Genomic DNA, 461,373 nt, shown 5'->3' with positions numbered 1-461,373 from the left:
TCCTGTCAGCAGTTCGCAGGGGCGGTTTACTTGTGCACGAACGGCACGACGAAACCGATGAGGGCGAGCGCCTCGGTGAGCGCGAAGCCCAGGAGCATGTTCTGGCGGATGACGTTGGTCAGCTCCGGCTGGCGGGCGATGGCCTGCACGCCCTGGCCGAAGATGATGCCCACGCCGATACCGGGGCCGATGGCGGCCAGGCCGTACGCGACGGCACCGAGGCTGCCGGTGACCTTGTCGTCGCCGGCGAGGACCATGGCTTCAGCGAGCATGTGCTCTTTCCTTTTCACTCGACCGGTGGGGTCGCCCACCGGAGGGCTTGCGTTGCGGGTGTTGGTCCGGGTCAGTGCTCAGGGTGCAGCGCGCCGCCGATGTAGGAGGCGGCGAGCAGGACGAAGATGAACGCCTGCAGGCTCTGCACGAAGATCTCGAACGCGGTCATGATGATCGTCATCACGAAGCCGACAAGGCCGACACCCGCCCCGAGGGCGGTGAGCTTCTCGGCGAGGAACCACCAGGACACGGTGGCGAAGAAGGCGATCAGCAGGTGCCCGGCGAACATGTTCGCGAAGAGCCGGATCGCGTGGGTGAACGGCCGCAGGATGATGTTCGACAGCAGCTCGATCGGGGCGAGGATGATGTAGAGCGCCTTGGGCAGTCCCGGCGGGAACATCATGTTCTTGAAATAACCGACGAGTCCCTGGTGCTTGATGCTCAGGAAGAGCATCATCACGTACACCACCAGGGCGAGCACGATGGGCAGGGCGATGTGGGAGGTGGCCGGGAGCTGGAGCACCGGCACGACGCCCGCCAGGTTCATCAGCAGGACGAAGAAGAACGTGGAGAACAGGAACGGCATCCAGCGGTCGCCGTCCTTGCCGATCATCGGCCGGGCCACCTGGTCGCGTACGAACAGGTAGCCGATCTCGCCGATGTTCTGGACGCCGCGCGGGACCAGCTTGGGGTTGCCGAACGCCTTCCAGGAGAAGGCGATCACCACGATCGCGGCGAGCGCGACGATCAGCAGGGGCTTGGTGAACCAGTCGAGCCACGCGGGACCGTCCGGGAACAGCGGGCCCCAGTCGAAGATGTGGAGACCGGGGGCCTCGAACTCATCTCCGCTCCCAGAGGCGAGGAGGTGCGGCGCGCTCACGCGGCAGTCCCTTCGTCAGTGACACTGCAGGTCAGTCGTACTACTCAGGCTCGGTGGTGCTACTTCGTTCGGTGCTCGGTCGGTGCTTCACTGCCTCGCGCGCCCGAGGGCGGCGCGGTCAACGCAAGATCATCGCTGGTCCTCGCCGCCGGCCGCGCCGTCAGGAGCGGCCGTAGCGGTGGTAGACCAGGTAGAGCGCGAGAGCGAGGCCCACCAGGACTCCGGCGGGGAACAGCGCCGAGGTGCCCAGCCAGCGGTCCAGCAGCCAGCCGAGGCCGCCGTAGACGGCCATCCCGCTGAGTATGTAGCTCGGGATCGCCCAGGCGGCGTTGGCGAAGCCTCGGTGGTCCGACTCGTCGGACCCCGGACCGGGCCGGTGCCCCTCCTCGCTCATCGCAGGACGGACCATAGCAGGCCACCCCCCTGATGGTCATATTGGAGTAGTCCATTACCGCCACGGTCGCCCACGGTGACATCACGGGCTCCGGTCGGCGCTGACGCGGGGGCTCTCCACCCGGTCCAGCTCGATGGCCTTGATCTTCAGGGAGGCGCGGATCTCCGCGCCGATCCAGACGAGGGTGAGGGCGATCACCGACCAGGCGAACGCCTCGGAGTTCCAGGCGGTGACGTCCTGGAAGAGCGCCACCAGCGCGAACATCACGAACAGCTTGGTGATGTAGCTGAACACGGCGGCGGCGAACATCATCTGCGGCGACACCTTGGCGGCGTAGCTCACCGCGACGACGCTGATGGAGAAGAAGGCGAGCACGACGATCGCGCCGATGGCGGCACCCAGCGCCCCTTTAGCCCCGCCGAGCGGCAGGCCGACCAGAACGGCGGCGATGCCTGCGAGACCGGAAGGGATCGCGGCGCCGCGGAGGATCCGGGCGTCGGAAGGTTGCATGAGGGCTCCGGCTGGTCACGTTCAGTGTTCGGCTCTTGTTCGTGAAAGGTATCACAAGCGTCCGGATTGTCCACAATTACCCTATAGGTAATGCCCCGGCGGGCCGCAAGCGCCCCCGGGTTACACGGACTTTAGCCCAGGTCAGAGGCCGTGTCGGGGTGAACGGCCCGGACGCGCCGCGATCGGCCGGTCGCTCTAAGCGCCCCGCCCGTACCCGCCCGGACGCGTCGGATCGCCCGCCTGCGGGTGCGTCCCGTCCGGCCGCGCGTACTCCCCGGCCTGCGAGAACCCGTCCGGCCGGGACGCGCCGCCCTGCGCCGCGCGGTCGCCGGGGCGCTCGGCGCGACGTCCGGGCGCCGCGCGGTGGGCGCCGTCGCCGGGGCGGAACGGCTGCGCGGGCGGAACGGTCTCGACCGCGTCGCCGGGGACCGGCGCGGGCATCGGCGCGGCGGCGGGCGTCGCGCCGGACCCGGCGACGGACGCGCCCGCGGGCGCGGACGCCGCGGCGCCCGCGGCGTTCGCGGCGGCGGCCGCGCGGCGGCGGCCCGAGCCGGCGAGCATCAGCACCAGCCCGGCGACGATGACCAGCGCCATGACGCTGCCGACGATGAGCTCGGCGTCGGTCAGCGCGAGCGCGACCACGCCGGACGCCAGCAGCCCCACCCAGAAGTACATGATCAGCACCGCGCGCCGGGTCGAGTGGCCGAGCTCCAGCAGCCGGTGGTGCAGGTGCTGCTTGTCGGGCGCGAACGGCGAGCGGCCCTGGTTCGTCCGGCGCCAGACCGCGAGCAGCATGTCCAGGAACGGCACGGCCGCGACCGCCGGGACCAGCAGGATCGGCACGTAGAAGGGGAACTGGCCCTTGCTCAGCATCGCGGTGTCGAACTGCCCGGTCAGCATGATCGTCGCGGCGCTGAGCAGCAGCCCGATGAGCATCGACCCGGTGTCGCCCATGAAGATCCGCGCCGGGTTGAAGTTGTGCGGCAGGAACCCCGCGCAGATCCCGACGAGGACGGCGGCGGTCAGCGTCGCGCCGCTGAGCGTGGCGACGCCGTTGGCCTTGGACAGCAGGTAGCCGTAGGAGAACAGGGCGAGCGCGGCGATCCCGACGACGCCGGCCGCGAGCCCGTCGAGGCCGTCGATGAAGTTCACCGCGTTGATCGTGGCGACCACGATGAACACGGTCACCGGCACCCCGTACGCGGGCGGCAGCGACACCGTGTCGCCGCTCGGCAGCGGGATCGCGTAGATCTGGATGCCCTGCATGATGAAGATGCCGGCCGCCGCGACCTGCCCGGCGAACTTGGTCAGCGCGTCCACGCCCCAGCGGTCGTCGGCGATCCCGACCAGCACGATCAGCCCGCCCGACAGCAGCAGCGCCTTGATCACGCCGACGTCGCTGGTCGCCAGGACCTTGCGCATCTCGGGCAGCCCGCTCGCGACCACCAGCGCCGCGACCATGCCGCCGAACATCGCGAGGCCGCCCAGCCGGGGCGTCGGGATGACGTGCACGTCGCGGTCGCGGGGCACGGCCTGCGCGCCGAACCAGACGGCGAACCTGCGCACGGCGGGGGTCAGCAGGTAGGCGACGAGGGCGGCGACGAGGATCGTGAGCAGGTATTCCCGCACTCGCCCTACGCCTCCCTTCGCCGGCCACGCCTACCCGGGTGAACGCGCGACGCGGCCGTTCCGTTCACGGCGGGACGTCCCGATCTCCGGTGGCGCCCGGACAACTCTATTCCTCCCACCGGGTGTCCGTTGCGCCTTGGGCCCCGTTCCTCCCGGCGCACACCGCTCCCGCCCCCACGATCGCCAACGCCAGGCCCATGAGGCACAGGTCCCCCAGTGAGAACGCCCACGGCCCGTGCGCGACCGCGTCGTCGGCGGCGTCGGCCGCCACCAGGACCGCCCCCGCCCCGATCATCACCGCCCCCACGCGGCGTCCGGGCGGGCGCCGCGCCACCGCCGCGACCGCCCCGAGGGCCAGCGCGAGCGCGGTGGTGCCCTGCCACGTCGCGTCCCAGTGCGGGCTGGCGTAGACGGGCGGCGGGACGGCGACCGCCCCCTTCGGCAGCTTGACCCTGACCGTCATGCCCTCGTGCGGGCGCAGCCCCGCTGGGTGAAGTCGATCGCGTACGGGCCGTCCCGGTCGCGCAGGCACGGCACCGTCGCGGGCGGCTCCCCGGCCCGGCACGTCGCGCGCCGCAGCGGGACGGGCGCCTCGACCCGCGCGGCGGCCTCGCCGATCGGCACGTCCCAGCCGGTGCCGAGCGCGTCCCAGGTCAGCTCGTCGTGGCCGGAGTAGGGGGTGAACGCCCCGCCGACCTCGTACTCGATCACGTACGCCTGCCGCCCGCGCACCTTGCGGTGCCGGTCGCCCACGCTGATCTGCACGTCGTGCAGCAGGTGCAGCGTCTTCGCGCGCGCGGGCGCGCCCGTGGAGGAGCTCGTCCGGACGTCGCGGATCGCGAACAGGCGGTTGCGGTCGCGGTACCGGACGCGCCGCACGATGCCGTGCTCGCCGTTCCGGTCGAAGTCGTAGGTGATCGTCTCCCTGACCCGCAGGACGCCGTCCGGCCGGATCGTCAGGACCACGTCGTACGTCGGGATCCGTTCGCCGTCGATGTCGAACGCCGGCCCGGCCGCGTCCCGCGCGGGCGTGCGCGCCGTGCCTTCCGCGCGCGCGGAAGGCGCGGCGGACATCAGCAGCAGAAGGGTGAGCAGGGCGAGCGCGGCGGCCGGCAGCAGCGACCCGCCCGCCGCGGCCACCGGCCCCCGGGCCCTGGCACGCACTTCAGGCATGGTTCCACCGTTGGAGGCGATCCGTCCGCGTAACGAACGGATTACCTTCCGCAGTCCATCGTCGTTCTCCGCTCAGCTCAGGTCCCCTGTCCCGGAAACCCACCATAAGGTCGTTCCGTGTAATCGATCGGGGGACGACACGATGAGCGGGGGCTCCGAGCAGACCGTCCCGGCCGGGGGGCCGCGGGGCGGGGAGATCGCGGGACCGCCGGGCCAGGGCCCGGCGCGGTGGCCGAGCGTGGCGGATTTCGCCGTGCCGGCCGTTCTGGCGTGCGCGCAGCTCTTCGGCACCTGGCTGCTGACGTCGGTCGCGAGCACGCCGCTCGGCGACCGCCAGTGGATGGGCCTGACGGGCTGCGTGATCGCCTCGTGCCTCGCGCTGATCTGGCGCCGCGCCGCGCCGGGGCCGGTGCTCGCGGCGACGGTCGCGCTCAGCGCGGTGGGACTGCTGATCGTCCAGCGCACCGACACGCTGGCGGCGGGGATCACCGACGGCGTCGCGCTGTACTCGCTCGCCGTGCACCGGGGCGGGCGGACGGCGCTGGCGGGGGGCCTCGCGGCGTTCGGCGTCGCGTTCGCGACCGCGCTGCCGCTGGAGCAGGGCCTCGGCGACCTGCTGGTCAACGAGACCGTCAACGTGGTGTTCTACCTCGCGATCACCGCGCTCGGCCAGCTCCGCCGCCAGTACACCGAGCGCCGCCGCCGGATCGCCGAGCAGCTCGCGCGGACCGAGCACGAGCGCCGGGCCGCGGCGGGCACCGAGCGCGAACGGCTCGCCCGCGACCTGCACGACGTCGCTGGCCACCATCTGAGCGCGGTCGTCGTCCACAGCGGCGCGGTCGCCCGCCTCGACGACCCGGATCTGACCGCGCGGGCGCTGACGGCCGCCGCCGACACCGGCAGGGACGTCCTGAAGGCCCTCAGCCGCCTCGTGGACGTGATGGGACCCGAGTCCGAGGACGGCGACCTCGACACGATGCTCCCGGCCCTCTGCGAGGGCCTCGCGCGCGTGGGCGTCCCCGTCTCCCTCGCCATCGAGGGCGCCCCGGCCGGGCCCCGCAGGCCGCTGCCGCTCGGGCGCGCCAAGCCCCTGCGCCCCGAGCTGCGGACGGCCGCGTACCGGATCGTCCAGGAGTCGCTGACCAACGCGATGCGGTACGCCTCGGGCGCGCCGGTCGCCGTCGAGGTCGCCCGCGTCCCCGGCGCGGTGGAGATCACCGTCGCCAACGAGGCGCCGCCCGAGGCCGACCCGGTGCCCTCGCTCGGCACCGGGCGCGGCATCGCCGGGATGCGCGAGCGCGCCGAGTCCGTCGGCGGCACCCTCACCGCGGGCCCGTCCGAGACCGGCGGCTGGACGGTCCGCGCCGTCCTGCCGACCTCGCCGGCCGGGCCCCGGCGCGGGCCGGGCTGGCCGGAGGTGCTCGACGGCTCCGTCGTGCTGCTCTGCGCTGCGCTGCCGCCGATCCTGGCGTTCACGCCGCCGGAGCCGATCCTGCGCGACTGGTCGCTCGGCGGAGCGGTGCTCGTGGTGGCCGCGCTGCTGCTGCGCGCCGTTCCCCTGTGGTGGCGGCGGCGTGCGCCCTGGACCTCGCTCGGCGCGCTGCTCGCGATCGACGTCGTGTGGGCCTGCACCACGAGCGTGTACTCCCCCGCCCTGGTCGGCCTGCTCGCCGTCGGCGCCATGGCCGAGATGGTCGCGGTCTACTCGGTCGCGGGGCACTCGCGTCCGGGCCGCTTCACGTGGCCCGCGCCGTTCGTCGCCGTCCTTCCCTGGACGCTCGCGTGGACGATCCTGATCTCCACCGACTCCGACTCCGCCGGGGGCAACGCCATCGTCCCGTTCGGGCTGCTCACCGGCGGCATGTTCGGCGCGCTCGTGCTGCTGCCGTTCTGGGCGTGGGGGCGCGCGGTCACCGGCCGGGGCCAGCGCTGGGAGGCCGCCGCGCTGCGCACCATGGCCGCCCGCGCCGGCGAGGCCGCCCTCGCCGAGCGCCACCGCGTCGCCCTCGGCCTGCGCGGGACGGTGCTCGACCACACCGCGCGGCTCGTCCGCACCGCCGAGGCGGGCCTCGCGGGCACCCCGGACGACGCCAAGGCGGCTCTCGCGGAGATCACCGGGCAGGCCCGCGCGGCGCTCCTCGACATGCGCGCCCTCCTCGACGCGCTCGAAGAACCGTGAGGGGCACCACACCGTTCGGCGCCGTTCCCGGCGAAGCCCTAAATGCCCGACTTCGGGCCGGGAATGGCGTTCCCGCGCGCCTTTGACGGGTTCTTTTCGGTGTCCCGCCCACCCCCGACTAGACCGTTGGATGCGCACCGTCCCTCGAAAGTTCGGATGTGGCGCCGATCACGTCCGTCCCTGGCCACGATCTAAGTCCGAGATAAAAATGATCTTGTCGTCCCTGCTAGGTTTGCGGAGCTAATTTCGTGAAACCAGAGCATGGAGGGACCTATGCGGCGTATCGCTGCAGTCGCCCTGGCCGCCGGCACCATGGTGTCCGGCATGGCCGCCCTGAGCGGGACCGCCCTCGCGGACGACGCCCCCGTCTCGGCGTCCACCAGCGGAGCGGCCACCACCGTGGCCCCCGCGCCCGCCTCCGGACCGGTCACGACGGCCGCCGCCCGCAAGTGAGCCCCGTACAACTCCTACGGCAACCTCTCCGCGTGGGGACGTACACCCGCAAGGGCGGCAGCACGTACGTGAGCGGCTACCTTCGCGACAGCAAGGCGAACGGCTGGACCGCCTGCGTGCGGTTCCTGTTCACCGAAGGCAAGAAGGGCTACTTCTCGCGTCACACCATCATGGCGCGCAGCTCCAAGGGGAGCTGGTACTACTACGACGGCAAGGCCACGGTCAAGATCTCGGCCAAGTCGTCGCTGAGCAGCCACCTGTACGTCCAGGAATGCGGCCGGAACAAGAAGACCGGCAAGTACCTCTACGGCAAGTCCAAGAAGCTCTTCTGAGCCACTGAGACGCAACGCGCCGTCTGACGCGCGAAGGGCCCCGCCACTCCCGGCGGGGCCCTTCGTACTTCCACCCCCAAGCCCCTGACCTGCACCAACACAACTCCGAAATCCCCCACCCACCATTTTCCCCTCCCCAAAGAACCCCAATTCCCCACGCCCACTCAGGCGGATTGGGCGGCCGGTTCGTTCGTGCGGGGGTTCTTTTTGGGGGTACGGATGGTTGCGAGGCGGGTCAGGGTTACGGTGGCGAGGATGGTCGCGACCGGGGCGGTCGTCTCTATGGCGAACGGGATCGGGCCGAACGGGTAGGCGTACGCCCTGGCCGCCAGGGCCGTGCCCGCGGCGGCGGCCAGGCCGGCCAGGGGGAGGACGACCGCGAGGGCGCGGAGCGTTCGTTGGCGGGCGGCGTCGGCGTGGAACCTGAGGACGGCCGACACCGCGGCGAGGACGCCCGCCCACGCGAACGCGCCGCTCAGGCCGTAGAGGGCGAACACCAGCCAGCCGGGCACGTCGAGCCCGGCCGGGTCACGGCCGAGAACTTCGGCCAGCGCTTCGCTCGACAGGCCGAAGACCATGAACAGGCCGGTCAGGGCGCCCGGCAGGCCGCCGAGCAGGGCCGCCGCCATGAGCCGCCCGGCGCGGGCGCGGACCGGGACGGCGCCGCGTTCGGACGCCCAGGCGCGCGCGAACCCGGCGGGGTCGCCGCCCACGTACGACTCGGGATCGCGGCCGTCCTCCCGGGCGGCGGCGAGATCGGCTTCGAGTTCGGCGGCCATCTCCGCCGCCACGTCCCGGGAGACGCCGATGCGCCGCCACGTCCGCCCGCACCTCTTGACGACCTTGTCCGTCACCGTACGATCCCTTCGTCGCTCACGGTCTCCGTCGCGGGGGCGACGCGGTCGAGCACGGCCGCGACGCCGCCGGTGAGCCTGGTCCACTCGCGCGACCACTCGTCCAGCGCGGAACGGCCCAGCTCGGTCGGCCGGTAGTACTTGCGCGCGGGGCCCTCGCCGCTCGGCACGAGGTACGACTCCACGAGCCCCTCGCGCTGGAGGCGTCCGAGGGCCGGGTAGATGGAACCGCCCGCGACCGCGTCGAGCCCCACCGCGTCGAGCCGCTGGGTCATCTCGTACCCGTACGCCGGCTCGTCGGCCACCACCGCGAGCAGGCAGAGATCGAGCACGCCCCGGAGCCACTGGCTGCGGCGCCGCCCACCGTCCACTGTCATGCACCGCAAGGTAGTGGCGCGGAGTCTTGCACCGCAAGATAGTCGGCCGCATGCGGCCCCGGCCGGGTCACGCGGCCGGGGCTCAGTCGGTCTTCGGGTCGTCCTTGGCGAGCGACGGCTCGGGGGCCGTCTCCTCCTTGACGAGGGACGGCTTGCCGGCGGCTTCCTCGCCCTTGGTCAGGGAGAGCTTCTCGGCGGGCTCCTCGTCGGCGTCGTCGGTGAGCAGGACGCCGACGATCGCGCGGATCTTGTCCTCGGGGACGGCGCCCGCGCGCAGCAGGCGAGGGACGGCGCCGGTGAGGTCGATGATCGTGGACGGGTCGCCGTTGCCGGAACGGCCGCCGTCGAGGTAGACGGCGATCGAGTCGCCGAGCATCTCCTCGGCGTCCGCCGCCGTGCGCGCCGCGGGGCGGCCGCTCAGGTTGGCGCTGCTGACCGCGAGCGGGCCGGTCTCCTTGAGCACTTCGACGGCCATCTCGTGCATCGGCATGCGGAGCGCGACGGTGCCCTTGGTGTCGCCGAGGTCCCACATCAGGTTCTGGTTGGCGCGGCAGACCAGCGTGAGCGCGCCCGGCCAGAACTCGTCGATCAGGTCCTGCCCGTACGTCCCGAGGTCCTCGACGAGGGCCGTGGCGGCCCGCACGGAGCCGACCAGGACGGGCGGGGGCACGTCCCTGCCGCGGCCCTTGGCGTCCAGGAGCGCGGACACGGCGGGCGGGATGAACGCGTCGGCGCCGACCCCGTACACCGTGTCGGTCGGCAGCACGATGAGCTCACCGCGCCGTACGGCGGAGACCGCGTCGGCGATCCCCCGGGTGCGCTCCATCGGCTCGGAGCAGTCATAACGTCGGCTCACGGTCGCCCGTCTTCCATCATGGAACTCTCTGGCAGGACCCAGGATATCCGCGCCCCGGACCGGGGCGGGGCGTCAGTCGGCGCCGAGCCGCGCGGTGACGAACCGGTCGCGGTTGGTCAGGTCGCGGCGGTTGCGCACGTCGCGCCAGCCGTTGTCCTCGGCGAAGATCCAGTAGACGCCGTTGCCCTGGAGGTCGCTGTGCTCGCAGGCGGCGTAGCCGCCGGGGCGCAGCAGCCGCCGCGCGGTGCGCTCGACCTGCCGGACCGCGTCGAGGCCGTCGTCGCCGCCGCCCCACAGCGCGTCGGCCGGGTCGTGGTCGCGGACGTCGCGCGGCACGTACTCCCACTCGCTCATCGGGATGTACGGCGGGTTGCTCACCACGAGGTCGACGGTGCCGTCGAGCTCGCCGAGCGCGGTGCCGAGGTCGCCGAGGTGCAGCCGGACGCGGCCCCGCTCGTCGAGCTCCTCGACGTTGCGGGTGGCGTGCACGAACGCCGTCGGGTCCTTCTCGACCGCGTGCACCCGGGCGCGCGGCGCCTCCTGCGCGATCGACAGCGCGATCGCGCCGGAACCGGTGCCGAGGTCGACCACGAGCGGGTCGCGCACGTCCATGTCGCGCAGCGTCTCCAGCGCCCAGCCGACCATCACCTCGGTCTCGGGCCGCGGGACGAACACGCCGGGCCCGACCTTCAGTTCGAGGTAGCGGAAGAACGCGCGGCCGGTGATGTGCTGGAGCGGCTCGCCCGCCTCGCGCCGCGCGACGTACTCCCAGAACAGGGCGTCGAACGCGCTGTCGGGCACGCTGTGCAGCTCCGAACGGTTGACCCGGTGCACGGCCGCGGCGAGCTCCTCGGCGTCGGCGCGGGGCGAGGCGGCCCCGGCGTCGGCCAGCCGCGCGGTCGCCCTGGCGATCTCGTCCAGCAGCAGATTCATGATCCTTGGGCTTCGGCCAGGCGGCGTTCCATGTCGGCGTCCACCAGGGCCTGGGTCACGTTGTGCAGGTCTCCGTCGAGCACCTGGTCGAGGTTGTAGGCCTTGAAGCCGACGCGGTGATCGGAGATCCGGTTCTCGGGGTAGTTGTAGGTGCGCACGCGTTCGGAGCGGTCGACGGTGCGGACCTGGCTCTTGCGCTCGGCCGCCGCCGCCGCGTCGGCCTCCTCCTGCGCCATCGCGAGGAGGCGGGACCGCAGGATGCGCAGGGCCTGCTCCTTGTTCTGGAGCTGGCTCTTCTCGTTCTGGCAGGAGACGACCACGCCCGTCGGTACGTGCGTGATGCGCACGGCCGAGTCGGTCGTGTTGACGCTCTGCCCGCCGGGGCCGGACGAGCGGTAGACGTCGATGCGCAGGTCGTTGGGGTCGATCTGGACGTCGACGTCCTCGGCCTCGGGGGTGACGAGCACGCCGGCGGCGCTGGTGTGGATGCGGCCCTGCGACTCGGTCACCGGGACCCGCTGGACGCGGTGGACGCCGCCCTCGTACTTCAGGCGCGTCCAGGCGCCGTCCTCCTGGCCGCGCGCCTTCACCGCGACCGTGACGTCCTTGTAGCCGCCGAGGTCGGACGGGTGCGCGTCGATGACCTCGGTCTTCCAGCCGACGCGCTCGGCGTAGCGCAGGTACATCCGCAGCAGGTCGCCGGCGAACAGGGCCGACTCCTCGCCGCCCTCGCCCGCCTTGATCTCCAGGATGACGTCCTTGCCGTCGTTGGGATCGCGCGGGACCAGGAGGCGGCGCAGCCGTTCCTCCAGGTCCTCGCGGCGCTTGTCGAGGTCGGCGGCCTCGGCGGCGAACGTCTCGTCCTCGCCGGCCAGCTCGCGCGCGGCGGCGAGGTCGTCCTCGGTGGCGGACAGCTCGCGGTAGGTCTCGACGATCGGGCGCAGCTCGGCGTAGCGCTTGCCGAGGCGCCGCGCCAGACTCTGGTCGGCGTGCACCGACGGGTCGGCGAGCCGTCCCTCGATGTCGGCGTATTCGCTGATGAGATCGTCGAGATTCACCGTGTGTCCTGGCCCGTTCCGGCCGCGTGGCCTCCGTGTTCCGGCTTCGGACGGCCCGGGGACCGTGGCAGTCCCCGGGCCGTCCCGCTTCGCTGTACGGCGTCCGTCGCGGCTACTTGCCGGCCTTCTTCTTGCCGAAGCGCTGCTCGAAGCGCGCGACCCGGCCGCCGGTGTCGAGGATCTTCTGCTTGCCCGTGTAGAACGGGTGGCAGTTGGAGCACACGTCGGCGTGGATCACGCCGTTGTCGGCGGTGCTGCGGGTCTCGAAGGTGTTGCCGCACGTGCACGTCACGGTCGTGACGACGTACGTCGGGTGGACGTCGGGCTTCATGGGGTCTCTCCTCGCCTTGGGGCGGTCGCCGGGCGCCCCCGGCCCGCACGGCGACGCCGTGGGAGATGTGGGAAGCGTGAACCGGTACCGCAGCGGTTGCACTCCAAGTGTGCCAGATACCCGAACGTGCCGAGGTCATCGGGCATTCCCGATCTTGTACGGGACGTACCGCCGCGGCCGGGCGGGCTCAGCCCTCGGCGCGGCCGAGGTAGGCGAGCACGGCCATCACGCGGCGGTGCCCGCCCTGGGCGGGCTGGAGGTCGAGCTTCATGAAGATGTTGGAGATGTGCTTCTCCACGGCGCCCTCGGTGACCACCAGGTCCTCGGCGATCGCGCCGTTCGAGCGGCCCTGGGCCATCAGCCCGAGCACCTCGTGCTCGCGGGGCGTCAGCGCGCGCAGCGGGTCGCCCGTCCGCCGCCGGCCGAGCAGCTGGCCGATCACCTCGGAGTCGATGACCGTCCCGCCCGCCGCGATGCGGCGCACGGCGTCGATGAACTCCGCGACATCGGCCACCCGCTCCTTGAGCAGGTAGCCGACGCCCTCCGCGCCGCCGCCGATCAGGTCGGTCGCGTACCGCTCCTCGACGTACTGCGACAGCACCAGGATCGGGGTGCCGGGCCGCCGCTCGCGCACCTGGAGCGCGGCGCGCAGGCCCTCGTCGGTGAACGAGGGCGGCATCCGGACGTCCACGATCGCGAGGTCGGGGGCGTGCTCCTCGACGATGCCGAGCAGTCCCGGGCCGTCGCCGACCGTCGCGACGGTCTCGATCCCGGCGTCGCCGAGCAGCCGGACGAGCCCTTCCCGCAACAGCACCGAATCCTCGGCGATCACTACCCGCATGCCCCCATTATCGGGGCCCCGCGGCGCCGGGACGCCCGGCGGCGAGGATCGGCGACCGCGCGGCCGGACGTACGGAGGCGCTGTCCGGGGGCGGCGCGGCGGGGGTCACCAGGTGCAGGGCAGGTCCGCGCGGATGATCGTCGGTCCTCCGGGCGGGCTGTCCACGATCAGCATCCCGTCGATCGTGGCGGCGCGGTCGGCCAGCCCGGCGAGGCCGCCCTCGGGGTTCGCGACCGCCCCGCCGACACCGTTGTCGATCACCTCGACCACGACCCAGGCGTCCTCGCGGGCGACGCGCACGGCGGCGCGGGTCGCGCGGGCGTACTTGGCGATGTTGGCGAGGGCCTCGGCGACGATGAAGTAGGCGATGCTCTCGACCGCCGCCGGAGGGCGCTCGGGCAGGTCCACGTCCACCTCGACGGGCACGGGGGCGCGCCCGGCCAGCCCGGACAGCGCCGGGTCCAGCCCCCGGTCGGTGAGGATCGCCGGGTAGATGCCCCGGGCGAGGTCGCGCAGCTCGGAGATCGCCTCCTTGGTGCCCGAGTGGGCCTGCTCGATCAGCGCCCGCGCGCCCTCCGGGTCCTCGTCGAGCTTGGCGCGGGCCCGGCCGATGTCCATGGCGACCGCGAGCAGCCGCTGCTGCGCCCCGTCGTGCAGGTCCCGCTCGATGCGGCGCCGCTCGAACTCCGCGGCGTCCACCCCGCGCGCCCGGCTGGCCCGGAGCTGCGCGGTCTTGGCGCGCAGGGCCTGGTTCTCGGCCTGCGAGCCGTTCGGGCCGAGGAGCAGCCTGGCCCACAGCGCGTGCCCGACCGCCATCGCCCGCGTCACGTACATGGCGAGGACGAGCAGGACGAGCCCGCCGACCGACACCGGCAGCGCCTCGAAGAAGTCGCCGGACCAGTACGAGACGTGCCCGAAGCTGATCTCCTTGCCGCCGTCCACCGCCACGATCACCGGCATGAACAGCAGGATGCCGACGGCGAGCCACAGCACCGCCGAGACCATCAGCTCCGCCACCGCGATGGGGAGCAGCAGCACGAGGTAGGCCAGGTCCTTCCAGGTGGCCGGGTCGACGGCCATGTCGCGCAGCTTGGCCAGCGGGTTGCGGCCCGGGCGCAGCGGCCGGTACGGGCTCGGGATCCGCACGCCGAACGCGGCCCGTACGAGCTGCCGTTCCAGCACGGCCCCGAACCGCCAGAGGAGCATCATCAGCGCCAGCAGCGGCAGCCCGACCCAGACGATCAGCGTCGCGAGCGACAGCGTCAGCCCGACCGCGAGGACCACGAACCAGCCGAGGCCCCACACGGCGCTGGTCGCGAGGTAGAGCGCGGACCGCCACGTGAGCGACGACCGCGCCATCGCCAGCGGCGTCCACGGGACGTCCAGGAGGCGCACCGGTCCGCGCCCCCGGCCGCCCGCCGCAACCGCACCGCCCGCAGGGCCCCCGCCCGCACCGCCACCGAGCCCCGCACCGCCGAGCCCCGCACCGCCGCCAGCGAAGCCCGCGCCTCCGGGGCCGGCGCCACCGCCGAGACCCGCGCCGCCGCCGAGGCCCGCGCCGCCGCCGAGGCCCGCGTCTCCGGGGCCGGCATCGCCGCCGAGGCCCGCGCTGCCCGCAGGAGCCCCGCCCGGGGCGGGGCCGAGCCCCGCGCCGCCGCCGAGACCAGCGCCGCCGCCGGCGAGGCCCGCGCCTCCAGGGCCGGCATCGCCGGCGAGGCCCGCGCTGCCGGGTTCCGCAGCGCCGGGGAGGCCGGCGGCGCCGGGGAGGCCCGCGGCGTCCGCGGCGTCCGCGCGGCTCGCGCTTCCGACGCCGGACGCGTCGTCTCCGTGGACTCCGCCGGCACCGGCCGGGGTCCTGTTCAGCTCGCCCACATCGTCCCTCCGTGGCCAGTCCTCCGTACGTACCCCAGCCTGCCCAGCGGAGGCCCCGGTCGCCATGCGGTCCCCTGCCGCTTCGTTGGTAGGGCTAACCCCACCCCGCGCCGGCGCCCGGCCGCCGGACGGCCCGCGAGAACCGGACGAGCACCGGGGACGGCAACGGGGCGGGGAACGGAACGGCCGCTGACGGGGTCCGTCAGCGGCCGTCGTCGGTCCGGTGGATCAGCGGTCGTCGGAGACCGTGGTCTTCTGGACCTGGAGCAGGAACTCGGCGTTGGACTTGGTCTCCTTCATCTTCTCGATGAGGAGTTCCAGCGCCTGCTGCGTGTCGAGCGCGTGCAGCACGCGGCGGAGCTGCCAGACGACCCGCAGCTCCTCGGGCGCCATGAGGATCTCCTCCTTGCGGGTGCTGGACTGGTCGACGTCCACCGCGGGGAAGATCCGCTTGTCGGCGAGGCTCCGGTTGAGCTTGAGCTCCATGTTGCCGGTGCCCTTGAACTCCTCGAAGATGACCTCGTCCATGCGGGACCCGGTCTCCACCAGCGCGGTGGCGAGGATGGTCAGCGAGCCGCCGTTCTCGATGTTGCGGGCCGCGCCGAAGAACCGCTTGGGCGGGTACAGCGCGGTCGAGTCGACACCGCCGGACAGGATGCGCCCGGACGCCGGCGCGGCCAGGTTGTAGGCCCGGCCGAGGCGGGTGATCGAGTCGAGCAGCACGACGACGTCGTGGCCGAGCTCGACCAGCCGCTTGGCGCGCTCGATGGCGAGCTCGGCGACCGTGGTGTGGTCCTCGGCGGGACGGTCGAAGGTCGAGTGGATGACCTCGCCCTTCACCGTCCGCTGCATGTCGGTGACCTCTTCCGGACGCTCGTCCACCAGGACGACCATCAGGTGGCACTCCGGGTTGTTCTTGGTGATCGCGTTGGCGATCGCCTGGAGCACCATGGTCTTGCCGGCCTTCGGCGGCGAGACGATCAGCCCGCGCTGGCCCTTGCCGATCGGCGACACCAGGTCGATGATCCGCGTGGTCAGGATGCCCGGGTCGGACTCCAGCCGCAGCCGCTCCTGCGGGTACAGCGGGGTCAGCTTGGAGAAGTCGACGCGGCCCTTGGCCTGGTCGGGCTCCATCCCGTTGACGGTGTCGAGGCGGACGAGCGCGTTGAACTTCTCGCGCCGCTCGCCCTCGCGCGCCTGCCGGACGGCGCCGGTGATGACGTCGCCCTTGCGCAGGCCGTTCTTGCGGACCTGCGCGAGCGAGACGTACACGTCGTTCGGGCCCGGCAGGTAGCCGGTGGTGCGGACGAACGCGTAGTTGTCGAGGATGTCGAGGATGCCCGCGACCGGGATGAGGACGTCGTCCTCGCTGATCACCGGCTCCTCGTAGCGCTCGCCGCGCCCGCCGCGCCCGCGGTTGCGCTCGCGGAACCGGCGCCCGCGCCGGCCCCTGCCGCCGCTCTCGTCGTCGTCGTTCTGGCCCCCGGCGTTCTGGCCGCCGCGCTGCCGTCCGCCCTGGTCGCCGCGGTCGCCCCGGTCGCCGCGGTCGCCGCGGTCCCGGTCACGGTCGCCGCGCTCGCCCCGGTCGCGGCCCTCGCCGCGCTCGCGGCTGCGCCCGCGCTGGCGCCCGCCGTCACGGCCGTCGCGCCCCTCGCGGCCGTCGCGGTTGCCGCCGTCGCGGCCGCCGCCCTGCTGCTCGCCGTCGTCGGTCTCGGCCCGGCCGTTCTGCTGCCGGTCGCCGCGCTCGGCGCGGCCGTCCGCCCCCTTGTCGGACGCGCGGCCGCCCTGCCTGCCGCCGCCCTTGTCCCCCTTGTCGGCGCGCTCGGCCCGCTCGGGCTTGTCGTTCCTGTCGGCGCGCTCGGTGCTCTCGGCCTTCTCGGCGCCGTCGCCGCGCGCGGCCTTGTCGGGCCGGTCGGCCTTCGCGGGCTTGTCGGCCGGGGCCGCCTGCTCGGTGGCGGCGGCGGACGGCGCGGCCTCGTCGATCGTCACCTGCTCGTCGGCCGGCTCGCGCTTGGCCGCGGCGCGGGTGCGGCGCGGGCGCTCGGTCTTCGGCGTGGCAGCGGCTCCCTGCTCGCCCCCGGCCGAGCCCTGCCCCTGGCCGCCCTGCTTCTCCTGGATGGCGGCGATGAGCTGGCTCTTGCGCATCCCGGTGGTGCCGGTGATGCCGAGGCTGGACGCGAGCGCCTTGAGCTCGGGCAGCACCATGGCCGACAGGCCCGTGCCCGTCCGGCGGCGCCGGGGGTGGTGGCACGCTCGGCGCCGGACTCGGCGGACTCGGCGCCTGGTGCCGTGCTGGATGCGTCCGTAAGGAGTTCGCTGGATTCGCTCACTAAGGGTCCTTCCCAGGGAGCGGGCTATGGCCGGCGTTCGGCCAGGCAACCCGGTAGTGCGGCCCGGCGGGGGCGCCGAGTCGGGCTCCGCTGATCACGATGGGGCCGCGATCTGCGATTTCTGGGCACAGCCAGATGGTGGACGGGACGGTTGGCTCGTACGTGTCCCCGGTTCCGCCACGTCCGAAGTTTCGCTGGAATGCCTGACAACGGAAAGTCACGGTGTCGGGGAGCCTGGTACGCGGGACCGACACGGCCGAAGGGCCGGACAGATGACGCGCGGCTGACGAGCACACGGGCCCGAACGGGGCATCTGGTGCGGCATTCAGCCTAACATCACCAGGGCACACTGCTATTCCCCAGAGGTCGATGTCTTGCCATTTTACCTAGCTGGATGGACGCACCTGGCCGGAGCGTCGCACCATCCCACCCCTGCGCGAACGTCAGGGGCGGGCCTCGGAACCGCCGTCCTGAACGAAGGCGCCATGGGGGGCGACGTCCAGCGGGTGTTTGTGCCACCCATTACCCACTTCCGGAGCCATCGAATCAACTTGTGATGCGGTTGTGAAGGCCAGGACAGTAGGACCTGCCCCGGAAATCACCGCGGGTACGCCCGCCGCGCGGAGCCGTTCGACGAGTCGCGCCGACTCGGGCATGGCGGGCGCGCGGTACCGCTGATGCAGCCGGTCCTCCGTCGCGTCCAGCAATGCCGCGGGATCGACGCCGGGCACCGTCAGCGCCGCGACGAGCAGCGCCGCCCGGCCCGCGTTGGCCGCGGCGTCGGCGTGCGGGACGGTCTCGGGCAGCAGCCCGCGGGCGCGCTCGGTGGCGAGGCGGTGCTCGGGAACGAACGCGACGACCCGCCTGACCTGCGGATCCAGTCGTACGAGCCGGGGCCCGCCGGGCGTCGTCCACGCGACGGTGAGGCCGCCGGCGAGGCACGGCGCGACGTTGTCGGGATGCCCCTCGATCTCCGTCGCGAGCCGCAGCGCGACGCCGTCGTCGAGCAGCCGGCCGTCCGGATGCAGGTGCCGCGCGGCGACGAGGCCCGCGACGATCGCGGCCGACGACGACCCGAGCCCGCGGCTGTGCGGGATGCGGTTGACGCACCGCAGCCGCAGTCCCCCGGGCTGGAACGGGCCCGTTCCGGCCAGTTCGCCGATCGCGTCGAACGCGCGGCGCAGCACCCTGACGATGAGGTGGCGCTCGCCGCGGTCGGCGACCTCCTCGCCCTCGCCCTCCACCTCGATGACCAGCCCGTCGCCGGTCAGCGCGATCTCGACGTCGTCGTACAGCGCCAGCGCGAGGCCGAGCGAGTCGAACCCGGGGCCGAGGTTGGCGCTGGTCGCCGGCGTCCGCACGAGGACCGTTCCCGCGCCGCCGCGCGCCGTCCCGCCGGGAGCCGCCGGGGCGGCCTCTGCGGACTGCGGCGCGGGTGCGGCGGGGGGTGCGGGCCCCGGGTCGTTCAGGCCGGTCATCGCGGCCCTCAGGCGAGGCCGAGGGCGGACGCGGCGGCCTGCGCGTCGACCTTGACCGTGGTCGGGGCGGGGGCGCCGGAGATGGCCCAGTCGGGGTCCTTGAGGCCGTTACCGGTCACGGTGCACACGACCTTCGTGCCGGCCCGGACGACGCCCCGCTCGCACGCCTGGAGCAGCCCGGCGACGCTCGCGGCCGAGGCGGGCTCCACGAACACGCCCTCCTCGCTCGCCAGCATCCGGTACGCGGCGAGGATCTGCCGGTCGGTGACCGAGTCGATCGCGCCGCCGGACTCGTCCCGCGCGGCGACGGCGAGGTCCCAGGACGCGGGGTTGCCGATCCGGATCGCGGTCGCGATGGTCTGCGGCTTCAGCACCGGCTCGCCCTTCACGAACGGCGCGGCGCCGCTCGCCTGGAAGCCGAGCATGCGCGGCGTCCTCGTCGCGACGGCCGGAAGGGGCGCGCCGCCGTGCGACGTGGCCGCGGCGGCGTACTCCTTGTAGCCCATCCAGTAGGCGGAGATGTTGCCCGCGTTGCCGACGGGCAGGCAGTGCACCTCCGGCGCGTCGCCGAGCGCGTCGACGATCTCGAACGCGGCGGTCTTCTGCCCCTGGAGCCGGTACTTGTTGACGGAGTTGACGAGCGCGACCGGGTAGTCGATCGACAGCTTGCGGGCCAGTTCGAGGCAGTCGTCGAAGTTGCCGTCCACCTGGAGCAGCCGCGCGCCGTGCACGAGCGCCTGCGCGAGCTTGCCCATGGCGATCTTGCCCTGCGGGACGAGCACGGCGCACGTCATCCCGGCCCGTACCGCGTAGGCGGCGGCGGACGCCGAGGTGTTGCCGGTGGACGCGCAGATGACGGCCTTCGCGCCGTCCTCGGCGGCCTTGCTGATCGCCATCGTCATCCCGCGGTCCTTGAACGAACCGGTCGGGTTGGCGCCCTCGACCTTGAGATGGACGTCACAGCCGGTGAGCTGGGAGATCCGTACGGCCGGGACGAGCGGCGTGCCGCCCTCCAGCAGGGTGACGACCGGCGTCCTCTCCGTCACCGGGAGCCGGTCGCGGTACTCCTGGATAAGGCCACGCCACGCGCGGGCGGTCGCGTTCACGTCGATCTCCTCAGATGACCTGCGGTGTTGTCCGGAATTCTAGGGCCCCGGCCCGTCCGCCTCGGACGGCCGGAAGGTGCGGCGGGCGACGGTCCGCACCCGTGGAGCGCGGCGCGGGACGCCGGTCCGCGCGCTGGAGGCGCGGCGCGGAGGATCGTTCTCCGCGCCCGGCACGTTCTGCGCGGAGGATCGTCTCCGCGTTCGACGCGGTCGGCGGGCGGTGCCGGGGGCCGTGTCGCGCGCTTCGTACGGCGCGGAGGGTCGCTCCTCGCCTTTCACGCCGGGCCGGGGTCGTCGCTCCCCGCCCCGTCCGGACGGTCGTGCCGTCCTGCCGAGCCGTCCTGTGCGCGCGGTGCGGCCGTCGCGCGCGGAGTGCCGCTGCCGCTGCGCGGGGTCAGTCCTCGCCTTCGACGCGCATCACGCTCGCGACCTCGCGGACGATGTCGAGGTTGCGCAGGCCCTCGACCGTCGAGGTCAGCGCCGCGTCGGGGGCGCGGTGGGTGACGACGACGAGCTGCGCGTCCTCGCCGAGGCCGACCTGGCGGACGGCCTGGATCGACACGCCGTGCCGGGCGAACTCCTCGGCGACCGTGGCGAGCACGCCGGAGCGGTCGGCCACGTCGAGCTGGATGTAGTAGCGCGTCACCGTCTCGCCCATCGGCAGGACGGGCAGCTTGGCGTACGTCACCTCGACCGGGCCGGGCGTACCGCCGCGCAGGTTGCGGGCGACGGCGACGAGGTCGCCGAGGATCGCGGACGCGGTCGGGGCGCCGCCCGCGCCCGCGCCGTAGAACATCAGCGAGCCCGCCGACTCGGCCTCCACGAACACCGCGTTGTACGCCTCGCGGACGCTGGCCAGCGGGTGCGAGCGCGGGATCATCGCCGGGTAGACGCGTACGGACACGCCCCGGCCGTTGCGCCCGCCCTCCTCGGGGACGCGCTCGCAGATGGCCAGCAGCTTGACCACGCAGTCCATCTCCTTGGCGCCGGCCACGTCCGCCGGGCTGACCTCGGTGATGCCCTCGCGGTGCACGTCCGCGGCGGTCACCGGGGTGTGGAACGCGAGCTGCGCCAGGATCGCGGCCTTGGCCGCCGCGTCGAAGCCCTCGACGTCGGCGGTCGGGTCGGCCTCGGCGTACCCGAGGGCCTGCGCCTCCTCCAGCGCCTCGCTGAACCCGGCGCCGTGCGCGTCCATCTGGTCGAGGATGTAGTTGGTCGTGCCGTTCACGATGCCGAGGACGCGCTGCACGTGGTCGCCGACGAGCGACTCGCGCAACGGCCGCAGCAGCGGGATCGCGCCCGCCACCGACGCCTCGTAGTAGAGGTCGGCGCCGTACTCGCGGGCGGCGGCGAACAGCGTCGCGCCGTCCTCGGCGAGCAGCGCCTTGTTGGCCGAGACGACGGACTTGCCGGACTTCATCGCCTCCAGCATGAGCGTGCGGGCGGGCTCGATGCCGCCGATCACCTCGATGACGATGTCCACGTCGTCGCGCGTGACCAGCGCCTGGGCGTCGGTGGTGAGCAACTCGCGGTCGACGCCCGCGCGGACCCGGTCGGGGCGCCGCACGGCGACCCCGGCCAGCTCCAGCGGGACGCCGACGCGCGCGGCCAGGTCGTCGGACTGCTCGTTCAGCAGCCGGACGACCTCGGTGCCGACGACGCCGCATCCGAGCAGCGCCACCCGCAACGGTTTCACGCTTCGACCTCCGCATCGAGCCGCAGCAGGTCCTCGTCGCTCTCCCGGCGGACGATGACCCGCGCCCCGCCGTCCCGCACCGCCACCACGGCGGGCTTCGGGACGTGGTTGTAGTTACTGGCCATTGAGCGACAGTACGCACCGGTGGCGGCCACCGCCACCAGGTCGCCCGCCGCGAGATCCTCGGGCAGCCACACGTCCCGAACGACGATATCCCCGCTCTCGCAGTGCTTGCCGACGAGCCTGCCGAGCGTGGCGTCCGCGCCGGACTCCCGGCTGGCGAGCACGCACGTGTACTCGGCGCCGTACAGGGCGGTCCGCAGGTTGTCGCTCATGCCGCCGTCGACGCTCACGTACGTCCGCAGGCCCTCGACGTCCTTGACGGTGCCGACCTCGTACAGGGTGATCCCGCCCGGCCCGATGATCGAGCGGCCCGGCTCCACCGTCAGGCGGGGCATGGCGAGCCCGTACGACCGGCACTCGCGGCCGACGATCTCGTGCAGCGAGTCGGCCAGCGCCTTCGGGTCGATCGGCTCGTCCCCGGGCAGGTAGGCGATGCCGTAGCCGCCGCCGAGGTCGAGCTCGGGAAGCTCAAGCCCGTGCTCGTCACGGATCGCCACGAGCAGTTCGGCCAGCCGGTGCGCCGCGACCTCGAACCCGTCGGCGTCGAAGATCTGCGAACCGATATGCGAGTGCAGCCCCACCAGTTCCAACTGCTTCAGGGCCAGAACGCGCCGGACGGCCTCCAGCGCCGCACCCGAACTCCGCGAGAAACCGAACTTCTGGTCGTCATGGGCGGTCGCGATGAATTCATGCGTGTGAGCCTCGACACCCGTCGTGACGCGCACCATCACCTTGGGCCGTACGCCCCGTTCCTGCGCCAGGTAGCCGAGCCGCGCGATCTCCTCGAACGAGTCGAGCACGATCCGTCCGACCCCGACTTCGAGGGCTCTGTCCAGTTCGGCGACCGACTTGTTGTTGCCGTGCAGCGTGATGCGTTCCGTAGGGAATCCCGCGGCCAACGCAACGGCCAGCTCTCCCCCGCTACACACGTCGAGCCCGAGCCCTTCCTCGTTCAGCCACCGCGCGACCGCGGTGCAGAGGAAAGCCTTTCCGGCGTAGTGCACGTCGCCGTCCGCGAAGGCCGCCGCGTACTCCCGCGCCCGCGTCCGCACATCGTCCTCGTCGTACACGTACAACGGCGTTCCGAATTCCTGGGCCAGGTCCCGCACATCGACGCCCGCCACCGTCATCGCCCCGTCCCTCCGGGCGCTGCGCGGCCAGATCAGCGGGTCCAGCTCGTTCAGGTCTTCCGCGGGCGGCAGCGGGTGGTCTTCGGGCAGTACGTCGGCGTGCCGGGGTCCGGCGGGGTGTACGCGGCTCATATTCGCTCTCTAGGGGTCTCACCGATCATCGTCAGGCCGTTTCCGATGGCGATGCGCGCGGCCCGCGCCAAAGCGACGCGCGCCCCGTGCACCGCCCTGGGTTTCTCGTCGCCCTTGGGCAGCGCCGGACAACGCTCATGCACATCGTGATAAGCGCGACCGAGCCGTTCGAGAAAGGACACGAAACCCCGGGCCTCCCCAGCGGCCCACCCGGGCATCTCCCCCAGCAGCCTGAGCAGTACGAGCTCGTCCCCCGCATAACCCTCCGGAGGACCGTTCTCCACACCCAGTTCCCCAGCGGCCCGCACGACCCACGCGGCCCGCGCATAGGCGAACCGCACCACGAATCCCGGATTGTCGAACGTCCGAGGCCGATCCGCCCAATAAACACCCTTGGCCACGTCCGCGACCCCATAGGACTCGTCCACGAGCGGCACCAGGGCCCCCTCAGGGCACCTCACCCGTACGAACCCCCGCGACGTGACGTCCCCCCGGACCCTCCGCGCGAGAACCCACGGATCGACCCGCAGCCTCAGCGCCACGGGCGATTCGTACACCCCGGCCCCCGTGCACCTGACGTCCACGGGAACCCTCGCGGGCACGGCGAGCTCCCCCTGCGCCGCGGCGTCTTCCACCGCGGCCGCGAGGGCGGCGCCCACCTCGGCTGGAGTCACCCTGGCGAGACTATCCGACCACTATCTGGACACGGCCGCGAGCTTGCGCACCGTCTGGATGAGCTGGTTGGGGTCGAACGGCTTGGTCACGTAGGCGTCCACGCCGATCTCGTGCCCCCGCCGCACATCGTGCTCCTGCGCCCGAGCCGTGATCATGACCACCCGGATGTGCCGCGTCCCCGGATCCTCCCGCAGCCGGCCGGCCGTCACCCACCCGTCGAGCCGCGGCATCATGACGTCCAGCGTGATCACGTCAGGCGCCACCTCGCCGACCCGTTCCAGGCAGTCCTGACCGTCCACGGCGGTGAACACCTCGAACCCCTCGAGCTGGAGGTTCACGGCGATGAGCTGGCGGATCACCTCGTCGTCGTCGACGACCAGCACGCGTCCCAGTGGCTCGGTCACGGCCACGAAGTTACCCCCCTCCACCCCACCACGCACGCCGAACACCGAGGTGCGCGCAACCCCCGCAACCCTGGTAGCCTTCATCTCGCGCCGCTCACCCCGGCGCACGCCCCCTTAGCTCAGGGGATAGAGCAACGGCCTCCGGAGCCGTGTGCGCAGGTTCGAATCCTGCAGGGGGCACCTCTCTGAGACCGCATACAAATCTTCGGATCGTGTGCGGGTTTCTGTGCCTTTAGAGCATTCTTCAACACCATTAGCTGGCCGGACAGGCTTCGGATGTGAGGTCACTTTGCAGTGCCCTTGTTGGTCTTGCGGGTGCGGCGCATTCTCAGCCGGAACGCCTTGAAGGGCTCGCAACGTCGCATCGGCACCTGGGCGAGGCCGGTCGTCTCGGACTGGTTTCCGTCCGGCGGCCCTGGACACTGGTGGGCGGGGCGGTGCCCTTCTGTGCCGAGGCTGGGGCGCGCGGCGGGCGCATTTGGGCGCGGTCCTGTCGGTGGGGCGTGCGACCCTGGGGACGTCACGTCCCGGGGGCTGAGGAGGGGAGGACGTGCCTCACTCTCACAATGCGAACCGCGGTTCGAGCGGAGGCGCCAGAGCCGCTGGCGGGTTCGAGTTCCAGGCCCAGGTGTTCGCCAGGTACGCGGCCAGGGCGGTAGCCGACCTTCCTCCAGGGCTGGGGCTGGACGATGACGTCCGGATCACGGGGATCGGCGGGGAGACGGGCCTACCGCTGGACGATGTCGGCATCACACTGAGCAACGGCGGCTTCGTGCTCGTCCAGGCGAAGGCGGGCATGCGTCAACTGCGGCCACAGGTCGCAGATCTGAGGCAGGCGATCGACCAGGTCGTGACGGCGCTCGTGGACGGGCTGGTCACCAAGAACGGAGTGCGTGCGGTCGAGCCGGACCGGGACCGGCTCGTGATCGCCACCAACCACGCCGGCAGCCGGACATTCGATGATCTGGGCAAGGTGTGCGCACGTTTTCCGGGGCATCCGGAGAACCTCCCTGTCCAGGGCGCGGCGAAGACACTGGCGCAGGAGCATGCGCTCAAGAGCTTTCTGGCGATCGTCCGCAAGGCATGGTCTGCCGCAACGGGTCACGAACCGTCGAACGCGGAGACGCGCCTACTGTTGGATGTGCTCCAGGTGCGACGTTTCGACTTTCAGGAGCTGGAAGGGATCCATCTCCTCCGCACCACGGAGACCCTGCACAGGTGGACGAGCTCACCTTTGGTGGACGAGCCCTTCGAAGCCCTGGTCAGCCTGGGAAGGCGGGCGATCCGAGATCAGACCTGGTTCTTCACCGAGCAGCTCCGCCGGAAGCTCCGCAGGGATGCACGGACAGTGCCGGACGTGCAGACCCCCAACTGGTTGCGCGAGTTGCCCCAGCCCTATGTGGAACGCGGCCTGCCCGAACTGTCGTCCGACGCCGCGGAGGCGCACGCGATCACCGTCATCTCCGGCCCGGCGGGCTGCGGCAAGACAACGTTGGCCGTGAGGTTGGCGCACCGACTGGCGCACCGATTCCCTGACGGGCAGTTGATGGTCGACATGCGCGGGTTCGCCGCCGAGGCCCCCATGTCGACGAACGAGGCGGTCGACCTTCTGCTCCACCAGATGGGGATGTTCGGCAGCAACGGCAACGAGTCACCGGAGGCGCGAAGGCTGCGCTTGGTTCGGGCTCTGGAGAACGGCCGGTTCATCGTCGTGTTGGACAACGTCGCCGACAGCCCGGCCGTGAGGCCGCTCCTTCCACGCGGCGACTCGAGCAGGACGATTATCGCCAGCCGGCGTACGCTCGCCACGGTGGCCATGAAGCACGGAGCCGGTTCCTTGGAACTCGGTCTACTGACGACCACAGAAGCCGAGGAGCTTTTCGCTGCCCTGATCGGCCGGGAACGGATGGACGCGGAGCCCGAGGCCGCGGCGCGCCTGCTCGCGGCGTGTGGAAATCTACCGCTGGCCGTCTCCATTGCCGGAAGGCAGATCGCGCTGCTGCCAGGCCAGGCTCTGGAACAGATCGCGTCGGCTCTCACTGAGTCAGAGAGCCGTCTGGACTTCCTCGATCTCGGCGAACCCGAAGCGTCGATCCGGTCGATCCTCTCCTGGTCCTATATGTCGCTCGGCCCGGATCAGCGTCGGACTTACCTGCTCGTGGGCACCGCGCCGGGCCCGGACCTCGACGTCCCGGCCGCCATTTCTCTCCTGGGCTCCGAGCAGGCCCGGGGGGCGCTACGAGCGCTCCGGCAACTGGGGCTGGCCCAGGAGAACACCGATGGCGGTTTCACCATGCACGACCTTCTCCGTGACTTCGCAGCGTCACTGGCCAGAGCCGGGCATGTGTCGGAGGAGGCTCTGCACCTGGCGCATGGTCGTCTACTCGACCACTACGCCCGCCTGGCACAGGGTGCGGCCTGGGTCTCCGACAATCTCGACCGGCTACTCACGGCGGCACAACACCATGTGGACGGTCGACACGAAGCCGCCCTGCGAACGCTGACAGACAGCCTGATTGAGCCACTGTGGCACCGCGGACGGTTCGATGACGCGGTGTCGCTCCTCCGCTCTACCTTGACCGTGCTCCCGTCCTCAGGGCGGGAGGTCGTACGTGCGTACTTCCTTCGGCTGCTCGCGATCAGTCTCCGGCGCGCCGGCGATGCGAGCGAAGGGGCCGAGATGGCCGGCTCCGCACTTCGACTGCTGGAGGGGGACACGACGAAGGAGGCGATCCGTTCACGTGCGGACTGTCACTACATCCTTGGCACCATAAAGGCGACGAACAATGATCACGAGTCGGCTCTCGGGCATTTCCAGCTCGCCTTGGAAGGATTCGAGCACGCCGGAACCGAAGCCGACGTCGGCGACGTCCTCAACGCGATCGGGTGGAGCCTGACCATGATGGGTGAGCACACCATGGCACTCGCGCAGTGCCGCCGTGCCGCCGCCATCCACGAACGTGTCGGTCCGGCCAACAGCCTGGCGGCCGACCTCGACAGCATCGGCTACATCCACCGCCTGCAAGGCGATCACTCCGAGGCTCTCGACCATTTCGAGCGATGCCTGAAAATCTATCGCGACATGGGATACCGGACTCACGAGGCACGGACGCTCGAGGAACTCGGCGAAACGGCCAAAGCCGCTGGCGACCTTTCCTCCGCATCGCTATACTGGTCCCGCTCGGCAGTTCTGCGGACTGAGATCGGCGCCCCATCTGGGCGGGGCAGAGAAATCGAAGGCGGTGGACAAATGACACGGTCACCTCGTCCGACCAACCCGAAGCGCCCTCCGAACTTCCTTCAAGAGTCATTCTCCTGAGCGACGCGCACCGTAATCACGCAACGCGTTCCGTGCTTCTCTAATGAATTTATCGTCGGCGTCGACGCCATTATCACGGGTCCTTCCGATGAGCTCCTTCCAGAGCTTCTTCGCCCGTTCCTCGTCGCCCAGTTCGATGAAGATCCGAACGCCGCGTGCCAGCGCCCTGCGGACGTCCGTCCCCGCGGGTCCCTGCGCCGACTCCACAGCCGACACAACCCGCTGGAGCAGGTCCCCCGCCTCCTCGCGCCGGCCGTTTCCGGCAAGGTCGCTGACCCGACGAAGGTCTTCGATGAACGACGTCGGGTCGACCCGGGCCGCGGTGACCGTCCGCGGCGGCATCGCGGGGTCGCGCTGCCCGCCATGGGTCGCCCGATCCGGAGGGCGACACGGATCGCGAAAGGGAAGGGTGAGGTCGTACGGAGTGGCCTGCTCAACGCCCTCAGGCAGAGCCTGAGGCAGGAAGGGACGGAGCCTTGCGAAGGCCTCGCGCGCGTCCGCCGGCCGCGACGACGGTTCCTTCTCAAGTAGTTGCAGGACCAGCCGATCGAGTTCCTCGGGAACATCGGGGTTCCGTTCCCGCAAGGGCTGCGGCATCTCCGTCACATGCGCGATGTCGAGCACGCGCGACGACTGCTCGCCTTCCTCTTCGCTGCCGAACACCGGACCGCCGAGGACTCGATAGATGACGCAGCCGAGAGCGTACAGGTCACTCGAAGCCACCGGTCCCATCCTTCCCTGGATGATCTCTGGCGCCGTGTAACCGCTGGTGGTCGGGGCCCTTCTGCTGCGAGTCGTGACCCGGGTGCGGTGAGGCGCGACGATGAGCGCCGACCCGAAGTCGATGGCGCTCACCCTGCCGGCCTCGGAGACCATGATGTTCGCCGGCTTGAGATCGCGGTGGAAGACACCGCTGCCGGTACCGTGCAGCACGGCCAGGATCGAACTGAGCTGGGCGCCCAGGCTCGCCGCCTCCAGGACCGTGAGACGCCCACCGGTCTCCTCGGCCAGGACCCGGCCGAGGTCCTTCCCGCGGATGTACTGCATCGCGAGATACGGAGGTTCTTCGGTCTCGGGCCGTCCGCCCGACCAGTCGTAGACGGCGGGAATCCCCGGATGGTCGAGGCCCGCGACGGCTCGTGCTTCGACGGCGAACCGCTTGAGCAGTTCTCCGCGCTTCCAGCGCTCTTCGTCGTCCCCGCGTCCGTCCAGGTCCAACAGAACCTTGACCGCGACATCGCGTTCGAGTCGCCGCTCTCGCGCGAACCAGACCTGCCCGATCCCGCCTTCGCCCAACTTGCGGACGAGCTCGAACCTACCTCCCAGAGTCTGTCCCGCCTTGACACTTCTCATCGACATCACCTCGGCCGCCGTACCGTCCTGCACTGCACACATGCAATCCTCTGACATATCGCTCTGACTCGTGGCAGCATTGGGCCCGAAGGAGGGGCAATGCCACCGTCATCCCCCGATCTCCCATCGAAGGCGATCCGTCTCTACACCAGCGCGGTACGCGCCGTCCGCCCAGTCGGCGTCGAATTCGAAGGCCACGAGGTCCCCGAAGACCCGGGCGCTGGTCGAGAGTGTCCGACCTCCCGCGCGATCAAGGCCGACTCCATGCGGGGAGGGCCGAGATCGGCGCGCCCTCCGCACGTGTCCATGCCTTTCGAACCGTTCAACCAGATCCTCGATCTGATCGAGTTCGAGAAACTCGGTGAAGTCGAGGCACTGGCCAGGCTGGACATCCCGAAGGCGCTTTCGCCACGGTTGATTCATGAAGGGCTGGCGGTCTGGGTTCGGCAGGCGGTGCGGCGTTTTCGGGACGGCCTCGCCACGGACATGGCCGTGGTGGAGGCCCACGACCTGACCGCCGTACGGCCATGGGTTCATCAGATACCCGCCGCCGATCCACACTCCCGTACGTATGAACTGTGCGTATGGGGCCGGGGATACACGTACAGGACCGCCTCCGGATTGACCCGCGAACTGCGCGTTCCCGTTATCGGACACGCCGATGGAACGCGCCGGAGCGACGCGGAGAGGGCCGTGATGGCCTACGTTGTCGCGGTCGGCGGTCTGGTCGACACGCCCGTGTTCGACAAGGACAAGGGCCGCTTCCTCAGCGGCGTTCCGTTCCCGGTGCTGCCGGCGACCGCCACAGTTCCCGGAGCCCGAACGCCAGAGCATGTGCGTGTTGTCGAGGTCGGTCTCGCGGATGGCGAGTCCGTTCCACTGTTCCAGGGCAGCGTCGAGGCCGCCTCGGCGTACTTCGCGAAGCATGGACGGACCGCGATCCGCGATCTGTTCCGCTCCACCGACCTCAGGCCGGGCTACGACTGCCTGGACTGCAAAGCGCGCACCGATTGCAATCGGCTTCCCACGTTCGCCGGGCTGCTCGGCATCCGTGACAGGTCCCGCGCACGCCGCGTCTTCACCGCGACCAACGGCCGCTATCACGCCGAGTGCGCCGCCAAGGAGTATTTCCGCTCGTTGCGCCTGCCCGTGGACGCTGCCAAGGAGAACACACCGGCCGTACGCCAGGGCAAAGCCGTCCATGCCTGGCTGGAGCGGCTGCACAACCGCTCTCCGCGCCGTCCCTGCACCGAGGCGGACATGCCGGAGGACCCCGACTCCTGGAGCGCCGGTGGGTGGCACCTTCAGGGGGCGGAAGCCAGAAACGCCGCCGCCATGCTCGCGCACCACCCCGACATATGCCCGTTCATCGGGCTCGCTCCGGACGCACCCGCATACACCGAACGCGTCATAGCCGCTGACGATCCCCGCTCCAACACTCTGGTGATAGCCCACGCCGACCTGGTCTACCTGCGGAACGGCTCATGGCGGTATCGCGAGTTGAAGACGACTTCCTCATCGAGGATTCATGATGGCGAATCGCTGTTGAACCGGTACCCGCAAGCGGCGCTCGCCGTCCTGCTCTTCGAAGCGGGCGCGATCCCACTCGGCCCACTCTCCGCGGTCGAGGTGGAGATCCTCACGCCGCATGGCGCGGATCTCCGCATCCTCGACCCGAATTCGGCGCCGACGCGAGAGGCGGCCCGCCGAAAGGTCAATGCTCTCGCGAGCGCATGGCACGCTGACGTGGGCCATCTCGCCAACCCGGGCCCGGCCTGCCAAGGCTGCTCCTACCTGCGGTGGTGCCCGTCCGCCAAGGCCGACGCGAACGAGGTCGCGAGTGCCTGACGCGGAGGAGCCCTGGTGGGAGGAGGAGCCGGCTCTCGGGACTCCCAACCCGCTGGAGCAGTTGACCGGACCTGCTTTCAACGCCAACGAGTCGCTACGGATCCTCGGGCTGGTGGCCGTCACTGTGACACGTCTCGGCGAGTGGCCGCCGGGCGAGGAGTTCACCGTTCCGTATCCCGATGTCGCCCAGACGGCGGTCGACCGAATATGCCTTGCGGGTATCCGGCGGTTCTGCAACGACCACGAAGGTGATGGCCCGAAGTACCCCCGCTCCCTCCAGGAACTTCTCGCGTGGTGTCGTGAGCGGGATGTCCAGGAGTGGGGCTTCATCGACCTTCCCGCCGATCTGGAGCTCGCCGGGAGGCTACTCGTTGAGGACACTGCCGCCCCCTCGCGCCTGTGCGAGGAACTGGCGCTCCGATATAAGCACGAAGACACTGTCGGCAAGAGCATCGAGTCGATCCTCAAGGACCATATTCGTGAGATGTACGACCAGGCCGATGCTCCGGAAGGCTCCGTCGCCTTCCTCAAGAAGCTAGTGGACTCGCCCATTCTCACATCCGCCCAACTGGCCCGTTTCAAGGTCAGCAGGCCGCACATTCCCGAGGAGGTCATCGCGGCCTGTTACATCCCCGTCCACGATCGCTACTACGACAGGCACGGGCACGCCAACGCGTGCGACTACTGTGGACTGCTACGAGTTATGACGAGGAACAAGTGGCGATGCGAGATCGCCACATGCCCGGACCATCGCCGGAGTCGGGGCGGCACGCAATGGGATCGAGTCGATCACCTTTACCATGCCACCAGGCCGCATCGGGAATTCCTCATCGCCCCGCGCCGTCTGAAGAGGACGGCGGATAAATGGCCCATGGCGCCTGACGCGCCTCGAGACCTAGAGGGCAGGTGACAGCGTGCGCAGTACGAACGCCCACGTGAAAGAGGCGCTCAACGAGGTCTCCGCGTCCCAAGCCGCAGAGTTCAGGCAACTCCAGGAAGTCGGTCTTGACTATCGTGTCGAACTTGGGCTCTATCTCCTCGCCCGGGTCGATGAAAATCTGAAGCCGATCGACGGCTGGACGCTGTTCGGCGGCTACCCGTTCGGTCGGACCCGCCGTTTCGGCAAGGACCCAGCGGGCTCCGAGATCGACGTCATGCTCCGCGCAGGCCGCTACCACCTGGAGCCGATGCACAGACGTGCCGTCTGGGAGGCCGCACTGCGCAACTATCTTCGCAGGCTGCCGGCGCGCCACCGCCTGTTCGACTTCCCGAACAGCCTCGACTCGCCCGCCACGTGGGAGAAGCCATCGTTGGCCACCGCCCGGACCGGCGTCTACGACCACCTGCTGTCCACCGACGCCCCGTTCGCGGAGAGCGCCATGAAGCTCGCCGAGGCGGGCGATCACTATTTTCAGGGACGGCGTTCCGGCGTGCAGGGGGTCACGATTCCCGAAGGGCTGCCGGACGCCGGAGAACGCGGAATGAACCTTCATTTCCGCACGGACCGCACGCACTTCGACCAGCCTGTGGAGGCGTTGGAGCGCACCGCCTCGCTCATGGCGGAACTCGACCAGGAGGATCTCCCAGGAGAGTACGAGAGGAAGACCGACGACTGGGATCGGCGCTTCCAGTCGATGGAGCTCTTCGTACGCCGAGACGAGAGCGAGGAGTTCCAGAACGCCGACAACAATCTCGTCATCGACGGCGTCCTCAACATGATCGGCATCCCAGGTGTCGGCAAGAGCACGCTCCGCGACATTCTCACCGCCCATGCCGTGGCGGAGCTGGAGCAACATGTCGTCATCGTCGTCGGCGACGTCGCGGAGGCGCTGCGGACCGTCCAGCGCTTCAACCGACTCCGCGCGGCGGCCGAACAACACGAGGGCGATCCGAGGTTCGCGGGTTTCACCTCGTTGCGGGCGGCACCGCTGATCGGGACCACCACACGGGAACAGCATCTCAGGCGGCTGCATCGACGGGTTTCACGCCGATACCCGCTTCCCACGTTCCAGCATGACCCGGCGTTCGCCTTCCTGAGCACCGCGTGTCCTCTGAGCGCTTTGCGGGGCGCCGAGGCCGACGTGCCCATTCCGTATGCTGAGGCACCCTGTACCAGGTTGAAGCCGGCCAGAACGGCACCGGACGCCGTCCCGGACACCGACCGTCCGGCGTTCTCCACACGGAGCCCCTCCCGAGGCTGTCCGCTGTGGTCGTTCTGTCCACGGCACGACATCGAGCGAGCTCTCCGTGACGCGACGATCTGGGTGACCACGCCCGAGTCGCTGGCCACGACCTCGTTGCCTCCACACATGAATCGTGAACGGCTCCGCTACCTGGAGCTGGCGTGCCGACGCAGCGACCTGATCATCGTCGACGAGGCCGACCAGGTGCAGATCCGCCTGGACCGGGTCTTCGCTCCGACGGCGACGCTCTACAAGCCGGGCACCGACTCGTGGCTGGACGAGTTGGACCGGCACAACGTGGCCGAACTGGCCAGAGAAGGGCGGATCCAACTCAGTGATTCCCTGGTCGAACGATGGACCCTGGCGCTCGACACGGTGTCCACGAGCGCCAACCGGATCTACGCGATGCTGGTGAAGGACGGCCAGCTCCGCGAGTGGGTGGGGACGGACTTCTTCAGCCCGTGGACCCTTCAGCAAGAACTCGTCGGTCGATGGCCCGCGACTCGCCGGCCAGAGCGGGAGGAGGCCGACAGTGACAAGCAACGGCCACCGCGGAGACGGCGCAAGGAACGGACGACCCAGCGTCGGGAGAGTGCGCGCCTGCTCCGGCTCTTGGACGCGCATCCGGACCAGCCTCAAGAGGTCAGGAACAAGCGGCGGGAGTACGTCCAGGCGATCCTCGACGCCTTCCGCGACGACCCCCTCGGTGATCACGACGACGGCGACCCTGGCGACGCATCACCAGTGAGCGAGACCCGCCGGCTCTCCGATCTGGCCCGGCGACTGATCCTCAACGGTCCGGAGAATCCCGGAGTCGAACGAGAGGTACGGACGGCGCTTCAGTCGCTCTCTGGTCTACTCGCCCCGTCCGCCGACGGCGATGAGGCCACAGGCTCCGGTAGAACCAGCCGAAGCCGCGCCCCCAAGAAGGCCGGCGACAGCGACGAGGGGGCATCGACCCAGGACCTGGTCGAAGAGTTCGAACGTGAGCAGCAGCGGTTCGCTTTCACACTGCTGCTGTCGGTCATGCACGACCGTTTGAACGTCCTGACGAGTCTGTGGGGCCGAGTGGAGGCCGCCCTCCGGTTGGACCCCGCGACGAACGAGCTCTACCACGGCACACCGCCGGACTATGCGCCGGTCGTCCCGGAGTCTCCGATGGGGAACGTGCTCGCGTTCCAGTTCGCCGCCGACCGTCGTGCCGCCTATGCCCACACGGGGGAACTGCGCTTCGTCCGCTGCCACGGAGTGGGGAGGGAACTCCTGCGAGCCATCCCCTCTCTCCACTCGGTGGAAGGGAGCCGCGGCCCCAACGTTCTGCTCATGTCCGGTACGAGCTGGGCAGGGATGTCGACTCGCTATCACCTCGCGGAACCGGTGAGAGCGGTGTTGCAGGCCGCTCCCAGAAGAGAGCGGAACGACCGATCCTCACCGGACTCCGGACCGCTCATCACCATGATCGAGAACTATGTTCACGATCTGGATGAGGACACGGGACAGGTGCGTCCGCTCCGGCTCTCTGGTTCCGGAGACCGCCGCACGGAGATGGTGCGCAAGATGGTCCGGCGGCTCGCCGACCCCAAGCCGGACGGCGGGGAGGCGCCGCTCCTTCGCGAGTTCCATCACCTGAGGGAGCATCGGAGCGATCGCGCCCATCTCCTCCTACTGACCGGAAGTTACGACCAGGCCCGCGTCGCGGCGCAAACCCTTCACTCCTACTCGTTCTGGAAAGGGCAGGTCTGCGTCCTGATCCCGGACGACATGGACGCCGACATTCCGCTCGGGGACGACGTCGACACCGTTCCGACGCTGCGGCGGGGAGATGTCGCGAGCCTGCGCGAGACGCCGTACACCGTTCTGGTCGCTCCGCTGATGGCGGTCGAACGCGGTCACAACATCCTCAACTCCTTGGACGAAGCGTTCTTCGGTTCGGTGTTCTTCCTCGTCCGCCCGTTCCCCGCCCCGTCGGATCTGGGCGTGCTCATTCACTCGCTCAACGACTGGACCGTTCGCTCGGTGCGGATCGGCAACGGCTTCGAGAAGGTCGTCCGGGAAAGCGTGTCCCTGGACGCGGCGGGCCTGGAATGGCGCCACCAGGCACGGCGGCACCTGCACTGGCTGGCGAACCGGGAGCTCACGTGGAGCAATCTGACCCCGGCCGACCGCGAGCGCCTGACCTGGGATCTGCTCGTGGTGATCTGGCAGGTGATCGGACGTCTGACCCGGGGCGGCGTGGACGCACGGGTCCACTTCGTGGACGCCGCTTTCGCGCCGCTCCGCGCAGAGGGCAAGAAGAACGAGACGTCGAGCAGCAGCTTGTTGGTGAGCATGCACGACGTCCTGGCCTATTACTTCGGCCATCCGACCATCACCCCGTTGAAACCGATCTCCGATCGCCTCAGCGCGACCCCGGGCAACATCCATCTCGCGAAGGCGCTCTACCGGCCGCTGTTCAACGCACTACGCGATCTGCTGGCTGGCCCTCCCCCACCCGTTCCGGCGAAAGCACACCAGCCACAATGAGCTACAACGCGATAGAACTTGCCGCCTATCAGCCTACGGGTGCGATTCTCCAACCGGTCCATATCCTGCGACTGCCCGGAGAACTGCGTGCGGCCCTGGAGAAACTGTACCGGTCGGGCCTATCCGCCCGTTTTGCCGAATCTACGCGGACCTTTCCGATCAAATCGCTGAACGCGCTGCTGCCGCTGGCGGCGCCGGACGTGCTGTCGGCTGGCAGCCGAGTGTCGATCAAGGACGACGTCCCCTGGCTCTACTCGCTCCATCAGGTGGACACCGAGCTGGTACGGGACCTGATCAACATCTGGTCCCTCGGTTTGAAGGGCGATGACGAGCACCGGGCAACGGTCGCCCGTCTCATCGACCGTGCGCCCATGGACTGGGAGCGCATGTCCCTTGACCTGGCGGAAACAACGTCGAGTCCAGGGGGCATGGCCAAGCCCGCCGACCATGTCTACCCCCTGCTCCCCGCCCTGCTCGCTCGTCAGCTCCGCCTCGAAGGCCACCTGACCACGGGAAACGGCGACCGCCTCTTCTTCATGGAGTCCCCATGGCGAGGACACGGAGCGGAATTGGTCTCCTGACCTCCACGGCAGGGCCTGCCCGAAGAGCCGGACAGTTGGTTCTCGTACCTCATCACCATCAGCATTCAGACCCTGCCTTTCCAGCCGTCGTTCCGTGTCCATGTGCGAACGGGGATCAGGCGGTGGGTGACGAAAGTCGGCGCCCAGGGTCTGGTGTACACCGCCGGCCGCTCGGTCTCGGTCTATCTGGCCACCACGACCGAATGGCCGGGCATGACCGATGTGAAGAGCCGACTCGCAGTCCATCGACTCCGTTACGATTCGAAGGACGCGCGACACGCCTGGCACCTGGTCGACCAGCCTCATCTTCTCCCCCAGGCCAGTCTGATCCGATCCCCGGTGGACGCGACGGAACTGTGCCGGGAACCGCTGCGCTTCCTGACCGATTCCCGTACCGTGCGGGCTGCCATCCCGTACAACACCAGCATGGGAACACATGCCGTTGGCGCGGGACTGATGGCGGGCGACCGCGTCCCTTTCCTGAAGGCCACCGACCTCGCCTTCGCCGACATCGTGGAACGTGTCCCCGATTGGCAGCGGCAGTCTTCCCTCCCGGACAAGCCTTCGAATCATCAGTCGCGGCCTACTTTTCCCACGTCCCTTCCCAAAGAGGAACGGGACCGCCTCGCCGCAGAGGCGAAGCGAAACCGGGCGGCCGAGACGACAAAAACGCGACGCATCGCGTTGCAGTCCGTGCTGTCGGGCGGCCCTTTCACGGCGCGCATCCTCTGGCAGGAGGCCGCGACGCGAGACGCGCTGGTCGAGGCGTTGCGTGACGTCCTGGGGTTGGATGCGCCTCTCCGCTCCCACGGGACGGACTCGACGGGGGCGATGCAGACTCTGACCTGGAGCACTCCCGAGCTCAAAGTGGTCCTCGAACTCGCTCGCGCCGGCGATCTCTGCGGCGGCCTGGGTGTGGCCATGGAACGTCCAACGCGCACCGAGCTCGGGCAGGCCGTCGCCGCGCGGCGGACAGCGGCACGGGCGACGTTCGAAGGCCAGGCAGCGCACGCCGCGATCGTGGAGATCGATCGTGTCTTCAAGGTCGCGCACGATGATCCCAAGTTCGTGATCCGCCTCGGCTCGGCGGACGCCGGCGTGCTGACCCAGTTCATCCAGACCGCCGATCAGGACACCAGGCTCGCCAAGGAACGGCCGCACCGGGCACGGCAGTCCTGGCTCGACCTGCTCCGCCAGCTCGGCAGCGCCCGCGTCCCTCGGCCGGTGCTCTCGAGCCGCCTCGGTGAGGATCTCCAGTACATCGCGGTGTGGGCCATCAATCGTCAACGGCGCAGCGCGACCAACCCGCGGGTGTGGCGTCCGATCGCCATCAGATACCGCCCGTTCTCGGCCGAGCCCATTGAAGGGTGGCAGGACGAGGACCGGTGTTGGGTGCCCTACCGGAGTTTTCTGCTATGGCTCGCGCAAGACGCCAAGGCGCAGTCGCCGGACGACGAGTACAGCGAGGTCGATAAAGCGTCGGACGAAGACAGCCGGTGGAGCCGGGACCGGCGGCAGCGAGAGACGATGGCCTTCCTCCGGCACCTCGTCGCCGCTCAGCAAGGACGACCCACGGTGCTTATGGCGCATGCCCAGAATTTCCGATCAGACTGGCCATGGCTCGGCAACACGAGCATGACGATGGATCGGATCGACCTGGGAGACGGCGACGACGTCCCGGTCTCACTGTGGGGCAACGACCTCCACGTCGTTCGTGTGCGAGACAGCCAGGGCGATGAGACTCCCCAGTACTACGGGCGGGCGGGAAGCACGGGCTCCCGGCCGGCCTGTGGGCGGCCTCACCGGACGGCGACGCCCGCCTTTTCTACTCCAGCGGTGAGCGTGCCGTTACCGGCAGCAACGCAGCGGTCGGAGCCCGCAAGGAGGGAATCCGAATCGCATCCCGGGACCGGGAAGTCATCGACACGGGAACACCTGCATATAACCCTAATCTGCTGGAGCTCTGCGTTGCCGCCCGCTCCGCCGATACCTCTCCTGCCGAGCTGGCATCCTATGTGCATCAATTGCGCTATGCCCCGGAACTTGAGAGGTGGCTGACCCTGCCTTACCCACTTCACCTCGCCAAGAAGGCAGGCGAATACGCGTCTCCGCTCTAACGCCTCGTCCACACCTCTACCGTGATCGCCGGCCATCCTGCGCTGAGCAAGGTGGGTGGGTTCTCACTGTAATGGCATGAAAGTTTGCGGGGCGAGTGTCGCGCTCACGCCAGACAGCAGGTCAGCGCCGCTTTGAGACCGGCTCTGCTCAACACGTTCCGCCACCGGCCACCTCGCCTCCCACGGCGGTGTACCACGGGGCGCTGCGGCTGGAGGGCTATCTGCACGGTTATCGCGTTCGCTGTGGCCACGATTCTGATGGCCGATGCCGTTGCCGTGCTTGTGAATAAGGCTATTGAGGGCGTTCGCCGCCGATTCGCTAGGAGAACGGTCAGGTCAAGGAGGCGGTGGCGACGCGTAGCTCCTTCAGGGCTTTCTGGGTGTACTGGGCTAGGTCGTCCTCGGTGCCGCGGGCGGCTTCGGACCATTCGGCGTATGCGCGTTTGAAGGCGAGGAGGCCGAGTTCGGCTGCGAGGGCCGCGGTCGGGTCGGGGACGCCGCGGGCGGTCAGGGCGGTGGTCATCGCGGCGGCGAGGCTGACGCTCTTAAGGGCGTCGCGTTCTTGCAGTTCGGTGCTGGCGGCGACGGCCGCTTTCAGGCGGGGGGCGAGTTCGCGGTTCATGGGGCCCATCGCGGTCGAGGCGCGTGCCAGGCCGGCGGCGACCGCGTCGAGGGGGGCGGCGTCGGCGGGCGCCTCGGCGATCCCCTCGGCCAGGAGGCGGCTCAGCGTCTCCTGGCCGGCCACCAGGAGTTCACGCTTGTCGGGGAAGTGGCGGAAGAACGTGCTTTTGGTGACCCCGGCGCGTTCGGCGATCTGCGCCACCGTCGTGGCGTCGTACCCCTGCTCGGTGAACAGGTCGACGGCGGCCACGACGAGGCGTTCGCGCGCCCCCGGTTCCCAACGAGCCATGGGCCCATCCTAGGTGATGGGACTTTTGTCCCGTCACGTTGGTAGAGTGACGGGACAAAGGTCTCATCGCTCTGGGAGGGTTCCATGCGCGTCTTCGTCACCGGCGGTACTGGGCTGATCGGGTCCGCCGTCGTCGCGGAACTGCTCGGCAATGGCCACACTGTCCTCGCTCTCGCGCGTTCCGACGCCTCCGCGCTGGCCGTCGAGGGGGCCGGGGCCGAGCCGGTTCGGGGGGCTCTCGCCGACTTGGACGTCCTGCGCGCCGGCGCCGCCCGAGCGGACGGGGTGATCCATCTGGCGTTCGCCAATGACTTCAGCAGTCCTGAGGCTCTGGCTGAGGCGGTTGCGGAGGAGAGCGCCGCTCTTGGGGTTCTTGGCGAGGCGCTCGTCGGCAGCGAACGGCCCTTCGTCACGGTCTCGGGGACGCCTCATATGCCGGGCCGCGTCTCGACAGAGGCCGACCCGTTGTCGTTCGACGGGCCGGTCGGGGGCGGGGGCGCGCGGTCACGGAGGTGCTGGACCTGGCCTCGCGCGGGGTTCGGAGCACGGCCGTACGCCTGCCGCGGACGGTGCACAACCAGGGCGCGGGCGGGTTCGCCGGTTTGCTGACCGGCATCGCGCGGCAGACCGGAGTGTCCGGCTATCCGGGGGACGGCGAGCAGCGTTGGCCGGCCGTGCATGCGCTCGACGCGGCGGTCCTCCTGCGGCTCGCCTTGGAGCGGGCCCCGGCCGGGAGCGTGTGGCACGCCGTGGCCGACGAGGGGGACAGGGTGCGCGACATCGCCGCGGTCATCGGCCGGCGGCTGGGCCTGCCGGTCGAGTCGGTGCCGCCGGAGACCTACGGGCCGCTCGGCCCGATCTTCGCGGCCGACCAGCCCTCGTCCAGCACCCGCACCCGGCGGACGCTGGGATGGGAGCCCAAGCACCCACGCCTTCTGGAGGATCTGGAGAACATCCAGCCCTGACCGGCCTTGAGCGGCTCTAGGGGGAAGGGGGAGCGGGCAACCGGCTTGCGTATCAGCGGCGCGCGTGACTCGGGCGGTCTCCGCCGACCTCGGGCCGGGGTCGCCGTTCGGGCGAGGCGGTGCCGTCGACGTTCGCTGTGCTGCTGCCGGTGCCGCCGGTGCCGCCGGTGCCGCCGGTGCCGCTGGTGCCGCCGGTGCGGCGCAGGGTGGCTGAGGCTTCGGGGGGACGCGGCACGTACGCATGAGTCTGGGGGCGGGGGGTGGGCTTGCTCTGGAGGACGGGCTGGGAGCTCTGCTGGCTGGCGGCCGGGTACGGCGACGGAACGTGGCGCCGGGCGGGTGACGGGGTGGGTGGCGGGGCTTGGGGCGAGGTGGGGGCGTGATGGCGGGTGGTCGGGTGCGGCGGCGGGGCATGGGGGCGGGCGGTCGGGTGGGGTGCTGGGCTTGGGGATGGGTGGCGGGGGCAGTGGCGGGGTGGGTGGGGGATTTCTTGGGTTGGGGCGGGGTTGTTTTGGGAGGCGCGGGTTTTTGAGCGGTTTTTGATGGGGGGTGGGGTGGGGGGCGGCGGGATTTGTTGGGGGGTGAGTGGGTTCTCGGGGGTTCTGATTACTCGGCGTGTTTGTGGGGACGCGGGCGGCTGATCTTGGGGCGGGAATCGGGGGAATGGCGGGTGGGTGTGGTGAGAAGGGGTTGAACTTGCCAGCGTTTGCTGTGACTATACGGAACGACCTGGGCACTTGGTTATCGGAGTTCCGAGGGGCCGCGAAAGGAGTGTGCGGCCCCCGAGGGCGCTCCCGAATGGCTTCTCCCCTGTCCCGGCCTGCGCGCGCCGTTTCGGCGCGGCTCGTTCCGGGGCCGATTATCACGGAGGGTGATGATGCGTCGCGGTTCTCGACTCAAGCGGAGGCTGGCCGGGGGGTCGATCGTCCTCGCCGCCGCTCCCCTGGTGCTGTCCGGGGTGCCGGCCGCCGAGGCGGCCGGGAGCGCGCCGCGCGCGTCCGCGACCAAGCCGCGGCCCGTTCCGCAGGCCCGCGCGCGGGCGAACGACGGCGCGGCGATCACCAAGGAGAAGTGGATCGACGCCCGGACCGTCGACCTGACGGTGTCGACGCCGGCGATCGGGAGCCCGCAGATGATCCGGGTGCTCGTGCCGCCGGGATGGTCGCGCGAGGCCGCGAGGACGTGGCCCGTCGTGTACGCCTACCAGGGCGGCAACGACGACTACCTGTCCTGGGTCAAGGGCAGCCAGCTCGCCGCGCTCGCCAAGAAGTGGAAGGCCCTGGTCGTCATGCCGTCCGGCGGCAAGAACGGCGGGTTCTCCGACTGGTGGAACTACGGCAAGGGCGGAACCCCGAAATGGGAGACGTTCCACACCTCCGAGGTTCCGCAGCTTATGGAACGCAACTACCGTGCGGGTACCAAGCGGGCCGCGCTCGGCGTCTCTTCGGGTGGGCAGGGGGCCATCGCGTACGCCGCGCGGCATCCCCGCATGTTCAAGTACGCGGTGTCGTTCAGCGGGCTTCTGCATCTGACCAAGCCGGAGATCCCGCCATTCTGATGGTGCAGGGATTGGCGTTCGGGTTCGACCCGTTCCAGGTGTGGGGCATCCCCTACTGGGACGACAAGAACTGGAAGGCGCACGACCCGTACGAGCTGGCCGCGGGGCTGCGCGGCACCGGGCTCTACATCTCCAGCGGGACGACCGGCCTGCCCGGACCGTACGACGACCCGCTGCACAAGCCCATCGACCAGAGCATTCTCGGCGCGACCGGGGAGTTCATCGTCGGGTCGACCAACCGCGATTTCGTCGCCCGGCTCAAGGAGCTCGGCATTCCCGCCACCACCCATATCTACGGGAACGGCTGGCACAACTGGAACTACTGGCGTCCCGAACTCGACAAGGCGTGGCCTCTCATGATGAAGGCGCTCGGCGCCTCGAAGGCGTGATCGACCATGACGACCAGGACACGCGCGGTGCCCGCGGCGATCGCGCTCGGCTTCGTCGCCGACGGGCTGTGGCGGCGTTCCCGGGCGGCCCGCCTTCCCGTCCTGAATCGGGCCGCCCGTACGGCGGGCGGTGAGGACGGCGTCGATGTCGCGGCGTACCACTTCGTCACCACCGAGGGGGTACGGCTGGACGGGGCGACCCGGCAGGCCGCCTGCGCGTACGCGGCGGACAACGGCCTGGACGTCGTGGAGCTCGTGCCGGCGGGGCTCGACACCGCTCGGGCGCTGGAGTTCGTCCGGCGGCTGGATCCCGCGTCGTTCCGCGAGGCCCGGCTCGCGCGCGGCGAGGGCGCCGGGCACGCGGTGCTGGTCAGCGACGACGTCCTCAGGCGGGCGGGCCTGGAACGCATGGAGGGCCTCAGCGCGGACGAGATGGACGCGCTCAGCGTGCGGCTCAAGCAGTACGCGCCGACCGGCGCCGACGTGGCGGTGGTGCCGGGACTGCGCGCGCTGCCCGCCTCCGCGCTGACTCCCGGGGACCGGCGCGCGATCCTGCGGCGCCGGTGGCAGCTCGACCTGCCGACGCAGCTCACGGGCGTGCTCGGGGCGTTCGGGCTGATGGCGGCCGTGTCGGCGCGGCGTCCCCTCTGGGCGTCGGCGCTACTGGCCGCCGTCTGCGCCAATCCCGTTCTCGCGACGTTCGGCACGCCGCTGCGCCCGAACGACCTGCGCCGCTTCTCGCTGCTGCGCCCGGTCGCCGCGCCGTTGCGCTGGTGGCGGGTGGCGCGCGCGGCCGAGGCGCCCGATCCCGCGCTGCCCGGCCTGCGCGCCCACTACCGGGCCGAACTGGCGCAGGGGGTCGCGAGGTTCCTTGAGGCTCCGCGCGACACCTGCCCCTGGTGCGGCGGAACGGACCTGCGCAAGCACCTCGTCAGCGGCGACCACCAGCAGCGCAAGCCGGGCACGTTCAGGCTCGACCGCTGCGCGTCCTGCGGCCACGTGTTCCAGAACCCGCGGCTCAGCGGCGCCGGGCTGGCGTTCTACTACCGCGACTACTACGACGGCGTCGGGGAGGCGGAGGTCGAGCGCGGGTTCCGGCTCGGCGCGCCGCACTACCGTGCCCGCGCGCGGATGCTGCGCGGGCGCGCCGTCCCCGCCACCTGGCTCGACGTCGGCGGAGGGCACGGGCACTTCTGCAACGCCGCCCGCGACATCTGGCCGGACGCCCGGTTCGACGCGCTCGACTTCGGCTCCAGCGTCATCGAGGCCGAACGGCGCGGCTGGGTGGACCTCGCCCACCGCGGCCAGTTCCGCGAGTTGGCGGACAAGCTCACCGGGACGTACGACGTGGTCAGCATGCACCACTACCTGGAGCACACCCTCGACCCGCTCGCCGAACTCGACGCCGCCGCCGAGGTCCTGCCGCCGGGCGGGCACCTGCTCATCGAGGTGCCGGACCCGCAGTCGCCGGTGGCGCGGCTCGCCGGACGCTGGTGGCACAACTGGTTCCAGCCGCAGCATCTGCACCTGATGCCCATCGGCAACCTGACCGAGGCGCTCGCCGCGCGCGGCCTGCGCACCGTCGCCGTCGACCGGGGCGCCGCGCACCAGGAACTCGACCTGCTGATGGTCGTCACGCTGCTGCTCAACCGGCTGACCCCGCGCCACCCCGACCGTCCCTGGAACGACCCCGGCCACCGCCGCGCCCGCATCGCCGCCCGCGTCGCCATCACGGCCGCCGGCATGCCGTTCGCCATCGCCGCCGCCGCCGCGGACCAGCTCGCGTACCCGTTCATCCGCCGCTTCGGCGGCGCCAACACCTACCGAGTCCTGGCCCGCAAGACTTCGACATCGACTCCGACTTCGGCTTCGGCTCCGACTTCGGCCCAGGACCCGGCTCAGGACCCGGCCCCGACCTCGGACCCGGCTGCCGACTGACCTGCGCTCTGGCCCTGGTTGCGGCCCCGGCTGCCGGCTGACCTGGGCCCGGTCCCGGATCCTGGCCGCGGCCCCGGCCACGCCCGCAGGGTCCGTCGGCTCGCCTCCCGTTGATGCGAGGCGGGGCCCTCGGTAATGCGCGGCGGGGCTCGCAATACAGCGCAACGAGCCTCGTTCACGCGGGCGGGTCCTCGGTAACGCGCGGCTCGCCTTCCGTTGGCGCGTGGCAGGTCGTCGGTGATGCGCGGCTCGCCTCCTGGTGGCGCGCGACTTGCCTTCCGGTGGCGTGGGGCGGGGCCCTCGGTAGTGCGCGGCGGGCATCTCAATGCTGCGCGACGGGCCTCGTTCACGCGGGCGGGATCTCGTTACGGCGTGGCGCGCCTCCCGCTGCCGCGCGGCGAGTCGTCGGTAATGCGCGGCGCGCCTCCCGTTGGCGCGCGGCGGGCCGTCGGGGATGCGCGGCGGGTGTCTCATTGCCGCGCGACGGATCTCGTTGACGCGGACAGGCTCTCATTGACGCGTGGCGCGCCTTCCGGTGGCGTGCGGTGGGTCGTCCGTCATGCGCGACTCGCCTCCCGGCGGCGCGCGGCGAGTCCTCGGTGATGCGCAGCTCGCCTTCCGGTGGCGTGCGGCGGGGCCCTTGGTAGTGCGCGGCGGGTGTCTCGTTGCTGCGCGACGGGTCTCGTTGACGCGGGCGGGATCTCGTTGACGCTTGGTGGGGCTTTCGGTGGGGCTTGGCGGGGTCCTTGGGGCGGGTGGTGGGAGCTCGGGGGTGCGTTTCGGGGTTCGTTGACGTGGGTGGAGGGCGCGTTGGTGCGCCGCGCGGGGCGCGGCGCGTGGGATGGGGCTCGTTGGGGGTGGCGCGCTTTGCGTTGATGCGGGGGCCGTTGGTGGGGTGGGGGTTAGCGGGGGTCAGGGTGAGGGTGGTGGTGGGGGTTCCGGGGGTGGCTCGGAGGGTCAGGGTGGGGGCGTTCGGGCGGAGGTGACGGTGGCGCCGGTCGCGGTGGCGCGGTAGCCGCGCGGGTAGTGCAGCGGGGACGTGTGGACGCGGGTCTCGCCGCGGCCGGACGGTGTGTAGCGGAGCGTGAAGGTCCTGGTGGCGGGGTCGTAGCCGTAGTCCTTCGGCGTTCCGGCGACGAGCTGGGGGTACGGCTCGTCCAGGACGTCGAGCGCCGGGGCGTTGACGTTGGCGCCGGCGCGCGGGCGGGTGAGGTCGTAGACGAGGCCCTCGACGGTGCCGCCGTCCGTGGGGTCCTTGCAGCGGCAGTACGTCCACTCCAGCCAGGGGAGCTGGTGGCGGTCGGCGAGGCGGACGACGTACGCGATCTCGCGCGGGTTCTTCGTCGCGCCGAACTCGGAGAGGATCAGCGCGTCGCCCGTCCGGTCGGCCTGGGCGCGGGCGTTGGCGAAGACGACCTGCTGGACGCCGTCGCACACCGCGTAGAACCAGTCGGGAATGGGCTTGCCCGCGAGATCGACGCAGTACGCGTGGAACGAGAGACCGCTGCGGGCGTCCCCCGGCCTGCCGAGGTTGATGGGCGCGCCGACCGTCGCGACGAGATTGGGTTCGTAGAACGTGAGGTGCGCGGGATCGACGGCGTGAATCGCGCGGATCATCTTGGAGAAGAACGGCGCGAGTTTCTTGGAGTCGAAGTCCTTGCAGCCGAACGGCGGCATGCAACTCGGCCACGCCGTTCCGGGCCACGGCTCGTTCCACAGGTCATAGCCGAGGACGGCCGGGTCGTTCCGGAAGCGTTTGGCGACGTGCACCCATGCGTCGGTGTACCAGTCCTGGAGGCCCTTTCCGTGGACGGGCGCGTTGTTCCAGAAGTTGTCGTTGGCGCGCTGGAGCGCGGGATTCGACAGCAGGTTCTGGAACGTGTCGTGGTTGAGGAAGTCGACGGGGATGCCGTCGGTGCGGATCATCCAGTCCGGGTAGCCGGTGCCGCGGAACTTCGTGCTCAGCAGGTCCTGCGGGAACGTGATGAGGCTGCGGATGCCGTACCGTCCGAGCAGGTCGATCGTGCTCTTCAGGCTGGAGAGGTACGCCTCGTCGAACCGGCCGGGGCGGGGCTGGAGCCCGCTCATGACGATCCCGATCCGTACGGCGTTGAAACCGTGCTCGGCCAGGAACTTCGCGTCCTTCTCACCGAACCCGAGTTTCGCCGGATCGTACGGCGGCGCCTTGGCGACCATGTTGAATCCGTGGAGGATGACGCGCCGTCCTTGCGCGTCGGTGATCCAGCGGCCGTCGTGACCCAGAATTCCCGAGACGGGCGTTGCCGTGGGGGTCGGCGGCGGTGCGGCGGCGGCGAACGACTGCGGCGCCAGGAAGATGGACAGCGCGCCGGCGATGACGGCCGCGCTCTTGCGTATTCTCATGCCTCTCGGGCCTCCTTGGAGGCGGACGTTAACCTTGGTGACGGGCTCGGGCGAGGGGCTGGGCGAGAAAGTCCACACCTGGCCAGACGCGTTTCCAGACTGGTCGCTTACCGTTCCGAAAACATCGCTCCGGGCGACGGAAAACCGTTCAGGATTTGCGCGGGTATTGAGCGGACAATGCCGCGGAGCGCTGCCTCGGCCTCGATCGGCGACAATGGGTGCATGTCCAAGCGCCGACGTCCTCCGTCCCGTCCCGCCCGCGCCGTTGCGGCGCCCGGCTCCCCGTGCCCGTGCGGCCTGGGCGCCTCGTACGGCGACTGCTGCGGGCGCCTGCATCGCGGGGACGCGCAGGCCGCGACGGCGGAGCAGCTCATGCGGTCGCGGTTCAGCGCGTTCGCCGTGGAGGACGCCGCGTACCTGCTGAGGAGCTGGCACCCCTCGACGCGTCCGCCCGCCGTCGGATTCGGGGCCGGTACGCGGTGGCGGACGCTGACGATCGTCCGGACGAGCGGCGGCAGCCCGCTGCACACGGAGGGAACGGTCGAGTTCCGCGCCCGCTACACCGAGGACGGGCGGCCCGGCGAACTGCACGAGGTGAGCCGCTTCGTCCGGCACGGCGGCGCCTGGGTCTACCTCGACGGCACGGTCGGATGAACGGACCGGACGGCGGGTGAAGGGTCCGGACGGCGGGTGAACGGGCCGGACGGCGGGTGAACGGGCCGGGCGGTCAGCGGGGGCGGGTGGCCAGGGCGGTGAGCTTGGGGAGGAGGCGGTCGGCGGAGCCGTTCAGCCAGAGCCGCCGCCGTTCGGGGGGCCAGGCGTAGACGAGCGCGCCGTCGTCGGCGAGGGCGGCGACCTCGGGGATGCCGAGCGAGGACGCGGCCCACGCGTAGAGCGCGTCGACGCGGGAGCCGATCACGCCGTAGTCGACCAGGCGCGGGATGCTCCCCTCGCGGGCGATGATGCCTTCGATGGGCTGGCCGGTGAGCGGGTAGCCCTCGGGGAACGAGCGGCGCAGGTCGAGGAAGAGCTTCACCGAGCCGAGCCGCGGATCGCCGAGCCGCCGGCCGAGCGGGGCGAACGCGCCGAGCGCGAGCCGCGGTTCGGCGACCAGCGCGTGGGTGTACAGGACGCGCATCAGCGCGACGTTCATCATGAACCGCTCGGCGATCAGCTCGTCCTCGGCGAGCGCGGCGTTCTCCAGGTATCCGGCGACGACGCTGGCGTTGTGCGCGCGGTACCAGCGGGCGGGCGAGGGCGCGGCGATGAACTCGCCCCACAGCTCCACCGGGCGGCCGGACGGCGCGGAGGCGCGCGGGCTCCTCGCGTTCAGGTCGGCCTCGGTCTTGTCGCGCAGCAGCCGGTCGTTGACGGCGCGCCACCACGGGCTGCCGGTCTCGTTCCCCAGCACGCCGCGCGCGATCGCCCACCGCAGGAAGCTCAGCTCGGCCCGCCCGTACGCCCGCCTGCCGTCCCGGTAGAACGCGGCGGCGAACGCGAGGCGGGTGCCGGGCAGGGCGCCCGCCGCGCGCACCTCCTCGGCCGCCTGGCGTTCGTGGCTCATGGGCCGCCCCGTTCCCGCACCGTACGCCGGTCCCGGCCGCGGGCCGCCCGCATCCTGGCTCACCATGAACGGGGCATCAGCGGACGGGCACGTGCGCGGCGGCGGTCCAGCCGGGCGGCAGCAGCAGGAACACCTTCTCGGCGACGCGTTCCATCGCGCCGTCGCGTCCGATCACCAGCCCGGCGGCGAAGTCGACCAGCGGTTTGGCGTCGGTGTCGCTCATGGACGACAGATCCATGACGACGGGCACGTCCTTGCGGAAGAAGTGCCCGACATAGAAGACCTCGTTGTAGTCCTTGGGACGCAGCGTCTTGACCACCGCATCAGTCTGCCCGCCCTGCGCGCCGCGTCAAGCTCAGCGCAGCGCGGCCAGTTCGTCGACGTGGCGTGTGGGGGCGCCGAGGAAGACGTCGGCGGACGTTGTGCCGTGGGCGACGTTGAAGGTGTCGAGCCTGTAGGACCACTCGCCGCCGTTCGTTCCGGCGAACCGGTAGTTGATGCTCCAGCGCAGCCATTCGCCGTCGGCGACGCGCACCACCGGCGGACGCCGCCACCTGCGCGGCATTCCGTAGGGCGATGCCACCAGCTCGACCAGCAGGAGCCCGTCCTCCTCCCGGAGTGACACCCCGCACCCTGTGGACCGGTCCGGCAGGCCGGGCCGGGCCTCGAACCGGGGCCGGAAGTCATCGCGCTCGTTCAGGAAGACCTCGTGGACGAACGGCGCCCGCATGGACGGCAGCCGGAACGACGTCGGCGCGGCGTTCCGGCGGTCGGCCCCGGGATGGCCGCGGGACCGCTTCGTCCACGAGGTCCGCACCCACTGGACGACCGTTTCCATAAAGCCGATCTTCCGCCACGGCGCCCCCACCCACCACCGCTTTCCCGCGAAGCCCCAGGAACGCGCAGGTCACCGCCCGACATAGCATGTGCCGCCGACGACCCGCCGGATATATCAGGATGCCGCCCGAAGGCTGGCAGCAGGCGGACGAGGCGCAGGTCGGCGGGCCGGCGATCACGGGCCGGCGCGGCGACGAAACATGCCGACGGACGGGCGGCCGGGGGCGGCGGTGGGGGTGTGAGGGGGGTCACTTTGGGTTTTTTGGGGGTGGTGTCGACCGGAGGGGTGGGGGTGGGCGTATGTCGCTTGAGGCTAGAGATCCGGGGAGTGGTTGTTGACCGTTGAGGAGTTCGAAGAGTTCTACGCCCAGACGGTTACGCGTCTCACGGGGCAGTTGTACGTGATGGTGGGCGATCTGCACGAGGCGCAGGACGTCGTGCAGGAGGCGTTCGTCCGGGGGTGGAGCCGGAGGCGGCAGCTCGACTGGGACGGCCGGCCGGAGGCGTGGATCCGCACGGTCGCCTGGCGGCTGGCGGTGAGCCGGTGGCGTTTCCGGCGGCGCACGGCGGACGCCTGGCGGCACCGGGGCGTCCCGCCGCCCGTGGAGGGGCCCGATCCGGAGCAGGTCGTGCTGGTGGAGGCGTTGCGGGAGCTCCCCGCCCAGCAGCGCCGCACGCTGGCCCTGCACTACCTGTGCGATCTCACCGTCGAGCAGATCGCGCGCGAGACCGGCCTGTCCGCCAGCACGGTCAAGACCCACCTGGTCCGCGGGCGGAGCGCGCTCGCCCGACGCCTGCACGATCCGCGCATTGAGGAGGTTCCCGGTGCCTGACTCCCACGACCCGCTGCGGTCCCTGTTCCAGCGGGCGGCCGACGCCGGGAAGGCCCGCGCTGTCGTCGCGCCGGTCGAACGGATCACCGAGCGCGGGAGGCGGGCCCGGCGGCGCCGGGTCGCCGGTCTCGCGGTGGGCGCGTGCCTGGTGCTCGGCGGCGGCGGTGCGAGTGTGGCCGCGCTGCTGCCGGACGGGCGGACCCCGGTCGTTCCGGCCACCAATCCCTCTCCCCAGGAGCAGCCGCCCCCCTCCCCCGGCTGTCCCCGACGTTCCCGCCCTCGCCTCACTCCACCGACGCGCACCCGTCCGGCAGCGCTCCGCCCAGCCGCGGCAGGGCGGGACACAACCCCACTCCGACCGACACCGAAACCCGGCCGCCCGCCACGTCGGCGCGGTCCTCCTCGTCGCCGCCGCCGTCCCACGGGGCGGGCACGACCATGCCCTGATCCCCTCCGTCTCGTCACCGGGTGGTTCCGCATGGCCGCACACAGCCAAGAAAGTCTGAAATGTCCCTTTCATCGCTCCAGACGAGCGAGACCGTCCCCTCCGGCACGCGGGAACTGCCGGACGCTCCGCGCCGCCGGTGGTCGGCGCCGTTCACGCTGGACTCCGCCGACCGCGAGGTGCTGTGGCTGTACCTGCTGACCCGGATGGGCGTCTGGGTCATCGCGTACTGCGCCCGGTGGCTGTTCCCCGCCTCCCCCGGCGCCCGTGCTCCCGGGCCCGTCCTCGCGCCGTTCCAGCGGTGGGACTGGGTGCACTACCTGCACATCGCGCGGGACGGCTACTTCCCGGGGCAGGCCGGTCCCTGGCAGAACGGCTGGGACAACCGGGAGGCGTTCTTCCCGGGCTTCCCGCTCGTGCTGCGGGCCGTCCACGCCGTCGTGCCGGACTGGGCCGCGGCGGGGCTGCTGATCTCGTTCGCCGCCGGGGCCGTCGCGGTCGTGGCGCTCGGCCGGATCGCCCGGCTGCACCTGCCCGACGCGGACGCGGGACGGCGGGCCGTGCTGTTCCTGCTGTGCTCCCCGTGCGCGATCTTCCTGGCCGCCGGGTACACCGAGGCGGTCTTCCTCGCGCTGGCCCTGCCCGCCTGGCTCGCGGCCCAGCGCCGCCACTGGCCCCTCGCCGCCCTGCTGACCGCCCTGGCCTCGTCCGTACGCATCAGCGGGCTGTTCCTCGCCGCCGCCATCGCCGTGCACTTCGTGCTCACCGTCCGCACGCCCCGGCAGTGGCGCGCCCTGCCGTGGCTGGCGCTGCCCGCCCTGCCGGTGGCCCTGTACTTCTGGTACCTGCACGCGCGCACCGGTGACTGGAAGGCGTGGAGGCACGCGCAGGCACGCGGCTGGTACCGCGACTTCCACGCCCCCTGGGACGCCTGGGCCAACACCTGGCGTCCGGCGTTCGGCCACGTCCAGAGAACGGGATTCGCCTTCATGTGGCAGGCCGAACTCCTGGCCATGGTCCTCGGGCTGCTCCTGCTCGGGCTGCTGCTGTGGCGGCGCCGCTGGCCCGAGGCCGTTTACATCGGCCTCAGCCTGTGGGCGCTGGGCACGTCCTACTGGTACATGTCCGTTCCCCGGGCCACCCTCCTGTGGTGGCCGCTGTGGATCGTCCTGGCCGCGTGGAGCCTGCGCTCGCGGCGCTTCACCGCGTTCTACCTCTGCCTCGTCGCGCCGCTGTCGACCGTCTTCGCCGTCACCTTCCTGACCGGGCGGTGGGCCGGGTGAGCGCGGGCCGTCCGCGTCACGGGGTGCAGACAACTCCGCCGCTTTGCTGCACTCTGGAGGGGGAGCCCGTTCCGGGAAGAAAGGCCGAGGCAACGGTGTGAGTGATGGCCACCTGGTCTACCGCGTGCTCGTCGCCGTCGACATCCAGGCGTACAGCAAGCTCGACACCCGCGAGCAGCTCAACGCCCAGCGCGACCTGACGGACGCGCTCGACCGCGCCGCGCGCCTCGCCGGCCTGGAGCCGAACCGCTGGCAGCGGCAGGTCGGCGGCGACGGGGAGCTGAGCCTCCTGCCGGAGGACATCGACCCGTCGGTGGTCGTGGGCGGTTTCACCGCCCGGCTGTCGGACGAGCTGAGGCGGATCAACGCGCGCACGCCGGGCCGGCCGCGGCTGAGGCTGCGGGTCGCGCTCCATCACGGAACCCTGACGGCCGGGCCCTTCGGCCCCGCGGGCGACGCGCCGATCGTCGTGCAGCGGCTGCTCGACGCCACGCCTTTGCGCAGGCTCCTCACGGACGATCCCGGACGGGACCTCGCGCTCATCGTGTCGGACTCGCTGTACGAGGACGTGGTGCGGACGGGGTTCACGTCGCTGCCGCAGGACGCGTTCGCGCCGATCAAGGTGACGGCCAAGGGCACGGCGTTCCGCGGCTACATCCTGATCGGGAACGGGCCGGGGCGGGGCTCGGCGCAGCCGCCGCGGCCGGGCCAGCCGCTGCTGGGCACCGGCCCGCGCGTCCCGTCGTTCCTCGAACGGTCCTTCCTCGAACAGTCCGAGAGGGGGCAGACCTGAGCCGGTGCCGCCCGGTCCCGTCCGGACGGGACGCGGCGACGTGGCGGAGGGGGCGGCGCGGCGGGCGGCCGTGACCGCGGGGGGAACGGGCAGGGACGGGTCGCCGGGCGTGCCGAACGCCCCGGGCGGCCGAGGAGCGTCAGCGGAGGCGTCGAACGTGGCGGAGTCCGAAGGGGTGGCCGGACGTCTCGGGCGTCCGATCGCCGACTGGACCGACCCGTTCGACCTGGACGTGCACCCCGCGATCGAGAGCGGGGTCGCCGGGCTGCCCGTGCTGCCCGCCTACGTCCGGCGCCCCCACGACGACGTCCTCGCGGCGCGGCTGGCGCGGGCGGCGCGGACGAGCACCATGGCGATCCTCGTCGGCGAGTCGGCGACGGGCAAGACCCGCGCCTGCTGGGAGGCGCTGCGGGCGCTGCCGGAGGGCTGGCGGCTGTGGCACCCGAACGCGCCCGACCCGGCCGCGGCGGTGCTCGCCGGCGTCGGGCTCTGCGCCCCGCGCACGGTGGTGTGGCTGAACGACATCCAGGACTACCTGCTGGCGCCCGTCGACCGGGTGCGGGAGGAGGTGGCCGCGGAGCTGCGCGACCTGCTCCGCGACCCCGGGCGCGGCCCCGTGCTGGTGCTCGGCACGATCTGGCCGAGGCACTGGAACACGCTCACCGAGTACGCCTCGCCCGACGAGGACCCGCACGCGCGGGCGCGCAAGCTGCTCGCGGGCACCGAGATCCTCGTGCCGAAGAGGTTCTCCCCCGCGGACCTGCACCAGGCCCTCGCCGCGTCCCGCGCCGACCCCCGGATCGCGGAGGCGCTGGAGAAGGAGCCGGACGGGCACCTGACCCAGTACCTGGCGGGCGGCCCCGCGCTCAAGAGGCGGTACGGCACGGCCTCGGCCGCCGCGAGGGCGCTGATGGACGCGGCGATCGACGCGCGCCGCCTCGGGCACGGCCCGCTGCTGCCGCGCTCGCTCCTCCTGGACGCCGTGCACGGCTACCTGTCCCGGCAGGAGTGGGACACGCTCGACGGCGACGACCGCTGGGTGGACGAGGCGTTCAGGCACGTCACCGACCACCGGCCGTGCCGGGGCGCCCGCGCGCCGCTGTCCCCCGTGCGGCCCGTCCCGGGCGAACCGGACGACGGCGAGCCGCGGTACCGGCTGGCGGACTACCTGGAGCAGACCGGGCAGGCGTGGCGGCGGACGGTGCCGGTGCCCGAGTCGCTGTGGCGGGCGCTGCTGCGCCACGCGAAGGGCGGCGACCTGACGAGGCTCGGCAGGCAGGCCCAGCGGCGGGGGCTGTACGGGTACGCGCTGCGCTTCTACCGGGCCGCGGGCGAGTCCGCGCCGCCCGCCACGGACGCGATGCTGTGGGCGGGCGACCTGCTGTGCGGCGCGGGCCGTCCGGACGAGGCGCTGCCGTTCTACCGGCGGGCGGGGCAGGGCGGCGACCCGTACGCGTGGACGCGGGCGGCGGAGGTGCTGCGCGAGGCGGGGCGGACCGGCGAGGCGTTCACCTCGTACGAGCTGGCGGCGGCGGGCGGTATGCCGTACGCCCTGACGCACGCGGCGGAGATGTACCTGGCGGCCGGGGAGGGGAAGGACGCGTCGGCGTGCCTGCGGCGGGCGGCGGCGACGGGCGACGCCGAGACGCTCGGGCGCGTCGGCGAGCTGCTGCTGGAGTGCGGGCGGCCGGACGAGGCGCTCGAAGTCCTGAAGGCGGCGGCGGAGGCCGGGGACAAGGCCGCGCGCCACCAGGCGATGGACCTGATGGAGGACAAGGCGGCGCTGGCGTGGCTGGCCGACCTGCACGCGCGGCGTCCCGGGGACCACGGGCCCGAGAGCGACGTGCCCGACACGTTCCGCGTCGCGACGCGCCGGGCGCGGAACGGCGACCTCGACGGCGCGATCGAGCTGGCCCTCGCGTCCGGCTCCGCGAACCCGGGCGTGCTGCGGACCACGGCGCGGTGGCTCGAACAGGCGGAACGGCACGCCGAGGCGTTCGACCGCTACAGGCGCGCGGCCGAGAAGGGCGATGCCGGAGCCTTGAGGAGTGCGCTGAAGCTGTGGCCTGCGGAGTCGCGCGACGAGGAAGGGGTCCGGTGGCTCCGCGCGCTGGCGGACGCCGGCGACGCCGGGGCGCTGGTACTCGCGGTGCACGAGCTCATGCGGATCGGCCGGGGGCGGGAGGCGGACGCCTGGCTCAGGGCCCGGACGTCCGCCGGTGGCCCCCGGGACGCGGCGGCGCTGCGACTGCTCGCGTCCCTGCTGCACGAGCGCGGCGAGACGGCGGAGGCGATCGCGGCGTACGAGTCGTTCGACGGCGACCTGGGTGTCGCGGAGCTGCGCCACAAGGCGGAGCTGCTGCGCGCCGCGGGCCGTACGGACGACGCGGTCGCCTGCTACCGCTCCGCCGCCGAACGGGGCGACGGGGACGCGGTCTGGCAGGTGGCGCGCGTCCTGCGCCGCGGCGGGCAGGCGGAGCGGGCACTCGCGTGGCTGCGTTCGCGCGCCGAGAGCGGCGGCGGGGAGGCGGCGCTGCGGTGGGTGATCGACCTGTACCTGGAGGACGGCCGGGAGGACGAGGCGCTGGCGTGGCTGCGTTCGCGGGTGGAGGAGGGCGACCTCGCCGCGCTGACCTGGCTGGCGAACCTGCTGCGCGACACCGGGCGGCCGGAGGAGGCGCTCCGGTACTACCTGCGCGGGCGGAGGCCGGGATGGCGACGCTGGACTCCGACGACGACGACTCCGGCGCGCTGGCGCTGGCGGCGGCGCTGCTGAGGGCGGCGGGACGGCGGGACGAGGCGTCGCGGATCGTCCGCTACGGGGTGGAGCCGGGCGGGCGCATCGCCGCGGCGGAGCCCGGCCCTCGGAGAACGGAGACGGGCACCGTTCCCGCGTAGGCCGGGCCCGCCGCGGCGGGCGGCGTGCCGCAGGGGTCATTCGCGGGTGTTGATGGTGGTGGCGGGCGGCGGCCTCAGGGCCAGCCGGGCCGGGAGGAACGTGGCGAGGAGCGCCAGGGCCGCGGCCGACGCGACGACCGCGAGGTACGCGGCGGGCGGGACGTGCGGCAGGCCGCCGGTCATGCCGGACGCGAACGCGCAGAGGGTGGCGGCCGCGATCGCCGTGCCGAGGACGGCCGCGACCAGGACGACCGCGAGGGTCTCCAGGCCGAGCATCCGGAAGAGCTGGCGGCGGGTCGTCCCGACGAGGCGGAGCAGCGCGAACTCGCGCGCCCGGTCGGAGGTGGCCATGGCCAGCGTGTTGACGACGGCGATGGCGGTGAACGCGATGATCAGGCCCATCGCGACGTAGTTGACGTCGGCGTTCGCGGCGGCCTTGGCCTCGGCGACGGCGGACGGGGCGAGCGGGGCGGCCCCCGGGCCGGACGCGCCGGTGAGGACGGACCGGGGGGCCGTTCCGGCGACGAGGAGGAGGCCGCGCGGGTCGTCCACGTGCGCGGCGAGGACGCCGTGGGAGACGGTGAGGTCGCCGAACCCGAGGCCCCGCGCGTAGACGGCGACGACCCGGGGCGCAAACGGCGTGCCGTCCCCGAGGGTGAGGCGGAGCCGGTCGCCCGGCCGGACGTCCAGGCGTCCGGCGGCGGTCTCGCTGACCGCGGCCGTTCCGGAGTCCAGGCCCGCGAGGGAGCCGGAGCGGACGCCGAGGTCCATCGTCCGGGACAGGCCCTCGGGGGTGACGCCCTGGACGCCGTAGTTCTCCAGGCCGACGCGGACGGTGCTGCGCAGGACCTCGGTCGCGGCGGTGACGCCGGGGGCGGAACGGACCCGTTCGGCGGTCCCGGCGGGGACCTTCGGGCCGAGGACGTGCGCGGCGAGCGTGCCGTCCGCCGCCTGCTCCGTCGCGGCATGGCCCATCGTGGTCTGGCCGAACAGGATCGTCGCGGTGAGGCCCGTCATCAGGGTGAGCGGGGTGATGACGGAGGCGAGGCGGCGCGCCCCGGTCCGGAGGTTCGCGGCGGCGAGGTGGCCGCCGACCGGCGCGGCGCGGAGCGGGACGGCGAGCAGCGCGGCGGCGGCGCGGGCGACGGCCGGGCCGAGGAGCGCGACGGCGACCGTCCACACGATCGCGGTGAGCATCGTGACGGGGCTGGAGGCCGCCTCGGTGTGCAGGGACGCCAGCACGGCCGTCAGGGCGGCGGCCCCGCCGAGGCAGCCGAGCCCGGCCAGGACCCGGACGGTGGGCAGGCGGGCCGGGCGCAGCGCGGCGTCGCCGAGCGCCTCGACCGGGCGGATCCGGGACGTGCGGCGGGCGGAGACGCGGGCGGCGGCCCAGGCGGCGGCGACGGTGGCGGCCGCGGCGGCGGCGACGGGGAACGGGCCGACGACGAGGTCGAGGTTCGGCGGCAGCGCGCCGAGGCCGCGGAACCGGTCGCGCAGCCAGAACGCCAGCGGCAGCCCGGCGAGCGCGCCGAGGGCGCCTCCGGCGGCGCCGACGAGCAGCGCCTCCCGGCCGATCATCGCGCGGATCTGCCGCGGCGTGGCGGCGACGGCGCGCAGCAGGGCGAGCTCCCGTCCGCGCTGCTGGATCGACAGCGCGAACGTGCCCGCGACGACGAGGACCGCGACGAGCAGGGCGGTGCCGCCGAGGGCGCCGCCCATGCTGATCAGCTTGATCCGGGCGCTCTCCGCGCCGAGGAACTCGGCCCTGCCGCGCCCGTCGCCGGTGTGCACGGTCGCGCCGGTGCCGCGCAGCGCGGCCCGGACGGCGTCCGCGGCGGACGCCGGTGAGACGCCGATCGCGCTGACCATGCCGGGACGGCCGGCCAGCCGCGCGGCCCGCGCGGTGGAGAAGAAGATCGCGGCCTGGTGGCGGGGCGCCTGGCGCGTGACGCCGACGACGCGGTAGGCGCCGGGCTCGCTGGACGCCACGGACGTGCGGGACCCCGTTCGCAGGTGCGCGGCGCGGGCCGTCCGCGCGTCGATCACGATCTCGTCGCCCGCGGCCGGGGCGCGGCCGGAGGCGAGGGTGAACGGGGTGAACGCGGCCGACTCCCAGCCGTGCCCCCACGACTCGCGGCCCTCCCGCCCGGCCCCCGGGATCTCCGCCGGGAACGTCACCTCGGTCACGACCGTCCGGACGCCCGGGACGCCGCGCACCCGGTCCGCCACGGAGGCGGGCAGCCAGGCGCGCTCGGCGATCGCCTTGGCCTTGCGTTTGGTCTTGACCTTGCCCTTCTTCCGCTTCACCGTCGTCTGGCGCACGTACTGGTCGCCGGACACGAGGACGGGCGCGCCCGCGTACCGTTCGGGCGCGACCGAGCCGCGCAGGCCGGTGTCGAGCAGGACGCCGCACGCGCACACGAGCGCCGCCGCGCACAGCAGCGCGAGGAACGCCCCGGCGAAGCCCGCCTTGCGGTGCCGCAGGGTCGTCAGGACGAGTCCGAGCATCACTTCCACGCTCCCAGGCGGGTCATGCGGGCGGCGACGCCGTCGCCGGTCGGCGCGTCCATCGCGTCGGCGATCCGGCCGTCGGCGAGGAACAGGACGGTGTCGGCGTACGCGGCGGCGAGCGGGTCGTGGGTGACCATCACGACCGTCTGCCCCATCGCGTCCACCGCCTCCCGCAGCAGAGCCAGCACCTCGCGGGCGGTCATCGTGTCGAGCGCGCCGGTCGGCTCGTCCCCGAACACCACCTCGGGCCGCGTCACCAGGGCCCGCGCGATCGCGACGCGCTGCTGCTGCCCGCCGGAGAGCTGCGCGGGCCGGTGCCCGGCGCGGTCCGCGAGCCCGACCCGCGCGACGACCTCGTCCAGCCAGGCCCGGTCGGCGCGGGTCCGGGCCAGCCGCAGCGGGAGCGTGATGTTCTGCTCGACGGTCAGCGAGGGGACCAGGTTGAACGCCTGGAACACGAACCCGACGCGGCGGCGCCGCAGCTCGGTCAGCTCCGTCTCGTTCAGCCCCGACAGCTCCGTGCCGCCGAGCCGGACGGTGCCGGAGGTGGGGATGTCCAGGCCCGCCGCGCAGTGCAGGAACGTGCTCTTGCCCGAGCCGGACGGCCCCATCACCGCGGTGAAGCACCCGCGCGGGATGCCCGCCGTCACCTCGCGGAGCGCGGCGACCGCGCCCCCGCCCCTGCCGTACACCTTGCTGACCGTGTCGAGCCGCAGCGCCTCTTCCATGCCCGAAAGTCTGCTGACCTGCGGGTTCGCGGGCCAGAGACGCCGTCACCGATGACCCGTGACCTCGTCATGCCCCGGCCCGTGACGCCGTACCGCCCCCGGGCCGTGACGCCGTGCCGCGCGGCGCTGGTAGACATGAGGCGTGATCAAGGTGCTGCTGGCCGACGACCACCACGTCGTGCGCAGCGCGCTCGCCTCGCTGCTGGCGCTGGAGCCCGACCTGACCGTGGTCGCGGAGGTGGACCGGGGCGACGCGGTGCTGGCCGCCGCGCGCGCCGACCGTCCCGACGTGGCGGTGCTCGACGTGGACATGCCCGGCATGGACGGCCTCGCCGCCGCCGCGTCCCTCGCCGCGGAGCTGCCCGAGGTCCGGACGCTGGTCCTCACCGGCCACGGCAAACCCGGGCACCTGCGGCGCGCGCTCGCGGCCGGGGTCAGCGGGTTCCTGCTGAAGACGGCGCCGCCGGAGGAGCTGGCGGACGGCATCCGCAAGGTCGCCCGCGGCGAGCGCGTCCTGGACCCGAACCTCGCCCTGACCGCCTGGGACCTCGCCGACAACCCGCTCACCCCGCGCGAGACCGACGTGCTGCGGCTGGCCGCCGAGGGCGCCGAGCCGCCCGAGATCGCCGAGCGCCTGCACCTGTCCCCCGGGACCGTCCGCAACTACCTGACCGCGGTCGTCACCAAGCTGAACGCCAGGAACCGGACCGACGCCGCCCGCATCGCCGGCGAGGCCGGCTGGCTCTGACCCCCGCGTTCGCGGCGGGATGTCAGGTGGCTTGGCGGGTGGGGGCCGGGGTCGGGGTGGGGACGGGTTGCGGGGCGGAGGCCGAGGGGAGGGACGCCTCGACGCGGAAGCCTCCTTCGCCGTCCGGCCGGGCCGTGAGGGCGCCGTCGAACGCGGCCAGCCGGGTGGTCAGGTTGCCGAGGCCGGAGCCGGGCGGGGTACGGGGCGCGCCGGGATCGACGCCGTCGTTCTCCACGGTCAGCGTGACGGCCCCGGCGTCCACGGCGACGGTGATCGCGCAGCGGCGGGCGGCGCTGTGCCGGAGCACGTTCGTCACCGCCTCGCGCAGCACGGTGCCGAGCACGGCGGACGCCCCGGCGGGCAGCGCGGCGGGCTCGGGCGCAGGGTCGGCGGTGACCTCCACGCCCGCCGCCGCCAGGACCGAACGGGCCGAACGGATCTCGTTCTCCAGCGACAGGCCCGGGTCGCCTCCGGTCGCGGCGCGCAGGTCGGCGCCCGCGCGGCCCGCCATCTCGACCACCTCGGCGAGCTCGGCCCGCGCGCGGGCCGGGTCGGCGGCGGCGAGGCGGCGGGCCAGCTCGCACTTGAGCAGGATCGCGGCGAGGCTGTGGCCGAGCAGGTCGTGCAGGTCGCGGGCCGCGCGCAGCCGCTCCTGGACGGTCGCCGCGCGGGCTAGCTCGTCGCCCGCGAGCCGCAGGTCGCGCACGAGCCGCGCGAGCCGGACGAACCCGTACGCCACCAGGGCCGTGACGAGGGTGCCCATCACGTAGTTGGCGATCCGCGCGGGGTCCAGGGACAGCGCGGCGGCGATCCCGCCGACGGCCGCCATCAGCGCGGCGACGAGCGGGACGGCGGCGCGGGCGGGCAGCGCGACCAGCAGCGTCCCGGCGAGGAAGCCGGGGCCGCCGAGCCACACCGGGTCGGGCCACCACAGCAGCGGCGCGAAGCTCAGCACCGCCTGCGCGGCGAGGATCGGCGCCCGCCCGCGCGGCCGGTCGGACCCGATCCAGCGGGTCAGCGCCCCGGCGACCGCGATCAGCGCCACGATCGCGACCGGCCCGCCCGGCGCCGCCGGGACCTGGAGCAGGCCCTTGACGCAGAACCCCGCGAGCACGGCGGCGAGCAGCGCGAGCGACAGCCGGTACGCGGCGCGGTCCGGGACGCTGACCGGCCGGTCGCCCGCGCGGACGGCCGCCTCCACCGTGAACCGCCCGTCCGGCCCGAGGCCCGCCGCGAACGCACCGCCCGCCGCCTCGACCCGGGCCGCGGCCTCGGCGAGGCCCTCCTCGCCGCGCGCCGCCGTCCGCACGCCGTCGTCGGACACCCGCAGCCGGACGGCGCCGTCCGCGTCCTCCTCGGTCTCGATCGCGCAGCGCGTGGCCGTACCGCGCCGGACGACCTCGGTCACGGCCTCCCGCAGGACGGTGGACAGCAGCGCGCCCGCCGGGCCGAGCGGCTCGCGGTGCCGGGTCCGCACCTCGGCCTCGACGCCCGCCGCCGCGAGCAGCGCCCGCGCCGCCGCGGCCTCCGGCGCGAGCGACATGGCGCGGAAGTCGGCCGCGGCGGCCCGCGCGTCCGCGAGGGAACGGCGCGCGACGTCGAGGACGGCGCCGATCTCCTCGGGGCGGTCCAGCGCGCGGCGGCTGCCCTCGGTGATCGCCTCCAGGCCGCGGCCGAGGCCCTCGTTCAGCTCCGCCGCGATGCGCAGCCGCTCGCGGGCGACGGCGGCCATGGTGAGCGGCAGCCGCGCCGCCGCCGTGTCGGCCGCCCGGTCGGCCAGCCGGACCAGGCCGTACCCGACCAGCCCGGTGAGCAGCGCGGTGATCGTCACGTCGGTGACGGCGGCGGGGCCCGACCCGCGGGCCGCTTCGATCGCGGCCGCGCTCGCGACCACCGCGGCCCCCGCGCCGACCGCGAGCGGCGGTCCGCGGCGCGCGCCCGCGAACGCGAGCAGCAGGCCCCCGGCGGCGAACCCGAGCAGCCCGACCGACGTGCCGAACGCCAGCACCGACCCGTACGCCAGGACCGCCTGCGCGAGCACCGGCCACGGGCCGCGGAACCGGGCGAGGCCCGGCGCCACCCACACCAGCGCGAGGCCGAACACCGCGAGGGTCGCCGCGACCGACGCGGCGAGCGGCAGCGCCCCGTCCGTCCGGGACGGCCCGGCCAGCACGTAGATCATCGCGAACGACCCGAGCACGGTGACGACGACCAGCCGCGCCCGCCCCGGCGCGGACACGCCCCCGGACGGACGCGCGCGCCCTACGACCGCCCGACGTCCCATCCGCTCAGCGTAAGCCGCGTCTCGCGGTGCCCGCCGGTGCTCGCGATGTAGCCGTCCGGGCGTACGACGACCAGGGCGGGGCCGTCGTCGGCGTACGCGGCGTGGGCCGCTCCGTCGGGATCGACCAGGTCGCCGGGGCGCGCCTCCTCACCGGGGCGGACGACGGCCACGACCTTCGTGCCGGGCCCGGTGGCGAGGTCCCCGGGACGCGTCCCGAACGCCAGGACGGTCGTGTGCGTGCCCTTGAACACCTCGAACAGCCGCGTCGGCGAGCCGTCCGCCGCGCGCAGCACGGCGTCGGGAGCGCGCTCTCCGCCGCGCGGGCCGGACGACAGGGAACCGTCCGGGTAGCCGAGCGTGAGCTGCTCGGTCTCCTCGCCGCGCTTGAAAGCGTCGGCGTGCCCCTCGACCGCCTTCCGGTACAGCTCGGTGCTGATGCCGAGCACCCCGGCCGCGACCGGCAGCCGTTCCTCCTCGTAGGTGCCGAGCAGGGCGGGCGGCGCGCCGCCGAGGACGGCGCCGAGCTTCCAGCCGAGGTTGTAGGCGTCCTGCACGCCGGTGTTGAGGCCCTGCCCGCCCGCCGGGGAGTGGACGTGCGCGGCGTCCCCGGCGAGCAGGACGCGGCCGACCGCGAACCGTTCGGCCATCCGGAAGTTGACCCGGTGGACCGAACGCCACACCAGCTCCTCCAGGCGCACGTCGGTCCGGCCCGTTCCGGCCTCGAACACCTTCTGGTACGCCTCCAGGGTCGGCTCGGGCTCCTCGCCCGGCGCGAGCGGCGCGAGGAACTGGAACACCTCGCCGCCGGGCAGCGGGCACAGCGCGACCCGCGGCGACCGCGTCTCCATGTCGGCCCACATGTGCCAGACGTCGGAGCCGAGGCCCGCCACGCGGACGTCGCCGACCAGCATCCGCTCCTCGTCGGGGTCACCCCCGCGAACCCGACGCCGAGCGCCTTGCGGACCGTGCTGCGGCCCCCGTCCGCGCCGACCAGGTAGGCGGCGCGGATGCGCGTGCCGTCCGCCAGCTCGGCGGTGACGCCGCCGCCGTCCTGGGCGAACGACGCGAGCGTCCCCGTCTCGACGCGCCCGCCCAGCTCGGCGAGGCGTTCGCGGAGGATCCGCTCGGTGCGCCACTGCGGCACCATCAGCGCCGCCGGGTACGGGACGGACGCCGTGGGCTCCCGCTCCTCGTGCATCCGGCCCTCCCACACGACGGCCTCGCCCGCGTAGGCGCGCACCGGCGGGTAGGCGCCTCCGGCGGCCCGCAGCGCGGGGAGCACGCCGAGGTCCTCGAAGACCTCCAGCGAGCGGGGCTGGAGCCCCTTGCCGCGCGACCCGGCGGACGCGTCCGGCCGGTCCGCGCCGCCCCCGTCCCGTTCGATGATCCGGTGCGGGACGCCGCGCCTGGCCAGGTCGACCGCCAGGGTCAGGCCGGTCGGCCCGGCCCCCGCGATCAGAACGTCGGTGTCGTCCATGGTCTCCTCCTAGGTGCTCTCGACGCACCCACTCTCGGAGGGACCCCTGGCGTACGGCTGGCAGCGGCCTGGCACGGCCTGGCACCGGCCTGTCATGGCCTGACGGCGGCGGCCCGGACGCGGTGTCGCGGTGTCAGCGGTGTCGCGGTGTCAGCGGTGTCGCGGTGTCAGCGGGACTTCGCGGGCTCCTTCTCGTCCTTCTTCGCCTGGCCGGACGAGCCGTCGCTCTTGCTCCCGGACCCGGACCTGCCGGTGGAACCGGACCTGCTCGCGGAGGCGGGCTTGTCCTCGGTCTTCTTCGAGGAGCCGTTCTTCCCCTCCTCGGCGACCGCGTCCTCGTGGGTCGTGACGACCTCGCTGTCGCGGATCTCGCCGCGCCAGCCCTCGATCTCGTCGGCGCGGGTGAGGGAGTGCGTCATCACGTACCGGCGGAAGTGCTTGAGCTCCAGGCGGGCGCGCCGCCCCTGGGCCCGCCACATGTTGCCGATCCGCTCGAAGAGGCCCTGCGGGTGGTATTCGAGGACCATCAGGACGCGGGTCAGGTTGGGCGCGAGGCTGTGGAAGCTGACGGTGCCGTCCACGTGCCCCTTGGCCCCCTTGGACCGCCACACGATGTGGCTGTCGGGGACCTGCTCGACGATCGTGGACTCCCACGTGCGGCTCGACCAGAAGATCTTCACCTTCCAGTCCAGCTTCTCCTCGGAGGGCTGGTCGATGCTCACGACCTTCTTCATGAACGACGGGAAGTCCTGGAACTGGGTCCACTGGTCGTAGACCAGCCGCCGGGGCGCTCCGATGTCGACGTGCTCGACGATGTTGGTGACCTTGACCTTCTCGGCGCCGCCGCCCTTGCCGCCGCCCGTGCCCTTGGCCTTCTCGGCGAGCCGGCCGAGGACGCCGGGCTTCTCGCCGTCTCCGCCGCCGTCGCCGTCGCCGCCGGTGTCCTGGTCGGCCTTGCCGTTGCCGCCGGACTTGGCGTTCTGGCCGGTCTTGGCGTTGCGCGCGGCCTTGGTGTCGCGCTCCTCGTCCTCGCCCGGCTTCTCGACGCGCTTCGTGGCGCCCGAGTCGCTGGAGTCGCCGCCGTCGCCGCGGCCGTTCAGCCGTCCCGCGACCTTGGTCGCGGCGACCGCCGCGCCCGCGCCGAGCAGCACGCCGCCCGCCGCGCCCGCCGCGCGGGCGCCGGAGAGCCCTCCGGTGGGGATCTTGTCGACCGGCAGGTTCTTGGTGATCCGGCCGACGACCGGCGTCCGCTTGCGCCCGCCGATGGGGATGCGCCGCGCGACCTTGTCCGTCGGGATGCGCTGCGCGACCTTGCCTATCGACTTCTTCGTGATGGGGGTCTTCATGCTGGGTCTACCTCCGCCCATGTGCCGTGACGGTCTCGCCGCCGCGGATCTCGCCGCGCCAGCCACCGATGTCGTCCGCTCGCGTCAGCGTCCGGGTCATGACGTGACGGCGGAAATGCTTCAGTTCGAGGCGGGCCCGGCGTCCTTGGGCCCGCCACAGGTTCCCGGTGCGTTCGAACAGCCCCCGCGGGTGGTATTCGAGGACGAGCAGCACGCGGGTGAGGTCCGGGGAGAGCTCGTGGAAGCTGACCGTGCCATCCGCGTGCCCCTTGGCGCCCTTGGACCGCCACACGATGTGGGTGTCGGGGACCTGCTCGACGATCGTGGACTCCCACGTGCGGCTCGACCAGAAGATCTTCGCCTTCCAGGTCAGCGCCTCGTCCGCCGTCTGCTCGACGCTCACGACCTTCTTCATGAACGCCGGGTAGTCCTGGAACCGGGTCCACTGGTCGTAGACGACGCGCCGGGGCGCTCCGACGTCGATCTGCTCGGCGATGCTCGTGATCTTCGGCGCGCGCCGCCCGAAGATCCCCGCGAGGGTCTCCTTGAGGGCGGTCCAGCCGGCGGTGAGCAGCGCGCGGAACGGTGACCGTCCCTCGGCCAGCGCCCGTACGCCCGCCAGCGCCGCCCTGGTGAGCGGCCCGCCGCGTTCGGCCGCGGCGGTGAGGCGCCGCACCGTGCGGTCGAGCTTCGCCTCGTAGCGCGCCGTGATCCGCCTGAGCAGCCTGCGGCGCGCCCGCCGCAGCGGGCCCCGCGCGGTCCGGGCGACCGCGTAGCCCGCCGCTCCGGCGGCGGCTCCGGCCGCTCCCGCGGCGGTCGTCGTCCGGGGGTCATGGTTGCTTCACCTCGTCGCCTGCTCGGGTTCGGCCCCGGACTACCCGCAGGAAAACGGACGAAACAACGGCCCTGACCCGCTCAGTGACCGTTCGGTCACGCCTGTGCCCAGCGTGAACGGACGGACACGCGCGACGGCTCCGGCCGGACCACCGCAGCCCGCGAACCGTACCGGTGAACCGCCGCGCGGCGGCCGGATAACGGTTGAGACTCTTGCGCAGGCGGGCTCTTGAACTGGTACGGACCAGCTTTTATCTTCGGCACCACGCGCGTTTCTGCTCAGTGAACACTCACACCGCGCACATTTTTTCATGCGCGAAAGGGGGCAGGCGGGGGGCGGGCTCGGGGCCGGGATGAGCGCGGTCCAGCGGAGCCCGGCAGCAGCGAGAGCAGCGAGAGCACAGAGTGAGCCGGGAAAAGGCGGGACAGATGAAACGGCACCTCATGGGCGCCATCGCCGCGGGCCTGACATTGGCCCTCGGCGTGAGCGGGTGCGGCAAGGGGAGTTCGTCCAAGGGCGACGACTCCGACGGAAAGACCATCAAGTTCGTCGCGGCCATCTACTCCGACAACACCAAACCGTTCTGGGACTCCCTCATCAAGGACTTCGAGGCGAAGAACTCCGGTTACAAGGTGCAGCTGGAGATGGTCGACTGGACGCAGATGGACGCGAAGGTCAAGACCTACGTCCAGACCAAGCAGGTCCCGGACGTCCTGAACTACAACTCCTTCTCCGACTTCGCCCGCGACGGCCTGATCTACAAGGCGTCCGAGGTGGTGTCGCCGCAGGTCCTCGGCGACTTCACGCCGACGTTCACCGCGCAGGCCAAGTACAACGGCGAGCAGTACGGGCTGCCGTTCATCTCCAGCGCCCGGCTGCTGTTCTACAACAAGGACCTGCTCAAGAAGGCCGGCATCGCCGAGCCGCCGAAGACCTGGGCCGAGGTCAAGGCCGACGCGCAGAAGATCAAGAGCAAGGGCTCGACCGGGTACGGGCTGCCGCTCGGCCCCGAGGAGGCGCAGGCGGAGTTCTACTCCTGGGCGATGAACAACGGCGGCGGCTGGGTGGACGCGTCCGGCAAGTGGACGATCAACCAGCAGCCCAACATCGACACCTTGAACTTCCTGCGCGACCTCACCAAGTCGGGCCTGACCCAGCCGAACCCGGAGACCACCGACCGCAAGACGGTGTTCAACCAGTTCGCGCAGGGCAAGATCGGCATGGCGATCGGCGGCCCGTTCACCAAGGCGTCGTTCATCGACCCGGCCAACAAGGACCTGAACTTCGGCGTCACCTCGCTGCCGAGCAAGAGCGGCACCGAGCACAACACGCTCGGGGTGATGGACGTCCTCGCCGCGTTCAAGAAGAACGACGGCAAGAACAAGGAGGCCGTCACCAAGTTCCTCGACTTCTTCTACCAGAAGGACAACACCTCGAAGTTCCTCACCAAGGAGGGCTTCTTGCCGGTGACGTCCTCGGCGGGCGCGGCGCTGAGCGCCGACCCGTACATGAAGCAGTTCGTGGACGCGCTGCCGACCTCGAAGTTCGCGCCGACGAGCAACCCGGCGTGGACGGCGGTGGCGGGCGCGGTGAAGCAGAGCCTCGGCACCTCGGTGGCGGGCTCGCAGCCGAAGAAGGTGCTGGACGAGATCCAGAAGACCGCCGAGAAGAGCGGCTGAGTGCGCGACGCCACGTCGGGCGCGCGGGGTTCGGGGGCCCCGCCGCCCCGCTCCCTCCAGCCCCGGGCCGCCGTGCCCGGGGCCTCCCCGTCCCCCGCGCGCCCGTCCGGCCCCTCCCGGCCGCGCCGGATCGGCCGGGCGCTGACCCCGCTGCTGTGGCTCGGCCCGTCGATCGCGCTCATCGCCGTCGTGGTGCTGTGGCCGGTCGTGGAGATGGTCCGCACCTCCCTCCAGAAGATCAGCTCGTCCGGCGTCACGCTCGGCGGCAGCGGCTCGCGCAACTACTCCGACCTGTTCGACGAGGACGCGTTCCTCGCCGTCGTCGGCCGCACCCTGCTGTGGGTCGCCGGCGTGGTCGTGGTGACGATGCTGCTGTCGCTCGCGCTCGGGCAGCTGCTGAACGCCCGGTTCCCCGGCCGCCGCGTCGTCCGCTGGACGGTGATCGTGCCGTGGGCGGCGTCGGTGCTGATGACCGCGCTGATCTGGAAGTGGATGCTCGACAACTACTCCGGCCTGGTCAACCGGGTGCTGCTGGACCTGAACGTGATCGACCAGCCGGTGAACTGGCTGGCGCACCCGCACCAGGCGATGCTGTGGATGATGTGGGTGGCGGTGTTCGTGTCGCTGCCGTTCACCTCGTTCGTCATCCTCGCCGGGCTCCAGACCATCCCGGAGGACGTGTACGAGGCGGCGCGGGTGGACGGGGCGGGCGCGGTGCGCGCCTACTTCGGGATCACGCTGCCGCTGCTGCGCCCGGCGATCCTGATCGCCTCGATCATCAACGTGATCAACGTGTTCAACTCGTTCCCGATCATCTGGGCGATGACGGGCGGCGGGCCCGGGCACGCGACCGACACCACCACCACGTTCATGTACAAGATCGCGTTCTATGACCAGAACGTCGGCGAGTCGGCCGCCATGGCGGTGGTCAACTTCGCCCTCATCCTGGTGATGGTGCTGCTCTACCTGCGGGCCTCGCGCTGGCGGGAGGAGGTCCGATGAAACGGCCCGTACGGCTGCGCGTCGTCCTGCTGACGGCGGTGGGCTGGCTGGTGGCGCTCGCGTTCATCCTGCCGTACCTCCAGATGTTCCTGACCTCGCTGAAGCCCGAGCGGGAGCTGACCAAGTCGCCGGGCGGCTACCTGCCGACGCACTGGAAGTGGTCCAACTTCGCCGACGTGTGGGACGCCGCGCCGATCTGGACGAACATCCGCGTCTCGCTCACCGTCGCCGCCGCCGCGACGCTGGTGACGCTCGCGTGCGCGCTGCCCGCCGCGTACTACACGGCGCGCAACCGGTTCCGGGGGCGCGGCGCGTTCCTGCTGCTGGTGCTGGTGACGCAGATGTTCGCGCCGACCGCGCTGGTGATCGGCATCTACCGGGAGATGGTCGCGCTCAACCTGACCGACACCCTGCTGGCGCTGATCCTGGTGAACGCGGCGTTCAACCTGCCGTTCTGCATCTGGATCCTGCACGGCTACTTCTCCAGCATCCCCCGCGAGCTGGAGGAGGCCGCGTTCCTGGACGGCGCGGGGCGGATCGGCGCGCTCGCCCGCGTGACGCTGCCGATCTCGATGCCGGGCGTGGTGACCGCGGTCGTCTACACGTTCATCTCGGCGTGGAACGAGTACATCGTCGCGCTGACGGTGACGGCCTCGCCCGACCGGCGCCCGCTCACGGTCGCGATCCCGTCGTTCGTGACGCAGTACCAGGAGCACTGGCAGTACCTGTTCGCCACGTCGCTGATCGCCATCGTGCCGGTCGTGATCCTGTTCGTGTTCATCGAGCGGTACCTGATCGGCGGGCTGACCGCGGGCTCGGTCAAGTGACGGTCGTCGCGCTCGACGTCGGCGGCACGTCGATGAAGGGCGCCCTGATCGCGCCGGACGGGACGGCCCTGCACACCGAGGACCGCCCGACGCCCCGCCCGCCGGAGGCGGCGGCCGCCGCCGTCGTGGCGTTCGCCGCCGACCTCGCCGCGCGCGCCGACGGGGTCACCGCCGCGGGGATCGCCGTCCCCGGCCTGGTGGACGAGGCGACGGGCACCGCCGTCTACTCGGCCAACATCGGCTGGCGCGACGTCCCGTTCGGCGCGCTGGTGTCCGAACGGCTCGGCGTCCCCGTCGCGCTCGGCCACGACGTGCGGACGGGCGGCCTCGGCGAGGCCGCCCGCGGCGCCGGGCGCGGAGCGGGCGACTTCCTGTTCCTGCCGATCGGGACGGGCATCGCCGCGGCGCTCGTCCTCGGCGGCGCGCCGTACCCGGGCGCGTCGGGGTGGAGCGGCGAGATCGGGCACACGGTCGTCCGGCCGGGCGGGGAGCCGTGCACGTGCGGCAACCGCGGCTGCCTGGAGGCGTACGCGTCGGCCGCGGGGGTCTCCCGCCGCCACGCCGCGCTCACCGGCGCGGACGTCCCGGCCGAGGAGGTCGTGCGCCGCGCGCTGGCGGGCGACGGGCCCGCCGCGCGGGTCTGGGACGAGGCGCTCGACGCGCTGGCCGACTCGCTCGCGACCGCGACGCTCATGCTCGACCCGGCGCTGGTCGTCGTCGGCGGCGGCCTCGCGAAGGCGGGCGACGCCCTGCTGGGGCCGCTGGCCGAGCGCTTCGCGGCGCGGCTGCTGTTCCGCGCGCCCCCGCCGGTCGTCCCGGCCCTCCTCGGCGACCGCGCCGCCGTGCACGGCGCCGCCGTCCTGGCCGCGTCCGCCCGTTGAGCCGCGGCGGGGCGCGGTGCCGGGACGAGGCGGTGCCGCGCCCCGCCGCGGGTCAGCGTGGCGGGACGGACCGGCGGAGGGCCCGGACCAGGAACAGGGTCAGGAGGAACGGGGCGATCAGGTAGGCGGCGCGCAGGCCCGCGAGGTCGGCCAGCGCCCCGAGGGCCAGCGGCGGGACGCCCACGGCCGTCCCGGACGCGAGGGCGCAGCGGGCGGCGGCGCGGGCGGGACGTTCCGGCCAGGCCGCGAGCGCCTCGGCGAGGACGACCGGGTACAGCAGCGCGACGCCGAGGCCGACCGCGCCGAGCCCCGCGACGGCGGGCGCCGGCGGCGCGGCCCAGAAGGCCGCGAAGCCGGCGAGCGCGAGCGACGCGGCGCAGGCCAGCAGGCGTCGCGGGGTGCCCGCGTACCGGACGGCCGGCCCGACCATGGCGCGGCCCGCCGCCATCCCGAGCACGAACGCGGCGGACGCGGTGGTCGCGGCGCCCGTCCCGAGGCCCTTCACCGAGTGCAGGAAGTCCGCCGCCCAGAACATCATGCAGAACTCGACGCCGACGGCCAGCACGAGGTCCGTCCACCGGCTCCGGAACGGCCGCGGCGCCCGCCCGCCCGGCTCGCCGTCCGGCGGCTCGGCGAGGGCGCGGGCCGCGGGGCGGCGGACCAGCAGGACGGCGGCCACGAGCAGCGGCGGCAGCGCGAACGCGGCGCGCCAGCCGAGCCCGTGGGCGACCGCCGCGCCGATCAGCGGCGGCGCGACCACGGAGGCGCCGCTGGAGACGGCGTTGGCCTTCCCGATCGCCACCGTCGCGTCGTCGCGGATCGCGCGCAGGGTCGCGGGCACCACCTGGACGAGCCCCGCGCCGCCGAGCCCGAGCGCGAGGGCTCCGGCGGCGCCGCCGAGGCGTCCGCCGGACAGGGCGAGGACGGCCGCGCCGCCGACGAGCGAGCCGAGCGCGGCGGGCAGGGCGTGGCGGCCGAGCCGCCGGGCGAGGCGGTGTCCGGTCAGCCCGACCACGACGAGGCCGACCGCGAAGCCGGACGGGTACAGCGCGGCCTCGGCGCGCGGCAGGCCGCGTTCGGCGCGCAGCTCCGGGACGATCGCGCCGAGCGCGGCGAGCAGGTAGCCGAGGCAGCCGAGCGCCGCGTACAGCGCCGGGGTACGGGCCTCGCGGGTCATCGGCCGGGCATGATCGGGGCCGCCCCTCTGGGGGAAAAATCCTCGTCTGTCGAGATTAATCCGATTGCGGGAGAATGTCAGCCATGCGGACGACCGGGGCGCACCGGGCGCACACCCTGCGCCGGCAGGGGGCGCTCGCGTTCCTGCGGTACGCGCACGAGCATCCGGACACGACCAGGGCGGACGCGGCGCGCGCCCTCGGCCTCAGCAGCGGCTCGGCGACCGAGATCGCGGCGCGGCTGAGGGCGGCGCGGCTCCTCGCCGAGACCGCGCCGCCGCCGACCGGCGAGCGCGGGCGCCCCTCCCCCGCGCTCGGCGCGCACCCGCGCGGGCCGCTCGCCTGCGTCGTCAACATCGGCCACGAACGCTGGCAGGTCGCCGCCGTCGAGCTCGGCGGACGCGCGGTCCGCGAGACGTCCGGCCGGCGTCCGGGGCCCGGCCCCGCCGCCGTGCTCGGCGTCCTCAGCGAACGGGTGGCCGAGGCGCGCGCGGCGTACGGGCGGCGGCTGCGCGCGGTGTCGGTCGCCGTCGCCGGGACGGCCGTCGGGACGACGATCGTCCAGGCGTCCGGCCTCGGCTGGCGGGACGTGTCGTTCGAGCCGCTGCGCCCGGCGCCGGACGTCCCGCTGCTCGTCGGCAACGACGCCTCGCTCGCCGGGCTGGCGGAGGCGCGGCGCGGGGCCGGGGCGGGGGCGCGGGCCGTCCTGCACCTGACGGTGGAGGTCGGCGTCGGCGGCGTGCTGATCGTGGACGGCCGCCCGGTGAACGGCGCGACGGGGGCTGCGGGCGAGTTCGGGCACATGCCGTTCGGCGACCCGGCGCTGGAGTGCCCGTGCGGCGCGTCCGGATGCTGGGACCTGGAGGTGGACGGGCGGGCGATGGCGCGCGTCCTCGGCCTCCCGCCGCCGCGCGACCCCCGCACGGAGGCCGAGCGGATCATCGCGGCAGCGGGCTCGGACCCCGCGTCGCGCCGCGCGGTCGCCGCCGCCGCGCGGGCCCTCGGCCGCGGCGCGGGCGCGCTCGTCAACGCGCTGGACCCCGACCGGGTGACGCTGTCGGGCCTCGGCCCCGGCATCGCCGCCGTCGCCGGCGAGGAGCTGGACCGGGCGCTGCGCGCCGGTCTGATGAGCTTCCGGCGCGCCGCCCCGCCGCCGCTGCTGCCCTCGACGCTCGGCCCGCACAGCACGCTGGTCGGCGCGGCGGAGGCCGCGTTCGACCAGGTGCTCTCGGACGAGGGCCTGGCGGCATGGACGGCGACCGCCGCCTCAGACTGACGCGGCCCCGGCGGGGCCTGCGGGGTCGGCGGGTCCGGCCGGGACGGGCGATCTTTGACCTACCGCAACGATTCAGTCATGCCGCGGTGATCCGTCCTCCGGCTCGTCCGCGTTCGGCCCGCCGTCCTCCGGCGCGTCCGGCGCTTCGCCGTCCGGTGCGGCGGCCTCCGGGGCCCGCGCACCGGCGGCCTGCGGGCCGGTCTCCTGGGCCTGGGCGTCGGCGCGGCCGCGCAGCGTGCCCCGCTGGTAGGCGCCCATGATGCGCTGGACGTCCTCGGGCGAGCGGACCAGCTCCTCGGGCTCGGGCTCCTCGGCGACCAGCGGCGCGTCCGTCTTCAGCGCGGGCGCGAGGCTCTCCTGCGGGCGGCGGATCGGCAGGCCGCCCGGGGTGACGCCGTCGTCGTCCGGCTCCGCGCCGTGCTCGCCCGCGGGCTCGCCCGACGCGTCCGCGGGGCCGCCCGGCTCGTTCGCGGGCCGCGGTGTGTCGCCGCCGTGCGCCTCGCCGCGTTCGCGCGGGTCGTCGCCGTCGCCGCGCGGTCCGGGGGAACGGTCGCCGTCGCCGCGCGGTCCGTCTTCGGCGCGGTCGGCGGACGCCGGGCGGGTCGGCAGCGGCAGGTGGCCGTCGTCGGCCCCGTCGCCGTCCGCGCCGTCAGCTCCGTCCGCGCCGTCGCCGTCGTCGCCGGACGGGCCGGGCGACGGGAGCGCGACCAGCGCCGGGCCCTCGGGCCGCGCGGACGACAGCACCGCGAGGTTGCCGCGTCCGGGCGCGTCCTGCGCCGGGGACAGCGGCCGGGCGGACGAGGCGTCGCGCGCCCCGGACGCGCCCGCCGCCCTGCCGGACGCGCCGTTCACCATGCCCGCGCCGACGAGCGGGCGCTCCTCGGGAGCACGCTCGAACAGCGCGTCGGGCAGCAGCACGACCGCCGTGACGCCCCCGTACGGCGACCGCTTCAGCGTGGTGGTGATGGAGTGGCGGCGGGCGATCAGCCCGGCGACGAGCAGGCCGAGCCGCTCCTCGGGCGCCACGTCGAACTCCGGCGGCGTGGCCAGCATGTGGTTGGCCACCTCCAGCCGGTCGGGGTCGAGCCCGAGCCCCTTGTCCTCCACCGCGATCGCGAACCCGTTCGGGGTGGTCTGGCCGCTGATCTCCACGGTGGTCTCGGGGCTGGAGAAGCTCAGCGCGTTCTCGATCAGCTCGGCGAGCAGCCGGATCACGTCGATCACCGCGTGCCCGCGCAGCCACGCCGGGTCGATCCGCTGGAACGTGGCGCGCTCGTAGTTCTCCACCTCGGAGACCGCGGCGCGGATGACGTCCAGGATCGGGACGGGGCGGCGCCACACGCGGGTCGGCTGGCCGCCGGAGAGCTGCACCAGGTTCTCGGCGTTGCGGCGGGCGCGGGTGGTCAGGTGGTCGAGCCGGAGCAGGTCCTCCAGCTCCTTGCCCGCCAGGTCCTCGCGGCGCTCCATCCGGTCGATCATCTGGAGCTGCCGGTTGACCAGGCTCTGGTTGCGCTGGGCCAGGTTGCGCAGCGTCTTGCGGAACCCGGCGCGCTGCTCGGCCTGCTGGACGGCGGCGGCGATGGCGGTCTCCTGGACCCGGTTGAACGCCTTGCCGACGCGCCCGATCTCGTCGTCGCCGAACCGCAGCGGCGGGGCCTGCGCGGCGACGTCGACCTTCTCGCCGCGGCCGAGCCGGGCGACCACGTCCGGCAGCCGCGTGTCGGCCAGCTCCTCGGCCGCGATCCGCAGCCGGTTGAGCTGCCGGATGATCGCGCGGGCGGTGGTGAACGCGAGGACGATGGACGCGACGACCGCGACCAGCCCGAGGCCGGCGACCAGCACCAGCCGCAGCAGCACGCCGTAGCCGACCGGCTCGGCGCGCTCGACGACCGCGTCGCCGCCCTTGTCGATGGCCTGGTCGAGCTGGTTCAGCAGCGGTTTGGACGCGGCCTGCCACTGCGTGGCGGTCACGCCCGGCCGCTGGAGCGCGCGGGGCCGCTGCGCGAGGATCCGGTCCTCCATCGAGCGGACGGCGGAGTACGCCGCGCCGCGCGTGACCTCCTCGTAGTGCTTGCGGTCGCCCGGCGCGAGCTGCGCGTACGCCTCCTCCAGGCCGTACCGCTGGACGCCCACCGCCTGCGCGAACCGGTTCAGGTCGCCGGGCCCGAACCGGCCCTCGGCGATCACCCCGGACAGGAACGCGTCCTCGCGGGCGAGCAGCTCGCGGCCCCGGGTGAGGGCGATCAGCGCGCGGCCGTCGGCGGCGACCTCCTGGTCGTCGAGCTGGGCGTTGATGACCAGGATGCCGAACGCCGCGTCGATCGCCTGGTTGTAGACCTGCGCGGCGGACGAGCGGTCGGCGGTGCCCGCGTCGATCGAGGCGCGCACCGCGTCGAGCGCGTCGAGCCGCTTGCGGGTGTCGGCGACGTTCTTGGTGATCTTCCCGGGCGCGTCCTTCGCGGACCTGCGCCAGCTCGTGACCAGCCGGTCGGTGCGCTCGCGCTGGTCGGCCAGGCCGGGCACGACCGCGCCGCGCGGGCGGCCGAGCTGGACCAGCGACAGCCGCCGCTCGTCCTGGAGCATGTTGATCAGGGACTTGGTCGGGCGGCCCGCGGTCTCGTCGATCTGGCCGGCCTCCAGCAGGTTCCAGCCGTCCCGCACCGTGACCCACGCCGCGAACCCCCACAGCGCGACCAGGGACAACAGCATGGCCGTGATCTTCGCCCGCACGCGCGTGTTGCGGGCGCCGGGCGACTTGCGCAGGCGCATCGAGCAGTCCTCAAACCATCCAGAGCGGGGGCAGGCGGCCCGAGAGGGGACCCGCGCGCCCTCGGAGGATGAGGTGGCGTCCCGGGCGAGACCTCTCAGGCCCCTGTTTGCACGCAAAGCACCCTAGCAACGCCGCTTTCCTTGCGATCGGGTAATACCGGCTTCGTTCAGCGGGGCGTGAACTCCAATTCCACCGGAGTCCTCGGCTGCAACGTCAGGGACAGCTTGGGCTCGACCGGCGCGTTGCGCAACGTGACCTCGTACCTGCTCAGAATGGTCGCGACGATCAGCGACGCCTCCTGGCTGAAGAAATGCTGGCCGATGCACTGGTGCCCGCCGTCCCCGAACGGCAGGTAGGCGAGCGGGTGCCGGGCCCGGACCCGTTCGCGCGTGAAGCGGTCCGGGTCGAACTCCTCGGGCCGCTCCCAGACGTCCTCCAGCCGGTGGGTGAGGTACGGCGAGATGACCAGGGTCGAGCCGCCGGGGATCGGGACGCCGTCGATCACGTCGTCCTCGATCGCCATGCGCGGCACCGCCCAGCCGACCGAGTACACGCGCAGGACCTCGTTCAGCACCTGGTGGGTGTAGGTGAGCCGCCGGATGTGCTCGCGCTCGGGCCGTCCGCCGCCGACGACGCGGTCGACCTCCTCGCGGACGCGCTCGGCGACGTGCGGGTTCTGGAGCATCGCCACCCACACCCACGTCAGCGCGATCGCGCTCGACTCGCTGCCCGCGACGAACAGTGCCACGATGTCGTCGCAGATCTGCTCGTCGGTGAGCGGCGTCCCGTCCGGGCCCGCGCCGTTCAGCAGGCGGGTGACGACGTCCTGGCCCTCGCGGTCGCCGACGCGCGCCGCCGTGATGACGGGCCGCAGGATCTCGTTCACCGTGCGGGTGGAGCGGTGGAACGCGCGGTCGCCCGGCAGCGGCACGCGGTGCGGGACGAACGGCATCGCCATCCGCCACAGCAGCGAGCCCATCGCGGTCGCGATCGCCGCGCCGAGCCGGTCGCCCTCCTCGTCGGGGACGAGGTTGCCGAAGAAGACCGGGTTGATGACCCGCTGCACGAGCCGCGTCATCTCCAGCCCCGCGTCGACCGGCCGGCCCGGCCCGACCCGCGCGTCCAGGTCGTCGACCGCGCCGGCGATCGAGGTGATCATCTGCTCGCTCATCGCGGTGAGGTAGCGGGCGGAGAACGCGGGCTGGAGGATCTCGCGGCTCGCCTGCCACTGCGCGCCCTCGCCGCCGATGCCGTCGCCGGTCAGCCGGCCGAGCGCCGCCCACATCGCGGCGCCGCGCGGGTAGTTGCCCGCATGCGTGCGGAGGATGTGCTCCAGGTGCCGGGGGTGGGTGACGAGGAACGGGCGGAACGGGCCGAGGTTCAGCCGGGTGATGGAGCCCCGCGCGCGCCGTCCGGCCGAGTCGAGGAAACCGAGGGGGCCGCCCCTGCGCACCTCTCCGAGAACGCGGCGCAGCGGCATGACGCTGAGCCGCTCGCGCGGCCCTTCGACGGCGGATCCGGTCCCGATGGCGGTCGACATGAACGGTTCCCTCGCTTGTCTCGCGCGTCCGTCTCGGCGATCGGCCGATACAGCACAGATGGAACACCAGGCGCATTATTAATGATCTTGCTCATAAGTATCACATACCCCGCATATCACCCACAAGATCGCGAGGGGCAGACCTTAGGGCCCCTAACGGGATGCTCCGTTGGCCGGTCAGCGAACCCTGTCGAACCCGGAAAAGTCACCTGAAAAGGAAGGGGCCTCGGCCGCGTCCGCCTCGCGCAGCCCGAACCGGGCGTGCAGCCGCCGCAGCGGCCCCGGCGCCCACCAGGTCGCCCGCCCGCCGAGCCGCATCGCCGCCGGCAGCAGCGCGCCCCGGATCAGCGTCGCGTCCATCAGCACCGCGAGCGGCAGCCCGATCCCGAACGCCTTCATGAACGTCATCCCCGACACCAGGAACGCCAGGAACACGATCGCCATCAGCACCGCCGCCGCGCTCACGATCCGCCCGACCCGCTCCAGGCCCATCGCGACCGCCCGCGTCCCGTCCCCGGTCAGCTCGTACTCCTCGCGGATCCGGGCGAGCATGAACACCTGGTAGTCCATGGCCAGCCCGAACGCGACGCCGAACAGCATCACCGGGACCGTCGCGATCGTCGTCCCCGTCACCGTGAACCCGAGCGCCCCGGACAGGTGCCCGTCCTGGAAGATCCACACCAGCGCCCCGAACGCCGCGGTGAGGCTGAGCCCGCTCAGCACCAGCGCGATCACCGGCAGCAGCACGCTCCCGGTCAGCAGGAACAGCAGCACGAGCATCATCCCGACGACCGCCGCCAGCGCGTACGGCAGGCGGTGCTTCAGCGACGCCGTCCCGTCCTCGTTGACCGCCGCCGTCCCGCCGACCAGCACCCGGAACGGCGCGGGCTCGGCCCGCACCCGCTTGACGACCCGTCCCGCGTCGCCCTCCGGCACGACCGACAGGTACGCGGCCCGCCCCTGGGCGAACGCGCCCCTGACGTCCCGCCGCGCGCCGTCGGCGTAGCTGCCCGTGGACGTGTCGACCCGCGCGACGCCGTCCAGCCTGGACAGCCGTTCGGCGTACGCGCCGAGCCGCCCGTCCGCCTCGGGCGCCACGACCTGCAACGCGTTCTGCTCACCGGACGAGAACTCTCCCCGGACGACCGTCGCGACGTGCCGCGCCCCCGACGACTCCGGCATGACGCGCTCGTCCGGCATCCCGAGCTTGATCCCGAGGAACGGCGCGCCGAGCACCAGCAGCACCAGCACCGCCGGCGCCGCGACCCCGACCGGCCGCCGCATCACGAACGACGCCACCCGGTGCCAGAACCCCGTGGCCCGTTCCCGCCCGCGCCCGACCCGGTCGCCGAGCACCGCCAGCAGCGCCGGCAGCACCGTCAGCGACACCAGCGCCGACAGCCCCGCCGTCACGATCCCCCCGTACGCCATGGACCGCAGCGCCAGCATCGGGAACAGCCCGAGCCCCGACAGCGCGACCGCGACCGTCACCGCCGAGAAGACCACGGTCCGGCCCGCCGTCCGCATCGTCGCCGCGATGGCCTCGGGCCCCGCGTTGCCCGCGCGCAGCTCCTCCCGGTACCGGTTGACGACCAGCAGGCTGTAGTCGATCGCCAGGCCCAGCCCGAGCAGCGTGATCACGTTGATCGCGAACACCGACAGGTCGGTGACCTGCGTCAGCGCCCACATCGTCGCCATGCCGAGCAGCACGGTCAGCAGCGCCACCGCCAGCGGCAGCGACGCCGCGACCACGCTCCCGAACAGCAGCACCAGCGCCACCAGCGTCACCGGGAAGACGATCGCCTCGCCGAGCTGCACGTCCTTCTGCGACTGCTCGACCATCTCGTGCTGGAGCATCGCGTACCCGCCGACGCTCACCTCCAGCCCGTCGCGCTTCCCCTCGTACGCCCCGGCGAGCCGTTCGAGCCGTTTCTCGACGGCGGTGTCGTCCCCCCGGATCGTCGCGACGACGAGCGCCTTGTCCCCGCGCTTCCCCTTGAGCTGCGGCGCGCGCCCGTCCCAGTACGAGGCGACGTTGACGACGCCCTCCTCGCCCGCGAGCCGCTTCCCGAGCCCGGCCCCGGCCCGCGCCGCCGCCGGATCGTCCACCCCCTTCGGCGCGTCCACCAGCAGCACGAGGTTCGGCGGCCCCTGCCCGAACCCGTCCCGCAGGATCTCCGCCGCGCGCCCCGACTCCGACCCCGGATCGTCGAACCCGCCGCCCTTGACCCGGTCGAACAGCGTCGCGCCCCCGCGCCGCCCACCAGCGCCAGCAGCAGCGCCACGACGAGCACCGCCCGCCGCCGCCGCACCACGAACCCCGCCAGTCTCCCCAGCACGTCCGCACCGCCTCCCCATCAAGCGCGCCCGAACGGCGCCCACCTGACCCGGAGACGCGACCACCCCCACAGAAAGTGACACCCCCACCCCACCCCACCCCCGTGACCTCCACCACACCCAGCTCGGGGTTCAGATGTGGATGAGGGTGAGGAGGTGGTCGAGGACTCGGGGTCGGCTGAGAGGCCGTTGTGGGCGTGCTCGCTGGTGATCCAGGTGCGGCAGCCGGGGATGACGCGGGCGGTCTCCAGCGAGAAGTCGCGGTCGACGTACATGTCGTCGTAGTAGACGGCCGCCGCTACCGGGACGGTGTTCGCGGCGAGGGTGTCGGGGTCGTACAGGGCGGGCCACTCGTACGAGGCGAGCAGGTCGGCGGTCTCGCGCAGCGGGGTGAGCGCCGGGTCCTCCTCGAAGAACCACGGGTAGATCATCTCGCCGACGAAGGTGAACGGCTCCGCGTCGAACTCCGGGAACTCCTCCCGCACGCGCTGCGCCGACCAGTTCGACGCCGTGCCGTCGCACACGCACGCCTCGTGGATCAGCGCGTACAGCGGCTGCGCGGCGTACGACACCGTCGCGCCGGCGGACTGGAGGAACGTGTCCGACAGCGCCGCGCCCTCCCGGCCCGCGACGAACGCCTCCTCCAGCAGGTAGTGCAGGTCGTCGAACCGGCCGGAGGCGCCGAGGCCGAGGCCGAGCGTCTGGAACCGGCGGGGCGTGAGGCGCTCGCCGGTGGGGAGCCGTTCGTCGCGTTCGGCGAGGTGGCCGGCGATGCGGGCGGCGACGTCGCGGTCGCCGGGATAGCGCGCGAAGTAGCGGTCGTTCGCGGCGAGGACGCGCAGGTACGCGGTGCGGTACCACTCGTCCGGGCTCGCGGTGAGGCTCGGCAGCCCGCCGGTGATGAACGCCTCGCGGAGCCCCTCGGGCGCCAGCGACAGGTACGTCACGGTGCAGAACCCGCCGAAGCTCTGCCCGAGCACGCTCCACGGCCGGTCGCCGATGAGGTGGCGGCGCAGCAGCTCGGCGTCCCGGACGATCGAGTCGGCGCGGAAGTGCCGCAGGTACGCGGCGGCGTCCGCCGGGGCCGCGGGAGCGTCTGCCGGTTGGCGGGCGTGCTGCGGCCCGTTCCGCGCTGGTCGAGCAGCAGCACCCGGTAGTCGCGCAGGGCGCGCCCGAGCCACGCGGCGGGCGACGCGCCCGGCCGGGGCGCCTTGTTGCCCGGCCCGCCCTGGAGGTAGAGCAGCCAGGGCAGGTCGTCGTCCTGCCTGCCGGGCGCGACGACCTCCCGCGCGTACAGCCGGATCGTGGGGCCGCCGGGGTCGGCGTGGTCGAGCGGGACGTCCAGGAAGTGGTCGGTGCAGGCGTAACCGGGACGGCGGAAGGAGATCGTCATCTCCCCACTATCGCCGTTCGGGGAGCGCGGGTCCTCAGGAGGGCAGGTGGTCGGCGGGGGTCTGCCGGGCGCCGCGTTCGTGCTCGGCCTTGTACGCGGCCGGGCCGAGGGCGTCGCGGGCGGCGGTCGCGGCGCGGTCGATGTCGGCGCGTTCGGCCGGGCCGGGCGACAGGTTGCGGGACGCGCGCAGGTGCGCGGCCGTGCCGAGGCAGCGGGCGGCCTCGGCGTGGCGGCCCGCCAGGCACAGCGCGGCGGCCATGCCCTCCAGGGAGAACGCCTCGTCGCGGGGCGCGTCGATGCGCAGCGCCACGTCCAGCGCCTCGCGGTGGAGCCGCAGGGCTCCCGGGGCGTCCCCGCGCAGCTCGGCGACGTGGCCCAGGCCCACCTGGACGAGCGGCAGGAACAGCGGCGGGGTGGCGTCGCCGTCCACGCTGACCAGGATGGGGCGCAGGCGCGCCTCGGCCGCGTCGAGGTCGCCGGTGCGGCGGTCGGTGAGGCCGAGGACGATCTCGGCCATCAGCGCGGCGGGCTGGCGGCCCCGTTCGGCGGCGAGCGCGAGGACCCGTTCGCCGTACTCGCGGGCCTCCGCGTACAGGCCGCGCTGGAGCGAGATCCACGCGAGCCAGCCGAGGCGCATGGCGAGGTTGGGCCACAGGTGCAGTTCCTCGGCGAGGTGCAGGCCGTCGCGCTGGAGGCGGGCCGCGCGCTCGTAGTCGCCGGTCAGCTCGGCGTGCGCGCCGAGCCATTCGGCGGCCTGGAGCTGCCCCCACCGGTCGCCGACCTCCCGAACAGCCGCGCGGCGCGCCGTCCCTCGCGTTCGAGGGCGTCCGTCTCCCCGCGCGCGTGCGCCAGCTTGGCCATCAGAACGTGCGCGGCGGCCATCCCCCACCGGTCGCCGAGCCTCTCGAACGTCGCGAACGCCTCGGCGACGCGTGCCCCGCCGTCGGCGACGTGGTCGTTCTCGCTGCCCGCCCACGCCAGCAGCCACTGCGCGCGGGCCCGTTCGCCCTCGTCCTCCCCGGCGAACAGGCGCAGGGCCTCGTCGCGGGCGGCGGGCCATCCGGCCTCGTCGCCGCGCAGCACGCCGATGGCCGCCAGCCACGCCGCCGCCTTCGCCCGCGCCACCCGCGCCGCCGGGGCGGGCTCGGGTCCGGCGGGGAGCGCGAGCGCGGCGCGGAGCGAACGGTCCGCCTCGGCCAGCCGGCCCCGCAGGTACCAGTACCAGGTCAGCGCGTTCGCGAGCCGCAGCGCGCCGTCCCGGTCGCCGTCCGCGACCGCGCCGTCCAGCGCGGCGCGGAGGTTGGCGGCCTCGCCGTCGAGGAGCCGGAGGCGGCGGGCCTGGCCGGGGCCGTAGAGGTACGGCTCGGCGCGTTCGGCGAGGCCGGTGTAGTAGTCGCGGTGCCGCGCGCGGACCCGCGCCCGCTCGCCCGCCTCGTCCAGCCGGTCGGCGCAGTACGCGGCGACCGACTCCAGCAGCCGGTAGCGGGGGCCGTCGCCGCCGCGGTCCTCCATGACGACCAGTGAACGGTCCACGAGCCGTACGAGCAGGTCGAGCACGTCCAGCGCGCCGTCGCCGCCGTCCGGGTCCGCGCAGACGGCCTCGGCGGCGTCGAGGGTGCAGCCGTCGGCGTGGACGGACAGCCGCCGCAGCACGGCCCGTTCCGGATCGGACAGCAGCTCCCAGCTCCAGTCGATCATCGCGGTGAGCGTGCGCTGGCGCGGAGGCGCGCCCCGGTGCCCGGTCGCGAGCAGCCGGAACCGGTCGTCCAGCCGGTCCACGAGGCCGTGCGCGCCGAGCGCCCGCACGCGCGTGGCGGCGAGTTCGAGGGCGAGCGGGATGCCGTCCAGGCGGCGGCACAGCACCGCGACGGCCTCCGCGGTGCCGGCGTCGAGCCGGAAGTCCCGGGCCGCGGCGGACGCCCGCGCCACGAACAGCCGCACGGCGCTCGACCGTTCGAGCACGCCCGGGTCGGCGGCGCCGGGTGCGGGCACGTCGAGCGGCGGGACGCTCCACACCACCTCGCCGGGCAGCGCGAGCGGCTCCCGGCTGGTCGCGAGGATCCGCAGGCCGGGCGCGGCGCCGAGCAGCCGCCCGGCGAGGTCCGCGGCCTCGTCGATCAGGTGCTCGCAGTTGTCGAGGACGAGCAGCAGCCGCCGTCCGGCCAGCGCGTCCGCGAGCCGTCCCGCCGGTCCGGACGGCCCGCCGGAGCCGTCGTCGCCGGGGTCGTCGCGCAGGTCGAGCACGTGCGCGACGGCCTCGGGCACGGCCGTGGCCGACCGTTCGAACGCGGCCAGCTCCACCAGCCACACCCCGTCGGGGAACGCGTCGCCCGCGAGCCCGGCGGCGGTCGCGAGCGCGAGCCGGGTCTTGCCGACGCCGCCGGGGCCGGTGAGCGTGACGAGCCGTTCCTCGGCGAGCCGGTCCCCGATCTCGGCGACCGCCTCGTCCCGGCCGATCAGCCCGGACGCCGGCTCCCGCAGGTTGCCCCGGACCGCCGCGCGGGCCGCGCGGGTCCCGGGCCGCGTGACGGCCTCGGCCCTGCGGGGCGGGGCGTTCAGCGACGGGTCCTGGCGCAGGATCGCCTGATGGAGCGCCGTCAGCTCGGTGCCGGGGTCCAGGCCGAGCTCGTCCGCGAGGCGGGCGCGGTGCGCCTCGTACGCGTCGAGGGCCTCGCTCTGGCGGCCCGTCCGGTAGAGGGCGAGCAGGTGGGCGGCGCGGAGCCGTTCGCGCAGGGGGTGGACGGTCAGCAGGTCGGCCAGCTCGCCCGCCAGCGCCGCGTGGTCGCCGAGCGCGAGGCGGTGCTCGGCGTGGTCCTCCAGGGCGGTCAGCCGCAGCTCCTCCAGCCGGGCGATCTCCGCGCGCGCGAACGGCTCGTCCGCGAAGTCGGCGTACGCGGGCCCCCGCCACAGGGCCAGCGCGTCCGCGAGCAGGCCGGGCTCCCCCTCGGCGCGGGCGCGCGCGACCAGGCGCTGGAACCGGAGGGCGTCCACCTCGCCGCACTCCAGTGCGTACCCGGCGGGACGCGAGACGACGAGCGCGCGGGCCCCGGCTCGGCGTCCTCCAGGACGCGGCGGAGCTGCGACACCTTCGCCGACAGGGCGCCCGCCGGGTTGCCGGGCGGCGCGGCGGACCCGCCCCACAGGTCGTCGATCAGCCGGTCGGCGGGGACCGGACGGCCCTCGTTCAGCAGCAGGACCGCGAGCACGGCGCGGACCTTCAGGCCGGGCACCGGCACGGCCGCGCCGCCGCCCGTCCGGACGGCGAGCGGGCCGAGCACCCCGAAACGCATGGCCCGCACCCTAGCCGCCCGCGTACCCCCAGGTCAGCAGGGTCCGCAAATCCCCAGAAAGCAACCGTAAGAATCCCGTAAACCGCCTCCCGCACAGTAGGGGCCATCGGAGCCGAGGGAACGAGGAGGCGGGACGGATGGGACTGCGCGTCGTGATCATCATCGGCAGCACCCGCTCGGGCCGGTTCGGGCCGACCGTGGCGGGCTGGTTCGCCGGTCACGCCCGCAGGCGTCCCGGACTGGACGTCGACCTCCTCGACCTGGCCGAGGCCGGGCTGCCGGACGTGCTCACCGACCAGGACGAGCCGCTCCCCGAGCCGGTCCGGGCGCTCGCGCCCCGGCTGGCCGCCGCGGACGCGTTCGTGGTGGTCGCCCCCGAGTACAACCGCGGCTTCCCGGCGCCGCTGAAGACGGCGCTCGACTGGTACTACGACGAGTGGCGGGCCAAGCCGGTCGCGCTCGTCACGTACGGCCGGGAGTCGGGCGGCCTGCACGCCGCCGCGCAGCTCCGGGAGGTGTTCGGCGAGCTGCACGCGGTCCCGATCCGGGACGGCGTCAGCCTGCCGTGCTACTGGGAGCTGTTCGCGGCGGACGGCTCCTGGCCGAAGCCCGGCGCGACCTGCGACGCCGACGCCGCGACGACCCTGGACCGGCTCTGCTGGTGGGCCCGCGCCCTCCGCGACGCCAGGTCCGCCCACCCGTACACCGACTGACACGGAGGAACCCCATGCGCAAGATCGTCAACTCGACCTACATCTCGCTCGACGGCGTCATCGAGAACCCGCAGAACTGGACCATGGACTACTTCGGCGAGGAGGCCCAGGGCTTCGCCCGCGAGCAGCTCTTCGCGTCGGACGCCCTCCTGATGGGCCGCGCGACCTACGACGGCTTCTCCCAGGCGTGGCCGGCCATGGAGGAGCAGACCGGCGACTTCGGCGCCCGGATGAACAACCTGCCCCACTACGTGGTGTCGGACTCCCTGGAGAAGGGCGAGTGGAACAACACCGTCATCATCCGGCGCGCCGACGCCGTCGCGGAGATCGCGAAGCTGAAGGAGCAGGACGGCCAGGACATCCTCCAGTACGGCTTCGGCCCGTCTCCCGCACGCTCATGGACAACGGCCTGCTGGACGAGCTGCGCCTGTGGATCCACCCGGTCGTCGTCGGCACCGGCGACCCCGCCGAGCTGCTGACCAGGGAGGGCTTCGCCGCGAAGTTCGACCTGACCGACACCGCCGTCCACTCCAACGGCGTCATCATCGCCACCTACACCCCCAAGCCCTCCTGACCCCCGCCCCCTCGGGCCCGGGCGACCGCGACACCACCGCGCAAACCCGGGCCCGAGGCACCGGGCATCGCATCGCGCACCGGGCACCGGGCATCGCATCGCGCACCGGGCACCGGGTACCGGGCGTCGCATCGCGCATCGGGTACCGGGCGTCGCGCATGTGGGGGTCGGGCATCGGGGGCCCGTGTCTCGCGTTGGGCTGGAGGTTGCGGGATGGCCAGGTGCCCCGGCCCGGTGGGGGGCGGGGCACCTTGGCGGGGGTGGATCAGGCGACCGGTTCCAGGGGGGGCGTCCTTTGCCGGGGCGTCCGGGGCGTCCGGGGCGTCGGGGCGTGGGACGGGTCGGACGGGTCGGCGGGGTGCTGGTCGAACTGGGTGCGGTGGAGTTCGGCGTAGCGGCCGCCGGCGGCGAGCAGTTCGTCGTGGGTGCCGCGCTCGACGATGCGGCCCGCCTCGACGACGAGGATGACGTCGGCGGCGCGGACGGTGGACAGCCGGTGCGCGATCACCACGGCGGTGCGGCCGTCGAGGGCCTCGGAGAGGGCCTCCTGCACGGCGGCCTCGGACGTGGAGTCGAGGTGCGCGGTGGCCTCGTCGAGGATCACCACGCGGGGCGGGCGAGCAGGAGCCGGGCGATGGTCAGGCGCTGGCGCTCGCCGCCCGACAGCCGGTAGCCGCGCTCGCCGACGATCGTGTCGAGCCCGTCCGGCAGGCTCCGGATCAGCGCGTCGAGGCGGGCCCGGCGCAGGACGTCCCACAGCTCGTCCTCGGTGGCCTCGGGGCGGGCGAGCAGCAGGTTGGCGCGGATCGACTCGTGGAACAGGTGGCCGTCCTGGGTGACCATGCCGAGCGTCTCGCGGATCGAGGCGAACGACAGGTCGCGGACGTCCTCGCCGCCGAGCCGGACGGTGCCCTCGTCGGTGTCGTACAGCCGCGGGAGCAGTTGCGCGATGGTGGACTTGCCCGCCCCGGACGAGCCGACGAGCGCGACCATCTGGCCGGGCTCGGCGCGGAACGACACGTCGTGCAGCACCTCCTCGCCGCCGCGGGTGTCGAGGCCCGCGACCTCTTCGAGGGAGGCGAGGGACACCTTGTCGGCGGACGGGTACGCGAAGCGGACGTGCTCGAACTCGACCGCCACCGGCCCGTCGGGAACGGTGCGCGGCGCGGGACGCTCGGCGACCAGCGGCGTCAGGTCGAGCACCTCGAAGACGCGCTCGAAGCTGACCAGCGCGCTCATCACCTCGACGCGGGCGCTGGCGAGGGCCGTGAGCGGCGCGTACAGGCGGGTCAGCAGGAGGGCGAGGGACACCACGGCCCCGGCGTCGAGTTGGCCGCGCAGGGAGAGGAACCCGCCGAGCCCGTAGACCAGGGCGAGGGCGAGCGCCGACACGACCGTGAGGGCGGTGATGAACACGTGCTGCACCATCGCGGCGCGGACGCCGATGTCGCGGACGCGCCGGGCGCGCGCGGCGAACTCGGCGGACTCGCGGTCGGGCCGCCCGAACAGCTTGACCAGCGTCGCGCCGGGCGCGGAGAACCGCTCGGTCATCTGCGTGCTCATCGCGGCGTCGTGCGCGGCGGCCTCGCGCTGGAGCCGGGCGAGGCGCGTGCCCATCCGGCGGGCGGGCAGCACGAACACCGGCAGCAGCACCAGCGCGAGCAGGGTGATCTGCCAGGAGATCCCGATCATCACGGCCAGCGTCAGCAGCAGCGTGACCAGGTTGCTGACCACGCCGGACAGGGTGTCGCTGAACGCCCGCTGCGCGCCGATCACGTCGTTGTTGAGGCGGCTGACCAGCGCGCCGGTGCGGGTGCGGGTGAAGAACGCCACGGGCATGCGCTGCACGTGGTCGAACACGGCGGTGCGCAGGTCGAGGATCAGGCCCTCGCCGATGCGGGCCGACAGCCACCGGTTGGCGAGGCCGAGGCCGCCCTCGGCGAGCGCCAGCCCGGCGATCACCACGGCCAGCCCCACCACGGTCGCGGTGGCCTTGCCGTCGACGATCGCGTCGACCACCCGCCCGGCCAGCACGGGCGTGGCGACCGCGACGACCGCCATCACCACGCTGAAGCCCAGGAACGCGGCGAGGCGCCGCCGGTGCGGCCGGGCGAACCGGGCGATCCGCCGCAGGGTCACCTTGGAGAACGGCCTGCGGTCGTCCTCGGCGTTCATCGCGTGGTGCAGCGACATCCACGCGGTCACTTCCATGTCCATCGGGTACCGCCAACTCGGTAGGGAATGCTCGCAGCTCGTACGGGCATCCTCGAACCTCAACGATCCTTGAGGTCAAGTACCCGGCTCCACCAGCTTCGCGCCGGGGTACGACACTTTGCGCCCGCGCCGCCGCCCCGGCTTGAATGGGCGGCCGGACCGTACCGGACGAAGGGCGCGTGACCAGGGTGGACATCGAGAGGCTGCGGGCCGAGACGCCGGGCTGCGCGAACGTGGCGCACCTCAACAACGCGGGCGCCGCGCTGCCGCCGCGGCCCGTGATCGACGCGGTCGCGGAGCACTTCACGCTGGAGGCGGAGACCGGCGGCTACGAGGCGGCCGAACGCGGCGAGGCGGCGATCGAGCGGTTCTACGCCGCGGTCGCCGGGCTGATCGGCGCGGACCCCGACGAGATCGCCTACGTGGAGAACGCCACCCGTGCGTGGGACATGGCGTTCTACGCGATCCCGTTCGCGGAGGGCGACCGCGTCCTGACCACCACCAGCGAGTACGCCAGCAACGCGATCGCCTACCGGCAGGTCGCCGCGGCCCGGGGCGTCCGGGTGACGGTGGTGCCGGACGACGGGCACGGGCAGGTGTCGCTGGACGCGCTGGCGGCCGAGCTGGCCGAGGGCGACGTGCGGCTCGTCTCGCTCAACCACGTCCCGACGCACAACGGCCTCGTCAACCCGGCCGCCGAGGTGGGACGGCTGTGCCGGGAGCACGGGACGCTCTACCTGCTGGACGCCTGCCAGTCCGTCGGGCACCTCCCCGTGGACGTGGCGGAGATCGGCTGCGACATGCTGTCGGCGACGGGCCGCAAGTTCCTGCGCGGTCCGCGCGGGACCGGGTTCCTGTACGTCCGCCGCTCGATCCTGCGGACGCTGGAGCCGCCGTTCCTCGATCTGCACTCGGCGGAGTGGACGGCGCCCGACACGTACACGGTCAGGGACGACGCGCGGCGCTTCGAGACGTGGGAGCGGTACGTGGCGGGCCAGATCGGTCTCGGCGTCGCCGCCGACTACGCCGCCGCGCTCGGCATGGACGCGATCGAGGAGCGCGCGACCGGCCTCGCCGCGCGGCTGCGCGCCGAACTGGCCGCCCGTCCCGGCGTCACGGTCCTCGACCGGGGCGAACGCCGGGCGGCGATCGTCACGTTCACCGTCGAGGGGTACGAGTCCGCCGCCGTGAAGGCGGCCCTCCGCGAGCGCGGCGTCAACGTCAGCGTGACGACGGGCGCCAATTCGCAGTACGACCCGCACGCCGTTCCGGCGGCGGTCCGGGCGTCCACGCACTACTACAACACCGAAGAGGAGCTGGAACGGCTCCTCGACGCCCTCCCCCGACGCGCGTAGACCCGTAAAGGCACGCGGGCACGTAAATAGGCTCGGGACCCGCCTTTCGACGGGCCCCGAGCCTTTTCCCACCACCCCTTGGAGGGTCTTTCCGACGGGATTCCGGTCGGGCGGCTCCCCGCGCCATGCGGGTGCCGCGCTCCGCGACCGTTCCCGTCCGTTCAGCAGCCCGAGCCGCTCAGCGGGCCGTTCAGCACGCCGAGCCGTTCAGCAACCTGAGCCGTTCAGCAGCCTGAGCCGCCTCAGCGGTTGCCGGTGGAGGCGCTGATGTCGGCCAGCGCCGACCGCTCGTCCTTCTCGATCGCGAGGTCGCCCAGGGAGACGATCCCGACCACGTTGCCGTTCTCGATCACGGGCAGGCGCCGTACGGCGCGCTCCCGCATGGTCCGGGCGGCCGCGTCCGTGGAGTCGTCCGGGCCGACGCTCGCGGTCACGTCGCTGCACACGTCGCCGACCTTCGCCTGGGCCGGGTCGCCTCCGGCGGCGAGACCGCGGACGACCAGGTCCCGGTCCGTGACCAGGCCGTGCAGCCGGTCGTCGTCCTGGACGAGCACCGCGCCGATGTCCTCGTCGCGCATGGATCGCGCCACGGTGACGATGTCGATCTCCGGTTTGAAGGAGGTCGGGGAACCGGTCATGATGTCGCGGACCTTGGTGGCCATCGTCGTTCACTCCTCGCTGTTCGCTGATATCGAGTTCGCCGTTGGCCCCGGGGATGGTTCCGGCCCTACCCGGCGAAATCGAAGTCACTCATCGATGGGGCGCTTTTCCAGAGGACGCCTGGCCGGGCCGTCCAGAACGGTCCCGTCGAGCGCGAACCGCGAGCCGTGGCAGGGGCACTCCCAGGTGCGGTCCACGTCGTTGAACGCCACCACGCAGCGCATGTGGGGGCACACCGCCGAGACCGCCCGCGCCACGCCGTCCTCGCCGCGGTAGACGGCGCAGGGCTCCCCGCCCATCCGCACGACCCCGCCCCCGCCGGGCGGTATGTCGGCGGCCGATCCGGTGACCGCGCGGTCGGCGACCAGGTGCCGGGCGACGGACGCGGCGGCGCCGAGCAGGGGGCGCGCCTCCCGCGCCGGATGGACGCGGCGCGGGTCGTACAGCTCGGCCCACTCGGGGCTCCGGCCCGCCACGAGCCCGGCGATGAGGCGGCTCGACATGATCGCGTGGCTCATGCCCGACCGCGCGTACCCGGTGGTCACGTAGACGTGGTCCGAGCCGCCGGGCCGGCGGCCGACGAACGGGATCTGGTCGGTCGTCTTGGTGTCCTGCGCCGACCAGCGGTGTGTGAACTCCGTCACGCCGAACGCGTCGCGCGCCCAGCCCGCCAGCCGCGCGTACCGTTCGGCCGCGTCGCCCGACCCCGGCGAGAACGACTCGCCGGTGACGAGCAGCAGCCGCCCGTCGCGGTACGGGGCCGTACGGACCGAGCGGGTGCCGTGCTCGCGCGTGATGTACATGCCGTCCAGGTCCTGGTCCGGGGGCATGGGCGCGGTGACGACGAGTTCCCGCAGCGCGGACAGCCGCGTGTCCAGGGTGGGGCGGCCGAAGACCGGGAAGAGCGTCGCGAGCACCACGTCGTCTGCGCGCACGCGCGCGTCGCCGTCGGTCGTGAGCGTGCACGGGCCGTCCTCGTCCAGGTCCACGACGCGGGTCTGCTCGTAGATCCGCCCGCCCTCCCGTACGAACGCCTCCGCGAGGCCCAGCAGGTAGCGGCGCGGGTGGAACTGGATCTGCCCCTCCAGCCGCAGCGCCCCGGCCGTCTCGAACGGCAGGCCGATGCGGTCGACGAACTTCGCCTCCAGGCCCGCCTCGCGCGCGGCCTCCCCCTCGTCGCGCAGGTCCGCGACCTCGTCGTCCGCCTCCACGAACAGGTGGGACGGGCGGCGTTCCAGCGCGCAGTCGATGCCGAGCTCGGTGGTCGTCCGCACCAGGTGCTCGACCGCGTCCTGCTGCGACCGCGCGTACAGCCGCGCCCCGTCCGTGCCGAGCGACTTGACCAGCGGCCGGTACAGGTACGGGTGGAGCGCGGACACCCGTCCCGTGGTGTGCCCCGTCACGCCGGTGACGATCCGGCGGGCTTCGAGGAGCACGACCGAGCGGCCCGCCCGGAGCAGCTCCCAGGCCGCGCACAGCCCGGCGATCCCGCCGCCGACGACCGCGACGTCGGCGGTCAGGTCCCCCTCCAGCCTCGGGTACGACGTCGTCCCGCTGGACTCGATCCAGAACGATCCCTCTCCGTGCGGCCCCAGGCTCTCCATCGCTTCACTCATGGGGAACGCTCTGCCCGCCAGAAGCGTGATCATCCACCGGCGCGCGGCGGGGCGCCCCCGGACCGCCGCGCGGACGGCGGTCCGGGGGCCGCCCCGGTCCGGCGGGGCGCGCGGCGTCAGTCCCTGGTCTTGAAGTGGGCGAACAGGCGCGCGGCCGCCGCCTGGTCCCACACCAGGCGCGCGAGGTCGGACGGGTCCGGACGCACCTTCACCGTCGTGTAGCGGACGGTCCCGGGCTTCGTCCGCCCGAGGCTGCGCGCGACCTCCTGGAGCCCCTTGAGATCGAGCCGGGGCGCCATCTCGACCGACCCGGACGCCGCCTTGAGGAACGCCAGGAACCGCACCGGGTTCCCCGTCTGCACGTCCTTCGCGCGCTTCGCGAGGGCGGCCAGGAACCGCTGCTGCCGTTCGACGCGCATCAGGTCGGAACCGTCGCCGACCCCGTGCCGCACGCGGACGTACCCGAGCGCCTGCGCGCCGTTCAGGCGGTGTGTCCCGGCGGAGATCCGGAAGCCGGACGACGGGTCGTCGATCGCCTGCGGCACCGTGAACGGCACGCCCCCGAGCGCGTCCACCATCGACCGGAACCCGCCGAAATCGACGGTGAGGGCCAGGTCCACCTGGACGCCGGTGGCGGACTCCACGGTCTTGACCGTGCAGGCCGTCCCGCCGATGGCGAACGCCTCGCCGAGCCTGCCCCGGTGCGCGGGCGCGTGCCCGCCCGTGCGGGTGCGGCAGGCCGGGATGCGGACCTGCGAGTCGCGCGGCAGGCTGGCCGCGAGCGCGCTCCCCCGCCCCTTCGGCAGGTGCGCGAGCACGATGCTGTCGGATCGCGCGGCCTCCCCGTTCCCCCGGGCGTCGGAGCCGATGAGCAGGACGTTCATGGTGGTGTCGGGGCCGTCGGCGCCGGACGCGGGGCGTCCCGGGCGGCTCCGGTCCTCGCCGCCGCGCAGCAGTACGGCGGGCACCAGGATCAGCGCCGCCGTGGCCGCCGCGACGACGCCGAGCAGCGTCCACCGGCCGGGGCGCGGCGGCCGTCCCGGCGAGCGGGCCGCGCGGCCCGCGCCCGCTGCGGCGTCGGCGAGCCTCGCCCGCTGCCGGGCGAGCGACGCGGGCGGGTCGTCCTCCAGCTCGCGGCCGAGGTCGCGGAGCATCCTCAGATCGTCCACGGCTACGCCTCCTCACGCGTCGGGTCGGCGCCGCCGAGCGCGGCGCGCACCTTGCGGCGGGCCCGGTTGAGGCGGGAGCGGACCGTCCCGACAGGGATGCCGAGCGCCCGCGCCACCTCCTCGTACGCCAGGTCGCCCCAGGCCACCAGCAGCAGCACGTCCAGGTCGCGGCGGTTCAGCCCGGCGAGGGCCTCGGTCAGCAGCGGCCGGGACGCCCGTGCGGTCACCCCGGCGGCGACCCGGTCGGCGGGCCCCTCGACGGGCCCGTCCACCGGGCTGCGGCGCAGCGCCCGGTACCGGGCGGCCTCGGCGCGGTGGTGCCGGGCCACGAGCTTGGTCGCGATCCCGAACAGCCACGGCCGCGCGTCCGGCTGCGCGAGGTCGTAGCGGCGGCGCCTGCCGAACGCGGCGAGGAACGTGTCGCCGACGACGTCCTCGGCCTGCTCGGGCCCGAGCCGCCGCGACACGTACCGGTACAGCATCGGCGCGTACCGGTCGAACAGCGCCGCGAACGCCTCCGGATCGTCCAGGGACCGGGCGATCAGATCGCCGTCGGGCACCGCCCCTCCAGCCACCGAAGCGGCGTGGAGCGGCGACGCACCAGCGGACGGCGGCGCGGCGGCGGGGGGTGGCGCGGCGGCGGAGGGCGCGAACCGTTCCGCGCCATCGGCCGGGGGTGCGGTCATCGCGGACACCATGGCATTCGGACCGGCCTTCCCGTGCGGGGACATTGTCAGCGATGTATCTCCGCAAGCCCCCGGACGGGTTCACGCCGACGGCCACGCGGGCGTCGGCGGCGCTCCCGGACTTGGCAAACTCTGCGCGCCCGCGGGGACCCGCGCGGGCCCGCAGGGAAGATCACCGGGCATGACCACCGTGCTCGCCGCGTGCCTGACCGTCTTCGGCGCGGGCGCCGCGTCGGTGCTGGTGGCGCTGGTGGCGCAGCGGGTGCTGCCGCCGGCCGTCCGGCACGACCTCGGCGCGTCCGGCGGGATGGTGGCGCTGGTGGCCGTCGGCGCGTTCGTGCTGTCGGTCGGGGCGATGATGACCTACACCTGGCTCGACCTCGGCCGGGCGGGGCGCAGCACGTTCGCCGAGGCCGGGGCGCTGGACGACCTGTACTGGTACTCGCACGTGGTCGGCGGGGCCGACGGCGTCCGGCTGCGCACCGAGATCCGCGACTACACCACCGAGGTCGTCCGGGCGGAGTGGCCGGCGATGAACGCGGGCGGCGGCCTCGGCGACCGCGGCTGGCGGCTCGTCAACCTGATCCGGTACGACATGGAGCTGCTCCAGCCGAAGCCGGGCGGCGAGGCCGAGCGCTACCAGGAGGCCCTCGAATCCGCCGAGCGCCTCGTGCGCGCGCGCAGGGACCGCGCCACGGTCGCGGCCGACCGGGTCCCCGGCCTGATGTGGGCCGCGGTCGTCGCCTGCGGGCTGCTCGTCGCCGCGCTGCCGATCGTCCGCGGCAACCCGCGCACCGCCGTGCGGGCCGTCCTGGCGTTCGTGGTCGCCTCGACGATCGCGTTCGTCCTCTTCCTGCTGTACCACCTGGACGAGCCTTTCGGCGGCAGCGTCCAGGTCCCGCCGACGGCCTTTCAGGCGACCTGGGACGGATACGGCGACATCGACGCGCTGTGGGCGAGAAAGCGTCCTTAAGAGACGCCCGCCACCTTGATCAATAATTCATAACGAAGTGAACCTTCCGGATAGACTGCCCATCCTCACCAGGGTGCACGGGGCTTACCGGCGCGTGGCCGCTCCGTCTGCGTAGGGGGACTCAGTCGAGGAGGTCGCGCCGTTGAACGACGACGCACAGCAGGAGCCGCAAGCGTCCGACCCGGCGGAGAACCCCGAGGAGCTCGCGGAGAAGGCGCCCGAGGAGCCGTCCCGTACGGCCACCACCGAGTTCCGCGCCCTTTCGCCCCGCGAGCCCGAGTCTCGGCCCGAAGCGGAGACGAAGGCGGAACCCGCCGCCGAGCCGGAGTCCGAAACGGAGCCGGAGCCGGAAACCGAGCCGGAAACCGAGTCCGAGGCGAAGTCCGAGCCGGTTTCCGATGCTGAGACAGATGCCGAGGCCGTGCCGGAGCCGGAAGAACCGCGTTCCGAAAAGCCAGAGCCAGAGGAGCCGCAGGCCGAAGAGCCCCCGCCTGCGGAACCGCAGGCCGAAAAGGCGCAGACAGAGGAATCGGGTCCCGAAGCGCCCCAGGCTGAGCACCCGCAGGCAGAAGCGCCGCAAAGCGAGAACTCCCAGGCCGAGAAGCCGCAGAACGAGGAATCGCGTCCTTCGGCCTCGCAGGATGAAGAACGCAACGTTCAGGAAGCACAGGCGCAGGAAACGCGGGCCCAAGAACTGCCGCCGGAAGAGCCGCAGGCCGATGTACCCGACACCCCTGCCGCCTCCGCCGAGCCTCCGGCCGAGGAAGAGGCGACCCCGGACCCGGAGCCCGAGCCGGAACGGAAGCCGGACACCGGGAACGCTTCTCTGACACGCCCCGATATCTCTATCGAGCGCCCTCAGAAGAAGGTCCCGTCGGCCAACTCGTCCGGCCAGTGGATCGTCTCGTGGAACAACGCGCCCGCTCCTGAAACGCCTCGCCCTGAAACGCAGGAACGGCAGTCCCCGCCGCCGGAACCCCCTCCCGCCCCGCCAACGGCCCCCCACCCCCAGCCGCCAGCGGCCCCAGAACCCCAAGCGGCCCCACAACCCCAGCCACAGCCGCAGCCCCAAGCGGCCCCGCAGCCGGCTTCACAAGCTCCTCCTCAGCAGCCGTACCAGCAGGAGGCGTTCCAGCAGCCAGCGCCCCAACAAGACGCCCCCCAACAGGCACCGCCGCAGCAGGCACCGTCCCAGCAAGCGCCGCCGCAGCAAGCCGCGCCCCGTCACGCCGCACCCCAGCAGGCAGCGCCGCGGCACGCTACGCCAGAGCGACAGCAGCAGGCGCCGACCCCGCCCGCGCACCAGTACGAAGGGCAGTACGAAGGCCAGTACGAAGGGCAGCATCACGCCCTCGCACCGGCTCCCGCGCCGACGCATCAGCCGTCCGCGCAGCCCGCGCCGCCGCAGCAGCATCCGGCCCCGGCGGCGCCGGTGCACCAAGCCGCGGCGCAGTCCTACCCCGCGTACGCACCGCTCCAGGAGACGCCCGCCTACGACGCGCCAGGCGCACCCCCGACCGGCGGTGACGAGGCGCAGGACGAGCACGGACGCGGACGCGGACGTGGACGCGGGCGGCGGACGCTGATCGCCGTCATCGCGGCCCTCGTGCTGGTCGCCGGAGTCGTGACGGGTCAGCTCGTACGCCCCGTGCCCGAGCCGACGGTGGATCTGACGCTGTCGAAGTCGAGCCACACGTTCCCCGGGACCGCGCCCCGGCTCCCGCTGCCGCAGCAGGGCCAGTCGGCGGTGTACGTGGACGGGCTGGGCACGATGGGGGCGTCCGGGGGTTCCGCGCCGACGCCCACGGCGAGCGTCGCCAAGGTGATGACGGCGTACGTGTTCCTGCGCGCCCACCCGTTGCGGACGGGCCAGGCGGGTCCGACGCTGACGGTGTCCCCGGAGGCCGCCGCGCAGATCCCCGCACGCAAGCGGCGGGGCGAGTCCCTGCTCGGCGTGACGGCCGGGCAGCGCCTCACCCAGCGCAAGGCGCTGGAGGCCATGATGATCATCTCGGCGAACGACGTCGCGCACGAGCTGGCCCGGTGGGACGCGGGCGGCGACGCGCCGTTCGTCGCGAAGATGAACGCGGCGGCGCGCGAGCTCGGCATGGCGAGCACGACCTACACCGACCCGAGCGGGTACGACAAGGGCACCGTCAGCACGGCCGCCGACCAGATCAAGCTGCTGCGGGCGGCGATGCGCATCCCCACGTTCGCCGAGGTCGTGAACAACCGGGCGTACGTCCCGGACGACGGCGGCGCGTCCCGTCCGGGCGGCAACATCCTGCTCGGGCAGTACGGCGTGGTCGGCGGCAAGACGGGCTACACCGACGCCGCGGGCGGCAACTACGTGTTCGCGGCCCGCAAGCGCGTGGCGGGCGTCGCCACGCTGATCGTCGGGGCGGTGATGGGGCAGCCGTCGCCGAGCGCGATGGGCGCGGTCACCGTCGGGCAGCATCTGGTCGCGTCCGCCGAGTCCGCGCTCACGTCCGCGTCGCTCGCTCCCGCGGGCGCGCGCGTGGCGCGGGTCGACGACGGGCTCGGCGGTACGACGCCGCTGCGCGCCGCGACCCCGGTGACCGTGGTCGGCTGGGCGGGCCTCACCGTCCCGGTCGGCGTCGAGGGCGACCCGCCGCACCAGGGCGACCAGGGCGAACGGGTCGGCACGGTCACCGCGGGCGCCGCCAGGATCCCGCTGTCCCTGGCGGCCCCGCTCAGCGCTCCGTCGCTGCTGTCCCGCCTGACCCGCCTCGGCTGACCCCCGCCGGGCCCCGCGCCCGGCGGCGGCCGCGGACCGGGCCGGGCCGGGCCAGGCCGGGTCAGCGGTGCGGGGAGTAGAGGACGGCGAGGAAGCGGATCAGGAGGCGCTCGCGCGTCTCCGGCGGCAGGACGTCCAGGACGGCGTTGACCACGGCCATCTCGGGCGCGCCGCCGTCCAGGTCCACGCCGACGGTGCCGAGCAGCCCGGCGAAGCCCGCGTCGTCCAGCCCGTCCAGGTCCAGCCCGGCGAGCGCGTCCGCCAGCCCCTCGGGAACGTCCGGCGGACCGGACCGGCGGGCCGCAGCGGCCGACTCGGCGAGCGCGGCGAGCAGCGGCTCGACCCGGTCGCGGCTCACGCCGGTGAGCGTGAAGTGCAGGTTCGCCGGGATGCCCTGGAACGAGAGCTGCGGCTGGAAGAACCACCCGCGCGTGCGCGCCTCGTCCGCGACCGTGAACACGTCCAGGCCCGGGTCGGACGAGGCGACGGCGACGAGCGGCGCGTCGGGGGCGCCGAGGACGCGCAGGCCGGGGATGTCCGCGACGCCCGCGGCGAGCCGTTCGGCGGCGCCCATGGCCTCGGCGGCGAGGTCGCGGTAGCCGCGCGCGCCGAGGGCGTTGAGCGTGGCCCACGCGGCGGCGAGCGGCCCGGCGCTGCGGCTGCTCTGCACGGTCGCGTTGATCACGGTGTAGCCGGGCCAGCCCGCCGACGCGAAGTACGCGCGGCGGCGCGCCGCCTCGTCGGCGAACAGCACGACCGACGCGCCCTTCGGCGCGTACCCGTACTTGTGCAGGTCGCACGAGAGCGAGGTGACGCCGGGCACCGACAGGTCGAACGGCGGGACGTCCCGCCCGCCCTCGCGCAGCCACGGCAGCACCCAGCCGCCCACGCACGCGTCCACGTGGCAGGGCACCCCCGCCTCGGCGGCGAGCGCGGCGATCTCCTCGACCGGGTCGATGACGCCGTGCGGGTACGACGGCGCCGACGCGACGACCAGGACGGTACGGGGCGTGAGGGCGGCGCGCGTCGCGGCCGGGTCGGCGCGGAACGTCTCCGGGTCGACCGGCACCGCGACGGCCTCCATGCCGAGGTAGTGCGCGGCCTTGTGGAACGCCGGGTGCGCGCTCGCGGGCAGCACGATCCGCGCGCGGCCGTCCACGGGACGGGCGTCGCGCGCGGCCTTGACCGCGAGCATGATCGACTCGGTGCCGCCGGCGGTGAAGATCCCCGGGGTGTCCGCGCCGCCGCCGAGCCGTCCGGCGACGGCGGCGACGACCTGCCGCTCCAGCGCGACGATGCTGGGGAACGCGGTCGGGTCGAGGCAGTTGACCTCCAGCAGCTCCTGGTAGGCGCGGGCGGCGAGGTCGTGCACCTCGGCGCGGCCGGTGTCGTACACGTAGGCGGTCACCCGCCCGCCGCGCACCGGCAGGTCGCCGGCGCGGTGCCGCGCCAGCTCGGCGAGCAGCTCGGCGGGCGGGCGCCCGACCTCGGGCAGGCCCCCGGGGTCCGGAACGCCACCGGGCGCCGGGGCGCTGTCGGGTCTCAGGGGTGTTTCAGGCTGCATGGGGGTTCGGTTCTCCGGTACGTCGGTGGGCGGCGGCCAGGCGGCGGTACGCCAGCAGCATCGGGACGCTGAGCAGGAGCAGCAGCGCCGGGACGAGGGTGAACCCGGCCGTGATCCCGGTGAGGGCCGACCCCGGCTGCCGTACGGGGTCGTCGAAGTCGGCGGAGCGGAACGAGGCCGCCGCGAGGATCAGCGCGAACACGCCGGGGCCGAGGGCGAGCGCGCCGGTCTCGGCGGCCGTCCACAGGCCGGTGAACGCGCCGGACTGCGCGTGCCCGGTGCGGCCCGCGTCGGCGCGGACGGTCTCGGGCAGCAGCGACAGCGGCAGGAGCTGGACGGCGGCGTAGCAGACCCCGACCGCGCCGGTCAGCGCGAGGACGGCGGCGGTGGAGCCGCTGGAGACGGCGGGGTGGAGCGCGGCGGCGACGGCGGCGAGGACGGTCACGGCCGCGAGGTAGCACGGGACCTGCCCGTACCGGCGGGCCGCGATCCGCCAGAGCGGGACGGCGACCGCGCTCGGCCCGACCATGCACACGAACATCGCCGAGGTGAGGCCGTAGTCGTCCAGCCGGTACGTCGCGACGTACGGCGCGCCCGCGAGCATCACCGCGACCGCGAGGGACTGCGCGGCGAACGCGCCGAGCAGCGCGAAGAACGGCCGGTTGCCGCGCGCGGTGCGCAGCGCGGCGGCGAGGCCGAGCGGGCGCGGCCCGGGGCGCGAGGGGACCCAGCGGGTGGCGAGCGCGCTCGCGACCATCGCCGCGCCCATGAGCAGCCCGACGACGGCGCCCATCAGCGCGTACCCGCCGCGGTCCTTGCCCCCGGCGTCCGCGACGGCGGGGGCGAGGCCGCCCGCGACGAGGATGCCGACGGTGAGGCACACGACGCGCCACGCCATCGCGCGGCTCCGCTCGTCCGCCGCCGGGGAGATCTCCGCGGGCAGCGCGACGTACGGCACCTGGAAGCAGGCGAACGCGCTCGCGGCCAGCAGGAACGCCACGCCCACCCATCCGGCGGCGAAGCCGGCCGGGCCCGCCGGCACGGCGAACATCAGCGCGAACAGCACGGGCAGCGCGATCGCGCCGGTCAGCAGCAGCCGCGTGCGGCGCCCGGTGCGGACGGCCTCGCGGTCGCTCGCCGCGCCGACGACCGGGTTGAGCAGGACGTCCCACGCCTTCGGGACGACGAGGACCGCGCCCGCGACCGCCGCCGACACCCCGAGCACGTCGGTGAGGTAGTAGAGCAGCAGCAGGCCGGGGACGGCCGAGAACACGCCCGTCCCGACCGAGCCGATCCCGTACCCGAGCAGGCGGCCCCGGGCGAGCGGCGCGGGCGCGTCCGGGAGCGGCGGCGAGGCCGCGCCGGCGGTCATCCGGGGTCCGGCAGGCCGAGCGCCGCGCCCGTCATCCGGTGCAGGTACGCGCGGAACCGGGCGATCTCCTTCGGGTCGTCCCGGCCGCGCCGCCGCCCGTCGGCGTCGATGACGCCGCCGCGGCAGAAGCCGTGCGTGCACCACACGGCCGTCCACACGGCGTACTCGACGTCCACGCCGGGTCCGACCGCCTCGCGGACGGCGCCGGCGACCATCTCCATCAGCGGCTTGACGTAGAGGTTCTCCAGGTGGGCGACGTCCGCGGCGTCCGACAGCCAGCGGTGCATCCACAGCGACGGGATCTCCGGGCGCTCCACGCAGAAGTCGAGGTAGCGGTCCAGCAGGGCGCGCAGGCCGGACGCGTCGGGGGTGATCCCGGCGAGCACGGATTCGAGCGCGGCCCGTTCGGTCTGGTGGGCGCGCTCCATCACCGCGAGGTACAGGTCGCGCTTGCCGCCGAAGTGGTAGGCGACGGTGGCGATGTTGAGGCCGGCCGCCTCGGCGATCAGGCGGGTGGACGTGCCGTCGTAGCCGAGGGCGGCGAACAGCCGGGTGGCGACGTCGAGGACGCGCTCCCGGCCGGAGTCGCTGGTCATCCGCCCACGGTAGGCATCGCCCGCGCTCTCCGTCAATCGTTTGATGGAGACCGGTCCGACCGCTGCCCGGCGGCCCGGACGGCCGGGTCCGCCGGACCGGTCGCCGCCGCCCGCCGCGCGCCGGCGCGGCGCGGGCGGCGGGCGGCGGGCGTCAGCGCCGGTCGCCCACGGCCAGCGGCTTCGGCGCGGCGGGCCGCTTGGAGCCTTCCAGCCTGATGACGTCGGCGGGCCGGGGGTCGTCCTTCGGGGCCGTGAGCCAGACGGTCAGCACCATCTCCATCTCCAGCCGCGACTCGGGCTCGTACAGCGCGTCCCCGAACAGCTCCTCCAGCTGGTGGAGCCGGTAGCGGACCGTCTGCGGGTGGACGTGCAGCCGGTTGGCGACCTCGGTCGCGTTGAACCCGTTCTGGAGGCAGGCGAGCAGCGTGCGCATCAGCCGCTCGCGGTGCCGCGGCCGTACGGCCTTGAGCGGCGCGAGCCGCAGGTCGGCGACGGCGCGCACCAGCTCCTCGTCGCGGAACACCACGAGCGTCGGCATGTGCTCGGCGCAGCGGATCAGCCGGTCGGACGGCACGATGCCGCGCCGCGCGAGGGGCAGCGCCTCGCGCGCCCAGCGCAGCGACTTGGCGGCGTCCTCGGTACGGACCGTCGGGCCCATCGCGGCGACCCAGTTGCGCAGGGCCGACTCCAGCATCCGGCCGCGGCCGGGCCCCTCCGGGTCCGGGATGATCAGGCAGGGCTCGCGGCGGTTGACGTCGGCGAGCACGTCCGGCGGCAGCGAGGGGTGCGAGAACGGCTGCTGCCCCCGCTCGTACAGCACGACGACGGCGACCGTGCGCGGCACGCGCCACTGCGCGAGCCGGGCCAGGTCGGCGATCGCCTGCGGCGCGGCGGGCGGCTCGGCGAGCATCAGGTCCAGCAGCCGGCGGCGCCGGTGCTCCAGCTCGCCCGCCTCCTGCTCGCGCGCCTTGGTGTAGCCCTCGGTCGCGGCGCGCGCGATCTCGTCCAGGAACGCGAAGATCGCCTCGGCGATGCTGGCGAGCGTGCGGCGCGAGACGTTCAGGTGCTCGGACTCGGCGGCGAGGCGCCGCCACGCGACGCGCGCGCCGAGCCGCAGCGAGGTCTGGAGGACGTCGAGGCTGCGGCCCTCGCGCGCCTCGGCCCAGCCGATCTCGCGGTAGACCCCGGCGACCGTCTCCCAGGACGAGTCGGGGTCCATGATGAGGTCGACGAACTGCCGCAGCGCGCCCTCCACGGCGAGCCGGACGAGCCGGGCGTACTCCTCGTCCTGCGGCCGGGAGTACTCGGGGACGCCGGCCAGGATCTCGTCGATCATCTCCTCGGCGAGCGTGTCCAGGTACGGCCTGAACAGCTCGGACAGCTCACAGGGCACGCCGACCCACGGCTTCAGGGGCGAGCGTTCCTCGATGGTCGTGGTCACCGTTGGCACCTCCCGCCCCGTTGCGATCCAGGGGCATTTCGGAAGTTACAGCCGCGTGACGGGGAACACTGCAAGACCGAGGACACATCTGGGGCGGGTGCTTGTCACCGCGCTGACAAACGGTGCGGCGCCGGAGGCGCCGTTATGCGCGCCGAGTGCTCGGCGCGGCGAAGACGGCGACCGCGCCGAGCCCGAGGTAGATCACCGCCGTGGCGTACCGCCGGCGGCGCTGGAACGCCGGCCGGGCCCGCAGCCACCCTCCGATCGAGCCCGCCGCGATCGCGTACACGAAGTCGCTGACCAGCCCGATCAGCGCGGTCGCGAGGCCCATGACGGCGATCTGGAGCGGCACCGCCCCCGCCTCCTGGTCCACGAACTGCGGCAGGAACGCCAGGAAGAACAGCACGACCTTCGGGTTCAGCAGGTTCACCAGGACGCCGTCGAGGTAGACGCGGCGCAGCGGCTGCGGGGCGAGGTCGAGGTCGTCGTGGCCGCCCCGCGCGCGCAGCGTCCGGTAGGCGAGGTACACCAGGTACGCGGCGCCCGCGTAGCGCAGGAACCCGAACGCGGTCGCGGACGCCGCGACGACCGCCGACAGCCCGGCCGCCGCCGCGGCCACGTGCACGAGCGTGCCGGTCTCGACGCCGAGCGCGGACGCGAGCCCGGCCCGCCGCCCCTCACCGATGCTGCGCGTGGTGATGTAGAGGTGGTTGGGCCCCGGGATCGCGACGAGCGTCAGCGCCGCCAGCAGGAACAGGAAGGGATTGGTCACCGCACGAACGCTACGGCCGACCCGCCGCGCGCCAGAAGGTCCAATCGCCGCTCCCGGGAACGGACCAAACCGGGGACCAACGGGATCAGGACGGGGCCGCGGCGGCGAGCGCGCCCGCGAGGACGAGGCGTCCGGACGTGCGGACCATCGCGGTGACCTCCTCGACGGGGCGGCGCAGCGAGGTCAGGCTGACGAGCGCGGCGAGCAGGACGTGCCCGAGCACGATCTCGACCTCGTCGCGGCCGGGGACCGGGTCGCCGATCGCCGCCGACAGCCGGTCGCGGACGAACAGGAACAGCACCGTGCGGGCGTCGTCCACGCTGGAGTCGCCGGACGTCACGCCCTGGATGATGGCCGAGGTGAGGGTCAGCTCGTCGGCGGCGACGGCGACGATCCGCTCCAGCAGCGCGGTGAGCCGCTCGGTCGGGGTGTCGCCGACGGCGAGCGCGTCGATGTCGTGCGTGATCCGGTGCGCCCAGTCGGCGGCGACCTCGGTGAGCAGGTGGTCCTTGGTGGCGAAGTAGCGGTAGACGGTGGCCCGCGCCACGCCCGCCCGGTCCGCGACGTCGTGCATGGTGACGGCCGCGTAGCCGCCCTCCAGGGCCAGCTCCCGCGCCGCGTCGATCAGCCGTTCCCGGCGGGCCTGCTGATCCTTGGTCAGCGTGCGCGTGACCGTGATCCGCATATCGCCGCTCAAAGTGTCGTCTCCTCCTCGCTGGACCGGCCCCCATCCTCTCGCACATTCGTTTCCGGCGAGCGGGGACGGGAGCGGGACCCCGCCGCCGGTGCGGCCGGGCGGGGAGCGCGGGCGCGCCCTCTTGCCCTACCGCTTGCTTGGGTGCGACGTTAGTTCAGACCGGAGTCTCACACCAGGGAGCCCCGATGACGGCACCACACCCGCCCCAACTCCCCCTGCCAGCCACTCCTGACCCCTCCGCCCCGGCCGGCCGCTCCGGCGGCGGCGTCCCGTTCCCCGGCCCCACTAGCAAGCGCCGCGCGTCCGGATCCGGCCGCGCGGCCCCGAGCGGTCAGGCCGGGCCCGCCCCCTCCGCGCCGGCCGTCCGCGCCGGGACGAGCGGGGTGGGCCGGTGAGCGGGGCCTTGGACGGAACGTCCGCGCTGGTCACCGGCGGAGGCAGCGGCATCGGCCTCGCCTGCGCGCGGCGGCTGGCGGCCGACGGCGCGGCCGTCACGATCTGCGGGCGGACGGAGGAGCGCCTCGCCAAGGCCGCCGCCGAGATCGGCGCGCGGTACGTCGTCGCGGACGTCGTGGACGAGGAGCGGGTCGAGGCGGCCGTGCGGTACGCGGCCGAGCCCGCGCCGCTGCGCGCGGTCGTGCACAGCGCGGGCGGGTCCACCTCGATCGGGCCGCTGCGCGTGCTCGACACCGACGCGTGGCGGGCGACGCTGGAGCTGAACGCGACGGGCACGATGCTCGTCCTCAAGCACTCCGCGCGGCTGATGGCGCGGCCGGCCGGGGACGGCGGCGCGTTCGTCGCCATCTCGTCGATCGCCGCGTCCAACACCCACCGCTGGTTCGGCGCGTACGGGGTGTCGAAGGCCGCGGTGGACCATCTCGTCGCGCTCGGCGCGGACGAGCTGGGCCACGCCGGGGTCCGGGTGAACGGCATCCGGCCCGGTCTCGTCCGCACCGAGCTGGTCGCGGGCGTCGCCGACGGCGGCCCGATCCTGGACGACTACCTGGAGTGCATGCCGCTCGGCCGCGCGGGCGAGCCGGACGACATCGCCGAGGCCGCCCGCTTCCTCGCCGGGCCCGAGTCGTCCTGGATCACCGGCCAGGTCGTCAACGTGGACGGCGGCCACCACCTGCGGCGCGGCCCCGACTACCGGTCCCTGTTCGAGCCGATGTTCGGAGAGCTGTGAACGGCCCGGCCGTCAGGAACGGAGGCGCGCGGTGAACGTGGACCTGCTCGACGGGGAGATGTACGCGACCGACCCCTGGTCGGTGTACCGGCGGCTGCGCGCCGAGGCCCCCGTCTACCACGACGAGGAGAACGGCCTGTGGGGGATCTCCCGGCACGCCGACATCTACGCGATCGAACGCAACGCCAGGGTCTTCACCAACTCCGGCGGCTACCGGCCGCAGCTCCCGTCCGACCCGTCCATGATCGGGCTGGACGACCCGGAGCACCTGCGCCGCAGGCGGATGGTCTACCAGCGGTTCACGCCGCGCGGCGTCGCGCGCTACGCGGACCGGATCCGCGCCACCGCCGTGGACTGCATCGACACGGCGCTGGAGGCGGGGACGGTCGACGCGGTCCCGGCGCTCGCGGCGCCGCTGCCCGCCCGCGTGATCGGCTGGCTGCTCGGCTTCCCCGAGGAGTCGTGGCCGCAGCTCGTGCACTGGTCGGAGACCGCCGTCTACGCGGGCGGCGGGCAGCGGTACGTCACCGACGAGGCGACGATCGCCGTGGGCGAGTTCGCGATGGCCGTCCTCGACATGGCGAAGGAGCGGCGCGCCTGCCCGTCGTCGGACCTGCTGTCCACCTGGTCCAACGCCGGGCCGGACGATCCCGCCTACGACGACGAGCGGCTGGCGCACGAGGCGCTGCTGCTCCTGGTCGGCGGCGCGGAGACGACCCGCACGGTCATCGCGACCGCGATCGACGCGCTGATCCGGCACCCGGACCAGTGGCGGCGGCTGCGCGACGACCCGTCCCTCATCCCGGGCGCGGTCGAGGAGTTCGTGCGCTGGACGACCCCGATCCTCAACATGTGCCGCGTGCCCAACGTGGACGCCGAGGTCCGGGGCGTGACGATCCCGGCGGGCGATCAGGTGCTGCTGATGTACGGCTCGGCCAACCGCGACGAGGACGTCTTCGACCGGCCGGACGAGTTCGACGTGACGCGCCCGTCCGGCGACCACATCGCGTTCGGGCTCGGGCCGCACTTCTGCCTGGGCGCGTCCCTCGCCCGCCTCGAACTCCAGATCTTCTTCGAGGAGTGGGTGGCGCGGGTGGGCGACGCGGAACGGGCGGACGCCGAGGGCCCCAGGATCCTGCGCAACGCGTTCGTGCGGGGCGTCACCGAGTTCCCCGTCACCCTGGCCCGGCGCTGAGGAGCGGCGATGCGATCGTTCAACCTGGCGGACCTGTTCGAGGTCGTCGCCGACGCCTGCCCGGACCGCACCGCGCTCGTCGCGGCCGGGCCGCCGGGCGCGCCCGCGGCGAGGCTGACGTACGCGGAGCTGGACGCCCGCGCCAACCGCGTCGCGCACCACCTGGCGGGGCGCGGCGTCGGGCCCGGCGACCGCGTCGGCGTCCTGGCGTACAACCGGGCGGAGTGGCTGGAGACGATGATCGGCTGCTTCAAGCTGCGCGCGGCCCCGGTCAACGTCAACTACCGGTACGTGGCCGGGGAGCTGGCGCACCTGCTCGGCGACTCCGGCTGCGCCGCGCTCGTCGCCGAGGCCGACCTGCTGGAGGCCGTCGAGCGCGACCGGCTGCCGGACCTGCGGCACGTCCTCGCGATCGGCGGCGGCTACGAGGAGGCGCTGGCGGCCGAGCCGGACGGGCGCGGCTTCGGGCCGCGCTCGTCGGACGACCCGTACCTGCTCTACACGGGCGGGACGACCGGGCTGCCGAAGGGCGTGCTGTGGCGGTGCGAGGACATCTTCGTCGCCGCGATGGGCGGCGGGAACTTCGGCGGCACGCCCGTCGCGTCGCCCGAGGACCTGGCGGCCTGCGCGGAGCGCGACCCGCTGCGCGCGCAGGTCCACGCGCCGCTCATGCACGGCGGCGGCCAGTGGATCACCTGGATCACGCTCACCACCGGCGGGACGGTCGTGCTGTGGACGGGCCGCCGCTTCGACGCCCGCGGGGCCCTCGACCTCGCGGAGCGCGAACGCTCGCAGATCATGATGGTGGTCGGCAACGGCATGGCCGCGCCGATCGCCGACGAGCTGGAGCGGGAGCCGCGCGCGGGCCTGGAGGTCTTCGCGTTCGGCTCGGGCGGCGCGCCCCTGTCGGCCTCGGTCAAGGAACGGCTCGCCGCGGCCGTTCCCGGCTCGATGGTCTCCGACAACCTCGGCGGATCGGAGACCGGCGCGATGGGGACGGCCGAGGCCGGCGGCCGCTTCCGCCTCACCGCCGGGTTCGCCGTCCTGGACGGCGACCTGAAGCCCGTGGCGCCGGGGTGCGAGGGCGTCGTCGCCCGTACGGGGCACATCCCGTCCGCCTACTGGGGCGATCCGGAGAAGTCCGCCGCCACGTTCGTCACGGGCCCGGACGGGCGGCGCTGGGCGTTGCAGGGCGACCACGCGCGCCTGGAGGAGGACGGCACGGTCACCCTCCTCGGGCGCGGCTCGCTCGTCGTCAACACCGGCGGCGAGAAGGTCTTCGCCGAGGAGGTCGAGACGGTCCTGCGCACCCATCCGGCGGTCGCGGACGCGGTCGTGGTGGGCGTCCCGGACGACCGCCTCGGCCACCGCGTCACCGCGGTCGTCCAGCCCGCCGCGGCGGACGGCCCCGCAGGGGCGGACGGGCCCGGGGCGGACGAGCTGGCCGCGCACTGCCGGGCCGCGCTCGCGGGCTACAAGGTGCCCCGCGGGTTCCGCTTCGTCGAGGCCGTGCGGCGGACGCCCGTCGGGAAGCCCGACTACGCGTGGGCCCGCGAGGTCGCCTCGGACGGGTGAGGCGGGGTGACGCGCCCGGCCCGTTCGGTCCTCCCGGCCTGGTTCGGCCGGAAGGACCGGACGGGCCCGTGCGGGCGGGCCTGTGGGTGCGGGATCGTGCGGGTCGGGGTCAGGCCACGTCCAGCTCGCGGCGGCGGGCCGCCCACTGGAGCGAGTGCCTGATCGCCTCCTCGATGGTGTACTCGGGCCTCCAGCCGAGCAGCTCGCGCGCCTTGGCCGGATCGACGAACGCGCCGACCACGTCGCCGGGGCGGGCAGGGGCCTCCTCCGCCTGGAAGCCGTCGCCGACCACCTCGCGGAACGCGTCGACCAGCTCCCGGACGGTCGTGCCGTCCCCGGTGCCGAGGTTGATGACCTGGTAGCCGCGCTGCCGCCCGGCCGCCTGGACGGGCGGCAGGATCGCGTCGAAGCGGGACGCGGCCTCGTAGAACGCGCGGGCGATGTCCCACACGTGGATGTAGTCGCGGATCGCGGTGCCGTCGCGGGTCTCCCACCCCACGCCGGTGATCCTGAACGGCACGCCCTGCTCGTACGACTGGATCATCTTGCCGAGGGCGTGCGAGGGCCTGCTGTGCTGGAGGCCCGTGCGCATCCGCGGGTCGGCGCCGATCGGGTTGAGGTAGCGCAGCGAGATCACCCGCAGGCCGTACGCGGCCGACAGGTCCTCCAGCATCAGCTCGGCCATCATCTTGGAGCGGGTGTAGGGGTTCTGCGGCTCCAGCGCCGAGGTCTCGGTCACCGACAGGTCGGCCTCGGGCCGGTACATGCCCGCCGTGGACGCGAAGATCATCCGGTCGCAGCGGTTGCGCACCAGGTGCCCGGCGAGCTCCAGCGTCTTGGCGAGGTTGACCCGGTAGTAGCGCTGCGGGTCGGCCATCGACTCGGGCACCACGATCAGCGCCGCGCAGTGCACGGTCACCGCGATGTCCGGGTGGTCGCGGAAGATCCCGTCGATCAGCGCGCCGTCCCCGATGTCCCCCTGGTAGAAGATCTTCCCGTCGGTGAACTCCTGCCGGCCGGTGACCAGGCTGTCGAGCACCACGGGCGTCACGCCCCGTTCGACGAACGCCGACGCGACGGTGCTGCCGATGAACCCGGCTCCCCCGGTGATCAGGACTTTCATGGGCATCCCCTGAGCCTTCGAGTCCCTGTGAATCGTCACGCACAGCTTCGGCACGGCTCCCCGGCCGGTCAACGGCGCGTTCCACAACTGACCGGCTCCGGACGGTGGTCAACCTCCCGCGCCGGACGCGCGTCCGCACCCGAGTCCTCCGCGCGCGCCCACCTGCGCCGATGAGGGTGCGCGCCGCGGCTCCGCCCGTCCGCGGGCGCGGGACGAGTACAGCGTTTGCGGGATCCGCCCGGGGCGGCGACCGGTCATCGTTCAGGCATGCAGCACATCCGCGTCCTCATCGTGGACGATCACGCGCTCTTCGCCGAGGCGCTCTCGGCCCGGCTCGGGCGCGAGCCCGACCTCGTGATCCTGCCGGTCGCCGCCGACGTCCGCCGCGCGCTCGCGCTGGCCGCGACCGAGCGGCCGGACGTGATCGTCCTGGATCTGACGCTCGGCGCGGAGAGCGGCCTGGACGTGCTCGACCGGGTCCGCGAGAGCCGTCCGGACGTCCGCGTCGTCGTGCTCACCGCGATGGACGACGTGGAGGTGATGGTGCAGGCCGTGCGGCGCGGCGCGGTCGGCTGGCTGTCCAAGACCGAGAGCGCCGACCTGGTCGCGCAGGTGATCCGCTCGGCGGCCCGGCGGGGCGGGTGGATCCCGCCGGAGGCGCTCGGCGAGGTGCTGCGCCGCCTGCTCGCCGAGGAGGCCGCGCCGGAGGGCGGCGCGCAGCTGCTCGCCGAGCTGACGCCGCGCGAGCGCCAGGTGCTCCAGTGCATGGTGGACGGGCTGAACCGCGCCGAGATCGCCGAACGGCTCGGCCTGTCGGCCAACACCGTCCGCACCCACACCCAGAACCTGCTGGCGAAGCTCGACCTGCACTCCGCCCTGGAGGCGATCACCCTCGCGATGCGCGCGGGCATGCGCCCCGGCGCCCGGGAGTGACCCGCGGCCCGCCCTGCAAACGACGTAGCGGGCCATCGTCTCGATGGGCGATTCGTTGGGGAATGCGCGTTCTTACGCTCGGCCTGACGAAGCCGGAGGGAAGATCGTGGAGATCGACGAAGTCGCCGCGCGCGTGGTCCGCAGCTACTGGGGCCTCCTGCTGGTCATGACCGTCCTGCCGCTGCTGCTCGTCGGGTACGTGGTGAGCGGGCAGGACCCGCCGGAAGTCGCCAAGACCCGGATCCAGGCCAGCAGCAAGGCCACCGACGCCGCGCCGGGCGACGCGGGCGTCAGCATCGTGGTGAGCCAGGTCAAGGCGTTCGCCACCAGCCGCAACCTGATGGACGGGGTGCTGCGGGCGCAGCCGGGCGGACCGCCGCCCGACAAGCTCGCCAAGGCGGTCTCGGTGACCGGGCTCGGCACCTCCACGGTGGTGGAGCTGGCGGTCAAGGACGCGGACCCGCGGGTCGCGCGGGGGCTGGCCGACGCGCTGTCGGCCGCCGTGGTCAAGGAGATCAACGAGTCCAACCAGGGCTCGATCACCGGCCAGATCGCCGAGATCGACCGGCGGGTCCGGGAGCTGGAGAAGCGGCTCGGCCCGCTCTCGCGGCGCGCCGGCGCGGTGCCGAACCCCGACATCGGGGCGGCGAACGAGCGCGAGCGCGTCCAGGCGGAGCTGACCGACCTGCGCAGCAGCCGCAGCGACCTGCGCGGCCAGCTCTCCGCGTCGGGGTCGGCGTCGGTCGTGCAGCCCGCGGTGCTGGCGCCGAAGAGCGACCCGGCCGTCATGATGGCGGCGATCGCGGGCCTGGTCGGGCTGGTCGCGGGCATCCTCGTCGCGGTCGTGCTGGAGACGTTCCGGCCGACCGTCCCGGGGCAGCGGCGAGTCGCCAGGCGGCTCGGGGTGCCGCTGCTCGGCTGGGCCGACCGGTCGCCGTCGGAGACGGCCGACCTCGGCCGGCGGGTCCGGCTCGCCGCCAAGCGGAACGGCGTCGGGAAGGTCACGCTGGTCGCCGCCGGCGACGGGCCGCTGCCCGCCGAGCTGGTCTCCGCGATCGCGGCGGCGGTGTACGGCGACGCCACGAAGGTCGTCGCGTCCCGCGCGGCGCGGCGCCGCCCCGGCCCCGCCGCCGGAGGCGGGGACGGGAACGGGACGGACGGCGGGACCGCGGACGAGGACGCGAAGGCCACCGCCAAGGACGGCGCCAAGGACCCCGCGAAGGACGGCGACGGGCCCGCGCTCAACTCCAGCGGCCCGTCCGGCGGCAAGCGCGGCGCGTCGGTCGTGCGGGCCGGGCCCGGGACGGCGGTGATGGCCAAGAAGCCCGGCGAGGCGGCCGTCCCCGCGGGCGTCTCGGCGACGGACGTGACGCAGCCCGTCCCGTTCCGCGCCGTCTGCCACGTGCACGCGTTCGAGGACATCGACCCCGGCTCCGACGACGAGGTCGGCGTGGTCGCGGTGGCCGGTCCGGTGACCCTCGTCTCGGGCCTGGAGTCGGTCCGCGACCTGGTCGCCGCGTCCGGCTGGCCGCTGCTCGGGGTCATCGCCACCACCCGCGCGACGAAGGGGAAGACCAGATGAGCACGAGCGGCACCGGCCAGAGCACCGTCCCCTTCACCGTCCCGTCGTTCGCCGGGGAGGTGTCCGACGCCGTGGTGAAGGTCCTGGACTCCGGCTGGGTGACCACCGGGCCCGAGACCGCCGCGTTCGAGCAGGACTTCGCCGACCACCTCGGCGCGTCCCACGTCGTCGCGGTCGCGTCCTGCACGACGGCGCTGGAGCTGTGCCTGCGCGCGATGGACCTGCCGCCCGGGTCGGCGGTGCTGACGCCGAGCCTGACGTTCTGCGGCGCGATCAACGCGATCCTGCACGCGGGGCACCGGCCCGTCCTCGTCGACATCGACGCGGGCACGCTCGTGCCGAGCCCGGCGACGGTCGCCGCGGCGGCGGCCCGGGTCGCGCCCGCCGCGATGGTCGTCCAGAACCAGGGCGGCTACCCGGTGGACGTGCCCGCGCTCACCGAGGCCGCCGGGCTCGACCGCACGCGCGTGGTGGAGGACGCCGCGCACGGCCCCGGCGCCGAACGCGGCGGACGGCCCGTCGGCTCGACGTCGTACGCGGCGTGCTTCAGCTTCTACGCCACCAAGAACATGCCGATCGGCGAGGGCGGGGCGGTCGCGACCACCGACCGGGACCTCGCCGACCGGATCCGCGCGACGCGGCTGCACGGCATGAGCAAGGACTCCTGGCGCCGCTACCTGCCCGGCGGGAGCTGGCGGTACGACGTGAAGGACGTCGGCCTCAAGGCCAACATGACCGACATCCAGGCGACGATCGGGCGGGCGCAGCTCGCCGCGCTGCCCGGCTGGCAGCTCCGCCGCGCCGAGCTCGTCGCCCGCTACGACGAGCTGCTGGACGGCCTGCCCGGCCTCGTCGTCCCGCAGCGTGACTTGGACGGCGTACGGCACGCCTGGCACCTGTACCAGGTCCGCGTCCCGGACCGGGACGGGGTCATCGCCGAGCTGGACGCGGCGGGCGTCGCGACGTCGGTGCACTTCATCCCGGCGAGCCACCTGACCGCGTACCGGGCGGTCCTCGGCGCGGACGAGTGCGCGAGCGTGCCGGTCACCGACCGGGTCGCCGAGGAGCTGCTGTCGCTGCCGCTGTACCCCGGCCTGTCCGAGGATGGGCAGGACCGCGTCGCGGCCGCACTCGCCGGGCCCTGCGGGCGCGGGGCTGACCGTGCGATGGCTCCCGCGCCGCCGCGCGCCCCGCAGAGCGCCCGCCCCGACCCGGCCCCGGCGAGCCCGCTGGCGCTGCTCATGGGCCGGGACGAGGTGGCGCTCGCGGGCCGGCGCGGGCGGCGGCTCGTGCGGGGCCGGCGGGTGCTGGTCACCGGCGCGTGCGGGACGGTCGGGTCGGCGCTGTGCCACCGGGTCAGGCGGCTCGAACCGGCCGCGCTGTGCCTGGTCGACAAGGACGCCGGGCGGCTGGCGCGGCTCGGCGGCGAGCTGGCCGGGCTGCTGGACGCCGAGCTGGTCACGCTCGCCGCGGCCGACGTGCGCGACGCGGCGGCGGTCGACGGCGTGGTGCGCGCGGCGCGGCCGGATCTGGTGTTCCACACCGCCGCGGTGAACGAGCTGGCCGCGGTCGAGCGGGACCCCTGCCGGGGCGTCGCCGACAACGTGCTCGGCACCCGGCACGTGGTCGACAGCGCCGTCCGGCACGACGTGGAACGGCTCGTGCTCGCCTCCTCCGACAAGGCCGCCGACCCGACCTCGGTGTTCGGCGCGACGATGCGGCTCGGCGAGCTGCTGCTCCAGACCGCGACGGGCGGCCGGACGTGCTTCGCCGCCGTCCGCGTCGGCAACGTCATCGGCGAGCCGGGCCCGCTGCTGAGCGTGCTCGCGCACCGGATCTCGTCCGGCGAGGCCGTCACGATCACGCACCCCGAGGTCGCGCGGCACTTCATGACGGTGGAGGAGGCGGCGGGCCTGCTGCTGGAGGCGGCGGCGCTCGCCGAGGAGGCCGAGACGTTCGTGCTGGACATGGGCAGCCCGGTCCCGGTGATCGAGCTGGTGCACCGGTACGCCGAGCAGCTCCGGCTGCCCGAGGTGACGATCCGGTTCAGCGGGCTCGGGCCGGGCGAGAAGCTCGCGGAGAAGACCTTCGCCGACTCCGAGCGCCGGATCCGCACCGCGCATCCGAAGATCTGGGGCACCCGCCCGGCGCCGCCCCCGCCGGGCTGCCGCAGCTCCTGGACGGGCTGTCGGCCGCCGCGGACGCCGGAGACGCCGAGCGGGTGCGGCTGCTGCTGCGGCGGCTGCTGCCCGAGTACCGGCCCGTCCGCCGCCCCGTCCCGTCCGGCGACCCGCCGGCCGGCTCGGCGTCGCTGTGCGACGCCGGATGCAGCCCCGAACCGCCCGGCCTGTGAGGTGCTCATGAGTCCGTCCCGCAAGCTCAGGGTGGCCACGGTGATCACCCGTTTCAACGGCGGCGCCGGCCAGGTCGCGCTGAACGGCGCGCTCGCCCTGCCGCCCGCCGGCTACGAGCGGGCCGTCATCACCGGCGGCGTCGGCATCGACAGCCGCACCGCCTCCGGCGGCGGTTCCGGCGGCAGCGGCGGCTCCGGCGGCGGGCCGTCCCGCGCGGACGTGCTGCACGGCGAGGAGGCCGTCGCGAACGCCGCGGCCGGCGACCTCACCCTCCTCGCGCACGAGGCGGGGATGGAGATCGTCCAGGTGCGCCCGCTCGTCCCGCAGATCTCGCCGCGCGACGACCTCGCCGCGCTGCGCGCCCTCACCCGCGTCCTCGCCGAGGGCCGGTACGACGTCGTGCACACCCACAGCGCGAAGGGCGGCGTCATCGGGCGCGTCGCCGCCGCGCGCGCGGGCGTGCCGCGCATCGTGCACACCTGGCACGGGTTCCCGTTCAACGAGTTCCAGTCGTGGCCGCGGCGGCGCGCCTACATCGGGCTGGAACGGATCGCCGCCAAGCACACCGACGCGTTCCTCGCGATCGGGTCGGAGACGGTGACGACCGCGCTGCGGCTCGGCCTCGCCTCCCCGAACGGGTCCGGCTGTCGTGGCCCGCCGTGGACGTCGCCGCGTACGCGACCGCGCCCGGGTCCCGCGCGCAGGCGCGCCGCCGCCTCGACCTGCCGCTCGGCGTGAAGGTCGTCGGCTCGATCGGGCGGCTCACGTTCCAGAAGGGCCCGGAGATCTTCGCCCGCGCGATCGCGCGGCTGCCCGACGACGTGTTCGGGCTGTGGGTCGGCGGCGGCACGATGGCGGAGGAGCTGGAGCGGCTGACGCGCAGGCTCGGCGTCGGCGAGCGGATGCGGTGGCTCGGCCACCGCGACGACGTCGCCGACGTGCTGCCCGCGTTCGACCTGATGGCGATGGCGAGCCGCTGGGAGGGGCTGCCGTGCGTGCTGGTCGAGGCGATCGGCGCGGGGATCCCGCTCGTCGCGACCGCCGTCCCGTCCAACCAGGACCTCGTGCTGACCGGCGAGACGGGCGTGCTCGTCCCGCCGCAGGACGACCGGGCGCTCGCCACCGCGATCACGCACCTGCTGGACGACCCGGCCGCCGCCGCCCGCATGGCCGAACGGGCCCGCGCGCGGGTCGGGGACTGGTTCTCGCCCGGCTACCTCGGCGCCCAGCTCGACGAGACCTACCGGGGCGACTCGCAGCGGCCCCACCGGCCCCACCGGCGCTGACGGAGCAGGAAGCAGGGAGCAGGGAGCCCATGACCGCGACCACCAAGGCCGTCCCGCCGCAGGCGCCGCCGCGGCCGTCCGCGCCCCCGCGCGACGGCGCGGAACGGTCCGCCGGGCCCGCCCCGGGCGGGCCCGCGCCGCGGCGCCGGTGGCCGGTCGCCGCCGTCGCGCTGGTCGCCGGGATCGCCTCGCTGCCCATGCTCCAGCCGTTCGGGCTGGGCCCCGGCCCCGGCAACACCGGGCTGCCCGACCTCGTGCTGGTCGCCGTCGTGACCGTGACGCTGCTGTGGGCGGCGACGCGGCGGGCGCCCGTGCGCTGGCCGTTCCTCGTCCCGACACTGCTGACGATCATCGCGGGGGGCGTGGCCGCGCTGGTCAACGACGCGGGCGCGCTGACCCTGATCAAGGACCTGTTCGTGCTGCTGTGGGGCGTCAGCGTCGCCAACCTCGGCCGCGACGCCCGGCTGCTGCGCGTCGCGCTGCGCGCCTGGACGGTCGTCGGCACGTTCTACGCCCTGGTCATGATCGCCGGGTTCGTCGCCGGGAACGACACGCTGTCGGGCAAGCAGATCGACGGCGAGCGCGCGATGTTCACGTTCGGCGACGCCAACTACGCGTCCAACTGGTTCATCTGCGTCTTCTTCATCACCCGCGCGACGCGCTGGCCCGAGAGAGCCTGGCAGCGGTACGCGGTGTGCGGGATCCTGCTCGCCGCCGAGGTCCTCACCGGGTCGAACGGGGGCGCGCTCGCGCTCGGCGCGGCGATCCTGCTGGGCTACCTGTTCCGGCTGTTCCGCGAGGGCAAGGCCCACCACGCGGTCGCGGCCGGCGCGCTCGCCGCGGTCGTCGGGGGCGGCGGCGTCGCCGCGCTGAGCCAGATCGACGTGCAGCCGTACCTCGACCGGGCGAGCGAGGCGTCGCCGATCCTGCGCGACTCGATCGGACGCACCACCGGGGAGAGCACCGAGTCGCGCAGCACCGTCCTCGCCACCACCGTCACGATGATCGAGGAGCAGACGCACCCGTGGGGCATCGGGCCCGGCCAGACCGAGTCGGCGATGCGCGCGAACCAGGAGACCTACGTCCGCGAGGCCCACAACGACTACATCGCCGCCGTCCTCGAACGCGGCTTCCTCGGCGGTGTCGCGCTCATCGTCCTCGTCTTCGTGCTGCTGCTGAAATGCGTGCGGATCGCGCGCCGCGACAACCTGACGGGCGAGTACGCGCGGCTCGTCCCCCGGCCCGAGCTGTTCGGGGCGCTCGTCGCGGTGTTCCTCATCTCCGGGCTGTTCTACGAGACGCTGCACTACCGGCACGGCTGGGCGTTCTTCGGGCTGATCGCCGCGCTGGACCTGTTCGGGCGCCGCGACGCGGAGGCGGGCGCATGACCGGCACCCGGGAGTCGCCCGCCGCCGCGCCCGACGACGCCGGGCGGCTGCGCCGCCGGCTGCTCGCGCTCGTCGCCGGCAACATGGCCGGACGGGTCGGCGCGCTCGCCTCCCTCGGCATCGCGACGATCATGGTGGCGCGGATCGGCGGGCCGAAGCTCGTCGGCGCGTTCACCCTCGTGCGGATCCTGCCCGGCCTGCTCTGCCAGCTCTCCAACGGCGGCCTGCCCGGCGCCGCTCCGTACTTCCTCGCCCGCGGCGAGGAGGACCAGTCGGTCGTGCGGCCGACCCTCGCCTGGCTGACCGTCGCGGGCGCGGTCGCCGGAGGCGCCGGCTGGCTCGCCCTCAGCCCCCTGATGTACGTGGTGTTCTTCAAGTCGTTCGGGATCTGGGTGACGCTCGCCGCCGCCGTCCCCTCGTTCACCCAGGGGTTCGTGTCGGTCGGCAAGGGGCTGCTCCAGGGGACCGACGACCCGCACGGCGCGAGCCTCGCCATCGCCGTCGAGGAGTTCGTGTTCCTGCCGATCTACCTGGTCATCCTCACCGGCTGGTACGGGCCCGGCGCGCTGATCACCGGCCTGGTCCTCGCCGACGTCGCCGCCGCCGCGTGGATCGCGCGGCGGCTCGCGCGGCGCGGGTTCTTCGCCGGGTGGGGCCGGCCCGACCGGCGGCTCGGCCTGCGCATCACCGGGTACGGGTTCCGCGGGTACGCCGGCCAGCTCATCGACCTGCTCCAGCTCCGCTTCGACATGGCGCTGCTCGGCGCGCTCGCGGGCCCGAAGGTGCTCGGCGTCTACACGGTCGCCAGCAAGTTCGCCGAGCTGGTGCAGCTTCCCGGCCTCGCCGTCAACTACGTCCTGTACCCCGACTTCGCCAAGGAGGACCGCGCCACCGCCACGCGCCGCACGGCCCGGCTGATCCTGCCCGCCCTCGCGGTGTCGGCGGCGGCGGCCCTCCCGCTCGCGCTGATCGCCGGGACGGCGCTGCCCTGGGTGTTCGGGGACGTGTTCGGCGACGCGGTCGTGCCCACCTACATCCGGCTCGCGGGCGTCGTCACGTTCGGCGTCACCGGGCTGGTCATGGCCTACCTGTACGGCGTCGGACGGCCCGGCGCCGCGTCCGCCGGCCAGGGCATCGGGCTCGCGGTCGTCGTGGTCGCCGGGGCGCTGCTGATCCCCGCGCACGGCGCGACCGGCGCCGCGATCGCCACGTCCGTCTCGTTCGTCGCCACCACGGCGGCGCTGCTGGCCTGGTTCCGGCACGTCCGGGACCGGGAGGACGGCACGGACTCCCGGCACGTCAACGACAAGGGGTGACCTCCCGTGCCCGAGCACGACGACGCGCTGCCGACCCGCCCGGTCGACCCGTCCGACGGCGTCCCCCCGTCCGCCGCGCGCCGCGCGCTGGACGTGGCGGGGCGCTCGCCGGGCTCGTGCTGCTCAGCGTCCCGCTGCTGCTGGTCTACCTCCTGGTCCGGCTGTCGAGCCCCGGGCCCGGGGTGTTCCGGCAGACGCGGGTGGGGCAGGGCGGGCGGCCGTTCACGATGTACAAGTTCCGGACGATGCGCCAGGGCGTCGGCGGCCTCACCGTCACCGCCAACTGCGACCCGCGCCTGACCCGCGTCGGCAAGCTGCTGCGGCGGTGGTCGCTGGACGAGCTGCCGCAACTGGTGAACGTGCTGCGCGGCCAGATGACGCTGGTGGGTCCGCGCCCGGAGACCTACGATCTTGCCGTGCACTACGACGCGCGCAGCCGCTGGATCTTCGACCACCGGCCCGGCCTGACCGGCGTCTCGGAGGTGCGGTTCCGCGACTTCGACGTGCTCGGCCCCGGGGAGGAGGTCGATCTGGTCGCCTACATCGAGCGGATCGTCCCCGCCCGCGTCGCGGTCGACGCCGTCTACCTGCGCGACCCGTCCACGCGGGCCACGCTGGGCGCGCTGTGGGACACCGTCAAGCACATCCTCGGCCTGCCCGTCGCTCCGCTCCAGGTCGCCGCGGACGGCACCGTCCGGGAGGGCGCCGCGTCCCGGTCGCCCGACGGCGGGCCCGTCGTCTCGCGCGCGGGCGAGGCGGAGGAGCCGGGCTCGGCCGCCTGACCGCACGCGACACAACCTCGGGGGACAGATGGACGTGCGCTTCAAGATCTCCGCGGTCGCGGTCACGATCGCCGTGGTCGTGGGGTTCCTGTTCTATGTCCAGCGCGACTCCTCCGGCGGGTACGAGCCGTACCACGGGCCGCTCGCCACGCCGGGCGGCCCGGCGGCGAAGCAGGGCGCGACCCTGCACATCGCGCTGAACACGCAGCCGTCCGACTACCCGAGGCTGCGCGAGCTCGGCTACGACCTCGTCGACGTCAAGCCCGACGACGCGCTGGTGAACGGCGTCCCCGACGGGATGCGCGCGCTGCTGTGGGTCGGCAACTTCACCTGCGGCGCGTTCGAGCTGCCCTACGACGCGTTCACCGACGCGGTACGGCGCCTCGCCCGCCACCCCAAGGTGTACGGCTGGTACCTGTCCGACGAGCCCAACCCGCGCGAGTGCCCGCGCGTCGCGCAGGAGATCCGCCGCCGCGCCGACTACATCGAGCGGAACGCGCCCGGCCAGATCTCGTTCGTCTCGCTGACCGACTGGCCGATGGGCCCGGTGACGCCCGCCAAGGTGAACGTCGATCTCGTCGGCCTCGACCCGTACCCGTGCAAGGGGGCGGCGAAGGCGCGGCCCGACTGCGACATCGACGCGATCGACCGGATGGTGCGGATGGCCGACGACGCGGGCATTCCGCGCGAGGCGGTGGTGCCGGTGTTCCAGACGTTCGGGCAGGGCTGCTCCAAGGGCGAGCGGCAGTACTGGCTGCCGACCGAGGAGCAGCTCCGCCAGCTCCTGAGCCGCTGGGACAAGCTCACGCCGCGGCCGATGATGGACGTCTCGTACTCGTGGGGCCGCCAGGGCGAGTGGGCGTGCCCGACCCTCGCGGACGCGCCCGGCCTCCAGCAGATCATGAAGGCCCGGAACGGGGCGCGCTGAGCCGCCGGGCGTTCCGGCGGAACGGGCGCCGGAGGGGGCCGGCGGGGGAAGGTCAGGTGCCGTCGGGATGGTCGGCGACCGCGCTGCGGTCGGCCTTGCCGTCCTGCACCGGGAACTCCAGCGACCCCAGCCTGAGGGCGAGGATCTCCATCACCCCGACGATCAGTACGAACGCGACGGCCAGCAGGCCGAGCCTCTTGCGGTCCACGCACCGACCCTTTCAACCCCGAACAAGCAGGGCAAACGTAGCATGTGCGCGGACCGCTCCGAGAACCGGACCGGGGGCTCCGCCGCCTGCGGAACGGCCCCGCGCTCCCCGGCGGGGCCGTTCCGCAGGACGCGCCGTCAGCGCACGCTCTGGAACCAGCGCAGCACGTCCGGCATGGCCGCGACCCCGGACGCCATGTGGTCGAGGTCGCCGAGGTCGACGATGGGCGCGTCCACGCCGCGCGCCCGCAGCGACTCGCGGCACAGCGCGGCGTTGCGCGTCGTCACGTCCCGGTCGCGGCGGGCGGTGTAGAGCCGTACGGGCGCCTTCGGGGTCCACCCCTCGCACACCCCGTCGCCCGCGCGCACCGCGCGCAGCAGCGCGCCGGACGGATGCCGCATCCACTGGGCGGCGCGCGGGGTGAGCATGTCGCTCGGGCCGTCCGGCAGGCCCTTGAAGATCTCGGCCTCCTGGTGCTTCCCGTCGAACAGGCGCGGGATCGTCTTGTCGTACGGCGCGCGGAACACCTCGGACGGGTCGCGGTAGAAGCGGTTCGTGCGGTTCGCGGCGGTGAGCCAGTAGCCGAAGTAGAAGTTGACCTCCTTCGGGTCGAGCGACGTGCCGTCCAGGCTGTCGGGGATCTGCGCGCGGCCGAGCTCGTACGGGCCGCTGACCGGGGCCAGCGCCGCGAGCGCGAGGTTCCGGTCGGCGCCGCCCTGCAACGCGCGGCCGAGCGCCATCGCGGCGTGCCCGCCCTGCGAGAACCCCGTGACGAACACCCGCCGGTCGAGCGCGCGGTGCCCCCGCGCCACCACCGTGCGCGCGGCGCGCAGCATGTCGACCGACGCGCTCGTCTCCGTCGCGACGTCCATGTACGGGTGCCGGCCCGGGCCGAGGCCGAGGCCGAGGTAGTCGGGGGCGACGCCCGCGAACCCCGCGCCCGCGAACATCGCCGCCGCGCCCCGGTCCCTGCTGGTCGGGTCCATGGTCCCGGTGTCGCCCCGGAACGCCATCGTCCCGTGCCCGTACTGGACGGCGCGCAGCCGGTGGGGCCCGCCCCGCGGCAGCACGACCAGGCCGCTCGCGGTCGTCGGCGCCCCGCGCCCGGTGACCGTGCGGTAGACGACGCGGTGCACGTCCACGCCGTAGCGCGGCCGGGTCCCGCGGAAGCCGAGGTCGTCGAGGCGGCGCGCGGTCGCGGCGCGGGACAGCCGCTCGATCCGTTCGTCCGAGACGACGGCGCCGCGCGCCGCGGGCCGGGCGGACGGAGCGGACGGAGCGGAGTGGGCGCGGGGAGGCGCGGAGGCGGACGCGGGCGGCGCCGCCAGGGCGGAGACGGCGGCGGAGGCCGCGGCGGTCGCGGCCAGGCCGGTACGGAGGTGTCTGGGTGTCATGCCCCCTGACGCTAGGAAGCGGCGGGGGCGCGGACCATGGCCCTGGATACCGGACCGAGGTGCACCTGGGTACACCCGCGGCCCGGCCGGGAGGCGCGGCCGGGCCGCGCTTCCCGGTGCGTCAGGACACCAGGCGGCTGCCGAGGTTGCCGGAACGGGCGTTGAGGCACGAGCCGGTGGCCAGGTCGAACGCGAAGTTGTGCGCGAGGCAGTGCACCTGCCCGTCGTGGACGACCGCGCCGATCGACAGGTCCTCGCCCGCGTGCGGGCAGTAGCGCGGGATGTCGTACGACCGCCCGCCCCACTCCACGAGGATGCGCTCGCTCTCGTCGCGGCCCGTCTCGTACGCCTCGACGGCGTTCAGCGCGGGCGCGTTGGCGTGCTTGAGCAGCCCGACGAGGTGGTCGTTGTAGACGTCGGGGTCGCGGTAGAGGCTCAGCCGGAACGAGATCAGCAGGTCCTCCCACGCGAGCCCGCCGCCGAGCACGCCCTCCAGCCACCGCCCGGCCGTGGTGATCCGGTAGTGCGGCCGGGCGCCCGGCGACGCCTCCCCGGCCTTGAGCCCGTCCGGGGAGAAGTCCACGTCCCAGATCCCGCCGTTCGGCCCGGTCACCTCGAACCGGACGAGCATGTCGATCTGGCCGAGGAAGTAGTCGCTGAGGCCGCCGAGGTGCTCGAAGTGCGCGACGAACCGGTGGAACAGGTCGGGACCGGGCTCGGGGTGCCCGGCGAGCACGCCCGCGATCGCCTCGGCCCGGTCGGCGGCGTAGCGTTCCAGGTAGGCGGGCCGGGCCTCGTCGGCGAACGAGAACCGCGCCGACACCGGGTCGCGCTCGACGTCCCCGGTGTCCAGGTCGATCGCGTCGCCGGGGCGGAAGTGGTCCCAGCGCTGGCGCGGCAGGTGCTCGCGCAGCCACGCGGTGGCCGTGTCCGGGTCGCAGAACGCGCCGTCCTCCTGGTCCAGCACCCAGTTGAGGTGCGCGACCTCCGCGTCCAGGAAGCAGGGCGGCCCGGCGAACGGCACGGCGAGCTCCGGCTCGGTCTGCCGGACGAGCCGCTGCGCCGCGCGGAGCTTGGAGATGCGCTTGCCCATGGAGACCGCGGCCATCTCCTCGGGCGGGTACTCGTAGCAGATCGGGTGCCAGGACGCGCCCGAGGTCTGGAGCGCCATGAGGTCGAGCCGGCCGCCCGCCAGGTGCTTGGCGCGGCGCGCCTGCGCGGCGGTGAGGCGCGCGTCGTTGCAGTGCAGAACGGCGCGCCCGTCCGCCACGACCAGAAAGGCGGCGTCGTGGCACATCGGCGACAGCTCCGGAATCGCGGTGATCCAGGACCCCCGATTGTCGAGCGGGAATTTCTCCCACGCCGCTATCTCGATTACCTGCCTGGAGCCGGCGGCGGCCGTCATCCGTTCCCTGAAGGCGGGTCCCGGATAGCGCGGAATGAGGATTCTGGTCCGTTCGGGAAGGCGCGCCACGACCCAGGGATCGAAATGATCTAGATGCTCGTGCGAGACCGCGACCCAGTCGGCGTCCAGCAACGCCGGAACGTCCAGGTGATCATTTCTCGGGTACTGGTGCCAGGCGCCCAGGAACGCGCCCGTGGGAGCGAGCCACGGGTCCGCGAGCAGGCGGAACGCGGCTGCGTGGACCGCCACTCCGGCGTGTCCGAGAAAGGTGACCGTCGGCATACCGGGACTGTCCCTCCGGGACAGGTCCCCCGCACCCGCCGGAATGCGCAAGCGGGCTACGCCGTAAGCATGAAATAAATGGCACGGAGAACACCGGCAATCCTGGCTTAGACGCGAGGACAATGAAGCGGGTTTACCACAATTTTGCCATGGCCACCTCCGGCCAGGTCCTGGTCTGTTGCGGTCAATTGACTGGACACCGGTCGTCATAGGGGTGACGGTCTGGATGGTGCTGGTAATACGGACGGGGGTCCTTCCATGAACAACGGGCAGTCTCGGTCGTCGCCGCCGGCCCCGCTCGCCGACGTCGCGGCGCTCACCGCGGTGGCCACCGCCACCCGCCCCCGGGAGCCGGAGCCGGGAGACCCGGCCCTCTGGCGGCGGCGGCTCCGGCACGACATCCGGCACGAGCTCGGCACGATCATCATGCTCGCCTCCGCCGTGGCCGTCGCCGACGACATCGGCGACGGCAGCCGCACGCGGATCGAGCAGCTCCTCGGCGAGACCCGCTGGCTCGACCACCTGCTGCGCCGCCTCGACCAGGACGACGAGCACGACGACGCCGGGCCGCCGCCCCGCCCCGAGCGGCTCCGGGTGGACGGCCTGACCGCCGAGGTCGTCACGGGCATGCGGCTCGCCACCCCGCACGAGGTGTGCTTCAGCGGCGGCGAGGCGTGGGCGCACATGGACGCGGTCGCGCTCTGGCGGGCGCTGCGCAACGTGCTCGACAACGCCTGCCGGGTCGCGGCGGGCCGGGTGGACGTGCTGGTCACCGCCGACCAGGGCTGGGTCGCCATCCAGGTGGACGACGACGGCCCCGGGTTCGGCTCGGGCAAGGCCGGCCTCGCCTCGCTCGGGCTCGGCATCGTCCACGACCTCATCTCGGGGTACGGCGGGAGCCTGGAGATCCGGACCTGCGAGATGGGAGGCGCCCGGGTCCGCATGCTGCTGCCGTCGGCCCCTCCCGCCGACGACTGGCGGCCGCACCCATGAGAGTGATCATCTGCGACGACCACGCGGTGTTCGCCGACTCGCTGTCGCTGGTGCTGTCCGACGCCGGGCACGTGGTGGTGGGCGTCGCCTACTCCCCCGCCGACGCGCTGCCGCTGCTCGGCGGCAGGGAGGCCGACGTGTGCCTGATCGACCTGCACTTCCCGGCGGGCACCGTGCTGGAGTGGATGCCGCGGCTGCGGTCGGTCGCGCCCCGGACGCGCTTCGTCGTCCTCACCGGCTTCCTGGAGCGGGCCGTCCTGGAGGCGGGCCTCGCGGCCGGCGTCAGCGGCTTCGCGTACAAGGGGCAGCAGGCGGGCGACGTCCTCGCGGTGCTCGGCCGCGTCGCGGCGGGCGAGGTCGTCGTCGACCAGGCCGCCCGGCGCGGCGACGGCGGGAGCCTCCGGCCGCGCAGCCAGGCGCAGCGGTTCGCGCGGTTCCTCACCCCGCGCGAGCGCGAGGTGCTCACCAGGCTCGCCCGCGGCGAGTCCACCCAGGCGCTCGCCAAGGCGATGGGGGTGACGCGCAGCACCGCGCGCAGCCACGTGCAGAGCGTGCTGAGCAAGCTCGGCGTGCACTCCCAGCGCGAGGCGGTGATCGAGGCGGCCCGGCACGGCCTGGTCAGCGTCGAGACCGGGGAGTGGCTCGCCGGCTGAGGCGGGCGGCCGTCCGGTGGACCGCGGGTGGAGTGCCGGACGGCCGCTTCCGGCCCCTGGCGCCGAGCGGCGCGGCAAGGCCGAAACCGGACCTAGAGGGTTCGGCCGCGACGCGTTAGCGTCCGCTAGAGGAGGTTTTCCCATGCCTCAAAGGCGAGGCGCGCTGCCCGTTTCCGACGCCGAGGTCCTCGGCTCCTCCGCCACCTATGCCCGCGGCGTCCCGTTCGACCGGCTCGAACGGCTGCGGTCCAAAACCCCGGTCGTGTGGCTGGACGGGCGGCTCGACGGCGGCGCCGGCGCCTGGGCGGTCCTGCGGTACGCCGACGTCCGCCGCGCCCTCAGCCACCCCGAGCTGTTCGTCTCCGAGCCCGACGGCGTCTTCCACGGACCGCTCACCCCGGCGGGACACTTTCCTGGCTCCGACGACGAGCGCGCTTCCGCCGAACGCCCGGACGGCGGCGACCGCGGCGACCGCGGCGAGGACGGCGACGCGGCCGACGGAGGGGACGGGGACGACGGGGACATGGCCCTGCTCGACATGGACCCGCCCGCGCGGGCCATGCTCGACCGCGTCCCGCGGGACGCCACCGTCGACTTCGTCACCGAGGTCACCGCGGAGCTGCCCGAGACCGTCCGCAACACCCTGGCCGGCGGCCTGTACGCGCTGCTGCGGCACCCCGCGCAGCACGAGCGGCTGCTCGCCGCGCCGGGCGACGACCGCCTCCTCGACAGCGCCGTCGAGGAGATGCTGCGCTGGTGGACGCCCGTCACGCAGGTCGCGCGGACGGTGCGGCGCTCGACCGTGATGGGAGGCGTCCCGCTGCGGGCGGGCGAGCGGGTCGCGCTGTGGCTGGCGTCGGCCAACCACGACGGCGAGGCGTTCCCCGATCCGGACAGCTTCCAGGCCGGGCGGTTCCTGACGAGCGCGCGCCCGCACCTCGGCTTCGGGTTCGGCACGCGCGCGTGCGTGGGGGCGCGGCTGGCCCGCGTCCATCTGCGCGCGCTGCTCGTCGCGATCTTGGAACGCCCAGGTCGTCCACGTTTGACCGGGGAACCGGTAATGTTGCGGTCAAGCGCCCGCCGCGGCTTCGAGCGGTTGCCGGTCCGCTGGACCGGCTGACCTCGCGGACCGTACGACGCGGGCACCGTGCGCCAGTGCGCCATCTCACATGACCGCGGCCTCACCTCGCCGCCGCTCTCGGGTCCCCGTGCCGCCCGGCCGGACGCGACCCGCCGCTTTGCGTTCTTGAACACTCGCTGGACGTCCGCTGGAACTCCGCTGGACGTCCGCCGAGTTAGTCACTGCGCGCGCCCGCTCGTCCGGGCGCCGCCTGCACGGAGGGGGCCGGGTAGTGGAACTGACGAGCTGGGGGCTGCTCAGCGTGCTGAGCCTGGCCACGCTCGCCTGCCTCGCGGCGACGGTGTGGCTGTGGCCGCGGGTGGCCGCCGGGAGGCCGGCGGCCGTGGCGGCGCGGGCCGGGCTGCTGCTCGGCTGCCAGGTGGCGGTCGTGCTGACGCTGATCACGGCGATCAACGCGTACTACCTGTTCTACGGCACGTGGAGCGACCTGCTGGGCGCCGCCGGCGGCGGGGCCCGCACGCAGCAGGGCCGCCCGCCCGCGCTGCCGGACGCGGCGGCGGCCACCCGCGTCGTCCGCAAGGTCTCCGCCGGCCTCGGCCCGGGGCACGGGTCGCGGCGCAAGCCCGCCAAGGACGGCCAGGTCGAGCACCTGGAGATCCACGGGGTGCGCAGCGGGATCGGGTCCGAGGCGTACGTCTACCTGCCCCCGCAGTACTTCCAGAAGCCGTACGAGGCCAGGCGGTTCCCGGTGGCGGTGTTCATCGCCGGGTACCCCGCGTCCGACCGGCTGACCTGGATCGACAAGGGGCACATCCCCGAGGAGGCGCTGAAGGCCGAGGCCGCCGGGCAGATCCAGCCGATGATCTACGTGATGATGCGGCCGACCGTCGAGGACGGCTGGGACACCGAGTGCGCGGACGTCCCGGGCGGCCCCAAGGTCGAGACGTTCTTCGCGCAGGACGTCCCCGAGGCGGTCTCGCAGACCTACCGGACGGCGCCCACCCGCGAGGGCTGGGGCCTCGCGGGCTACTCGACCGGCGGCTACTGCGCCACCAAGCTCGCCATGCTGCACTCCGACCGGTTCGTCGCGGCGGCGAGCATGGCGGGCCACTTCCACGCCCTGCTCGACACCACCACCCGCGACCTCTACGACGGCAGCGCCGACATCCGGCGCGGCAACAACCTGACCTGGCGGCTCAAGCACCTGCCGCAGCCGCCGATCTCGGTGCTGGTCGCGTCCGCCGACGTGGGCGAGAAGACGTTCCCCTCGGCCGAGCGGTTCATGGCCGCGGCCCGCCCGCCGCTGGTGATCGACAAGGTGCTGCTGCCGAGCGGCGGCCACAACTTCAAGACGTTCCGCAAGTACATCCCGCCGGTGATCCGGTGGCTGAGCGCCCATCTGCGGGGTGAGTGACGTGGAGCCCACCAGCGCGGGCCTGCTCGGCCTCGTCTGCGTCCTCGCCGCGGCAGCCTTCGGCGCCGCCGTCGTACTGTGGCCGCGCGCCGCCGGATCGGGCCTGCGCCCGATCGCCGCCCGGTCCGGCCTGCTGCTCACGTGCCAGGTGCTGCTCACCGCCGCCATCGTCCTGGTCGCCAACCGCTACTTCGTCTTCTACGCCACCTGGAACGACCTGCTCGGCGGCACCAACGTCAAGGTCCAGGTCAAGCAGGTGCAGCCGAGCCTCGGCAAGGAGGCCGACCCGTCCGGGCTCGTGCACCGCAACGGCACCGACCTCGCCCCGGTGCGCCGGGGCCGCGCGCACGACCCCGCGAAGGACGGCCGCGTCGACCACCTGCGGCTCCGCGGCGCGCGCAGCGGCCTGGACGCCGAGGCGTACGTCTACCTGCCCCCGCAGTACTTCCAGCCCGCCTACGCCAAGAAGCGCCTGCCGGTGGTGCTGCTGCTGTCGGGGGGCCGGTCCGACGGCAAGCTCACCTGGATCAAGGACGCGAACGTTCCGGCGGCGGCGGCCGAGGCGGTCAGGACGGGACGGGCGCAGCCGGCCGTCTACGGCATGGTCCGTTCCGTACGGGGCCTGACGCCGTCCCCGCACCCGCCCGCCGGCTCGCTCGCGGGGCAGGGGCTGCCGAAGGGCGGCACGACCGGGATCCGTCCCTCGGCCTGCCTCGACCTTCCCGGCCAGGGGGGCGGCCAGGCCGAGACCTTCTACGCCCAGGACCTCCCCACCGCCCTGGCGCAGACGTACCGCCTCCCCCGCGCGCGCGGGGGCTGGGCCGCCGCCGGGTTCGGAACGAGCGGCCAGTGCGCCCTGCGGCTCGCGATGCTGCACTCCGACCGCTTCGCCGTCGGCGCGTCCGTCGCCGGGCGGCTGACGGGCCCGCCGACCACGCCCGAGTCGAACGCCCCGCGGCCCGATCTGTACGGCGGCAGCAAGGTCTTCGAGCAGGACAACGACCTTCACTGGCGGCTGGAGCACCTCCCGCCTCCCCCGGTCTCGGTCCTGCTCGCCGACGGCTCCGCGGGCGGGCGCGCGGAGGCGGCCGAGAGGTTCCGGGGACTCGTCAAGCCGCCCATGCGCGCCGAGACGTTCCTGAAGCCCGCCGCGCCCGCCACGCTCAAGGAGTGGCGGCCGATGGTCCCGCACGTCCTGGAGTGGCTGAGCGCCCGCCTCCGGGGCGAGTGACCGCCTCCCGGGCGGCCCTCGGGGGGGTCGCCCGGGAGGCTTCCTCCCGTCCCGTCCGGTACCGCTCCGGGAGTACCCGCGCGCACTCCCGGCGGCCGACGCCGCGCCGGGCGTCCATGACTTAACGTGCTGGAATGAGCGCTTCCCCGGTCCGCGGCCACGCCCGGCCCCGCTGGCCGCTGCCCGCCGAATGGCCCGTCTGGGTCGTCCCGATCTTCCTGGCGTTCGTCCAGGTGGTGGGGTCGCTCGGGGCGCAGGGCGGCGGGCCGCGCGGGCCGCGCGGCGACGGGCCCTGGGACCGCGGCGGCGGACCGCACGGCTTCGGCGACGACGTGCACAGCACGGACCTCGACCTGCTCGGGTTCGCGCTGCTGCTCGGCGGGCCGGCCGTGCTGCTGCTGCGCCGGCGGCATCCGGTCGTGTCGCTCGCGGCGGTCGGGCTCATCACCGGGCTGTACTTCCTGCGGGCCTACACCTACGGGCCCGCGTTCCTGTCGCTGTTCGTCGCGGTCGTCGCGGCCGTCGCGGCGGGCCACCGCCTGTTCGCCTGGGCGGGCGCCGCGGGCGGGATCGCCGCCTACCTCGCGCTCACCGCAGTGATCGGCGTGCCGTGGGACGAGCGCGGCAGGGGCGGGCGGCCGTTCCCCGTGGAGGAGCCGTCGCTCGCCGGGGCGTCGCTGCTGGTCGGCTGGGCGCTGCTGGCGCTGGTGACGGCCGAGCTGATCCGGATGCGGGCGCAGCGGGCCGCGGCGGCGGCGCGGTCGCGGGCCGAGGAGGAGCGGCGGCAGGCGAGCGAGGAGCGGCTGCGGATGGCCCGCGAGCTGCACGACGTGCTGGCGCACAACATCTCGATGATCAACGTGCAGGCCGGGGTGGCGCTGCACCTCATGGACGACGACCCCGGGCAGGCCAGGACCGCGCTGGCGGCGATCAAGGAGGCGAGCAAGGAGGCGCTCACCGAGATGCGGTCGGTGATCGGCGCGCTGCGCTCGCAGGGCGAGAGCGCGCCCCGTTCCCCCACCGCGGGCCTCGACCGGCTGGACGACCTGCTCGCCCGCGCGCGGTCGGCCGGGCTGCGGGTGGAGGCCGAGACCACCGGGGAGCCGCGGCCGCTGCACGCCGGGGCCGACCTCGCCGCGTTCCGCATCGTGCAGGAGTCGCTGACCAACGTGACCAGGCACGCGGGCTCCGGCCCGGTGACGGCGCGGGTCCGCATCGCCTACGGTGAGCACGAGATCGCGGTACGGGTCGAGGACGACGGGCAGGGCGTGTCGCTGCTCGACGACCGCCCGGGCGGCGCCGGGATCCGCGGCATGCGCGAGCGGGCCGCGGCGCTCGGCGGGACGTTCGAGGCCGGGCCGCGCCCCGGCGGCGGCTTCCGGGTGCGCGCGACGCTGCCGCTGGCCGACGGGCCCGAAGGGCCGCCCGCCGGGGCGGAGCGGGAGGCCGAGCACCGAGGGAGCGCCGGATGATCAAGGTACTGCTGGCCGACGACCAGGTGCTGGTCCGCGCGGGGTTCCGGGCCCTGCTGGACGCGCAGGCCGACATCGAGGTCGCCGGGGAGGCGGGCGACGGCGAGGAGGCGGTCGCGCAGGCGCGCCGGCTGCGCCCGGACGTGATCCTCATGGACATCCGGATGCCGGGCCTGGACGGGCTCGCGGCCACCCGCCGGATCGCCTCGGACGACCGGCTGGACGGCGTCAAGATCGTGATCTTGACCACGTTCGAGCTGGACGAGTACGTCTTCGAGGCGCTGCGCGGCGGCGCGAGCGGGTTCCTGGTCAAGGACACCGAGCCGGTCGAGCTGATCCACGCGGTGCGGGCGGTCGCGGCGGGCGACGCGCTGCTGTCGCCGAGCGTGACCAGGCGGCTGATCGCCGAGTTCGCCGCGCGGGCCAAGGAGCCGGCCCCCTCGCCCCGGCTGAACGCCCTCACCGACCGCGAGCGCGAGGTGATGACGCTGGTCGGCGAGGGGCTGAGCAACGAGGAGATCGCCGCCCGCCTGGTGGTCAGCCCCGCCACCGCGAAGACGCACGTCAGCCGCACGATGGTCAAGCTCGGCGCGCGCGACCGGGCGCAGCTCGTCGTGTTCGCCTACGAGTCCGGACTGGTCAAGCCCGGCTGGCTGCCGTAAGGCCGGTCCGGCCCGTCCGGAAACCCGTACTGTGCCCCGATCGGCTGTCGTCCCCGGCGCGGACGTGACAGGGTGGTGCGAACAGGCCGTCACCGACGCGCGGAGGAGTGCGGTGCCGAACGCCACGAGGATCCTGGCCGTGGACGACCGCGAGGAGAACCTGGTCGCCCTCGCCGCCGTCCTCGACGCGCTGCCGGTGGAGGTCGTCTCCGTCTCCTCCGGCCACGACGCGCTGCGCGAGCTGCTGAACGACGAGTTCGCGCTGATCCTGCTCGACGTGGTGATGCCGGAGATGGACGGCTTCGAGACCGCCGGGCACATCAAGAGCCGCGCCCGCACCCGCGACATCCCGATCATCTTCCTCACCGCCGCGGGCGAGGCGGGCGAGCAGGCGTTCCGCGGCTACGCGGCGGGCGCCGTCGACTACCTGACCAAGCCGTTCGACCCGTGGCTGCTGCGCGCCAAGGTGCAGGTCTTCGTGGAGCTGCACCGCCAGAACGTCCAGCTCCGCGAGCAGGCCGCGCTGCTGCGGCAGTCGCTCGGCGACGAGGCCGAGGCGCCGGGCTGCGACCGGCTGCTCAAGGCCATCGACGAACGGGTCGCGCGCGTCGAGCACGACGTGGCCCGGCTCCGCACGGCGACCGCGGCCGCGGGCGGCGAGACGGGCGAGGGCGGCGGCGAGGGCGGCGAGCCGCTCGACGACCTCGAAGCCCACGTCGGCGACCTCCGCCTGGCCCTGAACGCCCTCGCCGCCGGAGGCTGACCCTCCCACCGGCCCACCGAAGCCGCCCTCGCCTTCCGGTCCATGATCACTGTCAGTGAACACTTTCTGAACGACCGGAAACCCTTTCCTCGACGGCGATCTCCGCACTTTCGCAGGTCAACCCGCTGAACCTCGCCATCAAACGTCCCCGACTTCCGGGTTGTCGGAAGTAAGTACTTGGGGGTAACTTGCACACATCGTCACGACGTGACCGGTGTCACCGGGGCCCGTTCCGACCCCCCGATCCCCGATCCCGATCCCCCAGGGAGTGCATATGTCCGACTCCACCGAGGACGCCCTCGGCCGGGTCCGCTGGAAGCGTTTCGCCGCGATCGCCGCCCCCGCCGCGATCGGGGCCGGGGCCCTCGTCTTCATGACCGCGCAGGGCGCGATCGCCTCGTCGTTCGCCGTGTCCGGGGGCAGCTTCAAGGTCAGCGCCGACTCGCTCGACGGCCAGGGCTTCGTCCAGTACGGCGGGGTCGACTCCACCAAGAACGGCGGCAAGCACCCGGTGCAGATCTCCGGCATCAAGTCGGCGCGGATCCGCAACATGTGCCAGTCGGTCAAGGTCGGGCCGTTCACGCTGCGCCTCACGGCGGGCACCGGCGACAAGCCCGTCGAGGCGAGCGACCTCGTGCTGGACGTCGAGCAGCTCAACGCCGACGCCACGTTCAACGACATCGAGATCGGACGCGACGCGAGCACCCTCGACCGCGGCCCGAACGGCGCGCACGGCCCCGCCGGGATGTTCGGCCAGCAGGCGTCCAGCATCGCGCTGAAGAACGTCAGGCAGGTCGCCTGGGCCACCACCGCGGGCACGTTCAAGCTGAGCGACCTGAGCATGAAGCTCGGGCGCGAGTGCTTCTGACAGCGCGGTGCCGTCCATGACCTCCTCCGCCCCGACGCGCCGCCACGCCCAGCCCCGCGCGCCCCGCGCGGGTTCCGCCGCTGGCGGCGCACGCGCCCCTTCTGGGGAGGCGTGTTCGCCGTCCTCGGCGGGATCGAGCTCATCGCGATCCCGCTCGCCCCGATGCCGCTGGTGGTCCACCAGGGCATGGCGGGCGTCGCGAGCTGGCTGATCGGCGCCCTGCTCGTCGCCGCCGGCGCGCTGATGTGGGTCTCGCCCGCGCAGCGCGGCTTCTACGGCATCCTCGCCGTGCTGCTGTCGCTCGCGTCGTTCCTCACGTCCAACTTCGGCGGGTTCCTGGTCGGGATGCTGCTCGGGATGGTCGGCGGCGCGCTCGGCTTCGCCTGGTCGCCGGGCGCGCGCCGCAGGGACGCGCCGGAACCCGCCGATCCGGGCCCCGGCACGGTCGTGGACGGGCCCATGCCGTACGGCGCGGTGCCGCCGGGCCCGGAGCGCTCGTCGTCCCCGGCGGTCGGATGCTGGCGCTCGGCCTCCCTGCCGCCGCGCTCCCGGCGCTGCTCGGCCTGCACCTGTCCGCCCCGTCGCCGTCCCCGTCCGCGTCCGCGTCGCCGTCCGCTTCCACATCCCCGTCCGCGTCGCCGTCGCCGTCCGCGTCGCCGTCCGTCGCGCCTACCGCTGCCAAGCCCGCGGACGGCGGGAAGGGGTGCCCCGAGGTGCCGTCCGACACGTCCAAGCTCTCCCAGGCGCAGGCTCGCGAGCTGCTCCGCAAGCTCGGGACGGGCGGCGGCGAGGCCGGCTGCGCGAAGAACGCGGCCGAGCCCAAGGACGCGGGAACGGCGCGCACCTTCAGCGACGCCGCGACGCTCCGCGCCGCGTCCCTGACGATGACGGGCCTCAGCTACGACGGCGTCGCCGAGCTTTCGTCGGCCAGGGGAACGGTCCGCGCGCTGAAGTTCAGCATGTCCAAGGCCGTCCTGAAGGACGTCGACCAGACGACCCGGAACGGCGGCGGACGGACCCGGCTGCGCACTGGGAACCTCACGCTGGACGGCGACGTGGTCATGTACACGACCAGGATGTCGTCGAAGCTGCTCGGCATCCCCCTGACGTTCACACCGGAGCAGCCGCCGCCGCTCACGCTGCCCTACATGGTGATGACGGACGTCGTGTCGGAGCAGCCGTCCGTACGGGCCGGCGGCGCGCAGATCTCCGGACTCGACATCACCACGTGACGGGCCGTGGAGCCCACGCGGCCGGCCATGCCGTTGGAGCCGCCGCCGTCGTCGTGCAGGCGCGTGCGCAGGATGTACGCGCCGCCGAGCACGGCCGCCACGACGAGGATCACCGCGACCGTGACGATCACGAGGGTCTTGCGCCGCTCGCGCGAGGCGCCGCGGGTCGCCCCGCCGCCCTGGTAGTCCGACGGCGGAGGCGGCTGCTGCCACTGCTGCTGCCCGTACTGCTGCTGCGGCATCTCCCACGGCTGCGGCGTCTGCGGAGGCTGCGGGGGCGGCGTCGGCCGTACGGCCGGGGGCGCGTTGTAGGACTGCGGCCGCGCCGTCCCCCGCGGCTGCGCCTTGCCCTGCGGGCGGGAGGGCGGCGGCGCCCACTCGGTCTCGTCGATCGTCCGCGACTCGGGGTCGTTCGGCGCGAACCGCCGGCCCGGCGGTCCCTGTGCTCCCTGCGGCTGCGGCGGGCCCTGCGCGCCCTGCGCTCCCTGCGGGCCCTGCGCGCCGCGCGGGTCGCGGCGGGTGATCGCCTCCAGCTCGGCGGGGTCCAGCACGGTGTCGGCGGCCTCGTCGATGACCGTGGAGGGGTACCGGCCGGACGGCTCGTCCATCACCGTCTCCTCCGCCGCGGGCGGCGGGGCGGGGCGGGCGGCGGGGGCGGCGGCATGGCCGCGACCCGCGCCAGGAGCGGCTGGGCCTGCGTGCCCGTCATCCGGTTCACCGGCTCGCGCGCGAGCAGCCCCTCCAGCACGCGCGTCAGCGGGCCCGCGTTGCGCGGCGGCGGCACCGGCTCGGTCAGCGCCGCCTGGAGCGAGGACATCGCGTCGGACCGCTCGTAGGGCGAGTGGCCCTCCAGCGCGGCGTACAGCGTCGCGCCGAGCGCCCACAGGTCGGACGCGGGGACGGCCCGCTCGCCCTGAGCGCGCTCCGGCGGGATGTAGGCGGGCGAGCCCATGACCAGGCCGGTCTGGGTCAGCGTCGCGTCGCCCTCGACCTGCGCGATGCCGAAGTCGGTGAGCACGACCCGGCCCGCGTCGGTGATCAGCACGTTGCTGGGCTTGACGTCGCGGTGCAGGATGCCCTTCTCGTGCGCGTGCCGCAGCGCGGCGAGCATCTGGAGCCCGATCTCGGCGACCCTGCGGTGGTCGACCGGCCCCTCGTCCAGCAGGTCCTGGAGCGAGCGGGCGAGGACGAGCTCCATCACGATCCAGGGCCGGCCCGCCTCCTCGACCACGTCGTGCACGACGACCACGCCGGGGTGGCTCAGCCGCGCCGACGCCCGCGCCTCGCGGAACGTCCGCGTGTAGAGCACGTCGCGCTCGGAGTCGCTGAGCCCCGGCGGCAGCACGACCTCCTTGACCGCCACGTCGCGGTCGAGCATGACGTCGTAGGCCCGCCACACGGTCCCCATGCCGCCGCGGCCCACGACCGCGTCCAGCCGGTAGCGGTTGCCGAGCAGGCGTGCCTCTCCCATGGCTAAACGATCCCCCGTCGCACCCTCAAGTCATCGCACCCTCAAGGTCGGAAACTGTCGAGCACATTGTTCACGGTCGGGCCGTACTGGTTCCACCTCGCGGCCGGAACGGCGACCATGACCGCGTACGCCCGGTCCGGGCCGAGGTAGACGCCGCGGTCCCTGGCGCGGGTCGGGCTGCCCGCCCGGTTCCACACGAACTCGATGTCGGCCGCCCGGCGCGCCCCCGCGCTCGTCGGCGTGATCGCGATCTTCCTGAAGCCCGGCATCTTGCCGTCGGCGATGGCGTCCTGCTCCCACCGCGTCCAGTGCCGCACCGGGTCGCTCGGCTCGTTCCGCCACGGCGTGCTGTCGACCTGCACGTACGCCTTGGAGACGGGGTCGAGCCAGATCGTGCTGTTGCCCTCGGTGCGGCGCTGCCAGCCGAGCGGCACCGCGACCGAGTACCCGGACCCGTGCTGGCGGTGGAACCCGGGCGGCAGGGGAGGGGGCGGGTCCGCCCTCGGGATCGTGCTCGGCCCGGTGCTCGCCCCGGGGCCCGGGTTGTACCGCCAGTTGTCGGTGACTCTGCCGGTCGAGGGCGCCCCCTTCGACGGGGACACCCCCGCCTGCGCGTCGTCCCCCTTGCCGCCCTTGCCGCCGTCGGGCCAGAGCATGACGGCGACGGCGACCGCGAGGACGGCGGCGACCGCGGCCCCGGCGAGCGCGGGCACGAGCGCCTTGTGCCGCCTCGCGGGCTCCGCGGACGTCCCCGTGGCGCCCTGCGGCATCCATGCCTGCCCGGACGGACCCGTCCGCGCGTAGTCGTCGGTGAGGTCCGGGGCCGGGCCGTCCGGCGGCACGGGCCCGGCATCGGGATGCGCGGCGGACGGCCCTGGCATGCTCGCCGTCCACGCCCTGGTCGAGGGCTCCGGCCCGGCCGAGGGGTCGGCCGAGGTCGCGTCGGCGCCGGTCGCCGGGGCCGCGTTCATCCCATTCGCCGCGTCGGCGCCGGTCGCCGGGGCCGACTGCCGCCCCGTCGCGTACGCGCTCGCGGCGACCTGCGCGAGGGCCGCCTCGGCCTGGTCGCCGCTGAGCCGCTGCACCGGGTCCCGTTCGAGCAGGCCGCCGAGGACGGGCCCGAGCAGCCCCGCGTTGCGCGGCGGCGGCGCGTCCTGCGTCATCACGGCGGCGAGGACGGCCATGGCGTCGGTGCGGTGGTGCGGCGGCTTGCCCTCGACCGCCGCGTACAGGGTCGCGCCGAGCGCCCACAGGTCGGACGCCGGGACCGCCTTCTCGCCCTTGACCCGTTCGGGCGACATGTAGGCGGGCGACCCCATGAGCAGGCCGGCGTGGGTGAGCGTCGCGTCCCCCGCCATCTGCGCGATGCCGAAGTCGGTGAGCACCGCCCGGTCGTCGGAGGTGATCAGCACGTTGGCGGGCTTGACGTCGCGGTGCAGGATGCCGATCGCGTGCGCGGCGTTCAGCGCGGCGACGATCTGGCGGCCGAACGCGGCGACCCGTACGGGCGGCTGCGGCCCGTCCTCGTCCACGATCTCCTGGAGGGACCTCGCCTGGACGAGCTCCATGACGATCCAGGGCCGCCCGTCCTCGTCCACCACGTCGTGCACGGTCACGACGCCGGGATGGTTGAGCCGCGCCGACGCCCGCGCCTCGCGCAGGGTGCGAAGGTGGCGGGTGTCGCGCTCGTCGGCGCTGAGGTCGCGGTGCAGCACGACCTCCTTCACCGCGACCTCGCGGTGCAGGGTCTCGTCGCGGGCCCGCCACACGGTGCCCATCCCGCCGCTGCCGACCACCGACAGGAGCCGGTAGCGCCCGCCGAGCAGCCGGCCCTTGTCCTGCCCCTTGCTCTCCCCGTCCGACATGAGTCGGGACCTTACCGACCCTGGCTAACGGTTCGGCATACGTCCCCCGTTTTCATGCCCTGACCGGACCGCTGACCCGGGCGCCGCGCTCAGTCGGACGCGGGCTTGAACGAGCGGTACACCGGCTGGAGCTCGGCGAACGTCCCGTCCCATCCGTCGTGGGGCGCGGACAGCAGGATCGCGTAGCCGTGGCCGTTGGCGACGAAGCCCCGGTTGAGGATGTGCATCCGGCCCTTGCCGGTCTGGTGGGTGAACTCCCAGTCGGCGGACTTCGCGCCGCTGCCGGTGTCGGGCACCGGCGGCTGGTCGCCCGTCTTGGCGATCTTGATGCGGTGGTAGCCGTTCCAGCCGCTGCCGCCGTTCTCCTGCTTCTCCCAGTCGGTGAGCGCGCTCGGGCCCGGGTCGTCGGTCTGCGCGATCTGGATGTAGGAGCGGTCGTCGGGCGAGTAGAAGAAGTCGCCGTACTTCTTGCGCTTCGGGCCCGACCAGTCCTTGGGGACGGCCACCGAGTAGCCGGTCCTGTCCTTGTGCAGCCGGAACCCCTCGGGGACGGACGGCGGGTTCGGCTTCGCCGACGACGGCGGCGCGGACGTCGCGGGGGCCGGGGACTTCGGCGGCGTGCTCGCGGCCTGCTTCTTCGCCGGCTTGCCGCCGTCGCCGCCGCTGTTGGCGAGCGCGACGGCGGCGATCACGATGATGAGGACGAGGACGGCGACGCCGATCAGCACGGCGTTGCGGTTGGAGGCGAGCGACCGGAGCGTGGGCCGGTCGGACGGCCCGGTCGCCGGGGGCACGCCGCTGCCCGCGGGCTCGGTCGCGGGCCCCTGGTGCCAGGACGTCGCGCGGGCGGGATCGTTGGCGATGTCGCCCGTCGTGTCGCGGTCGCGTTCGCGGTCGCGGGACGGGCGCGCCGCCGCGCCGCGGTCTACGCGCGTCACGTTGGGGTCGTCGCCCGCGCCGGCGTCGGTCACCGGGTCGGGCGCGGTGTCGCCGCCGGGCCCCGTCCGTCCGTCGCCGCCGTCGCCGACCGTGGGCGCGACGCGCGTGCGGCCGTCCGCGGCGGGCGGGGCGGGAGGCGCGGGCGGCGGGCCCTCCTCTGCGGCGTACGGGTCGCTGACGGTCTCCGACGGGCCCGGGGCGGGCTGGTCGCGCGACTGCGAGCGGGGCCGTTCCTGCGGGCGTTTCGGCGCGCGGTCCTGGGAGCGTTCCCTGCGGCTCGGGCGCAGCTTCTTGGCGAGCCGCTCCTCCCGCACGGGCTCCTGGACGGGCATCTCGCGCGCCGCGTCCTCCGCGGGCGGCGCCTGACCCATCAGCTCTTCGAGGGAGACCTCGACGGCCAGGGTGCGCTGGGTGTCGACGCTCTCCTGGCGGACGATGTCGTCGAGCAGCGCCCCGGCCTCGATCGCGTCCATCCGCTGGTCGGGGTTCTTGCGGAGCAGCCCCTCGATGACCGGCGCGAGCCGGCCCGCCTTCTCCGGCGGGTCGGGCTCCTCGGAGATCACCGCGACGAGCGCGGCCATCGGCTCGGGCCGCTCGAACGGCGACTTGCCGTGCACCATCGCGTACAGGGTGACGCCGAGCGACCACAGGTCGGAGGCGGGACCGGCGACGCGGCCCCGCGCGCGCTCGGGCGCGATGTAGGCGGGCGAGCCCATGACCAGGCCGGTCTGGGTCAGGGTGGCGTCGCCGGAGGCGGTGGCGATGCCGAAGTCGGTGAGCACGGCCCGGTCGTCCTGCCGCCCCGTGCCGGTGACCAGCACGTTGCTCGGCTTGACGTCACGATGCAGCACGCCGGCGTCGTGCGCCGCGTGCAGCGCGGCCAGCATCTGCCGGCCGATGTCGGCGGCCCGCCGGATCCCCAGCGGGCCCTCCTGCTTGATCACCTGGTCGAGCGAGCGCGACCTGATGAGCTCCATGATGATCCACGGCCGCCCGTCCTCCTCCACCACGTCGTACACGGTGACGACGCCGGGGTGGCCGAGGCGCGCGGCGGTGCGGGCCTCCCGGAACGTCCGCTTGTACTGGACGGCACGTTCCTCGTCGGTGAGACCATGCGGCAGGATGACCTCTTTCACCGCTACGTCACGACCGAGGACCTCATCGTGAGCCTGCCAGACCGTACCCATGCCACCGCGCCCGACCTGGGTCACCAGGCGGTAGCGGCGGGCGAGCAACCGCTCCCCGGAGGTCTCGTTCGGCATATCCGCGACCATATCCATTTTTGCTGACAATCTTGGACCCGGCCCGCGAGCCACGGTCCCCTACCGGTAGGACGTCCGCCATGACGCCAAGGTTCGCGGCCGGAACGACCTGGGCCGCAACGAAAGCGTGATGGACGTGACACCCGGTACAAATAAAAGAGCATCAGGGCACGGCGACGGGGGACCATGGCTGAGACCGGCCTACGGGGCGAGTGGCGGCGCCTCATCCAGGCCGCTCCGACGATCTTCTTCTGGTACACCCGCCTGTCCGGGATCCTGTCACTCCTGTCCTGGGTGTCGTACGGGCTGATCCTGGAGATCGCCGACATCTGGGCCCTGCGCTGGCTCGGCTATCTCGGCTGGTCCCCCAGCGTACCGATCGGACTGCTCTGGATCCTGCTGTCCATGGGGGTGCGTCGCCGGAAGAAGGCCGCGTGGCGCATCCTGGTGATCCTGTTCAGCCTGCTGACGTTCCTCAGCGTGTCCAAGGCCCTCGCCACGCTGCTCGACCCCGACGAGCCGACGCCGGTCGGGCTGATCGTCACCGCGGCGGTCTACCTGGCCGTCCTGACCCTGCTGGTCTGCGCGCGCGGCGAGTTCACCACGCTCCCGGACCGTGCCAACCGGCGGCTCGCGGTCGTGGTGTTCGTCAGCCTGCTGATCGTCAGCGGCGGCATCGGCACGGTGCTGGTCACCGTCACCGACCGCGACCCGCGCGGCGACTTCTGGACCCACCCCGTCTACGCGGTCGCGCAGACCGTGCTCGGCCCGCGCGTCACCGGCAAGCCGATCGACGTGTCCGCGCCGCTCTGGGTGGACGCGATCCTGTGGGTGCTCGGCACCGGCCTGCTCATCGCCACGTTCTGGGCGCTGTTCAAGCCCGGCCGCCGCGACCCGGTGCTCAGCCCCGAGGAGGAGCTCGCCGCGCGGGCGCTGCTCGCCGAGTACGGCGACCAGGACTCGCTCGGCTACTTCGCGCTGCGCCGCGACAAGGACGTCATCGTCGCGCCGAACGGCAAGGCCGCGATCGCCTACCGGGTCGAGGGTTCGGTGTCGCTCGCGAGCGGCGACCCGCTCGGCGACCCCGAGTCGTGGGACCAGGCGATCGAGGCGTGGCTCGGCGAGTGCCAGGCGCACGCGTGGATCCCCGGCGCGGTGTCGGTCGGTGAGCGGGCCGCGCACATCTACCGGCGGCACGGGTTCGACGCGCTGGAGCTGGGCGACGAGGCGATCATCGACCTCACCGACTTCAACCTGGACGGCCGCGAGATGCGGCAGGTCAGGCAGGCCGTCCGGCGGGTCGAGCGGGCCGGGTACACCGTCCGGATCCGGCGGCACTCGCAGATCCCCGGCTGGGAGATGGCCAAGCTGATCCGCAGCGCCGACGCCTGGCGCGGCGAGCAGACCGAGCGCGGCTTCTCGATGGCGCTCGGACGGCTCGGCGACCCGACCGACGGCCGCTGCGTGATGGTCGAGGCGTTCGACGCCGAGGGCGAGCTGCGCGGGCTGCTCAGCTTCGTCCCGTGGGGCCGGAGCGGCCTGTCGCTCGACCTGATGCGCCGCGACCGCGCGGCCGAGAACGGGCTGAACGAGTACATGGTCGCCAAGCTCGCCGAGAAGGCCGCCGCGGTCGGCGCGCAGCAGCTCTCGCTGAACTTCGCGATGCTCCGCTCGGCGTTCGAGCGCGGCTCGCAGATCGGCGCGGGGCCGGTCGCGCGGCTGTACTACCGGCTGCTGTCGTTCGCGTCGAAGTTCTGGCAGCTCGAGTCGCTGTACCTGTCCAACGCCAAGTACCTGCCGGTGTGGCGGCCGCGCTTCATCTGCTACACCCAGAGCCGCGACCTCGTCCGGCTCGGCCTGGCGTACGCGCGCGCGGAGGGCTTCCTGCCGAGCGTGAACCGGCCGAAGCTCGACCGCGCCGCCAACATGGTCCCCTCCAGGGACCTCGTCGACAAGATCAAGGACATCGAGGAGGCCGCCGACGCGGGCCGCGCGCCGCAGCGGCGGCTGTCGGAGCAGGAACGCGTCCGGCACGCGAAGCTGGAGCAGATCCGCGCGGCGGGCATGGAGCCGTACCCGCTCGGCTTCGACCGCGGCGACTACGCGGCCGACATCCGCGCGCGCTTCCCCGACCTCGCGCCCGACAGCCGTACGGGCGAGACCGTCGCGGTCGCGGGGCGGGTCGTCCTCGCCCGCGAGCACGGCCGGCTGATCTTCGTGACGCTCCGCGACGAGACCGCCGACCTCCAGATCATGCTGAGCGCCGACGCGCTCGGCGACGCGTCCCTCGCGTCCTGGAAGTCGCTGATCGACCTCGGCGACCAGGTGGGCGTGACCGGCGAGGTCGCCACGTCCAGGCGGGGCGAGCTGTCGGTCCTCGCCTCGTCCTGGAAGCTGACGGCCAAGTGCCTGCGCCCCCTGCCCAACAAGAGCACGGGCCTGTCCGACCCCGAGGCGCGCGTCCGGCAGCGCTACGTCGACTTCATCGTCAACGACGAGTCGCGGCGGATGCTGCGGATGCGCGGAGACGCCGTGGCGGCCGTCCGCGACGGGCTGCGCGGGCGCGGCTACCTGGAGGTCGAGACGCCGATGCTCCAGCCGATCCACGGCGGCGCGACGGCCCGGCCGTTCACCACCCGCATCAACGCCTACAACATGCAGCTCTACCTGCGGATCGCGCCCGAGCTGTACCTCAAGCGGCTGCTGGTCGGCGGCGTCGGCAAGGTCTTCGAGCTCAACCGCAACTTCCGCAACGAGGGCGTCTCGCAGAAGCACAACCCCGAGTTCACGATGCTGGAGGCGTACGAGCCGTACGGCAACTACGACACGATGGCCGCGCTGACCCGCGACCTGGTCGTGTCCGCCGCCCGCGCCGCGCTCGGCACCACGGTCGTCGTCCGCGACGGGGCCGAGTACGACCTGGCCGAGCCGTGGAAGGAGATCACCGTCTACGGGTCGGTGTCCGAGGCGCTCGGCGAGGAGGTCACCCCGGACACCCCGCAGCGCGCCGTCCGCGCGCACGCCGAGCGGATCGGGCTGAACGCCGCGCCGGAGTGGGGCCAGGGCAAGATCGTCCAGGAGCTGTTCGAGGCGCTGGTCGAGGAGCGGCTGATGGCCCCGACGTTCGTCCGCGACTACCCGGCCGAGACGTCCCCCCTCACCCGGCCGCACCGCAAGGACCCGCGCCTCGCCGAGAAGTGGGACCTCATCGTGTTCGGCCTCGAACTCGGGACGGCCTACTCCGAGCTGATCGACCCGATCCTCCAGCGGCAGCGCCTCACCGAGCAGTCGCTCCAGGCCGCCGGAGGCGACCCCGAGGCGATGGAGCTGGACGAGGAGTTCCTGCGGGCCCTCGAATACGCGATGCCTCCCGCGGGCGGCATGGGCATGGGCATCGACCGGCTCCTGATCACCCTGACGGGGCGTTCGATCCGGGAGACGATCCCGTTCCCGCTGGTCCGTCCGGGCTCGTGACGCGGACGGCGGCGGGGCGGGGCTAGAGGGCGCGGGCGGCGGGGCGGTAGCCCTGGTCGGCCAGCCATCGCCGGGCCGCGCCGCGCCGCCGCTCCTCGGCCTCGGGGTTCTCGGGGACGCCGGCGCCGCTCGGGCCGCCGGGCGGGAGCATGAGCCAGCGGCCCGGATCGTACGCCTCGCTCTCGCCGTCGAACGCGGGCTCGTCCTCCAGCTCGTCGGGTTCGAGGACGTCGCCGCGGGCCAGGTCGAGCACGTGGGCGACGCCGTCCCCCTCCAGGGCGTCCGCGAGCGTTCCGAGGTCCGCGGGCACGGGGGTCAGCGCGGGCGCGGGACGCGGGGCGCCGAGTGCCGCGGCGAGATCGGCGGCCAGCTCCGCGTCGCCGGGCAGGCCGCGCCCGTCCAGCTCCTCCAGGCACTTGCGCGCGTACCGTTCGGCGTCCGGCTCGCCCTCCGCGAGCGCCGCGACGAGCGCGTCCCCGGCGTACTGGAGGACGGGCGCGAGGGGACGGTCCCGGATCAGCCGGAGCCCCGCCGCGCCGTCCCGGCGATGAACGGCGGACCGCAACCCGCGCAGAGCTCCCGCATCCCAATCCACCCGCCCATTCCAACAGAAACCCAGCGCCCCGTTCGCCGAGTCGGGCTCATTGCGCGCGTCCCTCCCGGTACGCCTCGACCGCGAACCGCAGCCGCGCCCCGACGAGCAGCGCCTCGTCCTCGGGGCAGCCGAGCAGCCGCCGCGCCAGCTCGATGATCTGCTCGTCGTCCAGATCCGGCTCCCGCCGCGCGATCCTCTCCACGAACTCCACGAGCTCGGGCCGCCTGTACGACACGATCGACCGTCCGCGCCGCACGACCCCGTAAGGCCGCTCCTCGGTCTCCTCCGGCTCGTCCGGCTCCGGAACGGGCTCTGGTTCCTGGAAGACGGGCTCCGGCTCCTGGACCGGCTCCTGGATCGGCTCACGGGCGGGTGCTTGAGCGGGGGCGGTGAAGTGGGCCAGGAGGGTCTCGAACAGGCCGGTACGGGGGTCGATCGGGCCCGGCGGGAGGGGGCCGCGGGGGCGGGAGCGGGGGCCGGGCGGTCCCGCGAGGATGAGGCGGGGCGCGAGCCAGAGGACGAACAGGGCCTCGGCGCCCGCGCCGTTCTCGCCGTCCACGATGACCACGTCGAACGAGTCGGGGCGCGGCGGGACGACGTCGGGCACGCGCCACAGCGGGACGATCCAGGCGGGGACGATCTCGTACGGGTCGGCGGCCCCGGAGGCGAGGCGCGCCAGGCAGGCGCCCCACGCGCGCGCGGCGGACAGCTCGGTGCCGATGTCGCGCAGGCGCGCCTCGGCCTCGGCGAGGCGGCGGCCGAGGTCGGGCGGCGGCCCGGCCGGGTGGCCGGCGCCGGGCGCGGCGGGCAGGGCCGACAGGCGGCCCGCGGCGCGGGCCCACGCCCACGCCTGGTCCCAGCGTTCCATCCGGGCGGGCCAGACGGCGTCGCCGTCGGTCGCCGCGAGCAGGTACGCGAGGTCGGGGTGGACGGCGCTGACGCGGCCGAGGAGCTCCTCGCAGCGGAGCTGGAGGGCCCGGTCGTGGCGGCCGTCGGCGAGGGCGGCGAGGGCGCGGCCGTAGCGGGCGGCGTCGCGGGCGGCGATGGCGTCGACGGCCTCGCGGAGTTCGGGCGGGTCGTCGTCCTCGGCGCCGATCGAGGCGAGCAGGGCGGCGAGGTCGGCGGCGGCGCGGTCCACGCCGACGCCGAGCAGGGCGCTTTCGAGGGCGGCGACGTACCCGTGCCACTGGAGCGGGTGCGTGAGCGGGACGCCGAGCCCGGACGCGCCGAGCAGTTCGGCGGTCTCCTCCAGGGCGGGCAGCGCCTCGCGGATGCGGGTGAGGCGCGCGTGCGCGCGGGAGAAGCGGGCCACCCGGTCGGCGAGGGGCACGTCGGCGGGGAACGACACCCCGGCGGCCTCCCACACGTACTGGAGCTCCTGGCACGCCATCCGCACCATCAGCTCGGCGAACAGGACGTCGAGCAGCTCGGGCGTGGTCGGCGGGACGCCGTCCACGGTGACGGCGGCGAGCAGCGGCTCGGCCTGGCGCTGGGCGGACGAGCGGAGCGGGCCGCGCTTCAGCGTGCCGCCGTCGGCGAGGTAGTTGCGCAGGTCCTGCGCGGTGGACGCGAGGCGGCGGTAGTGCAGGTCGCCGGGCGGCAGCTCGACGTGGTGGGCGCGGATGCCGTCGAGGGACCGTTCGGCCCACTCGGCCTGCGCGCTCATCTCGGCGACCCGCGCCCACACGTGCGGGCGGCGGTGCGCGAGGGCGTCGGCGAACGCGCGGGCGGCGAGGTCGTGCGGCTTCCACCCGCTCGGGTGCCCGTCCAGGCCGAGGTCGCGGAGCGCGGCGACCACGACGGACGCGCAGCCGTCGAGGCGGGCGAGCAGCGTGACGTCGGCGCCGCGCAGGCGGCGGGACAGGTCGGTCTCGGACCGTTCGGCGCGTTCGGCGGCCGCGGCCTCCGCCTCGATCAGCGTGCGGACGTACGGGGCGCTCGGCAGCGAGCCGGGGTCCACGTCGCGCTGGGCGGTACGGGCCTGGCGCTCGGGCGTCTCCCCGCGAGCAGCCGGACGAGCTCGGCCGCCTCCAGGCCCGACAGCGGCGGGTCGTCGGGCAGGCCGGGACGGGACGGCAGCCAGCCGTGGTCGGCGGCCTCCGCGCGGACGCGCCGTTCCAGCTCGGCGCGGTCGCCCAGGTAGCCGGGCCCGAGGTCGCACGCTCCGGGCGCGCCGGACGGGCCCGCGGGACCGTCCGCGCCGGCGGCGCGCTCGCGGAGGGCGGCGACCTCGCGGCGCGCGCCCTCCTCGCGTTCGGCGAGGTCGGCGATGTGGCGGGCGTGGGAGCGGGGGTCGTGGCCGGTGGCGCGGTCGAGCAGGGCGGCGGCCACGGCGGAGCCCGCGGCGTCGCCGGCCGGTTCGGGCAGGGCGGTGAGCGCGGCGATCTCGGCGGGCAGCGCGGCGCGCAGCCGGGCGGCGGACGTGCCGTCGGCGGTGGCGACCAGCACCCGCTGGCCGCGTACGAGCAGCCCGGCGAGCAGGTTCGGGACCGTGCGGGGGGCGGGCGCGTCGATGTGCAGCAGCGGCGTCGGATGCGCCGGGGCGAGGAACCGGGCGAGCCCGCCGGGCACCACGGCGCCCGGCTCGGCGAGCCGGGCGAGCAGGGCGTCGTAGTAGTCGGCGACCTCCGCGCGCACGGGGGTGCGCACGACGAGCGCGGGCGCGAGCCGCAGGCGCGGGACGCCCGGGGCGGGGCCGGTGGCGTCCGGCGCCCAGTCCTCGCGGTACGCGACGTCGTCGGCGAGCGCCGTCCCCGCCCACTTGCGCAGGACGTCGCCGGTGGAGGCGCGCAGCCCGAAGCCCTGCCCGGTCTGGACGGCCTCGCGGACCCAGTCGGTGCGGGCGGGCAGGTAGCCGGGCAGCCCGGCGAGCAGGTCGCGGTCGCGCAGCAGCGTGTGCCCGGCGAGGACGACGTCGACGCGCCCGGTGCGCTCGTCCACGGCGACCCGTACGGGCGTGGCGAGCAGGTGGTCGCGCACGGCGGTGCCGCCGTCGGGCCGCCACGTCAGCAGGCCCGCCGCGAGGACGGTCTCGTGCCCCTGCGCGGGGACGCGCTCGGCGATGTCGCGGAGCGTCCGGTACCAGTGCCGCAGCCCGAGCCAGCCGTCGAACTCCTCCAGCACGGCGGGCGGCGTCAGCGGGATGACCGGGACGCTGAACAGCACGTCGCCGGGGCCCGCGTCGGTCTCGACGTAGACGTCGCCGGGCAGGTCGGCCAGCCAGTGGACCTGCTCGTGCGCGGCGAGGTCGCGGACCGGGCGGCGGCGCGCGAGGGCGAGGTCCCGCAGGACCCCGAGCAGCCCCGCCGCGGCGGCGGTGCCGGCCTCGGGCGCCGGGCCGTCCTCTGGCACAGCGACTCCTCTCCCTGCCCGCTGGGAAACGCTGTGCCACGATCTAACACCCTGCGCGGGCCCGGACCAAGGCTTACCGATGATCTTGCCCCAACCCGCACACCCCGCCTGGAGGAAGAACGGACGCCCCGCACGTGCGGACGGGCAGTCCGCGCGTGCGGGCGGCGCGGGATGGGTCAGTGGGCGGCGGCGTGGTGGCGGTCCTCGTTGGGCAGCATCGCCCACAGGACCAGGTACACCACGAACTGCGGGCCGGGCAGCAGGCAGGACAGCAGGGCGAGCAGCCGGACGGTGGAAGGAGCGAGGCCGAACCGGCGCGCGAGCCCGGCGCAGACCCCTCCGATCATGCGGCCGTGGCGCGGGCGGTAGAGGCCGTTCATGGTTGTTCTCTCCCCGTTTCGAGTGGAGCTGTGTGCGTACCCGCGGCTTGCGGCTACATGCTCCAAGCTACGAACCGGACACCGCCCCCACATCCACCGAACGGCCTGTTCGGGGGCCGTACCAGAGGATTACGGGATGACCCTTAGGGGACGGTGTTCCGTTCGGCGACGAGGCCGGGGAGGACCGACAGGTCGTCCAACGTGAAGTCCGCGTCGCGTTCGGCCTCGGGGTCCCGCTGGATGTGGCCCCAGGGGCCGCGGCGCAGGAACGCGGCGCGCATCCCGTACGCGAGGGACGGGCGGACGTCGTTGTCCAGGCGGTCGCCCACGTACAGGACGTGGTCGGGCAGGACGTCGGCGAGCTGCGCGCAGCGTTCGAAGAACTCCGGGGAGGGCTTCTGGACGCCCCACACGTCGGAGATCCCGACGACGTCCACGTCCAGGTCGAGCGCGGCGAACTGCTCGGCGGCCTCGGCCGGCTGGTTGCCCGCGACGCCGACGTACAGGCCCTGCGCCTTGAGCCGGGCGAGGCAGTCGCGGACGTCGGGGTACACGTCGTCCGGCCCGAACCCGTTGGGGACGCCCGCCTCCGCCCGCCGCCTCTCCTCGGCCTCCAGGTCGAAACCGGGCCGGAAGTACTCGAACAGGTCCATGTAGCCGCCGCCGGACGCGAGGACGGCGCCCAGCTTGGTGAGGAACGTGTGCCGGGGCACGCCGAGCCAGTCGGCCCAGCGCCCGTAGATCTCGCCCTCGTTCACCAGGGTCTCGCCGATGTCGAAGAAGACCGCCTGGATCGGGCGCGGGCCTCCGGCCACCGCCGCGCCGCGGGGCATGGGCGTCGCTTCGCCGGACGGCGCGAGCGCGCCGTCCGGCGGGGGCGCGGGCGTCACTCGGCGCCCAGGGTCACCGACTCGCCGGGGGCGAGGCGGCGGAAGTCGGCGCCCACGTCCTTGCCGGCGTTGCCGACGTGCATCTCCATGCCCTTCAGGCCGACCTCGTTGAGCAGCCCGTCGTGGATGACGAAGGCGCGTTCGGGGTGGACCTCGCGCGCGTAGGTGTAGAGCTCCGGGATCTTCATCCAGGGCGCGTTGCCCGGCAGGCAGAGCGTGCGGACGGGCTCGGACGGCACGGTGAGCGCGTCGCCCGGGTGGAACACCTCGCCGTCCACGAGGAAGCCGGTGTTGGGGATCGGCGGGACGTCGGGGTGCAGGATCTCGTGGTCCTCGCCGTAGACGTGCACGTCGAAGCCCGCGACGGTGACCGCGTCGCCGTGCCCGACCTGGTGGACGCGGCCGCCGAGGTCGGCGAGGCTCCCGGCGACGACCCGGGACGTCCAGACCTCCAGCCGCGGGTCGTCCGCCATGGCCTTGCGGAGCGCGTCGGCGTCGAAGTGGTCGAAGTGCTCGTGCGTGACCAGCACCGCGTCGGCTCCGGCGAGGGCGTCCGCCGCCTCGCTGAACGCGCCGGGGTCGATGACGATCGTCCGGTCGTCCTTCTGGAGCCGTACGCAGGAATGTCCGAGTTTGGTGAAGCGCATGGTCCGATGATTTCACGGCGGTACGGGCGGCCGGACGTTCCCCTGCGCACGTTCGGGCAATCATGCCCGGCCGGTCGCTTGCTCGTGCGGATTGGTATAGCCGCAGGCCGGGGGCGCGCGGCCCCGCGCGGCCATTGACCGCCCACCGCGCCGTTGATAGAACACGTTTCACTTTCTGTTCTGGAGGCGGCGATGCCCGTTCCCGACCAGCGCGACCCCGAGACGACCCGCGCGCTCCTCACCGGCTGGCTGGGCCGGAGGCTGCCCGGCGCGCGGATCCCGATGCTGGAGACCCCGAAGACCAGCGGCTTCTCCAGCGAGACCCTGCTGTTCGACGCCGCGTGGACCGACCCGGGCGGCGGCGAGCGGGTGGAGCCGCTCGTGGCGCGGGTCGCGCCCGCGCACTACCAGATCTTCCCCGAGCCGCGCTTCGAGGAGCAGTACCGCCTGATGCGGATCCTCGACGAGCGCACGCCGATCCCCGTCCCGCCGATCCGCTGGTACGAGCCGTCGCCGGACGTGCTCGGCGCCCCGTTCTTCGTGATGGGGCGGATCGAGGGCCGCGTCCCGACCGACATGCCGCCGTACCACATGGACGGCTGGGTGACCGAGGTCCCGCCGGAGGAGCGGGCCGCGATGTGGTGGTCCACGCTGGAGATCGTCGCGCGGCTGCACCGGCTGGACGCGGACGCGCTCGGCCTCGGCTTCCTCGACCAGCCGGAGTGGGGCGCGACGGGCCTGGAGCAGCGGCTCGCGTACTACGAGCACTACCTGCACTGGGCGTACGACGGGCCGCAGGACACGGCGCTGCGCGCGCTGGAATGGCTGCGGGCGCACCGTCCCGAGGAGCCCGGTCCGCCGGCGGTCCTGTGGGGGGACGCCCGGATCGGCAACGTCATCTTCCAGGACGGCGCGCCCGCCGCCGTCCTCGACTGGGAGACGGCCGTGCTCGGCGCGCCGGAGGAGGACCTGGCGTGGTTCCTGTTCCTGGACCGGCACCACTCGGACGGGATCGGGGTGCCGCGCCTGCCCGGGTTCCCGTCCCCCGAGGAGACCGTCGCGCGGTACGAGGCGCTGCTCGGCCGCCCGGTGCGCGACCTGGACTACTACGAGGTGCTGTCGGGCTTCAAGTTCTCGGTGATCATGGCCAGGATCGGGCAGGCCATGATCGACTTCGGCTGGATCGAGCCCGGCGACGCCTTCCCCCACGACAACAACTGCACCCGGCTCCTCGCCCGCATCCTGGGGCCGTCCCGGAGCCCCGCGAACGGAGGGACCGCATGACGCTGTCGCCGCTGGACGACTACCCGATCCACCAGGCCCCGGAGGTGATGCGCCACGTCACCACCTCCGACCGCAACTTCTACGACCGCTACTACTTCAACGTCCACCCGTGCTCGGACGACCTGATGATGATCATCGGGATCGGGCAGTATCCGAACCTCGGCGTGATGGACGCGTTCGCCGTGGTCCGCCGGGGCCCGCTGCACAAGGTCGTCCGCGCGTCCCGCGAACTCGGCGACGACCGGATGGACACCGCGGTCGGGCCGTTCCGGGTGGAGGTCGTCGAGGGCCTGAAGCGGCTGCGGGTCTCGCTGGACGACGCCGGGCACGGGCTCTCGTTCGACCTGGCCTGGGAGGGGACGATCCCGGCGCAGCTCGAACCACCGCACTACCTGCGCTGGCAGGAGCGCGTCGTCTTCGACTCGCGCCGCCTCGCGCAGACCGGCCGCTGGACCGGCTCGATCACCGTCGACGGCGAGCGGATCGAGGTGACCCCGGACCGCTGGTGGGGGTCGCGCGACCGCTCGTGGGGCATCCGCCCGGTCGGCGAGCCGGAGCCGCCCGGCATCCAGGTCAAGAACGCCGGGACGTTCTACTGGATGTACGCGCCGATCCAGTTCGAGGACCACTCGGTGCTCTGCATCGTCCAGGAGGACGAGAAGGGCCGCCGCGTCCTGGAGGAGGCCGTGCGCGTCTGGCCGGACGAGGCGCGCGAGCCCGAGTACCTGGGCCGCCCCGAGTACCGTCCCGACTACGCCGAGGGGACGCGCGACGTGGTCACCGCCACGCTCGCGTTCGCCCCGCCGGGCGGCGAGCCGTTCGCGATCCGCGCGACGCCGATCCTGCCCGTCCACATGATGGTGGGGACCGGGTACGGGCTGGAGCCCGACTGGAAGCACGGCATGTACCAGGGGCCGGAGCTGAAGGTGCAGGGCGTCACGTACGACACGCGCGTCCCTGAGGACGCCGCACGCATGTGGGGGATGGTCGACGCGGTGGGCCGCTACGAGTACCTGGACGGGGCGGCGCCGACGTCCGCCGCCGTGGGCTACGGGCTGTTCGAGTACTGGTCGCTGGGCCCGCACCCGTCGTTCCCGGAGTGAGGCGAAGCACCGCTCTCGCGGGGCGGGCCGTTCAGACGGCGGCGAGGACGACCAGCAGGACGACGACGGCGAACGCGAGCGTGGTGAGGACCGCGAACGCGGCGATCACCGCGCAGGCCAGGCCCTTCGGCTGGTCGCGCCAGCTCCCGTAGTGATCGCGCACTTGCCGGTCCAGCTCCTCGCGGGACGGGGCCGCTCGCCCGTCCGGGTCCTCGGTCGGGGACGTCACGGGCGCCAGTCTCGCAGACCGGCGCCGACGGGGCGCCGCTCTCCGGCCGGACGGCGACGCCGCGACGGCCGCGATGGGGCGCCGGTCCAGGGAAGGACCGGCACCCCGTCGGCGGCCGTCCGGGCGCTCCTGATCGAGCGGGGAGCGGACCAGGCGCGGCCGGGCGCGTCCGCGGACCCGCGCGCCCGCCCCGGCTCGCGCCGGGCCGGGGCCGCCGGGCCCGGGAGCCCTCAGGCTCCGGTGTCCCCTTCGGCGATCGTGAAGGCCACGTCGCCCTGCGGGTCCACCTGCGCGTCGAGGGTCTTGCCGTCGAGGAGCTGGGCGGCCTCGGCCTCCAGGTAGACCCGGGCGCCCTCCTCCTCGACGACCTGGTCGCCGGCCTCGGGGGCCGGCGCGACCGAGAGCCGCAGCGCGTCGGAGCCGTCGACTCCGGACTCGATGCGGATGCCCGTCTCGGGCGGCAGTTCGGGGTTGGCGGTCACGGTTTTTATGACCTGGACGGCACCGCTGGTCAGCGTAAGCATGATCAGCTCCTCACACGTCTCGGTGATAGCGGGTTGGCGTTCGCCCCACCCTCCCCGCGATGAACGTGCGTAAACGCCGGGCGCCGGGAAGTTCCGCGGGGCCGCGGCTCAGCCCGCGTCCGGCGCGAGCGCCCGCACCGCCTCGGCGGGCGACAGGCCGCCGCCGGGGACGATCGCGAGAACGGGCGTGGTCAGGCCGCTGTCGACGTACTCGCGGACGCGGGCGCGGCACCTGTCGGGCGAGCCGTGCACGATCAGGTCGTCCACGACCTCGTCCGGGATGACCTCCAGAGCCTTCTTGCGGTCGCCCGCGGCCCACGCCTCGTTCATCGGGGCGAGCGCGTCGCCGCGGCCGAGCCATTCGTGGAACGCCCGGTAGACCGGCACGGTCATGTACGCGGCGATCATCCAGCGGCCGATGGCGCGCGCCTCGTCCGCGTCGGCGGTGGGGCACACGAACAGCCGGGCGATCAGCTCCGGCCCGTCGCCCAGCTCGCCGCGCACGGTCGGCACGTCCTTCGGCGCGAGCCAGTTGGTGATCGCGCCGTCGGCCTCACGGGCGGCGAGGCGCAGCATCCCGGGCCGCAGCGCGGCGAGCACGATCGGCGGCGGGGACGCGGGCGCCGACTCCAGCTTGAAGCCCTTGACGGCGAACGTGTCGTACTCCTCCTTGACCTTCTCCCCGGCGAGGGCCTTGCGCAGGAAGCGCAGCGTGTCGCGGGTCCGCTTGTACGGCTCGTCGAACGCGACGCCGTTCCAGCGCTGGACGATCGTGTCGGAGGAGGTGCCGATGCCGAGCACGAACCGTCCCGGCGCGAGGTCCGCGACCGTGGCGGCCTGCTGGGCGAGCAGCGCGGGCCCGCGCGTGTAGACGGGCACGATCGCGGGCCCGAGGCGCAGGTCCGGCGCCCACTGCGAGGCGAGGGCGAGCGGGGTGAACGCGTCGGTTCCGTTGGTCTCGGAGGACCAGGCGTCGGTGTAGCCGAGGCCGGGCAGGCTCTCGACGATCTCCCGGTGCTCGGCGAGCGGCAGCCCGGTGAGCGGAATGGTCAGTCCCCAGCGCGACATGCGGTCTCCCTTACGCGATCGAGGGGCGGACGGTGGCGCCGCCGTCCACCACCATGGTCTGCCCGGTCATCCACGACGCGGTGTCGCCCGCGAGGAAGACCGCGGCGTTCGCGATGTCCTCGGGCACGCCGATCCGGCCGAGCGGCATGTACGCGCCGATCTGCTCCTCGTTGTTCTCCCACAGCGCGCGGGCGAGGGCGGTCTTGACCAGGCCGGGCGCGATGGCGTTGACGCGCACCTTCGGCGCCAGCTCCATCGCGAACTGCCGGGAGATGTGGATGACGGCCGACTTGGTGGCGTTGTAGTAGCCGATGCCGTGCTCGGTGACCAGGCCGCCGACGGACGCGATGTTGATGATCGACCCGCCGCGCTCCTTCATGGAGCGGTGCCAGGCGAGGTTCGTCCACTGGACGATCGCGAACTGGTTGACCTGGACGGTCTTGGCGGCGGCGGCGGGCTCGATGTCCACCATCGGGCCGAAGTACGGGTTGGTCCCGGCGTTGTTGACCAGGACGTCCACGCCGCCGAACTCGGCGACGGCGGCGTCCACGCACGCCGCGGCGGCGTCGGCGTCGCCGACGTGCGCGGCCTTGGCGAGGAACCGGACGTCCGGGTACGCCGCGCCGAGCTCCTTGGCCACCTCGTCGAGCGCGTCCTGCCTGCGCGAGGACAGCACGACGTCGGCGCCCTCGGCGGCGAGCCCGGCGGCGATCGCCTTGCCGATCCCCCGGGAGGCGCCCGTGACCAGGGCGGTCTTCCCCTGTAGTCCAGTCCGCATCCGCTCTCACTCCCTCGCGACAGAATCCGGCTCGGTTCACTGTACCCAAGTGACTGACGAGTCAGTTAGCTGCCCCGCCCGGCCCGCCAGCACGAACCGGCGGAACCCCTCCACCACCGGCGGCCGGGTCCGGCCGGCCGCCCACACCAGCCCGATCGTCCGGGTCGCGCGGGGGTCGGCGAGCGCGAGGTGCCGCACGCCGTGCACCACGTCCCCTCGGGCTGCGGCGCGACCACCGCGACGCCGAGGCCCGCCGCGACCAGGCCCCGCACGGTCATCGACTCCTCGCCCTCGAACGCGATGCGCGGCCTGATCCCGGCCCGTTCCGCCAGCTCCTCGAAGTTCGCGCGCAGCCCCGCTCCGCGCCGGAACGCCACGAACGGCTCGTCCGCCACGTCCGCCAGCCCGGCCCGCTTCCGCCCGGCGAGGCGGTGCCCGGCCGGGACGACGAGCTGGAGCCGCTCGGTGACCAGCGGCCGCCAGGTGAGCGCGGGGTCCTCCGGGTCGGGGCTGGTGATCGCGAGGTCGGCGCGCCCCTCGCGCAGCGCCGCGACGAGCCGTTCCGAACGGTCCTGGGTCAGCCGGAACGTGACGCCGGGACGGCCCTCCCGGAACCGGCGGATCAGGTCGGGCACGAACGAGGGCCCTGGGTGTGCAGGAACGCCAGCGACACCTCGCCGCGCTCGGGGTCGGCGGCCTGGGCGAGCGCCCGCCGCGCGGCCTCGTCCTCGGCGACGAGCCTGCGGGCGTGCTCGGCGAACACCGTCCCGTAGCGGCTGAGCGCGACGCCCCGTCCGGCGCGGTCGAACAGCGGCGCGCCGAGCTCGCGCTCCAGCCGGGCGATCGCCCGCGACAGGCCGGGCTGGGAGACCCGCAGCTCGGCTGCGGCGTTCGTCACATGGCCCAGCTCGGCGACCGTGAGGAACCACCGCACCACCGTGAGATCCATGGACTCATGCTGCCACCGCATCGTTTTCCATGCGAACTCTCATTGGACGCATGACAGCGGGCGGCGCAGCCTGGAGGCCATGACGTCCGCCTCGCCCCCCGCCGCCCCCGACACCGCGGATCCGGAGGAACCCGAACGGCACCGGCTCGGCTCGCCCGGCCTGCGCCGCGTCAACCTCGCGCTGTTCGCCGCCGGGCTCACCACGTTCATGTCGCTGTACTGCACGCAGGCGCTGCTGCCCGAGCTGTCGGAGAGCTTCCACGTCTCGCCCGCGCGGGCGAGCCTGCTGGTCTCCCTCGCGACCGGCGCCGTCGCGGTCGCGGTGATCCCGGTCAGCTCCCTGTCGGAACGGTTCGGCCGGACCCGCGTGATGATCGTGTCGTCGGTGGCGTCCGCGCTGATCGGGCTGCTGGTCCCGCTGTGCTCCACGTTCGGGATGCTGGCGGCCGTCCGGACCCTCCAGGGCCTCGCGCTCGCCGGGGTGCCCGCCGTCGCGATGGCCTACCTGGCCGACGAGGTGCACAGGGAGCACCTCGGCGGCGCGATGGGCCGCTACGTCGCGGGGACCGGCATCGGCGGCGTGCTCGGGCGCCTCGTGCCCGGCGTCGTGACCGACGTCGCGGGCTGGCGGTGGGCGCTCGGGGTCACCGCGCTCGTCGCGCTGGCGTTCACGGCCGCGTTCTGGCTGCTCCTGCCGCCGTCGCGCTTCTTCCGCCCGTCCCGGGTGGACTACCGGCCGCTGCTCGGCCACCTGCGCGACCCCGGCCTGCGCCGCCTGTACCTGATCGCGCTCGTCGCGATGGCGGGGTTCGTGACCGTCTACAACTTCATGACCTACCGGCTGCTGGACGCGCCGTTCCACCTGCCGCAGGCCGTCGTGTCGCTGATCGCGGTGATGAACGTCGCGGGCTCGGCCGCGTCCGCCCGCGCCGGGACGCTCGCGGACCGCACCGGCCGCCGCAGGGTGCTGTCCGGCGCGCTGCTGCTGGCCGCCGCCGGGCTGGCCCTCACCCTGCCCTCCTCGCTCCCGCTCGTCGCGGTCGGCCTGCTGGTCTTCACGGTCGGGTTCTTCGCGACGCACTCGGTGGCGAGCGGCTGGGTCGGGCTGCGCGCCTCGGGCGCCCGCGCGCAGGCGTCGGCGCTCTACCTGTTCGCCTACTACCTGGGCAGCAGCGTCGGCGGGACGGCCGGCGGCGTCGCCTACGAGCACGGCCGCTGGGACGGCACCGGCGCCTACGTCCTGCTGCTGCTCGCCGCCGGGCTCGCCGCCGCGCTGACCATGGCCCCTGTCTTGAACGGTCGCTTGGTTGGTAAAGTGCGCCGGGAGTGACCTGACAGGAGGGCCGCGTGAGCACCACCAAGGAACGGCGCCCGGCGATCGAGGGCTGGCACACCGCAGCCTCCGGGGACGTACGCCTGCTCGGCACCCGCTGCGCGGCGTGCGGCACCCCGTACTTCCCGCGCAACGAGCTGGCCTGCCGCAACCCCGGCTGCACGGGCCCGAAGGACGGCTCGGAGCTGGAGGAGTACGCCCTGTCCGGCCGGGGCCGCGTCTGGTCGTACGCCGACGCGCGCTACAAGCCGCCGCCCCCGTACGTCTCGCCCGACCCGTTCGAGCCGTACACGGTCGCCGCCGTCGAGCTGGAGGCCGAGCGCATGGTCGTGCTCGGCCAGATGGTCCCCGGCCTCACCCCGGCGGACCTGGAGGTGGGCATGGAGGTCGAGCTGACCGAGGGCGTCCTGTACGAGGACGACGAGGCCGAGTACACCGTGTGGATGTGGCGGCCGGCGAGCGCGGGCGGAGCGGGCGCATGAGCCGCGACATCGCCGTTCTCGGCTCCGGGATGCACCCGTGGGGCAAGTGGGGCCGCAACTTCGTGGAGTACGGGCTCGCCGCCGCCCGCGAGGCGCTCGCCGACGCGGGCGTGTCCTGGCCGGACGTGCAGTACGTCGCGGGCGCCGACACGATCCGCAACGGCTACCCGGGCTTCATCGCGGGCGCCACGTTCGCCCAGGCGCTCGGCTGGTCGGGCGCGCGCGTGTCCAGCAGCTACGCGGCCTGCGCGTCGGGCGCGCAGGCGATCAACTCGGCCCGCGCGCAGATCCTCGCGGGGCTCTGCGACGTCGCGCTCGTCGTCGGCGCCGACGCCGCGCCGAAGGGCTTCTTCAAGCCGGTCGGCGGCGACCGCCCCGACGACCCGGACTGGCTGCGGTTCCGCCTGCTCGGCGCGACCAACCCGATCTACTTCGCCCTCTACGCCCGCCGCCGCATGGCGGTGCACGGCGCGACGCTGGACGACTTCGCGGCCGTCAAGGTCAAGAACGCCCGGCACGGCCTCGCCAACCCGAATGCCCGGTACCGCAAGGAGGTGACCCTGGACGACGTCCGCGAGTCCGCCGTGGTCGCCGACCCGCTGCGCCTGCTGGACATCTGCGCGACGAGCGACGGCGGCGCGGCCCTGGTGCTCTCCTCGATGGACTTCGCGCGACGGCACGGCGTCGCGGACCCGGTCCGCATCAAGGCGCTGTCCACGGTCACTCCGACGTTCCCGAAGACGGTGCTGGACCTGCCCGACTTCGCGACCGACTCGGCGATGACCGCGCCCGAGCCCGAGCGCCCGTTCCGCTCGGCCATCGCGCACGCCGCGTACGAGGAGGCGGGCCTCGGCCCCGAGGACCTCTCCCTGGCCGAGGTGTACGACCTGTCCACCGCGCTGGAGCTGGACTGGTACGAGGACATCGGCCTGTGCGAGCCCGGCGGCGCCGAGGACCTGCTCCGCTCCGGCGCGACGGCCCTGGGCGGCCGCGTCCCGGTCAACCCCTCCGGCGGCCTGGCGTCGTTCGGCGAGGCGATCCCGGCCCAGGCCATAGCCCAGGTATGCGAACTGACCCGCCAGCTCCAGGGCCGCTCAGAGTCCCGCCAGGTCGCCAACGCCCGCGCTGGCATAGCGGTCAACCAGGGCCTCTTCGGCCACGGCTCCGCCATCATCACCACCCGCTGACCCCACCCAGGGGCCGGGGTCAGCGGTCTGCGGAGCGGGCCACTGAGAGGGCCCAGGCGATGAGGGGGGCCTGGAGGGGCAGGCGGGCGTAGACGGCGGCGCGCAGGGGGAGGGGGCGGCGGCGCCAGTCGCGGGCCATCTTGACGTTGGCCGGGAAGACCGCGACGAACAGGCCCGCGGCGGCGAGGGCGCCCGCCTTGCGGGTGGTGGGCAGGGCGATCGCGGCGGCGCAGGTCAGCTCGGCCAGGCCGCTGAGGTGCGTCCAGGTGCGCGGGCCGCCGGGGAGCCGCGCGGGACGATCGCGTCGAACGGCTTCGGCGCGAGGAAGTGCAGCGTGCCCATCGTGGCGAGCGTGCCGGCGAGCGCGCGGGCCGGGCGCGGGAACCGTCCGGCCGTGGAGAGGCGCGGTGCCTTCGAGTCCGTCATGGGCGGAGTCTGCCATGTCAGACGCTCGATCCAATAGATGTGTGGGCGAGGTCACCGGCCCGTTTCCGTGTCGAACGGCTCCCTGCGGACAGGTGGTGGAGGTCACCACCCGGACGTGGGGGTGCACCGTCCTCTCGGGGTTAGATTTGTACTGACCGGTCAGTTCAAATTCTGAGGGACCGTGATGACGTCCGAGACTCCAGGGACGGCCGCCGCGGCCGGGGGGACCGAAGCGGCCGTCCCTGGGCACGACCGCTCCGGGACGGAGGGGGCCGCCCCGGAGCGGTCCCTTCGCGGGGGCTGCCCGTGCGGGCGCGAGACCTGTCGTTGCGCGGGTCGCGCGGCTGGGTGTTCCAGGGCGTTGACCTGGACGTCCCGGCGGGCGGGCTCGCCGCGGTCGGGGGATCGCCGGTTCGGGGCGTACCGCGCTGCTGCTGGCGCTCGGCGGGCGGATGAGGCCGAGTGGCGGGACGGCCGTGATCGGGACGCACCGGATCCCGCGCGACCTGCGGGCCGTCCAGCGGGTGGCGGCGCTCGGGATCGTGCCGGGCGTGACCGACCTCGACCCGGCGCTGACCGTGGGCGAGCACGTGAGCGAGGCCCTGGACCTGCACGAGGGGCTGCTCGGGCGGTGGCGCGGACGGCGCGGACGCGTCCGCGCGGCGCTCGAACGGGCCGGGATCGGGGGGCTCGACCCGAAGACCCTGGCCGAGGACCTCGCGCCGGACGAGGCGCAACTGCTCGGCGTCGCGCTCGCGCTGGTCGGCGAGCCCGGCCTGCTCCTGCTGGACGACGTGGACGAAGGGCTCCCGTTCGAACGGCAGCGGGAGCTGTGGCGGCGGCTGCGCGCGGTGGCCGACGCGGGCGTGACGGTGGTCGCGTCCTGCCATGACCTCGGACCGGCCGCGGAGTTCGCGGCGCCGGTCCGGCTTCTGGAGGAGGTCCGCCGATGAGGCTTCCCGCACTGGCGTCGGGCGGCCTGGAGCTGCGCCGCTTCCAGCGCAACCGGTTGACGCGGATCGCGCTGGCCGGGCTCGTCCTGCTGCCGCTGCTGTACGCGGGGCTGTACCTGTGGTCGTTCTGGGACCCGTACGCCCGGCTGCGGCACGTCCCGGTCGCGCTGGTGGTGGACGACCAGCCCGCCAAGGCGAACGGCAAGACCGTCCACGCGGGCCGGGACCTCGCCGACGAGCTGAAGAAGCGGCAGGTGTTCGACTGGAAGACGGTGGACGCGGAGAAGGCGGCGGACGGGGTGCGTTCGGGCCGCTACTACATGGCGCTGACGATCCCGTCGGATTTCAGTGCGCGGATCGCGTCGCCCTCAGGGAACGGCACGCCCTCCCCCGCCGGGCTCAAGCTCCAGATGAACGACGCGAACAACTACGTCGTCGGGACGCTCGCGCAGGCCGCGTTCAAGGAGATCGGCAGCGCGGCAGGGAGCAAGGCCGTGCGCGGCTACCTCGACCAGATTTTCGTGTCGTTCGGCAAGCTGCACGGGAAGTTGGGCGAGGCGGCCGATGGGGCGGGCAAGCTCGCGGACGGCTCGGGCCAGGCCGAGGACGGCGCCGGGAAGCTCGCCAAGGGCGCGGACGACGCGAAGGCGGGCGCCGGGAAGCTGAAGGGCGGCATCGACACCGCCCGCGACGGCAGCGGGCGGCTGACGAGCGGGCTGGACGACCTGCGCTCCGGCACCGGCCAGGTCGCGCAGGGCATGCAGCGCCTCACCTCGGTCGTGGACAGGGCGGGCGACACGCTCGTTCCGCTGCTGCGCGAGAACGCGCCGGAGATCCGGCAGGCGGCCCTGGCCGTCGCCCGAGGGGCCGACGCCCTCGCGGACGGCGCGGGGCGGCTCCCGGCGCAGACGTCCGCCGCCGTCACGCGGGCCGAGTCGGCGCGGGCGGAGCTGAAGCGCTACCTCGACGCGCATCCCGAGGTCCCGGCGGACGTCCGCGGCGACCTCACGCGCGCGGCCGGGCAGGTCGTGACCGTCGCCCGCCAGGTGGACGGGTACGTGCGCGGCCACACCGGCGACCTGCGCAAGGTCGCAGCGGACGCCCGCGCGGTCGAGAAGGGCGCGCGCACCATCGCGCGGGCGGCGCCCGGCCTCGCGGGAAAGGTGGCGCAGGCGCGCCGCGACGTGGACCGGCTGAACGCCGGCACGCGCCAGGTCAACGCGGGCGCCGGGAAGCTCCTGGCGGGATCGTCCCAGCTCACCGGAGGGCTCGGCACGCTGTCCGGGGGCGCGGGCGACCTGCGCGACGGGCTCGGGCGGCTGTCGGGCGGCGCGGTGTCCCTGGAGACCGCGCTCGGCCAGCTCTCCGACGGCGGCCGCAAGCTCGCGAACGGCCTGGACGACGGCGTCCGGCAGGTGCCGGACTACGGGTCCAAGGAGCGCGACGCCCGCGCCGGGATGATGAGCGACCCGGTACGGCTCGCGAGCGCGACCGACAACAAGGCCCCCAACTACGGCACGGGCTTCGCCCCGTTCTTCGTGCCGCTCGCCCTCTGGGTCGGCGCGATGATCATCTACATGATGCTGCGCCCGCTGAACCCGCGCGCGCTCGCGGGCACCGCGCCCGGCTGGAGGGTGGCGCTCGCGGGCTGGCTGCCCGCCGTCGCGGTCGGCGCCGGGCAGGTCGGGGTGGTGCTCGCCGTCCTGCACTTCGGGCTCGGGCTCCAGGCGGTGCACTGGCCGGGGCTGGTCGCGTTCCTGGTGCTCGCCGCCGCCGCGTTCCTCGCCGTCGTGCAGTGGGTGAACGCCCGGTTCGGGCCGGTCGGCCGGATCATCGCGCTCGCGCTGCTGATGCTCCAGCTCACCTCCGCCGCCGGGACGTACCCGATCGAGACGAGCCCGGCGTTCTTCCAGGCGATCCGGCCGTACCTGCCGATGCCGTGGGTGGTGGACGCGGTGCGGCACCTGATCGGTGGCGGCGACCTCGCCTCGGTGTGGCAGGGTTGTGCGGTGCTGGCGGCGTTCCTCGCGGGCGGGCTCGCGCTCACCGCGCTCGCCGTCCGGCACAACCGGGTGTGGACGATGAAGCGGCTGCACCCCGCGCTCCAGCTCTGAGCGCGCCGCGACCGTGAGACGAGGGGCGATGGGCCGGACCGCCACCCGGGAGAGGCTGTTCACGGCGGCGATCGAGCTGATCGCCGAGGGCGGGCTCGCCGCGACGACCGTCGACCAGATCGCCGAGCGGGCGGGCGTCGCGAAGGGCACCGTCTACTACAACTTCGGCAGCAAGGCGGCGCTGTTCGCGGCGCTGCTGGAGTACGGCGTCGACCGCCTCGCGACCGCGCTGCGCGACGCCGCGGCCGGCCTGCCGCCGCTCGGCGCGCTGGAGGCGGTGGTGGCCGCCGAGCTGGCGTTCATCGGCGAGCACGAGCCGTTCGCGCGGATCCTCATCGCCGAGACGTGGCGGTCGGGCGGCGACTGGCAGCACGCCGCGCGCCTCATCCGCGAGCGCGCCATCGGCGTGATCGCGGACGTGCTGCGCGACGCGGTCGCGTCCGGCGAGCTGCGCTCCGACCTCGACGTCGGGACGGCCGCGTCGGCGGTCTTCGGCATGGTGCTGACCGTCGCCCTCGACTGGCGGGCCCTCCAGCCGTCCCGCGCCGTGTCGGACGTGCAGGCGACGCTGATGGACCTGCTCAGGGGACGCCTGGTCCCCTGAGCCCGGCGGTCGCAGGGCGCCTGGCGCCCCGGCGCGCCAGCCGGTCAGGGCAGGCGGCGGATCTCCTCGATGACCTGGGGCATCGCCTCGTTGCTGCTGCGCATCCAGTCGAGGATGAAGCCGACCTGCTCGTCGGTGTAGCCGCTGATGCGCTCCTCGAAGACCTGGCCGATCGGCCCGAAGTACTCCCCGAACCGCGCCGCGTTCTCCGGGACGAGCTCGACGATCACGCGCCGCCGGTCGCCCGCGTCGCGGGTGCGCTTGACGTAGCCGGCCTTCTCCAGCCGGTCGATCACGGCGGTGATCGCGCCGCCGGTGGTGATGCCCATGAGCTGGGCGAGCTGGCCCGGCGTCTGCGGGCCGTCCAGGGTCAGCGCGTTGATGCACTGCGAGTCGGTGACGTTCATGCCCGCCTTGCTCGCGGTCGTGTGATGCAGCAGTACCGTGAACATCGTGCTGCGCTGGACCGCCACCTGAAGTTCCCGCACCATCCGCGCGCGCTCCGGGGTCGGCACGCCGCACCTCGCTTCCTTGGGGCCGCCCGCGAGAAACTCTCAACGAGAGCAACTCTTTTCCGGAGACTCTACTCCCCGCCCTCCGGCGGGCCAGGGCCGGCGGACCCGTCGTGTGGCGCACCAGACACCGCTGACCAGGCGATCCGGTCCGGACGGGGCGTAGGATGGTGTTCGTTAGGGCCGCTAACAAGCGCTCCCAGCGGCGGCCCCGGGTCCCACAAGGATCCCGGGGCCCACCCGGCACCGGCAAGACCCGCCCCTCCGGAGGACGGAGCGGCGGGCCGGCGGCGGGCCCCGGCCGGCCCGGACGTCAGGCGGACGCGGAGTCCTCGGCCACCTGCTTGGCCCAGCGGTAGTCGGCCTTGCCCGCGGGCGAGCGCTTCATCTCCTCCACGAACGCGTACGCGCGCGGCACCTTGTAGCCCGACAGCTCCTTGCGGCAGTGGGCGTCCAGCTCCTCCGGGGAGGGCGCCGCCCCGGACGCCGCCGACGCGTCCGCCGGAGCCGCGAGCTGGACGACGGCGGCGACCCGGCTGCCCCAGCGCGGGTCGGGGATGCCGGTCACGACCGCGTCGTAGACGCCCGGATGGCCCTTCAGCACGGCCTCGACCTCTTCCGGGAACACCTTCTCGCCGCCGGTGTTGATCGCCTGCGAGCCGCGCCCGTACACGGCGATCGAGCCGTCCGCCTCGACGGTCGCGATGTCGCCGGTCAGCAGCCAGCGCCGCCCGTCCACCTCGGGGAACGTCCGCGCCGTCTTCTCCGGGTCGTTGTAGTAGCCGCGCGCGATGTGGCCGCTGCGCGCGACCTGGCCGATCACGCCCGAGCCCGGCCGGACGGGCCGGAGCGCGTCGTCCAGCACGGTGACGTTCTCGACGTCGGGCGCGAAGCGCAGGCCCTTCTCCGGCGTCGAGCCCGCGACGGCCTCGGCCGTGGAGCCCGACTCGGTCGAGCCGAACCGGTCCATGATGACCGTGCTCGGCAGCAGCGCCTGGATCCGGTCCCGGACGGCGCCGGTGAAGATCGCGCCGGTCGAGACGTAGGCGAGCAGCGAGGAGGTGTCGTACGACCCGCGCGCCAGCTCCTCGGCCATCGGGATCGCCATCGCGTCGCCGGTGATGGTGAGCGAGTTGACCTTCTCGCGCTCGATCGTCCGCCACACGTCGGCCGCGTCGAACGTGCGCGTGTAGACGACGGTCGCGCCCATCCACCAGGAGATCCACGTGGCCATCTGCGCCGCGCCGTGCATCAGCGGCGCCACCGGCATCATGGTCATCGGCCCGGCCTCGGCGGCGAGGCGGACGACGTCCTCCGGCTTGGCGGGGCGCGGGAACGTCGGGTTCCAGAACGCGAACAGCAGCTGCTCGGTCGACCACATGACGCCCTTCGGCATCCCGGTCGTCCCGCCCGTGTAGATCACGTACGTGTCGTCGCCCGAACGGGGCGCGAAGCCCCGCGTCCCCGGCCGCCCGGCGAGCGCCGCCTCGTACGCGACCGCGCCCGGGATCGCGGGCTCGCCGCCGACCGCGATCAGGTGCCGCAGCTCGGGCGCCTGCTCGGCGGCGGGACGGACCCGTTCCTCGAACTCCACGTCGTACAGCAGCGCGACGGCGTCGGAGTCGCGGTAGAGGTAGACCAGCTCGCTCTCCACGTACCGGTAGTTCACGTTGATCGGAACGGCGCGGATCTTCAGCGCGGCGAGCATCGCCGCCGCGTACTCGATCCCGTTGCAGAGCTGGATCGCGACGTGCCGCCCTGGGCCGACCCCGGCCGACTCCAGGTGGTGGGCGAGGCGGTTGGCGTGCTCGTCCAGCTCGGCGTAGGTGAGCCGCCGGTCGCCGCAGACGAGCGCGACGCGGTCCCCGATCGCGTCCGCGACTCCCTCGAACAGGTCGGCGTGGTTGAACTCCATCGGACGTCCTCCAGGGCCGGGGGGAAGGGGCGGGCGGGGGGTCAGGGCTTGTCGCTGCCGACGACCCACATCGCGAAGAACTGGGCGCCGCCGCCGTACGCGTGGCCGAGCGCGCGCCGCGCCCCGTCCACCTGGTGGTCGCCCGCGAGGCCGCGCACCTGGAGCGCCGCCTCGGCGAAGCGGATCATCCCGGACGCGCCGATCGGGTTGGACGACAGGACTCCGCCGGAGGCGTTCCACGGGATGTCGCCGTCCATCGCGGTCGCGCCCGACTCGGTGAGCTTCCAGCCCTCGCCCTCGCCGCAGAACCCGAGGTTCTCCAGCCACATCGGCTCGTACCAGGAGAACGGCACGTACACCTCGGCGACGTCGAGCTCGCGGCGCGGGTCGGCGATGCCGGCCTGCCGGTACACGTCGGCCGCCGCGTCCTTGCCGCCCTGCGGGTTCACGGTGTCGCGGCCCGCGAAGAAGATCGGCTCGGAGCGCATCGCGGTGCCGTGCACCCAGGCGGGCTTGTTCGGGGCCTTCTTCGCGGCGTCCTCGGACGCGAGCACCATCGCGCACGCGCCGTCGGACGACGGGCAGGTCTCCAGGTAGCGGATCGGCTCCCACAGCATCGGCGTGGACTCGACCATCTCGCGGGAGATCCCGGGGATGCGCAGGTGCGCGTACGGGTTCTTGATCGCGTTCTGCCGGTCCTTGACGGCGACGAGCGTGCCGATGTGGTCGGGCGCGCCGGACCTGCGCATGTACGCGCGGATGTGCGGCGCGAAGTAGCCGCCCGCCCCGACCACGAGCGAGGTGGTGAACGGCCCGGACACGGTGAGGCCCCACGTGGCGTTCGACTCCGACTGCTTCTCCCACGCGATGGTGAGGACGCGGTCGTGCACGCCGCCCTGGACGAGGCTCGCCGCGACGATCGCGGTGGAGCCGCCGACCGATCCCGCGGTGTGCACCCGCATGATCGGCTTGCCGGCGGCGCCGAGCGCGTCGGCGAGGTACGCCTCGGGCATCATCACGCCCTCGAACAGGTCGGGCGCCTTGCCGATGACGACGGCGTCGATGTCCTTCCAGGTCAGCCCCGCGTCGTCGAGCGCGCGCCGCGCCGCCTCGCGCAGCAGCCCGGCCATCGACACGTCCAGCCGCTTGGTCTTGTACGCCGTCTGGCCCACGCCGACGATCGCGCAAGCGTTTCCCATTACTTCTCTCCCGACAGGACGCAGACGAGGTTCTGCTGGAGGCACGGCCCGGCCGTCGCGTGCCCGAGGACCCGCGTCGCCGTGCCGTCGTGGATGCGGGCCGCGGCCTCGCCGATGCGGATCAGGCCGGTCGCCATCACGGGGTTGGCCGACAGGGGCCCGCCGGACGGGTTCACGGCGGTCGCCTCGCCGATCCCGAGCGCCTCGCGCAGGATGAGCTCCTCGTGCGTGAACGCCGCGTGCAGCTCGGCGACCTCGACGCCCGCCGCGCCCGCCTTCTCCCCGGCGATCCGCGCCGACTCCGAGCGCGACAGGTCGCGGGCGCCCGGCGAGTGCGGGTCGCTGCGGTGGTCGATGCCGCGGATCCAGGCGGGCCGTTCGCACAGCTCGCGGGCCTTGTCCCCGGCCGCGAGGACGATCGCCGCCGCGCCGTCGGTGATCGGCGCGATGTCGTACGGGCGCAGCGGCGCGACGTCGTACTCCTCGCCCGCGTCCGGCTCGTCCAGGTGCAGCGCGTACGGGTTGTCGTGCCCGGCCGCCCGCGACCGCGCCGCGACGGCCCGCAGGTCGTCCTCCTTGACCCCGGCGCGGTCCAGGTAGGCGCGGGCCTGGAGCGCGGCCAGCGACACCTGGTCCACGCCGAGCGGCGCCAGGTGGTACGGGTCGAGCTGCGCCGTCGCGATCTCGCGCTGCACGCCCTGCGACGACTTGCCGAACCCGTACACCAGGGCCGTGTCGATCTCGCCGTGCAGCAGCTTGACCCACGCCTCGTACAGCGCCCACGCCGCGTCCATCTCGACGTGGCTCTCCGAGATCGGCGGCCACGCCCCGACGGCGTCCAGCGCGGACACGAACGAGAACGGCGCGCCCGCCAGGTAGTCGTTGGAGCCCGAGCAGGTGAACCCGAACCGCTTCTGCCCGGTCCGCTCCTTGATCTCGGTGATCAGCGGCGCGAGCATCTCGGTCTCCGACAGCCCCGCGTCCGCGCCCGTGTGCTCGGTCTGCACGAACGAGACCACAGCGATCTCTCTGCTCACAGATAGTCCTTGATCTCGTCGAAGGGGACGTCGGGCTCGTCGAGCGGCTCGAACCACCTGATGTTGGCCATGGTCGCCCCCCACTCCTCGCGCGGACGCCACGCGGCCTTGACCCGCATGCCCATCCGGACCTGGTCGGCGGGGATGCCCGCGACGAGCGCGAGCATCGTCAGCCCGGCGCCGTCCAGCAGGATGTAGGCCGACACGAACGGCACCTCGGGCGCGCGCGGGTCGGGCAGGTTGTTCACGGCGAACGTGGTGACGGTGCCGGTGTCGGGGAGCTCGACCTCCTCGGTGGTCGGCACGCCGTCGCGCGGGCACAGCCCCTTCATCGGGACGATGACCTGCCCGCACACGCCGCACCTGTGCCCGATGATGCGGCCCTCGGAGATCCCCTCCAGGAACCGCTCCATCGCCCGGCCGCCCTTGACCCGGTACTCCAGCCGCGTCGGCGCGCTGATCATCGTGACCTCGGGGAGGAAGCACTCGATGTCGCCGACCGCGCCGGTGCGCTCCGCGCGCCACTTCGGCCGCACGCGCATCCCGGTCTTGAGGAGCTTCGGCGGCTTCGCGCCGTTCTCGAAGACCCCGAGGTCGAGGGCGTGCAGCAGCGCGGTGTCGGCGCCGTCCGGCTGGACGAGCGCCCACGCGAACGGCCGGTCGAACGGGTGCCTGCGCCCGGGCGTCGCCACCCACGACCACGTCTTCACCGTTCCCGCCGGGCCGACGGGGACGAACTCGTCCGTCACGTCCTCGCCGGTGTCGGGGTCGTACTCGGTGGGCGGGACGAGCACGCGCCCGTCCCGCGTCCGCACGCCGACCAGGCGGCCGTCGCGCAGCTCGCTCAGGAACCGCCCGATGACCGGCCCGACCGACCGCGTGTACCCGCCCGGGAACTCCAGGACGTGGTTCGGCTCCACGGCCGCGTCCGACGTCGTCTCAGATGGCACTCTCGCGGTCCTTCCAGTAGGGGTCGCGGAGCTTGCGCTTGAGGAGCTTGCCGTTCGGCTCGCGCGGCATCGTGTCGATGAAGTCCACCGTCTTCGGCCACTTCATCTTGGCGAGCCGCCCCTTGAGGGACGCGAGGATCTCCTCGGCCAGCTCCGGGCCGGGCGCGACGCCCTCGGCGGGCTCCACGACCGCCTTGATCTGCTCGCCCCACTCCTCGTCGGGGATGCCGAAGACCGCCACGTCGGCGACCTTCGGATGCAGGGTGATCTCGTTCTCGATCTCGGCCGGGTAGATGTTCGCGCCGCCCGAGATGATCATGTCCGACTTGCGGTCGGACAGGAACAGGAAGCCGTCGGGCGTCAGGTAGCCGATGTCGCCGACGGTGAAGAAGTCCTTGAGCCGGTTCTTCTGCGTCTTCTCCTGGTCGCCCTTGTACTCGAACGAGCTCCCGGCCATCTTCATGTAGATCGTGCCGGGCGTCCCGACCGGGACCTCGTTGCCGTCGTCGTCCACGATGAGCAGCTCGCTGATCGGCCACGCGTTGCCGACCGTGCCGGGGTGCGCGCGCCAGTCCCGCGGGCTCGCGATCGTCCCGCCGCCCTCGGTGGCCGCGTAGTACTCCCAGATGCAGTCGCCCCACCAGTCGAGCATCCGCTGCTTGATCGGCACCGGGCACGGCGCCGCAGCGTGGATCGCCCACTTCATGGACGACACGTCGTACCGCCGCTTCACCTCGTCCGGCAGCGCGAGCAGCCGCTTGAAGTGCGTCGGCACCATGTGCGTGTTGGTGATCTTGTAGTCCTGGATCAGCCGGAGCGTGTCCTCGGCGTCCCACCGGTCGACGTACACGACGGTGTGGCCCATCTGGAGGGCGCTGCCGCCGAACTGGGTGACCGCGGTGTGGTAGTTCGGCGAGGTGATCAGGTGCGCCTGCGGCTCGCGCCCGGCGGGCCGTCCCGGCTGGATCCCGAACATCGACAGCAGGAACGTCATCAGCTCGGCGCTGTCGTCGGGGTCGATCCCGGCGAGCGCGCGCTTGACGCCCTTCGGCCGTCCCGTCGTCCCGGACGTGTAGTGCATGGTGGCGCCGTTGCTGCGGTCGTCCGGCAGGGTGTCCGGCCGACCGTCCACCAGCTCGCCGTACGGGCGGAAGCCCTCGACCGTCCCGAACGCGAACCGCCGGTGCGGCTCCAGCCCCGCCTCGTCGGCGGCCTTGGCCCCCTCGGCGCCGTAGCGCTCGTGGACGAAGAACGCCTTGGCCTCGCTGTCGGCCACGATGTAGCCGATCTCGGGCCCGGTCAGGTGCCAGTTGATCGGCGTGTAGTACCAGCCGGCCTGGAGCGCGGCCAGGTAGAGGACCAGGCCCTCCACGCCGTTCGGGACGAGCCCGCAGACGCCGTCGCCCTTCTGGACGCCGAGGGCGCGCAGCCCGTGGACGAGGCGGTTGGCGCGGGCCAGCAGGTCCCCGGCCGCGTACTCGGTCCCGTCCGGATCGACGGCGGCGATCCACTCGGGATCGGCCTGCGCAAGCCGCCAAAAACCCAACGACCCCATCGGATCTCCCTTGCGTGATCACGGTGAGCACCGTCACACGGCGGCGCCCGGCCACCAAAGTAGATCACGTTCTCGTTTTGAGGCGCAAGACCTGTTGGGACGGCCCGGTCCCTACTAGAATCTGTTCTTGTTTTGCTTAACAGCGTGGCTCTGACCTGGAGGAAGCATGGCCGAGCGCCTGCCGATCAGCACCGAGCACTGCACCGTCGAGCGCGACGGCCACGTCGTGATCGTCACGATGAACCGCCCCGAGGCCCGCAACGCGCTCAGCTCGGCGATGCTCGTCGGCCTCGCCGACGCCTGGACGTACATGTCCGAGACGCCCGAGGTCCGGGTCGGGATCCTGACCGGGGCGGACGGCCAGTTCTGCGCGGGCGCCGACCTGAAGGCCATGGGCACGCCGCCCTCGGACCCCGCCGTCCAGGAGCGGATGGCGAAGATCCCCGACTTCCACTGGAAGGGCCTGCTGCGCGAGGGGCGGCCGACCAAGCCGCTCATCTGCGCGATCGAGGGCTACGCCGTCGCCGGAGGCACCGAACTGCTCGTCGGAACGGACCTGCGCGTCGTCGCCGAGGGCGCCACGCTCGGCCTGTACGAGGCGAAGCGCGGCCTGTTCCCGATGGGCGGCTGCGCGATCCGGCTGCCCCGCCAGATCGGCTACGCCAACGCGATGGACATCCTGCTGACGGCCCGTTCGGTCAGCCCCTCCGAGGCCCTGGCCATGGGCCTGGTCAACAAGGTCGTCCCGGACGGCCGGGCCCTCGCCGCCGCCCGGGAGCTCGCCGACCAGATCGCCGAGTGCGGCCCGCTCGCCGTCCAGGGCATCCTGCGCACCTACCGCGAGACCGAGTGCCTGCCCGAGGCCGAGGCCCTCAAGATCTCCGACGAGATCGGCTGGCCGGTCATCGGCTCCGAGGACGCCAAGGAGGGCTCGAAGGCGTTCAAGGAGAAGCGCCCCGCCGTCTACAAGGGCAGGTAGGGGCTCACCGGACGGCGGGCTCCTTGCCGGACGCCTCCGTCCCGGCTTCCGCGCGTCGGCCGGCGGGGATGAGCGCGGTCGCGACGAGCCCGAGGACGACGAACCCGGCGGCGATGTAGCCGCCGAGGGCGACGCCCCCGGTCATCGCCGACCGCGCCGCCTCGGCCGCGCCCGCCGTCTCGGGCCGCGCGGCCAGCGGCGCGATCGCCGCGCCCGCGCTGTCGGTGACGGCCCGCGCGAGCTGCTCCGACCGTTCCGCCGGGAGCCCGGACGCCGCGAGCCGTTCCTCCAGGTCCGAGCCGAGCGACGTGAAGAACACCGTGGTCAGCACGGCGATGCCGAGCGCGGAGCCGAGCTGCCGGAACGCGCTCTGGATGCCGGATCCCTGCCCGGCGCTGTGATCGGGCACGTCCGCGAGCACCACGTTGGTGACCTGCGCCGTCGCGAACCCGACGCCGACGCCGTACACGAACAGCACGAGCGAGATCGTCCACCACGCGCTGTCGTCGTCCGCGACCAGCGACAGCCCGGCCAGCCCCACCGCCTCCAGCGCCAGCCCGGCGCGCAGGATGCCGAGCGGCGACACCCGCGCGGCCATCCCGAAGCTCGCGCCGCTCGCGACGAAGCTCCCGATCGCGACCGGGACGAGCGCCAGCCCGGCCTGGAGCGCGCTGTAGCCGAGCGTGAACTGGAGCCACAGCGGCAGCACCGCGACGATCCCGAACTCCCCCACCCCGATGATCATCGTGGCGACGTTCCCGTTGCGGAACGACGCGACGGAGAACAGCCGCACGTCCATCAGCGCCTTCCCGGGGTCGCCGCCCCGTGTCAGCGCGAGCTGCCGCAGCGCGAACCCGGCCAGCGCCAGAACGGCCAGCACCAGCGCCACCAGCACCGGCGACGGCCCGCCGGTCCACTCCGCGCCCGGCACGTCGAACGGCTCGACCGTCATGAGCCACCCGTACGTCCGCCCCTCGATCAGCCCGAACGCCAGCAGGCCGAGCCCGGCCACCGACAGCAGCGCCCCGACGACGTCCAGGCGTCCGCGCACCCGGGGCGACGGCGCCAGGAACGCCAGCGCCCCGACGCAGATCAGCACCGCGAGCGGGACGTTGATGCCGAACGCCCAGCGCCACGACGCGTGCTCCGACAGCCACCCGCCGAGCAGCGGCCCGAGCGCGGCGGCGGCGCCGATCGTCGAACCCCACACGGCGAACGCCTGCCCCCGCGCCTTGCCGGTGAACGTGGCGTTCAGCAGCGCCAGCGAGGTCGGCAGGATCATCGCCGCCCCCGCCCCCTGGAGGAACCGCGCGAGAACGAGCAGCCCGCCGCCCGGCGCGACCCCCGCCAGCACGCTCGTCGCCCCGAACACCACCACCCCCGCGACGAACACCCGCCGCGCCCCGAGCATGTCGGAGCACCGGCCGACGACCAGCAGCAGCGCCGCGAACACGATCGCGTACGACTCCTGGATCCACTGCCCCTGCGCCGACGTCACGTCCAGCCCCTCGATGATCGAGGGAATGATCACGTTCACGATCGTGGTGTCCACCACGATCAGCGCGACGCCGAGCGCGATGGCGATCAGCCCCAGCCACCGCCGGACCGACTCACTGCCCACGAGATACCTCCACCATAAAGTAACTTCACGATGAAGGTAGTTAGCGACCGGTAGGTTGTCAAAGCCGAACGGAGGGAGGGCCCATGAAGGAAGAGCCACGCGACATCGCGACGCAGCGCATACGGCTGATGGACGGCCTCAGGGCCTTCGGCGGCACCTACAACGAGTTCGGCCGCCGCTTCGCCGCCTGGCTCGGCGTGCACTCCACCGACGCCGTCGCCCTCGTGGAGATCTTCTACGCGGAGGAGCGCGGCGCGCCGCTCTCCCCCGCCAGGCTCAGCGAGCGCATCTCGCTCTCATCGGGCGCCACGACCGCCCTGCTGAACCGCCTCGAACAGGCGGGCCACATCGTCCGCACCCGCGAGCACGCCGACCGCCGCATCATCACCCTGCACAGCAGCCCGGGCACGCAGAAACTGGGCGCCGAGTTCTTCACGCCCCTGTCCGCCCGCCTGGACGCCATGCTCGCGGACTACCCGCCCGAACTGCTCCAGCGCTACGAGTCGTTCCTCGCCGACCTGAACGCCAGCCTGAACGAACAGCTCTCCGAGCCGGACCCGCCTACCCCAGCTCCCCGCCCTTGATCCGCCCCACCAACTCCGCAAACCCGGCCGCGGTCACATGCAGATGCCCACCGTCAGGGTCCTTGGAATCCCGAACCCCCACCACACCCGCCAACTCCGCAACCTCGACGCACGTACTGCTGCCCTCAGACCCGGACCGACTCGACTTCCGCCACAACGCAGCCACTTCGACACACGTGCTGCTGCCTTCTTCGCCGGAGTAACTGGACTTCCGCCACAGCGCAGCAAGCTGGACGCAGTCGCTGCTACCTTCCTGCCCCGAGTAGCTGGACTTCCGCCATTGGGGGGTGAAGTGGTTCACAGCTCCTCCATTATCGATCGGATCAGCCGCTCGGACTCGGGCGCGGACAGAGCCTCGCTCTGAATCTCATCGAACCTTACTGCCATACGTTGGACAATAGCTGGACGCTCTACCACACGCCCCTGCCCCAACGCTGCCTCGACGTACCCAAGATCCGCTCCTTCCGCGAACCTGAGGAGGGCGAAGGGCCCGGAGACGTAGACGGGAGCGCCCACGGGAACCGCCTGGATCTTGACCTTCGGGCGCCGTCCAAGCTCGATGAGATGTTCGAGCTGCTCTCTGGTCACCTCTACACCACCCACGATTTCACGCAGCACGGCCTCTCTGATCAGAGCAACGATGAACGGTGGCTCGTCCCGCTCCAGAATGTCCTGCCTTCCTAGGCGGACCGCGACCATCTCTTGAAGCTGTTCTTCCCGCTGTCCCGCCTTGAGGGCCTCGCGCAAGTAAGCCTTCGTTTGGAACAAACCTGGCACCATGAGCGGCTCGTAGACATGCACTGACGCGGCTTGGTCCTCCTGTTTGGCGTAGCCACGGAAATTTGGTGTGAGCTCGGATTCCCTGAGAATGGCGTAGTACTGGTCCTCGAAGAAGTCGGAGCCGAAGAGGCGGTCGAGCTTCACGCTCACGTCCAGGCCGGGGAGACGCCAAAGGTTCTCGATGGCGGAGATGAGCTTGCCGGAGACGTTGCAGGCGGCGCCCACCTGCGCCTGGCTGAGCCGGTCCCGCTCGCGGTAGCGCCGCATCTTGTGCGCGAAGAGCGAGAACGCGCTCGAACGGGGGTCGAAATCACGGGAATCGTCCTGGCTCTTGGGAGGCATCGTCGGCTCCTTACATCTACGGGGAACCGGTATCCGTCGGCGTACTTCCGGACCCGGGACCAGCGCGTTCACAGTTGAGGGTGTTCACGGAAAGCAACGAGACGATCACACAGGAGTCCCCGCGATGACCCGCAGCACGTCCCGAATCAGCGCCCGCGTCCCCGACTCGCCGCAGGAGGAGGCGCGGCTGGCTCGCCGCGTACGGCTCCTGGCCCTGGCCGGCGCGCTGGACGATCTCGGGCTCCGTGCACGCCTCGCGGAGTACGTCCTCAAGCCCACCCTCCTTCGCTGCTGGAACCCGGACATGATGAGCCAGACGCTGCTCGTCGTCTGCGAGCGGTCCAAGACCACGGGCCGCTGGGAATTCCGCCACCACCCCGGCAACCGCACGTTCGCCGACGCCGAGAACGTCACCGAACCCGCCCACGCCCGCGAGGCGGCCGAGATCCTCGCCCCGACGCTTCTCAACCCCTGATCCGCCGGGCCCCGGGGAACGACCGGGCCGCCTCCGAAGTCGCCCCCGAAGAGGCGTCCCCGAGGGGAGCCCCCCGGGGCCCGGCCCCACTCCCATCACCCCGGCGAAACCACCACGACCGCCTCTGCCGTCGGCGCCGTCGCGGCTACCTCGGTCCAGGCGTCGAGTGTGTACAGGTCCTGGCAGCCCTCGATCGCCGAGCGGATGTGATCAGGCACTTCAAGCTGACGAGCGGCCAGGCGTCGCAGAATTCCTTTGGCCATCTCCTTGGCGACTACGCTGGCGAGCTCCTCGCAATGATTGTTGGCGAAGATTCGGGCGTGGATGTCCCCGCCGAGTCGGCGTTCCCGCACCTGAAGGTACTGATGGTTCCGCTCGAATAAGTTCATGCCGGATCTGCCGCACGGGCCTCCCGGACGCTTGGACAGCAGTTCTTCCGTCGAGTTCGCCGTCGCTGCCGCTCGCGCCCACTGACGCAGATCGTCCCGATCCGCGCACTCGGCGAGGTCCTGAACGGCGCGACGGGGCAGTCTCAGATCCCGGGCTTCGAGGACGACCAGCACCATTTCCAGTCTGGCGCCGGCCTTCGCATCCTCCAGCTCCGTGTACACATCACGGGAGTTTGAACGCGACATGGGCTCCTCCGAGCGTTCACGGCACTACGGCCACGGCACCGACCGAAGAAGCGTGGCACCCGCCCGTTCACGCCGCAGGGATACGAGACGCCTGTAGAGACATCGCGAGACCGCAGCCCGAGGGCTCCCGGGACGCCCCGGGCTGCGGCTCATCGCGATCGACGACCGGCTTCGCCGATCAGGCGGTCACTTCCTGTGAGCCCGCCGTTCGAGCAACTCTTCGACCGACTCCGCCGTCGACGCGCTGACGACCCAGGCGTCCAGGACTTCATCGTCCCGGCACTCGCTGATCTCTGCGCGGACGTCCTCGGGCACGTCAAGCCCCCGAGTCCTCAGCACCTTGAGAATCGTTTGTGCCTCGCCCTCGGCACGGCCCTCGGCACGGCCCTCGGCCTTACCTTCGGCCTTTTTGCTGCGGGTGTAGTCGCTGAGGAACTCGGTGTGCTGGGGTTGCATGTGCTCCTCCAGGTGGGACCAGAGTTTGACGGGCAGGCTGGTTCTGATCAGGTCGGCGTACTTGCCGACGGTGCTGGAGCCGCCGTCTTGGACGGCCGTGAGCAGGGCGTTCAGGATATCTGACGCCCTCGGGTCGGTGGCGTGGGTGATGACGGAAAGGACCGCCATTCCCAGGTTGGCCGCCGCCTTGGCGGGGTCGGTGATCTTGGGTACCCGTTCGGGGCCGGCGACGAGGGGGTGGAGGACGAAGTCCGGGTGTCCCATGGGGATGGGCTTGGCGCACCAGCGTGCGACGTTCTTGTCGGGGCGATGACGAGGAGGTGGACGGGGCACTTCATCCGCGCACGGGCGTTGGCCAGGTAGAGGGGCCAGGTCCACCGCTTGTCGGCGTCCTGGCCGCGCTGGACCTCGACCACTACGGCGGTCACGTTCTGCTGAGGGCCCTCCATTCGGCGTCTCTTGTAGGCGAGGACCGCGTCGGCGTGGTAGTCGTCCGACTTGAACTGGGTGTAGTCCGTTGCCTCCCTGCATGCCTCGTCGTACTTCGGTATGGACACGTTGAGCACTTCCGCGAGAACGTCGTCGGCCAGTTCGGGCTGGTCGAGGAAGAGGTGCGTCAGTATCTGGTGTTGCTGGCTGACCATGGCGATGACGTTAGGCAGTGAATCGAGCGCGTTCGGGGATTTTGGATTCAGCTGGTCATCGAATGGTTCGAGAGGCGTGTTCGCGGGTGGGCATCGTGTTTTGCGGGTTTCTCTGGGCGGGGGAGAAATTCGGGGCGGTTTCTCTGGGCGGAGTAGGGGTTTGCGGCGGACGTGGTGACTAGTCCGGTGTGGCTGGGCCGTTCGTCAGGATTGGAGGGCGGCGGGGGCGGCGCGGACGAGGCCGCCGTCGATGCCGAGGTCCTGGCCGGTGATGTACGACGCGTCGTCCGAGGCCAGGAAGGCGACGGCGGCGGCGACGTCGTCCGGGTGGCCGAGCGAGCCGAGCGGCACTTCCGCGGTGATGCGGGGTTCCGCGTCGGGGTCGATCGCGTTCCGGTACATCTCGGTCTCGATGTAGCCGGGGCTGACGGAGTTGACGCGGATGCCGCGCTGGGCGAGGTCGGTTCCGAGCGTGCGGGCGAGATTGTGCACGGCGGCCTTGCTGGCCGCGTAGACGGCGGCCCCGGCGAGGCCGCGGTGCAGCGTCCACGACGCGTTAAGGCTCGATACGTCCATTCGGCCATGTTAGGCAGCCGTCGGACGTTGACGGCCTGGTCATAAGGGCGAACGGCCCCGCCCGGGGGACCGGGCGGGGCCGCGCCTCGTTACGGCTTGGGCGTGACGTAGACCATGCGCTTGCCCCAGTGCTCGGTCAGCGTCCACAGGCCGCTGCGGTTCGCGTCGGAGCCGGGCCAGTACGACAGGTCCTCAGGGCCGATGCCGGCGTAGTGCCCCGGAGCAACGGTCCTCAGGACGCCGGTCGCGCCTTCCGGCGGCGGGACGGCGGTGAGAAGCGCCCCGGCCTCGCTGGACCCGCGGCTCTGGCTGAGGTACCAGGTGCCGTCGTAGCGGGCCGCGCCCTGGATGTTGCCGACGCCCTCGGGGATCGCGTACGCGGCGTCGGCGTGCATGCACGGGATCATCGGGTGCCCCGGCAGGTTCGACTGGCACGTGGCGTTGAGCTTGGGCTTGCCGGTGTCGCCGTCCATCTCCCAGGCGGCGACGCGCCCGCCGGTGTGCCCGTCGGGGGGCGTCTGGCCACCGCACCACTCGCCGGTGATCAGATGGTCGGTGCCGCTGCGGTCGAGCGAGACGTACGAGGTCGTCGGGGAGCCGGTGTTCTTGCAGCGCTCCTTCTCGGTGCCCGGACGGGGCGCGTTGTTGGTGAACGCGCCGACCTCGGGCATCACATAGCGGTAGCCGTGGCCGTAGAAGATCCCGTCCTGGCGGCCGATCTGCTTTTTGTCCGTGGTGTTGCCCTTATCTCCGGCGGACTTCAGGTCGAAGATGTAGCGCATGTCGAACACGCGCAGCCCGCGGCCCGTGTCGGCGACGTACAGGTAGTTGCCGTACCAGGCCATGCCGCCCACGTGCAGCGACTTGCCCTCGGCGTTCTGCTGGGTGCGCAGGCTCATATAGGTGGCGTTACCCGAGTCGTTCTTGAACGGGTACGCCAGGAGCACGTGCGCGTACTTCCCGGTGTTCGGGTCAACGAACGAGATCCGGGCGCCCTTCTTGTTGTCCGTGCAGTCCTCGGCACCGTTCTTGTGCTCGCAGTTGTACCAGCTCGCGATGAACGGCTTGGTGCCGTTCCACTCCTTGTCGGCCTGCGCGTCGGCCACCGTGGTCACGCCCTGCGGCGTCCACTCGTAGTTGCCGGAGGCCGCCGAGTCCGGGGAGTCCCAGCAGAAGCTGAAGTCGATGTCGGGCCGCTGGGTGCTGGTGCCGTCGAGGGCCTTGCCGTTGCACGCCTTGCCGTCGGCGGTGGTGCCCTTGCGGGGCGCCTGGGCCAGGATGTTCTTCACGCCGAGCTTGGGGAGCTGCGCGTCCAGCTCCTTCACCCGCGCGGTCAGGTCCTCCAGGTTGTTGGCCTGGCGCATGTAGTAGTCGTCGAGCGTGGGAGCGGGCGTCTCGGCCGCCCTCGCCGGGTCGGCGGCGGGGACCGCGGCGGCGGACGGCCCGGCCGCCTCGGCCGGAAGGGCCGTGACGGCGGTCAGCGCGCCGCCGGCGACCAGCGCCGACAGCCAGACCCGGGCCAGCACCTTCGGGTGCCGTTTCATGGGCTCTCCTCGCGGGAACTCCCGGCCGCGCCGGTGGGCGGGGGGTGGGCGCGACCGGGATCACGGTTGGAACCCGACGAATATGTCACAGCGTTCTCGTTTATCCATAGAGCCCGCCCGCCTTTATTTTCGGACGGTTATCGCGCCGCGCTGTGCACAAAACCAAACGTGCCAAAATGTCGTGGACGGGATTATGACAATCCGCCGTCCGACCCCTGCCCGGCGATATTCGCGACACGATGACGCTCGGGCAGGGGACCGTTACGGGGACGGGTTCACCAGGGCAGGGAGCCTGAGATGTCGAAGTAGCCGCCGGTGGGGCCGTCCGGGCCGATCCGGGCCATGCGGACGATGATCTCGGCGCCCTCCTCGACCGTCTGCGTGCCGGTGCGGCCGTTCAGGTCGGTCGCGGTGAAGCCGGGCTCGACGCAGTTGATCCGCATGGCCGGGAACGCCTTGGCGTACTGCACGGTGATCATGTTGACGGCGGTCTTCGACGCCGGGTAGGCGATGCCCGGGTAGCCGTGCGGCGGGGTGCCGGGGGCGGTGACGAGGGCGAGCGAGCCGAGGGCGCTGCTCACGTTCACCACGACCGGGGCGGCCGACCGCTCCAGCAGCGGCAGGAACGCGTGGGTGACGCGCACCACGCCGAAGGCGTTGGTCTCGAACACCTGGCGCAGCGTGTCGGCGGTCGCGTCCGCCGCGCCGATCACGCCGCCGTCCGGGGCGCGGCCTTCCATGCCGGCGTTGTTGACCAGCACGTCGAGGCCGCCGTCCGCCTCGACGGCCTTCGCGGCGGCCTCGACGGACGCGTCGTCGGTGACGTCGAGGACGACCGGGCGCGCCCCGATCGCCTCGGCGGCGCGCCGTCCCCGCTCCGGGTCCCGGCTGCCGAGGTAGACGGTGTGGCCCGCGGCGACGAGCCGGCGGGCGGTCTCGAAGCCGAGACCCTTGTTCGCTCCTGTGATCAATGTGGTGGTCATGTCCCCAGGTTGCGGCCGGGGAGGGCGGTCTGCCAGCCGTCCGGTCTTCCTGGGACCGCCGGTACCAGGCAGAACGCCGCCGGAGCGGGCACAGTGGAGGTATGGCGACCACGGAGTTCGGGCGGGCGGTGCGGCGCTGGCGCGACCGCGTCGCGCCGGAGGCCGCCGGGCTGCCCGCCGGCGGGGCCAGGCGCGCGGCCGGGCTGCGCCGGGAGGAGCTGGCCATGCTGGCCGGGATCTCCGTCGACTACGTCACCCGCCTCGAACAGGGCCGGGCGGCCCACCCTCGGAGCAGGTCGTCGAGGCGCTCGTCCGGGCGCTGCGGCTCTCGGCGCCCGAACGCGAGCATCTGTTCCGCCTCGCCGGGCTCGCGCCGCCCGGACGGGGCACGGTGCCCGCCCACATCACCCCGGGCGTTCAGCGGATGCTGGACAGGCTCACCGGGACGCCCGTCGCGGTCTTCGACGCGGCGTGGACGCTGCTGCTGGCCAACCCGCTGTACTCGGCCCTGATGGGCGACCAGTCCGCCGCGCGCGGCAACGAGCGCAACGCGGTGTGGCGCAACTTCCTCGGCCCGCCGGGCCGCGTCCGTCACACCCCTGCGGAACGGCGCGCTTTCGAGGCCACGCTCACCGCCGACCTCCGCGCGACCGTCGGCCGGTACCCGGCGGACGTGCGGCTGCGGCGCCTGGTCGCGGAGCTGCGCGCGGGCAGCGACCGGTTCGCCGAGCTGTGGGACTCCGGGGCCGTCGGCCGGCACGTGGCGGCCCGCAAGACCATCGACCACCCGCGGATCGGGGCTCTGACGCTCGACTGCGACGTCCTCAGCGCCGCGGACGGCGACCTGCGGCTGATCGTCTACTCCGCCGAGCCCGGCACGCGCGACGCCGAACGGATCGCGCTGCTCGCCGTCCTCGGCACCCAGACGCTCGCGGAACGGCACGCCTGACCGGCGCGTTCACGCGGAAAGGCGAGAGCGGGGCGCGCCGCCGCGCGCCCCGCCCGCCGCGGTCAGTCCTCGGTGAGGGTGTTGAGGCGTTCCAGCGACTCGACGTACTCCTCGATGAGGTCGTAGACGACCTGGGCCGCCGGCTTGACCTGGTTCATGGAGCCGACGATCTGGCCCACGGGGAACGTGGCCAGCTCGCCGTCGCCGGAGCGGCCGATGCGGCGCAGGGCGTCGGAGATCAGCATGAACTGCATCGGCATCGGCAGGGTGCCCGGCGACTTCTCGCTCTCCCACGCGTCGGTCCACGGGGTCTTGAGGAGCCGGGCGGGCTTGCCCGTCCACGAGCGGGAGCGGACCGTGTCGCGGGACGTGGCGTCCAGCAGCTTGCCGCGGGCCTTCTCGGGGGTGTCGGCCTCGTCCACGGTGAGCCAGATCGAGCCGGTCCAGACGCCGTCCGCGCCGAGGGCCATGCCCGCGGCCATCTGCCGGCCGCGGCCGATGCCGCCCGCGGCGAGGACCATGGTCTCCTCGCCGACCGCGTCCACCACCTCGGGGATCAGCACCATCGTGGACACGTCGCCGGTGTGGCCCCCGGCCTCGGTGCCCTGCGCGACGATGATGTCCACGCCGACCTCGACCTGCTTGCGGGCGTGCCGGGCGTTGGAGGCGAGGCCCGCGACCTTGACGCCGTGCTCGTGCGCCTGGACGACGACGTCCGCGGGGGGCGGGCCGAGGGCGTTGGCGAGCAGGGCGATGGGGTGCTTGAGCGCCACCTCCACCTGGGGGCGGGCCGTGGCGTCCGTCCAGCCGAGCAGGGCCTTGCCCGCGCCCTCCTCGGAGAGCGGCTCCACTCCGTGCTCGGCCAGCAGGTCCTCGACGAACCGCTTGTGCCGGTCGGGGATCATGCCCTGGAGCTTGGAGAGCATCTCGGTGGCGTCACCGAGGTCGGCGCCCTCGTACTTGGCGGGCATCACCACGTCCACGCCGTACGGCTTGCCGCCGACGTGCTCGTCGATCCACTTGAGCTCCAGTTCGAGCTCCTCGGGGGTGAAGTACAGGGCGCCGAGGACGCCCATGCCGCCGGCGCGGCTCACCGCCGCGACCACGTCGCGGCAGTGACTGAACGCGAAGATCGGGTACTCGATGCCGAATAGTTCGGTGACTCGTGTCCGCACAGCCCCGACCCTAGGCCCGCGACGGCCAAACTGCAACAGGTTCTAGTTCTGCTTTTTCTCCCCAGGACGGTGGGGAACGGCGACACTAGAACGCGTACCACTAGGTCAGGAAGAACGCGGTCGGGCGGACGCTCAGCCGCCCCGGCCCTCCTTCGGCGCGTGCGTGAGGTAGGTCTCGCGGCCGTCCGGCCCGAACGCGACGCCGAACGCCAGGCCCCCGCCGGGCGGGCCGACGCGGACCGGCGCGCTCACCACCCGGCCGCCGGTGACCACCAGGACGGACGGGCCGTCCGGCCCTGTGCCGCCGGTGTTGACGACGAAGACGCGCGCGCCGTCCGGCGTCGCCGCCACGCCGAACGAGGCGGCGCCGGTCTTGATCGCGGCCACCGGCGCGCGGGTGGCGGTGTCGAGCACGGTGACGAGCCCGTCGCCCTCGCGGGTCACGAACGCGCGGGCGCCGTCCGGGGAGAGCGCCACGCCGGACGGCTGCCCCTCCAGGACGATGGGCTCCCCGACGACCTTGCCGATCACCAGGTCGATGGTGCGCAGCGCGAGGATCCCGGGGCACGCGACGTAGGCGGTGCCGCCGTCCGGCGTGATCGCGATCCCGGTCGGGAAGCCGTGCACGTCGACGCCGCCGACGATCGCGCCGGTGGCGGTGTCGATGGTGTGGACGCGTTCGGCGGTCAGGTCGGTGGCGTACGCGCGGTCGCCGGACGGGTGCACGGCGACGCCGACCGGGCCGCCTCCCGTCGCGATGGACGCGACCGTCGCTCGCCGGGCGAGATCGACGACGCCGACCGTCCCGGAGGCGCGGTTGGCGACGTACGCGCGGGCGCCGTCCGGAGTGACCGCCACGCCGGTGGGCCGGTGGCCGACCTCGATCTCGATCGGATGGAACTCGTTGCCCATGTCGCTCCCCTGGACGCTGCGGGTCGGACGCGGGAGCGGAGCCGGCGCGGCGGCACACCCGGGCGGCGCGTTCCTCCGGTTCGTGCCGCCACCACAGCACGGGGAGGGACGGCTGGCAACGCGCCGGGGGCGGCCGGTTCCGGACCGCGCGGCGGGAGCGGGGGCGGGCGGGGCGAGCGGGTCAGCGGGGTGGGGTGGGGCCTGCGGGGACGTCCCCGAAGCGGCCGTCCGAGCGGCGCGGGGCCTTCATCGCGGCGGGCGGGGTCCGGCGGCCGGCGGCGACGCCCACGGCGACGCCGATCCCGAGCAGGACGAGGCCGACGAGGACGGCGGCGATCGGGCCCCAGATCCGGGCGAGCGCGATCTGGAGCGCGTAGCCGTCGGCCATGTCGGCGAGCTTGCGCTGGTCCTTGTCGACCGTGACCAGGTCGGCGGCGGCGACGGTCATGCTGCCGCGGCCGTCGGGGGTCTGGATGGTGCTCCTGATGTTCTGGCGGTGCTTGACCGGGACGCCGGTGCGCGGGTCCACCCACTCGGTGATCGTCGCGGTGAAGTAGCGGTCGACCTTCTGCGCCTTGCTCGTCTTGCCGAGCCCGAGCATCCCGCCGGGCACCTTGAAGTCGACCTTGGCGGACTTGGTCAGCGGCACCTGCTGGACGAACCGGTAGGTGTCGATCCCCTGCACCTGCTCCTCGCCCTCGAACCGCATCGGCAGCTCGCGCCGCGTCGTCATGTCGAAGAACGGGTAGTCGCGCTTGTGCACGTCGGCGAGCGGGAACAGCAGCCCGTACCCCGACATCTTGACCGAGGTGTCGCCGCCGACGTGCACGCCGCAGCAGTTGACCAGCTCGGACGTGCGGCGGTCGAACGCGATGCGGTAGCCCTGGATCTCGATCTGCTTGCCGGTGGCCTTGTCGGAGATCTCGGTGGAGGAGTCCCAGACCGCGATGTCGTCGTTGCCGTTGTTGGCCCGGACGTCCCCGCGTACGGTGTTCTCGGCGACGAGCGTGACGCCTTTGCGCGACTTGAACGAGGCGGTGTCGAAGTAGCTGGCGTTCGGCGCCTCCAGCCTGGTCTGCTGGTAGCGGTTGAGCGGGGCGCGCACGACCTTGTCGGCCACGTAGAACCGCACGAGCGGCGCGAGGGTGAGGAAGAAGGCGCCCAGCGCGATCAGGATCAGGCCGAGCGGTCGCCGCATGCTCATCTCCCCAGAATGCCGTCGTCGCGTGACCTCGGGGACCGCTTCCGCCGGGTCCGCGTTACCCTACATGACCCATTAGTACCAACCGTCCAATAAGCCCCGGGAACGCCCTACCTCCGCGAGGTGAGCACGCCCATGCCGGTCCGGCAGCCGCCGCCCCCGGGCCCTCGCGCGCCCGCGCGGGCGCGGCCCGGGCCGTCCGGCCGGGGGCCGCTCCGGCTGCCGGGACGGGCGGCGCTCCGGCTGCCGGGACGGCGGTGGCTGGCGCTCGCCGCCGTGCTGCTCGCCACGTTCATGGACCTGGTGGACGTGACGATCATGAACGTGGCGCTGCCCCGCGTCCAGCGCGACCTCGGCGCCTCCTACGCGGCCGGGCAGTGGACGGTCTCGGTCTACGCCCTCGCCTACGCGCTGCTGCTGATCACCGGCGGGCGGCTCGGCGACCTGCTCGGGCGGCGGCGGGTGTTCCTCGCCGGGGTCGCGGGGTTCACGGCCGCCTCGGTGGCGGCGGGCGCCGCGTCCTCCCCCGGGATGCTGATCGCCGCCCGCGCCGCGCAGGGCGCGTTCGCGGGGATCATGGTCCCGCAGGCGCTGTCCCTCATCACCGTCCGCTTCCCGCCGGGCCGCGACCGGACCCTCGCGTTCAGCCTGTACGGCGGGCTGCTCGGCGTCGCCCAGGTCAGCGGGCCGATCCTCGGCGGCGTCCTGATCGACCACGGCCTCACCGAGCACGGCCTGCTCGGCCTCGGCTGGCGCGCGATCTTCTATGTGAACGTCCCCGTCGGGCTCGCCGCGTTCGCCGGGGCCGTCCGCTGGATGGACCCCGACCGGGCCCGTGCCGGCGTGTCCGGCGCGGCGCGGGGACGGCTCGACCTCGGCGGGGCGGCGCTGATGAGCGCCGCCTCGCTCCTCGCCACGTTCCCGCTGATCCAGGGGCGCGAGCTCGGCTGGCCCGCCTGGAGCGTCGCGCTGCTGGCCTGCTCCGTCCCCGCCCTCGCCGCCTTCGCGGTGTACGAGCGCAGGCGCGAACGGCTCCGCGCGGCCCCCTCGTCCCGCCCTCCCTGTTCCGGCGGCGGTCGTTCCGCGCGGGGCTGCCGCTCGCGCTGGCGCTGTTCGCGGGCGTCGCGGCGTGCTTCATCACGCTGACGTGGGGCTTGCAGTTCGGGCTGGGCTGGTCGCCGATGAAGGTCGCGCTCGTCGGCCTCGCCTGGCCCGCCGGGGTGGCCTGCACCGCGCAGTTCACGCACCGCAGGGGCCTGCGCCGGGCCCGCGCGCTGGTCGGCGCCGGAACCACGGTCATGACCGCCGGAACGGCCGGGCTCGCCCTGCTGGCCGCCCACGCGGGCCGCGGCCTCGCGCCCTGGCCGATCGCGCCGTGGCTGTTCGCGTGCGGCCTCGGGATGGGGCTGGCCCTGCCGATCCTGGCGAACGCGGTGATCGCGGACGTCCCGGAGCACAGCGCCGGGGCCGCCTCCGGCGTGTTCAACTCGGTGACGCAGCTCGCGGGCGTCCTCGGCGTCGCCGCCGCCGGGATCCTGTTCTTCGGCTCCGCCTCCGGCGCCGCCCACCCGGGAGACGGGGCCGGTACGGGCGCGGACGTCGGGGCCATGCCGGGCGCGCTCGCGTTCGGGGCCGCCGCGTTCGCCGTGGCGGCCGTGCTCTCCGTCCTGCTCCCCCGCGACCTCCGTCCCGCCGCGCCCGGCGAGCCCGCCGCCCCGGCGCCGGATGACCCGGGCGCTACCCTCTTCGACACCCACCAGACCTGGGAGGCCACGCTGACGACGCCGCCGCGGGTGACCGTCGTGGTCCCGACCCGGAACTCGGCCCGCACCCTCGAACGCTGCCTCGCCTCCGTCCGGGCCCAGACCCGCCCGGTCGAGCTGATCGTCGTCGACAACGGCTCGTCCGACGCCACCCGCGCGATCGCCGAGGCGCACGCCGACGCCGTCCTCGACCACGGGCCCGAGCGCAGCGCCCAGCGCAACCTCGGCTGGCGCGAGGGCGCGGGCGGCCTCGTCGCGTTCGTCGACTCCGACATGGTGCTGGAGCCGGGCGTGGCGGCCGAGGCCGAGGCCCTGTTCGACGCCGACGCGGGCCTCGGCGCGCTGGTGATCCCCGAGCTGTCGTTCGGGGAGGGCTTCCTCGCCGCCTGCCGGGTCCGGGAGAAGCGCTCCTACCTCGGCGACCCGACCGTGGAGGCCGCGCGGATCTTCCGCCGCACGGCCCTGGAACGCGCCGGGGGCTACGACGAGGGCCTCAGCGCGTTCGAGGACTGGGACCTCGCCGACCGGGTCGCGGCCGAGGGCTTCGGCGTCGGCCGCGTCGCGTCCGTCGTCTGGCACGACGAGGGCCGCATCACGCTGCGCGGCGCGTACCGCAAGCGCCGCTACTACGGCCGCTGGCTCCCCGCCTACCGGGCCCGGCCGACGGCCCGCTCGTTCGGCCGGCCGGGGTCGCTGCGGCGCCTGCTCGCCGCCACCACCCCCTGGCATCTGGCGGGCCTGGCCCTGCTCAAGGCCGCCGAGGCGGCCGGACTCCTGACCGGCTCCCGCCGCCCCCACCGCGAGTGAACGCGCCCACGCCCCGCGCGGACGGGGTGAACGCGCGCCCGCCTCGCGCGGAGGGCCGCGGCGCGGGGCTCGGATACGCTGACGCCACCTCGACCGCGACCAGACCGTCCCCCACCCCCACCCCCGGCGCCCATGAACGCACCCGCACCGCCCCAGCAGCCCCGGCGCCCCGGCCGACGTCCGGGGACGGCGGGCTGCCGACGATCTCGGGCCACCACGACGCGCTCGACGGCGTACGGGCGGTCGCGGCGCTCGCGGTCCTGGTGTTCCACGTCGCGGCGAGCACCGGGTACCTGATGCGGCAGGGCGCCGTCCCGTCGCTGCTGTCGCGCGGCGAGATCGGGGTGCCGATCTTCTTCACGCTCTCCGGGCTGCTGCTCTACCGGCCGTGGGCCTCCGCCGCGCTCGGCCTGCGCCCGCCGCCCGGCTCCGGGCCGTACCTCTGGAAGCGCGCCGTCCGGCTCCTGCCCGCGTACTGGCTGCTGGTCGTGGCGAGCACCCTGCTGTACGCGCGCGACCACCTCGCCGACGCGTGGCACTGGGCGCAGACGCTCACGCTGACCTACTCCTACGACCGGACGCCCTGGTGGAACGACCACCTCGGCCCGAAGGGCATGGGCCAGATCTGGAGCCTGACGGTCGAGGCCGCCTTCTACGTCACGCTCCCGGCCGCCGCCGCGCTGCTCGGCCTGTGGGCGCGCCGCGGCGGCGACCTCGACGGGCGGGCCCGGCGGCTGCTGTACGGCGTCGGCGCGTACGCGGCCCTGTCGGCGCTGTACGTCCTGGCGCTCGGCCCCGTGGACGGCCGCGAGTTCTACGGCAACTGGCTGCCGCGCTACCTGGCGTGGTTCGGCGTCGGGATGGCCCTCGCGGTCCTGTCGGTGTGGGCCAACGCCGAGCACGGCCCGGACGGCCCCGTCCGCCGCTTCTGCCGTACGGTCGGCGCCTCGTGGGGCATGTGCTGGACGACGTCCGCGCTCCTGTACTGCGTCGCCGCGACCCCGCTGACCGGCGTCTCCCGCCTGTACGAGACCAACGTCTGGACCTCGGAGCTGCAACTCGTCCTGTACGGCCTGGTCGCGGCGTTCCTCGTGGCCCCCGTCGCGCTCGCCCCGGCCTCGCACCCGGTGATCGGCCGGGTCCTCGGCAACCGGACGATGGCCTACCTCGGGCGGATCTCGTACGGGGTGTTCCTGTGGCAGTTCGTGGTGATCTTCGTGTGGTTCGACGTCACCGACCACCGGCCGTTCACCGGGAACATGCTGATCGACCTGCCCGTCTGCACCGTCCTCACCGTGGGCGTGGCCGCCCTGAGCCACCATCTGGTCGAGGAGCCCGTACGCCGCCTCGGCTCCCGCCTCCTGCCCCGCCGCCCCGCGCCGCCCGCGCCCGCCCCGGCGCAGGCCACGATCTTCGCCTCACCGCCCGGCACGGCCCCGCACGAGGCTCCCGCGCCGTTCCCGGGCCACCAGGAGACCCCGCCGAACGCCCGCTAGTCCAGCCCGTACCGGTGGGGTACGCGGCGGACGTCAGCGGTGGTCTTGGGTTCGGTCCGGCCGCGGGGCCCCGCCGGGCGCGGGACGCGGCCCCGCGGTGAAGCGCCCGTCGGCCCGCGTGGACGCACCCGGATGCGCGGGCGCGGGCGGGGGCGAGGGCTCGGATGACGGGCCCGGCCGCGGGGGCTGCGGGGCGGTGACCCACTGGAGGTCCACGCCGGTGCTCAGCCAGCTGTCCGGGTCGCGGGGGGCGGCGAGGGTGCCGGCGAGGCGTCCGATGACCAGCAGGCACAGCAGTTGCGGGGCGACGTCGCCGAGGACGTCGGCGGACGCGCCGCTCGCGCCGATCCGGCCCGCCGCCGCCAGCAGCGCCCCGGCCGCCGTCATCGCGGCGACGACCGGCCAGACCGAACGCAGGCCGCGCGCCGTTCCGCCGGGGCGGCGCTGCGCCCAGTCGCTGGCGAGCGCCACGAGCGCGGTCGCGGCCAGGCCCGGAACGCCCGCCAGCCAGAAGCCGAGCGCGGCGGCCAGGGCGAGGGCCGCGACGCGGGCGGCGGGGCCCGGGGCGGCCGGGGAGGCGGGCGCCGGCTCGGGACGGCCCCGCGCCGGACGCGCCCAGACCGCGGCGATCAGCAGGACGATCAGTAGGTTGAAGCCGACGAGCAGCGACGCCCGGTAGACGGTGTCGGGCTCGTAGGAGAGCTTCACGGTGCCCTTGGTGCCCGCCGGGACGGCCCACGCCTGCCGCCAGCCGTCGAGCCGTACGGGACGCAGCTCGGGCCCGCCCTCGACGTGCGCGTGCCAGCCCCGGTTGTAGTTCTCGTTGACGACCAGGTACGACGCCTTGGCCGCGTCCACGCCGACCTCGCGTTCGCCCTTGCCCCAGCTCCTGACCTCGACCGGGCCGGTGGCCGCCTGCTTCGCCGCGCCGAGGCGGCTGCCGGGGTCCACCACCATGGAGCCGACCAGGTACGGGCCGCCCGCGCTGACGACGTTCTGCCCGGCCTTGACGGACGGCGCGGAGCCGCAGGTCTCGAAGCGCACCGGACGGCCGCCGAGCACCTCGTCCACCGTGGCGGTGACGCGGGTCCGCGCCCGCGCCCCGTTCACCTGGACGGCCGGGCCCTGCCCGCACGGCGTGGTGAACGGCGTGAACCCCGAGCCGGTGAGCGGCCGGACGCCCGGGACGACCAGGTCGGTGACCTGCACGGGCTTCTGGGACGAGCCGAGCCGCAGCGTCAGCCGGTCGGTCGTCATCGGCTGGAACGCGAACCGTCCCGACCGGTCGGCCAGGCCCTCGCGGACCTCGCCGTGAGCGCCGGTCAGGGTCAGGCGGAGCGCGCCGGTCACGCCGGGCGGGCGCCGTACGGTCAGCTCGCTCAGCCGCCGCGCGCCGCGCCACCCGACCGTGAGGGTCGGGTCGCGGTCGTCGCCGGCCGCGGCCCAGGTCGTGGCGGGGTTGCCGTCGAACGCCGACCGGGGCAGCCCCGCCGGGTGCCGCGTCCACGACGAGCTGGCCGACACCGTGACCTCGGACCCGTGGCGCGTCAGCCGGTCGATCGCCGCCGGGTCGGTGAGCACGGCGGTCCCCGTGATCCGCGCGGCCTCCTTCACCGGGGACGGGAAGCGGCGGCGGAACGTCCCGCCCTCCTCGTCGCCGCGCCCCAGCTCCGGCGAGCAGACCCAGCGCGCCGAGCCCTTCATGCACTCGGGCCTCGGCGGGACGGACCGCGCCATCACCGCCGCGGGAGCCTCCCCGGCCCCCGCGCCCGCCTTGCCGTCCTTGCCGTCCTTCCCGGTGGCCGGGGCCGGGGCCGGGGCGGCGGGCAGGTCGAGGTAGCGGACGGCGTTGACGCCGTCGATCCGCAGGTCGGAGATCGCCACCCGCGCCCCGGCCAACGCGGCGGGCTGCCGGGCGAGCGCGAGGACGCGGACGCGCAGCCAGCCCGTCGTGCCCGCCGGGACCTTGAGCCGCTGCGGCCCGGACACCGGCTGGACCTCCTGCTCGACCGTCCCCGCCGCCGTGTCGACGGCGACGCGGGACGGCGGCGGGCCGAGGAAGTCGTTCTGCGGGAACGCGACCTCCACGCCGTCCGTCCCGGCGAACTCGCGGGGCGCGCTGAGGTCCACGCGCAGCCACTGCCCGACGGGCCCGTCGAAGCCGCCGGTGATCCACTCGCTCTTCGGGTCGCGGTCGAGCGCGGCGTACGGGACCGCGCCCGGGTCGTCGAGGCCGGGGATCGCCTCGGCGTCGGACGCGGACGAGGACGCGGTGACGTTCGCGACGCCGGTGTACCCGGCGGTGGTGCGGTAGCGGTCCCAGCCCGGTTCCTCGGGGTCGGCGCCGCGCCCCCGCGTGTCGGAACGGGCCCGGTCGCCCGCCATCGTCGGGCCGATCTGGCTGCGGATCTCGCCGAGGGCCCGTTCGCGCCAGCGCAGCGCGTCGGACACGACGGTCTCGGCGGGCGCGTCCGGGTCGTCGCCGTCCAGCAGGACGGGACGGCCGTTGAGGACGCCGTTGTCGGCCAGGCTCAGCATCCCCTCGGGCGCCCCGTACAGCCGGATCGCACGATCGGCGTCGAGCAGGCCCACCACGTCGTCGGCGTCCGCGACCTCGTACACCTCGACGGGCGCGTACGGCTGGTCGTACGACCCGACGGCGTCGCCCGCCCAGCCGCCCGCCGCCTGGTCGCCGAACGCCGCGACCCGCTTGATCCCCGGCGAGGTCTCCAGCGCCTCGTGCACCCGCGCGGGCCAGGCGCCGCGCAGGTCGGCGCGGGTGAGGTCGTTGCGGACGAGCAGGTAGCGCACGCCCATCCGCGCGAGGGTCTCGGTCAGGCCGGGCGACCCCTGCCCGGCGGAGACCCGCTGGTCGATCGCGTCCATCACGCGCGCGTACCCGGGAGAGCCCTGCGGGACGAGCTGCCGCGCGCCCCACCGGGCGTTCAGCAGGGGCTGCATGATGTCGTCCATCGGACGGCCCCAGGTGTAGTCGCCGAACCGGGCGCCGGGCAGCGCCACCACGGCCTGCTCCCCCGCGCGCCCGTTCAGCCAGGCCGCCGCGTCCTTCCAGTACTTGGGGACGGCCGTGAAGTCGCCCGTGCCCGCCAGGCCGTTCGACAGCGCCGGGGCGCCCACGGCGGCGAGCGTCGCGGCGGCGACGGCGAGGAGCGCGAGCCGGGCGCGGGGCCTGCGGAGCGTTCCGGGCAGGTGCGCGAGGCCGATCGCGAGCGGCAGCCGCAGCAGCCCGTCGAACTTGTAGAGGTTGCGGATCGGCGCGAGCGGCCCGTCCAGCAGGTCGCGGACGGGCCCGGCGGCGGGACCGGCGAGGTCGCCCGCGTGCCCGGCGGCGACGACCGCGACCCCGGCCAGCAGGACGAGCAGCAGGAACGTGCGTTCGGGCAGGTCGCGGCGGGCGAGCCCGGCGAGGCCGAGCGCGGCGAGCAGCGCCGTCACCACGATCATCACCGTCTGCACCGACAGCGTGTGGCCGACCGGCAGCGACGAGGCGTCCAGGTAGTTGATCCAGCGCTCGGCGCCGCGCAGCACGTTGACCAGGCTCGCCTGGGACGTCGTGGTGTCGGCCTTCTCGGTGTAGCCGAGCCACGAGAAGCCGTACTTCCCGGTCAGCAGCAGCGGCACCAGCCACCACGCGACCGCGCACCCGACCGCCGCCGCCCACCACGCCGCGAGCCGCAGCCGGGCCGTCCCGCGCGGCCGGGTCAGCAGGTACAGGGCCGGGACGGCGAGGACGGCGACGGTCGCCGCCCCGTTGATCCCGCCGCACAGCGCCACCGCGAGCCCCGAACGCGCCGCCGCCCGCAGCCGCCCCCCGTCCGTCTGGACGGCCGTGACCAGCGGCAGGACGATCCAGGGCAGCATCGCGAGCGGCAGGTACTCCCAGGAGTTCTGGCCGAGCGCCGACAATCCGTGCGGCCCGAGCGCGTACGCCATGCCCGCGAGCAGCCGGGTCACCGGGCCGCCCGCGCCGAGCCGCGCCGCCAGCCGCCGCGCGCCGAGGAACGCCGCGATCATCAGCAGCGCCAGCCACAGCCGCTGGGTCATCCACGCCGGGACGCCCGCCAGGTGCCCGGCGGCGTAGAACGGTCCCATCGGGAAGAAGTAGCCGGACGCCTGGTTCTGGAGCTGCCCGAACTGCTCGGGGTCCCACAGGTGCAGGGCCCGGCCGAGGAACCCGACCGGGTTCACCGCCATGTCGATCTTGGTGTCGGCGAGGATCCGCCCCGGCCGGGTGGACGTCGCGAGGACGGTCAGCAGCAGGCAGCACACCAGCACGCGGAACCGCTCGCGCAGCCGGTCGTCGACCTCGGGCCGCGGCGGCCGGTCGTCCCGGTCGGCGTCGTCCACGCGGCGCGCGAGCCGGTCGGCCCACGCCGTGGTGGTCGCCATGCCGCTCGCGCCTCCTCCCCAGCCTGCGTCGAAACCCCGCGCCCCGCGCCCCGCGCGCCCTCCGGCCCCGCCGCGCGTATCGGCCCCGCTCAGCCGCCGCCCGCGGACCCGCCCCGAACGCCGCCGCCCGCAGGCCCGTCCGGGACACCGTCAGCGGGCCCGTCAGGGACGCAGCCAGCGGGTCCGTTCGGGACGCCGTCGGGGTGGCCGAGGAGGCGTTCGAGCGGGGTGGCGGGGCGCGCGGTGAGCGCCGCGCCGGGGTCGCGGAGGATCTCGTCGCGCAGGGGGCCCTCCACGACCCGAGGGTGCCCGTCACCGTACCCGGACACGACGTGCGCCCCGGAATCGGCCGTCGAACTCGTCCCGTTCCGTACGGCCGCCGCGACGAGGTCGGCCATCCGCGCGGCCGACCGCGCCCAGTCGAACTCGCCCGCCCAGGCGCGGCAGTCCGCGGCGATCCGGGCCCGGCGGGACGGGTCGTCCAGCTCCTTCAGCGCGCGCTCGACGGTTCCGGCGAGGTCGTCGCCCTCGGGCACCAGCCACCCCGTCACGCCGTCGCGGACGGCGTCGCGCAGCCCGTCCACGTCGTACGCGACGGTCGGGACGCCGAACGCGGCGGCCTCCGCGACGCACAGCCCCCAGCCCTCGCCCTGCGACGCGCTCAGATGCAGATCGGCCCGCGCCACCAGCGCCGCCTTCTCCTCCTCCGACACGAACCCGTGCAGGACGACGGCGTCCGACAGCCCGCGCGCCGCGACCTCGGCGGCGAGCCGTTCAGCCTCGGGGCCCCGCCCCACGATCCCGATCCGCAGGCCGGGCCGCTGGTCGCGGAGCCGTTCGGCGAGGTCGAGGATCCGCTCCACCCGCTTGTGCGGAACGAGCCGGGTCACGCACACCAGCTCCGGCCCCGCGCCCCGCCCCGCCGGAACGGCCTCCGGCAGGGCCTCCGGGACGGTGACGCCGACCGGGACGAGGTAGACCGGGCCCGTCCAGGCGAGCCGTTCGCGGAGGGCGGTCATGGTCGTCAGGGAGATCGCCGTGCAGGCGTGCCGCCGGTACGTCCAGCGCGCGACGGGGCCTTCGAGCATCCGGCCGACCCACGCCAGCCAGCCGGGGAAGTACAGCCCGAACTGCGCGTCGTGCACGTGGAAGATCGAGCAGAACACCGGGACGCGGCGCGGCAGCGCCCACGGCGTGAAGAACGGGATGCCGTTCTGGCAGTCGATCACGGCGTCGAAGCGGCGGCGGCGCGCCATCGTCCAGGCGAGGACGCGCGGGTAGACGGTGAACCGCCCGCCCATCCGGGCGAACTCGACGCCCTCGACCCGTTCGCGGCGCCGCTGCCCCGGCGAACGGCACGTCACGTACGTGACGCGGGCGCCCGCGGCGGCGAAGCGGCGGGCCAGCTCCCAGGCGTACCGTTCGGCGCCCCCCGCGGCCGGATGCCAGGGGTCGCGCCAGTTCACGATCGCGATCCGCAGCCCCGCGACGGCGGCGGCGGACGCGCCCGGCCGTACGTCGTTCATCCCGGCCCGGCCCCCGGCGCCGTCTCGGCCGCGAACACGGGCCCGGACGCGGCGGGCTTGGCGGACGCGGCGGGCTTGCCAGAGGCCGTCGCCGTCCCCGCCGCCCCCGAGGGAACGGCCGGGGCCGGAACGGGAGCCGGGGCCGGCCGCCAGGTGAGGGCGCGGATCCGGGCCAGGTCGCGCAGGCACGCCAGGGAGTGGCGGCGCACCGAGAACGTGCTGCCCGGGACGTCCCGCCACTCGACCGGTACGGCGCGGACCTCGGCCCCGCGCCGGGCGCACTGCATGAGCAGCTCGACGTCGAACGCGAAGCCCGTCGTGCGCAGGTCGGCGGCGGCGGCGCGGGCGAGCGGCCCGGCGAAGAACTTGAAGCCGCACTGGGTGTCGGTGACGCCGCCCGCCAGGTCGCGGATCAGCCGGTTGAACGTGATCGCGCCGAGCTTGCGCATCGGGTGGCTGTAGTCCTCGACCACCGAGCCGGGGTGGCGGCGGGAGCCGACGACGACGGGGACGCCCGCGCGCAGCAGGTCGAGCGCGGGCCCGAGCGCGCCGAGCCCGGTCGCCATGTCGGCGTCGCAGAACCCGGCGTACGGGGCGCGCGTGGCGAGCAGCCCCGCGCGGACGGCCGCGCCCTTGCCGCGCCGGGCACAGGTCAGCAGCCGGACCGGGACGGGGCCGGTCCAGTTCCGCACGATCTCGGGGGTCGCGTCGTCGCTGGCGTTGTCGACGACGAGCACCGCGGCGGGGATCCCCAGCCGCAGCAGCGCGCCGCTCAGCTCGGCGAGGCCGCGCGGCAGCCGGGCGGCCTCGTTGTACGCCGGGACGACGATCTCCAGCAGAGGTGACCCGTCCGCGCTCATGGCGAAGTCGGCGGTACGCGCCCTCGGGATGCGTGCCCCCGGAGGGGCTGCGTCACCGAGAGCCGTAGTTGTAGAGCGGCTTGATGACCGGGTCGTTCTGCGAGGCGTTGGCGAGCTGCACGACGCCGAACGACGCGAGGGCGGCCAGCAGGACGCCCGCCACGGCCGCGATCGCAATGCGCATCAGGGGGCCTTTCCACGTCGAGGGGGGCGGGGGGTGCGAGTGGCCAGGCTAATGCTTGGGGCAGAAATGACCAGAGAGTAACCCCGATCGCGACGAGCCAGGCGATCACGGTCGGCGCGAGCGGCGCGGCCTCCTCGCGGACCCGCGCGGGCCCGGGAATCCGGTAAAGCACCAGGTCGGCGTCGTCCACGAGGCGTTCGGCCCCGGCGAGGCGGGCGCGGTCGGGGTTGCCGGGCCCGGTCTCCGAGTCGAACGCCACGTACCGGACCCCCGCCGCGCGCAGCGGCTCCGTCAACGGCCGGCCGGACGCGATCGCCTCGTCCAGGGCGCGCGAGCGCGGGTCCTCGGCGGGGATCGTCTTCGCCCCGATCACCACCGCGTCGCTGGTGATCACCCGCCGGTCGAGGTAGCGGGGCAGGGCGTCCAGCGACGTGCGGCGGCCGTTCCAGCCGTACGAGCGGTAGGTGGCCCACGGCAGCACGAGCACGTCGCCGGCCGTACGGTCGGCCCGCACGATGTCCCGCGCGCGGGCCCACGACCCCGGGTAGTGGACGGGTTCCAGCCGTCCGGCCGCGCCCCACGCCAGCGACGGCAGCAGCACCAGCGGCACGGCGATCGCGAACGCCCCGAGGGCCCGCCCCGCCGCGTCCGCGCCTCCCGCCCCTCGCGTGACGCGCTCGACCCCGAGGCCGAAGCCCACCGCGACGGCGACGGCGAGGGGCGCCGCGTACTGCTGGCCGTCCCGCAGCACCGCGAACCCCGACCACAGGTCGATCATGCCCTTGAGCAGCGGCGCGGCGACCGCGCCCAGCGCCGCGAGGACGAACCCGGCCCCCGCCGCGACCGCCAGCCCGCGCGCCCACGGGGCCGCGCCCCGCGCAGGCAGTACCGCCCGTACGCGGCGAGCGACGCGGCGACCGCGGCGAGCGCGCACACCGCGAGCAGCGGGGTCCCGTAGCCGGTCGGGACGGTCTCGGCGTTCCACGCGCCGCCGAGCAGGAGCAGGCTGCCGAGCGTTCCGAACGGGGTGTCGGCGCGGGCGGCGAACGCGTCCACCGCCCCCGGGTCGCCGGGCATCCCGGACGGCCGCAGCCAGCCCGTCACCAGCCACGGCAGGCTGAGCAGCACCAGCACGGCGAGCGTGCGCCCGAGCGCGCCGCCGCGCCCCGTCCGCCGCCATCCGGCCACGGCGAGCGCGGCCAGCCCCGACACGGCGATCGCCGCGAACCCGCCGACCGCCGCCGGGACGAGGGCGCGGGCGAGCCGCCGCGTGCCGCCCCGCTCGTGCACGTCGGCGGCGGCGCCGACCACCCACGGCAGCGCCGCGTACCCGAGCAGGAACGCCCAGTGGCCGAGCAGCAGGCGTTCGGCGACGAACGGGTTCCACGCGTACAGCACCCCGGCGGCCAGGCGCGGCGCGAGGCGCGGCGACGGGACGAGCGACGCCGCGCTCGCGCACGCCATCACGAAGATCGCCAGCAGCACCAGCTTCTGCGCGGCGCCGCCCGGCAGCACCTGCCCGAGCGCCGTGACGAACGCGTCGCTCGGCACGTGCCTCGGCACCGTCCCCGTCAGCCCGAACGTCATCCGCGTGAACGCCGCGTCCGGCGCGAAGACCATGTCGAACGACAGCAGGTAGCCGGGCGCGAGGCCCGGCCCGAGGGCCAGCACCCCGAGCAGCAGGCCGGTGAGGGCGCCGTCCCACCGCCGTGACCCCTTCATCGCGAGGACGCTACCCGATCCCCCGCCGGGGACGGCGGTCAGCCGGCCGGGGCCGGGTCCCTGGGGAGCCCCAGGATCCGTTCGGCGATGACGTTGAGGTTGACCTCGGTCGTCCCGCCGCCGATGGTCATCGCGCGGGACGCCAGCAGGTACCGGGTCCAGCGGCGGCGCGGGTCCGACTTCCACGGGCCGGTCAGCGCGCCCTGCTCGCCGAGCAGCCCGAAGCCGAACTCGGTGACCCGCTGCCCGTGCTCCATCGCGACGAGCTTGCGGACGTTGGCCGTCGCGCCCGGGTCGGTGCCGGAGAGCTGCTTGAGGGTGGCGCGCAGCCCGAGCAGGTTGAACGCGTGCTCGTCGCAGGCCAGCCGCCCGATCCCGTCCCGGACGACCGGGTCGCCGTCCGCGCCGAGCTCCGCCGCGAGCCGCACCAGCTTCGGCAGGTCCCCGCCGAGCTGGAACGAGCTGGTCAGCCCCACCCGCTCGTTCGCCAGGGTGTTGCGGGCGACGCGCCAGCCCTCGCCGACCGGCCCGACGACCCGGTCGTCCGGGACGAACACCCCGTCCAGGAAGACCTCGTTGAACACCGCGTCGCCCGTGCACTCGCGCAGCGGCCGGACCTCGATGCCCGGAGTCGCCATGTCGACAAGGAAATAGGTGATGCCGTCGTGCTTGGGCCGGTCCGGGTCGGTACGGGCGATGCAGATGCCCCACTGGGCGTCCCGGGCGAGGGACGTCCAGATCTTCTGCCCGGTGATGCTCCAGCCGCCCTCGACGCGTTCGGCGCGGGTGGTGAGCCCGGCGAGGTCGGAGCCCGCGCCGGGCTCGCTGAACAGCTGGCACCAGATGATCTCGCCGCGCAGCGTCGGCGGCAGGAACCGCTCCCGCTGCTCCGGCGTCCCGTACTGGACCAGCGACGGCACCACCCACGCCGCGATCATCAGCGGTACGGGCCGCACCGACGCGGCCTTCAGCTCCTGCTGGATGACGATCTGCTCCAGCGGCCCGGCGTCCCGCCCCCACGGCTTCGGCAGGTGCGGCGTCACCCAGCCGCCCTCGGCCATCGCCGCGCGCTGCGCGAACGGGTCCATGGCGGCCAGCTCGGCGACCCGCGCGCGGACCTCCTCGCGCAGCGGCCCGGCGTCGTCCGGCAGGTCGATCGCCATCGGGCGGCGGACGCCCGCGACCGCCAGCGCCGCCGCCTCCGCCCGGTGCGCGCCGCCCCGCCCGAGGAACGCCCGCAGCGTCAGGGCGCGCCGGTAGAGCAGGTGCGCGTCGTGCTCGAAGGTGTAGCCGATGCCGCCGTGCACCTGGATGTTGCCCTCGGCGCACTCGACGGCGGCGTCCGCCGCGAGGACCCCGGCGACCGCGACCGTGTACGCACGCTGCTCCGGCGCCTCGTCCAGCGCCCGCGCCGCGTCCCACACCGCCGCCCGCGCCCGTTCCAGCGCGATCAGCATCCGCGCGCACTTGTGCTTGACGCCCTGGAACTGCCCGATCGGCCGCCCGAACTGCTCGCGCAGCTTCGCGTACGCGACCGCGTCGTCCAGCGCCCGGCCCGCGACGCCGCACGCCTCCGCGCCGAGCAGGACGACCGCGAGGCTCCGCGCGTCCGCGCCGTCCAGGACCCGTCCCGCCGGGACCGCGAGGCCGTCCACCTCGACCGCGCCGGACGGGCGGGTCAGGTCGAGCGAGTCGAGCGGCTCCACCGCCGCGTCCGCCGCGTCCACGACGACCCACCGCGACCCGCCCGCGGGCAGGACGAGCACGTCGGCGACCGGCGCCCCGAGCACCGGCTCGAACCGCCCCGAGTAGCGCCCGTCCCCGTCCCGGCTCAGCGCGCCGTCGAGCGCGACCGCCGCCGTACGGGTCCCGTCCGCGAGGCCCGCGAGCAGCTCCTCTCCCGCGCCGCCCTGGTCGAGCACGGCGGCCGCGAGGACGGTCGGGGCGTACGCGCCGGGCGCGACCGCGCGGCCGAGCTCCTCCAGCGCGACGGCCTGTTCGAGCAGCCCGAACCCCTGCCCGCCGCGTTCCTCGGGCAGGTGCAGGCCGAGCAGCCCCTGTCCGGCGAGCGCGTCCCAGAACCCGGGCCGCCCGGCCGCCTCCCCGCGCTCGGCGGCCTCGACCGCGTCCCGTACGGCCCGCGCGGTGACGTTCCGCTCCGCGAACCCGCGCACCGACGCCGCGAGCGCCTCGTGCTCCTCGGTCAGCCCGATCGCCATGACCCACCCCTTCTCCTCGGGTGCGGCACAGCCTATTAGAACGCGATTCGGTACGGCAGTCCCCGGATCACCAGAGCATGGCCGCGAGCACCCCGAGCAGCAGGATCGCGACGCCCCCGACCACGGCAGCCATCATCAGGTCGCCGTGCCGCAGCGCGTCCGCCGAGATCCGGTCGCCCCGCTCCCGCCCGGCGCGCTCCCCGGACGCCTCCAGCCGCGCCCGCGCGACGCTGCCCGCGCCCTCGGGCGGCGGCATCACCCCGCGCCCCTCGCCATCGGGACGGACGGCGGGGAGGGGACCGGTGGGCGCGTCGTCGTCCGGAGGATCACTCGCCACCCCGGCACTGTAAGCGAAATATCACATTATGCGCATCAAGGTCAGGACGGGGTGACCTTCAGCTTGGCGATGAACTGGTTCAGGTCCGGCCACATCTTGCGGTGCGTGTTGGGGATCGACGCGAACACCACGGCCGGCGACGGGCGGCCGGTGTCGATCACCGCGGCGGCCGTCAGCTCGCCGGTCGCCTTCACGCCCGGACGCTTGTAGGTGAGGTACGAGGCGACCAGCCAGCCCTTGTGCCCGTCCACCGTGAGCGGCTGCGACGCGAGCGGCGCCGACTTGTGCGGGAACGCGTAGTACATGCCCTCGAAGCCCTTGGCGGCGAGCGCGGTGACGTTCTTGACGCTCTCCGGGCCCTTGTAGGACCCGCGCAGCGTCGGGATCAGCGTCCCGGTGAGGAGCTGCCCGTACCAGAGCCGCGACCCGCGCTTCTCGGTCACCATCACCTGCTGGCCGGACCAGCCGGGCGTGCCGAGCTTGTTCTTCTTCGTCGGCGCCTGCCACGGGCTCGCCAGCCGCGGGAACGCCAGCCCCGAACGCGGATCGGCCACCCGTCCGACGACCTTGCTCGGCCTGCCCGGGAACCGCTTGAGCGGCTTGTCCGGCGGCAGCCGCACCTCCGGCGCCCGCGGCTTCGGCGCCGACACCGGCCGGTCGGGCTTGCCCTCCGACTCGGCGGGCTCGGTGTCGTCCTTGTTCTTCATCAGGTACACGCCGCCCGCCGCGACGAGCGCCACCACCAGCAGCCCGATCCCGCCGACGAGCACCAGCCGCGAACGCCCGCCGCCGCCGTCGTCGATCCCGCGCGCCGTGCCGAGTTTGCCGTCGGCGGACGCCTCGTCGGCCATCCAGTCGGGCATCTGCCAGTTGCCGCTGCTCGGCCTGCCCGGCTTGGGCGGCTCGGACGACCCGGACCCGGTCGCGGCGGCCGGAACGTACCGCGGATCGGCGTCCCCGCCGTCCCCGTCGAACAGCGACCCCTCCCAAGCAGGCGCCCCGTCGCCCCCCGCCGCGCCGTCGCCCGGCGCGCCGTCCCGCCGCCCCCCGGCGTCCACCGGAGCGACCTTGATGTCCTCGGCATCCGGCAACCCGTCCCCGCCGCCGCGCCTTGAGACGCGGACGGCGGCGCGGGCGCGACCTCACCGGCTCGCGGTTGCGGCGGCGCGGGCGGGGCCTGCGGGCCGGACGGCGCGGGCGGGACCTCGTCCCGAGCCCAGGACGCCCGCCCTTCGCCCCGGCCCTCGATCTTGCCCTCGACCCACCTCTCGGCCTCAGGCGCGGCCTCGGCCCGGGTCTCGGCCCCGCTGCCGGCCTCGCCCTCGACCTTGCCCCATACGTCGTGCCGGTCGGGCTCCGGCTCGGAGAAGTCGGTACGTCCCGTCGGCACCGGCATGGTCACCTCGGGCACCCGCACCTCGGGCACCTTGGCGTCGATCTTGGGAACCGGGCCCGTTCCCTCGTTCTGCTCGTGGTCGGCGGTGTCATCGCTCATATCGGTCCAGCGCACACCGCGCTCCCCCTGATCGGACATGCGGCACACGTTACGCGAAGATCATCCGTTACGTCCGGGGCGGCAATCACACTCAGGACACATTGTGGGTCCCGCCGGGCGCCCCGACGTCCAACCCCGTGACCAGCGGGTTGACCGCCAGCCGCTCCCGGACCAGCAGCGTCGCGCCCGCCACGGCGCCCGGCATCGCGAGCACCGCGCCGAGCGGGATGAGGAACACCACGAACGTGGCCGCGCCGAACCCGACCACCAGCGCCCGGTGCCGCTTCAGCAGCGCGAACCGCTCCGGCCGCAGCATCCCGCGCCGTTCCAGCGCGACCCCGGTCAGCTCCCCGGCCAGGAAGTACCCCGACACCAGCGCGGCGATCACCGGCACCACCGTCTGCCCCACCACCGGCAGGAACCCGCACGCGAAGAACACCACCGCGAACGCCAGCGCGACCAGCCCGAGCAGCACCGCGTCCTTGACCGCCCGCCAGATCTGCACCAGCAGCGGCACGTCCGGCTCGGGCGGCGCCCCGCCCTGCGACTCCTCGACCCGCACGGCGATCGCCTCGTAGAACGGATCGCCGACCAGCAGCGTCAGCGCGGTGAACGTGAGCACCGCCACGAACACGGACGCCCCGAAGATCGCGATCCCCGCGACCGCCCGCGCCGCCTTCCGCGCCCCGTCCGACCAGTCGTCGGCGAACGGCGTCACCCATCCCGATAGGTCGTCCAGCTGGTAGGCCAGCAGGCCCAGCGCCACCGCGTACACGACCAGGACGATCACGGCGGGGATCAGCCCGAACAACCACTGCCCGGGCCTCCGCGCGATCCAGCCCAGTCCCCGCAACAGGTAGCCGATCCCGGCGAGGAAGTCCTTGGGCCCGGACGACTCGACGGGCCGCGGCTCGTACGGTGGATTCACGTGCCCAAAGCTATCGTTCCGGGCAGCCCGACCAGATGCGCCGACGCACGCCATACCGCCTTGCGCAGCTCACGGTCCTTCAACGCCCCGGCCCTCGGCAGCAGGCCAGCCCCGGGCGCCGAGCTGTAGAACCCCCACTACAACCCTCGTACTTCTCGTCCGTCGCCAGCTCCAACGCCATCCGCGCGCCCTGCTCCGGCGTACGCACCGCCGGAGTATGGGAAATCAACCCGCTCGCCCTCTCCGCCCACCGCAACTCCCGCACCAACCCCGTCGCGACCACCCCGGGAGAAACCGCGTTGGCCGTGACACCCGTCCCCTCAAGCCGTTCCGCCAGTTCCTGAACGAACAGGATGTTGAGCAGCTTGGACCGCGCGTACACCCGGAACGACCCGGCCGCGCGGTACGACCCCGGCTCCGCGAGCCGTTCCGGATCGAACCGCCCCGCGTGCCGGTGCGCCTCCGACGCCACGACCACCACCCGCGACGGCGCCGACCGCCCGAGCATCCCGAGCAGCAGATTGGTCAGCAGGAACGGCCCGAGATGATTGGTGGCGATCATCCGGTCGTACCCGTCCGCGCTGACCTTGGCCCGCATCATGTGCACGCCCGCGTTGTTGACCAGGACGTCCAGCCGCCCGTACCGCTCCTCGATCTCCGCCGCGACCCGCCGCACGTCCGGCCGCACCGACAGATCGGCCAGGAACATGTCGGCCCGCCCGCCCAGCTCCTCCACAGCGTCCTCGCCCCGCATCGCGCTGCGCCCCACGATCCCGACCCTGAACCCCCGCCGGAGCAGCCCCCGCGCGATCTCCTTCCCGATCCCCGACGTCGCCCCCGTCACGACCGCGATCCTCTCGTCCATCCCCCCACCCTCCCGAAGATCTTCCGCCCCCGAAAGGCCCAACCCCCGTTACTTCACCCGCCCCGCCCACTAGAGAACCCCAAATCCCCAACGTCCCTTTATGATCATCAACCCGCCCCCAAGCCGCCCACCACTCCCAGCGAGCGCCGAACCGCCCGAGCCCACGCCCGCATGTAGGCGGCGCAGACACACCGCCGCTGGCAGCCCCCCGAAGAACGACCGAATCCGCCCGACCGACCAACAAACGCGCGCCCATCAGGCTGACAACCGCCCCTCTCGCCCACCGCCGCCCGCATCGCGCCCCGAACCCCAGAAAGGTGAACGGCTCCCACTGGCCAGCTTCGAGCACGTCCAGGCCCGACACGCCAATACCCCCGGGCCCCCGGCACCTGGCGTCGTTCGGCCAGTACGGCTAACACATCGGCGAGGCCAACGGAAAGGACGTTCCGCAGCGAGAATTCCTCAGACAGGCCGTGGGAGGGGTCCCATCGCACGAGGCTTACTCTCCCATGGTGTCTTCGCCCGAGAAGCAGACGCCGCCGCCCCCGGTAATAGTCACAGTGATTTTCTTCGCACTGCCTGGCATGGTCATTATCGGCTACTGGATCGCCATCTTGATCGGTGCGATCATCTTCGGCCATCTGTTCCTGGCAGGAATCATGCTGGTCGCCGCGCCCACCGCGCTCGTGCCCGGCGCGATCGCGTACGGACTGTGGCACCGCCGCTTTCAGACTTGGGCCCTCGTCCTGGGAGTCCTCAGCCCGCCGTTCGGACTGATGGTCATATGGCTGCTGACCACCCGAAGCTCCCAGGAGTGGTTCGCTTCCCCGACCAACCTCTGAACCCGCCGATGACGCCGACCTGATCTTCCCGGGCGGAATCCGAGCAACGCCAACCGGAATCTCAAGCCTGTACTCGTCCGGATGGACGCCGAGACGTTCAGATGGGTGACGTCGCACCCCTCCGCAAGACAGCGGCGACCCGTCTCAACGAGGCCGACCCGAGCACCCGCGCGATCACTGATCCATGCGCCACAACATGGCCTCCGCCCCCGCAGACGGCGCCCCGGGCGCGAAGCCCCTGGGGCTGGGGGTCTGGGGGTCGCCCCCAGAAAAGCATCGCGGGCCCCGGCGCAGTCGCGCGCAAGCGCGGCAAGCACAGGGGCCCGCCTCGTGGAGGTGGCGGGAATCGAATCCGCGTCCTTCGGGACATCAGTGCTTGCAACCGTCGGCAACGATGGGCCGCATGACCTGCACCTAAGTGCACTCTCCCGATTGACTGTCGTTGATCACGATCGGCATTTCGTGGCCATATTCCGGGCGTAAAGCGGGCGTGCTTGGTGACCGCCAAACTGACGGTCACTCCCATCCGCGCCTGGCCGGATCGTGCCATCGGCACCGGTAGGTGAACGGTCAATGAACGGCCTGCGTCCCAGAAGCACCCCGCGAAGCACGCCCCCCGCCGCGACCCACAACCCCCGATCGGACAGGACGAACCCCCATGCGCATCCGCCTCTTCGCGGCCCTCCTCGGCGTGCTCGCGACCCTCGGACTCACCGCCTGCGACCCGGCCACCGAGCCGACGCCCGTCCAGGGCGCCGAGTCCAAGGGCGCCAAGGCCGCCGGCGGGAAGGCGAAGGCCGTGCCGATCAAGCTCGCCGCCCGCCGCGCCCGGCCCGCCAAGTCCGTCCTGTCGACCGGCATGAAGCTGTCGTGCGTGAAGGCGACCGTCACCAACCAGTCGAAGAAGAACGTCGAGGTCAACCTGCTCTACTTCAGCCTGACCGACACCACCGGCACCAAGCACGACGTGACCGACGCGATGGCCGAGTACGAGAACGCGATCGACACCACGACCCTCGCCCCCAAGGAGAAAGCCACCGGCCTGGTCTGCGCCAAGGGCACGTTCGTCCCGAAGATCGTGGCCATGACCAACCCGCTGTTCTCCGAGGCCGCCCGCGCGAAGGTCGCCTGACCCTGAAACGAGACTGGCGCCCCGCCCTTCTCAGCGTGAGAGGCGGGGCGCCGCTGCATCGCGTGCCAGAGCCTACGTGCCGAGCGCGATGGCTGCCCGACGTTCCCACCGATAAAGTCGGCCCTCTCTCACCTGCTCTACAAGGTGCACCTCAGCGACCCGCAAGGGCTGAGGTTCGGGGCGAAGAGCCAGTGCTTCGATGATCGGTGCTGCCGGGCCGTCGCCGTGGCTGTACGCGACCGACACGTGTGGTGTCCAATGCGGCTCGTAGGCGAGCTGGTGCGCACGGACGGTCGTCGCGACGGCATCGCGTATCGCCTCGCGGACAGGCGTCAGGCGGTCCGGGGGACGGATGCCGAGCATCACGGCCTCACTGTGAAACCACAGCTTGCCGAGCTCGACCTCGACCGGGGAGAGGCTGGCGAACCGTGCTGCGGTCTCGGTCAGCATCGCGTCGATCTCGGCTTCGGGGATCTCGTCGGCGAACCCTACGATCTGCGTGGTCATATGCAGCCATTCAGGCGGGATGGGGTCCAGTCCGGGCAGCCCGGCCAGCTTGTCCTGGCACTGCCGAACGAGTTCGCGCGGCTCGGCCTGCTCGTCCAGGAGGATGTGCCAGACCAGCAGGCCCCGGCCGGGCCGTACCCCAGGCCGCCACCACCAATGATCAGACATGCGCTCGGGGAACGGGCTCACGGGACCTCCGGTGCGGTGAGTGCCTTGTGCTCCAGGAAGCCGACCTGGAACGCGCGGATCTCTTCCTGCAAGGCAACGGCGCGCGGGTCGCCTTTGAAGCGGCTGTGCCCGAGACGCTGAACGACCTCGGTCATCCGTCCGATGATGGTAACGACGCGATACTCGTTCCCCAGGTCGAAGACCGGGGAGAGTTCCCGGGCCGCTCCTTCGGGCTCACCCAGCATGACCTGTGCCAGGGCTGCGGCGATTCGCACCTGGGCCCATGTGCCGTACACGCGGGGATCTCCGTCCGCCCACGCGTCATCGGCCCGTTCGGGCGGCTGCGATCCCGACCAGGAGTGCAGCCCGGGAACACCGGGCAGCGGGTGCAATCCCAAGGCGTGAGGAGCTGAGATGAAGACCCTTCCCGGACCGGGGTTCGAGGAGCTGCTCCACCCGCACACCGGCGACCTCGCCGACATCCGGCCCACCTCGCACGGGAGCGAGTCGGCGTTCACGGGCATGGTCGACAGCGCCCAGGGGGCGTTCTTCGTCAAGGCCGTCCCCAACCGGCCGGGCGGACGCCGTGACTCCCTGGTCCGGGAAGGGCTCGTCAATCCTTACGTCCAGCCGCTGTCTCCCCCGGTGCGGTGGCGGGCCGAAGAAGACCGGTGGCTGGTGCTTGGTTTCGAGGTCATCGACGGACGCGCCTGCGATTTCACGCCCGGGTCGCCGGACCTGCCGGTGATCGTCGACATCATCAGCAGGATCGGTGCCCTGCCGCTGCCCGGCATCGCCCACGATTGGGCGGAGACCCGCTGGAACCGGTACGCCGACGACCGGGACGCCGAACTCTTCCGCGGTGACACGCTGCTCTACACCGACATCCACGAGAACAACCTGCTGATCGGCGAGCGTGGCACCTGGGCGGTGGACTGGGCGTGGCCCACCCGGGGCGCGGCGTTCATCGACCCGGCGCTGCTGGTGGTGCAGCTGATCGCCGCGGGCCACGACGCCGAGGCCGCCGAGGAGTGGGCGAGCGGGTGCCCGGCGTGGCGGGCCGCCGACCCGTCCGCGGTCTCCGCGTTCGCTGCGGCCACGCTGCGAATGTGGCGTGAGCGTGTGGAACGGAACCCTGATCCGGCATGGATGAAGGCGATGCTGCTGGCGACCCAGGAATGGGCGGATCACCGAGGCATCGCGGTCGGCTAGCGCAACGCGAAACGCCCGCCCTCCGCGTAAACAGCGGAGGGCGGGCGTCGGTCATTCTCGGCGCCGGGGGCGCTCAAGTTCAGGTTTGGGTGGAGTAGTCGTCGCACATGTAGGTGAGGTCGCACATGCGGGTGCAGTAGCGCGAGTGGTTGTCGGTCTCCGGCGAGGGGACCGCCGCCAGGGCGTTCAGGTCGACGGGGCCGCAGTCGCGGGGTTGGGTATGAGCAGCCACGGTTCCTCCTTGGTCACGTTGGGGATGTCCCCGCCACCCTTTTCGGCGACGAGGCGATTCCTCACAGCAATCAGACCATCACAGTTCGTGCCTGGATAGGAGGAGTAGGGTGACCTCCGCCCCTCGCGGCGGCCATGCCTGGGCTCCTACCGCAGTAGCGGCGCTGGGGGCAGGCCGAGCTGCGGTGCGGCAGGCCACCGGGACGGCGGGCGCGGAGTGTGCCGGACGAGACCGCCCGCCGCGCCCTGCCGGGTCACGTGGTCGAGCTGTGCCGACCGGTTCCACGCTTGGACGACCGCCGACCCAGCCGCCTCAATCTGTTCGCGGGCGCCTTCGCCGCCAAGTGGGCCGACAACACCACCCGCAACGGCGGAACCCTGGGCCCTGGAGCACGCCGCCGCCGAACGCACCAACAGCACCCCCGCTGGCCCCGGACGCGACGAAGCCGCGACAAGCAAGGGGCACGCTTCAGGGATCGGGGCCCTCAGAAAAGCATCACGGGCCCCTGGCGAAGTCGCAGCGAAGCGCGACAAGCACAAGGGCCCGCGTGAACGAACCTGAACGACCCCACCAAGCCCAGCCGCTGCGGGCGGGGGTCCGGGGGCGGAGCCCCTGGGGCCGGGGGTCTGGGGGTCGCCCCCAGGAAAGCATCGCGGGCCCCGGCGCAGGCGCGGCGCAAGCCGCGACAAGCACAAGGGCCCGCCTCGGGGTCTGGGGGTCGCCCCCCAGGAAAGCATCGCGGGCCCCGGCGCAGGCGCGGCGCAAGCCGCGACAAGCACGAGGGCCCGCCTCGTGGAGGTGGCGGGAATCGAACCCGCGTCCTTCGGTGATGAGTCAGGGCTTCTCCGGGCGCAGCCTGCTCGTCGCTTTCTCAGCCCCGGCGCTCACGCAGGCAAGTCGCCGACAGGCTCAGTCACTGTTTGTTTTCCCTACACGCTCCGTGACCGAGTGTGCAGGTGGAGTCTCCTTACGATGCCAGACCCCGGGGCGGAGACGTACCCGGGCTGACAGAGTTCGCTACTCGCTCAGGCGGCGAGAGCGAACTCGGACTGCTTCTTGTTGGCAGTTATTGGTTTGCTGTCACAGGATTTACGAGGTCACGACAGCAACCCTCGACCCGCTTCCCCTGGCTCGACCTACCGAAGTCGAAGCCGGTCACCCCCATGTTGAGTTGTCAACGCGGCCGTCCGGGGACGTCCGCACGATTGACGCTACAAGGATAACGCGATCAGGGGCAACAGGATTCCCGGCGGGCCGGGGCGGGGGCGGAAAAAGTGACGCCCCGGTGAGCGCGCTAGGCGCTCACCGGGGCCGACCGGCAGGGTCGGGCCGGTCCGGACGGCAGAGCCTCCCCCGAGACGAGGCTCTGGTCTCATCACGGCGACTGAGTCCGCAACCCCCCAAGCGGTGTCTCAGTCACCCATAAAGACGCCCGGGGCCCCTGGGATGGTTGCGCCCCCGGAGTAAAGAGACAACAAAACAGTAACGATGTGGGACGGGACTGTGCCGGTGGGTCAGCGGGCCGGGGTCGTGGTCCTCGCCGCCGGGGCGCCGGTCAGGAACTGCTTGGCGACCTTCGTGGCGGAGACGCGGCCCTCGACGGCGATGGCGAACGCCATGTCGCCGCGCGAGCCCACGAACCACGAGATCGTCCGGACGCGCTTGCCGTCCTGGTAGTTGACGAGGGCCGCGACGCCGGAGACGCTGCCGCCGCCGCGGGCGTTGGCGTTGCGGGCGGTGCCGGCCGTGACCGTACGGCGCAGCATCGTCTTCAGGTTGGACAGCGGCACCGAGTCGATGGTCTGGACGAGCGACGCCTTCGGCTCCCCGGTGTCCCTGGTCAGGTACGGGGGACGCCAGGCGCCGACCTCGGCGGCCCCGACCATCGCCGCGAGGGCGAGGGGGCTCACCCGGACCTTGCCCTTGCCGATCGCCGTGGCGGCCTTCTCGCCGTCGTTGGCGGGCGACGGGACGCTGCCGGAGAAGTGCGGGACCGACAGGCCCCAGTCGGCGCCGATGCCGAAGCGGCCCGCCTCGGCGAGCAGCGTCGTGGCGTTCAGCTTGCCGCTGAGCTGCGCGAACGTGGTCTCGCAGCCGAGCGCGAACGTGTTGGCGAGGCTGGTCGGCGCGTGGCCGCGGCCGGTGCGGTTGGCGAACGTCTGGCCGCCGACCGTGGCCGTGGCCGGGCAGTCGGTCTTGGTCGCCTGGGTCATCCCGCCGCGCAGCAGCGCCTCGGCGGACACTACGCCGAACGTCATGCCGGGCGGGTAGCTGCCCTCCATCGCGAGGTTGCGCCCGCCGGCGTTCTTGTTGGCGACCGCGAAAACCTCGCCGGTGCTGGGCCGCAGCGCCACGATGGACGCCGGTACGCGCATCGAGGCGAGGGCCTGGTCGGCGCGCGCCTGGTAGGCGGGGTCGATCGTGGTGTCGAGCGTCTTCGGCGGCAGGCCCTCCCACGAGCGCAGCTCCTCGACGGTCTTGCCGCTCTGGTCCTGCGCGACGACCCGGATCGTGGGCGTTCCGGCGAGCCTGCGCTGCTGGAGGAGCTGGAGGCCGCTGACGCCGATCGTGTCGCCGGGCTGGTAGGGGGCGCCGACCTGCTGGAGCCGGTCGGCGGTGGCCGGGCCGAGCGAGCCGACCAGCTCCGACGCGCTGCGCGGGGCGATCGGCACCTGGACGGCCCGCTGCTGCAAGCCGCTGATCTGCGAGAGCTGCGCGATCTGCGGGTCGTGCTGGGGGCGCTGGAGCGTCAGCAGCGGCAGGAAGCTCTGCGGCGGGGCGGAACGGACCCGGCCGAGCAGCCGTTCGGAGTCGAGCTTGCGCGCTCCGTCGATCTTGATGGACCGGGTGAGCTGCTCCACGGTCTTCTTCGGGTCCTTGAGCTGCCCCGGGATCACGCCGACGTCGACGGCGTTGACCTTGCGCAGCATGGACTGGCCGGTCTTGTCGCGGATGTCGCCGCGCCGCGGCACCTCGGTCTTCACCGCGAGCCGCTGGCCCGGCTTGAGCTGCGGGTTGATGATCGACGGGTCCCAGACGACCTTCCACTGGCCTCCCTTGCGCCGCAGGCTCATCAGGCCCGCGTACGTCCAGGGCTGGCCGTTCTCGCCGAGGTCGACCTTGACGGAGAAGCGGGCGCGGGCGCTGTCGCCCTTCTTCTCGATCGCCTTCGGCCCGTCGCCGTCGCCGCCCCCGTCGCCGTCACCGCCGCCCTCGGGCTGCGGGATGCCGAGCGCGAGCTTGAGGGACGCGGCGTCGAGCTGCCCGCGGACCTGGCCGAGCGCGGTCTCGACCTCGTGCCGGTCGACGCCGGTCGTCCGGCCCGCGGCGGCCTTGTAGTTGCCGACCTGCCACGCGATCAGGAAGTCGCGGACGGCGGGCATCGCGGACGGCTCGGCCCAGCAGCCGGTGGTCAGCCCGCCGACGAGCGTTCCGCAGACCGCCACCGAGATCGTCCGGCGGCGTACGGTGCGGGCGCGCGTCCCGCGCGAGACGGCGTGCCTCCTGGGGGCCCGCCTCCGGCCTCGGTTGGTCATCGACACCCTTCACCGTCTCCTGAAACGGGCCGCCGCAGCCTTGCGCATCTCGCGGTCGGCCTCGCGCTTGGCGATGGCCTGGCGCTTGTCGTAGGCCTTCTTACCACGGGCCAGGCCGATCTCGACCTTGGCCTTCCCGTCCTTGAAGTACAGCGCCAGGGGGATCAGCGTCCACCCCGGCTCGGACGTCTTGGCCGTGATCTTCTGGATCTCGCGCCGGTTGAGCAGCAGCTTGCGGCGCCGCCGCGGCGCGTGGTTGGTCCAGGTGCCCTGGGTGTACTCGGGGATGTGCACGCTCTCCAGCCACACCTCCCCGTCCATGACGTGCGCGTACCCGTCGGAGAGCGAGGCGCGGCCGGCGCGCAGCGCCTTGACCTCGGTGCCCATCAGCACCATGCCCGCTTCCCAGGTGTCGTCGATGTGGTAGTCGTAACGGGCACGCTTGTTCTGGGCGATGAGCTTGCGCCCTGTCTCCCGTGACACGTGATCAGCCTCGGTCCTTGTCCGGCATCGTGGCGAGCAGCCCGCGCAGCACCGCCTGGGCGCGCTGCTCGGCCGCTCGGGGCGGGCGGTCGGCGGAGACTGCCACATCGGGGTCGATCCCGACCCCGTCGAGATTACGGCCGAGCGGGGTGCGGTAGCGACCGACCGTCAGCTCGATCGCCGACCCGTCCGCCAGCCGGATCGGCTCCTGCACCGAGCCCTTCCCATAGGTACGCGATCCTACGATCACCGCGCGGCCGCGGTCGCGCAGGGACCCGGCGACGATCTCCGCGGCGCTCGCGGTGCCGCCGTCCACGAGCACGACCAGCGGGACCGCGGCGTCGCCCGGCGCCGTGACGGTGCGCCGCTCCGGCGGACGGCCCCTGCGCTCGTACGTCACGACGAGACCGTCGGACAGGAACGCCGACGCGGTCTCGACCGCCTCGTCCACCAGCCCGCCGGGATTGCCGCGCAGATCGAGCAGCACGCCGCCGCGCGGGCGGTGGCCGGGCCGTCCGCCGACCGCCTCGCGCACCTCGGCGCCGACGCCCCGGGTGAACGCGCCGACGCGGACCGCCAGGACGTGCCGCGGCAGGTCCGACACGGTGACGTCGCTCGTGGCGACGGGCGCGCGGACGAGCCGGAAGCGGTACTCGTCCCGGCCGCGGACGACGCCGAGCTCGATCGCGGTGCCGGGACGCCCGCGCAGCGCGGCCGCGACCCGGGTGACGTCCCAGCCGTCCACGGGGGTGTCGCCGACGCCGACGATCGCGTCGCCGACGCGTACGCCCGCGCGCGCGGCCGCCGAGCCGGGCTGGACGCTCGCCACCCGCACCCGCCGGTCTCCGTCCTCGGAACGTCCGCCGTCCGAGCGCACAGGCTCTCCCGCCGGGCCCGGCCTCTCACCGTCGGACGACATGCCGAGCCAGATGCCCACGCCGCTGTAGCGGCCGTTGAGGCGTCCCTGGAAGTCGTCGAACTCGCGGGCCGAGTAGTAGTGGGCCCACCGGTCGCCGAGGCCCTTGAGCATCCGGTCGATCGCGGCGCGGTCGAGCTCGCCGCGCGCGAGCCGCCGGGCCGTACGGCCGCCGAGCTCGGCCGCGACCTGGTCCACCGGGCCGTCAGCGCGGACGGACGAGCGCGCGGCGTCGTGCCCGCCGCCGGTGCCGCCGACCGCTCCGGCGCCGTACGCGCACACGACCGCCGCGGCGACGGCCGCCGCACGCGGCACACGGCCGTTGCACCGGAACATGCGGCCAAGTTTAGGCCGCGCGGCCCCGCCCGCCGGTGCCCACGGTCAGATCCGCAGGTAGCGGCGCAGGGTCAGGAACGACGCCACGGCGCACAGCAGCACGCCGAAGCAGATCGACACGATGATGACCGCGATCACCGTCCCCCAGCCGAGCTGGCTGACCATCTCCACGTTGCCCGCGAGCCGGTCGATCAGCATCAGCTTGGAGAACACCAGCAGCACCGACGCGAACAGCCCGCCGATCAGGCCGGCGATCGCGCCCTCCAGGATGAACGGCATCTGGATATAGGTGTTGGACGCGCCGACCAGCCGCATGATCCCGGTCTCCCGGCGGCGGTTGAACGCCGACAGCCGGACCGTGTTGCCGACCAGCAGCACCGCGGCGACCACCTGGATCAGCGCGACGAGCAGCGCGGCCCACTGGAGGCCGTCCATGATCTTGAAGAAGCGCTTGAGGATCTCCCGCTCGTTGATCACCTGGTCGACGCCGGCGAGCCCGCGCGCGACCTTGGCGACCTCCTCGTACTTCGACGGGTCCTTGAGCTTGATCCGGTACGAGTCGGGGATGTCGCCCTCGCGGGTGGACTCGACGAAGCCGGGCGAGCCGGAGAAGCGCTCCTTGAACCGGTCGAACGCCTGCTTCTTGTTCTCGTACTGGAGGTCGGCCACCTGGGGCAGGTTCTTCAGCTGGCTCTCGATGGCCGTCCGCTGCTGGTCGGTGACGTCCTGCTTGTTGCACGCCTGCGTGGTGCTGGTCTTGGCGCACAGGTAGACCGAGACCTCGATCCGGTCGTACCAGAAGCTCTTGGAGTCGTCGACCTGGCTCTTGATCAGCAGGCCGGTGCCGAAGAGTGCCATGGCGATGGCGACGGTGATGACGAGGGAGATCGTCATCGTGAGGTTCCGGCGGAGACCGATCCAGATCTCCTGGAAGACGAACTGTGCGCGCATGCCTCGCTGTCCTTGATCGCCGATGTCCCGCTGGGGGCGGTCGGCCCGCCGGGCCGGGCCCGGAGCAGGCTATGTCATCCGTCCGGGAAGTCGTACGACCCTGCCCGAACCGCTGGTTCAGATGGAGGTGCCGGGCGCCGGGGCGGCGGGCCGGCGGGTCGGGTCAGTACGCCTGCCCGTAGACGCCGCGGGACTGGTCGCGGACGACCCGCCCGTCCTCCAGCTCGACGACGCGCTTGCGGAACGCGTCGACGATGGCGGCGTCGTGGGTGGCCATGACGACGGTCGTGCCGGTCCGGTTGATGCGGTCCAGCACCTTCATGATGCCGATCGAGGTCGCCGGGTCGATGTTGCCGGTCGGCTCGTCGGCCAGCAGGATCATCGGCCGGTTGACGAACGCCCGCGCGATCGCGACGCGCTGCTGCTCGCCGCCGGACAGCTCGTCCGGCATCCGGTGCGCCTTGCCCTCCAGGCCGACCAGGTCGATGACCTCGGGCACGACCTTGCCGATGAAGCGCCGCGGCTTGCCGATGACCTCCAGGGCGAACGCGACGTTCTCGAAGACGTTCTTGTTGGGGAGCAGCCGGAAGTCCTGGAAGACGCATCCGATCCTGCGGCGCAGGTGCGGGACCTTCCAGTTGCTCAGCCTGCTCAGGTCCTTGCCCGCCACGTGCACGTGACCCTGGGAAGGACGTTCCTCCTTGAGGATGAGGCGCAGGAAGGTCGACTTCCCGGATCCGGACGGACCCACCAGGAACAGGAACTCGCCCTTCTCGATGGCGACGTTCACATGCTGGAGGGCGGGCCGGGTCTGGCTCGAGTAGACCTTGGTGACGTTGTCGAAATGGATCACGGCTGCATCACGGCGGTTCAGCACCATTCTTGCGAAGGACCCGCGCGGTCACGAACGGGAGGAATCGCGTCTTCTCTCTTGTCGTCCCCAGGAGCGGACTGTAGTTTCTGTGTAGCAGTACGTGAGCGTGAAGACACGACCGGCCTGCCTGGGGCGGCATCATACAGCCGCCTCTCGGGCCGATACGTCACCTCCAGTTGGCGGGCACGCGCACTGCCGATCCGGGCGCCTGGCCGCGGACGGTGTACTCCAGGGGCTGGTCCCGACTCCGGCGACCGGCGGCCAAGCCGCTCACCGGCGGGGAACCCGGTCCGTACGGCCCGTCGACCGTCCGGTCCTCGTGCAGTGTAGAGGTGCCGATCGACCACCTCGACCCTGTCGGCCCCGGCCTGCATCAGGACTTTACAGTCGGGGCAGGCCGAATACTGCGGAATAGCACCTAAAGTTCTCAGTGACAGGAACTTCCCTATGAGGAGAGGCAGCCCCATGAGCTGCGAACATCTGATCTGCGCTCAGTGCTCGCACCCGGTGGTCGAGGGACGCTGCCCCACCTGCCGGGCCGCCCGTTCCGAGCTGCACCGCCACGGCCCCGCCATCCCGCCGGCCCTCGTCCTCGCCGCCCTCGTCGCGCTCCTGTTCGTCGCCCTGGTCCTCCAGCGCGTCTACTGATCCCGCGCCTGCTCGGGCGCCCTTTCCGGAATCCGTTCCCGTTCCCGCGCCGTCGGCGCGCCGCCCTCCGCCCGTCGCCCTAGGGCGTCCGCTTGAGGTGACATTCGCCTCGTTGAGCCCCATGCGTCTCGCGTTCCGAACGCGGTGAACGCGACGAGCACGCGGAGCGCGGTGAACGTCGCGTCAGCGGAACGAGCCGTCCGTCACGGCTTCTTGGGCGGCGGGGCCGTCGCCTTGGTGAGCTCGCCCGCGTCGGCCACCACGTCCGCCTTCGGCTGCGCCTTGTCCTTGCCCTTGGCGCGCGGCGGGTCGTACGCCGCGAACTGGTACGTGACCGTCATGCTGATCTCGTTGCCCTCGACCACGCCGTCCATCAGGTGCTCGGCCTCGGACGGGATCGGCGGCTTGTCGTTCTGCTTGTCCTTCGCCCCGATGACGGTGTTGCGGAACATCCCGTAGAGCACCAGCGCGCCGCCGTGCTGGGTGCGCAGGGGGAAGAAGGGGAACGGCGTCGCCACGTACACGACCGTCTGCGTGAGGTCCTTGGCCTTGGCCTTCTTCTTCGCCGCGTTCGCCTGCCGGAAGTAGCCGGTGGTGACGGGCCCCTGCTTCATGATGCGGGACGCCACGCTGCCCGGCCCCTCCGACGCGATCGTCGCCTGGATGCCCTGCACGTCCCGCGGCCTGATCAGCACGGAGGTGTCGTCGTCGGCGAGCGGCGCCGCGTACCCCTCCTGGTCGAGCAGCACCTTCGGCTCCTTGGCCTTCGGCGCGAGCAGCGTGGTGAGGCTGAGCTTCCACCGGTCGGACGGGCCGCGCAGGATGAACGCCATGAGCGCCGTGCGGGCGCTCTTCTCCTCGCCCTGCTCCGAACGCCGCACCGACGCCACGAACCACTGCGGGAACACGTCGGGCTTGAGCCGCGGCACGTACAGCTTGGGCGTGCCGTAGGCGTAGCGGCTGACGGGGTCGCCGTCGAACGCGGCCTTGCGGAACGCCGCGGCCGTGAGCTGCGACTGCCCGTCGGACGTCCAGGTCAGCGCGAGCCGTTCGTCCGCCGCCGCACGCGCCACGTCCTCGTTGGCGACATAGGTCTGGAACTGCCGCGCGGCGACCTGCGGGGTGAGCGGCACCGCCACCGGCTTCGGCGTGGTCGGCACCGGGGTCGGACGCACCGCGCGCGGCTTGTCGCCCCCGCCGCACCCGGCCGCCGCCAGGGGCGCCGCCAGCAGCAGCGCGGCCACCGCCCGCGAGGTCCTGTGCACCGCCGCTACCCCCGGCCCTTTCCGAACGGATCGCCTGGGCGGATCCGTCCCGTTCCGCCACGCTGCCCCGTGATTCTGCCATCCACAGGGTAGTGACGGACGCTCGGGCACTGCCGGGACGGCGATAGGCTCAAGAGCGTGGCAGGAATCGACCCCGAAGAACAGCTCAAGGAGCTCGGCTCGACTCTCACCGGCATCGAGCAGGTGCTGGACCTCGACGGGATGCGGCGCGACATCGCCGACCTGAGGGAGCAGTCCGCCGACCCTGACCTGTGGAACGACCAGGAGCGCGCCCAGTCCGTGACGCGCCGGCTGTCGTACCTGGAGAGCGAGCTCGGCCGGGTCGAGGGCCTGCGCCAGCGGCTCGACGACGCGGGCACCCTGCTCGAACTCGCCCAGGAGATGGACGACGCCGACGCGCGCACCGAGGCCGAGGGCGAGCTGACCGGCCTGCTCAAGGCGATCCAGCAGCTCGAAGTGCGCACGCTGATGTCGGGCGAGTACGACGCGCGTGAAGCCCTCGTCACCATCAACGCGCAGGCGGGCGGGGTCGACGCCGCCGACTGGGCCGAGCAGCTCCAGCGGATGTACCTGCGCTGGGCCGAGCGGCACGGCTACCCCACCGAGGTCTACGACACCTCCTACGCCGAAGAGGCCGGGATCAAGTCGACCACGTTCACGGTGAAGGCCCCCTACGCCTACGGCACGCTGCGCGGCGAGCACGGCACGCACCGGCTCGTGCGCATCTCGCCGTTCGACAACCAGGGGCGGCGGCAGACGTCGTTCGCCGGGCTGGACGTCGTGCCGGTCGTCGAGCAGAGCGACCACGTCGACATCGACGAGAGCGAGCTGCGCATCGACGTCTACCGCTCCTCCGGTCCGGGCGGGCAGGGCGTCAACACGACCGACTCGGCGGTGCGGATCACCCACATCCCGACCGGCATCGTCGTGTCCTGCCAGAACGAGCGCAGCCAGCTCCAGAACAAGGCCACCGCGATGAACGTGCTCCAGGCCAAGCTCCTGGAGCGCAAGCGCCAGGAGGAGGCGGACAAGATGTCCGCGCTCCGCGGCGAGGGCACCAGCAGCTGGGGCACGCAGATCCGCAACTACGTGCTGCACCCGTACCAGATCGTCAAGGACCTGCGCACGGGCGTCGAGGTCGGCAATCCGGGCGCCGTGCTCGACGGCGAGATCGACGAGTTCATCGAGGCCGAGATCCGCTGGATGCGCCAGCAGGAGACCGCCTGACCCGGACGCCGGGGCGCGTCCCGAGCGACATTCCCCATTCGCTGCGTGACTGTGCGGTCACCCTGCGATGATGGCCGCTGGACCGGAAAGCCACTCCCCCGGGGGCCGCGCATGCCCGCACGCAACCTCACCGCACTGCTCCTGCCGCCCTGCCTGCTGCTGGCGAGCGCGGCGGCCTGCGGAAGCAGCTCGTCCGCGGGCTCCGAACCCCCGGCGCTCACGCGCGAGCAGGCCCAGGAGGTCATCGCCCGCTACAGCCGCGACGCGCCGAGGTCGCTGGCGTCCGCCGAGACCGACCCGCAGCTCGCGATGGACGCCGCCGCGCTGAAGATGCGCCGGGTCACCAAGCGCAGGGCGCCGTCGCGCACGTTCAGCCACACCGCGCTCTACGTTCCGCGCATGGCCGGCTATCCGCGCTGGTTCGCCGCCGACGCGATCAGCGGGCAGGGCAAGGAGACCCTGCGGCACGCGCTGCTGTTCACGCAGGCCAAGGCGGGCGCGCCGTGGCTGCTGGCCGCCGACCCGCTCCCCACCGACGCGTCCCTCGGACGTGTCGCCCTCGACCCCGACGGCTACGCCAGCCCGGTCGATCCCGGGCTCAAGGGCCTGGCGATCACGCCGGCCGACCTGCCGCGCGCCCACTCCGCCCTGTTCAACGGCGGTCCGAAGGCGCCCGGCGCGTCGGCCCTCGGCCCCGGTCCGAAGACGGACCAGGCGTACCGCGCACTGGTCCAGGGCGAGGCCGCGCTGAAGGGGCAGGGCATCGGCCTGGTGTCCCGGTTCAGCCCGGCGCCGGGCCCGGTGTTCGCCCTGCGCACCCGCGACCGCGGCGCCCTGGTCTGGTACGCCGTCAAGCAGAACGAGGCGTACACCACCACCGAGCGGGGCAAACTGGCCGTGACCGGCGATCTCGTCGGTCTCGCCCCGGCGAGGTCCGCCAGGACGCGCGTGGACACCACCGTCCTGGTGCAGTACCTCGCCGCCGTTCCGCCCAAGGGCCGCGCCACGGTCACCGGCATGTACCGCAAGGCCGTCGCCGCCAAGGGCTCCTGAACTCCGTCGGGTGCCGGTGCGGTCCCGCTCCTCTCGACCGCTGCAGTGGAACCGCACCGGCATCCGGCGGCCCGCCCCACGACCTCAGCGAAGGAGGGTGGGGCGTCTACACTGGCGCGGCGTCCGTTGCCGGCTGGTTCACTGGGGTGGGTATGCGCCGATTCGTGGCCCTGTGCCTAGCCGGTGTGTCCGTTCTGGCCGGGTGTTCGGACGGCGGGGCGGACACGGGGACGGCGGACGCGGCGGACACCGGGGATCCGGCCGTTTCGGCGGACGAGTCCGGGAAGGTCCTCGACGCGTGGGCCGAACGGCACAACGAGGCCATCACCTCCGGCGACGAGCGGCTGTGGCGCGACACCGTGGCGGGAGCGCTGGCGGCGCCCGTCGGCGCACGGGTCCGGACGTACGGGAAGATGCCCGGCTCGGCGAAGATCTCCCTGCACAACCCGGTGCTGTACGTGCCGCGCCAGGAGGGCTACCCGAAATGGTTCGCCGCCGCGCTGCTGGAGCGTTCTGACGGGAAAGAGCAGCAGATCCTGGCGGTGTTCGTCCAGGAGCGGGCGAAGGACGACTGGCGGGCGGCGCACTGGCTGGCGTTCAAGGGCAGGCCGCCCGAGCTGGCATACGACTCGCAGGGCTACGCGATCCCGGCGTCCGGGCGGGACCTGCCCGCCGCGCACGCGGCGTACCTGACCGCCGGGGACGAGTCGGGACTGGTGCCCGACCAGGTTTCGGTGAAGGCCCGCGCGACGGCGCGGGGCGACTGGCGGACGGGCCCCGGCCGCGTCACCCCGGGGCCCGGCGTCCCGTACGCCCTGCGCACGAAGGACGGCGGATCGCTGGTCTGGTACGGCCTCACGCAGCGGCAGGAGCTGACCGGCGGCTCCGCGTCGCGGCTGCCGGGCGAGCTGCGCGACTACCTGGCGAAGGACGGCGACGATCCCGAGGGAACCGTCCAGGCGATGTGGCAGTGGCTGGCCATCGGCTACTCCCCCGCGGCAGGCAAGGGACGAGTCCTCGGCGAGTCGGTCTCCCTCACCTCGGCGCTCGTCCACTGAGCTGCGACGCTGGTCCGCCGAACCTCGGCGTTCGCGCGCTGAGCCGCGACACTCGTGCGCTGAGCCGCGGCGTCCGTGCGCTGAGCCTCCGCCTCCGTGCGCTGAACCTCAGCGTCCGTCCGCTGAGGCTCCGCGTTCGTGTGTTGGGGGCGGCGCGCCGTTCGCGGGGTGTCGCGGACGGCGCGCCGGCGGCTACGCCTCTGTGGAGGGGAGGGCGCTGGCGGTGACCAGGGTGCGGATCGCGCCGAGGGCGACCGACAGGGTGGCGAGGTCGAAGCTCTCGCTCTCCCAGATCTCGCCGAGCGTCTGCTGGGCCCGGGTCACGGCGGTGACGTTCTGCTTCGCCCAGTGCGCCATGCGCTCCTCGGGCTGGGCGCCCGGGAGGCTCGACACGAGGACGGCGCGGGTCAGGGCCGCGTGCGCCGCGTACAGGTCGTCGCGCAGCGCGGAGCGCGCCATCGAGCGCCACCGGTCGTCGCGGGGCAGCGCGATGATGCGCTCGCGCAGCCGGGAGAGCTGGAGGCGGTCGGCCAGGTCGAAGTAGACCTCGGCGACCTCCTCGACCGGGCGACCGGTGTCGTGCGCGATCTCCACCAGGTCGAACGTGGAGTAGGCGGAGACGAGTACCGCGCACTGCTCGGCCAGCTCGTCGGGCACGCCGCGTTCGGCGAAACCGTCGCGGCGCTGCTCGAACGCGGTGAGGTCGAGGCCGACCAGCAGCTTCGGCAGCTGCTCGCCGAGCGCGACCGCTCCCGGCGCGAAGAACCCGATGGTCTCCCTGATGTCGAACGGGGGCCGCCGGTTGTGCAGCAGCCAGCGGGCGCCGCGCTCGGTGAGCTTGCGGGCCTCCAGCATCATCGCGATCTGCGTCGCCCCGTCCACCTGGTGCGACAGGTTCTCGACCGAGGTCCAGAAGCGCGGCATGTCGAACACCTCGCGCGCGACCAGGTAGGCGCGGGCGATGTCGGACGACGACGCGCCGGTCTCCTCGTTCATCCGGAACACGAACGTGGTGCCGGAGCGGTTGACGACGTCGTTCACCACCTCGGTGGTGATGATCTCGCGGCGCAGCGGGTGCCGGTCCATGTACGAGCGGAACCGCTCGCGCAGCGGGGTCGGGAAGTAGCCGACCAGCCACGAGGCCAGGTACGGGTCATCGGCGAGGTCGGAGCTGACCAGCTCGTCCTCCATGGTCATCTTGACGTACGCCAGGAGGACGGAGAACTCGGGGCTGGTCAGGCCGTGCCCGGACTGGCGGCGCTCGGCGAGGGCCTTGTCGTCGGGCAGGAACTCCAGCCGCCGCTTGAGGCGGCCCTCCCGCTCCAGGCGCCGCAGGTGCCGGGCGTGCACGTGCAGCATCGCGGGGGCCTGCGCGCGGGCGGCGGCGAGCACGACGTTCTGCGCGTAGTTGTCGCCGAGGACGAGCATGCCGACCTCGTCGGTCATCTCGTACAGCAGGTGGTCGCGCTGCTTGCGGGTCAGCTCGCCGTCGCGGACGACCTGGTCGAGCAGGATCTTGATGTTGACCTCGTGGTCGGAGGTGTCCACTCCGGCGGAGTTGTCGATGAAGTCGGTGTTGACGAGTCCGCCGCCCCGCGCGTACTCGATCCGGCCGAGCTGGGTGAGGCCGAGGTTGCCGCCCTCGCCGACCACCTTGCAGCGCAGGTCGGCGCCGTCCACGCGGACGGTGTCGTTGGCCTTGTCGCCGACGTCGGCGTTGTTCTCCATGGACGCCTTGACGTAGGTGCCGATGCCGCCGTTCCACAGCAGGTCGACCGGGGCCTTCAGCGCGGCGCGGATCAGCTCGAACGGCGGGAGCGCCTTGACGTCGGCGTCGATGCCGAGCGCCGCGCGGATCTGCGGCGTCAGCTTGATCGACTTGGCGGTGCGGGGGAACACGCCGCCGCCCTTGGAGATCAGCGAGGTGTCGTAGTCGGCCCACGAGCTGCGCGGCAGCTCGAACATCCGCCGGCGTTCGGTGAACGAGCGCGCCGGGTCGGGGTCGGGGTCGATGAAGATGTGCCGGTGGTCGAACGCGGCGACGAGCCTGATGTGCTCCGACAGCAGCATCCCGTTGCCGAACACGTCGCCGGACATGTCGCCGACGCCGACGACGGTGAAGTCCTCGCGCTGGATGTCCTTGCCGACCGAGCGGAAGTGGTACTTGACCGACTCCCACGCGCCGCGCGCGGTGATCCCCATGCCCTTGTGGTCGTAGCCGACCGAGCCGCCGGAGGCGAACGCGTCGCCGAGCCAGTAGCCGTACTCGGCGGCGACCTCGTTGGCGAGGTCGGAGAACGTCGCGGTGCCCTTGTCGGCGGCGACGACCAGGTAGGTGTCGTCGCCGTCGTGGCGGACGACGTTCGGCGGCGGGACGACCTTGCCGTCCACCAGGTTGTCGGTGACGTCGAGCAGGCCGGAGATGAAGTCCTTGTAGCAGGCGATCCCGGCCTTCATGAACGCCTCGCGGTCGGACGGGTCGGGGAGCTGCTTGCCGACGAACCCGCCCTTCGCCCCGGCCGGGACGATCACGGTGTTCTTCACCGCCTGCGCCTTGACCAGGCCGAGGATCTCGGTGCGGAAGTCCTCGCGCCGGTCCGACCAGCGCAGCCCGCCGCGCGCGACGGACCCGAACCGCAGGTGGACGCCCTCGACCTTCGGCGAGTACACGAAGACCTCGAACTTCGGGCGCGGCAGCGGCAGGTCCGGGATGCGCTCGGGGTCGAACTTCAGCGCCAGGTACGGCTTGCCCTGGTAGTGGTTGGTGCGCAGGGTGCTCTGGATCAGCGCGAGGTAGGCGCGCAGGATGCGGTCCTCGTCGAGGCTCGCGACCTCGTCGAGCTTGCCGGTCAGCTCCTCGGTGATGCCGAGGCCGCGCTCCTCCGCGCCGCCCGCGAGCGACGGGTCCAGGCGGCTCTCCCAGAGCCGGACGAGCAGCCGGGTGATCTGCGCGTTGCGCAGCAGCACCTGCTCGATGTAGCGCTTGGAGAACGTGATCCCGGTCTGCCGCAGGTACAGGGCGTAGGCGCGCAGGATCATCGCCTGCCGCCAGTTCAGCCCGACGTGGAGGACGAGCGCGTTGAACCCGTCGTTCTCGATCTCGCCGCGCCACAGCGCGATGAACGCGTCCTGGAACAGGCCCTTGACGGCCTCCTCGGGGGCGTCGGCGGGCGGCTCGTACCGCAGGCCGAGGTCGTAGATCCAGGCCCGCTTGCGGTCGGCGGGCATAATCTCGTACGGCCGCTCGTCGATGACCTCGACGCCCATGTTCTGGAGCAGCGGCAGCACCCGCGACAGGGAGATCGGCTCGCCCAGCCGGTAGATCTTCAGGCGGCGCTCGCCGGGCGTCGCGCCGTACGGCTCGTACAGGTTGATCGAGGTGTCGGCGTCCTCGGTCAGCGCGTCCAGGCGGCGCAGGTCGGCGACCGCGGTACGGGCCGGGAAGTCGGCCTTGTAGCCCTCGGGGAACGCCTCGGCGTAGCGGCGGGCGAGCGTGCCCGACCGCTCCTCGCCGCACTGGTCGACGATGGCGTCGGCCAGGTCGTCGGCCCAGGAGCGGGTCGCGTTGGCGAGCTGCGCCTCCAGGTCGCCGTGGTCGACGTCGGGCAGCGGCCGGCCGCGCTCGCCGCGCACCACCACGTGCAGCCGGGCGAGCATCGACTCGGTGACGTTGGCGCTGTAGTCGACGCTGACGCCGTCGAACGCGCGGCGCAGGATCTCCTGGATGCGCAGCCGGATCTTGGTGGTGTAGCGGTCGCGCGGCAGGTACACCATGCAGGACATGAACCGGCCGTACAGGTCCTTGCGCAGGAACAGCCTGAGCTGGCGGCGCTCGCGCAGCCGCAGCACGCCGAGCGCGATCGGCAGCAGGTCGTCCACGGAGATCTGGAACAGCTCGTCGCGGGGGTAGCTCTCCAGGATCTCGATGAGGTCCTGGCCGTCGTAGCTGTCGTGGGTGAACCCGGCGCGGCGCAGCACCTCCTCCAGCTTGCCCTTGAGGACGGGCACGTGCGCGATCGACTCGCTGTAGGCGACGTGGGTGAACAGGCCGAGGAACCGGCGCTCGCCGATGACCTCGCCGTTCGCGTCGAACTTCTTCACGCCGATGTAGTCGAGGTAGGCCGAGCGGTGCACGGTGGACCGCGAGTTGGCCTTGGTGAGCACGAGCAGCCGCTTCTCGGTCGCCTTCTCGCGGACCTCGGGCGGCAGCGCGGCGAAGCTGTCGGACTCGCGCTTGTCGTTGCGCAGGATGCCGAGGCCGGTGCCGGGCTCGGGCCGCAGCGCCGTGCCGTCCTCGGTGAGGGTGTAGTCGCGGTAGCCGAGGAACGTGAAGTGCCCGTCGCCGAGCCATTCGAGCAGCTCGACGCCCTCACCGCGCTCGCCCTCGGACAGCGGCGGCGGATTGCGCTTGATCTCTTCGGCGATCTCGCCGGTGCGGGCGCTCATCTTCGGGGCGTCCTCGACGGCCACCCGCACGTCGTGCAGGACCCGCTGGAGGTCGCGCTCCAGCGCGTCGAGCTGCTCGCGGTCGCTGGTACGGTCCACTTCGATGTGGATCCACGACTCGTCGATATCGGCGGTGTCGTCCTGCTTGCCGCGAAAGCCCTTGAGGTGTCCGGCCACGTCGCGGTCCACGCCGAGCAGCGGGTGGACGATCAGGTGGGTGGCGAGCTGGTGGCGGCTCAGCTCCATCGTCACCGAGTCGACCAGGAACGGCATGTCGTCGGTCACGACCTGGAGGACGGTGTGGCCGGGGTCCCAGCCGTTCTCCTCCAGCGTCGGCGTGAACACCCGCACCTTGGCGCGGCCCTGCGGGCGCTCCTCGCCGAGCAGCCGGTGCGCCATCGCCGGACCGCACAGGTCCGCCGGATCGCGGGCGAGGACGTCCTCGGGCGCGACGTGGCGGTAGTACAGCCGGAGGTAGTCGACCGACTCCTCCAGGTCGCCGCGCGCTCCCGGGCGCTGGGCGCACGTCTCAGCCGCCCGCCGGAGCAGGTCGTCCTTCGCTTGATCGAGCTTGCCGCCCATCAACAACTCCCCTATGAGACCCTTCGCCACCTCGTTGTGGCGCCGCTCACTGCGTCAGCGTAGCCAGGAATCGCCCCAAAGCCGACCTGCGCGGGCGCGAGGTGCACGTGGCTTTTCCCACCTTGCCAGCCCGTAAGGCGCGACTCGCCGTGATCAACGAAATCCGTTGATCATCCCGCGGGGCGCTCCTTGCCGGTGCCCTTCCCGCCCTTGCCGCCCTTGCCGCCGCCGGAGCCCGGCTCGTCCGTCGGGTCCGGGTCGGTCGGGGTGTCGGACGGGTCGGGCGAGGAGGTGTCGCTCGGCGGCGGGGTCGGGCTCTCCGAGGGCGGGGGCGACGACTCGCCGGTCGGGTCGGGCTCCTCGGGGGTGCCGGTGTCGGGCGGCGGAGTGTCCTCCTCGGTCGAGGGCGGGGGCTCCACGGCCCGGCGCGAGGGCGTGTAGGAGGGGCTCGGGGACGAGGAGGACGGGGCCGGGCTGTCGCTCGGGTCGCCGACCGTGCGCCCGGCCTTGCCCTTGCCGTCGCCGCCGAACGCCAGGAACGCCGACACGATCACGATCGCGACGAGCGCGGCGGCGGCGCCCGCGAGCAGGGCGGGGCGGCTCTGCCCCGCCAGCACCCGCCGCAGCGGGCCGCCGGAGGCGGGCGACGCCTTGCCGGGAAGGGTGTTCTGCGCGGCCCACTCGGCGGGCGTCGGCAGCCGTTCCGGCTCGCCGTCCGCCCGCTCGCCGAACGTGCCCGGCGCGTCGGCGAACCCGCCGTCGTCGTGGGCGTCGTGCGCGTCGGCCGCGGGGACGAACGCCGCGTCGCGGCGGCGGTCCCGGTCGTCGTCGAGGCCGGCCAGCTCGGCGGCCAGGACGCTGCCGACCTCCAGCATCGCGGTCGCGTCGTCGGGCGCGCTCGCGGGCGCGGGCTCGGCGGCCTCCTCGTGCCCGAGCAGCCGCATCAGCACCTGCCGGGCGTGCGGCCGTTCGGCCGGGTCCTTGCTGAGGCAGTCGGACACCAGGTCGCGCAGCGGCCCGCTCATCGGGCCGAGCTCGGGCTCGTTGTGCAGGATGCGGTTGATGACGGCGGGGATCGAGTCCTGGCCGAACGGCGGCTCGCCCGTCGCGGCGAACGCCAGCGTGGCCGCCCAGCAGAACACGTCGGCCGCGGTGCCGATCTCGCCGCCCTGGAGCTGCTCGGGCGCCATGTACGAGGGGGTGCCGATGACCTTGCTGGTGAGCGTGGTGGAACCGCTGATCGCGCGGGCCACCCCGAAGTCGATCACGCGCGGGCCGTCCGGCCCGATCAGCACGTTGTGCGGCTTGAAGTCGCGGTGGATGATCTCGGCCTGGTGGATCGCGGCGAGCGCGGTGGCGGTGCCGACCGCGAGCCGGTCGAGGGCGGCGCCGCCGAGGGGGCCGTCGGCCAGGACGTGCTCGTTGAGCGAGGGCCCGGGCACGTACTCGCTGACGATGTAGGGGCGGTCGCCGGTCGCGTCGGCGTCGAGGATCTGCGCCGTGCAGAACGGGGCGACCCGCTTGGCGACCTCCAGCTCGCGCAGGAACCGGGCGCGGGCCTTGTCGTCGGAGGTCAGCTCGGCGTGCAGCAGCTTGACCGCGACCTTGCGGCCCACGACCGCGCCGTCGCCGTCCGCGGCGTCGCCCCTGCCGGCGGACGCGGCGTCGCCGGCCCGGTCGTCCACGGACGTCTCGGCGCCGCCGTCGCCGTCGCCGGCGTCGGCCCGGGTCTCGCCGCCGCCCTCGCCCTCGGTCGCGGGGACGGCCTCGCCGAGGAAAACGGTGCCCTGGCCGCCCTCACCGATCCGGCCGAGCAGGGCGTACGGCCCCAGCCTCTCCGGGTCACCGGGCCGCAGCGCCCCAACCTTCATGCGTGGAACCGTCCCTCTCTCGAATCTCGGACCGCGACGATCGGATCGGACCGGGCGGAGCAGGATCGGGCAGGCCGGCGCGGGATCGCGCACGCCAGTGCTCCGCTTGTGTGACGCCTGGAACCCGGGGGAAGTTCACCCGGTCATCCGACCATACGGCGCGATCTGACCTGCGGCTTCCGTTCGGGCCCTGTTGGTCGGATCCACCCTAGTGGGGCGCGCCGCCCCGCGATACCGTACACATCCGTGCACGGCCGACATTTCCCCAGGTCAGAGGGGGTTCTCCAGGGAATTTCAGGAATGTGATCCGCGGGGCACGGGTACGAGGCAGCCTGAACGATCTTCATAAGGAGGTATGACAGGCATGTCCATCCCGTTAAAGGTCGTGAGCTGCGCGACCACGCTGAGCCTGGCCATGGTCCCGGGGGTCGCCGAGGCGGCCGCGGGCCCGGCCGGACCGCCGGCCGGACCGGGGGGCCGCGAGCCCGAGAGCGCCGCGGGGGCCCATGAGGCTCCACCCGCCGCGCCGGCGGGCGGGCAGCAGCAGGCCGCGACGGCGCCGAAGACGAGCGCGCAGGGCGCGGCGGCCGGCACGGCCGCGGCGCCCGGCACGTCCGGAGCGGCCGGCGCGGCCGCGACCAAGACGGCCGGGACGGCCCAGGCGGGCCAGACCGCCACCGGGGGCGAGGCGGCCGGCACGGTCCGGCAGGCCCACAAGGCGCAGCAGACCGGAGCCGCCGGGGCGACCCGCGCGCTGCACAGCCGCACCGCCCGCGCCCAGCACAACGCGATGATGCTCGCCGCCGTGCAGAAGGCCGTGCGCGCCAAGCGCGCGAAGCTGGAGGCCCAGTGGGAGCGCCGCGCCGAACGCGCGGTCGGGTTCGCGCTCAGGCAGAAGGGCCGCCCGTACGTGTGGGGCGGCTCCGGCGGCCGGGGCTTCGACTGCTCCGGCCTCGTCCAGCAGGCGTGGCGGCGCGCCGGGGTGTCGATCCCGCGCGTGACCACCGCCCAGTACCGGCGCATCCGCACGAAGGTCGCGCGCACCAAGCTGCGTCCGGGCGACCTGGTGTTCTTCAACCGGCTCGCGCACGTCGGCATGTACGTCGGCAGGAACCGGTTCGTGCACTCGCCGCGCACGGGCAGGACCATCACCACCGAGCGCCTGCGCGGGTACTACCGCCAGAACTACGTGGGCGCGGTACGACCGGCCTGGAAGAAGCTCCCGCCGGTCCCGACCTCGCTGTAGGGGGCGCGGGCCGCGCCGTCCGTCCGGACGGGCGGCGCGGCCCCTCCGCGAACGCCGGCCGTCGGCGACAATGGCGGGATGACCACGCTCGACGGACGCCTCGTCCGCACCCGGGCCGAGCTGATGGACGCCTACGGGCTCGGCCTCAGCACGCTGGAGAAGTGGTACCGGGAACGGGCCGCCAACGGCCATCCGGAACCGGCCGGAACGCTCGGCGGCAAGCTGGTCTGGGACGCCGGGGAATGGGACCGCTGGTACGCCGCGCGCCGTTCGGCGCCGAAGGTCCCGCCGGGGCTGGCCGACCGCGACGCGCTCGCCGCCCGGCACGGCCTGAGCCGCCACCGCCTCAAGCGGTTGTGGGCGGACCGGGACGCCAACGGCCATCCGGAGGTCGCGCACCAGGCGGGCAAGGCCCTGTACTGGGACGCCGCCGAGTGGGACGCCTGGTACGCCGCGCTCGCCGAGCGCCGGGCGGACGGCGACCCCGACGACCTCGTCACGCTCGCCGACGCCGCCCGCATCCTCGGGCTGGCGCAGACGAGCGTCACCGTCTACCCGAAGCGCCCGCCCGCGGGCTGGCCCGAACCGGCCCGCGAGGAGCCCCTCGGCGGCGGCCGCGTCCGCCGCCTCTACCGCCGCCGCGACATCCTCGCCTACGCCGCCACCCGCAACCGCCCCTGACCCGACCTCCCCCCACAGCGGCCGACGCACGGACGGTAAGCCGCACCGCCCCGCCAGCGTGCACAGCCCCGAAGCGACCCCAGCCACCGCGCGAGTGCGTTAACTGTCCGGGGGGAAGCGAAGCCGAAGGCGAGCTTCCCCCCGGACAGATCGCGAAGCGATGCAGCACTCGCAAAGACACGGTCACGACGCGAGCCGCCAGGCGAGCGGGCTGGGCCGGGGCTCAATCAACAAAGTGCTTGAGCACCTCGGGGTTGGCGAGGGTGTCGCGGTTGGCGGCCTCGTCGACGGGGGTGCCGAGGAGGATCTTGCGGACCGGGATCTCCAGCTTCTTGCCCGACAGCGTGCGCGGGATGCCGGGGACGCCGTGGATCTCGTCGGGAACGTGCCGCGGCGACAGGGCCGAGCGCAGCGCGCTCTTGAGGCGTCCGGCGAGGTCGTCGTCCAGTTCGGCGCCCGGCACGGTCTGGACGTACAGGATCAGGCGGCCCTCGCTGCCGAGCCGCCCGGTGTCGATCACCAGGCTGTCGGCGATCTCGGGGAAGCCCTCGACGACGCGGTAGAAGTCGGAGGTGCCCATGCGGACGCCGCCGCGGTTGAGGGTCGAGTCGGACCGGCCGTAGATGACGCAGCCGCCGTCCGGGCGGATCTTGATCCAGTCGCCGTGCCGCCACACGCCGGGGTAGGTCGCGAAGTACGACTCGCGGTAGCGGGCGCCGTCGGGGTCGTTCCAGAACGAGACGGGCATCGACGGCATCGGCTCGGTGATGACCAGCTCGCCGACCTCGTCCACGAGGGGCTCGCCGTCCTCGCCGTACGCCTCGACCTTGGCGCCGAGCCCGCGGGCCTGGATGACGCCCGCGTGCAGCGGGAGCAGCGGGGTCGGCCCGAGGAACCCGGTGCACAGGTCCGTCCCGCCGGACAGGGAGCCGAGCAGCAGGTCGCGGCCGACCGCGTCGTACACCCACTCGTAGCCCTCGGGGGCAGGGGCGAGCCGGTCGATCCGACGCCGCGCAGCGCGGACAGGTCGAACTCCTCGCCGGGGCGGCGGCCCTCCTTCATCGACGCGGTGATGTAGGGGGCGCCGACGCCGAGGTACGTCGCGCCCGCGTCGGCGGCGAGCTTCCACAGGTCGAGGGGCGCGCCGTCGTACATCAGCACCGTGCATCCGGTGAGCAGGCCGCCGACGAGGTAGTTCCACATCATCCAGCCGGTCGTGGTGTACCAGCAGAACACGTCGCCGGGACCGATGTCCTGCTGGAACGAGACGGCCTTCAGGTGTTCGAGGACGACGCCGCCGTGGCCGTGCACGATCGGCTTCGGCAGCCCGGTCGTCCCGGACGAGTAGACGACCCACAGCGGGTGCTCGAACGGCACCTCCTCGAACGCGGGCTCGGCGCCCTCGACGGGGAGGTCGGCGTACGCGACGCCGCGCCGGAGCCCGGCGCCCTCGGGGGACGCGGCGGGGTCGAGGTAGGGGATCAGCACCGTGGCGTTCAGCGAGGGCAGCGCCGCCTCGATCTCGGCGACCGTCGCGGTCCGGTCGAACAGCTTGCGGTTGTAGGCGTAGCCGTCCACCGCGACCAGCACGGTCGGCTCGATCTGAGCGAACCGGTCGATCACCGCGGAGGACCCGAAGTCGGGCGAGCACGACGACCAGACCGCCCCGAGGGACGCGGTCGCCAGGAAGCAGACGAGCGCCTCGGGATGTTGGGCACGTACGCGGCGACGCGGTCGCCGGGCCCGACGCCGAGGTTCGCGAGGCCCGCGCGGACCTCCGCCACGTGCAGCGACAGCTCGCGGTACGACAGCCTGCGGTGGCCGCCCGCCTCGGAGCGGAACACGATCGCGACGTCGTCGGGCGCGGTGCCCGCGCGGCGCAGCGCGTTGGCGGCGTAGTTGAGCGTCGCGCCGGGGAACCAGCGCAGCCCGTCGACCGGGAGCGGGCCGCCCGTCCGGACGGGCCCGTCGCCGCGGTGGCCGACGACCTCGAAGTACTCCCAGATCGCGTCCCAGAACGCGTCGATCTCGGTGACCGACCATCGCCACAGCTCGTCGTACGACTCGGTCAGCACGCCCCGGTCCCACAGCCAGTGCGTGAAGTGGGTGACCCGCGCGTTGGCGACGACGTCCTCCGGCGGCGTCCACAGCGGCGCGCCCTCGGAGACCCGGTGGTCACGGGACATGTGCACTCCCCTCCTGCCGCGCCCCGAGCGCGGCGCCCCCAGCATCGAGCGCGCACCCCCGCGAACGCAACCACCCCGCCCGGCCGCGTGTGGACCGGCGCGGCGTCCGGGGGCCGGGTCCGTCAGAGGCGGGTCAGGGAGGCCGCCGCCTCGACCACCGCCGTGGTGTCCTGGAGGGTCGCGAGGACGGTGTCGGCGCCCGCGGCGCGCAGCTCGGCCTCGGTGGCGCTGCCGGTGGCGACCGCGACGATCGGCGACCCGGCGATGTGCGCGGCCTGGACGTCGCGCGGCGAGTCGGCGATGTAGACCGTGGCCGACTCGGGAACGGCGCGCCGTGCCGTTCGGCCGCGCGGGCGCGGGCGATCTCCAGCAGCGCGGCCTTGCTGTAGACGCCGGTCTCGTAGCCGCCGCTGTCGAGGTCGAGGTGGTCGGCGAGGCCGAGCGCGGTGAGCTTGAGCGTGGCGTTCGGCCGGACCGAGCCGGTCAGCACCGACTGCACGACGCCCGGGACGCGGGCGAGGGCGGCCAGCGCCTCGCGGGCCCCGGCGAGCACGCGGCCGTGCTTCTCCAGGTCGGCGCGGCGGGCCGCGAACGCGTCGGCGAGCGCGGCCATGAACGCGGGCAGGTGGTCGTCGGTGGTGACGATGTCGTTGAACGCCAGCGTCTCGAAGATGATCTCGGACTCGGTGCGGCCCGCGGTCGGCGCGAGCCGGACGAGCCCGCGGCCGGTCGTGCGCTTGAACGCCTCGGCGTAGGCGTCCCGGGTGACGCGCCCGACGTCCACCAGGGTGTGGTCGATGTTCCAGAGCACCAGGCGGTTCAGCGTCGACATCCCGTTCCCATGCAGCGTCCCGGGCCGTCCCGGCGGGGCGGCCCCGCCCCCGCCACAGGCGGCGCGGGCGCCTTCATGGTCGGCCCTGCCGGGCGCTTCCGCAACCGGGCGCCGGGCGGTCAGGCGCTCCCGCGCGGGCCCCGCGGCGCGGGGGTCGCGGACGGGGCGTCCCCGAACGTGTCGCGGGTCGTCCTCGCCTCGCCCAGCACGTCGTAGGTGACCTGGCCGCGGGCGATGGGCGCGTACGTCGCGAGGTAGGTGCGGATGGCCAGCTCGTCCCCGGCGCGGCGGGCGGCGGCCGCGCGGACCCGCACCCGGACGGTGCGGGAGTCGCCCGGCCGCAGGACCGGGAAGTGGCAGTCCACGCGGTCGCCGGCGCGGCACGACGGGTCGCTGATCGCCACGACCCGCAGGCCCTTCCCGGCGCGCGGGCCGGTCACCTGCTCGCTGCGCGCGATCAGCGACCGGACGGGGCGGCGCCCGGTGTTGCGGACCCGGAAGGTGTACTCGTACGCGCCGCCGGGCACGAGCGCCGCCGTCCCGACCGGGAGGACGGCCGCGTCGGCGTCCAGCCGCAGCCCGGACGCGGCGTGCGCGGCGTTGACCGGCCGCGACCCGGCGCCCGGCCCGCCGTCGCCGAACACCGTGACGGCCGCCACCACGGCGACGGCGAGCACGACGGCGACGCCGCCGGCGATCCCTGCCGGACGCAAACCCCTGCTCCCCCGATTGACCAGCTTTGCCTGTTTTGCCTGTTTTGCCTGGTCAATAAGGTTATGCGAGGTTCGCCGCCGGTCAGCCGCCCATGTGCGGGTAGCGGTAGTCGGTCGCCGGGACGAACGTCTCCTTCATCGACCGGACGTTCACCCAGCGGGTCAGGTTGAAGATCGACCCGGCCTTGTCGTTCGTCCCGGACGCGCGGGCCCCGCCGAACGGCTGCTGGCCGACCACGGCCCCGGTCGGCTTGTCGTTGACGTAGAAGTTGCCCGCCGCGAACCGCAGCCGGTCCGCCGCCTCGGCGATCGCGGCCCGGTCCCGGGCCACGACCGCGCCGGTCAGGCCGTACGGCGCGGCGCCCTCCATCTGGGCGAGCATCGCGTCGTAGTCGGCGTCGTCGTAGACCAGCACGCCGAGGATCGGGCCGAAGTACTCGGTCGTGAAGATCTCGTCCTCGGGGTCGGACGACTCCAGCACGGTCGGCCGCACGAACCAGCCCCGCTCGTCGTCGGTGCCGCCCCCGGCGAGGATCCGGATCGAGTCGAGCGCCCCGGCCCGTTCGATCGCGGCCTTGTTCTTGGCGTACGCCCGGCCGTCGATCAGCGCGCCCATGAACGCCGACAGGTCGGCCGCGACGTCGCCCATGGTGAGGGCCTCGACCTCGTCGCAGAGGTCGTCGCGGATCCGGTCCCAGACCGAGCGCGGGATGTAGGCGCGGGACGCGGCCGAGCACTTCTGGCCCTGGTACTCGAACGCGCCGCGGATGAGGACGGTCTTCAGCACGGCCGGGTCGGCGGACGGGTGCGCGACGACGAAGTCCTTGCCGCCGGTCTCGCCCACGATCCGCGGGTAGCCGCGGTAGCCGGAGAGGTTCTCGCCGACCGTCCGCCACAGGTGCTGGAACGTGCGGGCCGAGCCGGTGAAGTGGATCCCGGCGAGCTCGGGCGAGGTCAGCGCGGCCTGCGACACGGCCGCGCCGCTCCCGGTGACCAGGTTGATCACGCCGGGCGGCAGGCCCGCGGCCTCCAGCAGCCGCAGCGTGTGGTGCGCGGCGAGCTGCTGCGTCGGCGACGGCTTCCAGACGACCACGTTGCCCAGCAGCGCCGGGGCGGTCGGCAGGTTCCCCGCGATCGCGCTGAAGTTGAACGGCGTGATCGCCAGCACGAACCCTTCGAGCGGCCGGTACTCCATCCGGTTCCAGACGCCGGGCGAGGAGTTCGGCTGCTGGGCGTACAGGGTGCGGGCGTAGTCCACGTTGAAGCGCCAGAAGTCGATCAGCTCGCAGGCCGAGTCGATCTCCGCCTGCTGCACCGACTTGGACTGGCCGAGCATGGTCGCGGCGTTCAGCGTGGAGCGCCACGGCCCCGCCAGCAGGTCGGCGGCCCTGAGGAAGATCGCGGCCCGGTCGTCGAACGGCATCGCGCGCCAGGCCGGGGCCGCCGCGCGGGCGGCCCCGATCGCGTCGCGGACGTCGGCGGCGGTGGCCTCGCCCATCCGGCCGAGCACGTGGCCGTGGTTGTGCGGCTCCACCACCTCGACCGGGTCGCCGCCGCCGAGCCGCCGCTCGCCGCCGATCGTCATGGTCAGCTCGGTCTCGGCCCCGCCGAGCTCCTTGATCCTCGCTTCGAGCGCGGTCCGCTCGCCGCTGCCCGGGGCGTACGTCCTCACCGCCTCGTTCACCGGAACCGGCACGGTGGTGACGGCGTCCATAGTGCTCGCTCCCTCGGATCCGACCTCGTCGACCGTCGTTGACACGGTGCCGGAGATCTACCCCGCCGTCCGCTTCCGATGCGTGGACGGGGTCAGAGGGCGAGGCCGGCGAGCTCCTGCGTGGCGTACCAGAGCAGCTCGTGGCCCTCCGCGCCGTCCACCGTGAACCGGGCGTCCTCGTCGCCCGCGTCGGCGGCGGCGAGGGCCAGCGCGGCGGCCCGCACGTCGACGGCGGCGGCCTCGTCGTCCACGTGGCCGGACGCGATCCGCTTCCACGGGACGGGCTCGGTGACCTCGGCGAGCGCGCGCTCGCCGTCGCCGCCGACGGCGGCGTCGCCGGACGCCCAGCGGACGGCGGCGTCGGGCATCTCGGCGGCCAGCACCACCCGGCGCGGCCCGGCGTCCGCCGCGGGCCCGCCCGGTGCGGCGAGGTCGGCCGCGAGCAGGCGGAGGGAGGCGCGGGCGGCGGCGGTCATCGCCGCGTACTCCAGCTCTTCGAGGTCGCCCCCGGCGTACCACTCGCGCAGCGCCGGGGTCACGGCGTAGGCGCGCAGCGGCGCGGGCCCGGCCTCGCGGGCGGCGAGGACGGCGGCGAGCCCGGCGGGCGTGGACGGCAGGTAGACGCGCATGACGGTGAGCCAGTCTGCCAGACCCGCCGGGACCGCCGGGGCCCGGCTCGCCCGTACCGCGGAGGGACGGCAGGGCCGGGGGCGCCCGGCGCGGAGGGACGGGGGCGGGGGTGACCGGACGGTCAGGGCAGGAGCTTCAGGTCGCGGAGGGCGGCGACGGTGGCGTCCGCGTCGCGGTGGAGGATCCCGCGCATGCCGAGGGCCTCGGCCGCGGTGATGTTGTGCTCGATGTCGTCGATGAAGACGCACTCCTCGGGGGCGAGGCCGAGCAGCCCGACGGCGTGCCAGAAGATCCGCTCGTCGGGCTTGCGCATCCCGACCTCGCAGGAGATCACGACGTGGTCGAACAGGTCCGCGAACAGGTCGCGCGGGTACTGGTTGCCCCACGAGTTCGACAGCAGCGCGGTGAGGGCCCCGGCGGACCGGGCGGCGCGCAGCGCGTCGTACATCGGCTGGACGGGCGCGAACGCGTGGAACATCCGGTCGATCAGCCCGGCGGCGGGCACCGGGCCGCCGTCCACGGTGACGAGCTCGGCGGCGAGGAGCCGTTCGAACTCGGCGGGTTCGAGGGTGCCGTCCTCCAGGCCGTGGATCGGGCTGACGCCGCCGCCGCTGTACGAGCGCTTCACCCACCCCGCATGACCGTGCGGTAGCGGTCCGCGTCGATCCCGTCGGCGGCCAGCCAGACGGCGACGGCCTCGTTCAGCGGGGAGGTCAGCACGCCGCCCCAGTCGGTGATCACAGCTTTGACGCTCACGGGCCGATGGTAGGCGATCCCGGCGACCGCAACCGAACGGCGTTCTGCCAGACTGGCGGCATGGACTTCGAACCGAGCCCGAAAGCGCGGGAGTACCAGCGGAGACTGCTGGAGTTCATGGACGAGCGCGTGTACCCGGCCGAGCCGGTCTACGCCGCCTGGCGGGCCGCGAACGACCCGCACGCCCTCCCGCCCGTCGTCGAGGAGCTCAAGGCCGAGGCCCGCCGGCGCGGCCTGTGGAACCTGTTCCTCCCCGACCTGTCCGGGCTGTCGAACGTGGAGTACGCGACGCTCGCCGAGCTGACGGGCCGTTCGCCGGACCTGGCGCCCGAGGCCGTCAACTGCGCGGCGCCCGACACCGGGAACATGGAAGTCCTGCACATGTTCGGCACCGAGGAGCAGAAGCGGACCTGGCTGGAGCCGCTGCTGAACGGCGAGATCCGGTCGGCGTTCGCGATGACCGAGCCGGAGGTGGCCTCGTCCGACGCCACCAACATCACCACCTCGATCGTCCGGGACGGCGACGAGTACGTGGTCAACGGCCGCAAGTGGTTCATCACCGGCGCCGCCGACGAGCGCTGCAAGATCTTCATCGTGATGGGCAAGACCGACCCGGACGGGCCCGCGCACCGGCAGCAGTCGCAGGTCCTGGTCCCCCGCGACGCGCCCGGCGTGACGGTGCTGCGGCACCTGCCCGTCTTCGGCTACCAGGACCAGCACGGCCACTCGGAGATCCTCTTCGAGGACGTCCGGGTGCCGGCGGCCAACCTGATCGCCGGGGAGGGCGACGGGTTCATGATCGCCCAGGCCCGGCTCGGGCCCGGCCGCATCCACCACTGCATGCGGGCGCTCGGGATGGCCGAGCGGGCGCTGGAGCTGATGTGCGAACGGGCCGCGTCGCGCGTCGCGTTCGGTCGGCCGCTGGCCGAGCAGGGCGTGGTCCGCCAGCAGATCGCCGAGTCGCGGATGGCGATCGAGCAGGCCCGGCTGCTGACCCTCAAGACCGCCTGGCTGATCGACCAGCACGGCGCCAAGGGCGCCCGCTCGGAGATCGCCGCGATCAAGGTGGTCGTGCCGCGGATCACCCACGAGGTGCTCGACCGCGCCATCCAGGTGCACGGCGGGGCGGGCGTCTCCGACGACACCCCGCTCGCCTCGATGTACGCGTGGGTGCGCGCCATGCGGATCTTCGACGGCCCCGACGAGGTGCACGTCAGGACCGTCGCCCGGCAGGAGCTGCGCCCGTACGAGCGCCGCTGACCGCCCGCCCGGCCCGCGATCCGTGACCATGCGACCGGTGCGGGGACGATCGCATGATCACGGGTGGCCGGCGGGCGACCGCGGCGGGCCGGGAAAGTCGGGCCGTCGTACGGCCCGGCCGCGCCGCGGGGTCGGGGACCGTCCCCCGGCGTGAAGGGAACGGGCCAACGGGTTCCAGGTCGGTCGTCGGTCGGTCGTCGGTCGGTCGTCGGTCAGGCCGAACGGAGCCGTTGCAGCGCCTCCCGAACGCCGCCGTCGGTCTCCTCCAGCAGGGTGGTGGCGCGCGCGGCGGGCACCTCGCCGAGCAGCGACACCAGCGCGACGCGGGTGTTCCCGGCCGCTTCGGCGAGCGCGTTCTCGCAGGTCCGGGCGTCCATGCCGGTCGCCTCGGTGAGGATGCGCACCAGCCGGGCGCGCAGCTTGGAGTTGAGGGCGTTGACGCTGACCATCAGGTTGGAGTAGGTGCGCCCATCCTGATCATCAGCGTGGTCGAGAACGAGTTGAGCACCAGCTTGGTCGCGGTGCCCGCCTTCATCCGGGTGGAGCCGCTGATCACCTCGGGCCCGGTGGCGAGCCCGATGTGCACCTCCACCTCGTCCCCGTACGGCGTGTGCGGGTTGCAGCTGATCAGCGCGGTGCGGGCGCCGCCCGCGGCGGCGGCGCGCAGCGCGCCGACCACGTAGGGGGTGCGGCCGCTCGCGGCGATGCCGATCGCCACGTCGCCCGGCGCCACCTCGGCGGCGTCGCGGGCGCCGAGCTCGGTGTCGTCCTCGACCTCCGAGACGGCCTGGGACAGCGCGCCGAAGCCGCCCGCGTGGTGGGCGACCACCCGGCCCCAGATGCCGAACGTGGGCGGCAGCTCGGCGGCGTCCAGCACCGCGAGCCTGCCCGAGGTCCCGGCCCCGAAGTAGTGCACCCGCCCGCCGCCGCGCAGCGAGGCGACGGCGAGGTCGACCAGCTCCGCGATCTCCGGCAGGACGGCCGCCACCACCATCGGCACGGTGGCGTCCTCGCTGTTGATGCGGCGGAGCACCTCCAGGGTGGGAAGCGTGTCGACGTCGAGGGTCCGCGGGTTGCGGCCCTCCGTGGGGAGCTCAGTGTCGATCACCGGCGCCTCCGGTCCGGTCGCATGGTCCGTCCGCGGACGGCCTCGAACGTGGCCTCCAGGGCCTTGCGGGTCGGCCCGTACGTGCGCTGCGCCACTCCGACGAACACGCAGTCGACCACGGTCAGCTGCGCGAGCCGGCTGGCGGTCGCGCCGGACCTGAACGTGGTCTCCCGCGCCGCCGTCGTCAGGATGAGGTCCGCGACCTCGGCGATGGGCGACTTGGGGAAATTGGTCAGAGCTACCGTCTTCACCCCCCTGCTCTTGGCGACTTCGAGCGCGTCGATGGTCTCCATCGTCGCGCCGGTGTGCGAGATGCCGAGCGCCACGTCGCCGCTGCCCAGCACCGCCGCGCTGGTCAGCATGATGTGGGCGTCCGACCAGGCCGAGCAGACCCTGCCGATGCGGTGCAGTTTCTGCTGGAAGTCCGCGGCGACGAACGCGCTGGCGCCGACACCGTAGACGTCGACCCGGTCGGCCGCCACGACGGCGTCCACGACCTGTTCGAGCATCTTGATGTCGAGCTGGGCCGCGGTCTCCTCCACGGCCCGCGCGTCGGCGAAGCACACCTTCTCCACGATCTGTTCGAGAGAGTCGTCGGGACTGATGTCGCTGCCGATGACCCGGCCGCCGGTCGCGCTCTGCGCTCGGCCCGCCTCGGTGGCGAGGGTCAGCCGCAGTTCTGGATACCCATGAAACCCGATCGCCCGGCAGAACCTGATGACGGTGGTCTCGGAGGTGCCACAGGTCTGGGCGAGTTCGGTGATGGTGGAGTTGGCGACCCCCTCGGGGTCGTCGATGACGCGTTGAGCGACACGTCGCTCTGCGGGGGCAGTGAAGGCAGGAGTGAGCGCACCCGTACCACGGTGCTCAGCGGCGTCGCCTCCTTGGGCGCCGCGTCGCCCGCGGGTGCCTGCGGCTCCCCTGTGCTCCCCGGCTCGGGGCCGGTGGGTTTCCTCATGGAAGAAATTTTCTTACTTCGAGGATGTCACGTCAACGGTAGAAAAGGCTACGGTCGCCATGTGTTGACCCATTTGGCCGGTCCGTACGTGGTCGGTATCGACGCGGGTGGCACGAAGACCCGCTGTGTCGTACTGACGCTCGGGGGAGCCCTGGCCGGAACCGGCACCGGCCCAGGGGCCAACCCCAACTCCGGCGGCGACACCGCGGGAGCTCTGACCACCGCGCTGCGGGAGGCCCTGGGTGACGTGGACCGTTCCCACGTCCTCACCGGGGTCTTCGGGATCGCCGGCGCCGGCTCGGCGGGACGCCCCGCCGCCGTCGCGGGCGCCCGGAGCGCCTGGCACGCCGTGGGGCTGCGCGGCTCGCCCGCCGTCGTGACCGACATCGCGGTGGCGTTCGCCGCGGGTACCAGCGCCCCCAAGGGCATCGTGGTGTTCTCCGGCACCGGGGCCGGGGCCGCCGTCATCAACGACGGGACCATCGTCCAGCGCGCCGACGGCTACGGCTGGCTCGTCGGCGACGAGGGATCGGCGGTCTGGCTCGGCCGCGAGGCCGTCCGGGCGGCGCTCGCCGCCTACGACGGCCGCGGCTCCCCGACCCTGCTGACCGAGTCGGTGCCGCGCGCGCTGCTCGGAGGCAGCGCCGTCCGCAACCAGGAGCCCTCGGCGCGCCGCCCCCGCCACCACCGGGCGCTGGCCTTGGCCGGCGCCCCTTCGCTGGCCTCCGGCGGCGCGCAGGGCGGCGGCGGGACGGGCACCGCGCTCCTGGTGGCGGACGACCCGTCCGGCGAGCCCGCCCACCACCCGCGGCCGGGCCCCCCGCCGAACCCGCAGCTCGCCCAGGCGATCATCAAGGAGGTGTACGGCCGCCCGCCGGCGGCACTCGGCCGGCTCGGGCCGGTCGTCGCCGCCGCCGCGGCCTCGGGTGATCCGGTCGCCCGGCGCATCACCGAGGAGGCCGCCGAGTGGCTGCTGCGCGACGTTGACGCGGTGCGCCCGGCCCTCTCGGACCCGTACGCGCCCGTCGTGATGCACGGCTCCGTCCTGCGCGACGGGCCCGTGGCCGACGCCGTGCGGTCCGGGCTGAGCGAACGGTTCGGCGCCGCGCCGCGCCGGGCCGGCGACGGCGCGATCGGCGCGGCCGGCCTCGCCCTGCGCCGCCTCGGCTTCCCCCTCCCCGACTGACGCCTCCCGGCCCCGTGCCGCCGTCCCGCGGCGTGCCCCCTGAGGACCGCTCCCGCCCCTCCATGGCCGTGCCCGGTCCCCGGACGGCACGCCGCTGCCCAACGCCGGGCGAGCGAGGGGTCACGGGTGCTTTGCCCCTGGGGTGGCCGGTCGACATCCCCGGGCGCAGCGGCTACCGTCGGCGGGTCAGATCACGAGCAAGTAACGACGACCACGTCGGGGGCCTGGTCCAGTGCGTGCCACACGTCCACTCGCGCTCGCCGCCGCGGCGGCGCTGCTCGCCGGCTGCGGCGGCGGCGCCGGGGACGGGCGGGACGGGCCCGGCGGCGCGTCGCGCGGGTCGGCGAGCCCGGCCGCGCCGCGGTCCGGCGGCGCCTGGATCCCCGGCTTCCTCGCCGACATGAGCCTGGAGGAGAAGGTCGGGCAGCTCTTCGTGCCCGCGTTCTCCGGCCGCGCGGACGCCGACCGGATGATCGGCAAGTACCACGTGGGCGGGCTGATCTACTTCCCCGCCGACCTCAGCACGCCCGCCCGCACGGCCGCGCAGTCCAACCGGTTCCAGCGCGCGTCCAAGATCCCGCTGCTGCTCGGGGTGGACGAGGAGCAGGGCCTGGTGTCCCGGACGCCGTTCGTCACCCGCTTCCCCGGCAACATGGCGCTCGGCGCGACCGGCCGCCCGGACGACGCCCGCGACCAGGCCCGGGTCACGGGCTCGGAGCTGCGCGCCGTCGGGATCAACCAGGACTACGCGCCGGTCGCCGACGTCAACGTGGACCCGCGCAACCCGGTGATCGGCGTCCGGTCGTTCGGCTCGGACCCGGCGCTCGTATCGCGGATGCTCCAGGCGGCGATCGGCGGCTACCAGTCCGCGGGCGTCGCGGCGACCGCCAAGCACTTCCCGGGGCACGGCGACACGAGCACCGACAGCCACACCGGCCTGCCCGTGATCGACCACACCCGGGCCCAGTGGGAACGGATCGACGCGCCGCCGTTCAAGGCCGCGATCGCGTCCGGCGTGGACGCGATCATGTCGGCGCACATCGTCGTGCCGAGGCTCGACCGCTCCGGCGACCCGTCCACGCTGTCGAAGACCGTGCTGACCGGGCTGCTCCGCCGCGACCTCGGCTACCAGGGCGTGATCGTCACCGACTCGCTCCAGATGGCCGGGGCCCGCGAGAAGTACGGCGACTCGGCCACCCCGGTCCGGGCGGTCAACGCGGGCGCCGACCAGCTCCTCATGCCGCCGAGCCTGCCCCGCGCGTACAAGGCCGTGCTGAAGGCGGCCCGTTCCGGCAAGATCCCGGCGAAGCGGATCGACGAGGCCGTCACGCGGATCCTGCGGCTCAAGGAGGCGCGCGGCCTGTTCCGCGACGCCCGCGCCGACCCGAAGCGGGCCGCGGCGGCCATCGGCACCGGCGCGAGCAAGGCGACCGCCCGCCGCGTCGCCGAGCACGCCGTCACGCTCGTCCGCAACGACCGCGACCTGCTGCCGCTCAAGGGCAAGAAGGTCTACGTCAGCGGCCCGAAGAGCGACGTGCTCACCTCGGCCCTGCGCCGCCAGGGCGTCCGCACGACCTCGCTCGGGGCCGCCGACGTGGCCGTCCTGACGACCGTCAACGCGGGCTCGGCGACCGCCGCCCGCGTCCGCTCCCTCGGCGCGAAGCCGGTCGTCGTGGCCGCCCTCGGCCGCCCGTACGACCTGGACCGCGCCGCCGGGGCCGCCGCGTCCCTCGCCGCGTACTCGTCGAGCGCGGTCTCGGTGAAGGCGCTCGCCAGGGTGCTCACCGGCCGGGTGAAGCCCACCGGCAAGCTCCCGGTCCGAGCCGGAGGCGAGCCGGTGGGCCACGGCCTCACCTACAAGTAGCGACCGGCGGCGCGGAACGCCACGACGCCGAACGGCCTCAGAGCCCCAGGGACGTCAGGGCCGTCAGGTGGGTCCTGGCCGCCTCGCGGGCGGCGTGCGGGGCGCGGGCGGCCCGCGCCGCGGCGGCGGCCTGGCGGCACTCGTCCAGGGTGTGGCGGGACAGGGCCGCGCGGACGAGCGGCAGCGACGGCGCGCCCATCGACAGGGACGTGACGCCGAGGCCCACGAGCACGCAGGCCAGCGCCGGGTCGCCCGCGGCCTCGCCGCACACGCCGCAGGGCACGCCCGCGCTCGCGGCGATCGCGACCAGGTCCAGCACGGCGGGCTGCCAGGGGTCCTGGAAGTCCGCGAGCCCGCCGATCTGCCGGTCGGCGGCGCAGGTGTACTGGGTCAGGTCGTTCGTGCCGAGGCTGAAGAACTCGACCTCGGCGGCCAGGTCGCGGGCGCGCAGCGCGGCCGCCGGGACCTCGATCATGACGCCGGGGTGGTCGATGCCCGCCGCGCCGCAGGCCGCCGCGAAGTAGGCCGCCTCCTCCGCGTCGGTGACCATGGGCGCCATCACCTGGAGCTTGGCCGAACGGCCCGACGCGGCACGGGCGAGGGCCGCGAGCTGGGCGTCCAGGACGTCCTCGTGGCGGCGCAGCATCCGCAGGCCGCGCTCGCCGAGGGCCGGGTTGGGCTCCTCGGAGGGGGCGGCAGGAAGGCGAGGGGCTTGTCGGCGCCCGCGTCGAGGGTGCGGACCACGACCCGGCCGTGCGGGAACGCGTCGAGCACCGCGCGGTACGCCTCCTCCTGCTCGGCGTCCGAGGGGGGCGTCGAACGGTCGAGGAACAGGAACTCGGTGCGGTAGAGCCCGACGCCCTCGGCGCCGTTGGCGACGGCGGCGTCCACGTCCTTCGGGCCGCCGACGTTGGCGAGCAGCGGGACCCGGTGGCCGTCCCGCGTCGCGCCGGGGCCGGTCGTCTCCGCGACGAGCGACGCGCGCGCGGCGGCGGCGTCGCGGGCGGCCTCGACCTCGGCGGCGGACGGGCCGACCGTGACCGTTCCGGCGGCGCCGTCCACGAGGACGAGCGTGCCCTCGGTCAGGGCCGTCGCGCCCGGCAGCGCCACCACGGCGGGCACGCCCATGGTGCGGGCGATGATCGCCGTGTGGCTCGTCGGGCCGCCCTCCTCGGTGACGAACGCCAGCACGTGCGACGGGTCGAGCACGGCGGTGTCGGCGGGCGCCAGGTCCCGCGCGACCAGCACGAACGGCTCGTCGGACTCGGGCACGCCCGGCACCGGCAGGCCGAGCAGCCGGGCCACGGCGCGGTCGCGGATGTCGTCGAGGTCGGTGACGCGGGCCGCGAGGTACTCCCCCGCTCCGGCCAGCATCTCCCGGTAGACGCCGAACGCCTCGAACACCGCGCGCGGCGCCGCGACGCCCGCCTCGACCTTGGCGCCGACGCCGTCGGCGAGGCCCGGGTCGCGGGCCATCAGCGCCTGGGCGTTCAGCACGTCCTGCCCGTCCTTGTTGCCGATCTCGGCGGCGCGGGCGCCCCGCGCCTCCAGGTCCTCGGCGACGGCGGCGAGCGCGTCCAGCGCGATGCGCTTCTCGGCCTCGGCGTCGCCCGCGTGGCGGGCGCCCGCGGTCGGCTCGGGCACGGCCCCGGCGACGGTCCGGACGGGGCCGGAGCCCACACCCGGGCTGACGCCGGCGCCGCGCAGGACCTCAGGCACCTTCCGGCTCCGTGAGCAGCGCCTCCAGCTCGTCCAGCAGCGCGTCGGCGCCGGGGCCCTCGGCGGAGAGCACGACCTCCTCGCCGTGCCGGGCGTCCAGGCCGAGCACCGCGAGGATGCTCTTGGCGTTGACGGGGTCCTTGCCCGGCTTGCCCACCGTGACGTCCATCGGGGCCTTGGCCGCGGTCTGCACGAACAGCGCGGCCGGCCGCGCGTGCAGCCCCACCTTGGACTCGATCTTGACGTTGCGCTCGGTCACTGCCACTCCTCGATTCACCGTCCCCGAACACCCGCAGCGCGGGGCCCGGCACCACGTTCACTTCCTTCAGGTCGGCCACCACCCGGTCGGCGGCGGACAGCGCCCCCGCCGGCAGGGTGGTGGCCACTGCGACGCAGGTCATACCCGCCGCCTTCACGGCGGCCACTCCGGCGGGCGCGTCCTCGAACGCGACCGCCTCGGCGGGCGGGACGCCGAGCGCCCCGGCCGCCGCGAGGTAGCCCTCCGGGTGCGGCTTGCCGACGGCCACGTCGCCGGCCGTCACCACCACGTCCAGCAGGCTCCGCACGCCGAGCCCGCCCAGCAGGCCCTCGGCGTACGGGCGCAGGCCCGAGGTCACGACGGCGAGCGGGACGCCCGCCTCGTGCAGCGACCTGACCAGCTCCACCGCTCCCGGCACGGGCGCGTCGGGCGGCAGGCCCGGGTCCGTGCCGTACGACAGGACCTGCTCGAACAGCTCCTCGACGGTGCCGCCGGGGAACAGGTGGAGCAGCTCGGCCAGCACCTCGGCGCCGCGCCGCCCCGCGAACGAGGCGATCAGCTCCTCGTCCCACGGGACGCCGTGCGCCGCGAACAGCCGGGCCCACATCACCCGGTTGCGCGGCTCGGTGTCGATCAGCGTGCCGTCCAGGTCGAACACCGCCGCGCGCAGCGGCAGCTCCTCCCCGTCCGGACCGCGTCCCGGCCCGTCGCCCGGAGTCAGTGCCATGTGAAGAGCTCGGCCCCTTCGTCACCTCGCCGGACTCCGCGACGTCGGACAGCGCGTCGGCGCCCGCGTCGAGGGCGACGATCGCGCACACCGGCGAACGGCCGCCCGCCTCGATCCGGTCGGGGTCCCAGCCGACGAGCGGGTCGCCCGCGCTCACCCGGTCGCCCTCGGCGGCGAGCAGCTCGAAGCCCTCGCCCTTGAGCTGGACGGTGTCGACGCCGAGGTGGACGAGCACGCCGTGCCCCTCGGAGTCGACCACGACGTACGCGTGCGGATGCATCTTGACGATCGTCCCGGTGACCGGCGCGATCGCCTGGCCGGGACCGCGCTCGGGGTCCACGGCCGTGCCCGGGCCCACCATGGCCTGGGCGAAGACCGGGTCGGGCACGCCGGCGAGGCCGACGACCTTGCCGCTGACCGGCGACAGTACTCGCGTCATTGCGTCAGGCCCCCAGGCTCAGTCGAGGATGTCCTCGATGTCGGTGGCGATGGTGTCGGCCTCCGGGCCGACGACGACCTGGACGACCGTGCCGCTGCGCATCACGCCGAACGCGCCCGCCGCCTTCAGGGCGGCCTCGTTCACCTGGCCGCCGTCCTTGACCTCGGTGCGCAGCCGGGTCGCGCACGGCTCGATGTCGACGATGTTGTCGGCGCCGCCGAGCGCGGCGACGATGGCCTCCGCCTTGTCCATGTGGTGCTCCTAATCCGTCTGGGTGACCTTGTTCAGGCCGCGGGGGACGTCGGGGTCGACGCCGAGCCTGCGGGCCAGATTCTCGACCAGGATCTGGCCGGGGACGATGAGGCCGAGCGGGGCGACCCACTCGGGCAGGGCCGGTCCGGGCAGCGCGGCCGAGCACGCCTCGGCGAGCCCGGCGCCGCCGCCGATGCCGTACGCGTTCGCGCCCGCGCTCCGGACCCGGTGGGCGAGCGCGACCGTGCCCGGCAGGGTCGGGCCGGAGTCGGCCGCGACCAGCAGCGCCGGGGTCTGCGCGTCCACGACCGCGATCGGGCCGTGCAGCAGGTCGGCGTACGACAGGCCCATGGCGTGCAGGTAGCACGCCTCCTTGATCTTCAGCGCCAGCTCCAGCGCGGTGCCGAACGCGATGCCGCGCCCCGACACGACCGCGCCGGGGACGGCCGCGAGGTCCTCGACGATCGCGGGCAGCGCGCCCGCCGCCTCGGTGAGCCCGATCAGCCGCGCGACCTCGTCCGGGACGCGGCGCAGGTCGGCGGCGTCCGCGTCCGCGCCGAGCCCGAGGCCGAGCACCGACAGCGCGGCGAGCTGGGTGGTGTAGGTCTTGGTGGCGGGCACGGCCAGCTCGTCGCCGGCCTCGGTGACCAGCGCGACCTCGGCCGACTCGGCGAGCGGCGACGCGGCGCCGTTGGTGACGGCGACCGTGCGGGCGCCGCAGTCCCGGGCCCAGTCGAGCGTCTCGACGATCTCCTCGGTCTTGCCCGACTGGCTGATCGCGACCGCGAGCACGCCCGACAGGTCGAGCCTGCGCCGGTACGTCGTCGCGATCGACGGCGCGGCGAGCGTGGCGAGCCGCCCGGTGTGCGACTCGACCAGGTAGCGGCCGTAGACGGCGGCGTTGTCGGACGAGCCGCGCGCGATGAACAGCACCTGCCGGGTGCCGCGCGCGAGCCGCTCCACGTCGGGCACGCGCGGCAGCAGCGCCTCGATCGTCCGGTCCAGCGCCTCGGGCTGCTGCCCGATCTCGGCCCGCATCCGCGAGGTCGAGCCCCCGGCATCGGCCGGACGGTCACTCGGCGTGGTCATGATCCCCCTTCGAAGACGTTCTGCCCGCCGACCCACGTCGTACGCGCGCGGTGGTCGGGCCCGAGCCAGACCAGGTCGGCGGCGGCGCCGGGCGCGATCCGCCCGAGGTCCGGCCGGCCGATCAGGTCGGCGGGTACGCGGGTGGCGGCGTCGACCGCGTCGGCGAGCCCGACGCCGATCCGCACCGCGTTGCCGATCGCCTCGTCCAGCCGCAGGCCCGATCCGGCGAGCGTGCCGTCGGCGCGCAGCGGCGGGCCCTGCTCGGGCATGGTGATCGGCTCGCCGCCGAGCTCGTAGGTGCCGGGCGGCATCCCGGCGGACGAGGCGGCGTCGGTGACGAGCACGACCCGTCCCCCGGCGGCGCGGAACACCAGCTCGGCCACCAGCGGCGCGACGTGGTGCAGGTCGAGGATCAGGCCGGGGCTCAGCCGGGGGTCGACGAGCGCCTGCGCGGCCACGCCGGGCTCGCGGTGGTGGACGCCGCTCTGGGCGTTGAAGATGTGGGTGACCATGCGCGCGCCCGCGTCGGCGGCGGCGGCGACCCGCTCGGCGGACGCGTCGCTGTGCCCGACGCTGACGAGCACGCCGGCCTCGGTCAGGGTACGGACCGCGTCGAGCGCGCCGTTCCGCTCGGGGGCGAGGGTGACCAGCTTGACCAGGCCCGTCTCCAGCAGCGCCGCGACCGCCTCGGGGTCGGGTCGGTGAGGTGCGCGGCGTTGTGCGCGCCCTTGCGCTTCTCGGACAGGAACGGGCCTTCGAGGTGGACGCCCAGCACGCGCGTCCCGGCGGGCAGGCCCGGCAGCAGGTCGCGGGCGCGGCGCAGCGCCTCGGCCTGCGTCCGGACCGGCGCGGTGATGAACGTGGGCAGGAACGAGGTCACGCCGGTCTCAGGCAGCCGGGACACCACGGTGTGCCAGCCCGCCTCGTCGGCGTCGACCATGTCGTACCCGAAGAACCCGTTGACCTGGAGGTCGACCAGTCCGGGCGCGAGGACGCCGGTGGGCAGGTCCACGTCCGGCGGCCCGGCCGGGCGGCCCTCGCCGACCTCGGCGATCACGCCGTCCTCGACTCGGACGTATCCCGGGGAGAGTACGCGGGTAGGACCGTCCGCGGGGGAAGTGATCAAGCTGTTCGCGGTGATCAGAAGCGATGCCATGGGTGCGCACTCTCCGTGACGTCGTGGCCACAGGTCACCGTCTCCGGCGACTGGTCTAGTCCGGACTAGACCAGTCTGCACCATACACAACGAATCAGGTAGAGCGAAGACGTCGGCCCGAACTTCCCCGTTCGGGCCCTTCGGGGGAGGTCATCCGCTCATGGGTTCCACGGCCGCCGCGACCGGCGGTTCCGGCGGCGACGGCGGCTCGGGCGGCCTGTCGGGCGCCTGGACCGCGACGTTCGCCGTCCTCCAGCGCATCGGCCGCAGCCTGATGCTCCCGATCGCCGTGCTGCCCGCGGCCGGCATCCTGCTGCGCCTCGGCCAGGACGACCTGCTCGGCAAGGACGGGCTCGGCTGGGACCGCGTCGCCGAGGTGTTCGCGGCGGCGGGCGGGTCCCTGCTCGACAACCTCGCGATCCTGTTCGCGGTCGGCGTCGCCATCGGCTTCGCCAGGAAGGCCGACGGGTCCACCGCGCTCGCCGCCGTGGTCGCCTACCTGGTCTTCGACCGCGTCTCCAAGACGATGTTCGCCCACTCGTCCGAGCTGAAGGGCACCGTCGTGCAGGCCGTCCGGCAGGACGACGGCAGCCTGAAGGAGATGATCGGGTACGGGCTGAAGAACCCGACCCAGGTGCTCGGCGGGATCGTGGTCGGGCTCATGGTCGCCCTGCTCTACCAGCGCTTCTACCGGATCAAGCTGCCGGCCTGGCTGGCGTTCTTCGGCGGCCGGCGGTTCGTGCCGATCGTCAGCGCCGCGTCCGCGCTGGTGCTCGGCGTGGTCTTCGGGCTGGTCTGGCCGACGCTCGGCGGGTGGATCGACTCGTTCGGCGACTGGCTGACCGGGCTCGGCGCGGTCGGCGCGGGCATCTACGGCGTCGCGAACCGGCTGCTGCTGCCGTTCGGCCTGCACCACATCCTCAACTCGCTGATCTGGTTCGTCTTCGGCTCGTACCGGGGGCCGGACGGGGTCGTGCACGGCGAGATCAACCGCTACCTCGCCGGGGACCCGCACGCCGGGAGGTTCCTGTCGGGCTTCTTCCCGGTGCTGATGTTCGGGCTGCCGGGCGCGGCGCTCGCGATCTGGCGGGCGGCCCGGCCCGAACGGCGCGGCGCGGTCGGCGGCCTGATGGTCTCGGCCGCGCTCACCGCGTTCGTCACCGGCGTGACCGAGCCGATCGAGTTCTCGTTCATGTTCGTCGCGCCGCTGCTGTACGGGCTGCACGTGGTCCTGACCGGCGTCTCGATGTACGTCCTCGCCGCGGCCGACGCGCAGCTCGGGTTCAGCTTCTCGGCGGGCCTGATCGACATGCTGCTGAACGCGACCAAGGACAACACCCGGCACCTGTGGCTGATCGTCGCGATGGGCGTGCTCTACTTCGCCGTCTACTACCTGGTCTTCTACTTCCTGATCAAGAAGCTGAACCTGCCCACGCCGGGCCGCGAGCGCGAGGACGAGCTCCCGCCCGAGGAGTCGTCCGGCCCGGCCCGCGGCGGCTGACCCCGCCCCACCCGCCACGCAAGACCGGAGCGGCCCCGTCCGGCGCGGACGAGCGGACGGGTGGACAGGCCAGGCGAGCGGAGGGGCCGCCGCGCGCGGACGGAGCGGCCCCCTTCCGGCGCGGACCGGCGGACGGCCGGGCGAGCGGACAAGCCGCCACGCGCGGCCGTCCGGGTCCGTTCCGGCGCGGGGGTCGGCCGGATGAGGTCCCGCGGGGCCCGCGAACGGGCCCTCACGGCGGCCGTCGTGACACCGTCATCGCGGGTCTGACCTGCGGATTCGTCGTACCTGGAACGTGCCGAGCCGTGATCCGGCCGTTATTCATTCGTGCATTGACACATCTTTGAGACGTGTGGTCTAGTCCGGCCTAGACCAGTATGAACCGAGTCGATCCGGCGCCCCGCCCTCCCGGCGGCGGCCGCCAGCACGGCCCCGGCCACCCGAGGACCTCCCCGTGACGACCATCGATCCGCACAGTCCGGTACCGAAGTACTTCCAGCTCCGCGCCATCCTGCTCGACCTCATCGAGAGCGCGGAACTGCCGGTCGACGCGCCCATCCCGTCGGAGCGCGAGCTCTGCGTCCGGTACGAGCTGTCCCGCATGACCGTCCGGCAGGGCGTCGACCAGCTCGTCTCCGAGGGCCGCCTGTACCGGGTGCCCGGCAAGGGGACGTTCGTCGCGCGGCCCAAGATCGAGATGCCGCTGCGCCTCGTCTCGTTCACCGAGGACATGCTCAGCCGGGGGATGCGGCCGGGCGCGATCGACCTGGACCGCCGCACCGTCCCCGCCGACGCCCGGCTCGCCCGGATCTTCGAGGTGGAGCCGGGCACGCTGATCCACATCATCGAGCGGCTGCGGACCGCCGACGGCGAGCCGATGGCCCTCGAACGCTCGCACCTCCTGGCCGCGCTGGCCCCCGACCTGCTCGACCGCCGGCTCGCCGACCGCTCCCTGTACGGCGTGCTGGAGGCGGTGTACGGGCTGGTCTTCGACGCCGGCGACCAGACCATCGACGCCACCCTCGCCGACGCGACCGACGCCCGCCACCTCCAGATCCCCCGCGGCAGCGCCGTGCTGCTGCTGCAACGCCGCTCGTACACCGGCGGCGTGTGCGCCGAGCTGGGCGTGTCGACCTACCGGGCCGACCGCTACCAGATCCACACCGCGCTCGGGAACCCTCCGACGCGCACCTGACCTGCCCGTCCGAGCCGCCGCGGCCCCTCCCCGCGCGGCTCCCGACCCCCCGACCAGCACCGCGATCCGCTACTGAAGGCGCCCCGTTCCAGCCCCGAAGCGCCTTCGACATCTCCATATCCGCACCACCGCGACGTTCGTCCGAACGTCACCCGAGGGCGCGCGGCGGCGCGGCCGGATCCCCGCTCGCGGCCGCGGCCGCGCCGCCGAACCCCCGAAGCTCTCCTGACACCTTCCGTGATCCGAGGAGGAACCCCCCTGATGAGTTCGACAACCGCAGTGGACTCCGCGCCACGCCGAGGGTCCGGCGCCCTCGCCGTGCTGCAGCGGCTCGGCCGCAGCCTGATGCTGCCGATCGCCGTCCTCCCGGCCGCCGGCCTGCTCCTGCGGCTGGGACAGCCCGATGTGCTGGGCAACGACGCCACCAAGGACCCGTGGATCAGTTTCTCGGGCGCCTCGTGGTATCCGAGCGCCGACCAGGTCGCGACGGTGTTCGGCAGCGCCGGCAGCGCGCTGTTCGACTGGATGCCGCTGCTGTTCGCGGTGGGCGTGGCGGTGGGCTTCGCCAAGAAGTCCGACGGCTCGACGGGCCTCGCGGCCGTGGTCGGCTACATGGTCTTCCACTACGTCAGCATGAACGTGTTCTTCCTGCGCTTCGACGACGACCTCAAGGCGACGATCAGCAAGGAACTCTTCGATCCGGACAACCCGGGCAAGCCGAGCATCGTGCTCGACCTGGCGAAGCAGAACCCGACGCGCGTCCTCGGCGGCATCGTCATCGGCCTGGTCACGGCCCTGCTCTACCAGCGCTTCTACCGGATCAAGCTGCCCACCTGGCTGGCGTTCTTCGGCGGCCGTCGGTTCGTGCCGATCATCACCGCGGTCACCTCGCTCGGCCTCGGCGTGGTGTTCGGCTTCGTCTGGCCGTTCCTCGGCAAGTGGCTGACCAGCTTCGGCGAGTGGATGGCCGACAACAGCACGGTCGGCGCGGGCGTCTACGGCGTGATCAACCGGTTGCTGCTGCCGCTCGGCCTGCACCACATCCCCAACAACGTGGTCTGGACGCAGATCCCCGAGTGCAACGTCGGCGGCAAGTCCTACGCCGGCGACCTCAACTGCTACCTGAACGGCGCCGACGGCGCGGGATGGTCCATGACCGGCTACTTCCCGGTCCTGATGTTCGCGCTGCCCGCCGCCGCCCTCGCCATCTGGCAGGCGGCGCCGAAGCACCGCCGCGCGGCCGTCGGCGGCATCATGCTCTCCGCCGCGGTCACCGCGTTCGTCACCGGCATCACCGAGCCGATCGAGTTCTCGTTCATCTTCATCGCGCCGGTGCTGTTCGGCGTGCACGCGGTGCTCACCGGCGTCTCGATGGCCGTCGCCGACGCGCTCAACATGAAGCTCGGCTTCAGCTTCTCCGCGGGCGGGATCGACATGTTGATCAACGGTTCGAAGGACAACACCAAGAACCTCGTCCCACTGATCATCATGGGGCTGATCTACGCGGCGATCTACTACCTGCTGTTCAGCTTCCTGATCCGCAAGCTGAACATCCCGACCCCCGGCCGGGAACCGGAGGGCGAGGACTCGGTCGCCGCCGACCCCGCCGCCTCCCCCGAACTGGCCGCGGGCGAGGGCGACAAGAAGCCGCGCCGCGGCTCGGGCGATCCCGAGGCGGCCAAGTCGAGCGGCTAGCCCCCGCCGCGCGCCGCCCCGCCCGGCGGGCGGCGCGCGGGCGCGGCGGCCCCGGCCGCCGCGCGCCCCGGCCCCAGGGTCTGTCCGGCGGTTCCCGTTCGCCGCGCAGCCGATCGAAGATCCACCGGACGGGCACCAGACCCCGGCCGGCCGTCTCTGGCGCGGCGGCCGGCCCTCCAAGGACCTCCCGACCTCCCCGGAAGGTCCGCCCGGCGAGCCCCCCTCCTCCCCACCCTCCGGGGGACTCGCCCACCCGGCGGCGGGGCGTCCTCCCAGACGCCCCGCCGCCCCTTTTCGTCGTAAGTCGGGACGCGGGAAACCGGGGGCGCGAGGCGGGACGCGGGACGCGGAAAACGGGGGGCGAGAGGCGGGAAACGGGAGGCGCGAAGCGGGAGGCGGGAAACGGGAGGCGGAAGGCGCGGGGCGCGAGGCGCGGGAAACGGGAAGCGGGAGGCGCGGGACGCGAGGCGCGAGGCGGGACGCGGGACGCGGGACGCGGGACGCGTGCGGTCAGCGGCGCACCCGCCGGACCGACCGACCGCCCACATGCCGGATGATGCCCAGGCGTCCGGCCGCTTTCCTCTCCGCGCGTCGCCTCGGTGCAACCGGGGGCTCGCGGAGGCGGGTGCTATGTGTCGTTCCGTCGAGAATCGGCGTGGGGTGGGCGTTGCGATTCTGGCCGTATGCGGTCAGAACGCATGTGGGAGACCGCACGCGCCTCTTGTTGTCGGCGCCGCTCTCCGGTGGCGCCTTCCGATGACTGGAGGCCGCTGATGCCCGCACACCTCACCACCCCCGCCGCCGTCCGATTCGTTCCGTACGCCCGGGGGCGCGGCGGCGCGCGGCGTGCCGTTTCGGCGACGGACGGGGCGCTCGCGCTGAGTCGGGAGCCGGTTCCTGCGGGCAGTCCGCCCGGACGCCGTCCGCGCCCGCCCAACCCGCTGCGCCTCGTCCGCCCCGACGAGCACCCTGACGAGTCGTTGGACGCCGTGGCCCTCGGGACCGTACGGCTCGTCCTGGAGGTCATCGCGGGGGTGCGGACGCCGCACCACCTGTCGCACCGCGCGACTCCCCAGGTGTGCCGGGGCCTCGCCGAGCACCACCGGCCGCTCGCCGCGGGGACGCGGTACGTCCCGCCGCGGGTCCTGACGACGTGGCTCCAGGAGCCCGCGGCCGACAGGGCCGAGACCGGCGCGGTCGCCCTGCTGAACGGCCGCGTCCACGCGCTGGCCATGCGCCTCGAACGCGTCCGGGGCCGCTGGCGCTGCACGACCCTCGAAACCACCGCGCCCGTCTGACAAGCGCGAAGCGGCCTTCCGGGACGAGTCCCGGAAGGCCGCTTCCGTCGTGCTCACGGGCGGGGCGGCCGCCTACTTGCCGCGAGGGTCGCCGTGGCAGCGCTTGAACTTCTTGCCCGAGCCGCAGGGGCACGGGTCGTTGCGGGACACGCCCGCGTACTCGTCCTCGGTCTCCTCGCTGTGCAGCTCGACGCCGCCCTCGCCGTCGACCGTGGGCGAGGAGTACTCCAGCTTCTTCGGGCGCTTCGGCTCGTCGAGCCCCTTCGCCTTGATCGCGGGAACGTCGTCGGACGGCGCCTCGTCCACGTCGGCCTCGGCGGTGTCCTCCTCGGTGTCGTCCGAGGGAGCGGCGGTCTTGGCCACCGACACCGGCTTCGCGCCGACCGCGGGCGCCTCCGCCGGCTCCTCGACCTCGACCTCGAGGTTGAACAGGTAGCCGACCGACTCCTCCTTGATGCCGTCGAGCATCGCGTTGAACATGTCGTAGCCCTCGCGCTGGTACTCGACCAGCGGGTCGCGCTGCGCCATGGCCCGCAGGCCGATGCCCTCCTGGAGGTAGTCCATCTCGTAGAGGTGCTCGCGCCACTTGCGGTCGAGGACCGACAGCACGACGCGGCGCTCCAGCTCCCGCATGACCTCCGGGCCGAGCTCCTCCTCGCGCTTGTCGTACGCGGCGAGGGCGTCCTCGCGGATCTTGTCCGACAGCGTCTCGGCGTCCAGCCCGGCGATGTCGCCGCCGACCTCCTCGACCAGCTCCTCGGGCGTGAGCTGGATCGGGTAGAGCTGCTTGAACGCCTTCCACAGCTTGTCGAGGTCCCACTCCTCGGCGAAGCCCTCGGCGGTCGCGCCCGCGACGTAGCCGTGCACGACCTCGTCGATCATGCGGCGGACCTGCTCGTGCAGGTCCTCGCCCTCCAGCACCTTGCGGCGCTCGGCGTAGATGACCTTGCGCTGCCGGTTGAGCACCTCGTCGTACTTCAGGACGTTCTTGCGCATCTCGAAGTTCTGCTGCTCGACCTGGCTCTGAGCCGACTTGATCGCGTTCGAGACGATCTTGGACTCGATCGGGACGTCGTCCGGGATGTTCAGCCGGGTCATGATCGACTCGACGCGGGCGGAGTTGAACAGCCGCATCAGGTCGTCCTCAAGGGACAGGTAGAAGCGGGACTCGCCCGGGTCGCCCTGCCGTCCCGAACGGCCGCGGAGCTGGTTGTCGATGCGCCGCGACTCGTGCCGCTCGGTCGCGAGGACGTACAGGCCGCCCGCCTCGACGACCTGCTCGTGCTCGCCCTTCACGGCGTCCTTGGCCTTGTCGAGCGCCTCCGGCCAGGCCGCCTCGTACTCCTCGGGCGTCTCCAGCGGGGACAGCCCGCGCTGGTGCAGCTCCAGGTCGGCGCGGAAGTCGGGGTTGCCGCCGAGCATGATGTCGGTGCCGCGGCCGGCCATGTTGGTCGCGACCGTGACGGCGCCCTTGCGGCCCGCCTCGGCGACGATCGCCGACTCCTGCTCGTGGTGCTTGGCGTTCAGCACCTGGTGCGGGATCCCGCGCCGCTTGAGCATCTTGCTCAGCTTCTCGGACTTCTCGACCGAGGTGGTGCCGACCAGGACCGGCTGCCCGTTCTCGTGCCGCTCGGCGATGTCGTCGACGACGGCCTCGAACTTGGCCTGCTCGGTCTTGTAGACGACGTCGGCGACGTCGTCGCGGATCATCGGCTTGTTCGTCGGGATCGGCACGACGCCGATCTTGTAGGTCTTGTTGAACTCGGCCGCCTCAGTGTCGGCGGTGCCGGTCATGCCCGCGAGCTTGCCGTACAGGCGGAAGAAGTTCTGGAGGGTGATCGTGGCGAGCGTCTGGTTCTCGTCCTTGATCGCCACCCCCTCCTTCGCCTCGATCGCCTGGTGCATGCCCTCGTTGTAGCGGCGGCCGTGCAGGATGCGGCCGGTGAACTCGTCGACGATCAGGACCTCGCCGTTCATGACGACGTAGTCCTTGTCGCGCTTGTAGAGCTCCTTGGCCTTCAGGGCGTTGTTGAGGAAGCTGACGAGCGGCGTGTTGACCGAGTCGTAGAGGTTGTCGATGCCGAGCCAGTCCTCGACCTTCTCGACTCCGGCCTCGGTGATGCCGACCGTGCGCTTCTTCTCGTTGACCTCGTAGTCGCCGGGGCCGTACTGGTCGACCTGCCCGGCGGTGCTGACGAGCTCGGCGCGCTTCAGCCGCGGGACGATCTTGGCGAACTCCGAGTACCACTTGGAGTTCTGCTCGGCCGGACCGGAGATGATCAGCGGCGTCCGGGCCTCGTCGATCAGGATCGAGTCGACCTCGTCGACGATGGCGAAGTTGTGGCCGCGCTGGACGCACTCCTCCAGGCTCCACGCCATGTTGTCGCGCAGGTAGTCGAACCCGAACTCGTTGTTGGTGCCGTAGGTGATGTCGGCGTTGTACGCGGCCCGGCGCTCGTCCGGCGTCATCTGCGGGAGGATGACGCCGACCTCCAGCCCCAGGAACTGGTGCACGCGGCCCATCCACTCGGCGTCGCGCTTGGCGAGGTAGTCGTTGACCGTGACGACGTGCACGCCGTCGCCGGCCAGGGCGTTCAGGTAGGCCGGGAGCACGCAGGTGAGGGTCTTGCCCTCCCCGGTCTTCATCTCGGCGATGTTGCCCAGGTGCAGCGCCGCGCCGCCCATGACCTGGACGTCGTAGTGGCGCTGCCCGAGCACGCGCTTGGCCGCCTCGCGGGCGGTGGCGAACGCCTCGGGGAGCAGATCGTCGAGCGTGTCCTCGCCGTTGGCGAGCCGTTCCCGGTACTTGTCGGTCAGCTCACGCAATTCGGCGTCGCTCATCTCGAGGAAGTCTTCCTCGATCGAGTTGACCTGATCCGCGAGCTTCTTGAGCTTGCGCAGGATTTTTCCTTCGCCCGCACGAAGGATCTTATCGATGACTGGCGGCACTCTCGGAGGCTCCTTGCAGATCGTGGGTCACCGCGCAGGGCGGTACGCACACCACACGTACGATGCCCATCGTAGGCGAGACCCAGAATGGTCTAGGTCACGTCGCTGCGCAATCCACCCGCACGTCCCGTTCCCCGCAGTCCGTTTGGCCGCCGATGTCCGTGGAAGATCTCCCAATGCATCCAGGGGAGGCGCACAATGACCAATCGACCTGAGGGAACGTCCTTCGAGCCCATGACCGGGCAGGGCGGGAGCCACGGCGAGGGCTCCACCGGCTCGCACGCCGGCCGGCCCAGCTCGTGGGTGGCCGTGTCGATCATCTTCGTCGGTTTCGCGGTGGGCGGCGCGGCGCTCTGCTTCGGACCGTCCTGGGTCACGTTCTACGTCGGCGTGGCGATCATCGTCGTCGGGATCATCGTCAGCGGCCTGGTCCACCTGTTCTCCGACGTGGTGGTGGACGCCCCGCGCGTACTCCCGGAGATCGTCGACTACTCCGTGTTCGGGTCGCGCAGCGCCAAGCGCCGCGGCGGCCTGGCCGGCGAGACCCTCGACAAGCCCATCACCACCGACACCCAGCAGACCCCGCACGGCTGACCCGCCGCAAACACCGCCCCCGGCGAGGCCCAGGCCCCGCCGGGGGCTTCGTCTGTGGCCTCGTCCGGGCTACGGCGCAGAGACGCGCAGGGCTGCGTCGACGAGCGCGGGAGCGATCTCCGGAACGACGCGTTCGACCCGTACGTCATCGCAACCGACCCACGCGGCGGCGCGCCACAGGGCCGTGGCGAGCGCGGCGAGGGAACGCTCCGTGCGCGCGGCCGTCGCGACGGCCCACGGCTCGAACGTCACCTGGCGCGCGACCAGCGTGGCGCCCTCGCGCGCCGGATCGACCCGGCCGAGCAGCCGCCCGCCCGACAGGAGCGGCATCGCGAAGTAGCCGTGGACGCGCTTGGCCTTCGGGACGTACGCCTCCAGCCGGTGGTCGAAGCCGAACATCCGCGACGTCCGCGCCCGGTCCCACACCAGCGAGTCGAACGGCGACAGCAGCGTCGTCGCGTGCCTGCCCCGCGGAGCGTCGGCCAGCGCCGCCGGGTCGGCCCAGGCGACGTTCTTCCAGCCCTCGACCCGTACGGGCACGAGCCCGGCGCCGCCCACGACCTGATCGACCTGCTCGCCCCTGATCCGGTAGTAGTCGGCCAGGTCCGCCCGCGTGGCCACCCCGAGCGAGCGCCCGGCCCGGCCGACGAGCCCGGTCAGGCACGCCTCGTCGTCCTGCGGCGCGTCCAGCAGCTCCCGCGGAACGGCCCGTTCGGCCAGGTCGTAGACGCGCCGCCATCCGACGCGCCGGACGCACACGACCTCCCCGACGTCCAGCAGCCACTCGATCCCGATCTTGTGGTCGCTCCAGTCCCACCACTCCGCGCTCGCCTTGGCGCCGCCCAGCTCCCTGGTCGTGAGCGGCCCGTCCGACCTCAGCCGCGCGCGGATCTGGTCGCACACGCCCTCGGGCACCTTGTGCCAGCGCCAGCCCCGCCGCAGGAAGGCCCGCCGCCGGAACGCGAACAGCGGCCACTCCTCGATCGGCAGGATGGACGCCGCGTGCGCCCAGTACTCGAAGGTCGTCCCGTCGCCCCAGTAGGCGTCCTCGACCTCGCGCCGCCCGACCGCCCCGAGCCGCGCGTACGGCACCAGCTCGTGCGACCGCGCCAGCACCGAGATCGTGTCGAGCTGCACGGCCCGAGCCGTTGCAGCATCCCCGCCACACCGCCCTTGGGCCGCGCCCCCAGAAGCCCCTGAGCGCGCAGCTGGATCCGCCGCGCCTCGTCCGCCGTCAGCTCTGCCTCGATCACCCCGCGATGCTAAGGCACAACACCGACAAACCGAGATTGCCGGTCGCCCACCCCACCCACCACCACGCCGCCCGCAACCACCGCCCATCACCCCACCGGCGCTCCCGTCACCACGCCTAACGTTGCGGGTTAGGACGGCGGGGCGAGGCAGCCGGCACGTCCGCGCTCTGGAGCTCGTTCGTGGCGTTGGACCCTTGGGACCAGAAGCCGTCGCGTGGCTTGGAGCCGACGCGGGAGCACGGCGGGATGGGCTAGGCGCTTCTTGGGCGCGTCCGTACGTGCCCCAGCAGGAAGCACCGCTTCCGGCTCCCTGACTCACGCCACTCGGCGGCCGTCTCGCCGGGTGGGCCGCTTGGCTGCGGGTGGTGGGGGTGCCGAACCCCGGGTGGGGGCGGGGGTCGCGGGGAGTGGTCTTGGGGGCGTTCGCTGAGGGGCGGCCCGGTGGGTGGGGGGCGTCAGGTGATTTCGAGGAGTTTTTCCCGGACGGCGTAGACCACGGCTTCCATCCGGGAGTGCAGTTGGAGCTTCTCCAGGATGTTGCGGACGTGGTTCTTGACGGTGTTCTCGGAGATGAACAGCTCGCGGGCGATCTCGCGGTTGCCGAGGCCGCGCGCGACCAGGCGCAGGACCTCCATCTCGCGGTCGGTGAGGCGGGGCGCGGGGACCTGCTGGGTGCGCTCCTCGCTGCGTTTGGCGAGGGACGCGAACTCGGTGATCAGCTTGGAGGCCATCGAGGGGCTGATCAGCGACTGGCCGCCGTGCACCGCGCGGACGGCCTGCGGGACCTCGTCGATCGAGATCTCCTTCAGCAGGTAGCCGGTGGCGCCCGCCTTGATCGCCTCGAAGAGGTCCTCCTCCTCGTCGCTGATGGTCAGCATGACGATCTTCGCGCTGGGGGCGGCGTCCTTGATGGCCGTGCACGCCTCGATGCCGCTGCGGCGGGGCATCCGGATGTCCATCAGGACGACGTCGGGCAGCAGGTCGCCGGCCATCTCGACCGCCTCGTGGCCGTCACCGCCCTCGCCGATGACCTCGATGTCGTCCTCGGCCTGGAGGACCATCTCCAGGCCCCGGCGGAACAGGGCGTGGTCGTCGACGATCAGCACGCGGATCGGGTCGGCCGCGCCGGGAGGCGGCGCGTCGGGCCGTCCGGCCTCGGTCGCGCCGGCCTGACGGGGTACCGCCGCGGAGCCGCGAGCCTCGGGATTCTCGCTCACCTGAGTCGCGGCGTGGAGGAGACGCCGCTTCCCCCCTTCACTGTCAGTGATCTGGGTCTACCGGAGGGTTCGGGATCCGGGGTCGCCCCCCGGAGACTGCCGCGGGGCGGCGGCCCGCGGACGACGGGGCGCGCGCCGAAGGCCCGCGCCATCGCCCCGGACCACCGCGTCCACGGCTCTGCTGGTAACGCCTTTCTAGATCATGACACGCTCCGGGCGGTGACGTGACGCAAGTGCCACATCACTCTTCGACAAGGCGGATGACGCCGTAGTCCCAGCCTCTCCTCCGGTATACGACGGAAGGGTGCCCGCTCGCCTTGTCGCGGTAGAGGAAGAAGTCGTGGCCGACGAGCTCCATCTCGAACAGGGCCTGCTCGATGCCCATCGCCTCGGCCTTGTGGAACTTCTCGCGGACGATGACCGGCCCGTCGCCCTCCATCGGGATCGGGACGAGGTTGTCGTCGTGGACGGGCGCGGAGCCCTCGGTCTGGCCGCCGATGTCGCGGTCGTCCTCGGCGACCGCGGTGGCGGCCTCGGCGGGAGCGCTCTCGGGGAACGCCTCGGGGACGGTCTCCATGGTGGCGAGCTTGGCCCGCGCCTTGCCGCCGTGGGTCTTGCGGCGCTCGCCGTCGCGGCGCAGCCGCGACTCCAGCTTGTCGAGCGCGAGGTCCAGGGCTCCGTAGCGGTCGTCGGCGGCGGCCTCGGCCCGGATCACCGGGCCGCGGGAGCGGATCGTCAGCTCGACGCGTTCGCGCTGGTCGGCGAGTCTCGGGTTGCGTTCCTCGGACACCTCCACATCCACGCGGATGACCTTCTGGTTGAGCCGTTCGATCTTCGCCAGCTTGTTGTCGACGTGCCTGCGGAACCTGTCGTTGACGTCGGTGTGCCGGCCCCTCACGGTGATGTTCACGCGGGACCCCCCTTCTCCCGGTTGCGTTCCTCGCCCGGTCCGGGGCTCCTGAACGCCCCGGCCGGACGCCACAGCTCGGTGGGTCGCACCCGCCCGGCCGACCTGGTCTTCGTCCCCACATCCGCCTGCTGAAGGTCTCGCGGCGCTCTCGCCACTACTGCCCTTCTCCCGGTCCGGGGGATGTCGGATCCCCCGGCGAGGCAGGACTTACCTCTAAGGCGCACCGTGATCGGTCGACGAGAAGTCGCCTTACGTGGGCCGTTTCGCCTGCGCCTGGCATCGGCTAGCCGGATCGCCTGTCGTGCTCCTGACGAGCACGGCGATCCAACGCAACCACGGACCCGGGCGGGTGCCATGCCAGGAACGCTAACCCCTTACGCCACGAATGTCAGGGGGGTGGGCTGAGGAAAAACTCACGGACCGTCATCACAAGAGGCCGCAGCGCCGCCCCCGCCGACGATCGCGGCGCTGCTCACAAGCCGTGCATCCCCGTATCCACAGGGCTTGCGGTCCACACCTGAGGCGCAGGTCACGGTGTCATGGCGCGGCGGTGAGTTTCCCAAATCTCTACCGCCGACATGACGCCACGTGACCCGTGATACCGCGATCAATCGGGTGTGATACGACAAGCCGGGCCGCCCCTCACTACGCTTGGTAACAAGCTGCCGGGTTTGACGACGATCGTGAAGAAAGTCACCCTCTCCCGGGCGCAGAGCCGCCCGTTCCGGGCACAGAGCCAGCCTGCCCCGGGCGCAGGGCCGCCCTTTCCCCGGCGCACGGTCGCCCCTCCCCGGGCACAGAGCCGCCCTTCCACGGGCCGCAGAGTCACCCTCGTCCGGGTGCAGAGCCACCCTCCCTGGGCGCAGAGCCCTGGGCGCAGAGCCCTCCCCTCAGCGCAGAGCCGCCCTTCCGCGGGCGTAGAGTCACGCTCCCCGGCGCAGCGGAGTGGCCGCCACCGTCGCCGCCGCCGCGACCTCCGCGCCCGCCCGCCGGACCGCGCGCGCCGCCTCGGCCAGCGAGGCCCCCGTCGTGATCACGTCGTCGACCAGCACGACGCGCCGCCCCGCCAGCCGGGCGCCCGGCACCACCTCCAGCGCGCCCGCGAGGTTGGCCACTCGTCCGGACGCCGTCAGGCCCGCCTGGTCGGCCACCTCCCGCCGCTGCCGCAGCACGTCGGCCCCCACCACGCGAAGGCCGCCCGCTCGCGCCTCCCGGACGGCGACCGCCGCCATCCGCCGCGTCGGATCATGGCCCCGCCTCCGGACGGCCCGCCGCCCCGAAGCCACCGGCACCACGACCACCGACTCCCCGACCGCCGGCTTCGCGGCCCCAACCACCGACGCGGCCCCGACCGGCGGCTTCGCGACCACCGACGCGGCGGCCCCGATTGTCGGCTTCGCTTCCCCGGCCTCCGCTTCACCGTTCACCGGCACGGCCTTGAGGAGGGCGCGGGCCAGTGCCTTGCCCAGCGGCTCGGCGAGGGGGGTGCGGGCGCGTTCCTTGTGGGCGACGATGGCGGTGCGGACGGCGCCCTCGTAGGACGCGATCGTCCAGGTGGGCGGCAGGCCGGGCGGGACCGGGACCGGGCGGACGAGGCGCGCCTTCGCGTTCAGGGCCGTCCCGCAGCGGCGGCATAACGGCTCGCCGCCGACGGCGCACACGACGCATCGTTCGGGCAGGACGAGGCCGACGAGGTCGCGGATGAGATCGCTGAACGGGATCGCGGGATTGAACGGGCTCGCTGGAGAGGTCATGCCCCGACCCTGCCGGTCCCCGCCACGTGATCGCCATCCGCCCCGGCGCCTGTGGATAACCCGGCCGACGCCTCGGGGTGCGAGCGGTCCATTGCTCCAGGACGACTCGCCGCGCGCGGCGAAGGGGCCGAGGGTTCGGCGAATGCGGTCGAGGGTTCGGCGGATGCGGTCGAGGCGTGGCTGCGCGCGACCGACCTGGTCTGACGCCGTGCTCTCAGCGTCGGGACCGCTCCTTGGCCTCGGCGAGGATGCGCAGCGCCTCGTGCGTCGGGAAGGTCTCCCTGCGGGACGGTTGCTGATCGACCAGCCGCTCCACCCTGGTCATTGCCCTGCTTTGGATCACATCCACCGGATACGGCCGGGGAGGAAAACGATCGCTTCGCCGGTGTCGGCGTGAAACGGTTGCCGCGTGCCTCAACCGATCTTGCGGACCGAGCGTCTGCTGCTGGTACCCCTGGCCGATCGGCATCTGGACCTGGAGGTCCGCCTCGACTCCGACCCCGAGGTGCTGCGCTATCTCGACGCCAGGACCCCGACCAGGGACGAGGTGGTCGCCACTCATCAGCGGCGCATCGCCGCGGCGGGCAAGGTGGACGGGCTGGGCTTCTGGACGGCTCACCTCTCCCATGGAGGGGAGGAGGGTGAGTTCGTCGGGCTGATGATGCTGCCGCCTGCGCATGGCCCCGATCAGCCCGACGATCCCACCGTCTGCGATCTGGGGTACCGGCTCGTCCGCCGGCACTGGCGGCAGGGCCTGGCCAGTGAAGCGTCCCGCGCCCTGCTGCGGCACGCCTTCGACACGGTCGGGCAAAGCCGCGTGATCGCACAGACCATGGCCGCCAACGCCGGATCCATCAAAGTGATGCGGGCCATCGGCATGCGGTACGTCCGCACCTACCACCCGCGGTTCGACGACCCGCTGCCGGACGCGCACCTCGGCGAGGTCGAGTACGAGATGACCCGCACCATGTGGGAGATGCGCGGCCGGTGCGGTCCGGGTTCACGCCCCGCCGCAGGAACCCCGGAAAGTCCAGCCCGCAGTCCGGGTCGTCGCGGTGGGCCGGCGGGCCGGCCAGGGTGGCGGCCACCGTGAGGTAGCGCTCTTTTCTTGAGCGGGTGTTCCAGATAGGTTAGCGTGGAGTCATGGCGAGGACCCGGGAGTTCGACACCGAGGCGGCGGTGAGCCGCGCCATGGAGCTGTTCTGGACGCGTGGCTACGAGGCGACCTCGGTGCGCGATCTGGCCCAGCACCTGGGGATCGGGCAGGGCTCCTTGTACGCCGCGTTCGGTGACAAGGACGGCCTGTACCGGGCCGCGCTGGAGCACTACCGCACCACCCTCACGGCGGACGCCCTGCGCAGCCTGGAGGAGGAGGCGGCGGACGTCCGCGCGGCGATCCGTACGCTGCTGACGGAGCGGATCCGCATCGCCGTCGGTGACGGCGGCCGAGGCTGCCTGGCCGTCAACGCCGCCTGCGAGCGGCTGCCGCAGGACGCGGCGACCCGGCGCACCGTACGCGACATGCAGGAGGCGAGCCGGGAGGCGCTGGCCGAGCTGCTGCGGGCGGCGACGGAGCGGGGCGAGATCGCCGAACGGCACGACCCGCACACGGTCGCCGCCTTCCTCGTCACCTTCCTCAACGGTCTACTGGTCTCCTCGAAGATCACCCTGGACCCGCGGGACCTCGAACCCCTCATCGACGTCGCGCTGACCACCCTCGACTGACGGTCCTCGCGGCCCCGTCGGACGCCCGTCCTTCCATGCCCTCATTCTGTAACGTACGCTCAAGAAAGAGGTTGCCCCATGATGTACGACCATGACGGAGCGCCCCTGCGCACCGGCCGTGCGGCCGTCAACGGAACGAGCCTGCACTACCGGACCGCCGGGTCCGGCCCCGCGGTCGTGCTGCTGCACGGCGTGCCGAAGACCGGCTACCACTGGCGCCACCTGGTCCCGAAGCTGGCGCCCCACCACACCGTCGTGGTGCCCGACCTGCGCGGTCTCGGCGACTCCGCCCGTCCCGCGGACGGCTACGACTCCGCGACGATGAGCGATGACATCGCCGAGCTGATGGACCGCCTCGGACACCGGACCTACGCCGTGGTCGGCGAGGACTGGGGCGCGGTGATCGGCTACCAGCTCGCCGCCCGCCACCGCGACCACGTCACCTCCCTCGCCTTCGCCGAGGCCCTCCTGCCCGGCTTCGGCTTCGAGGACCACACCGCCCTCACCTCCGAGAATGTCTCCGGCATGCACCTGTGGCACCTGGGCTTCTACTTCCAGCCCGACGTGCCCGAGATGCTGATCTCCGGGCACGAACGCGAACTGATCACCTACATGATCAAGAACGAGCGCGGCCGCCCCGACACCGCCACCTCCGACGCCATCGAGGAGTACGTGCGCTGCTACTCCCTGCCCGGCGGCATCCGCGCCATGCTCGCCGTCTACCGGGCGATGCTCACCGACGCCGAGCAGAACCGGGAGGCCGCCCGGAAGAAGCTCGACATCCCCGTCCTGGCGCTCGGCGGCTCAGCCTTCATCGGCGAGCGCAACGCGGAGCAGGCACGGTTTGTGGCACACGACGTCACCGGACACGTCTTCGACGCCGGCCACGACCTCGCGGAGGAGGTACCTGACGAGATGGCCGCCGTCGTCCTGCCGTTCCTGGCCGCGCACCGGTAGCCGACCCTCCGGCCGCCGGGCGGTGGCCCCGGCGGCCGGAACGGTGACCGCCCACAACCTCAGCCATGCGCGACGTGGCCCGCCGACGCCGGTCTTCGACGTCCTGGAACGCGGGTCAGCGGGCGTAGGTGGGGTCTCGGGCGGGGATGTCGCAGACCCACGGGCCGAACTGGTCGCGGGTCGGGCGCTGCTTGCAGACGACGTTGAGGCCGGACGTGCGGGTGCCGACGAGGACGGGCATGCCGGGGGCGGCCGTGATCGTGCGGGGTTCGCCGAGGGAGCCGGTGCCGAGGGAGGTGATGGCGCTGCCGCTGACCGGCATGAGGTACGGGAGGTCCTGGGTGTCGGAGTCCTTCTGGCCGAGGACGGCGAGGGTGCCGTAGTCGCGCCAGACCAGGTCCTTGGCCTTGAGCAGTTCGGAGCTGACCGGGAGGAACGAGCCGACGTCGACCTTGCCGCCGGGCCCGCGCAGGATGCGGCCGATCTGGACCTGGGGCGTGCCGTCGATGTCGACGATCACGGCGGCGCGGACGCCGTCGCGGGCCACGCGGAACGCCCGGACCTCGCGTCCGCTGAGGCCCCAGTGGGACACGCGGACGGGCGGGCGGCCGCGCTGCCGCGCCCAGAGCCAGGACTTGTCGGCGGTCGTCTCCACGGTCCACATGAGGCCGTCACGGCCCCAGGAGGGCGGGGTGAAGCGCGCCCCGCGCCGGGAGGCGGCGAGGAGCGTACGGGGCGTGACAGGGCCTTTGAGGGGCGCGGCGGTGAGCACGCGGTCGCCCTTCGGGCCGAGCCCGGCGGCCTCCTGGTGGTCGGGGGCGACGGCCGGGCGCGACAGGCTCCAGGGCGGGCCGGTGTTGACGGGCTGCGGGACGCGGCCGTCGAGGGTGCTGAGGTAGCCGGACGCGCCGATGCCGTACGCGGTCTGGCTGACCTGGCCGTCCACGCCGTCGGGGGCGTTCTGGTCCCACGCGCGGACGGGCTGGGTGGAGGCCATCCCGTCCGGGGCGACGGTCTCGCCGTCGATGCGCAGCTTCCACTGCTTGATCTCGGAGAGCTGCCGGAGCGTCCAGCTCAGCTGGGCGGACATCCGCTCGACGCTGCCGGTCGCGGCCTCCTTGGTGAGGTCCACGGTGGCGACGTCCTTGTTGATCACGACGCCCGCGCCGCGCAGCCGGGTGCCGGGCGGGAACGCGCTGCCGACCGCCCCGTACAGCCAGGTCGTCGGGCCCTTCAGCAGCGCGCGGACGAGCTGGGACGGCAGCGTGCGCCGGTCGACCACGGGCAGGAAGATGCCGTTCGGGACGAGGGTCTGCTGGTCGGGGGCGAAGAAGTACAGGTTGACGGGGCGCAGGGCGCGCTCCACGTCGACCTTGGTGAGCAGCAGGCCCGCGCGCTCGTCGTCGGGCAGCCCGGTCACCCGCCACACGCCCTGCGCCGTCTTGGCGAGCTGGAACGTGACCTCGATGTGCTCGGACGCCGCCCGGTACTGCCCGTCGGACGCGATCGTGCCGAGCTGCTCGCCGGTGACCTTGACGGTCGCCTGGCCCGGGGCGGCCTGCTTGACCAGCCGGGGCGGCTCGCGTTCGGACAGGACGGTCACGGACGGGCGCAGGCCGGGACGCCACGACGTCTGCCCGGCGAGGTACTCCCTGGCCACCTTGTGGTCGTCGTCGAAGCTGGCCGAGGCCGCCAGGAACCCCGCGACGATCTGCTCGGGCCCCCACTCGGGGCGCGGGCGGACGGGGATCAGCCGCACGTACGGGTCGTCGACCTGCTCGGCGCGTTCGACGGGCTTGCCCGACACGACGCGTCCGCCGCTCGGGACGTTGGCGCAGCCCGCCACGCAGAGCGCCAGGACGGCCGCCACCAGCAGGACGGGCGGGATCCGGCCCCGAGTGCCGGGCGTCACTCGCCGGCCTCCAGTTCGGCGAACAGGGGACGGGACGCGCCCGCGCCCGGCGGCACCAGCGGCAGGGGCGAGCCGCGGAGTTCGGCGCCCGCGACGCGGGGCAGGGACATGCGGAACTGGGAGCCGCTGCCCGGCTCGCCCCACGCCTGGAGCCAGCCGCCGTGGAGCTGCGCGTCCTCACGGGAGATGGACAGGCCGAGGCCCGTCCCCCCGGTGGTGCGGGCCCGCGCCGGGTCGGCCCGCCAGAAGCGGTCGAAGACCATCTGCCCCTCCCCCGGTTTCAGGCCGACCCCGTGGTCGCGGACGGCGACCGCCACGGCGTCGCGGTCGGCGGCGACCGAGACGACGATGTCCTCGCCCTCGCCGTGCTCGACGGCGTTGACGAGCAGGTTGCGCAGGATCCGCTCGACCCGGCGGCGGTCCACCTCGGCCATGCACGGCTCGCCGGGGAGCTGGAGGACGACCTTGCTGCCCTTGCGCTCGGCGAGCCCCTGGATGTCGCCGACGGTGCGCAGGACCAGGTCGCGCATGTCGAGGGACTCGGCGTCGAGGGTCGCGGCGCCCGCGTCGTGCCGGCTGATCTCCAGCAGGTCGGCGAGCAGCGACTCGAACCGTTCGAGCTGGCTCTGGAGCAGCTCGGCGGAGCGGCCCACGGCCGGGTCGTCGAAGGTGTCGCGGTTCTCGTAGAGCATGTCCGCGGCGATCCGGATCGTGGTGAGCGGCGTGCGCAGCTCGTGCGAGACGTCCGAGACGAACTGCCGCTGCACCTGCGACAGGTCCTCCAGCTCGCCGATCTTGTCCTGGAGGTTGGCGGCCATGTCGTTGAACGAGCGGGCGAGGCGGGCCAGGTCGTCCTCGCCGCGCACGCGCATGCGCTCTTCGAGGCGTCCGGCGGCGAGCCGCTGCGCGCCCTGGGCGGCGAGCCGTACGGGGATGACGACCTGGCGCGTCACCAGCGACGCGATCGCGGCGAGGAGCAGGACGAGCACGACGCCGACCCCGGCGAGCGAACGGCCCACGTTGGTCAGCGTCTTCTGCTCCTGCTCCAGGGGGAACAGGTAGTACAGCTCGAACTGGCCCGACTTGCCGCCGACGATGAGGCCGCGTTCGGGCTTCGCGTCGCCGCCGACGTAGGCCAGCTTCCCGAACGTGTAGGAGCGCGAGCCGGTCGGGGCGTGCCGGACCTCCTCGCGCAGGCGCCGCGGGACGCTCTCCTCGCGCAGCTCGTTGGTGGCCCGGCCGTCGGAGTAGCGGTCGCTGGTGTCGCGGATGTAGACCTCGTACAGCCCGGACGGGCCGCTGCGGGCCTTGAGCCGGTTGACGACGGCGTCGAGGCGGCCGGTGCCGTCCTCGGCGGAGTTGCCGAGGTCGCGCTGCACCTGCGCGAGGCCCTCGTCGAGCTGGAGCCGCGCCGCCTTGACCTTGCCGTCCATCAGCGCGGACGACACCTGCTGCATGAGGAACGCGCCGAGGATCGCCACGACGATCGCCGAGATGCACAGCGTCCAGGTCACGATCCGCACCTGGATGGAGCGGCGCCAGCGGGCGTAGCCGCGCCGCGCCGCGCCCCGCACGACCCGCCGCAGCGTGCCGAGGCCCCGGCGGGTGAACCGCTTCAGCGCGTTCACGGACCGGCCCCCGGCGGCGCGGCCCGCCGCCCGCGCGGCGGCGGTCACGGCCTGTCCTCGCTGGCGTTCATGGGCGGGACGTCCTGGTCATGGCGGAGGGGGGAGCCGGGCGCCCGCGTCAGGCGGGACCGGCCTTGTAGCCGACGCCGCGGACGGTGACGACGATCTCGGGACGTTCCGGGTCCTTCTCGATCTTGGCGCGGAGCCGCTGGACGTGCACGTTGACCAGGCGGGTGTCGGCGGCGTGCCGGTAGCCCCACACCTGCTCCAGCAGCACCTCGCGGGTGAACACCTGGCGCGGCTTGCGGGCGAGGGCGACCAGCAGGTCGAACTCCAGCGGCGTGAGCGGGATGTGCTTGTCGCCGCGCTTGACCGAGTGCCCGGCGACGTCGATCGTGATGTCGCCGATCTGGAGCGTCTCGGGCGCGGGCTCGTCGGTGCGGCGCAGCCGGGCGCGGACCCGGGCGACGAGCTCCTTCGGCTTGAACGGCTTGACGATGTAGTCGTCGGCGCCCGACTCCAGCCCGAGGACCACGTCGACGGTGTCGCTCTTGGCCGTCAGCATGACGATCGGAACCCCGGACTCGGCGCGGATCTGCCTGCACACGTCGATGCCGTCCGCCCCCGGAAGCATCAGGTCGAGCAGCACGAGGTCGGGCCGGGTCTCCCGGAACGCCTCCAGCGCCTTGTCGCCGTCGTGGACGAACGACGGCTCGAAACCCTCGCCCCTCAGCACGATGCCGAGCATCTCGGCGAGCGCGAGGTCGTCGTCGACGACCAGTACACGTCCTCTCATGGCCCTCATCGTCACAAAGTCGGGGTTCGGTGGAGTGGGGTGAGACGCTCCGGCCCCACCTCGCCAGGGAGAGATATGCCTTGGCGTGCCAGGTTACCTGCGTTTGGCTCGTACATGACTCCTTCCGGCGTCCGGTGGAGGACGCCCGGCCCGCGGCGCGCGCGGCGCCGCCTCGTCCAAAGGGCGGATTGTAAACAGGACTCCCGCCGAGCACGAAGGGTTGGCACGGATCGTTAGTGGCAAATGCGGCACCGCGCCCGTGACAGGATGACCTGACCGGGCTCCGGGGGCCGCCCCGGAGGTGGATACTGAACGACTCATCACGCGGGGAGCTACGGGATGCCGGGACCGGACGGCGGGAACGGGGACGTGGGCGGCGACGTCCCGCTCCGCCCCATGTCCATCTCGGAGATGCTGGACGGCGCGATCGCCGGGATCCGACGCCGCCCCCGCGCGACGCTCGGCGCGTCGGTCGCGATCAGCACCGTGATCCAGGTGGGCGGCACGTTCGCGGCCTACTTCCTCGGCGGCGGCCGGTCCACCGAGGAGCTCACGCCGGGCGTGTTCCTGCGGACGGTCGGGGCGCAGTTCACCTTCGGCGTCCTCGGCCTGATCGTGTCGGCCTTCGGGATCCTGCTGCTGGCCGGGCTGCTCGCGCCGATGTTCGGGCGGGTGCTGCTGGGCCGTCCCGTGCCGCCGCGCCAGATGCTGCGCGACGTGCGGCCGAGCGCGGCGCGCCTCGCGGCGGTCGCGGCCGTGACGATGGGCGCGGCGCTGCTCGGCCTGCTGCTGCCCGCCGCGCCGTTCATCCTGCTGCTGGCCGGTGAGGCGCACCCGGCGCTGATCACGCTCGCGGGCATCGTGGGCGTCCCGGTCGGGCTCGGGCTGATGGTGTGGCTGTACGTGCTGCTCGTCCTCGCCGCCCCGGCCGTGGTGCTCGAACGGCAGAGCGTGGCCGGGGCGCTGCGCCGGGCCCGCGCGCTGTCGAGGGGCCGCTGGCTGCGCACCTGCGGGACGCTGCTCGCGGCGCTGCTGATCACCGTGTTCATGGGGTTCTTCGCGCTGCGGATCCCGTTCCTGATCGTGCAGCTCGTCTTCTTCGGCGACGCCGAGGACGGCGCGCGCCTGGTGCTCGGGCTCGCCGTGGACACGGTCGGGCGCATCGTGAGCTGGTCGATCGTGCTGCCGTTCGACGCGGGGGTGATCGCGCTGCTGTACGCCGACCGCCGGATGCGCCGCGAGGGCTTCGACCTCGACCTGCGCACACGCCGCACCGAACGCGCCAAGGCGGGCGAGGCCGGCGAGGCCGGCGAGCCCGGGAAGCCCGGTGACGGCGCGGACGGCGCAGAGGAGGAAGAGGACGACTTCTTCTCGCTGTGGCGTCCCACCGAGGCCGCGACGCGGGCGTCCGCCTCCGGCCGCTCCGGGCGTCCGCCCACCATGCCGCCGCCCCCGCCGGGCGCCGCCGGGCCGCCCATGCCCCCGTACGCGCCGCAGCCCTACCCCCAGCAGCCCTACCCCCAGCAGCCCTACCCGCAGCCGCCGTACGGGCAGCAGCCGTACGGGCAGCAGCCCGCACCCTTTGCGCCGCGCCCTCCGCAGCCCCCGCAGCCGCCGGGCGGCGGAGCGCGGCCCGAGACCGGGGCGTACCCATGACCTTCGCCGACCCGATCGGCCGGGACGAGGCCCGCGAGCTGGCCCGCCGGGAGCTGGACCAGCCGATCTACCACCGCGACGACCCGTCCCGGCTGGAGCGCACCTGGGACCGGTTCACCGGCTGGATGCGCGACCTGTTCGACCACGCCGCGGCCCCGAACGCGCACGGCAACGGCGGCGGCTGGATCTCGATCGCCGTGATCGTCGTGCTGGCCGCGGCGGCGGTCGCGCTGGTGCTCTGGCTGATGCGGGGCCGCCGCAACGTCCGCTCGGGCAAGGACGCCCTGCTGGAGCCCGAGCCCTCGACCGCGCTCGACCACCGGCGGGCCGCCGAGGAGCACGCCGCGGCCGGGCGGTGGCCCGAGGCCATCCGCGAGCGGCTCCGCGCCGTGGCCCGCGACCTGGAGGAACGGGCCGTCCTCGCGCCGCGTCCGGGCCGTACGGCCGACGAGCTGGCGGCCGAGGCGGGCGCGGCCGTCCCGCAGCTCGCGGACGACCTGGCCGCGGGCGTGCGGATCTTCGACGACGTCTGGTACGGCGACCGTCCCGGCAGCGCCGAGGGCTACGCGCGGCTCAAGGAGCTCGACGAGCGCCTCCAGGCCGCGCGCCCGAAGCCGTTGCGCTCCGACGACCCCGTTCTGGCGGGCGCCGGCACGGGCGCGGGAACGGGCGCGGGACCGGGAGCAGGCGCCGGGCCGGACGGGGCCGCCGAGGACGGAGGCCCCCGATGGTGATCCAGTCCCCGCCGCGCCCGGACGCGTCCGGCGGCGCCGCGGAGCCGACCGCGCGGCAGGTGGCCGGACGGCGGTTCCGCGCGGCCCGCGGCGTGGTCTTCGCGGTCCTCGCCATGATCGTCATCGCGATCGTGCTGGCGGCGCTGCGGCCCTCGGTGTCGCCGCAGGACCTCGACCCGACCTCGGCGACGCGGGGCGGCAGCCGCGCGCTCGCGGAGATCCTCAAGGGGCACGGCACGCCCGTGGCCGTCGCCCGCGACGCCGCCGACGCGTCCCGGCGCGCCGGCCCCGGCACCGTCACGGTCGTCACCCGCCCCGAACGGCTCACCCCGGAAGACCTGCGGCGGCTCCAGGAGGCGTCCGGCGACCTGCTGCTCGTCCAGCCCGGCCGGGCCCTGCTGGACGCGGTCGCGCCGAGCGTGCAGCGCGCGGGCAGCAGCTTCGAGAAGGCGGGCGACCCGGGCTGCGGGCTGAGCGCCGCGACGCTGGCGGGCCGGGCCGAGTTCGGCGGGTCCGACACCTACACCGTCCCGCCGGGCGGCACGAGCTGCTACCGGGCGGGCGATCAGTACCGGCTGGTGCAGTACCCGGACCGGGGCCGTACGATCACGGTCGTCGGCTCGGCCGAGCCGTTCACCAACGCGCACCTGCGCGACGAGGGCAACGCCGCGCTCGCCATGAACCTCGCGGGCGCGCGGGCCTCGGTGGTCTGGCTGATCCCCGACCCGCCCGAGGACGGCGCCGACACCGGCGACCGGACGCTGGGCGACCTGCTGCCGTTCGGCGTGAAGCTGTTCTTCCTCGAACTCGTGGTCGCCGTGCTGCTCGTCGCGCTGTGGCGGGCGCGGCGGCTCGGGCCGGTCGTGGCCGAGACGCTGCCCGTCGTGGTCCGCTCGGCCGAGACGGTCGAGGGCCGCGCCCGCCTGTACCGGGCGCACCGGGCGCGCGACCGGGCGGCCGACGCGCTGCGCGCCGGGGCCCGCGAACGCCTCGTACCGCTGCTCGGGCTCCCCCGCGGCAGCGCGCAGGACCCGGCCGCCGCGCGGGAGATCGTCACGGCGGTCGCCGCCCGCACCACCTACGACGAGGCGACGGTCGGCGGGGCCCTGTACGGTCCCGAGCCCGCGGACGACGCGGGGCTCGTCGGCCTCACCGACATCCTGGACGACCTGGAAAGGCAGGTACGGCAGTCGTGAACCACCCTGTTGAGCTCGGCAAGGACGAGGGCGGGGCCGGCGCCGGCGCCGCGGACGCCCGGCGCGACGCCGAGGACGCCCGTCCCGGAGCCGGGCACGACTCCGACACCGCGCGGGCCGCGCTGACCGCGCTGCGCGGCGAGGTCGCCAAGACCGTGGTCGGGCAGGACTCGGTGGTGACCGGCCTGGTCATCGCGCTGCTGTGCCGCGGCCACGTGCTCCTGGAGGGCGTGCCGGGCACCGCCAAGACGCTGCTGGTCAAGACGCTGTCGCGGGCGCTGGACCTGGACTTCAAACGGGTCCAGTTCACCCCCGACCTGATGCCCGGCGACGTCACCGGCTCGCTCGTCTACGACAACCGCACGGCGGAGTTCGAGTTCCGCGAGGGGCCGGTCTTCACCAACCTGCTGCTCGCCGACGAGATCAACCGGACGCCGCCGAAGACGCAGGCGTCGCTGCTGGAGGCGATGGAGGAGCGGCAGGTGTCGGTGGAGGGCCTGCCGCGCCCGCTGCCCGACCCGTTCGTGGTGTGCGCGACGCAGAACCCGATCGAGTACGAGGGCACCTACCCGCTGCCCGAGGCGCAGCTCGACCGGTTCCTGGTGAAGCTGACCGTGCCGGTGCCGTCCCGCGACGAGGAGATCTCGATGCTCCAGCGGCACGCGGCCGGGTTCGACCCGCGCGACCTGTCGGAGGTGCGCCCGGTCGCGGGCGCCGCCGAGCTCGCCGCCGGACGGGCCGCCGTGCGCGCCGTCCACCTCGACCCGAAGGTCGCCGCCTACGTCGTGGACCTGTGCCGCGCCACCCGCCAGTCGCCGTCGCTCCAGCTCGGCGTCTCGCCGCGCGGCGCGACCGCGCTGCTGTCCACGGCGCGCGCGTGGGCGTGGCTGTCGGGCCGCGACTACGTGACGCCGGACGACGTGAAGGCCCTCGCCCGCCCGACGCTGCGGCACCGCGTCCAGCTCCGGCCGGAGGCCGAGCTGGAGGGCGCGACCGCCGACGGCGTGCTGGAGGGCATCCTCGCCCACGTCCCCGCGCCGCGCTGAGCCGCCCGCCGATGACCGACGACCTGCACGCCGCGGACGCCCGGCACGACCCGCACGGCCGGAACGGCCCGCGCGACCCGCACGACCTCGACGACCGGAGGGCCGGGGCATGGCGCTGACCGGACGCCTGGGGCTGCTCGCCGCGCTGGCCGCCCTCGTCCCGATCTTCCTGCCGAGCTGGTGGACGCTGCTCGCGGTGTGGGGCGTCCTGCTGCTCGGCGTGCTCGCCGACCTCGCGCTCGCGGGCAACGTGCGGGCGCTGCGCTTCCACCGCGCGGGCGACTCGCGGGTACGGCTCGGCGAGACCGCGCACGTCGGCCTGGTGGTCGAGAACCTCGGCTCGCGGCGCGTGCAGGCCCGGCTGCGCGACGTGTGGCCGCCGAGCGCCGCCGCGACGCCCCGTACGGTCAGGGTGGACGTGCCCGCCGGTGAGCGCCGCCGCGTGGACATGGCCCTCACCCCGACGCGGCGCGGCGACCGCGCCGCGGTGACCGTGGTCGTCCGGTCGGCCGGGCCGCTCGGGCTCGCCGCCCGGCAGCTCTCGCGGCCCGCGCCGTGGACGGTGCGGGTGCTGCCCGCGTTCCCGTCGCGCCGCCACCTGCCCGCCAAGCTCGCCAAGCTGCGCGAGCTGACCGGCCACCACGTGGCGCTGATCCGCGGGCAGGGCACCGAGTTCGACTCGCTGCGCGAGTACGTGGACGGCGACGACGTCCGGTCGATCGACTGGCGGGCGACCGCCCGCCGCGCCGACGTGGTCGTGCGGACGTGGCGCCCCGAACGCGACCGGCGGCTCTACCTCGTGCTCGACACCGGCCGCACGTCCGCGGGCCGGGTCGGCGACATCCCGCGCCTCGACTGCTCGATGGACGCGGCGCTGCTGCTCGGCGCGCTCGCGTCCCGGGCCGGCGACCGCGTCGACCTGCTCGCGTACGACCGCCGCGTGCGGGCCCGGGTGGAGGGCGCGTCCCGCACCGACCTGCTGCCGTCGATGGTGCACGCGATGGCGCCGCTGGAGCCGGAGCTGATCGAGTCGGACGCCGCGGGGATGGTGTCGGCGCTGATGTCGCGCGTCCGGCAGCGCTGCCTGGTGGTGCTGCTCACCGAGCTGAACACCGCCGCGATCGAGGAGGGCCTGCTGCCGCTGCTGCCGCGGCTCACCGCGCGGCACCTGGTGATGGTGGCCGCGGTGTCCGACCCGCGCGTCGGCGAGATGGCGTCCGCCCGCGGCGACCTCGCCTCGGTGTACGACGCCGCCGCGGCCGAACGGGCCCGCGCCGACCGCCGCCGCCTCACCGCCGAGCTCCGCACGTACGGCGTCGAGGTCGTGGACGCCCCGCCGGAGCGGATCGCCCCGGCCCTGGCCGACGCCTACCTGGCGTTGAAGGCCGCCGGACGCCTCTGAGGTCCGTACCGGCGGGCCCGACACCAGCGGGTTTGGCACCAGCGGGCCCGGCACCGGCGGGCCCGGCGCGTTCCGCCGCGGGGCGGGCCGGGTCAGCCGGAGACGGGGGCGAGGTCGGGGCGGAGGTCGGCGTCGCCGGTCTCGCCCTCCCTGACGGCGCGGCGGCCGAGGACGACGACGTACGCCAGGAACGCGGCCTCGGCGACGACGCCGATGCCGATGCGCAGCCACGTCACGTGCACCCAGCCGGTCACGAAGCCCTCGATCAGGCCGGACACGAACAGCGCGCCGATCAGCCCGAGCGCGATGCTGACGGTGGCGCGGCCCTCCTCGGCGAGCGCCTGGCCGCGCCGCCGGGGGCCGGGGTCGACGACCGTCCAGCCGAGCCTGAGCCCGGCCGCGCACGCGAGGTAGACGGCGGTCAGCTCCAGCAGGCCGTGCGGCAGGATCAGGCCGAAGAACACGTCGCCCTTGCCGTGGGCGAACATCAGGCCCCCGGTGACGCCGAGGTTGAGCTGGTTGGTCAGCAGGACGAAGACGGTCGGGATGCCGAGCAGGATCCCGAAGATCAGCGCGACCGCGGACACCCACGCGTTGTTGATCCACACCTGGAACGCGAACGACGCCGCCGAGTGCTCGGTGTAGTAGTTGGCGAAGTCCTCCTCCACCAGCTTGCGGATCTCGTACGGGTCGCCGACGGCGGCCTGCGCCTCGGGGCTGTGGACGATCCAGATCGCGAGCGCGAGGGACAGCAGGTTGCCGAGGACGGCGCAGCCGAGCCACCACCAGCGCATCCGGTAGGCGGCGGCGGGGAACGAGCGGGTCGCGAACCGCGCGGCGTCCCGCCACATCGGCGCCTGCGCGCCCGCGACCGCCGCCCGGCCGCGCGCCACGAGCGACGACAGCCGTCCGACCAGCATCGGGTCGGGCGAGCTGGACCGCACCGCCGACAGGTGCGTGGCGGTGCGCTGGTACAGCTCGACGAGCTCGTCGATCTCCGCGCCGTTCAACCCGCGGCTGGAGTTGATCAGCTTCTCCAGCCGCTGCCACTCGGCGTTGTGCGCTGCCACGTAGGCGTCGACGTCCACCCGGCGAGACTAACGCCTGCGCCCGCCGACCGGGCACAATGGTGCGGGCCCGTACGGGCCCGTGCAGAAGGGACCCCATGGCCGAACTCGTCACCGGCGAGGCCGTCGCGCTCGACATCCGCGTCGCGCGCCTGGCCAGCCGCGGCTGCGCCCTCCTGCTCGACCTGTTCGTCCAGTTCTCGATCCTGAACGCGGCGCTGTACGTGACGGCGATGACCTCGATCGTCGCCGACGAGGCGTGGACGGTCGGCCTGTCGCTGCTGGTCACGGTGCTGGTGATCGTCGGCTACCCGTGCCTGCTGGAGACGCTCACGCGCGGCCGCACGCTCGGCAAGATGGCGGTCGGGCTGCGCACCGTCGCCGACGACGGCGGGCCGGTCCGGTTCCGCCAGACGCTCGTGCGCGCCCTCGCGGGGTTCCTGGAGTTCTGGACGCTGTACGGGGCGCCCGCGATGATCACCTCGCTGTGCAGCAGCCGCGGCAAGCGGCTCGGCGACCTGTTCGCGGGCACGATCGTGATCCAGGAGCGGGTGCCGAGCTCGTCGTTCTTCGGCCCGGTCGCGGTGATGCCGCCGCAGCTCGCCGGGTGGGGCCGGTCGCTGGAGCTGTCGATGCTGTCGGACGACCTGGCGATGACGGCCCGCAGCTACCTCACGCGCTTCTGGGAGCTGCTGCCGGAGGTCCGCGACTCGCTCGGGCAGCGGATCGCCGCGCAGGTGTTCGAGGTGGTGAGCCCGCCCCCGCCGCCCGGCGTCCGCCCCGAGATCCTCCTGTCGGCCGTGCTCGCCGAACGGCGCCGCCGCGAGGAGTGGCGCCTGGCCGAACGCCGCGCGCGGCGCATGCGGCACGCCGGACACCACCCCGGCTGGCAGGGCTTCGCCGAACCCGCCGCCGCCCCCGCGATGGCGATGGCCGGCGCGCCCGTCGCGGCACACGCCCACCCGCCGGGCCCGGCCGCCCCGCCGCCGTTCAGCGCCCCGGGCCCGGGCCAGCCCCGCTTCGTCCCGCCCTCCGACTACGGCGCGGGCCCCTACCGCGGCCACCTCACCCCCACCCCCAGCCAGCCCCGCAGCCCACCCCCAGCCGGGCCCGTACGCCGCGCCGCAGCCAGGCCCGCACGCGGGGCCGCAGCCAGGCCCGCACGCAGGGCCGCAGGCAGGCCCGCAGACGGGCTCGTACGCCGCGCCGCAGTCCGGGTCGTACGCCGGGCCGCCGTCCGGCCCGCACGCAGCGCCGTACGTCGGGCCGCCGCCTTCCTGATCGTCTCCGGGTCCGGCCGCGCCGCGTCGCGGCGGGTTGTCAGGATCGACGGAAGCGGGCGGGATCGTTGTGCAGTTGTGTGACTTCCCTCACGGGCGTGCGCCTCCTAATCTCCGAATAACTTTCATGTTCGGGAGGCGGGATGCGTGCTCGTACTGTCCTGGGACGTCACGGGCGGGGCCGGTTCGCGTCGGCCGCCGTGCTGGCCGCGTCGATCCTGACGGTCGTCCCCGCGACGCCCGCCATGTCCGCCTCCCCCGCCGAACCGGGAGCCGCGGGAACGGCGGGAGCGCCGGCGGCCGACGGCTCCGCGCCGCTTCCCGTGATCACCGATGACCAGGGGCGGGCGCTGATCCTGCACGGGCTCAACACCGCGAGCAGCGCCAAGGGGCCGAGCGGCCTGCCCTGGGTCGGCCGGGACGACGTCGTACGCGAGGCGCGCGAGATCGGCACCAACTCCGTCCGGTACCTGCTCCAGTGGAAGAACGTCGAGCCGAGGCCGGGCGAGTACGACGAGACGTACCTGGACGAGGTCGCGGAGCGGCTCGCCTGGTACCGCGAGCAGGGGATGCACGTCATCCTCGACATGCACCAGGACATCTACGGCCCGGCGGCCTGCGCGGGCTCCGGGAACGGCGCGCCCGCCTGGGCCACGTACACCGACGGGCTGCCCTGCACGCCGCAGGACCCGTGGGTGCTGACCTACCTCCAGCCCGCCGTGCTGCGGGCGTACGACAACCTGTTCGACAACACGGGCAGGCATCCGGAACTGGCGCGGCACTACGCCGGCATGTGGCGGCACGTCGCCGCGCGGTTCGCGGACGAGCCCGCCGTGCTCGGCTACGACCTGATGAACGAGCCGTTCGGCGGGACGCGGCAGTTCGGGTTCTTCGAGGGCCCGGTCCTGACGCCGTTCTACCAGCGGATCGTGGACGCGATCCGCGAGGAGGACCGCGATGGCTGGATCTTCGTGGAGCCGCAGGCGCTCGGCCCGAACGAGGGCGCCGACAGCTCCCTGGCGGCCGTGCGCGACCCGAGCGGGCGCGTCGTGTTCGCCCCGCACTTCTACCCCGGCGGCGTCGATCTCGGCGGCTCGTACGACGGGCTCGCGAAGGTGCTGGTGCAGGCGCAGTTCGCGCTGTGGAAGCGGAACATGCCGGGCGTCGCGCGGCGGCTCGGCACGCCGATGTGGCTCGGCGAGGTCGGCGGCATGAGCGAGAGGGTCGCGGGCGCGGACGCCTTCACCTCCGACTGGCTGGCGATGGCGGACGAGCTCGGCATCGGCTGGGCGTACTGGTCGAACGACCCCGGTCCGGCGGGCGTGACGGACGCGGACGGGAGGCTCACCTCGATCGGGCGGCTGCTCGCCCGTCCGTACCCGCGCGCCGTCGCCGGGACGCCGACGCGGATCTCGTACGCGGGCAGGGCGCTGACCGTCGCCTGGAACGAGCGGGCGGGCGCGTCCGGGCCGACCGAGCTGTGGCTTCCGGCGGGCGCGTTCCCCGGCACGCCGAAGGTGGCGGCGACCGATCCCACCGGGACGTGGAGGTCCCGGTGGGACGCGGGCCGCCGGGTCCTTTCCGTGTGGGCCGACCCGGGAAGCCCGTCGCACACCCTGACCGTCACCCCCTGAGGCCCTCGCGTGTCACGGGGGTGACGGCCAGAGGGCGCGTCAGCGGCGGAGTCCCGCCGGGCAGTACTGGCCCTGCTTGCCGATCGCCCGGTACGGGCAGTCGGCGTACTCGGTCAGCCGGAGCAGGGACTCGCGGGTCCCGGCCACGAGCGAGTCGATCCGGGACGGCGAGGGGTAGAAGCTGCCCCCGGCCACCTCGATCGTGAACGAGAAGATGCGCTGGTCGCCCCAGGTCCAGTCGTCGGTCGTCCCGTCGGTGATGTACAGGTCGCTCGACTGGCCGGGGGTGAAGCCGTTGGACGAGGCGAGGTCGCGGCCGATCGCCTGGTGCGTGGCGGCCTCGTCGGCGGACATGCCGGGCGCGGTGTCGTTGTAGGTGTAGCCGAACGGCCACAGCACCATCGCGGCGTCGGCGTGGATGTCCAGGAACAGCTTGAGCTGCTGCTTGCCGCCGACGACGCGGCTGCGGACGAAGTTGGTCAGCACCTTGGTCTCGGGCGCCGACTCGGCGCTCGGCCCGCGGTAGGTCTCGCTGTTGACGTTGCCGGACGAGCCGCCGCAGCAGCCCCACTTGTAGGGGAAGTTGCGGTTCAGGTCGGTCGGGGCGGGCTGCCGGTTCTTGCGCCACATCCGGCCGGGCTGGGTGTCGGACGTCATGTCGTACACCTGGCCGTCCGGGTTGACCATGGGCATCAGCCAGATCTCGCGGCCGTTCACCAGGTTCGTGATCCGGCTGTTGGAGCCGTAGCCCTTGGTGAGGGTGGCGATCAGGTCGAGGGTCTGCTCGGCGGTGAGGCGCTCGCGGGCGTGGATGTTGGAGATGTAGAGCACCTCGGGCTCGTTCTCGTCGGTCGCGACGTTGTCGCTGATCTTCACGCCGACGATGTCACGGCCCTGGTACGACTTGCCGATGACGACCTTGCGGACGATCTGCGGGTACGCGGCGACGACCGCGTCCAGCTCGGCCTGCATCTCGGCGAAGGTGTGGTACGAGGTCGCGGCGCGTCCGGACGGCTCGGGCGCGGGCGCCGGGAGGGCGGACGCGCGGAAGCCGAGCCGCTTGATCGCGGCCAGCTCGGACGGGATCGCGCTGACCTCGATCGAGCCGTCGCCGCGCACCGAGTCGATCGCGGCGCCGGTGCGCGCGACCTGGCTGCGCTGCTGGGCGTTCGACGGCCCGGTGACCAGGTAGCGGCCGGAGGACGGGGCGGGGGGAGCGGGAGCGGCGCCGGCCGGGAGCTGCGCCGCGACGGCGAGCAGGAGGGCCGTCAGGACGGCGACCAGCGGTCTTGGGAGTTTCGCCATGGGGGACACCTGCCGTTCGGGAATGGCGATCGTGGTGCCGGTGGTGCCGTCACGATGACCGCTGATCACCCGGCGGGCAATGGCCGCGCTCGCCCCGGGGACGTCCCGCCTCAACGGCGGATCCGCAGGTCGGGCCGTCCGCGGCGGCACCGCTTCCAGTGCCGCGCGGGCCCGGTCTGAAATTTCACCGGCCGCTAGAACGGCGCGGACCGCCCCGGCTCGGCAGGACGGGCCCGGTGGACCGGTCCGGCGGAGGGGCTCAGCCGGGGCCGGGCGAGGTCCCGAGGTTGGGCGGGGACTCCAGGTCGGCCAGCTCGATGCCGGGCGCGTCGAGGACGATGTCGCCCGCGAGGTGGACGTCCGCGGTCTCGGCCGTCGCGAGGTCGGTGACCTCGTACCGCTCCACGGGCAGGGGCCCGGTCTCGGTGTCGTACGACTCGGTCCCCGCGAGCCGCCAGCGCTGTACGACGGTCAGCGCGGACAGCGACGCCCCGACGAGGCGGACGAGCCGTACGTCGGCCGACGCGCCCTCCTCCAGCCGCAGCGTGCGCGCCACCGCGACCAGGAACCCGGGCGACTCCCCGAGGAACGCGACGGCCCGCGCGCCGTGCTCCTCCCCGCCCCTCCGGCCCGCGCCGCCCCACCGTCCGCGCCGTCGGCGGCCGGGCCGCGTACCCAGGCCAGATCGTGGCCGGTCACGCCGCCGCGCAGCCACCACGACGGCGCGACGACCTCGACGCGGATCTGCCGCCAGCGGCCGTCCACCACGAGGTCGGTGCGGACGCCGTCGGCGCGCTCGCCGACGTAGCGCCAGCCGCCGGGGCCGGGAGCGCACTGGAAGCGCTCCGTGAGGTCGTCGTCCAGGTGGACGTAGGTTCCGCGCGGCACGCGCCCGACCCTACGGGCTCGTCTCTAGAACGTGGAACCGCCGTCGATCTGGACCGCCGATCATGGATCGGCATACCTTGCGCGACATGTCCCTTTTGCGGAAGATGTGGCATTCCCCCCAACCGGCCGCCACCCTCGCGACGGCGGCCGCCGGCGCCTGCCTCGCGGCCTCCCTCGCCGTCTCCCTCACCGCTCCGCCCGCGCTGGCCGCCGGGAAGGCGGACCCGCCGTCCCCCGGCGCGCCCGGCGCGGGCGACCCGATCTTCCCCGAGCTCGGCAACGGCGGGTACGACGTCCGGCACTACACGCTGGACTTCGACTACCAGGAGGACACCCGGCAGGTGGACGCGCGGACGACGATCGAGGCGCGCGCCACGCAGGCGCTGTCGCGCTTCGACCTCGACTTCGTCGGGCCCACCCTGTACGGCGTCAGCGTGAACGGCTCGCCCGCCCGGGTGGAGCGGGTGCGCGAGGAGCTGGTGATCACGCCGTCGAAGCCGATCAGGAAGGGCAAGCGGTTCACCGTCGTGGTCGACTACTCCGCCGACCCCCGGATGGAGCTGCCGGACCGTCCCGGCTCGATCGGCGGGGCGAAGGACGGCTGGTTCGCCTACGACGACGGGTTCATCTTCGGGTTGCAGCCGCACCACGCGCACACCGCGTTCCCGAGCAACGACATCCCGAGCGACAAGGCCGACTTCACCTACCGCGTCACCGTCCCCGACAACCTGTACGGCGCGGCGAACGGCGTCTTCAAGCGCAGGACGAGCGCGGCCGGGCGCACCACGTACACCTACGTGACCAAAAGCCCGATGTCCACGCAGGTCGCGCAGGTCGCCGTCGGCGACTACACGCAGCTCACCGGAACCGGCCCGCACGGGCTGCCGCTGCGGCACGTCGTCCCGCGCGACCGGGTCGCGGACGTCCGGCCGCAGCTCGACCGGACGGCCGAGCACATCCGGTTCCTGGAGAAGCGGGTCGGACGGTACCCGTTCGCCAACTACGGGCTGCTCGCCGGGAAGACGTCCCTCGGCTACTCCCTGGAGAACCAGACGATGACCACCATCGCGGTCAACACGCTCTCCCGGCCCGCCGACAGCCTGATGGTCCACGAGCTGACGCACCAGTGGTTCGGCGACAGCGTCGCGCCCGCCGACTGGACGCACCTGTGGCTGAGCGAGGGCCACGCCACCTGGTACGCCGACCTGTGGGACGAGGCGCACGGCGACGACCTGGAGGCGACGATGCGGAGCCGGTACGAGGCGTCCGACGACCGCCGCGCCAAGGTCGGGCCGCCCGCCAAGCCGACGACGCCGCAGAACCTGTTCGGCGACCAGCGCTACGGCGGCGCGGCGCTCGTGCTGTACGCGCTGCGCCAGGCCGTCGGGGACGCCGCGTTCCAGCGGATCGAGCGGACGTGGGTCGCGCGGCACCGCGACTCGTCCGTCACGACCCGGCAGTTCGTCGACCTCGTCGCGGACCTGTCGGGCAACCCGGCGGTGGACGTGCCGGGCAAGCCGAGACTGGACCGGTTCCTGACCGACATGCTCTACAGCGCGAAGATCCCGCCGATGCCCGGCCACCCCGACTGGAAGTCCCTGCCCCCGAAGTGACGGGCCCCGAAGTGACGGGCCAGAAGTGACGACCGGCTAGGAGCCGATGCGCCAGCTGTGGAGGTAGTCCTCCTGGTCCTCGGTCAGCGCGTCGATGCCGATGCTCATCGACGCCAGCTTGAGCCGCGCCACCTCGGTGTCGATCTCCTTCGGGACGTCGTGCACGGCCGGGGCGAGGCCGGCGTGGCCGGTCGCGAGCCAGGCGCAGGTGAGGGCCTGGTCGGCGAACGACATGTCCATCACGGCCGCCGGGTGGCCCTCGGCGGCGGCGAGGTTGACCAGGCGCCCCTCGGCCAGCAGGACGAGGCGGCGCCCGTCGGCGAGCACGTACTCGTCGGCCTGCGGGCGCACGCTCTCGTGCACCTCCACCGCCAGGTCGGCGAGTGCGCGCACGTCGATCTCCACGTCGAAGTGGCCCGAGTTGGCGAGGATCGCGCCGTCCTTCATCACCGCGAGGTGCTCGCCGCGGATGACGTCGCGGTTGCCGGTCACGGTGATGAACACCTCGCCCAGTTCGGCGGCCCGCGCCATCGGCTCGACCGCGAACCCCTGGAGCGCGGCGTCCAGCGCCTTCACCGGGTCGATCTCGGTGACGACGACGCGGGCGCCGAGGCCGCGGGCCCGCTCGGCGAGGCCCCGGCCGCAGTAGCCGAAGCCCGCGATGACGATCGTCTTGCCCGCGAGCAGGGTGTTGGTGGCGCGGACGATGCCGTCGAGGGTGGACTGGCCGGTGCCGTACCGGTTGTCGAACATGTGCTTGGTGTCGGTGTCGTTCACGGCGACGACCGGGAACCGCAGCGCGCCCTCGCGCGCCATCTGGTGCAGCCGGATCACGCCGGTCGTGGTCTGCTCGCAGCCCGCCCGGACGGTGCCGATCAGGTCGGGGCGGTCGATGTGCAGCGTGTTGACCAGGTCGCAGCCGTCGTCCAGGACGAGGTCGGGCCCGGTCTCCAGCGCGCGGTGGATGTGGGCGTAGTAGCCCTCGCGGTCGGTGCCGGCCCGCGCGAACACCTCGGCCCCGTACTCCTCGACGAGCGCGGCGGCCACGTCGTCCTGCGTGGACAGCGGGTTGGACGCGCAGAGCGCCACGCTCGCGCCGCCCGCCTGGAGGGTGCGGATCAGCCCGGCGGTCTCGGTGGTGACGTGCATGCACGCCGCGACCCTGAACCCCTCCAGGGGCCGTTCGATCGCGAACCGCTCCCTGATCTGCCGCAGCACGGGCATGCTCCGGTCGGCCCACCCGATGCGCTTGACGCCCTCGTACGCCAGCGCAGCGTCGGAGATGTCGCTCATCACCACCCTCTCCCCTGAGCAGACCGCCGCACGGCCGGGACGTGCCCGGCCGTGCGGCGGCTCTCGAACGCTGCTCGAACGCTACCGGAGATCAGTAGCGGTAGTGGTCGGCCTTGTACGGGCCCTCCACGTGCACGCCGATGTAGGCGGCCTGCTCCTTGGTCAGCTCGGTCAGCTTCACGCCGAGCGCCGACAGGTGCAGGCGGGCGACCTTCTCGTCCAGGTGCTTCGGCAGCACGTACACGCCGACCGGGTACTCCTCGGTCTTGGTGAACAGCTCGATCTGCGCGATGACCTGGTTGGTGAACGAGTTGGACATGACGAACGACGGGTGGCCGGTGGCGCAGCCGAGGTTCATCAGCCGGCCCTCGGCCAGCACGATGATCGAGTGGCCGTCCTTGAACCGCCACTCGGCGACCTGCGGCTTGATCTCGATCTTCTCGATGCCGTCCAGCTTGGCGAGGCCGGCCATGTCGATCTCGTTGTCGAAGTGCCCGATGTTGGACACGATCGCCTGGTGCTTCATCCGCTCCATGTGGTCGGCGCGGATGATGTTGAAGTTGCCGGTGGTGGTGACGAAGATGTCGGCGATCTCGACGACGTCCTCCAGGGTGGTGACCTGGAAGCCGTCCATCGCGGCCTGGAGCGCGCAGATCGGGTCGATCTCGGTGACGATCACGCGGGCGCCCTGGCCCTTGAGCGCCTCGGCGCAGCCCTTGCCGACGTCGCCGTAGCCGCACACGACCGCGACCTTGCCGCCGATCAGCACGTCGGTGGCGCGGTTCAGGCCGTCGATGACGCTGTGCCGGCAGCCGTACTTGTTGTCGAACTTGGACTTGGTGACCGAGTCGTTGACGTTGATCGCCGGGAACGCCAGCGTGCCGGCCTTCGCCATCTCGTACAGGCGGTGCACGCCGGTGGTGGTCTCCTCGGTCACGCCCTTGATCGTCGAGGCGGCCTCGGTCCAGCGGCCCGGGGTCTCGGCGATGGTGCGGCGGAGCGTGTCGAGGACGACGCCGAGCTCCTCGGGGTCGTCGGCGCCCTTGGTCGGGACGGCCCCGGCCTTCTCGTACTCGGCGCCCTTGTGGACGAGCAGGGTCGCGTCGCCGCCGTCGTCGAGGATCATGTTGGGCGGGGTGCCGTCCGGCCAGCGCAGCGCCTGGTCGGTGCACCACCAGTACTCCTCCAGCGTCTCGCCCTTCCAGGCGAACACCGGCACGCCCTTCGGGTCGTCCGCGGTGCCGTCCCGGCCGACGACCACCGCGGCGGCGGCGTGGTCCTGGGTGGAGAAGATGTTGCAGCTCACCCAGCGGACGTCGGCGCCGAGGTCCACCAGCGTCTCGATCAGCACGGCGGTCTGGATCGTCATGTGCAGCGAGCCCATGATCTTGGCTCCGCGCAGCGGCTTGGCCTCGGCGTACTCCTTGCGTACGGCCATCAGACCCGGCATCTCGTGCTCGGCGAGCCGGATCTCCCGGCGCCCGAAGTCGGCCAGCGAAAGATCGGCGACCTTGTAGTCCATGCTTGCGTTGCTCCTTGGTCAGAATCGGCGCCGGTCACGGTCGGCGCCCGCCCGCGCCCCGTGCGGCGGGCGTGCGGGCCTGGGCCGGTACGTTCGCGAGTCTAGGGCCGTCCCCCGCGCGGAGCACGGTCGGGGACGACTTCCTGACACGGATTTGTCAGAATCGTCTCCATGCGCATCACGGAGGCCGCCCGGCGGCTCGGCACCTCGCCCCGCATGCTCCGCTACCGCGAGGCCCTCGGGCTGCTGCCTCCGACCGGCGCGGGCGGCGGCGGGCACCGCCGGTTCGGCGAGGCCGAGCTGCGTGCCGTCGCGCTGGCCCTCGCGCTGGAGAAGCGCTACGACATCGGCCCCGCCGAGCTGGCCTTCGGCCTGCGCGTGCTGGCCGAGCCCGAGGTCCAGGCGCGCGTCCGCGAGCTGGGCGAACGCGTCGGCCGCGTCTCCGCCCCGCCCACCCGGGCCCTCGACTTCGAGAAGGAGAAGGCCCTGCGCCTCCTCCAGCAGCGCCGCCAGCCCCGCCGCCCCCTCCGCTGACCCGCCCGGCTCCGTGCCGCATCCGGGCCGGGTCCGGGCCGCATCCGGGCGGGGTCTGTGCCCCGGCGGGGTCAGTTGGGGGCGTTCTCGCCCGGGACCACGACGCCCGACTCGTACGCGAGCATCACCGCCTGCGCCCGGTCCCTCAGGCCGAGCTTGGTGAAGACCCTGGCCACATGGGTCTTGACCGTGTGCTCGCTCACCACGAGCCGCTTGGCGATCTCGCCGTTGGACAGCCCGCCCGCGATCAGGACCAGCACCTCGGTCTCCCGCGCGGTGAGGGTCGACAGCGCCGACGGCGCCTGCGGACGGTGGCGGCGCTGCTTGGTGAACTCGCGGATCAGCCGCCCGGTCACCTGCGGCGCGAGCAGCGAGTCGCCGCGCGCGACGACCCGTACCGCCGAGACCAGCTCGTCGGCCGTGGCGTCCTTCAGCAGGAACCCGCTCGCGCCGACGGCGAGCGCGTCGTAGACGTACTCGTCCACGTCGAACGTGGTGAGCACGAGCACCCTGACGTCCTCGGCGCCGGGCCGGGCGAGGATGCGGCGGGTCGCCTCGATGCCGTCCATGCCCGGCATCCGGATGTCCATGACCACCACGTCCGGGCGGCCGGCCTCGGCCAGCCGGACCGCCTCGCGGCCGTCGCCGGCCTCACCGACGACGGTGATGTCCTCCTGGGCGTCCAGCAGCGCGGCGAACCCCGCCCGGACGATCGTCTGGTCGTCGACGATCAGTACCTTGATCACCGGGCGCCTCCGCGGCGGGAGGGCGGCCGCGGGCGGTCATCCCTGCGTCCGTCCGCCGTCCGGCGGGGCCTGCGAACCGGGCTCACGGGTGGGGTTCTCCTCCCTCGTCAGCGGAAGTTCGGCCTCCACCAGGAACCCGCCCTCGGTGGCCGGGCCGGCGGAGAACCGTCCGCCCAGCATGGTCGCACGTTCCCGCATCCCCACGAGCCCGTGTCCGCCACCGGCCCCCGCCGCGCCCCCGGGCCCGGACGCCGCGTCCGGACCGCCGGGAGCGCCCGGCACCGGCTCCATGCGGGTCCGGCCCGCGTCCCCGGCGGCGCCCGAGGGGTCCAGCACGGCGGTACGGGGCGCGGCGCCCTCCCGGTTCAGGACCATCGTCGGCGCGGACGCCCCGCCGTCCCGCACCCGGACCGCCAGCCGGTCCGGCAGGTAGGTGAGGTCCACGCGAACCTCCGCGCCCGGCGCGTGCCGCCGCGCGTTCGTCAGCGCCTCCTGGACGATCCGGTACGCCGACAGCTCGACCGTCGTCGACAGCGCCCGCGGGTCGCCGTGCACGGCGAGGTCGACCGCGCCGCCCGCACCGCGGTGCTGGTCGATCAGGTCGGGCAGCCGGTCCAGCCGGGGCTGCGGGGCGTTGGCCGCCTCCGGCTCGGGCTTGGCGTCGGCGCGCAGCACGCTGAGCAGCCGCCGCATCTCCACCAGCGCCTCCCGCGCCGTCTTCGCGATCTCGGTGTAGCCCGCGCGGGCCTCCGGCGACAGCTCCTCCATCGTGTACGGCGCGGTCTCCGCCTGGACGGCGATCATCGACACCGAGTGCGCGACCACGTCGTGCAGCTCGCGGGCGATCCGGGCGCGCTCGCGCATCACGGCCTGCTCGCGCTGGACGGCGGTGAGCCGGGTCAGCGTCTCGTTCTGCCGCTCGGCCGCCGCCGCCTCGGTGCGCCCGGCCGACTCCACGACCCGGCGGGCGTCGCCGAGGCCGATCGCGGCGAGCACGGCGACGATCGCCGCGGGCCACGGGATGTCGTCCAGGCTGTCGGTCGCCAGGTAGACCACGCCGACGGTGACGACGCTCCCGACCGCGAGCGCGCCGGTGGACTGGCGCGGCAGGACGCGGCCGAGCGCGTACAGCGTGTAGAGCGCGGCGAAGCTCGTGGTGACCAGGACGACCTGGCCGGTCAGCAGGCTCGCGGCGGACGCGCCGAGCACGACCGCGGCGACGGGCCGCAGGTACTCGCGGCGCCACACCAGCGGCAGCGTCGAGGCGACCGCGAACGCGCCCGCCACGCTCAGCGGGGAGTGCACGCGCGGCGCCAGCTCGGCGAGCGCGGCGATGGCGAGGGCGAGGCCGGTCAGCGGCGCGAAGTACCAGGACTCCGCGATCTCGCCCCAGGCGTTGATCCAGCGGGGCAGCGGGGCCGTCTCCCCCGCGGGCCCGGCGGCGCCGTGCGGGCCGGGCCCGGCGGGCGCGCCGTGCGGGCCGGGCCCGGCGGGCGCGCCGTGCGGGCCGCCCGCCGCGTGGGAGGCACGTCCTACGCCGTACAGCTTGGCCCGAGGCGGACCCCGAGCGGGCGCAGCAGCCGTCCGATCCCGGTGAGGATCCACAGCAGGAGCTGCCCGACGCCCGCGACGATCCGTCCGGACAGCCGCCACGCGTGGTGCGCGATCGCGGGGCCGAACCCCGCCGGGTCGGGCCGGGACGCGTCTCGCCCGGACGGGCCGGGGTGGTCATCGGTGGTCACCGTCCCATACTGACCGCTCCGGGCGGAGGATCACCTCACCGCAGGGAGCCATGCCCGCGACCTGTATCCCCTGGAGGACGACCCGTTTTCCCTCCTTTCGGTGGACGTGCGGAGAAGGGCGGCGCACGTAGTGTCATAACCGTGACCGCGACGGCAGCGCCGCCGACGTAGGGGGTTCGGCGGGGCTGCCGCGGTCACACCAGAACCGCCCGGTTTCAGGGGTCCGGGCGGGGAGCATGGGAAGGCGCCCTCGCCGGTCGGCCGCGACCCGTCTCCTCGGAGGCGTTCCGGTCTTGCCTGGGCTGGGGTCGGCCGGCACAGCGGCCGGCCGGTGAGGGGAGCTTCCCGCTCGCGAGAACGCGCAGACGCGAGAAGAGAACGCGCAGACACGAAAGCGCCCGCACGCGGATGACCGCGGCGGGCGTTTCGTCGTCTCGGGGGCGGAGGGCTCCGGAACGTCAGGTGGCGGGGGTCTCCGGGGCGGGCTCAGGGCTCGGCTCGGCGGTGGGGGCGTTCCGGCGGTCGGACTCGCCCAGCGCGGGCTCCAGGTAGATCAGCCGCGCCTCGGGGAACTGCGCGCGGATCTTGGCCTCGGCGGCGTCGATGCCGCGCGCCACCTCGGCGGCGGTGTCGTCGTGGTAGACGGCGATCTTCGCCGCGATCAGCATCTCCTCGGGCCCGATGTACTCGGTGCGGATGTGCATGACGTGGTCGACCTCGCCGACCGACTCCAGCGCCGCGACGATCCGGTCCTCCTGCTCGGGGTCGGCGCCCTCGCCGATCAGCAGGCTCTTGGTCTCGATCGCGAGGATCACCGCGATGATCCCGAGCAGCAGGCCGATGCAGACGGTGCCGACGCCGTCCCAGACGCCGTCGCCGGTGACCACGGCCAGCGAGACGCCGATCAGCGCGAGGATGAGGCCGACGAGCGCGCCGAGGTCCTCCAGCAGGACGACCGGCAGCTCGGGCGCCTTGGCGCGCCGCACGAACCGCACCCACGAGTCGTCGCCGCGCAGCGTGTTGGACTCCTTGATCGCCGTACGGAACGAGAAGCTTTCCAGCGCGATCGCGACGATCAGCACCGCGAACGCCCAGACCGGCTTCTCCACCTCGTGCGGGTCGCTGATCTTGTGCACGCCCTCGTACAGCGAGAACGCGGCGCCGACGGTGAACAGCACCACCGCGACCACGAACGCGTAGAAGAACCGCTCGCGCCCGTACCCGAACGGGTGCCGGGGCGTGCGGGCCCGCTCCGAGCGCTTGCGCCCGAGCAGCAGCAGCCCCTGGTTGCCGGAGTCTGCGACGGAGTGGATCGACTCGGCCAGCATCGACGACGAACCGGTGAACGCGAACGCGACCATCTTCGACGCGGCGATCCCGAGGTTGGCGGCCAACGCGGCGACGATCGCCTTAGTCCCACCCTCAGCACTCATGCAATCCTCGCTTTGAGTTCTTGAATGGCCGACACGGGCGTGGGGTCGGCGCCCATCGTGATGGCCAAGTAAACCGTGACATAGTCCGCCATGGCGATCAGAGTCGCGATCCGCTCCAGCGGGTGCTCGCCCTCGGCCACGATCTCGGTGACCGCGACGCCCCGCGCGCGGGCCAGCTCGACCGACACCTCGCGGCGCTTGCGCACCTGCGGATGCTCGTCGGTGTCGCGCATGACGACCAGGTGCAGGCCGTGCTCGGGGTCGTCGGCCCGGTCGCGGAAGAAGTCGTCGGGATCGCCCGGGTCGGCCGGGTCGCCGCCCGCCCCCTTGCCCGCGAAGTACCCGTCGAACGCCACGACCTGGTTGTGGTTGGCCTCGGGCATCTCGCCGTAGACGCCCGGGTACTTGGCGTTCTCGTTGAGCTGGCACACGAACCGGTAGGCCGCCGTGCCCGCGAGGGTGGACGAGCCCCACACCAGCGGCACGTCGCCCGCGATGTCGAGCGCGACGCGCTTGGCCGGGTTGACGAACGGCTCGCTCGCCGGACGGCACCGGTGCGCCACGTCCTCCAGCCGTTCGGCGGTGGACTCCAGCACGGCGTCCGGCACGTCGGCGAGGCCGAGGGCCCGCGCCGCGAGCAGCAGCGGCACCGACAGGCCCCACAGCGTCGAGCGCGGCTGCCCGACCGAGCGGACCGGCACGAACAGCCCGCGCGTGCGGGCGGCGAGGTCGGAGAGCGGCGAGTCGTCGCCGCCGACGAACAGCAGGCGGCACCCGCGCCGCGCCGCCTCCGCAGCGACCGCGAGGGTCTCCTCCGTACTGCCGGAGCACGAGACGGCCATCACCAGGTCGGCCGCGCCCACCCAGCCGGGGAGCCGGTAGCCGCGCACGGTGACGACGGGAACGGGGCAGCCGAGGCCGCACGCCGCCGTCAGCACGTCGCCGGAGATCCCGGAGCCGCCCATGCCGGTCACCACGATCGCGCGGGGGCGGCCCTCCTCCGCGACCCGTTCGACGCCCGCCTCGGCGGCCAGCCGCCGGGCCTCGCGGATCTGCGCGGCCGACGAGGCGACCTGCCGCAGCATCCCGCCGGGATCGGCGGCCTCGATCGCCGCCGCGCCGTCCAGCCGTCCCCGGTCGAGCCCTCCGCTCACGGGGTCGGAGCCCTCGCCTCGTCCACCAGCAGCACCGGGATGTCGTCGCGGACGGGGTAGGCGTAGCGGCACGACCCCGCGCACACCAGCTCGCCCGCCGCCTCGTCGGGCCGCAGGTCACCGCCGCAGTTGGGGCAGGCGAGGATCTCCAGCAGCCACGCGTCCAGCTTCACGGTCACTTCTCCCTCACGATCGCGAGGACCTCGTCGCGCAGGGCCCCCATGGTGGTCTCGTCGGCGGCCTCGGCGTTCAGCCGCAGCAGCGGCTCGGTGTTGGACGGCCGCAGGTTGAACCACCAGCCGTCGCCGCCGGTCACGGTCAGCCCGTCGAGCTCGTCGAACGCCACGCCCGGCCGTCCCGCGAACGCGGCGCGCACCGCGGCGGTCGCGGCGGCCTGGTCGGCGACCTCGCTGTTGATCTCGCCGGACGCCGCGTACCGGCTGTAGGCGGCGAGCACCCGCGACAGCGGCGCGTCCTGCTCGCCGAGCGCGGCCAGCACGTGCAGCGCCGCCAGCATCCCCGAGTCGGCGAACCAGAAGTCGCGGAAGTAGAAGTGGGCCGAGTGCTCGCCGCCGAACACCGCGCCCGTCTCGGCCATCGTCTGCTTGATGAACGAGTGCCCGACCCGCGTGCGGACCGGCTCACCGCCGTGCTCGGCGATGATCTCCGGCACGGCCGCGGACGTGATCAGGTTGTGCACGATCGGCGCGCCCGGGTGCTTGGCCAGCTCCCGCGCCGCGACCAGCGCGGTGATCGTGGACGGGGAGACGATCTCGCCCCGCTCGTCCACGACGAAGCAGCGGTCGGCGTCGCCGTCGAACGCCAGCCCGATGTCGGCGCCCGTCTCCCGCACCCTCGCCTGGAGGTCGCGCAGGTTGGCGGGCTCGATCGGGTTGGCCTCGTGGTTGGGGAACGTGCCGTCCAGCTCGAAGTAGAGCGGGACGAGATCGACCGGCAGGCCGCCGAAGACCGGCGGGACGGTGTGCCCGGCCATGCCGTTGCCCGCGTCCACGACGACCTTGAGGGAGCGGATGCCGGACAGGTCGACCAGGCCCTTGAGGTGCTCGGCGTAGCCCTTGAGCAGGTCGCGCTGGGAGACCGTGCCGGGCGTCCCGCCGTACGCGGGCACGCCCTTCTCGACCAGGTCGCGGATCTCGGTGAGGCCGGTGTCGCGGCCGATCGGCCGCGCGCCGGCGCGGCAGAGCTTCATCCCGTTGTACCTGGCGGGGTTGTGGCTCGCGGTGAACATCACGCCCGGCAGCCCGAGGCTCCCGCTGGCGTAGTAGAGCAGGTCGGTGGAGCCGAGCCCCGCCTCGACCACGTCGGCGCCCTGCGCGGTCGCGCCGCGGGCGAACGCCTCGGCGAGCGGGACCGACGAGGGCCGCATGTCGTGGGCGGTGACCACCTGGCCGGCCCCGGTCACCCGCACGAAGGCCGCACCGACCGCCTCGGCGGTCTCGGCGTCCAGCTCCGCCGGCACCACGCCGCGTATGTCGTACGCCTTGAAGATCCTGGCGAGGTCGCCCACTCCCGCTCCCTCTACGTCGTCGCTTCCGGGGGTGGCGCCCCGGCCTGCCGGGGCTTACGCCCCAAGGGCGTCACTCGGCCGTGAGCCACTGTTCGATGTGAGCCGCTGTTGGATACGAGCCACTGAGCCTACCGGCAGGAGCGGGCCCCGCCGGCAACCCCTGCCCGGGGTCACTCCTGGCCCGGCTGCGTTCCCGCGGGCTCGGACCTGAGCACCCGCAGGTGCCCGCGGCGGCCGACCTCGGTGCCCTGCCCGACCGGCTCGGTCGCCCCGCCCGGCGCCGGCTTGGCGGCCTCGCGGACGGCGTCGGCGAGGGCCTCCAGGTCGTCGGCGCTCGGCTCGGTCTCCTCCTCGACGGGGAGGCGGACCAGTTCCCATCCCATGGGGGCGGTGAGCCGCTCGGAGTGCTCCGCGCACAGGTCGTAGCAGTGCGGCTCGGCGTACGTGGCGAGGGGCCCCAACACCGCGGTCGAGTCGCGGTAGACGTACGTGAGCGTGAAGACTGCGGGCGCCTTGCAGGCGGTGCGGGAGCAGATGCGGACGGGGCTCACGATGGCCGACCGTACCCCGCTCCCGCCGCCTCCGCCACCACCCGCGTGCACGTGTCGCCGTTACCGGTGCTTTTCCGGGGTAACAACTACATTCCGTACCTCGTCGGGCGCGTTGGGCACCCGCCGGAGCGGCGCGCGGAGAACCGGAGTCGGCGGCCGGAGCGGGCGGGCGCGGCGGGCGGGGTAGTCTGGGAGACGTGCGATCCCGTGTGGCAGGCGTACGGCGCCGCGATCGGCACGGTCGCGGCCTCCGTGGCCCTCTGACGCCCCCTCAGGCGCCGGTCTCCCGCACCCGCGCGGAACGTTTCGACGACCTCGTCCACGACGAGGTGCGCCGGCTCGGGCAGCGCTGGGGCCGCGAGCTGGCCCAGGTCGAGTTCGCGGTCGAGGAGGTTCCCGACGTCGAGCCCTGGACCGGCGGCCCCGTGCCGCTCGGCCTCACCCTGCCCGGCGAGTCCGGCGGGCCCGTCCGCATCGTGATCTACCGGCGGCCCGTGGAGGCCCGCGCGACCGGTGACCGCGAGGTGGGCCGCCTGGTCCGCGACCTGCTGGTGGAGGAGGTCGCCGACCTGCTGGGCCTGTCCCCCGAGTCGGTCGACCCCAGCTACGACACCCCCGACGACTGACCGGCGCCCCGAAGGGGCCGCGTGGTCAGAAGGGGCCGCGTGGTCAGGGGACGTGGTCAGGGGACCAGGACGCCCTGGGAGTCGGCAGCCGGGGGAGCCAGGCGGTCGACTCCGCCGGGACGAGCGGCAGCACGGTGATCAGCAGCTCGTCGCCCTTGCCCTTGGTGAGCGTCCGCGCGCCGTACACCGGGCCCGACCCGGGAGCGGTGCGGACGACGGCGCCGAAGCCCTTCTCCCCGTCGCGCGGGGCGAGCACGCGGGTCTCCACGGTCCGTCCGGCGGGCACCCTGATCCGCTGCGGCGTGCCCGGCCCCTGCCCGCCGATCGCGGTGACGGCGACGTCGGCGGCCCCGGCGGGCGCGGTCAGCGAGATCCACGGGTCGAACCGGTCGTCGGCGAGGACGGCCTCCCCGAGCGGCGCGGTCGCCGTCCCGTAGGCCACGTCGGCGCCCCGTTCCGCCGCGAAGCCCGCGACGACCGGCCGGTCCGACGTCAGCCGCACGGCGGCCGACTTGCCCGCCAGGGCGCTCTCCAGGTCGATCGTGGAGACCGTCCCGGCGGGGGCGTCCAGCACGTCCTGCCCGTGCGGGGCGAACGACCCGCTCGGCGTGACCACCCGCACCCGGACGCGCGCGTCGTCCTGGCCGGGCACGCCGACCATCAGCCGCCGCGGTCCCGACCCGCCCGGCACCCCAGGGACGACCAGCGAGGTCGCGGGCACGGGCGACACCGGTACCCAGTCGATCCCTTCTTCTCGCCCGTCCGTACGCGCAGCGAGGCGGCGACGCGACCGCTGGTCGTGTGCACGCGCAGCGCCAGGTCCCGCGCGGTCTTCACGATGTCGCCGAGCCCCTCGGGGGACGCGCCGATGTGGACGACCTTGGTCGTGCGCGGCTCGACGGGGGTGCCGCGCCCGTCCGGGGTGTCGAGCGGGCCCTCCCCCGACAGCGCCGTGACGTCCACGGAGGCGGGCTGGGAGTCGACGTTGGTGAGGTAGAGGTCGAGGTTCTCGGCCGCGACCGGGCCCGGCCCGACGAACCACAGGTCCGTTCCCGGCGCGGAGCAGCGGATCGCGGCGAGGCCCCGGTCGCCGCCCGTCGGCCGGTGGGTGGTCTGCTCGGCCGCGAGGCCCGCCGCGAACGCGCCGTCCGCCCGCAGCGCGTACGCGCCGTCCGCCGCGGGCCGGTCCTCGGACCAGCCCTGCCCGAGCGCGGTCACCGACCCGACCGGGGACGCGCCGCCGACCGGGGTCACGTCGGCCCGGCCGCCCTTCTCGCGGGCGTCCCTGATGGGCGAGGACTGGACGCTGAGCCGTCCGTCCTCGTGTCCCGGGCAGACCGACAGCGCGGACCGCACCGGCGCCCGTACGCCCTCGGCGGCGGCTCCGGCGCGGTCGCCGGGACGCGACAGGGACGCCGCCCCGTACAGCGCCGCCAGCGCCACCAGGACGAGCGCCGCCGACGCGTAGCGCAGCCCGAACAGCCGCAAGACCTTGTCCATGGTCAGGAACGCTCCTCAGACGGCACCGGCACGTCCCCGCCGCCCTCGCCGGGCGTCGCGGCCGCCGGGAACGGGTCGTCGGGCCCGGCGGCGCGCTCGGGCCCGGCGGCGCGCCCGTCGCCTTCGGGCGGCTCGTGGCGGACGCGGGGACGCCGCCGGAGGGCGTTCGCGGCGCCGCGGGCCCGGCGGCCACGCCGCGAGACCGCGGGCCCGGCGCCCTCGAACCGCGCCGAGCCCGGCAGGGCCAGTACGGCGACGAGCACGACCGCGATGCCCTGGACGATCAGCCAGCCGTGCCGCGTCCGCATGCTCCGGGTCAGCTCGAACCGGCCGCCCTTCGCCGGGATCACGTAGCCCTGCGCCCAGCCGTCGACCGTGCGGGCCTTGACGTCGGAGCCGTCCAGCGCCGCGCGCCAGCCGCCGTCGGCGGGCTCGGCGAGCAGCAGCGTGCGGGGCCCGGCGCCCGGCGGGATGCTGACGCGGGCGCCGATCCGCCCGGCGGGCAGCGGCGTGGCGTTCGCGCCGTCCAGCAGCAGGAGCCGCCCGGACGGCGCCTGGAGCTGCCACACGCCGAACGACGGGGTGCGGCTGAGGCGGGTCAGCTCGGGCGCGGCGTCGAGCACGGCGGCCAGCGGATCGCCGGACGGGCGCGGGACCAGGACGTACTGGACGCCCATCCGGGTCAGCGCGGGGCCGTCGTTCTCGGCGCGGCCCCCGGCGAGCCCGGCGACCAGGCCGTCCATGCGCCGCCGCCCCTCGCCGCCCGCGGGCGTCTCGGCCTCGCCGAGGCTCGGCGGCAGGCCGCGCAGCACGCTGTACGAGACGCGCCCGCCGGGCCCGTGCCGCAGGACGAGCGTGCGCGGCCCCCGGGCGCGTGGACGAACGACGGGACGGCGTCGGGATCGACGCGCCCGAGCGGGCCGCCCGCCCCGTTCACGATCCAGCATCCGGCGGCCAGCACCGGCGCGGAGACCGCCGCGGCGACGATCACGGCGCCGGCCGCCCTGTACGGCAGGTAGGTGCCCGCGAGGACGTCGGCGGCGCGCTGGACGGCGGCGGTCGCGGCCAGCAGCACCCCGGCGCCCGCGAACAGCAGCGCGACGCCCGGCCACGCCGGCGCGGCGACCGAGCCCTTGGTGACGGTCGCCGCGGACGCCAGGATCGCGACGAGCAGCCCGAAGATCGCGAGCATCCAGCCGGACAGCACGGCCGTGCGGCGGCCCCGCAGCGGCAGCGCGCACAGCCCGGCGAGCAGCAGCCCGTACAGGGCCCACCGCGCCGGGGTGCCGGGGCCGCCCGGGTCGAGCGCCACCAGGCCGGGGGCGGTGGCGGCGGGCTCGGCCGCGCGGTGCAGCCCGGCCTCCAGCAGGAAGCGGGACGGGTGCAGCAGCAGCCCGGCCGTCCACGGCAGCAGGAGCAGCGGCGGCACCCCGAGCGCGATGGCGAGCTTGCGGCGGCCCCGGCGGCGCGGCCCGTCGAACAGCACCCACGGCAGGACGCCCGCGACGAGCGCCAGCGGCCAGGTCAGCGGAACGAACGCCATCGCGACCGTCAGCAGCAGCGCGACGGCCCACGCCGCGCGCGCCGCCCGCTTGCGGGGCACGGGGGCGCCGGGGGTGCGCGGCAGCCCGTACATCCGGGCGGCCTGGACGGCGATGAGCGGCAGCAGGACGAGCACGACGGCGGTCCCGAGCCGTCCGCCCGCGATGGCGCCGGTGGCGGCGGGCAGCAGCGCGTAGGAGGCCGCGAACCACGCCCGTACGACCGAGACCGGGATGCGGCGCCCGCTCGCCCGCGCGCGGCGTCCCGTACGGGGCGGGTCCACGACCAGGACGCGGGACGCGCGGTAGGCGGTGAGTCCCGCGAGCGGGACGCTGCCGAGCAGCAGGACCGACACGACCAGCCACGGCTTGCCGAACGCGAGGGTCGACAGGAGCGCGAGCACGCCGACGTACGGCGGGCTGCCCGCGTCGCCGCCGAGCCCGGACGGATGCCAGCCCGACAGGTACTGCGCCCACAGGTCGCTCGCGCCGCCCCACGCCGGGACGAGCGCGCCGCCGCCGAGCAGGCCGCCCGCGGTGACCAGCGACCGTTCGGCGGCGAGCGCGACGGCGACCAGCGCGAGGACGAGCAGAACGCCGGGACGGGCGAGCAGCCGGCGGAACGGGCCGGGCTCGTCCGGCGGCGGCTCGTCCTCGGCGTTCGCCGAACGGTCCCGCTCGTGCGCGGCGAGGTACTCCGACACCGACTCCACCGCGCGGCGCAGCGCCACCCAGCGGGGCATGTGGCGGCGGACGCTGCGGTAGACGCGCCTGCGTCCGTCGGCCCGCGCCGCGCGGTCGCGGCGCAGCCGTGCCGGGTCGCGCAGCACGTCGCCGAGCGCGCCCAGCTCGTCGCGCGCCGCGCCCGGCTGCTTGACCAGCAGCAGGTACAGCGACCGGACCAGCGTCACCCACACGTTGCGGACGAGCGCGCGCAGCATCACGGGGAACGGGACGTTGGCCAGCAGGGCGCGCAGGGCGTTGCGGCGGTCGCGGCGGCGCGGGCGCTCGGCGGACATGCCGACCTCGCGCAGCCCGCGCCGGGCCGCCTCGGCGTGGTGCACGACCGCGTCGCCGACGGCGACGACGCGGTGCCCGGCGGCGTGCGCGCGCCAGCAGAAGTCGAGGTCGTCGCGGAACAGGCCGTACTCGACGTCGAAGCCGCCGAGCCGGTCCCACACGTCGCGGCGCACGAGCATCCCGGCGCTGCCGACCGCGAGGACGTCGCGGACGCCGTCGTGCTGGCCCTGGTCGAACTCGTGCCGGTCCAGGCCGGTGTGGCGGCGCCCGGCCGCGTCGATCGCGACGCCGAGCTCGCGCAGCACCCGCCGGTCGTCCCAGTCGCGGGCCTTCGCGCCGAGGACGCCGATGCCGGGGTCGGAGTCGGCGACCCGCAGCAGCGCCGCGAGCGCGCCGTGCGCGGGCGCGGAGTCGTCGTGCAGCAGCCACACCCACTCGGTGCGGGGACGTCCCGGATCGTCGTCGGGGACGGGGGTCTCCGCCGCCGCGTGCCGCAGCGCCTCGGCGACGGCCTCGCCGTAGCCGGTGGTGCGGGGCAGCGTGAGGACGTTGCCCTCCCCCACGACCTCGGCGAGGACGGCGGGGCCGCGGTCGCGGCTCCCGTTGTCGACCGTGACGAGGCGCTGCGCCGGGCGCGCCTGCGTGAGCAGCGCCTTCAGCGTCTCGGGCAGCCAGCGCGCGCCGTCGTGGGCGACGAGGACCGCCGTGACGACGTGGCGATCGAGAGTGGGCGACAAGAGTCCGCTCGGTCCCTGGGACGACAATCAGCAGCCGTGCCGGCCCGGGGGCCGACACGGCTGACAACTGTACGCGCGGGCGCCACGGCCCGTCCGGGATCCCCCTGGATCGGGCGGACGACCGTGGCACGGCCCCCGGAGGGGCCTGGCGGACGGGCCCTAGCGGACGGTCCGCGGCGCCCCGCTCAAACGGCTTGGCGCTTCAGCTTCCGGCGCTCCCGTTCCGACAGTCCCCCCCAAATGCCGAACCGCTCATCGTGTTGCAGCGCGTACTCCAAGCACTCCGTCCGTACCTCGCATGCCCGGCACACCTTCTTGGCCTCGCGAGTGGAGCCGCCCTTCTCCGGAAAAAACGCCTCCGGGTCCGTCTGCGCGCAGAGCGCGCGCTCCTGCCAGCCCAACTCTTCACCGTCTGTGCCGTGCGCCAGCGGGATCACTACCTCGCTCACAGCGCACCTCCTAGCCCGTGGAGCCCCCTGGTCATTGCCTTCCCTCAGCTCCATCCCCGAGAAGGCATAGAACTACACCCACGAAATTACACGCGTGTAGCGCCCGCCCCGTCAAGCGGAACGAGTTTCCAGGGGGACATACGGGGTTATAAGGCGATCGGCTCGATCGGCTTTGGGCCGGAGATCACCTTTTCGGTATCAGCGCATCACTGCGGAGGCGGCGGACGGTTGTCGCGGTACCAGTCGCCACCCTCGTCCTGACCGTGTTCTCCCGGCTGCTGGCCCTGCTGCTGGCCCGGCTGGCCGCCCTGCTGCTGCGCGCCGGTCTCACCGCTGCCGCTGCCGCCGTACGCGCGCGTCCACTCGCCCATCTCCTCTTCCTGGGCGGGCTGTTGCTGCTGGTAGCCGCCCTGGGGCTGCTGCCCGTACTGCTGCTGGGCCTGCTGGTAGTCCTGGTGCTGCTGGGCGGGCTGGCCCGGCTGCTGCGCCTGCTGCCCGTACTCCTGGGGCTGGCCGTACTGCTGCTGCCCGTAGCCGGGCTGCGGCTGCTGGCCGTACGGCTGCTGGGCCTGCTGCTCGTAGCCCGGCTGGGCGGCCTGCTGGCCCTCGGCGCCCTGCTGATAGGGCTGCTGCTGGTACGCCTGGTACGGCTGCTGGCCGTACTGCTGCTGGCCGTAGCCCGGCTGGGGCTGCCCCGGCTGAACGGGCTGGCCGGGCTGCACCTGCTGGCCGGGCTGGTAGCCGAAGTCGGGGTATCCCGGCGGAACCTGGCCGGGGCCCTGCGGACGGGCCGGCTGCATTCCCTGGAACACGGTGAACGCGAACCATGCGCCGACGCCGACGACCGCGAGCTTCGCCGCCCCGTAAAGGAAGACGGCCAGCTTCTCGATCGCGCCCGCCACCTCGGAGTCGATCAGCATCGAGCTCAGCCAGCAGACCACGCCGAACAGCGCGATCCCGGCGAGCACGCCGAGCGCGCCCATCGTGATCGTGCGGGCCTGCGGGGTCGGGGTCCCGACCGAGGTCACGAGCAGGACGGCCAGCGCGAGCAGCGCGACGACGGCGACCTGGGTGAAGAAGCCGCCGGTGGTCTCGCCATAAGCGCGGCCCTTGAACGTTCCCGATCCGCCGAACAGGACGATGATGCCCGCGAACAATTGCAGTCCCGCAGAGGCGAGCAATACCCAGGCGGCCGGTTCGCGCAGGCGCTGGACGGCTTCCTTGTTCACGTCGACATCTCCAGACGAAGGCAATCGGATTCCTGCGCAAAGCTTTGCACATCGGGCCCCTCTCCGTCTCCGCCCCCGGGGCGGTGGATCAGACGAAGATCCTCTTCCGTACCGGCCCGTACCGGCGCCCGCACCGCCCGGGGACCGGCCCGGCGTGAGAGGCGACCTCGCGCGCGCCCTAGGCTGATGCGCATGAGGATCGTGGCGCTGGCGGGCGGAATCGGTGGGGCCCGCTTCCTGCGCGGGCTCCAGGCGGCCGCCCCCGAGGCCGAGATCACCGTGATCGGCAACACCGGCGACGACATCTCCCTGTTCGGGCTGCGCGTCTGCCCGGATCTGGACACGGTGATGTACACGCTCGGCGGCGGCATCAACGAGGAGCAGGGCTGGGGCCGGGCGGGCGAGACGTTCGCCGTCAAGGAGGAGCTCGGCGCGTACGGGGTCGGGCCGGGCTGGTTCGGGCTCGGCGACCGCGACTTCGCCACCCACATCGTGCGCACGCAGATGCTGGAGGCGGGCTACAAGCTGTCGGCGGTGACCGAGGCGCTGTGCGACCGGTGGAAGCCGGGCGTGCGGCTGATCCCGATGACCGACGACCAGGTCGAGACGCACGTGGTGGTGGACGACCCCGAGCGCGGGCGGCGCGCGATCCACTTCCAGGAGTGGTGGGTGCGGCTGCGGGCGTCCGTCCCGGCCGAGTCGATCGCGGCCGTCGGCGCCGAGGACGCGAAGCCCGCGCCGGGGGTGCTCGCCGCGATCGGGGACGCCGACGTCGTGCTGCTGCCGCCGTCCAACCCGGTGGTGAGCGTCGGGACGATCCTCGCGGTCCCCGGCGTGCGCGACGCGGTCGCCGCCAAGACCGTGGTGGGCGTCTCGCCGATCATCGGCGGCGCGCCCGTGCGCGGGATGGCCGACGCGTGCCTGACCGCGATCGGGGTGGAGACCAGCGCCCGCGCGGTCGCCGAGTACTACGGCGCGGACCTGCTGGACGGCTGGCTGGTCGACGAGGCCGACGCGGGCGTTGAGGTGGACGGCATCGAGGTGCGGTCCCGTCCGCTGCTGATGAGCGATCCGGACGCCACGGCGGCGATCGCGGGCGCCGCGCTGGACCTGGCTCGCGAGCTGGCAGCCGGGGCCGCCGGAACGGCCGGGGCCGCCGGAGAGGACGCGCGGTGAGCGCCCCGGCGTCCGGTCTGCGGATCTTCGGGCTGCCCGGCCTGCCGGAGGTCCGGGAGGGCGACGACATCGCCGCGCTCGTCCCCGCCGACCTGGTCGAGGACGGCGACGTGCTGGTCGTCACGTCCAAGATCGTGAGCAAGGCGGAGGGCCGCGTGCTCGTCGCCGACGACCGGGAGAAGGCGATCGACGCCGAGACGGTGCGGGTCGTCGCCCGGCGCGCGCACGCGCGCGGCGAGACGCGGATCGTGGAGACGCGGCAGGGGCTCGTGCTCGCCGCCGCCGGGGTGGACGCGTCCAACACCGCGCCCGGCACCGTCCTGCTGCTGCCCGAGGACTCCGACGCGTCCGCGCGCCGCATCCGCGCGGGCGTGCGGGAGCGGACCGGCCGCGACGTCGCGGTCATCGTCTCCGACACGCTCGGGCGGCCCTGGCGCAACGGGCTGATGGACGCGGCGATCGGCGTCGCCGGGCTCGCGCCGATCAGCGACATGCGCGGCCGGGACGACGCGTACGGCAACCGGCTGGAGGCGACGATCACCGCCGTGGCCGACGAGGTCGCGGCCGCGGCCGAGCTGGTCAAGGGCAAGCTCGACGGCGTGCCGATCGCGGTCGTGCGCGGCCTCGCGGGCCTGGTCACCGCGGACGACGGGCCGGGCGCGCGGGCGCTGATCCGCCCGCCGGACGAGGACATGTTCCGGTACGGCTCGGCCGACGTGCTGCACGCCCGGCGAACGATCCGGGAGTTCACCGCCGACCCGGTCGATCCCGGCGCCGTACGGCGCGCGGTCGCCGCGGCGATCACCGCGCCCGCGCCGCACCACACCACGCCGTGGCGGTTCGTGCTGCTGGAGTCGGCCGGCTCGCGCACCCGCCTGCTCGACGCGATGCGCGACGCGTGGGAGGCCGACCTGCGGCGCGACGGCTTCTCCGAGGAGTCGATCGCGAAGCGGCTGCGCCGCGGCGACGTGCTGCGCCGCGCGCCGTACCTGGTCGTCCCGTGCCTGGTGATGGACGGCTCGCACGACTACCCCGACGAGCGCAGGGCCCGCGCCGAGCGCGAGATGTTCGTCGTCGCGGCGGGCGCGGGCGTGGAGAACCTCCTGGTCGCGCTGGCCGTCGAGGGGCTCGGGTCGTGCTGGGTGTCGAGCACGCTGTTCTGCCGCGACGTCGTCCGCGAGGCGCTCGGCCTGCCCGCCGACTGGGACCCGATGGGCGCGGTCGGCGTGGGCCGTCCCGCCGCGCCGCCGCGGGACCGGCCGCCGAGGACGCCCGACGCGTTCATCGAGGTCCGCTGAGCCGTCCCGGCTCCCCCGGTCCCGGGGAGGGTCCGGGTCAGCGGCGCCAGGAGGCGAGCGCCCGGTCGATCTCCTCGCGGGTCGGGACCCTGAGCGGCTTCGGAGGGCGTTCGGGGAGGCCGAGGCGGTCCGCGTGCGGCTCCGCGAGGGCGCCGTCGGGCCGGCGGAAGCCCCGGCTCTGGAGCACGTCGCGCGCGGACCGGGAGCCGAGCGCCGCCTGGAACGCCTCGGCGGCCTCGCGGCGCTTGCCGTCCCGGGCGACGACGGCGTACGGGTGGTCGAGCATCAGCGTGCCCTCGCGCGGCGCGAGCGCGACGACGGGGTTCGGGCGGTGCGCGGCGTTGTAGGCGACCACGGCCTGCTCGGTGGTGACGGCGAGCGGGCGGTCGAACCGCTCGTCCCCGGCCAGGTCGGCGAGCGTCCCCGCGGAGCCGCCCGCCGCCCTCGCCCGTCCGGACGGCGCGCGCTTGCGCAGCGCCCGCACGACGCCCTCGTCCGCCGCCTCGTCCGGGCCCGCGACCTGGCCGAGCGCGATCATGCCGATGGCGCCGCCCATCCCGACGGCCGGGTCGGGGGTACGGCGCGCGAGCGGCAGCCCGCCCGCCTCGTTCTCCAGGAGCAGCTTCCAGCTCGCCGCCACGTCCGCGGCGCGGAACTCGGCGTCCACCGGACGGGTCGTCGCGAGCACGACGGGCGTCGCCGCCAGCGGGACGGCCGCCGGGGGCACCCGGTCGTCGGCGGCGCGCGCGACGCCGAGCCACAGCGACGACTCGGGCACCCAGGCGTCCGCGTCGCGCCGGGCCGCCGCGTCGCGGGCGTACGCGGCGGGCGCGACGGCGGTGATCCGCGCGCGGACGCAGCGCCCGGCGACCCGGTGGGTCTCCACGTTGAAGCGGGACGCGACCTCGCGCAGCGCGGGGGCGATCTCCGGCTGCGCGGCGACGCGGACCTCCAGGTCGTCGCCCCGGCACGGGCCCGTACCGGGCAGCGCGCCGACCGTCCACGCGCCGCCCGCCGCCGCGCCGGCGGCGAGGAGCGCGGCGGCGGCCCACACGGCTGGACGGCTCGCCGCCCCGCGCCGTGCGGACGCCGCCGCCGGCGACTCCTGTCGGTCCACGCGTCAGTATTACCGCAACCGCCGCGCGGGGTACCGGCTCAGGTGCCCACCAGGGGCAGGTCGAGCCGCCCGCCTCCCGCTCCCTTCCGCCCGAAGTCGCCGATGCCGTCGGTGCGGCGCGCCGCTTCGAGGCGTTCGGCCGGGACCTCGCCGTAGAGGGTGGTGCGCTGCCGCGCCGGGCGCCCGGCCCGCGCCGCGATCGCCTCCAGTTCGCTGATCGGCTTGAACGAGCCGTTCTCCGACCCGGCCATCCGGCTGATGGTCTCCTCCATCAGCGTCCCGCCGAGGTCGTTGACCCCGCCCTGGAGGACGCGCGTGCACAGCTCGTCGCCCAGCTTCACCCAGGACGTCTGGATGTTGGGGATCGCGCCGTGCAGCAGGATGCGCGCGAGCGCGTGCACCGCCACGTTCTCGCGCACGGTCGGCCCGGACGGGCGAGCCCGGCCAGGTAGATCGGCGAGTTGTGGTGCACGAACGGCAGCAGCACGAACTCGCTGAAGCCGCCCGTCCGCTCCTGGATCGAGCGCAGCAGCTTGAGGTGCGCGACCCAGTGCGCCGGGGTGTCCACGTGCCCGTACATCATCGTGGACGTCGTCGGGATGCCGAGCTCGTGCGCGGTCGTGACGACCTCGACCCACTGGTCGGTCGGGAGCTTGCCCTTGGTCAGCACCCAGCGCACGTCGTCGTCCAGGATCTCGGCGGCGGTGCCGGGCAGCGAGTCGACCCCGGCCTCCTTCGCGCCCTGGAGCCACTCGCGGATCGACAGGTCGGTGCGGCTCGCGCCGTTCACGACCTCCATCGGGCTGTAGGAGTGCAGATGGATGTCCGGCGCGCGCCGCTTCACCTCGCGGGCGAGGTCGAAGTAGGCGGTGCCGGGCAGGTCGGGGTGGATGCCGCCCTGCATGCAGATCTCGGTCGCGCCCGCCGCCCACGCCTCGTCCACCCGGTCGCCGACCTGGCTCAGCGACAGGGTGTACGCGTCGGCGTCCGTGCGGCGCTGCGCGAACGCGCAGAACCGGCAGCCGGTGTAGCAGACGTTGGTGAAGTTGACGTTGCGGGTGACGACGTAGGTGACGTCGTCGCCGGAGACCTCCCTGCGCAGGTCGTCGGCGATCCGCGTCAGGACGTCCAGCTCGGGCCCGTCGGCGTGCAGCAGCGCGAGCGCCTCGTCGTCCGACAGGCCCGCCGGGTCGCTCTCGGCGCGCGCGAGCGCGGCCTTGACGTCGGCGTCGAACGCCCGGGGCGCGCTCATCCGCTCCTTCAGCGCGTCCCAGTCGCCGTACACCTCGTCGAAGTCCTCGCGGCGGTCGCCGGTGCGCCCGGTCGTGTCGATCTCGGTGTGCAGGTCGGTGCGCCCGACGCCGCCGAACGACTCGAAGCCCCCGTCGGGCTCCTGCCAGGGGCGGCCCTCCGGGACGGCGCCCTCGCGGGCGAGGCCGGTCTCGGGGTCGGCGAGCGCGGCGACGTGCCCGAGCACGCGCGGGTCGAGCCACGGCTCGCCGCGCCGGACGTACTCGGGGTAGACCGTCAGCCGCTCGCGCAGCTCGAACCCGAGCTCGGCGGTGCGGGCGGCGAGCTCGTCGATCTGCGGCCACGGCCGCTCGGGGTTGACGTGGTCGGGCGTGAGCGGGGAGACGCCGCCCCAGTCGTCGATCCCGGCGCGCAGCATCAGCGCGTACTGGTCGTCCACCAGGTTCGGCGGCGCCTGGACGCGCGCCTTCGGACCGAGCACGAGCCGGGTCACCGCGATGGTCGCGGCCAGCTCCTCCAGTTCGGCGTCGGGCGTTCCGCGCATCTTGGTGTCGGGCTTGGCGCGGAAGTTCTGGACGATGACCTCCTGGACCGCCCCGTACTCGCGCATCGTCCGGCGGATCTCGAAGATGGCGTCGGCGCGCTCCTCCACCGTCTCCCCGATGCCGATCAGGATGCCGGTGGTGAACGGCACGTTCACGCGGCCCGCGTCCTCCAGCACGCGCAGCCGTACCGCCGGGTCCTTGTCGGGCGACCCGAAGTGCGGCCCGCCCTTCTCGCTGAACAGCCGCGTCGCGGTGGTCTCCAGCATCATCCCCATCGAGGGCGCGACGGGCTTCAGCCGCTGGAAGTCGCGCCAGGTCAGCACGCCCGGGTTGAGGTGCGGCAGCAGGCCGGTCTCCTCCAGCACCCGGATCGCCATCGCGCGCACGTAGGAGAGGGTGTCGTCGTAGCCGTGCGCGTCCAGCCACTCGCGCGCCGGCCTCCAGCGGTCCTCGGGCCGGTCGCCGAGCGTGAACAGCGCCTCCTTGCAGCCCATCGCCGCGCCCTGCCGCGCGATCTCCAGCACCTCGTCCGGGCTGAGGTACGGGGCGTCCACCCGGTGCGGCACCGTGGCGAACGTGCAGTACCCGCAGCGGTCCCGGCAGAGCCGGGTCAGCGGGATGAACACCTTGCGGCTGTAGGTGACGACCCCGGGCCGCCCGGCCGCTTCGAGCCCGGCGTCGCGCGTGCGGCCGGCGTACGCCAGCAGGTCGTCGAGCCGTTCTCCGCGCGCGTGCAGCAGCGTGGTGGCCTCGGATCGGTCGAGTGTCTTTCCGTCGCGTGCCCGGGCCAGCGCCCGGCGGAGCCCAGACTCCGTGAAAGCAGCGTCCATGCGGGCACTCTATGCCAATCGTCATAATTCGTGGACGGCGGGATGCCCGTACGCGGCAAGGACAGCGGGCGCGGGGCCCCGGCTATTCCCCGGCGGCCGGAACGCCCCGGAACAGGCTCGGCCGGTCGGCCGCCAGCTCGTCGGCGGCGCGGCGCAGCTCCGCCATCACCGCGCGCACGGACGGGCGGACGTCGGCGCCCGCGCGCGTCCACATCACCATGCGCCTCTCGACGCGCGCCTCGGCGATGTCGCGCACGACGATCCCCGGATGCCGTTCGGCGAGCGCGAGGTCGGGGACCAGGGACGCCGCGCCGCCGGACGCCACCATCGCGAAGATGACGAGCAGGTCGTTGGAGCGGTAGCGGACGGAGGGCCGGAAGCCGCCCATCTCCACGCAGGTCCGTTCGAGCAGCCCGGAGTGGTTGGTGCCGAGGTGGCCGGTCACCCACGGCAGGCTCGCCAGGTCGGCCACGCGCACCGGCTCGTCGGAACGGGCGAGCCGGTGCGCGGCGGGCAGCGCGATCCGCATCGACTCGGTGACCAGCACCTCCGAGACCAGCTCGGGACGCTCCGGGTGCGGGAGGTGGGAGTACTCGTCGTTCAGCACGACGTCGATCTCCTGGAGGACGAGCGCCTGGAGGACGCGGGTGAGCTCCTCGTCGAGCACGTCCACGGTCAGCTCCGGGTACGCCTCGCGCAGCCGCGGCAGCGCCGGGGCGACCACGTGCACCAGCGCCGTCTGGAACCCCACCAGCCGGACCACGCCCGCCACCCGGCCGCTCGCGGCGAGCGCCGCCTCGTGCGCGCGCTGCGACTCGGCCAGCAGCGACTCGGCGCGCAGCGCCAGCACCTCGCCCGCCTCGGTGAGCCGCAGCCGCCGTCCGACCCGTTCGACCAGGCTCACGCCGACCTCGCGCTGGAGCTGGGCGATCTGCTGGGAGACCGCGGACGGGCTGTAGCCGAGGGAGTCGGCGACGGCGCCGACGGTCCCGCGCAGCTTGAACTCGCGGAGCACCCGCAGCCGCCCGAGGTCCAACATGGTGAAGGGATTCTTACACAATCCCTACAGAAACAGTCGCTGGACCTGAAAGTTGGACCGAGTCAAACTAGAGGTGCGAGACCGGAGGAACGGCGGCGAACCCGCCCTTCCGGACTCGCGGAGGGCCTGCCCTCCACTCCCGCGCGGGAACGTCCGAGCCCAGGCCAGGGCTCACAGCGGACACGTCCGGGCCGTGCCGAACGGCCGGCCCCCACACCACGCCAAGGACAGACCCATGCTCATCGTGCTCGCCCTCATCGTCGTTCTCGGCCTGCTCGCCCCCGCCTTCGGCGCCGACTCCCGGGACGGCCTCGACTGGACGCCCGACAGCTTCTGGATGCGGCGCCGCCGGAGCCCCGGCGCGGTCAGAAAGACCGGTAGTCCCGCACCGGCAGCCGCGGGCCGCGCCTCGGCGGACGCGTGCCGGTCGATTCCAGCAGCCGGGTGACCCGGTGCCGGTGGCCCGCGTACGGCTCCAGCAGCTCCAGCATCCCGGCGTCGTCCACCTTCCGTCCGGCCAGCGCCCAGCCCACCACGCCGGGCAGGTTGTAGTCGCCGACGGAGACGGCGTCGGGATCGCCGGCCGCGCGCTGCCGGATCTCGGCCGCGGTCCACACCCCGATCCCGGGCAGCGTGCGGAGCCGCCGCTCGGCGGGGTCGGCCTCCAGCCGCGCCGCGACCCGCGCCGCGCCGATGATCGTCCGGGCCCGGACGGCCTCGGCGCCGGACCGGTGCCACTCCCACGACGGGATCCGGGCCCACACCTCCGGCGGCGGGGGCACCCGCATCCCGGGCGCTCCCGGGGCGGGCTCCCCGAACCTGCGCAGCAGGTGGCCCCACGCGCGCCACGCCTCCACCGCCAGGACCTTCTGCTCCAGGACGGCCGGGACGAGCGCCTCGAACACGCGCCCCGTCCGGCCGATCCGCATCCCCTCCGCGCGCAGCGCCGCGACGCGGAGCACCTCGTGCCGCGGCTCGAACGCCTCCGGGGCGTCGTCCGCGCCGAGCAGCGCCGGCAGCCCTTCGAGCAGCCAGTCCGCGCCCGGCCCCCACGCCAGGGCGTCGATGACGTCCCCGCGCCGCAGGACGCGGACCGTCCCGGGGCCCTCCGGCGTGTACGAGGCGCGCCAGACCGCGCCGTCGGGGGTCGTCCGGTGCGCGGGGTCGTGGGCCCCCCGCCGGTGCGGCGCGAGGGTGCGCCCGGGATCGACCGGCCACGGCGGCCGCCACACGCGGCGCCGCGCCGGTGAGCGGCCGGGGAGCCGCATACCAGCGGTCGGCTCCCCGGCCACGGACCCGCCGGGCGCGGACTCCCCGCGCACGGGACGGCCGGTCGCGGGCCCGCCGCCCGCGGTCTCCCCGCTCACGGGCCCGCCGGTCGCGGGCTCCCCGCTCACGGGCTCCCCGCTCACGGGCGTCGCGGTCATGTGTCGGTCGAGAAGCGGACGGCGGTCGGCGGCAGCTCGATGCCGGGCCACATCCGCAGCCCGTCGCGCAGCTCGTTGCCGGGGCCGACGACCGCGCCGTCCCCGAGGATCACGCCGTCCAGCACCGCGCCCGGCCCGACGCGGGCGCCGCGGCTGAGCACCGAGTCGCGCACGGTCGCGCCCTCCGCCACGAACGCGTCGTCCAGCAGCACGCTGCCGAGCACGGTCGCGCCCGCCTCGACCACCGCGTTGCGCCCGACCGTCGTGCCGTCGCGGACGACCGCGCCCGGCGACACCACCGCGCCGGCCAGGACGAGGCGCGGCCCGGGAGGCCCCGGCATCGCCGGCGAGGCGAGCCGCCCGAGCACCAGGTCGCGCGAGCCCTGGACGAACGCCTCGGGCGTGCCGACGTCCAGCCAGTACTCCGACTCCACGTGCCCCATCACGACCGCGCCGGACGCGATCAGCGCGGGGAACGTCTCGCGCTCGACCGACACCACCTCGTCCTCGGGGATCGTGTCGATCGCCGAACGGCGGAACACGTAGCAGCCCGCGTTGATCTGGTCGGTGACCGGGTGCGAGGTCTTCTCCAGGAACGCGGTGACGCGGCCGTCGGCGTCGGTCGGCACCGAGCCGAACCTGGACGGGTCCTCGACCCGCGTCAGGTGCAGCGTCACCGCCGCGTTCGCCTTCTCGTGCAGCGCGACCTGCGCGCGGACGTCGTGCCCGGACAGGATGTCGCCGTTCAGGATCAGCACCGGCTCGTCCGGGCCGCACGTCAGCGAGCGCGCCGCGTTGCGGATCGCGCCGCCGGTGCCGAGCGGCTCGTCCTCGCTCACGTACGCCAGGTCCACCCCGTGCGCGTGCGCGCCGAACGCCGCCTCGAACATCTCGGCGCGGTAGGAGGTGGCGAACACGATCCGCTCGACGCCCACGGCGTGCGCGCGGGCGAGCTGGTGGGCGAGGAAGGCGACCCCGGCCGTCGGAAGCAGCGGCTTGGGCGTGGAGATCGTCAACGGTCGCAGCCGGGTGCCCTGCCCCCGACCAACAGGATCGCTTCCACAAGGCCCCTTCCTCGAAGGTCTCGACGGCCGGACCCGAGCGAGCCTAGTGGGTCGGATGGGCCGGTTTGCCTTCGCGGGCGGCGGCGTACCGGCCGACGGCGCGCTGGTAGGAGGCCATGTGCGCCTCCGCCGAGAACGCCCAGGTGAACTTCTCGGAACGGGCGCACGCCGCGTCGGCGAGGCTCCGGCGGCGGACCGGGTCGTCGATCAGCTCCGACAGCGCCGCGCCGATCCCGGCGGGCTCGGGATCGGTGTAGGCGACGGCGTCGCCGCCGACCTCCGGCAGCGGGCCGCGCCGCGTCGTCAGGACCGGGGCGCCGCACGCCATCGCCTCCAGCACCGGCAGCCCGAACCCCTCGCCGCGGCTCGGCAGCGCGACGACGAGCGCGCCGCCGAAGAAGCCGGGCAGCGCGGACCGCGACAGGTAGCCGGGGCGGACGACCTTGAGCCGCAGCGGGACGGACGCGAGCGCGGCGTCCACCTCGTCGTCCCAGCCGCCGCTGCCCGCGAGGACGAGCGCCGGCGGGTCGGGGCGGTCGGCGCAGGCCCGCACCCAGCCGCGGATCAGGCTCGGCACGTTCTTGCGGGGCTCCAGCGCCCCGAGGTAGGCGACGTACGGGCGCCCGTGCAGGCCGAGCCGGTCGGAGACCTGCTTGACCTCCGGCTCGGACGGGCGGTGGAACACCTCGTGGTCCACCCCGTGGTAGGCCACGTCGATGTGGCCGGGATCGGCGTGCAGCAGCCGGACGAGCTCGTCCCGCGTCGCCTGCGACGGCGCGATCAGCCGGGTGGCCCGGCGCGCGGCCGTGCGCGTCGCCGACCGGACGTAGGTCGCGCGCACCGGATCGTGCGCGTCGTGCTCGGAGAACAGCGTCACGTCGTGCAGCGTGACCACCGTCGGCATCCCGGCCGCGACCGGGATCGTGTACGTCGGCAGGTGGATCACGTCGGCGCCGACGTTCTGCGCCACGTACGGCAGGCCCGTCTGCTCCCAGGCGAGCCGGCTGGCGCGGTGGGCGAGCGCCGCCGGGCCCGCGACGATCCGGGCGCCGGGCGCGAGCAGGCCGTACCGCTCCTCGTCGGCGCGTTGGCACGCCACCGCGAGGTCCGCGCCGAGCCCGTGCAGCGCGGACAGCAGGCCGTCGACGTACCGGCCGAGGCCGCCGCGGTCGGCGGACACCGACGTGGTGTCGAGCAGGATCCGAGGCCCCACGGGAACCATCCCCCATCCCGAACGAGAGGCGTAGATCACTCTTTACCCTTCGAGCCTACGCCGCCGGGACCGCTCCGGAGGTGATGACCACGCGAAGGTTACGACCGTTTACGGGCGTGCACGAGAACGATGCTGCCGCGCTCGTTCGGCGCCCTGCGGTCGGCCAGCGCCACCAGCGGCGTGAGGGGCGCGGCGGCGTTGAAGCCGACCTTGCCCCCGTACGCCGAGAGCGACAGGTACAGCCGCTCCGTCGCGGCCGTCCTGAACTGGTAGGAGTGCCGTACGAGGTCCATCCCGCGCTCGTCCAGCAGCGCGCGCAGGGACTCGTGCGTGTAGGTGTGCTGCACGTGGTACTTGGCCTTGTGCGCGTCGCGCAGCGCGGGCCAGGCGTCGGCGCGGCTCAGCACGTCGGCGGACATGAAGATCTCGCCGCCGGGCTTGAGCACCCGCGCCATCTCGTCCAGCGACCTGCCGCCGTCGTCGAAGTGCTCGATCGCGCACACCGACAGGATCGCGTCGAACGCGCCGTCGCCGAACGGCAGCCGCAGCGCGTCGCACTCGATCAGCGCGGGCGCGTTGGCGAGCGTCCGCCCGTACGCCATCTTGCCGCGGGCGAGGTCGATCGAGACCGCGTGGGCGCCGCGCCTGCGGGCCTGCCCGGCCCAGTAGCCGTCGCCCCCGGCCACGTCGAGGACCTTCCTGCCGCGCAGGTCCCGCCCGAGCCAGGACAGCAGCGTCCCCGCCTCGCGGTACCGGCACACGTGCACCTGGTGCCCCATGAAGGCGACCACATCCGAGAGTTTCATCGCCGCCAACTCTAGAGCGCCCAAGCGAATGCGCCTTCGCGTTCGCCTAGGCTGGGCGCGTGAAATCCAAGGCCGCCCTGCTGCGGGGCGTGCGCTACCTGCTGGTGCTGCTCGCGCTGGCGTTCTGCGCCTACAGCCTGGTCTCCACGTGGGACGACACCGTCCGGGCGTTCGAGCAGATGTCCTGGGCGACGCTGCTGGGCGCGTTCGCGGCGGGCGTCGCCGGGCTCTTCGCCTGGATGCTGGGCTGGCGGACGTTCCTGGCCGGCCTCGGCTCCCCGCTGCCGGTCCGGGCCGCGTTCCGGATCCAGTCGATCTCCCAGCTCGGCAAGTACGTGCCGGGCAAGGTGTGGGCGGTCGTGACCCAGGTCGAGCTGTCCAGCGAGTACAAGGTCTCCCGGATCCGCAGCCTCACCGCGACGCTCCTCGCCGTGGCGACGTCCATGGCCGGCGGCCTCGCCGTGGCGGCCGTGACGCTGCCGCTGACGTCCGAGGCGGCCCGCGACCGCTACTGGTGGCTGTTCCCCCTGGCGCCCGTGCTGCTGGCCGCCCTGCACCCCCGCATCGTCACCTGGTGCCTCGACACGCTGCTGCGCCTCGCCCGGCGCGCGCCGCTCGAACACCCGGTCAGCCTGGCGGCCACCCTCCGCGCGATCGGCTGGACCGTCGCGGGATGGGTCCTGTTCGGCGTCCACCTGTGGCTGCTGGCCGCCGCCGCCGGGGGCGACGGCGCGGGCCTGCCGTTCCTCGCGACCGGCGCCTACGCGCTGGCGTTCGTCGCGGGCTTCCTGGTCTTCATCGCGCCCGGCGGCATCGGCGCGCGCGAGGCGGCCATGGTCCTCGTCCTGTCGCCCGTCCTCCCGGCGGGCGCCCCCGCCGTCGTCGCCATCGCGTCCCGCGTGGCCCTCACGATCGCCGACCTCGTCAACGCGAGCGCGGCGTTCCTCATGGGCCGCGCCGACAAGCGGAACGCCCGCGAACGCGACGCCCGCGAACGCGACGTGGCGCGCGCGACCCCTCCCCCGCCCGAGCCGGGGAATGAACCCGCCGCCCCGGAGCTTGTCAGGGGTACGCAGCCGACGAAGGAGTGATCGTGACGGCCCCCATCGAGGTGACGGACGCGACGTTCGACGAGAAGGTCCTGGGCAGTTCGACCCCGGTCCTGGTGGACTTCTGGGCCGACTGGTGCGGGCCGTGCCGGATGATCGCGCCGGTGCTGGAGCAGATCGCGAGCGAGCACGACGGCAGGATCACGATCGCGAAGATGGACTACGACGGCAACCCGCTGACGCCCCAGAAGTACGGGGTGCTCGGGCTGCCGACGCTGCTGCTCTACAAGGACGGCGAGGTCGTCGAGCAGATCGTGGGCGCCAAGCCCAAGCGCGCGCTGCTCAAGGTCCTGGAGCCGCACCTGTGACCCGCGGTCAGCGGGCGAGCAGGGCGTCCAGGTAGGCGTTCCAGACGGGGCCGTGGTCGACCGGGTCGACCGCGGCCCTGAGCCGTTCGGGCTCGCCGGGGGCGTAGAAGCGCTTGAGCGCGTCGGCCAGCGAGCCGACGTCGCCGGGCTCGCAGACCAGGCCGTCCACGCCGTCGCGGATCTGGCCGGCGAAGCCGCCGACCCGGGTCGCGATCACCGGGACGCCGTACTCGTGGGCCATCCACACGTTCTGCGAGGCGGTGGCCGTGCGGTACGGCAGGACGAGCGCGTCGGCGCCGGCGAACAGGCCGGGGACGTCGGCGGCGGGCACGTAGCCGGGGCGCAGGTCCACGCGTCCGGTGAGGCCGAGGTCGGAGATCAGGGCCCTGGTCTCGTCCAGGCCGCCCCAGAACTCGCCCGCGACCGTGAGGGACACGTCGTCGGTGGTCGCGAGGGCGCGCAGGAGGACGTCCAGGCCCTTGTACGGGCGGACGATGCCGAAGAACAGGAGCCGCCGGGCCGTACCGGCGGTGCGGGCGGCCCGACGTGACGGCCCGGCCTTCGCGGGCAGGTGGGCGGGCATCTCCGCCACCCGGACGGGCCGCGGGTGAGGCCGCGCGCCAGCTCCGCCTGCTGCTCGGAGTGCACGAGCACGCCGTCCACCCGGTTGAGCAGGGCCTTCATCAGCGGCCTGTCGTACGGCTTGCGCTCGTGCGGCAGGACGTTGTGGCAGAGGGCCACCACGGGGGCGCGGCGGCCGAGGCCCGCGAGGATCCCCCGGTACGCGGGGACCTGCACGGGGCTCAGCACCGCGAGGACCACCAGGTCGTACGCGCGCAGCGACCGGCCGGCGCGCCACCAGCCGTCGGGGCGCCGCCAGTCGAGCCTGCGCCGGGTGCCCGCGAACGGCTCGCCCTCGGGCTCGGAGATCGTCTGCTGCCCCGGGTAGAGGAACGCGGGGTACTGCGCCCGCCACGACTCGATCACCGGGTCGTGCCCGGCCGCGGCGAGGCGGTGCGCCAGCTCGGTCGTGTGGTGCGCGCCGCCGCCCTTGTAGGGGAACGCGGGGCCGACGATCGCGATCCTCATGTGTCCCCCGGGAACGGACGATCAGGTCGGCCAGCAGCGCCAGCGACGCGATGAGCAGGCCCGTGATGAAGATGATCACGGTGTTGTTGGCGAAGTAGCCGAAGTGCACGACCATGTCGAACACGCCCTTGACGAAGCCGATCCCGAGCAGCCAGAGCGCCAGCGGCATCAGCACCTTGAGCGGGTTGAAGTACATCACCATGCGGAGCACCTGGAGGATGTAGCGGTAGGCGTCCTTGGTGAAGTGGAACTTGGACTTCCCGGCCCGCTTGGCGTACTCGATCGGGACGTACCGCACCGGGTGCTGGTTCGACAGGAACGCGATGGTGATCGTGGTGACGCAGGAGAACCCGGGGGGCAGCAGCCGCAGGTAGGGCAGCGACACCTCGCGCCGGAACGCGCGCAGCCCGGAGTTGAGGTCGGGGATCTGCGAGTTGGTGAGCCGTTCGGCGACCTTGCGGATGAACCACTTGGCCGGGACGCGCAGGAGCTTGTGCGTGCCCTCCTCGCTGGTGCGGGCGCCGACCACCTGGTCCACCGACGGGTCGGAGTCGAGCACGTCCACCAGCTCGGGGATGCGGTCGTTCGGGTACGACATGTCGGCGTCGGTCCACACGACGATCTCGCCGCGCGCCTGCTGCGACCCGATCCGCCGCACGGTGCCCGAGCCGCTGTTGTGCTGGAACGCCATGATCCGCATCTGCGGGAAGCGCGGCGCGGCCTCCTCAAGGCGCCGCAGCGTGGCGTCGGTCGAGCAGTCGTCCACGGCCAGCAGCTCGTAGGTCTTGCCGCTGTTGTCCATCGCCTTGCAGATGCGCTCGACCTCGTCGACGACGTGGTCCTGCTCGTTGTAGCAGGGCAGGACGACGGTCACGTGCACGTGCTCGGTGGCCTCGGTACTCACGCAGGGCGAGAATACTCGCCCAACGCGGCCGCAAGGCCCATCACGGCGCGGGCGGCTCCGAAATCCACACGTCCGAGCTGAGCCCCCACGTGCTTCCGGGCGGTTCGGTCAGCGTCCGTTCATCCTGCCGTGTCCGAAGCTTCACCGCCTGGGCGGCCGGGCCGTACGCGGCGACCTGGCCGGGCTGCGCGCCCATGACCACCGGGCGCCGTCCCGCCGCGTACACCTTGCCGATCACGCGCCGGACGTCGGCGGGCGTCGCCGCGGGGACCGTCCGGGCGGCCGGGAGCCCGCACATGCCGCGGAGGGCCGGGAGGTAGCGGTCGGCGGTCGCGCGGTCCACGACGACGACCGAACGGCCCTCGCCGAGCCGGTCGCACAGCCCGCGGACGGCCGCGACCTCGCCCTGGTCGGTCCTGGCGAACAGGTACGGCCCGGACGTCAGCAGGACCGGCACGGCCAGCAGCACGATCGCGGCGGCCGCCGACCAGCGGGTGACGGCGGGCCCGTACCCGACGCGGCGGACGCGGCGGACGGCCCACGCCGTCCCCCACACGGCGAACAGCAGCAGCCCGGGGATGACCAGGCCGATCAGCCGCCGCGACGCCCACGGGTGGTCCGGGGTGATCGCGGGCCGGGCCAGCGTGGTCACCGTCGTCCAGACGATCACGGCGTACGGCAGGAGCCATTCGGGGGCCCCGCCCCGCAGCAGCCGCCGGCCGAGCAGCGCCGCGCCGAACGTGGCGAGCAGCAGCGCGGGGACGCCGATGTACCAGACCACCCAGTAGAGGGACAGCTCCGAGTACTGCCGGGCGCCGTCGAGGGCCATGTGGTTGACCCGCTGCACCTCTTCGATGAAGTGCGCGTTCAGCCGGTCGTCGGCGTTCGCCGGGACGCGCCGCACGGTCTGGACCAGAGGCCGCACGGCGAACGCGGCCATCACGGCGACGGTCAGGACCGCGGCGGCGTCGGGGAGCCGTCCGCGCGCGACGGCCGCGCCGAGCCGGTGCAGGCGCGGGCCGGTGACGCGCCAGCGCAGCAGCGCGACCATGAGGGCGGTCGCGCCGATGAGCGCGACGGTCAGGGCGAGCAGCGGGTCGAGCGAGGCGTGCAGGTAGTCCAGGTACGGCTTGGAGAACATGAAGCCCTCGGCGAGCCCCGCGCCCGCGCCCACCGTCAGCCCGGCCGCGAGCGGGTACCCCGTGCGGCGCCGCCGCGCGACGAGCAGTCCGGCGAAGACGACCACGGGCAGCAGGTCGCGCAGCGCGTCGATCCGCGCCAGCAGGATCAGCCCCAGCGTGAGGCCGCCCAGGAACGCCTTGGCGCGGCTCCCGGGCACGCCGTTCTTGCGCACGTCGTAGAGGAGGGCGAGCCCGCCGAGCAGGAGCACGAGCGCGGGCAGCTCGCTGAACGTCGAGCGCGACACCCACAGCATCGGCAGCGTGAGCGCGAGCAGCAGCGCGCCGCCCGGCGCCCACCGCGGCCCGACGAGCCGCGCGACGAGCCCGCCGAACGACAGGACCGCGCACGCGCCGAGCAGCGGGGCCATGAAGAGGAGCCCGTGCGTGCCGCCGAGCCAGCCGCCGAGCGCCAGGACCAGCGGCAGGCCCGCCATGAACTGCGGGACGACCGTGTCGCCGACCTGGTAGAACGCCGGGCTGGCGTACTGGAGGGACGGGTCGCTCCCGCCGAACGCCCACCGGTCCTGCGTGATCGGGAGCGAGCCGTGCTCGTTCAGCCAGGCCGCGAACTGCGCGTACGACGCGGGGTCGCGGCGCACGATGATCTGCTCGGAGCACATCGCGAGCTGGAGGACGAGGAACCCCCCGGCGACGGCCAGCACCCCTCCCGTGGACCACCAGGAGACGGCGCCGAGCCCCTCGCGGAACGGGTGCGCGGGCCGTCCCCGCAGCCCGAGCCACAGCGTCCCGGCGGCCACCGGCACGTACAGCACGATCGCCGGTCCGGGACGGAACGCCCCGGCCATGAGCAGGGGCAGCGACACCGCGAGCCAGGCCGCGACGAGCAGCGCGGGCGCGACGGTGGCCCGGGCGAGCAGCCGCCCCGCGGTCACCGTCCCGTCCCGCCGTTCCCGCCGGTCCGGGCGCAGGCGCGCGGCCCGCGGTCGTCGAGGAGGTCGCTCATCGATGCGGAGCGTAGCGGTCATCGTCCTATGGTGACGTGTCCCGCGCGGGCGGGCCGTACGCTCGGCCCATGAGCGATGTCTTCCCTGACGGGCCCCCGGATCTGCTGCGCCGCCGGGTCGAGGACGACCCGTCGCGGCCGCTGGTGACGTTCTACGACGACGCGACCGGAGAACGGGTGGAGCTGTCGGCCAGAACGTTCGACAACTGGGTGGCCAAGACCGCGAACCTGCTCGTGGACGGGCTCGGCGCGGAGCCGGGCACGCGGGCGGTGCTCGCGCTGCCGCCGCACTGGCAGAGCGCGGCGTGGCTGATGGCGTGCTGGTCGGCCGGGCTGGTGGCCGAGCCGGTGGACCCCGCCGCGGTCGGGCCGGGATTCGCCCCCGCCCCCGCCGAACCCGGCGGGGCGTCCGGGCCGTACCTCCTGGTGGCGGCGGAGGAGGTGCTCGGACACGTGGTGGACGACGCGGACGCCGAGGAGGTGGTCGGGCTCTCGCTGCACGCGCTCGGCGGCCCGCTCGCCGAGTGCCCGCCGGGGGTCGTGGACTACGCGGTGGAGGTCCGCGCGTACGGGGACCGGTTCGTTCCGGATCCGGCCGTGACACCGGCGTTGCCCGCGTTTACTGTGACAAAGACCACATTCTCTGGGGCGGAGGTGGCGGCCGCGGCGCGCGAGACCGCCGCGAAATGGGAGCTGGACGCGCAGGACAGAGTGCTGGTTGACATGTCCTACGCCACACTCGACGGGGTTCTGGCGGGCCTGGTCGCACCACTAGCCTCAGGTGCTTCCGTCATAATCCAACGAAACTTCGACAAAGACCTCCTAGATCGCCGGGCGAGACTGGAGCATGTGACGGCGGTGGCGGGACTGCCCGGATGGAAAGACGGATCCGGGTCCGTTCGCCGCCTCGCCTGACCTACTCTCTCTTTGCCCTCCCTTTGTCACCCGACCCCTGGAAGCGGGCCCGCCCCGACACGGAGCCGATGAACAGCAACCCGATGTACATGGAGTACGTCGACGACGCCGATCCGCAGCCGGCGCGTCGGCGCGGCTGGCGCGTCCTCGGCTGGGTCTGCGTCGGGCTGTCGGCGGTCATGGTGGCCGGATCGCTCACCGCGTACGGCGTCTACCGCAACGCGATGGGCAACATCGCGCACGAGGACACCGACGCGCTCGTCGGCCCCAACCGGCCGAAGAAGCTGAACAGCGCGATGAACATCCTGCTCCTCGGGTCCGACACCCGCGAGGGCGCCAACTCCGAGTACGGGCGCAGCATGAAGAACGACCCGCCGCGCTCGGACACGATGATCCTGCTGCACCTGTCGCCCGGCGGCGGGCAGGCGATGGGCATCAGCTTCCCGCGCGACCTGATGGTGCCGATGCCGTCGTGCACCACCAAGGGCGGCGGCAAGACCCCGGCGCAGTCGCGGGCGCAGATCAACGGCGCGTTCACCGCGGGCGGCGCGTCCTGCGTGGTCAAGACCATCGAGCACCTGTCCGACATCAAGATCGACCACTTCATGCAGGTCGACTTCAACGGGTTCAAGGCGATCACCAGCGCCGTCGGCGGCGTCCCGGTCTGCCTGCCGAAGGACGTCAACGACCGGCAGTCCAAGCTGCGGCTGTCCAGGGGCCGGCACACGATCAAGGGCGCCACCGCGCTCGCCTACGTCCGCAACCGGCACGGCCTCGGCGACGGCTCCGACACCGACCGGATCAAGCGGCAGCAGAAGTTCATGGGCGCGCTCGCCAACAAGGCGATGAGCGCGGGCGTGCTGAGCAACCCGGGCAAGCTGCTCGGCCTGGTCAACGCCACGACCAAGTCGCTCACCACCGACAACGACCTGACCCCGCCGGTGATGATGAAGATCGCCAGCGGGATGCAGGGGATGACGTCGGGCAAGCTGCGCTTTGTCACCGTGCCGTCCGCCCCCGACCCGCAGGACCCCAACCGGGTCGCGCTCACCAGCGCCGCGCAGCCGTTCTTCGCGGCGATCCGCGGCGACAAGACGGTGCCGACCGAGGAGAAGCCGAGCGCGGCGAAGATCCCGCCGAGCCAGGTGCGGGTGCGCGTGCTCAACGCCAGCGGCATCGTCGGCCAGGCCCGCCGCGTCGCCGAGGACCTGGAGTCGCAGGGCTTCCAGGTGGTCAAGGTCGGCAACGCCGCCACCACCAAGACCTCCCGGGTGACGTACGGGGCGGGCGCCGACCAGCAGGCGCAGACCCTCAACCGGCTGATCCCGAACGCGCCGCAGCCGGCCGCGAGCACCAGCGGCTCCCCCGGCGTGGTCGACTTGATCGTCGGTTCCTCCTGGACCAACCTCAAGAGCGCCAAGAGCGGGATCCCGAAGCAGCAGGGCGAGATCCGCGCCGACGCCGACCCCTGCAAGGAGCCCTGACCCCGCGCCCCATGACGTACCCCACCCGGCCCGCCGGAGCCCCGACGCCCCCGAACCCCCGGGAGCCGGTGCCGCCCGGCCAGGCGGGTTCCGTCGCCGCCCCGCCGCCCGCACCGTTCGTACCGTCGCCGCCGCCCGCGTCCCCGCCGTCCGCGCCGCCCGTTCCCGGGATTCCGCCGCAGGGCGGGCCGCCGGTCGGCGTCCAGGACCCGGCGGGGCCGTGCCGCCCCCGGCCGCGGCCGACGTGGAGGCGGGCGCGCCGCAGGCCAAGCCGCGCAAGGAACGCGACCCGTTCTTCGACAACGCCAAGTTCCTGGCGATCCTGCTGGTCGTCGTCGGGCACTCCCTGGCCAACCTGCTGAACGTGCCGCTGGCCAAGGGCCTGTACATCTTCATCTACATGTTCCACATGCCGCTGTTCATCGTGATCACCGGCTACTTCTCGCGGAACTGGACGTTCGCCGGCGGCAAGGCGCGCAAGCTCATCACCAACGTCGGCGTGCCGTACGTGGTGTTCGAGTTCGCCTACTCGATCTACGACTGGCTGGCGGGGCGCAACGAGCTGGAGATCAGCCTGCTCAACCCGTACTACCTGACGTGGTTCCTGTGCGCGCTGTTCCTGTGGCGGCTGTCCACGCCGGTGTGGCAGCAGATCCGCTGGCCGCTGGCGGTGGCCGTGCTGTTCTCGCTGCTGTCGTACATGAGCGACCTCGGCGGGACGTTCGACATCCACCGGGTGATCGGGCTGCTGCCGTTCTACGTCCTCGGCCTCACGCTGCGGCCCGAGCACTTCGAGCTGCTGAAGCGGCCCGCCGCCCGGATCGCGGGCTTCGCCGTGCTGGCCGGCGGGCTCGGCGTGGCGTACCTGGCCATGAACCGGATGACGCGGAGCTGGATCTACTGGAAGAACACCCACGAGCAGCTCGGCGTCGACAACCTGACCGGCAGCGCGATGCGGCTCGGCATGTTCGCGTGCGCCATCGTGCTCGTCGCCGCGTTCCTGAGCGTGGTGCCGCGCAAGCGGCACTGGTTCAGCAAGCTCGGCGCGACGACGCTGTACGCGTACCTGCTGCACGGGTTCGTCACCCGGCTGCTCAACTTCACCGGCTGGTGGGGCGCGGACTGGATGCACACCACCCCCGGCGTGCTCGCCGTGATGGCCGGGGCGGTCGTGGTCGGCACGTTCCTGTGCTCCAAGCCGGTCGTGAGGTGCATGAGCTGGGCGCTGGAGCCGAAGCTGAGGTGGGTGTTCACGCCGCTCCGGCGCCCGAACACCGGCCGGTAGGAGCGCTCTTCGCCTACGATCTGGAGCGGTACCGCGACACGCTGCGCGTCCTCGACCCCGGCACGGGGAGTCCGATTATAGAAGAATCACCCTTCTGGCCCCAGCATCCCCAATTGGGGACTAGAGTCCTCATGCCTCCCCGCGAGCGGTTGTCACGCGCCAAACGGATCATTTCGGAGACATGACCGACATCCTCCCACAGACCCGCCCCCCGTCCGCCGGCGAGTCCGCACCGACCGGAGCGCCCGCCCCGCCCCCAAGCGGCAGCGCGACGCCTTCTTCGACAACGCGAAGTTCTGCACGGCCGTCCTGGTCGTCGTGGGCCACGTGTGGGCGGAGTTCGGCGACAGCCGGTCGGCGCACGCGGCGTACGTCGTCCTCTACGGCTTCCACATGCCGTTGTTCGTCTTCATGTCCGGGTATTTCTCGCGTGGATTCCTTCGCTCCACCGACAAGTTCCGGAGCATTTTCCCGACACTCGTCGTCCCCTATGTGATTTTCATCGTGCTCTATCGCACGCAGCTGATCGTGCTCAAGGACGTCGATTTCCGGCTGAACGAGTTGTTCAGCCCGCATTTCCTGATGTGGTTCCTCGTGGCGATGGTGCTGTGGCGGCTGAGCGTGCCGCTGTGGGGCCACCTGCGGCACCCGTTCGCGGTGTCCCTGGCCATCTCGCTGGTCGGCGGGAGCTGGGCGTTCAACACCGACGGGACGATCGCGCGGGCGGCCGGCCTGCTGCCGTTCTTCGTGCTCGGCCTCGCGATCAACCCCGACCACGTCGCGGTCCTGCGCCGGTCCTGGGCCCGCTGGGCCGGGTTCGCGATCCTGATCGCGGCGCTGCCGATCGCGTACGTGTGGGAGCTCGGCACCGTCCTGCCCAAGATCAACAAGGGCTTCATCTGGTGGAACCAGGGCTACCGGGACATGGGCTACTCGGGCCTGGAGGGCATGTCGGGCCGGCTGCTGACGGTGGCCCTGGCGATCGTGCTCGGCGCCGCGTTCCTCGCGATCATCCCCCGCGGGCACACCTGGTTCACCCGGATGGGCACCCGGACGATGTACATCTACCTGCTGCACGGGCTGATCGTTAAGTGCTTCGACTACACCGGCCTCCTCGCCGAGCCCGTCCTGCACACCCCGCTCGGCCTGGTCGGCGTGACCGCCTCCGCCCTCGCGCTCGGCATCGTCCTCGGCACCGCGCCGGTGCAGCGCGCCACCCACTGGGCGGTCGAGCCGCGGGCCCGCTGGCTGCTGAAGCCCTCGCACGGGCGGACTTAACGCCTTACATCCTTGGTGCGGGTATAGTCCAGATATTACCGAGCAGTTGATTGGCCTTCACGTGAGCAGTGCTAACGACATCTCTCTGAGCGTCATCGTTCCCGTGCACAAAGTGCAGGGATACATCCGGCAATGCCTGGATTCGATCCTCGACCCCGACCTGCCCAATCTGGAGGTCATCGCGGTCGACGACGCCTCGCCGGACGGCTGCGGAGAGATCCTCGACGAGTTCGCCGAGCGCGACTCGCGGGTGCGCGTGCTCCACCTCACCGAGAACGTCGGCCTCGGCAACGCCCGCAACGCCGGCCTCGACGCCGCGACGGGCGACTACGTCTGGTTCTTCGACAGCGACGACTACGCGACCGAGGGCGCCGTCCGCGCGATCTGCGAACGGCTCGCCGAGACCCGCCCCGACGTGCTGCTGTTCGACTACGCCCGCGCGTACTGGAACGGCCGGGTCAAGCGCAGCATCATCAACCACCTGTTCCGCGAGCCGCCCGCGCCCGACGTCTTCACGATCGCCGAGCGCCCGAGCGTGCTGGAACTGATGATGACGTCCTGGAACCGGGCGATCCGCCGCGAGTTCCTGCTCGACCTCGGGCTGCGCTTCAGCAGCGGCTACTACGAGGACGTCAACGTCACCTACCCGATCCTGATGGCCGCCGAGCGGCTGAGCCTGCTGGACCGGGTCTGCTACATCTACCGCCAGCGGCGCCGGGGCGCGATCACCAAGACCGCGGGCGAGAAGCACTTCGACGCGTTCGCGCAGTACGAGCGGATCTTCGCGTTCATGGACGAGCTCGGCGAGCGCGCCGACCCGTACCGCCAGCTCATGTTCAACCGCACGATCTGGCACCTGCTGGTGATCATCGAGCGCGGCGACCGGGTGCACGAGTCCGACAACGCCCGGTTCTTCGCCGAGATGTCGAAGATCTACAACAAGTACAGGCCCGCGGACCACACCCCGCCGTCCGAGCCGCCGCTGCTCGCCGAGAAGCACCGGCTGATCGAGAAGAACGACTACCGGGGCTTCCAGCGGATCAAGGGCTCCAAGGTCAAGGTCAAGGCCAAGAAGAGCGCGAAGAAGGCGCTCAACCTGCGCAAGCGCGGCGTGCTCTACTCCAAGGAGCTCGCCAAGGAGCGCTACTACCAGATGCACCGCGGCCTCGCCATCGACGAGAACCTCGCGGTGTTCGCGGCCTACTGGTACCGCGGCTACGCCTGCAACCCGGCGGCGATCTACGAGAAGGCCCGGGAGCTGGCCCCGCACGTCCGCGGGGTGTGGGTGGTCAAGCCCGGCGCCCGCAAGAGCATGCCCGAGGGCGTGGAGTACGTGGTGTCCGGGTCGGCCGACTACTACCGGACGATGGCCCGCGCCAAGTACTTCGTCAACAACGTCAACTTCCCCGACAACTACGTCAAGCGGCCGGGGCAGGTGCACATGATGACGCAGCACGGCACCCCGCTGAAGAAGATGGGCCTGGACCAGATGGAGTACCCGGTCGGCGCCGGGGACATGGACTTCAAGGCCCTGCTGGCCCGTTCGGACCGCTGGGACTACCTGCTGTCGTCCAACCCGCTCTCGACCGAGGCGTGGGACCGCGGCTTCCCGTGCTCGTACGAGATGCTGGAGATCGGCTACCCGCGCAACGACCGGCTCGTGCGGGCGACCGAGGAGGAGCGCGTCCGGCTGCGCGCCGAGCTCGGCATCCCCGAGGGCGCGACGGCGATCCTGTACGCCCCGACGCACCGCGACTACCAGCGCCGCTACAGCCCGATGTTCGACATCGGCCGGTTCGTCGAGCAGCTCGGCGACGACCACGTGCTGCTGCTGCGCGCGCACTACTACTACAAGCTGAAGAACATGGCCGCCGACATGGGCTGGCCCGAGGGCCGCGTGATCGACGTGTCCAAGCACCCGTCGGTCGAGGACCTCGGGATCGCCTCCGACGCGCTGCTCACCGACTACTCGTCGGTCATGTTCGACTACGCCAACCTCGACAAGCCGATCGTGATCTACGCCAACGACTGGGACACCTACCGGCTGACCCGCGGCGTCAACTTCGACCTGACCGCCTTCCCGCCCGGCGCGATCGCGACGACGGAGAGCGAGCTGGCCGACGTGTTCGTGTCCAGGGCCGCGTGGAGCGACACCGCCACCAAGGCGCGCGCCGCGTTCCGGGAGCGGTTCTGCCCCTGGGACGACGGGAACGCCGCGGAGCGGGCCGTCCGCCGGCTCTTCCTCGGGGAGAAGGTCCCCAACCCGCCGGTGTAGTCCGGCGCGCACTCTAGAATCGCCTGTAACACACGTCACACGTAACACGTGACACCCCCCGCCGGGGGCGCCCCCTGCCCGCCCGTCGGCCTCAACCCCGTCGTCTCACGACCGGTCGGTGCTCCCCCGGGTCGTGCACGCAGTCGAAGGAGTGGGTCGCTTGCCCGCACGCAGGATCAGCGTCGTCGTCCTCACCCATGGCGCCGGCGCGGAGCTCGGCGACACCCTGGAGTCGCTGTCGGCCCAGACGCACGACGACCTGGAGGTCCTCGTCGTCGACGACGGGGCGGGCACGGCCGCCGAGGCCGCGCTCCCCGACGGCCGGTTCCGGCTCGTCCGGCGGGGCGTGCTGAGCCGCGGCGCCGCCCGCAACCTCGGCGCCGCCGAGGCGACCGGCGACTACCTGGCGTTCGTCGACGGCGGCGACACGCTGCCGCCCGAGGGCCTCGCGCGCCTGTTCACCGCCCTGGACGCGTCCGGCTCCGACCTCGCCACCGCCGCCGAGGCCGTCCGGCGGCGCAGCGGCCAGGTGCACCGGTGGGTGGCGCGCGGGACGCCGCGCCCCGGCTCCCGCACCGACGCGCGCCGCACGCCCGAGCTGGTGCGCGACCGGCGGGTCACCAACAAGCTGTTCCGGCGCTCGTTCTGGGACGCGCACAAGCTGGAGTTCCCCGACATCAGCACCTACGACGAGCTGGCGGTCGCGGTCCGCGCCGTCTGCCTCGCCGGCGCGGTCGACGTGCTCTCGGAGGTGGCGGTGCGGCGGCGCGGCGGCTGGCCGCGGTCCACGACCGAGCCGCAGGAGATCGCCGACGGGTTCGGCGCGGCGACGCTGGTGACGTCCTGGCTGGCGGGCAACCGGCGCGCGAAGGACCTGCGGCGGTTCCAGATCGCCGCGCTCACCACCGAGCTGCTGGTCTTCCTCGACGTGCTGCCCGACCTGTCCGAGGACGAGCGCGAGCAGGTCGTCGCCCAGGCGGCGGCGTACGCGGCCGACGTCCCGGCCAAGGTGTTCGCGGCCGTCCCGGCGCTGACCCGGCTGAAGTGGCACCTGGCCTCGCGCGGCCACATCACCGAGCTGGTCAAGGTCGTCCGGTACGAGCGGGGCAAGTCGTCGCCGTCGATCGTCCGCGACCCGGTGCGCCGCTACGTCGTCTACCCGTACTGGAAGGACGACGGGCTGGAGATCCCCCGCGAGGTCTACCGCGCCCGCGACGAGGTGAAGCTGCGCAGCCGCGTGCACGCGGTGAAGTGGGACGGCGACCGGCTGACGGTCACCGGCGAGGCGTACATCAACTCGGTCAGCAGCCGCCGCCGCTGGACGTCGGTCAAGGCGGTCACGCTGCGGTCCGGGCGGCGGCGCATCGTGGCACGCGCCCGGCAGACCCCGAAGCCCGGCAAGTCCTCCGGCGCCTGGTCCGGTTTCGAGTTCTCGTTCGACGCGGGACGGCTGCGCGAGCGCGGCGACTGGACCGAGGGCCGCTGGGAGGTGCAGGCGGCCGTGCTGAACGCGGGCGTGTTCCGCGCCGGGCCGCTGCGCGGCGGCGGTTCGGGCACCGGCGCGCACCCGCCCTACCGGTACGTGGCCGACGACGTGCGGATCGTTCCGCGGATCGTCGGCGGCGGCCTCGCCATCGACGTCGAGCGGGTCCGCGCGAAGGCGACCTCGCTCGCCTGGGACGGCGACGCGCTCGTGATCCAGGGCTCAGCGACCGGGACGCCCCCGGCCGAGCTGACGCTGACGCTCGGCGACACCGCCCTCGCGGTGCCCGTCACGGCGGCGGGCGGCGGGTTCACCGCGCGGATCGACCCGGACCGGCTCGCCGACGTGCCGATCGCCGAGGACGCGATCGACGACACCCGCGACTGGGAGGTCGCGGCGGACGGCCGACCGCTCGTCCTCGCCGAGGGCGCGGACGACGCGCGGCGGCTGGTCGGCGCGCTGGAGGTCGACGCGGGCCGGGGGCCGAGCGGCTACGTCCGGGTCCGCGTCACCACGACCCGGCTCGTCGTCGACGCCTGCTCCTGGTCGGCGGACGGCACGCTGTCGCTGTCCGGCACGCACGCCGTGCACGAGGGCGGACGGATCGTGCTGCGCAGCCGCGGGCGGCGCAAGGAGCACGCGTTCGACCTGGTCCGCGGCGCGGACGGCACGCTGCGGGCGCAGGCGCCGGTCGCGGCCGTCCCGACCGTGGCGGGCGTGCTGCCGCTGCGTCCGGGCCGCTGGGACGTGCTGTTCCGGCCCGACGGGGACCGCGCGCTGACCGTACGCCTGGCCCGCGGCGCGACGCTGCCCGAGCCGGCGAAGGTGGCCCGGCGCGGCTACGAGCTGGAGAGCACCGACGGGCGGCTGGTCGTCTCGGTGACCGGCGACGTGTCCCGCGAGGAGCGCGGCGAGGGCACCAAGCTGCGCGAGGAGGCCCGCCGCCGCGTCGCCCGCGACGGGCTGCGCGACGCCGTGCTGTTCTCCTGCTTCAGCGGCAAGCAGTACTCCGACAGCCCGAAGGCGGTGCACGAGGAGCTGGTCCGCCGCGGCGCCGACCTGGAGCAGCTCTGGGTCGTCAACGACGCGCAGGTCGAGCTGCCGGGCACGCTGAAGGCCGTACGGCTGAACGGCGCGGAGTGGCACGAGGCGGTCGCGAGCTCCCGCTACATCGTCGCCAACCACCGGCTCGGCGACTGGTTCCAGCGCCACCCCGACCAGGTCGTCCTCCAGACCTGGCACGGGACGCCGCTGAAGAAGATCGGCCGCGACATCAAGGAGGTGCACTTCGCCTACACGCCGGGCATGAAGAAGGCCCTCCAGTCGCAGTCCAAGACCAAGCAGGCGGGCCCGGCGCTGCCCGAGTGGACGCACCTGCTGTCGCCCAACCCGTTCAGCACCGAGATCTTCCGGCGCGCGTTCGCGTTCAAGGGCGAGATCATCGAGGCCGGGTACCCGCGCAACGACCTGCTGCACAGCCCGGAGGCCGGCGCGGTCGCCGCGTCGGTGCGGGCCCGGCTCGGCATCCCGGCGGGCAAGCGCGTGGTCCTGTACGCGCCGACGTGGCGGGACGACCAGTACTACAGCCGGGGCCGCTACAAGTTCGACATGCGGCTCGACCTCGCCCGCGCCCGCGCGGAGCTCGGCGACGACCACGTGCTGCTCGTCCGGCTGCACAGCAACGTGGTGGACGGCGTGCCCGAGGACGGCGACGGCTTCGTGTACGACGTGTCGCTCTACCCCGACATCACCGAGCTGTACCTGATCTCCGACCTGATGATCAGCGACTACTCGTCGGTGATGTTCGACTACGCCAACACCGGCCGCCCGATGCTGTTCTTCACCTACGACCTCGCCGACTACCGCGACCGGCTCCGCGGCTTCTACTTCGACTTCGAGGCCGAGGCGCCGGGCCCGCTGGTGGAGACGTCCGACGCGCTCATCGAGGCGATCCGGGACGTGGACGCCGCCACGGCCGGGCACCAGGACCGCTACAAGGCGTTCGTCGAACGTTTCTGCCCCCTCGACGACGGGCACGCCGCCGCCCGTACGGTCGACCAGGTACTGGGGGACGCCCTGTGAGGGGCGGTGAGGACATGGACTCTCCGAAGGTCAGCGTCATCGTCCCGGTCTACAACTGCCGGGCGTCGGTGGAGGGCACGCTCCGTTCGGTGTTCGAGCAGACGCTCGGCGCGGAGCGGGTGGAGGTCGTCGCGGTGGACGACGGGTCCACCGACGGCAGCGGCGAGGAGCTCGACCGGCTCGCCGCCGTCCACGACGGGCTGCGGGTCGTCCACCAGGCCAACTCCGGCGGTCCCGGCGGGCCGCGCAACACCGCGGTCCGGCTCGCGCGCGGCGAGTACCTGTTCTTCCTCGACGCCGACGACCGGCTCGGCCCGGAGGCCCTGGAGCGCATGTGCGCGATGGCCGACGAGCAGGGCACCGACATCGTGATCGGCAACTACGTCGGCGTCGGCCGGGGCGTGGCGCGCTTCGGCGCGACCGTGCCGCGCGTCTCGGTCGACGACCCCGACTTCGACGTCTACGGCCGCTCGCTGACGGCGCACAAGCTGTTCCGCCGCGACCTGGTGACGGGCAACGGGATCACGTTCCCGAGGGCATCCTGTCGGGCGAGGACAAGGTGTTCACCGCGCACGCCCTGCTGCACTCGGCGGGCGTCTCGATCATCGCCGACTACGACTGCTACTACCTGGTGGAACGCGACGACGGCACGAGCATCATGCAGTCCGGCGGCGCGCCCGCCGGGCCGTACTTCGCCAAGGCCGCCCGGCCGCTCGTCGAGAACGTGGTGTCGCACCGCAAGCCGGGCCCGGTCCGCGACCGGATGCTCGTCCGGCACTTCCAGCGCGACGTGCTGCACCGCTTCAACGGCCGGTTCCTCGCGGCGGCCGAGGAGGCCGCGCAGGAGACCGAGAGCGCCGTCCGGGCGCTGTGCGACGACTACCTGACCCCGGCGGTGCTGATGCGGATGCCGCCGAAGCACCGGCTGCTCGCGCACTGCGCGCGCACCGGCCACAGCGGGCTGCTCCGCGAGATCGTCCAGGCGGAGCTCGACCCCGACCCGGTCCCGGTGATGGTCGACAAGGACCGCGCCTACCTGCTGTACCCCGGTTTCCGCGAGCCGGCCGCCGCGATCCCCGACGCCTACTTCGACGTCACCGACCGTCTCAAGGTGGAGCGGACGCTGACCGGCGCCGACTGGGACGGCGACGTCCTGCGGGTGCGCGGCACCGCCGCGGTCGACCGGGTGGACGACCCGGCGCGCCGCGTCGAACTCGTCCTGCGCTGCAAGCAGAGCGGGGAGGAGCACCGGCTGCCCGCCGAGCACGACGGCGACGGGGCGTTCGCCGCCGCGGTGGACATGGGCGCCGCCGCGTCCGGGTCCCCGCTGCCCGCCGGGACGTGGGACCTGCACGTCGCGGTGACCAGCGACCAGATGACCAAGGAGGGCCGGTTCGGCGCCGACGCCGCCGAGGGGGCCGGGGTGCCCGGCGCCCGGTTCGTGCGCACCGGCGAGGGGGCCGGCGCCCTCGTCACGCCGTTCCTCACCAAGGGGTACGGCAACGTGTCGTTCACCGTGACGCCCGGCACGGCCGGCCTGGAGAAGCTGCTCGGCATCGACGAGATCGGCTGGGACGGCGGGGCGCGGCTGCGGGTCCGCGGGCACGCCGCCGCGTCGCCCGGCTCGGCGTCGCTCGTGCGCGTCGGCCTCCGCCTCGAACGGCGCGGCGGGTCCGGCGAGCGGACGGGCGAGGTCCGGCAGGAGGCCGGGGCGGACGGACTGGAGTTCACCGCCGTGGTCGACTCCAAGGGCCTGGCCGCCGGGCGCTGGGACGTGTGGCTCGACCTCGCGGTCGGCGACGCGTCCGCCCGGCTGCGGATCCCGCTGGCGACCGTGCCCGACGTCCCGGCGGTGGCGTGCGCGCCGCTCGGGATGCGCCGCGCGTCGGTCTACCGGACCAACGGCGGCAACCTCGCCGTCCACGTCGTCCCGGGGAAGGTGCCGTCGATGGCGCGCTCGGCGGGACGGCGGCTCGGCCGCCCGCGCCGCTGACACTGGTCCGGCGCGGGAACGGGCCGGGGCCGCTCCTCCGGGTCCATCCGGCACGTGGAGTGAGACACCAGATACCGGTTGGTAAGCTACCTGACTGCACGTTCGCGATCGGGGGAGGCGACGGCCGGTGGACGCGGTGGCTCGGCACGCCAGGGTGGACGGCGACGATCGGCTGCTCGTGCGCTGGTCGGAACCGCTCCCGGACGGCGCCCGGCTCGTCGCGCGGCACGCCGCGTCCGGCGCCGAACGGACCGCCGCCGTCACCGGCGACACCGCCACGCTGCCGGCGGGCGACCTCGCGGCGGGCGTGTGGAACGTTCTGATCGAGCTGCCGGGCGGCCGCGGGGGCGAGCAGGCCGTCCCGCTGCCGACCGACGACCCCGGGTTCTCGCTCGACGGGCTGCTCGCCTACGCCGCCGTCCCCCGCGACCGGGCCGTCCGCGCGAGCCGTTCCGCCGCGGGCGGCGCCGTCATGCTGACCGTCGAGGACGTCGCGCCGCACGCCGAGGTCGAGGCGGTCCACCCGCGCGACGGCGAGGTCAGGATCCGCGGGCGGCTCGCGTACGGCGGGGACGTGCCCGGCGGGGCGCGGCTGGTCGCGATCGCGCGGGAGGGCGCGGGCATGCTCGTGGAGCACGCCCGCACCGAGGGCACCCGGTTCGAGGCCGCGTTCGCGGTCGAGGCGTTCGCCGGCCCCTCGTCCACGCTGTGGGACCTCTGGCTCGACGCGGCGGACCTGCACGCGCGGCTCGCGACCCGGCTGGACGACGCGCCCGGCAAGCGCGGCAAGCTGTCGTTCCCGAAGCAGGCGGCGGGCGCGGGCGACCGGCGCGCGACCGTGCGGCCCTACTACACCGCGCGCGACGAGCTGTCGATCGCGTGCCACCCGGTCGAGCCGGTCACGGCGGGGGCGGCGCGGTGAGGATCTCGTTCCTGCTGCTGGACGCCTACACGATGGATGGAACGGTCCGCAGCACCTTCACCCTCGCCGGGGAGCTCGCCCGGCGGCACCGCGTCGAGATCATCAGCGTGCTCCGGGCCGCGGACGAGCCCGCGTTCCCGGTGCCCGGCGGCGTCCGGATGCGCTCGCTGGTGGACCAGCGGGCGGGCGCCAGGGCCCCGTGGCCGTACGCCGCCCGCGCGGCGCGCCTCGCCGGGCGGCCGAGCGGGCTCGTCCACCCCGAGGAGCGGTGCTACTCCAGCTTCTCCGCCTGGACGGACGTGCGCCTCGCCCGCGCGCTGCGCCGCATGCGCGCCGACGTGCTCGTCACCACGCGCGCCGGGCTGAACGTCGCCGCCGCCCGCTTCGCCCCGGCCCGGGTCGTCCGCGTCGCGCAGGAGCACCTCCAGCTCGGCATGAACGAGCCGGGCCTGCTCGCCGAGATCAAGCGGTGGTACCCGCGCCTGGACGCCGTCACGACCCTCACCGACGCGGACCGCGCCGACTACGAGGCCGCGCTGCCGGACGGCGGGTGCCGCGTGGTCACCATCGGCAACGGCCTGCCCGACCAGGTGCACCCGCGCTCGCGGCAGGAGAACCGGGTCGTCGCCGCCGGGGGCCGCCTGGTCTGGGTCAAGGGCTACGACCTGCTCATCGACGCGTTCGCGAAGGTCGTGGAGAAGCATCCGGGCTGGCGGCTGCGCGTGTACGGGAGCGGGCCGCGCCGCGACGGGCTGCGCGCCCGCGCCACCGGCCTCGGGCTCTCCAACGACGTGCTGCTCATGGGACCGGCGAACGACCTGGAGGGCGAGATCGCCAAGGCGTCGATCCTGGCGGTGTCGTCGCGGGCCGAGCCGTTCGGGATGACGATCATCGAGGCGTTCGCGTGCGGGGTGCCGGTGGTGTCGTTCGACTGCCCGCGCGGGCCCCGCGAGATCATCACCGACGGGCACGACGGGCTGCTGGTGCCGCCGGAGGACTCCGGCGCGCTGGCCGAGGCGCTGATCCGGCTGATCGACGACGAGGAGCTGCGGCGGCGGATGGCCGCCAACGCACTGGCCTCCGCGGACCGCTACCGGATCGGCGAGATCGCGGCCCGGTGGGAGGCCATGCTCACCGAGCTGCGCGCCGCCAAGCGCTGATCACCGCGCGTCGGCCGCCTCGTCGCCGACCGGCTCTCTGTCCTGCTCCTTGGCTGGTTCCTTGGCCCGTTCCTTGTCGTCGGCCGTCTCCTTCTCGGGGACGGCCTTCTCGGTGGCCTCCGCGGCGGGCTCGGCGGCGGGCTCGGCGGGCTCGGGCGGCGCGTCGTCGTGGTCGTCCTCGCGGGGCGCGGGGGCGGTGCGGAGTTCGCGCGGGGGCGGGATGAGGGCGAGGCCGAGGGCCAGGCAGGCGAACGGCACGGCGGGCAGGATGTAGCGGTAGTCGAAGTCGGCGGTCGCCGCCGGGATCACCAGCAGGGCGAGGCTCATCCCCCACGGGAGCAGGGCGCCGGTCCCCCAGTGCCGGACCGGGCCGAGGAGCGTCCAGCGGCCGTTGCGCCGGATGTGCGGGAGCGCCGCGGCGAGGCCCGCGAGCAGGATGATGCCGAGGACGGCGTCGGGCATCGCGTAGCGGTCCTGGTACTTCAGCATCGTCTTCGCCCACGGGTCGACCACGCGGAACTCGCCGCCGCCCGGGTCGTACTGCTCGGCGATCAGCGCCTGCTCGTCGGGCCAGCCCTCGCCCTCGGGGAACTCGTACTGGAGCCAGGTCCACGGGGTCGGGTACGCCTCGCGCTCCCAGTCGAACGACCGCATCGTGTCCTCGTAGACGACCTTGGCGTAGTCGCCGGGCTGGGCCTTGATCGCCGCCCACGCGAACTCGCCCGCCAGCTTGTTGGCGGTCGGGCCGGTGACCCAGCCGGGGATCTTGCGGAACGGCGAGTCGCCCGTCCACATCGACGCGAACGCCGGGGACATCCGCGGGTCGGTGCGCTTCGGGCACATGATCGCGAGTTCGGGCCGCGGCTTGATGACCTTGCAGTCGGCGAACGCGGCGGTCCGCCCGTACAGCCAGATCTGGTCGGCCTTGCTGAGCGCGAACTCGCCGTGCTCGGCCTTGAACCAGCCCATGTAGCCCAGCATCGGCGCGACGAACGCGAGGACGGCGGCCACGCACGCCCGCCAGCCGGCCCGGCGCAGCACCATCGCGACGAGGATCACCGCGATCAGCGGCAGCCCGGCGGAGCGGGTCAGCGCGGCGCCCGCCGCGAGCAGCCCGGCGAGCGCGCCGAGCCACCAGGTCATCCGGCGCCGCCACAGGGCCGCCGTGACGGCCGCGAGCAGGACGAACGTGAACAGGTTGTCGGCCATGAGCATGTGCTCAAGGGCGATCTGGTGGACGGGCATCAGCACCGGCACCGTCAGCGGCGCGGCGATCAGGCCCGGGACCCAGACCCGCCAGCCGAACCGTCCGAACCGTCCCTCGGCGCCGTCCGGGGCGGGCGGCCACGCCGCGCGGGCGGCGCGCCAGACAAGGACGTAGACGAGCACGCCGATGAGCACCCCGACGGCGTGCTGCACCGCCACCATCACGGTGAAGCTGTGGAACGGCTTGATCAGCCACAGCAGGAAGGGGTAGCCGCTCGGCCGGGTCGCGCCGGGCGCGAGGTGGATCGCGGCCTTCAGGTAGCCCTGGGAGTCGCCGAACCACAGCGGCGCCGGGTAGCCCTTGACCGCGATCACCCGGATCCAGACCGCCGCGGCGAGCACGCAGCCGAACAGCGCGTGCGCGGCGGCGAAGCGGCCCAGCCGGGCGGCGCCGGTCCGTACGGCCGGCCGGGGCGACGCCCCTCCGCCCTGCGACGACTCGACCGACTTCGACACCGGGGGACTGACGCTCACCCGCAAAGCCTACCGACGCCCGGCGATCATCCGGGCCCGCGGCGCGGCCGCGTACGGCCCCGGTTCGGTCCCGAACGCGTCACGGGACGGGCGGGACGGGGCCGGCCGCCACCCGTTCCGCCGGGCCGCCGCGTTCCCGGGAGACCGCCGGGCACGGGGCATAAGCGCGTTGTGAGCGGCGGGTCACGAGTAGGCGACATGCCGGAAGAGCCCGCCCTGGAAGCCGATAGCATCGATGGGCCGCACGGGGCCAGGGCACGCGCTCCCAGAGGCGTTCGCGCGCCCCCGGAGCTGTAAATGATCTTGAGGTTCGCGTGACCCGCGACCGGGGAAGCCTCTTCACGATGAAAGGACACCTCTCCATGGCGAACTTCACGCTCGACGACGTCCGGCAACGGACGTACAAGGCGCGTGACGCATGGTGGACGGTACTGCTGGTCGATCCGCTCGCCTCCCGGATGGTCCGCTTCACGGCCAACCGGACCAACGTGACCCCGAACCAGCTCACCGTGGGGGCGCTGATCCTCGGCCTCGGCGCCGGCGCCTGCTTCACCGCGGCCTCCTGGCCGTGGCTGCTGGTGGGGGCGCTGCTGTACCACCTGTCGTTCACCCTCGACTGCATGGACGGCAAGATCGCCCGGCTGAAGGGCACCGGCTCGGTCTTCGGCGCCTGGCTCGACTACATCTTCGACCGGGTGCGGGTGCTGGCCTGCGCGATCGCGCTGATGGGCGGGCAGTACGCGGCGACGCACAACGTGGCGTACGTGTGGACGGCCGTCGCGGTGGTCTTCCTCGACATGCTCCGCTACATGGACGCCCTGGAGATCTTCAAGGTGCGCCAGCAGATGCGCATGCAGCTCACCGCCGCCGCGGAGCAGTCGCAGGCGCTGGAACTGGCCGTACGGCGCGCCAACGGCGAGGTCGCCGACGAGGCGGCCATGGCCGAGGAACTGCGCTCGGCGCAGGGCGTCCTCGGCGCCGACCCCGAGGCCGACATGGAGAACCGGGTCCTCGGCGACACCAACGCCGCGCTCGCCCAGGGGTTCAACGAGCGGGTGCCGTGGTACCCGCGGATCCGCGACGCCCTGCTGCGCGGCCGGATCCGCCCGCACCTGATCAGCGGCATCGAGTTCCAGATGGGCGTGTTCATCGTCGCGCCGGTCGCCGCCGCGATCGTCCCCGGCGCCGTCATCCCGGTGGTGGCGCTGTCGGCCGCCGGGATGCTGGCCTTCGAACTGGTGATCATCTACAAGTTCTGGCTGTCCAGCCGCGCCTACAGCCGCAGCCTCGCCAAGCTGGAGGCCAAGATCGACGGCTACCGCGCGCAACTCCCCGCCGAGCAGATCGAGGCCGTCGTCGGCAGCGGCGGCTGACACCCCGCCCACACTCCGGAACGGTCCCGGCCCGCGATCCACGGCGATCGCGGCCCGGGCCCGTCCCACGCCCAGCGCCGTCCGCGTACGAGGCACGTCCGGCGGCGTCCTCGTATGCAGCAGGTCCCGGCGGCGTCCGCGTACGCGCCACGGCGGGGGGCTCCACGTACGCCGCCCGGCGGCGGGGCTCCGCGTAGCGGCCCGGCGGCGGGGCTCCTCGCACGCCGCCCCGTGGCGGGGCTCCTCGCACGCCGCCCCGTGGCGGGGCTCCTCGCACGCCGCCCCGTGGCGGGGCCCCACGTACGCGGCCCGGCGGCAGGGTCCCCACGTACGCGGCCCGGCGGCGGGGCTCCACGCACCCCGCCCGGCAGCGGGGCCCCACGTACGCCGCCCGGCGGCGGGGCCCCACGTACGCCGCCCGGCAACGGGCCGGTCGCGGGGGCTCAGCTGACCCGGGCGGGGTGTACGGGGGCGGGTGGTCTTGCGAGGAGGTCGGTCCATTGGCGGCAGACCTCGTCCAGGCCGTACGCGGCGCGGACCTGGTCGCGGGCCAGGGTCCGGTCGGCCTCCCAGCGGCCCTCGGCGACCGTGCCGGCGATGGACGCGGCCATCGCGGACGGGTCGGCGTGGATCCAGCGCGGGTCGTAGATGGTGTCCGCGCCGGGCCAGCCGAGCAGGACGGGGACCGCGCCGGACGCCATGCCCTCCGCCGGGGCGAGGTGGAAGCTCTCGTCGTCGCTGGTGGACAGCACGAACCCGATCCGCCGCAGCCAGGACGCGACGTCCCGCCCGTACGCGTCGAACACCACGCCGCCCGACAGCAGCGGCGACCGGCGGATGCGGCGGAACACGCGCTCGTAGTGCTCGCGCTCGTCGTCGCGCTGCCAGATCCACCAGTACTCCCACGGCAGCTTCGACTTCACGAACAGGGTGAAGCGCGGGTCGTCGCGGCGCAGCTCCTCCAGGGCGTCGAGCGCGAGGTCGAGCCGCTTGCGGGACGGCGCGATGCCGATCATGCCGAGGTGGTGCTGCGCCCCGGCGAGCTTCGGCCGGTCGAGCTGGTGGTCGTCCACCCAGTTCGGGACGGGCCGGACCTTCGCGGCGGGCCAGCCGGTGATCTCCCGGGTGAGGTCGGCGTAGTGCGGGCTGACGCAGACGACCTCGTCCACCGCGTCGATGTCGAGGTGCTTCGGCCACCCGGCGTACAGCTCGAACCGGTGCAGCCGGACGACGAGCCGCTGGCCGGGGCGCTTGTGCCGGGCGTACCAGAGGGCGTTCGGGCCGCACCACTCGCAGATGACGACGTCGGCCCAGCCGATCAGCGCCTGCCCGCGGTCGGGGTCGTGGACCTTCAGCGCCTGCCAGTGGTCGACGCGCACCTCCATGTCGGGCCGTGACCTCAGGTAGTCGAGCAGGCGGGTGAAGAACTTCAGGTCGTGCCCGGCGACGCCCACCCGTAGCTTGCGCGGCTCGTTCACCGCGAGCGTCCCCGCGCCGCCGTCGGTGCTCGCGCCGAGGCCCGTGCCCGCGCCCACGTCGGCCATCAGGTCGCCCGTCAGGCCGTCCGGCAGGCTCTCGGGGAGCACGCCGTCCGGGCCGGCGCCCGCGAAGGCGCGGGCGGCGTCGAGGACGCTCTCGGACGGGGCCGGGAACGCCTGCTCCAGGTAGCGGACGAGGCGTCCGGCGGCGGCGTCCAGGGTGTACTCGGCGGCGGCGGCGCGGCAGCGGTCGACGGCCAGGGTGTAGACCTCGGGGTTCTTGCCGATGAGGGCGAGGGCGTCCACCACGTCGTCCTCGGACGCGGCGAACAGCGGGTAGTCGGCGCCGAACAGGCGCTCGTGCATCGGGGTCCGGTTGAGCACGACGGGGACGCCGAGCGTGCCGCACTCCAGGACCTTGGTGGACAGCTCCAGGCTCGCGTCCAGCTCCGGGTGCCGCCACGACAGCCCGACGTCGCAGCCCGCCGTGAGCCGCATCGCCTCGGCGCGCGGGTGGCCGCCGTGCCAGACGACGCCGCGCCCGGTCTCCAGCGCCGTCCGCATCCGGGTGGCGAAGCCCGGGTCCTTCGGATCGTCGTGGATCTTGTCGCCGACCATGTGCAGCTCGGCCTCGACGCCGCGCACGGCCAGCAGGCGCGGCAGGGAGGTCATCTCGTAGGTGTTCCAGCGCGGCGCGAACTTGCCGGTGTAGACCAGCCGCAGCGCCCGGCCCTCGGGCGCGCCGTCCGGCCGGGCCGCGAGGCCCTCGGGCAGGACGACCACGGGCGGGAACAGCGCGCACTTGCCCGCCGCGGCCGGGACCGCGCTCTCCAGGAAGCCGCGCAGCTCCTCGGTCTGGCACAGCAGCGTCCGCGAGGCGTCGGCGATGCGGCGCAGCTCGCCCTTGCTCGCGCCGTCGAACTCGCCCGCCGACTGCGGGACGTCGGTGAGGTAGGTCCACAGGCGCCCGGCGAGCGGCCCGCCCGCGAGCTTCCCGGCGAGCCGCCGCCCCCGCACCACGACCAGGTCGAACGGGTCCTCGGCGTCGATCCGGGACAGGATCTGCCCGGCGACGCGCGGCGGCATGCTCTGGCCGGGGTCGACGAGGCCCTCGGCGTGCGGGGCGCGGACGGTGACGCCGGGCAGGGCGCGCAGCGGGTCGATGAGCCGCCCGGTGCGGACCGGGGCCTTGAGCACGAGGGTCACCGCGCATCCGGCGCGGGCGAGCGCCTGCACCATGCCCTGGGCCCAGATCGCCGAGCCGTCGATCAGGTTGAGATCGACGTCGCCGTAGACGAGGGCGCGTGGTCGCACTGAGTGTCCCTTCAACGAACGAGCCCGGCGAGCTGGGCGGGCGTGGTGGCGGTCGCGTCCCAGTCCAGGACGGCGAGGGTCGGCGGCGGCGCCTCGCCCCACAGGACGAGCGGCAGGCCCCGGCCGCGGGCCAGCTCCCGCACGTCGTGCAGGGCGCGGTCCCGGTCGTACATGCCGGGGGTGCCGAGGTAGGCCCACGGGCCCCCGGGCTCCCCGGCGGCGGCGTCGACGACGAGCACGTCCACGTCGGCGGTGTCGAGCGCGATCGTGGCGTCGTGCGGGTACAGCGAGACGACCCGCGCGTGCCCGGCGAGCACGCCCGCGGCGGCGCGGCCGAGCACCCCGGCGACCACCGGCCCGTCGTACGGCGCGGCGACGAGGAGGCGGTCCTCGGGGCGGTCGACGTGGTCGAGCTGGATCCGCTCGCCGTCGCGGGTGGAGACGGCGACGGTCGGCGCATGCCGCTTGCGCCAGAGCCGGTACAGCTCGCGCGGCAGCCGCACGCCGCGCCGCTTCGGGTTGCGGGCCGCGCCCGCGACGAGCCGTCCGAACTGGAGGGTGGTGGACGTCTCCAGCGCGTCGAGCCGCCGCTCCAGCTCCTGCACCCGCGACTCGCGCTCGCGCAGCGTGGCGCGCAGCCGGGCGAGCTGCCGGTTGGCCTTGGCGGCGGACGCGGCGCTGCGCGCCCCCGCGGCGCGCACCTGCTCGTCCCTGTCCTCGCCGGTCACCGGGCCGCCCCGTACTCGCCGAGGAACTCCATGACGACGTCGGCGATGCGGGGCCCGGCCTGCCCGTCCCACAGCGGCGGCCTGCGCTCGGCGCGGGCCGGGTCGTCGCCCTCCAGGGCCTTGCGCGCCTCGGGGACGAGCTCCTCGAACGTGACGAGCCGGTTGGTGCCGTGGGTGATCGTGATGGGCCGCTCGGTGTTGGGCCGCACCGTCAGGCACGGCACCCCGAGGATGGTGGTCTCCTCCTGGAGCCCGCCGGAGTCGGTCACGACCGCCGCCGCGCCCCGTACGGCGGCGAGGAAGTCGATGTAGCCGAGCGGTTCGAGGACGTGCACGCGCGGGTGGGCGTCGAGCCCGGCGGCCAGCAGGGTCGCCCGGCCGCGCGGGTGCACGGGGATCGCGACGTCGGCGAGGTCGGCGACGCCGTGCAGGTGCCCGACCAGCTCGGCGGCGATGTCGGGCGCGTCCACGTTGGCGGGCCGGTGCAGCGTCGCCAGGACGTACCGGGCGGGCAGCCCGAGGCCGGCCCGGACCCGTCCGGTGTCGAACGCGTCGAGGTTGCGCAGCAGCGTGTCGATCATCGGGTTGCCGACCAGGTGGGCCCGTTCCACCGGCACGCCCTCGTTGGCCAGGTGCCCGACCGCCTCCGGGCTCGTGACCAGGCACAGGTCGGAGAGCTGGTCGGTGAGCCGCCGGTTGACCTCCTCGGGCATCGTCATGTCGAACGAGCGCAGCCCGGCCTCCACATGGGCGACCGGGATCTGGAGCTTGGCCGCGACGAGCGCGGCGGCGATGGTCGAGTTCACGTCTCCGTACACGATGACCAGCGCGGGTGAACGGCTCGTGAACTCCTGCTCAAGCCCTGTCAGCAATGCGGCCGTCTGCGCGGCGTGGCTGCCGGATCCGACGCCGAGGTTGACGTCCGGCTCGGGCAGCCCGAGCTCGGTGAAGAAGATCTCCGACATCCGCTCGTCGTAGTGCTGGCCGGTGTGGACGACGGCCTGCTCGGCGCCCCTGGCCGCCAGCGCGTCGATGACCGGTGCGGCCTTGACGAAGTTCGGCCGCGCCCCCAGGACGTGCACGATAGGCGCCAACTCGATTTCCCTTCTGTTCATCGGGGTCGCTTACGCTCGCCCGCCGTGCTCACCAGACCCTTGGACAAGAGGTCCGTGCTGAAAAGGTCCGTCTACCTGCCGGGACTCGCCTGGCGCCAGTTCCGCGACGATCCGGCGCGGACCCCGCGCCTCGCCGTCCGGCTGCTGGCGCGCGCCGCGCCCGGCCGGGCGGGCGTCCGGCTCAGCCGGTCCCGCCTCGCCGTCCCGCGCCCGCGCTCCGAGGCCCGCGAGTGCGCCGAGCTGCGCGCCCTGCTGGCGCACACGCCCCCGCCCGGCCGCCCCGCGCGGTCCGCGTCCGGGCCCGGCGTGCTCGCGTTCGTGACCAACGCACTGCCCGCCACGAACGCCGGCTACACCGTCCGGACGCATCGGATCGCGGTCGCGCAGCGCGAGATGGGCTTCGACACCCACGTGGTCACGCGCCTCGGCTACCCGCTCAGCCAGGGCGTCGGCGACACCAGGCCCCGCGTGGACGTGGACGGCGTGCCGTACCACCGGCTGCTGCCGTGGCTGCCGCCCGGCGACCCGGTGCGGGCCGTGGAGAAGGCCGCCGACCTCGCCGAGCCGATCGTCGGCGAGGTCCGCCCGGCCGTCCTGCACGCGGTCAGCAACCACCTCAACGCCGCCGTGGCGCTGGAGCTCGGCCGCCGCCACGGCCTGCCCGTCGTGTACGAGGTCCGCGGGTTCCTGGAGGACTCCTGGCTGTCGCGCGACCCGTCCCGCAGCGAGGACGACCCGTTCTACCGGCTCACCCGCGAGCTGGAGACGCGGCGGATGAACGAGGCCGACCTGGTCGTCACGCTCGGCGAGACCATGCGCGCCGAGATCGCCTCGCGCGGCGTCCCCGACGGCAAGATCATCACGGTGCCGAACGGGGTGGACGGCTCGTTCCTCGAACCGCTGCCGGACGGGTCGCGACTGCGGGCCGACCTCGGCATCGCCCCGGACGCCCCGGTCGTCGGCCTGACCTCGTCGTTCTACGGCTACGAGGGCATCGACACGCTGATCGACGCCGCCGCGCTGCTGGCGGCGCGCGGCACCGACGTCACGCTGCTGCTCGTCGGCGACGGGCCCGAGCGCGGGGCGCTCGAACGCCGCGCCGCCGAGCGCGGCGTGCGCGCCGTGTTCACCGGCAGGGTGCCGATGGATGCGGTTCGTCGGTATCACGCGGTCCTCGATGTGTTCGCGGTCCCCCGGCGCGACGACCGGGTGTGCCGGATGGTGACGCCCCTGAAGCCGATCGAGGCGATGGCCGGGGGAATCCCAGTAATAGCAAGTGATGTCAATGCTCTGCGTGAAATGGTCGAACCGGGTGTGACCGGCACGTTAACACCTCCCGAAGATCCGGAAGCATGGGCGAATTCCCTCGACCGGCTCGTTTACAGTCCGGAAGTACGTAGAAAAATCGGACGGTCGGCCCGCGAATGGGTCAGCGCCGAACGCACCTGGCGGGCCGTCGCGGTCCGCTACCGCGAGGCGTACGCCGCGCTGGGCGGCCGTGAACCAGGACCGTGAACTCGCGAAGGGAGCCACCGGCGTGGATCTGGTGGTCATCGGGCTCGGCTACGTCGGGCTGCCGCTCGTGCGGGAGGCCTGCCGGGCCGGCCTGCGCGTCGGCGGCCTCGACCGCGACGCACGCGTCGTCGCCGGGCTGAAGGCGGGGCTGTCGCACGTCGACGACGTCTCGCCCGCCGAAGTTGAGGACATGCTCGCCGCCGGCTTCGTCCCGAGCACGGACGAGGCGGTCCTGGAGGGGGCCAGGACCATCGTCATCTGCGTGCCGACCCCGCTCTCGGAGGAGGGCGGACCGGACCTGACCGCGGTGCGCGGCGCCGCCGGGACGGTCGCGCGCCTGCTGGAGCCGGGGACGCTGGTCGTGCTGGAGTCGACCACGTACCCGGGCACGACCGACGAGGTCGTCCGGCCGATCCTGGAGACCTCCGGGCTCGTCGCCGGGGAGGACTTCCACCTGGCGTTCTCGCCGGAGCGGATCGACCCGGGCAACCCCGTCTACGGGGTCCGCAACACGCCCAAGATCGTCGGCGGGCACGGGGCGGCCTGCGCCTCGGCCGCCGCCGCGTTCTACGGCAAGTTCGTGGACGAGGTCGTCCAGGCCAAGGGCACCCGCGAGGCCGAGATGGCCAAGCTGCTGGAGAACACCTACCGGCACGTCAACATCGCGCTGGTCAACGAGATGGCGGTGTTCTGCCACGAGCTCGGCATCGACCTGTGGGACGCCATCGACTGCGCGGCGACCAAGCCGTTCGGGTTCCAGGCGTTCCGGCCGGGGCCGGGCGTCGGCGGGCACTGCATCCCGATCGACCCGAACTACCTGTCGTACAAGGTCAGGTCGCTCGGCTACCCGTTCCGGTTCGTGGAGCTGGCCCAGGAGATCAACGACCGGATGCCGCGCTACATCGTCGAGCGGGCCCAGCAGCTCCTGAACCGCGAGGGCCGCGCCCTCAAGAACGCCCGGGTGCTGCTGCTCGGCGTGACGTACAAGGCCGACATCGCCGACCAGCGCGAGTCGCCCGCCCGGCCCGTCGCGCGGCGCCTGGCCCGGCTCGGCGCCGACCTGGCCTACCACGACCCGTACGTCAAGGACTGGCAGGTCGAGGGCTGCCAGGTGCGCAACGCGGGGACGGACCTGGTCGCCGCGCTGGCGGACGCCGACCTCGCCATCGTGCTGGCCGACCACGCCGCCTACGACGCGGCGACGCTGGCCCGGCACGCGCGGCTGCTGTTCGACTCCAGGGGCCGCACACGCTCGGTCCGGCACGGGGCGGTCGAGCTGCTCTGAGCGCCGCCGCGGGCCGCGGCGGCGGGTGAACGCCCGCCCACGGGCGTGCATCCGCCCGTCGAACGGAATTCATCCGCAATTTCCATGCACGGCAAAGAATCCACCGTGGGCGATTATCGGCACCTTCCGGAGTGAGTGGAATGCGGGTCTGCGTTTGCACGGTCGTGCACCATCCCGAGGACGCACGGATTCTGCACCGGCAGATCCGCGCGCTGATCGACGCGGGCCATGAGGTCACCTATATCGCCCCGTTCCGGGCGTGCAACGTGACCCCGTGGCGGGAGATCAGCCCGGTGGACGTCCCGCGCGCCACCGGCCGACACCGGCTGCGGGCCCTGCGCGCGGCGCACCGCGCGCTGGTCGAGCACTCCGCGTACGCCGACCTGGTGCTGCTGCACGACCCCGAGCTGCTGGTCTCGCTGCCGCGCCCCGTACGGCGCCGGACCGTGGTGTGGGACGTCCACGAGGACACCGCCGCCGCGCTGTCGGCCAAGGGCTGGGTGCCCGCGCCCGCCCGCCCGCTGCTGCGCCCGGCCGTCCGGCGGCTGGAGAGCCGCAGCGAGCGGCGGCACCGGCTGCTGCTCGCCGAGGAGGGCTACCGGGCCCGGTTCCGCGACCCGCACCCGGTCGTCCCCAACACCACCTACGTCGCCGACCTGCCGCCGGGCCCGCCCGACGACCGCCGCGCCGTCTACGTCGGGCACCTGTCGGTGGCGCGCGGCGCGCTCGACATGATCGAGACGGCCCGGCTGCTCGCCCCCGAGGGCGTCACCGTCGAGCTGATCGGCGCCGCCGACCAGCGGGTCCGCCCGGCGCTGCGCGACGCCCAGCGCGAGGGCGTCCTGCGCTGGTACGGCTTCGTCCCGAACGACCGGGCCCTGCGCATCGCCGAGGGCGCCATGGCCGGGCTCGCCCTGCTGCACGACGAGCCGAACTACCGGCACTCGATGCCGACCAAGGTCGTGGAGTACATGGCCCGCGGCATCCCGGTGATCACCACGCCGCTGCCGCCCGCCGTGCGGATCGTCGAGCCCGCCGGCTGCGGCGCCGTCGTCCCGTTCGGCGACCCGCACGCCGCCGCGGACGCCGTCCGCCGCCTGCGCGCCGACCCCGAGCTGCGCGTCGGCCAGGGCAAGCGCGGCTACGAGACGGCGCGGGCCCGCTACCACTGGCCCGCCCACGCCGAGAGCTTCGTCGCCCACCTGGAGAGCTGGGCGGGCCGCTCCACCCCCGCCCCCGAACCCGAACAGGCCCGCTGACCAGCCTGCTGACCAGGCCCGCCGGCCTCGGCGTTCAGGGCGGGGGCGGTGGAGGCGGGTGGCGACCGACTTGGCGAGGCTGACGGCCGTTCCGCTCGTGCGGTTGGCGTCGATCACGATGATGTAGCGGTCCACGCGCATGGCGATCGTTCCGGCGGTGGGGCCCAGCTCGTACACCTCGTCGCCGCCGAGGTCGGTGCGGCGGCGCGCCTTGCTCTGGGTGGACTGGAGCGCGTCCAGGAGGCCGGAGGCGGCGGAGCCGGTGGGCGCGACCCAGCGGACCGAGATCCGCAGCGTGCGGTCGGACGACTCCGACTCCCCCAGGCCCGCGTCGTCGGGTTTGCCCGCCGTTTTCGAGCCCTTGGGGGCAGGGGAGCCCTTGGTGCCGGACGGCTCGGGCTTCGGGCGTTCCGGCTCGGACGAACCGGGGGCCAGGTCGCCGTTCGGGCTGTCCGCGCCCGGCTCCCCCGCGCCCGGCTCCCCCGCGCCCGGCTCTCCCGCGCCCGGCTCCCCCGCGCCCGGCTCTCCCGCGCGCGGTTCCCCCGCGAGGGTTCGTTCGTCGCGGGGACGGTCGCCCGGCCGGGCCTTCGCGCGCTTCCTCGGCTCCTTGGCCTCGTAGGCGCACGTGACGGGACGCGGCAGCTTGACCGTTCCCACGACGGCGCGGCCGGGACGGGTCTCGTAGTCGTCCATGCGGACGGCGGCGAGGTCGGGCCTCTTCAGCAGCCCGCACGCGTCGGGCCAGTCGCTCTCGGGGACGCCGCCCAGCTCGGCCGGGCCCGTCCCCGCCGGGCCGCCGCGCAGCGCGACGAGCCGCGCGGCGCCGTCCGGGCGGGGCGCGGCCTCGGGCACCGCCACGTACAGCAGGCCGCCCGCCGCCGCCAGCCACGGCCGCACCCCGTCGATCTCCGGGTCCACCGCGAACGGCGCGGGCGCGGTGCGGGCGCCGCCGTACGTCGGCTCGATGATGTCGACCCCGGCGGGCAGCAGGCCCTCGGCGAGCCGCGCCCGCAGCCCGTAGATCCGGTCGCCCGCCTGCGCGAACGCGGCGTACTCGGGGGCGTCGCGGCTCCACGCCCGGCGGCCCGACGCCACCTCGACCGCCTCCAGGCGGGACGCGCCCTCCGGCTCGCCCCGCGGGTGGTACGACACGACGAGCCGCCCGTCCAGCAGCGCCCCCGGGCAGAGCGTGCCGTCGCCGCACACGGCGTCGCCCGGCCACTGCGCGAACTGCTTGCCGTCCCGGTCGTACGCCCGCAGCGCCGAACCGTCCGCCGCGAGCGTGACGCCCTCGACCATCGCCACCTCGGGTGCGCCGCGCGACCCGAGCGGATGGTTCCAGCGGACGCGGCCGTTCCGCGGGTCGAGCGCGATCAGCCGGGACCGGCCGGGGCAGTCGAGCGCGACCACCGCGAGGTCCTCGCCTCCGGCGGCCGGGCGCGCCCTGCCGTCGAACAGGGCGCACCGCGCCGGCAGCCGCATCCGCCACACGCGCGAGCCCGTGGCCGCGGACCGTCCGTACAGCTCGCGCCGCCGCTCGTCGGTGGTGAGCACCACGTCCTCGGCGGCGGGCCAGCGCAGCGTGGCGCGCCCGGCGGCGGCCGGGTGCTCGGCGTCGCCGCGCCGCCACAGCAGCCCGCCCGACAGGGCGTCGAGCCCGACCATCTGCCGGTCGCCGCGGTCGCCGTCGCGTTCGAAGTAGGCGACGAGCCGGGCCCCGGTGGACGCCCAGCCGAGCAGCGTCCACCCGGCGCGGCGGTAGCTCCAGCGGTCGTCGCCGGTCCGGGCGTCGCGCACCTCCAGGCCCCGCCCCGACGCGGTGACCACCTGGCCGTCGGCGACCTCGTAGGCGACGCTGTCGTACGCGGCGACGGGCCCGTGGTGGATCCGCGCCGTCCGCTCCCAGCTCACCGTGAGCGGGCCGGGCGGCGGGCCGATCTCGCCCTGCGGCGCGACCGGCCGGGTGGTGACGGTGTGCCGCACCTGCCACCACTCGGCGTTCAGGACGAACCGGTCGACCAGGACGGCGCAGAGCGCGAGGGCGAGGGCCCCCGAGAGGACCCCGGCCGCCAGCCGCCACCGCCTCGCGACCACGCCCGTACCGCCTCCCCTGCTCCAGCTCCGCGCCCGGCCTCGTACTGTGCTGCGTGAGCGACTCCCACCATGCCGTGAACGCGACGCCCGCGCGACACGGGCCGGGCAGAACGGAGGAACCGTGGAGGTTTTCACCTCGTGGCGGACGTGGGCCGAGGCCCGCGCGGCCCTGCCCGTCGAGCCCGCGGCGCTGGACGTCCTCGACCGGGCGGCGGCCTCCGCGCAGCGCTGGCACGGCGAGCAGCGGCGGCCGACGGGCGTCCCGTACGTCGAGCACCTGCTGGAGGCCCTGGAGGCGATGGCGTGCGGCGCGGGCGTCACCGACACCGGCGTGCTGGCCGCCGTCCTGCTGCACGACACCGTGGAGGACACCGACGCGACCGTCCCGGAGATCGAGGACGGGTTCGGGCCGGACGTCGCCGAGCTGGTGGACTGGGTGACCAAGCCTCCCGCGGCCGGCGGCGGGAGGCAGGCCAAGCGCGCCGCGAAGTCGGCCTACCTGCGCCGCCTCGGCGACGCCCCCGACCGGGCCGTCCTGGTGAAGCTCGCCGACCGCGTCAGCAACGTGCAGCGCCTCGACCGGATGCCGCCCGACTTCCAGCGCCGCTACTACGCCGAGACCGTCACCTACGTCATGCCGCTCGCCCGGCCGCACCCCTGGTTCGCCGCCTGGTACGAGGACTGGCGGGAGACCTACGCGCACCTCCGCTGACGGGCCGCCCGCCCCGCATCAGGGGTCCGTTTTCCGACCTCATCCGATACGTTGAGCCCCCTTGCGCCGCACACGGCCGCGCACGCCGTGCGCACCGCGTGGGCGTACGCGTGCGCGGAGGGCCGTACGCGGGCGGCCGGTGCGGCGACCGGCCAGGGGGACGGCCGAGCGGAGGAGCACGCCCAGTGCACGGACACACGCAGTTCGGGGGACCCCTGCCGTCGGGGACGCGTCCGCTCGCGTCCGGCGACCCGGCGTCGATCGGGCCGTACGTCCTGCTCGGCGGGCTCGGCCAGGGCGGCATGGGCGCGGTCTACCTCGCGGCGGACGGCGCGGGCCGCCGGGTCGCCGTCAAGGTCGTCCGGTCCGAGCTGGCCGCCGACCCCGCCTACCGGGCCCGCTTCCACGACGAGGTACGGCACGCGCGGCGGGTCGCGTCGTTCTGCACGGCCGCCGTGCTCGACCACGGCGAGGACGCCGGGCGCCCGTACCTGGTCACCGAGTACGTGGACGGCGCGCCGCTGTCGGACCACATCGGGGAGCACGGGGCGCTGCCCGCCGGGACGCTGCACGGGGTGGCGGTCGGCGTCGCGGCGGCGCTGACCGCGATCCACTCGGCGGGCCTGGTGCACCGCGACCTGAAGCCCGCGAACGTGCTGCTGTCGATCTCCGGCCCCCGCGTGATCGACTTCGGCATCGCGCGCGGCGTGGGCGAGGGCTCCGGGCACACCGGGTCCGGGGTCGTCGTCGGGTCGCCGGGCTGGATCTCGCCCGAGCAGGTCCGGACCGGCGAGGTGACGCCGGCCAGTGACGTGTTCGCGTGGGGCTGCCTGGTCGGGTTCGCGGGCATCGGACGGCACCCGTTCGACGGCGCCGACCCGCGCGCCACGAGCGACCCCCTGGTCATGGCCTACCGGGCGCAGGAGCGGCTGTACGACCTCGGCGACCTGGCCGAGCCGCTGCGGACGCTGGTGGCGCGGGCGCTCTCGCCCGACCCCCGGGCGCGTCCGGCCGCGCAGGATCTGCTGCTCGCCCTCGTCGGCGGTACGCCGCGCCCGCGCGAGCCCGAAGCGGCCGCGACGCCTGAGGCGTACGCCTCGTTCGAGCCGCCCCTCGACATCCTGACCGCCGCCGGACAGAGCATCGACGCGACCTGGCGGCCGGAGGACCTGCCCCTGTGGACGCCGCCGGGCGAGCCGCTCCCGCCGCCCGCCGCGCCCCCGCCCGTGGACCCCGCCGCGGCGGGGCGCGGGCGGACCCGCGCGTGGATCCGCCGGGGCGTGACGCTGACCGTTCTCGGCGGGGTCGGCGCGGCCGGGCTCGCGATCCACCTGGAACGCGCGCGGCCAGCGGAGGGCGAGTTCGGCAGGCCCGCCAGGGACGGCGAGTTCACCTTCGAGGCTGCCCCGCCGGAGTGCGACGTGAAGGTCAAAGGCGTCCGGGCGCAGGACGGCAAGCTGTGCCGGCTGCGCCTCACGGTCACCAACACCGGCGTCTCCGCGCGGGTCCTCGACCCGGCCGAGCAGCGCCTGCGCGGCTCCACCGGGTCCGGGGAGGGCGCGATCGCGCTGTTCAAGGGCACCGTGCCGAACGCCAGGTCCAAGCTCCCCGTGCGGTCCGTCGCGACGGGCGCGTCGTTCACCGGCGTCCTGGTCTACGACGTGCCGCCCGGCTTCAGCCCGTCCGCCGTCGAACTCCATGTGGACGGCTCCAGCAAGGGCGTCCGCCTCCCCCTGCCCTGACGGCGCGGACGGCCCCGACGGCGCGGACGGCGCGCGCCGGTCCGGCACCGGCCATCGGTGATCAAGGACGGTCCGCCGTCGGTAGCTTGGTGCGGGTGCCGACCCCGATCACCCGACCGGACCACCCGCTGGCCCCCGCCGCGACGCCGCCTCCCCCGCCGATGGGCGCGGGCGCGCGGATCGCCCGCGCGGTGGGCGCCGTCATCGGCGTCCAGGCCGTCGCGGCGTTCGCCACGCTGCTGATCCTCAACTCGTATCGGCGCAGCGCGGCCGGATGGCTGCTGCCCCTCGTCGGCGCCGCCGACCTCGCGGCGACGGTCCAGATCGGGTGGCTCGCCGCGCGCGAGATCGCCCTGACCCGGGGCCGTACGGCCGCCGCGGCCTGGACGGGCCGGGTGCTGGCCGTGCTGGTGATCGCGGGCGTCGCGGCGGGCGGGCTGGCGGCCTGGCGGCACCTGCACCGCCCGGCCGAGGGCGCGTTCGGGACGCCGGTCAGGGACGGCGGCCTGACGTTCACCGCCTCGCCGCCGCGCTGCGGGACCGCGATCAAGGGCGTCAGGTCCGGGAACGGGGCGTTCTGCCAGGTACGGCTGGTCGCGACCAACACCGGCACCGCGCCGCTCGTGCTGGACGCGACGGCGCAGCGCCTGGACGGCTCGCGGGGCGGGCACGCCGGGGCGATGCTGTTCGCGGGCGGACGGCCCGGGCCGCGGACCCGGGCGTTCGCCAGGCCGCTGCCCGCCGCCGCGTCGTTCGAGGGCGTCCTCGCGTTCGACGTGCCGAGCGGGTTCCGGCCTGAGGCGCTCGAACTGCACGAGGGCGAGGGCAGCGAGGGCGTGCGAATCCCGGTCGGCTGAGGGCCGGGACGGTCTGGGACGATGCGCCCATGGAACGCGAATGGGTCGCCGAGGAGAGCATCGTCGTACCGTCCGGCCCGAGGGAGGTGTACGCGGCGGTCGCCGACCCGCGCCGGGCCGGGGAGTGGAGCCCCGAGGTCTTCGCCGTCTGGGTGCGGGGCGACGCCGTACGGCCGGGCCTGCGGTTCGTCGGGTTCAACCGGCTCGGCTGGCGGATCTGGTTCACCAACTGCCGGGTGACGGCGGCGGTTCCGGGCGAGGCGTTCGCGTTCCGCGTGTCGAGCTTCGGCATGGCGGTGGCGCTGTGGGGCTACCGGATCGAGGACATCGGGGACGGCACCACCCGGCTCACCGAGTACTGGGAGGACCTGCGGCGCGACTCCCGCGGCGCGGCCCTGGTCTCCCTGCTGGGCAGGGTCTTCACCGGCGTTCCGGCGCCGGAGCGGGCGGCCGTCAACCGCAGGGGCATGCGCACGACCCTCGAACGGATCAGGGCCGCCCTCTCCTGACCCGTTCGCGCTCAACCGAGGCCCCGCCCTTTCCTCCAAAACAAGAACCTGTTCTACTAAGCGGTGTGACATCCGCGTCCGACGCTCATGTGATCCAGGGTGAGAAGGTCACCCTGCCCGTACGCATCCGCGACGCCGCCGTGGCCTCGGCGATGTTCGCCGTGCCCGCGGCGGCGGCCCAGGCCGTCATCGCCTACTCGGGGCTGGAGATCGCCGAGCCGCGGCGGGGGCGGGCCGTCTGCTCGCTCGCCTTCGTCCGGTACGCCGACGGCGACCTCGGCCCGTACCACGAGTTCGCGGTGGCGTTCCTGGTCCGGCCGCCCGGCGCGCCGCCGCCGTCCGGCCCGCTCGGACGGCTGCGCGGACTCGCCGGGGTCGGCGCGTTCATCCACTGGCTACCGGTCAACCAGCCGTTCACGCTGGAGGCGGGCCGGACGATCTGGGGCTTCCCGAAGGAGCTGGCCGACATCCCGCTGGACCTGTCCGGACGGGTCCGGCGGTGCGCGGTGCGGTTCGACGGCCGGACGGCGATCGAGCTGGCCGTACGGCCCGGAGCGCCCCTCCCGAACGGCGCGGGCGCGCCCCGGCTCGACGCGTACTCCTGCATGGACGGGGTCACGCGCCGTACGCCCTGGGAGGTGCGGCCGTCCGGGGTCCGGATGCGCCTCGGCGGCGCCGCCGTCCGCCTCGGCGACCACCCGGTCGCCGAGGAGCTGCGCGGCCTCGGCCTCGACCGGGCCCGCGCGCTGAGCACCGCCACGGTGGGGCACCTCGCCATGACGTTCGAGGGCGCCGCCGAGGTGCGCCCATGACCGAGAAGGAGCGAGCGTGAGACGGACGGCCCTGGTCACCGGGGCCGCGAGCGGCCTCGGCGCGCTCGCGGCGCAGCGCCTCGCCGCCGCGGCGTGGGACGTGGTCGCGGTGGACGTGGACGAGCCCGGGCTCGCCCGCACGGCCCTGCGCTCCCCCAACATCCACGTCCGCGCCTGCGACGTCGCCGACTCCGGCGCGGTCGCGGCGGTGGCGGCCGAGGCGGGCCCGGTGCACCGGGTCGTGCACGCCGCCGGGATCGGACCGCTCGGGCCCGGCCTGGCCCAGCCCCTCCCCGAGGTCGAACGGGTCGTCCGGGTCGACTACCTCGGCACCGTCCACGTCGTCCGGGCCACGCTGCCGGGGATGCTGGAGCGCGGCCGGGGCGAGCTGGTGCTGTTCTCCTCGCTGGGCGCCTGGGTCCCGTCCCCGCGGTCGTCGGCGCACTCGGCGGCGAAGGCGGCCGTCAACGCGTACGCCGAGTCCCTGTGGATGGAGCACCGCGGCGAGGGCGTGGAGATCCGCTGCGTCTGCCCGAGCCCGGCCGACGGCCCGCTACCCCGCCCCAGTTCCGAACAGCGCGCCGCAGGCGACTCCGCGCCCGCCGGAACGCCTCCCGGAGCCGTACTGGACGCGGTCGAACGTTCCCTCGCACGGGCCGGCGAGCTGTACGTGGTGCCCGGCCCGCTGGCCCAGGCGACGGTGCTCGCCAAGCGCTACGCGCCGGGGCTCCTGCGCGCGTTCCTCTCCCGCGCGACCGCCCCGCGCTGATCCCCCGAGGGCCCCGGGGGCGGGTGCCACCGATCACGGTGAACGTCGGCGGAACCGCATAAGCTGTCTCATTCGCCCCTGCGAGGGGCGGCCGGAGCACAGCCCGGTGAGCACAGCGTGAGGGAGCAGCCTGCATGTCGTCCCCGGTCACGGGCCGGACGTCCGGTCACGGCGGCACGGTCAAGGACCAGGAGATCGCCGCCGAGCAGCGCTACGTCGACACGGCGTACGAGCGGCTGGAGGAGATGCGCGCGGACGCCCAGGCCATGATCCGCGAGGGCTACCGGCAGTCGCTGGCGGGCACCAAGGGCTCGCTGGTCGACCGCGACGCGATGGTCCACCAGGCCGCGCTGCGCGCCCAGGCGCTCGACGTGGCCGACGACGGCCTGGTGTTCGGCCGCCTCGACCTCGCCGCCCGCGACGCGACCGGCGGGCCCGGCGGGCCCGGCGAGCCCGGGGGACCGGGCGGCGACGAGGGGGACGCGACGGGCGGCGGCGACCGCCCCGGCCGCGTCGAGAACGGCCGCGAGGTCCGCTACATCGGCCGGATCGGCGTCCGCACCCGCGACCACGACTCCCTGGTGATCGACTGGCGGGCGCCCGCCGCCGAGGACTTCTACCGCGCCACCCCCGAGGACCCGCGCGGCGTCGTCCGCCGCCGCGTCCTGCACTCGCGCGGCCACGCGGTGGTCGACCTGGAGGACGACCTGCTCGACCCCGAGGCGTCCGAGGGGCTGACGGTCGTCGGCGACGGCGCGTTCATCGCCTCCCTCGCCCGCGCGCGCGAGGGCGCGATGCGCGACATCGTCGCGACGATCCAGCGCGAGCAGGACGAGGTGATCCGCGCGCCCGCCGACGGCACCGTCCTGGTGCGCGGCGCCCCCGGCACCGGCAAGACGGCGGTCGCGCTGCACCGCGTCGCCTACCTGCTGTTCCGGCACCGGCGGCGGTTCGGCTCGCGCGGCGTGCTGGTCGTCGGCCCCAACCCGCGCTTCACCGCCTACATCGAACGCGTCCTGCCGTCCCTCGGCGAGGGCTCGGCGACGCTGCGCTCCCTCGGCGACCTGGTCGACGGCGCCACCGCCACCGCGCACGACGCCCCGGCGCTCGCCCGCCTCAAGGGCGCGGAGCCGATGGCGGCCGTGCTGCGCCGCGCCGTGACCGACCACGCGCCCGGCGCGCCCGACGAGCTGCGGGTCGTCTTCAAGGGCGTGGTGGTACGGCTCGACCGCGCCCGGCTCGACAAGGTCCGCGCCGAGGCGCACCGGCGCAGCCGGGGCAGCGTCAACGCCGCGCGCGGCCGGGCCGCCGAGCTGCTGCTCGACGCGCTGTGGGAGCGGTTCGCCGACCTCGGCGGCCCCGACGCGCCCGAGTCCGCCGAGGCCGAGGCGACCGGCCTGTGGAGCGCGATCCTCGCCGCCGACGGCCTCGCCGCGATCGACGAGGCCGAGTCCGGGACGTCCGCCAACGGCTCGCGGGGCGGCGGCCGTCCGTCCGGCAACGGCGACGGCACGCGCGGACGGTTCGACGCGCGGGTGCGCGAGCAGCGGGCGTTCACCGACTTCCTCGTCGCCTGGTGGCCGATCCGCCGGCCCGCCGACGTGCTGCGCTCCCTCGGCGACCCCGACCGGCTGCGCCGCGCCGCGGGCCGCGACCTGGACGGCGACGCCGTCCGGGCGCTCGCCGCCTCCTGGGCGCGGGCGCTGCCGGACGAGGGGCCGCCCGCCCTCACCTACCAGGACGTCGCGCTGCTCGACGAGCTCGACGCGCTGCTCGGCTCGCCGCCGCGCCCGTCCCGCCGCCGCGCCCCCGCCGAGGGCGACCCGTACGTGGTGGACGGCGTCAACATCCTCACCGGCGAGGAGGTGGCCGACGAGACGTGGGAGCCGGAGATGCGCGAGCTCACCACGTCCATCGAACGCGTCGAGCGGTCCCGCCGCGTCGACGACGGCGTGGTGGAGGAACGCCCCGAGTACGCCCACATCGTGGTGGACGAGGCGCAGGACCTCTCCCCCATGCAGTGGCGGATGCTCGGCCGCCGGGGCCGCCAGGCGAGCTGGACCGTGGTGGAGGACCCCGCGCAGAGCGCCTGGGAGGACCTGGCCGCCGCCCGCGAGGCGATGGACGCCGCGCTCGGCGGCGACCCGCCGGCCTCCCGCGGCCGGTCCCGCCGGGGCCGTCCGAAGCGTCCCGCCAAGGCCGCGCCCCGCCGCGCCCGCCACGAGTACGAGCTGACCACCAACTACCGCAACTCGACCGAGATCGCCGCCGTGTCGGCCCGGGTGCTGGCGCTGGCCCTGCCCGAGGCCCGTCCCGCGCGCGCCGTCCGCACCTCGGGCATCGACCCGGTCGTGCGCGTCGTCGCGGAGAACGGCCTCGCCGCGTCCGCCCGCGCCGCCGCCGAGGAGCTGCTCGGCCGGGTCGAGGGCACGATCGGCGTGATCGTCCCCCTGCCGCCCGCCGAGCCCGCCTCCGAGAGCGCGGGCGAGGCCGACGGCCAGACGGCGCTGTCGTTCGACATGGAGCCCTCCGCGCCGTCCGACGTGGAGCCCTCCGGCCCCGCCTGGACGCCGGCCGTCCGCGACCGCCTCGCGGACGGCCTGCCCGAACGGGTGCAGGTGCTCGACGTCCTGGAGGCCAAGGGACTGGAGTTCGACGCGGCGGTGATCGTGGCGCCCGAGACCGTGGCCGCCCAGTCCCCCCGGGGCCTGCGCGTGCTGTACGTGGCGGTCTCGCGGGCCACGCAGCACCTCACCGTCCTGACCGCCGACCCCCGCTGGCGCACCACCCTCCTCCCCGGCTAACGCCCCCGGGACGACGAACGCCCCGGCACGCGCGAGGCGGCCGGGGCGGAACGTGAGGGCGGAGGGTCAGATGATGGGCGGACGGCCCGTCCGGGTCATCCGCCAGGCGGTCCGCCACGAGATCGGGCGGCGCGGCCCGGCGGGCTTGCGCCAGCCCTCCACGAAGCCCTTGAACCAGGGCTTGAGCGCGCTCGGCCTCCGTTCGCGCAGCAGGGTCATCCCGACCCACACCGCGAGGTACGGCAGCGCGAGGAGCCACGGCAGGTTGCGGCGGGCCAGCCACACCCGGTTGCGGGCGTTGTAGCGGTAGAACATGTCGTGCCGCGTCGGCAGCACCGCCGGGTGGAACATCACCGCGGACGCGTCGTACACGATCCGGTAGCCCGCGTTGAGGATCTGCCAGGCGAGGTCGGTCTCCTCGTGGGCGTAGAAGAAGTCCTCGGGCAGGCCGCCGCCCGCCTCGTACGCGGCCCGGCGGACCGCGCAGGCCCCGCCGAGGAACGTGGTGACCTCGGACGACCGCTCGGGGTCGCCCGCGCGCAGCCGCGGCACGTGCCGCCGCTCGCCGCGCCCGCCCTCGGGGTCGCGCACCCGGAACGACACGACGCCGAGGCCCGGGTCGGCGGCGAACCGGTCGCGCAGGTACGTCCCGAGCCGCGTCGACCGGTACCAGCCGTCGTCGTCGAGGAACAGCACCACGTCGCCGCAGGACGCCTCGACGCCCCGGTTGCGCCCGGCGGGGATGCCCACGTTGGACGGCAGGCTGAGGGTCTTGACCCGCTCGTCGTCGAACGGCGCGACACCGGCCCGTTCGCCGACGGGATCGACGCCGTTGCCGACGAGGACGACCTCGACGTCGACGTGCTCCTGCTCCAGCGCGCTGCGGACGGCGCGGGCCAGCTCTTCGGGACGGTTGCCCATCGTGAGGACCACGACGGAGAGTTTCACTTCAGCCTCCGCGACGCGAGGATGCTGACCAGGTGCAGGAGGGTCTGGACGACGGCGACGACGGCGACGGCGACGGCGAGGACGCGCATGGCCGCGGGGGTGTCGGTGCCGAGCACCACGTCGAGCGCCGCCGCCGCGAGGATCAGCAGCGACAGCTCGACCGCGCCGATGATCCGGTGGAAGCGCAGCATGGACGCCGCCTGCCGGGCGAGCGCCATCCCGGTGGAGCGGGGCCGCAGCGCCCGGTCGCCCCCGGCGGGGTCGGCGGGCAGGTTGGACTTCGCCCGCGCCACCACCACGTTGTCGGTCTCGGCCTTGATCAGCGCGGCGCCGAGCGCGGCGAGCATCCCGAGCTCGACGTAGCCGCCGGTGCGCCAGCCGCCCTGCGCGGCGAAGCCGAGCCCGATGAGCAGCGACACCTCCGACAGGTAGTGGCCGATCCGGTCGAGGAACACCCCGGCGACCGAGGTCTGCCTCAGGTAGCGGGCGACCTCGCCGTCCACGCAGTCCAGCAGCAGGTAGAGCTGGATCAGCACCGCGCCGCCGAGCGCCGTCCACAGCGCGGCGGTGCCGGTGGCGGGCAGCGACACCACGAGCCCGGCCACGACGCCGCTGGCCATCATCAGGTAGGTGAGCTGGTTGGGGCTGAGCCCCATCCGCAGGAAGACCCAGTCGAAGTAGGGCGACAGGTCGCGCATGTAGAGGCGGCCCGCCCAGTGCTCCTCGTTGCGGCGGTCCTTCAGGCCGGGGGGCTGGCCGTAGCGCCGGATGTCGGCGACGCGGGCCTTGCGCCGCGGCGGCCTCGCGTCGTCCGGGGGCCGGCGGAACCGGCGGACGCGCCGCCCGCCGCCGTCGCCGCACCGGGCGCGCCGGGCGTTCCGCCGGGGAGGTCCGCGGGCAGCTCAGCCCCCATGGGCCTGGACATACTCTTCCACCGCCTTGAGGGTCGCGCCCTTGTCGAGGCCGAGATGCTCCAAGATCGTATAGCGGCCGGGCCGGGTCCGCGGCGCGTACCGGACGGCCTCGGCGAACTGTTCCACGCTCAGCCCGACGTCGCCCGGGAAACGCGGAAGCCCGTGCCGGCCGAGGCAGGCGAGGATCTCCTCCAGGCGTTCCGCGCCCTCGCCGAGGTGGGTGGCGCGCAGGTGGTAGCAGAACGCGGCGCCGATGCCCGCCAGCTCGCCGTGGTTGCCCGTGCCGGGGAAGAGCTGGTCGATCGCGTGCATGATCTCGTGGTCGCCGCCGCTGGCGGGCCGGGAGTCGCCGGCGAACGACATCGCCATGCCCGACAGCACGAGCGCCTCGGCGAGCACGGTCAGGAACCGGTCGGAGTCGATCGTCCCCGGCTGGTGCAGCAGCGCCTCCGCCGCCGTGCGGGCGACGGTCAGCGCCATCCGGTCGACCTTCTCGCCGCACTCGGACGAGGCGAGCAGCCAGTCGTCCACGGCGGAGAAGTTGCTGACCACGTCGCCGATGCCCGCGCGGACGAGCCGTTCGGGGGCGGCGCGCACGTAGTCGAGGTCGACGACCATGGCGAGCGGCATCACCACGCCGAACGAGCCCTTGCCCTTGTCGTGCTGGAGCGAGGCGACCGGGGAGCAGATCCCGTCGTGGGACAGGTTGGTCGCGACCGACACCATCGGGATGCCCGACAGCGTCGCCGCGTACTTCGTCGCGTCGATCGTCCGGCCGCCGCCGATGCCGACGACCGCCTCGTACGATCCGGCGCGCAGCTTGGAGCCGAGGCTGACCGCGGCGTCCACGGTGCCGCCCTCGACGTGGAAGACCTCGCAGGACTCCAGGGAAGGGCGCACGTGCTCGGCGATCTGGTCGCCCTGGCCGGGGCCGACCGCGATGGCGACGCGTCCCTCGGTGGCGATCCGCCTGTCGGCCAGCAGCTCGCCCAAGGCGGCGATCGCCCCGGGCCGTACGTCGATGGACAGCGGCGCGGTCAGCATCCGCGTCAGCAGGGGCATGGCCCTCCTCGCTCGGGTTCTCGGTCGCCTCGGTGCGCGGGCACCGCGGGGGACGCCGCGCCGCCGGGCGGGAACGCGGGTGCCCTGCGGAGCGGACGGGGCCCTAGTAGCCCTTGGCGATCCGGCGGGCCTTCTCCAGGTCGTCGTGGTTGTCGACCTCGACCCAGTCGACCGCGCCGATCGGGGCGACGCCGATGCGCCCGCCCCGGTCGACCAGCTCCTGGTAGCCGTCCTCGTAGTAGAGGTCGGGGTCGCGCTCCCACGTCGCCTTGAGGGCGTCCGCGAGCGGCTCGGCGGCGGCGGGCTCGATGAGCGTGGCGCCGATGTACTCGCCGCCCGCGGTCGCCGGGTCCATCAGCTTGGTGATGGTCTTCAGGTGGCCCTCGCCGTCGAGGATCACCTTCATCTCCTCGTCGGCGAGAGTTTTCACGTCGTCCACGGCCAGGAGGATGTCGGGTCCGCGGCTCGCCAGTAGGGTCTTCTCGACGCCCACCGGGTGGACCGTGTCGCCGTTGACCATGAGGACGCCCTTGGCGAAGTGCTCGCGAGCCAGCCACATGGAGTAGGCGTTGTTCCACTCCTCGGCCTTGTCGTTGTGGACGAGGGTGAGGGAGACGCCGTAGCGCTCCTCCAGCTCGGCCTGGCGCCGCTCGACCGCCTCGGCGCGGTAGCCGACGACGATCACCACGTCGGTCAGTCCGACCGCGGCCAGGTTGCCGAGCGCGATGTCCAGGATGGTGGTCTCCCCGTCGACGGGGACCAGCGCCTTGGGCAGCGTGTCGGTGTACGGCCGCAGCCTCCGGCCCGCGCCGGCCGCGAGCACCATGCCGATCATGTGTCCTCTTCCTCCAGGTCGACCATCACGCCGCTGCCGCGACCGGTGCCCGCCCAGGTGCGGACGCTCTCGCTCGCGAACAACAAGCCAAGGTAGGCGGCGAGCGCAGCGTACGCGAACGGGAGGAGCCCGGAGAGGCCCGTGAAGGCCACAATGAGCATCCGGCCCTCCCAGCCGAGCCCGGCGCGGAAGATCCACTCCGGGGGCCGGAGGCCCTGGCGGGTGCGGTACACGGTGTCGTAGTGGTGGAACGCCAGGACGGCGATCAGCACGTGGACGAGCGGTGCCGACACTCCCTGCGCGAACCCCAGTACGGTGAGGTAACCATACTCGATCCCGCGGATTATGGGCGGTACGAGCCAATCCATCCGCCCTTCGTGCGGATGGGTCGAGGCGGGCCCGGTGAGCAGCAGCGCCACGACCGGGGCGAACAGCGCCGGGGTGGTCTCCGCGCCGACGCCCGCCGCGAGCAGCACCGCGGTGGCGGCCAGCGCGATGATCGCGCCGGGCAGCGGCCAGAGCTGCCCGCGCGCCAGCTCCCCGAGCGCGCGGCACACCGGCCCGTCGTCCCGGTACACCTGGAGCCGCGCCGGTCCCGGCGGCGCCTGCTCCCCGCCACGGCGAACGGGACGTCCGTGGTCCCAGGCGTCCCCGCCGCGCCGAGGCCGGGCGCCGCGGGCGCGACGGCGCCGCGGGCGCCGGGGCCGGGCGCCCTCTCGCCGTGAGCGCCGGGAGCGCCGGGGGCCGGGACGTTCGGGGTGCGGGTGCTCACGGTGCTGCCGCCTTCGGTGCGCGGAGGGCCTGGTTCATCCGTACGGCGAGCCCGTACGCGGCGGCGACGCCGCCCCAGGCGAGCAGGGCGAGGAACGTGACGCGGGCGTTGGTGACGGCGGCCGTGACCGAGATGAGCGCGAACCGTTCCCCGATCGGAAGGACGATCGCCTTCCGCGCCCAGTAGAGCGCCCGGTCGCGGCCGTCCCCTCCCGTCCCGCTGTACGGGTCGGGCGCGGCTTCCGTCGGCGGCGCGCCCGTGCCGCCGCCCCGTTCCAGGAACGAGAAGCCGATCAGGTGGCGGATCGCCTGGAGCACCATCGCCGCCGTCGCGAGCCCCCACACGTTCCCCGAGTGGACGAGGCTCCCCGCGGCGGCGGTCGTCGAGCCGACCGCGAGCCCGAAGTACGCCGCGTACTCCTTGATCCGGTCGCTGATCGCGTCGAGCCAGGCCCCGAGCGGCGTCTCCGAGCGGGTGAGCCGGGCGAGCTGCCCGTCCACGCAGTCCAGGACGAACGCCAGGTAGAGCAGCAGCCCGCCCGCGACCATGCCGCCCCGGGTGCCGCCCGCGAACCACACGGCCGCGAGCAGCGCGCTCCCCAGCGACATCGCGGTGACCGTGTTGGGCGTGAGCCCCCGCTCCGCCGCCCAGCGGGCGATCGCGGGCGAGTACCCGCCGACCGCGTACGTGGCGAACAGCCCGTCCGCGGGCTTGAGCACCCCCTCCGCGGCGGGCTCGGCGGGCTCGGCGGGCTCCGCGACCGACCCGACGGGCTCGACGTGCTCGGCGGGCTCAACGTCCGCGTCCGGCCCGGTGGTCTCCGGCAGCGGTACCGCGGGCTCGTCGTCCCAGCGGGCGATGGGCTCGCCGGAGCGTTCCAGCTCGGCCAGGAGGAGCGCGCCGGGGCCGGGCGCGGGGTCGTCCAGGCCGTCGAGCGTCCCGGCGAGCGCTTCGGCCATCTCCGCGAACGCCTCCACGCGGGCGGGCGCGATGCGCAGGACGGCGGGAGGCGGGACGCCGCCGCGGGCGGGGGCGGTGACGGCGGTCACCGGGTCGGCGTCGTCGGCCGCGAGGCGGCGCAGCAGCCCGCCGCTCGCGGCGAGGTCGCCGGGCAGCAGCAGGACGGGGCCGGTGGCGAGCCGGGCGAGCCGCGCGATCTGCCGCAGGTCGGCGGCGGTGTCCTCGGACTCGACGACGTCCAGGCCGTCCTCGCGCAGCGAAGGCGCGAGGCCGGGGCGGGTGATGACGTGCCGTTCCGGTACGTTGAGCGTGGCCGGCTCGTCACGCAGGCGCGCCAGCAGGGTCGCCGCGCCCCCCTCGGCCGGGGCGGCCGGGGCGGGCCCTCCGGCGCCCCCGGTCGCGATGATCACGGCTAGGGTCATCGGCGCCTCCGGCCTGGTCGGCGCACCACGGACGGGCTGGTGCGAACGCGGGATGACTGCACAGCGTAGTGGATCACTGACGGAGCGGGGTTGACATGGCGGCGCGGACGGTCGCGGTGGTGCTCGCGGGCGGCACCGGTCAGCGCGTGGGCGGCGACCTGCCGAAGCAGCTCATCGAGGTCGGCGGGCGGACGATCCTCGCGCACGCGATCGCCGCGTTCGACGGGCATCCGGAGATCGACGAGGTGCTGGTGGTGATGGCCGCCGGGCACGAGCGGGCCGCCGCCGCGATCGCCGCGCCGTTCCGCAAGGCGGCCGGGGTGATCGAGGGCGGCGACACGCGCACCGCCTCGACGGTCGCGGCGCTCACCGCGCTGGACGGCCGGCCGGACGGCACGCGGGTACTGTTCCACGACGCGGCCCGGCCGTTCGTCGGCCGCGACGTGATCGACCGGGTGCTGGACGCGCTCGGCGTGCACGCGGCGGTCGCGGTCGGCGTGCCGTCGCCCGACACGATCGTGGTGGTCGAGGACGGCGTGGTCGTGTCGATGCCGCCGCGCGAGACGATGAGCCGGTTCCAGACGCCGCAGGGGTTCCGGCTCGGCACGATCCGCGAGGCGTACGCGCTGGCGCTCGCCGACCCGGGCCTGCGCGCCACCGACGACTGCGGCATCGTGCACCACTACCTCCCGGACGTGCCGATCCGGGTGGTGGAGGGCTGCGAGCGCAACCTCAAGGTGACCCGCCCGCTGGACGTCGTCCTCGCCGAGCACCTGGCCGCGACCGCGCCCCTGACCCGGGAGGATTCGTGATCTTCGAGCACCCGCCCGCGCTGATCGGCCACCGCGGCGCCGGCAGCGGCCCCGACGAGAACACGCTGGCGTCCCTGCTCGCCGCCGACGCCGCGGGCCTGCCGTGGGTCGAGATCGACGTGACCCGCACGGCGGACGACGACCTGGTGCTGCGGCACGACCCGACCCGCGCGGACGGCGCGTACCTGTCGGAGCTCACGGCGGCCGACAGCGGGCTGCCGAGGCTCGCCGAGATCTTCGAGGCGCTCCCGGCCCACGTCGGCGTGGACGTCGACGTCAAGACCATCCTTGAGGACGCGGTGGACCCGCCCGAGCGCCGTACCGGCGAGCTGCTGCTGCCGGTGCTGCGGCGGGAGGCCGCGCGCCGTCCGCTGCTGGTGACCTCGTTCGACCCGTCGCTGCTGCTGCACCTGCGGGACGGGCTGCCGGGCGTCCCGCTCGGGCTGCTGACCTGGCTGCGGTTCCCGATGTGGCACGCGGTCCCGGCGGCGGCCGGGCTCGGCGTGCAGGTCGTCGCGGTGCACACCGGCTCGTGCGGGTTCGACCACCCCGACACGCGGCTGCGCCCGCTGGAGCAGTGCGTGGAGGTGGCGCACAAGGCGGGGCTGGAATTCGTCGCCTGGTCGCCGAAGCCCGACCGGGCGCCCGACTACGCCGCCGCCGGGGTCGACGCGATGGTGATCGACGACGTCCCCGGCGTGCTCGCGGCCCTGGGCCGCGCGTAGCACCGCGGGCGGTACCGCGCGTAGAGCCGGACGGTCCCGCCGTTCAGGACGGGCGGCCTCCGCCGCGCTGGTCGTCGCCCCCGTACATCCGCGTCCACTCGCCGACGCCTTCGTCCGGCGCGCCGTCCGAAGCCGATCCGGCCCGGGCGAGCCTCCCGCCCCGGACGGGCCGTCCGACCCGAACGGCACGGCGCCCGAAGCGGGGTGCCGCGGCGGAGGAGAGCCGGCAGGGGGCGCGGAGGGCGCCGGGGAGGCGCCGCCCGGCGGCTGCCCGTACGGCAGCGGAGCGGCGCCCTGAGCGCCGTAGCGGGGCTGCGGCGCCCACGCGGGCTCCTGCCCCTGGGGGCCGGGCGTCGCGCCCGGCGTCGCGCCCGGCCCGATCGGCGCGGGCGGCGGCGCGCCCGTCCCGTGGACGCCCATCCCCGGGGAACCCATGGCGTGCGCTCCCATCCCGGGCGCGGCGTGGCGCGGGGCGGGCGGCGCCTGCCCGGCCGTACGGGCCCTCCAGCGGGACGGCGGGAGCGACGCGACGATGAGCACGACGCCGAGCACCAGCAGCACCCCGTACGGGCCGACGATCGAGTAGCCGGCGTCGAGGCCGTCCGGGAGCCTCTCCACGGTGTGGGCACCGGTCCAGCGCGGCGCGGCGACCCACAGCCCGCCCGCGGACGCCAGCAGCACGCCCGGGACGAGCGAGGCGAGCGGGGAGATCCGCGAACCGGCGAGCAGCCCGATCACGACGGCGACGCCGACGAACGCGGCGGCGGCGATCCAGCGGTCGCCGCCCGAGAGGAACAGCCGGAAGTAGCGGGTCGCGCGCTCGGTGCCGAACATCAGGCCGAAGGCGATCAGCGGGGTCGCGGCCAGCCCGGCGAGCAGGCCGAGCACGTGGCGGGCGCCGTTGGACATGGCCACCTCCTGAGGGCCGGCGGGGTGATCCGCCGGCTAACCCCTCAGACGTGCCGGGAAACTGTCCGGTTCGCCTTGATCGTCAGCTTTTGGCCGGACTCGGCTGGCCCAGGCCGGGCGGGCTCGTCAGGAAGCCCACCCCCACGAGATGTGCATCGTCGCGAACACGAGCGGGAGCCGCGCCCACGCGGCGAACCGCAGGCCCCGCCCTTCGACGGCCGCGCCGGCGACCATCGCCGCCGCGTAGCCGCCCGGCAGGATCCAGCCGGGCCAGAACCCGAACGCCCCCGCGACCGCGCCCGCCGCCATCGCGACGACCGCGACCGGAGGCGCGAGGTAGCGCGGGTTGAGGGTGCCCTGGTGCTCGCGGCCGACGACGCGCCGCCAGCGGCCGGTGTGGAAGTACTGCTTGGCGAGCGCCCGCAGGTTGGGGCGCGGCCGGTAGGTGACCCGCATCCGCGGGGTGAAGAAGATCCGGCCGCCGCTCTGCCGGATGCGGTGGTTCATCTCCCAGTCCTGCGCGCGGACGAACGTCTCGTCGTAGCCGCCGACCCGTTCGAGGGCGCTGCGCCGGAACGTGCCGAGGTAGACGGTCTCGACCTCGCCCGCCTCACCGCCGGTGTGGAACCGGGCGTTGCCGACGCCGAGCTTGGACGTCATCGCCCGCGCCACGGCCTGCTCGAACGGCGTGACGCCCTCGGCGGCCATGATCCCGCCGACGTTGTCGGCGCCGGTCTCCTCCATCGTCTCGACCGCGGCCCGCACGTAGTCGTCGGGAAGCAGCGAGTGCCCGTCCACCCGGACGATGATCGAGTACTGGGACGCCTTGATCGCGATGTTGAGGCCCTGCGGGGTCCGTCCGGTCGGGTTGCGGACGACCACGATGCGCGGGTCCTCGGCGGCGAGCCTGCCGCAGATCTCCTCGGTGCGGTCCTTGGACGGGCCGACCGCCAGCACCAGCTCCAGCTCGCCCGGATAGTCCTGCGTGAGGATGCGCCGAACGGCGTCGGTCAGGTGGCGTTGCTCGTTGAGCACGGGCATCACGACCGACACCGCGGGCCAGGTGCGGTCGCCGGCGGCGGCCTGCGGCCGTCCGTGCGGGGAGCCTTGCTGCTCGGCGCTGTGCTGCTGGGCGCTGTGCGCGCGGGGAGACGGGTTCATCTGGGCTCGCGGGCACACCCGGAGGAGTGCCCCCCTTCCTCTCTCTTGCAAGCGAGTCTGTGACGCAGCCCACGGCCTCCGGCCTGGGGCAGAGGTTGCCGCCTGGGGCGGAGGTCAAGACGGCGCCACGTTACTGCAAGGACACGAAGTCCAGGTAGCGAACGGACGGGCGTTCCCCACTTTAGAGTGGTGGACACTCGCGTCAGAACACGCCGGATGACTCTCGGGAGGGCGGCGGCCGGTATGGCAGACGGGCACGACTCGGATCGCGGCGACGCCGATCCGCTGGAGCGGTACTTCCGCCCGCGTCCCGCGGGCGGCGCGCCGAGCGGCGACGACGAGGTCGACGGCGTGACCATCGACGGCGTGCCCGCACCGCGCGTGACGGTGGACGGCCCGCGCGGGCCCCGCCGTCCCGGCCGGGGCCTCGGCCCCGCGCGGCGATGAGCGCCCGCCGCCAGCGCCGGTTCCTCATGGTCACCGGCACGATGTCGGCGTTCGTGCTGCTGACCTCGGGCGGCGCGTGGGCCTTCCAGAACTACGTCACCGGCATGATCGACAAGGTGTCGGTCGGCGGCCTCGGCAAGGGCAAGGACGCGCCGAAGGGCGCGATGACGATCCTGGTCGCCGGGGTCGACCGCCGCGAGGGGCTGACCAGGGAGCAGCAGCGCGCCGCGCGCCTCGGCCACGAGCCGGGGGAACGGTCCGACACGATGCTGCTGGTGCACATCTCGCGCGACCACGACCGCATCTCGGTGGTCAACCTGCCGCGCGACTCGTACGTGACGATCCCGTCGCACAGGTCCAACGGCTCCGAGGGTGCAAAGGGGCAGCAGGTCCCGTCCCGTCCGGGCAAGCTGACCTGGGCCTACCAGTTCGGCGGGCCCGACCTCACCGTCGACACGATCAAGCGCGCGACGGGCGTCGGCATCGACCACTACGTCGAGGTCAACTTCTACGGCTTCGTCAACATGGTCGACGCGCTCGGCGGCGTGGACGTCTGCACCGAGCAGGCGATCGACGACCGCAAGAGCGGCCTGCGGCTCCCGGCGGGCAAGTCCCACCTGCGGGGGCTCCAGGCGCTCGGCTTCGCCCGCGCCCGCTACACGCTGACCGGCGGCAGCGACCTCGGCCGGATCGACCGGCAGCAGCAGTTCATGGCGTCGATGATGAAGCAGGCGCTGTCGTCCAAGACGCTCAGCGACCCGGTGAAGTCGACCCGCTTCCTCAAGGCGGCGCTGAAGTCGCTCCGGGTCGATCCGAAGCTCGCCAAGAACCTGCCGAAGCTCGCCGACCAGATGAAGGACCTGTCGACCGACAACGTCACGTTCGCCAAGGTCCCGCTCGCCAACCCGGGCTACAACGCCCTGCTCTGGAACTCGCCGAGCCCGCAGTCCACGGTCCAGTGGGACCAGGGCCGCGCCGACGACCTGTTCACCAAGCTCCGGCGCGACCAGCGGTTCGACAAGGAGACGCCGTCGCCGAGCGCGTCGCCGACCAAGCCCAAGAGCGACCTGACGGTGCCGCCGTCCGACATCGACGTGACCGTCCTCAACGCCATCGGCACCCGGGGCCTGGCGACGAAGGCGGGCGGCGACCTGCGCGAGGTCGGCTTCAAGGTGACGGTGCCGAGCGGCGTCGCGCGGACGGGGCAGCAGAACACGGTCGTCCAGTACGGGCCGGGGCGCAAGGACTCGGCCAAGACCCTCGCCGCCGCCATCCCGGGCGCGAAGCTCAAGCAGGTGTCCTCGCTCGGCTCGCGCCTCCAGGTCATGGTCGGCGCCGACTGGGACGGCGCGAAGAAGGTCAAGGTCAAGGCCGGGAGCGACGCGCCGTCCGCCAAGAAGCCCGATCTGGAGACGGGCACCGCCACCCAGAAGCTCTGCCACTGATGGCGCGGGCGGGCCCGGCCGGATGGACGGCCGGGCCCGCCCGCCCGGTCATTTGAGGAGTTGGCGGGCGATGACCATGCGCTGGATCTGGTTGGTGCCCTCGTAGATCTGGGTGATCTTGGCGTCGCGCATCATCCGCTCCACCGGGAAATCACGCGTGTACCCGTACCCGCCCAGCAACTGCACCGCATCGGTGGTCACATCCATCGCCACATCCGAGGCCAGCGCCTTGCACGCCGAGGACACCAACGTCAGATCCGGCACCCGCTCCCCCGCCATCGCCCGCTCGGACTTCACCGCCGCGTGATACGTCAACTGCCGCGCCCCCTCCAACCGCATCGCCATATCCGCCAACATGAACTGCACACCCTGGAAATCAGCGACCGCCCTCCCGAACTGCCGCCGCTGCCTCACATACCCCAACGCGAAATCCAACGCCCCCTGCGCGATCCCCAACGCCTGCGCCGCGATCGTGATCCGCGTATGGTCCAACGTCGCCAACGCCGTCTTGAAACCCGACCCCTCCGCACCGATCAACCGATCACCCGGAATCCGCACATCCTCCAAGATCACCTGACGCGTCGGCGACCCCTTGATCCCCAACTTGCGCTCCTTCGGCCCGAACGACACCCCCGCATCACCCTTCTCCACCACGAACGCCGAAATCCCCCGCGCCCCCGCACCCGGCTCGGTCACCGCCATCACCGTGTAGAACTCCGACACCCCCGCATTGGTGATCCACATCTTCGCGCCGTTCAACACCCACCCATCACCATCACGCACCGCACGCGTCCGCATCCCCGCCGCATCCGACCCCGCCTCCGCCTCCGACAGCGCATAAGAGAACATCGCCTCCCCCGCGCCACCGGCCCCAAATACCTGGCCTTCAGCTCATCCGACCCCGCCAGCAGCACCGGCACCGTGCCCAGCTTGTTCACCGCCGGGATCAACGACGAAGACGCACACGCCCGCGCGACCTCCTCGATCACGATCACCGTCGCCAACGCATCCGCCCCCGCACCCCCGAACACCTCCGGCACATGCACCGCATGCAACCCCGCCCCACCAACGCCTCCAACGCCTCCCGCGGAAACCGCCCCTCCTCATCCACCACCGCAGCGAACGGCGCGATCCTGGCATCAGCAAGCTCACGCACCGTCGCCCGCAGCAGCTCATGCTCCTCAGACGGGGCGTACGTGGGATAGTCGGAAGTCATACGACGGATGCTACCGGCCAGTACGCGGCGCTGGTCGAGTGCGGGTAGGACTTATCGGAAGGCTTGGGAAGGGATGGAAGGAAAGGGAGGGGTCTTGGCGCACCGGCTGACGGTGATCGGCACCGGGTACCTCGGCGCCACGCACGCCGCCTGCATGGCGGACCTGGGGTTCGAGGTGCTCGGTCTCGACGTCGACGCGGAGCGGATCGCGCGGCTGGCGGCCGGCGACCTGCCGTTCTACGAGCCCGGCCTGGAGCCGCTGCTGCGGCGCGGCCTGGAGAGCGGGCGGCTGCGGTTCACCACGTCGTACGACGAGGCCGCCGAGTTCGGCGACGTGCACTTCCTGTGCGTCGGCACGCCGCAGAAGGCCGGTGAGTACGCGGCCGACCTGGCGTACGTGGAGGAGGCGGTGACGCGGCTCGCCGCGCGGCTGCGGCGCCCCTGCCTGGTGGTCGGCAAGTCCACGGTCCCCGTCGGCACCGCCGACCGGCTGGCCCGCCGGATCGCCGAGCTCGCGCCCGTCGGCGGCGACGCGGTGCTCGCCTGGAACCCCGAGTTCCTGCGCGAGGGCTTCGCCTGCAAGGACACCCTGCACCCCGACCGGATCGTGGTGGGCCTGCCCGCCGACCAGGGCGCCGCCGGGCACGCCGAGAAGGTGCTGCGCGAGGTGTACGCGCCGATGCTGGCCGAGGGCACCCCGTTCGTGGTGGCCGACTACCCGACGTCGGAGCTGGTCAAGGTGTCGGCCAACGCGTTCCTGGCCACCAAGATCTCGTTCATCAACGCGATGGCGGAGGTCTGCGAGGCCGCGCACGCCGATGTGACCAAACTCTCGGAGGCGCTGTCGTACGACGACCGGATCGGCGGCCGGTTCCTCGGGCCGGGGCTCGGGTTCGGCGGCGGCTGCCTGCCGAAGGACATCCGCGCGTTCATGGCGCGGGCGGGCGAGCTCGGCGTGGACCAGGCGCTGACGTTCCTGCGCGAGGTGGACGAGATCAACATCCGCCGCCGGATCCGGATGGTGGACCTGGCCCGCGAGCTGCTCGGCGGGTCGTTCATCGGCCGGACGGTCGGGGTGCTCGGCGCGGCGTTCAAGCCCGACTCCGACGACGTGCGCGACTCCCCGGCGCTGGACGTGGCGGCGACGATCCGGGGGCAGGGCGGCCGGGTCACGGTGTTCGACCCGCGCGCCATGGACAACGCGCGGCGCGCCCAGCCCGCCCTGGCCTACGGCGAGTCGGCGCTCGCGGCGGCGCGCGGCGCGCACGTCGTGCTGCTGCTGACCGAGTGGTCGGAGTTCCGGCGGATGGACCCCGCCGACCTGGCCGAGGTGGTCGCCGAGCGCAACATCGTCGACGGCCGCAACGCCCTCGACCCGGAGCGCTGGCGCTCCGCGGGCTGGACCTACCGCGCCCTCGGCCGCCCCTGACGCTCAGGACGTACGCCTCTGACGCTCAGGACGTACGACGCGTCCAGAACGTCCAGGAGAGCTAGAACGTCCAGGACGTACATGACATCCAGAACACCGAGAACGCCGAGAACGTGGAGGACCTGCGGGGAACGATCCGCCCCTCGCCGCTGTTGCCATGGACATGGCTGATGCTGTGACGGGTGCCGCGGAGTTCGCGGACCGGGACGTGATCCGGCGGCTCCTCAACGACTCGAAGACCTGGGCGTTCGTCGGGCTGGGCGACAACCCCGAGCGCGAGGTGCACAACCAGGCGCGGCTGCTCCAGCAGCGCGGCAAGCGGATCTTCCCCGTCCATCCGTCCGGGGACACCGTGCTGGGCGAGCCGGGCCACGCCTCGCTGGCCGACCTGCCCGAACGGGTGGACGTGGTGGGCGTCTACCGCCGTTCCGAGCACGCGGGCGCGGTGGTGGACGAGGCGATCGCGGCGGGCGCGAAGGCCGTCTGGCTGCCCCTCGACGTGATCGACGTGGCCGCGGCCCGCCGCGCGCGGGACGCCGGCCTGGACGTGGTCATGGACCGCTGCCCCGCCGTCGAGTGGGCCCTGCGCCGCTGACCCGGCCCCCGTCCGCCCCGGGCCGGAGCCCGAGGCGGGCGCGAGCCGGGCGCGAGCGCGTCAGAGCTGCGACCTGAGGCGCGCGCCCTTCGCCTTGGCCTGCTCCTTCAGATCGTCCTGGAAGGCGCTCATCTTCTCCCTGAGGCCCTCGTCGGACGCCGCGAGGATGCGGACGGCCAGCAGGCCCGCGTTGCGCGCCGCGCCCACGGCGACCGTCGCGACGGGCACCCCGGCCGGCATCTGGACGATCGACAGCAGCGAGTCCATGCCGTCCAGGTACTTCAGCGGGACCGGGACGCCGATCACCGGCAGCGGCGTCACCGAGGCGAGCATGCCGGGCAGGTGGGCCGCGCCGCCCGCGCCCGCGATGATCGCGCGCAGCCCGCGGCCGGCCGCCTCCCCGCCGTAGGCGACCATCTCGTGCGGCATCCGGTGCGCGGAGACCACGTCGGCCTCGTACGGGACGCCGAACTCCTCCAGCGCCTCGGCGGCGGCCTTCATCACCGGCCAGTCCGAGTCGCTGCCCATCACCACGCCCACCAGCGGCGCCGCGGTCCCCGGCGTCATCGCATCTCCCCCATCCTCGTGCCCCAGCGCAGGTAGTCGGCCGCGTGCCGGGCCCGCTCGCGCACCTCGGCGAGGTCGCCGCCGAGCGCGGTGACGTGGCCGATCTTGCGGCCGGGCCGCACGTCCTTGCCGTAGAAGTGGACCTTCACCGCCGGGTCGTGCGCCATGACGTGCACGTAGCGGGGGTAGACGTCGGCGTCCTCCGGCTCCTCGCCGCCGAGCACGTTGGCCATGACGGTGTACGGGGCGGTCGGCTCGACCGAGCCGAGCGGCAGGTCCAGGACGGCGCGCAGGTGCTGCTCGAACTGGGACGTGCGGGCGCCCTCGATCGTCCAGTGCCCGGAGTTGTGCGGGCGCATCGCCAGCTCGTTGACCAGCAGGCCCGCCTCGGTCTCGAACAGCTCGACCGCCAGCAGCCCGGTGACGCCGAGCCGTTCGGCGATGTCGAGGGCGAGGCGCTGCGCCTCGGCGGCCGCGTCGCCGTCCAGCCCCGGCGCGGGCGAGACCACCTCGACGCAGACGCCGTTCTCCTGGACGGTCTCCACGATCGGGTAGGCGGCGCCCTGCCCGTACGGGGAGCGGGCGACGAGCGCGGCCAGCTCGCGGCGGAACGGCACGTGCTCCTCGGCCATCAGGTCCACGCCCTCGGCGGTCAGGCGCGCGACGAGGGCGGCGGCGCCGTCGAGCGTCTCGACCACCCAGACGCCCTTGCCGTCGTAGCCGCCGCGGGTCGCCTTCAGCACCAGCGGCAGGCCGTGGTCGCGGGCGAACGCCTCCAGGAACGGCCTCGGGGCGTCCGCCGGGACGTGCCCGAACGCGGGGCAGGGCGCGCCGAACCCGCTCAGCCGTTCGCGCATCACCAGCTTGTCCTGCGCGTGCCGGAGCGCGGCGGCGCCGGGGCGGCACGGGGCGCCGGCGGCCTCCAGGGCCTCGATGTGCGGGCCGGGCACGTGCTCGTGGTCGAAGGTGACCACGTCGCAGCCCTTGGCGAAGGCCAGCAGGTCGTCCAGGGCGCGGTCGTCGCCGATCCGCGCGTCGGCGACGGCGCGGGCGGCCGACTCGTCCGCGGAACCGGCCAGCACGCGCAGCGACACGCCGAGCGCGATCGCGGCCTGCTGGGTCATGCGGGCGAGCTGCCCGCCTCCGGCCATGCCCACGACCGGCATCTGAGCAGGGTTTCTCACGGCAGAAAGGTTATCGGCCGGTCAGGAGTGAACGAATCCTCCGCCACGGGCGTCGAAGGGGGAGTGTGAACCCAATGTCCGCGGGGACAGGAACCAGACGGGTACCGTTAAACGTTCATGTTCCGACGTGTCAGCGGCGGCCTGCGTCTATTCTCGTGGTGCCTTCGCATCCGCCGCCGCGTGACTCTCCGCGGCGAAGCATCCGCAGTCCGGAAGGACGGTTCTCCTTCGTGAGCCTGGTCGCCAATCTCTACCGCCAGTTCGCGCACCTCCTGCACGAGCTGGCGAAATTCGGCAGCGTCGGCGCGGTCGCCTTCGTCATCACGATCGGGATCGGCAACGTCCTGCACACGGGCATGGGCATGGGGCCGCTGACGTCCAACGGCATCGCCACGGTCGTCGCCACCACGTTCGCGTACGTGGCCAACCGCTACTGGACGTTCCGGCACCGCGACCGCACCGGGCTCGGCCGCGAATACGTGCTGTTCTTCGCGCTGAACGGCGTCGGACTGGTGATCACCGAGCTGTTCATCGGGTTCACGCACTACGTGCTCGGCCAGACGGGGCCGATCGCCTACAACATCTCGCTGGTGATCGGCACCGGCGTCGCGACGCTGTTCCGCTTCTGGTCGTACAAGAAGTGGGTCTTCCTGCCCACCGCGGTCGCCGCGGCCGCCGGCGCGGCGCCCGAGCCGGAGCCGCAGGACGACCTGCCCGCGCACGGCGCCGCGGGCCTTCCGGTCAACGGGCACGCGCTGCCCGCCCACCAGCTCGACCAGCCGCTCGGCTCGGCCACCGAGGCCGGGTTCACCCGCGCCCCCCGCTGAGGCCCGCGCCCCGCTGAGCACCCCGCCCCGCTGAGCACCGCGCCCCCTTCGAGCCCGCGCCCGCCGAGCCCGCGCCCGCGCTGAACCGGTGACGGCCCGCATGCCGAAAGGCCGGGCGGCTCGCTGGGGAGCCCCCGGGTCGCCGGGTACGGAGGGTCAGGCGGGGCCGATGACGACGCGTTCCTCGGCGAGGCGGGCGTCGGCCGCCTGGCGCAGGAAGACCCCGAACACCGCCGGACGGGCCTGGATGAGCTCCAGCCGCCCGCCGTCCACGACCGCGAGCGAGCGGGCCAGGTAGAGGCCGAGGCCCGTGCCCTTGCCGCTGCTGACGCTGCGTTCGAAGATGCGGGGCTCCAGCTCGGGCGGGATGCCGGGGCCCTGGTCGCCGATCTCCACGACGACCGAGCTGGCGCCCGGCTTGGTGTTGATCGTGACCGTGCCCGCGCCGTGCACGAGCGAGTTGTCCAGCAGGGTCGCGACGATCTGGGAGAGGCCCTCGGGGTTGACCATGCCGACCAGGCCCTGCTCGCCGGTGATCCGGATGTCCCGGCCGTCCCGCCGGAAGATCGGCCGCCACTCCTCGACCTGCTGGACGATCACCTCGTCCACCCGGGACGCGACGGCGCCGCCGGTGCGGTCGTGCCGGGCGCGGGCGAGGAGCTGCTCGACGACCGCGACGAGCCGTTCGGCCTGCGCGACGGCCGCGGCGCCCTCCTCGCGGACGACGTCGGGGTAGTCGGCGGCCTCGATCATCTCCTCCAGCCGCATCGACAGCGCGGTCAGCGGCGTGCGGAGCTGGTGGCTGGCGTCGGAGGCGAACTCGCGGCTGGCCGCGAGCAGGTCGGCGATCCGGACCGCGCTGCGGTCCAGGACCTCGGCGACCCGGTCGACCTCGGGGATGCCGTAGCGGCGGCGGCGCGGCCGGGCGTTGCCGGTGCCGAGCCGGTCGGCGGTCTCGGCGAGGTCGATCAGCGGGAGCGTGAGCTTGCGGGCCTGGAACATGGCCAGGCCCACGGTGACCGCGACGCCGAGCGCGGCGAGGCTGCCGATCAGCAGGAGCTGCCGCAGCGCCTCGTCCTGGACCTCGGCCGCGCGCCGCGCCACCTGCACGTGCACCCCGCCGGCCGTGCCCGCCGCGGTGAGCATCTCGGCGCCGCGCGCGGGCCGCGCGCCCGCGGTGACGGTCCGGTTGTCGGGCAGGGTGATCACGATGGACCGCCCCGGGTACTCCTGGGCGATCTTCTGGCTGGTGACCGGCTGGTGCGACTCCAGGCTGAAGCCGACGCCGCCGAGGATGGAGGAGACCTCGCGTTCCAGCGACTGGCGGGCCTCCTCGTAGATGAGCTTGTTGGTGGCGTAGGCGAGGGGGATGCCGAGCAGCAGGATCGCGACGACCGCCACCGCGAGCGTCGACAGGAGCAGTCGGCGCCTCATCAAGGCTCCTTAGGGTGAGGCCACGATCATGCGGCGCCGCCCCGGGGCCCTCGGGAGGCCCCGCGCGGAACCGCACGACCATGGCGGAGGTGCTAGTCGCCGCGTTCGAACCGGAACCCGACGCCCCGCACCGTGGTGATGTAGCGGGGACTGCCGGCGTCGTCGCCGAGCTTGCGGCGCAGCCAGGAAATGTGCATGTCGAGGGTCTTGGTGGAACCCCACCAGTTGGTGTCCCACACCTCGCGCATGATCTGTTCGCGGGTCACGACCTTGCCCGCGTCCCGCACCAGGACCCGCAGCAGGTCGAACTCCTTGGTGGTGAGCTGGAGCTCCTGGTCGCCCATCCAGGCGCGGCGCGACTCGGCGTCGATCCGCACCCCCTGCACGATCGGGGTCTCGGTGCTGCCGCGGCGCAGCAGCGCCCGGACCCGGGCGAGCAGTTCGGCCAGCCGGAACGGCTTGGTCACGTAGTCGTCGGCCCCGGCGTCCAGCCCGACGACGGTGTCGACCTCGTCGGCCCGGGCGGTCAGGATCAGTATGGGCACGCCATGCCCCTCGGCACGGACCCTGCGGGCCACCTCAAGGCCGTCCAGTTCGGGCAGGCCCAGGTCGAGGACGATGAGATCCACGCCGCCTCCGAGCGCCCGCTCCAGGGCCTGCGGCCCGTCCGGGCTGACTTCGACGGTGTACCCCTCACGACGCAGCGCGCGGGCGAGAGGCTCGGAGATGGACGTGTCGTCCTCGGCGAGCAGTACTGAGGTCATGAACCGATCGTATGGCCATTCATGAACGTTTCCCGGCAGCCGCCGCGCTCTTGACCTGCGGTTTGCCACTCGTAGTACATCCTCGAATACGGACGTACCAGAGAGAATGCGGAGGTAATCGCACTTGCCCCCCCTCCGGCAGGACGTCGCCCGTCCGCTCGGAGCGGTCCTGTTCCTCGGGATCGCGGTGCTGCACTTCCAGGCGATCGGCCCCGGCTTCGCCGTGCAGCCCTACCTGGGCGTGTCCCTGATCCTCGGCACGGCGACGGCCCTCGGCGGCGTCGCGGGGACGCTGGCCGAGGACCGCGACCGGATCTGGTGGTACGCGCTGGCGGAGGGCCTGCTGACCGCCGCGGCCTACGCGGTCGAGCGGCTGCCGGGGCTGCCGCTCGCGGGGCGCGATCCGGGCAGATGGTACGGCTCGCCGGGCGCGCGGACGCTGGCGTTCCTGGGGGTGTTGCTGGCGGTCCTGGCGGCTTGGACGCTGCTCGCCCGGTTCCGGCGGCGCCGGACGCGGATGCCCGTGACCTCGGCGTACGACCGGGATCTCATGTCGATACCGCGACCGAACCGCTCGGGAGAATGATCCGTCCCGTCCCTGGCGCGCCGGAGATGTCGAACGGGTCCCGGCCGCCCGTTTCGAGCCGTACGGCGGGGGCGGACGCGAGCAGCAGCCGGGAGGCCCGCGAGACGTCCAGTTCGGCGGGGTTGTCACCGAGGTTGACGGAGACGCGCACCCGCCCGCGCCGCATCGTGAGCCACCGCGCGCCGTCGTCCGCCTCCACCCCGGTCCCGGTGAGCCGCGGGTCGGCCAGTTCCGGCCACGCGCGGCGCAGCCGGATCAGCTCGCGGTGCCATTCGAGCAGCTCGCGGTGGTGCGCCTTGCCCGGTTCGGACCAGTCGAGCGCGGAGCGCCGGAACGTGTCCACAGCCTGTGGATCGGGAACCTCGCCGCGCCACCCGGCCCGCGCGAACTCCCGGCGCCGCCCCTCCGACACGGCCCGCGCGAGGTCCGGTTCCTGGTGGTCGGTGAAGTAGCACCAGGGGGTCGCGGCGCCCCACTCCTCGCCCATGAACAGCATCGGCGTGAACGGCCCGAGCAGCAGCAGCGCCGCGCCGGCCCGGAGCCGTCCGGGGTCCAGCGCGGCGGTGATCCGGTCGCCGGACGCCCGGTTGCCGACCTGGTCGTGGTTCTGGAGGAACGCGACGAACCGGTGCGCCGGGGTCCGGTGCACGTCCACGGGCCGCCCGTGCCGCCGCCCCCGGTACGACGAGAACGTCCCGTCGTGCACGAACACCCTGGTCAGCGCCTTGGCCAGCGTGGACATGGCGCCGAAGTCGCCGTAGTAGCCCTGCCGCTCGCCGGTCAGCGCGGCGTGCAGCGCGTGGTGCAGGTCGTCGTTCCACTGCGCGTCCAGCCCGTACCCGCCCGCCTCGCGGGGCGTGACGAGGCGCGGGTCGTTCAGGTCGGACTCGGCGATCAGGGACAGGTGCCGGCCGAGGTGCGCGGACAGGCCCGCCACGGCGACGGCCAGCTCCTCCAGCACGTGCACCGCGCCGTGGTCGGTGATCGCGTGGACGGCGTCGAGCCGCAGCCCGTCCAGGTGGTAGTCGCGCAGCCACGACAGCGCGCTCCCGATCATGAACGCGCGGACCTCGTCCGCGCCCGCCTGGTCGTAGTTGACCGCCTCGCCCCAGGGCGTGGTGTGCGCGGCGGTGAAGTACGGCCCGTAGCCCGCCAGCCGGTTCCCGCTCGGCCCGAGATGGTTGTGGACGACGTCCAGGACGACCGCGAGCCCGCGCCCGTGCGCGGCGTCCACGAACCGCTTCAGCGCGTCCGGCCCGCCGTACGGCTCGTGCACGGCCCACAGGTGGACGCCGTCGTAGCCCCAGCCGTGCCGGCCGGAGAACGACGCGAGCGGCATCAGCTCGACGGTGTCGATCCCGAGGGCGACCAGGTGGTCCAGGCGCGCGGCGGCGGCGTCGAGCGTGCCCTCGGGGGTGAACGTGCCGACGTGCAGCTCGTACAGGACGCTGCCCGGGAGGGGCCGCCCGTGCCATCCGCCGTCCGTCCAGCCGAAGCGGTCGTGCTCGTAGACGCGGCTCGCGCCGTGCGCCCCGTACGGCTGGCGGCGGGAGCGGGGGTCGGGCAGCACCTCGCCGCCGTCCAGGACGAACCCGTAGTCGGTGCCGTGCGCGGCCTCCGGGACGTCCGCGCCCCACCAGCCGTCCGCCGGGAGCGGGCTCATCGGTCGGCGCGGGGCGTCGGGCCCGAGGGCGACCTCGACGCGTCCGGCGGCGGGGGCCCAGACCTCGAACCGGGTCACCGCATCTCCTTCGGGACGAGCAGCGCGACGGGCAGGTCGGCGAGCACGTCGGCGACGTCCAGCACGGGGCCCCAGAACACGTTGCCCGTCAGCGCGTCCCGCCAGCCCTGGTAGCCGAGGTCGAGCGCCGTGCCCGCCCAGCCGCCGCGCCGTTCCAGCCCCGCCGGGAGCCGCGTCGCGACGGTGAGGGCGCCGCCCCGCCAGAACGCGACGGCGTGCCCGGCCGCGGGCCCCTGCGCGGCGAGCGGCCGGTACCCGCCGTCCGGGCCGAACCACTCGGGCCGGTCCCGGCGCAGCCGCAGCGTCCGCGAGGTGACCAGCAGCTTCTCGTCGTCGCGGTCGCGCAGGGCGCGGCCGGTGTCGAGCCGGTGCAGCCGCGCCCGGCGCCGCCCGTAGTCGACGGGCCGCCGGTTGTCGGGATCGGTGAGGTCCAGCCCGTACAGCTCGCAGCCCTGGTAGACGTCCGGGACGCCCGGCATGGTGAGCTGGACGAGCTTCTGCCCGAGCGTGTTGACCCGCGCGTACGGCGCGAGCGCGGCGACGAAGCCGGTCACGTCGGCCATCAGGCGCCGGTCGTCCAGCACGCTCGCGGCGTGCCGCAGGACGGCCTCCTCGTACGCGTCGTCCTGCTCCAGCCAGGACGTGCGGGTCTTGGCCTCCCGCATCGCCTTCTGGAGGTATCCCCAGAGCCGTCCCTCGCCGACCGGCCAGGCGCCGACGAGCGTCTGCCAGAACAGGTAGTCCAGATCGGGTTCCAGCGGCGACGGCTCGCCCGGCCGCCACCCCTGCCAGCGCGACACGGCCTGCGCCCACGCGCCGGGCATCTCGGCCAGGACCGCGAGCCGCGCCCGCACGTCCTCCTGCCGCTTGGTGTCGTGCGTGGACAGCGTCGTCATGGTGAACGGCCGCTCCCGGACGGCGCGCTCGCAGTACGCGTGGAAGTCGTCCGGGCCCACCGCGAACCGCCCGGGGTCGCCGCCCACCTCGTTCAGCGAGGCCAGCCGGTTCCAGCGGTAGAACGCCGTGTCCTCCACGCCTTTCGCGGCGATCGGAGCCGAGGTCTGCTGGAACCGCACCACGAACTCCCGCGCGGCGTCTCCGTCGTCCCCGGCTCCGGCTCCGGCTTCGTCTCCGGCTTCCGGGCCGCCTGGCGGCGGGGAGCCGAGCGCGAGCCGTACGACGGCGTCGAGGTCGGCGTGCAGGCCGTCCGGGAGGCGGGACCGGGCCCCGTCCGCCGCGCGCTCCAGAACGGCGACGGCGTCCGCCGGGGCGTCCTCCCCCGGCACGACGTACGCCCGGTAGACGGGCATCGCGGCCAGCAGCTCCACCAGGACGCGCTCCAGGCCGTCCCGCCGCACGTCGCCGTCCTTGACCCCGAGGGCGCGGCAGAGCACGCGGTGCAGGCGGGCCACCTCGGGCCGCAGCCCGTGCGCCGCCGCGTGCCGCCGCCCCTCGTACTCGACGCCGTCGAACGACGCGGGGCCGCCGGTCGCCGAGACGTACAGGTCGGTGAGGGGCTTCTCGCCGTCCGGGTCGAGGAACAGCCCGCCGACCATGCCGAGCGCGTCGTAGCCGGTGGTGCCCGCGCACGCCCAGCCGTCCGGGAGCCGCTCCTCCCCCGTGGTGATCTTCTCGACGAGGATCCAGGCGCCCGGCGCGCGCGCCGCGAGGCGCTCCAGGTAGGCGCGGGGGTCGGCGAGCCCGTCGGGATGGTCGATCCGCAGGCCGTGCACCATGCCCCCGGCGACGAACCGCAGCAGCGTCTCGTGCGTCCGCTCGAAGACCTCCGGGTCCTCCTGCCGCAGGGCGATCAGCCCGGAGATGTCGAAGAACCTGCGGTAGTTGGGCTCGCCCTCGGCGGGCAGGACGAGCCGCCCGCCGCCCGCCTCCCAGTCCACGTCGAACCAGCGCGCGTAGGGCGAGGACGCCCCGTTCGCGGCGACGTCGGCGAGCGGGGCGTTGAGCGACTCCGGATGGGGGATCGCCATGTGGTTGGGCACCACGTCCACCAGCAGCCGCAGCCCGTGCGCGTCGAACCGGGCCGCCATCGCCAGGAACGCCTCCAGCCCGCCGAGGCTCTCGGCGAGCCGCCCGTGGTCGACCACGTCGTACCCGTGGGTGGAGCCGGGCGCGGCCCGCAGCACGGGCGACAGGTAGACGTGGGAGACCCCGAGCGCGGTCAGGTACGGGGTGAGCGCGGCGGCCTCGGGGAACCCGAAGTGCCCCTCCCCCGGCGTGCCGCGCAGTTGCAGCCGGTAGGTCCCGGCGGGGAACGGCGCCCGCGCCCCGCCGTCCGCGCCGATCGAGTCGTCGGTATGGGTCCCGGGCGGGTAGTCGTCGCCCGGCCTTCCGTGCGGCACTGTCCCGGCCTCCCGTCCTCGCGTCGAGTCTGGTTCCCGTTGAGCGTTGCATCACACCGATCGGGAGGTCACTGGCAAGAACGGACATCCGTGGGCTACCTTAGGGGAGCCTTACCTTAATGAGGGCGCCCTAAGAGTCCCAGGTCACCGCATGCACGGGGCCCGGAACCGGGGTCGCCGGCCGGCCAGCCGCACGAAAGGTCTCCCACCCGCATGTACGTCTGCATCTGCAACGCGGTCACGGAGGACGACGTTCGCGGCTGCATGGCCCACGGCGGATGCCGTACGGCCAAGGAGGTCAAGGCGGCCTGCGGGATGTCGCCCGGCTGCGGCTCCTGCACCAGGAGGCTCCACGCCATGGTCAGCGAGTACCGCACGGCCAGCGAGCTGGTGGACGCCCTCACCGGCGGCCCGGCCTCCCTGGAGCTGGCGCCCGCCGCTCCGGACCTGGAGGACGTGCCGATGGGCGACGGACTGGAGGACGTTCCGGCCGGAGCCTCGCTGCCGACGGGTGTCGAGAGGGGTGCCGCGCCGCCGACCGCCGCCTGACGAACAGCGCCGAGAGCGCCTCCGCGCACCCGTTCTGAGGCCCCTCCGCAGGGGGGACACGCCCCAGAGCGGGGGTTAGTGCTGTCCACAGGAGGAGCTCCATGGAAGCATGGGGCGATATGGAAGGCGACAAGGACATCATCGCTCTGCTGAACGAGCAGCTCACCGCGGAGCTCACCGCGATCAACCAGTACTTCCTGCACTCCAAGATGCAGGAGAACTGGGGCTTCACGCGCATGGCCCGCCACACCCGCGAGGAGTCCATCGACGAGATGCGGCACGCCGAGAGGCTGACCGACCGCATCCTGTTCCTGGAAGCCCTGCCGAACTACCAGAAGATCGGCACCCTGCGGATCGGCCAGACGATCGTCGAGCAGCTCAAGGCCGACATGCAGATCGAGCTGGAGGCGGTCGCCCGGCTGCGTCCCGGCATCGAGCTCATGCGCTCGCGCGGCGACGTGACCTCGGCGCGGATCTTCGAGGACATCCTCGCCGACGAGGAGGAGCACGTCGACTACCTGGAGACGGAGCTCAGCCTCGTCGAGGCCCTGGGCGAGCAGAACTACCTCCAGCGCCTCACCGACGCCCCCGGCAAGGGCCTCCCGGAGCCCATTTAAGCCTCGGCTGTGTTGATTGAAGCCCCGGCCCAGGCCGCTCGCCTGCGGCTCGCGTCCTGACCGTTGCTTTGCGAGTGCTGCATCGCTTCGCGATCTGTCCGGGGGAGGCTCGCCTTCGGCTTCGCCTCCCCCGGACAGTTAACGCACTCGCCGACGGCTGAGGACCCGGGCCCGGGCCCGGGCCGGGGTTTGGGTCAGATGGACGGATCGTCCGGTTTTGTGGCCGCTCTGCGGAGGACGGACGGCTGGATGATGCCGAGGCCGCGGACGGGGCGTCTGACGATCTTCATGACGTCCAGGTCGGGCTCCTTCTCCAGCGCGGCGGCCAGTTCGGCGTCGATCACCACCGAGCCGGGGCGGGCCAGCGAGGTGAGCCGGGCCGCCAGGTTGACGGTCGTGCCGAACATGTCGCCCATCAGGGCAGCACCGGGCCGTACGCCACGCCGACGCGGACGTCGGGGACCTCCGTCTCGTCCTTGATCGTCTCGGCGATGACCAGCGCGATCTCGCCGCCGACCCGCGGCGACTCGGCGCAGAACAGCACCTCGTCGCCCAGCGTCTTGACCAGCCGGCCGCCGCAGGACGCCACGATGTCCGAGGCGGTCTCCTCGAACCACTCGACGACGCGGGCGAGCTCCAGCTCGTCCAGCTCGCGGCTCATCTGGGTGAACGACACCATGTCCGCGAACCCGACCGTCGTCAGCGTCCGGCCCGACGGCGCCGCCTCGCCGTCGCCGCGCGCGGCGGCCTCGCGGGTCGCGGCGGCGGCGATCGCGCGGGTCCCCGCGGCGGCGAGCTGGCGGCGCCAGGCGTGCACGACGAGCGGCTCGAACTCGCCGATGTAGCGCTCGGCGATGTCGACGATGGCCTCCACCGCCTCGGCGCTCGGCGGGTCCTGCGGGTCCTGGCTGAGCATGCTGCTCAGCAGGTTGACCTGCCACTCGGCGAGCCGGGTCATGGTCTGCCCGAACGCGCGCGCGAGCCGTACCACGCCGTCCTCGTCCAGCACCCCGTCGTCCATCAGCCGCCGGATGCGGCAGAGCGCGGCGACGTCGCCCTCGGTGAAGGCGAGGGCGTCGTCGGGCATCGAGGGGTAGCCGAACGCCCGCCAGAGCCGTCCGGTGAACTCGCGCGGGGTGTCCGACAGCCGCTGGGCGTCGATGCGGGTATAGCGCAGCTCGCCGCCGAGCAGGAGCTCTTCGATCTCTTTCGGATCGGGCAACCCTGCCGCCATCACTCTGCCTCTCGTTGTCGGGAGGTCTCCCCGATCACGATACGGCCCCGGTCTGCCCTGCTTTCACACGATGCGCCCCGAACCCCGTCCGGGACGGCGCGGAGTTCACCGGATGTTCGGCCGGGCGTTCACCTGGCGGTTCCCCGGACGTGCACGACGTCGCCGGCGCTGACGACCCGTTCGCCGGAGCCGGTCGCGACCACCAGCCGCCCCGAGCCGTCGACGTCCTCGGCCGTCCCGGTCAGGGCCTCCTCGTCGGGCAGCTCCACCCGCACCGGACGGCCGAGCGTCGAGCACAGGTCCTTGTAGGCCGTGCGCAGGCCGGACGTCTCCGGGTCGCCCTCCAGCGCCGTCCACTCCCGGTACCAGGTCGCCAGCTCGCGCAGGATCGCGCGCAGCAGCGGCGCCCGGTCGGTCAGCGGGGCGCCCTCGATCGCGAGGGACGTGGCGGTCGGGACGGGCAGCTCCTCCTCCCGCAGGCCCACGTTCAGGCCGATGCCGACGACGACGGCGCCCTCGACCCGTTCGGCGAGGATCCCGGCGAGCTTGCGGTCGCCCACCATCAGGTCGTTCGGCCACTTCAGCCGGGCGTCCACGGCGACGTCGGCCTGCGGCTCCCGGACGCCCGGCGCGAAGAACCGGTCGCCGGTCTCCGACCAGGCGGTCATCCGGCGGACGGCGGTCGCGGCGGCGACCCCGGCCAGCAGCGGCGTCCAGCCGAGGCGGGACGGCGGGACGGCCGGGCGCAGCAGGACCGAGAACATCAGCCCGGAGCGCGGCGGCGCCGTCCAGGTCCGGCCGAGGCGGCCCCGGCCCGTCGTCTGGACCTCGGTCACCAGGACCGTGCCCTCGGGCTCCCCGGCCCGCGCCCGCTCGGCGAGGTCGGCGTTGGTGGACCCGGTCTCCGGAACGACGCTGATCGCGCGCCACAGCCCGTCCCCCGGGCGAGGGCGCGCTGGAGCGCCGCCTCGTGCAGGGGCGGCCGGCCGAGATCGGCGTACGGTGATTCGCTCACCGCACCATCAAACTCCATGCGCCCGTCCCTCGGCCCGAGCGCCCCGCCGAGTGGCGATACAAGGGGCACCAGCCACCGCGCGAGTGCGTTGACTGTCCGGGGGAGGCGAAGCCGAAGGCGAGCCTCCCCCGGACAGATCGCGAAGCGATGCAGCACTCGCAAAGCAACGGTCAGGGAGCGAGCCTTTAGGCGAGCGGACTGGGCCGGGGCTTCAATCAACACAGCCGCCAGGCGAGTGTCCTGGGCCGGGGGTTCTGGAAATAGAGTGCACGCGTGGACGAGACGACTGATGGGGTGACCCTGCGGCGCGGTGAGAGTGTGGGCCACGTCGCCGAGATCGTGCTGGACCGGCCCGAGGCGCTGAACGCGCTGTCGACGGCCATGGCGCGGCGCCTCGGGGCCGTGTGCGCCGAGGTCGCGGCCGACCGGTCGGTACGGGCCGTGGTGCTGTCGGCGGCCGGTGAGAAGGCGTTCTGCGTCGGCGCGGACCTGAAGGAACGCAACGCGATGACGGACGCGGAGATCCTGGAGCAGCGGCCGGTGTTCCGCGCCGCGTTCGGGGGCGTGCTCGGCCTGCCGCAGCCGGTGGTGGCGGCGGTGCACGGCTACGCGCTCGGCGGCGGCTGCGAGTTCGCGCTGTCGTGCGACCTGATCGTGGCGGACGAGACGGCGGTGTTCGGGCTGCCCGAGGTCGGCGTCGGGCTGGTCCCCGGCGGCGGCGGGACCCAGCTCGCGACCCGGCGGCTCGGGCCGGGACGGGCCGCGGACCTGGTGCTGACGGGCCGCCGCCTCGGCATCGACGAGGCGGAGGCGTACGGGCTGGTGGACCGCCGCGTCCCCGCCGGAACGGTGCGCGAGGAGGCCCTCGCCATCGCCGGGGTGATCGCCGGCAACTCCCCGGCCGCCGTCCGCGCGGCCAAGCGCGCCATGCGGCAGGGCGACGGAACGGGCCTCGACGCGGCCCTCGACATCGAGGAGAACGCCTGGCGCACGGTCGTCACCTCCGCCGACCGCCGCGAGGGCATCGCCGCGTTCAACGAGAAGCGCAAGCCCGTCTGGCCGTCCTAGCGGTCACGCGGGCGGCAGTGGTTTGCGCATGTGGACGACGCAGCGGCCGCCGATGTCCTCGCGGCCCGTCTCCGCGTAGCCGAGGCGCCCGTAGAGGGCGATGTTGCCGGTCATCTTCTCGTTGGTGATGAGCCGCAGGGCGGGGAGTCCGGCGGCGCGCGCCTCGTCCTCGGCGAACGCCAGGAGCGCGCGGCCGAGCCCCCGGCCCTGCGCGGCCGGGGCGACGGCGACGTTGTCGACGTACAGCGCGTCCGGCTCCGGTACGAGCACGATCAGCGCGTCCAGCGCGGGGGCGGTCACGTGGACGCGGCCCGCCGCGATCAGCGCCGCGTAGTCGGCGACCATCGGCAGCGGGCGGACGCCGATCACCTCGGCCCACGGGGCGTAGGCGGCCTCGACGACCTCCTCCACGGCGCGCCGGTCGGCGGGGACGGCCGGACGGATCCTCACCTCGGTCTCCATCCGGCCAGTGTCCCCGCCGCGCGGGCCGCTGTCAGCCGGTGTTCTGGAGGCCGGCGGCGACGCCGTTGACCGACAGCAGCAGCAGGTCCTCCAGGTGGCGGCGCTCGGTCTCGTCCGCGACGCCGGCGCGCAGGGCCGACAGGGCGCGGAGCTGGAGGTGCGAGAGCGCGTCCACGTACGGGTTGCGCAGCTCGACGGCGCGGGACAGGACCTTGCGGTTCTCCAGCAGCCGCTCGTGGCCGGTGACGGCGAGGACGAGCGAACGGGTCCGGTCGTACTCGGCGAGGACGGCGTCCGCCAGCTCGGGGCGCCCGCCGAGCGCGAGGTAGCGTTCGGCGATCGCCCGGTCCGACTTGGCGAGGCTCATCTCCGCGTTGTCGAGCAGCGAGGAGAACAGCGGCCACGCCTCGTACGCCTCGCGCAGCTCCCGCAGGTCCTCGCCGCCGCCGGAGACGGCCGCGAGGCCGCTGCCGAGGCCGTACCAGCCGGGCAGGTTGACGCGGGTCTGCGTCCAGGCGAACACCCACGGGATGGCGCGCAGGTCCTCCAGGCCGCGCGCGGCCTTGCGCCGCGACGGCCGGGAGCCGATCCGCAGCTCGGCGATCTCCTCCAGCGGGCTGACGCGGGCGAACCACGCCGCGAAGCCCTCGGTCTCGATCAGCGAGCGGAACGCCTCGCGGGCCGCGTCGCCGATCCTGTCGGCGAGCGGCCGGAACCGGGCCGCGGCCCGGCGGGCCCGGTCCTCGACGGCGTCGGTCGAGGCGAGCAGGACCGCGTTGGTCACCTGCTCGACGTGGCGGCGCGCGATCTGCGGGTGGCCGTACCTGGCGAAGATCACCTCGCCCTGCTCGGTGACCTTGAACCGGCCCGCGACCGAGCCGGGCGCCTGCGCGAGGATCGCGCGGTTGGCGGGGCCGCCGCCGCGGCCGAGCGAGCCGCCGCGGCCGTGGAACAGCGTCAGCCGGATGTCGTGGCCCGCCGCCCACGCCGCCAGGGCCTCCTGCGTGTCGTACAGCACGAGGGTGGCGCTCGCGGGGCCGAGCTGCTTGGCCGAGTCGGAGTAGCCGAGCATCACCTCCAGGCGCCGCCCGGTGTCGTCCAGCCGCCGCCGGACGGCCGGGATCTCCAGCATCCCCGCGAGCACGCTCGGCGCGCGCTCCAGGTCCTCGCCGGTCTCGAACAGCGGGACGACGTCCAGCACGGGCGCGTCGTCGCCGAGCGAGGCGGCCAGCTCGTGCACGTTGGCGATGTCCCGCGCCGAGCGGGTGAACGACACGACGTAGCGGTGGCAGGCCCGCACGCCGAAGCGCCGCTGGATCCAGCCGACGACGCGGAGCGTGTCGAGGATCTCCTCGGTCATCTCGTCGCGCTCGCCGCCCGAGCGGAGCTGCTCCAGGGCCTTCTCGTGCAGCTCGGAGTGCTGCCGGATCTCCAGCTCGGCCAGGTGGAACCCGAACGTCTCGACCTGCCAGACCAGGTGCTGGATCCGCCCGTACGCCTGCCGGACCGCGCCCGCCGCGGCCAGCGACTCCTGGACGGTCCGCAGGTCGGCGAGCAGCTCGTCCGGCCCGGAGTAGCCGAGGTCGGCGTCGCGCTCGCGGGTCGCGGCGATCCGCTGGGCGGTGAACAGCAGGAACTGCCGGTGCGGCTCGCCCGGCGACCGCTTGGCGATGTCCTTGACCGGGCCCGGCTGCCCGGTGCGGGCGGCGGCGAGCGCGTTGCGCAGCGCGTCCGACGCCGGGGTGGTGCTCTCGTGGACGGTCAGCTCGCGGGCGATCCGCGCGCAGACGGCCTCCAGGGCGCGCAGCGCGTGGTCCGCCTGGATCATGATCGCGTCCCGGGTGACCTGCGCGGTGACGAACGGGTTGCCGTCCCGGTCGCCGCCGATCCAGCTCCCGAACCGCAGGTACGACGGCGCCAGCGGCGGCCGGGTGCCCGTCCCCTCCGGGTCGAGCGCCCGGTCCAGCGAGCGGTAGATCTCCGGCACCACCCGGAAGATCGTCTCGTCGAACGCGGCCATCGCGGTCCGGACCTCGTCCAGCGGGTCCATCTGCGTGTTGCGGCGCAGCGCCGTCCGCCACAGCAGGTCGATCTCCTCGCGCAGCCGCCGCTCGGCCTCCTCGCGCTCGCTCTCGCCGGGGCCGGCGTTCAGCGTGCCGAGCAGGTCGCTGATCCGCTGGATCGCGGTGACGACGGCGCGGCGCCGCGCTTCGGTCGGGTGCGCGGTGAACACCGGCCGGAACTCCAGGCCCGCGACGGCCTCGTCGAGCCGTCCGCCCCCGGCGGCCCGGATCTCCTCCACCGCCGCCGCGACGGAGCTGGTGGCGGGCTCGGCCCGCGGGATCGGCTCGCCGGAGCCGCCGGCCGCCTCCGGGTCGCGCGGCGTGTCGCGCTCGCGCAGCGTCCGGATGCGGTGGTGCTCCTCGGCGAGGTTGGTCAGGTGGAAGTAGACCGTGAACGCCCGCGCGACCTCCCCGGCCCGTTCCAGGGACCAGGAGTCGACGAGCGCCGCCACCTCCTCGATGCCGGCCTCGCCGCGCCGAGCGGCGATCACGGCGTGCCGCAGCCGCTCCACGTCGTCCAGCAGGCCGCGCCCGCCGTACTCCACGAGCCCGTCGCCGAGCATGGCGCCCAGCAGGCGCACATCGCGCCGCAGCGGTTCGGGCATATCCTGCCGCAGGGTGTCGCGCGTCTTCGTAGCCACATGCCAAGCGTAGTGATCAGGCGAATCGCCGCCCCGGCCGCATGCCCCCCATCAGTGGCCGGTTACCCTGGCCCGCATGGCGACGGAAGCTCCAGAACCCGCGGTGGACATCGACATCCACACGACCGCGGGCAAGATCGCGGACCTGGAACGGCGGCGGTACGAGGCGGTGCACGCGGGCTCGGCCGCGGCCGTCGACAAGCAGCACGCCAAGGGCAAGCTGACCGCCCGCGAGCGGGTCGACGCACTGCTCGACCCCGGGTCGTTCGTGGAGTTCGACGAGTTCGCGCGGCACCGCTCGACGATGTTCGGGCTGGAGGCCAAGCGCCCCTACAGCGACGGCGTGGTGATCGGCCACGGCACGGTCGACGGCCGCCAGGTCTGCGTGTTCTCGCAGGACGTGATGGCGTTCGGCGGGTCGCTCGGCGAGGTCTACGGCGAGAAGATCGTCAAGATGCTGGACCTGGCGCTGAAGGTCGGCTGCCCGATCATCGGGATCAACGAGGGCGGCGGCGCGCGGATCCAGGAGGGCGTGGTCGCCCTCGGCCTCTACGCCGAGATCTTCAAGCGGAACGTGCACGCCTCCGGCGTCGTCCCGCAGATCTCGCTGATCATGGGCGCGGCGGCCGGCGGGCACGTCTACTCCCCCGCGCTGACCGACTTCGTCGTCATGGTCGACCAGACCTCCCACATGTTCATCACCGGGCCGGACGTCATCAAGACGGTCACCGGCGAGGAGGTGACCATGGAGGAGCTCGGCGGCGCGCACGCGCACAACACCCGCTCGGGCGTCGCGCACTACCAGGCGTCCGGCGAGGAGGACGCGTTCGAGTACGTCAAGGCGCTGCTGTCGTACCTGCCGTCCAACAACATGGGCGACGCCCCGGTGCAGGACGCGCCCGCCGACACCGGCGAGCCCGTCCCCGAGCTCGACACGGTCATCCCGGACTCGCCCAACCAGCCGTACGACATGCACACCGTGATCGAGCACGTGCTGGACGACGGGGAGTTCCTGGAGGTCCACCAGCTCTACGCGCAGAACATCGTCGTCGGGTTCGGCCGCGTCGACGGGCACGCGGTCGGCGTCGTCGCCAACCAGCCGATGCAGTTCGCCGGGACGCTCGACATCCACGCCTCCGAGAAGGCCGCCCGCTTCATCCGCACCTGCGACGCGTTCAACGTGCCGGTGCTGACGTTCGTCGACGTGCCCGGCTTCCTGCCCGGCACCGACCAGGAGTGGAACGGGATCATCCGGCACGGCGCGAAGCTGCTGTACGCCTACGCCGAGGCCACCGTCCCGCTCGTCACGGTGATCACCCGCAAGGCGTACGGCGGCGCGTACGACGTGATGGGCTCCAAGCACCTCGGCGCCGACGTCAACCTGGCGTGGCCGACCGCGCAGATCGCGGTGATGGGCGCGCAGGGCGCGGTCAACATCCTGTACCGGCGCGAGCTGGCCGCCGCGCAGGACCCCGACGCCCGCCGCGCCGAGCTGATCACCGAGTACGAGGACACCCTCGCCAACCCCTACATCGCCGCCGAGCGCGGCTACGTGGACGCGGTGATCAAGCCGTCCGAGACGCGCGCGCGGGTCGTGCGGGCGCTGCGGTCGCTGCGCGAGAAGCGCGTGTCGCTGCCGCCGAAGAAGCACGGCAACATCCCGCTGTAGCGGCGGGGCGCGGCCCGGGGCCGCCGGACGGCCCGTTGAAGACCTTGTTCGGAAGACCCTGTTCGGAAGACGTTGTGAGGAGGCACCGTGGCGGACGACAAGCCGTTCCTGCAAGTCGTGCGCGGCGACCCGACGCCGGAGGAGGTCGCGGCGCTCGTCGCGGTGCTCACCGCGCGCGCCCGGGCCGCCGCCGCGGCGCGGGACGGGCGGGACGAGGGGACGCCGGGGCCCTCCCGGTGGGCGGACCGTTCCAGGCAGCTTCGCGGCCCGATCGCGCGGGGGATCCACCCGCGCGGGCGCGACGCGTGGAGGGCGAGCGCCCTGCCCCGCTAGCGCCCTCCGCGGCCGCCTCCGGCGCGTTCCTCAAGCGCCCCTCCAGCCGGCCGCCAACACCGTCGGACACCCTCCGAGCAGCACCGGAGCGGTGTCCGGCGCGTTCCCCGGGGAACGCTTCCAGGGACATGTAACCGTGGTTTCGCGCCCTGCGACGGCCTCCGCACGAATAAGGTGAAAGGCCATGGCCACCTCGGAGTTCGTCCCACAGCCCGCGCGCTACGCGATTTTCGTCGACGCGGGGTACCTCTACGCGGCCTCCGGTGCGCTGCTCCTCGGTTGCAGTTCCCGGCGGGAGTACCGGGTCGCCGCGGAGAAACTGATCAAGGCGCTGACCAGCCATGCCGACGACCAGTTGCTCGGCGAGCTGCTGCGCGTCTACTGGTTCGACGCGGCCCCGAAGCGGCAGCCGACGGTGGACCAGCGCGTGATCGCCAACCTGCCGCTGGTCAAGCTGCGGCTGGGCAATCTGAACGCCCAGGGCCAGCAGAAGGGCGTGGACGCCCAGCTCCGCGCCGACCTTGAGGCCCTCGCCCGGCACCGCGCGATCACCGACGCGGTGCTGCTGGCGGGCGATGAGGACATGCTGCCCGCCGTGGAGGCCGCGCAGCGGTACGGCGTCCGGGTGCACCTGCTGGGCGTGGAGCCGACGCACGGCTCCAACCAGGCCGAATGGCTCGTGTGGGAGTCCGACACGGTCGAGGTGCTGCCCGCCGACTTCCTGCGCCCCTACTTCACCAAGGCCAAGGTGCTGCCCGTCCCGGCGCCCGGCACGGCCGCCGCCGCCCGCGACGCCGCCGCGCGCCAGGCGAGCCCGGTGCCGTCGCCGTCGCAGGTGTTCGCCGGACGGGCCCCGGCGGTCAAGCCGTCGCCCGCCGTGCGCACGCCGGTCCCGGCCGCCGCCGGGCACGCCGCGACCCCGGCCACGGTCGCGGCCTCGATGAACTCCACGTCGGCCGCGGCGTCCGACGGCAAGCTCGGCCCCGACCGCAACAACATGCTGGAGATCGGCGAGCACGTCGCCCAGAAGTGGATCTTCGAGCGGGGCCGGGACAACATCCGCGACCTGCTGCCCGGCCCGATCCTGCCGCCCGTCATCGACAAGGAGCTGCTGATCGAGGCGGAGAAGGAGCTCGGCAGCTCGCTGCGCCCCTACCAGGAGGCCCGCACCTGGCTGCGGGACGGCTTCTGGGAGCGCGTCTACCGCGAGTTCGGCATCGGCATCGGCAAGTCCGTCTGACCGCTTTCCCAACACAATCCGCGTTTAGTCCGACACGGGCCGTGTCGCGCCGGTACAGTCCCTCGCCGTGACACCTCACAGGCGGCGGTCCCGGACGCGGCGGCCGGGCGCGGCGGTGCTCGCGGCCGTCGCGCTGCCGCTGTCCGGCTGCGGGACGATCCCGTTCTACCGTCCCGGCGAGGGCTCGCGGGACGCCCCGGTCGTGGGGCTCGGCGCGCCCGCCCCGTACCTCCGCGGCCGCGGCGCGGCGCCCGTCCCGGCGCGTCCCGGCGCCCCGTCGCCCTACCGGGACCGGCGGCCGTCCGGCGAGGCGGGCGCGCCCGCCGTCTACGCCGGGGCCGGGCCGGGGATGCTGGCGCCCGCTGCCCGCGCGCTCCCGCCGAGGCTGTACGTGCCCGGCGCGCGAGGCGGCGTGGGCGTCGCCGACCCGCGCGCCGGACGCGCCGCCGGACGCGCCGCCGGGCGCATCGGCCTGGACGCCTCGCGGGTCGTCGCCTCCCCCGACCCGCGCCGCCTGTGGACGGTCGGCGACCGCGCGCTCGTGCCGTTCGCCGCGCGTACGGGCCGTCCCGGCGCGCCCGTGCCGGTCACCGCGCCGACGGGCCTGCTGTTCACGCCGGACGGCCGGGACGCGCTCGTCACGGCGGCCCGCCCCGACCGGATCGAGGTCCGCGACCCGCGCACGATGCGCCGGCGCGCGTCGTTCCGCCTGCCCTGCGCCGCCGCGCACGCCGACTTCTCGTTCGGCGGGACGGCGCTGCTCGCGAGCTGCCCGGACGCCGGGCGGCTGGTCCGCGTCGACCCGTACCGCCGCGCGGTCACCGGCACGCTGCGGCTGCCCGCCGGGTCCCGCCCCGGCGACCTGCGGCTCTCCCCCGACGCCGCCGCGTTCTACGTCGCGGACGCGGCGCGGGGCGGCGTGTGGCTGGTCGGCGCGCGCCGCCTCGCGCGGCTCGGCTTCGTCCGCACCGGCGCGGGCGCGCGAGGCCTCGCGGTGGGCCGCGACGCCCGCCGCCTCTTCGTCGCCGGGGCCGGGACGGTGTCCGCCGTGGCGTTCGACACCCGCCGCGTCGTGGCCAGGTGGCACGTTCCAGGAGGCGGGACGCCCCTCGTCGGCGGCGTCTCGGCGGACGGCGCGGCGCTGTGGCTGGCCGACCGGGCCGGCGGCCTGGTGTACGCGGTCTCGACCCGTACCGGCCGCGTGCTCAGCACGATCCGGGTCGCGGGCCGTCCGGCCGGACTCTGCCTGCACCCCCAGCCGGGCCGCGCCCTCGGCGGCACCGGCCTGTACCGCTGACCCCGGCACGGGCCCCCGGCGGGCCCCCGGCGGCGCGGGTCAGCGGTGGGCGGGGGCGCGGCGGCGGTCGGGGAGGAGCTCGTCGATGAGGGCCTCGGTCTCCGGCTGGAGCTGGTCGATCATCGGGTCGCGAACGACGCGGGCGCGCAGCTCGTCCACCGCGATCCGCACCTGCTCCGGGTCGCCGGCGGCGTGCGTGGCGCGCAGCAGGTCGCGCCAGAGGCCCTCGTCGTCGGGCGCGAGGCGCAGGCCCGCGCGCCCGGCGCCGATCGCGCCGCGCACGTCGCCCTCGTCCAGGCGCAGCACGACCAGGCGGTGCGCGACGTCCACGACGCGGGCCGCCGCCTCGTACTCCAGGTCGCTGGACGCGAGCCAGCCGTACCGGCCCCGGGGCCGTCCCGCGAGGAGCGGGCCCCGCACCAGGTCCAGGGCGTACGACATGTAGGCCGTCTCGGACGCGGGCTCGGCCGCCGACCGCCACACCAGCCACCGGAACACCGCCCAGTCGACCCGCACCTCCGAGCCGAGCCTGATCCGGCCGCGCTCGTCGTAGTAGAGGTTGGGCCTGCCGCGCGCGTCGCGGCCGAGCCAGTCCGACACCCGCGCCACGCACGCGTCGCGGACGCCCGCCGACACCCCGCGCGGCCACACCGCGCCGCCGAGCACGGTCGGGTGGACGCCGTTAGGGTGCGCGGCGAGGTAGACCAGCAGCTCGGTGCACAGCTCGCGGCGGCTCTCGTCCATCGGGCCCGGCGCGTCGACCTCGACCGGGCCGAGCATCCGGATGTCGACCGACGACTGCTGCGCGATGGGCGGCTCGGCGCCCGACGGCTCGGGCAGCGGCACCTGGTCGAGCCGTCCCGCCGTGCGGAACAGCTCGAACAGGCCCCGGTAGTGCTCCTCGGGGACGAGCTGCGCGTCGACCTCGAAGCCGAGCACGCCCGCCCTGAGCCGCGCCGCGGCGTCGATCTCCCACGTCCACGTCGCGCCCTGCACCTCGCCGGGGACGAGGTAGCCCGCGGCCATCCGGGTGCCGGTGCGGGCGAGCGCGACGAGCCGGGCGGCGTCCCGCTCGTCCGGCCGGTCGGCCATGATCAGGTAGTGCGGCATCCACGCCTCGCCGAACACGCCCCGGCAGCGGCCGGTCAGCACCGAGTCGACGCCGGACGCGGCGAGCGCCTGCCGCACCTCCTCGCTGCGTCCCTCCAGCTCGGGCAGCGCGTCGGCGAGGGTCGGCACGGACCTGACCCGGTCCGGCGCGATCTCCGCCAGGCCCTCGCCGAGCTCGGCGCCGAACCCGACCAGCGTGATCCGCATGTGGTCGGACCAGCGGTTGGTGGCCAGCTCCAGCGCCAGCGCGGCCAGCACCGCGCGGCGCTCCTCCTCGGGGCCCTGGAGCGCGATCAGGCCGTGCGCCGCCTCCAGGTCGACCAGGATCCGCCCGTTGGCGTTGGTGCCGATCGACACCAGGCCCGGGTACGGGGCGAGCACGTCGGCGAGCTCGGCCTCCTCCAGCGGGGCGTCGGCGCGCAGCCGCCACACCTGCCCGTCGTCGAACGCCTGCCAGGGCGCGGGCGGGTTGCGGTCGGCGGGCGCGATCCACAGGTCGAGGCTGCCGTGCCCGAGATGCACGCCGTACACGGTCGGCAGGGCCCGGCCGCCCGCCGCCATCGACTTCGACAGGTGCCGCAGGCCGAGGTCGAGCAGCCGCGCCGCCGCGTCGTCGGCGCCGATCCGCAGCGCCCGCTCGGTCGTCGCGGCCCGCCCCTCGGGCCGTACGATCATGTGGCCGAACGCGCGGTGCCACATCTGGGCGCGGCGGCGGCGCCCGAGCGCGCCGAGCAGCCCGGCCGCGAGCAGCGACGCCGCGGCGAGCCCCTGCGGCCACTCCAGGTCGAACGACACCGGCGCCTTGTCGCTCTGCCCCGGGACCGTCGCGCCGCCGGTGCCGGCGCCGCCGCCCAGCTCCTCGTGCGGACGGGGCGCGGGCGCGTGCCGCGGCGGGCTCTGGTGCTGCGGGGCCTGCCGCTGGTGCTGCGGCGCCTGCGGCTTCGGCGCCTGCTGCGGCGGCGCGTCCTGGCCCTGGTGGGACGGCGTCTCGGGGGCGGGACGTTCCGGGGCGGGCTTCTCGGGCTTGGCGGGCGGGCGTTCGGCGTCCTTGCCGGGGACCGCGTGCCCGTAGCGGTAGTACTCGTCCAGCTCGCCGACGGGGACGACCCGCGCGCCCTTCGCGTCGGCGGGCATCTCCAGGATCCAGCCGGGGCGGATCAGGCTGGCGATGCTGAGCCGCGTGCCGTCCGGCTGCACCCGCCCCTTGTTGAGCTCGTAGATCTCCTTGTAGCGGCGGCCCTCGCCGAGGCACTTGTCGGCGATCTCCCACAGGCTCTCGTGGTGGCGGCCCTCGGGCGGCTGCACGCGGTAGATCTTCGTCGTGCGCGCCTTCTCGACCGGGTCCGCGGTGAGGTCCTCGGCGATCCGTTCGGCGGCGGCGTGCGGCTGCTCCTGCCCCTGCGGGATCCGCTGGAACTCCTGCGACTGCGTCTGGACGGGGCGCTGCGACAGCCCCCGCCGGAGAACGCGGGCATGATCACGGAGGTGGCGGTGAACAGCAGCAGCGCCGCGACGACGAGCCGGTGCGCGAGCGACTGCGTGCCGCCCGCGAGCGGGACGCGCGCGGGCACGCCGACGCCGCGGATGCCCGCGTACACCTCGACGGCCACGCACAGCGCGAGCTGGATCCACGCGAGCCAGACCAGCGCGACCAGGACGCCGATCAGCGCGCCGGGGCCGAGCTGGTGAGTGAGGTCGCCGAGCGAGGGCGTCCGCTCGGGCAGCGGCGAGCCGAAGAACGTCAGCAGCGCCCACGGCACCCCGCCGAGCAGCGCGCCGAGCGCGGCGACGGCGCCGAGCCCGGCCAGCACGTCGCCCGCGCTCCGGTGCGCCTTGACCTTCACGGGCGTACGCCCCTGCCGTGTCACCATCGCGTCCCTATGCGGTCGCCGTTCCCTGCTTGCGCGGACGTGGTCGCTGCCATCGTAGACGCGCCCTGCTCACGGTGCCCGGCCGCTCACGGCCCCGCTCCGGGCGCGGCTCCGGGCGCGGCCCCGCCGGGGGCGTCGTCGCCGGTGACCGGGTGGGCGGACGCCGTGGACTTCATCGTGAACGCGCCGAGGCCCGGCACGATGCCGAGGAGCTGCGGCTCGACCCTGATCTGCACGGTCACCCGCACCTCCTGGCCGTCCGCGTCGCACTGCGCGGCGGCGACCTTGTCGTGGTACGCGTCGAGGAGGTCGCAGGCAGCGGCCCGCGCGCGGCCGGGGACGAGCACGGGCTTGCCGGTGGCGCGCAGCGCGTCGGCGTCGATCTCGTTCGCCCCGGCGCGGGCGGCCTGCTCGGCCATGTCGGCGGCGCGCTGCCGCGCGTGGATCGCGAGCCCGCCGTCCACCAGCAGCCCGGCCAGCACGAACACCGCGGGCGTGAACAGCACCACGTACATGGCGACGGACCCGCGATCGCGTTCGCCGCGTTGGCCGCGTTGGCCGCGCTGGCCGCGTTGGCCGCGCTGGCCGCGTTCGGTGCGCTCGGTGCGCTCGGTGCGCTCGGTGCGCTCGACGAAGGGCCGGCGGATGTTCACGGTCCCTCCGGCGGTGCGTTGACGGTGTCGGTGCCGCGGTAGGTGTAGGCGTCGATCGGCGCGACGGCCTCGCCGGCCAGCCGCTTGGAGCCGGGCAGCCCGATGAACGCCAGGTCGGAGAGGTCCACGTCGCAGGTGATCGTCACACGGACCCGGCCGCCGGGCCCCCAGGCGCCGGTGTCGGTGTTCACCACCGGGCCACCCGAGCACCAGTCGTGGCCTTTGAGCCCGGCGGCGGCGGTCTCGCGCGCCATCGCGTCCGCGCCGCCCGCGCTGCGCGCCACCGACGCGGCCCGCACCGCGTCGCGCGCCGCGCCGTCCACCTGGCTCTGCGCGTCCACCATCCGCCCGGCCCCGGCGAGGAACAGCAGGAACGCGATGAACACGGGCGTGACCAGCACCATCTCCAGCGACATCGACCCGCGCTCGCCCTCGGGTCCGCCATCGCGCGGGCGCCGGCGCCCGTCCCACCGGAGCCTCATCAGCCCGCCCCCTGGCAGGCGGTGCCCTCGTCGACGTCCGGGCGGAAGCACTCGATCGGCCCCCGCGACCGCTGCCGGACGTGGAACGTCATGAACGGGATGACCCGGACCGCCTCGCCGCTGACGGTCACCCACCGCTCGTCGTCGGCCTCGCCCGTGCCGACCTCCAGGCCGCTCAGCAGGTTCGGGCCGATCGCGCGGACGTCGCCGGTCGCCTTCGCGACGGCCTGGTCCTGCCAGCCCGCGCCGACGGGCTGGGTCCGCGCGACGCGGGCGCCCGCCTGCGCCGCGGCGAGCGCGACCTGCCGCGCGTGGTAGACCATCGCGAACTGCACCACGAACAGCAGCACGAGGATGATCAGCGGGGTGAGCAGCGCCCACTCCATCGAGGACACCCCGGCGTCGGGCCCGCGCTCCGGCCCGTCCGGGTCCGCCCCGGGCGCGGGCGCGTGCCTCCGGGACGTCCCACGGCGCGCGCCGGGAAGTCCCATCGCCGGTCAGCCCGTCTTGATGCTGTCGGCCTTGTCCTGGATCTTCTTCTGGATGACCGCGCCGATCGTGATGGCGATCAGCGCGAGGATCGCGGTGATGATCGCCCACTCGATCGCCGACGCGCCGACGTCGCGCTCCTCGCGCGTGCGCAGCCGGTGCCAGCGGTCGGCGAGGACGGCCCGCAGGTAGACCAGGGCCGGGTCGTTCATCGGGTTGAGGGGGCTCATGGTGACTGACTCCTTCGGGGGCGTGCGTGGACGGCGGGTCACGAGGCCAGCACCCGCATCAGGGCCGGGTAGGCGAGGAAGACGAGGAATCCGGCGCAGAGGAACAGCTGCGCGACGAGCATCGACTGGGACCGTTCGCCCGCCTTGCCCTCCAGCTCCGACAGCTCGCGGCTGCGCATGGACGCGGCGCGCGCGCCGAGCGACTTGCGGATCTGCGCGCCGTCGTCGGCGACGAGCGCGAGCGCGCCCGCCAGGTCGCGCAGCTCGGCGACGTCGAGCTCGTCGCCGAGGCGGCCGAGCGCCTGCCAGGGGGTCTGGCCGGTGATGCGGGCGTTGGCGAGGGCGTCGCGGATGCGGTGCATCGCCCAGCCCTCGCCCACGTTGGACGCGGTCATCAGCGCCTCGGGGACGCCGCGCCCGCCCGCGAGGTTCATCGAGACCAGGTCGAGGAACGCGCCGACGACGTGCCGGAAGTCCTGGCGGCGCGCGGCGGCCTCCTGCCGGAGCTGCATGTCGGGGAAGAAGAAGAACAGCGCCGCGAACAGCAGGCAGATCCACGCCGGGATCTGCACCGACGTGCCGAGCCCGAGCAGCGCGAAGTAGCCGACGATCAGCGGGATGAACAGCAGCGCCCCGGCGGGCAGCAGGAACTTGGTGGCGAGGAACGCGTCGAGCGAGCGCTCGGTGATGGCGAGGTCGTGCCGGATCGAGCGCAGCTGCCAGCCGCGCGACTCGCAGAACCGCACCAGCTCCCGCCCGACCTTGGCGCGGATCCCGCCGACCCGGTCGAGCGTCGGCGACATCCGTCCGGCCTGCGCGTCCTCCTGGTCGCGGCGCCGCGCGGCGTCGAACGCGGCGAGCCGCGCCGACAGCCCAGGGCGCGGCGGGAACAGCGCCCGGACGAGCACGTACAGCCCGATCCCGACGACGGCGCCCGCCACCAGCGCGCCGGTCACGACCCACCGCCCCCGCCCGCGTCCATCGTGTGCCGACCGCGCAGCGCCTGGCCGCCCGTGCCGCCCGGCAGCGGCTGCCCGCCCGTCGCGGTGAGGCCGCCGGGCGTCCCGCCGCCCTTCTGCCAGCCCGCGACCGTGCTCGGGACCTGGCCGGGGACGCCGGGCTGGGTCTGGCGCGGCTCGCTGAGGAAGCGGCCCGGCAGCTCGTACTTCGACAGCCGGCGCAGCCACAGGAACGCCGCGCCGTACAGGGCGATCACGACGCAGAGGACGAGCTGGCCGAGGAAGTCGTCGTACGGCTCGACGTAGGCGTGGTTGAAGACCGCGAGGGCGAGCGCCGTGCCGACCGACACGGCGACGACGATGCGGACGCTGCGGCGGGTGGAGCGGCGGTCGGCCTCGACGCGGCGGCGCATGTCGAGCTCGGCGCGGGCGGAGGTGGCGAGCGCGCCGAGCATGTCGCGCAGGCCGGGGCCGCGCAGCTTGGCGTTCAGGATGAGCGCGGCGATGACCAGGTCGGCGGACGCGTCGTCCAGGTCGTCGGCGAACCGGCGCAGCGCCTCCGGCATCGGCACCCGCGTATGCAGCCGGTCGACCAGGTTGCGCAGCGGCTGCTGGAGGGCGGGCGCGGCGACGCGCTGGGACGCCGGGATCGCCTGTTCGAGGCCGACCGCCCCGGCGATCGTGTCGCGCAGCGACTCGGTCCACGCGGCGAGCGCCTCCAGCCGCGCCATGCCCTTGCGCTCCTCGGCGGCGCCGCCCGCCAGGCCGTTCCAGCCGAGGACGAGCGCGGCGGTGCCGGCGGCGGCGGTCGGCCAGCGGGTGACGACCAGCACCGCCACCCCGACGATCACCGCGAGGGCGGTCCGGGTGGTGAGCGTCTTGACGATCTCCTCGCGGCTGCGCCCGCGCGGCGGCCCGCTCCGTACGGGAAGGCCGCGCAGCGCGAGGAACAGCAGCAGGACGCCGCCGCCGACCGCGGCTCCGGCGGCGACGGCGGCCATGACGTCGGGCTCATACATGCCGCGCCCCGTCCCGCGCGCGGCGGAGGGGGCGGGACGGCGCCGTGCGGGCGGTCACCAGGTGCCTCCGACCGAGGTGTCGTAGCCGTGCTCGGCGAGCTCGTCGCCGCAGGACACGGGGGCGGCGGGGACGAGGGAGCCGTCCGGCGCCAGCGCGAACACCTCCGACGACAGCACCCGGTTGTCGACGCCGGTCACCTCGCGGACGCTCGCGACGTAGCGGCGCAGCCGCCCGCCGCTGGCGTAGTCGTTGCGCTTCTCGATGAACACCACGAAGTCGATCGCGCCCGCGATGAGCATGTGGGTCGCCTCGACGGGGAGCCGCTCCTCCGACTGGATCGCGTACGTCGCGATGCGGTTGAACACCTCCATCGAGGAGTTGGCGTGGATGGTGGACAGCGACCCGTCGTTGCCCTGCGTCATCGCGTTCAGCATCGTGACGATCTCGTCGCCGAGGACCTCGCCGACGATCACGCGGGACGGGTTCATGCGCAGCGACCGGCGGACCAGCTCGGCCATCGAGATCGCGCCCTGGCCCTCGGAGTTGGGGAGCCGCTGCTCGAACGCCACGCAGTTGGGGTGCAGCTCGGGGAACGCGTCGAGGCCGAGCTCCAGGGCCCGTTCGACGGTGATGAGGCGCTCCTCGGGCGCGATCTCGTTGGCGACGGCGCGCAGCAGCGTGGTCTTCCCGGCGTTGGTCGCGCCCGCGATCATGATGTTCTTGCGGGCCCGGACGGCGGCGCGGAAGAACAGCCCGACCTCGGGGCTGAGCGTGCCGTTGCCGACCAGGTCGGACAGGAACACCTTGCCGAGGCGGGCGCGGCGGATCGACAGCGCGGGCCGCACCGTCACGTCCATCACCGCCGACAGCCGCGACCCGTCGGGCAGCCGCAGGTCGAGCTGCGGGTTGGCGGTGTCGAACGGGCGGGACGACAGCCCGCTGTAGGCCGCGAGGATCTGGATCAGCTCGACCAGCTCCTCGTCGGACTCGGCGACGGGCTCGCCCATCACCTCCCGGCCGTCGGCGTAGCCGATGAACACCCGGTCGCAGCCGTTGATGTCGATGTTCTCGACCTCGGGGTCCTCCAGCAGCGGCTGGAGCCGTCCGACGCCGAACAGCGCGGCGTGCACGCCCGCGGCGAGGGCCTCTTCCTCCTCGGCGTTCGGGGGGCGGCGCCCGGCGGTGATCTCGCCGCGCGCGAACTCCTCCAGCACCTGCCCGATCAGCGCGCGGGCGAACTGCCGCTCGTCCTCGCCGGACATCGGCGGCAGGCCGCTCGCGGCGTCGAGCCGCCGCTGCTGGGCGAGCCGGTCGCCGACGTCCTGGCGGAGCCGCTTGACGAGACCGTGATCCACCTAGCCCCTCCCCTCCAAGGACACGTGCGGCGCGGGCGACGCCATCGGCCCGGTCGTACGCCGCGCGTCGGACGACGGCGGCTGCGGCGGCGGTTCGGCGGCGCGCGCCTCGCCGCCCGGCGCGTACCGGCCCGGCGGCTCCTCGGTGGCGCGCTGCCCGGCGTACTGCGCGGCGTCGAGCGCTGCCCCCGCGTCGCGGGCGACGTCCAGGCGCCGGACGAGCTCGCCCGCCACCTCCCGCGCCGAACGGACCAGGAGGGAGCGATCCAGGCGCCCGCCCCAACGGCCCGACAGCAGCTCGGCGCCCTTCGGGTCGAGGGCGAGCCCGCCGAGGACGGTCACCGACGGCGGGGGCGGCCCCTGCGGGAGCGCGCCCTCCGGCGGGCGCGGGCGCTGCCGGGAGCCGGACACGATCCGGTCGACCTCGGCGATCGAGGCGCGGAAGTCGCGCGGGTCGGCGAGCACGATGACGCCGATCGGCGGGCCGCCGCGCAGCTCGTCCGACAGGGCCGCGACGCGTTCGCGCAGGTGCGCGACCTGTTCGAGGGTGGCCCTGGTGAGCAGCACGACCAGGTCGGCCTCGCGCAGCAGCCCGGTCAGCGGCGTGCCCGCGCCGAGCCGTCCGCAGTCGGCGATCACGTCGACCTGGCCGAGGCCCGCGAACGCCCGGCCGAGCGGCCCCCACAGCCAGGTCATGCCCTGCGCCTGCTCGGCGCTGGTGATCCCGACCAGTACGTCGAGGCCGCCGACGAGCCGCTGGCAGTGCTCGGCGACCTGGTCGGGGCGCAGGCCGCGGCGGGCGGTCGCGGCGAGGCTGAGCAGGCCGCGCGAGGGGTTCAGCATTTCCGACGTCCCACTGCCGCCCTTGGCGTCGCCGGCGGGCGCGGCGGGCAGCCGGTAGACCAGGTCGCCGCCCGCCTGGTCGCATTCGGCGACGAGGACGGGCCGGGGCCACACGGCGCCGAGCGCGACGGCGGCGGTGGTGACGCCCGGGGCGCCCTTGTCGGCCGCGAGCGCGATGAGTGCCACGGTCAGTTCCCGCCTGTGTCCGGGGGACGGCGCGCCCCGGCGCCGTGCCCGGCGCCGGTGCCCTGCCCGGTGTTGGCGCCGCCCGCGCCCTGGCCGCCCGTTCCCTGGCCTGTGCCTGTGCCTGTGCCCTGGCCGGTGCCTGCGGTCTGGCCGCCGTTCGGGCTCTGGTCGCCGGGGCCCGGCGTGCCGCCGGGGGTCTCGCCGCCGCCGGGCGCGGGCGTCTGCTTGCCCTGCTTGTCGGGGGGCGGCGACTGCGCGCCGCCGCTCACCCTCGTGCCGTCCGGGATGAGCGCGACCGCGACCGCGCCCGCCGACGCGGCCTGGGTGAGCAGCGCCGCCTCGCCGGGCGGTACGGCGACGTCCACGGTGGTCTGGTCGCCGCGCAGCCGGTCGCCGCCGCCCCGGCCGACGCCGATGACGATGGCCTCCTGCGACAGGACGGTGCCCGCGCGGGGCCCGCCGCCCGTGCCGCCGCCGACGGCGTAGAGGGTGACGCGCTTGCCGCTCTCCAGCCCGCCGCCGGGGAGCTGGCCGGGCTTCAGCGCGAGGCCGACGACGACGCGTCCCTTGGCCGCCTCGTCGGAACGGCTCACCATCGCGTTGGTCAGCAGCGCGCCCTTCACGAGCGGGACGGCTGCGAAGTAGCGGACCACGTTCTGCCGTTCGGACCAGTTGATGTACTCGATGCCGGTGTCGCCGACCTGCACCTCCTGGAGCGCGGCGGGGCTGATGCGCTGCCCGGCCGCGACCGGCTGCGCGATCCGGATCGCCGACACCCGCTGCCCGCTCGCCATGACCAGGTACGCGCTGGCGAGCGCGCCGCCGAGGACGAGCAGCACGGCGAGGGCGGCGAGCGCGGGCTTGCGCTCGCGCGGCGCGACGGGCAGCCGCTGGCCGCCGGACGTGCCGAGTCCCGTCCGGCCAAGGCCGGCGGCTCCGCCCTGAGGGGTGCTCGCGACGGTCGACTGGTCGGACTTCATGACGGACCACGCGCTCCTTCCCGCCCCTGCGAGAGCCCCGCCCCACGGATCTCCGCATCATCGAGCGATCCATGCTTGCGGTGCGGGCGAGGCCGCGTCAATGGATTCGGAGAGGTGAAGCCGTCCCGTGACTCGGCGTGTCCCGATGACCAGCGAATTCGCCGGTCACTTGGCCGCTTACCACCAGTCACAGCGGTCACTGACAGCACAGCGAGGTTCCGGGGCGAGCCGGACCCCCGCCCGGCGGCGGACATCTCATTAAGCTGGCGCGGACGGCGCGCGATGGAGGGCTTTGATGCGGATCTCGTTCACGGCACTGACCGGTCAGGGCCCCCGCGATGTCGTGGTCAACGTCGATTCCGAAGTGACGGTCGACGGGGTCGCCCAGTCGCTTTCCGCCCTCATGGACGGAAAGGCGGAGGCGATGCGGGCGCGTTCCGTTCCGGCCCCGCGCTTTTCGAAACAATCGCTTCCGGGCGGCGATTTCCGGAACGGTTCCGCGAACCCCCTCCAGGCGGGTTCTCCGGACGGCGCGGGCGCCGGCCGCCGGGCGCTGTGGATGGACGGCCGGATGCTCGACCCCCGGGCCCTCGCGGTCAAGGAGCTGCGCGACGGCGCGGTGGTCGCGGTCGAGCGGCGCGCCGCCGCCGCGACCGTGCTCGGCGAGCCGTCCGGCCTGGTGGAGGTACGGGTCGTCAGCGGCCCGGCGGCGGGTACGGTGCACCGGCTCGGCCTCGGCGTCAGCACGCTCGGGTCGGGCCCGGACGTGGACGTCGCGATCGCCGACCCGGCGCTCCCGGCCGCGTCGCTGCGCGTGACCGTCCGGCCCGAGGGCGCCGTCGTCGAGGCGTCCGACCGGACGCTGCGGGGCCGCGCGACGCTGGACGGCGCCGACCTCGCCGCGCCGGCGGAGGGCGGCGCGCCGGGCAAGGCGCCCTGGCCGCTCGGCGGGATGCTCGCGGTCGGCGGCAGCGTCCTCACGCTCGCGCGCAGCACCGCGCCCGACACCCATCTGGAGCCGCTGCCCGAGGGCGGCCTCGCGTTCAACCGGCCGCCGCGGCTCGGCCCGCCGCACCGCTCGCGGCGGCTGGAGGTCCCGAAGCGCCCCGAACGCAACCCGAAGGAGCGGCTGCGGCTGTTCGGCGCGATCCTGTTCTCGGCGTTCGGGCTGGTCATGGCGTTCGGGCTCGGGCAGTGGTGGTGGGCGCTGTTCGCGCTCGCGTGGCCGGTGATGACGGTCGGCGAGTGGGTCGGCGACCGGATGCACGGGCGCAAGTCGTACAAGAAGGCGCTGAAGGAGTACCACCGCAAGACCGCGGAGTTCGGCGGCGAGCTGGAGCGGCTGCGGCGCGAGGACGAGGCCGAACGGCGCGCGCTGCACCCCGACCCCGCCGAGGTGCTGCTGACCGCGACCGGGCCGAGGCGGCGGCTGTGGGAGCGCCGCGCGCACGATGCCGACGTCCTGCACCTGCGGGTCGGCGTCGCCGACCTGCCCGCGCGCATCGAGCTGGTCGGCGACGAGCCGCTCCCGGCGGGCACGGCGGGCACGGGCGGTACGGGCGGCGGCTCGGGCGGCGGTACGGGCGGTACGGGCCCGGACGGCGGCGCGGTCACCGTTCCCGCCGCGCGGCTGGTGCCGGTCGCGCTGCCGCTGCCCGACCTCGGCGTGATCGGCCTGACCGGGCCGCGGCCCGCGTCCCGCGCGCTCGCGCGCTGGCTCGTCGCGCAGGCCGCCGCGCTGCACAGCCCCCGCGACCTCGCGATCGTCGTGCTGTCGTCCGACCCGTACTCCGGCGAGGAGTGGAACTGGGTGCGGTGGCTGCCGCACTGCGCGCCGCGCGAGGGCGAGGAGTGCGTCGCGCTCGTCGGCACCGACCCCGAGTCGGTCGCGCACCGCGTCACCGAGCTGGCGATCCGCGTCACCGAGCGGCGGCGCGCCGCGCAGGCCGCGCAGTCGGGCTTCTTCGGGCAGGGCCGGCCCGCGGAGGCCGTCCCGTACAACATCCTCGTCGTGCTGGACGGGGCGCGGGCGCTGCGCCGCGTGCCGGGGATGCCGATGCTGCTGTCGCGCGGCGCCGAGTACGGCCTGTACGCGATCTGCGTGGACGACGAGGAGCGGCTCCTGCCCGAGGAGTGCAGCGCGGTCGCCGCGTGGGACCCCGACCTGCCGGAGGCGGTGCGGCTGCGCGGCCAGGGCCTCGACGTGATCGGCCCGGTCCTCGCCGACCAGGTGTCCCCGGCCTGGTCCGACCGCGTCGCGCGCTCCCTCGCGCCCGTCCGGGACGTCTCGCGCGAGGACGCCGAGGACGCGATCCCCGCGGACGTCCGGCTGCTCGACGTGCTCGGCATGCCCGAGCCGACCGCCGAGGACGTCCTGCGCGCCTGGACGCGGACCGGCGGGCGCACGACCCGCGTCCCGATCGGCCTCAGCACCGGCCCCGGCGCGGGCGACCCGCGCGGCGGCGCGGCGGGCGGGGCGGCCGGCGGCGCGGCGGGCTCCGGCGGGTTCCAGGCGTACGAGGTGGACCTGCGCGCGGACGGCCCGCACGGCCTCATCGCCGGGACGACCGGAGCGGGCAAGTCCGAGCTGCTCCAGACCCTGATCGCCTCCCTCGCCGTCGCCAACCGCCCGGACGAGATGACGTTCGTGCTGATCGACTACAAGGGCGGCGCGGCGTTCAAGGACTGCGCCCGGCTGCCGCACACCGTCGGCATGGTCACCGACCTGGACGGGCACGCGACCGAGCGCGCGCTGGAGTCGCTGGCCGCCGAGCTGCGCCGCCGCGAGGAGATCCTCCTCGCGGCGGGCGCCAAGGACATCGACGACTACGACGACGCGCGGACGGCGGCGTCCCCGCCGATGCCGCGGCTCGTCCTCGTCATCGACGAGTTCGCGGCGATGGTCACCGAGCTGCCCGACTTCGTCACCGGCCTGGTCGACATCGGACGGCGCGGCCGGTCGCTCGGCGTCCACCTGATCCTCGCCACGCAGCGTCCGGCCGGGGTCGTCACGGCCGACATCCGCGCCAACACCAACCTGCGGATCGCGCTGCGCGTCACCGACCCCGACGAGTCCACCGACGTGCTCGACTCGCCCGAGGCCGCGCAGATCTCCAAGTCCACGCCGGGCCGCTGCTACGTCCGGTCCGGGGCCGCCGCCGCGCAGGCCGTGCAGTCCGCGCGGATCGGCGGGCGCCGTCCGGGCGGCGCGGCGGGCGGCGGGTCGTCCCGCGCGAACGTGCAGCCGCTGCCGTGGCAGGGCCTCGGCCGCCCGCTGCCCGCGCCGCGCGACCCCGGCGCGGCCGCCGCGGACGACTCGATGGTCACCGACCTCGCGGTGCTCGTCCAGGCGGTCGCGGAGGCGGCCCGCCGCGCGGGCGTCGAGCGGCAGCCGTCGCCCTGGCTCAACCCGCTGCCCGAACGGGTCCGGCTCACGCCCCGCACGGCGGCCGGGGGGTCGGTGGTGGACGTCCCGCCGGTCGCGTTCGGCATCACCGACCTGCCCGCCGTCCAGTCCCGCGAGCCGCTCGCGCTCGACCTGTCGGGCGGCGGCCACCTGTACCTCGCCGGGTCGTCCCAGTCGGGCCGCTCGACGGCGCTGCGGACGATCGCGGGCTCGGTCGCGGCGGCCTGTTCCCCGTACGACGTGCACCTGTATGCGGTCGACTGCGGCGCGAACGCGCTGCTGCCCCTGGTCTCGCTGCCGCACTGCGGCGCGGTCGTGACCCGCGACCAGCTCGACCGCTGCGAACGGCTCCTCACCGCGCTGTCCGCCGAGGTGGCGCGGCGCCAGCAGCTCCTCGCGGAGGCGGGCTTCGCGTCCCTGCCCGAGCAGCGGGCCGCCGTCGCCGCCACCGACCGGCTCCCCTGGATGGTGCTGCTGCTGGACCGGTGGGAGGGCTTCCTCGCCGCGTTCGAGCACTACGACTACGGCCGCCTGGTCGACCAGGCGCTGCGGCTGCTGCGCGAGGGCGCCGCCGTCGGCCTGCGCGCGGTGTTCACCGGCGACCGCTCGGGCCTGACCGGGCACGTCTCCACGGTCTTCGACCGGCGGCTCGTCCTGCGGATGGCCGACCCCAACGACTACGGCTACGCGGGCCTCCAGGAGAAGCAGGTCCCGGCCGCGATGCCGCCGGGCCGCGCCCTGGAGGTCGTGGCCCCCGGAACGCCGCTCCGCGAGTCGCAGATCGGCCTGCTCGGCGACGACCCGTCCGGCACCGCCCAGGTCGCCGCGCTCCAGGAGATCGCGCGGGCGTGCGTGTCCCGCTACGGGCGGCTGCCCCGGCGGCAGCGGCCCCTGCACGTGGACGAGCTGCCCGTCCGCGTCACCTACCGCGAGGCGATGGCGTACGAGCCGGACCTGCTCGCGCCGTCCGCCCTGTGGGCGCTCGTCGGCGTCGGCGGCGACACGCTCGCACCGGTCGGCATCGACCTGCTGAACGAGGGGCCCGGGTTCGCGGTCGCGGGCCCGCCCCGTTCGGGCCGTTCCACCACGCTGCGCACGATCGTGCACTCGCTGCTCGACCCGGCGGTCGGCGGCGGCCTCGTCCCGGTCGTGCTGGTCACGCCGCGCCGCTCGCCGCTGCGGCAGCTCGCGGGCCGTCCCGGGGTGCTCGGCGTGCTGACCGGCGACGCCGAGGCCGACGACCTGGAGGCCGCGATCGGCGACGAGCACCGGTACGCGGTGGTGGTGGACGACGCCGAGCTGCTCGACGAGTCGGAGCTGGACGACGCCCTGCGCGACGTGCTGCGCACCGCCCGCGACGGCGAGCACGCCGTCGTCATCGGCGGGACGACCGAGGACCTCGGCCGCGGCTACCGCGGTTTCATGTCCGACACCCGCCGCTCCCGCTCGGGCGTCCTGCTGTCGATCGACTCGCCCGACGACGGCGACCTGTTCGGCCTGCGCCTCCCCCGCAACGCCCCCCTCGGCGGCCCGACCGGCCGCGGCCTGTTCGTGGCCGCCGGCGCCACCACCCAGATCCAGGTGGCCCTGCCTCCTGTTGATTGAGAACCGGCGGTGTTGATCGAAGCCTCGGCCCAGGCCGCTCGCCTGGCGGCTCGCGGCCTGACCGTTGCTTTGCGAGTGCTGCATCGCTTCGCGATCTGTCCGGGGAGGCTCGCCTTCGGCTTCGCCTCCCCGGACAGTTAACGCACTCGCGCGACGGCTGTGGCCGTCTGCCTCACTCGGGACGTACGGCTGTTGCGATCATGTGGGGGGAGGTGCCGAGGAGCTCGGGGACGCGTTCGGTCGCTCGGGCGGTGTCGAGGAGGACCTCGTGGCCCAGGGGGTCGGCCAGGCGGCGTTCGAGGTCGGGCAGGACGAACGCCAGGCCCTCCACGCCGACCAGGTCGGCGAGCTCCAGGCCGGCGTCGCGCACCTCGCCGCGCAGCTCGTCCGGCCGGTGCAGGTAGGCCCAGAACGAGCCGGGGACGATCGGCGGCATCCAGCCCGTCCGCTCCACCTCCGCGACGCGGGCGGGCATCGTGGGGTCCTCCTCGTACCGCGCGCGCCCGACGAGGTCGTCGTAGCGGGGCGCCCACCGGGAGATGGCCGCCGCGAACACCGTCCCGCCGGGCCGTACGACGCGCGCCGCCTCCCGCAGCGCGCGCACGCGGTCGTCGCGGTCGCGCAGGTGGTAGAGCGGGCCGAGCAGCAGGACCGCGTCGGCGGACGCGTCGTCCAGGTCGAGTTCCCGGGCGTCGCCGACGGCGGTCCGCACGCCCTCCGGCGCGGCCTCCCGCACCTGCTCGACGTGCAGCGGGACGGGATCGCGGTGCTCGACCAGATGCCCGCGCCCGGCGAGCCACAGCGCGTAGCGCCCGGCGCCGCCGCCGATGTCCGCGACGACGCCGGAACCCGGCTCGGGCAGGCGGCGCGCGAGGATCTCCTTGCTGCGCTCGAACTCCAGGATCCCCTGGCCCCGGCCAAGCGATCCCGTTCCAACCCCTGGGAGTAGTACGCGTGCAGGGCATCCTTCATCCCGCCAGCGTGCCGTTCGGACGGCGTCCGTGTCAGCCCGTTTTCCCTGCGGGCGGCGCTGGGAACGGACGCGGCGCGGTCCCGCCGGGAGCGGAACCGTTCAGTGACACCTGCGACGCTCTGTGGCGACGGACTCATTGACAGGGGCGTCCCAGCGGCATCATTCGGTCGGTAGCCTGATCGCCTCCAACCCCGAAGGGCGGGCTCGGCCATGGCGGCTTTCTGGCCTCGCACCCGGCGCCTGGTGCTGCGCGATCGGTTCGCGGAGAAGAGGATCGGCGACCTGGCGTCCGAGCTCGGCTGGCCGCGCCGCGAGGAGTACCCCGCCGACCCGGAGGAGGGCACCGACTACCAGGTCGTGTGGGCCGTCGCCCCGTCGCTGACCCTGCACTACTGCGAGGACGAGATCTCCCGCCACAGCTACCTGGTCGTCGCGGGCGAGGACCCCGTCGCCGTGCGCGGGACGGCCGAGCTGATGGAGTTCCGCCTCGACATCTGGCGGCTGGACGAGCTGCTCGACGAGATCGACGCCGCCGCCGGGCCCGCGCAGCTCGCGAGGGCCGTCGTCCGGGCCGGGCTCGGCTGCCCCGAGGAGTTCGACGAGCGCTTCTTCAGCCGCCTGCACGGCGCCCTGCGGCACCCCGACCCGCGCGTGCGCGAGAGGGCGCTGTGGGCCGTGTCGTACGTCCCGTGGCCCAACTACCGGCCCCAGCTCTCCTTCATCCGCGAGAACGACGCGATGGAGGACCTGCGCGGGACCGCCGGGATCCTGCTGGAAGCCCTGGACGAGATGGCCCTCTGACGGCCCCGCGCGAGGCGCGCGGACGGCTCGTTCCCGCGGACGGCTGGTTCCCGGCGACGCCGGCGCGGCCCGGCCCCGGCAACGCGAACGGCCCTCGCGGGGAGGGCCGTCGGGCCGGGCGTTTCCGGCTGGGAGTGGTGCGGGCCCCGACCTCGGGGGGATGGGCCGGGACCCGCGGTCCGTGGAGGCGGCGTCAGCGCGTCGCGGCCTCGATGTTCTGCTGGGAGCGCTTGATGTCCTGGCTGCCCTGCTCCAGGGCGACCGCCATCTTGTCGAACGCGGTCTTGGCCTCGGCCCACGCGCTGCGGAACCGGTCGGCGCCCGGGCCCCACCAGACCTCGGTGCTGCTCACGGTGCGGCCGTTCAGGTCCTTGATCAGCGCGTCGAGGTTCTTGGAGTGCTTGCTGAACATCCGGGACAGGTCCTCCAGCGCCCCGATGCTGGCACCGCGCTTGTCTCCGCTCATTGCTCGGACCCTTTCGTCGCTATTGCGATCCTCGCTCGCCTGCGGGGGCGGGCGCTGCACTTCCGAAGAATTGGCGACAGCCTACGCCCCACCGATCACAAGAATCCAGACGTTCATCGATGCGCGCATACCGATCGGGCCACATTCCCCCGGCTCCCCCTGGCCGGAACCGGCCAGGCGCTTTCTCCGCTGATCAGCGCCCGCCGCCCGGCGCCCCGTCCGGAACGCCCTTACTCTCCGTGAGTTCTGACCAATATCATTACCGTGCGTCAATGGCAGGGCACGGACCGATCACGGCGATCAGGCTCCCCACCTCGATGAATACATATTCACCGGAGAAATGACCGCGCTCAATGAACCCGCCGGGACATCGCGCACCGGTAAGCGAACCGTACCGGCGGGGGAGCCTCGGACGGCGGAGCACGCCGCGTGGACGGAGCGCGCCGCGCCGGCGGAGCGCGCCGCGTCGGCGGAGCATGCCGCGTCGGCGGCCGGCGGGGCCCTCAGCGGCCCGCGGGGCGGTCGGGGTCGTTCACCGGATGGGCGGACGGGTCCAGGACGCGCTCGCCGATCAGCGTGATCTCGGGGCCGCGCGTCATGAAGTCGAACCTGCGCCGGACGGACTGGGTGAGCGCGCCGGACCGGTACCGCACCTCGGTGTGCTCGGTCGCCTCCAGCGTGATCCGGTCGCCCTCGCGCACGGCGCGGCCGGAGTCGAGCCGGGTGCGGGCGCCGGTGTACTCGGGCCCGCCCTCGACCGGGGCGCGGTTGCGCGTCTCCAGCTCCCGTACGGCCCGTTCCTGCACCTGGGCGAGCGACGGTGAGAGCCGCACGCCGAGGACGTCGGGCGGCTCGGCGCGGTCGCGCGCGCGCCGGTCGACGAGGGCCTCGGAGCGCCGTTGCAGCAGCGAGTTCGCCGCGACCGTGAGCTGCCGCGTGGTGTAGGCGTCCAGCGTGTGCCGGGCGGACCCGGTCGAGGAGGGCAGCACCGCGCAGCAGGCCAAGGCGGCCGCGGCCAGGGCGGCGCGCGTCCAGGGGCGAACCATCACACTCCCGGTCATCCACTGATCACCCGCGAAGATACACCGGCGCGAACGGCCCCGGACAGTCCCGCCGGGCAGTCCCGCCGGGCGGCTCGCCCCGCCGGCCCGCTCGCCGCCCGCCCCGCTGCCCGCTGCCCCGCTGCCCCGCTGCCCCGCTCTCGGGAATGAAAACGGTTATCACTATGTTTGCACGATCGTGAGTTAAGCGGCAGAGAGGCAGGAAATGGCCAGGAACGAGCTGCGCCCGGTGATCCGGCTCCGGTCCACCGCCGGCACCGGCCACACGTACGTGACGACCAAGAACCGGCGCAACGATCCGGACCGCATGGTCCTGCGCAAGTACGACCCGATCGCGCGCCGCCACGCGACCTACAGGGAGGACCGATGAAGAAGGACACCCATCCCGCCTACCGTCCCGTCGTGTTCCGGGACCGCGGGGCCGGATACGCCTTCCTGACCCGTTCGACGGCGCAGACCGAGCAGACCGTCGAGTGGGAGGACGGCCAGACGTACCCGGTGGTCGACGTGGACGTCTCCTCGGCGAGCCACCCGTTCTACACGGGGAAGGCCCGCAACATCGACTCCACCGGCGCGGTCGAGAAGTTCAACCGCCGCTACAAGCGGCCGGAGAGCTGACCGAGCCCGTTCCCGCGCCGCGGGCCACGAGCCCGTTCCCGCGCCCGACTCCGCGCCCGGCCACGCGCCCCGGCCACGCGCGCGGAGCCGGAACCGGCCCGCGAGCCGCCCGACGCCCGCACCGCTCCCAGCGGCGCGGGCGTTCGCGCGTCCGCCCTCCGCGAACCGCCCGAAACCCTTGTCCAGCAGTGCGAAACGGCCATAAGGAGGGGCTTACGAAACTAGCGGGAAGCGATTACCTAGACTGCGCGTGCGAGGTTGAGGGAGGAGACCCACGTGCGTAAGGTCCTGATCGCCAACCGCGGTGAGATCGCGGTTCGAATTGCCCGCGCCTGTCGCGACGCAGGGTTGACCAGTGTCGCGGTGTACGCCGAGCCGGACCTGGACGCGTTGCACGTTCGGGTCGCGGACGAGGCGTACGCCCTGGGCGGGCGGACGGCCGCCGAGAGCTACCTGGACATCGGCAAGATCCTGAAGATCGCGGAGGAGGCCGGCGCCGACGCCGTCCACCCGGGCTACGGGTTCCTGTCCGAGAACGCCGATTTCGCCGCGGCGGTGGAGGGCGCCGGGCTGACCTGGATCGGTCCGCCGCCCGCGGCGATCACCGCGCTCGGCGACAAGGTCCAGGCCCGGCACATCGCCCAGAAGGTCGGCGCGCCGCTGGTGGCCGGCACGAAGGACCCGGTGTCCGGCGCCGACGAGGTCGTCGAGTTCGCGCGGGAGAACGGGCTGCCGATCGCCATCAAGGCGGCGTACGGCGGCGGCGGGCGCGGCCTGAAGGTGGCGCGGACGCTGGAGGAGGTGCCCGAGCTGTACGAGTCGGCGGTCCGCGAGGCCGTCGGCGCGTTCGGGCGCGGCGAGTGCTTCGTCGAGCGCTACCTCGACCGGCCCCGGCACGTCGAGACCCAGTGCCTCGCCGACCGGCACGGCAACGTCGTCGTGGTCTCCACGCGCGACTGCTCGCTCCAGCGCCGCCACCAGAAGCTGGTCGAGGAGGCCCCCGCGCCGTACCTGACCGAGGAGCAGGTGACGCTGCTCTACGACTCGTCCAAGGCCATCCTGAAGGAGGCCGGGTACGTCGGCGCCGGGACGTGCGAGTTCCTCGTCGGCCAGGACGGGACGATCTCGTTCCTTGAGGTCAACACCCGGCTCCAGGTCGAGCACCCCGTCACCGAGGAGGTGTCGGGGATCGACCTCGTCCGCGAGATGTTCCGGATCGCGGGCGGCGAGGAGCTCGGCTACGGCGACCCCGAGCTGCGCGGCCACTCGATCGAGTTCCGGCTGAACGCCGAGGACGCGGGCCGCGGCTTCCTCCCCGCCGTCGGGACCCTGACCGCCTGGGAGCCGCCCACGGGCCCCGGCGTGCGGCTCGACTCCGGCTACGTGTCCGGGCAGACCGTCCCCCAGGAGTTCGACTCCCTGATCGCCAAGCTCGTCGTCACCGGCGCGACCCGCCTCCAGGCCGTGGAGCGGTCGCGGCGCGCGCTGGCCGAGTTCGTGATCGACGGCATGCCGACCGTCCTGCCGTTCCACCGGGCGGTGGTGGACGACCCGGCGTTCGTCCCCGCGGACGACCCGACCGGCGAGAACGAGCCGTTCACCGTCCACACCCGGTGGATCGAGACCGAGTTCGACAACCGGATCCCGCCGTACGAGGCGCCCGTCGCGACGTCCGAGGACGAGGGCGCCGGCGAGCGGGAGCGCGTGACGGTCGAGGTCGGCGGCAAGCGGATCGAGGTCGTCCTGCCGTCCGGGCTCGGCGCCTCCGCCGCGGCGGCCCCCGCCGGGAGGTCCGCGCCGGCCAGGCGGCGCGGCGCCAAGAAGGGCGGCGCGGCCAAGGCGTCCGGCGACTCGCTGGTCAGCCCCATGCAGGGCACCATCGTGAAGGTCGTCGCCGAGGACGGCGCGACGGTCGCGGTGGGCGACGCCATCGTGGTCCTTGAGGCCATGAAGATGGAGCAGCCCCTCACGGCGCACAAGGCGGGCACCATCACGGGCCTGTCCGCCGAGATCGGCCAGACCGTCTCCAGCGGCGCCGTCATCTGCGACATCAAGGACAGCTAGCCCTCGACGCCGTTTCCCGTGCGCCCCGGCCGAGCCTCTCCGGCTCGCCGGGGCGCGCGTGTGCGCGGGGCCTGGACGGGTCAGCCGAGGAAGAGGGCGGACAGGCGCGGGAGGCGGCGGCGGGTCTCCTCCTCGTCTTCCGGGTCCCAGTTCTCACCGGCGGCGCGCAGGGGGCCGTCGGGGATGTCGCGCTCGCCCAGCGCGGCCTCCATCGCGGCCTGGAACGCGTCGGCCCGGCCCGTCCGGCGCTCGTACGCCTCGTCCGCCGCGTAGTTGAAGGCCTCGCAGCCGATCCAGCCGTCGTCGTCGCGGGCCATCCGGACGACGATCGGCACGTCGGCGAGGGAGTCGGGGTCGGCCACCGCCCGGGTGAAGCGCTCGCGGCCCTGGAGCACGAGCCCGGCGCGGAAGTCCATGAAGCCGTCGTCGCCGCAGCCGCCCTCGATGAGGTAGGCCGCGTTCCACAGCGGGTACCTGTAGGCGGTCCCGGTGACCTCGGCCAGCGTCCTGTCGAACGCGACGATCTCCTCGGGCTCGCGCCGCGCCAGCAGGTCGATCACGTGGCCGACGAGGGGGTCCCCGGCCGGCCCCGGTCGTCGGCGCGGTCGCCCGCGAGTTTGCGGGCCGTCTCGATCACGTCCCACCAGGCATCCAGGTCCATGCCGCGGATGCTAACGGCCTCCACCGACGTTCCGCGGCGCATTGATCAATGCGGTTGATCAGCGCGGTTCAGGTGGCGGGGGCGGCGGTGGCGTAGAGGACGTCGCGCAGGCCGGGGACGGCCTCGCGGTCGGCGCGCCAGACCAGGCGGAGGGCGAGGTCCGGGGTGTCGAGAGGCAGCCGGGTCAGGGCTCCGGCGGCGATCCGTTCGGCCACGGCGAACTCGGGGAGCAGGGCCACGCCCAGGTTCTGCTCGGCCCAGGCCCGCATGACGGGGACGCCTCCCGCACGCACGCGATGGACGGACGACCCGAAGAGGCGTTCGCCCGCGAGCCAGAACGAGCACGCGGGGACGTTCACCAGGAGCGTCTCGCCGCGGAGGTCGTCGCTGCTCAGCGCGGGGCGGCGGGCCAGGGGGTGGGCGGGGGCGGCCACGAGGGCCAGGGGAACGGGTTCGAGATCGAGGAAGTTCAGGGCGGCCGGGGGCGGCGTGAAACCCAGCTCGCCGAGGCCGTCGCCGGTGTCGAGGAGGAGGGCGGCTTCGAGGTCCCCGGCGGCGACGGCGGCCAGCAGCCCGTCGCGGGCGGTGTCGGAGCGCACGTCCACGGCGAGGTCGGGGCGCCGTCCGGCGAGGCGGGACAGGACGCCGGGGACGTGGGTCGCGGCGATCGTCTCCAGCGCCCCGAGGCGGAGCGCGGGGCTCGTGGCGGTGACCTCGCGGCGGGCCTGGTCGGCCTGGGCGAGCAGGCGGGACGACCAGGTCAGCATGCGGTGCCCGGCGGGCGTGAGCGTCATGCCCTTCGGGCCCCGGGAGAAGAGGGGGACGTCGAGGGAGCGTTCCAGGACGCGGATCTGCTCGGACACGGTGGACGGCGCGAGGTCGAGCGCGTTGGCCGCGTCGGTGACCGTTCCGTGGCGGACGACCGCCTCGAACGTCCTGAGCTGGCGGAGTTCCATGCCCCTCCCGAGGGTGGCGTTCGGGATTTCCGAACGGAGCGTGCGGACGGGCCGGTGGAGCCCTGCGCGACCGGACCCGAGAGTGGTTCGGCCGGTTTTCCCGATCACTCTTGGAGTTTCCTTGACGATTGTCGCTCATCGCACCGAACGCCCAGGTGTGCCCTTGTTCGGCATCTCGCTGGGCTACTTCATGGTCCTGCTCGACATGACCGTCCTGTCGGTCGCCGAACCGGACCTGGCGCGCGACCTGAACGGCTCGGTCGCGGGCCTGCAATGGGCCGTGACGGGCTACACCGTCATGTTCGGCGCGCTGCTGCTGTCGGCGGGGGCGGTCGCCGACCGGTTCGGGGCGCACCGGGCGTTCCGGGCGGGGGTCGCGGCGTTCGGGATCGCGTCGCTGGCCAGCGCGTTCGCCCCGGACCTGTGGACGCTCGTGGTCCTGCGGGGCGTGCTCGGCGCGGCCGCCGCGGCGTGCGTCCCGGCATCCATGGCGATGATCTCGCGGCTGTACCCGGAGGCGGCGGCGCGGGCGCGGGCGGTGTCGGTGTGGGCGGCGGTGAGCGGGGCCGCGCTCGCGGCGGGGCCGGTCGCGGGCGGCCTGCTGGTCGGCGCGTTCGGCTGGCGGGCGATCTTCCTGGTGAACGTCCCGCTGGCCGCGGTCACGCTGGCGCTGACGGCCGGACGGGACGTGGTGTGCGCCCGGGGCTCGCGGAGGATCGACTGGGCCCCGCAGATCGCGGCCTGCGTCGCGCTCGGGCTCGGCACGGACGCGCTGATCGCCGCCGGGAGCGGTGACGTGACGCAGGTGGTCTGGGCGGCCTGTGGGGCTGCTGTGGCCGGTGCGGCGTTCGTGGTGCTGGAGCGCCGGAGTGACAGCCCCGTCGTTCTGCGGGCGCCGGAGCTGGTCCCGGCGCTGGCGGCGGGCGGCGCGGTCAACTTCGCGATGTCGGGCGTGCTGTTCGTCCTGCCGCTGCTGTTCCAGCGGACGCTGCACCTGTCGGCGCTGGAGACGGGGCTGGCGTTCCTGCCGATGACGCTGCCGTTCGCGTTCAACCCGCTGGTGACGGGACGGATCATGGCGCGTTCGGGCCCGCGGCCGCCGATGCTCGCCGGGCTCGGGCTGCTGACGGCGGGCGGGGTGGTCTTCGGGGCCTCCGTGCTGGCCGGGCCCGCGTACCCGGTGCTGGCGGCGGGCCTGCTGTGCACGGGCTTCGGCGTGTCGTTCGCCCTGCCCGCCCTGGTGACGACGGTCGTGGCCACCGCTCCGGAGGGCGCCGCGGGGGCGGCCGGAGGGCTGCTCAACGCCGTCCGGCAGGTCGGCGCCACGCTCGGCGTCGCCGTGATGGGCGCGTTCGTGTCGGGGCAGGCGGCGTACGGGCTGCTGCTCTCGGCGGCGGTGTGCGCGGCGGCGGGGCTGCGCCTGGCCCGCTGACCGCCCGTTTCCTTACAGGCCGAGGAACGAGTCATCGGACATGTTCGTCGTACCTGCTGAGGAGGCACACTGTAACCATGAGTTCCGACCTTCGGTCCACGAGGACGGTACGCCGGGGAGCGGCGGTGATCATCGCCGCGGTCGTGCTGGCACTGCTCGGCTTCGGCGCCTCCGCCGCCCGGGCCGACGACGCGACGCAGATCGCCAAGGCCCTCACCGGCTCCCGCCTGTACGTCACCACCGAGGCGGGGAACGTGCTGTCCGCCTCGGACCGCGCCGAGATCACCAACGCCCTCAAGGGCGACGCCGACATCCGCGCGGTCGTGGTGAGCGACCGCGCGACCGGAGCGCAGGTCGGCCCGATGCTCAAGCAGGTCGCCAACCGGGTCGACAAGGGCGAGACCTACGTGGCGATCACCGCCGACGGCCGGCGCATGAACGGCATCTCCAAGTCGCTGAGCAGCAAGGAGATCAACCAGCTCGTCACCCGGACGGACGGCGCGCCGCTGAAGGAGCGGCTCGTCCGGTTCGGCGACCTGGCCGAGAAGAAGGCCGACGACCAGGCCCGTTCGAGCATGATCGGCATGTACGTGACGCTCGGCGTGGTCGTCGTGCTGATCGCGGCGGCGGCCGGGGCGTTCCTCGTCGTGCGCAGGCGCAACCGCGAGCGCGAGGCCCGGCAGATGGCGGACCTGAAGAAGGGCGTCGAGGAGGACGTCACGGTGCTCGGCGAGGACATCGCCCGCCTCGACCTCGACGTCATGGACAAGGGCCTCGACCCCGACACCCGCGCCGACTACGAGCGCGCGATGAACTCCTACGACGACGCCAAGACCGCGACCGAACGGGCGGCGCGGCCCGAGGACATGCAGTCCGTCACGACCGCGCTGGAGGACGGCCGCTACTACATGACCGCGACGCGCGCGCGGCTGGCGGGCGACCCCGTCCCGAACGCCGCGCGCCCTGCTTCTTCAACCCGCAGCACGGGCCGTCCGTCCAGGACGTCACGTGGGCGCCCCCGGGCGGCGTCGCGCGGTCCGTCCCGGCGTGCGCGGCCGACGCCGAGGCCGTCCTCCAGGGCGCCGACCCCGACGTGCGGATGGTGCCGTACGCGGGAGGGCGGCGGCCGTACTGGAACGCCGGCCCGGCGTACGGGCCGTACGCGGGCGGGTACTACGCCCCGTACGGCGGCCTGGACCTGCTCAGCGGCATGATGATCGGCACCATGCTCGGCTCGATGATGGGCGGCGGCTGGGGCGGCGGCGACATCGGCGGCGGCGATCTCAGCGGGTTCGGCGGCGACGGCGGCGACATCGGCGGCGGCTGGGACTTCGGCGGGGGCGACTTCGGGGGCGGCGGCGGAGGCGACTTCGGAGGGTTCTGACGCGGGATGGCACGGCTGCCCGGTGATCCGGGCCCGCTCGGGCGGGCCCGGTACGCGCTGGGCTTCCGCCTCCCGCCGCGGTACCGCGACTGGGTCCGCCACGACCTGGTCGACGCGGGCTGGCGGCTGCGGCTCCTGGTCCGCCACCTGTGCCTGATGATCCCGGTCTGCCTGCTGCTGGCCCTGCTGCCCGGCTCCTGGTGGCTGCGCGCCCTGGTGGCGCTCCTGGCCCTGCTGACCAGCATGTTCACCGTGGCGGTCAGCGCCGACGAGATGCGCCTGTCCCGCCTGCGCCGCCACGGCCTGACCCCGCCCGACCCCCGCTGACGCCCGCCGGTTCCGACGGGTCCGACGCGTCCGGGGCGCGACCCTAGTAGGCGTGCTCGGTCATGAGGCGGCGGGACGCTTCGGTGATGCTGCCCGAGAGGGACGGGTAGACGGCGAAGGTGTGGGCGACCTGGTCGACCGTGAGGTGCTGCTGGACGGCCACCGAGACGCCGAGGACCAGTTCGCTGGCGCGGGGGGCGACGATGACGCCGCCGAGGACGATGCCGGTGGAGGGGCGGCAGAACAGCTTGACGAAGCCGTCCTCGAAGCCCTGCATCTTGGCGCGGGCGTTGGTGAACAGCGGCAGCATGACCGTGCGGGCGTTGACCTCGCCGGAGTCGACCATGTGCTGCGTGACGCCGACCGAGGCGACCTCGGGGTCGGTGAAGATGTTGGAGGCGACCCAGCCGAGCTTGAGCGGCTGGACGGCCTCGCCGAGCGCGTGCCACATGGCGATGCGGCCCTGCATGCCCGCGACGGACGCCAGCATGAGCACGCCGGTGCAGTCGCCGGAGGCGTAGATGTGCGGGACGCTCGTCCGGGACACCTTGTCGACCTCGACGAACCCGCGCGAGCTGAGCCGCACGCCGGCCTTCTCCAGGCCGATCCCGCGCGTGTTGGGCTCCATGCCGACGGTCATGAGGCAGTGCGTGCCCTCGACCTTGCGGCCGTCCTCCAGCGTGACCACCACGCCGTCGCCGGTGCGTTCCACCGCGCCCGCGCGGGACCGCGACATGACGTTCATGCCGCGCCGCAGGAACACCTCCTGGAGGACGGAGGCGGCGTCGGCGTCCTCGGTCGGCAGGATCCGGTCGCGGGACGAGACGAGGGTGACCTTGGAGCCGAGCGACAGGTAGGCGCCCGCGAGCTCGGCGCCGGTGACGCCGGAGCCGACCACGATCAGCTCCTTGGGGAGCTCGGGCAGGTCGTAGAGCTGCCGCCAGTTGAGGATCCGCTCGCCGTCGGGCTCGGCGCCCGGCAGCACGCGGGGCGTCGCGCCCGTGGCGACGAGGATCACGTCGGCGCGGATCCGGCGCTCGCCGACCGCGACGACGTGCGGCTCCTCCAGCCGCGCCTCGCCGCGCACGATCTTGACCTCCTCGTAGGCGAGCCGTTCGGCGATGTCGAACGACTGGGCCCGCGCGAGGTCCTTCACCCGCTTGTTGACCGTCGCGAGGTCGGCCTCCAGCCCGCCGACGATCCCGTCGGGGCCGCCGCTGAACCGCAGGCCGAGCCCGGCGGACTCCGACATCACGGCCATCCGGGTCGAGGTGGCGATCAGCGTCTTGGACGGCACGCAGTCGGTCAGCACGCACGCGCCCCCGGGGCCGTCGCGCTCCACCACGGTCACGTCGGCGCCGAGCTGCGCCGCGACGAGGGCGGCCTCGTAGCCGCCAGGGCCTCCTCCGATGATCACAATGCGGGTCACATCATCCATTGTTTCCTACTCCCGGCAGTGGACCGTCCCGCACCCCGGCGCTCGGCCCGCCCGCCGGCCGGGCCGGGCCCCGCCGGGAGGCGCGGGCGCGACCTGCGCGCCGCGCCCGCCCCGAGGGGCGTACCCTTGGCGAACGTGGCACTGTACGCGGCGTACGCCTCCAACATGGATCCCGAGCAGATGGCCGCCCGGGCGCCCCACTCGCCGATGCGCGGCACCGGCTGGCTGGCGGGCTGGCGGCTGACCTTCGGCGGGCAGGACAAGGGCTTCGACGGGGCCCTCGCGACGGTGGTCGAGGACCGTTCGGAACAGGTCTTCGTCGTCCTGTACGACGTGCCCGCCTGGGACGAGAAGGAACTCGACTCCTGGGAGGGCGCCGGGCTCGGCGTCTACCGCAAGATCCGGGTGCGCGTCGAGACCCTCGACGGCGACGTCCTCGCCTGGCTGTACGTCCTGGACGACTACGAGGGCGGGCTGCCGTCCGCCCGCTACGTGGGCATCCTCGCCGACGCGGCCGAGGCGGCGGGCGCCCCCGACGACTACGTCAAGGACCTGCGCGACCGCCCGTGCAGCTCGCTCGGCGACGGCTGACCGGCCCGCTACCCGCCCGCTTCCGGCACGCTGTCGATCACGGCGGTAGTGTCGGATCCGTGAGCGACGACGCCTATGCACGGGCGCGCGCGGCGGCCGAACGGCTCCGCGCCCGCACCTCGTTCGACGCGTTCGACGTGGCCCTGGTGATGGGGTCGGGCTGGGTCCCGGCGGCCGACGCGCTCGGCGAGCCGGTCACCGAGCTGCCGGTGACGGAGCTGCCCGGGTTCGCGCCGCCCGCCGTGGAGGGCCACGCCGGGCGCGTCCGGGTGGTCGAGCTGGGCGGCCGGAGGGCGCTGGTCTTCCTCGGCCGCACGCACCTGTACGAGGGCGCGCGGGGACCCGAGGGCGCGGTGCCCGCCAACCCGGCCGACCCCGTCGTGCACGGCGTCCGCACGGCGCTCGCCGCCGGGGTGCGGACCGTGGTGCTCACGAACGCGGCGGGCGGGCTGCGGCCCGAGCACCAGCGCGTCGGCGACCCGGTGCTGATCTCCGACCACCTCAACCTGACCGGCGCGAACCCGCTGACGGGCCCGTCGTTCCTCGACCTGACCGAGGCGTACTCCGAACGGCTCCGGGCGCTCGCCCGCAACGCCGACCCGACGCTGTCGGAGGGGGTGTACGCGGCGCTGCGCGGCCCGACGTACGAGACCCCGGCCGAGATCCGGATGCTGCGGACGATGGGCGCCGACGTCGTCGGGATGTCCACCGCGCTGGAGGCGATCGCGGCGCGGCAGGGCGGCGCGGAGGTGCTCGCCGTGTCGCTGGTGACCAACATCGCGGCGGGCCTCGCGGAGGGGACCCTCGACCACGAGGAGGTCCTCGCGGCGGGCCGCGCGTCCGCCGCGCGCATGGGCGCGCTGCTCGGCACCGTCCTGTCCAAGGTATGACGGGCGGGACGGCCGCGCCGGACGGCGGCCACCGGGCGGCGGCCGAGGAGTGGCTGGCGCAGGACCCCGACCCCGGCACGCGCGCCGAGCTGCGGGCGATCCTCGACGCCGGGGACGGCGCGGCGCTGGCCGAACGGTTCGGGGCGCGGCTGGAGTTCGGCACGGCGGGGCTGCGCGGCGAGCTGGGCGCGGGCCCCAACCGGATGAACCGGGTGACCGTGATGCGCGCGGCGGCGGGCCTCGCGGCGCGCCTGCTCCGCGACCACCCGCCGGGCGCGGAGGTCGCGATCGGGTACGACGCGCGGCACGGGTCGCGGCGGTTCGCGCTCGACACGGCGGCGGTGCTGGCGGGCGCCGGGCTGGCCCCGTGGGTGTTCCCCGAGCCGGTGCCGACGCCGGTGCTGGCGCACCGGGTGGGCGCGTTCGGCGGAGTCGTGGCGGGCGTGATGGTGACCGCCAGCCACAACCCGGCCCGCGACAACGGCTACAAGGTCTACTGGGGCGACGGCGCGCAGATCGTCCCGCCGCTGGACGCGGAGATCTCGGCGGCGATCGACGCGGTCGGCCGGGTGGACGAGCTGCCGCTCGGCACGCGGTGGGGCACGTTCGGCGCGGACGCCGCGGAGGTCTACCTCGACGCCGTCACGGGCCTGGGCCTCGGCGAGGCGCGGGAGGTGTCCGTCGCGTACACGCCGCTGCACGGGGTCGGGCGGGAGACGCTGCTCGCGGCGTTCGAGCGGGCGGGGTTCCCGGCTCCGGCCGTGGTCGCGGACCAGGCCGAGCCCGACCCCGACTTCCCGACGGTGGCGTTCCCCAACCCGGAGGAGCCGGGCGCGATGGACCGGGTCCTCGCGCTCGCCGCCGCGTCCGGCTCCGACCTGGTGATCGCGAACGACCCGGACGCCGACCGCTGCGCCGTCGCGGTGCCGCTGCCCGGCGGCGGCGCGCGGGTGCTGACGGGCGACGAGGTCGGGGGGCTGCTCGCCGAGCACGTGCTGCGGCACACCTCGGGCCCGGACCGGCTGCTGGTGACCACGGTCGTGTCGTCGTCGCTGCTCGGCGCGGTCGCCCGCGCGCACGGCGTCCGGTTCGCCGAGTCGCTCACCGGCTTCAAGTGGATCATGAAGGCGGGCGGGCCGGGCGACCGGCTGGTGTTCGGCTACGAGGAGGCGCTCGGCTACAGCGTGGGCGACGGGCGGGGCGTGCCCGTCCGCGACAAGGACGGGATCGGCGCGGCCCTCGCCGTCGCGGCCCTCGCCGCCGAGGCCCGGGCGGCGGGCCGTACCCTGCTGGACCTGCTGGACGGCCAGGCCCGCCGGTACGGGCTGCACGCCACCGCCCAGCTCGCCGTCCGGGTGGACGACCCGGCGCTGATCGCCGGGGCGATGGCGCGGCTGCGCGGGGCCCCGCCCGGACGGCTCGCCGGACGCGCCGTCGAGGCGTTCGACGACCTCGCCGAGGGCGCGGGCGGGCTGCCGCCGACCGACGGGCTGCGCTTCCGCCTCGCCGCCGGGACGGCCCCCGGGGACGGCCCCGCGCGCGTGGTGATCCGCCCGTCCGGGACGGAACCCAAGCTCAAGTGCTATCTGGAGGTGGTCCTGCCGGTCGGCGAGGCCGCCGACGTCGCCCCGGTACGGGCCCGCGCGGCCGAGGGGCTGGACGGCCTGCGCGAATCCGTCAGCGACGCTCTCAGCCTCTCCTAGCGCGTCCGGCCTGGAGGATCGTTCAGCCGACGGCGGCGACCACGATCAGGACGACCACGAGGGCGGCCGGAACGGCGAGCGCGGCCACGGCCGGGACCGACCAGGAGACCCGCCCCGTCTCCGCGCCGTCTCCGTCCGCGCCGTCCCCGTCCGTGGCGGCCTTGGCCGTCTTAGCGGTCTTGGCGGTCTCGGCGGCGGGCCGGTGGCGCTCGCCGATCTCGGTGATCTGCTGCGCCGCGTACGCCGTCGGGGTACGGCCCCGGACCTGCGCCGCCATCGCCGCGCGCCCCGTCTCCGCCGCGTCGCGGCGCGCGCGGGCCTCGGCCTTCGCCTGCGCGCGCGGGGACGTCTGGAGCACCCACGCCCGCGTCCTCAGCTCCGCGCCGCCGGGCCCGGCGAACCGCACCGAGACCGCCGTGTCGCCCGTGACCTCCTTGACCGCCCGCCACGGCACCCGCACGTCCCGCAGCGGGTTGCGGACGGCGACCCCGGCCTCGTCCGCGACGATCGCGGGCCGCAGCCCGATCACGTAGGCGATGCCGCTGCCGAGCAGCAGCAGCGCGGCGACCGTCGCCGAGGTCAGGTCGTAGCGCGCCGACCCGGTGATGCCGACCCCCAGGTCGAGCAGGTTGAGCAGGGCGAACGCCAGCCACGCGTACGCGGTGACGCGCGCGGCCGTGGAACGGATCGTGAGCTGCGGGGTCATGGGCCGATCATGCCAGCCGGGCGGCGCGGCGCGGACCGTACCGCGCGGGCGGCGCGGGGCGCGGGCGGCGCGGGCCGCACCGGGCGGGTCCCGCTCACGCCCGGTGCCACTTGAGCCGCGCGAAGCCCGGCTTGATCACGCCGTTGATCAGCTCCAGCCGCTCGGTGAACGGGGCGAACGACGACTTCATCGCGTTCACCGTGAACCACTGGAGGTCGTCCCAGCCGTACCCGAACGCCTCGGTCAGCTTGGCCATCTCCTCCGACAGCGTGGTGCCGCTCATCAGCCGGTTGTCGGTGTTGACGGTGACCCGGAAGCCGAGCCGCCGCAGCAGCCCGATCGGGTGCTCGGCGATCGACTTGGCCGCGCCCGTCTGGATGTTGGACGTCGGGCACATCTCCAGCGGGATCCGCTTGTCGCGCACGTACGCGGCGAGCCGGCCGAGCCGGGGGTCGGGGCCCTCCCGCTCGGTGATGTCGTCGATGATCCGCACGCCGTGCCCGAGCCGGTCGGCGCCGCACCACTGGATCGCCTGCCAGATCGACGGGAGCCCGAAGCCCTCGCCGGCGTGGATGGTGAAGTGCGCGTTCTCCCGCTGGAGGTACTCGAACGCGTCCAGGTGCCGGGTGGGCGGGTAGCCCGCCTCGGCGCCCGCGATGTCGAACCCGACGACGCCCGCGTCGCGGTAGCGCACCGCCAGCTCGGCGATCTCCATGCTGCGCGCCTGGTGCCGCATCGCGGTGACGAGCGCGCCGATCTTGATCCCGTGGTCGCGCCCGCCCCGCGCGAACCCGTCCAGGACGGCCTCGACGACCGCGTCCAGGGACAGCCCGGTGCGGGTGTGCAGCTCCGGCGCGTACCGCACCTCGGCGTAGACGACGCCGTCCTCGGCGAGGTCCTCGGCGCACTCGTAGGCGACGCGGGCGAGCGCCTCGGTCGTCTGCATCACGCCGACGGTGTGGGAGAACGTCTCCAGGTACCGTTCGAGCGACCCGGAGTTGGACGCCTCGGTGAACCACGTGCGCAGGCCGTCGGGGTCGGCGCTCGGCAGCTCCTCGTAGCCGCTCTCGCTCGCGAGCTCCACGATGGTGGAGGGCCGCACTCCCCCGTCCAGGTGGTCGTGCAGCAGCACCTTCGGCGCGCGGCGGATGTCGTCGAGGGTCGGGCGTTCGTCCATCTTGAGAACCTACCCCCAACGTCCCGCGCGGGCTCCGTCAACATCCGCCAACGCGAGCCGGCGCGGGCCGTGGGCGAGTCGGCGCGGGCCGGGGCGGGCCGGTCGCCGGGCGCGGTCAGCCGACGCGGTCGATGACCAGCGGCAACGGCTCCGGAACGGCGGCCCCGTCGCCCCCGCCGTCGCCCCCGTCCGCGGTGACGGTGTACGCGCCGTCCAGCGCCGCGAGGGCCCGGTCGAAGCGCGCGGGGTCGTCCGCCTGGAGGGTCAGGAGCGGCTGCCCGGCGGTCACGCGGTCGCCGGGCTTGGCGTGGCAGAGGACGCCCGCGGCGGCCGACACCGGGTCGTCCCTGCGGGCCCGGCCCGCGCCGAGCCGCCAGGCCGCCACGCCGACGCCGTAGGCGTCCAGGCGGGCGAGGACGCCGGAGGACGGCGCGGCCACCACGTGCGTCTCGTTCGGCCGCGGCAGGGGCGCGTCCGGGTCGCCGCCCTGCGCGGAGATCATGCGGCGCCACGCGTCCATCGCCGAGCCGTCGCGCAGGGCGTCCGCCGGGTCCCGGTCGATGCCGACGGCGGCGAGCATCTCGCGGGCGAGGGCGAGGGTCAGCTCGACGGCGTCGGCGGGACCGCCGCCCGCGAGGATCTCCACGGACTCGGCCACCTCCACCGCGTTGCCGACCGCCGCGCCGAGCGGCCGGTCCATCGCGGTGAGCAGCGCGACGGTGCGCACGCCGTGGTCGGCGCCGATCCCGACCATCGTCTCGGCCAGCTCGCGGGCGTCCGCGGCCCTCTTCATGAACGCGCCGGAGCCGACCTTGACGTCCAGGGTGAGCGCGCCGGTCCCCTCCGCGATCTTCTTCGACATGATCGACGAGGCGATCAGCGGGATCGACTCGACCGTGCCGGTCACGTCCCGCAGCGCGTAGAGCTTGCGGTCGGCGGGCGCGAGGCCGGGCCCGGCCGCGCAGACGACCGCGCCGGCCTCGCCGAGGACGCGCAGCATCTCGGCCGGCGCGAGGGACGCCCGCCAGCCCGGGATCGACTCCAGCTTGTCGAGCGTGCCGCCGGTGTGCCCGAGGCCGCGCCCCGACAGCTGCGGGACCGCCGCGCCGCACGCGGCGACCAGCGGCGCCAGCGGCAGCGTGATCTTGTCGCCGACGCCGCCGGTGGAGTGCTTGTCGGTGGTGGGCCGGTCCAGCGCCGACCAGTCCATCCGCTCGCCCGAACGGATCATCGCCTCGGTCCAGCGGGCGACCTCGGGCCGCGCCATGCCGTTCAGGACGATCGCCATCGCGAGCGCCGCCATCTGCTCCTCGGCGATCGCGTCCCGCGTGTACGCGTCGATCGTCCAGTCGATCTGCTCGGGCGTCAGCGCTCCGCCGTCCCGCTTGGCGCGGATGACATCGATGGCGTCCACAGGTGCCTTTCAGGGTCGGTACGGGCTCGTTCGGTGCACGCGGCGCGGATGGCGCGGCGGCGTGGGCGGCGCGGGTCGGGCGCGGGTCAGGCGCGGCCGGTGAGGTCGTCCGGGCCGAACGCGTCGGGCAGGATCTCGCGCATCGGCCGCACGCCCCGCGCGGTCTCCAGGACGGTGTCGGGCGTGCCGTGCTCCCAGATGAGCTGGCGGCAGCGCCCGCAGGGCATCAGCGGGTCGCCGTTGCGGTCCACGACCGACAGCGCGACGAGCCGCGGCGGCGCGGCGCCGGGCCGCTTGGTCTCGCCGTGCAGCGCCGACACCAGGGAGCACTCCGCGCACAGCCCCACGCCGTACGAGGCGTTCTCCACGTTGCAGCCGGTCACGGTGCGGCCGTCGTCCACCAGCGCCGCCGCGCCGACCGGGAACCCCGAGTACGGCGCGTACGCCCGGCCCATCGCCTCGCGGGCCGCCGCGCGCAGCGCGGTCCAGTCGATCACCATGCGGGCATGATCTCAGCCGCCCTCCCCGCGGCGGTAGCGCAGGCCGTTCGCCGCGGGCATCCGGAGCCGCTGGCTCGCGAGGGCGAGCACGAGCAGCGTCGTCAGGTGCGGGGTGAACGACACCAGCTCCCCCGGCACGGCGTCGCTCGCGAGGAACCACGCGAACAGCCCGGCCGCGGCGGCGACCGCGAGGGTCGCGCCGACGAACGCGTTGCGGACGGCGCGCCGTTCCAGGTCGGTGCTGACGAGCGGGCGCATCCGGCCGCCGCGCCGCAGCTGCCACGCGGCCACCGCGATCAGGATGACCGTGACGAACAGCAGCAGCGCGTGCACGGACTCGCCGCCGCCCCGCACGTTCATCGCGTCGGTGTAGCCGAACAGCAGCGACCCGGCCGCGAGCCCGCCCGGCCGCCAGTTCCCGAAGATCATCGCGGCCAGGCCGATGAAGCCCCGGCCGCCGGTCTGGCCGTCCTGGTAGAGCGGCGCGGCGACGGTGACGAGGAACGCCCCGGCGAGCCCGGAGAACGCGCCGGAGATCGTGACCGCCGCGTACTTCATCCGGTACACGTGCACGCCGAGCGACTCGGCCGCGTACGGGTCCTCGCCGCACGAGCGGACCCGCAGCCCGAACGCCGTCCGCCACAGCACGAGGAAGCTGGCCGGGACGAGCAGCAGCGCGACGAGCGTCAGCAGCGACATGCCGCTCGTCAGGCCCCGCAGGATGCCCGCGACGTCCGACACCAGGAACCAGTGGTGCCGTTCGAGGGAGCCGAGCCAGTCGGGGCTGTCCCAGCCGCCGATCTTCCCGCCGGACAGCACCGGCAGCGTCAGCGTCTTGATCGGCTCGACGGGCGGCGACTGCCGCGGGCCGCCGCCGAGCGACTTGGCGTGCCCGGTGTTGAAGATCAGCCCGGCCAGGAACTGGGTGAGCCCGAGGCCGAGGATGTTGATCGCGACACCGGAGACGATGTGGTCCACGCCGAACGACACGGTCGCGACCGCGTGCAGCAGCCCGCCGAGCGCGCCGCCCGCGATCCCGGCGAGCACGCCGACCCACGGGCCCCACTGGTACCCCGCCCACGCCCCGGTCCAGGTGCCGAGGATCATCATCCCTTCGAGCCCGATGTTGATCACGCCGGAGCGCTCCGACCACAGCCCGCCGAGCCCGGCCAGGAAGATCGGCACGGCGAGGCGCAGCGCGGCGCTGACCGTCCCGCTGGAGGTGACGTCGTCGGCGCCGTCGACCAGCCGGACGAGCGACAGCAGCACGAGCAGCCCGGCGGCGATCAGGCAGTAGTGCGGCCAGCGCAGCGGGGACCGCCCGGTCAGCGCCTTGGCCCTGGCGGCGACGGCCGTCGCGGCGCCGCCGCTGTCCTTGGGGTCGCTCACGCCGCCTCCCGGGCCAGGTCGTGTCCGGTGGCGAGCTCGTCGGCGACGCTGCGCTGCTGCAACCGGATCTCCCAGCGCCGCACCAGCTCGTACACGATGACGACGGTCAGCACGACCACGCCCTGCATCACCCCGACGATCTCCTTCGGAATGTCGACCTCCTGGAGCACGTCGGAGGTCTGGTCGAGGAACGCGAACAGCAGCGCGGCGAGCGCGATCCCGACCGGATGGTTGCGGCCGAGCAGCGCCACCGTGATGCCGGTGAAGCCGAGCCCCGCGGGGAAGTTCAGCGAGTACTCGTACGAGGCGCCGAGCAGTTCGGGCATCCCGATCAGGCCCGCGACCGCGCCGGAGGCCACCATCGTCACCACGATCATGCGCCGCGCGCTGACCCCGCTCGCCCGCGCCGCGGACGGCGCGAGCCCCGACACCTTCAGGTCGAACCCGAACCGGGTGTGGTTGATGACCACCCAGAACACGGCCCCGACGACGATCGCGAGCGGCAGCAGCCCGTACACCCGGCCCGGCAGGTCCAGCCCGAACCAGGACAGGAACCCGTTGAGGTCGCCGACCCGCCCGTCCCCGGGGATCTGCGGGGTCGCGACGTTGTTGCTGCCCGGCCGCACCTCGGCGAGGCGCTTGTCGTTCAGCAGGTACGCGATCAGCCCGGTGGCGATCGCGTTCAGCATGATCGTGGACAGCACCTCGCTGACGCCGCGGGTGACCTTGAGCACCCCGGCGATCGCGGCCCACAGCCCGCCGATCAGCATCGCCGCCACGATCACCAGGAGCTGGCCGAACGGCGCGGGCAGCGTCAGCGCCCCGCCGAGCGCCGCCGACAGCATCGCGGCGAGCCGGTACTGGCCGTCCACGCCGATGTTGAGCAGCGCCATCCGGAACCCGATCGCGACCGCCACCGCCGACAGGTAGTAGCGCGTCGCCCGGTTGACGATGTCGACGAGCGAGTTCTCCGTCGTGCCGTAGTCGACCATGCTCCGCATCGAGCTGAACGGGTCGGCCCCGGTGATCCGCAGCAGCACCATCGTGATCAGCAGCGAGATCAGCAGCGCCAGCACCGGCGCGCCGATCTTCAGCCCCAGCCCCCGCGGCCCGAGCCCCTGCAACACCGCCCGCCAGGCCGGAACCCGCTCCGGCTCCGAAGCACCCCCGCCCTTCCCCGCCGGGCCGTCGCCGGAAGCGCCACCCGCCACGCCCTTGCCGGACGAGTCGCCGCCGGACGAGTCGCCGCCGGTGCCGGTGCGCGGCACGTCGCCGTCCTCGGGGCCAGGGCCGGGGCGTGGGGCGTCGTCGTCCTCGGGGCCGCTCATGAGGCGGTCCCCGCGCCGGTCATCGCGGAGCCGAGCTCCTCGGGGGTGACGGTCCCCGGGTCGACCCGCGCGACGAGGCGTCCGCGCAGGATCACGTGCAGGGTGTCGGACATGCCGATGAGCTCCTCCAGATCGGCGCTGATCAGCAGGACGGCCAGGCCGCTCGCGCGGGCCCTGCGCAGGTACTCCCAGATCGCGGCCTGGGCGCCGACGTCGATGCCGCGGGTCGGGTGCGCGGCGATCAGCAGGCGCGGGTCGCCCGACATCTCCCGGCCGACGATGAGCTTCTGCTGGTTGCCGCCCGACAGCGCCGCGGCGGGCACCTCGATGCCCGGCGTGCGCACGTCGTACTCGCGGACGATCCGGGTCGTGTCGCGGCGGGCGCCGCGCCGGTCCACCCAGGGCCCGCGCACGTTCGGGCGCTGCGTCTGGTGGCCGAGCATCCGGTTCTCCCAGAGGCTGCCCTCCAGGACGAGGCCGTGCCGGTGCCGGTCCTCGGGGATGTAGGCGATCCCGGCCTCGCGCCGCCGCCGGGTCGGCCAGTGCGTGATGTCGGCCCGGTCGCCGGGAGGGCCGTACGAGACCGTCCCGGCGTCCGCGGACCGCAGCCCCATGACCGCCTCGATCAGCTCGCTCTGCCCGTTGCCCTCGACCCCGGCGAGGCCGACGATCTCGCCGCGCCGGATGCTCAGCGACACCCCGTCCACGACCGGGCGGCCCTCGGGGGTGAGCACGGTCAGCCCGGCGACGTCGAGCTGGACGTCGTCGGTGACGGTCGACTCGCGCAGCTCCGGCGTCGGCAACTCCGACCCGACCATCAGCTCGGCGAGCCGCCGCGAGGTCGTCGCGTCCGGCGACAGCCGGGTCGCGACGGTCGTGCCGCGCCGGATCACCGAGATCGTGTCGGCGACCGACAGCACCTCGTCCAGCTTGTGCGAGATGAACAGCACGGTCAGGCCCTCGGCGCGCAGCTCCCGCAGGTTGCCGAACAGCTCCTCGACCTCCTGCGGGACGAGCACCGCGGTCGGCTCGTCCAGGATCAGCACGCGGGCGCCCCGGTACAGCACCTTGAGGATCTCCACCCGCTGCCGGTCGCCGACGCCGAGCGACTCGACCAGCACGTCGGGCCGCACCCGCAGCCCGTACTGCTCGGACATCTCGGTGATCCGCGCCCGCGCGGCGGCGAAGTCGATCCGGCCGCGGCGCCGGGGCTCGGCGCCGAGGATCACGTTCTCCAGCACGGTCAGGTTGTCGGCCAGCTTGAAGTGCTGGTGCACCATGCCGATGCCGCGCGCGATCGCGTCCGCGGGGGTGCGCAGCGTGACGGGCTCGCCGTCGATCTCGATGGTGCCCTCGTCCGGGCGCTGCATCCCGTAGAGGATCTTCATCAGGGTCGACTTGCCGGCCCCGTTCTCCCCGCAGAGCGCGTGCACCTCGCCGCGCTCGATGGTGAGGCCGACGTCGCGGTTGGCCACCACGCCGGGGAACCGCTTGGTGATCGATGACAGCCGGACGGCCGGCACCTGGTCAGGCACGGGGGCGCCCCTCTCGGACTGCGTGCCCTGCCGGACGCGCCGCGCGACCGCGCCCGGACCGGGCGCGGCGGCGGCCGGCCGGGGTCAGGGCTTGGTCGGGACCTGGATCTCGCCGGCGACGATCTGCGCCTTGAGCTCGTCCAGCTTGGCCTTGACGTCGTCGACCTTGCCGCCCGACACCGAGTAGCCGACGCCGTCGTTCTTCAGGTCGTACTGCTTGGTGCCCGACTGGAACGAGCCCTTGCCGACGCCCTCGACGAAGTCGAACACCGCCAGGTCCACCCGCTTGATCATGGACGTAAGGATCTTCTCCTTGGCGTCGGCGACCGCGGGCAGGTTGTACTGGTCGGAGTCCACCCCGATGGCCCACTTGCCGGCGCCGGCGACGGTCTTGATGACGCCGATGCCCGCGCCGCCCGCCGCGTGGTAGATCACGTCGGCGCCCGCGTCGAGCTGGCCCTTGGCGGCCTCGGTGCCGAGCGCCGGGTTCTTGAACCCGTCGAAGTTGGGCGGCTGGGTGAGGTACTTGGCGGGCAGGATCTTGATGCCGGGCTTGGCCTTCTTCGCGCCCGCGTCGTACCCGGCCTGGAAGCGCTGGATCAGCGGGACGTTCACGCCGCCGATGAACCCGATCGTGCCGGTCTTGGACTTCAGCGCCGCCGCCGCGCCGACCAGGTACGAGCCCTGCGCCTCGGCGAAGCAGGCGCCGAGCACGTTCGGGCCCGACACCTTGCACTGGTCGGCGTCCACGACGAGGAACTTGGTGTTGGGGAAGTCCTTGGCGACCTTGACCACGGCGTTGGTGTAGGCGAACCCCACCCCGATGATCATCTGGTAGCCCTTGTTGGCCATCAGCCGCAGCCGCGACTCCTTGTCGGCGTCCGGCTCGTCCGGCTTGGCGGAGATCTCCTCGGTCTGGACGTTCAGGTCCTTCTTCGCCTTGTCCAGGCCCGCCGCCGCCGAGTCGTTGAACGACTGGTCGCCGCGGCCGCCGATGTCGAACGCGAGGCCGACCTTGACGGTCTTCTTCCCGTCGCCGTCGTCGCCGCTGTCGGCCTTCTTGCCGCCGCACGCGGAGGCGCTGAGCGTCAGCGCGGCGCCCGTCACCGAGACGAGCGTGATCTTCAGTCCACGGCGCAAGGTAGCGCTCCTTCCGTTCCCCACCCAGGGCACGGCGACCGTTCCGTGCCGGTCACCGAATCGATCGGACGGTATCTCGGGAACGGCGCGAAGCGCCCCGGGCCGCACCGTTTCGCAACGTGTCCGTTACCTCTGCGTAGATTTCCATCCGCACAGGTCAGGAAGGTGATGCGCGCCGGGCCGTCCGTCGCGCTCGCGACGGCCCGCGGCGGGGAACGGGAGCGGACCGAGGACCGCGGACCCGGGGGGTGGACGGGGTACGGGCGGCGGGCCCGCGTCGGTCAGGCCAGCGCCGCGCCCTGCACCGGCTCGGCGTCGCCGGGCCGTCCGCCCTCCCAGAGGGCGGTGAGCGCGGTGCCGGTCAGCACCCGCACGCCGACCGCGACGCAGCGCTCGTCCACGTCGAAGTCGCCGCGGTGCAGGTCGTACTCGCCGGACGAGCCGGGCGTGCGGACCCCGAGCCGGGCGAGCGCGCCGGGGATCGACTCCAGGTACCAGCCGAAGTCCTCGCCGCCGAGGCTCTGCGGGGTGGGCACCACGCCCTCCTCCCCGATCACCGGCGTCGCGGCGTCGCGGAACATCTGCACGCTGCCCGCCTCGTTCACCGTCGGGGGGACGCCCCGCACGTACTCCAGCGACGCCTCCACGTCGTAGGCGGCGGCGACCGACTGGAGCAGCGCCTTCATCATCTCCGGCGCCCGGTGCCACGCCTCGTCGTCGAGGCAGCGGACCGTTCCCTCGGCGATGCCGTCGTCGGGGATCGCGTTGGCGACCGAGCCCGCCGAGATCCGGCCCCACACCAGCGACAGGCTGGAGCGCGGGTCGACGCGGCGCGACAGCGCCGACGGCAGCTCGGTGACGATCTTGGCGAGGGCGTAGACGAGGTCGGCGGTCAGGTGCGGCCGGGCGGTGTGCCCGCCGGGGCCGGTCACCTTGACGTACACCTTGTCGCACGCGGCGGTGATCGGGCCGGTGCGCAGCCCGAGCTGGCCGACCTCGATGCGCGGGTCGCAGTGCAGCGCGAACGCCCGGTCGACGCCCGCGATGCCGCCCGCCGCCATCACGTCGAGCGCGCCGCCCGGCGTCTCCTCGGCCGGCTGGAACAGCAGCCGGACCCGGCCGGGCAGCAGCCCCGCCGCCGCCTGCTGCGCCAGGAACAGCCCGGCGCCCAGCACCATCGCGGTGTGCACGTCGTGGCCGCACGCGTGCGCGACGCCCGGCACCGTCGAACGGTACGGCGCGCCGGCCTTCTCGTCCTGGAGCGGCAGCGCGTCGATGTCGGCGCGCAGCGCGACCGTCCCGCCCTCGGCGGGGCCGATGTCGCAGAACAGCCCGGTGCCCTGCGGCAGCACCCGGGGGTCGAGCCCGGCCGCGCGGAGCCGCTCGGCGATGAGCCGGGTCGTGCGGTGCTCGGCGTACCCCAGCTCGGGGTGCATGTGCAGGTCGCGGCGGAACGCGATCAGCTCGTCCTCGTGCCCGGCGAGGAACGCGTCGAGCTGCGGCTGGAGCGCGGCGCCGGGTCCGGCGGCGTCCTCGCCCGCGTCCGCGCTGGCGGACCGGGCCGCCGCCGGAGCGGTCGGTGGTTCAAGGCCGGGCATCACCCCGGGTCCCGGATGTGTCATGTGCGCCCCCTGCGCGAAGGCGGAGCCGAACGGCGTCCGCCCGGTGGTGGTCTGGTCGGTGGGGCCCTGCGGCTTCTCGGCCCCCGCGGGGTCGGGACGCCCGGCCGGCTCCTCAGGATCGGCCATGCGCCACCTCCCCGAGAGTGACGAACCTGTCCTCGGCGAGCTCGGTGATCGCCGCGTCGACCACGTTCTCCAAGGTTCCGCCGTCCGCGCGGATCGCGCGCTGGCGTTCGTACGGCGCCCCGTGCTCGAGGACCTCCCCCGCGACCTTGAGCTCCTCGGCGCAGCCGAGCCGGTCGGCCACGGGCTCCAGCTCCCGGATCAGCTCGTAGAGGTCGTCGCGGAGCGGGACGGTGCTGCCGGTGTCGTCGGTGATGACGGTGGCGTCGAGGCCGTAGCGGGTGGCGCGCCACTTGTTGTCGCGCACCACCCAGGCGGCGGGCCGCGGCAGCGTGTAGCCGCGGTCGAGCTGCTGGTCGAACAGCGTGACCAGGCTCTGGCACAGCGCCGCCGCCATGCCGACCTCCCGCATGGTGGGGATGCCGTCGAACATCCGGATCTCGACGGTGCCGAAGTCCGGGTGCGGGCGGATGTCCCACCACACCTCCTTGATCGTGCGGATGGTGCCCGCACGGATCAGCGTGGCCATGTAATCCTCGAAGGCCGCCCAGTCGTCCAGCGAGTGGGGCGGACCGGCCGTCGGGAGCTGGCCGAAGACGACCGCGCGGCTCGACGCGAGCCCGGTGTCCGAGCCGCTCCAGAACGGGCTGGACGCGGTGAGGGCGAGGAAGTGCGGGAGATGGGCCGACAGGGCGTTGACGATGGGGATCGCCTTCGCCGCGTCGGTGACGCCCACGTGGACGTGCACGCCGAACGTCTGGATGCGGCGCGCGAGCCACTGCATCTGCTCGATCAGGTCGGCGTACCGCTGGACCGGGGCCCGCACCGCGTCGCGCCAGTCGCTGATGGGGTGGGTGCCGGTGCAGGCGAGCGCGAGGCCGCGCTCGGCCGCGGCGCCGCGCAGCGCGTCGAGCGTGCCGGCGAGGTCGCGCTTGGCCTCGCCGACGGTGTGACTGATATCGGTCACGATCTCGACCGTCGACTCCATCAGCTCGTGCCGGACCTTGGGGTTGTCGCCGCCCTCGCTGAGCGCGGGCAGCGCGGCGAGCACCTCGCGGGCGTCCTGCCGCAGGTGCCTGGTCTCCGCGTCGATGAGCTGGAGCTCCCACTCGACGCCGAGGGACGCCCCGCGGGACGGGTTGAAGTCAATGGCCACGGCCAACCTCCGTCCACAATCCTTGCAGGTCGCTGCGTGGCACGTGGCGCAATTCAGCCAGCGGGTCCCCAAGCCTGGACGAACGCCGGTCCAGGGTCACGTGTTCCCCCCATGATGGCTCGCGAGGCCCGGTCCCCGCCGGGGAGCCTGCCCGCATCGGGTCATTTGACTCGTACGGGCCGGGACCGAACACACGGCGTCACCCTTTTCGGTCAGCGATCAGGGCCGAAGCGCCATTCGAATGGACTAGTCCGCACGTCCAAAAATAACCCCCCGCACGGACCGTGAGCGCCGGGCCCGTCCCGTGCGGCCCGCCGCGTCCCGTTCGCCCCATGCGTCGCCGTCTCCGTGGTGGGGTACCTGTTCTCCGGGTACGTCGCCTAGTCTTCGGGGAATCATGAGCACCGTTCGCCGCGCCGCCGCCGCGCTCACCGTGCCGCTGGTCGCGGCGTCCCTGGTCACGCCCTGCGGCACCGCCCACGCCGCCGCCCGCGCCCCCCGCGCCGCCGCCCCGCCGAGCGACCCCGTCGGCGGGCCGCAGCTCGCGGGCAAGGGCACCATCGTGAACGCGGCGCCCGGCGTGCCCGCCCCGCCCAGGATCAAGGCCGCGTCGTACGTGATCGCGGACGCCGACACCGGGGAGGTGCTCGCCGCGAAGGACCCGCACGGCCACTACCTCCCGGCGAGCACGCTGAAGACGCTCACCGCGCTGACGCTCGTCCCGAAGATGGACCCGAACCGGCTCGTCCGGCCCTCGCAGCGCGCCTGCGACGTGGAGGGCACCAAGGTCGGGATGACGCCGAAGATGCGCTACAAGGTCTCCGACCTGTTCCACGCGCTCATGATGATGTCGGCGAACGACGCGGCGGTGACCCTCGCCGAGGCCGACGGCGGGATGAAGAAGACGCTCGCCGACATGAACGCCGAGGCGAGGCGGATCAACGCCCGCGACACCCTCGCCGGGTCCCCGAACGGCCTCGACAAGGACCTCGGCCTCGACGTCCGCACCCAGCACACCTCCGCGTACGACCTGGCGCTGATCCTGCGCGAGGGGATGAAGAACCCCGACTACCGCAAGTACGTCCAGGCGATCGACACCCACTTCCCCGCCCCGCCCACCAAGAAGCAGCGCAAGAAGGGCAAGAAGACCGGCGGGTACCCGATCCACACCCACAACCGGATGCTGCCCGGCCAGCCGTACGCCTACGAGGGGATGCAGGGCGGCAAGAACGGCTACACCAACGCCGCCGGACAGACGTTCGTCGCGCAGGCCAGGCGCGGCGGGCACTCGATCGTGATCTCGCTGATGAAGGCCGACAGGCCGCCGTCGCCGTACGCGACCAAGCTGCTCGACTGGGGCTTCGCGGCGCGCGGCAAGGTCAAGCCGGTCGGCACGCTCGTGGCGCCCGGCGACGCGGGCGGCGACGCCAAGGGCAAGGACGCGCACTCCAACAGCCTGCTGCCCACCAACCCGCTCACGCCGGACGACTCCAAGCGCGGCTGGGCGCTGCTCGGCGGCGGCGCCGCGGCCGCCGTCCTCGCGGTGGGCGTGCTGTTCCTGGTGCTGCGCCGTCGCCGCCGCGACGGCCGCGCCGCGCGTGCCGCCCGCGCGGCCCGCGCCTCGGCCGCGACCCCGGCGACCGCTGGCGCGAGCGCGGGCGGCGGAACGAGCGGCGACCTCGGACCGGGCTCCGGCTCCGGCACCGGCCCGCTCCCCCTCCCCGACGAGGACGACTCCCGCACCGACCGCTGACCCGCCACCCGAACGGGCCGCCGGACGGAGGGGCTGAGCGGGGTGGCCGGGCGGGGAGGGCGTGGTGGCCCGCCCGGCGATGGTCGGCGCGGCCGTCTGGCCCCGGGCGCGGGTAGGGGCTTACGCTCGCCTTGGCGCCGGTGACCGCGCGCCGCCGCTGGACGGCGACCGGCGCCGTGGAGGATGCGCCGTGCCGACCCCCGCCTTCGTTCCCCGTACCTCCGAAGCCCCTCGCGTCTCCGACGTGCCCCGTGCCTCCGAGCACCCCAACGCCGCCCTGCTCAGGGACGGCTACACCGCGTTCGCCAAGGGCGACATCGACCTCATCCGGGACCTGCTCGCCGACGAGGTGGTGCACCGGGTGCCTGGCCGCGGCCCGCTGTGCGGCGAGTACCGGACGCCCGAGGAGGTGCTCGGCTTCTACGTCCGGCTGTTCGAGCTGTCGGGCGGCACGTTCGTCGCCGAGCCGTACGCGGTGATGGCCGACGAGGACCACGGCGTCGCCCTCGTCCAGACCTACGCCGAACGTCCCGGCAAGGTGCTCGACGGCCGTTCGGTCGACGTGTTCCGCATCCGGAACGGGCGGATCACCGAGATCCGGACGCTGGCCGAGGACCAGTACTCCGACGACGCCTTCTGGTCCTGACCGGCTTCGGCTGCGGCACGAGGGCGGGCTCCTTCGCGCCGTTCCGGACGCCGTCCGGAACGGCGTCCGCGTCGGCGGCGTCCCCGGCCGGCTCGCCCTCGGCCGGCCCGTCCTCGGCCGTCTCGTCCTGGTCGGCTTCGAGGACGACCATGCGCGTCGCGGTCCAGGCGGCGACGAACAGCAGGAACCGCGAGGCCAGGTTGATCCACACCATCAGCCCGACGAGCACGGCGAACGAGGCGTACACCGGGTTGCGGGTGGTGTGGCCGAGCAGCAGCGTGGCGAGCTGCTTGAGGATCTCCAGGCCGACCGCGCCGAACAGCGCGCCCCGGATGATCCGCCGCCACGGCGCCCGCGTCGCCGACAGCCGGGAGAACAGGAACAGGAAGATCAGCGTGTTGGTCGCGACCGCGCCGAGCAGCGACAGCAGCGCGAGGCCCGTGCCCGCGCCGGGGACGTGCGCGAGGCCGAGCCAGTCCAGGACGGTGTGGCTGGCGGACGTCGCGACGGTCGAGATCACCATGCCGACCACGAGCATCGCGCCGAGGAACGCCAGCACCGCCGCGTCCCAGAGCTTCTTGACGGCGAAGTTGCCGTCCGGGACGGGCTCGTTGCCCCAGACCACGCGCAGCGACTCGCGCAGCGCCTGCACCCAGCCGAGCCCGGTGAGCACCAGGCCGGCGAGCCCGAACAGCCCGACGGTGTTCTTGGACCGGGCGATCTGCTCGACCTGGAGCTGGTCGGACAGGCCGGGCAGCAGCGAGTTGACCGCCCGCACGAAGTAGTCGCGGGCCTCGTCGCTGACGCCGACGAGGTAGCCGAGCAGCGAGTAGGCGAGGGCGAGCAGCGGGAAGAACGACAGGAACCCGTAGGAGGTGAGCGCCGCGGCGAGCCGGTCGCCGCGCGTCTCCTGGTAGCGCTCGTACGCCCGGCCGAGGTGGTCGAAGGCCCGCCAGCGCTCGCGCGCGCCGCGCAGCAGGTCCTTCCCCGCCTCCGTCAGCTCTCCGGCCCGCCGCCCGGCCGCGCCGATCACCTGCCGCATGTACCGGCCATACCCGCGCCGGGCCGCTCGATGCGGCGCGGGGTGATCGGGCGGTGCACGGTCGGTGATCCGGACGGGCGGCGGGCCGCTGCTTCGCTCACTCGTCCGGGCAGTCCTCTTCGGTGCGCGGCCCGGCGGCGCCGGCGCCGAACGCGAAGTCGCGCTGGGGCCGCCAGACGCCGTCCTCGCCGTGCTCGTACAGCGAGAACCCCCACACCTCGAAGTCGGCGCGGTAGTCGGCCAGCTCCTTGAACGCCCGGTCCATGACCTCGTCGGGCAGGTGGTGGGCGATCGTCACGTGCGGATGGTAGGGGAACGCCGGCTTGCGGTCGAGCGGGCCGGACAGCACGCGCCGCTGGATCCGCGCGCAGCCGTCGATGCCGTCGGCGAGCGCGACGAACACCACGGGCGACACGGGCCGGAACGTCGCGGTGCCGCGCAGCCGGATCGGGAACGCCCGCTCCGTCCGGGCGATCTCCCTCAGGTGCTCCTCGATCGCGCCCATCGCCGCGCCGTCCACGGTGGACGGCGGGAGCAGCGTGATGTGCGTCGGGATCGCGCCGGCGAGCGGGTCGCCGAACGACGCCCTGATGCGCTGGAGCTCGCCGCCGAACGGCTCGGGGATGGGGATCGCCACGCCGATGGTGCGGTCGCGGGCCGCGCCGTCGGTGCCCCCGTCGACGACCCGGCCCGAGGCCGGGCCGGCGGCCGGGCCCGGGGCCCGGCCGGTCACCCGGTCGGTGGCCCGGTCAGTGGCCACGTCCCACGAATCCCACCCGATCGCGCACGATCTCCATGGTCCGCGCGGCGACCGCCGACGCGCGGCCGGCGCCCTGGGCGAGGAGCCGGTCGAGCTGCTCCTCGTCGTCCAGCAGCTTCAGCGTCCGCTCCCGGATCGGGGTGAACGCGTCGACGACGACCTCGGCCAGGTCCTTCTTGAACTGCCCGTAGCCGGAGCCTTCGTACCGGCGCTCCAGGTCCTCGACGGAGGTGCCCTCCAGGGCGGAGAAGATCCGCAGCAGGTTGGTGACGCCCGCCTTGCTCTCCTCGTCGTAGCGGACCTCGGAGCCGGTGTCGGTGACCGCGCGCATGATCTTCTTGCGCATCGGGCCGGGCTCCTCCAGCACGTCCACGATGCCCTGCGGGGACGAGGCCGACTTGCTCATCTTGGCCGTCGGGTCCTGGAGGTCGGTGATCTTGGCGGCGCCCTTCGGGATGTACGCCTCGGGCGCCACGAACGTCGCGCCGAACCGGTGGTTGAAGCGCTGCGCGAGGGTGCGGCTGAGCTCCAGGTGCTGCCGCTGGTCCTCGCCGACCGGCACCTGGAGGGCGGCCTCGCCGGGGCCGGGGTCGGGCGTGTAGAGCAGGATGTCGGCCGCCTGGAGCACCGGGTAGGTGAACAGCCCGACGGTCGTGCCGGACGTGCCCTGCTTGGCGGACTTGTCCTTGAACTGCGTCATCCGTCCCGCCTCGCCGAACCCGGTGAGGCAGCCGAGCACCCACGCCAGCTCGGCGTGCTCGGGGACGTGGCTCTGCACGAACAGGGTGGAGCGGTCCTGGTCCAGGCCCATCGCGAGGAGCTGGGCGGCGGCGACCCGGGTGCGGCGGCGCAGCGCGGCCGGGTCGTGCTCGACGGTGATCGCGTGCAGGTCCACCACGCAGTAGAACGCGTCGTGCGTGTCCTGCATCGCGACCCACTGCCGCAGCGCGCCGAGGTAGTTGCCGAGGTGGAACGAGTCGGCGGTCGGCTGGATGCCGGAGAACACCCGCGGGGCCGGCGTGCCGGTTGCGGCGCCGTGGGAACTGGACGCTTCGGACATGTGCACAGACCGATTCTCTCAGACCTCGGTGGAGGCGGTGTCGACGGATGGACCGCCAGGCGCGCCGCCGGGCCGGGCGCCGTCCGTCACGGCCGGCCGCCCGTCCGCCGGGACGCCCCCGCCCGCCGGGGGCCGCGCGCCCTCGCCCGGCGCCGCCGGAGCGGGCGCGGGCAGCGGTGTGACGCGCACGCGGGCGACCCGGCGGCCGTCCATGCGGGCGACCGCGAGCCGGCGGCCGGCGCACTCCACCGAATCGCCTTCGGCGGGGACGTGCCCGAGGGCCGCCATGATGTGGCCGGCGACCGTCTCGTAGGGCCCGGCGGGCAGCCGGACGCCGGTCTCGGCGGCGAAGTCGTCCAGGTTGAGCAGGCCGTCGACCTCGACCACCCCGCCGTGCAGGCGTCGCGCCTGCGCGTCGTCCACATCATATTCGTCCGTGATGTCGCCGATCAGCTCTTCGACCAGGTCCTCCAGCGTGACGATCCCGGCGGTCCCGCCGTACTCGTCCAGCACGATGGCGAGGTGGCAGCGCTCGCGGCGCATCTCCGACAGCACCGGCAGCACCCGCTTGGAGGGCGGCAGGAACTTCACCGGCCGGACGAGCTCCCCGACCGGGACGCCCCGGTCGGCGACCTCCGGCACGAGCAGGTCGCGGATGTGCACGAACCCGATGACCTCGTCGTGCGAGCCGCGGCACACCGGGAACCGCGAGTGGGGGCTGACGGCGGCGATCCGGGCCGCGGTCGACAGCGGCAGCGCCGCGTCCAGGAACTCCACCTCCGTACGCGGCACCAGCACCTCGCGCAGCGGGCGGCGCCCGGCGGCGAAGACCTCCTCGATGAGCGCGCGCTCCTCGGCGGTGAGCTGGGTGTTGGCGGCGACCATCTCCCGCATCCGCTCCGGCGTGACCTGGCGGCGGGACGCGCGGAGGTCGTCGCCCGAGAGGAACGCGGCGAGGTCGGCCGACCGGGACAGCAGTGCGGCGAGCGGCCGGGCGAGCCGGCGGGGGCGGCGGGACGCCCGAGGGCCCCGCCCGATGTCCGGTCCATCCGTTCATCGTTCCCCGGTCCCGGTTGCGGATAGCCTGTGACGCACCCGTCGGCCGAGATCGGCATGCCGCCCCGCCGTCCCGCCGTCCGCGATCCTGGAGGTCCGTCCGTGAAGCTGCTCGTCACCGGAGGCGCCGGCTACGTCGGCAGCGTCGTCTCGGCCCAGCTCCTGGAGGCCGGGCACGAGGTCGTCGTGCTCGACGACCTGTCCACCGGGCACGAGGACGCCGTCCCCGCGGGCGCCCGGCTGGTCCGCGGCACCCTGCGCGACGCCGCGTTCGCCACGCTGGACGGGGCGGGGTTCGACGCCGTGCTGCACTTCGCCGCCAGGTCCCTGGTCGGCGAGTCGGTGCAGAAGCCCGGCCTGTACTGGGACGGCAACCTCGGCGAGTCCCTCGCCCTGCTCGACGCGATGCGCCGCGCGGGCGTCGGCAGGATCGTGTTCTCCTCCACCGCCGCGACGTACGGCGAGCCGGAGTCCACGCCGATCCCCGAGACCGCGCCGACCCGCCCGACCAACCCGTACGGCGCGTCCAAGCTCGCGATCGACACCACGATCGGCGAGTACGCGCGGCTGCACGGCCTCGGCGGCGTCTCGCTGCGCTACTTCAACGTCGCGGGCGCGCGCGGGGAGCAGGGCGAGCGGCACACCGTCGAGACCCACCTGATCCCCAACGTGCTCAAGGTCGCGACGGGCGAGAAGGAGTCGGTCAACGTCTTCGGCGAGGACTACCCGACGCCCGACGGCACCTGCCTGCGCGACTACATCCACGTCGTCGACCTCGGCGAGGCGCACCTGCTCGCCCTGGAGGCGTGCGCGCCGGGCGCCCACGAGATCTTCAACCTCGGCAGCGGCGCCGGCTACTCGGTCCGCGAGGTGATCGAGGTGTGCCGCGAGGTGACCGGGCACCCGGTCCCCGTCGTCGCGGGCCCGCGACGCGCGGGCGACCCCGCCGTGCTCGTCGCGTCCTCCGACAAGATCAGGTCGGCGCTCGGCTGGAAGCCCGAGCGCGACCTGCGCACGATGGTCGCCGACGCCTGGGCCTTCATCCAGTCGCGATGACCGCCCCCCTGGATCCGGACGCGCTCGCGGCGGCGTTCACCGAGGCGTTCCGGCACGCTCCCGAAGGGGTCTGGCACGCTCCCGGCCGCGTCAACCTGATCGGCGAGCACACCGACTACAACGACGGGTTCGTGCTGCCGTTCGCGCTGGCCCAGGGCGTGTCCGTCGCCGCCGCGGCCCGGAGCGACGGCGTGCTGGAGGTCAGGTCGCGCCAGGCCCCGGGCGACGCGGTGCGGGCCCCGGTCGCGGGCGGTCCGATCACCGCCGAGGGGTGGCCGGCCGAGCACGCCTGGGCCGCCTACCCGGCGGGCGTCGCCCGCGTCCTCGCGCCGTACGGGACCGGCGGCGCGTCCCTGCTGATCGACTCCGACCTGCCGCGCGGCGCGGGCCTGTCGTCGTCCGCCGCGCTGGAGTGCGCGACGGCCCTCGCCCTGTGCGAGCTGTCCGGCGTGCACGTCGAACGGCCCGAGCTGGCGCGGCTGGCGCAGCGGGCCGAGCACGAGCACGTCGGCGTCCCGTGCGGGCTGATGGACCAGGCCGCGTCGCTGCTGTGCCGCGCGGGCAGCGCGCTCATGCTCGACTGCCGCAGCGGCCTGTCGTCGCACGTGCCGTTCGCGCCCGGCGACGCGGGGCTGACGCTGCTGGTCGTCGACACGCGGGCCCGGCACTCGCTGACCGCGGGCGACTACGCCGGGCGCCGCGCCGAGTGCGAACGGGCCGCGGCGGAGCTCGGCGTGCCCGCCCTGCGCGACGTCAAGGACCTCGCGGGCGCGCTCGCCTCGCTCCGCGATCCGGTGCTGCGCCGCCGCGTCCAGCACGTCGTCACCGAGAACCACCGCGTCGAGGCCGCCACCGGCCTGCTGCGCGCGGGCGCCGTCGCCGAGCTCGGCGCGATGCTGACCGCCTCGCACCTGTCGCTGCGCGACCAGTTCGAGATCTCCTGGCCGCAGGCCGACACGGCCGTGGAGGCCGCGATGCGCGCGGGCGCGCGCGGCGGCCGGATGGTCGGCGGCGGCTTCGGCGGCTCCGCGATCGTCCTCGCCCCCGCGGACCGCGCCGGGGACGTCCGCGAGGCGATCGGCGCCGCGTACGCCAAGCGGTCCTGGGAGCCGCCCGCCTTCCTGGAGGCGGCCCCGTCCGACGGAGCCCGCCGCACCCGCTGACCGCGCGGTCGCGCCCGGCGGGGTGCGGCGGTCGCGCCCGGCGGGGTGCGGCGGTCAGCCCATCGCGGCCCTGATCTGCTGGCGGAGCTGCTCGGCCTGCTCGGCGGGCTCGGTCTCGTCCAGCGTGCTGAACCCGTCGACCGCGGCGGAGGCGCACGACTCCGCGTCCTCCAGGCGTCCGGCCTCGGCGAGGATCCGGGCCTGGTCGAACGCGACGAGCGCGGTCTCCCAGATCCGCGCGGGCTCGTTGCCGGCGGGCAGGCCGGGCAGCGCCGCGCGGGCCTCCTCGGCCGCGGTCACGGCCGCGGCGGTGTCCCCGCTCCACAGCAGGCACAGCGCGGCGCGCCGCCGGGTGCGGACGGTGCCGTACGGGTCGCCAGCCTCCTCGTACGCCTCGGCGGACGCGGCGTAGCGCTCGGCGGCCAGGGCGTCCATGTCGAGGGCGGTGAGGACGCCCCCGGCCTCCTCAAGGAAGTGCGCGACCGCGTCGTGCCGTCCGGCCTTCGCGGCGTCCTCGGCGAGGGCCGCGAACCCGGCCGCCGCCTCCTCCTCGCCCATCTCCTTCTGCGCGTGCGCGAGGATCAGGCGGGCGCGGTGCGCGGACTCGGCGTCGTCCGGGCCGGTGAGGGCGGGCAGCGCCTCTTCGGCCACCTCGGCGGCCTCCAGGTGGCGGCCGGCGGCGTGGTAGGCGGCGGCGAGGTCCACGCGCAGGCCGACGGCCTGCGGGTGCAGGCCCTCCGCCGTCCAGCCCGCGACGCCCTCGGCCAGGTCGGCGACCGCGTCGGCGGGACGGTCGGCGGCGAGCAGCGCCAGGCCGCGCTCGGTGTGCGCCATCGCGCGCAGCGGCGACGGCCCGGTCAGCGCGGCGAGGGCCTCGTCGGCCAGGCCGAGGACCTCATCGGCCTGGTCCGCCCCGCCGGGCACGAACCGCGTCAGGGTCTGGACGAGCATCAGCGCGGGCCGGGCCACCTCCTCCGGGTCGTCCGCCGAACGGGCCGCGGCGAGGGAGCGGCGCAGGGCCGCCACGGCCCCGTCCACGTCGCCGGACGCCAGCAGCGCCCGGCCGCGCACGAAATCGACCTCCACGGCGGCGTCCGGGGCGTCGGCGGGGTCCACCCGGTCCAGCGCGGCCAGGGCGTCGGCGGGACGGTCGAGTTCGAGGAGGGCGGTGGCGAGGCGCAGCAGCGCGCCCGTCGCCGCGCCGTCGGCGGTCGGCCGCGCGGCGAAGTGGTCGGCGGCGGCGGTCGCGTCCGCCAGCCCGCCCTCGTCGCCGAGGCCGACCCGCGTCGCGCCGCGCCGGCTGAGCACCCGGTGCCTGCGGGCGTCGTCGCCGAGCTCGCCGAACAGCCGGGACGCCTCGTCCCAGCACGCGACCGCGCCCTCCCGGTCGCCGGCCATGACCCGCTCGATGCCTTGCCCGTCGAGGCGGCGCGCCCGCTGGAGCGGCGTCGGCTCCGTCCCGGCCGCGAGGTCGTCGAACCGCCGCCACGCCGCGAGCGCCCTCCGCCGGTCGTGTTCGGTCCTGGTTCCCTCGCCGGCGTCCAGCAGCGCGTCGAGGTCGTCCAGCGCGGCCACCTCGTCGTCCGGGGCGGCGGGCACGTCCGACGATGCGAGCGCGGGCGCGGGCGCGGGCGCGGGCGCGGGGGCGGGCGCGGGGCGGCGGTGGTGGTCGGCGAGCGGCAGGAACGCGACGACCGGCTCGGCGTCCAGCGTCGCCCGCACCTGGTCGCCCTGGTGCGGCGTCCCGTTGCGCGCGTCGAACCGGGCGGCCGTCTCCAGCGCGCGGGCCGTCAGGTCGGCGCGCAGCTCCGGCACCGGCACGTCCGCCGCCGCGCGGTCGCCCGAGGCCGGACGGCGGACGGCCGCCGAACCGTGCCCGGCCTCCTCCAGCCGCCGCAGCACCAGCGCCGCCGCCGCGGCGAACCGCATCTCCGCGTGCGGGCTCGGCGCCCGGTCGAGCCAGCCGAGATGCCGCTCCAGGATCTCCAGCCCGCGCGCCTCGTTGCCCGTGACCCCGCAGAACTCCAGGTGCTCGGCGACATCGCCGAGGTCGGCGAGCCGCGCGCGGTGCACCCGGTAGGCGCGGCGGTGCGCGTCGCGGGCCTCGTCGCCGCGCCCGGTGCGCAGGTAGACCGGCATCATCGCGGTCTGGACGGACTGCGGCTGCTCGTTGCAGGTCAGCTCCGAACGCAGCACGGGCGCGGCGATCTCGGCCGCCTCCTCGTACCGTCCGGCGCCCGCCAGGTGCCGCACCATCCCGGTCGGGTCGCAGCCCGCGCAGTCCGACAGCTCGTCGCGCTCGGCGGCCCGCCACTTCTCGAACCACCGGTCGGCCGACCCGTCGCCCACGTGCCGCGCCACCACGTTGCGGTGGTGGTGGACCGCCTGGAGGCTGTGCCCGCTCGCCAGGTACCGCCGCTCCATGTCGTCCAGCACCGCGTACGCCCGGTCCAGCGGGATCTCCGGGAACAGCGTCAGCGAGTTGACCGCCGCCTTCATCTGCCAGAGCAGAGCGCGCTGCTCGTCGTACCGCCCCGGGTCGCGGTCGTGGTCGGCCAGCGTCCGGCTGAACGTCGCGAACGCCTTCGCGGGCTCCCCGCCGTACTGGTAGGCGTCGGTCAGCCGCACCCGCACGCGGAACGCCAGCACGTCGTCGCCGGTCGCCTCGGCCCGGCGCAGCGCGTCCTCCACCAGGACGGTGCGGGCCTCCCCGTAGGGCAGCTCCTCCGCCCGGGACATCAGCGCGTACACGTCGTCCGTGCTCATCAGGGGGCCTCCGGGGCGTGCACGGCCCACTCCAGCAGGCCGATGAAGGAACGGTTCAGCACCGCCGTGTCGGCGGGCCGCAACGGATGGTGGCCGAGCAGCAGCGCCTGCCCGTACAGCGCCTGGACGGCCGGCTCGACCGGCCCGCCCTCGCCGAGCGCCGTGACGCGCCTGGTCAGCGGGTTGCGGTAGTTCAGCACGAGCTGCGGCCGGTCGACGCCGCCGGACGCCGCGCCGACCGCGCCGAGCACGCCCGCCCACAGCTCGTCCGCCGCCTCCACGGCCTGCGCCAGCTCCTCGCGGTGCCGCGCGTCGCGGCTGGTCAGGTACAGCGCGGGCAGCGACGCCGGGTCGAAGTCGCGGACGACCACCTCGCAGCCGAGCCGTTCCAGCGCGCGCCGCGCCGCCGCCAGGAACGGCCTCAGTGCCAGCTCCTCCGCCGGGTCCAGCAGCCCGAACGAGGTCGCCAGCTCCGCCGCGTCCAGCCGGGACAGCCGGATGTCGGGGTCGATCGCCGGGAGCCGTTCGATGATCTCCGTGTCGTGCACGTAGCCGCCGTTGACCAGCCCGACGCCCTGCGCGCCCGCCACCGCCGACAGCCGCCGGAACTCCTCCACGCTCGTGGTGAACCGGCCGCCGGGGTGCCGCCGCCGGAACTCCGCCAGCGTCATCGGCCCGGCGGACGTCTCGTAGTCCAGCCAGCGGTCGACGATCCGCAGCATGTCGTCGTCGTGCAGCGCCATCGCCTTCACGCCGAGCTGGTGCAGCCGCAGGAACCCGCGCAGCCGCGCCGGGTCGGTCTCCGCGATCCGCACCAGCCACTGCCGCAGGGCCTCGCCGAGGGAGTGCCGCACCGATTCGAGCAGCTCGTCCTCGTACAGCGCCTCGCGGCTCGCGGTCGGCCGCAGCTCCCCCGCGTCCACGACGCAGCGCGCGAAGAACGCCCAGTCGGGCAGCAGCCCCTCCACGCCCTCGGCCAGCAGCATCCGCTTGAGGTACACGCGGTGCGCGGCCCGCGCGGTCGGCGGCACGGCCTGCGGCAGCACGAACGCCACCCCGGTCAGCCCGGCCTCCGGGACGTCCAGGTCGATCACGTCGTACGGCGTGAACCCGTACAGCTCCTCGCAGTACTCCTCCAGCGCCCGGCGCCGCCGCGCCGGGTCGGGGTGCGGCGCCCGCCACGGCGGCCCGTCCCCGGTGATCGGCACGCCGTCCACGGTCAGCTCGACGGGCAGCAGCGAGCCGTAGGCGCGGGCGAGGTCGGCGACGACCGGCGGGCTCAGCAGCTCCGCCGCCCCGCGCCTGGCGTGCAACGTGACCGTCGTGCCCGGCTCGTCGCGCTCGGCGGGCTCGACCCGGTAGCTGCCGCCGGAAAGGCCCGTCCAGCGGACCGCGTCGCCGCCCCGCGCCGACCGCGTCACCACCTCGATCTCGTCGGCGACCAGGAACGCCGACAGCAGCCCGATCCCGAACTGCCCGAGGAAGTCGTGCCGCGCGAACCCGAGCTCGTCGCGCTTGGACGAACGGCCGATCGTGGCCAGCAGCGTGTGCACCTCGTCCGCCGTCAGCCCGATCCCGTCGTCGCTGACCCGCAGCATCCCGCCGCCGGTCTCGACCGTCACCCGGCCGGGCCCGGCGCCGCGGGCGGTGATCGCGTCCACCGCGTTCTGGAGCAGCTCCCGCAGGTAGACCCGCGGGCTCGCGTAGAGATGGCGGCTCAGCAGGTCCACCACGCCGCGTAGATCAACCTGGAACGACCGTTCCGCCACCCGTACGCCTCCCCCATCACCGTTCAGAGCGATCACACCCTAGCGACCGGTACCGGCTGGTTGAGGCCCCTTGCGCGCGAAAGAGCCCCGGACCGCCGGCGGTCCGGGGCTCCCCACCGCCGCGCCGCCGATCGGGCGGAACGAGCGGGACGGCCGTTCAGGCGGACGGGGCTCAGATCAGGCCGAGCTTGCGGACCGCGTCGCGCTCCTCGGCCAGCTCGTTCACCGAGGCGTCGATGCGGGCGCGCGAGAACGCGTCGATCTCCAGGCCCTGGACGATCTCCCACTCGCCGTCCTTGGTGGTGACCGGGAACGAGGAGATCAGGCCCTCGGGCACCCCGTACGAGCCGTCCGACACCACGGCCATCGAGGTCCAGTCGCCGTCGGCGGTGCCGTTCACCCAGGTGTGCACGTGGTCGACCGCGGCCGACGCGGCGGACGCGGCGGACGACGCCCCGCGCGCCTCGATGATCGCGGCGCCGCGCTTGGCGACGGTCGGGATGAAGTCGTTCTCCAGCCAGGACTGGTCGCCGACGACCTCGGCGGCGCTCTTGCCGCCGATCTCGGCGTGGAACAGGTCGGGGTACTGGGTCGCGGAGTGGTTGCCCCAGATCGTCATCTTCCGGATGTCGGAGACCGCGACCCCGGCCTTCCTGGAGAGCTGCGCGAGCGCGCGGTTGTGGTCCAGGCGCGTCATCGCGGTGAACCGCCCGGCCGGGACGTCCGGCGCGTGCGACTGGGCGATCAGGGCGTTGGTGTTGGCCGGGTTGCCGACCACCAGGACCTTGACGTCGTCGGCGGCGCCGGCGTTGATCGCCTCGCCCTGCGGCTTGAAGATCCCGCCGTTGGCCTCCAGCAGGTCGCCGCGCTCCATGCCCTTGGTGCGGGGCCGCGCCCCGACCAGCAGCGCGACGTTCGTCCCCTCGAACGCCTTGGTGGCGTCGTCGAAGATGTCGACACCGGACAGCAGCGGGAAGGCGCAGTCGTCCAGCTCCATGGCGGTGCCCTCGGCGGCCTTCACCGCCTGCGGAATCTCCAGCAGGCGCAGGCGTACGGGTACGTCCGGCCCGAGGAGCTGACCGGACGCGACGCGGAACAGCAGCGCGTAGCCGATCTGGCCCGCGGCGCCGGTGACGGTGACTGTGACTGGGGTGCGAGTCATTGCCTTCACTTCTCCTGCTGTGACCTGACGGGGCTCAGGCGGCCTTCTCTTGTCGTCCCGGCGTGACCTGGCGGGCGGTGCTCGTCGCGGGCCCGCACCGGGGTCTCTCGTCATCGAGATACTCCACGAGCCAGGCTATCGCGCACGCCGCCCCCCGCGCCGCCCAGGTACCCGTACGGCTCCCGGAGTGTCGGCCCACCGCCCGCCCGCGCCGAAAGGGGCCGGACGCGGCGAAGGCCGCCCCGGGGTGTCCGGGGCGGCCTTCGGAACCCGCTGCGGGCGAGCCGGCCGGTGCCGTCGCCGCACGGCGCGGGGCCGCGCGGCGTCGGCGGGGTCAGCCGTTGATCTTCTTCTGGAGGTTGGTGTCCAGGGCCTCCAGGAACTGCTGGGTGGTCAGCCAGGAGGTGTCCTTGCCGACGAGCAGGGCCAAGTCCTTGGTCATCTGGCCGCCCTCGACCGTCTCGACGCAGACGGCCTCCAGCTTGCGGGCGAAGTCGACGACCTCGGGGGTGTTGTCCAGCTTGCCCCGGTGCTCCAGGCCGCGCGTCCAGGCGAAGATCGACGCGATCGGGTTCGTCGACGTCGGCTTGCCCTGCTGGTGCTGCCGGTAGTGCCGGGTCACCGTGCCGTGCGCGGCCTCGGCCTCGACGGTCTTGCCGTCCGGGGTCATCAGCACGGAGGTCATCAGGCCGAGCGAGCCGTACCCCTGCGCGAGGGTGTCGGACTGCACGTCGCCGTCGTAGTTCTTGGCCGCCCAGACGAAGCCGCCCTCCCACTTGAGCGCGGCGGCGACCATGTCGTCGATGAGCCGGTGCTCGTAGGTGAGGCCCTTGGCGTCGAAGTCGGCCTTGAACTCGGCGTCGAAGATCTCCTGGAAGATGTCCTTGAACCGGCCGTCGTAGGCCTTCAGGATCGTGTTCTTCGTGGACATGTACAGCGGCATCTCGCGCTCCAGCGCGTACCGCATGCTCGTCCGGGCGAAGTCGCGGATCGAGTCGTCGTAGTTGTACATCCCCATGGCGACGCCGCCGCCCGGGAACTTCGCGACCTCGAACTCCATCGGCTGGGAGCCGTCCTCGGGCGTGTAGGTCATGGTGACCGTGCCCGGGCCGGGGACGACGAAGTCGGTGGCCTTGTACTGGTCACCGTGCGCGTGCCGGCCGATGATGATCGGCTTGGTCCAGCCCGGCACCAGGCGCGGGATGTTGGACGCGACGATCGGCTCGCGGAAGATCACGCCGCCGAGGATGTTGCGGATCGTCCCGTTGGGCGAACGCCACATCTTCTTCAGGCCGAACTCCTCCACGCGCGCCTCGTCGGGCGTGATCGTGGCGCACTTCACGCCGACGCCGTGCTGCTTGATGGCGTTGGCGGCGTCCACCGTCACCTGGTCGTCGGTGGCGTCGCGGTACTCGATGCCGAGGTCGTAGTACTTCAGATCGACGTCGAGGTACGGCAGGATCAACTGGTCCTTGATGAATTTCCAGATGATCCGGGTCATCTCGTCGCCGTCGAGTTCGACGACGGGGCCCGCTACTTTGATCTTGGGCATGCTGTTGCTGTCCCTTTCCTACACCGGCCAGCAGTCCTTGTAAGGCTCAACTGGCAAGGCTAGCCGAGGCCCCGATGAGGTCTAGACCTGACCTGGACTCCAGTCCAGTCCTACCACCTCAGCGGCCCTGAACCACCGTCCGCACCCGGCGCGGAGCGCTCCGCCACCGGACGCCACCGACCGCCACCGGACGAGCCGCGCGAGTCAGGGGCGCGGTGGCGCGGCGTGCGAGCGGGGCCGTCCGGGGGCGTTGGCGCGGCGTTCGGCGATCAGGAAGCGGGCGGCGCGGACCAGCAGGGCGAGCGCGATCAGGACGCCGAACGCGCCCGCGAGGACCAGGCCGGTCTTGTTCATGGGCGGGACGCTCAGCGCGACGAACGCGACGGCCTCGCCGAGGATCACCAGCGTCCAGCAGTCGACCGGGCGGCTGCGCACGGCGAGCGGGCCGAGCTGCGACTCCGGCAGCAGCAGCCGGGCGAGCGCGCCGAACAGCAGCGCGGCGGCCATCAGGCCCGAGCCCTTGCGGAAGTAGTCGAACGCGCACAGGGTGAGGCCCGCCGCGACGCCGCCGAGCACGATCAGGTAGGGCAGCCGGCCCAGCCAGTGCGGGGCCGCGCCCCGCCCGCGCGGCGCCCTGCGGCGCCGCCGGTGCACCTCGGTGCTCATGCTCGCGCACTCCGCTCAGCGAGACGTTCTCCGGACTCCAACGGTAATGCCATCGGCGCCCCGCCACGACAGCCTCGCGGGCCGCACCGACATGGCGGGACATTCCCCCCGGCGCCGGACCCGGGGCCGCGAGAGACCGTGCCCGGATGGTGCCAATGGGTCTCGTATGGGCGCTGAATCCCTTGTGCCATCGGGGCTACCGGCCGGTAGGAGGGTGTGACGCCGACGCGGCCGGGTAACCCGGCAGACAGGGGTCGCTAACTAGCTGGGAGGACTGCCGTGGAGGGGCCGTTCATGCGGATCGAGGACAGCGGGCTGGTGATGCCGCTGCGCCCCGACGTTACGACGGTCGGGAGAGGGAGAGGAGTCGACATCCGCCTCGACGACCCGAGCGTATCCCGGTTGCACGCCGAGATCGTGCGGCGCGGGCCGTACGTCTACGTCGTCGACATGGGCCTGTCCCGCAACGGGACCCGAGTCAACGGCCGGCCGATCGCCCGCCGTGTGCTGGAGGACGGTGACGTCGTGAGTTTCGGCACGGCGCGCTGCCGCATGGGGGGCATCCCCCGGGAGGAGGTCGATCCTGACGTCGAGCTGCGGCGGGCCGTCGCCCCCGAGCTCACCCGCCGCGAGGTGGACGTGCTCACCTCGCTGTGCAGGCCGGCCCTGTCGGACGAGGCGTTCGTCGCCCCCGCCACCGCCAGGGAGATCGCCGCCGATCTCGTCGTCACCGAGGCCGCGGTCAAGCAGCACCTGCTGCGGCTCTACCAGAAGTTCCGGATCCCCGAAGGGGCCAACCGCCGTACGCGGCTCGCCAACGAGGTCATCGCGATGGGCCTCGTCCGGCCGCTGCCCCCGGTGCACGTGCCCCAGCAGGGCCGCCCCCGATGGACGGCCGGGGAACGGGCGTCGGGCGCCCTGAGGCCCGCCGCCCGGGACCACCGGGTCACGCCCCCGGCCACGTCACCGGCCCGGGCCGTCCGGCCGCCGGAACGGCGGGCCGCCGGGCGAGCTGAGGTGAACTTGCGGTCGCCCTCTTAGGCAGCGCAACGCGAGGGCGATCGCTCGACCCGATGGACGGGGCCGCGCAGGAGGAGGCGCGGCCCCGTCCGCATGCCCGCCCGAACCGCGCTCCCTCTCCCCCGTCCCTCCGCCCCGCGGCGAACGGCAGGCGAAAGGCGGCGCCCCCGGACACGAAGACCGACCCGCAAGCCCGAGCGCAGAACACACACGCACCGCCCACGCACGACACGCACGGACGTGCGCAGGAAACGCGCAGGACGCGCGCGGCCCGCGCAGGACACGCACGGACGTGCGGGGCGGGCGGGTCAGGCGCGGGCGGCGGCTTCGGCGGCCTCGACGACGTTGGCCAGGAGCATGGCGCGGGTCATGGGGCCGACGCCGCCGGGGTTGGGCGCGACCCAGCCGGCGACCTCGCGGACGCCCGCGTCGACGTCGCCCGCGAGCCTGCCGTCCACGCGGGAGACGCCGACGTCGAGGACGGCGGCGCCGGGCTTGACCATGTCGGCGGTGATCAGGCCGGGGACGCCCGCGGCGGCCACGACGATGTCGGCCCGGCGGGTGTGCGCGGCCAGGTCGCGGGTGGCGGTGTGGCAGAGGGTGACCGTCGCGTTCTCGGTGCGGCGGGTCAGCAGCAGGCCGAGCGAGCGCCCGACGGTGATGCCGCGGCCGACGACCGCGACCTCGGCGCCCCGCAGCGGCACGTCGAAGCGGCGGAGCAGCTCGACGATGCCCTTCGGGGTGCAGGGCAGCGGGCCGGGCTGCATGAGGACGAGGCGGCCGAGGCTGATCGGGTGCAGGCCGTCGGCGTCCTTGAGCGGGTCGATCCGCTCCAGCACGCGCTGCTCGTCCAGGCCCTTCGGCAGCGGGAGCTGGACGATGTAGCCGGTGCAGGCCGGGTCGGCGTTGAGCTCGGCGACGGCGCGTTCGACGTCGTCCTGGGACGCGTCGGCGGGCAGGTCGCGGCGGATGCTCTCGATGCCGACCTCGGCGCAGTCGCGGTGCTTCATGTTGACGTAGGAGTGGCTGCCGGGGTCGTCGCCGACCAGCACCGTGCCGAGGCCCACCGAGACGCCCCGGTCGCGGAGCGCCGCCACGCGGGTCGTGAGGTCCGCGCGGATCTCCGCGGCGGTGGCCTTGCCGTCCAGGATCTGTGCCGTCATGTCGTACCTCCGCGCTCTCGCCGGGGCCTCGGGCAGGACCGAGCCCGGCTCGGGTCCCGTCCACCCAGGCGCGCGGTGCACGGACTGTCGTTCGCTCCCCGGTGGTCGTCCACCTTGACCGCGCCAGTCGCGTGAAACGCCCATCGTATCCGGCGGGCCCGGCGTGCCGCTCCGCCGCGGTCGCCGCGCGGCCGCCGCCCGCCGGGTGAGGTACGTCACCGCAGGTGGGAGGGCGTAGTGGATTCCCGGAATCGGGCCGAAGTGGATCTGCCGGGCGCCGGGCCGGGGCGCTTAGCGTGGCGGCCATGAGCGACACGTGGTTCGACAGGCCCGTCCTGAACGGGAGGTACGTCCGGCTTGAGCCGCTGGCGCCGGAGCACGCCGAGGGGCTGCTCGCGGCGGGCAAGGACCCCGGCGTCTGGACGTGGCTGAGCATGCGCCAGCCCGCGGACGTCGCGGGGATGCGGGCGCTCGTCGAGAAGATGCTCGCGGCGTACGAGCTGCGGGCGCAGGTGCCGTGGGTCCAGCTGGACGCCGCCACCGGGGAGGTCGCCGGGACGACCTCGTACTACGAGGTCGATCCCGTCAACCGGGCCGTCGCGATCGGCCACACCTGGCTCGGGGCGCCCTGGCACCGGACGGGCGTCAACACCGAGTCGAAGCTGCTGCTGATGGGACGGGCCTTCGAGGACCTCGGAGCCGTACGGGTCGTGTGGCACACCCACATCCGCAACGAGCGTTCGCGCGCGGCGATCCAGCGGCTCGGCGCGTCGTTCGAGGGGATCCACCGCAAGCACCGGCTGCTGGCGGACGGGACGTACCGCGACACCGCCACGTACTCGATGATCGACACCGAGTGGCCCGAGGCCCGCGCCGCGCTCCGCGCCCGCCTCCGCTGACCACGCCGGAAGGGGGTCAGTCCTCGTCGGGGCGTTCGCGCCAGGCGATGATCCGGTCGGTGCCGTGCCAGCCGAGCTGGGCGGCGAGGACCGCGGCCAGCACGGCGGCGACCAGGCCGACCACGTGCCGGGACTCCATCATCAACGAGGCCCACTGCGTCGTGATCCCCAGGAGCTGGGCGACGAGAGAGTCCATCACACCTCCAACGGCGGACGGGCGCCCCGGGAAGGAGGGGACGGGGGCGCGACCAGGTAGAGGCTACCTACGCGGAAACGTAAAACCGCCCCGATCGTGCGACTCCCCGGCGCGGGGCCCGTACCGGGGCGGTACGGGCCCGCGCGGCCGGCGGCTCAGTGGAAGAAGTGGCGGACGCCGGTGAAGTAGAGGCTGATCCCGGCCTTCTCCGCGGCCTCGATGACCTTGTCGTCGTTCACCGAGCCGCCCGGCTCGACGATGGCGCGCACGCCCGCCGCGACCAGGACCTCCAGGCCGTCGGGGAACGGGAAGAACGCGTCGGAGGCGCCCACCGCGGACGCCGCGCGCTCCTCGCCCGCCCGCGCGACGGCGAGCTTGGCCGAGTCGACCCGGTTGACCTGGCCCATCCCGACGCCGACGGTGGCCCCGTCGGCGGCGAGCAGGATCGCGTTGGACTTGACCGAACGGCACGCCCGCCACGCGAACGCCAGGTCGCGCAGCGTCGCCTCGTCGGCGGCGGGGCCCGTCTTCAGCTCCCAGGCGGACGGGTCGTCGCCGGGCGCGTCGACCCGGTCGACGGACTGGGCCAGCACGCCGCCGTCGATCCGGCGGAACTCGGTGGCGTTCGCGGGGCCCTCGGGGCAGCGCAGCAGCCGGATGTTCTTCTTGCGGGTGAGGATCTCCAGCGCCTCGTCCTCGAACGCCGGGGCGGCCAGCACCTCGGTGAACACCTCGGAGACCTGGCGGGCCATCTCGGCGGTGACGGGCGCGTTCACCGCGATCACGCCGCCGTACGCCGACAGCGGGTCGCAGGCGTGCGCCTTGCGGTGCGCCTCGGCGACGTCGGCGCCGACCGCGATCCCGCACGGGTTGGCGTGCTTGATGATCGCGACGGCGGGCCCGTCGAAGTCGTACGCGGCGCGGCGGGCCGCGTCGGCGTCCACGTAGTTGTTGTAGGACATCTCCTTGCCGTGGAGCTGCCGCGCCCCGGCCAGGCCGCCCGTGCCGTCGGTGTAGAGGGCCGCGCGCTGGTGCGGGTTCTCGCCGTAGCGCAGCACGGTGGAACGCCGCCACGTCGAGCCGAGGAAGTCGGGCCACTTCCGTTCGGAGGCGGTCGCGTCCGGGGCGTACACGCCGGCGAACCACGAGGCCACGGCCACGTCGTACGCGGCGGTGTGCGCGAACGCCAGCGCCGCCATCCGGCGCCGCTCCTCCAGCGTGAACCCGCCCTGCGCGACGGCCTCGATCACCGCCTCGTACGCGGCGGGGTCGACCACGACCGCGACGGACGCGTGGTTCTTCGCGGCGGCGCGGACCATGGTCGGGCCGCCGATGTCGATCTGCTCGACGCACTCGTCCGGCCGGGCGCCGGACGCGACGGTGTCGGCGAACGGGTAGAGGTTCACCACCGCCAGGTCGAACGGCTCCACGTGCAGGTCCTCGAGCTGCTGGAGGTGGTCCTCCTTGCGCCGGTCGGCGAGCAGGCCCGCGTGCACCTTCGGGTGCAGGGTCTTGACCCGGCCGTCCAGGCACTCGGGGAACCCGGTCAGCTTCTCGACCTTCATGACCGGCACGCCGGCGGCGGCGATCCGCCCCGCCGTGGAGCCGGTGGAGACGATCTCCACCCCGGCCTCGTGCAGCCCGCGGGCCAGATCTTCCAGACCCGTCTTGTCGTACACGCTGATCAGCGCGCGCTTAATCGCCACCCGACTCACCGGCCGAGCTCCCCTCATCATCCGACGAATCACTGCACGTCCTGCACTTCATGGAGACCCGCCTGCCGCGGGCCGTCCATCCGTCGCGGGCCAGCCGCCCGACGACGTCGACCAGGAGCCGTCGCTCCACACCCTTGATGCGCTCGTGCAGGGAGTCTTCGTCGTCATGCCAGCCGACCGGAACGGCCTCCTGGGCGATGACGGGCCCGGTGTCCACGCCTTCGTCGACGAAGTGCACGGTACAGCCCGTCAGCTTGACGCCGTACGCCAGGGCTTCCCGCACCGCGTGCGCGCCCGGGAACGAGGGCAGCAGCGCCGGGTGGGTGTTGACCGTGCGGCCGCCGAACCGTTCGAGGAAGCGGGGGCCGAGGATCTTCATGAAGCCGGCCGAGACGACCAGGTCGGGCTCGTGCGCGGCGACGGCCTCGGCGAGGGCGGCGTCCCAGGCGGCGCGGTCGCCGAAGTCGGGGATCCGGACGGTGAACGTGGGCAGCCCTACCCGTTCGGCCCGTTCGACGCCGCCGGTGCCGGAGCGGTCGGCGCCCACGGCCACGACGCGGGCCCCGTACTCTGGGTCTGCGCACGCGTCGAGCAGCGCCTGTAGGTTGGTCCCCGCGCCGGAGACGAGGACGACGAGCCGGGCGGGCACCATGACTCCCTGGTGGACGGTGGGGTTCGCAAGCCAGAACGCAGCCTATCGGCCCTGCTGTGCGCCCCAGAAACGACACCGCATCGACACCGCGTCGGCACGCATCGGCACCGCCCAGGAGGAACGAGTGAGTGAGCAGCCGGGACAGGGCGAGGGGCCCCGCCAGGACACCGGCAACGGCATCGAGGCCCCGGCCCGCCCGGGTGCGCCGCAGCCGCAGAGCCCGGGGCGGCCGGGTCCCGGCCAGCCCGGACCGGGCCCGCAGGCGCCCGGCCCCGGCCCCGGGCCGCTGGGGCGGCCTCCGGTGAACGGCCCGGCCGACCCCGCCGGACGGCGTGCGCTGTGGCTCGGGATCGCCGCGGTGGTGTTCTCGCTGTTCTTCCCGCCGGGCGGCCTCGTGCTCGGCATCGCCGCGCTCGTCATCGGGATCAAGGCCCACCGGCGGTCCAGGGGACGGCACGGCACCGCGCCCGGCGCGACCCCCGGCATCGTCCTCGCCTCGGTCAGCCTCGTCCTCGCGGCGATCTCGATCGGCGTCAACGCCTGGCTCTGGCCCGAGCTGAGCGCCAAGCAGGACTGCATGGACTCCGCCAACACCCGCGCCGACGAGAAGGTGTGCAACGACACCTTCACGCGCGACCTGGAGAAGAAGCTCCACCTGCCCAAGGGCGAGCTCAAGGGCTACGGCGACCTCTTCTGAGCCCCCGACTGAGCCCCCGACGCCGCTGGGCCGGGGCGTTCAGTCGTCGCGGGGCTCGTCTCTGAGCACGTAGATCGCGCCGCCTCGGGTCTCGGTGCGCTCGGGGTCGTCCCGGGGCGCGGGGACGTCGGTGCCGGCGTCCGTCGCGGCGGGGCGCGGGGGCTCGCGGCGGGGCGGCTCGTCCGGCTGCGGCTCGTCCTCCAGCGTCTCAAGGCCGGACGACTCGTACCGCTCGGGCCCTGAGGAGGCGGCGGGCGGGGCCTGCGCCTCGGCGGCGGGCTCGGGCCCGGACTCGTCCGGCGGGACGGACTTGGCGGACCGAGCGGACTTGGCGGACTTGGCCGGCTTGGCGGCGGGCTGGGGCGCGGTCTCCTCGATCAGCTCGGGCAGCGGCTCCTCCGCGCGTCCCCGGCCGCGCGGGCGGCGCGGCGCGAGAACGGGCTCGGCCTCCTCGAACTCCAGCGGGTCCGGCGCGTACGGCGACCTGGCGGGCGCGGCGGGACGTTCGGGGGCGGCCGGGGCGGCGGGCTCCGTCCGGACGGGCCGTTCCTCGGCGGGCGGGGCGGGGAGCGGCGCGGCGGCCTTCTCCGGGGCCTTCGCCTGGGCCTTGCCCTTCGTGCGCTTGCGCGCCTCCGCGCCGACATCGGGAACGGCCGGCGCGCGCAGGATCCTCCAGTTGGCGACCCACGCCGCGATCGCCGAGGCGATGCCGACCTCCAGGGCCGCCATCAGCCCGACCTGCCAGGCCGACGGGCCGACCGTCGCCATCCGCCCGTCCCCCAGCGGGCCGCCCGACAGCGCCGCGAGCAGCGCCACCACCGCGCCCGTCAGGGCCCCCGACACGAAGCCCCACAGCGGCGCGCCCTCGTACACCGGGCTCGGCATGGCGCGGATCGTCAGGACGCCGCCGACCGCGCCCGCGACGAACGGCGCGGCGAGCGCGACCAGCGACACCGCGGGCGCCGGGCCCGCCTCGGGCAGCGCCGCGAGCGGCGGGAACACCGGCACCACGTCCAGGAACACCCCGGTCGGCGACACGCTCGTGCCCGCGCCGACCGAGAAGCCCGGCCCGATCGCGTACGCCATGCCCCAGATCACCGCGTTCGGGAGGAACGCCAGCTCGACCACCAGGAGCAGGACGCCGCCGACGATGCCGGGCGCCATCGAGGAGTAGACGCGGTCGGCCTCGCCCAGGTGCGCCGCGAGGGAGCCGCCGACCAGGACCGCGCCCGCCGCCATCAGCACCGCCGTCGCGCCCGCGACGCCGATGACCAGCGAACGGGCCCGTCCCGGCAGCAGCCGCAGCAGCGCGCCGAGGCCCGACCTGACCCGCCGTCCCCGCGCGGCGATCGCGACGACGGCCCGCGCCGCGCCGAGGCCGCCCGCGACGGCGGCGACGACGAAGCACGCGACCAGCGCCTGCCAGGCCGAGGGCCGCAGCGACTGCGAGCTCGCGGCGAGCGCCAGCAGGCCCGACAGCGCCGCGTACGGCGCGGCCAGCGCCAGCGCGACGTGCACCACCCCGGACCGGTGCCGGGCCGGCATCCCGCCGACCCTGATCATCCAGCCGCCGCTGCGGTACAGCAGCGCGCCCGGCAGGACCAGCACGCCGAGCGGCAGCAGCCCGACCCGGCCCGAGCCGCTGGAGAAGCCCGCGTGGTGCGACATCAGCCAGAAGTTGACGGCCGTCCTGAACACCCCGGGCAGGCCCGAGCCGAGCGCGGTGCGGGGCGCGGCGATCCAGCCGATGAGCGTGATCGTGGTGAGCACGGCGAGGCCGATGCCGACGCACCACAGCGCCGCGACCAGGCCCGTCACGTACAGCGGGCGGTTCGCGGCGGGGGCCGCGGGCGGCGCGGCGTCGGCGGGGCCGGGCTCGGCGGCCTGCCCGGACGCCGCGCGCGACGGCTCGGATCGGTCCGGGATGGCGCGCCGTCCAGGGTTCAGGTCGCTCACGCCCCCATGCTGACAGCCCGGCCCCGCGCCGGTGGCCCGCGCGTCCGGCGTGTCGTCTTTGTCGTCCAGGCCCGTTGACGGTGCGCCGCGCCGTACCGCTAATGGGATCATGCTCACCTTCACGCTGGCCGCGATCGTGCTGGTCGTGATCCCCGGCCCGGACATGGCGCTGATCACCCGCAGCGCCCTCACGGGCGGGCGGCGGGCGGGCCTGCTCGCGACGCTCGGCGGCGTGCTCGGGCTGACCGTGCACGGCGCCGCCGCGTCCGCCGGGCTGTCGGCCCTGCTGCTCGCCTCCGCCACCGCGTTCACGGTCATGAAGGCCGTCGGCGCGGTCTACCTCGTGTGGATGGGCGTGCAGACCCTCCGCACCGCCGCCCGCACCCGCCGCGAGGCCGCGCCCGCCGCCGACGAGCCGGAGCGCGCCGCCGTGCCGCCCCTGACGGCGCTGCGGCGGGGTTCCTGTCCAACGCCCTCAACCCCAAGATCGCGCTGTTCTTCGTGACGTTCCTCCCCCAGTTCATCGACCCGGACGGCGCGGCCCCGTGGGCGCGGGCGCTGCTGCTCTCCCTGGTCTTCATCGCCCTCTACCTGTCCTGGTTCGCGGGCTACGTCGCCGCCGTCGACCGCCTCGGCCGGCTCCTGCGCCGCCCCCGCGTCCGCGCGTCGGTCGAGCGCGTCACCGGCGCCCTGCTCATCGCCTTCGCCGTCCGCCTGGCCACCGCCCACCAGTGAACGCCCGCCGCCCCGCCCGGACGGGTGCGGCAACGAAAGACGCCCGGGCCGGGGTGCGGCTCGGGCGTCTTTCGTGCCTTGATCCCCTGGCGGGGACAGGGTCAGAGGTTCTTCATGACCTCGCGCATCAGGCGGGCGGTCTCGCTCGGGGTCTTGCCGACCCGGACGCCCACCTTCTCCAGGGCCTCCTTCTTCGCCTGCGCCGTGCCGGCGGAGCCGGACACGATGGCGCCGGCGTGGCCCATCGTCTTGCCCTCGGGGGCGGTGAACCCGGCGACGTAGCCGACGACCGGCTTGGTCACGTGCTGCTCGATGTAGGCGGCGGCGCGCTCCTCGGCGTCGCCCCCGATCTCACCGATCATCACGATCGCGTCGGTGCCGGGGTCGTCCTGGAACGCCTTGAGCGCGTCGATGTGGGTGGTCCCGATGACCGGGTCGCCGCCGATGCCGACGCAGGTGGAGAAGCCGATGTCGCGCAGCTCGTACATCATCTGGTACGTCAGCGTGCCGGACTTGGACACCAGGCCGATGCGGCCGGGGGCGGTGATGTCGGCGGGGATGATGCCCGCGTTGGACGCGGCGGGGGACGCGATGCCGGGGCAGTTGGGGCCGATGATCCGGGTCGTGTTGCCCTTGGACTCGGCGTACGCCCAGAAGTAGGCCGTGTCGTGCACCGGGATACCCTCGGTGATCACCACGCAGAGCGGGATCCCGGCGTCGACCGCCTCGACCACGGCGTCCTTGGTGAACTTCGGCGGGACGAACACCACCGACACGTCGGCGCCGGTGGCCGACATGGCCTCGGCGACGGTGCCGTACACGGTGACCTCGGTGCCGTCGAAGTCGACCTTCTGGCCGGCCTTGCGGGCGTTGACGCCGCCCACGACCTTGGCGCCCGCGGCGAGCATCCGGCGGCCGTGCTTCATGCCCTCAGAGCCGGTGATGCCCTGAACGATGATCTTGCTGTTCTCCGTGAGCCAGATGGCCATTGTCATGCACCTGCCGCAGCGAGTTCGGCGGCGCGCTTGGCCGCGTCGTCCATGGTGTCGACCTGCTGGACGCCGGGCAGCGCCGCGTCGTTGAGGATCTTGCGCCCGAGCTCGGCGTTGTTGCCGTCGAGGCGGACGACCAGGGGGCGGTTGACCGTCTCGCCGCGCTCGCCGAGGAGCTTGTAGGCGGTCACGATGCCGTTGGCGACGGCGTCGCAGGCCGTGATGCCGCCGAAGACGTTGACGAAGACGGACTTGACGTCGCGGTCCGACAGGACGATCTCCAGGCTGTTGGCCATGACCTCGGCGGAGGCGCCGCCGCCGATGTCGAGGAAGTTGGCCGGCTTCTGCCCGCCGAACTCCTCGCCCGCGTACGACACCACGTCGAGGGTGGACATGACCAGGCCCGCGCCGTTGCCGATGATCCCGACCGAGCCGTCGAGCTTGACGTAGTTGAGGTCCTTGGCCTTGGCCGCGGCCTCCAGCGGGTCGGCGGCGGCCTTGTCCTCCAGCTTGGCGTGCTCCTGGCGGAACGCGGCGTTGTCGTCGAGGGAGACCTTGCCGTCGAGGGCCTTCACCTGGCCGTCGGAGGTCAGGATCATCGGGTTGACCTCGACGAGGGTCGCGTCCTCGTCGGTGAAGACGGCCCAGAGGCGCTCGATCAGCTCGGCCGCGCCGTCCAGGGCCTCCCGCGGGAGGCGGCCCTTCTCGGCGATCTCCCGCGCCTTGGCCCGGTCCACGCCGTCCAGCGGCGAGATCGGCACGAGCCCGAGGCGGTCGTGCGGGACCTCCTCGATCTCCACGCCGCCCTCGACGGAGCAGATGGAGAGGAAGGTGCGGTTGGCGCGGTCGAGGAGGAAGGAGAAGTAGTACTCCTGCGCGATCGCGCTGCCCTCTTCGACCAGGACCTTGTGGACCGTGTGGCCCTTGATGTCCATGCCGAGGATCTGGCCGGCGAGCGTCTCCGCTTCGTCCGCCGTGTCGGCGAGCTTCACGCCACCGGCCTTGCCCCGGCCCCCGGTCTTCACCTGGGCCTTGACGACGACCTTCGAGCTTCCCGCGGCGAACAGCTCTTCCGCGATGGCCCGGGCTTCCTGGGGAGTATGGGTGACCTTGCCGGTGGGCACCGGTACCCCGTACTCGGCGAAGAGTTCCTTCGCCTGATGTTCGAACAGGTCCACGAGGCGTCCTTAACGGATCGACATGCCTATGACCGCCGGAGTGGGGGGTGCACGTGCGTGCGTGCGGCCTGCCACTCTGCGGTCCGCTCCGTCGATGCAGCCTAGTCAACCCCCGTCCATGGTCACGCCGCCGGGTCGGGTCCTCCCGCTACGTCTCGGTAACGGCTGGTCGTACGGGGGTATCTCCCCTTCTTGAGGAGGACTCGGGTGACCCCTGGGGAGGAGGAACGGTTTGGCGGAGTTTGATGTACTTGTTTCCGCCCCGCGATGAAGCCGGGCTTCGAAGCGAGAGGGCCCTCTCACGAGGGATGAGGGGCCTTGAGGGATGAGGGGCCTTTGAGGGAAGAGGGGCCTTGGCCGAGGACAGGGTGACGCCCGCGCGACGGGGCGCGGAGCGCGTGCCGCGCCGCGCCCGCGTGACCGCGGCGCTGCTCCTCGTCGCCGCGCTGGTCTCCACCTGCGGCGCCCAGGGCTCCACCCGGCCCGGCGCGGGATGGGCGAGCCCCGGCCTGGTCGGCGGCGGAGGCTGGCCGTTCAACGGCTCCCCGCTCTCCCCGATCGACGCGCCCGGCGCCTCGTACCTGCGCGACAGCTCCGTCGTACGGCTCGGGAACGGGCAGATCCGGCTGATCCCGTTCGGCTCCGACACCCCGACGACCGTCGAGCCGTCCGACTCCCGAGTGAGCGCGGCGGTCCGTTCGGACGGCGAGTGGCTCGCGCACGGAACCGTTCCGGGGTACGGCGTCCCGGCGCCCGGTTCGAGCGCGGCGGTCACCGGCGCCGCCGCGCCCCGTTCCGTGCCGCGCGTCCCCGCGCCCCCGCGCCCGCCCGCGTCCCCGCAGGCCGGCGCCCCGACGGCGGCGCAGCCTCGCGGCGTCTGGACGCGGTCGCCCGAACGGCCCGGAGGCGCGGCGGTCGGCCGGGGCGGCGCCTCGGCCCCCGCTCCGGACGCGGCCCCGCCGGACGGCCCGCTGGGCCGGACCGGTGACCTGCTGCTCCCGCCCCCCGACCTCGTCGCGCCCCGTCCCGTACCGCCGGCGGCGCGGCCGGAGCCGCAGCCGGGAGGCGAGCGGCCGGGCGGTCCGTCCGCGGAGCCGGAGGGCGCCGCGAGCCCCGAGGAGCGCGCGGCGGCCGAAGAGCAGCGGGCCCGCGCGACCGGCTACCGCGACATGGCGGCCCGCTCCCTGCTCGACCTGCGGCTGCTCACCCGTCCGAACGGCGCGTCGCTCGCGTCGTGGTTCGGCGCCTGGCGGTACTGCTGGCCGCGCGACTCGGCGTTCGCCGCCGCCGCGTTCGCGGTGACCGGGCATCCGTCGGAGGCGCGGCGGGTGCTGCGGTTCCTGGCGCGCGTCCAGCACCAGAACGGGCTGTGGGCCGCGCGCTACAACGCCGACGGCAGCGCCGTGACGGACGGGCGCCCGCCGCAGCTCGACTCGCTCGGGTGGGTGCTGTGGTCGAGCTGGCTGTTCCGCGCCGAGCAGCCGGAGGAGGAGCTGCCGGAGCTGTGGCCGATGGTGCGGCGCGCCGCCGACCACCTCGCCGGGTCGCTCGGCCGCGACGGCCTGCCGCCGCCCTCGTCCGACTACATGGAGCGCGGCTCGGGGCGCGAGCAGGACCCGAACCGGCCGACGCTCGGCGTGGTCGGGCCCGTCCTCGCGGGCCTGCGGTCGGCGGCGGCGATCGCCGACGGGTACGGCAAGGACGGGCAGGCCGCCAAGTGGCGTTCGGCCGCGCACCGGCTGTCGGACGCGGTCGCCCGGCACTTCACCCCGCACGGCTACCCGCGCTCCCCCGTGGCGGGCGGGCTGATGGACACCTCCGTCACGTTCCTGTCGCCGCCGTTCGCCCCGGCCGACCCGGGCGTCAGCTCGGCGGTCGAGAACGCGGCGGAGAAGCTCAGGCTGCCGAACGGCGGCGTCCTGCCGGGCGAGAAGTGGCCCGGCCACAAGCTGGTCGCGTGGACGCCGGAGATGGCGCTGTTCACGCTGTCGGCGGCGACGTCGGGCCGTACGGACGAGGCGCTCGGACGCCTGGACTGGCTGTCGCGGCACCGCACGTCCCTCGGCGTCCTGCCGGAGAAGGTCGGCGAACGCGGCCAGCCCGCCGGGGTCGCGCCGCTCGGGTGGACGGCGTCGATGGTCGTGCTCAGCCTCGCCGCCCTCGAACGGCCGCTCCCCGTACCGCCCGCCTGACGCGCCGTTCAGGCGAGGAACTGCTCGTACCCGAGCTTGACCACCAGGGCCGACACCACGCACAGCAGGACGACCCGTACGAACCCGGCGCCGCGGCTGATCGCCATGCGGGCGCCGAGCTGGGCGCCGACGATGTTGCAGCACGCCATCCCGAGGCCGAGCGCCCACAGCACGTGGCCCTGCGCGGCGAACACGGCCAGCGCGCCCAGGTTGGTGCCGGTGTTGATGATCTTGGCGTTGGCGGAGGCGTTGACGAAGTCGACGCCGAGCAGCGCGGTGAACGCCAGCACGAGGAACGTCCCGGTGCCGGGCCCGACCAGCCCGTCGTAGAACGCGATCAGCACGCCGGGGATCAGCACCGCCGCCGCCACCCTGCGCCGCGTCCGCAGCACCAGGCCCGGCACCCGGCCGAGGTCGGGCCTCAGCACCACGATCGCCGCCACCGCCAGCAGCACCACCATGATCACGGGCTTGAGCAGGGCGGAGGAGATCGCGGCGGCGCACAGCGCGCCGCCCGCCGCGCAGCAGACCGCGATCCCGGCGGCGGGCAGCGCGACGTCCAGGTCGGGCTTGGCCTTGCGCAGGTAGGCGACCGCCGCCGAGGACGTTCCGGCGATCGAGCCGAGCTTGTTGGTGGCGAGCGCCGTCGCGACCGGCTGCCCCGGGTTGAGCAGCATCAGCGCCGGGAGCTGGATCAGCCCGCCCCCGCCGACCACCGCGTCCACCCATCCAGCCGCCAGCGCGGCGAGCAGCAGCAGGCACACCTGCTCAACGTGCACGTGGGGCTCCCGGGGGGTAAGGAGTCAACTTCGTTAACGCGCATGAACCTACTCGGTCACGCGCACCACCCGGCACGCGCTAGGCGGGCCACTCCTCCGCGAGCAGCGCCCACACCTGCACGTCCCGCCGCCGCCCGTCCAGCACGTAGGCGCTCCGCAGCGTCGCCTCCAGCGTGAACCCGAGCCGCCGCGCCGCCGCCGCGCTCCGCTCGTTGCCCGGGTCGCAGCGCCACTCGACCCGCGCGATCCCCCGCGTCCGCACCGCCCAGTCGATCATGTGCCGCACGGCCCGCGTCACCAGCCCGCGCCCCCGCCCGGCCGCGCCCATCCAGACGCCGACCTCGCACACCCCGGCCTCGGCGTCGAACTCCCGGAACAGCGTCCCGCCGCTCAGCTCCCCGTCGATCCAGATCCCGAAGATCCGCCCGCCCCCGGCCGCCTGCCGCTCGGCGTACCCCTGGAGATAGGCCCGCGCGCTCTCCTCGTCCACCACGGTCTTGGCGAACGGGATCCAGGGCAGCAGATCGCCCCGAACCCGGTCCACGTGCGCGGCGAACTCCCCCGCCGACCACGGTTCCAACGGCCGAAGCTCGGCCCCTTCCGCGAGCCGCAGTCCGAACACGCCGCCTCCTCCAGATCTCCGTGCACCCTAACCCGTGAAGATCACCACGGCCGACCGTGGAGCGCGGTCAGTGGCGGGTCCTGGCCCAGGTGCGAATGGTTTCGGCGGTTTCCTGCGTGAGGCCGGTGGCGGCCGTCTCGGCGGGGGCCAGCCAGCGGTAGGCCGAGTGCTCGGGTGACAGAGTGATCGGCGGGTCAGGGGGCCAAGCGGGTTCGGAGGGTGGGGGTGCCTTCGCCTTGGAGGTCGGGGAGGGCCGCGGGGCGGCCGGTGATGGCGAGGAGGAGGGCTTCGGCGGGGCCCCGGACGGCGGGTCCCGTGCCGTGGGACCAGTCGAGGTCGGTCGCCTGCCAGGACAGGCCGCTGAGGACGCCCTTGGCGACGAAGCCGACGGTCCGCTGCTCGGTGAGGAAGCGCAGGGCGGCGAGCAGGGGGCTCTCGGGGATGCGGCGGCTCAGGCCGAGGGGGCGCCTGATGTCCTGGCCGTGGACGAGGATGTCGGTCAGCGGGCCCTCCGGCCCGCGCAGGCGGGACCGCTGGCCGGCCTTGCGGCGCAGGGCTCCGGCGAGTTCCGGTACGGGGCGGGACGCGACGAGCGCCGTGCACTTGCGGCTGGCGGCGTGCACGTCGCCCCGGCTGGCGAGCACCGTCCAGACGAACGACGGCATCCCGACCTCCACCGCCGCCACCAGGTGCGCCGCGACGTCCCGTACGGTCCAGGCGGCGCACAGGCTCGGGGTGGCGAGCTGGCCGGGCGTCAGGGTGTCCAGCAGGTCCGCGAGGCCGCGGCGTTCGTCCGCGACCGCGTCCCAGAGCCCGATGGTGCCGACCGTTGCCATGTAAGGGGAACGACCGCGCGGGGGGCGCTCGTTCCCGGGCCAGGCTCTGATCATGGTCAGGGCACCGGTGTTCGACGTGTTCGGGACGGTCGTGGACCGGCACGGCGGCATCGCCGAGGACCTGGCCGTCCGGCTGCTCTGAGGCCCCGTCAGCCGAGCGGGCGGTCGTCCAGGTGGGCGCCGTAGAAGTCGGCCTGGCGGGCCATGATCTCGCGCATCGAGGCGCCGCGCGGCACGCCGTAGACGG

Annotated in this window: 380 protein-coding genes, 1 tRNA gene, 1 other RNA gene and 22 pseudogenes; 166 read left to right on the top strand and 238 right to left on the bottom strand. The window is 73.8% G+C overall.

Going from position 1 to position 461,373, the window contains the following annotated elements:
* Window positions 1–26 precede the first annotated feature (26 nt).
* The 7 genes from atpE to GEV43_RS21370 all read right to left on the bottom strand — a co-directional run bounded on the left by atpE (window position 27) and on the right by GEV43_RS21370 (window position 4,859).
* Window positions 27–272: an ATP synthase F0 subunit C gene (atpE, locus tag GEV43_RS21400; protein ID WP_160822195.1), complete on the bottom strand. Its 246-nt coding sequence runs from the start codon at window positions 270–272 to the stop codon at window positions 27–29.
* 71 nt (window positions 273–343) lie between these two features.
* Complete coding sequence (gene atpB, locus GEV43_RS21395) at window positions 344–1,153, bottom strand: F0F1 ATP synthase subunit A (RefSeq protein ID WP_160822194.1); 810 nt, start codon at window positions 1,151–1,153, stop codon at window positions 344–346.
* A gap of 160 nt (window positions 1,154–1,313) precedes the next feature.
* On the bottom strand, window positions 1,314–1,547 hold the full coding sequence (locus tag GEV43_RS21390; RefSeq protein ID WP_160822193.1) for an AtpZ/AtpI family protein: 234 nt from the start codon (window positions 1,545–1,547) through the stop codon (window positions 1,314–1,316).
* An 81-nt stretch (window positions 1,548–1,628) separates the two neighbouring features.
* Complete coding sequence (locus GEV43_RS21385; RefSeq protein WP_160822192.1) at window positions 1,629–2,057, bottom strand: hypothetical protein; 429 nt, start codon at window positions 2,055–2,057, stop codon at window positions 1,629–1,631.
* A gap of 195 nt (window positions 2,058–2,252) precedes the next feature.
* Window positions 2,253–3,686 carry an MraY family glycosyltransferase gene (locus GEV43_RS21380; protein ID WP_309239755.1) on the bottom strand — a complete coding sequence of 478 codons (1,434 nt, stop codon included), beginning with the start codon at window positions 3,684–3,686 and terminating at the stop codon, window positions 2,253–2,255.
* A 106-nt stretch (window positions 3,687–3,792) separates the two neighbouring features.
* Window positions 3,793–4,149, bottom strand: coding sequence for a hypothetical protein (locus tag GEV43_RS21375; RefSeq protein WP_160822191.1), 357 nt, complete (start codon window positions 4,147–4,149; stop codon window positions 3,793–3,795).
* Entirely contained in the window at window positions 4,146–4,859 is a 714-nt protein-coding gene (locus GEV43_RS21370) for a DUF2207 domain-containing protein (RefSeq protein WP_160822190.1), read from the bottom strand. Before GEV43_RS21370 ends, GEV43_RS21375 begins: the two co-directional genes overlap by 4 nt.
* A 142-nt stretch (window positions 4,860–5,001) precedes the next feature.
* Between GEV43_RS21370 and GEV43_RS21365 the strand changes: the two genes are divergently transcribed.
* The 3 genes from GEV43_RS21365 to GEV43_RS21355 all read left to right on the top strand — a co-directional run bounded on the left by GEV43_RS21365 (window position 5,002) and on the right by GEV43_RS21355 (window position 7,823).
* Window positions 5,002–7,038, top strand: a complete 2,037-nt coding sequence (locus GEV43_RS21365; RefSeq protein WP_160822189.1) for a histidine kinase — start codon at window positions 5,002–5,004, stop codon at window positions 7,036–7,038.
* Window positions 7,039–7,311: 273 nt separating this feature from the next.
* Window positions 7,312–7,491, top strand: coding sequence for a hypothetical protein (locus GEV43_RS21360; protein WP_160822188.1), 180 nt, complete (start codon window positions 7,312–7,314; stop codon window positions 7,489–7,491).
* A gap of 32 nt (window positions 7,492–7,523) precedes the next feature.
* Complete coding sequence (locus tag GEV43_RS21355; RefSeq protein ID WP_160822187.1) at window positions 7,524–7,823, top strand: hypothetical protein; 300 nt, start codon at window positions 7,524–7,526, stop codon at window positions 7,821–7,823.
* Window positions 7,824–7,987: 164 nt separating this feature from the next.
* Here the strand turns inward: GEV43_RS21355 and GEV43_RS21350 are convergent, their stop codons facing one another.
* The 15 genes from GEV43_RS21350 to GEV43_RS21280 form a co-directional block, all read right to left on the bottom strand.
* The gene (locus GEV43_RS21350; RefSeq protein WP_160822186.1) at window positions 7,988–8,677 is read right to left on the bottom strand and encodes a hypothetical protein; all 690 of its coding nucleotides are present in this window, start codon (window positions 8,675–8,677) and stop codon (window positions 7,988–7,990) included.
* Window positions 8,674–9,054, bottom strand: coding sequence for a PadR family transcriptional regulator (locus GEV43_RS21345; protein ID WP_160822185.1), 381 nt, complete (start codon window positions 9,052–9,054; stop codon window positions 8,674–8,676). The genes GEV43_RS21350 and GEV43_RS21345 overlap by 4 nt, the downstream gene beginning before the upstream one ends.
* A gap of 82 nt (window positions 9,055–9,136) precedes the next feature.
* Window positions 9,137–9,910 (bottom strand): L-threonylcarbamoyladenylate synthase, encoded by a 774-nt coding sequence (locus tag GEV43_RS21340; RefSeq protein WP_160822184.1) that lies wholly within the window; start codon window positions 9,908–9,910, stop codon window positions 9,137–9,139.
* A 72-nt stretch (window positions 9,911–9,982) separates the two neighbouring features.
* Window positions 9,983–10,843, bottom strand: a complete 861-nt coding sequence (gene prmC / locus GEV43_RS21335) for a peptide chain release factor N(5)-glutamine methyltransferase (protein WP_160822183.1) — start codon at window positions 10,841–10,843, stop codon at window positions 9,983–9,985.
* On the bottom strand, window positions 10,840–11,901 hold the full coding sequence (gene prfA / locus GEV43_RS21330) for a peptide chain release factor 1 (RefSeq protein ID WP_160822182.1): 1,062 nt from the start codon (window positions 11,899–11,901) through the stop codon (window positions 10,840–10,842). The genes prmC and prfA overlap by 4 nt, the downstream gene beginning before the upstream one ends.
* 112 nt (window positions 11,902–12,013) lie before the next feature.
* On the bottom strand, window positions 12,014–12,232 hold the full coding sequence (gene rpmE / locus GEV43_RS21325) for a 50S ribosomal protein L31 (RefSeq protein WP_160822181.1): 219 nt from the start codon (window positions 12,230–12,232) through the stop codon (window positions 12,014–12,016).
* Between the two features lie 187 nt (window positions 12,233–12,419).
* Window positions 12,420–13,073 (bottom strand): response regulator transcription factor, encoded by a 654-nt coding sequence (locus GEV43_RS21320; protein WP_160822180.1) that lies wholly within the window; start codon window positions 13,071–13,073, stop codon window positions 12,420–12,422.
* Between the two features lie 105 nt (window positions 13,074–13,178).
* Entirely contained in the window at window positions 13,179–14,945 is a 1,767-nt protein-coding gene (locus tag GEV43_RS21315; RefSeq protein ID WP_309239754.1) for a sensor histidine kinase, read from the bottom strand.
* Between the two features lie 228 nt (window positions 14,946–15,173).
* Window positions 15,174–17,150, bottom strand: a complete 1,977-nt coding sequence (gene rho, locus GEV43_RS21310) for a transcription termination factor Rho (RefSeq protein WP_160822179.1) — start codon at window positions 17,148–17,150, stop codon at window positions 15,174–15,176.
* 568 nt (window positions 17,151–17,718) lie between these two features.
* Complete coding sequence (gene thrB, locus GEV43_RS21305) at window positions 17,719–18,753, bottom strand: homoserine kinase (RefSeq protein ID WP_160822178.1); 1,035 nt, start codon at window positions 18,751–18,753, stop codon at window positions 17,719–17,721.
* An 8-nt stretch (window positions 18,754–18,761) separates the two neighbouring features.
* A complete protein-coding gene (gene thrC, locus GEV43_RS21300; protein WP_160822177.1) occupies window positions 18,762–19,859 on the bottom strand; it encodes a threonine synthase in 1,098 nt (365 codons plus the stop codon).
* A 394-nt stretch (window positions 19,860–20,253) separates the two neighbouring features.
* Window positions 20,254–21,555: a homoserine dehydrogenase gene (locus GEV43_RS21295; RefSeq protein ID WP_160822176.1), complete on the bottom strand. Its 1,302-nt coding sequence runs from the start codon at window positions 21,553–21,555 to the stop codon at window positions 20,254–20,256.
* Window positions 21,552–22,940, bottom strand: coding sequence for a diaminopimelate decarboxylase (gene lysA / locus GEV43_RS21290; protein WP_160822175.1), 1,389 nt, complete (start codon window positions 22,938–22,940; stop codon window positions 21,552–21,554). The genes GEV43_RS21295 and lysA overlap by 4 nt, the downstream gene beginning before the upstream one ends.
* Entirely contained in the window at window positions 22,937–23,377 is a 441-nt protein-coding gene (locus tag GEV43_RS21285) for a DALR anticodon-binding domain-containing protein (RefSeq protein WP_160822174.1), read from the bottom strand. The genes lysA and GEV43_RS21285 overlap by 4 nt, the downstream gene beginning before the upstream one ends.
* Before the next feature lie 258 nt (window positions 23,378–23,635).
* Complete coding sequence (locus GEV43_RS21280) at window positions 23,636–23,998, bottom strand: response regulator transcription factor (RefSeq protein ID WP_160824687.1); 363 nt, start codon at window positions 23,996–23,998, stop codon at window positions 23,636–23,638.
* Window positions 23,999–24,127: 129 nt separating this feature from the next.
* Between GEV43_RS21280 and GEV43_RS21275 the strand changes: the two genes are divergently transcribed.
* Together GEV43_RS21275 and GEV43_RS21270 are read left to right on the top strand one after the other, a co-directional pair.
* Window positions 24,128–24,199, top strand: a tRNA-Arg gene (locus GEV43_RS21275).
* A gap of 370 nt (window positions 24,200–24,569) precedes the next feature.
* Window positions 24,570–27,338 (top strand): tetratricopeptide repeat protein, encoded by a 2,769-nt coding sequence (locus GEV43_RS21270; protein WP_160822173.1) that lies wholly within the window; start codon window positions 24,570–24,572, stop codon window positions 27,336–27,338.
* Here the strand turns inward: GEV43_RS21270 and GEV43_RS21265 are convergent.
* Window positions 27,327–28,724, bottom strand: coding sequence for a serine/threonine-protein kinase (locus tag GEV43_RS21265; protein WP_160822172.1), 1,398 nt, complete (start codon window positions 28,722–28,724; stop codon window positions 27,327–27,329). The genes GEV43_RS21270 and GEV43_RS21265 overlap by 12 nt on opposite strands.
* A gap of 273 nt (window positions 28,725–28,997) precedes the next feature.
* Here GEV43_RS21265 and GEV43_RS21260 point away from each other — a divergent pair, with 273 nt between their 5' ends.
* From GEV43_RS21260 to GEV43_RS56190, 4 genes and pseudogenes are all read left to right on the top strand, one after another.
* A complete protein-coding gene (locus GEV43_RS21260) occupies window positions 28,998–30,539 on the top strand; it encodes a PD-(D/E)XK nuclease family protein (RefSeq protein ID WP_160822171.1) in 1,542 nt (513 codons plus the stop codon).
* Window positions 30,532–31,449, top strand: a complete 918-nt coding sequence (locus tag GEV43_RS21255) for a hypothetical protein (RefSeq protein ID WP_160822170.1) — start codon at window positions 30,532–30,534, stop codon at window positions 31,447–31,449. Before GEV43_RS21260 ends, GEV43_RS21255 begins: the two co-directional genes overlap by 8 nt.
* A gap of 25 nt (window positions 31,450–31,474) precedes the next feature.
* Window positions 31,475–35,245 carry a hypothetical protein gene (locus GEV43_RS21250; protein ID WP_160822169.1) on the top strand — a complete coding sequence of 1,257 codons (3,771 nt, stop codon included), beginning with the start codon at window positions 31,475–31,477 and terminating at the stop codon, window positions 35,243–35,245.
* Window positions 35,242–37,943 (top strand): annotated as a pseudogene (locus GEV43_RS56190) (pPIWI_RE module domain-containing protein). The gene GEV43_RS21250 and the pseudogene GEV43_RS56190 overlap by 4 nt, the downstream one beginning before the upstream one ends.
* Window positions 37,944–38,274: 331 nt before the next feature.
* On the opposite strand, the gene GEV43_RS21235 reads toward GEV43_RS56190, so the two are convergent.
* Entirely contained in the window at window positions 38,275–38,853 is a 579-nt protein-coding gene (locus GEV43_RS21235) for a TetR/AcrR family transcriptional regulator (RefSeq protein WP_160822166.1), read from the bottom strand.
* An 84-nt stretch (window positions 38,854–38,937) separates the two neighbouring features.
* On the opposite strand from GEV43_RS21235, the gene GEV43_RS53850 reads away from it, so the two are divergent.
* Complete coding sequence (locus tag GEV43_RS53850; RefSeq protein ID WP_302930921.1) at window positions 38,938–39,462, top strand: NAD-dependent epimerase/dehydratase family protein; 525 nt, start codon at window positions 38,938–38,940, stop codon at window positions 39,460–39,462.
* Window positions 39,366–39,818, top strand: coding sequence for a hypothetical protein (locus tag GEV43_RS50700; protein ID WP_241682994.1), 453 nt, complete (start codon window positions 39,366–39,368; stop codon window positions 39,816–39,818). The genes GEV43_RS53850 and GEV43_RS50700 overlap by 97 nt, the downstream gene beginning before the upstream one ends.
* A gap of 52 nt (window positions 39,819–39,870) precedes the next feature.
* On the opposite strand, the gene GEV43_RS21225 is transcribed toward GEV43_RS50700, so the two are convergent.
* Window positions 39,871–40,053 (bottom strand): hypothetical protein, encoded by a 183-nt coding sequence (locus tag GEV43_RS21225; protein ID WP_160822165.1) that lies wholly within the window; start codon window positions 40,051–40,053, stop codon window positions 39,871–39,873.
* A gap of 639 nt (window positions 40,054–40,692) precedes the next feature.
* On the opposite strand from GEV43_RS21225, the gene GEV43_RS53275 reads away from it, so the two are divergent.
* Genes GEV43_RS53275 through GEV43_RS53845 form a run of 3 tightly spaced genes read left to right on the top strand, consistent with a single transcriptional unit; the run spans window position 40,693 to window position 43,703 of the window.
* Window positions 40,693–41,376 carry an alpha/beta hydrolase family protein gene (locus tag GEV43_RS53275; RefSeq protein WP_160822164.1) on the top strand — a complete coding sequence of 228 codons (684 nt, stop codon included), beginning with the start codon at window positions 40,693–40,695 and terminating at the stop codon, window positions 41,374–41,376.
* Window positions 41,376–41,765 (top strand): alpha/beta hydrolase-fold protein, encoded by a 390-nt coding sequence (locus GEV43_RS53270; RefSeq protein WP_160822163.1) that lies wholly within the window; start codon window positions 41,376–41,378, stop codon window positions 41,763–41,765. Before GEV43_RS53275 ends, GEV43_RS53270 begins: the two co-directional genes overlap by 1 nt.
* Before the next feature lie 6 nt (window positions 41,766–41,771).
* On the top strand, window positions 41,772–43,703 hold the full coding sequence (locus GEV43_RS53845) for a methyltransferase domain-containing protein (protein WP_160822162.1): 1,932 nt from the start codon (window positions 41,772–41,774) through the stop codon (window positions 43,701–43,703).
* Between the two features lie 957 nt (window positions 43,704–44,660).
* On the opposite strand, the gene GEV43_RS21205 is transcribed toward GEV43_RS53845, so the two are convergent.
* Window positions 44,661–46,085 (bottom strand): cellulase family glycosylhydrolase, encoded by a 1,425-nt coding sequence (locus GEV43_RS21205; RefSeq protein WP_160822161.1) that lies wholly within the window; start codon window positions 46,083–46,085, stop codon window positions 44,661–44,663.
* A gap of 222 nt (window positions 46,086–46,307) precedes the next feature.
* Here GEV43_RS21205 and GEV43_RS21200 point away from each other — a divergent pair, with 222 nt between their 5' ends.
* Window positions 46,308–46,739 (top strand): YchJ family protein, encoded by a 432-nt coding sequence (locus GEV43_RS21200; RefSeq protein WP_160822160.1) that lies wholly within the window; start codon window positions 46,308–46,310, stop codon window positions 46,737–46,739.
* A 73-nt stretch (window positions 46,740–46,812) separates the two neighbouring features.
* On the opposite strand, the gene GEV43_RS21195 is transcribed toward GEV43_RS21200, so the two are convergent.
* The 3 genes from GEV43_RS21195 to GEV43_RS21185 all read right to left on the bottom strand — a co-directional run bounded on the left by GEV43_RS21195 (window position 46,813) and on the right by GEV43_RS21185 (window position 48,487).
* Entirely contained in the window at window positions 46,813–47,649 is an 837-nt protein-coding gene (locus GEV43_RS21195) for a hypothetical protein (RefSeq protein ID WP_160822159.1), read from the bottom strand.
* A gap of 76 nt (window positions 47,650–47,725) precedes the next feature.
* Window positions 47,726–47,968 carry a cell division protein SepF gene (locus GEV43_RS21190; protein WP_160822158.1) on the bottom strand — a complete coding sequence of 81 codons (243 nt, stop codon included), beginning with the start codon at window positions 47,966–47,968 and terminating at the stop codon, window positions 47,726–47,728.
* A gap of 36 nt (window positions 47,969–48,004) precedes the next feature.
* Complete coding sequence (locus tag GEV43_RS21185; protein ID WP_160822157.1) at window positions 48,005–48,487, bottom strand: hypothetical protein; 483 nt, start codon at window positions 48,485–48,487, stop codon at window positions 48,005–48,007.
* A gap of 334 nt (window positions 48,488–48,821) precedes the next feature.
* Here GEV43_RS21185 and GEV43_RS21180 point away from each other — a divergent pair, with 334 nt between their 5' ends.
* Window positions 48,822–49,319: a SigE family RNA polymerase sigma factor gene (locus GEV43_RS21180; protein WP_160822156.1), complete on the top strand. Its 498-nt coding sequence runs from the start codon at window positions 48,822–48,824 to the stop codon at window positions 49,317–49,319.
* Between the two features lie 284 nt (window positions 49,320–49,603).
* Here the strand turns inward: GEV43_RS21180 and GEV43_RS21175 are convergent, their stop codons facing one another.
* Window positions 49,604–49,759, bottom strand: coding sequence for a hypothetical protein (locus tag GEV43_RS21175; RefSeq protein WP_160822155.1), 156 nt, complete (start codon window positions 49,757–49,759; stop codon window positions 49,604–49,606).
* Between the two features lie 67 nt (window positions 49,760–49,826).
* On the opposite strand from GEV43_RS21175, the gene GEV43_RS21170 reads away from it, so the two are divergent.
* The 4 genes from GEV43_RS21170 to GEV43_RS21155 all read left to right on the top strand — a co-directional run bounded on the left by GEV43_RS21170 (window position 49,827) and on the right by GEV43_RS21155 (window position 54,738).
* On the top strand, window positions 49,827–51,047 hold the full coding sequence (locus GEV43_RS21170) for a mannosyltransferase family protein (protein WP_160822154.1): 1,221 nt from the start codon (window positions 49,827–49,829) through the stop codon (window positions 51,045–51,047).
* 97 nt (window positions 51,048–51,144) lie between these two features.
* Window positions 51,145–51,840: a hypothetical protein gene (locus GEV43_RS21165; RefSeq protein ID WP_175250105.1), complete on the top strand. Its 696-nt coding sequence runs from the start codon at window positions 51,145–51,147 to the stop codon at window positions 51,838–51,840.
* Between the two features lie 157 nt (window positions 51,841–51,997).
* Entirely contained in the window at window positions 51,998–54,616 is a 2,619-nt protein-coding gene (locus GEV43_RS54995) for a tetratricopeptide repeat protein (RefSeq protein WP_160822153.1), read from the top strand.
* A complete protein-coding gene (locus GEV43_RS21155; protein ID WP_160822152.1) occupies window positions 54,553–54,738 on the top strand; it encodes a hypothetical protein in 186 nt (61 codons plus the stop codon). The genes GEV43_RS54995 and GEV43_RS21155 overlap by 64 nt, the downstream gene beginning before the upstream one ends.
* Window positions 54,739–54,774: 36 nt before the next feature.
* Here the strand turns inward: GEV43_RS21155 and GEV43_RS21150 are convergent, their stop codons facing one another.
* Together GEV43_RS21150 and GEV43_RS21145 are read right to left on the bottom strand one after the other, a co-directional pair.
* Complete coding sequence (locus tag GEV43_RS21150) at window positions 54,775–57,246, bottom strand: FtsX-like permease family protein (protein ID WP_160822151.1); 2,472 nt, start codon at window positions 57,244–57,246, stop codon at window positions 54,775–54,777.
* A complete protein-coding gene (locus GEV43_RS21145) occupies window positions 57,246–57,977 on the bottom strand; it encodes an ABC transporter ATP-binding protein (RefSeq protein WP_160822150.1) in 732 nt (243 codons plus the stop codon). The genes GEV43_RS21150 and GEV43_RS21145 overlap by 1 nt, the downstream gene beginning before the upstream one ends.
* Window positions 57,978–58,119: 142 nt before the next feature.
* On the opposite strand from GEV43_RS21145, the gene GEV43_RS21140 reads away from it, so the two are divergent.
* Complete coding sequence (locus tag GEV43_RS21140) at window positions 58,120–58,725, top strand: response regulator transcription factor (RefSeq protein ID WP_160822149.1); 606 nt, start codon at window positions 58,120–58,122, stop codon at window positions 58,723–58,725.
* A 22-nt stretch (window positions 58,726–58,747) separates the two neighbouring features.
* Here GEV43_RS21140 and GEV43_RS21135 read toward each other — a convergent pair whose 3' ends face one another.
* The 4 genes and pseudogenes from GEV43_RS21135 to GEV43_RS21115 all read right to left on the bottom strand — a co-directional run bounded on the left by GEV43_RS21135 (window position 58,748) and on the right by GEV43_RS21115 (window position 64,508).
* Entirely contained in the window at window positions 58,748–61,009 is a 2,262-nt protein-coding gene (locus GEV43_RS21135; protein ID WP_160822148.1) for a sensor histidine kinase, read from the bottom strand.
* Window positions 60,988–62,486, bottom strand: a pseudogene (locus GEV43_RS56185) (FAD-dependent monooxygenase). The gene GEV43_RS21135 and the pseudogene GEV43_RS56185 overlap by 22 nt, the downstream one beginning before the upstream one ends.
* A gap of 167 nt (window positions 62,487–62,653) precedes the next feature.
* On the bottom strand, window positions 62,654–63,832 hold the full coding sequence (locus GEV43_RS21120) for an SRPBCC family protein (protein WP_160822146.1): 1,179 nt from the start codon (window positions 63,830–63,832) through the stop codon (window positions 62,654–62,656).
* Between the two features lie 7 nt (window positions 63,833–63,839).
* A complete protein-coding gene (locus tag GEV43_RS21115) occupies window positions 63,840–64,508 on the bottom strand; it encodes an SRPBCC family protein (protein ID WP_309239753.1) in 669 nt (222 codons plus the stop codon).
* A 587-nt stretch (window positions 64,509–65,095) separates the two neighbouring features.
* Between GEV43_RS21115 and GEV43_RS21110 the strand changes: the two genes are divergently transcribed.
* Genes GEV43_RS21110 through GEV43_RS21095 form a run of 4 tightly spaced genes read left to right on the top strand, consistent with a single transcriptional unit; the run spans window position 65,096 to window position 69,056 of the window.
* The gene (locus tag GEV43_RS21110; protein ID WP_160822145.1) at window positions 65,096–66,346 is read left to right on the top strand and encodes an extracellular solute-binding protein; all 1,251 of its coding nucleotides are present in this window, start codon (window positions 65,096–65,098) and stop codon (window positions 66,344–66,346) included.
* Window positions 66,347–67,348 (top strand): sugar ABC transporter permease, encoded by a 1,002-nt coding sequence (locus GEV43_RS21105; RefSeq protein WP_309239752.1) that lies wholly within the window; start codon window positions 66,347–66,349, stop codon window positions 67,346–67,348.
* Window positions 67,345–68,175 (top strand): carbohydrate ABC transporter permease, encoded by an 831-nt coding sequence (locus tag GEV43_RS21100; RefSeq protein WP_160822144.1) that lies wholly within the window; start codon window positions 67,345–67,347, stop codon window positions 68,173–68,175. Before GEV43_RS21105 ends, GEV43_RS21100 begins: the two co-directional genes overlap by 4 nt.
* The gene (locus GEV43_RS21095; RefSeq protein WP_160822143.1) at window positions 68,172–69,056 is read left to right on the top strand and encodes an ROK family protein; all 885 of its coding nucleotides are present in this window, start codon (window positions 68,172–68,174) and stop codon (window positions 69,054–69,056) included. Before GEV43_RS21100 ends, GEV43_RS21095 begins: the two co-directional genes overlap by 4 nt.
* A gap of 52 nt (window positions 69,057–69,108) precedes the next feature.
* On the opposite strand, the gene GEV43_RS21090 is transcribed toward GEV43_RS21095, so the two are convergent.
* The gene (locus GEV43_RS21090; protein ID WP_160822142.1) at window positions 69,109–70,233 is read right to left on the bottom strand and encodes a sugar MFS transporter; all 1,125 of its coding nucleotides are present in this window, start codon (window positions 70,231–70,233) and stop codon (window positions 69,109–69,111) included.
* Between the two features lie 83 nt (window positions 70,234–70,316).
* On the opposite strand from GEV43_RS21090, the gene GEV43_RS21085 reads away from it, so the two are divergent.
* Window positions 70,317–71,507 (top strand): ROK family protein, encoded by a 1,191-nt coding sequence (locus GEV43_RS21085; protein WP_160822141.1) that lies wholly within the window; start codon window positions 70,317–70,319, stop codon window positions 71,505–71,507.
* A gap of 72 nt (window positions 71,508–71,579) precedes the next feature.
* Here the strand turns inward: GEV43_RS21085 and GEV43_RS21080 are convergent, their stop codons facing one another.
* The 8 genes from GEV43_RS21080 to GEV43_RS50655 form a co-directional block, all read right to left on the bottom strand.
* Window positions 71,580–74,276 carry a nitrate- and nitrite sensing domain-containing protein gene (locus tag GEV43_RS21080; protein WP_160822140.1) on the bottom strand — a complete coding sequence of 899 codons (2,697 nt, stop codon included), beginning with the start codon at window positions 74,274–74,276 and terminating at the stop codon, window positions 71,580–71,582.
* Window positions 74,277–74,443: 167 nt separating this feature from the next.
* Window positions 74,444–75,817: a cytochrome P450 gene (locus GEV43_RS21075; RefSeq protein ID WP_160822139.1), complete on the bottom strand. Its 1,374-nt coding sequence runs from the start codon at window positions 75,815–75,817 to the stop codon at window positions 74,444–74,446.
* A gap of 177 nt (window positions 75,818–75,994) precedes the next feature.
* The gene (locus GEV43_RS21070; protein WP_206681228.1) at window positions 75,995–78,175 is read right to left on the bottom strand and encodes an efflux RND transporter permease subunit; all 2,181 of its coding nucleotides are present in this window, start codon (window positions 78,173–78,175) and stop codon (window positions 75,995–75,997) included.
* Window positions 78,175–79,170 carry a hypothetical protein gene (locus tag GEV43_RS21065; protein WP_375539100.1) on the bottom strand — a complete coding sequence of 332 codons (996 nt, stop codon included), beginning with the start codon at window positions 79,168–79,170 and terminating at the stop codon, window positions 78,175–78,177. The genes GEV43_RS21070 and GEV43_RS21065 overlap by 1 nt, the downstream gene beginning before the upstream one ends.
* Window positions 79,098–79,547: an alpha/beta hydrolase gene (locus tag GEV43_RS50665; RefSeq protein WP_241682993.1), complete on the bottom strand. Its 450-nt coding sequence runs from the start codon at window positions 79,545–79,547 to the stop codon at window positions 79,098–79,100. The genes GEV43_RS21065 and GEV43_RS50665 overlap by 73 nt, the downstream gene beginning before the upstream one ends.
* Window positions 79,548–79,581: 34 nt before the next feature.
* Window positions 79,582–80,184: a hypothetical protein gene (locus tag GEV43_RS50660; RefSeq protein ID WP_241682992.1), complete on the bottom strand. Its 603-nt coding sequence runs from the start codon at window positions 80,182–80,184 to the stop codon at window positions 79,582–79,584.
* Between the two features lie 83 nt (window positions 80,185–80,267).
* Window positions 80,268–82,478 (bottom strand): BTAD domain-containing putative transcriptional regulator, encoded by a 2,211-nt coding sequence (locus tag GEV43_RS21060; RefSeq protein WP_241683707.1) that lies wholly within the window; start codon window positions 82,476–82,478, stop codon window positions 80,268–80,270.
* On the bottom strand, window positions 82,373–82,837 hold the full coding sequence (locus GEV43_RS50655) for a helix-turn-helix domain-containing protein (RefSeq protein ID WP_241682991.1): 465 nt from the start codon (window positions 82,835–82,837) through the stop codon (window positions 82,373–82,375). The genes GEV43_RS21060 and GEV43_RS50655 overlap by 106 nt, the downstream gene beginning before the upstream one ends.
* Before the next feature lie 137 nt (window positions 82,838–82,974).
* On the opposite strand from GEV43_RS50655, the gene GEV43_RS21055 reads away from it, so the two are divergent.
* Genes GEV43_RS21055 through GEV43_RS48175 form a run of 3 tightly spaced genes read left to right on the top strand, consistent with a single transcriptional unit; the run spans window position 82,975 to window position 84,124 of the window.
* Window positions 82,975–83,550, top strand: a complete 576-nt coding sequence (locus GEV43_RS21055) for an NADPH-dependent FMN reductase (protein ID WP_160822138.1) — start codon at window positions 82,975–82,977, stop codon at window positions 83,548–83,550.
* Window positions 83,551–83,564: 14 nt separating this feature from the next.
* Entirely contained in the window at window positions 83,565–84,029 is a 465-nt protein-coding gene (locus GEV43_RS21050) for a dihydrofolate reductase family protein (RefSeq protein WP_206681227.1), read from the top strand.
* The gene (locus tag GEV43_RS48175; RefSeq protein ID WP_206681226.1) at window positions 83,948–84,124 is read left to right on the top strand and encodes a dihydrofolate reductase family protein; all 177 of its coding nucleotides are present in this window, start codon (window positions 83,948–83,950) and stop codon (window positions 84,122–84,124) included. Before GEV43_RS21050 ends, GEV43_RS48175 begins: the two co-directional genes overlap by 82 nt.
* Before the next feature lie 265 nt (window positions 84,125–84,389).
* On the opposite strand, the pseudogene GEV43_RS21045 reads toward GEV43_RS48175, so the two are convergent.
* A pseudogene (locus GEV43_RS21045) lies at window positions 84,390–86,341 on the bottom strand (ABC transporter ATP-binding protein).
* 176 nt (window positions 86,342–86,517) lie between these two features.
* Between GEV43_RS21045 and GEV43_RS21040 the strand changes: the two are divergent.
* Window positions 86,518–87,693, top strand: coding sequence for an aminotransferase class V-fold PLP-dependent enzyme (locus GEV43_RS21040; protein WP_309239751.1), 1,176 nt, complete (start codon window positions 86,518–86,520; stop codon window positions 87,691–87,693).
* Window positions 87,694–87,935: 242 nt separating this feature from the next.
* On the opposite strand, the gene GEV43_RS21035 is transcribed toward GEV43_RS21040, so the two are convergent.
* The 4 genes from GEV43_RS21035 to GEV43_RS21020 all read right to left on the bottom strand — a co-directional run bounded on the left by GEV43_RS21035 (window position 87,936) and on the right by GEV43_RS21020 (window position 91,698).
* Window positions 87,936–88,355, bottom strand: a complete 420-nt coding sequence (locus GEV43_RS21035; RefSeq protein ID WP_160822136.1) for a CBS domain-containing protein — start codon at window positions 88,353–88,355, stop codon at window positions 87,936–87,938.
* An 84-nt stretch (window positions 88,356–88,439) separates the two neighbouring features.
* A complete protein-coding gene (locus GEV43_RS21030) occupies window positions 88,440–89,969 on the bottom strand; it encodes an FAD-dependent oxidoreductase (RefSeq protein WP_241682990.1) in 1,530 nt (509 codons plus the stop codon).
* Window positions 89,970–90,085: 116 nt separating this feature from the next.
* Complete coding sequence (locus GEV43_RS21025) at window positions 90,086–91,138, bottom strand: LCP family protein (protein WP_160822135.1); 1,053 nt, start codon at window positions 91,136–91,138, stop codon at window positions 90,086–90,088.
* Window positions 91,139–91,140: 2 nt separating this feature from the next.
* The gene (locus GEV43_RS21020; RefSeq protein WP_309239750.1) at window positions 91,141–91,698 is read right to left on the bottom strand and encodes a sigma-70 family RNA polymerase sigma factor; all 558 of its coding nucleotides are present in this window, start codon (window positions 91,696–91,698) and stop codon (window positions 91,141–91,143) included.
* A 307-nt stretch (window positions 91,699–92,005) separates the two neighbouring features.
* On the opposite strand from GEV43_RS21020, the gene GEV43_RS21015 reads away from it, so the two are divergent.
* Both GEV43_RS21015 and GEV43_RS21010 read left to right on the top strand, forming a co-directional pair.
* Window positions 92,006–92,797 carry a DUF4239 domain-containing protein gene (locus tag GEV43_RS21015; RefSeq protein WP_160822133.1) on the top strand — a complete coding sequence of 264 codons (792 nt, stop codon included), beginning with the start codon at window positions 92,006–92,008 and terminating at the stop codon, window positions 92,795–92,797.
* Between the two features lie 1,432 nt (window positions 92,798–94,229).
* Window positions 94,230–95,555, top strand: coding sequence for a D-alanyl-D-alanine carboxypeptidase family protein (locus GEV43_RS21010; RefSeq protein WP_160822132.1), 1,326 nt, complete (start codon window positions 94,230–94,232; stop codon window positions 95,553–95,555).
* 61 nt (window positions 95,556–95,616) lie between these two features.
* On the opposite strand, the gene GEV43_RS21005 is transcribed toward GEV43_RS21010, so the two are convergent.
* From GEV43_RS21005 to GEV43_RS20980, 6 genes are all read right to left on the bottom strand, one after another.
* Entirely contained in the window at window positions 95,617–97,119 is a 1,503-nt protein-coding gene (locus GEV43_RS21005) for an aspartate aminotransferase family protein (protein WP_160822131.1), read from the bottom strand.
* Window positions 97,109–98,491, bottom strand: a complete 1,383-nt coding sequence (locus tag GEV43_RS21000; RefSeq protein WP_160822130.1) for an MFS transporter — start codon at window positions 98,489–98,491, stop codon at window positions 97,109–97,111. Before GEV43_RS21000 ends, GEV43_RS21005 begins: the two co-directional genes overlap by 11 nt.
* Window positions 98,488–99,087 carry a TetR/AcrR family transcriptional regulator gene (locus tag GEV43_RS20995; protein WP_160822129.1) on the bottom strand — a complete coding sequence of 200 codons (600 nt, stop codon included), beginning with the start codon at window positions 99,085–99,087 and terminating at the stop codon, window positions 98,488–98,490. Before GEV43_RS20995 ends, GEV43_RS21000 begins: the two co-directional genes overlap by 4 nt.
* A gap of 151 nt (window positions 99,088–99,238) precedes the next feature.
* Window positions 99,239–100,528, bottom strand: coding sequence for a helix-turn-helix domain-containing protein (locus tag GEV43_RS20990; protein ID WP_309239749.1), 1,290 nt, complete (start codon window positions 100,526–100,528; stop codon window positions 99,239–99,241).
* Window positions 100,529–100,670: 142 nt separating this feature from the next.
* On the bottom strand, window positions 100,671–101,300 hold the full coding sequence (locus GEV43_RS20985) for a LysE family translocator (RefSeq protein WP_160822127.1): 630 nt from the start codon (window positions 101,298–101,300) through the stop codon (window positions 100,671–100,673).
* An 85-nt stretch (window positions 101,301–101,385) separates the two neighbouring features.
* Window positions 101,386–101,997: a TetR/AcrR family transcriptional regulator gene (locus GEV43_RS20980; protein ID WP_241682989.1), complete on the bottom strand. Its 612-nt coding sequence runs from the start codon at window positions 101,995–101,997 to the stop codon at window positions 101,386–101,388.
* A gap of 391 nt (window positions 101,998–102,388) precedes the next feature.
* Between GEV43_RS20980 and GEV43_RS20975 the strand changes: the two genes are divergently transcribed.
* Genes GEV43_RS20975 through GEV43_RS20965 form a run of 3 tightly spaced genes read left to right on the top strand, consistent with a single transcriptional unit; the run spans window position 102,389 to window position 105,953 of the window.
* Window positions 102,389–103,183, top strand: a complete 795-nt coding sequence (locus tag GEV43_RS20975) for an SDR family oxidoreductase (RefSeq protein ID WP_160822126.1) — start codon at window positions 102,389–102,391, stop codon at window positions 103,181–103,183.
* A 31-nt stretch (window positions 103,184–103,214) separates the two neighbouring features.
* A complete protein-coding gene (locus GEV43_RS54990) occupies window positions 103,215–104,378 on the top strand; it encodes a cytochrome P450 (protein WP_160822125.1) in 1,164 nt (387 codons plus the stop codon).
* Window positions 104,379–104,387: 9 nt separating this feature from the next.
* Window positions 104,388–105,953, top strand: coding sequence for an AMP-binding protein (locus tag GEV43_RS20965; RefSeq protein WP_160822124.1), 1,566 nt, complete (start codon window positions 104,388–104,390; stop codon window positions 105,951–105,953).
* 109 nt (window positions 105,954–106,062) lie between these two features.
* Here GEV43_RS20965 and galE (GEV43_RS20960) read toward each other — a convergent pair whose 3' ends face one another.
* Window positions 106,063–107,082, bottom strand: a complete 1,020-nt coding sequence (gene galE, locus GEV43_RS20960; protein WP_206681225.1) for a UDP-glucose 4-epimerase GalE — start codon at window positions 107,080–107,082, stop codon at window positions 106,063–106,065.
* Window positions 107,083–107,343: 261 nt separating this feature from the next.
* Here galE (GEV43_RS20960) and GEV43_RS20955 point away from each other — a divergent pair, with 261 nt between their 5' ends.
* From GEV43_RS20955 to GEV43_RS20920, 8 genes are all read left to right on the top strand, one after another.
* Window positions 107,344–108,009, top strand: coding sequence for a response regulator transcription factor (locus GEV43_RS20955; RefSeq protein WP_160822123.1), 666 nt, complete (start codon window positions 107,344–107,346; stop codon window positions 108,007–108,009).
* A gap of 106 nt (window positions 108,010–108,115) precedes the next feature.
* A complete protein-coding gene (locus GEV43_RS20950) occupies window positions 108,116–109,591 on the top strand; it encodes a hypothetical protein (RefSeq protein WP_160822122.1) in 1,476 nt (491 codons plus the stop codon).
* Window positions 109,588–112,683, top strand: a complete 3,096-nt coding sequence (locus tag GEV43_RS20945; protein ID WP_160822121.1) for a DegT/DnrJ/EryC1/StrS family aminotransferase — start codon at window positions 109,588–109,590, stop codon at window positions 112,681–112,683. Before GEV43_RS20950 ends, GEV43_RS20945 begins: the two co-directional genes overlap by 4 nt.
* Entirely contained in the window at window positions 112,605–113,231 is a 627-nt protein-coding gene (locus GEV43_RS20940) for a glycosyltransferase (RefSeq protein WP_160822120.1), read from the top strand. The genes GEV43_RS20945 and GEV43_RS20940 overlap by 79 nt, the downstream gene beginning before the upstream one ends.
* Before the next feature lie 29 nt (window positions 113,232–113,260).
* Window positions 113,261–114,619 carry an O-antigen ligase family protein gene (locus GEV43_RS20935; RefSeq protein ID WP_160822119.1) on the top strand — a complete coding sequence of 453 codons (1,359 nt, stop codon included), beginning with the start codon at window positions 113,261–113,263 and terminating at the stop codon, window positions 114,617–114,619.
* On the top strand, window positions 114,616–115,935 hold the full coding sequence (locus GEV43_RS20930; protein WP_160822118.1) for a lipopolysaccharide biosynthesis protein: 1,320 nt from the start codon (window positions 114,616–114,618) through the stop codon (window positions 115,933–115,935). The genes GEV43_RS20935 and GEV43_RS20930 overlap by 4 nt, the downstream gene beginning before the upstream one ends.
* A complete protein-coding gene (locus GEV43_RS20925; RefSeq protein ID WP_160822117.1) occupies window positions 115,932–116,717 on the top strand; it encodes a sugar transferase in 786 nt (261 codons plus the stop codon). Before GEV43_RS20930 ends, GEV43_RS20925 begins: the two co-directional genes overlap by 4 nt.
* 28 nt (window positions 116,718–116,745) lie before the next feature.
* Window positions 116,746–117,645: a hypothetical protein gene (locus tag GEV43_RS20920; RefSeq protein ID WP_160822116.1), complete on the top strand. Its 900-nt coding sequence runs from the start codon at window positions 116,746–116,748 to the stop codon at window positions 117,643–117,645.
* A gap of 52 nt (window positions 117,646–117,697) precedes the next feature.
* Here GEV43_RS20920 and GEV43_RS20915 read toward each other — a convergent pair whose 3' ends face one another.
* The 3 genes from GEV43_RS20915 to GEV43_RS20905 all read right to left on the bottom strand — a co-directional run bounded on the left by GEV43_RS20915 (window position 117,698) and on the right by GEV43_RS20905 (window position 120,934).
* Window positions 117,698–117,853 carry a hypothetical protein gene (locus GEV43_RS20915; protein ID WP_160822115.1) on the bottom strand — a complete coding sequence of 52 codons (156 nt, stop codon included), beginning with the start codon at window positions 117,851–117,853 and terminating at the stop codon, window positions 117,698–117,700.
* A 137-nt stretch (window positions 117,854–117,990) separates the two neighbouring features.
* The gene (locus GEV43_RS20910) at window positions 117,991–119,247 is read right to left on the bottom strand and encodes a hypothetical protein (protein ID WP_160822114.1); all 1,257 of its coding nucleotides are present in this window, start codon (window positions 119,245–119,247) and stop codon (window positions 117,991–117,993) included.
* Window positions 119,248–119,368: 121 nt separating this feature from the next.
* Window positions 119,369–120,934: a Rieske 2Fe-2S domain-containing protein gene (locus GEV43_RS20905; protein WP_160822113.1), complete on the bottom strand. Its 1,566-nt coding sequence runs from the start codon at window positions 120,932–120,934 to the stop codon at window positions 119,369–119,371.
* 258 nt (window positions 120,935–121,192) lie between these two features.
* On the opposite strand from GEV43_RS20905, the gene GEV43_RS20900 reads away from it, so the two are divergent.
* The 10 genes and pseudogenes from GEV43_RS20900 to GEV43_RS54985 all read left to right on the top strand — a co-directional run.
* Window positions 121,193–121,927, top strand: a complete 735-nt coding sequence (locus GEV43_RS20900; protein WP_160822112.1) for a sensor histidine kinase KdpD — start codon at window positions 121,193–121,195, stop codon at window positions 121,925–121,927.
* Window positions 121,924–122,580 carry a response regulator transcription factor gene (locus tag GEV43_RS20895; protein WP_160822111.1) on the top strand — a complete coding sequence of 219 codons (657 nt, stop codon included), beginning with the start codon at window positions 121,924–121,926 and terminating at the stop codon, window positions 122,578–122,580. The genes GEV43_RS20900 and GEV43_RS20895 overlap by 4 nt, the downstream gene beginning before the upstream one ends.
* Window positions 122,581–122,722: 142 nt before the next feature.
* Window positions 122,723–123,700 (top strand): cytochrome P450, encoded by a 978-nt coding sequence (locus tag GEV43_RS20890; protein ID WP_160822110.1) that lies wholly within the window; start codon window positions 122,723–122,725, stop codon window positions 123,698–123,700.
* A gap of 232 nt (window positions 123,701–123,932) precedes the next feature.
* A complete protein-coding gene (locus tag GEV43_RS20885; protein WP_160822109.1) occupies window positions 123,933–125,075 on the top strand; it encodes an esterase family protein in 1,143 nt (380 codons plus the stop codon).
* A complete protein-coding gene (locus GEV43_RS20880; protein WP_160822108.1) occupies window positions 125,068–126,306 on the top strand; it encodes a hypothetical protein in 1,239 nt (412 codons plus the stop codon). Before GEV43_RS20885 ends, GEV43_RS20880 begins: the two co-directional genes overlap by 8 nt.
* 134 nt (window positions 126,307–126,440) lie before the next feature.
* Window positions 126,441–127,778 carry a sensor histidine kinase gene (locus tag GEV43_RS20875; RefSeq protein ID WP_160822107.1) on the top strand — a complete coding sequence of 446 codons (1,338 nt, stop codon included), beginning with the start codon at window positions 126,441–126,443 and terminating at the stop codon, window positions 127,776–127,778.
* Window positions 127,775–128,440, top strand: coding sequence for a response regulator transcription factor (locus GEV43_RS20870; RefSeq protein ID WP_160822106.1), 666 nt, complete (start codon window positions 127,775–127,777; stop codon window positions 128,438–128,440). Before GEV43_RS20875 ends, GEV43_RS20870 begins: the two co-directional genes overlap by 4 nt.
* 112 nt (window positions 128,441–128,552) lie before the next feature.
* A complete protein-coding gene (locus GEV43_RS20865) occupies window positions 128,553–129,203 on the top strand; it encodes a two-component system response regulator (RefSeq protein ID WP_160822105.1) in 651 nt (216 codons plus the stop codon).
* A gap of 274 nt (window positions 129,204–129,477) precedes the next feature.
* Window positions 129,478–130,071 carry a DUF6230 family protein gene (locus GEV43_RS20860; RefSeq protein WP_160822104.1) on the top strand — a complete coding sequence of 198 codons (594 nt, stop codon included), beginning with the start codon at window positions 129,478–129,480 and terminating at the stop codon, window positions 130,069–130,071.
* Between the two features lie 111 nt (window positions 130,072–130,182).
* Window positions 130,183–130,401: pseudogene (locus tag GEV43_RS54985) on the top strand (DUF6114 domain-containing protein); the annotation flags it as partial.
* Here the strand turns inward: GEV43_RS54985 and GEV43_RS54980 are convergent.
* Window positions 130,344–130,640, bottom strand: a complete 297-nt coding sequence (locus GEV43_RS54980) for a hypothetical protein (RefSeq protein ID WP_160822103.1) — start codon at window positions 130,638–130,640, stop codon at window positions 130,344–130,346. The pseudogene GEV43_RS54985 and the gene GEV43_RS54980 overlap by 58 nt on opposite strands.
* A gap of 144 nt (window positions 130,641–130,784) precedes the next feature.
* On the opposite strand from GEV43_RS54980, the gene GEV43_RS20850 reads away from it, so the two are divergent.
* Window positions 130,785–131,303, top strand: a complete 519-nt coding sequence (locus tag GEV43_RS20850) for a hypothetical protein (protein ID WP_160822102.1) — start codon at window positions 130,785–130,787, stop codon at window positions 131,301–131,303.
* Here GEV43_RS20850 and GEV43_RS50640 read toward each other — a convergent pair.
* The 4 genes from GEV43_RS50640 to GEV43_RS50630 form a co-directional block, all read right to left on the bottom strand.
* Entirely contained in the window at window positions 131,216–131,911 is a 696-nt protein-coding gene (locus tag GEV43_RS50640) for a hypothetical protein (protein WP_241682987.1), read from the bottom strand. The two genes, GEV43_RS20850 and GEV43_RS50640, sit on opposite strands and share 88 nt — an antisense overlap.
* On the bottom strand, window positions 131,911–132,774 hold the full coding sequence (locus GEV43_RS50635) for a serine/threonine-protein kinase (protein ID WP_241682986.1): 864 nt from the start codon (window positions 132,772–132,774) through the stop codon (window positions 131,911–131,913). The genes GEV43_RS50640 and GEV43_RS50635 overlap by 1 nt, the downstream gene beginning before the upstream one ends.
* Window positions 132,775–132,815: 41 nt before the next feature.
* A complete protein-coding gene (locus tag GEV43_RS20840) occupies window positions 132,816–134,639 on the bottom strand; it encodes a serine/threonine-protein kinase (protein WP_160822101.1) in 1,824 nt (607 codons plus the stop codon).
* Between the two features lie 89 nt (window positions 134,640–134,728).
* On the bottom strand, window positions 134,729–136,840 hold the full coding sequence (locus GEV43_RS50630; protein ID WP_241682985.1) for a serine/threonine-protein kinase: 2,112 nt from the start codon (window positions 136,838–136,840) through the stop codon (window positions 134,729–134,731).
* A 186-nt stretch (window positions 136,841–137,026) separates the two neighbouring features.
* Between GEV43_RS50630 and lysX the strand changes: the two genes are divergently transcribed.
* Window positions 137,027–140,314 carry a bifunctional lysylphosphatidylglycerol synthetase/lysine--tRNA ligase LysX gene (lysX, locus tag GEV43_RS20830; protein ID WP_160822100.1) on the top strand — a complete coding sequence of 1,096 codons (3,288 nt, stop codon included), beginning with the start codon at window positions 137,027–137,029 and terminating at the stop codon, window positions 140,312–140,314.
* A gap of 22 nt (window positions 140,315–140,336) precedes the next feature.
* On the opposite strand, the gene GEV43_RS20825 is transcribed toward lysX, so the two are convergent.
* The 6 genes from GEV43_RS20825 to GEV43_RS20800 all read right to left on the bottom strand — a co-directional run bounded on the left by GEV43_RS20825 (window position 140,337) and on the right by GEV43_RS20800 (window position 146,177).
* Complete coding sequence (locus tag GEV43_RS20825; protein WP_160822099.1) at window positions 140,337–140,909, bottom strand: hypothetical protein; 573 nt, start codon at window positions 140,907–140,909, stop codon at window positions 140,337–140,339.
* Window positions 140,910–140,955: 46 nt separating this feature from the next.
* On the bottom strand, window positions 140,956–142,869 hold the full coding sequence (locus tag GEV43_RS20820; RefSeq protein ID WP_160822098.1) for a hypothetical protein: 1,914 nt from the start codon (window positions 142,867–142,869) through the stop codon (window positions 140,956–140,958).
* Window positions 142,824–144,260 carry a hypothetical protein gene (locus tag GEV43_RS20815; protein WP_160822097.1) on the bottom strand — a complete coding sequence of 479 codons (1,437 nt, stop codon included), beginning with the start codon at window positions 144,258–144,260 and terminating at the stop codon, window positions 142,824–142,826. The genes GEV43_RS20820 and GEV43_RS20815 overlap by 46 nt, the downstream gene beginning before the upstream one ends.
* Before the next feature lie 176 nt (window positions 144,261–144,436).
* The gene (locus GEV43_RS20810; protein WP_160822096.1) at window positions 144,437–144,640 is read right to left on the bottom strand and encodes a PspC domain-containing protein; all 204 of its coding nucleotides are present in this window, start codon (window positions 144,638–144,640) and stop codon (window positions 144,437–144,439) included.
* A gap of 143 nt (window positions 144,641–144,783) precedes the next feature.
* On the bottom strand, window positions 144,784–145,530 hold the full coding sequence (locus tag GEV43_RS20805; protein WP_309239748.1) for an HAD family hydrolase: 747 nt from the start codon (window positions 145,528–145,530) through the stop codon (window positions 144,784–144,786).
* Complete coding sequence (locus GEV43_RS20800) at window positions 145,527–146,177, bottom strand: MBL fold metallo-hydrolase (RefSeq protein WP_160822095.1); 651 nt, start codon at window positions 146,175–146,177, stop codon at window positions 145,527–145,529. The genes GEV43_RS20805 and GEV43_RS20800 overlap by 4 nt, the downstream gene beginning before the upstream one ends.
* Window positions 146,178–146,369: 192 nt before the next feature.
* Between GEV43_RS20800 and GEV43_RS20795 the strand changes: the two genes are divergently transcribed.
* Both GEV43_RS20795 and GEV43_RS20790 read left to right on the top strand, forming a co-directional pair.
* Window positions 146,370–147,461 carry a phosphotransferase family protein gene (locus GEV43_RS20795; protein ID WP_160822094.1) on the top strand — a complete coding sequence of 364 codons (1,092 nt, stop codon included), beginning with the start codon at window positions 146,370–146,372 and terminating at the stop codon, window positions 147,459–147,461.
* A complete protein-coding gene (locus GEV43_RS20790) occupies window positions 147,458–148,564 on the top strand; it encodes a hypothetical protein (protein WP_160822093.1) in 1,107 nt (368 codons plus the stop codon). Before GEV43_RS20795 ends, GEV43_RS20790 begins: the two co-directional genes overlap by 4 nt.
* Window positions 148,565–148,595: 31 nt before the next feature.
* Here the strand turns inward: GEV43_RS20790 and GEV43_RS20785 are convergent, their stop codons facing one another.
* The 6 genes from GEV43_RS20785 to GEV43_RS48165 all read right to left on the bottom strand — a co-directional run bounded on the left by GEV43_RS20785 (window position 148,596) and on the right by GEV43_RS48165 (window position 152,112).
* On the bottom strand, window positions 148,596–148,793 hold the full coding sequence (locus GEV43_RS20785) for a hypothetical protein (protein WP_160822092.1): 198 nt from the start codon (window positions 148,791–148,793) through the stop codon (window positions 148,596–148,598).
* Window positions 148,794–149,023: 230 nt separating this feature from the next.
* The gene (locus tag GEV43_RS20780; RefSeq protein WP_160822091.1) at window positions 149,024–149,317 is read right to left on the bottom strand and encodes a Fe-S cluster assembly protein HesB; all 294 of its coding nucleotides are present in this window, start codon (window positions 149,315–149,317) and stop codon (window positions 149,024–149,026) included.
* 108 nt (window positions 149,318–149,425) lie between these two features.
* On the bottom strand, window positions 149,426–150,385 hold the full coding sequence (locus tag GEV43_RS20775) for an LLM class F420-dependent oxidoreductase (protein WP_160822090.1): 960 nt from the start codon (window positions 150,383–150,385) through the stop codon (window positions 149,426–149,428).
* A gap of 10 nt (window positions 150,386–150,395) precedes the next feature.
* Window positions 150,396–151,163 (bottom strand): SDR family oxidoreductase, encoded by a 768-nt coding sequence (locus GEV43_RS20770; protein WP_160822089.1) that lies wholly within the window; start codon window positions 151,161–151,163, stop codon window positions 150,396–150,398.
* A gap of 65 nt (window positions 151,164–151,228) precedes the next feature.
* On the bottom strand, window positions 151,229–151,798 hold the full coding sequence (locus GEV43_RS48170; protein ID WP_206681224.1) for a LysR substrate-binding domain-containing protein: 570 nt from the start codon (window positions 151,796–151,798) through the stop codon (window positions 151,229–151,231).
* Entirely contained in the window at window positions 151,786–152,112 is a 327-nt protein-coding gene (locus GEV43_RS48165) for a LysR family transcriptional regulator (protein ID WP_206681223.1), read from the bottom strand. Before GEV43_RS48165 ends, GEV43_RS48170 begins: the two co-directional genes overlap by 13 nt.
* Before the next feature lie 79 nt (window positions 152,113–152,191).
* Between GEV43_RS48165 and GEV43_RS20760 the strand changes: the two genes are divergently transcribed.
* From GEV43_RS20760 to GEV43_RS20750, 3 genes are read left to right on the top strand one after another with little or no spacing between them, the layout of a single operon-like run.
* A complete protein-coding gene (locus GEV43_RS20760) occupies window positions 152,192–153,442 on the top strand; it encodes an MFS transporter (RefSeq protein WP_160822088.1) in 1,251 nt (416 codons plus the stop codon).
* Between the two features lie 17 nt (window positions 153,443–153,459).
* Window positions 153,460–153,927 (top strand): OB-fold domain-containing protein, encoded by a 468-nt coding sequence (locus GEV43_RS20755; RefSeq protein WP_309239747.1) that lies wholly within the window; start codon window positions 153,460–153,462, stop codon window positions 153,925–153,927.
* A complete protein-coding gene (locus GEV43_RS20750; RefSeq protein ID WP_160822087.1) occupies window positions 153,924–155,114 on the top strand; it encodes a lipid-transfer protein in 1,191 nt (396 codons plus the stop codon). Before GEV43_RS20755 ends, GEV43_RS20750 begins: the two co-directional genes overlap by 4 nt.
* A gap of 234 nt (window positions 155,115–155,348) precedes the next feature.
* Here GEV43_RS20750 and GEV43_RS50625 read toward each other — a convergent pair whose 3' ends face one another.
* Window positions 155,349–155,540 carry a hypothetical protein gene (locus GEV43_RS50625; protein WP_241682984.1) on the bottom strand — a complete coding sequence of 64 codons (192 nt, stop codon included), beginning with the start codon at window positions 155,538–155,540 and terminating at the stop codon, window positions 155,349–155,351.
* Window positions 155,541–155,992: 452 nt separating this feature from the next.
* On the opposite strand from GEV43_RS50625, the gene GEV43_RS20740 reads away from it, so the two are divergent.
* Genes GEV43_RS20740 through GEV43_RS20730 form a run of 3 tightly spaced genes read left to right on the top strand, consistent with a single transcriptional unit; the run spans window position 155,993 to window position 159,211 of the window.
* Window positions 155,993–156,493, top strand: a complete 501-nt coding sequence (locus tag GEV43_RS20740; RefSeq protein ID WP_241682983.1) for an ABC transporter ATP-binding protein — start codon at window positions 155,993–155,995, stop codon at window positions 156,491–156,493.
* The gene (locus GEV43_RS20735) at window positions 156,490–158,607 is read left to right on the top strand and encodes a YhgE/Pip domain-containing protein (protein ID WP_160822086.1); all 2,118 of its coding nucleotides are present in this window, start codon (window positions 156,490–156,492) and stop codon (window positions 158,605–158,607) included. Before GEV43_RS20740 ends, GEV43_RS20735 begins: the two co-directional genes overlap by 4 nt.
* 28 nt (window positions 158,608–158,635) lie before the next feature.
* Complete coding sequence (locus GEV43_RS20730) at window positions 158,636–159,211, top strand: TetR/AcrR family transcriptional regulator (protein ID WP_160822085.1); 576 nt, start codon at window positions 158,636–158,638, stop codon at window positions 159,209–159,211.
* A 44-nt stretch (window positions 159,212–159,255) separates the two neighbouring features.
* Here GEV43_RS20730 and GEV43_RS20725 read toward each other — a convergent pair whose 3' ends face one another.
* From GEV43_RS20725 to GEV43_RS20700, 6 genes are all read right to left on the bottom strand, one after another.
* Window positions 159,256–159,726, bottom strand: coding sequence for a MarR family transcriptional regulator (locus tag GEV43_RS20725; RefSeq protein ID WP_160822084.1), 471 nt, complete (start codon window positions 159,724–159,726; stop codon window positions 159,256–159,258).
* A 310-nt stretch (window positions 159,727–160,036) separates the two neighbouring features.
* Window positions 160,037–161,638 carry an acyl-CoA synthetase gene (locus GEV43_RS20720; protein ID WP_160822083.1) on the bottom strand — a complete coding sequence of 534 codons (1,602 nt, stop codon included), beginning with the start codon at window positions 161,636–161,638 and terminating at the stop codon, window positions 160,037–160,039.
* A gap of 41 nt (window positions 161,639–161,679) precedes the next feature.
* Complete coding sequence (locus tag GEV43_RS20715) at window positions 161,680–162,837, bottom strand: thiolase domain-containing protein (protein ID WP_160822082.1); 1,158 nt, start codon at window positions 162,835–162,837, stop codon at window positions 161,680–161,682.
* A complete protein-coding gene (locus tag GEV43_RS20710; RefSeq protein WP_160822081.1) occupies window positions 162,837–163,874 on the bottom strand; it encodes a thiolase domain-containing protein in 1,038 nt (345 codons plus the stop codon). Before GEV43_RS20710 ends, GEV43_RS20715 begins: the two co-directional genes overlap by 1 nt.
* Window positions 163,871–164,824, bottom strand: a complete 954-nt coding sequence (locus tag GEV43_RS20705; protein ID WP_309239746.1) for an OB-fold domain-containing protein — start codon at window positions 164,822–164,824, stop codon at window positions 163,871–163,873. The genes GEV43_RS20710 and GEV43_RS20705 overlap by 4 nt, the downstream gene beginning before the upstream one ends.
* The gene (locus GEV43_RS20700; RefSeq protein ID WP_160822080.1) at window positions 164,814–166,379 is read right to left on the bottom strand and encodes an acyl-CoA synthetase; all 1,566 of its coding nucleotides are present in this window, start codon (window positions 166,377–166,379) and stop codon (window positions 164,814–164,816) included. Before GEV43_RS20700 ends, GEV43_RS20705 begins: the two co-directional genes overlap by 11 nt.
* 166 nt (window positions 166,380–166,545) lie before the next feature.
* On the opposite strand from GEV43_RS20700, the gene GEV43_RS20695 reads away from it, so the two are divergent.
* Window positions 166,546–167,358 (top strand): crotonase/enoyl-CoA hydratase family protein, encoded by an 813-nt coding sequence (locus GEV43_RS20695; protein ID WP_160822079.1) that lies wholly within the window; start codon window positions 166,546–166,548, stop codon window positions 167,356–167,358.
* A gap of 4 nt (window positions 167,359–167,362) precedes the next feature.
* Here the strand turns inward: GEV43_RS20695 and GEV43_RS20690 are convergent, their stop codons facing one another.
* Window positions 167,363–168,979, bottom strand: a complete 1,617-nt coding sequence (locus tag GEV43_RS20690; RefSeq protein WP_309239745.1) for a DHA2 family efflux MFS transporter permease subunit — start codon at window positions 168,977–168,979, stop codon at window positions 167,363–167,365.
* An 83-nt stretch (window positions 168,980–169,062) separates the two neighbouring features.
* On the opposite strand from GEV43_RS20690, the gene GEV43_RS20685 reads away from it, so the two are divergent.
* Window positions 169,063–169,563 carry a MarR family winged helix-turn-helix transcriptional regulator gene (locus GEV43_RS20685; protein ID WP_160822078.1) on the top strand — a complete coding sequence of 167 codons (501 nt, stop codon included), beginning with the start codon at window positions 169,063–169,065 and terminating at the stop codon, window positions 169,561–169,563.
* Here GEV43_RS20685 and GEV43_RS20680 read toward each other — a convergent pair.
* Window positions 169,541–169,864: a DUF397 domain-containing protein gene (locus GEV43_RS20680; RefSeq protein WP_160822077.1), complete on the bottom strand. Its 324-nt coding sequence runs from the start codon at window positions 169,862–169,864 to the stop codon at window positions 169,541–169,543. The two genes, GEV43_RS20685 and GEV43_RS20680, sit on opposite strands and share 23 nt — an antisense overlap.
* Window positions 169,861–170,685 (bottom strand): helix-turn-helix transcriptional regulator, encoded by an 825-nt coding sequence (locus tag GEV43_RS20675; protein ID WP_160822076.1) that lies wholly within the window; start codon window positions 170,683–170,685, stop codon window positions 169,861–169,863. The genes GEV43_RS20680 and GEV43_RS20675 overlap by 4 nt, the downstream gene beginning before the upstream one ends.
* 124 nt (window positions 170,686–170,809) lie before the next feature.
* Here GEV43_RS20675 and GEV43_RS20670 point away from each other — a divergent pair, with 124 nt between their 5' ends.
* On the top strand, window positions 170,810–171,160 hold the full coding sequence (locus GEV43_RS20670) for a hypothetical protein (RefSeq protein ID WP_160822075.1): 351 nt from the start codon (window positions 170,810–170,812) through the stop codon (window positions 171,158–171,160).
* Between the two features lie 95 nt (window positions 171,161–171,255).
* On the opposite strand, the gene GEV43_RS20665 is transcribed toward GEV43_RS20670, so the two are convergent.
* Both GEV43_RS20665 and GEV43_RS20660 read right to left on the bottom strand, forming a co-directional pair.
* Window positions 171,256–171,771 (bottom strand): hypothetical protein, encoded by a 516-nt coding sequence (locus GEV43_RS20665; RefSeq protein WP_160822074.1) that lies wholly within the window; start codon window positions 171,769–171,771, stop codon window positions 171,256–171,258.
* A gap of 210 nt (window positions 171,772–171,981) precedes the next feature.
* Window positions 171,982–172,515, bottom strand: a complete 534-nt coding sequence (locus GEV43_RS20660; protein WP_160822073.1) for a hypothetical protein — start codon at window positions 172,513–172,515, stop codon at window positions 171,982–171,984.
* A 56-nt stretch (window positions 172,516–172,571) separates the two neighbouring features.
* Here GEV43_RS20660 and GEV43_RS20655 point away from each other — a divergent pair, with 56 nt between their 5' ends.
* A complete protein-coding gene (locus GEV43_RS20655; protein WP_160822072.1) occupies window positions 172,572–172,916 on the top strand; it encodes a hypothetical protein in 345 nt (114 codons plus the stop codon).
* 183 nt (window positions 172,917–173,099) lie between these two features.
* On the opposite strand, the gene GEV43_RS20650 is transcribed toward GEV43_RS20655, so the two are convergent.
* The 3 genes from GEV43_RS20650 to GEV43_RS20640 form a co-directional block, all read right to left on the bottom strand.
* Window positions 173,100–173,471 carry an SDR family oxidoreductase gene (locus tag GEV43_RS20650; protein WP_160822071.1) on the bottom strand — a complete coding sequence of 124 codons (372 nt, stop codon included), beginning with the start codon at window positions 173,469–173,471 and terminating at the stop codon, window positions 173,100–173,102.
* Between the two features lie 89 nt (window positions 173,472–173,560).
* Window positions 173,561–175,015, bottom strand: a complete 1,455-nt coding sequence (locus tag GEV43_RS20645; RefSeq protein ID WP_160822070.1) for a hypothetical protein — start codon at window positions 175,013–175,015, stop codon at window positions 173,561–173,563.
* A 275-nt stretch (window positions 175,016–175,290) separates the two neighbouring features.
* The gene (locus tag GEV43_RS20640) at window positions 175,291–175,998 is read right to left on the bottom strand and encodes an SDR family NAD(P)-dependent oxidoreductase (RefSeq protein WP_160822069.1); all 708 of its coding nucleotides are present in this window, start codon (window positions 175,996–175,998) and stop codon (window positions 175,291–175,293) included.
* On the opposite strand from GEV43_RS20640, the gene GEV43_RS53835 reads away from it, so the two are divergent.
* Window positions 175,997–176,947: a hypothetical protein gene (locus GEV43_RS53835; RefSeq protein WP_302930908.1), complete on the top strand. Its 951-nt coding sequence runs from the start codon at window positions 175,997–175,999 to the stop codon at window positions 176,945–176,947. The two genes, GEV43_RS20640 and GEV43_RS53835, sit on opposite strands and share 2 nt — an antisense overlap.
* A 62-nt stretch (window positions 176,948–177,009) precedes the next feature.
* Here the strand turns inward: GEV43_RS53835 and GEV43_RS20630 are convergent, their stop codons facing one another.
* The 3 genes from GEV43_RS20630 to GEV43_RS20620 form a co-directional block, all read right to left on the bottom strand.
* Window positions 177,010–178,122 (bottom strand): nitronate monooxygenase family protein, encoded by a 1,113-nt coding sequence (locus GEV43_RS20630; protein WP_160822068.1) that lies wholly within the window; start codon window positions 178,120–178,122, stop codon window positions 177,010–177,012.
* Between the two features lie 132 nt (window positions 178,123–178,254).
* The gene (locus GEV43_RS20625; RefSeq protein ID WP_160822067.1) at window positions 178,255–179,034 is read right to left on the bottom strand and encodes a YncE family protein; all 780 of its coding nucleotides are present in this window, start codon (window positions 179,032–179,034) and stop codon (window positions 178,255–178,257) included.
* A 181-nt stretch (window positions 179,035–179,215) separates the two neighbouring features.
* Entirely contained in the window at window positions 179,216–180,238 is a 1,023-nt protein-coding gene (locus tag GEV43_RS20620; RefSeq protein ID WP_241682981.1) for a DUF3068 domain-containing protein, read from the bottom strand.
* 120 nt (window positions 180,239–180,358) lie between these two features.
* Between GEV43_RS20620 and GEV43_RS50615 the strand changes: the two genes are divergently transcribed.
* From GEV43_RS50615 to GEV43_RS20610, 3 genes are read left to right on the top strand one after another with little or no spacing between them, the layout of a single operon-like run.
* Complete coding sequence (locus tag GEV43_RS50615) at window positions 180,359–181,381, top strand: MFS transporter (RefSeq protein WP_164717142.1); 1,023 nt, start codon at window positions 180,359–180,361, stop codon at window positions 181,379–181,381.
* 8 nt (window positions 181,382–181,389) lie between these two features.
* Window positions 181,390–182,805: a glycosyltransferase gene (locus GEV43_RS46900; protein WP_375539052.1), complete on the top strand. Its 1,416-nt coding sequence runs from the start codon at window positions 181,390–181,392 to the stop codon at window positions 182,803–182,805.
* On the top strand, window positions 182,802–184,301 hold the full coding sequence (locus tag GEV43_RS20610) for an acyltransferase (RefSeq protein ID WP_309239744.1): 1,500 nt from the start codon (window positions 182,802–182,804) through the stop codon (window positions 184,299–184,301). Before GEV43_RS46900 ends, GEV43_RS20610 begins: the two co-directional genes overlap by 4 nt.
* 33 nt (window positions 184,302–184,334) lie before the next feature.
* Here the strand turns inward: GEV43_RS20610 and GEV43_RS20605 are convergent, their stop codons facing one another.
* From GEV43_RS20605 to GEV43_RS20565, 9 genes are all read right to left on the bottom strand, one after another.
* Window positions 184,335–188,711 carry an alpha-(1->3)-arabinofuranosyltransferase family protein gene (locus GEV43_RS20605; protein WP_160822066.1) on the bottom strand — a complete coding sequence of 1,459 codons (4,377 nt, stop codon included), beginning with the start codon at window positions 188,709–188,711 and terminating at the stop codon, window positions 184,335–184,337.
* An 89-nt stretch (window positions 188,712–188,800) separates the two neighbouring features.
* On the bottom strand, window positions 188,801–190,237 hold the full coding sequence (locus GEV43_RS20600) for a glycosyltransferase family 4 protein (RefSeq protein WP_160822065.1): 1,437 nt from the start codon (window positions 190,235–190,237) through the stop codon (window positions 188,801–188,803).
* Entirely contained in the window at window positions 190,234–191,097 is an 864-nt protein-coding gene (locus tag GEV43_RS20595) for a glycosyltransferase (protein WP_160822064.1), read from the bottom strand. Before GEV43_RS20595 ends, GEV43_RS20600 begins: the two co-directional genes overlap by 4 nt.
* Window positions 191,094–192,215 carry a hypothetical protein gene (locus tag GEV43_RS20590; protein WP_160822063.1) on the bottom strand — a complete coding sequence of 374 codons (1,122 nt, stop codon included), beginning with the start codon at window positions 192,213–192,215 and terminating at the stop codon, window positions 191,094–191,096. Before GEV43_RS20590 ends, GEV43_RS20595 begins: the two co-directional genes overlap by 4 nt.
* A gap of 826 nt (window positions 192,216–193,041) precedes the next feature.
* Window positions 193,042–195,222 carry an acyl-CoA dehydrogenase gene (locus tag GEV43_RS20585; protein ID WP_160822062.1) on the bottom strand — a complete coding sequence of 727 codons (2,181 nt, stop codon included), beginning with the start codon at window positions 195,220–195,222 and terminating at the stop codon, window positions 193,042–193,044.
* A gap of 67 nt (window positions 195,223–195,289) precedes the next feature.
* Window positions 195,290–195,559: a hypothetical protein gene (locus GEV43_RS20580; RefSeq protein WP_160822061.1), complete on the bottom strand. Its 270-nt coding sequence runs from the start codon at window positions 195,557–195,559 to the stop codon at window positions 195,290–195,292.
* 41 nt (window positions 195,560–195,600) lie between these two features.
* Entirely contained in the window at window positions 195,601–196,650 is a 1,050-nt protein-coding gene (locus GEV43_RS20575; RefSeq protein ID WP_160822060.1) for a hypothetical protein, read from the bottom strand.
* Window positions 196,651–197,145: 495 nt separating this feature from the next.
* On the bottom strand, window positions 197,146–197,982 hold the full coding sequence (locus tag GEV43_RS20570; protein ID WP_309239743.1) for an EI24 domain-containing protein: 837 nt from the start codon (window positions 197,980–197,982) through the stop codon (window positions 197,146–197,148).
* Window positions 197,983–198,061: 79 nt separating this feature from the next.
* The gene (locus GEV43_RS20565) at window positions 198,062–198,847 is read right to left on the bottom strand and encodes an SDR family NAD(P)-dependent oxidoreductase (RefSeq protein WP_241682980.1); all 786 of its coding nucleotides are present in this window, start codon (window positions 198,845–198,847) and stop codon (window positions 198,062–198,064) included.
* Between the two features lie 560 nt (window positions 198,848–199,407).
* On the opposite strand from GEV43_RS20565, the gene GEV43_RS20560 reads away from it, so the two are divergent.
* Together GEV43_RS20560 and GEV43_RS20555 are read left to right on the top strand one after the other, a co-directional pair.
* Window positions 199,408–199,689, top strand: a complete 282-nt coding sequence (locus GEV43_RS20560) for a hypothetical protein (protein ID WP_160822058.1) — start codon at window positions 199,408–199,410, stop codon at window positions 199,687–199,689.
* A gap of 658 nt (window positions 199,690–200,347) precedes the next feature.
* Window positions 200,348–200,821 (top strand): DUF4352 domain-containing protein, encoded by a 474-nt coding sequence (locus GEV43_RS20555; RefSeq protein WP_160822057.1) that lies wholly within the window; start codon window positions 200,348–200,350, stop codon window positions 200,819–200,821.
* Between the two features lie 72 nt (window positions 200,822–200,893).
* Here GEV43_RS20555 and GEV43_RS20550 read toward each other — a convergent pair whose 3' ends face one another.
* Both GEV43_RS20550 and GEV43_RS20545 read right to left on the bottom strand, forming a co-directional pair.
* Window positions 200,894–201,517 (bottom strand): 2'-5' RNA ligase family protein, encoded by a 624-nt coding sequence (locus GEV43_RS20550; RefSeq protein ID WP_160822056.1) that lies wholly within the window; start codon window positions 201,515–201,517, stop codon window positions 200,894–200,896.
* Window positions 201,514–201,792 carry a hypothetical protein gene (locus GEV43_RS20545; RefSeq protein WP_160822055.1) on the bottom strand — a complete coding sequence of 93 codons (279 nt, stop codon included), beginning with the start codon at window positions 201,790–201,792 and terminating at the stop codon, window positions 201,514–201,516. The genes GEV43_RS20550 and GEV43_RS20545 overlap by 4 nt, the downstream gene beginning before the upstream one ends.
* Window positions 201,793–201,910: 118 nt before the next feature.
* Here GEV43_RS20545 and GEV43_RS20540 point away from each other — a divergent pair, with 118 nt between their 5' ends.
* The gene (locus tag GEV43_RS20540) at window positions 201,911–202,708 is read left to right on the top strand and encodes a hypothetical protein (RefSeq protein WP_160822054.1); all 798 of its coding nucleotides are present in this window, start codon (window positions 201,911–201,913) and stop codon (window positions 202,706–202,708) included.
* 79 nt (window positions 202,709–202,787) lie between these two features.
* Here GEV43_RS20540 and GEV43_RS20535 read toward each other — a convergent pair whose 3' ends face one another.
* The 7 genes from GEV43_RS20535 to ftsE form a co-directional block, all read right to left on the bottom strand.
* Window positions 202,788–202,940: a hypothetical protein gene (locus GEV43_RS20535; protein WP_160822053.1), complete on the bottom strand. Its 153-nt coding sequence runs from the start codon at window positions 202,938–202,940 to the stop codon at window positions 202,788–202,790.
* 790 nt (window positions 202,941–203,730) lie between these two features.
* Window positions 203,731–204,103: a transfer-messenger RNA gene (gene ssrA, locus GEV43_RS20530) on the bottom strand.
* A 351-nt stretch (window positions 204,104–204,454) separates the two neighbouring features.
* Window positions 204,455–206,476: a penicillin-binding transpeptidase domain-containing protein gene (locus GEV43_RS20525; RefSeq protein ID WP_175250103.1), complete on the bottom strand. Its 2,022-nt coding sequence runs from the start codon at window positions 206,474–206,476 to the stop codon at window positions 204,455–204,457.
* 9 nt (window positions 206,477–206,485) lie between these two features.
* Entirely contained in the window at window positions 206,486–206,959 is a 474-nt protein-coding gene (gene smpB, locus GEV43_RS20520; RefSeq protein WP_160822052.1) for an SsrA-binding protein SmpB, read from the bottom strand.
* A 4-nt stretch (window positions 206,960–206,963) separates the two neighbouring features.
* Complete coding sequence (locus GEV43_RS20515; protein WP_160822051.1) at window positions 206,964–208,211, bottom strand: S41 family peptidase; 1,248 nt, start codon at window positions 208,209–208,211, stop codon at window positions 206,964–206,966.
* 45 nt (window positions 208,212–208,256) lie between these two features.
* The gene (ftsX, locus tag GEV43_RS20510) at window positions 208,257–209,162 is read right to left on the bottom strand and encodes a permease-like cell division protein FtsX (protein ID WP_160822050.1); all 906 of its coding nucleotides are present in this window, start codon (window positions 209,160–209,162) and stop codon (window positions 208,257–208,259) included.
* A 163-nt stretch (window positions 209,163–209,325) separates the two neighbouring features.
* The gene (ftsE, locus tag GEV43_RS20505) at window positions 209,326–210,015 is read right to left on the bottom strand and encodes a cell division ATP-binding protein FtsE (RefSeq protein WP_160822049.1); all 690 of its coding nucleotides are present in this window, start codon (window positions 210,013–210,015) and stop codon (window positions 209,326–209,328) included.
* A gap of 486 nt (window positions 210,016–210,501) precedes the next feature.
* Between ftsE and GEV43_RS20500 the strand changes: the two genes are divergently transcribed.
* The gene (locus GEV43_RS20500; RefSeq protein ID WP_160822048.1) at window positions 210,502–210,684 is read left to right on the top strand and encodes a hypothetical protein; all 183 of its coding nucleotides are present in this window, start codon (window positions 210,502–210,504) and stop codon (window positions 210,682–210,684) included.
* 203 nt (window positions 210,685–210,887) lie between these two features.
* Here GEV43_RS20500 and GEV43_RS20495 read toward each other — a convergent pair whose 3' ends face one another.
* Entirely contained in the window at window positions 210,888–211,949 is a 1,062-nt protein-coding gene (locus GEV43_RS20495; RefSeq protein ID WP_160822047.1) for a hypothetical protein, read from the bottom strand.
* Between the two features lie 138 nt (window positions 211,950–212,087).
* On the opposite strand from GEV43_RS20495, the gene prfB reads away from it, so the two are divergent.
* From prfB to GEV43_RS20480, 3 genes are all read left to right on the top strand, one after another.
* The gene (gene prfB / locus GEV43_RS20490; RefSeq protein WP_160822046.1) at window positions 212,088–213,197 is read left to right on the top strand and encodes a peptide chain release factor 2; all 1,110 of its coding nucleotides are present in this window, start codon (window positions 212,088–212,090) and stop codon (window positions 213,195–213,197) included.
* Between the two features lie 111 nt (window positions 213,198–213,308).
* Window positions 213,309–214,250 carry a hypothetical protein gene (locus GEV43_RS20485; RefSeq protein WP_160822045.1) on the top strand — a complete coding sequence of 314 codons (942 nt, stop codon included), beginning with the start codon at window positions 213,309–213,311 and terminating at the stop codon, window positions 214,248–214,250.
* Between the two features lie 152 nt (window positions 214,251–214,402).
* Entirely contained in the window at window positions 214,403–215,308 is a 906-nt protein-coding gene (locus GEV43_RS20480) for a hypothetical protein (RefSeq protein WP_160822044.1), read from the top strand.
* Window positions 215,309–215,500: 192 nt separating this feature from the next.
* Here the strand turns inward: GEV43_RS20480 and GEV43_RS20475 are convergent, their stop codons facing one another.
* Both GEV43_RS20475 and GEV43_RS20470 read right to left on the bottom strand, forming a co-directional pair.
* Window positions 215,501–220,336, bottom strand: coding sequence for an NAD-glutamate dehydrogenase (locus GEV43_RS20475; RefSeq protein WP_160822043.1), 4,836 nt, complete (start codon window positions 220,334–220,336; stop codon window positions 215,501–215,503).
* A 170-nt stretch (window positions 220,337–220,506) separates the two neighbouring features.
* Window positions 220,507–222,207 (bottom strand): serine/threonine-protein kinase, encoded by a 1,701-nt coding sequence (locus GEV43_RS20470; protein ID WP_206681222.1) that lies wholly within the window; start codon window positions 222,205–222,207, stop codon window positions 220,507–220,509.
* 364 nt (window positions 222,208–222,571) lie between these two features.
* On the opposite strand from GEV43_RS20470, the gene GEV43_RS50605 reads away from it, so the two are divergent.
* On the top strand, window positions 222,572–223,453 hold the full coding sequence (locus tag GEV43_RS50605; protein ID WP_241682979.1) for a C40 family peptidase: 882 nt from the start codon (window positions 222,572–222,574) through the stop codon (window positions 223,451–223,453).
* Window positions 223,454–223,531: 78 nt separating this feature from the next.
* Window positions 223,532–224,134 carry a hypothetical protein gene (locus GEV43_RS20460; RefSeq protein ID WP_160822042.1) on the top strand — a complete coding sequence of 201 codons (603 nt, stop codon included), beginning with the start codon at window positions 223,532–223,534 and terminating at the stop codon, window positions 224,132–224,134.
* Between the two features lie 223 nt (window positions 224,135–224,357).
* Here the strand turns inward: GEV43_RS20460 and GEV43_RS20455 are convergent.
* The 7 genes and pseudogenes from GEV43_RS20455 to GEV43_RS20430 form a co-directional block, all read right to left on the bottom strand.
* Window positions 224,358–226,320, bottom strand: a pseudogene (locus GEV43_RS20455) (acetoacetate--CoA ligase).
* 122 nt (window positions 226,321–226,442) lie between these two features.
* Window positions 226,443–226,622, bottom strand: coding sequence for an HAD hydrolase-like protein (locus tag GEV43_RS54975; RefSeq protein WP_309240024.1), 180 nt, complete (start codon window positions 226,620–226,622; stop codon window positions 226,443–226,445).
* A gap of 86 nt (window positions 226,623–226,708) precedes the next feature.
* Window positions 226,709–227,152, bottom strand: a pseudogene (locus GEV43_RS54970) (haloacid dehalogenase-like hydrolase); the annotation flags it as partial.
* Window positions 227,153–227,271: 119 nt separating this feature from the next.
* Window positions 227,272–227,865, bottom strand: a complete 594-nt coding sequence (locus tag GEV43_RS20445) for a hypothetical protein (RefSeq protein ID WP_160822041.1) — start codon at window positions 227,863–227,865, stop codon at window positions 227,272–227,274.
* A gap of 82 nt (window positions 227,866–227,947) precedes the next feature.
* Window positions 227,948–229,579 carry an L-glutamate gamma-semialdehyde dehydrogenase gene (gene pruA / locus GEV43_RS20440; RefSeq protein WP_160822040.1) on the bottom strand — a complete coding sequence of 544 codons (1,632 nt, stop codon included), beginning with the start codon at window positions 229,577–229,579 and terminating at the stop codon, window positions 227,948–227,950.
* Between the two features lie 92 nt (window positions 229,580–229,671).
* Window positions 229,672–230,208 carry a DUF6912 family protein gene (locus GEV43_RS20435; protein ID WP_160822039.1) on the bottom strand — a complete coding sequence of 179 codons (537 nt, stop codon included), beginning with the start codon at window positions 230,206–230,208 and terminating at the stop codon, window positions 229,672–229,674.
* A 122-nt stretch (window positions 230,209–230,330) separates the two neighbouring features.
* Window positions 230,331–230,950: pseudogene (locus GEV43_RS20430) on the bottom strand (HAD family hydrolase).
* 75 nt (window positions 230,951–231,025) lie between these two features.
* Here GEV43_RS20430 and GEV43_RS20425 point away from each other — a divergent pair.
* Entirely contained in the window at window positions 231,026–232,225 is a 1,200-nt protein-coding gene (locus tag GEV43_RS20425; RefSeq protein ID WP_160822038.1) for an acyl-CoA dehydrogenase family protein, read from the top strand.
* A gap of 212 nt (window positions 232,226–232,437) precedes the next feature.
* On the opposite strand, the pseudogene GEV43_RS20420 reads toward GEV43_RS20425, so the two are convergent.
* Window positions 232,438–233,333: pseudogene (locus GEV43_RS20420) on the bottom strand (N-acetylmuramic acid 6-phosphate etherase).
* Window positions 233,330–234,291, bottom strand: a pseudogene (locus tag GEV43_RS20415) (MurR/RpiR family transcriptional regulator). Before GEV43_RS20415 ends, GEV43_RS20420 begins: the two co-directional pseudogenes overlap by 4 nt.
* A 61-nt stretch (window positions 234,292–234,352) precedes the next feature.
* On the opposite strand from GEV43_RS20415, the gene GEV43_RS20410 reads away from it, so the two are divergent.
* Both GEV43_RS20410 and GEV43_RS20405 read left to right on the top strand, forming a co-directional pair.
* Entirely contained in the window at window positions 234,353–235,477 is a 1,125-nt protein-coding gene (locus GEV43_RS20410; RefSeq protein ID WP_309239742.1) for a BadF/BadG/BcrA/BcrD ATPase family protein, read from the top strand.
* Window positions 235,478–235,709: 232 nt separating this feature from the next.
* On the top strand, window positions 235,710–237,341 hold the full coding sequence (locus GEV43_RS20405; RefSeq protein ID WP_160822037.1) for a glycoside hydrolase family 3 protein: 1,632 nt from the start codon (window positions 235,710–235,712) through the stop codon (window positions 237,339–237,341).
* Window positions 237,342–237,378: 37 nt separating this feature from the next.
* Here the strand turns inward: GEV43_RS20405 and ptsP are convergent.
* The 8 genes and pseudogenes from ptsP to GEV43_RS50595 form a co-directional block, all read right to left on the bottom strand.
* A pseudogene (gene ptsP, locus GEV43_RS20400) lies at window positions 237,379–239,048 on the bottom strand (phosphoenolpyruvate--protein phosphotransferase).
* A 4-nt stretch (window positions 239,049–239,052) separates the two neighbouring features.
* Entirely contained in the window at window positions 239,053–239,319 is a 267-nt protein-coding gene (locus tag GEV43_RS20395) for an HPr family phosphocarrier protein (RefSeq protein WP_160822036.1), read from the bottom strand.
* Between the two features lie 184 nt (window positions 239,320–239,503).
* Window positions 239,504–239,926: pseudogene (locus GEV43_RS20390) on the bottom strand (HAD family hydrolase); the annotation flags it as partial.
* Window positions 239,927–240,176: 250 nt separating this feature from the next.
* Window positions 240,177–240,485 (bottom strand): annotated as a pseudogene (locus GEV43_RS20385) (PTS glucose transporter subunit IIA); the annotation flags it as partial.
* Window positions 240,486–240,503: 18 nt separating this feature from the next.
* Complete coding sequence (locus GEV43_RS20380) at window positions 240,504–240,737, bottom strand: glucose PTS transporter subunit EIIB (RefSeq protein ID WP_160822035.1); 234 nt, start codon at window positions 240,735–240,737, stop codon at window positions 240,504–240,506.
* A gap of 9 nt (window positions 240,738–240,746) precedes the next feature.
* Entirely contained in the window at window positions 240,747–241,775 is a 1,029-nt protein-coding gene (locus GEV43_RS20375; RefSeq protein ID WP_160824670.1) for an SIS domain-containing protein, read from the bottom strand.
* 47 nt (window positions 241,776–241,822) lie between these two features.
* Window positions 241,823–242,410 (bottom strand): amidohydrolase family protein, encoded by a 588-nt coding sequence (locus GEV43_RS50600; RefSeq protein WP_309239739.1) that lies wholly within the window; start codon window positions 242,408–242,410, stop codon window positions 241,823–241,825.
* 11 nt (window positions 242,411–242,421) lie between these two features.
* Window positions 242,422–242,883, bottom strand: a complete 462-nt coding sequence (locus tag GEV43_RS50595; RefSeq protein WP_241682978.1) for a hypothetical protein — start codon at window positions 242,881–242,883, stop codon at window positions 242,422–242,424.
* Window positions 242,884–243,142: 259 nt separating this feature from the next.
* On the opposite strand from GEV43_RS50595, the gene GEV43_RS20365 reads away from it, so the two are divergent.
* The 4 genes from GEV43_RS20365 (at window position 243,143) to GEV43_RS20350 (ending at window position 248,671) form a co-directional block, all read left to right on the top strand.
* On the top strand, window positions 243,143–244,483 hold the full coding sequence (locus GEV43_RS20365; RefSeq protein WP_160822034.1) for a PTS transporter subunit EIIC: 1,341 nt from the start codon (window positions 243,143–243,145) through the stop codon (window positions 244,481–244,483).
* 454 nt (window positions 244,484–244,937) lie between these two features.
* Window positions 244,938–245,678, top strand: coding sequence for a GntR family transcriptional regulator (locus GEV43_RS20360; RefSeq protein WP_160822033.1), 741 nt, complete (start codon window positions 244,938–244,940; stop codon window positions 245,676–245,678).
* 261 nt (window positions 245,679–245,939) lie between these two features.
* Window positions 245,940–247,373, top strand: coding sequence for a PTS transporter subunit EIIC (locus GEV43_RS20355; protein WP_160822032.1), 1,434 nt, complete (start codon window positions 245,940–245,942; stop codon window positions 247,371–247,373).
* Window positions 247,374–248,146: 773 nt separating this feature from the next.
* The gene (locus GEV43_RS20350; RefSeq protein ID WP_160822031.1) at window positions 248,147–248,671 is read left to right on the top strand and encodes an Rv3235 family protein; all 525 of its coding nucleotides are present in this window, start codon (window positions 248,147–248,149) and stop codon (window positions 248,669–248,671) included.
* Between the two features lie 72 nt (window positions 248,672–248,743).
* Here the strand turns inward: GEV43_RS20350 and secA are convergent, their stop codons facing one another.
* Window positions 248,744–251,620, bottom strand: a complete 2,877-nt coding sequence (gene secA, locus GEV43_RS20345) for a preprotein translocase subunit SecA (protein WP_160822030.1) — start codon at window positions 251,618–251,620, stop codon at window positions 248,744–248,746.
* A gap of 198 nt (window positions 251,621–251,818) precedes the next feature.
* Between secA and GEV43_RS20340 the strand changes: the two genes are divergently transcribed.
* Window positions 251,819–252,214: an HGxxPAAW family protein gene (locus GEV43_RS20340; RefSeq protein ID WP_241682977.1), complete on the top strand. Its 396-nt coding sequence runs from the start codon at window positions 251,819–251,821 to the stop codon at window positions 252,212–252,214.
* A 69-nt stretch (window positions 252,215–252,283) separates the two neighbouring features.
* On the opposite strand, the gene GEV43_RS20335 is transcribed toward GEV43_RS20340, so the two are convergent.
* From GEV43_RS20335 to GEV43_RS20320, 4 genes are all read right to left on the bottom strand, one after another.
* Window positions 252,284–253,351, bottom strand: a complete 1,068-nt coding sequence (locus tag GEV43_RS20335; RefSeq protein WP_309239738.1) for a DNA glycosylase AlkZ-like family protein — start codon at window positions 253,349–253,351, stop codon at window positions 252,284–252,286.
* 571 nt (window positions 253,352–253,922) lie between these two features.
* Complete coding sequence (locus GEV43_RS20330) at window positions 253,923–254,579, bottom strand: response regulator transcription factor (RefSeq protein ID WP_309240023.1); 657 nt, start codon at window positions 254,577–254,579, stop codon at window positions 253,923–253,925.
* 346 nt (window positions 254,580–254,925) lie between these two features.
* Window positions 254,926–255,594 carry a ribosome hibernation-promoting factor, HPF/YfiA family gene (gene hpf, locus GEV43_RS20325; RefSeq protein ID WP_160822028.1) on the bottom strand — a complete coding sequence of 223 codons (669 nt, stop codon included), beginning with the start codon at window positions 255,592–255,594 and terminating at the stop codon, window positions 254,926–254,928.
* 923 nt (window positions 255,595–256,517) lie between these two features.
* Complete coding sequence (locus GEV43_RS20320; RefSeq protein ID WP_160822027.1) at window positions 256,518–257,348, bottom strand: ComF family protein; 831 nt, start codon at window positions 257,346–257,348, stop codon at window positions 256,518–256,520.
* A 424-nt stretch (window positions 257,349–257,772) separates the two neighbouring features.
* On the opposite strand from GEV43_RS20320, the gene GEV43_RS20315 reads away from it, so the two are divergent.
* The 3 genes from GEV43_RS20315 to GEV43_RS20305 all read left to right on the top strand — a co-directional run bounded on the left by GEV43_RS20315 (window position 257,773) and on the right by GEV43_RS20305 (window position 260,030).
* Window positions 257,773–258,441 carry a GNAT family N-acetyltransferase gene (locus GEV43_RS20315; RefSeq protein WP_175250101.1) on the top strand — a complete coding sequence of 223 codons (669 nt, stop codon included), beginning with the start codon at window positions 257,773–257,775 and terminating at the stop codon, window positions 258,439–258,441.
* 50 nt (window positions 258,442–258,491) lie between these two features.
* Window positions 258,492–259,073 carry a TetR/AcrR family transcriptional regulator gene (locus GEV43_RS20310; RefSeq protein WP_160822025.1) on the top strand — a complete coding sequence of 194 codons (582 nt, stop codon included), beginning with the start codon at window positions 258,492–258,494 and terminating at the stop codon, window positions 259,071–259,073.
* A gap of 78 nt (window positions 259,074–259,151) precedes the next feature.
* A complete protein-coding gene (locus GEV43_RS20305; RefSeq protein ID WP_160822024.1) occupies window positions 259,152–260,030 on the top strand; it encodes an alpha/beta fold hydrolase in 879 nt (292 codons plus the stop codon).
* Window positions 260,031–260,145: 115 nt separating this feature from the next.
* On the opposite strand, the gene GEV43_RS20300 is transcribed toward GEV43_RS20305, so the two are convergent.
* From GEV43_RS20300 to mtrA, 3 genes are all read right to left on the bottom strand, one after another.
* Window positions 260,146–261,942, bottom strand: coding sequence for an LpqB family beta-propeller domain-containing protein (locus GEV43_RS20300; protein ID WP_309239737.1), 1,797 nt, complete (start codon window positions 261,940–261,942; stop codon window positions 260,146–260,148).
* On the bottom strand, window positions 261,939–263,570 hold the full coding sequence (gene mtrB, locus GEV43_RS20295; protein WP_160824667.1) for an MtrAB system histidine kinase MtrB: 1,632 nt from the start codon (window positions 263,568–263,570) through the stop codon (window positions 261,939–261,941). The genes GEV43_RS20300 and mtrB overlap by 4 nt, the downstream gene beginning before the upstream one ends.
* A gap of 118 nt (window positions 263,571–263,688) precedes the next feature.
* The gene (mtrA, locus tag GEV43_RS20290; protein ID WP_067453668.1) at window positions 263,689–264,366 is read right to left on the bottom strand and encodes an MtrAB system response regulator MtrA; all 678 of its coding nucleotides are present in this window, start codon (window positions 264,364–264,366) and stop codon (window positions 263,689–263,691) included.
* 339 nt (window positions 264,367–264,705) lie between these two features.
* Here mtrA and GEV43_RS20285 point away from each other — a divergent pair, with 339 nt between their 5' ends.
* From GEV43_RS20285 to GEV43_RS20265, 5 genes are all read left to right on the top strand, one after another.
* Entirely contained in the window at window positions 264,706–266,022 is a 1,317-nt protein-coding gene (locus tag GEV43_RS20285; protein WP_160822023.1) for a hypothetical protein, read from the top strand.
* Window positions 266,019–266,756, top strand: coding sequence for a DUF4129 domain-containing protein (locus tag GEV43_RS20280; protein ID WP_160822022.1), 738 nt, complete (start codon window positions 266,019–266,021; stop codon window positions 266,754–266,756). Before GEV43_RS20285 ends, GEV43_RS20280 begins: the two co-directional genes overlap by 4 nt.
* Window positions 266,750–267,952, top strand: a complete 1,203-nt coding sequence (locus tag GEV43_RS20275) for a DUF4350 domain-containing protein (protein ID WP_160822021.1) — start codon at window positions 266,750–266,752, stop codon at window positions 267,950–267,952. Before GEV43_RS20280 ends, GEV43_RS20275 begins: the two co-directional genes overlap by 7 nt.
* 122 nt (window positions 267,953–268,074) lie before the next feature.
* Window positions 268,075–268,998, top strand: a complete 924-nt coding sequence (locus tag GEV43_RS20270; protein ID WP_160824666.1) for a MoxR family ATPase — start codon at window positions 268,075–268,077, stop codon at window positions 268,996–268,998.
* Window positions 268,999–269,107: 109 nt separating this feature from the next.
* Window positions 269,108–270,400: a DUF58 domain-containing protein gene (locus GEV43_RS20265; RefSeq protein ID WP_160822020.1), complete on the top strand. Its 1,293-nt coding sequence runs from the start codon at window positions 269,108–269,110 to the stop codon at window positions 270,398–270,400.
* 92 nt (window positions 270,401–270,492) lie between these two features.
* Here GEV43_RS20265 and GEV43_RS20260 read toward each other — a convergent pair whose 3' ends face one another.
* Entirely contained in the window at window positions 270,493–271,488 is a 996-nt protein-coding gene (locus tag GEV43_RS20260) for a stage II sporulation protein M (RefSeq protein ID WP_160822019.1), read from the bottom strand.
* A 77-nt stretch (window positions 271,489–271,565) separates the two neighbouring features.
* Between GEV43_RS20260 and GEV43_RS20255 the strand changes: the two genes are divergently transcribed.
* Both GEV43_RS20255 and GEV43_RS20250 read left to right on the top strand, forming a co-directional pair.
* The gene (locus tag GEV43_RS20255) at window positions 271,566–272,831 is read left to right on the top strand and encodes an RDD family protein (protein ID WP_160822018.1); all 1,266 of its coding nucleotides are present in this window, start codon (window positions 271,566–271,568) and stop codon (window positions 272,829–272,831) included.
* Window positions 272,832–272,890: 59 nt separating this feature from the next.
* A complete protein-coding gene (locus GEV43_RS20250) occupies window positions 272,891–274,381 on the top strand; it encodes a cellulase family glycosylhydrolase (protein ID WP_160822017.1) in 1,491 nt (496 codons plus the stop codon).
* 39 nt (window positions 274,382–274,420) lie between these two features.
* Here the strand turns inward: GEV43_RS20250 and GEV43_RS20245 are convergent, their stop codons facing one another.
* From GEV43_RS20245 to GEV43_RS50585, 3 genes are all read right to left on the bottom strand, one after another.
* Window positions 274,421–275,755, bottom strand: coding sequence for a M14 family metallopeptidase (locus GEV43_RS20245; protein WP_309239736.1), 1,335 nt, complete (start codon window positions 275,753–275,755; stop codon window positions 274,421–274,423).
* A 190-nt stretch (window positions 275,756–275,945) separates the two neighbouring features.
* Entirely contained in the window at window positions 275,946–276,242 is a 297-nt protein-coding gene (locus tag GEV43_RS50590; protein WP_241682976.1) for a hypothetical protein, read from the bottom strand.
* Entirely contained in the window at window positions 276,158–276,574 is a 417-nt protein-coding gene (locus tag GEV43_RS50585) for a hypothetical protein (protein ID WP_241682975.1), read from the bottom strand. The genes GEV43_RS50590 and GEV43_RS50585 overlap by 85 nt, the downstream gene beginning before the upstream one ends.
* Before the next feature lie 86 nt (window positions 276,575–276,660).
* Here GEV43_RS50585 and GEV43_RS20235 point away from each other — a divergent pair, with 86 nt between their 5' ends.
* Entirely contained in the window at window positions 276,661–278,187 is a 1,527-nt protein-coding gene (locus GEV43_RS20235; RefSeq protein WP_160822016.1) for a M1 family metallopeptidase, read from the top strand.
* Between the two features lie 36 nt (window positions 278,188–278,223).
* Here the strand turns inward: GEV43_RS20235 and GEV43_RS20230 are convergent, their stop codons facing one another.
* The gene (locus GEV43_RS20230; RefSeq protein WP_160822015.1) at window positions 278,224–279,480 is read right to left on the bottom strand and encodes an adenosylhomocysteinase; all 1,257 of its coding nucleotides are present in this window, start codon (window positions 279,478–279,480) and stop codon (window positions 278,224–278,226) included.
* Between the two features lie 91 nt (window positions 279,481–279,571).
* A complete protein-coding gene (gene ahcY / locus GEV43_RS20225) occupies window positions 279,572–281,002 on the bottom strand; it encodes an adenosylhomocysteinase (RefSeq protein ID WP_160822014.1) in 1,431 nt (476 codons plus the stop codon).
* Window positions 281,003–281,173: 171 nt separating this feature from the next.
* Between ahcY and GEV43_RS20220 the strand changes: the two genes are divergently transcribed.
* Window positions 281,174–281,536, top strand: coding sequence for a MerR family DNA-binding transcriptional regulator (locus GEV43_RS20220; protein WP_160822013.1), 363 nt, complete (start codon window positions 281,174–281,176; stop codon window positions 281,534–281,536).
* A gap of 71 nt (window positions 281,537–281,607) precedes the next feature.
* On the opposite strand, the gene GEV43_RS20215 is transcribed toward GEV43_RS20220, so the two are convergent.
* The 8 genes from GEV43_RS20215 to GEV43_RS20180 all read right to left on the bottom strand — a co-directional run bounded on the left by GEV43_RS20215 (window position 281,608) and on the right by GEV43_RS20180 (window position 288,690).
* Window positions 281,608–282,282 carry a response regulator transcription factor gene (locus tag GEV43_RS20215; protein ID WP_160822012.1) on the bottom strand — a complete coding sequence of 225 codons (675 nt, stop codon included), beginning with the start codon at window positions 282,280–282,282 and terminating at the stop codon, window positions 281,608–281,610.
* 36 nt (window positions 282,283–282,318) lie between these two features.
* The gene (locus tag GEV43_RS47630; protein ID WP_194252521.1) at window positions 282,319–283,887 is read right to left on the bottom strand and encodes a histidine kinase; all 1,569 of its coding nucleotides are present in this window, start codon (window positions 283,885–283,887) and stop codon (window positions 282,319–282,321) included.
* On the bottom strand, window positions 283,815–284,024 hold the full coding sequence (locus GEV43_RS20205; RefSeq protein ID WP_160822011.1) for a hypothetical protein: 210 nt from the start codon (window positions 284,022–284,024) through the stop codon (window positions 283,815–283,817). Before GEV43_RS20205 ends, GEV43_RS47630 begins: the two co-directional genes overlap by 73 nt.
* A gap of 458 nt (window positions 284,025–284,482) precedes the next feature.
* Window positions 284,483–285,457: a cation diffusion facilitator family transporter gene (locus GEV43_RS20200; RefSeq protein WP_160822010.1), complete on the bottom strand. Its 975-nt coding sequence runs from the start codon at window positions 285,455–285,457 to the stop codon at window positions 284,483–284,485.
* Window positions 285,454–286,611, bottom strand: a complete 1,158-nt coding sequence (locus tag GEV43_RS20195) for an SIS domain-containing protein (protein WP_160822009.1) — start codon at window positions 286,609–286,611, stop codon at window positions 285,454–285,456. The genes GEV43_RS20200 and GEV43_RS20195 overlap by 4 nt, the downstream gene beginning before the upstream one ends.
* Window positions 286,608–286,790, bottom strand: a complete 183-nt coding sequence (locus GEV43_RS20190; RefSeq protein ID WP_160822008.1) for a Trm112 family protein — start codon at window positions 286,788–286,790, stop codon at window positions 286,608–286,610. The genes GEV43_RS20195 and GEV43_RS20190 overlap by 4 nt, the downstream gene beginning before the upstream one ends.
* Window positions 286,787–288,139, bottom strand: coding sequence for a phosphomannomutase/phosphoglucomutase (locus GEV43_RS20185; RefSeq protein ID WP_160822007.1), 1,353 nt, complete (start codon window positions 288,137–288,139; stop codon window positions 286,787–286,789). The genes GEV43_RS20190 and GEV43_RS20185 overlap by 4 nt, the downstream gene beginning before the upstream one ends.
* A 170-nt stretch (window positions 288,140–288,309) precedes the next feature.
* Window positions 288,310–288,690: a DUF3499 domain-containing protein gene (locus GEV43_RS20180; protein ID WP_309239735.1), complete on the bottom strand. Its 381-nt coding sequence runs from the start codon at window positions 288,688–288,690 to the stop codon at window positions 288,310–288,312.
* A 209-nt stretch (window positions 288,691–288,899) separates the two neighbouring features.
* Between GEV43_RS20180 and GEV43_RS20175 the strand changes: the two genes are divergently transcribed.
* Window positions 288,900–289,316: a metallopeptidase family protein gene (locus tag GEV43_RS20175; RefSeq protein WP_160824662.1), complete on the top strand. Its 417-nt coding sequence runs from the start codon at window positions 288,900–288,902 to the stop codon at window positions 289,314–289,316.
* A 43-nt stretch (window positions 289,317–289,359) separates the two neighbouring features.
* Here the strand turns inward: GEV43_RS20175 and GEV43_RS50580 are convergent.
* From GEV43_RS50580 to GEV43_RS20150, 5 genes and pseudogenes are all read right to left on the bottom strand, one after another.
* Window positions 289,360–290,816 (bottom strand): annotated as a pseudogene (locus GEV43_RS50580) (DUF5719 family protein).
* A gap of 2 nt (window positions 290,817–290,818) precedes the next feature.
* Window positions 290,819–291,559 carry a hypothetical protein gene (locus tag GEV43_RS50575; protein ID WP_241682974.1) on the bottom strand — a complete coding sequence of 247 codons (741 nt, stop codon included), beginning with the start codon at window positions 291,557–291,559 and terminating at the stop codon, window positions 290,819–290,821.
* Complete coding sequence (locus tag GEV43_RS20160; RefSeq protein WP_241682973.1) at window positions 291,499–294,114, bottom strand: glycosyltransferase; 2,616 nt, start codon at window positions 294,112–294,114, stop codon at window positions 291,499–291,501. Before GEV43_RS20160 ends, GEV43_RS50575 begins: the two co-directional genes overlap by 61 nt.
* Window positions 294,115–294,299: 185 nt before the next feature.
* Window positions 294,300–294,563 (bottom strand): WhiB family transcriptional regulator, encoded by a 264-nt coding sequence (locus GEV43_RS20155; protein WP_021594342.1) that lies wholly within the window; start codon window positions 294,561–294,563, stop codon window positions 294,300–294,302.
* A gap of 206 nt (window positions 294,564–294,769) precedes the next feature.
* The gene (locus GEV43_RS20150) at window positions 294,770–295,792 is read right to left on the bottom strand and encodes a hypothetical protein (protein WP_160822004.1); all 1,023 of its coding nucleotides are present in this window, start codon (window positions 295,790–295,792) and stop codon (window positions 294,770–294,772) included.
* A 192-nt stretch (window positions 295,793–295,984) separates the two neighbouring features.
* Here GEV43_RS20150 and cofD point away from each other — a divergent pair, with 192 nt between their 5' ends.
* Window positions 295,985–296,968, top strand: a complete 984-nt coding sequence (cofD, locus tag GEV43_RS20145) for a 2-phospho-L-lactate transferase (RefSeq protein ID WP_160822003.1) — start codon at window positions 295,985–295,987, stop codon at window positions 296,966–296,968.
* The gene (locus tag GEV43_RS20140) at window positions 296,965–298,266 is read left to right on the top strand and encodes a coenzyme F420-0:L-glutamate ligase (RefSeq protein ID WP_160822002.1); all 1,302 of its coding nucleotides are present in this window, start codon (window positions 296,965–296,967) and stop codon (window positions 298,264–298,266) included. Before cofD ends, GEV43_RS20140 begins: the two co-directional genes overlap by 4 nt.
* Window positions 298,267–298,303: 37 nt before the next feature.
* Here the strand turns inward: GEV43_RS20140 and GEV43_RS20135 are convergent, their stop codons facing one another.
* The 7 genes and pseudogenes from GEV43_RS20135 to GEV43_RS20105 form a co-directional block, all read right to left on the bottom strand.
* Entirely contained in the window at window positions 298,304–299,383 is a 1,080-nt protein-coding gene (locus tag GEV43_RS20135) for a substrate-binding domain-containing protein (protein ID WP_160822001.1), read from the bottom strand.
* A gap of 38 nt (window positions 299,384–299,421) precedes the next feature.
* Window positions 299,422–302,009 (bottom strand): annotated as a pseudogene (locus GEV43_RS20130) (bifunctional FO biosynthesis protein CofGH).
* A gap of 82 nt (window positions 302,010–302,091) precedes the next feature.
* Entirely contained in the window at window positions 302,092–303,048 is a 957-nt protein-coding gene (locus GEV43_RS20125; RefSeq protein WP_160822000.1) for a LysR family transcriptional regulator, read from the bottom strand.
* 365 nt (window positions 303,049–303,413) lie between these two features.
* The gene (locus tag GEV43_RS20120) at window positions 303,414–304,475 is read right to left on the bottom strand and encodes a DNA-3-methyladenine glycosylase 2 family protein (protein WP_309239734.1); all 1,062 of its coding nucleotides are present in this window, start codon (window positions 304,473–304,475) and stop codon (window positions 303,414–303,416) included.
* The gene (locus tag GEV43_RS20115) at window positions 304,472–305,491 is read right to left on the bottom strand and encodes a sugar phosphate nucleotidyltransferase (protein WP_241682972.1); all 1,020 of its coding nucleotides are present in this window, start codon (window positions 305,489–305,491) and stop codon (window positions 304,472–304,474) included. Before GEV43_RS20115 ends, GEV43_RS20120 begins: the two co-directional genes overlap by 4 nt.
* 91 nt (window positions 305,492–305,582) lie before the next feature.
* Window positions 305,583–306,752 carry a glycosyltransferase family 1 protein gene (locus tag GEV43_RS20110; protein WP_160821999.1) on the bottom strand — a complete coding sequence of 390 codons (1,170 nt, stop codon included), beginning with the start codon at window positions 306,750–306,752 and terminating at the stop codon, window positions 305,583–305,585.
* Window positions 306,753–306,850: 98 nt separating this feature from the next.
* Window positions 306,851–307,558 carry a class I SAM-dependent methyltransferase gene (locus GEV43_RS20105; protein WP_160821998.1) on the bottom strand — a complete coding sequence of 236 codons (708 nt, stop codon included), beginning with the start codon at window positions 307,556–307,558 and terminating at the stop codon, window positions 306,851–306,853.
* 59 nt (window positions 307,559–307,617) lie between these two features.
* Here GEV43_RS20105 and GEV43_RS20100 point away from each other — a divergent pair, with 59 nt between their 5' ends.
* Complete coding sequence (locus GEV43_RS20100) at window positions 307,618–308,649, top strand: lysylphosphatidylglycerol synthase transmembrane domain-containing protein (protein WP_309239733.1); 1,032 nt, start codon at window positions 307,618–307,620, stop codon at window positions 308,647–308,649.
* Window positions 308,650–308,651: 2 nt separating this feature from the next.
* The gene (trxA, locus tag GEV43_RS20095; protein ID WP_160821997.1) at window positions 308,652–308,975 is read left to right on the top strand and encodes a thioredoxin; all 324 of its coding nucleotides are present in this window, start codon (window positions 308,652–308,654) and stop codon (window positions 308,973–308,975) included.
* A 7-nt stretch (window positions 308,976–308,982) separates the two neighbouring features.
* Here the strand turns inward: trxA and GEV43_RS20090 are convergent.
* From GEV43_RS20090 to GEV43_RS20080, 3 genes and pseudogenes are all read right to left on the bottom strand, one after another.
* Window positions 308,983–310,064, bottom strand: a pseudogene (locus tag GEV43_RS20090) (glycosyltransferase family 4 protein).
* A gap of 4 nt (window positions 310,065–310,068) precedes the next feature.
* Window positions 310,069–310,968, bottom strand: a pseudogene (locus GEV43_RS20085) (glycosyltransferase family 2 protein); the annotation flags it as partial.
* A gap of 40 nt (window positions 310,969–311,008) precedes the next feature.
* A complete protein-coding gene (locus GEV43_RS20080; protein WP_241682971.1) occupies window positions 311,009–313,135 on the bottom strand; it encodes a hypothetical protein in 2,127 nt (708 codons plus the stop codon).
* A 47-nt stretch (window positions 313,136–313,182) separates the two neighbouring features.
* Between GEV43_RS20080 and GEV43_RS20075 the strand changes: the two genes are divergently transcribed.
* The 10 genes and pseudogenes from GEV43_RS20075 (at window position 313,183) to GEV43_RS20035 (ending at window position 327,990) form a co-directional block, all read left to right on the top strand.
* On the top strand, window positions 313,183–314,028 hold the full coding sequence (locus tag GEV43_RS20075) for a TIGR03089 family protein (protein ID WP_160821996.1): 846 nt from the start codon (window positions 313,183–313,185) through the stop codon (window positions 314,026–314,028).
* 68 nt (window positions 314,029–314,096) lie between these two features.
* On the top strand, window positions 314,097–315,512 hold the full coding sequence (locus tag GEV43_RS20070; protein ID WP_160821995.1) for an LCP family protein: 1,416 nt from the start codon (window positions 314,097–314,099) through the stop codon (window positions 315,510–315,512).
* Window positions 315,513–315,732: 220 nt separating this feature from the next.
* Window positions 315,733–316,797 carry an acyltransferase family protein gene (locus GEV43_RS20065; RefSeq protein ID WP_160821994.1) on the top strand — a complete coding sequence of 355 codons (1,065 nt, stop codon included), beginning with the start codon at window positions 315,733–315,735 and terminating at the stop codon, window positions 316,795–316,797.
* 105 nt (window positions 316,798–316,902) lie between these two features.
* Window positions 316,903–318,075 (top strand): acyltransferase family protein, encoded by a 1,173-nt coding sequence (locus GEV43_RS20060; protein WP_375539099.1) that lies wholly within the window; start codon window positions 316,903–316,905, stop codon window positions 318,073–318,075.
* A 61-nt stretch (window positions 318,076–318,136) separates the two neighbouring features.
* Window positions 318,137–320,350 carry a bifunctional glycosyltransferase family 2 protein/CDP-glycerol:glycerophosphate glycerophosphotransferase gene (locus GEV43_RS20055; protein ID WP_309239732.1) on the top strand — a complete coding sequence of 738 codons (2,214 nt, stop codon included), beginning with the start codon at window positions 318,137–318,139 and terminating at the stop codon, window positions 320,348–320,350.
* 160 nt (window positions 320,351–320,510) lie between these two features.
* A complete protein-coding gene (locus GEV43_RS20050; protein WP_160821992.1) occupies window positions 320,511–323,915 on the top strand; it encodes a bifunctional glycosyltransferase family 2 protein/CDP-glycerol:glycerophosphate glycerophosphotransferase in 3,405 nt (1,134 codons plus the stop codon).
* A 14-nt stretch (window positions 323,916–323,929) separates the two neighbouring features.
* A pseudogene (locus tag GEV43_RS56180) lies at window positions 323,930–324,316 on the top strand (glycosyltransferase family 2 protein); the annotation flags it as partial.
* Window positions 324,317–324,474: 158 nt separating this feature from the next.
* On the top strand, window positions 324,475–325,908 hold the full coding sequence (locus tag GEV43_RS56175; RefSeq protein WP_375539051.1) for a hypothetical protein: 1,434 nt from the start codon (window positions 324,475–324,477) through the stop codon (window positions 325,906–325,908).
* 127 nt (window positions 325,909–326,035) lie between these two features.
* Complete coding sequence (locus tag GEV43_RS20040) at window positions 326,036–326,830, top strand: hypothetical protein (RefSeq protein WP_160821990.1); 795 nt, start codon at window positions 326,036–326,038, stop codon at window positions 326,828–326,830.
* Complete coding sequence (locus GEV43_RS20035) at window positions 326,827–327,990, top strand: glycosyltransferase family 4 protein (protein ID WP_160821989.1); 1,164 nt, start codon at window positions 326,827–326,829, stop codon at window positions 327,988–327,990. The genes GEV43_RS20040 and GEV43_RS20035 overlap by 4 nt, the downstream gene beginning before the upstream one ends.
* Here the strand turns inward: GEV43_RS20035 and GEV43_RS20030 are convergent, their stop codons facing one another.
* Window positions 327,991–329,730, bottom strand: a complete 1,740-nt coding sequence (locus GEV43_RS20030; protein WP_160821988.1) for a hypothetical protein — start codon at window positions 329,728–329,730, stop codon at window positions 327,991–327,993.
* 362 nt (window positions 329,731–330,092) lie between these two features.
* Here GEV43_RS20030 and GEV43_RS20025 point away from each other — a divergent pair, with 362 nt between their 5' ends.
* Window positions 330,093–331,103 carry a CDP-alcohol phosphatidyltransferase family protein gene (locus GEV43_RS20025; protein ID WP_160821987.1) on the top strand — a complete coding sequence of 337 codons (1,011 nt, stop codon included), beginning with the start codon at window positions 330,093–330,095 and terminating at the stop codon, window positions 331,101–331,103.
* Window positions 331,104–331,546: 443 nt separating this feature from the next.
* Here GEV43_RS20025 and GEV43_RS50570 read toward each other — a convergent pair whose 3' ends face one another.
* From GEV43_RS50570 to wecB, 3 genes are all read right to left on the bottom strand, one after another.
* Complete coding sequence (locus tag GEV43_RS50570; protein ID WP_241683677.1) at window positions 331,547–333,820, bottom strand: glycosyltransferase family 1 protein; 2,274 nt, start codon at window positions 333,818–333,820, stop codon at window positions 331,547–331,549.
* Window positions 333,821–333,906: 86 nt separating this feature from the next.
* Window positions 333,907–334,623: a hypothetical protein gene (locus tag GEV43_RS20010; protein ID WP_175250099.1), complete on the bottom strand. Its 717-nt coding sequence runs from the start codon at window positions 334,621–334,623 to the stop codon at window positions 333,907–333,909.
* A complete protein-coding gene (wecB, locus tag GEV43_RS20005) occupies window positions 334,620–335,738 on the bottom strand; it encodes a non-hydrolyzing UDP-N-acetylglucosamine 2-epimerase (protein ID WP_160821986.1) in 1,119 nt (372 codons plus the stop codon). The genes GEV43_RS20010 and wecB overlap by 4 nt, the downstream gene beginning before the upstream one ends.
* A gap of 24 nt (window positions 335,739–335,762) precedes the next feature.
* On the opposite strand from wecB, the gene GEV43_RS20000 reads away from it, so the two are divergent.
* The 3 genes from GEV43_RS20000 (at window position 335,763) to GEV43_RS19990 (ending at window position 339,797) form a co-directional block, all read left to right on the top strand.
* Window positions 335,763–337,253 carry a glycosyltransferase family 4 protein gene (locus GEV43_RS20000; RefSeq protein ID WP_160821985.1) on the top strand — a complete coding sequence of 497 codons (1,491 nt, stop codon included), beginning with the start codon at window positions 335,763–335,765 and terminating at the stop codon, window positions 337,251–337,253.
* A gap of 22 nt (window positions 337,254–337,275) precedes the next feature.
* Window positions 337,276–338,538, top strand: a complete 1,263-nt coding sequence (locus GEV43_RS19995; RefSeq protein ID WP_160821984.1) for a nucleotide sugar dehydrogenase — start codon at window positions 337,276–337,278, stop codon at window positions 338,536–338,538.
* Window positions 338,539–338,678: 140 nt separating this feature from the next.
* A complete protein-coding gene (locus GEV43_RS19990; protein ID WP_160824655.1) occupies window positions 338,679–339,797 on the top strand; it encodes a glycosyltransferase family 4 protein in 1,119 nt (372 codons plus the stop codon).
* A 1,242-nt stretch (window positions 339,798–341,039) separates the two neighbouring features.
* On the opposite strand, the pseudogene GEV43_RS56170 reads toward GEV43_RS19990, so the two are convergent.
* Window positions 341,040–341,462: pseudogene (locus GEV43_RS56170) on the bottom strand (PQQ-binding-like beta-propeller repeat protein); the annotation flags it as partial.
* A gap of 550 nt (window positions 341,463–342,012) precedes the next feature.
* On the opposite strand from GEV43_RS56170, the gene GEV43_RS19985 reads away from it, so the two are divergent.
* The 7 genes from GEV43_RS19985 to GEV43_RS19955 all read left to right on the top strand — a co-directional run bounded on the left by GEV43_RS19985 (window position 342,013) and on the right by GEV43_RS19955 (window position 350,096).
* Entirely contained in the window at window positions 342,013–342,603 is a 591-nt protein-coding gene (locus GEV43_RS19985) for an HD domain-containing protein (protein ID WP_160821983.1), read from the top strand.
* Window positions 342,604–342,788: 185 nt separating this feature from the next.
* Complete coding sequence (locus tag GEV43_RS19980) at window positions 342,789–344,345, top strand: serine/threonine-protein kinase (RefSeq protein WP_309239731.1); 1,557 nt, start codon at window positions 342,789–342,791, stop codon at window positions 344,343–344,345.
* A 95-nt stretch (window positions 344,346–344,440) separates the two neighbouring features.
* Complete coding sequence (locus tag GEV43_RS19975) at window positions 344,441–345,202, top strand: hypothetical protein (protein WP_160821982.1); 762 nt, start codon at window positions 344,441–344,443, stop codon at window positions 345,200–345,202.
* Between the two features lie 29 nt (window positions 345,203–345,231).
* Window positions 345,232–345,711 (top strand): SRPBCC family protein, encoded by a 480-nt coding sequence (locus GEV43_RS19970; protein ID WP_160821981.1) that lies wholly within the window; start codon window positions 345,232–345,234, stop codon window positions 345,709–345,711.
* 65 nt (window positions 345,712–345,776) lie between these two features.
* Window positions 345,777–346,523, top strand: coding sequence for an acetoacetate decarboxylase family protein (locus GEV43_RS19965; RefSeq protein WP_309239730.1), 747 nt, complete (start codon window positions 345,777–345,779; stop codon window positions 346,521–346,523).
* A 16-nt stretch (window positions 346,524–346,539) separates the two neighbouring features.
* Window positions 346,540–347,292, top strand: coding sequence for an SDR family oxidoreductase (locus GEV43_RS19960; protein ID WP_160821980.1), 753 nt, complete (start codon window positions 346,540–346,542; stop codon window positions 347,290–347,292).
* A 134-nt stretch (window positions 347,293–347,426) separates the two neighbouring features.
* Window positions 347,427–350,096, top strand: a complete 2,670-nt coding sequence (locus GEV43_RS19955) for an ATP-binding domain-containing protein (protein WP_160821979.1) — start codon at window positions 347,427–347,429, stop codon at window positions 350,094–350,096.
* Window positions 350,097–350,162: 66 nt separating this feature from the next.
* Here the strand turns inward: GEV43_RS19955 and GEV43_RS19950 are convergent, their stop codons facing one another.
* From GEV43_RS19950 to GEV43_RS19925, 6 genes are all read right to left on the bottom strand, one after another.
* The gene (locus GEV43_RS19950) at window positions 350,163–351,017 is read right to left on the bottom strand and encodes a glycosyltransferase family 2 protein (RefSeq protein ID WP_160824652.1); all 855 of its coding nucleotides are present in this window, start codon (window positions 351,015–351,017) and stop codon (window positions 350,163–350,165) included.
* A 23-nt stretch (window positions 351,018–351,040) separates the two neighbouring features.
* Window positions 351,041–351,742, bottom strand: a complete 702-nt coding sequence (locus GEV43_RS19945; RefSeq protein ID WP_241682969.1) for a CDP-alcohol phosphatidyltransferase family protein — start codon at window positions 351,740–351,742, stop codon at window positions 351,041–351,043.
* Window positions 351,743–351,946: 204 nt separating this feature from the next.
* Window positions 351,947–353,002 carry an iron-containing alcohol dehydrogenase family protein gene (locus GEV43_RS19940; RefSeq protein WP_164717240.1) on the bottom strand — a complete coding sequence of 352 codons (1,056 nt, stop codon included), beginning with the start codon at window positions 353,000–353,002 and terminating at the stop codon, window positions 351,947–351,949.
* A 121-nt stretch (window positions 353,003–353,123) separates the two neighbouring features.
* Window positions 353,124–353,855, bottom strand: coding sequence for a sugar phosphate nucleotidyltransferase (locus GEV43_RS19935; protein WP_160821977.1), 732 nt, complete (start codon window positions 353,853–353,855; stop codon window positions 353,124–353,126).
* Complete coding sequence (locus tag GEV43_RS19930) at window positions 353,852–354,433, bottom strand: DUF5941 domain-containing protein (protein WP_160821976.1); 582 nt, start codon at window positions 354,431–354,433, stop codon at window positions 353,852–353,854. The genes GEV43_RS19935 and GEV43_RS19930 overlap by 4 nt, the downstream gene beginning before the upstream one ends.
* Window positions 354,434–354,623: 190 nt before the next feature.
* On the bottom strand, window positions 354,624–356,009 hold the full coding sequence (locus GEV43_RS19925; RefSeq protein ID WP_160821975.1) for a CDP-alcohol phosphatidyltransferase family protein: 1,386 nt from the start codon (window positions 356,007–356,009) through the stop codon (window positions 354,624–354,626).
* Between the two features lie 95 nt (window positions 356,010–356,104).
* On the opposite strand from GEV43_RS19925, the gene ispD reads away from it, so the two are divergent.
* From ispD to GEV43_RS19905, 4 genes are all read left to right on the top strand, one after another.
* A complete protein-coding gene (ispD, locus tag GEV43_RS19920; RefSeq protein ID WP_160821974.1) occupies window positions 356,105–356,821 on the top strand; it encodes a 2-C-methyl-D-erythritol 4-phosphate cytidylyltransferase in 717 nt (238 codons plus the stop codon).
* Window positions 356,818–357,546, top strand: a complete 729-nt coding sequence (locus GEV43_RS19915; RefSeq protein ID WP_160821973.1) for a glycerophosphodiester phosphodiesterase — start codon at window positions 356,818–356,820, stop codon at window positions 357,544–357,546. Before ispD ends, GEV43_RS19915 begins: the two co-directional genes overlap by 4 nt.
* A gap of 433 nt (window positions 357,547–357,979) precedes the next feature.
* A complete protein-coding gene (locus GEV43_RS19910; protein ID WP_160821972.1) occupies window positions 357,980–358,132 on the top strand; it encodes a hypothetical protein in 153 nt (50 codons plus the stop codon).
* A 33-nt stretch (window positions 358,133–358,165) separates the two neighbouring features.
* On the top strand, window positions 358,166–358,354 hold the full coding sequence (locus tag GEV43_RS19905; RefSeq protein WP_160821971.1) for a hypothetical protein: 189 nt from the start codon (window positions 358,166–358,168) through the stop codon (window positions 358,352–358,354).
* Between the two features lie 183 nt (window positions 358,355–358,537).
* Here GEV43_RS19905 and GEV43_RS19900 read toward each other — a convergent pair.
* Window positions 358,538–359,496, bottom strand: a pseudogene (locus GEV43_RS19900) (glycosyltransferase family 2 protein).
* Between the two features lie 363 nt (window positions 359,497–359,859).
* Between GEV43_RS19900 and GEV43_RS50560 the strand changes: the two are divergent.
* Both GEV43_RS50560 and GEV43_RS19895 read left to right on the top strand, forming a co-directional pair.
* Window positions 359,860–360,063 carry a hypothetical protein gene (locus GEV43_RS50560; RefSeq protein WP_241682968.1) on the top strand — a complete coding sequence of 68 codons (204 nt, stop codon included), beginning with the start codon at window positions 359,860–359,862 and terminating at the stop codon, window positions 360,061–360,063.
* Window positions 360,060–361,508, top strand: a complete 1,449-nt coding sequence (locus GEV43_RS19895; RefSeq protein ID WP_241682967.1) for an LCP family protein — start codon at window positions 360,060–360,062, stop codon at window positions 361,506–361,508. The genes GEV43_RS50560 and GEV43_RS19895 overlap by 4 nt, the downstream gene beginning before the upstream one ends.
* 48 nt (window positions 361,509–361,556) lie before the next feature.
* Here GEV43_RS19895 and GEV43_RS19890 read toward each other — a convergent pair.
* A pseudogene (locus GEV43_RS19890) lies at window positions 361,557–362,724 on the bottom strand (acyl-CoA dehydrogenase family protein).
* A gap of 94 nt (window positions 362,725–362,818) precedes the next feature.
* Between GEV43_RS19890 and GEV43_RS19885 the strand changes: the two are divergent.
* Together GEV43_RS19885 and GEV43_RS19880 are read left to right on the top strand one after the other, a co-directional pair.
* On the top strand, window positions 362,819–364,153 hold the full coding sequence (locus GEV43_RS19885; RefSeq protein WP_160821970.1) for a UDP-glucose/GDP-mannose dehydrogenase family protein: 1,335 nt from the start codon (window positions 362,819–362,821) through the stop codon (window positions 364,151–364,153).
* Window positions 364,154–364,316: 163 nt separating this feature from the next.
* A complete protein-coding gene (locus tag GEV43_RS19880; RefSeq protein ID WP_160821969.1) occupies window positions 364,317–364,748 on the top strand; it encodes a CoA-binding protein in 432 nt (143 codons plus the stop codon).
* Window positions 364,749–364,808: 60 nt separating this feature from the next.
* Here GEV43_RS19880 and purE read toward each other — a convergent pair whose 3' ends face one another.
* A complete protein-coding gene (gene purE / locus GEV43_RS19875; protein WP_160821968.1) occupies window positions 364,809–365,315 on the bottom strand; it encodes a 5-(carboxyamino)imidazole ribonucleotide mutase in 507 nt (168 codons plus the stop codon).
* A complete protein-coding gene (locus tag GEV43_RS19870; protein WP_309239729.1) occupies window positions 365,312–366,499 on the bottom strand; it encodes a 5-(carboxyamino)imidazole ribonucleotide synthase in 1,188 nt (395 codons plus the stop codon). The genes purE and GEV43_RS19870 overlap by 4 nt, the downstream gene beginning before the upstream one ends.
* Window positions 366,500–366,729: 230 nt before the next feature.
* Between GEV43_RS19870 and GEV43_RS19865 the strand changes: the two genes are divergently transcribed.
* Complete coding sequence (locus tag GEV43_RS19865) at window positions 366,730–367,326, top strand: GtrA family protein (RefSeq protein ID WP_309239728.1); 597 nt, start codon at window positions 366,730–366,732, stop codon at window positions 367,324–367,326.
* A 156-nt stretch (window positions 367,327–367,482) separates the two neighbouring features.
* On the opposite strand, the gene GEV43_RS19860 is transcribed toward GEV43_RS19865, so the two are convergent.
* Together GEV43_RS19860 and GEV43_RS19855 are read right to left on the bottom strand one after the other, a co-directional pair.
* Complete coding sequence (locus GEV43_RS19860) at window positions 367,483–368,760, bottom strand: ATP-binding protein (RefSeq protein ID WP_160821966.1); 1,278 nt, start codon at window positions 368,758–368,760, stop codon at window positions 367,483–367,485.
* Between the two features lie 92 nt (window positions 368,761–368,852).
* The gene (locus tag GEV43_RS19855) at window positions 368,853–369,524 is read right to left on the bottom strand and encodes a response regulator transcription factor (RefSeq protein WP_019629095.1); all 672 of its coding nucleotides are present in this window, start codon (window positions 369,522–369,524) and stop codon (window positions 368,853–368,855) included.
* Window positions 369,525–369,648: 124 nt separating this feature from the next.
* On the opposite strand from GEV43_RS19855, the gene GEV43_RS19850 reads away from it, so the two are divergent.
* Window positions 369,649–370,110, top strand: coding sequence for a hypothetical protein (locus GEV43_RS19850; protein ID WP_160821965.1), 462 nt, complete (start codon window positions 369,649–369,651; stop codon window positions 370,108–370,110).
* Here the strand turns inward: GEV43_RS19850 and treZ are convergent.
* Window positions 370,073–371,851, bottom strand: a complete 1,779-nt coding sequence (gene treZ / locus GEV43_RS47625; protein WP_309239727.1) for a malto-oligosyltrehalose trehalohydrolase — start codon at window positions 371,849–371,851, stop codon at window positions 370,073–370,075. The genes GEV43_RS19850 and treZ overlap by 38 nt on opposite strands.
* Window positions 371,848–374,211 (bottom strand): malto-oligosyltrehalose synthase, encoded by a 2,364-nt coding sequence (treY, locus tag GEV43_RS47620; RefSeq protein ID WP_309239726.1) that lies wholly within the window; start codon window positions 374,209–374,211, stop codon window positions 371,848–371,850. The genes treZ and treY overlap by 4 nt, the downstream gene beginning before the upstream one ends.
* A gap of 213 nt (window positions 374,212–374,424) precedes the next feature.
* Between treY and GEV43_RS19840 the strand changes: the two genes are divergently transcribed.
* On the top strand, window positions 374,425–374,760 hold the full coding sequence (locus GEV43_RS19840; RefSeq protein ID WP_160821964.1) for a bacterioferritin-associated ferredoxin: 336 nt from the start codon (window positions 374,425–374,427) through the stop codon (window positions 374,758–374,760).
* A 119-nt stretch (window positions 374,761–374,879) separates the two neighbouring features.
* The gene (gene bfr, locus GEV43_RS19835; protein WP_160824648.1) at window positions 374,880–375,377 is read left to right on the top strand and encodes a bacterioferritin; all 498 of its coding nucleotides are present in this window, start codon (window positions 374,880–374,882) and stop codon (window positions 375,375–375,377) included.
* A gap of 194 nt (window positions 375,378–375,571) precedes the next feature.
* Here the strand turns inward: bfr and GEV43_RS19830 are convergent.
* Window positions 375,572–376,611: pseudogene (locus GEV43_RS19830) on the bottom strand (adenylate/guanylate cyclase domain-containing protein).
* Window positions 376,612–376,739: 128 nt separating this feature from the next.
* A complete protein-coding gene (locus GEV43_RS19825) occupies window positions 376,740–377,447 on the bottom strand; it encodes a biotin--[acetyl-CoA-carboxylase] ligase (protein ID WP_309239725.1) in 708 nt (235 codons plus the stop codon).
* A 452-nt stretch (window positions 377,448–377,899) separates the two neighbouring features.
* Here GEV43_RS19825 and GEV43_RS19820 point away from each other — a divergent pair, with 452 nt between their 5' ends.
* Window positions 377,900–378,694, top strand: a complete 795-nt coding sequence (locus GEV43_RS19820; protein ID WP_160821963.1) for an enoyl-CoA hydratase/isomerase family protein — start codon at window positions 377,900–377,902, stop codon at window positions 378,692–378,694.
* A 3-nt stretch (window positions 378,695–378,697) separates the two neighbouring features.
* On the opposite strand, the gene GEV43_RS19815 is transcribed toward GEV43_RS19820, so the two are convergent.
* Window positions 378,698–379,156, bottom strand: coding sequence for an N-acetyltransferase (locus GEV43_RS19815; RefSeq protein WP_160821962.1), 459 nt, complete (start codon window positions 379,154–379,156; stop codon window positions 378,698–378,700).
* A gap of 31 nt (window positions 379,157–379,187) precedes the next feature.
* Window positions 379,188–381,824, bottom strand: coding sequence for a phosphoenolpyruvate carboxylase (locus tag GEV43_RS19810; RefSeq protein ID WP_160824646.1), 2,637 nt, complete (start codon window positions 381,822–381,824; stop codon window positions 379,188–379,190).
* 112 nt (window positions 381,825–381,936) lie between these two features.
* On the opposite strand from GEV43_RS19810, the gene GEV43_RS19805 reads away from it, so the two are divergent.
* The 4 genes from GEV43_RS19805 (at window position 381,937) to GEV43_RS19790 (ending at window position 386,399) form a co-directional block, all read left to right on the top strand.
* Window positions 381,937–383,529 (top strand): acyl-CoA carboxylase subunit beta, encoded by a 1,593-nt coding sequence (locus GEV43_RS19805; RefSeq protein WP_160821961.1) that lies wholly within the window; start codon window positions 381,937–381,939, stop codon window positions 383,527–383,529.
* Between the two features lie 87 nt (window positions 383,530–383,616).
* Window positions 383,617–383,862, top strand: coding sequence for an acyl-CoA carboxylase subunit epsilon (locus tag GEV43_RS19800; protein WP_160821960.1), 246 nt, complete (start codon window positions 383,617–383,619; stop codon window positions 383,860–383,862).
* Between the two features lie 184 nt (window positions 383,863–384,046).
* The gene (locus GEV43_RS19795) at window positions 384,047–385,102 is read left to right on the top strand and encodes an NYN domain-containing protein (protein WP_160821959.1); all 1,056 of its coding nucleotides are present in this window, start codon (window positions 384,047–384,049) and stop codon (window positions 385,100–385,102) included.
* 67 nt (window positions 385,103–385,169) lie between these two features.
* Entirely contained in the window at window positions 385,170–386,399 is a 1,230-nt protein-coding gene (locus GEV43_RS19790; protein ID WP_160821958.1) for a hypothetical protein, read from the top strand.
* A gap of 39 nt (window positions 386,400–386,438) precedes the next feature.
* Here GEV43_RS19790 and GEV43_RS19785 read toward each other — a convergent pair whose 3' ends face one another.
* From GEV43_RS19785 to GEV43_RS19740, 10 genes are all read right to left on the bottom strand, one after another.
* Window positions 386,439–388,814, bottom strand: a complete 2,376-nt coding sequence (locus GEV43_RS19785; RefSeq protein WP_241682965.1) for a bacterial transcriptional activator domain-containing protein — start codon at window positions 388,812–388,814, stop codon at window positions 386,439–386,441.
* A 652-nt stretch (window positions 388,815–389,466) separates the two neighbouring features.
* Window positions 389,467–390,033: a pilus assembly protein gene (locus tag GEV43_RS47270; protein ID WP_309239724.1), complete on the bottom strand. Its 567-nt coding sequence runs from the start codon at window positions 390,031–390,033 to the stop codon at window positions 389,467–389,469.
* Window positions 390,030–390,515, bottom strand: a complete 486-nt coding sequence (locus tag GEV43_RS19775) for a TadE/TadG family type IV pilus assembly protein (protein ID WP_241682964.1) — start codon at window positions 390,513–390,515, stop codon at window positions 390,030–390,032. Before GEV43_RS19775 ends, GEV43_RS47270 begins: the two co-directional genes overlap by 4 nt.
* Complete coding sequence (locus tag GEV43_RS19770) at window positions 390,515–390,901, bottom strand: TadE family protein (RefSeq protein WP_241682963.1); 387 nt, start codon at window positions 390,899–390,901, stop codon at window positions 390,515–390,517. The genes GEV43_RS19775 and GEV43_RS19770 overlap by 1 nt, the downstream gene beginning before the upstream one ends.
* A gap of 111 nt (window positions 390,902–391,012) precedes the next feature.
* Window positions 391,013–391,234 carry a hypothetical protein gene (locus GEV43_RS19765; RefSeq protein ID WP_160821956.1) on the bottom strand — a complete coding sequence of 74 codons (222 nt, stop codon included), beginning with the start codon at window positions 391,232–391,234 and terminating at the stop codon, window positions 391,013–391,015.
* Window positions 391,235–391,272: 38 nt separating this feature from the next.
* On the bottom strand, window positions 391,273–392,190 hold the full coding sequence (locus GEV43_RS19760; protein WP_160821955.1) for a type II secretion system F family protein: 918 nt from the start codon (window positions 392,188–392,190) through the stop codon (window positions 391,273–391,275).
* Complete coding sequence (locus GEV43_RS19755; protein WP_160821954.1) at window positions 392,187–393,212, bottom strand: type II secretion system F family protein; 1,026 nt, start codon at window positions 393,210–393,212, stop codon at window positions 392,187–392,189. Before GEV43_RS19755 ends, GEV43_RS19760 begins: the two co-directional genes overlap by 4 nt.
* 54 nt (window positions 393,213–393,266) lie before the next feature.
* Window positions 393,267–394,568, bottom strand: coding sequence for a CpaF family protein (locus tag GEV43_RS19750; RefSeq protein ID WP_160821953.1), 1,302 nt, complete (start codon window positions 394,566–394,568; stop codon window positions 393,267–393,269).
* Window positions 394,569–395,597 carry a hypothetical protein gene (locus GEV43_RS19745; protein ID WP_241682962.1) on the bottom strand — a complete coding sequence of 343 codons (1,029 nt, stop codon included), beginning with the start codon at window positions 395,595–395,597 and terminating at the stop codon, window positions 394,569–394,571.
* Between the two features lie 2 nt (window positions 395,598–395,599).
* Entirely contained in the window at window positions 395,600–396,577 is a 978-nt protein-coding gene (locus GEV43_RS19740) for a hypothetical protein (protein WP_175250098.1), read from the bottom strand.
* A 295-nt stretch (window positions 396,578–396,872) separates the two neighbouring features.
* Between GEV43_RS19740 and GEV43_RS19735 the strand changes: the two genes are divergently transcribed.
* Complete coding sequence (locus GEV43_RS19735) at window positions 396,873–401,588, top strand: FtsK/SpoIIIE domain-containing protein (RefSeq protein WP_160821952.1); 4,716 nt, start codon at window positions 396,873–396,875, stop codon at window positions 401,586–401,588.
* A 172-nt stretch (window positions 401,589–401,760) separates the two neighbouring features.
* Here GEV43_RS19735 and GEV43_RS47615 read toward each other — a convergent pair whose 3' ends face one another.
* The gene (locus GEV43_RS47615) at window positions 401,761–402,366 is read right to left on the bottom strand and encodes a class I SAM-dependent methyltransferase (protein ID WP_241683668.1); all 606 of its coding nucleotides are present in this window, start codon (window positions 402,364–402,366) and stop codon (window positions 401,761–401,763) included.
* On the opposite strand from GEV43_RS47615, the gene GEV43_RS50555 reads away from it, so the two are divergent.
* Both GEV43_RS50555 and GEV43_RS19725 read left to right on the top strand, forming a co-directional pair.
* Window positions 402,355–402,537 (top strand): hypothetical protein, encoded by a 183-nt coding sequence (locus GEV43_RS50555; protein WP_241682961.1) that lies wholly within the window; start codon window positions 402,355–402,357, stop codon window positions 402,535–402,537. The two genes, GEV43_RS47615 and GEV43_RS50555, sit on opposite strands and share 12 nt — an antisense overlap.
* 267 nt (window positions 402,538–402,804) lie before the next feature.
* Window positions 402,805–403,362 carry a hypothetical protein gene (locus GEV43_RS19725; protein ID WP_160821951.1) on the top strand — a complete coding sequence of 186 codons (558 nt, stop codon included), beginning with the start codon at window positions 402,805–402,807 and terminating at the stop codon, window positions 403,360–403,362.
* A gap of 193 nt (window positions 403,363–403,555) precedes the next feature.
* Here the strand turns inward: GEV43_RS19725 and GEV43_RS19720 are convergent, their stop codons facing one another.
* Together GEV43_RS19720 and GEV43_RS19715 are read right to left on the bottom strand one after the other, a co-directional pair.
* Complete coding sequence (locus tag GEV43_RS19720; RefSeq protein ID WP_160821950.1) at window positions 403,556–403,828, bottom strand: WXG100 family type VII secretion target; 273 nt, start codon at window positions 403,826–403,828, stop codon at window positions 403,556–403,558.
* Between the two features lie 503 nt (window positions 403,829–404,331).
* Window positions 404,332–404,889: a hypothetical protein gene (locus GEV43_RS19715; RefSeq protein ID WP_160821949.1), complete on the bottom strand. Its 558-nt coding sequence runs from the start codon at window positions 404,887–404,889 to the stop codon at window positions 404,332–404,334.
* A 205-nt stretch (window positions 404,890–405,094) separates the two neighbouring features.
* Here GEV43_RS19715 and rpmG point away from each other — a divergent pair, with 205 nt between their 5' ends.
* From rpmG to GEV43_RS19700, 3 genes are all read left to right on the top strand, one after another.
* On the top strand, window positions 405,095–405,259 hold the full coding sequence (gene rpmG / locus GEV43_RS19710; RefSeq protein WP_160821948.1) for a 50S ribosomal protein L33: 165 nt from the start codon (window positions 405,095–405,097) through the stop codon (window positions 405,257–405,259).
* Window positions 405,256–405,507 (top strand): type B 50S ribosomal protein L31, encoded by a 252-nt coding sequence (locus GEV43_RS19705; protein ID WP_160821947.1) that lies wholly within the window; start codon window positions 405,256–405,258, stop codon window positions 405,505–405,507. Before rpmG ends, GEV43_RS19705 begins: the two co-directional genes overlap by 4 nt.
* A gap of 276 nt (window positions 405,508–405,783) precedes the next feature.
* The gene (locus GEV43_RS19700) at window positions 405,784–407,571 is read left to right on the top strand and encodes a biotin carboxylase N-terminal domain-containing protein (protein ID WP_160821946.1); all 1,788 of its coding nucleotides are present in this window, start codon (window positions 405,784–405,786) and stop codon (window positions 407,569–407,571) included.
* 80 nt (window positions 407,572–407,651) lie between these two features.
* Here the strand turns inward: GEV43_RS19700 and GEV43_RS19695 are convergent, their stop codons facing one another.
* Both GEV43_RS19695 and GEV43_RS19690 read right to left on the bottom strand, forming a co-directional pair.
* Window positions 407,652–408,131 carry a DUF4240 domain-containing protein gene (locus GEV43_RS19695; RefSeq protein ID WP_206681219.1) on the bottom strand — a complete coding sequence of 160 codons (480 nt, stop codon included), beginning with the start codon at window positions 408,129–408,131 and terminating at the stop codon, window positions 407,652–407,654.
* Between the two features lie 169 nt (window positions 408,132–408,300).
* Window positions 408,301–409,188, bottom strand: coding sequence for a LysR family transcriptional regulator (locus GEV43_RS19690; RefSeq protein WP_160821945.1), 888 nt, complete (start codon window positions 409,186–409,188; stop codon window positions 408,301–408,303).
* A 157-nt stretch (window positions 409,189–409,345) separates the two neighbouring features.
* Between GEV43_RS19690 and GEV43_RS19685 the strand changes: the two genes are divergently transcribed.
* From GEV43_RS19685 to GEV43_RS19675, 4 genes are all read left to right on the top strand, one after another.
* The gene (locus tag GEV43_RS19685) at window positions 409,346–410,620 is read left to right on the top strand and encodes an MFS transporter (protein WP_309239723.1); all 1,275 of its coding nucleotides are present in this window, start codon (window positions 409,346–409,348) and stop codon (window positions 410,618–410,620) included.
* A 77-nt stretch (window positions 410,621–410,697) separates the two neighbouring features.
* Window positions 410,698–411,834, top strand: coding sequence for a hypothetical protein (locus GEV43_RS19680; protein ID WP_241682959.1), 1,137 nt, complete (start codon window positions 410,698–410,700; stop codon window positions 411,832–411,834).
* Window positions 411,831–412,004, top strand: coding sequence for a hypothetical protein (locus GEV43_RS50550; protein WP_241682958.1), 174 nt, complete (start codon window positions 411,831–411,833; stop codon window positions 412,002–412,004). Before GEV43_RS19680 ends, GEV43_RS50550 begins: the two co-directional genes overlap by 4 nt.
* A gap of 6 nt (window positions 412,005–412,010) precedes the next feature.
* Window positions 412,011–412,331, top strand: coding sequence for a DUF5313 family protein (locus GEV43_RS19675; RefSeq protein ID WP_160821943.1), 321 nt, complete (start codon window positions 412,011–412,013; stop codon window positions 412,329–412,331).
* Window positions 412,332–412,374: 43 nt separating this feature from the next.
* Here the strand turns inward: GEV43_RS19675 and GEV43_RS19670 are convergent, their stop codons facing one another.
* The gene (locus GEV43_RS19670; RefSeq protein WP_160821942.1) at window positions 412,375–413,760 is read right to left on the bottom strand and encodes an NAD(P)H-quinone dehydrogenase; all 1,386 of its coding nucleotides are present in this window, start codon (window positions 413,758–413,760) and stop codon (window positions 412,375–412,377) included.
* A 144-nt stretch (window positions 413,761–413,904) separates the two neighbouring features.
* On the opposite strand from GEV43_RS19670, the gene GEV43_RS19665 reads away from it, so the two are divergent.
* From GEV43_RS19665 to GEV43_RS19655, 3 genes are read left to right on the top strand one after another with little or no spacing between them, the layout of a single operon-like run.
* Window positions 413,905–414,360, top strand: a complete 456-nt coding sequence (locus tag GEV43_RS19665) for a gamma-glutamylcyclotransferase (RefSeq protein WP_160821941.1) — start codon at window positions 413,905–413,907, stop codon at window positions 414,358–414,360.
* Between the two features lie 59 nt (window positions 414,361–414,419).
* Complete coding sequence (locus tag GEV43_RS19660; RefSeq protein ID WP_160821940.1) at window positions 414,420–415,250, top strand: purine-nucleoside phosphorylase; 831 nt, start codon at window positions 414,420–414,422, stop codon at window positions 415,248–415,250.
* Window positions 415,247–416,953, top strand: coding sequence for a phospho-sugar mutase (locus tag GEV43_RS19655; RefSeq protein ID WP_160821939.1), 1,707 nt, complete (start codon window positions 415,247–415,249; stop codon window positions 416,951–416,953). The genes GEV43_RS19660 and GEV43_RS19655 overlap by 4 nt, the downstream gene beginning before the upstream one ends.
* 22 nt (window positions 416,954–416,975) lie before the next feature.
* On the opposite strand, the gene GEV43_RS19650 is transcribed toward GEV43_RS19655, so the two are convergent.
* From GEV43_RS19650 to GEV43_RS19605, 10 genes are all read right to left on the bottom strand, one after another.
* Window positions 416,976–417,659, bottom strand: a complete 684-nt coding sequence (locus GEV43_RS19650; protein WP_160821938.1) for a PH domain-containing protein — start codon at window positions 417,657–417,659, stop codon at window positions 416,976–416,978.
* 94 nt (window positions 417,660–417,753) lie between these two features.
* Entirely contained in the window at window positions 417,754–418,836 is a 1,083-nt protein-coding gene (locus tag GEV43_RS19645; RefSeq protein ID WP_160821937.1) for an adenosine deaminase, read from the bottom strand.
* Window positions 418,837–418,951: 115 nt separating this feature from the next.
* Window positions 418,952–420,250 carry a thymidine phosphorylase gene (locus tag GEV43_RS19640; protein WP_160821936.1) on the bottom strand — a complete coding sequence of 433 codons (1,299 nt, stop codon included), beginning with the start codon at window positions 420,248–420,250 and terminating at the stop codon, window positions 418,952–418,954.
* Window positions 420,251–420,336: 86 nt separating this feature from the next.
* Window positions 420,337–420,750, bottom strand: a complete 414-nt coding sequence (locus tag GEV43_RS19635) for a cytidine deaminase (protein WP_160821935.1) — start codon at window positions 420,748–420,750, stop codon at window positions 420,337–420,339.
* A 12-nt stretch (window positions 420,751–420,762) separates the two neighbouring features.
* On the bottom strand, window positions 420,763–422,139 hold the full coding sequence (locus tag GEV43_RS19630) for an ABC transporter permease (protein WP_160821934.1): 1,377 nt from the start codon (window positions 422,137–422,139) through the stop codon (window positions 420,763–420,765).
* On the bottom strand, window positions 422,136–423,467 hold the full coding sequence (locus GEV43_RS19625) for an ABC transporter permease (protein ID WP_175250095.1): 1,332 nt from the start codon (window positions 423,465–423,467) through the stop codon (window positions 422,136–422,138). The genes GEV43_RS19630 and GEV43_RS19625 overlap by 4 nt, the downstream gene beginning before the upstream one ends.
* Window positions 423,464–425,002: an ABC transporter ATP-binding protein gene (locus tag GEV43_RS19620; protein WP_160821933.1), complete on the bottom strand. Its 1,539-nt coding sequence runs from the start codon at window positions 425,000–425,002 to the stop codon at window positions 423,464–423,466. The genes GEV43_RS19625 and GEV43_RS19620 overlap by 4 nt, the downstream gene beginning before the upstream one ends.
* A gap of 84 nt (window positions 425,003–425,086) precedes the next feature.
* A complete protein-coding gene (locus GEV43_RS19615) occupies window positions 425,087–426,142 on the bottom strand; it encodes a BMP family protein (RefSeq protein ID WP_241682956.1) in 1,056 nt (351 codons plus the stop codon).
* Between the two features lie 281 nt (window positions 426,143–426,423).
* Entirely contained in the window at window positions 426,424–427,764 is a 1,341-nt protein-coding gene (locus GEV43_RS19610; RefSeq protein ID WP_160824641.1) for an amidohydrolase, read from the bottom strand.
* A 112-nt stretch (window positions 427,765–427,876) separates the two neighbouring features.
* The gene (locus GEV43_RS19605) at window positions 427,877–429,043 is read right to left on the bottom strand and encodes a glutamate--cysteine ligase (protein WP_160821932.1); all 1,167 of its coding nucleotides are present in this window, start codon (window positions 429,041–429,043) and stop codon (window positions 427,877–427,879) included.
* 397 nt (window positions 429,044–429,440) lie between these two features.
* Between GEV43_RS19605 and GEV43_RS19600 the strand changes: the two genes are divergently transcribed.
* Complete coding sequence (locus GEV43_RS19600) at window positions 429,441–430,796, top strand: D-alanyl-D-alanine carboxypeptidase family protein (RefSeq protein WP_194252520.1); 1,356 nt, start codon at window positions 429,441–429,443, stop codon at window positions 430,794–430,796.
* A 190-nt stretch (window positions 430,797–430,986) separates the two neighbouring features.
* Window positions 430,987–431,442: a nuclear transport factor 2 family protein gene (locus GEV43_RS19595; RefSeq protein ID WP_160821931.1), complete on the top strand. Its 456-nt coding sequence runs from the start codon at window positions 430,987–430,989 to the stop codon at window positions 431,440–431,442.
* Here GEV43_RS19595 and GEV43_RS19590 read toward each other — a convergent pair.
* From GEV43_RS19590 to GEV43_RS19575, 4 genes are all read right to left on the bottom strand, one after another.
* Window positions 431,384–432,484, bottom strand: a complete 1,101-nt coding sequence (locus tag GEV43_RS19590; RefSeq protein ID WP_160821930.1) for a YihY/virulence factor BrkB family protein — start codon at window positions 432,482–432,484, stop codon at window positions 431,384–431,386. The genes GEV43_RS19595 and GEV43_RS19590 overlap by 59 nt on opposite strands.
* Window positions 432,485–432,581: 97 nt before the next feature.
* On the bottom strand, window positions 432,582–433,244 hold the full coding sequence (locus GEV43_RS19585; RefSeq protein WP_309239721.1) for a 2'-5' RNA ligase family protein: 663 nt from the start codon (window positions 433,242–433,244) through the stop codon (window positions 432,582–432,584).
* Window positions 433,234–434,304, bottom strand: a complete 1,071-nt coding sequence (gene trpS, locus GEV43_RS19580; protein ID WP_160824639.1) for a tryptophan--tRNA ligase — start codon at window positions 434,302–434,304, stop codon at window positions 433,234–433,236. Before trpS ends, GEV43_RS19585 begins: the two co-directional genes overlap by 11 nt.
* Window positions 434,305–434,322: 18 nt before the next feature.
* Window positions 434,323–435,198 carry a hemolysin family protein gene (locus GEV43_RS19575; protein ID WP_194252519.1) on the bottom strand — a complete coding sequence of 292 codons (876 nt, stop codon included), beginning with the start codon at window positions 435,196–435,198 and terminating at the stop codon, window positions 434,323–434,325.
* Window positions 435,199–435,462: 264 nt separating this feature from the next.
* Between GEV43_RS19575 and galE (GEV43_RS19570) the strand changes: the two genes are divergently transcribed.
* The gene (gene galE / locus GEV43_RS19570) at window positions 435,463–436,416 is read left to right on the top strand and encodes a UDP-glucose 4-epimerase GalE (protein WP_309240021.1); all 954 of its coding nucleotides are present in this window, start codon (window positions 435,463–435,465) and stop codon (window positions 436,414–436,416) included.
* Window positions 436,413–437,579 carry a galactokinase gene (galK, locus tag GEV43_RS19565; RefSeq protein ID WP_160821929.1) on the top strand — a complete coding sequence of 389 codons (1,167 nt, stop codon included), beginning with the start codon at window positions 436,413–436,415 and terminating at the stop codon, window positions 437,577–437,579. The genes galE (GEV43_RS19570) and galK overlap by 4 nt, the downstream gene beginning before the upstream one ends.
* A 54-nt stretch (window positions 437,580–437,633) precedes the next feature.
* Here the strand turns inward: galK and GEV43_RS19560 are convergent, their stop codons facing one another.
* The 5 genes from GEV43_RS19560 to GEV43_RS19540 all read right to left on the bottom strand — a co-directional run bounded on the left by GEV43_RS19560 (window position 437,634) and on the right by GEV43_RS19540 (window position 445,494).
* Window positions 437,634–440,345, bottom strand: coding sequence for a hypothetical protein (locus GEV43_RS19560; protein WP_160821928.1), 2,712 nt, complete (start codon window positions 440,343–440,345; stop codon window positions 437,634–437,636).
* Window positions 440,345–442,114 (bottom strand): HSP90 family protein, encoded by a 1,770-nt coding sequence (locus tag GEV43_RS19555; RefSeq protein WP_160821927.1) that lies wholly within the window; start codon window positions 442,112–442,114, stop codon window positions 440,345–440,347. The genes GEV43_RS19560 and GEV43_RS19555 overlap by 1 nt, the downstream gene beginning before the upstream one ends.
* 172 nt (window positions 442,115–442,286) lie before the next feature.
* Entirely contained in the window at window positions 442,287–443,276 is a 990-nt protein-coding gene (locus GEV43_RS19550) for a malate dehydrogenase (RefSeq protein ID WP_160821926.1), read from the bottom strand.
* Window positions 443,277–443,610: 334 nt separating this feature from the next.
* Entirely contained in the window at window positions 443,611–444,828 is a 1,218-nt protein-coding gene (locus tag GEV43_RS19545) for an NADP-dependent isocitrate dehydrogenase (protein ID WP_160821925.1), read from the bottom strand.
* A gap of 204 nt (window positions 444,829–445,032) precedes the next feature.
* On the bottom strand, window positions 445,033–445,494 hold the full coding sequence (locus tag GEV43_RS19540; protein WP_160821924.1) for a DUF3017 domain-containing protein: 462 nt from the start codon (window positions 445,492–445,494) through the stop codon (window positions 445,033–445,035).
* A gap of 279 nt (window positions 445,495–445,773) precedes the next feature.
* Between GEV43_RS19540 and GEV43_RS19535 the strand changes: the two are divergent.
* A pseudogene (locus GEV43_RS19535) lies at window positions 445,774–446,349 on the top strand (FHA domain-containing protein); the annotation flags it as partial.
* A 473-nt stretch (window positions 446,350–446,822) separates the two neighbouring features.
* Here GEV43_RS19535 and GEV43_RS19530 read toward each other — a convergent pair.
* Window positions 446,823–447,677 carry a bifunctional methylenetetrahydrofolate dehydrogenase/methenyltetrahydrofolate cyclohydrolase gene (locus GEV43_RS19530; protein WP_160821923.1) on the bottom strand — a complete coding sequence of 285 codons (855 nt, stop codon included), beginning with the start codon at window positions 447,675–447,677 and terminating at the stop codon, window positions 446,823–446,825.
* 305 nt (window positions 447,678–447,982) lie between these two features.
* Here GEV43_RS19530 and GEV43_RS19525 point away from each other — a divergent pair, with 305 nt between their 5' ends.
* Window positions 447,983–448,576 carry a GNAT family N-acetyltransferase gene (locus tag GEV43_RS19525; RefSeq protein WP_160821922.1) on the top strand — a complete coding sequence of 198 codons (594 nt, stop codon included), beginning with the start codon at window positions 447,983–447,985 and terminating at the stop codon, window positions 448,574–448,576.
* A 16-nt stretch (window positions 448,577–448,592) separates the two neighbouring features.
* Here the strand turns inward: GEV43_RS19525 and GEV43_RS19520 are convergent, their stop codons facing one another.
* From GEV43_RS19520 to purN, 3 genes are all read right to left on the bottom strand, one after another.
* Window positions 448,593–448,772 carry a hypothetical protein gene (locus GEV43_RS19520; RefSeq protein ID WP_160821921.1) on the bottom strand — a complete coding sequence of 60 codons (180 nt, stop codon included), beginning with the start codon at window positions 448,770–448,772 and terminating at the stop codon, window positions 448,593–448,595.
* A gap of 155 nt (window positions 448,773–448,927) precedes the next feature.
* Window positions 448,928–450,487 carry a bifunctional phosphoribosylaminoimidazolecarboxamide formyltransferase/IMP cyclohydrolase gene (gene purH / locus GEV43_RS19515; RefSeq protein ID WP_309239720.1) on the bottom strand — a complete coding sequence of 520 codons (1,560 nt, stop codon included), beginning with the start codon at window positions 450,485–450,487 and terminating at the stop codon, window positions 448,928–448,930.
* Entirely contained in the window at window positions 450,468–451,139 is a 672-nt protein-coding gene (gene purN, locus GEV43_RS19510) for a phosphoribosylglycinamide formyltransferase (protein WP_160821920.1), read from the bottom strand. Before purN ends, purH begins: the two co-directional genes overlap by 20 nt.
* Window positions 451,140–451,263: 124 nt before the next feature.
* Here purN and GEV43_RS19505 point away from each other — a divergent pair, with 124 nt between their 5' ends.
* A complete protein-coding gene (locus GEV43_RS19505) occupies window positions 451,264–451,836 on the top strand; it encodes a DUF4190 domain-containing protein (RefSeq protein WP_160821919.1) in 573 nt (190 codons plus the stop codon).
* 39 nt (window positions 451,837–451,875) lie between these two features.
* Here the strand turns inward: GEV43_RS19505 and GEV43_RS53830 are convergent, their stop codons facing one another.
* Window positions 451,876–453,792: a DUF6350 family protein gene (locus tag GEV43_RS53830; protein WP_175250093.1), complete on the bottom strand. Its 1,917-nt coding sequence runs from the start codon at window positions 453,790–453,792 to the stop codon at window positions 451,876–451,878.
* A gap of 109 nt (window positions 453,793–453,901) precedes the next feature.
* On the opposite strand from GEV43_RS53830, the gene GEV43_RS53255 reads away from it, so the two are divergent.
* On the top strand, window positions 453,902–454,297 hold the full coding sequence (locus tag GEV43_RS53255; RefSeq protein ID WP_254715867.1) for a LysE family translocator: 396 nt from the start codon (window positions 453,902–453,904) through the stop codon (window positions 454,295–454,297).
* Window positions 454,294–454,527: a LysE family transporter gene (locus GEV43_RS53250; protein ID WP_206681540.1), complete on the top strand. Its 234-nt coding sequence runs from the start codon at window positions 454,294–454,296 to the stop codon at window positions 454,525–454,527. The genes GEV43_RS53255 and GEV43_RS53250 overlap by 4 nt, the downstream gene beginning before the upstream one ends.
* Window positions 454,528–454,628: 101 nt before the next feature.
* Here the strand turns inward: GEV43_RS53250 and sucD are convergent, their stop codons facing one another.
* Window positions 454,629–455,516 (bottom strand): succinate--CoA ligase subunit alpha, encoded by an 888-nt coding sequence (sucD, locus tag GEV43_RS19490; RefSeq protein WP_160821918.1) that lies wholly within the window; start codon window positions 455,514–455,516, stop codon window positions 454,629–454,631.
* 2 nt (window positions 455,517–455,518) lie between these two features.
* On the bottom strand, window positions 455,519–456,697 hold the full coding sequence (gene sucC, locus GEV43_RS19485) for an ADP-forming succinate--CoA ligase subunit beta (RefSeq protein ID WP_160821917.1): 1,179 nt from the start codon (window positions 456,695–456,697) through the stop codon (window positions 455,519–455,521).
* A 353-nt stretch (window positions 456,698–457,050) separates the two neighbouring features.
* Between sucC and GEV43_RS50535 the strand changes: the two genes are divergently transcribed.
* A complete protein-coding gene (locus tag GEV43_RS50535) occupies window positions 457,051–458,889 on the top strand; it encodes a glycoside hydrolase family 15 protein (protein ID WP_241682955.1) in 1,839 nt (612 codons plus the stop codon).
* An 8-nt stretch (window positions 458,890–458,897) separates the two neighbouring features.
* Here GEV43_RS50535 and GEV43_RS19475 read toward each other — a convergent pair whose 3' ends face one another.
* The 3 genes from GEV43_RS19475 to GEV43_RS19465 form a co-directional block, all read right to left on the bottom strand.
* Entirely contained in the window at window positions 458,898–459,668 is a 771-nt protein-coding gene (locus GEV43_RS19475; protein WP_160821916.1) for a TSUP family transporter, read from the bottom strand.
* A 79-nt stretch (window positions 459,669–459,747) separates the two neighbouring features.
* Window positions 459,748–460,290 (bottom strand): GNAT family N-acetyltransferase, encoded by a 543-nt coding sequence (locus tag GEV43_RS19470; RefSeq protein ID WP_160821915.1) that lies wholly within the window; start codon window positions 460,288–460,290, stop codon window positions 459,748–459,750.
* 194 nt (window positions 460,291–460,484) lie between these two features.
* Entirely contained in the window at window positions 460,485–461,126 is a 642-nt protein-coding gene (locus GEV43_RS19465) for a maleylpyruvate isomerase family mycothiol-dependent enzyme (protein WP_160821914.1), read from the bottom strand.
* Between the last annotated feature and the right edge of the window lie 247 nt (window positions 461,127–461,373).

Source organism: Actinomadura sp. J1-007, assembly GCF_009793335.1.
In the GTDB taxonomy this organism is placed as follows: Bacteria; Actinomycetota; Actinomycetes; order Streptosporangiales; family Streptosporangiaceae; genus Spirillospora; species Spirillospora yumaensis.
This window is presented reverse-complemented; position numbering and strand designations above follow the sequence as displayed.

Bases quoted from the DNA above. Each gene is read 5' to 3' on its own strand.
- atpE (WP_160822195.1), bottom strand. From the start codon at position 272: ATGCTCGCTGAAGCCATGGTCCTCGCCGGCGACGACAAGGTCACCGGC.
- GEV43_RS21390 (WP_160822193.1), bottom strand. From the start codon at position 1,547: ATGAGCGAGGAGGGGCACCGGCCCGGTCCGGGGTCCGACGAGTCGGAC.
- GEV43_RS21385 (WP_160822192.1), bottom strand. From the start codon at position 2,057: ATGCAACCTTCCGACGCCCGGATCCTCCGCGGCGCCGCGATCCCTTCC.
- GEV43_RS21375 (WP_160822191.1), bottom strand. From the start codon at position 4,149: ATGACGGTCAGGGTCAAGCTGCCGAAGGGGGCGGTCGCCGTCCCGCCG.
- GEV43_RS21370 (WP_160822190.1), bottom strand. From the start codon at position 4,859: ATGCCTGAAGTGCGTGCCAGGGCCCGGGGGCCGGTGGCCGCGGCGGGC.
- GEV43_RS21365 (WP_160822189.1), top strand. From the start codon at position 5,002: ATGAGCGGGGGCTCCGAGCAGACCGTCCCGGCCGGGGGGCCGCGGGGC.
- GEV43_RS21360 (WP_160822188.1), top strand. From the start codon at position 7,312: ATGCGGCGTATCGCTGCAGTCGCCCTGGCCGCCGGCACCATGGTGTCC.
- GEV43_RS21345 (WP_160822185.1), bottom strand. From the start codon at position 9,054: ATGACAGTGGACGGTGGGCGGCGCCGCAGCCAGTGGCTCCGGGGCGTG.
- prmC (WP_160822183.1), bottom strand. From the start codon at position 10,843: ATGAATCTGCTGCTGGACGAGATCGCCAGGGCGACCGCGCGGCTGGCC.
- rpmE (WP_160822181.1), bottom strand. From the start codon at position 12,232: ATGAAGCCCGACGTCCACCCGACGTACGTCGTCACGACCGTGACGTGC.
- GEV43_RS21320 (WP_160822180.1), bottom strand. From the start codon at position 13,073: ATGCGGGTAGTGATCGCCGAGGATTCGGTGCTGTTGCGGGAAGGGCTC.
- rho (WP_160822179.1), bottom strand. From the start codon at position 17,150: ATGGTGCTGCCCGAGCTCAAGGCGCTCGCGTCCAGCCTCGGCATCACC.
- thrB (WP_160822178.1), bottom strand. From the start codon at position 18,753: ATGACCGGCCTGAACGACCCGGGGCCCGCACCCCCCGCCGCACCCGCG.
- lysA (WP_160822175.1), bottom strand. From the start codon at position 22,940: ATGAGCCGCGTACACCCCGCCGGACCCCGGCACGCCGACGTACTGCCC.
- GEV43_RS21260 (WP_160822171.1), top strand. From the start codon at position 28,998: ATGCCTTTCGAACCGTTCAACCAGATCCTCGATCTGATCGAGTTCGAG.
- GEV43_RS21235 (WP_160822166.1), bottom strand. From the start codon at position 38,853: ATGGCTCGTTGGGAACCGGGGGCGCGCGAACGCCTCGTCGTGGCCGCC.
- GEV43_RS53850 (WP_302930921.1), top strand. From the start codon at position 38,938: ATGCGCGTCTTCGTCACCGGCGGTACTGGGCTGATCGGGTCCGCCGTC.
- GEV43_RS53275 (WP_160822164.1), top strand. From the start codon at position 40,693: ATGATGCGTCGCGGTTCTCGACTCAAGCGGAGGCTGGCCGGGGGGTCG.
- GEV43_RS53270 (WP_160822163.1), top strand. From the start codon at position 41,376: ATGGTGCAGGGATTGGCGTTCGGGTTCGACCCGTTCCAGGTGTGGGGC.
- GEV43_RS53845 (WP_160822162.1), top strand. From the start codon at position 41,772: ATGACGACCAGGACACGCGCGGTGCCCGCGGCGATCGCGCTCGGCTTC.
- GEV43_RS21205 (WP_160822161.1), bottom strand. From the start codon at position 46,085: ATGAGAATACGCAAGAGCGCGGCCGTCATCGCCGGCGCGCTGTCCATC.
- GEV43_RS21200 (WP_160822160.1), top strand. From the start codon at position 46,308: ATGTCCAAGCGCCGACGTCCTCCGTCCCGTCCCGCCCGCGCCGTTGCG.
- GEV43_RS21195 (WP_160822159.1), bottom strand. From the start codon at position 47,649: ATGAGCCACGAACGCCAGGCGGCCGAGGAGGTGCGCGCGGCGGGCGCC.
- GEV43_RS21185 (WP_160822157.1), bottom strand. From the start codon at position 48,487: ATGGAAACGGTCGTCCAGTGGGTGCGGACCTCGTGGACGAAGCGGTCC.
- GEV43_RS21175 (WP_160822155.1), bottom strand. From the start codon at position 49,759: ATGGTCGTGCCCGCCCCGTGGGACGGCGGCGGCGACGAGGAGGACCGC.
- GEV43_RS21170 (WP_160822154.1), top strand. From the start codon at position 49,827: ATGTCCCTTTCATCGCTCCAGACGAGCGAGACCGTCCCCTCCGGCACG.
- GEV43_RS21155 (WP_160822152.1), top strand. From the start codon at position 54,553: ATGGCGACGCTGGACTCCGACGACGACGACTCCGGCGCGCTGGCGCTG.
- GEV43_RS21150 (WP_160822151.1), bottom strand. From the start codon at position 57,246: ATGCTCGGACTCGTCCTGACGACCCTGCGGCACCGCAAGGCGGGCTTC.
- GEV43_RS21145 (WP_160822150.1), bottom strand. From the start codon at position 57,977: ATGGAAGAGGCGCTGCGGCTCGACACGGTCAGCAAGGTGTACGGCAGG.
- GEV43_RS21135 (WP_160822148.1), bottom strand. From the start codon at position 61,009: ATGGGACGTCGGGCGGTCGTAGGGCGCGCGCGTCCGTCCGGGGGCGTG.
- GEV43_RS21120 (WP_160822146.1), bottom strand. From the start codon at position 63,832: ATGAAGACCCCCATCACGAAGAAGTCGATAGGCAAGGTCGCGCAGCGC.
- GEV43_RS21110 (WP_160822145.1), top strand. From the start codon at position 65,096: ATGAAACGGCACCTCATGGGCGCCATCGCCGCGGGCCTGACATTGGCC.
- GEV43_RS21100 (WP_160822144.1), top strand. From the start codon at position 67,345: ATGAAACGGCCCGTACGGCTGCGCGTCGTCCTGCTGACGGCGGTGGGC.
- GEV43_RS21090 (WP_160822142.1), bottom strand. From the start codon at position 70,233: ATGACCCGCGAGGCCCGTACCCCGGCGCTGTACGCGGCGCTCGGCTGC.
- GEV43_RS21085 (WP_160822141.1), top strand. From the start codon at position 70,317: ATGCGGACGACCGGGGCGCACCGGGCGCACACCCTGCGCCGGCAGGGG.
- GEV43_RS21080 (WP_160822140.1), bottom strand. From the start codon at position 74,276: ATGCGCCTGCGCAAGTCGCCCGGCGCCCGCAACACGCGCGTGCGGGCG.
- GEV43_RS21075 (WP_160822139.1), bottom strand. From the start codon at position 75,817: ATGTCGACCGCCATCGGGACCGGATCCGCCGTCGAAGGGCCGCGCGAG.
- GEV43_RS21070 (WP_206681228.1), bottom strand. From the start codon at position 78,175: ATGGGGAGGCGGTGCGGACGTGCTGGGGAGACTGGCGGGGTTCGTGGT.
- GEV43_RS50665 (WP_241682993.1), bottom strand. From the start codon at position 79,547: ATGACGATCTCCTTCCGCCGTCCCGGTTACGCCTGCACCGACCACTTC.
- GEV43_RS50660 (WP_241682992.1), bottom strand. From the start codon at position 80,184: ATGCGCCTCGGCTGGCTCGCGTGGATCTCGCTCCAGCGCGGCCTGTAC.
- GEV43_RS50655 (WP_241682991.1), bottom strand. From the start codon at position 82,837: ATGCGTTTCGGGGTGCTCGGCCCGCTCGCCGTCCGGACGGGCGGCGGC.
- GEV43_RS21055 (WP_160822138.1), top strand. From the start codon at position 82,975: ATGGGACTGCGCGTCGTGATCATCATCGGCAGCACCCGCTCGGGCCGG.
- GEV43_RS21050 (WP_206681227.1), top strand. From the start codon at position 83,565: ATGCGCAAGATCGTCAACTCGACCTACATCTCGCTCGACGGCGTCATC.
- GEV43_RS48175 (WP_206681226.1), top strand. From the start codon at position 83,948: ATGGACAACGGCCTGCTGGACGAGCTGCGCCTGTGGATCCACCCGGTC.
- GEV43_RS21035 (WP_160822136.1), bottom strand. From the start codon at position 88,355: ATGGCCACCAAGGTCCGCGACATCATGACCGGTTCCCCGACCTCCTTC.
- GEV43_RS21030 (WP_241682990.1), bottom strand. From the start codon at position 89,969: ATGAGTGAAGCGATGGAGAGCCTGGGGCCGCACGGAGAGGGATCGTTC.
- GEV43_RS21015 (WP_160822133.1), top strand. From the start codon at position 92,006: ATGACCACCGTGCTCGCCGCGTGCCTGACCGTCTTCGGCGCGGGCGCC.
- GEV43_RS21005 (WP_160822131.1), bottom strand. From the start codon at position 97,119: ATGCAGCCTGAAACACCCCTGAGACCCGACAGCGCCCCGGCGCCCGGT.
- GEV43_RS21000 (WP_160822130.1), bottom strand. From the start codon at position 98,491: ATGACCGCCGGCGCGGCCTCGCCGCCGCTCCCGGACGCGCCCGCGCCG.
- GEV43_RS20995 (WP_160822129.1), bottom strand. From the start codon at position 99,087: ATGACCAGCGACTCCGGCCGGGAGCGCGTCCTCGACGTCGCCACCCGG.
- GEV43_RS20965 (WP_160822124.1), top strand. From the start codon at position 104,388: ATGCGATCGTTCAACCTGGCGGACCTGTTCGAGGTCGTCGCCGACGCC.
- galE (WP_206681225.1), bottom strand. From the start codon at position 107,082: ATGCCCATGAAAGTCCTGATCACCGGGGGAGCCGGGTTCATCGGCAGC.
- GEV43_RS20955 (WP_160822123.1), top strand. From the start codon at position 107,344: ATGCAGCACATCCGCGTCCTCATCGTGGACGATCACGCGCTCTTCGCC.
- GEV43_RS20945 (WP_160822121.1), top strand. From the start codon at position 109,588: ATGAGCACGAGCGGCACCGGCCAGAGCACCGTCCCCTTCACCGTCCCG.
- GEV43_RS20935 (WP_160822119.1), top strand. From the start codon at position 113,261: ATGACCGCGACCACCAAGGCCGTCCCGCCGCAGGCGCCGCCGCGGCCG.
- GEV43_RS20930 (WP_160822118.1), top strand. From the start codon at position 114,616: ATGACCGGCACCCGGGAGTCGCCCGCCGCCGCGCCCGACGACGCCGGG.
- GEV43_RS20920 (WP_160822116.1), top strand. From the start codon at position 116,746: ATGGACGTGCGCTTCAAGATCTCCGCGGTCGCGGTCACGATCGCCGTG.
- GEV43_RS20910 (WP_160822114.1), bottom strand. From the start codon at position 119,247: ATGACACCCAGACACCTCCGTACCGGCCTGGCCGCGACCGCCGCGGCC.
- GEV43_RS20905 (WP_160822113.1), bottom strand. From the start codon at position 120,934: ATGCCGACGGTCACCTTTCTCGGACACGCCGGAGTGGCGGTCCACGCA.
- GEV43_RS20900 (WP_160822112.1), top strand. From the start codon at position 121,193: ATGAACAACGGGCAGTCTCGGTCGTCGCCGCCGGCCCCGCTCGCCGAC.
- GEV43_RS20895 (WP_160822111.1), top strand. From the start codon at position 121,924: ATGAGAGTGATCATCTGCGACGACCACGCGGTGTTCGCCGACTCGCTG.
- GEV43_RS20890 (WP_160822110.1), top strand. From the start codon at position 122,723: ATGCCTCAAAGGCGAGGCGCGCTGCCCGTTTCCGACGCCGAGGTCCTC.
- GEV43_RS20875 (WP_160822107.1), top strand. From the start codon at position 126,441: ATGAGCGCTTCCCCGGTCCGCGGCCACGCCCGGCCCCGCTGGCCGCTG.
- GEV43_RS20870 (WP_160822106.1), top strand. From the start codon at position 127,775: ATGATCAAGGTACTGCTGGCCGACGACCAGGTGCTGGTCCGCGCGGGG.
- GEV43_RS20860 (WP_160822104.1), top strand. From the start codon at position 129,478: ATGTCCGACTCCACCGAGGACGCCCTCGGCCGGGTCCGCTGGAAGCGT.
- GEV43_RS50640 (WP_241682987.1), bottom strand. From the start codon at position 131,911: ATGGACGAGCCGTCCGGCCGGTACCCCTCCACGGTCATCGACGAGGCC.
- GEV43_RS50635 (WP_241682986.1), bottom strand. From the start codon at position 132,774: ATGGGAGAGGCACGCCTGCTCGGCAACCGCTACCGGCTGGACGCGGTC.
- GEV43_RS20840 (WP_160822101.1), bottom strand. From the start codon at position 134,639: ATGTCGGACGGGGAGAGCAAGGGGCAGGACAAGGGCCGGCTGCTCGGC.
- GEV43_RS50630 (WP_241682985.1), bottom strand. From the start codon at position 136,840: ATGCCGAACGAGACCTCCGGGGAGCGGTTGCTCGCCCGCCGCTACCGC.
- lysX (WP_160822100.1), top strand. From the start codon at position 137,027: ATGGCTGAGACCGGCCTACGGGGCGAGTGGCGGCGCCTCATCCAGGCC.
- GEV43_RS20810 (WP_160822096.1), bottom strand. From the start codon at position 144,640: ATGAACGGCCTCTACCGCCCGCGCCACGGCCGCATGATCGGAGGGGTC.
- GEV43_RS20800 (WP_160822095.1), bottom strand. From the start codon at position 146,177: ATGCGCTTCACCAAACTCGGACATTCCTGCGTACGGCTCCAGAAGGAC.
- GEV43_RS20795 (WP_160822094.1), top strand. From the start codon at position 146,370: ATGCCCGTTCCCGACCAGCGCGACCCCGAGACGACCCGCGCGCTCCTC.
- GEV43_RS20790 (WP_160822093.1), top strand. From the start codon at position 147,458: ATGACGCTGTCGCCGCTGGACGACTACCCGATCCACCAGGCCCCGGAG.
- GEV43_RS20780 (WP_160822091.1), bottom strand. From the start codon at position 149,317: ATGCTTACGCTGACCAGCGGTGCCGTCCAGGTCATAAAAACCGTGACC.
- GEV43_RS20775 (WP_160822090.1), bottom strand. From the start codon at position 150,385: ATGTCGCGCTGGGGACTGACCATTCCGCTCACCGGGCTGCCGCTCGCC.
- GEV43_RS20770 (WP_160822089.1), bottom strand. From the start codon at position 151,163: ATGCGGACTGGACTACAGGGGAAGACCGCCCTGGTCACGGGCGCCTCC.
- GEV43_RS48165 (WP_206681223.1), bottom strand. From the start codon at position 152,112: ATGGATCTCACGGTGGTGCGGTGGTTCCTCACGGTCGCCGAGCTGGGC.
- GEV43_RS20760 (WP_160822088.1), top strand. From the start codon at position 152,192: ATGACGTCCGCCTCGCCCCCCGCCGCCCCCGACACCGCGGATCCGGAG.
- GEV43_RS20750 (WP_160822087.1), top strand. From the start codon at position 153,924: ATGAGCCGCGACATCGCCGTTCTCGGCTCCGGGATGCACCCGTGGGGC.
- GEV43_RS50625 (WP_241682984.1), bottom strand. From the start codon at position 155,540: ATGACGGACTCGAAGGCACCGCGCCTCTCCACGGCCGGACGGTTCCCG.
- GEV43_RS20740 (WP_241682983.1), top strand. From the start codon at position 155,993: ATGAGGCCGAGTGGCGGGACGGCCGTGATCGGGACGCACCGGATCCCG.
- GEV43_RS20735 (WP_160822086.1), top strand. From the start codon at position 156,490: ATGAGGCTTCCCGCACTGGCGTCGGGCGGCCTGGAGCTGCGCCGCTTC.
- GEV43_RS20730 (WP_160822085.1), top strand. From the start codon at position 158,636: ATGGGCCGGACCGCCACCCGGGAGAGGCTGTTCACGGCGGCGATCGAG.
- GEV43_RS20720 (WP_160822083.1), bottom strand. From the start codon at position 161,638: ATGGAGTTCAACCACGCCGACCTGTTCGAGGGAGTCGCGGACGCGATC.
- GEV43_RS20715 (WP_160822082.1), bottom strand. From the start codon at position 162,837: ATGGGAAACGCTTGCGCGATCGTCGGCGTGGGCCAGACGGCGTACAAG.
- GEV43_RS20700 (WP_160822080.1), bottom strand. From the start codon at position 166,379: ATGGGGTCGTTGGGTTTTTGGCGGCTTGCGCAGGCCGATCCCGAGTGG.
- GEV43_RS20695 (WP_160822079.1), top strand. From the start codon at position 166,546: ATGGCCGAGCGCCTGCCGATCAGCACCGAGCACTGCACCGTCGAGCGC.
- GEV43_RS20685 (WP_160822078.1), top strand. From the start codon at position 169,063: ATGAAGGAAGAGCCACGCGACATCGCGACGCAGCGCATACGGCTGATG.
- GEV43_RS20675 (WP_160822076.1), bottom strand. From the start codon at position 170,685: ATGCCTCCCAAGAGCCAGGACGATTCCCGTGATTTCGACCCCCGTTCG.
- GEV43_RS20670 (WP_160822075.1), top strand. From the start codon at position 170,810: ATGACCCGCAGCACGTCCCGAATCAGCGCCCGCGTCCCCGACTCGCCG.
- GEV43_RS20660 (WP_160822073.1), bottom strand. From the start codon at position 172,515: ATGGGACACCCGGACTTCGTCCTCCACCCCCTCGTCGCCGGCCCCGAA.
- GEV43_RS20650 (WP_160822071.1), bottom strand. From the start codon at position 173,471: ATGGACGTATCGAGCCTTAACGCGTCGTGGACGCTGCACCGCGGCCTC.
- GEV43_RS20645 (WP_160822070.1), bottom strand. From the start codon at position 175,015: ATGAAACGGCACCCGAAGGTGCTGGCCCGGGTCTGGCTGTCGGCGCTG.
- GEV43_RS53835 (WP_302930908.1), top strand. From the start codon at position 175,997: ATGTCCCCAGGTTGCGGCCGGGGAGGGCGGTCTGCCAGCCGTCCGGTC.
- GEV43_RS20640 (WP_160822069.1), bottom strand. From the start codon at position 175,998: ATGACCACCACATTGATCACAGGAGCGAACAAGGGTCTCGGCTTCGAG.
- GEV43_RS20625 (WP_160822067.1), bottom strand. From the start codon at position 179,034: ATGGGCAACGAGTTCCATCCGATCGAGATCGAGGTCGGCCACCGGCCC.
- GEV43_RS20620 (WP_241682981.1), bottom strand. From the start codon at position 180,238: ATGAGCATGCGGCGACCGCTCGGCCTGATCCTGATCGCGCTGGGCGCC.
- GEV43_RS20605 (WP_160822066.1), bottom strand. From the start codon at position 188,711: ATGGCGACCACCACGGCGTGGGCCGACCGGCTCGCGCGCCGCGTGGAC.
- GEV43_RS20600 (WP_160822065.1), bottom strand. From the start codon at position 190,237: ATGAACGACGTACGGCCGGGCGCGTCCGCCGCCGCCGTCGCGGGGCTG.
- GEV43_RS20595 (WP_160822064.1), bottom strand. From the start codon at position 191,097: ATGAGCGCGGACGGGTCACCTCTGCTGGAGATCGTCGTCCCGGCGTAC.
- GEV43_RS20585 (WP_160822062.1), bottom strand. From the start codon at position 195,222: ATGGCGATCGGGCTGACCGAGGAGCACGAGGCGCTCGCGGCGTCGGTG.
- GEV43_RS20565 (WP_241682980.1), bottom strand. From the start codon at position 198,847: ATGGACGAGAGGATCGCGGTCGTGACGGGGGCGACGTCGGGGATCGGG.
- GEV43_RS20555 (WP_160822057.1), top strand. From the start codon at position 200,348: ATGCGCATCCGCCTCTTCGCGGCCCTCCTCGGCGTGCTCGCGACCCTC.
- GEV43_RS20540 (WP_160822054.1), top strand. From the start codon at position 201,911: ATGAAGACCCTTCCCGGACCGGGGTTCGAGGAGCTGCTCCACCCGCAC.
- GEV43_RS20525 (WP_175250103.1), bottom strand. From the start codon at position 206,476: ATGACCAACCGAGGCCGGAGGCGGGCCCCCAGGAGGCACGCCGTCTCG.
- GEV43_RS20515 (WP_160822051.1), bottom strand. From the start codon at position 208,211: ATGTTCCGGTGCAACGGCCGTGTGCCGCGTGCGGCGGCCGTCGCCGCG.
- ftsX (WP_160822050.1), bottom strand. From the start codon at position 209,162: ATGCGCGCACAGTTCGTCTTCCAGGAGATCTGGATCGGTCTCCGCCGG.
- GEV43_RS20500 (WP_160822048.1), top strand. From the start codon at position 210,502: ATGAGCTGCGAACATCTGATCTGCGCTCAGTGCTCGCACCCGGTGGTC.
- GEV43_RS20485 (WP_160822045.1), top strand. From the start codon at position 213,309: ATGCCCGCACGCAACCTCACCGCACTGCTCCTGCCGCCCTGCCTGCTG.
- GEV43_RS20480 (WP_160822044.1), top strand. From the start codon at position 214,403: ATGCGCCGATTCGTGGCCCTGTGCCTAGCCGGTGTGTCCGTTCTGGCC.
- GEV43_RS20475 (WP_160822043.1), bottom strand. From the start codon at position 220,336: ATGGGCGGCAAGCTCGATCAAGCGAAGGACGACCTGCTCCGGCGGGCG.
- GEV43_RS20470 (WP_206681222.1), bottom strand. From the start codon at position 222,207: ATGAAGGTTGGGGCGCTGCGGCCCGGTGACCCGGAGAGGCTGGGGCCG.
- GEV43_RS50605 (WP_241682979.1), top strand. From the start codon at position 222,572: ATGTCCATCCCGTTAAAGGTCGTGAGCTGCGCGACCACGCTGAGCCTG.
- GEV43_RS20460 (WP_160822042.1), top strand. From the start codon at position 223,532: ATGACCACGCTCGACGGACGCCTCGTCCGCACCCGGGCCGAGCTGATG.
- pruA (WP_160822040.1), bottom strand. From the start codon at position 229,579: ATGGACGCCGTCACCACCGTGCCGGTTCCGGTGAACGAGGCGGTGAGG.
- GEV43_RS20435 (WP_160822039.1), bottom strand. From the start codon at position 230,208: ATGCGCGTCTACCTGCCGTCCACGCCCGCCGGGCTCGCCGCCGTCCTC.
- GEV43_RS20425 (WP_160822038.1), top strand. From the start codon at position 231,026: ATGGACTTCGAACCGAGCCCGAAAGCGCGGGAGTACCAGCGGAGACTG.
- GEV43_RS20380 (WP_160822035.1), bottom strand. From the start codon at position 240,737: ATGGACAAGGCGGAGGCCATCGTCGCCGCGCTCGGCGGCGCCGACAAC.
- GEV43_RS20375 (WP_160824670.1), bottom strand. From the start codon at position 241,775: ATGCGGGCCGAGATCGGGCAGCAGCCCGAGGCGCTGGACCGGACGATC.
- GEV43_RS20365 (WP_160822034.1), top strand. From the start codon at position 243,143: ATGGGTTCCACGGCCGCCGCGACCGGCGGTTCCGGCGGCGACGGCGGC.
- GEV43_RS20355 (WP_160822032.1), top strand. From the start codon at position 245,940: ATGAGTTCGACAACCGCAGTGGACTCCGCGCCACGCCGAGGGTCCGGC.
- GEV43_RS20350 (WP_160822031.1), top strand. From the start codon at position 248,147: ATGCCCGCACACCTCACCACCCCCGCCGCCGTCCGATTCGTTCCGTAC.
- GEV43_RS20340 (WP_241682977.1), top strand. From the start codon at position 251,819: ATGACCAATCGACCTGAGGGAACGTCCTTCGAGCCCATGACCGGGCAG.
- GEV43_RS20320 (WP_160822027.1), bottom strand. From the start codon at position 257,348: ATGACCTCTCCAGCGAGCCCGTTCAATCCCGCGATCCCGTTCAGCGAT.
- GEV43_RS20310 (WP_160822025.1), top strand. From the start codon at position 258,492: ATGGCGAGGACCCGGGAGTTCGACACCGAGGCGGCGGTGAGCCGCGCC.
- GEV43_RS20305 (WP_160822024.1), top strand. From the start codon at position 259,152: ATGATGTACGACCATGACGGAGCGCCCCTGCGCACCGGCCGTGCGGCC.
- mtrA (WP_067453668.1), bottom strand. From the start codon at position 264,366: ATGAGAGGACGTGTACTGGTCGTCGACGACGACCTCGCGCTCGCCGAG.
- GEV43_RS20285 (WP_160822023.1), top strand. From the start codon at position 264,706: ATGCCGGGACCGGACGGCGGGAACGGGGACGTGGGCGGCGACGTCCCG.
- GEV43_RS20280 (WP_160822022.1), top strand. From the start codon at position 266,019: ATGACCTTCGCCGACCCGATCGGCCGGGACGAGGCCCGCGAGCTGGCC.
- GEV43_RS20275 (WP_160822021.1), top strand. From the start codon at position 266,750: ATGGTGATCCAGTCCCCGCCGCGCCCGGACGCGTCCGGCGGCGCCGCG.
- GEV43_RS20265 (WP_160822020.1), top strand. From the start codon at position 269,108: ATGGCGCTGACCGGACGCCTGGGGCTGCTCGCCGCGCTGGCCGCCCTC.
- GEV43_RS20255 (WP_160822018.1), top strand. From the start codon at position 271,566: ATGGCCGAACTCGTCACCGGCGAGGCCGTCGCGCTCGACATCCGCGTC.
- GEV43_RS20250 (WP_160822017.1), top strand. From the start codon at position 272,891: ATGCGTGCTCGTACTGTCCTGGGACGTCACGGGCGGGGCCGGTTCGCG.
- GEV43_RS20235 (WP_160822016.1), top strand. From the start codon at position 276,661: ATGTCCCTTTTGCGGAAGATGTGGCATTCCCCCCAACCGGCCGCCACC.
- GEV43_RS20230 (WP_160822015.1), bottom strand. From the start codon at position 279,480: ATGAGCGACATCTCCGACGCTGCGCTGGCGTACGAGGGCGTCAAGCGC.
- ahcY (WP_160822014.1), bottom strand. From the start codon at position 281,002: ATGGACTACAAGGTCGCCGATCTTTCGCTGGCCGACTTCGGGCGCCGG.
- GEV43_RS20220 (WP_160822013.1), top strand. From the start codon at position 281,174: ATGCGCATCACGGAGGCCGCCCGGCGGCTCGGCACCTCGCCCCGCATG.
- GEV43_RS20200 (WP_160822010.1), bottom strand. From the start codon at position 285,457: ATGAGTGCTGAGGGTGGGACTAAGGCGATCGTCGCCGCGTTGGCCGCC.
- GEV43_RS50575 (WP_241682974.1), bottom strand. From the start codon at position 291,559: ATGGACGGCCTGGTCGCCGGGCTCGCCGGGGGCCGCGCCGAGAACGAC.
- cofD (WP_160822003.1), top strand. From the start codon at position 295,985: ATGAGGATCGTGGCGCTGGCGGGCGGAATCGGTGGGGCCCGCTTCCTG.
- GEV43_RS20125 (WP_160822000.1), bottom strand. From the start codon at position 303,048: ATGTTGGACCTCGGGCGGCTGCGGGTGCTCCGCGAGTTCAAGCTGCGC.
- GEV43_RS20120 (WP_309239734.1), bottom strand. From the start codon at position 304,475: ATGACCGCGACGCCCGTGAGCGGGGAGCCCGTGAGCGGGGAGCCCGCG.
- GEV43_RS20105 (WP_160821998.1), bottom strand. From the start codon at position 307,558: ATGAAACTCTCGGATGTGGTCGCCTTCATGGGGCACCAGGTGCACGTG.
- GEV43_RS20080 (WP_241682971.1), bottom strand. From the start codon at position 313,135: ATGACCGCTACGCTCCGCATCGATGAGCGACCTCCTCGACGACCGCGG.
- GEV43_RS20075 (WP_160821996.1), top strand. From the start codon at position 313,183: ATGAGCGATGTCTTCCCTGACGGGCCCCCGGATCTGCTGCGCCGCCGG.
- GEV43_RS20070 (WP_160821995.1), top strand. From the start codon at position 314,097: ATGAACAGCAACCCGATGTACATGGAGTACGTCGACGACGCCGATCCG.
- GEV43_RS20025 (WP_160821987.1), top strand. From the start codon at position 330,093: ATGGCGAACTTCACGCTCGACGACGTCCGGCAACGGACGTACAAGGCG.
- GEV43_RS50570 (WP_241683677.1), bottom strand. From the start codon at position 333,820: ATGGTGCAGGCGCTCGCCCGCGCCGGATGCGCGGTGACCCTCGTGCTC.
- wecB (WP_160821986.1), bottom strand. From the start codon at position 335,738: ATGAACAGAAGGGAAATCGAGTTGGCGCCTATCGTGCACGTCCTGGGG.
- GEV43_RS19990 (WP_160824655.1), top strand. From the start codon at position 338,679: ATGCGGGTCTGCGTTTGCACGGTCGTGCACCATCCCGAGGACGCACGG.
- GEV43_RS19970 (WP_160821981.1), top strand. From the start codon at position 345,232: ATGGAACGCGAATGGGTCGCCGAGGAGAGCATCGTCGTACCGTCCGGC.
- GEV43_RS19955 (WP_160821979.1), top strand. From the start codon at position 347,427: ATGTCGTCCCCGGTCACGGGCCGGACGTCCGGTCACGGCGGCACGGTC.
- GEV43_RS19950 (WP_160824652.1), bottom strand. From the start codon at position 351,017: ATGGGCAACCGTCCCGAAGAGCTGGCCCGCGCCGTCCGCAGCGCGCTG.
- GEV43_RS19945 (WP_241682969.1), bottom strand. From the start codon at position 351,742: ATGCGCGACCTGTCGCCCTACTTCGACTGGGTCTTCCTGCGGATGGGG.
- GEV43_RS19940 (WP_164717240.1), bottom strand. From the start codon at position 353,002: ATGCTGACCGCGCCGCTGTCCATCGACGTACGGCCCGGGGCGATCGCC.
- GEV43_RS19935 (WP_160821977.1), bottom strand. From the start codon at position 353,855: ATGATCGGCATGGTGCTCGCGGCCGGCGCGGGCCGGAGGCTGCGGCCG.
- GEV43_RS19925 (WP_160821975.1), bottom strand. From the start codon at position 356,009: ATGACCCTAGCCGTGATCATCGCGACCGGGGGCGCCGGAGGGCCCGCC.
- ispD (WP_160821974.1), top strand. From the start codon at position 356,105: ATGGCGGCGCGGACGGTCGCGGTGGTGCTCGCGGGCGGCACCGGTCAG.
- GEV43_RS19910 (WP_160821972.1), top strand. From the start codon at position 357,980: ATGGCGTGCGCTCCCATCCCGGGCGCGGCGTGGCGCGGGGCGGGCGGC.
- GEV43_RS50560 (WP_241682968.1), top strand. From the start codon at position 359,860: ATGGCAGACGGGCACGACTCGGATCGCGGCGACGCCGATCCGCTGGAG.
- GEV43_RS19895 (WP_241682967.1), top strand. From the start codon at position 360,060: ATGAGCGCCCGCCGCCAGCGCCGGTTCCTCATGGTCACCGGCACGATG.
- GEV43_RS19880 (WP_160821969.1), top strand. From the start codon at position 364,317: ATGGCTGATGCTGTGACGGGTGCCGCGGAGTTCGCGGACCGGGACGTG.
- purE (WP_160821968.1), bottom strand. From the start codon at position 365,315: ATGACGCCGGGGACCGCGGCGCCGCTGGTGGGCGTGGTGATGGGCAGC.
- GEV43_RS19860 (WP_160821966.1), bottom strand. From the start codon at position 368,760: ATGAGGCGCCGACTGCTCCTGTCGACGCTCGCGGTGGCGGTCGTCGCG.
- GEV43_RS19855 (WP_019629095.1), bottom strand. From the start codon at position 369,524: ATGACCTCAGTACTGCTCGCCGAGGACGACACGTCCATCTCCGAGCCT.
- GEV43_RS19840 (WP_160821964.1), top strand. From the start codon at position 374,425: ATGTACGTCTGCATCTGCAACGCGGTCACGGAGGACGACGTTCGCGGC.
- bfr (WP_160824648.1), top strand. From the start codon at position 374,880: ATGGAAGGCGACAAGGACATCATCGCTCTGCTGAACGAGCAGCTCACC.
- GEV43_RS19815 (WP_160821962.1), bottom strand. From the start codon at position 379,156: ATGGAGACCGAGGTGAGGATCCGTCCGGCCGTCCCCGCCGACCGGCGC.
- GEV43_RS19810 (WP_160824646.1), bottom strand. From the start codon at position 381,824: ATGCCCGAACCGCTGCGGCGCGATGTGCGCCTGCTGGGCGCCATGCTC.
- GEV43_RS19805 (WP_160821961.1), top strand. From the start codon at position 381,937: ATGGCGACGGAAGCTCCAGAACCCGCGGTGGACATCGACATCCACACG.
- GEV43_RS19795 (WP_160821959.1), top strand. From the start codon at position 384,047: ATGGCCACCTCGGAGTTCGTCCCACAGCCCGCGCGCTACGCGATTTTC.
- GEV43_RS19775 (WP_241682964.1), bottom strand. From the start codon at position 390,515: ATGAGGCTCCGGTGGGACGGGCGCCGGCGCCCGCGCGATGGCGGACCC.
- GEV43_RS19770 (WP_241682963.1), bottom strand. From the start codon at position 390,901: ATGGAGTGGGCGCTGCTCACCCCGCTGATCATCCTCGTGCTGCTGTTC.
- GEV43_RS19765 (WP_160821956.1), bottom strand. From the start codon at position 391,234: ATGAGCCCCCTCAACCCGATGAACGACCCGGCCCTGGTCTACCTGCGG.
- GEV43_RS19755 (WP_160821954.1), bottom strand. From the start codon at position 393,212: ATGTATGAGCCCGACGTCATGGCCGCCGTCGCCGCCGGAGCCGCGGTC.
- GEV43_RS19740 (WP_175250098.1), bottom strand. From the start codon at position 396,577: ATGAAGTCCGACCAGTCGACCGTCGCGAGCACCCCTCAGGGCGGAGCC.
- GEV43_RS19735 (WP_160821952.1), top strand. From the start codon at position 396,873: ATGCGGATCTCGTTCACGGCACTGACCGGTCAGGGCCCCCGCGATGTC.
- GEV43_RS19720 (WP_160821950.1), bottom strand. From the start codon at position 403,828: ATGAGCGGAGACAAGCGCGGTGCCAGCATCGGGGCGCTGGAGGACCTG.
- GEV43_RS19715 (WP_160821949.1), bottom strand. From the start codon at position 404,889: ATGACCGGGAGTGTGATGGTTCGCCCCTGGACGCGCGCCGCCCTGGCC.
- rpmG (WP_160821948.1), top strand. From the start codon at position 405,095: ATGGCCAGGAACGAGCTGCGCCCGGTGATCCGGCTCCGGTCCACCGCC.
- GEV43_RS19705 (WP_160821947.1), top strand. From the start codon at position 405,256: ATGAAGAAGGACACCCATCCCGCCTACCGTCCCGTCGTGTTCCGGGAC.
- GEV43_RS19690 (WP_160821945.1), bottom strand. From the start codon at position 409,188: ATGGAACTCCGCCAGCTCAGGACGTTCGAGGCGGTCGTCCGCCACGGA.
- GEV43_RS19680 (WP_241682959.1), top strand. From the start codon at position 410,698: ATGAGTTCCGACCTTCGGTCCACGAGGACGGTACGCCGGGGAGCGGCG.
- GEV43_RS50550 (WP_241682958.1), top strand. From the start codon at position 411,831: ATGATGATCGGCACCATGCTCGGCTCGATGATGGGCGGCGGCTGGGGC.
- GEV43_RS19675 (WP_160821943.1), top strand. From the start codon at position 412,011: ATGGCACGGCTGCCCGGTGATCCGGGCCCGCTCGGGCGGGCCCGGTAC.
- GEV43_RS19655 (WP_160821939.1), top strand. From the start codon at position 415,247: ATGACGGGCGGGACGGCCGCGCCGGACGGCGGCCACCGGGCGGCGGCC.
- GEV43_RS19650 (WP_160821938.1), bottom strand. From the start codon at position 417,659: ATGACCCCGCAGCTCACGATCCGTTCCACGGCCGCGCGCGTCACCGCG.
- GEV43_RS19645 (WP_160821937.1), bottom strand. From the start codon at position 418,836: ATGGACGAACGCCCGACCCTCGACGACATCCGCCGCGCGCCGAAGGTG.
- GEV43_RS19635 (WP_160821935.1), bottom strand. From the start codon at position 420,750: ATGGTGATCGACTGGACCGCGCTGCGCGCGGCGGCCCGCGAGGCGATG.
- GEV43_RS19625 (WP_175250095.1), bottom strand. From the start codon at position 423,467: ATGAGCGGCCCCGAGGACGACGACGCCCCACGCCCCGGCCCTGGCCCC.
- GEV43_RS19610 (WP_160824641.1), bottom strand. From the start codon at position 427,764: ATGACACATCCGGGACCCGGGGTGATGCCCGGCCTTGAACCACCGACC.
- GEV43_RS19600 (WP_194252520.1), top strand. From the start codon at position 429,441: ATGAGCACCGTTCGCCGCGCCGCCGCCGCGCTCACCGTGCCGCTGGTC.
- GEV43_RS19590 (WP_160821930.1), bottom strand. From the start codon at position 432,484: ATGCGGCAGGTGATCGGCGCGGCCGGGCGGCGGGCCGGAGAGCTGACG.
- trpS (WP_160824639.1), bottom strand. From the start codon at position 434,304: ATGTCCGAAGCGTCCAGTTCCCACGGCGCCGCAACCGGCACGCCGGCC.
- GEV43_RS19575 (WP_194252519.1), bottom strand. From the start codon at position 435,198: ATGCGGGAGATGGTCGCCGCCAACACCCAGCTCACCGCCGAGGAGCGC.
- galK (WP_160821929.1), top strand. From the start codon at position 436,413: ATGACCGCCCCCCTGGATCCGGACGCGCTCGCGGCGGCGTTCACCGAG.
- GEV43_RS19560 (WP_160821928.1), bottom strand. From the start codon at position 440,345: ATGAGCACGGACGACGTGTACGCGCTGATGTCCCGGGCGGAGGAGCTG.
- GEV43_RS19550 (WP_160821926.1), bottom strand. From the start codon at position 443,276: ATGACTCGCACCCCAGTCACAGTCACCGTCACCGGCGCCGCGGGCCAG.
- GEV43_RS19545 (WP_160821925.1), bottom strand. From the start codon at position 444,828: ATGCCCAAGATCAAAGTAGCGGGCCCCGTCGTCGAACTCGACGGCGAC.
- GEV43_RS19540 (WP_160821924.1), bottom strand. From the start codon at position 445,494: ATGAGCACCGAGGTGCACCGGCGGCGCCGCAGGGCGCCGCGCGGGCGG.
- GEV43_RS19530 (WP_160821923.1), bottom strand. From the start codon at position 447,677: ATGACGGCACAGATCCTGGACGGCAAGGCCACCGCCGCGGAGATCCGC.
- GEV43_RS19525 (WP_160821922.1), top strand. From the start codon at position 447,983: ATGAGCGACACGTGGTTCGACAGGCCCGTCCTGAACGGGAGGTACGTC.
- GEV43_RS19520 (WP_160821921.1), bottom strand. From the start codon at position 448,772: ATGGACTCTCTCGTCGCCCAGCTCCTGGGGATCACGACGCAGTGGGCC.
- purN (WP_160821920.1), bottom strand. From the start codon at position 451,139: ATGGTGCCCGCCCGGCTCGTCGTCCTCGTCTCCGGCGCGGGGACCAAC.
- GEV43_RS53255 (WP_254715867.1), top strand. From the start codon at position 453,902: ATGCTCACCTTCACGCTGGCCGCGATCGTGCTGGTCGTGATCCCCGGC.
- sucD (WP_160821918.1), bottom strand. From the start codon at position 455,516: ATGGCCATCTGGCTCACGGAGAACAGCAAGATCATCGTTCAGGGCATC.
- GEV43_RS19465 (WP_160821914.1), bottom strand. From the start codon at position 461,126: ATGGCAACGGTCGGCACCATCGGGCTCTGGGACGCGGTCGCGGACGAA.